The sequence below is a fragment of the Leisingera sp. M523 genome (genome assembly GCF_025141335.1).
Lineage (GTDB): Bacteria > Pseudomonadota > Alphaproteobacteria > Rhodobacterales > Rhodobacteraceae > Leisingera.
On sequence record NZ_CP081036.1, the window covers coordinates 3,158,377 to 3,557,500 of the forward strand.

A 399,124-nucleotide genomic window follows, 5' to 3' on the forward strand; every position below is an offset into this window, starting at 1 on the left:
GCCGCCGCGCGCCGTTCACATCACAGGTCAGCCACAGGTTCTGCGGGTCCGGCACCTCGTCCCGCGTCACCAGCCAGGGGCCGATCGGCCCGAAGGTGTCACAGCTCTTGCCCTTGGTCCATTGGCCGGTCAGCTTGGTCTGATAGTCACGCTCGGACACATCGTTGACCACGCAATACCCTGCCACATGGTTCAACGCGTCGTCTTCGGAGACATATTTGGCTGCGGTGCCGATCACCACGCCCAGCTCGACTTCCCAATCCGCCGCCACTGAGCCGCGCGGCAGGATCACGTCATCGTCCGGTCCGCAAATGGAAGAGGTCGCCTTGAGGAACAGGATCGGATGCTCAGGCAGCGCCATGCCCATCTCCTCAGCGTGATCGGTGTAGTTGAGGCCGATGCCAAGAAACTTCCCCGTCTGCCCGGCACATGGCGCCAGCTCCAGGTTTCCCTCCACCAGCGGAAGTTCCGCCAGGTCCAGCGCTGCCAGCCGGCCCAAGGCTTCGTCCCCCAGCACCGCACCGGTGATGTCCGGCACATGCGCCGATAGATCCCGGACTGCGCCTGTGCTGTCCAGAAGACCCGGCCGTGTTTCGCCGCCCGCGCGGTACCGCAGCAGTTTCATGTTCTGGTTCCCTGTCTCAATTCCTGGATCAATTGGAGACGTAGCCCGCCACCACCTGCAATAGCTTGAATGCCGTGGAGGCGTCATTTTCCACCACTGCCAGAAATTCTTCCTCGCCGATCCGCAGGCAGCTGAGGTCCGTCGCCGCAATCATGCTCAGCGCCCGGGCTTCATGGCGAATCAGACCCAGTTCCCCCACCAGCCGCCCGGGGCCGACTGTGGTAATCAGCCGGTCCTCGCCGCCCGGCTGCGGCAAGTAAAGCTCAGCCTCGCCTTCAAGGATCATATATGCCCCGTCCGACGCTTCATCATCTTTAAGGAACACCACCTCGCCCGCCTTAGCATCATACCAGCGGGCGCCAAAGGCCAGAAGACGAAGCTGGCGGCGATTCAAGCCGGAGAACAGTTCAGTCTGCTCCAGTGCCCTCAGCTTGCGGGCCAGATCCTGGCTGGCCGCCCCGTCGCCCGCTGCCGCGGCCTGCGCCTCGTCGCTGACCAGTCGGCCCTGGCGCAGTTCAAAGAAGACGTCAAACACATCCGGGCTCTGAAAGCTGGGGGCAAGATAGATCAGCGTGGTGCCGGGCAAAAGTTTTCGCAGGTTCTTATGCACCGCGACGCGGGTTTCCAGATCATAGCTTGCCATTGCGGAATCGAGGATCAGGATATCCGGTTTCTTGATTGTGGCCCGGCAAAAGGCCAGCGGTTCGGCAAAGCTGGCGGCCAGCCCCTGCCCGCCCACCGCAATCGGCATGTCAAAGATCAGCTCCACCACCTGGTCGCGCAAGCCTTCGCGCACCATCAGTTCCGAGACCAGTTTGCGAACCTCATCGCCCTTGGCCCCGGCAGCATCCGATATTTTGCCGAACAGAGCGTTTTCCAGAACCGTCAGCGTGGGGGCGATCGCCTCTTCTGCAAACGGCACAAAGCCGGCGCCCAAAGCCTTCAGCAGGCTTTGCCCGTGGCTGCGGCGGAAGCCTAGGATCCGCTCTTTCATTTCCTCCTCAAAGGCCGGGCCGATCTGTTCCGCCGAAATGGTGAAAGGCACGATCAGCAGCTGCGCCAGCTCCTCGCGGCTGAGCGCCGCCGCATTGACGGTTCCGGGCCGGTCGGCCAGCGACAGCGCTGTTTCATAGGCGCCCACATCCAGGCCCAGCTTGCGGAACAGCGGGTGGCCAGTGCCATCCATACCAAAGATCTGCCGCAGCATCTCCACCACATCACGGGTCAGCGCCACCAGCCCTTCGTCCAGCCCCAGCTGCTTGAGCTGGTCGAGAAATTCCGCATGCCCATGCAAGACCTCGCCGGTCATGGCTTGCTGCGAGGCTGCAAACAGCAGGTTTTCCGCAACCGGAAGCGCCGGGTTGTATGCTTCTGGTTCCAGAAAATGCACGTGCACATCCAGACCGGCGTCCAGAATGGCCTTGCGCACCGAAGGGCGCAAACCGACCAGCCGCTCTGCCAGATCCGGGTGGGCAGGTGCCTCGAAACACTGTTCGATACCCCGGCGGAACAGGGCGGTATCGGATCCGATCCCCTCAACCAGCTGCAGCCACCATCTCCGCAGTTCCGCCTCGCTGGAGAAACCAGCCAGATTGGGGTCAAGCCAGGGCGCATCAAAGGGATCCGGGCTGTTGCCCGCGCGTATGGCTATTTCCAGCTGTTGCAAGTTGTGGGCCGCGCCCAACGGGCGCAGCCGCATTGGCATCATCACGTTGTCGCCAAAAGATCCCTGAAACAGAACCGGCCGCGAGGTGGCATAGCCGATCCGCGCCGCCACCGTTGCCTGGTGCATCCCGCTGAGGTTCTGCCCGGCCACCGTTACCGTCCCTGTTGCGGGCAGAATTTCCCGCGTCAGCAGTTCCGCCAGGGCCCGGCGGTCTTCTTCGGAGGGGGCCGCAATACCGATGACCTGCCCTGCGGGGAAGGTTGCGCTCAGCTCCTCCAGCACCGGATTACCATCCGTGTCACGCACATTGACCGCATCCAGAACCACATCTCCGCGCAGGCGCTCCAGCTCCTCCGGCTCGCCGGCCAGCAGCTTTTCATCCACCATGCCCTGCGGCGCAAAGCGCTCCAGGATCACCTCCCAGCGCAATCCCATGTCCTGGGTCTGGTTGTAATAGGTCAGCAATTCCTTCCAGGGCGACGCCAGATCCTTGTAGGCTGCCAGCGCCGCCACCAATGCGCCCAATGAGACCTTGCCCTGCAGCACCAGAAAGCCGCCGACGGCATAAAAGAAAAACGGCGTCAGCTGGGTAATGAAGTTGTTGAGAAACTTCATGAAGAATTTTTTCTGGTAGATCTCGAAGCGGATGTCATACAGCCGCCCCAGCCGCGCCGTGATGATCGCCATCCGGTACCGCCAGCCGCCATTGATCCGCAGCGTCGCGGCGCCCGCGGCGCTTTCGCCGATCTCAGTGGCCAGCGCCCGCACCTGTTTGATGCGTTTTTTGTTCAGCAGGTTGATCTGCCGTTGCAGCATCGGGATCAGCCAGCCTTGCAGCGGGATGAGCGCGATGGCTGCCATTCCGAACCAGAAGTTCTGCAGGAACAGGAAGAACAGGATAGTCAGCATCTGCCCCGCCTGCAGCACCGGCTGGCTGACCGCATCTCCCATCAGCCCGCCCATCGGCTCGGATTCCGAAGTGACCATCGACACCAGCTCGCCCTGGCTGACCCGTTCAAAGTAAGGTTGCGGAAAGCGCAGCACCCGGGCGATCAGCTGATAACGGAAGCGGCGCAGCATCCGCTCGGCCAGCACCCCCTTCATGGTGTTGATGCGCATTTTCAGCAGGCCGTGGCACAGCACCGCCAACAGAAAGCCGCCGCATAGAATCCACAGGAAGGTCAGCTGATCAAAGCTTTGCCCCATCAGGGTTATGGTGGAGGTCTCAGCACCGATTGCATCATTGATGATCCGTTTCGGCAGCTCCAGCGTCAGGTAAAGAAGCGGGAATAGGCAGGCCGTGACCAGCAGCAGCACCAGCTGGTCGCGTTTCGAGTACTTCCAGATGAAACGGAACAAAGAGCGTTCGATGGGGAAAGCTCCATAAATGGCGGCTTCGGATGTGGTCTGCCTTATGGGTAGCGCGGTTTGGCAGGAACAGGCAATGGGCAGAACACCGCCTTGTCCCGTTGCGGCACCCTGCCGGCGCGGCATTTGCCAGACGGCGAAAAATCCGTAAGGTTCCAGCGAGGTATCCATGCTGGAGGTCAATAGGTTTGCCGGAATATGTCGGATCCGTTCTGCTGCTGCTCTGCGCGTTGCAGGTCAAGCACCTGTTTGCCGACTTCTTTCTGCAAACCCCCAAGATGCTGTCCGGCCGCTGCGCCTATGTCCATGCGGGGCGTGCCCAGCATGCGGGTGTCCACGTGATCGGCTCGGCCATTGTCTACGCGTTGTTCAGCGCCCCTGTGCCGTTCATCCTGGTGCTGGCGGCGCTGGAATGGGTCGTGCATTTTCACATCGACTTCGGCAAGGCCCGGTTTTCTGAGCGCAAAAAGCTGAACCCGCAGCAAGCGATGTTCTGGCAGGCCATGGGATCAGATCAGGCACTGCACCAGCTGACTTATATCGCCATGGCCTGGGCCTGGGTGAAATACGCGGCGATGTAACCGCACCCGCAAGCTGGGGGCCAGCCCCCAGACCCCCAGAGTATTTTTGCAAAGAAGAAGCTGGATGACAGCCCCGCCTTCGACTTTGCGCTAGTACACCCGCCGCAAGCGAATTTTCTAAGGCACGACCGGCCTGTCCCGTTTGATCGTGCGCAGCACCACATTGGTCTGGGCGCTGGCAACTGCTGGCAGGCGGAACAGGAAATCCTCCAGAAACCGGTTATAGGCATCCAGATCCGGAGCCAGGACCCGCAGGTGATAATCGGACTGCCCAGTTGTTGCGTAACATTCCTGAACCAGCGGACTGCTCTCCACCGCGCGAATGAATTCCACCAGTTTGTCCGGGTCGTGGCGGGTTAAATGCACGTGCACGATAGCCTGGAACCCCAGCCCCATTGCCGGTGCATTCACCACCGCACCGTAACGTTCAATAATGCCCGCCTCCTCCAACGCCCGCACCCGGCGCCACAGAGCCGACGGCGACATGCCCACGGCCTCAGCCAGATCGGCGTTGGAGATGCGGGAGTCTTCCTGCAGCAAGGTGAGGATACGGGAATCGCGGTCGTCAAGTTTCATATTCCGGTCACTTTCTTCACCAAATAACTGCCGTCCGGTCAATTAAACCATAAATTCCCGTAAAAACAGCAACTCGGGCAAATCTTTTCAGACATTGTGGATTACTTTTCCGGAAAGCACCTATTCCGCGCAAGGACTCCCCGAGATGACCAAGCTGAGCCACGATTTCCGCAGCTACAAGCTGGACGACCGGTACGAAATGACCCAGGGCCGGGTTTTCCTGACCGGCACCCAGGCCTTGGCCCGGATTATGCTTGATCAGGCGCGCCGCGATCAGGAGGCCGGCTTGAATACCGCAGGCTTTGTCTCAGGTTACCGCGGCTCGCCTTTGGGCGCGGTCGATTTGGAATTCTGGCGCGCCAAGGACCGGATGCGGGCAAACCGGATCAAGTTCATGCCTGCGGTGAACGAGGACCTTGGCGCAACAGCTGTCCTGGGTGCGCAGCAGGCCGTGCTGGACCCGCATTGCGAGGTCGGGGGGGTGTTTTCCATGTGGTACGGCAAGGGGCCGGGCGTCGACCGCTCCGGCGATGCGCTGAAGCATGGCAACGCCTATGGCTCCTCCGCAAAGGGCGGTGTGCTGGTGGTGGCTGGTGACGACCACGGCTGTGTCAGTTCCTCGATGCCGCATCAGTCGGATGTGGCCTTCATGTCCTGGTTCATGCCGGTGCTGAACCCCGCAGATGTGTCGGAGTATTTGGCTTTCGGCGAATACGGCTTTGCCCTGTCGCGCTACTCCGGCACTTGGGTGGGGTTCAAGGCGGTGTCGGAAACCGTGGAAAGCGCGCGCTCGGTGGACCTGCAGCCGGATCGCGAATTCATCTACCCGGAGCTGGCGGATTACCCGGGCGGCTTGCATATCCGCCGCGCCGACCTGCCCTCCCCCGAGATTGAGACCCGCATTCACGCCAAGCTGGATGCAGTTCGTGCCTTTGCCGAGGCCAACCCGATCGACAAGCGGATTTACGACATCAAGGACGCGCGTTTTGGCTTTGTTTCCACCGGCAAAGGGCATCTGGATCTGATGGAAGCGCTGCGGCTTCTGGGGCTGGATGAGGCCGCCTGCCGCCGCCTGAAGATCGACATTTACAAAGTCGGCATGGTCTGGCCGCTGGACCGCACCGACGCGCTGAAGTTCGTCAAAGGCAAGCAGGAAGTGCTGGTTGTCGAGGAAAAGCGCGGCATCATTGAAAGCCAGTTCAAGGAAAACTTCTATGACTGGCCCGGCAGCAAGCCCGAAAAGATGGTCGGCAAATACGACAGCCAAGGGGAACCTCTGATCCCCTGGACCGGGGAGCTGAGCCCGCTGCTGCTTGCCCCCATTGTTGCCGCGCGGCTCGATAGTTTTTTCCCGGAGGAAAACCTGCCAGCCAAGGCGGCAGCGCTGACCGCGGAACCGCCGAAGCTGTTGAACGTGCCTGGCGCCACCCGCACGCCCTATTTTTGCTCCGGCTGCCCGCACAACAGCTCCACCAAGCTGCCCGAAGGATCCAAGGCGTTTTCCGGCATCGGCTGCCATGTGATGGCCAGTTGGATGGACCGCGATACAGCCGGCTATGCGCAGATGGGCGGCGAAGGCGTGCCCTGGACTGTGGCCTCGCAGTTCAATGGAAACAAGCATGTGTTCCAGAACCTGGGCGAAGGCACCTGGTATCATTCCGGCTCGCTGGCAATCCGCCAGGCAGTCGCGGCCGGCACCAATATCACTTACAAGATCCTGTATAATGACGCGGTGGCGATGACGGGCGGCCAGCCGGTGGACGGACCGGTCTCGGTGCATGGTATCGCCCAGACCTGCCGCGCCGAGGGGGTGGAACGGATTGCATTGGTCTCGGACGACATCGGCAAGTTTGTCCGCAGCGACTTCCCCGCCGGCACCACCTTCCATGACCGCAGCGCGCTGGACACGGTACAGCGGGAATTGCGGGACATCTCCGGCGTCACTGTTCTGATCTACGAACAGACCTGCGCCACTGAAAAACGCCGCCGCCGAAAGCGGGGCAAGATGGAGGACCCGAAACGCTTTGCCTTCATCAACGACCTGGTGTGTGAGGGGTGCGGCGATTGCTCGGTTGAATCCAACTGCCTGAGCGTCGAGCCGAAGGAAACGCCCTTTGGCCGCAAGCGCAAGATCAACCTGTCCACTTGTAACAAGGATTTCTCCTGCCTGAACGGCTTCTGCCCCTCTTTTGTCACTGTCGAAGGGGGCACCCGGAAGAAGAAAAAGCCCGCTGGTCTGGACGCCGCCGCATTGACTGCCAAACTGCCGGCGCCGGAACTGCCCTCTCTCAAGACGCCGTTCGACCTGCTGGTCACCGGAGTCGGCGGCACCGGTGTTGTCACCGTCGGCGCTCTGATCACCATGGCGGCGCATCTGGAAGGCAAAGGATCAAGCGTACTGGATTTCACCGGCTTTGCGCAGAAGTTCGGCACTGTCCTCAGCTACATCCGGCTGTCCAAAGAACCCGGCACCTTAAACCAGGTGCGCATCGAACAGGGCGGCGCGGATGCGGTTATCGGCTGCGACGTGGTGGTCAGCTCGGCGCCCAAGGCCTCGGCCCATTACCGCGCAGGCACCAAGGTGGTGCTGAACCGGGCGGAAATGCCCACTGGCGATCTGGTGCTGCGCCGCGATGCTGATTTGATGGCAGGCCTGCGCGAGAAAACCATTGCCGAGGCCGTCGGAGAGCAAAACCTGTCCGGTTTCAACGCCAATGAGGCCGCCGAGACAATGCTGGGCGACGCTGTGCTGGCAAATGTCATGATGCTGGGTTTTGCCTGGCAGCAAGGGCTGGTGCCGGTCAGTGCCGGGGCGCTGGACCAGGCGATTGAGCTGAACGGCGTTGCCATTGAAAGAAACCGCCTCGCCTTTGCCATCGGCCGCGCCATGGCGGAGGACCCGAAACTGGTCGCCAGCCACTTTGAGGAGACGCCCGCAAAGACGGAAACTCTGGACGCGCTGATCGAACGCCGCGCCACTTTCCTCACCGGCTATCAGAACATGGCTTATGCGGGGCGTTACACCGCTGCCCTGAACCGGTTCCGCGACGCTCTGCCCGCAGAGGCGCAGGAAGAACTGACCGCAGCCGCGGCGCGGGCGCTATTCAAACTGATGGCTTACAAAGACGAATATGAAGTTGCCCGGCTGCTGACCAGCGACGCCTTCCAGCACCAGCTAGAGGATGAGTTCGAAGGGGATTTCAGTGTCAAGTACCACCTCGCGCCGCCTTTGCTGAACTGGAAAAAGGACACCCGCGGACGCCCGGTAAAACGGGCCTTTGGGGCCTGGCTGCGACCGGCGATGCACTTGCTGGCCAAGGGCAAGACGTTGCGCGGTTCGGCCTTCAACATCTTCGGCTACCACGAGGAAGCCCGCCTGCACCGCGATCTGCTGACCTGGTTTGAGGCCGCGCTGAAGACCATCGCCAGCCGTTACAGTGCCGATGCGCATGAGGCCTGCCTGAAGGTACTGAAAGCGCCAATGGATATCCGCGGCTATGGCCCGGTCCGGCTGAAAGCGGCTGAGGAGGCGCGCGCGCAGGCTGAGGATATTCTCCGCAGCCTGTAACACCACACGCCCGCGGCCGCGGCTGGTGCCTCAGACGTCCCAGTGCTGTTTGGTGAATTCGGTAAAGTCCGACATCTCTTCGGACAACGGCTCGCGCCCGGTAAAAACCTTGAGATACTCAGGCGTCACCTCCAGCCGGTGCGCGTGGCTTTCATTCGGATCCGCCATCTCATAGCCGAGCTGCATGTAGTACAGCACCTTGGCCCGGGTCACTGCTTCCCGGTCCGCATAGCCGTAGCGGGCAAACATCGCCGTCAGCGCCTCGACCCGGCGCCGGTCCGAGCGGTCCAGCAGGCTGCGCACCTTGCCGGAACGGCGCGACCAGTCACGCACGGCAAAGTCCAGCGCAGTGTTGAACAGATCAGGGTTGGCGATGCACTGGAACACATTCAGCACTGCCCCGGTGATGGCCTTGGCCGGCGCCTCGGCCTGGCGGACCATGCCGGCGGTATTGGTCTGCTCCCAGGTCTTGAGCAGCGCATCCAGCAAGTCCTGGCGTGATTTGAAATACCAGTAGAACGACGAACGCGAAACCTGCATCCGCTCGGCCAGCGCCAGCACTTTCACCTGCTCCACCCCGTCCGAGATCAGCACGTCCATCGCGACATTCAGCCAATCGTTGCGGGTGACCTTAATGTTGCCGACCAGCGGCTCGGCTTCCGGATCGTCCCGGTGCAGAACAGTTTTTTGCGCCATGTGCGGCCTTTCGGAATGCGTGCGTTCCCTGGCATCCTATGCCGGGCTGACTGCTGGCGCCAACAAGGCAATCCTGTCTGCAGCCATTTGCGGCAAGGACCGAGTGGCGCCGGGGCCACAGCATGTCGGCAGCCTCCGGAGGGCAGGATTTTACATTGCACCATAAAACACGTGCCGGCACGCTAATGTGAGAAACTGTTATTCCTCCTTGGGACACCGGACCGAAAACACCGGATATGCAGGGCGATTGCGGGCTGACGGCACTGGGCGGCGCCCACAGTGCAACCGGGAAACCCATCAATTTTTCCTTGCACAACGGGCATCTGGGCAAATGGGGTTTGACTAAGCAGCCTTCAGCGCGCGAAGGTGAAGCCAAAAAACAGGGGAAAACACGATCTCATGAGTGCCTTGAACCAGCCGGGCGGACAATTCTGAATGCGCCCGCTGCTTTCCGTTGAAAATCTCAGCATTGGGTTTGGCAAGGGCGGCTCCGTCGTGAAGGACGTGAGCTTTGCTGTGCAGCCAGGCGAAACACTCGCCTTGGTCGGGGAAAGCGGCTCGGGCAAAACGGTCTCTTGCCGGGCGGTGCTGCGTATCCTGCCAAAGGTGGCGCAGCTGCGCTCCGGGCGCATTTTGCTGAACACCCGCGGCAGCGAGCTTGACCTTGCGACGCTTGACGAACGGCGGATGCGCGACGTGCGCGGCAATACCGTCGCAATGATTTTTCAGGAGCCGATGCGCTCGCTTTCCCCGCTGCACCGGATCGGAAATCAGGTGTCCGAAGTGCTGTGGCTGCATGGCCGCAAGTCCGAACGCAAGGCACGCAAGGAGGTCCTTGAATGCTTTGAGCGGGTCGGGTTCTCCGATCCGGAACGCACCTACAGATCTTATCCTTTCGAACTGTCCGGCGGGATGCGCCAGCGGGCGATGATCGCCATGGCCATGGTGGCCAAGCCGGACCTGCTGATCGCGGATGAGCCGACCACGGCGCTGGACGTGACCACACAGGCCCAGGTTCTGGGGCTGATGAAAGAACTGCAGCGCGAAACCGGTATGGCGATGATCCTGGTCACGCATGATCTGGGGGTGGTCGCCAATATGGCAGAGCAAGTGGTGGTGATGCACAAGGGCCGGGTAATGGAATCCGGCCGTGCGGAACCGATGCTGCGCACCCCTGCCCACCCCTACACTAAGGCCCTGTTCAACGCTGCCCCGGAAATCCCGGATGAAGCGGTCGTCGCCATCCCGCCGTCACGCGATGACCTGATCATGGAAATGAAGTCGGTCTCCAAGACCTACACATTAAGAGCCGGCAAGGGCTGGCAAGCTCCGACCCTGATCCACGCCTGCCGCGAGGTTGATTTGCGGTTGGCCCGCGGAAAAACCCTGGCAGTTGTCGGCGAAAGCGGCTCGGGCAAGACCACGGCGGCACGAATTGCCCTGGGGGCAGAACTGCCGGATCCCGGCGGCGAGGTGCTGTTCCGCCCTGATCCTGATCAGCCGGCGGTCACAGTGCACAGCATGGACCGCACCGCGCGCACCGCCTTTCAGCGGCAGGCCCAGATGGTGTTCCAGGATCCTTACTCCTCGCTGTCGCCCCGGATGCGCATTCAGGACACTTTGGTGGAGCCGCTGGAAATCCACCGCATCGGTTCCCGCGCCGAACGCCGGGACAAGGCGGCGGACATGCTGCGGCTGGTCGGCCTGTCCCCGGACATGCTGAAACGCTACCCGCACGCGTTTTCCGGCGGTCAGCGCCAGCGGCTGTCGATCGCGCGTGCGCTGATGCTGGAGCCGGCGCTGATCGTCTGCGACGAGCCGACCTCGGCGCTGGATGTTTCAGTGCAAGAACAGATCCTGCTGCTGCTGGAGGAAATCCGCGACCGGCAGAACCTGTCTTATCTGTTCATCAGCCATGATTTGGCCGTGGTGGCCCGCATCGCAGATGAGGTCGCCGTGATGCGGCGAGGACTGATTGTCGAGCAGGCACCGCCGGAAACCTTGTTCTATAATCCTCAGCACCCCTACACCAAGGCGCTGATCGCAGCCCAGCCGGAACCCGATATTGACCGGCCTATCGACTTGAAACTGGTGGCCCAGGGCGCAGGCGCGCCGGACTGCTGGCCCGAGGAATTCCGCTTTAACGGATCTGATGCCCCGCGACTGGTAAACCTGAAACATCTGGAACCCGGCCATAAGGTGCGCTGCCATGCTTGATGTCCTGAAACCCCTTTTGACGGCTGCCTTCTGCCTTGCCCCGCTTTCTGCCCTGTGCGGCCCCGAGGTCCAGGAAAGCAAGTTCTGGAGTTCCGAAGTCAAGGCGGGCTATCTGCCCCCAGTGGCCAAACGCCTGCCAGAGGTGCCGCTGGTGGTCGACTTGGCGGCCAAGGGCCGGGACTTTGGCATCGAGGGCGGCACGCTGAACACCATGGTGACCCGTTCCAAGGATATCCGCCAGATGGTGGTATACGGCTATGCCCGCCTGGCGGGCTATGACGAACGCTACCGGCTGCAGCCTGACATTCTGCTGGGTTATGAGAACGAAGGGAACCGGCGTTACACCCTGAAACTGCGGCGCGGCCACCGCTGGTCCAGCGGCGATCCCTTCACCTCTGCCGATTTCCGCTACTGGTGGGAAGATGTCGCCAACCATAAGCTGCTCAGCCCGGCCGGTCCGCCGGATTTCCTGCGTGTGAACGGCAAGCTGCCGCGCGTAAGCTTCCCGGACGAAACCACAATCATCTATGAATGGGACGACCCGAACCCCAGTTTCCTGCACATGCTGGCCCAGGCGCGCCCGCCTTTCATCTACCGGCCGGCGGAATACTTGAAACAATTCCACGCCGATTACGCCGACCCGGATGTGCTGGAAGAGGAAGTCGACTATGCCCGCGTCAAAAGCTGGGCTGCGCTGCACAACAAATACGACAACATGTACAAGTTCGATAACCACGAGCTTCCGACGCTGCAGCCCTGGATCAACGCCTCGCCAGGCAAGAAGATCCGCCACCAGTTCGTGCGCAACCCCTATTACCACCGGATCGACAGCCGCGGCGTGCAGCTGCCCTATATCGACACCGTGGAAATGGAAATCGTGACCGCCGGCCTGGTAGCGGCCAAGTCCAACGCAGGGGAAGCCGACCTGCAGGCCCGCGGTTTGGGGTTCCGGGATATTCCGATCCTGCGCAAAGGCGAAAAAGACGGCGCAAACTACAAGACTTATCTCTGGGGCTCCGGTGCCGCCTCGCAGATTGCAATCTATCCGAACCTGAATGCCAAGGATCCGGTCTGGCGCGAGGTGCTGCGCGATGTCCGGGTGCGCCGGGCGTTGTCCTTGGCCATCAACCGCCGGGCCATCAACCGGGCGCTCTATTTCAACCTGGCCAAGTCCGGCGCCATGACGGTGCTGGAACAGAGCGAGTTTTTCGACCCCGCCCTGCGTGCTGCCTGGGCGGATTTCGACCCGGAGCAGGCCAACCGGCTGCTGGACGAAGCCGGCCTTACAAAGAAAGACGCCTATGGCATCCGCTATCTGGAAGACGGGCGGCTGATGGAGCTGGTCGTGGAAACAGCCGGTGAGCGTCAGGAAGTCGAGAATGCACTGCAGATAATCTCGGACGACTGGCGTGATGTCGGGGTCAAACTGGTGATGCGCCCGCTGGACCGCGACATCCTGCGCAACCGGGTGTTTTCCGGCAGCACCATGGCTTCTGCCTGGTTCGGCTGGGACAATGGCTTGCCGCAGGTCTACACCTCGCCTGCCTATCTGGCGCCAACAGACCAGGTGTTCCTGTCCTGGCCGAAGTGGGGCCAGTTCTATCAAACCGGCGGCGACGCAGGCGAGCCGCCAGACATGGCTCCGGCACAGCAGCTGATGGATCTGATGCAGGACTGGAACATGGCCACCACAGATGCCGAGCGTGCCGCCGCCTGGCGCGCCATGCTGCAGATCCACGCTGATCAGGTTTATGCCATCGGGGTTGTGGCCGCCGCACCGCAGCCCGTCGTGGTCAGCAACCGCCTGCGCAATGTGCCCAAACAGGCAATATGGGCCTGGGACCCCGGTGCCCATTTCGGCCTTTACCGTCCGGATGAGTTCTTTTTTGAGGATGGCCAGGGCTGATGGAAATTCTGCGTTACGCCATTTACCGCTTTGGCACCATGCTGCTTACGCTTCTGGTGGTGTCGGTGCTGGTCTTTGCCATTATCAACCTGCCGCCGGGCGACTATCTGTCGAACCAGATTGCCGAGCTGCAGGCCACCGGCCAGTCCGCAGGTGTCGCCAAGGCGGAATTCCTGCGGCAGGAATATGCGCTCGATAAACCGCTGTGGCAGCAATACATGATCTGGATGGGCTTCATGCCCGGCCCGCACGGGTTCTCCGGCATGATCCAGGGAAATTTCGGCTGGTCATTCGAGTTCGACAGCCCGGTTGCCGATATCGTCGGCGACAGCCTGTGGCTTACAGTTCTGGTAAACCTGTCCGCCGTGGTTTTTGTCTATGCAGTGGCGCTGCCGCTGGGGGTGCTGGCTGCCGCACGGGCCCGCACTTGGATTGATTACACCTCGGCCTTTATCGGTTACCTGGGTCTCGCTACGCCAAACTTCCTGCTGGCGCTGATCCTGTTCTACTATGGCCACCGCTGGTTTGATCTGCCGATCGGCGGGCTGATGGCCCCCGAATACGAAGGCGTGCCGATGAACTGGGACAAAGTGAAGTCCATTCTCGTCCATCTGATCGTTCCAACCTTCGTGATCGGCACTGCCGGAGCGTCCGCGATGATGCAGCGCCTGCGCGCCAACATGCTGGACGAACTTGGCAAGCCTTATGTGGAAACTGCCATCGCCAAGGGAATGAAACCCTCACGGATGCTGGCCAAGTATCCGCTGCGCGTCGCCTTCAACCCCTTTGTCGCCGACATCGGCAACCTGCTGCCGGCAATGATCTCAGGCTCGGTGCTGGTGTCGGTGGTGCTGGGGTTGCAAACCATCGGGCCAACCCTGCTGACGGCGCTTAAAACCCAGGACATGTTCCTGTCGGGCTTCGTGCTGATGTTCGTCGCTTTGCTTACGCTGATCGGCACCATGGTTTCAGATGTTCTGCTGGTGCTGCTTGACCCGAGGATCCGGTATGAGGGGCGCGGCGCATGACCCGGCTGCCTGATGGACGTTATGTCGATGATGAACCTTTCGACCCGCAGGCCTCGCTGCTGGAGCTGGAGCGCAAGGACCTGGACGCGCCGAACTGGCTGCTGGTCTGGCGCAAATTCAAGACCCACAAGCTGGGACTGATTTCAGGCCTGTTCCTATTGGTCGCCTACCTCATGATCCCGTTCGCCGGCTTCCTTGCGCCCTACGGACCAAACCAGCGCTTTTCAGAGCATCTGTATTCCCCGCCGCAATCGATCAAGCTGTTCCACGAGGGCGCGTTCGTGGGACCCTTCGTTTATCCAATGACCTCCGAGGCCAACCTGGAAACTTTCCAGTGGGAGTTCAGTCCCGACACCTCGCGTCCGCTGAAGCTTGAATTCTTCTGTGAGGGCCAAACCTATAAACTGGCCGGTCTCATCGAAAGCAACCGCCACCTGTTCTGCGCAACCGAAGAGGCGACGATCTTTATCCTGGGGTCCGACCGGCTGGGCCGCGACATCTTCAGCCGCGTTTCCTATGGTGCCCAGCTGTCGCTTACCGTCGGGCTGATCGGCATTTCCGTGTCCTTCGTCCTTGGCATCTTCTTTGGCTCAATGGCCGGGTATTTCGGCGGCAAAACCGATTGGCTGATCAACCGGGTGATCGAAGTCCTGCGGTCCCTGCCCGAGCTGCCCTTGTGGCTGGCGCTGTCTGCCGCGGTGCCCTCGAACTGGTCGCCGGTTGCGGTGTTCTTTGTCATCTCGATCATCCTTGGCATTCTCGACTGGCCGGGGCTGGCAAGATCAGTGAGGGCAAAATTCCTGTCCCTGCGCGAAGAGGAATACGTGCGCGCTGCCGAAATGATGGGGGCCTCTTCCGGCCGCGTCATCCGCAAACATCTGCTGCCGAACTTCATGTCGCATCTGATCGCCTCGGCCACCCTGTCAATCCCGGCGATGATCCTGGGCGAGACCGCGCTGTCATTCCTCGGCCTTGGCCTGCGCGCGCCGGCGGTCAGCTGGGGCGTGATGCTGAATGATGCGCAAAACCTGGCCTCGATCGAAATCTACCCCTGGACCGCGATCCCGATGCTGCCGATTGTGATTATTGTTCTGGCATTCAATTTCCTCGGTGACGGGTTGCGCGACAGCCTGGATCCTTACCAGCAATGACCCTGCTCACTGCCCTGCCGGCGCCTGGCAGCTACCGCCTCACCGGCACAGGACACTGGCGCAGCGCCTTTGCGGTGACAGAACTTGCCAATACCTCAGTCGCCGCCGTGGGGTTGGAACTGGCGCGGCTGGTAAAGGCGCTGAACCTTGCGCCCGTTGCCCCGGACGTCACGGTGGACCAGCGCCTGGCTTCATTCTGGTTCAGCTACAGTTTCCGCCCCGAGGGCTGGGAGCTTCCCAGCCTGTGGGATCCGGTGGCCGGCAATTATGAAACCGCAGATGGCTGGATCCGCCTGCACACCAACCTGCCGCACCACCGGCAAGCTGCCCTGAAAGTACTAGACTGCGCGGGAGACCGCGCAGCCGTGGCAGTTGCCGTGAAACAATGGCAGGCCAGTCATCTCGAAGACGAAATCGTAAACGCAGGTGGTGCGGCCGCCGCCATGCGCAGCCGAGCGGCTTGGCTGTCGCATCCGCAAGGTCTTTCTGTGGCGGCGGAACCGCTGATCCTATGGCGGTCGCCCCGTGTTATCCAACTGCGTGAGCGGCCAAAGGCAACAGCCGAACGCCCGCTGGCCGGATTGAGAGTGCTGGACCTCACGCGGGTTTTGGCCGGCCCGGTTTCCACCCGCACTCTGGCCGGATTTGGCGCCGATGTGCTGCGTATCGACCCGCCCGGCTGGGACGAGCCTGGTGTCATCACCGATGTTGCGCTGGGTAAGCACATGGCCACCCTGGATCTGCGCAATACAGTGGACCGCCAGCGGTTTGAGGCGTTGCTGTCCAAGGCCGATGTGCTGGTGCATGGCTACCGTCCCGGTGCGCTGGATGGTCTGGGCTACGGCGCGGACGCCCGCCGCCGGATCGCTCCCAATGCGGTTGAAGCCTCTCTGGATGCCTATGGCTGGACCGGCCCCTGGGCCCTGCGGCGCGGTTTTGACAGCCTCGTGCAGATGAGTGCTGGCATCGCCGATACAGGCCGGGTCCAGGCCAAGGCGGACGATCCGCAGCCTTTACCGGTACAAGCGCTGGACCATGCCACGGGTTATTTGATGGCAGCAGCGGTGCTCTCGGCCTTGGTAACTGCTGCCCAAGGGGCGGCAGTGCCCGCTGCGCATCTATCGCTTGCCCGCACCGCAAAACTGCTTGGCGGAATACAGAAATGTGCCGGCGGACCGTATGTCGCCAAACCGGCACACAGCGACTTCACCCAGGAGATCGAAAACAGCGGCTGGGGGCTGGGCCGCCGCCTTGCTGCGCCGCTTGCCCTGGACACCAGCAAAATGCGCTGGGGCCGGCCCGCCTCCCATTGCGGCAGCGCCCCGGCATGCTGGCCGGAATAACCAATAAAAATGCGACGCTGCCCCTTCTGGCTTGCAGCCAGTTCACCCCGGGATATTTTCAACCAGAACGAAACCGGCTTCCGCAGCGGCGGCTTCTTTCTGGGAGAAACACCCCCGCCGGAGGCAGCGGCGCGCGCCAGCGCGGCGCCACGCCCAACCCCAAGCGGAGCGCGCTAGCGGTCCAGCGCGGGGGCGGGAGGCCGCCGGTCAGGTATCTGCTCAGCGGTCATCGCCGCCCGGGCCGCCCATCTCGTCCAGAAGATCTTCGTCAATCGCCGCCTGCACTGCCCCGGCGGCAGCCTCCTTCTGTTTCGGCGTCATCTCTTCGGCCTGGTCCGGCGCCATCCGCACAGTGACCTCACGATGGGCAAATCTGATGCCCTCGCGGGCAAACAATTCACGGATCTCCTGGTACACCCGTTTGCGGACAATCCACTGATCCCCCGGTTTGGTCATGAATTTCACGCGAATGATCATCGCTGAATCCTGCATCTCGATCACACCCTGGGACTTCAGCGGCTGAATGAAGGTATGTCCGACGACCGGGTCATCCATCAGCTTCTGGCCAAGCTTCTTGATCAGCTTGCGAACCTTCTCCACGTCAGTGTCATAGGTGACGCGCATCGGCAGCTTCATCATCACCCAGTCACGCGAGTAATTGGTCAGAACCTTGATCTCGCCAAAGGGGATCGTGTGCAGCGCACCGAGGTGATGGCGCAGCTGGAAAGACCGCACCGAGATCTTCTCGACCGTGCCCTTTACGTCGCCGATGTCGATGTACTCGCCCTTGCGGAAGGCATCATCGATCAAGAAAAAGGCGCCAGAGAAAATATCCCGCACCAGCGTCTGCGAACCAAAGCCAACCGCAAGACCGACAACACCGGCACCGGCGAACAGCGGGCTGACATTGATACCCAGTTCCAGCAGCACGATCAGCACGATCGAGACCAGCACAACCGCCAGGATCGTGCCCCGGAACAAGGGCAGCAAAGTAGCCAGGCGGCTGGCCCCCCCGGCACCGCCTTCATCACCCAGCTCAGCCTCCGAAACATCGCCGGTTTCCTCATCGATCTTGCTGTCGATCCAGATCCGGAACAGGTGATAAACGATATAGCCGATGAACAGGATCACCGTCACATCGATCACCCGTTCGGCCGCAGTGGTTTCGGTCCATTGGGCGTCCGGGTTCCAGACGATCACCAGTGAATAGGCCCCGACCACGAAGGCCAGAATGCCTGCCACTCTGCGGGCAAGATCCTGGTAAGTGCCAATCGGGTGTCTTGCAGTGAGTGCATCTGCGGCTTCCGCATCGGTTTCCGCCTCATCCGGAACAGCCTCTTCACCCGGTTGCTCAGAAACACCCTCCGCTTCCGTGGCGGCTCCCTCCGGCCCGGTTGCCGCCATAGCAGCCTGCATTCGCCGGGTGCGGCTGAAATAGCGTTCGATGAAGTAGTTGATCGCGCCATAGACAATCAGGATCGTGGTCAGAACAAAATAGCTGCCCGCCATCAACGGGATCGAAATATCCTTTTCCAGCACCAGGTCAAAGGCCAGCTTAAGCCAGCCAAATGCCATGTAAGCCATCAGAACCGGCGCCCAGGCAACTGCCAGAACACGCACCAGCAAGGAACATTTTTCCGGCACGCGGCCGGCGCGGATGGCGTTGGAAATGGCACGCCCGTTGACCAGCACCATCAGCAGGTTGCCCAGCATCCCCACCAGCGCCAAAACTCCGTAAACCAGCGCGTAGACATTATAGTTCAGACCGAAATCGCCGACCCAGGTGGCAAACAGCGTCGAGGAGATGTCATAGGTCGCCAGCAGGGACGCCCAGATGTAAAGCCGCTTTGCGTCCCGGTCTGAGAACACCGGTATCCGGTACTGGGCCAGGAACGGCGACAGCACCATCCGCCACAGATCGGACACCGTGCGGGCCAGGAAAAACGCCGTGTAGACAGCCGTTGCCGTAAATTCGATTGAGGGGTCGCCCGAAGCGCCGAAGATCAGATAGGAAATGAGAGCCGCGAAAACCATCGCAAAAACAGTGCCCCCGACCCCCATCAGGAAGCGGTACACAAGGAATGGCATCTTTTCCTGATAGCCTTCCGGGTTGGCCTGGATCCGTGCGACCACAAAACGCTTGGCGATGCGTTTGCCATAAATCTCTGTCGACAGCCAGCGCCCGATCAGCAGGAACAAAACGCTCCAGCCCAGCACTTCGGCATAGGTCATTATGCGGCCGTCCGGGCTGGTTTGGCGCAGAATGTACTGCATCTCAAAAATTGAATAGGGCAGCGCCTCAAGCCGGCTGTTCAGTTCTGCCCGAAAGGCGGCAACCCTGGATTGTGCTTTCATCAGCGCCGACGGCTGCTCCATCGTGTCGGATGCAGGATGGTCCGCTTCCTGCTCCTCGTCCGGCGGCGCGTTCAGCAACTGGCCGCTGCTGTCCACCACGACCACACTGACACCGCTTTGCGCCGCCTGTTCGATCGCACGGGACAACGTATCGGCTCCGTTCGCTTCACTTTCCTGCGCGCCGGCGTGAGCGGCCAGGCCAAAACTCAGCAGGCCGCAAATGAGAACCCGGAACAAAACGTGCAGCATGACCGCCTATCCTTTTGGAAACTTGCGTCAAATTAACCACGCAGCAGAGCGTTGCGCAAATGGCGCGGACGCAATTTCCTGTGCGGCAGGCAACAAAGGCGCATGATTGCATGCACACAGGCTCCGGGCTATACCAATTCATATACCCGCCCCTTGGGCGGACTGCTGCAGAGCCTGGGCTGGCAAACACCCTCCGGGCTTGAGCAGCAGCAAAAGCAAACACTGACCGTGCCCCCGCCGCAACCGGCTTCAGGGGCGCGCAAACTGAGGCGGAAGATGGCGGAGCACACGAGCACGCGCCCGGGGACGAGCGGCAAAACCGGCTGGCCTGGTTCCTGCGCCGCCGGTCCCGGATTTCAGCCATCCGCCGCCCGGCAACCCGATCAGGCAATTCAATGACGACCGCAAGCACCACACCGGCAACGGCGGGCACCGGCGCCCGCGGGCCGCGGATCATGTTCTACAGCCATGACACTTTCGGGCTGGGGCATCTGCGCCGTTCACGTGCGCTGGCAGGTGCGCTCACCTCTGCCAACCCCGACGCCTCGGCGCTGATCCTGACGGGTTCACCGGTTGCGGGGCGGTTTTCCTTCCCGACCCGGGTCGATCATGTCCGCCTGCCGGGTGTGATCAAGCGTACCGACGGCTCTTATGCCTCGCGCACCATGGGCATGAGCATCGAAGAAACTGCTGATCTGCGCGCTGCGCTGATCCGCTCCACAGTGGAGCAATACGACCCTGATGTGCTGGTGGCCGACAAGGAACCCACCGGCTTTCGCGGTGAGCTGATGCCGGCGCTGGACCTGCTGAAATCGCGGGGCCGCTGCAAGATGGTGCTGGGCCTGCGCGATGTGCTGGACGAGCCTGAGGTGCTGGCCGCCGAATGGGAGCGCAAGCACGCGGTTGAGGCCACCCGCGATTTCTATGATGAAATTTGGGTCTACGGGCCGCGGTCCGTGTACGATCCGACGGCGGGGCTGCCCTTCACCCCGCAGATGCAGGCCCGGATGCATTGGACCGGCTACCTGCGCCGCGATCTTGGCCAGGTGGGGGAGCCGCCCGAACAGCCCTATCTGCTGGTCACCCCTGGCGGCGGCGGCGATGGCGAGATGATGGTGGACCTGGTGCTGTCGGCCTATGAAGCCGACGCGGAGCTTTCCCCGCGCGCCGTGCTTGTCTATGGCCCTTTCCTGTCCGGGGAAACCCGCGAGGATTTCGAGGAGCGTGTCGCCCGGCTGAATGGCAGGGTTACCGCAGTTGGCTTTGAATCACAGATCGAGACGCTGTTTGCCGGCGCCCAAGGGGTGGTCTGCATGGGCGGCTATAATACCTTCTGCGAGGTCTTGTCCTTTGACAAACCCGCCGTGATCGTGCCCCGCACCACGCCGCGGCTGGAGCAATGGATCCGCGCCAGCCGGGCCGAGGAAATCGGCCTTACCACCATGCTGGACGAAACCCGTGACGGCTGGACACCCCCATCCCTGGCCAAGGCGATCCGCGCGCTGGCCACCCAGCCGCCGCCCTCTGCCGCCGGGTCTGAGGGGCTGCTGGACGGACTCGACTACGTGACCGGCCGGGTTGCCGCGCTGCTGCAGGACACCCGGAAAGAGGCCGCTGAATGACCCTTGCCCGTCCGCCCCTTGCGGTGGTGGTCAAGGGCTGGCCGCGGCTGTCCGAAACCTTCATTGCACAGGAACTGGTTGCCCTGGAGGCCGCCGGCCACGCGTTTGAGATCTGGTCGCTGCGCCACCCCACCGACATCAAGCGGCACCCGCTGCATGCGCAGCTGCAGGCGCGCGTGAACTACCTTCCCGAATACCTCCATGATGAGCCGGAGCGGGTCTGGCGCGCGCGCACGATGGCGCAACAACTGCCCGGCTATGCTGAGGCCTACCGCATCTGGCGCGCCGATCTGCGCCGTGATCTGACACCCAACCGCATCCGCCGCTTTGGCCAGGCCTGTGTGCTGGCCGCGGAAATGCCCGCGGAAGTGCTGGGGCTTTACGCCCACTTCCTGCACACGCCGTCCTCCGTTGCGCGTTATGCCGCGATCATGCGCGGGCTGCCGTGGAGCTTTTCAGCCCACGCCAAGGACATTTGGACCTCGCCCGATTGGGAGCTAGAGGAAAAGCTCTCCGCCGCCCACCACGGCGCGGCCTTCGGCGCCACCTGCACCGGCTTTGGCGCCAAACACCTGCAACAGATGGCCGATACGCCCGACCGGGTTGATCTGGTTTACCACGGGCTGGATTTGTCGCGGTTCCCCGCCCCCCCTGAACGCGGTCTGCGCCAGCCGCAGGATCCGATCCAGTTCATGTCAGTGGGGCGTCTGGTCGAGAAAAAAGGCTTTGACCGGCTGATCGCTGCCATGGCTCTGCTGCCTGCGGGGCTGGACTGGCACTGGACCCATATCGGCGGTGGCGGATTGGGCGAATTGCTGCAGGGCATGGCTGAGGATGCGGGCATTGCCAGCCGCATCACCTGGCGCGGCGCCTGCGACCAGCCCGAGGTGATTGAGGCGATGCGCCGCTCGGATCTGTTTGTGCTGCCCAGCCGGGTGGCTGCGGACGGCGACCGCGACGGGCTGCCCAATGTGCTGATGGAGGCCGCCTCGCAATCCCTGCCAATCCTGTCGACGCCGGTTTCTGCGATCCCGGAGTTCATCACTCATGGAACCCATGGCCTGCTGAGCGAGGACCGCCCCGAGGCGCTGGCCGAAACCCTGCTGTATGCTGCCCGGCACCCGCAACGGCTGGCAGAAATGGCCGCCGCAGCGCTGGCCCGCCTGCGCACTGATTTCGGCATGGATCCCGGCATCGCCCAGCTGTCCAGGCGACTGCATGCCATGCTGCAAGGAAGCTGACCGGCCATGCAGCCGGGAGCCGGAAAGCGGGTTGCCTTCTACGCACCGATGAAGCCGCCGCATCACCCGGTGCCCTCCGGCGACCGCGAGATTGCCCGCAACCTGATGGAGCTGCTCACCGCCAGCGGTGCGGCGGTGCAGCTGGTTTCAGACTTGCGGATCTATGACAAGACCGGCGACGCGGCGCTGCAGGCAAGCCTGCGCAATCAGGCCGAGGCCGAGGCTGAAAGACTGATCCGTTGCATGCCCGATGCGGATCTCTGGGTCAGCTATCACAATTATTACAAGGCGCCAGATCTGATCGGCCCTGCCGTCGCCCGCGCCCGCGGCATTCCTTATGTGCAGATCGAATCCACCCGCGCCATGAAACGCCTGACCGGGCGATGGGCCGGATTTGCCATAGCTGCTCACGCCGCTGCCGACGCTGCCGCGGTGATCTTCTACTTCACCGAGCAGGACCATTTTGCATTGAACCGCGACCGCTGCGGCGCACAGGCTGTGGCCCATCTGCCCCCCTTCCTGCCGCTGGATCAGCTGCCCGAAGCCTCGTCGTTGGACGGGCCGATGCTGACCGCCGGCATGATGCGTCAGGGTGACAAGCTGGCCTCTTACCAAATCATCTCGGAAATGCTGTCTCATCTGCCTGGCGATTGGCGGCTGGACATTGTCGGCGACGGCCCCGCCCGCAGCGAGGTCGAAGCACTAATGGCCCCTTACGGACACAAAGTGCGCTTCCTCGGCCTGCTTTCCCGCGAGGAGCTGGCAGCCGCCTATGGCAACGCCAGCCTGTTCCTTTGGCCGGGCGTGAACGAAGCTTTTGGCATGGTTTATCTGGAAGCCCAGGCCCATGGTCTGCCCATCGCAGCCCAGGACCGGCCCGGCGTGCGGGATGTGCTGCTGCCCGCTGGCTATCCCGCTCCGGATCAGGGGGCCGAGGCTCTTGCAGGTTTTACCGCGGTCTTGCTTGCAAACCCCGAACTGCGCGTTGAGTCTGGCAAGGATGCACGTGACCTCATTTCTTCCCGCCACCTTGCCCCCGCCGCCGCCCGGCAGTTCTGGGCAACCGTTCTGCCGCTGATGGAGACCCGCGTATGATCCGCCTCGCCCTTTTGCGTCATGGCCACACTGCCTGGAACCGCGCCGGCCGCATCCAGGGCCGCAGTGACATCCCGCTGGATGATCAGGCCCGCGAAGAGCTGCGCGGCTACGCCCTGCCCGCTGACTGGCCGCAGGCAAACCTATGGTCCAGCCCGCTGATGCGCGCGGCGGAGACCGCAGAACTTGTTGCAGGCCGCGCACCCAGCACTGCGCATGAACTGACCGAAATGAACTGGGGCGACTGGGAGGGGCTGCAGGGGCAGGACCTGAAGGCCGACCCAGCCAGCGGTTTCCGCGATATCGAGAACTGGGGCTGGCACTACCGCCCGCCCGGCGGTGAAACCCCTGCCGAGGTCTGGACCCGTATTGAACCCTGGCTGCGCAGTCTGACGCGGGATACAGTGGCGGTCTGCCACATCGGCATCATGCGGATGATCCTGGCACGTGCACATGGTTGGGACTTCAATGGCCCCGCCCCCTTCCGCATCAAACGCAACCGGCTGTTTGTGGTGGAAATCAGCGGCGCCGCCCTTATGCCTTGGCCCGAACCGGTCCGGCTGGTCCGTAAGATCGCGCCATGAAAGTTCTGATCGCCGTCACCCATCTGCTTGGCACCGGCCACTTGGCCCGCGCGCTGACATTGGCCCGCGCTTTCACCGCTGCCAGCCATCAGGTTCAGGTGGTTTCCGGTGGCTTCCCTGCCCCGCAGCTCGACACGGATGGAACCGATCTGATCCAACTGCCGCCCTTGCGTTCCGACGGAGTCGATTTCACCCGTCTGCTGGCAGAGGACGGAACGCTGGCGGACGCGGCCTACATGATCCGGCGCCAAGACGTTCTTTGTGCCGCTCTGAACGAAATGCAGCCTGATGTGCTGATTACCGAACTTTACCCCTTTGGCCGCCGCTCGTTGCGCAAGGAGTTCCTGGCGCTGCTTGATGCCGCACATGCGTTGCCCCGGCGGCCGGTGATCCTGTCCTCAATTCGTGACATTCTCGCCCCGCCCTCCAAACCCGAAAAAGCGGACAAAGCCGATGCCGTAATCGCCCGGTTCTATGACGCGGTGCTGGTCCACTCCGACCCCGCAGCAACAAAGCTCGAGGCCAGCTGGCCGGTCAGCCGCATGCTTGCGGGCAAGCTGCGTTATACCGGTTACGTTGCCCCTCCTGCTGCCGGGCCGCATCCGTCACAGGCAGGATCAGGCGCGGTGCTGGTCAGTGCTGGCGGCGGCAGCGTGGGCACGCCGCTATACCAGGCAGCACTTGACGCGGCAAAGCTGATGCCGGACACGCCCTGGCGGCTGCTGGTTGGCGGATCAGACGCTGCAGCGCGCATCGCGGATTTTGCCAAGGCAGGCTCCCCCGCCCTGCTGGAACCAGCGCGCAAGGATTTCCGCCAAATGCTCTCCCATGCCGCGGCCTCGGTCAGCATGTGCGGCTACAACACTGCTCTGGACCTGCTGCAAGTCGGCACGCCTGCGGTGCTGATCCCGTTTGATGCCGGGAATGAAACTGAGCAAGGCCTGCGCGCTGCCAGCCTTGCGCCCCTGAACGGCGTCCAAGTGGTCAAAACCGCAGATCTCTCAGCCAGGACGCTATGCGCTGCGGTCAAGGCGGTATTGCACGCACCGCCGCGGGTTGCAGGCGGTTTCAGGTTTGACGGCGCCGCCCGGAGTGTGGAGATTGCCGCAGAACTTGCGGGAGGGCGCGAATGACACCGGATTGGAGCGGGCTGGACCGGGAACTGGAGCACTGGCAGACGGCAGGATTGACGCTGCCTTTGTGGTGGCGGGATGATGACGCGATGTCCCATTCAACCGAGCTAGAGCGTTTGGCAGCACTGTCTGCGAACCTGGACCTGCCTGTGCATCTCGCGGTGATCCCGCACGGCGTCACCCCTGATCTTGGCCGTTTTGTTGCAGATCACCCGCAACTGATCCCGGTGGTGCATGGCTGGGCGCATCAGAACCACGCGCCCGCCGGCGAGAAGAAAGCCGAGTTCGGCGCCCACCGCCCGCTGGAGGAACTGCTGGACGATGCCGAGCGCGGCCTGATCTCTCTGCAAGGGATATTCGGCACCAGCCTGCGCCCTATGTTCGTGCCCCCCTGGAACCGGATCTCTCCGGAAATGCTGACATGGCTGGCGGGTACCGGTTTCACGGCAGTTTCCACTTTTACACCGCGCAAAAGCGCCAAACCCGCCTCCGGCCTGCTGCGGGTGAACACCCACCTGGATCCCATCGACTGGAAAGGCACCCGCAGCTTGCTGCCACCGGAGCAGCTGATTGCACAGGTAACACGCCAGCTGCACGACCGCCGTCTCGGCGATGCCGACAATGCAGAGCCTTACGGCCTTCTGACCCACCACCTGGTGCATGACCAGGCGGTCTGGGATTTTACTGCCGCCCTTGCACGGCGCCTGCTGGATGGCCCGGCAGAGGCCTGGATATATGATGAAAGGATGTCCTGAATGAGCCGTCTTGATTCCATGCTGCGCCGCCTCACCGCCCAGCGCGACGGGCTGAACTGGGCCGCAGATCAGGTCACCCCGCTGGACGGCGATGTGCTGGACATGGGGCTTGGCAACGGCCGCACCTATGATCACCTGCGTGAAACGCTGCCCAGCCGGCGGATCTGGGTCATTGACCGGTTGCTGCAATGCCATCCCTCCTGCGTGCCGCCGGAGCAGGATTTCCTGCAAGGCGAGGCAAAACCAATGCTGGAACGGCTGGCATCCGAGGGGCGCAAGATCGCCTTGGCGCATTATGACTTCGGCTTCGGGATCAAGGAAAAGGATGTCGCCGAGGCCGCCGCCCTCTCCCCCGTCATCGCGCAGGTCATGGCCCCTGGCGGCATCATCGTCTCCGGCCAGCCGCTGGTTGGTTTTGAAGAACTGGACGGCCCGGACGGCATCCAGCCTGGGCGCTATATGTTCTACCGGGCCGGCTGATCCCGGTCACCGCCCGGCCCATTGGCCGGGCAGCGCACGCCCCCGCCCCAAGAGGGCGGGCGCTCCTCCCGCTGCCGGACTCTGTGCAGCTCAGGCCACACGCTCCCCGCGCGACCAGACACCGCGCAGGACAGGCGCGCCGGCCTTCAGCCGGAACCGGATCAGATCGGCTCGCTTGCCGGTTTCCAGCCGCCCGCGATCGCTCAGCGCAACAGCATCTGCCGGCGCATGGGTTACCGTACCCAGCCCGCGCGCCATATCGCCCCACAGCTCGCCCAGCTGAACTGCCGCCATCAGCAAGGCCGCGGGTACATAGTCTGACGACAAAATGTCCAGCAGCTCCAGCTCCGCCAGCTCATGCGCTGCCACATTGCCGGAATGCGAGCCGCCGCGGATCAGGTTCGGCGCCCCCATCATGACTTTGATCCCCTGCGCATGACAGGCCTGCGCCGCCTCTATCGTTGTCGGAAATTCCGCCAGGCTGATGCCATGCCGGGCTGATACAGCCACTTGATCCGCTGTGGTGTCGTCATGACTGGCCAGCACCGCACCGAACCGCCTGGCGGCTTTCACCGCCTCAGCTTCATGCACGTCGCCGTAGGTATCGCGCAGATCTTTCAGATGCGCGACATGGGCCTGAAAAGCCGCATCATCAAACCCATGCTTTCCCTTCACATATTGCTCAAGCTTTGCAATATCGCGGAACTGCCGCTGGCCCGGCGTGTGATCCATCAGCGACACCAGCCCTACACGGTCCGCATCTCCAAACGCATTCAGTTCATCAAGCAGCGTATCGCTGCAAACTTCGGCCCGCAGATGCAGAAAATGCGAGATCTTCAGCGCGTCTGCCGCCCGCAGTTCCAGCAGTTCGGAGGCCAGCTGCCTGGCATAGGCGCCATAGCGGCTTTCCCTGCGGCTGATCGACCCCACGCGCATGGCATCAAACACCGTGGTGATCCCAGTGCCTGCCAGTTCCGCATCATGGGCGATGATGGCGTTGGCATGCGGCCAGTCCACCTTGGGCCGGGGCTGGATGTGGCGTTCCAGATTATCGGTGTGCAGCTCCACCAGCCCCGGGCAGACGCAGTCGCCCTCGCAATCAATTGCGCCTGCCGGAACCGAAGCCCCATCTGCGATATCAGTGATTTCACCACCCGCGATCTTAACACTGCCGGTCCGGGTCTCGCCCGGCAGCACCAGTGTTGCATTGGCAAGGATCAAGTCTTCTGTCATCTGAACTTCACATCTTTCAAGCTATGGAAGGCCACGTTTAGGAGGCCAATGTGACATTCACGCGATACGCGATCTATTACGCCCCGCCCGCTGATGCGGACTGGAGCCGCTTTGCCGCCGCCTGGCTGGGCTGGGACATGGAAGCGGGTCTGGATCTGCCCCACCCGCAGGTTCACGGGCTGGATGTGGCGGCAATCACCGATGTGCCGCGCAAATACGGGCTGCATGCCACCCTGAAGCCGCCGATGCGTCTCGCCGGGGGGCAGACCCGATCGGCGCTTGAAGACGCCTGCGCGGCGCTGGCTGCCACGCAGAAACCGGTCACGCTCGACGGTCTGCAGCTGGCCCGGTTGGGCCGTTTCCTGGCCCTGCGCCCTGCTGGGGACGAAACCGCGCTGAAGGCGCTGGCCGCCGCCTGCGTGACAGAGCTTGACCCGTTCCGCGCGCCTGCGTCCGAGGCTGAGATGGAGCGCCGCCGCGGCGCGGGGCTGCCCCCGGAGCAAGACGCAAACCTCAGCCGCTGGGGCTACCCTTATGTTCTGGACCAGTTCCGCTTTCATATCACCTTGACCGGCAAACTGCCCAAGCCGCAGCTGCCTGCGGTGCAAGACGCGCTCAGCACGCATCTCCTCCCGCTGCTGCCAGCCCCCTTCGTGATCCGGGATCTGGCGCTGGTGGGCGAGGCGCCGGACGGACGGTTCCACCTGATCCATCGCTACGCTCTTTCCGGCTGAATGGCGGCCAGCGCGGCCTGCACTGCCGCGCTCAGCGCACCGCTGTTGTCAATCTCATGCACGCGGGCCAGCCCCTCTGGCAGCGGATTGGCAGCGCGCGTCAGACGGCGCCGTACCTCTTGCGCATCTTCCCGCCCGCGTGCCAGCAGACGCTCTGCCAGAACCTCCGGCGCAGCGGTCACTGACAACACGATGAAATCCCCGAACACGTCCTGTGCCTTCAGCAGCACGGCACGCGAAAGGTTCACCAGCACCCCGCCCGACCCTTCGCGCAGCTTTTCAATGTCGCGTGGAATGCCATAGTGCAGCCCGTGTGCCCGCCAGTGCAGGGCAAAGACTCCATTTTCTGCCAGCGCCGAAAACTCAGGTTCCGTCACCGCCTGATAATCCTCTCCGCCCGCCTCGGGTGCGCGGGTGATAACCCGGCGCATCAGCCGCAGCTGCGGGCCGGATACCGCCAGCGCCGACATCAGGCTGTCCTTGCCGGCACCAGAAGGGCCGACCACGGCAATAACCGGTCCCTTGCCAGCTGCCCCGTTCATGCCGCGGCCTGCGGAGCAAATTTCGAGACATCCGTAAACCGGTCGCAGACCTGCGCACGCGCCGCCTCATCATGGAAGATACCGATGATCGCCGCGCCCCGCGCCTTGGCCCGGTCAATCAGGTCCAGCACGGTGGCGCGGTTCCTGGCATCAAGGCTCGCGGTCGGCTCATCCAGCAGCAGCGCCGGATAGCCGTAGGCAAAGCCGCGGGCGATATTCACCCGCTGCTGCTCCCCGCCCGAAAATGTGGTCGGGCTAAGGCTCCACAGCCGTTCCGGAATGTTCAGCTGCGCCAGCAGCGAGGCCGCCGTATCACGCGCTTGCTCCAGCGGCGTCCCCACTGCCAGCAGCGGCTCAGCCACTACATCCAGCGCCGGCACCCGCGGCACCACACGCAGGAACTGGCTGACATATCCCAGGGTCTCGCGGCGCAACGCCAGGATCTCACGCGGCGCGGCTTTGGCGACATCCACCCCGCCGACCATCACACTGCCGGACGCTGCCAGATAGTTGCCATAGATCACCCGCATCAGGGTGGACTTCCCGGCCCCCGAGGCCCCAGTCAGGCCAACGCATTCACCCGGCTTTACACGCAGCGTGGCGTTTTCCATCACCGGGATCACTGCGCTGCCCTGGTTGTGCAGGGTGAAGCTCTTGCTCACATTGTTCAGTTCAATCATCACCCTGCCCTCAGACTTGCAGCACGCTGGAGACCAGCAGCTGGGTATAGCCATGCTGGGGATCATCCAGCACCTGATCGGTCAGCCCGGTTTCAACCACATGGCCGTCCTTCATCACAATCAGCCGGTCCGCCAAAAGGCGCACAACGGCTAGATCATGGGTGACGATGATGGCGCTCAGCCCCATTTCCCGCACCAGCCCCCGCAACAGATCCAGCAATCGCGCCTGGACCGAAACATCAAGACCGCCGGTCGGTTCATCCATGAACACCAGCCGCGGGCCGGTCACCAGATTGCGGGCAATCTGCAGCCGCTGCTGCATGCCCCCCGAAAAGGCTGACGGGCGGTCATCAATGCGGCTTTCAGAAATCTCCACCCGGCCCAGCCAATCGGCGGCGCGTTCCCGGATCGCGCCATAATGGCGGTCCCCGACTGCCATCAGCCGTTCGCCGATGTTACCGCCCGCGCTGACAGACATGCGCAGCCCGTCGCGGGCGTGCTGATGCACAAACGCCCAGTCGGTGCGGCTGAGCATCCGGCGTTCCGGCTCGGACATGGTGACGGTATCCACCGGACCATCGCTGCGGGTGTCAAAGATCACTTCGCCCCGGTCCGGCGTCAGATGGCCCGCCAGGCTGTTCAGCAGCGTCGATTTACCCGAGCCGCTTTCGCCCACAATCCCCATCACTTCGCCGGGGTAGAGATCAAAGCTCACATCCGTGCAGCCGGTCCGCGCGCCATACATCTTGGCGACGTTTTTCACTTGCAGCAAAGGTGTCATCACGCTGCCTCCTCACCCAGGCGGCCGGTATGGCCTGCGCCGCGCCGCGAGCGGCAGTAATCGGTATCGGAACAGACAAACATCCGGTTGCCCGCGTCATCCAGGATTACCTCATCCAAATAGCTGTCCTCCGCACCGCAAAGGTCGCAAGCGTGATCGGCCTTGCTGGCTTCAAACGGGTAGTCCTCAAAATCGAGGGATACGACTTTGGTATAGGGCGGCACTGCATAAATGCGCTGCTCGCGGCCTGCGCCGAACAGCTGGATCGCAGCCATTTCCATCTTGGGATTGTCGAACTTAGGGATCGGCGAGGGATCCATCACATAGCGCCCTTCCACCTTCACCGGATAGGCATAGGCAGTGGCAATTGCCCCGTGCTGGCTGATGTCCTCATACAGTTTCACATGCATCAGCCCGTATTCCTGCAAGGCATGCATTTTGCGGGTCTCAGTCTCCCTCGGCTCCAGAAACCGCAGCGGCTCCGGGATCGGCACCTGATAGACTAGGATCTGATCCTCGGTCAGTTCCGCTTCGGGGATCCGGTGGCGGGTCTGGATGATGCTAGCCTTCTCCGTCTCCTCGGTAGTCTCCACACCCGCCGTCTTTTCAAAGAACTTGCGGATCGACACCGCGTTGGTGGTGTCGTCAGCCCCTTGGTCAATCACCTTCAGCGTGTCATTCGGCGTCAGCGTGGCCGCCGTAACCTGCACGCCGCCGGTGCCCCAGCCATAAGGCATCGGCATTTCGCGGCTGGCAAAAGGCACCTGGTACCCCGGTACCGCCAGCCCTTTGAGGATCGCCCGGCGGATCATCCGCTTGGTCTGTTCGTCAAGGTATGCAAAGTTGTAGTCAGACATCTTGACCTCGCATTAGAGTTTTGTAACCCGAACCGAATTGGAGCGCGGAATTTCGATGGAAAACATTCTCGGTTTTGTTCTGGTGATTGGTCTTGGAGCCTTGATTTTGGCAATAGTCCGAGTTTTCCGCACGCTGCGCGCTGGCGGATACGATCAGCCATCCCGCCGCCAATCTGGAAACGGCCACACAAGTATCGAACCGGTTGATGCCAGCCTTGCATCTCGTGGCCCAGGCTCTGGCCGACCTTGGGGACAGAGCCATAACAGTGGAGGTTTCAACGGAGGAGACGCTGGCGGAGGCGGTGACTGAACTCATTCCGCAGCCTCCCGTGCCGACAAAGTCTCAGCCAGCTCAGCTGCTTCCCGGCGCAGTTTGCGGACCAGCTCCAGCTCGGACTGAAAATCCACATAATGCGGCAGCTTGATGTGCTCCAGAAAACCGGTGGCCTGAATGTTGTCGGCATGGCTCAGGACAAATTCCTCATCCTGCGCAGGCGCGCCCAGATCGTCCTCGCCCAGTTCCTCCCAGCGGAGCGCCCGGTCTACCAGGGCCATGGCGATGGATTTGCGCTCTGACTGGCCGAACACCAGACCATAGCCGCGGGTGAACTGCGGCGGCACCGTCTTGGACCCCTTGAACTGGTTCACCGTTTCGCATTCGGTCAGCTCCACCTCGCCGATCTCAATGGCAAAGCCCAGTTCCGGGATCTCCATCTCCACGGGCACCGTGCCGATCCGCAGCTCGCCGACAAAAGCGTGGTTGCGCGCATAGCCGCGCTGGGTGGAGTACGCCATCCCAAGGATGAACCCTTCATCCCCGCGGGTCAGCGACTGCAACCGCACAGACCTGTTCGCCGGAAAGGACATCGGCTCGCGGGTCAGGTCGCCCGGCACCGAATCCGAGACCGGCTCGCGTTCAATAATGTCCTCACCTTGCAGAAACTCGCTGATATGCGGTGTCGCTTCCTTGCGCGGCTCTGCAACCGGTGCTTCGGGCACCTCACCATCTGCGGCCAGTTTGAAATCAAGCAGGCGGTGGGTGTAGTCGAACGTCGGCCCCAGCACCTGCCCGCCCGGTGCATCTTTGAAAGTCGCGGAAATCCGGCGGTCGCAGGCCATCCCGCCGGTTTCCACCGGCAGCGTATAACCAAACCGCGGCAAGGTGGTGCGGTAGGCGCGGATCAAAAAGATCGCTTCGATCAGGTCGCCGCGTGATTGCTTGATCGCCAGTGCCGCCAGATCCGGATCGTACAGGGACCCTTCCGCCATCACCCGGTTCACCGCCAGACTGAGCTGTTCGCGGATCTGATCAATGGACAGCTCCGCCACATCCCTATCACCGCGGCGCTCTTCGGCAAGCCAGGCGTGGGCGTTGTCAATCGCCCGCTCGCCGCCTTTTACTGCAACATACATCGTTCAGGCCTCCGCGCTGATCTGGGTGGACCGGGGCAGCGCAGCCACCTGTGTCCCGCAGGTAAAGAAGAAATCCACTCCCAGCGGGTAAAGCATCGCGTTGTCCTGAAAGGCCGCCAAGCCTGGCAGCGCCATCTTTGCGGTATCCTTGATGCCGGGCCCGGACAGGACGGCATTGGGCGCGTCGAACGCAGGCACTTCAACAATCAGCGTGGCAGAGCGATCCGGATACTCCGGCGTCCCAATACGGAAGCGGTCAAGCGACATCAGCGATGCCCAGCTGCCAAGGGCAAAATCCGCCTGTTCCGCCGCCACGATAGGCGCGCCAGTGTGAAATGCCAGCCAACCGCGCAAGGCTTTGCTGTCCACGTCCGAGGCCAGATAGACACCGGTTTCCGGGTCGCACAGGGTCAGCAGCAGGCTGCCTGCGGCAACCGAGACCCCGTGCGGCGGGGCAGCGCCGGTGATCTCTTCGATCCGGCCGGGACGTGCCATCGCATTCATCGCTGCGCGAAACGCTTGGGCCGAAACCACCGGCGGATTGCTGAAACCGCCGGCATAGGCCGTGCTCTGAGGCTGCTGAGGCATCAGTCCTCTCCCCGCACCATTGTGAAAAACTCAACCTTGGTTGCCGCAGCCTTGGCAGCCCGGGCCGTCTTGCGCGCCTTGCGTTCCGCGGCCAGCGGTTCCAGCACTGCAGCACGCAGGCCCGCCGCCGCGCCGGTCTGCATCAACGCATCAATCTTGGCAGCCATTCCGGCCTTTGCCTTGCTGCGGCCCTGCACATAGCCGTGACCAACCGTTCCGTCCTCCAATGACAGCGCACAGCGGGTGACGGTCATCTCACCCAGGTTAAAGGGGGCGCCGGACCCGCCCATGCGGCCCCGGACCATAACGCCGCCCGCCTCCGGCGCGCGCAGCCAGTTGCAAGCCGGATCAGCCCCGTATTCTTGCCACAGCTCAGCGAGCCGGCCCTCGTCAGCAGAGGCCAGCAAGCTCATCCAGCCCTTGCGGTCTTCTACGGAAAAATTCGTGTTCATTTGTCTAAGCCTCTTGGCCAGGTTGTCTATAAATACTATACAACTAGATAAATGATACCTGAGTCGCCCCCGCAGGCGCAATCCAAGACTTGTGAAAGTTCCATGACATGGCCCGCACCCCCGTTTGGAAGTCCATCGCCATTGCCCTGACGGATGACATCGCACAGGGCCGCTACGAAACCGGCGGCAAACTGCCCGCCGAGGCGCAGCTGTCGGCCCGTTTCGGGGTGAACCGCCATACGGTGCGCCGGGCGCTGGCCGATATGGCGGAACAGGGCCTGGTGCACCCGCGACGCGGCGCCGGGGTGTTCGTGGCGGCCAAACCAACGGATTATCCAATCGGCAAGCGGGTGCGCTTTCATCAGAACCTGACGCGTGAGGGGCGCAGCCCCGCCAAACAGATCCTGATGCTGGAAACCCGCGCCGCGGCGCCCCGTGAAGCCAATGCGCTGCAGCTGGATCCCGGCGCCCAGGTGCATGTCTATGACGGGCTGTCCCTTGCTGACGGCCAGCCCATTGCCCTGTTTCAAAGCATCTTTCCCGCAGACCGGTTTCCGGGAATGCTGGGCGCGCTGGAAGACCTGCGCTCAGTCACCGCGGCATTGCAAAAACAGGGTGTTGAGGACTACACCCGCGCCGAAACCCGGATCACGGCCAAACTCGCCAACGCGACCCAGGCCCTGCATCTGAAGATAGCCGAAGGCAGCCCGATCCTGCGCACCACCGGCATCAATACTGATCCCGGGAACCGCCCCGTCGAGTTTGGCCGCACCTGGTTTGCCGGCGACCGGGTCACCCTGACTGTTGGCGGCAGGGCCTGAAGCAAGAGGCTCCCGCCTGTTCCGGCGCATTTTGAAAATGCACCTCTCAGTTGGGCCGGGCACCGCGCTGGCGCGCGGCGCGCAACCGCTTCAGCCGCGACTGCGGTTTGTTCAATTGCAACGCCCCCTGCCGCGCACAGCGCGGCTGCCACGCCCAACCTTTGCAGGGTATCTTTGATACCCGGAATGGGCGGGAGTACCACCGCAATGGAACAGCCCCCGCAGACAGCAGAGGCTCAGCGGCAGATCAAAAATCGCTACTGTTTGGCGTTGAACACAAACAGAGTCTCGCCATTTATCTGATAGTCATTGATCAGCTCTTGCGCTTTTTGCGAAACCAGCCAAGCCTCCAATTGCACCGCCAGGCTGTTCTTCACGTGACCATGTTTTTCCGGGTTCACCGGAATGTAGGCGTATTGGTTGAACAGCACCGGATCACCCGCAAACAGCAGCGCCAAGCCGCCTTTGTTGCCAAAGTTGAGCCAGCTTGCCCGGTCGGACATGATGTAACCGTCCATGCCCGATGCCGTATTCAGAGCAGCCCCCATTCCCGCACCAACCGCGCGGTACCAGTCGCCGAAACCTACAGGATCAAGGCCGGCCGAGGCCCACAGGCTCAGCTCTTTCTTATGCGTGCCGCTGTCATCGCCGCGGCTGACAAAGGCGGTCTCTGCCCCGGCAATCTTCTGCAACGCGTTTGCAGCATCCGCTGCGCCGGACACGCCGGCCGGATCCGCCTTTGGACCAATGATGACAAAATCATTATACATGATCTCGCGGCGGTGGGTGCCGTATCCGCCAGCCAGGAACGTCTCTTCGGCTTTCTTCGAATGCACCAGAATTGCATCCACGTCACCGGCTTCGCCCAGCCGGAGTGCCTGACCGGTGCCAACAACCAAAAGCTGCACGTCCAGACCAAGATCGTTCTTGATCTCCGGCAGCAGGATCTCGGCCAGGCCGGAATTGTGGAAAGAAGTGGTCACCGCCATCTTCATCTCTTCCGCCAGCGTTGCCGTGGCCATTGCCATTGAGGCAACGGCAGCAATAATCAGATGTTTCATTCTACAATATCTCCGTTCAGAAATGCGCGTCCCTGAGAGGTTTCGGGTCCGGCAAAGAAATTTTTCGCCGGGCTGAATTCATGAATGCGGCCCTGCAGGACAAAGATCACCTCATCCGCCAGTCGCCGGGCCTGGCCCATATTGTGGGTGGACATCACCAGCCGCGTGCCGCTTTCCGATGCATGGGCCAGAATATCCTCGATCTCGCGGGTGGCGCGGCCGTCCAGCGCCGCGCAAGGCTCATCCAGGAACAAGACCTGCGGCTCGCGCACCAGGGCGCGCGCAAGAGCCAGCTTCTGCCGCTCACCGCCGGACAGCATAGTCGCTTGGCGCTCCAGGATTGCCCCCAGCCCCACCCGGCAGGCCCAATCCGCCGCCCGCGCACGCGCCTCTTTGCGGGCAATGCCGGTCAACCGCAACGGATAGGCGATGTTCTCGATCACCGAGCGCCGCATCATCACAGGGGTCTGGAAAACAAAAGCCTGATGCTTTTGCGCCTCTTCCAGCGGGCAGGCCCAGTCCAGGCTGCCGCCGTTCATCCGCACAATGCCATGCAGCATCTTCAGCAGCGTTGTTTTGCCCGCCCCATTGGGACCGATCACAATCGAGGTGCCCTGCCCGCCCAGTGTCAGATCCACCGGCCCGACCAAGATCTTGCTGCGGCGGCGCACCATGGCGCCCTTGGCAACCAGCGGAAACATCTGCATCACCAGCGCCCCTCGCTCTCCGTCCGGCCCAGCCAGTGGATCGCCAGGTTGACCGCAATCGCCAGCGCGATCAGCACAAAGCCCAGCCCCAGCGCCATGGCAAACTCGCCCTTGCCGGTCTCCAGCGCAATCGCCGTGGTCAGCACCCGCGTTGCGTGGTCGATATTGCCGCCCACCACCATGATCGCGCCGACCTCACCAATCGCCCGGCCAAACCCAGCCAGCGCCGCAGTCAACAGTGCCCGCCGCCCGTCCCACAGCAGCGCCTGAATACGCTGCAGCTGGGTTGCGTTCATCGAAATCAGCAGATCGTGGTAATCGCTCCACAGTTCCCGCAAGGACTGATGCGCCACCGAGGCCACCAAGGGAACAACAATGATCACCTGCGCGATGATCATCGCAGTGGGCGTGAACAGCAGGCCAAAGACACCAAACGGCCCGGCCCGCGACAGGAACACATAGACCACCAGCCCCACCACCACCGGCGGCAGCCCCATCAGCGCATTCAGCACCGCAATTGTGGCCCGTCGCAATCGGAACCGGCGCACCGCCAGGAAAGCCGCCAAGGGCAGCGCAATGGCACAAGCAATGGCCAGCGCGGTCAGCGTCACCCGCAGCGAGCGCAGGGTGATCTCCACCAGATCCGCGTCCAGCGTCGCCAGCAGCCAAAAGGCCTGGCTCAGTCCTGCCCACAGATCATTCATCGCGTCCGGTCACTCTCCCAAAGGCCAACTGCCGGCCCGGTCTAACATGGCTTTGCGCGGCTCCAAATCACAGGAGAGGACGCCGGGACAGCCAAAAACGGCAAACCGGCTGGAAAATTCTGCCCCCGATACCCATCTGGGAAGTAACGGCTTCCCGAAGATGCCGCCTGTTAGCGCCAAATCACCGCTTTTGGCTGCAAAAGCCTTCTCGCGTGCTTGCGTGCGCCAAATGAACATGAAACAACCCCCGTCCAAAGTGTCCCCTTGGACGCAACTTTGAGGACTTGCCATGTTCGACCTGCAATCCATGCGGGATCAACTCGCCAGCCAGTACGATCTGGCGCCCAATCCTGCCCTTGCCGAAAAGATGACGGATATCTACGCGCGGATGAACCGTGTGGTGAACCCCATCGAATGGGTCGCCCATGCACCCTATGTTGCAGCCATTCTGGAGCTGAAAAAGCAGCGCAACGCGGTGATCCTGGCGCATAACTACATGACGCCCGAGATCTATCACGGTGTGTCGGATGTGGTCGGCGACAGCCTGCAACTGGCGATCGAGGCTGCGAACGTCGAGGCCGATGTGATCGTCCAGTGCGGCGTGCATTTTATGGCCGAAACTTCCAAGATTCTCAGCCCGGACAAAACCGTGCTGATTCCCGACATGGAGGCAGGCTGCTCGCTGGCGGAATCAATCACCGCCGAGGGCATCGAACAGATGCGCGCCAAATATCCCGGCGCGCCGGTCGTGTCCTACGTGAACACCACGGCTGAGGTGAAGGCCGCATCTGACATCTGCTGCACCTCGTCGAACGCAGCCCAGATCGTCGCCGCGCAAGACAGCCACACGGTGATCATGACACCGGACCAGTATCTGGCCCAGAACGTCGCCAAACAGGTGCCGCAGAAAAACGTGGTCTGGTGGGAAGGCTCCTGCATCGTGCACGAGCAATACACCGCCCAGGATCTTCGCGATTTCCGCGAATGGAACCCCGGCACCCGGCTGATTGCACACCCGGAATGCCCGCCGGATGTGGTGGCCGAGGCCGATTTCTCAGGCTCCACCAGCGGTATTCTTAAATACGTGACTGATGAAAAGCCGGAAAAGGCGATGCTGATCACTGAATGTTCGATGGCCTCGAACATCGCCGACCAACTGCCCGAGGTGGATTTTGTCGGCCCCTGCAACATGTGCCCTTACATGAAGAAGATCACGCTGGAGAAGATCCTCTGGTCTCTGCACACCATGTCCGAGCCGGTCGTGGTCGATGAAGTTGTGGCCGAAAAGGCCCGTGTGGCGGTGCAGCGGATGATTGACCTCAGCCAGAAACTTGGCGTCTGATCTGTGATCGAAACCGGCCGCATTGTTATTGCCGGCGCAGGTCTTGGCGCGCTCTATGCCGCGCTTGAGCTGGCACCGCGGCCGGTTCTGGTGATCTCACCTGAAGCCTTGGGCAAGGGCGCAAGCTCTGCCTGGGCGCAGGGCGGCGTTGCAGCGGCCATGGCCAATCACGACACGCCCGAGGCCCACGCCGCCGACACTCTGCAGGCAGGTGCCGGAACTGTTGACGCAGAGGTTGCCGCGATGGTCACACGGGTCGCGCGCGCGCACATCGTCGACCTGACCGGCCTCGGCACGCCATTTGACCGCGATGCGGACGGCAATTATGTGATGAGCCGCGAAGCTGCCCATTCCGCCGCCCGCGTGGTGCGCGTCAAGGGCGACCAGGCCGGCGGCAAGATCATGCAGACATTGATTTCCGCCGTGCGCGCAGCTCCGTCCGTGCAGGTGCTGGAAAACACCCAAGCTGTGCGGTTGGAAACCGAAGGCGGTACCGTCACCGGCATCTGGATCACCCGCGCCGATACGCCTTCTGCCCCGGTGCTGATCAAATGCCCCGGCGTGCTGCTGGCCGGCGGCGGCTCCGGCGGGCTTTATGCCCATACCACCAACCCGCCCCGCATCCGCGGCCAGGTGATCGGTTTTGCCGCCCGCGCCGGCGCCCGCATTGCCGACCCGGAGTTTGTGCAATTCCACCCCACCGCATTCGACATCGGCGAAGACCCCGCCCCGCTGGCGACCGAGGCCCTGCGCGGCGAAGGCGCGGTGCTGATCAACGCGAATGGTGAACGCTTCATGCTAGCTGAGCACCCGGACGCCGAACTGGCTCCCCGCGACATCGTTGCACGGGCGATTTTTGCCGAAACCCAAGGCGGCCGCCGCCCGATGCTTGACACCACCGAAGCGCTCGGCGCCGAGGTGCTGACCCGTTACCCCACGGTCGCAGAAACCTGCGCCCGTGCCGGCATCGACCCGGTGCAAAACCCGATCCCGGTTGCCGTCGCCGCACATTACCACATGGGCGGGGTCGAGGCCGACATGCAGGGCCGCAGCAGCCTGAAAGACCTCTGGGTCTGCGGCGAGGCCTCCTCCACCGGCCTGCATGGCGCCAATCGTCTGGCCTCTAACGGGTTGCTGGAAGCGCTGGTCTATGCCCGCAACGCAGCTCAGGACATCGCGTCGCTGGATACCCCCGTAAATGTGGATGAGATCCACCCTAGCTTCCCGCCGGGCGGGCAGGACCTGGACGCCGCAGCAGTCAAACACCTGCGGGAAACCATGACAGCTCATGCCGGCGTGCGCCGGACCGCCCAAGGCCTGAAACAGGCGCTGGCAGCCATTGCCCGGCTCGAAGCCGGGCAGGCCGCGGACGAGAATTTCGCCAATATGTGCGCTACCGCCACGCTGATCACAGCCGCTGCGCTTCAGCGCGAGGAAAGCCGGGGCGGTCATTTCCGCGACGATTTCCCCACAGCCGATCCCGCGCAGGCACATCGCACCCGCATCACCCTGGACGAGGCCATGGCGATCCGTGACCGGATTGCCCCCCGGCCGTGAAGGAGCCGACATGAGCACCCAATTCGCCACCCTGCCCGACTTGATCCTGGAACCGATGGTGCGTGCAGCGCTGATGGAAGACCTGGGCCAGAACGGTGACATCACCACCCGCGCTGTGATCCCGGCCACCGCCGCCTACACCGCCCGGCTCAATGCCCGCGAGGACGGCGTGGTCTCCGGCATGCAGATCGCCCGCATCGCCTTTCACCTGGTGGATGCCGGGCTCAAGGTGGAAACACTCCTGCCCGACGGCAGCCCATGCCGCAAGGGCGACACGCTGATGACCATCGATGGCTCAGCCGCCTCAATCCTGTCGGGCGAGCGTGTGGCGCTGAACTTTGCCGGACGGCTGACCGGCATTGCCACGCTGACAGCGGCCTTTGCCGCCGAAACCAAGGGCACCGCCACCCGCATCACCTGCACCCGCAAGACCACGCCTGGGCTGCGCATTGCCGAGAAGCAGGCAGTGCTGCACGGCGGCGGCTACAACCACCGTTTCGGCCTGTCGGATGCCATCCTGATCAAGGACAACCACATCGCCGCAGCTGGCGGGGTGCGCGCCGTTCTGGACGCCGCCAAATCCAGCGTCAGCCACATGATGAAGGTGGAAATCGAGGTCGATACACTGGAGCAGCTGACCGAAGTCATCGCCACCGGCGGTGCCGATGTTGTGCTTCTGGACAACATGGACACCGCCACCCTGGTCAAAGCCGTGGAGATTGCCAAGGGCCAGGTGGTGACCGAGGCCTCCGGCAACATGCGTCTCGACCGCATTGCCGAGGTGGCTGCCACCGGGGTTGATTACATTTCCTCCGGCGCGCTTACCCATTCGGCGCGCACCCTGGATCTGGGCCTCGATTTCTAAGGCAGCCCCGAACCTCAGGATCATACCGCCGGGCCAGTGCCCGGCGTTATTCGTCAGCCTGGCGGTTTTTCCGGGCGGCCTCCAGCTTGCCTTCCCGCAGCGCCTTGGGCGACAGCATCAGCACTGACCCGCCGGGTATGTGGCGCACGTCAAAGCCCCGACCCTCCAGCAAGCCGCCGCGCAGCTCCTCGGGCAGGCCGGCACAGGCTTCAGGCCGGCTTTCGCACATCACGATCTCCCGCCCCGTCAGGTAATTCAGCCGGAATTCGACCGACTGATCCTTTTGCAGGTCCGACTTGTTGGCCGCTTCCAGGGACAGATAGGTTCCGGTGACATAGACCGTCCCTTCGCCGCCAGTCAGCTCTGCCGCCATGTCCCGGCTCAACCGGTTCCATTCAGTAGAGAAATAGTGGGTCAGCCCGGCAAAGATCACATACAGGACCGTGAAGCCAAACAGCAGGTTGCGGCTCAGCCGGGCCCGCCCGCCGTCACGCAGCTGAAGCGCGAACAAGCCGACAAAGATTGCGCCAAATGCCCACAGAAACCCGCCGGACCGTACCGGCATGTCGATGCCGCTGCGAATAACCTGCAGGCAGATCAGCGCCAGCCCCAGCCCGGCCCCGGACAGCATGTACAGCGCCCGCCATTTGTCCCGGCTCCACACGGCCCACACGGCACAGCCAAGCACCGCAGTCTGCAGCAGCGCCAGCCCGGTGATGCTGTAACCGCCTTTCAGCACCAGGTTCACCAGGAAATCCGCGGCCAGTTTGGAATTTTTCAATGCCGAGGCCAGATCCGTCGCAGGGCTGGGATTGCGCCAGTCTGCCATCGGCACGCCGAACACCCCGTGTTCGGCATAGTTCAGCGCATAGATTGCCAGCATACCCAGGGCAAAGCTGGCAATGAACAGCACCAGCAAACCCGCCAGGTCCTTTGCCGAACGTGCGGCGTCTGCGCGAGTCAGGCTCATCGCGAGGATCAAAAACGGGTAGGTCGTATAAGACATCAGCGCCGCCGGAACAAAGACCAGCATCAGCCAGCGGCACGCCCGCTCGCTCAGCCGGGTGGCAAGCCAGCCATAGAGCGCCAGAATCGCCAGCCCCGGGATCAATGTGTTAAACCACAGCGAGATCAGCACCGATGGCAGACACAACCCGGCAATCAACGCTACCATCACCCGCTGCCAGACCTCAGTTTGCCGGCCAAGAGCATTATGCACCAGACAGCCCAGATAGATCGCCCACAGCAGGTGGTAGGTCAGGAAGTTAACCCAGGCCGGCGTCACTACGCCGCGCAAATGCCACAGATAGTTGACCCAACGTCCTTCGGTCAGAGTTTTGGAATAGAACAATGATGGGTCCGCCAGCAGCGCCGGATAGTCGTCATGCCGGATCATTGGATCATGCAGTTGGAACAGTGCGGCCAACAGCATCAGGGCAAAAACCGCAGCAACTGTTACCAGCAATTGCGGCACTGCAGGTCGCCCCGTAGCAGTGCTGCCGGCGGTGGCAAATGTCATCCAGCAGCCTCCTGCAGGCGGCGTGCACGGCGGGCCAGCACCGCAGCGCGGCCCTGGGCAATTCTGGTTACCACTGGCTGCGGCATCAGCGAGACGATTCCCCTCCGCATCCGCCAGCCGAGGCTGCCAGCCAGCGGCACGTTCTGCCCGGCCGGGACTTCCGATGCCAGCACCGCCTGCGGCAGGTTTTTTCGCCCAGCGGCATTGGCGTATAGAACGGTGTTGTAGCGGTACCAAGGCTCGACGCCCTCGATGTCCTTCAGTTGGGGCCGGACAAAGTCAAAGGCAGAGAAGCCGCGCGCGGCAAACATCTCCTGCCAGAATGACAGTGGCTTTTCGTTGATGTGAAATTCCCCCCCTTGCCCCGGCACCGCGGCTGAGAAAAGAACCCGGTCGGCGTGGCAGGTCAGGCTATCCACCAGCCGCTCCGAGGCCGCCTCAGGCAGATGTTCACCCACTTCCAGGCTTTGCGCCAGCTCGAACTTGCGTTTCAGATCAAAGGGTTTGGTCAGGTCAGCAGCGTGGAACTGCTCGCGCGGGATAGCCAGCCGGTCGCGATCTACATAATCGCCATCAACGCCGGCCACATCCATCACACCGGCCTTGATCCATTCGCTCAGCCAAACGCCGCGGCCGCTGCCCAGATCCAGCACACTGCCCGCGTGCAGATGCGGCTGCACCACCGAAATCATCGCCTGCGCCGAAGATCGCGCGCCCTGGTCAATGTAATCGTAAAACTCGTTGGAATAGATATGAGACATAGTTGCTCCGATCGATAGTCAGCCAGCCGCGGAATACACCCAGAGGCGGAAGATGATAAAATTCTGAACCGGCAGGATCACCGTGACGGCAGCGGCGGACAGCCAATCCGCCCAGCCCAACGCCGGACCGATCACGCCGGTGATCAGCGCCGAGACGGCAAATCCCGCAGCGATGGTGCAGGAAAAGCGCAGCATCTGTTCCGGCATGCCCAGCGGGCGGCGGAAGGTCCATGCCGTTTGCAGTACATATTGAACAGCGACAGCCGCAGCAAAGGCGAGCACATTGGCGGACGCCTGTGCCAGCCCCGATGCCAGCAGCGCGGTATAGCCCAGCACATAAAGCCCCGCGACCGCCGCGCCCACAATCGAGAACCGCAGAACCTGACCGGAATCGCCCCCCAAAACAGCCACCTTACGACGCTTCCTTGTGCCGGGGGGCCGTTTCGATGTTCACCGGGTCAGCCACCGCCGCACTGCCGGTCTCCTCTGACAAGAAGTACATCGGCCGCTGCTTGCTCTCCATATAGAGCCTGCCGATGTATTCCCCCATGATCCCCAGCGTCAGCAGCTGAATGCCCGAGAAGAAGGAAATCGCCAGCAGCATCGACGCCCAGCCCGGCGCGGTGTTGTGAAGGACCAGCGACAGAAACACATAGACCGCCATCAGGAAAGTCACATAGAGACTCAGGAAGGCCAGCCGCGTCGCCATCTTCAGCGGCTTGGTGGAAAACCCGGTCAGCGCATCAGTTGCAAAGCGCAGCATGGCGCGGAACGGGTATTTGGTAACGCCCGCAACCCGCGCGTCGCGCACGTATTCCAGCCCGATCTGCTTGTAGCCTGCCCAGGCAAACATGCCGCGGATGAACCGCGCGCGCTCGGGCATTGCCAGCACCGCCGCCAGCGCACGGCGGCTGACCAGGCGGAAGTCACCGGTATCCTTGGGAATATCCACATCCGACAGCGTGTTCAGGAAACGGTAGAACCCATAGGCCGTGATCTTCTTGAACAGGGTCTCCCCCTGCCGTTCGGCCCGGCGCCCGTAGACCACGTCATAGCCGCGATCCATCATCATCATCATGTCCGGCAGGATTTCCGGCGGGTCCTGCAGGTCGGCATCCAGCATGAAGACACGCGCGCCCCGCGCAGCCTCCAGCCCCGCGGTCAGCGCCACCTGATGGCCGCGGTTCGCCGAGAGGCGGATGCCGCGCACCACAGGGTATTTAGCATGGGCCGCCTCTATCGCCGCCCAGGTTTCGTCGCTGGATCCATCATCCGCCAGGATGATCTCGGCGTCCTGCGCCCATGGTTCAATGGCCTGCACCAGCCGCTCCACCAGCATGGGGACCGACTCTTCTTCATTATAGCAGGGCACAACAACGGAAAGCTTCACTTTCTCGCCCCCAATACTGTTTGTTAACCGCTCGTTAACCAGGATACTGGCCGATCCGGCACGGCCAAGGCAACGGCAGCCCGCTGAGGGTTTAATTTGCAATCAAATGGTTAAAAGCCTGTGTGTTTTCGGTAACGCACTATGTCAAATCCAAGGCAAATGCGGACGAATTGCCGAAAGTCCGCCCGCATTCCGCCCCGGATTACAGCACACCGCGCGGAATCACTTCCTGCCACTCCTTGGTCAGGACCACCTCCCTATTTACGCCCTCATAGGCCGTCACCCGGCGCCAGAGGTGAAAATTTTCCCAGTCGCAGGTCACCTTGTTTTCAGTATCAATCGACACCTGCCAGCCGCCGCGCCCGAACTCGAAATTCCAGTCGCTCGCAAAGGCAGCCGTAGCCGGATCATCCGGATGCACCTCGTAATGCATGGAGACATGGCTGCCTACGCACATGCCGTGGTAGGGATCCACCGCCTTGCCGTAATCGTCAAAGGTATCCAGCACCAGCGCGCCGTCCTCCCGGGTCCAGGTCTTGGAGGTGCCGCCAGCCCCCCGCAGCTGTTCCGCCTGCAACAGCGGATAATCACGCGGCGCGCCGGGGTTCTGCGGCTCGATCTCTTGCGAAACCCGCCGCTCGGGTAACACCAGCGTGCAAGCTTTGAGATCCAGCGTGACTTCTGCCGCTTCCGGCGCGGGCCAGACAATCGGCCAATAGGACGTCGACAGCGCCAGCCGCAGCACGTGCCCCGCCTTCAGACGGTGTGCGCATTCATTCAGCTCGATCTCCGCCTCATACCGCTCGCCCGGCACCAGTTTCTGCGGCGCCTCAAACCCGTTGCGGCAAGTCAGGTTCAGCGGCCGGAAGGTGATCCGTTGCGATACCCCTTCAGGCGAGACATCGCACAGCCGCGCCACCAGCTGCGCCACCGGCTTGTCGACGCTGAACGCCACCTTGACCCGCGGGCGGCCCAGCAGCTCCAGCGGATCTGCCAGCGGTGCGCTGTCAAAACAGGCCGACAGCGCATCGTCGCCTGCCTGATCGCCCGCCAGCTCATTGTCAAACCGCATCCCCGGACAGAAATAACCCGACGCCTGCCCGACCGTCGCCGGGCTGCTGACGGCCAGCGTGCCGTTTGCAGCCTCTCCGGCCAGCACGCCCGCGCCCAGATGCATCACCCGGTCCAGCACATTGGGTGAGGGCCACTGCGCCTCTGCCACCCAGCGGCCCCGGCGCGGCTTGTTCTGCATCGTCGGGTTAAAATGCTCCTGCATGAAAACGCGGTAATCCGGCAAGTCTTCGGCCCCGGTCTCCTCGCCCTTCAGCCATTTGCCGAACCAAGTCAGCACCTCGCCATGGAAATCCGCAGGATCCAGCTTGGCGATATGGGCATACCGGTGCTCCCAAGGGCCGATCATCGCCTTGGCCGGCACCGTCAGATTGGCGGCCAGCGCGGGCGGCGCATTCACATAGGCATCGGCCCAGCCAGTGATCGCCAGCACCGGTGCCTGGATCGCAGACCAGTCCTCGCAGACCGATCCATGCTTCCACTGGCCATCCCTGGTCTGCTGCCGCAGCCAGTCCGCGGCCATGAAAGGCATCTCTTCGATCCGCTTGATCCAATCCGCGCGCCAGTCCGGGCGCAGCTCAGGATCCGCAGGGCGCGACTGATAGGCAAACATCTGGCTGCCCCAGTTGGCGTTGTCGCTCAGCAAACAGCCGCCCATGTAATGGATGTCATCGGCATACCGGTCCACGGTCGAGGCCACCGACACCACCGCTTTCAATGCCTCCGGGCAGCGGAACGCCAGCTGCAATCCGTTGAAACCGCCCCAACTGATGCCGATCATGCCGATATTGCCATCGCACCAGTCCTGCGCCGCGATCCAGGCCAGAACCGCCTCGCCATCGCTCAGCTCCTGCTCGGAGTATTCATCGTCAAACACGCCCTCGCTGTCGCCGGTGCCGGCAATATCCACCCGGATGCAGGCATAGCCTTCGGTGGCGAAAACCGGATGCGTGGTTTCATCGCGGGGCGCGGTGCCGTCGCGCTTGCGATAGGGCAAATACTCCAGAATTGCCGGAAACGGCCCCTCGCCTTCGGGCATCCACATCCGCGCCGCCAGCTTGCGCCCGTCCGGCAGGGTGATCCAGGTGTTTTCAATGATGCTGAATGCGCCGGGCATTTGGTCTTCCTTGTCTCAGTTCCGGGCGGTGCCCCTTGGCGCTACTCTTGCCAAACCGGCATCGAATGAAAAGTGATCAGTTGTACGCATATGTAAGCGAGTGTACGCAGTCAGGCAGTCATTCAGTGAAAGCCCGCACCGATGCCCGACGATTTTTCCCGCAATTTGCGAAGGCTGTGCGCCGATACCGGCAGCATCGCCCAAGTCTGCCGCGAGATCGGTATGAACCGGCAGCAGTTTAACCGGTATCTCAACGGGCACGGCCTGCCTTCGGCCCACAATCTGCACCGCATCGCGCGTTACTTCGGGCTGGAGGAAGAGGCGTTGTTTGCCCCGCATCAGGACTTTCGCCAGCAAAGGGGCGCAGCCGCCGCGGTCTCGGCCCCGGCCTTGCAATTCGGCAGCCTGTTCCGCGATCAGGCCCGGCGCCTGCGCCGTTTCATGGGCGTCTACCACGGTTACTTCCGCACTCCGACCTGGCCCGGCCAGATCGTGCGCACGCTGATCTGGCTGCGCCCGCAGGACGGCTGCGCCGTCACCCATACATTTGAGCGCGCCATTGCCCGCGACGGCAGCATTCGCCAGCGCAGCCGCTATGCCGGCATGGCCACCCTCCGCAACAACCGGATCTGCATGTATGAAACGCCCCGCCGCGGCGGCGGCTACCTGTCAGAAACTGTGCTGATGCCCGCCCATCCGCAGCAGGTCTCCTATTTGCAGGGGCTGACCCTGGGGATCTCCGCAGGCCCCGGCCAGGCGCCCTTCGCCACAAATACCGTCTGGGTGCGGATCGGCGAAAGGACCTCGGCCCGCGAGGCGCTTGCCGCAACAGGTGCTTACCCTGAGGCCAGCCCCCGCATTGACCCGAAGGTACGGCGTCTGCTGGGAGAACAACCGCCTTTGAGCCTGAGCGCAGGCTTTCAGGAATAACTGCATCCGTTCTGCCGCGCGCCGGGCTGCAGGTTACTCCGGCAGCTTCGGCGCCGATTTCTCCAGCGCAAGTTCCGCTTCCGAGAATTTCCACGGCCCCCGCACCCCTGGCACGCCTTCCGGCGCGATCTGCATCTGCCGGTGCTGGATCTGCGGATCCTCAAAGGCCTGCCCGATGGTGTTGATCGGCCCGGCCGGCACCGTTGCCGCCTCCAGCGCTGCCAGCAGATCCGTTTGCGTCCAGGCCGCCAGCACCTCCTCCAGAACCGCAGTCAGCACCTTGCGGTTGGCAACCCGCAGCTGGTTGGTCTGGAACCGCGCATCCGCTTTGGCCTCGGCCAGCCCCAGCACATCGCACAGCCGCTGGAACTGCCCGTCATTGCCCACCGCCAGGATCACATGACCGTCCTTCACCGCCATTACCTGATAGGGCGCAATATTCGGATGGTCATTGCCCAGCCGCACCGGGCTGTCGCCGGTCGCCAGATAGTTCATCGCCTGGTTCGCCAGCAAGGCCGTCGCGCAATCCATCAGCGACATATCCAGATGCTGGCCGCGGCCCGTTGTGTGGCGCTGCTCCACTGCCGCAAGAATGCCAATGGTGCCATAAAGCCCGGTGACAATATCGGTGATCGCCACCCCCACCTTCTGCGGCTGGCCATCCTGCGCGCCGGTGATCGACATCAGCCCTGACATCCCTTGCAGCAGAAAGTCATAGCCTGCCCGTTTGGCATAAGGCCCGTCCTGGCCAAAACCGGTGACGGAGCAGTAGATCAGCCGTGGGTTGATCTGCGCCAGGCTGTCGTAATCCAATCCGTATTTCTTCAACCCGCCAACCTTGAAGTTCTCGATCAGAATGTCGGCGTCGCGGATCAGATCAAGGACAGTCTGCTTACCCTCCTCAGTCCGGAAATCAGCAATTACACAGTCCTTGCCCCGGTTGGCGGCATAAAAATAGGCGGCGGTCTTGTCGCCGTCCCGCTCAATGAACGGCGGCCCCCACTTGCGGGTGTCGTCGCCGTCCGGGCTTTCCACCTTCACCACTTCGGCGCCCAGATCCGCCAGCGACTGGCCGATCCAGGGCCCGGCCAGGATACGGGCAAGTTCAACCACCTTAAGGCCGGCTAGCGGGGTCATGGGCATTCCTCCCTGTTGGTGCCTTGGTCTTTGCTGGATATGCTTAACGGCTGAAACAGGTCCGGGCAAGATTTGATCAAATCAACGCTTGCCCGGGTCCCGTGACAGGCCGGCCGCCAAAAACAGATGTGTTCAGAGCAGTTTCCCGTGCCGGGATACGGCCTTACTCAAACCATTGATCCCAGCCGTCCTGATAATACCCGGCCAGCGCATGGGATTGCAGCGAGTTGATCTCCACTTCAACCGGCCCGGTGTCATCACCAAAGACCTGCGCCGCCTGCCAGACAGCGGCATTCAAGAACTTCAGCCCCGCAGGCAGTGCCAGTTCCCGCGGCCTTGGCGCCTGCGGCGTGGCCAGAACAAAGCCCCAATCGCCAAAGCTTGGCACATAGGCGTGATACGGCAATACCTGCAGCCCCTCTCCCGGACGATAGGGGTTGCGCGCTGCTTCCAGCGTCATTGCCACCGACCAAAAAGCGCTGCGGGCAAATAAGGGCGAGCCGGCCTGGGTCACCACCACCCCTTGCGCGCTCAGCCGTTCCATCAGGGCGCCATAAAACTGACGGGTGTAAAGCTTGGACAGCGCCAGGTTCTTGGGGTCCGGCAGATCCGCTATGATCACGTCAAACACCTGCCCGGAACCTTCCACAAACGTCCAGGCGTCCATATTGCGGATCGTCACACGTGAATCCTTCAGCGCCCCGCCATTCAGCCCCGACAACTGCGGATGGCTGTGGAACAGCTCCGTCACCCGCGGGTCAAGATCCACCAGCGTGACACTTTCCACCTCGTCCCAGCGCAGCACCTCGCGCACCGCCATGCCATCGCCGCCGCCCAGGATCAGCACATCCTTGCGCCGCGGCGCCAGTGCCATCGCCGGGTGCACCAGGCTTTCGTGATAGCGATGCTCGTCCAAAGTATCGAATTGGATCGAGTAATCCAGAAACAGCCGCACCCGGTCCTTGTAGCGGGTCACGGTGATCTGCTGATACGGCGTTGCCTCGCTCAGGATGATGTCGTCTTCAAACAGATCGGCTTCGGCCACCGACACCAGCCGCTCAGACTGCCACAGGGCGGCCAGCGTGGCGGCAAAAACCACGGCCCAGACTGCGGCCTGTACCCGGCTGGCATCGGCGCGGAACACCCATAAAGACAGACCGGCAACACCCAGGTTCAAGGCCCCGAAACTCAGGCTGGCCGACATCAGCCCCAGCTGCGGAATGATCAGCAGCGGAAAGGCGACCGAGGCCGCCAGCGCGCCGGCATAATCCACGCTCAGCACGTTTTCGAACCGGAACTCCGGCGCGCCGATCTGCTTCAGCACCCGCGCTATCAGCGGAATCTCCATCCCTGACAGCACACCAACCAGCACCAGCAGCCCGTACAGGGGCACCGAAACGCTCTCCATCCAGGCATAGGAAAAGAAAATCGCCGGCGCCATAAAGCCGCCAGCCACCCCCAGCCCGATCTGCGCCCAGATAAAGCCGCTCATCGCCTGACCGACAAAGCGCGACAGCCAGGCGCCCAGCCCCATCGCCGACAGGAACACCCCGATCACCAGCGAGAACTGACGCACGGAATCTCCCAGCAGGTAACTGGACAGCGTCGCCGCGATCAGCTCGTATATCAGCCCCGATACCGCCACCAGAAAGGTCGCGGCCAGCAGCCAGAACTCGCGCAGCCGCACGCCTCCGGCATCCGGGGCTGCATCACTCATGACAGGATGACAGCCGCAATGATGATCGAGATGGACAGGAACAGAAAGCCGATCAGCACCGCTAGCGCCATGTTCTGGTCCTGCTCGATCTCCTTCATGATCGGAAAGGGCGTCATCCAGTCGATCACTTTCCAGACCAGCCCCATCAGCGCCACGCCGACAAAGGTATAAAACACGGTGCTGATCAGCTCAGCGGCTTGGATGGCAGAGAAATACTCCATGGGGTCTCCCGGTTATTTGACGTTGCCGTTTGAATAGCGCCCGCCGCTGGCGGCGCGGATGGATGTGTCCAGGTCACGGCTTTCACCGCCGTAACCCTGGTACGAGACATAGGCCGCCCCGGCGATAGAGACGCCGGACATGACCAGAAAGATGACGCGGAACAGGTTCATGGCTTAATCCTCATCGCTCCAGTCGCTGCCGCGCCAGCGCGCCTTTCGGTGCCACCAGGCGCGCAGGAAACCCTGCCCGGCCAGCAGGCCGAATGCGATGGCCAGAAAGCCCATGTAAAGCCCGGAGGACAATCCGGATTTCGCTGAAACAGTGAGTTTGCTGAGCGCCGGCCGGTTTTGTGCCGCAGTTTTCAGGCGTGTTTGCGTGGATTGCGGGTAGCTCAGCTCCGTCCAGTGGCCGCTTTCCTCAACCTCCAGGCTCAGCGTGTAGGTGCCGGCTGTCAGCGGCCGGAAGGTCAGCTGCGCCTTGTTGTCGCCTTCGCTCCAGTTCCCATCGGAATCCCGCCCATGGTAATACTCAACCGTGCGTCCAGCTTGGAACACGGGCTCATCCTCCGGGTCTGTCAGTTCAATCCCGACAAAAGCCCAGCTGTTGTTTGTATTTCCTGCGAGTCTGATGCGTGTCAGCTTGCCGGCTTCGCTGACTATCACGGGAAGCTCTGCCGGCAGGTCAGCAGCCGTCAGAACCGTCCGCTTTAGCGCAATCTCGCCAGAGCGCCCTTGCAGGTTCATTCCGATGATCAGGCAAACCACGGCACAGGCGGCTGAGGCCCATTTTATGAAGCCGAAATTCGGCCCGGCCTTAAAGGGCTGCAACGGATGTATGCCGTGCGGCTTCAACCCGGTCTGGATGCCAAATCCTGTTTCCGCATCCCCGGCAGGCAAGTATTGCGACAGCCAAGCTTCACGCTCGTTTCCGGTTTGGGCGAAACTCAGCATTGCGTCATCAGCCAGGGCAGTGACCGTTGTGGTCTTTTCACCCTTTTTCGGGGACCAGGTGAACTCCCCTTCGGCAAAGGTGATCCGGCTGGTCGAGGTATCGTAGCAATGGAACGAGCGGGATCCTGTATGCACCTTTGGCCGGTGTTCCGAGCGCTCCACCCAATGCACCGACATCCACACCGGGCGGCGGTAGCGGCGGGTGAAAACCAAATGGCCGTCCTCAATCGTCAGCCAGGCATAGCCGTGGGTTGGGGAGTAGAGCTGGTGATCCACCCAGATCCAGGTCCGCACGCCCCAGCGTTCCTCGTGCTGCAGGGTGCCGATCACGGTGTAGTCTGCGCCGAACAGAGTGCCGGTCATGCCGATTGCGAACGGGCTGATCGGGCGTTTGATATCGTTGAACTTGCGAACAGCGCGGTAATTGTCCAACGCGTCCAGTTCAGTGCCGCAATAGGGGCAGATATGCACCGTCACCCGGCCGCCGCCCAGGATATCCAGCCCTGCCCCGCAGGAGCTGCAGTTGACCGCCTTCAGCTTAGCATCCCGGGTCATGCCAGCACCTCGACCTCAAACGGATCAAACCAATGGCCACGGTACCATTCGCGGCTGCTGCCCTGAAACTCTGCTGACAGCAGCGTGCCGTCATCGCCCTGCAAGTTTACAAAGCGATAGCGCTCGCCCACCAGCAGGGGCTGATCGAAACTGCCGCGCACTGCCACGCATTCGGCATCGTCTTCTTCGGTAACTGCGAACTCCACGCTGTCATAGTCAATGCGCTGCCCTAGCCGAAGATAGCCGTCATACCGCGGCCAGGCAGCGCGCTGCAGCACCCGCTGCATCACAATGTCACCCTCATCCACCGAGACCCAGCAGGGGGCGCCTTTGTCATCCAGCGCCCAAAACTCGTCCCAGTATCCGCGCCCATAGGAAAACCGCGCGTGCCCCAGGATCTGCAACTGGTAGCCGCCCAATCGGATGGCACTGCCAATGCCGAACAGCAGCGGGGCGTCATGCATGACACCTGCATCGCCTGCGAGCCGCGCCTGCGCATCCTCGATGAACAGGGTGGTGCCGCAGGCCTCGCAAGCGGTCAGCTTGACCGTGGCCGCCGCCGGGATCACCGGGCTGGCACAATTGGGGCAGTGAAACATGCTCATGGCGTCCCAATTCCCCAAGCCGGCGGTCAATTCAAGCGGGAAGTCCGGGACAGGCCAACATTTGATCAGTACTGTTGACCCAATGTTTCGCGCGCGAAACAATCCGGCAGCAAGGCTGACCTGTTTTCAAGCGCGCTGACCGCCGTATTTTTCCGGATGGCCCTCACCGGCTCCATATGTTAGCGATAACTCAACTTTAACCAGCCGTATGGCAACAGAGGCAATTGAATTGCCCCGCCCCAAGCGGCACAATGGTCTGGCCTCTGTAGAACAGCGATGTAAAATCAATGGTTTCCCGCGTCATCCCCGTTGAACCCTTTGACCTCGTGCTGTTTGGCGCGACCGGCGACCTGGCCCGCCGCAAGATCCTGCCGGCCTTGTTTCACCGGTTTCAGATCGGCCAGTTCTGCGATGCCTGCCGCATCATCGGCAGCTCGCGCAGCGCCCTGACAGCCGAGGAGTTCCGCGCCCAGACTGCTGATGCGATACGCGATTTCGGACAGGATGTGGAAACCACGCCTGCGGAAATCGCCGCTTTCACCGCCCTTCTGGACTATGTCGCGGTGGATGCACGCGGTGATGCCGGCTGGGATGTGATTCACGGGAAACTGCGCGACGATGCGGTGCGCGCCTTCTACCTGTCGGTCGGCCCGTCGCTGTTCACCGACATTGCCCGCCGCCTCAGCGAGACAGGGATTGCCACACCGGACAGCCGCATCGTGCTGGAAAAACCCTTTGGCCATGATCTGGCTTCGGCCCAATCACTGAACACCGCGCTGCGGGCCCATTTCGAGGAACGGCAGATCTACCGGATCGACCATTACCTGGGCAAGGAAACCGTGCAGAACCTGATGGCGCTGCGCTTTGCCAACTCATTGTTTGAACCCTTGTGGAACTCCTCGCACATCGACCATGTGCAGATCACCGTGGCCGAGAGCATCGACGTTGAAGGGCGCGGGGAATACTACGATAAATCCGGCGCCATGCGGGACATGGTGCAGAACCACCTGATGCAGCTCTTGTGCCTCACTGCGATGGAGCCGCCCGCGCAATTCACCCCAAACGCCGTGCGCGATGAAAAGGTCAAAGTGATCGAGGCGCTGCGCCCGGTGCCCCAATCCAGCATCGCCCGCGGCCAGTACCGGAGCCGGAACGACGGTAAATCCAGTGACAGCTACCGTGACCACGCCGCCAACCCATCCAGCCGCACCGAAAGCTATATCGCGCTGAAGGTTGAAGTGGCGAACTGGCGATGGGCCGGAATCCCCTTCTATTTGCGCACCGGCAAATGCCTGCGCGAGCGGGTGAGCGAGATCGCCGTCTATTTCCGTGACCCGCCGCACAACATCTTCGAAGGGTCCGGCACCGTGCATGGCAATGTGCTGGTGATCCGTCTGCAACCGGATGAAGGCATCACCCTGAAAACCACAATCAAGGACCCCGGCCCGGGCGGCATGCGCCTGACGGGGGCCAATCTGGACATGACATTTGCGGATGAGCTGCCTGAGTCGGGCCGCCCGCAGGACGCCTATGAGCGGCTGATCATGGATGTGATCCGCGGCAACCAGACCCTGTTCATGCGCGGCGACGAGGTTGAGGCCGCCTGGGCCTGGGCCGACCCGATCATCGCCGGCTGGGAGGACGCGGGCGAAGCGCCGCAGCCCTATGACAGCGGCAGCACGGGACCCGATGACTCATTGCTGCTGATCCACCGCGACGGCCGCCGCTGGCGCAGTATCGGAACCTGAGATGACTGCCCTCCCCTTTGCCCCCGCAGTTTGCTACAAAGGCACCCCATGACCCTGAACCCCACCCTGGCCGCCGTCACCGACCGTATCATCGCCCGCAGCGAGGCCACCCGCTCGGCCTATCTGGAGCGGATGGCTGCTGCCCGCGGCAAGGGACCTGCGCGGGCGCATCTGTCCTGCTCCGGCCAGGCCCATGCCTATGCCGCCACCGGGGCGGACCAGCAGACACTGGCCCAGGGTGCCAAGGGTCATCTGGGAATTGTCACCGCCTATAATGATATGCTGTCGGCGCATCAGCCGTTTGAGACCTACCCGGCCCTGATCCGCGACGCTGTGCGCCGGGCCGGCGGCACCGCCCAGGTGGCAGGCGGGGTGCCTGCCATGTGCGACGGCGTCACCCAAGGCGAGGCCGGCATGGAGCTGAGCCTGTTTTCCCGCGACACCATTGCCATGGCCGCAGGAATCGCGCTTAGTCATAATGTATTCGACGCCGCGGTCTTTCTTGGCGTCTGCGACAAGATCGTGCCGGGGCTGGTGATCGGCGCGCAGGCGTTCGGCCACATCCCGGCGGTTTTCCTGCCGGCGGGTCCGATGACCAGCGGTCTGGCGAACGATGAAAAAGCCAAGATCCGGCAGAAGTTCGCATCCGGGGAGATCACCCGCGAAGACCTTCTGAAGGCCGAGATGGCGGCCTATCATGGCCCCGGCACCTGCACCTTCTACGGCACCGCCAACACCAATCAGATGCTGATGGAGTTTATGGGCCTGCACCTGCCCGGCTCCTCTTTTGTCACCCCCGGCACGCCGCTGCGCGAGGCGCTGACGGTTGAGGGCGCCAAACGCGCGTTGTCGCTCAGTGCATTGGGAAACAACTACACCCCGGTCTGCGACGTGCTGGACGAGAAAGCCTATGCCAACGGCATTGTCGGGCTGATGGCCACCGGCGGTTCCACCAACCTGCTGATCCACCTGATCGCAATGGCCCGTGCGGGCGGCATCCTGCTGGATTGGCAGGATTTTGCAGATCTGTCCGAAGCTGTACCGCTTTTGGCAAAGGTCTATCCCAACGGCCTTGCTGACGTGAACCATTTCCACGCGGCCGGCGGCCTGGGCTACATGATCGGCGAACTGCTCAAGGCCGGCTGCCTGCACCCCGACACCAAAACCGTGGCGGGCGACGGGCTGGAAAACTACGTGATGGAGCCGTTCCTGGCGGAAGACGGCCTCACCTTCCGCCCCGGTCCGGAGCAAAGCCTGAACGACTCGGTGCTGCGCCCGGCGGATGCGCCGTTCCAGGCAACCGGCGGACTGAAACGGCTGACCGGAAACCTGGGCACGTCGGTGATCAAGGTCTCGGCAGTGGCCAAGGAACATCAGGTGATCGAGGCCCCCGCCCGCGTCTTTCATGACCAGGAAGAAGCCAAGGCCGCCTTCAAGGCAGGCGAGCTGACCGGCGACGTGATCGTTGTGGTGCGCTTTCAGGGACCCAAGGCCAACGGCATGCCGGAGCTGCACAGCCTGACGCCGATGCTGGGTATTATGCAGGGCAAGGGCCAGAAGGTGGCGCTGGTCACTGACGGGCGGATGTCCGGGGCCTCCGGCAAGATCCCCGCCGCGATCCATGTGGTACCCGAAGCGCTGGATGGCGGCCCGATTGCCAAACTCCAGGACGGCGACATGCTGCGGCTGGATGCGGTGCGCGGCACGATGGAAGTCCTCACCGAAGGGGTGCTGGAGCGCGATACCGCCACTGCCGACCTCAGCGCCTATCAGCACGGCACGGGCCGTGAGCTGTTTTCCCTGTTCCGCCGCTCGGTCGCTTCGGCCGACGAAGGCGCCAGCGTTTTTGGAGTTTAGTATGACGCGGATAACCCCTCAGGACGCCAGCCTGCGCACATGCGGGATCTGCACCCTGGCCCCGGTTATGCCGGTGCTGGTGGTCGAGGATGCGGCCCATGCCCGCCCCTTGGCCGAAGCGCTGGTGGCAGGCGGCCTGCCAGCGCTTGAGGTCACCCTGCGCACAGGTGCCGCGCTGGACGTGATCCGCGAGATGGCACAGGTGAAGGGCGGTGTGGTCGGGGCCGGCACGCTGATCACCCCCGAAGACGCCGAAGCCGCCAAGGAGGCCGGCGCGCAGTTCGGCGTCTCCCCTGGTGCGACGGATGACTTGCTGGACGCCTGCGAATCCATCGGCTTGCCGCTGTTACCCGGTGCCGCGACTGCAACCGAGGCGATGCGGCTGCTGGCGCGCGGTTATGGGATGCTGAAGTTTTTCCCGGCCGAAGCCTCCGGCGGTGCGCCCGCGCTGAAAGCGATCGGCGCGCCCTTGCCGCAAATCTCCTTTTGCCCCACCGGCGGCATCAGCCCCGCCAATGCGGAAACCTATCTGAGCCTGCCTAATGTGGTCTGCGCCGGCGGCAGCTGGGTGGCGCCGGCCGATCTGGTCAAGGCTGGCAACTGGGCCGCAATCGAAGCAATCGCGCGGGACGCAAGCCAGCTCGGCAAGGGTTAGGTCACCGCAAAATCCACCGGTCAGCTCTGCTCCTGCCATGACCGGCGGCCTTTTCACGGCCCGTAGTTACTCCGCCGTGTCCCCGCGGGGACAGCGGTGCAAAAGATCAGCCCAGGGCCTGCACGATATCCGTTGGCAACCGGTCATGATGCCTGCGCGCCACCAAATCCAAGGTCGTTTTGATAGGCAAACAGCGCCGGCAGCCCGCCGGTGTGCAGCAGCAGCACCTTCTGGCCCTTGCGGATGCTGCCCTCCTCCAAGAGGCCAAGCAACCCGGCGAATGTCTTGGCAGAATAAACCGGATCCAGCAGGATCCCCTCTGACCTGGCCATGCGCTGCAGCGCAGCGCAGGTGGCGGGGCCAGCGCGGCCATAGCCCGGGGCAAGCGCACCGTCCCAAGTGAGAATATCATCGCGGCCAAAAGGACGCGGGATGCCCATCAGATCGGCCAGCGCATCCGCCACGGCCTCCAACCGCGCTTTCTGCAGCGCAGCGTCACGGCGCACGCAGATGCCAAAGACCGGCGCGGTGATGCCCGCAAGACGCACTCCGGTCAAAAACCCGGCGTGGGTCGCTCCGCTGCCCGACGGCACCACGGCGGCATCAAAACCGCCAATCTGCGCTGCCAGTTCCGCCCCGCCCTGCACATAGCCCAGCGCGCCAAGCGGCGGATGGCCAAGGCCAAGCGGGATGATGTAAGGGCTGCGGCCCTCGGCGCGCAAGTCTTCGGCGCGGGCTTCCAGGGCGGTATCTGCGCCGGCTTCATCCTCGCCCTCCGGATAACTCATAACTCCGGCGCCAAGGATATCCGACAGGAAGATATTGCCTGAACTATGGTAGAGCGGATCCATGTCCGGCACCCGCTCCTCTCGCTGCAGCACCGCTTGCATGCCGTATTTCGCAGCCGCGGCGGCGGCAGTACGGGCAAAATTCGATTGCACCGCGCCGGTGATCAGGATGGTGTCGGCTGCAGCCGCGCGCGCCGCACCGATGTAAAACTCCAACTGGCGGGTCTTGTTGCCGCCGAAGCTGAGACCGGTCAGGTCGTCGCGCTTGATCCACAGGTCGATATCCAGCTCCGCGGACAGCCGGTCGAGACGTTCCAGAGGTGTCGGGCCTCCCAGCAGAATTGCACGCGGGAAGGCAGAGAGGAGCGTGTCGGTCCGGGGCATAGCAGTCTCCTTTGACGGGGCCGGGCAAAGCGGGCGGCTTGCAGTCAGGCCCGAACTCAGGCTGTACGCAATTTGCTATCCTGGCAAGCCGGCGCAATCGCGGCCCGGGCGAGGCCGCCGCCGGCAAGGATACCGGCACGCCCAAACCGCTCCAGTCCGCTGATCCTTTCGCGGCGAGCCCGTAGCCAGGTCTGTTCTGCACAGATCGGGCGCCGCGCGCAGGTTGCTTTCCAGGCGCACCGCCCCCATCTCCCCTGCAGCACGTTGAAAATCAAAGGACCCGCGCCATGGAAACTTCCGAAGCCCGCCCCGCCCTCCGGGTCGATATCATCTCGGACGTGGTTTGCCCGTGGTGCGCGGTGGGGTACAACCAGCTGGCCTTTGCCGCCCGCCGCGCCGGAGCGGTTCTCAACATCCACTGGCAGCCGTTTGAATTGAACCCGGACATGGCGCCGGAAGGCGAGGACCTGCGGGAGCATCTGGCCGCGAAATACGGCAGCACGGCGGAACAATCGGCGCAGGTCAGGGGGCAGCTGACGGAACTGGGGGAGGCCTTGGGCTTCACCTTCCGCTTCTTTGACGGGATGCGGATATACAACACATTCCAGGCGCATCAGCTGATCGAATGGGCAGAGGAACGCGGCAAGGGCCATGAGATGAAACAAGCGCTCCTGACGGCCTATTTCACGGATGGCAAGAATGTCTCTGACCTGGAAGTGCTGGCGGATGCAGCCACCAGCCTTGGCCTTGAAGGTGCCGAGGCTCGTGCTGCGCTGGACAGCGGCAAACATGCCGACAGCGTGCGCCAGCGCGCAGCGTTCTGGGTAAACCAGGGCATCCGCGGCGTGCCAGCGATGGTGTTCGATGGCCGCCATCTGGTGACCGGGGCGCAAGGGGTCGAGAACTACGCCAGTATTCTGGAGCAGCTAGGCGACACCGGGAGCAAAATGCGCTGAGGGCGGCGCCCGCCCCTGGGGGTGGACGGGCGGTTAGTATTTCTTCGAACAGCTTAAGCTTGCAACAGGCACTGGGTGATGGCCGTTTCCAGCTTATCCACCACTTCTGCGATCTGTTCCTCGGTGATGATGAACGGCGGGGCCAGCAGGATGTGGTCGCCGTTCTGACCGTCGCGGGTGCCGGACATCGGATAGCAGATCAGACCGGCCTGAAACGCTGCCTTCTTGATGCTCTTGGCCAGACCCAGCGCCGGATCGAAAGGTTCCTTGGTTTCGCGGTCAGCCACCAGCTCGACCCCGCGGAACAATCCGCGGCCGCGGATATCGCCGACGTTGGGGTGCTGGCCGAAACGGTCCTCCAATGCTGCCTGCAGCTTTGCACCCATTTCGGCGCAGCGCTGCACCAGCCCGCGCTCCAGCATCGCCTTGACCACGGCAAGCCCCGCAGCGGTCGCCACCGGGTGGCCGATATAGGTGTGGCCGTGCTGGAAAAAACCGGATCCGTGCTCAATCGCCTCATAAATCTGCCGGGTGCAAAGCATCGCACCAATCGGCTGATAGCCGGCGCCCAGCCCCTTGGCGATGCACAGGATATCCGGCGCCACGCCGTCGGCCTCGCAGGCAAACAGATGGCCGGTACGGCCCATGCCGCACATCACCTCGTCAAGGATCAATAGCACGCCGTACTTGTCGCAGATCTCGCGGATGCGTTTGAAATAACCCGTAACCGCAGGCACCGCACCTGAGGTGGCGCCGACCACCGGTTCCGCCATGAAGGCCATTACGGTCTCAGGGCCAAGGCGGAGGATTTCCGCCTCCAGTTCATTCGCGACCCGCTGGCCATAGTCAAAACTGCTCTCTCCCTCTGCCTTTCCCACATATTCGTAACAGGCCGAGATATGCGAGATGTCGATCAGCAGCGGCGCGAATTGGGTGCGGCGCCATTCATTGCCGCCTGCGGCCAGCGCGCCAAGGGTGTTGCCATGGTAGCTTTGCTTGCGAGCGATAATGCGGCAGCGCTGCGGTTCGCCGCGTTCCAGGTGGTACTGGCGGGCCAGTTTGATCGCCGCCTCAGTCGCCTCAGAACCGCCGGAGACAAAATACACCCGGTCAATATCACCCGGCGCGTGGGTCACCAGCAGATCCGCCAGTTCCTCGGCAGGGTCCGAGGTGAGGAAGCCGGTATGGGCAAAGGCCAGCTTGCCGACCTGATCCTGCACCGCTTTGATCACATCAGCGTCGGAATGGCCGAGGCAGGACACCGCGGCACCGCCGGAGCCGTCGAAATAGCGCTTGCCGTCTGCATCGATCAGATAGCAGCCCTCGCCGGACACGGCGGTGGGCAGCGCGGCTTTGGTGTGGCGGGGAAAGACGTGAGACATGATCAGCACTCCTTAAGGCGATGGCCCGCATCCCGCGCGGCCTGGACGAAGGCGGCAACCGAGGCTGCATTGTCGGCCAGCAGCCCGCCTTCCGGTGTTTCGATGTTATTCTCAAATCCGATTCGCGCATCCCCGCCTGCGGCGATGGCGGCCAGCAGGCAGGCGTGCTCATGCCGGCCAAAGGCGCAGACAGTCCAGTTGAGACGCAGATCCGCCGCTGCGTCACGAAAGGCCGCAAGTCCGTCAGGGTGCGCCAGCACCGGCGGGGTGTACTTGCCCAGAACAAAGATCGCATCGCGCATCGCACCGGGCACGGTGCCGTCCTGATACCAGACGCGCAGCTGAGCGATGCAGTCCGGACCATACAGGATGTGCTGCACCTGCGTCCCCGCCTCTGCGCACAGCGCATAGGCCCGCGTGGCGATGCTGGCGTCCCGTGCCATTTCCCGGACGGAAACGGAAGCCGCGGCAGGGCGCAACGCCTCCAGGCAAGCAAACTGGGCAGAAGCGTCGTAGACACCGGCGCTTTCGGTGGTGATCTGCACCGCCATCCCCGGCGCGCTTTCCCGCACCGCATCAAGGGCTTCGCGGTAACGGCCCGCATCCAGCGAATGACGCCCCGCATCGTCGCGCACATGCAGATGCAGGGCCTGGGCGCCGACCGCATAACTGGCTGCAGCCGCCGCTGCCGTCTGCTGCAGCGTCACCGGCAATTCAGGATGATCGCCGCGCCCGCGGCGGGCCCCGTTGGGCGCTACCATCAATCTGTATTCCGCCACCGGTTACCTCCTTTGCGGTCCGCCCAGCCGCGACTCGCGCCCAGGATGCCTGCAGCTTGCCCCTTTGGGACATCCGCTCTCAAGTCGGTAATTTCAGAACATTTGTTTCATAGCGATCCGCAGCCGGCGCCGCGCCGCGAATTCGCTGAACCGGACGCCTCTGGACCTAAGCAAGCACATGCTCTGGCCCTAACGAATTCCCGGAATCTGACGTTTCTGGTACATAATACGCCTCTGAAGCCCTGTAGGGTTCCGGGCAGCCTGATTCACTTCTAACGCCGAAAGGACATGTCATGGACGGCACGTTCAACGAAAACGATCTCTCCCGTGTGGTCGAGGCCGACAAGGCCCACATGTGGCATCACCTGTTCCAGCACAAGGCGCTGGAAACCACTGACCCGCGCATCATTGTCGAAGGCAAGGGCATGCGCGTCTGGGATCAGAACGGCAAGGAGTTCCTGGATGCGGTGTCTGGCGGTGTCTGGACCGTCAACGTCGGCTATGGCCGCGAAAGCGTTTGCAAGGCCGTCTACGAACAGATGATGAAGATCTGCTATTTCGCCAACTCGGCCGGCTCCATCCCCGGTGCGCTGTTTGCCGAAAAGCTGATCGAGAAGATGCCGGGCATGACCCGCGTCTACTACACCAACTCCGGATCCGAGGCCAACGAGAAGGCCTTCAAGATGATCCGCCAGATCGCCCACAAGAAATACGGCGGTAAGAAAACCAAGATCCTGTACCGCGACCGCGATTACCACGGCTCGACCCTGGCGACCATGTCGGCGGGCGGCCAGGACGAGCGCAACGCGCAGTACGGGCCCTTTGCGCCGGACTTTGTCCGCGTGCCGCACTGCATGGAATACCGCAAGCATGAACTGGGGCTTGAGCACCTGTCGGGCCGCGAGTTCGGCATTGCCGCAGCGGATGCGATTGAGGAAGTGATCCTGCGCGAAGGCCCGGAAACCGTTGGCGCCCTGTGCCTGGAGCCGGTGACCGCAGGCGGCGGTGTCATCGAAGCGCCCGAAGGCTATTGGGAGCGCGTGCAGGAGATCTGCAAGAAGCACGACGTGCTGCTGCACATCGACGAAGTGGTCTGCGGCGTTGGCCGCACCGGCAAGTGGTTCGGCTACCAGCAGTACGGCATCAAGCCGGACTTCGTGACCATGGCCAAAGGCGTGGCCTCGGGCTATGCGGCGATTGCCTGCATGGTGACCACCGAGGAAGTCTTCAACATGTTCAAAGAAGACGCCTCGGACCCGATGGGTTATTTCCGCGACATCTCGACCTTTGGCGGCTGCACCGCAGGTCCCGCCGCGGCGCTGGAAAACATGAAAATCATCGAAGACGAAAACCTGTTGGACAACTGCAATGCCATGGGCGAGCGGATGCTGGGCAATCTGCGCGCACTGATGGAAAAGCACGCAGTTATCGGCGATGTGCGCGGCAAGGGCCTTTTCCTGGGCGCCGAGTTGGTTGCCGACCGCGAAACCAAGGAGCCGGTGGACGAGAAACTGGCCCAGCAGGTTGTCGCGGAATGCGGCGCGCAGGGCGTGATCATCGGTGTCACCAACCGCTCGCTGCCGGGCCGCAACAACACCCTGTGCTTCAGCCCGGCGCTGATCGCCACCGCAGACGACATAGACCAGATCTGCAATGCGGTCGACAAGGCTTTGACCAAAGTATTCGGCTGACATCTCTCCCTGCTGGACGATCAAACTGCGCCCCGGAATTTCCGGGGCGCTTTTTCGTTTTAAGTGCTGGCGCCTAGACCAGCCGCACGGCAACCCCGCCATCCACGGCCATTGGCGTTCCAGTCACAAAACTGGACCGGTCCGACAAAAGAAACGCTGCGGCCTGGGCAATTTCGGACGGCTCGGCCATCCGCTTCACCGGGTGCAGCCCAGCAATAAAGCTGTGCGTCTCCGGATCGTCGCCGGCCATCGCGGTCTTGGTGCCGCCCGGCAGCAGGGCATTCACCCGGATGCCTTCCGCCGCATGATCAGAGGCCAGCGACTGGACCAACCCCACCAGCCCGGCCTTGGACGCGGCATAGGCCCCCATGCCCGGCATGCCGCCGTTGCTGACGCCGACAAAAGATCCGGTAAAGACAATCGACCCGCTGCCCCGCGCCCTCAGCGCCGGGATCTGCGCCTTGGCCGAATAAAACGCCCCCGTCAGGTTGGCCGCGATTACCGCGTTCCAATTGGCGGCGTCCATATGCTCCACCGCCCCCATTTCGCCCATCATGCCCGCATTGTTGAAGGCTCCGTCCAACCCGCCGAATTCTTCCACGGCAAGCGCCACCAGGTTTGCCGAATAGGCTTCACTGGTGACATCGCCGGCAAGACAGGCCGCCTTGCCGCCGCTTTGGTTGATCTGCCCGGCAAGGGTCTGCAATTCCGCCTGCCGCCGGGCCCCCAGCACGACATTGGCCCCTTCTGCAGCAAACAGCAGTGCCGCGGCGGCGCCAATGCCGCTGCTGGCGCCGGTAATGATGAGTGTCTTGTTTTTCAGTTCCATCGTCAAAGCCTCCATTTGTTAGCTGGCTTTGACCTAAGCGCCCCACCAAACTGCGCTCGACCCGTTTCTTGCGCTTACACCGTGGGAAAGGTCCGCAACCGCAAGAAACGGGTCAGATGCGGCTGGATTGGCTGCCGAACCAAAGCAAGCCGCAGATTTCCCAAAACTGGCCCTAAGTCCAGATTGCACCGCGTTTAAGTCCACCCTAAGGTGGCGCGCATGGGCATTTCCGTCGATACCTTTTTCCTCAACCCTGACGCCCAGGGCACTCTGCAAGCGCAGATCCAGGAAATGATTGCCGAGGGCATTCTGTCCGGCCGGTTCCGGGTCGGGGAAAAACTGCCGTCCTCTCGCAAACTTGCGGCGCATCTGGGGATCAGCCGGATCACTGTGACGCTGGCCTATACCGAGCTTTTGGCCAATGATTACCTTACCTCGCGCGGGCGGTCGGGTTATTTTGTTTCCGACAATGCGCCGGTGCCGCCCTCCTACACGCCGCAGCAGAAGTCCGGCGATGCGATGGATTGGGGCAAGGTGCTGGCGCGCAGCTTTACCGGCGGCGACACCCCGCGCAAACCCCAGAACTGGCGCGAGTACCGCTATCCGTTCATCTACGGGCAAGCCGATGCCTCGCTGTTTGACCATGCCAACTGGCGGCTGTGCGCGCTGCGGGCGCTGGGGCAGAAAGATTTTGCCGCGCTGGCAAATGATTATTTTGACCAGGACGATCCGCTGCTGATCGAATACATCGCCCGCCACACGCTGCCGCGGCGCGGGATCACTGCGCGGCCTGAAGAGGTTTTGATCACCCTGGGCGCCCAGAATGCGCTGTGGATCACCTGCCAGCTGCTGTTGAACCGCAGGCGGCGGGCTGCAGTGGAGGATCCGGCCTATTACACCCTACGCGACCAGGTGGTGCAGACCCGCTGCCAGGTGGACTGCATTCCGGTCGATGACGGCGGGATGCCGCCCGAGCAGATTTCGCAAGACACCGATGTGATCTTTTGCACCCCCAGCCATCAAAGTCCGACCACCTTCACCATGCCGATGGAACGGCGCAAGGAGCTGCTGCAGCGGGCCAGTGAAATCGACGCGGTGATCGTCGAGGATGACTACGAATTCGAGATGTCCTTTCTTGGGGCGCCTTCCCCTTCGCTGAAATCTCTCGATACCGAAGGGCGGGTGATCTATGCCGGCAGTTTTTCCAAGTCGCTGTTTCCCGGGCTGCGGCTTGGGTATCTGGTCGGCTCGGAGCCGTTTATCCGCCAGGCCAGGGCTTTGCGCGCCAGCGTGCTGCGGCACCCGCCGGGCCATGTGCAGCGTACCGTCGCCTATTTCCTGTCGCTGGGCCACTACGACGCCCAGATCCGCCGTACCGCCAAGGTACTGCATGACCGCCGCGCCGTGATTGAGGATGCCATCAGCAAGCACGGCCTCACCATTGCCGGTGTCGGCAGCTTTGGCGGCTCGGCCCTGTGGATGCGGGCACCGGAGGGGGTGGATACCACCGCTGTTGCAGAACGGCTGAAGGAAAAGAGCGTTATCATCGAGCCCGGCGCACCGTTTTTTGATGCCGAGCACCGCCGGCAGAATTATTACCGGCTTGGCTATTCTTCGATTCCCGTCACAAGGATCGAGCCTGGCCTGGCATTGATTGCCAAGGCACTGAAGCAAGGCTGAATCCAGAAGCCCGCAGCGAATGGCGCGGCAAATGATACCAAACGTATCATTTGCCGCGCCAGCTGCATTCATGCGCCTGCACAGCGTGACCGGCTGAAGCGTATATGAAAATCCCCCTTTGCTATTTTCATCACGCCAGTTTTGGACCTATCCGGGCCTGATAACTGGCCCTAACCCGGCCTCCCCCCGCCCCCTAAACCAGAGTCAATTCCCGGCACTGCGCCCGGGGGAATTCCGCGTCTCACTCAGGAGAACCCGCCATGAAAATGACCACCGAAGAAGCCTTCGTCAAAACCCTGCAAATGCACGGCATCGAACACGCCTTTGGCATCATCGGTTCGGCCATGATGCCGATTTCCGATATCTTTGAGCCGGCAGGCATCACCTTCTGGGATTGCGCCCACGAAGGGTCGGGCGGCATGATGGCGGACGGCTACACCCGCGCCACCGGCAAGATGTCGATGATGATTGCCCAGAACGGCCCCGGCATCACCAACTTTGTGACCGCCGTGAAAACCGCCTACTGGAACCACACCCCGCTGCTGCTGGTCACCCCGCAGGCCGCGAACAAAACCATGGGTCAGGGCGGTTTCCAGGAAATGGAACAGATGCGCATGTTTGCCGACTGCGTCTGCTACCAGGAAGAAGTGCGCGACCCCTCCCGCATGGCCGAAGTCCTGAACCGCGTGATCATGCAGGCCAAGCGCAACTCGGCGCCGGCCCAGATCAACGTGCCGCGCGACTACTTCACCCAGGTGATCGACATCGACCTGCCTGCAATCGTCGATTTTGAACTGCCCTCCGGCGGCGCGGATGCGGTGAGCCAGGCGGCTGAGCTGCTGTCGAACGCCAAGTTCCCGGTCATCCTGAACGGTGCCGGCGTTGTCATCGGCGGCGCGATCCCCGCGTCCATGGCCCTGGCCGAGCGTCTGGATGCCCCGGTCTGCGTTGGCTACCAGCACAACGACGCCTTCCCCGGCTCGCACCCGCTGTTTGCTGGCCCGCTGGGCTATAACGGCTCCAAGGCCGGCATGGAGCTGATCTCCAAAGCTGACGTTGTTCTGGCACTGGGCACCCGCCTGAACCCGTTCTCGACCCTGCCCGGCTATGGCATCGACTATTGGCCGACCGACGCGAAAATCATCCAGGTTGACATCAACCCGGACCGCATCGGCCTGACCAAGAAAGTCTCCGTGGGCATCGTCGGCGACGCAAAGACCGTTGCAGACACCATCCTTGGCCAGCTGGCGGATACCGCAGGCGACGCGGGCCGTGATGAGCGCAAGGCGCTGATCTCGCACACCAAATCGGCTTGGGCCCAGGAACTGTCCTCGATGGACAGCGAGCAGGACGATCCCGGCACCACCTGGAACCAGCGCGCCCGCGATGCCAAGCCCGACTGGCTCAGCCCGCGCCGCGCATGGCGTGCGATCCAGGCCGGCCTGCCGAAAGACGCGATCATCTCCTCGGACATCGGCAACAACTGCGCCATCGGCAACGCCTACCCGTCGTTTGAAGACGGCCGCAAATACCTGGCCCCCGGCCTGTTCGGCCCCTGCGGTTACGGCCTGCCGGCGGTTGTCGGTGCGAAAATCGGTTGCCCGGACGTTCCGGTTGTCGGTTTCTCGGGCGACGGCGCATTTGGCATCGCAGTCACCGAGCTGACCGCAATCGGCCGCGAGGAATGGCCCGCCGTGACCCAGGTTGTGTTCCGCAACTACCAGTGGGGCGCGGAAAAGCGTAACTCCACCCTGTGGTTCGACGACAACTTTGTCGGCACCGAGCTGGACCAGCAGGTCTCTTACGCCGGGATCGCCAATGCCTGCGGCCTGAAAGGCGTGATTGCTCGCACCCAGGACGAGCTGACCGACGCCCTGCGTCAGGCCTGCGAAGACCAGAAGAAAGGCATCACCACCCTGATCGAAGCGATGATCAACCAGGAACTGGGTGAGCCGTTCCGTCGCGACGCAATGAAGAAACCGGTCGCCGTTGCTGGCATCAGCAAAGACGACATGCGTCCGCAGCAGGTCTGAACCTGATGCCCCTGCCCTTTGACCTTTCAATGGGCCAGGGGGCCTATCTGGCCGCCGCGTTATTCGCGGCGGCCGTCATCCGCGGCTTTTCCGGTTTTGGGTTCTCCGCGATTTTTATCATTCTGGCAGCGCTGACCACCAATCCGCTGCCGCTGATCCCGGTGGTGTTTTCCTGCGAAATCGCCATGACCGTGTTTCAGGCGCGCGGCATCCGCCCGCATATCGACTGGCGCCGCGCCTTTGCCCTGCTGGCAGGTGCCGCCGTCGCCACTGTTCCCGCCATCGCCATCATGGCCCGGCTGGGCGAGTACGAGGCGAGGCTGGCGATCTCCTGCCTGATCCTGGTGCTGAGCCTGGTTTTGCTAAGCGGCTGGCAGCTGGAACGCCCGGTGGGGCGCAATGGCACCGCGGGTGTCGGCGCCATCGCAGGCATCGCCAACAGCGCCGGTGTCGGCGGCCTGCCGGTGGCGGCCTTTCTGACGGCGCAACCGGTGCCGCCTGCGGTATTCCGCGCCACGATGATTGTGTTTCTGACCGGCATCGACCTGATGGCGCTGCCGGTGATGGCCGCAAACGGGCTGGTAGGCCCGGAAACGCTAACCGGCATTTTGCTGGCCTTTCCCATTCTGGGGCTTGGCATCTGGGCCGGCTCCCGCGGTTTTCATGCGGTCTCGCAAAGACTGTTCCGGCGCGCGGTGGTGCTGATGCTGACCGCCTTTTCGCTGATCAATATTGCGCGGCTGGCGTTCTGAACGCCCGACGCCCCGAACCGCAGCTACAGGACCAATGCCCGTGACCAAAACACTCTCGCCCCTCGAACTGCTGCAGGCCGAAGCCCCGGCCGCCCGTCCTGTTGTTGCCCTTAGCGAAGGCACTGACCCCCGCGTCGTGGCGGGTGCCCTGGCCGCGCATCAGGCCGGTATCGCCGATGTGATCCTGATCGGCCCCCAAGCCGACGTCACCGCCGCCCTGCAAGCCGAAGGCGCCAGCGCAAGCAAGGGCGTCGCGGTTCATGACCCGACCACATCCGGGCTGACCGAGGCCTTCGCGGCTGAGTACCACAGCCTGCGCAAGCACAAGGGCGTGGACGCCGCCACCGCCCGCGCCGCTGCCGAAACCCCGCTGGTCTATGCCGCCATGCTGGTGCGTTTGGGCCATGCCACCGGCACCGTCGGCGGCGCGGTCCACACCACCGGCGACGTGGTGCGCAGCGCCATTCAAGTGATCGGCATGGCACCGGATGCGGGCATGGTCTCCTCCTTTTTTCTGATGTACCCGCCCGAAGGAGCCCCCGATAGCGCCCGGGCGATGCTGTACTCTGATTGCGGCCTGGTGATTGATCCGAAACCCGCCGAGATGGTGTCGATCGCCGCCGCCTCGGCCCGGTCCGCGCAAGCGCTGCTGCAGGTGGATCCGAAACTGGCCTTCCTCAGCTTCTCCACCAAGGGCAGTGCCAAGCATCCGGCGGTGGATAAGGTGACCGAGGCTCTGAGCCTGTTTCAGGACGCCCACCCTGATCTGCAGGCCGATGGCGAACTGCAGTTCGACGCCGCCTTTGTGCCTGCCATCGGAGAACGCAAATCGCCGGGTTCCAGCGTTGCGGGGCAGGCCAATGTGATGATCTTTCCCAATCTGGATGCCGGCAACATCGGCTATAAGATCACCCAGCGGCTGGGCGGTTATTCCGCCATCGGCCCGGTTCTGCAGGGGCTGGCAAAACCCGCCAACGACCTGTCGCGCGGCTGCAGCGCCGAAGACGTCACCCAGATTATCGCCGTTACTATCCTGCAGGCCGCAGGCGCCCCGGGTCCGGATATTTGAACCATCCTCCCAAAAACCCGAACCCTCGCAGAACACTATTCCCAAATTGAGGCTTTCCGTCATACGGTCGCCCGAAACACCCAACAGGACCCGCCCATGACCCATCAGCAGCCAATCCTGAACACGTCGCCCAAGGTCTCGGACGAGATCCGGCAGACCACCTGCTACATGTGCGCCTGCCGTTGCGGCATCAACGTGCATATGAAAGACGGCAAGGTCGCCTATATCGAGGGCAACCGCGACCACCCGGTGAACAAGGGCGTGCTCTGCGCCAAAGGGTCGGCCGGCATTATGCAGGTCAACGCGCCGTCGCGCCTGAAAGCGCCGATGATCCGCACCGGACCGCGCGGCTCGGGCCAGTACAAGGAAATCTCCTGGGACGAGGCGCTGGCAATTGCGGTGGGCTGGCTGGAGCCGGTCCGCCACGAGGCGCCCGAGCAGCTGGCGTTCTTCACCGGCCGCGACCAGTCGCAAAGCTTCACCAGCTTTTGGGCGCAAAGCTTCGGCACCCCGAACTATGCGGCGCACGGCGGTTTCTGCTCGGTCAACATGGCAACCGCCGGCATCTACACCATGGGCGGCGCGTTCTGGGAGTTCGGCCAGCCCGACTGGGACCACACCAAGCTGTTCATGCTGTTCGGCGTGGCCGAGGACCACGATTCCAACCCGATCAAGATGGGTCTGGGCAAAATCAAGAAACGCGGCGCGCGGGTGATCGGGGTCAATCCGATCCGCTCAGGCTATAACGCGATTGCAGACGAATGGGTCGGCATCACGCCGGGCACCGACGGGCTGTTCATCCTGTCGATGATCCACGTGCTGATGAAGGCTGGCAAGATCGACCTGGACTATCTCAGCCGCTACACCAACGCGCCGGTGCTGGTGAATGCATCTGAAGGCCCGGACAAAGGCCTGTTCCTGCGGGACGACGACGGCAAGATGCTGGTGATCGACCGCACCACCGGCAAGCTGACCCCGTTCGACCAGCCCGGCGTGCGGCCCGATCTGTCGGCAGTCTATGAAAAAGACGGCATCACCCACCGCCCGGTCTTCCACCAGATGGCCGAGCGCTATCTGGCCGATGAATACGCCCCCGAAGCCATCGCCGACAAATGCGGCATCCCGGCCAAGCGCATCCGCGCCATTGCGGGCGAGCTGGCCCGCGTCGCCTTTGACGAGGCGTTTGAGCTGGACGTCGAATGGACCGACTTCCGTGGCGAAAAACACACCAAGATGACCGGCCGCCCGGTCTCCATGCACTCGATGCGCGGGGTGTCGGCACATGCCAACGGTTTCCAGACCTGCCGCGCGCTGCATGTGCTGCAGATCCTGCTTGGCACGGTTGAGGTCCCCGGCGGCTTCCGCTTTAAACCGCCCTACCCCAAGCCGGTCGAGGCGCACCCGACCCCGCATTGCAAGGCAACCCCCGACACCCCGCTTGACGGCCCGCACTTGGGCTTTGTCCGCGGACCGGAACATCTGGCGCTGAAGGAAGACGGCAGCCCGGCGCGGATCGACAAGGCGTTCACCTGGGAAAACCCGATGTCGGCCCACGGACTGATGCATATGGTGATCTCCAACGCGCATGCGGGCGACCCTTACAAGATCGACACGCTGTTCATGTATATGGCCAACATGTCGTGGAACTCCTCCATGAACACCAAAGGTGTGATGGAGATGCTCACCGACAAGGATGAAAACGGCGACTACAAGATACCGCACATCATCTATTCGGACGCCTATTCTTCCGAAATGGTGAGTTTTGCCGACCTGATCCTGCCCGATACCACCTATCTGGAGCGCCACGACTGTATTTCGCTCTTGGACCGCCCGATCTGCGAGGCGGATGCGGCAGCCGATGCCATCCGCTGGCCGGTGATAGAGCCGGACCGCGATGTGCGCGGCTTCCAGACGGTGCTGGTCCAGCTGGCCAACCGGATGAAGCTGCCAGGCTTCACCAACGAGGACCGCACCGCCAAGTGGAAAGACTACGCTGACTACATCGTCAACCACGAGCGCAAGCCGGGGATTGGCCCGCTGTCCGGTTTCCGCGGCACAGACGGCAGCAAAACCGGCCGCGGCGAAGTGAACCCGGAACAGCTGAACCAATACATCGAAAACGGCGGCTTCCATGTGGCCCACATCCCGGAAGAGGCAGGGTATTACAAACCCTGGAACACCGCCTATCAGGACTGGGCCGTGGACATGGGTATCTATGACAGCCCGCAACCCTATCTGTTCCAGCTCTATGTCGAGCCGATGCGCAAGTTCCAGCTCGCCGCCGAAGGCCATGGCGAGCGCCAGCCGCCGGACCATTTGCGCCAGCGGGTCAAGGACGTGATGGACCCGCTGCCGATCTGGTACGAGACCGATCAGCAGGGAAACGAGGGCTTCACTGTCAACGCGCTGACCCAGCGTCCGATGGCAATGTACCACTCCTGGGGCACCCAGAACGCCTGGCTGCGCCAGCTGCACGGCCGCAACCCGCTGTATGTTCCGACCAAACTGATGCGCGAGAACAGCCTGCAGGACGGCGACTGGGCCAAGGTCACCTCGCCGCATGGGTCGATCACCGTGCCGGTGATGGAGATGGCGGCCTTGAACGACAATACCGTTTGGACCTGGAACGCCATCGGCAAGCGCAAAGGCGCCTGGGCGCTGGAAGAGGACGCACCGGAGGCCACTAAAGGCTTCCTGCTCAATCACCTGATCCACGAGCTGCTGCCGCCCAAGGGCGACGGCATGCGGTGGGCCAACTCGGACCCGATCACCGGCCAGGCGGCCTGGTTCGACCTGAAAGTCAAAATCGAAAAGGCCGCCGCCCCGGCTGACCTGCAGGAAAGCCAGCCGGCCTTCCCTGCTCAGGAGTCGCCCGTTGGCACCGGCCCGAAAGAACTGAAGTGGAAAGTAGGCAAATGACGGGCGCAATTTTCTTCGAAGAAAATTGCCAAGAAAATTTGAATTTTCTTGGCTCCGCAAGCCGCACACGGAGTACGCAATGACTGAGCTTCCCGCCAAGACCGACCGCAAAATGGGTCTGGTCATCGACCTGGACACCTGCGTCGGCTGCCATGCCTGTGTGATTTCCTGCAAAGGCTGGAACACCGAAAACTATGGTGCCCCCCTATCGGACCAAGACCCTTATGGCAGCGACCCTTCGGGCACCTTCCTGAACCGGGTGCATTCCTATGAGGTGAAGCCCACACCCTGCAGCAGCCAGCCGGACCCGGCAGCGCAGCTGATCCATTTCCCCAAGTCCTGCCTGCACTGCGAGGACGCGCCCTGTGTCACCGTCTGCCCCACCGGCGCCAGCTACAAACGGGTCGAAGACGGCATCGTGCTGGTGAACGAGGACCACTGCATCGGCTGCGGCCTGTGTGCCTGGTCCTGCCCTTACGGCGCACGCGAATTGGACCTGGCCGCAGGTGTGATGAAGAAATGCACGCTTTGCGTGGACCGGATCTATAACGAAAACCTGCCGGAAGTGGACCGCGTTCCTTCCTGTGTTCGGACCTGTCCGGCAGGTGCGCGCCATTTCGGCGACCTTGGCGATCCCGGCAGCGATGTCTCCAAACTGGTGGCAGAGCGCGGCGGCATGGATCTGATGCCGGAAATGGGCACCAAACCAGTGAACAAATACCTGCCGCCCCGGCCCAAGGACACGATCGAAGAAGAGATCGACATCCTCGCTCCGCTGCTGGCGCCAGTCGCTGAAGAACCTCAGGGTTTCCTGGGCTGGCTGGACAAAGCACTCGACAAAATTCCAGGTCAATCTTCAGGCCGATCTTCAGGGGGGGCGAACTGATGCATCCCGCACCATCCGTCATCATCTTCACCACCCTGTCGGGGCTGGGCTTTGGCCTGCTGGCCTTCCTTGGCCTCGGCCAGCCTGCAGTGACCGGCACAGTGGCCTTTGTCTTTTACGCCATCGCCTTTGGCCTGGCTTGCGGCGGCCTGATGGCCTCTACCTTCCACCTGGGCCGCCCGGAGCGTGCATGGCGCGCTTTCACCCAGTGGAAAACCAGCTGGCTGTCGCGCGAGGGTGTCTGTGCCGTTGGCGCCCTCATCGTCATGGGGCTTTTTGCGCTTGGCGCGGTGTTCCTGGACAGCCAGTGGACGTTGCTGGGCTGGATCGGTGCCGCTCTCAGCCTTGCCACGGTATTCACCACCTCGATGATCTATACCCAGCTTAAAACCATCCCGCGCTGGAATATGGAACTGACACCGGTCATGTTCCTGTCCTTCAGCCTTGCTGGCGGCGCCTTGCTGGCGGGGGCCGAGGCCGTGGCGCCCTGGCTGCTGGCCATCGCAGGTGCTGTGCAACTGGCTTATTGGGCCAAGGGCGACCGCGCGCTGGAGGCCTCCGGCACCGACATCGGCACTGCCACCGGCCTCGGCGAGCGCGGCGCGGTCCGTGCGTTTGAGCCGCCGCACACCGGCTCCAACTACCTGTTGCGCGAATTTGTGCATGTGGTGGGCCGCAAACACGCGCAGAAGCTGCGGATGATTGCATTTGTGCTGGGCTTTGCCCTGCCCCTGCTGCTGATCCTGACCCCGGCTCAGGGCGTTGTGATCAAACATCTTTTTGCAGCCCTTGCGGCCCTTTCGCACATCGCAGGTATCGCCGTATCGCGCTGGCTGTTCTTTGCGCAGGCCGAACATGTGGTCGGCCTCTACTACGGCAAACGCTGACATATTCCGGGGCGCCCACTGCGGCGCCCCGATTTATTTCATGTATTTTTATGGCGGCATGTCACAAACGGCCCTGCTGTCTCGTCCTGCTCCTGAAGCCATCTGAAAAGGAACAGAATGATGACCCAGCGCCTTGATTACTTCGCCGCCGCCCCTGACTTGTTTCAACCGATGCTGACGCTTGAAGCCACGCTCAAAGACAGCGGGCTGGAACACAGCCTGATTGAATTGGTGAAACTGCGGGCCTCGCAGATCAACGGCTGCGCTTACTGCATTCACATGCACACGCATGATATGCGCTCGAAAGGTGAGAGCGAAGACAGGATGCATCTCCTGAATGCCTGGCGCGAGTCCTCGCTTTATTCCGCGCGGGAACAGGCCGCCCTGGCTTGGACCGAAGCCCTGACAAGGATTGAAACCACCGCAGCGCCGGACGCGGATTATGACCTGGTCGCTCAGCAGTTTTCGCCCCGTGAACAGGCGGCGCTGACACTGGTGGTGTCCACCATCAACGCCTGGAACCGGATTGCAATCGGCTTCCGCACCCCGCATCCTGCCGGACAGGAGGCAACTGCCGCGTGATTGCAAACCCCGAAACGGAGGAAACCGATGCGTTTCTGAAGGCGCGGCCGCGACTGTTTGCGGCCGCCTACCGGATGCTGGGCAGCGTAAGCGATGCTGAGGACATTCTGCAGGACGCCTTTTTGCGCTGGCAGGCAGCCCCGCAGGCGCAGGTGCAGGATCCGGCCGGATATCTGATGCGGATCACCACGCGTCTGTGCCTGGACCAGCTGAAATCGGCCCGCGCCCGGCGCGAGACCTACCCCGGCGAATGGCTGCCCGAACCGATTCTGACAGAAGACGCGACCGAGCTTCTGGATCATGATGTCACCGTTGCCCTGCTGCTGGCGCTGGAAACCCTGTCGCCGCTGGAACGCGCCGCCTTTTTGCTGCACGATATCTTCGACAGCGCCTATGAGGACATTTCCGCAGCGCTGAACCGAACCCCGGAGGCCTGCCGCCAGCTCGCGGCAAGGGCCCGGCGCAAGGTGCAGCAGCTTCGGCCGCATGCCCCCGCAGACCCGGACCAGGGACGCGATCTGACCGAAGCCTTTTTCCGCGCATCCAAAACCGGCGACACAGCGGCGCTGACCCAGCTGCTGACCCAGGAGGTTCAGCTGATCTCTGACGGCGGCGGCAAGGCAATGGCGGCCCTCAACCCGATCTACGGGCGGGACAAGGTGCTGCGGCTGCTTGAGGGGCTTGCCCGCAAATCCGGCCGCAGGACGCCGGACCGCTGGCGGTTCTGCCAGTTGAACGGCCTGCCGGCCATATTGAACTGGGCAGAGGACGGCATTCTGCAAGCAACAGCGCTGGAAATCCGGGATGGCCGGATTTCCCGGATCTACGTGACCCGCAATCCCGACAAGACGCGGCATCTGGCCAAAGCACTGGATTGAGCGGGCGGGAGGGGCCAGCCCCTCTTGCCCCTCAAGGGGCAATTCACCCCGAAGTATTGAAGACCAGAAAGAAGCAAACAGGGCGGCGCTCCATCGGAGGCCGCCCTTGATTTTGTGACAGTGACCCGAGATTTACAGCAGGCCGGCATGCCCCATGGCAGCGTCGATAGCGGCCTTGGTGCTGTCTTCCAGCGTGGTCAGCGGCGAGCGGACTTCTTCGCTGCACATGCCGAGTTTCGACAGGCCGTATTTGGCGCCAGCCAGGCCCGGCTCGATGAAGATCGCTTCATGCAGCGGCATCAGCTTGTCCTGGTACTCCAGCGCCAATGCATAGTCGCCTGCAAGGGTCGCGGCCTGGAATTCGGCACAAAGTTTCGGCGCCACATTGGCGGTGACCGAGATGCAACCCACGCCGCCATGGGCGTTGAAACCCAGCGCGGTGGCGTCTTCGCCGGACAGCTGCACGAAATCCGCACCGCAGGAGGCGCGCTGCTGGCTGACACGGGCCAGATCGCCGGTGGCATCCTTCACACCCGCAATGCGCGGCAGCTTGGCCAGCTCGCCCATGGTCGCGGGCGTCATGTCGACGATTGAGCGGCCCGGGATGTTGTAGATGATGATCGGCAGTTCCGCGCAGTCATGGGCTGCGGTAAAATGCTGCACCATCCCGCGCTGGGTCGGCTTGTTGTAATAGGGGGTCACCACCAGCGCCGCATCGGCGCCGGCCTTTTTGGCAAACTCGACGAATCGAATCATCTCGACGGTGTTATTTGAGCCGGCACCGGCAATCACCGGCACCCGGCCGGCCGCCGCCTTGACCGTTTCCGCGATGACCAGCTCGTGCTCGTCATGGGTCAGCGTCGGGCTTTCGCCGGTGGTGCCGACGGGCACAAGACCAGTGGAGCCTTCAGCAATCTGCCATTCCACCAAGCGTTTGAGCGCATCCAGATCCAGCTCGCCGTTCGAAAACGGGGTGACGAGTGCTGGCATAGAGCCTTTGAACATGGGCACGCTCCCTTTGCTGCAGGTGCAGGCGGCAATCCGCCGCCGTCAAGATATAGAATGCCGGGGATTTGAGTTGATACCGGCACGCCAATGAGTAACGTTCAAGCCTCTATCCCCGGACCGCTGGAAAATGCAAGAGATGACACGCATCCTGGCCCTTATTCTGCTAATCTCGGCGGCCCTTCCCGGGACGCCGGCGCTGGCGCGCGGCCTTGGCACCGCCCTGGATCTGATGCGGGCAGAGAAATGGGATCTGGCCGCCCGCGAAGCCGGGCAGCGGCATAGTACCGCCCGCGATATCATCGAATGGCACCGGCTGCGGGCCGGGCTGGGGTCTGCCCGCGACGTGATGGCGTTTCTGGAGCGGCGGCCGGATTGGCCCGGTCTCGCCTATCTGCGGCGCCAGAACGAGGATGCGATTGCGGGCGCCGGCCGCGATACCATTCTGGCCTTTTACACAGATGAACGCCCGCAGACCGCCGAAGGCGCGCTGAGCCTGGGCAAGGCGCTGATTGCCGCCGGGCGGCGCGGCGATGGCGAGGCGGAGATCGTGCTGGCCTGGCGCACCAAAGCAATGGGCAGCGCCATTCAAAAGGCGTTCCTGCGGGATTTTTCAAAGCTGCTGAAACCGCATCATGCGGCGCGGCTGGACCGGCTGTTGTGGGAGGATCATCTGGTCAGTTCCAAGCGGATGCTGGCCCTGGTGCCCGAGGGCGAACGCAAACTGGCGGAGGCACGCATCGCCCTGCAGGAACGCGCGCCCGGAGTGGATGCCAAGATCGAGGCCGTTCCGGACCGACTGAAGGGATCTGCAGGCCTCGCCTATGACCGGTTTGCCTGGCGCGACCGCAAGCGGCTGCAGGATGGCGCCATTCAAATGCTGATGGAGCGCAGCACCAGTGCCGAAAAACTGGGTGAACCCGCCAAATGGCTGCGCCGCCGCCGCGATCTGGCGCGGCAAGTGATGCGGGACAAGGATTACGAGCGCGCCTATCAGCTGACCGCCTATCATTTCTCCTCGCCCGAGGACGGTTATGGGTACTCGGACTGTGAATGGCTGGCGGGATATATCGCCCTGCAAAAACTGCGGGACCCGGAATTGGCCGCGGTGCATTTTCAGCGGTTCCTGGCCTCGGTCGAGACCCCGATTTCGATCGGACGCGGCGGCTATTGGCTGGGCCGCGCCTATGCGGCAATGGGCCAGCCGGACAAGGCGCATGAGGCCTATGCCAAGGGCGCGCAATACCAGACGTCTTTCTATGGGCTGCTGGCCGCCGAACAGCTGGGCCGCCCGTTTGATCCGGCGCTGGTGAAACCGGCAGACCTGCCGGACTGGAGCAAGGCCGGTTTTGCCAAATCCTCGGTCACCATGGCAGGGCTCGAAATTCTGAAAGCTGGCGATCTGGCCTTGGCCGAGCGTTTTTTCACCCATCTGGTCGAAACCCTGCCACCGGTGCAGGCGCGCCAGCTGGGGCAGATGGCGGTGGAGCTGAACCAGCCGCATCTGGCAGTGATGATCTCTAAACGCGCGGCCCGCGGCGGGGTGGAACTGGAAGGCGCCTATTACCCCTTGCACCCGGTGGCCAAGCGGCAACTGCCGATGGCCGAGGAAATGACCCTGGCCATTGCCCGCCGCGAAAGCGAGTTTGATCCGGCGGTGATCAGCCATGCAGGTGCGCGCGGGCTGATGCAGGTGATGCCTGCCACCGCCAAACTGGTCGCGACCGAACTGGGCATTCTAGCAGGCCACAAGACCTCCCGCCTGACCGCCGAATGGGATTACAACGCCAAGCTGGGGGCCAATTACCTGGCAGGGCTGGCCGGTAGATTCCGCGGCAATGTGGTGATGATGGCAGCGGGCTACAACGCCGGGCCGCACCGGCCCACAGCGTGGATGCGGCGCTATGGCGATCCGCGCAACGGCAGCCCGGATATCGTCGACTGGATCGAACACATCCCGTTCAACGAGACCCGCAACTATGTAATGCGGGTCACCGAGAGCCTGCCGGTCTACCGCGCCCGGCTGGGCAAGGCGCCGCTACCGGTCCCGTTTTCAGAGGAGCTGCGCGGCTCAACCCTTCACGCGTTCGCGCCATAGGGTGAACAGGCCTGCCGTGATGATGATGCCAGCGCCAACGGCGACATTGGTGCGGATCACCTCGCCGAACACGGCCATGCCCAGCATCGCCGCCCAGATCAGGTGGAAATAGGCAAAGGGCTGCACCGCGCTGGCCTCGGCCATCTCGTAGCATTTGATCAGCAGCCAATGGCCGGTGACGCCGGACACGCACAACAGCGCCATCCAGAACCAGTCGGCCTGGCTCATCGGTTCCCAGTACCAGATACCGATGGCGGTCATGAAGACCATGCCCGCAACCCCGGTCCAGAAGAAGCTGGTGGCGGTGCTGTCCTTGCGCGCCGCATAGCGGGTGACTAGCCCGTAGACGGCAAACATCAGCGCCGAGACAAACGGGATGATTGCCGCCGGGTTGAACACCCCCATGCCCGGCTGCAGGATGATCAGCACGCCGATCAAACCGACGCCAATCGCCGCCCAGCGCCGCCAGCCGACGCTTTCCCCCAGCACCGGCCCGCTGAGGGCCGCCACCAGCAGCGGATAGCAGATGAACACGGCCTGACTCTCAATCAGGCCCAGCACAGTAAAGCCATAAACTGCAACGCAGATTTCACCGACCAGCAAAACACCGCGGAATATCTGCAGCCACAGCTGATCGGTCCGCGCCGCAGCCCGGATGCCGCCCGGCGCGCGCGCCGCCAGGAACATCACAAAGGCGGCAAAGAACCAGTAGCGCACCATCACCACCATGTAGGTGTTGTAGGTGCCTGCCAGATGGCGCGAGATCCCGTCCTGCAAGGCAAAGACAACCGTCGCCCCGATCATCAGCAAGATGCCCAGCGGCACATTGTTGGTCTGGGCCTTGGCCGGGATTGCCTGGGTCATGGCTTCACTGCCTTTGTCATATGCCGCTTGCGCCCATAGCCGGGGATGCGGGTTACTTTAAATCCTGCTGCCTCCAGCCCGCGGCGCACAAATCCCGCCGCCGTGTAGGTCGCCGCCGAGCCGCCCGGCAAGGTATGCGCTGCAACCTCGCCCATCAGCACCTCTTCCCACAATTCGGGGTTCTTCGCCGGAGAGAACCCGTCCAGAAACCAGGCATCCGCCTGCCCTGTCCACTCCGCCAGCGACAAACGCGCGTCGCCGCCAATCACCTCCAGTTGCAGGCTGCCCAGGTCACAACAGCCAGTGCCTTGCCATTTCTCCAGAAACCGCGTCGCCCAGGGGGCAACCGCGGGGAAGGCCTCCAGCGCCTTGGCCATGTCGGCGGGCGCCATCGGGAAGGCCTCGAAACTGGTGAATTGCAATGGCCCTGCCTGCCCTGCCGCCTCCCAGGCGCGCCAGGCGGCCAGCATGTTCAGCCCGGTTCCAAACCCCAGTTCGGCAATCTGAAAACCCGGGGCAAAGCGTGCAGGCAGGTCATTACCGGCCAGAAACACATGCTCGGTCTCCGCCAGCCCGTCCTGGATAGAGAAATAGGGATCATCAAACTGATCCGACACCGGCACGGTGCCATCGCGCCAGCTGAGGCGGGCCTGCTGGTCTGCCATGCTATAATCCCCTAAGTGGTTGTCCGGAACGGCGCGACACTGGCGAAAGGATCCTCAAATGGCAATGGCAGATGTAACGGTGCGCGGGGCTGGCATATTCGGCCTGTCGATCGCCTGGATCTGCGCCCGGCGCGGCGCGCAGGTGCAGGTCGTGGACCCGTTCGGGGCCGGCGCCGGGTCCAGCGGCGGCCTTGTCGGCGCGCTCGCCCCGCATGTGCCGGAAAACTGGAACCCCAAGAAACAATTCCAGCTGGAAAGCCTCTTGATGGCCGAAAGCTTCTGGGCCGGGGTCGAAGCCACTGGCGGCGTCTCCCCCGGCTATGGCCGCACCGGGCGGCTGCAGCCCATCAATGACGCGCGCGCGCTGGAGCTTGCCCGCCAGCGCGAAGTGACGGCCCGTGAGTTATGGAAAGACACAGCCGAATGGCGCGTCTGCAAGGCGGACAGCCTCGGCCCCTGGGTGCCGCCCAGCGCAACGGGTTATGTCATTCACGACACTCTCAGCGCCCGGATGCACCCCCGCCGCGCATGTGCAGCACTGGTCTCTGCCCTGGCTGTGATGGGGGTCGAGGTGCAGCCGGAGGCCGCCGATCAGGGCAAAGTGGTCCACGCCAAAGGCTACGCCGGCCTATTGGAGCTGAACGAGGCATTCGGCAAAACTGTGGGCGGCGGCGTCAAGGGCCAGGCCGCCCTCCTGCGTTTTCACGAGGGTGCGGTGCCGCAGCTTTATGCTGACAGCCTGCATATCATCCCGCACGCAGACGGCACCTTGGCCATCGGCTCCACCAGTGAGCGTGAATTTGAGGACGGCCAGAGCACGGACGCGCAGCTCGACGATATCGTCGACCGTGCCCGCACTGCGGTGCCTGTGCTGCACGGCGCCGAAGTGATCGAACGCTGGGCCGGCGTGCGCCCCCGCGCCAAATCCCGCGCCCCGATGCTGGGCGCCTGGCCTGGCCGCGACCGTCATTTCATCGCCAACGGCGGCTTCAAGATCGGCTTTGGCATGGCCCCCAAAGCGGCCCAAGTGATGGCGGACCTGCTGCTGGAGGGTACGGACAGCATCCCCGAAGGTTTCCGCGTGGAAGACAACCTCTGAACCACGCCCCGGTCTGCGCCGCAAAGCGGCGCCGCGCCTAAGCCGCTAATCTGCCCGGCATGGGCAGCTTGGGGCGCGGGAGCTCCCCCGTTTCAGCCTCTGGGCACGGCTACTGCGCTCATGCATTGCCGCCCGTCCGGGGCGCGCACCCACAGGTCCTGGCCATTGCAGCACAGGCTGGCGGTCTCGAAATGCATCAGCGGCGAGGAGGCCCGGAAGGAAAATTCCGCCAGCGGTCCCATCAGCTCTTCCGCCAGCAGCATCAGATGCTGCGCCAGCAGCGGCCCGTGAACAACCAGGCCCGCGTAACCCTCTGTTTCGCGGGCATATTTCAGGTCATAGTGGATCCTGTGCCCGTTGAAAGTCAGCGCAGAATACCGGAACAGCAGGGTAGAGTTGAACGAGACCTGACGCACTTCTGTCTCATCGGTGCGGGCAGCGGGCGGCACCGGCTTGGGTGCTGCAGGATCCGGGTCTTCGCGGTAGACCAGATCATGCCATTCCGTCAGGCACAGCGCCCCCTGCTGGCGGATCTCATGGCGCAATGTAACCAGCCCCAATGGCCCGGTGCGGCCCGTCTTTTGCTCGGCTCTTTCCAGAACCGACGTCTTTTCCGCCGCAATCCCGGCCCGCAAGGGCGCCGCGAAGCGCAGCCGCCCGCCGGCCCACATCCGCCGCGGCAGGCCCATATCCGGGATCAACCCGGCACCGCCCACCTTAGGGTGGCCATCGCGGCCCAGATCCTCGGGCGGCAGCGGCGTCCAGAAGTAGAGCTGATGAAAAAACGGCGGCAGCACACTGCCCGCCGAAATCTCCGCCCGCCGCCCCAGCGCCGCCTGAAAGGCAGCCGCCCGGGCCGGGTCTATCATGTCCATAGAATGCTGCGCGGGAGAGGAGACCACATCACGTTTCATGCCGTCACCTTAACCCCGCGCTGCGGCAAGGCAAGCTCAGCGGTCCAGTTCACCGCGCAGCTTCAGCATCAGTTTGGTCAGCGTCGCCTCATAGTGATCGCTGGTCAGCCTGCCCGCCTCATCAAACTCCTTGCTGGATCCCGCCAGGTGCACCCCCGGCCCAGTCAGGATCCGCGGCTGGAACGGCACCAGAAAACCGCGCAAAAGCGCCTGCGCCAGCTCGCCCCCGGCCCGGCCTGCCGCCGCCGACATCACCGCCACCGGCTTGTCAGCCCAGGGGTTGCCCTCGGTGCGGCTCACCCAATCGAGCGCGTTTTTCAGCACGCCGGACGGGCCTTTGTTGTACTCCGGGGTGGAAATCGCCACCGCATCCGCTGCCGCGATCTGATCCGCCAATAGCTGCACTGCAGGCGGGATGCCGTCCGCCTCTTCGGCGTCGCCGTCATACAGCGGCAGGTGCAGATCCGCCTCAACCACGGTCGCGGGGCCGAATACCCGCGCAGCTTCGGCCAGCAGTTTGCGGTTGGTGGCCTCGCGGCGCAGGGAGCCGGAAATGGTGAGCAATACGGGATCAGCCATGGGGTATTCCTTCTGTTCGCGTCTCTGTTGCCCTTATCATGTATGAAGCAGCCCGTATCAGGGAACAGCAATCACCGCGCAGGCCCTGTGCAGCGTGACGTAAACCGGCACCCCCTGAAACGAAAACAGCCCGCCCCGGGGAGGGGGCGGGCTGCCGAACATACAGTCAGGTGCCGGATCAGGCCGCCTGCGGAATCACCACCACCTCGACGCGGCGGTTGCGGGCTTTGCCGTCGGGCGTCAGGTTTGAAGCCACCGGCTGCTCTTCGCCGCGGCCGATGATACGCATCCGGTGATAGGGCACACCGCCGGCCTGGATCTGGCTGGCCACCGCATTGGCGCGGCGCTCGGACAGGCCCTGATTATAGCCGGCATCGCCATCGCTGTCGGTATGGCCGATCACTTGGATGGTGCTGTTGGGATAGCGCACCAGGCTGTCGGCAACCCGGCGCAGGTCGCCCTGCACGGCCGGCGCCACAGCGGCGCTGTCGGTGGCAAATGTCAGATCGTTCGGGAAGGACAGGATCAGCCGGTCGCCGGTGTTGACGATGGTGATGTCGTCATTGGCCAGGGTCTGGCGCAGCTCGCGTTCCTGCGCGTCCAGCTGGTTGCCGATCACCCCGCCGGCAGTCGCCCCGACCAGCGCGCCGGTCACAGCCCCCAGGCCCCGGTCCGAGTCATTGGCGATGGCGCCGACGCCGGCGCCGATGATGCCGCCCAGGATTGCGCCCTGCTGAGTGTTGCTGCCCGGCGTGCCAACGGTTGCCGGATCGGTGCAGGCGCCCAGGCCCAGTGCTGCGGCAACAATACCTGCCGTGGTGAGTTTCATCTGCATCATCAAATTGCCTTCTGTTTTCTCAGACCCGGGCAACGCCCGGCATTCCGAACGAATATCGGGGTGCCGCGCCGCCATCTCAAGTCAGGATCCGCAATCATGGGCGAAATACCGCGCAAAATCCGCCTAAGCTCCTGTTATGGCGCAAAGGCAAAGTCCCAGCCTTCCTGCTCCATCCACAGCTTGCGCAAGGCGCCGGCCTCTGGCGCAAAACTATCCTCCAGCAACTCCGCTGCCAGCATCCGGTCTGTGCGGAAATGCCGGAACCCGCCGCGCAGCTCGCACCAGGCAGCCAGCATGGTGCATTCAATGTGGTAGATCAGCGCCAGGGGGCGCAGGGTCCGGCGGCTTTCACCCCGCTCCGGGCTTAGATAGGTTAGGTGCAGCTTGCAGCTGTCCCGCACCGCCTGGCGCAGCAGACCCTTGGATACACAACCCTGTTCGGGATCATCCAGCGGTGCCCCCCAGGGCGCCACCTGCAACCAGTCGGCGGTGGCATGCACATCCTTGATCTTGTGGCTGACCCGTTCCGCGGCCTTTTGCAAGGCGCCGTCACCTGTGCGCATCAGCATCGCCAGCCCCACATGCAGCGCTTCCAGCTCTTCCTCGTCGAAATTCAGCGGCGGCAGGTCATAGCCTTTGCGCAGCATGTAACCGATGCCGGCCTCCCCCTCGACCGGGGTGCGCATCGCCTGCAAGGCAGAGATATCGCGGTAGATGGTGCGTTTGGAAACCTCCAGCTTTGCTGCCAGATCCTCGGCCCGCAGCGGGGCAGCGGCGGATCGCAGGATCTGGATGATTTCAAACAAGCGGCCGGTGCGCGGCATGGGCAGGCTCCAGTGACAGTCTGCTGACACCCTAGCACAATCCACTGACAACAGCCTGTCAGCAGTGGTCTGGTTATCTGCACTTCCGAGAAGGAGACACACTATGCTGACTTATGAATGGATTTCCATGATCACCCTGGGCAAGGACCGCTGGGACACGCAGCACCATCTGCCGAAACCTTATGAGGCGGAACGCGAAGCCGCCCGCCAGCGCCACGAAGCCCGGTTAACGGCCAAACCGTCACACCCGGGCCTGCTGCAGCGCCTGTTCAGCCGGCAGCGCGCATATCATCTGCCGCAGCCTCCTCGTCCCGCGCCGCCTCATAAGCAAGCATCGCGCGCTTAACCGGCAGGCCCCAGTGGTAGCCGCCCAGCGCCCCGGATTTGCGCAGGGCCCGGTGGCAGGGAATCAGCCAGCTGACCGGGTTTCGCCCGACTGCTGTTCCAACCGCGCGCACGGCCTTTGGGGATCCAATGGCCTGCGCCAGCTCGGAATAAGTGGTGACGTGACCTGATGGAATGCGCAGCAGCGCTTCCCAGACCTTGATCTGCAGTGGCGCCCCGATCATGTGCAGCGCGGTCTCGCCTTTTTGGGCAAATGCAGCCTCTGCCAGCGGGCGCAGGGCTGCAGGATCCTCGACGAATTCCGCCTGCGGCCAGCGGGCGCGCATGTCCGCCATGGCGGGCTCCGCCCCGGTTTCGGCAGCAAACCCCAGCCCGCAGATGCCCTTTTCCGTGCCCATCACCAGCGCCAGGCCAAAGGGGCTGTCGAACCAGCCCCAAAAGATCCGCAGGCCATCCCCCTTGCGGGCATATTCGCCAGGGCTCATCGCCTCCCAGCGCAGGAACAGATCATGCAGCCGGCCGGATCCCGACAACCCTACAGCGTGCGAAGCCTCCAGCGTGGTGAACCGCTCGCGCAGCAGCGCCTTGGCATGGCCCAGCCGCAGATACTGCTGGTAGCGTTTGGGCGAAACCCCGACCCAGGAGGAAAACAGCCGCTGAAAATGCGCCGGGCTCATATCCATACGGGCGGCCAGCTGCTCCAGCGTCAGATCCTCGCCGCCGTCGTCGATCAGCTCAATCGCCCGGCGCATGACGCCGTAATGATAGGTGTTTTCCCGTGTTTCGATATTCATCGGCCCAACCTGTTCTGACTTACGAACCAACTTACTACGCCCGCTCCGGCCGTTCGACCCGGAACTTGCGAAATCCCCTGCTCCGCGCACTCGCCTGGAAAACGGGGCCGGGGCGGGGCGGAAAAATGCTGTAAAAACCGCCGCCGCAAACGCAGCATTAAAAGCCGCCCGCCTGCTCTCTTACATGCCGCCGCAAACTGCCCCGGCACCGCAATTTCAATTGCTCTTTAAGGTCTGACCTGTACATAAACGCTGCCATGGCAAAGCAACTCGACTATCATACGCTGCGCGAGATTTTCACGCGCTTCCAGGCAGCTGAGCCCGAACCCAAGGGCGAGCTGGAACATGTCAATGTCTACACGCTGGTGGTGGCAGTGGCGCTTTCGGCGCAGGCGACCGATGCCGGTGTGAACAAGGCAACCCGCGCGCTGTTCAAGATCGCCGACACGCCGCAAAAAATGCTGGATCTGGGCCTTGAAGGGCTGACCGAACACATCAAAACCATCGGCCTGTTCCGCCAGAAGGCCAAGAACGTGATCAAGCTCAGCCAGATCCTGGTTGATGACTACGGCGGCGAGGTGCCCAATTCCCGCGCCGCATTGCAATCCCTGCCGGGGGTGGGCCGCAAGACTGCCAATGTGGTGCTGAACATGTGGTGGAAACAGCCCGCACAAGCAGTGGACACCCATATCTTCCGCGTCGGCAACCGTTCCGGCATTGCCCCGGGCAAGGATGTGGACGCCGTGGAACGCGCGGTGGAGGATAACATCCCGGCGGATTTCCAGCAGCACGCCCACCATTGGCTGATCCTGCATGGCCGCTATCACTGCAAGGCGCGCAAACCGATGTGCGGCAGCTGCCTGATCCGCGATCTGTGCATGTATGAAGACAAGAACCTATAAACCTTTGGCGCGGCATATTTTCCGAACCGGAACCGCTCCGGATTTTCCCGAGGAGGGACCATGACCAAAACCTATCAGCTCGTCGGTATCGGCAACGCCGTCGTCGATGTGATTGCACAATGCGAAGACAGCTTCCTGGCCGAACAGGGCATCGAAAAAGGCATCATGCAGCTGATCGAGCGCGAGCGCTGCGAGGATCTTTATGCTGCGATGGGCAACCGGGTGCTGACCCCGGGCGGCTCGGTCGCCAATACCATTGCCGGCGCCGGCGCGCTGGGGCTGCAGGCTGCCTTTATCGGCCGGGTCCGCGGCGATGCGCTGGGACAATTCTATGCCGATGCGATGAACAACGAAGGTGTTGCCTTTGTGAATCCGCCGGTTACGGACGGCGAGCAGCCGACGTCACGGTCAATGATCTTTGTGTCGCCCGACGGTGAACGCTCGATGAATACGTATCTGGGGATTTCTTCGGAACTGAGTTCGGCGGATGTTCCCGAAGACGCCGCCGGGAAGGCCAGGATCATGTTCCTGGAGGGTTATCTGTTCGACAAGGACAAGGGCAAGACCGCCTTCATGGAAGCGGCCCGCAAATGCCGCGAGGGCGGCGGCCGGGTCGGCCTGTCGATTTCCGACCCGTTCTGCGTTGAACGGCACCGGGACAGCTTCCTGAGCCTGATCGGCAACGAACTGGATTTTGTGATCGGCAACCAGGACGAGATTTGCGCGCTGTTTGAAACCGACGACCTGGAGGCCGCGATGGCCAAGACCGCCGCGATCTGCCCGCTGGTAGTCTGCACCAGGTCCAGCGACGGGGTGACCGTGCTGAATGACGGCGTGCGCATCGACGTGCCGGTCGAAGCCATTGTGCCTGTCGATGCCACCGGCGCGGGCGACCAGTTTGCCGCCGGCTTCCTGTTCGGCATGGCCACTGGCCGCAGCCTGGAAGTCTGCGCCCGGATGGGCTGCATCTGTGCAGGCGAAGTGATCCGCCATATCGGCCCGCGCCCGGAAACCAATGTTCTGCACCTGCTGGAGGAAGCCGGACTGGCCTGAAATCAGCGGCGTTCTCCCGCCCGTCGAACCAGCACCTGACGGTGCAGTCTCTCCCGTTGGGGGTGGCGCAGAGCGGCAAAGCCGCTCTGCGCCACCCCCGCCCCGCCGTCCGCAGGACGCAAGGGCGCCAGCCCGCGCAGCCCCCTTACTTCAGCGCATTTGGACTTTTGGCGTCAGCTGTCAGCCGCCGCCTGGGCTTTGCTCAAAAGCGCCTTGAAGGTCTCAACCTCCTGTGTCCCCAGCCCCTCCAGCAGCCGCGCCTGCGTCTGCACATGCGCGGTTACCGCCCGGTCAACCAAGGCAAGGCCTTCCTCAGTCAGCCCCACCAGAAAACTGCGGCTGTCCTCCGGGTTCACGTCGCGCTTGACCAGCCCGTCCGCTTCCAGCCGGTCGATCCGGTTGGTCATCGTGCCTGAGGCCACCATTGTTGCCTTCAGCAATTCGCCCGGTGACAATGTGTAAGGGTCTCCCGAACGGCGCAGCGTGGCCAGCACATCGAATTTGGCCGCATTCAGCCCGAACTCTGCAAAGGTCGTGTGCATTCCGCGCTGATACGCCAGGTACAGCCGCGCCACCCGGCCAATCACGCCCATGGCCGTGACATCAAGGTCCGGCCGCTCCCGTTCCCATTGCTGGGTAATATAATCCACATGGTCCATGTCCCCGGTTTAGAAGATTGCATCTTGACGTCAAGATAAAATCCATTATCTCGACATCAAGATAAGGAGAAACCCATGCCCATCCGGACCCTTCTGCTGACGGCGCTTGCCCCTGCCATCTGGGGCAGCAGCTATATCGTGACGACATCTCTGCTGCCCGGCCATTCGCCGCTGGTGGTGGCCTTGCTGCGGGCGCTGCCTGCGGGGCTTTTGCTGCTGCTGCTGGTGCGCCGGCTGCCGCCGCTCAACTGGCTGCCGCGCCTGGCGGTGCTGGGGGCGCTGAATTTCTCACTGTTCTGGGTGCTGCTGTTTGTATCCGCCTACCGCCTGCCGGGCGGCGTTGCCGCGACGCTGGGTGCGGTGCAGCCGCTGACCGTGGTGTTTCTGTCGGCACTGGTGCTGAAATCGCAGATCCGCGCCGCCGCCGTTGCCGCCGCCCTGCTAAGCATCGCCGGCGTTGCTCTTTTGGTGCTGACCCCTGCGGCCGAACTCGACACATGGGGCGTGCTGGCCGGCCTAGGCGGGGCGCTGTCGATGGCTGGCGGTGTGGTTCTGAGCCGCAAATGGCAGCCGCCTGTGCCGCCGCTCACCTTCACTGCATGGCAGCTGACCGCAGGCGGGCTGCTGCTGGTGCCGGTGACGCTGTGGATGGTGCCGGAGATCCCCGTTTTCACCGCCGCCAACATCGCCGGCCTCGCCTATATGAGCCTGATCGGCGGCGCGCTGACTTATATCCTGTGGTTCCGCGGCCTGGCCCGGATCGAACCCTCGCAGGTGTCTTTGCTCGGCGTCCTCAGCCCGCTGTCGGCAGTGATCCTGGGATGGCTGCTGCTAGGTGAGACCCTGACGCCCAACCAGATGCTGGGCGCCCTGCTGGCCCTGTTCAGCCTGTGGCTTGGCCAGTCGCGGCTGCGCTTGCGCGCCAAACGGCACGCAGCCCCGGCAGAGTAACCCCGGTCACCGCGGCATTGCAGGCTCGCACGCCTTGCCGCGGTGGCAATCCAGAACCTGCCGCCGCACTTCAGACGTATCGGCAAACACAAACCCGCCGCAGGCACCCGCCCGGATCACCAGATCCTGCCCGCGCTGTTCGGCAAAGAACACCTGATCCGTACCCGAGGCCATGCCGCCACACCAAGGGCCTAGGCATTCCACCTCAAGCACTGCCGGCACCTTGACCCGTCCGGAGAAATACTTGCCGTCCAGCATCTTGCCTGACAGCTGCGCCGGAATGCGGGTCAGCGGCGGCGTGTCATTCGGATTGTCAGCATGGGATTGCGGCAGCAGGCTTTCGTCGAACCGCAGTTCGCCCGCGATGATGTTATAGACGCTGTCCGACTTCGCGGCCTGCAGATAGGCATCTGCCGGTCCCCAAGGAAGGCAGCTGAGGGCGGCAGCTGAATTGGCGAATATCGTCACAACCATTGCCGCGATCAGAACGCTTAGGGCGGCGCCTGACCTTGGGGAGGTGCAAAGCGCTTTCCCGCGGGGAAGGTCAGGCGCCGCCCGGCCTTTCGGCCGGACTGAACAGCTAAAGAGAGGCCGAAGCGATCCCATCTCACAAATACTCCCTGAACTCAGCTACCACCCGCGCATAAACCTCGCGCTTAAACGGCACGATCTTCTCAACCAGCTGCGCCACCGGCTGCCAGCACCAGGCCGAGAATTCCGGATGATCCGTCTCGATATTGACCTGATCATCCGTCCCCAGAAACCGCATCAGATACCACTTCTGCTCCTGCCCGCGGTACTTGCCGCCCCAGAACTTGGGCACCACGTCATGCGGCAGGTCATAGGGCAGCCAGCCATCGCTTTCGGCGATAATCTCGACCAGCTCCGGCGCCACCCCGGTTTCCTCTTCCAGTTCACGCAAGGCCGCCTCGCGCGGGTCCTCCCCCGCATCAATCCCGCCCTGCGGCATCTGCCAGGCGTCCTTGTAACGGTCCTTGCGCTGACCGACAAAGACCGCGCCCCCGGCATTGATCAGCATCACTCCAACATTCGGGCGGTAGGGCAGCTTGGCAATCTCTTCTGGCGTCATCAGGCTCTCCTAGGCATTCATTGCTCAACCTTAGACCGCTTGCCGCGGGGGCACGCAAGGGGGTGACGCGGCGTTTGCACGTGACAAGCAGCCCCCGCACCATGATCCTAAGCGGCAACTGCCAGGGAGAGTTTCAGATGACTGCGTACCCCAACATGCTTGCCCCGCTGGATCTGGGCTTTACCACGCTGAAGAACCGCGTGCTGATGGGCTCGATGCACACCGGGCTGGAGGAAACCGGCGACTGGAATCGCGTTGCCGAATTCTATGCTGCCCGCGCCCACGGCGGGGTCGCACTGATGGTCACCGGCGGTATCGGCCCGAACCTCGAAGGCTCGGTGCTGCCCGGTGCCTCAATGATGACCTCGGCCAAAGACGTCGAGAACCACCGCGTGGTGACCGACCGCGTGCACGAAGCAGGCGGCAAGATCGCCATGCAGATCCTGCACGCTGGCCGCTATGCCTATGGCCCGAAATGCGTCGGCCCCAGCCCGGTGAAATCGCCGATCTCCCCCTTTCCGCCGCATGAGCTGGACGAGGACGGTATTGAGAAGCAGATCGCCGACATCGTCAACGCCGCCCGCCTGGCGCAGGAGGCAGGCTATGACGGGGTCGAGATCATGGGGTCTGAGGGTTATTTCCTCAATCAGTTCCTGGTCACCCGCACCAACAAGCGGACCGATCGCTGGGGCGGGTCTTATGAAAACCGGATGCGGCTGCCCATCGACGTGGTGCGCCGCACGCGTGAGGCTGCGGGCCGCGAGTTCATCATCATCTACCGGTTGTCGATGATCGACCTGGTGCCTGAGGGCTCCACCCACGAGGAAGTTGTGAAGCTGGCGCAAGAGGTTGAAAAGGCCGGCGCCACCATCCTCAACACCGGCATCGGCTGGCACGAGGCGCGCATTCCGACCATTGCCACCTCGGTTCCCCGTGCCGCCTTTGCCTGGGTTACCAGAAAACTGATGGGCAAGGTTGGCATTCCGGTGATCACCTCCAACCGTATCAACACGCCCGAAGTTGCCGAAGACGTGCTGGCAACGGGCTGCGCCGACATGGTGTCGATGGCGCGGCCGATGCTGGCAGATGCGGATTTCGTGGCCAAGGCCAGGGGTGGTCAGGCCGGCCATATCGCCCCCTGCATCGCCTGCAACCAGGCCTGCCTCGACCACACCTTCAGCGGCAAGCTGACGTCCTGCCTGGTCAACCCCCGTGCCTGCCACGAGACCGAGCTGGTGATCGAACCCGCCGCTGCGGTGAAAACGGTGGCCATCGTGGGCGCAGGCCCCGCGGGCCTAGCCACTGCAGTCACCGCCGCCCAGCGCGGCCACCAGGTCACCCTGTTCGACCGGGCAGATGAAATCGGCGGCCAGCTCAACATGGCCAAACAGGTGCCGGGCAAAGAGGAGTTCTGGGGCCTGGTCGACTGGTACCGCACCATGGTGGCCGAGGCCGGCGTCACGCTGGAACTGGGCCGCGAAGTTTCCGCCGGGGACCTGACCGGTTTTGACGAGGTCGTTGTCGCCACCGGTGTCATCCCGCGCGATCCGGCCATTCCCGGCCAGGACGGGGACAATGTCCTCAGCTACATCGACGTGCTGCGCCACAAGAAACCGGCCGGACAACGGGTTGCGGTGATCGGCGCCGGCGGCATCGGCTTTGATGTTTCGGAATTCCTGCTGGAAGAGGGCCACAGCCCCGCCACCGATCTGCCCGCCTGGATGAAGGAATGGGGCGTCACCGACCCGGCAGAGCACCGCGCGGGTCTCGCCCCTGAAGGCCCGCAGCCTGCCGCCCCTGCCCGCCGCGTAACGCTCCTGCAGCGCAAGGCGGAACGCCATGGCAAGCGGCTGGGCAAGACCACCGGCTGGATTCACCGCGCCACGCTCAAGATGAAGGACGTGGAATTCCTGGGCGGCGTGAACTACGAGCGCATTGATGCGGACGGCCTGCATGTTTCCTTTGGCGACGCGCGCGAAAATCCCACCCTGGTTCCCGCAGACACTATCGTTCTATGCTCCGGCCAGGTCTCCGAACGGTCGCTTGCAGATGATCTGGCAGAGCATGGCATTACTGCACATGTGATCGGCGGCGCCGACGTCGCCGCGGAACTGGACGCCAAGCGCGCCATCAACCAGGGCACGCGGCTGGCGGCGGAACTCTAAAGGCAGGCAAGGCGCTCCCGCCTGCGGCTCCAGGTCCTGACGGACCCGGCCTGCAGTTGGGTCCGGCCGCGCCTGCGGCGCGGCGGATGGCAGCGCGCAAAGGCGCGCTGCCACGCCCAACGGGCGCAGAGCATGTTTCATGCTCCTAAGCCGGGCGGGAGCCGCCACCCGGTGCACCGTCTTTTTCCACAGCCGCCACAAGCTGCCTCCCGGCCGGGTTCCCCCGGAACGGGCATCAGTTGCAATTCAGTCCCGGTCAACCATGCATTGACCGGCTGTCCGCCGGCGCTTGCACCCGGTCCGCCATGCCATAGTCCCGGACCACCCCGGCCACCCGCAGCCGGTAGCCCGCAAAAATACCGCTCCGGCCCCTGCTCTGCGCCGACCGGTGCTCTGCAACCTCGCGCCAGCGATGCACCGCAGCTTCATCCCGCCAGAAGGACAGCGACAACAGCTTCTCCGGCGCGCTCAGGCTTTGGAACCGCTCAACTGAGACAAACCCGTCCACCTGTTCCAACTGCTCTCGCAGCGCGGCCGCAGTCTCCAGATAGATCTCTTTTTGCCCTTCGGCGATTTCCACTTCAAACATCACGGCTATCATGTCCCCCCCTCAACCAGCCCCATGCGGCGCCGAGGCCAGTTTCAGCCAGGTCCGGTCCTCGCGCAGTAAAAACCGCTCTTTCTGCGCAAACTCATAGTTCTCGCGCCCTAAGGGGTCCGCCGCCAGCCGGGCACGATAAGCTTCATACTCAGCAAGGTTCTCCACATTGTAGATACCATAAGCCAGTGTCGACGACCCTTCGTGCGGCGCAAAATACCCGACCAGATCCGCGCCGCAGCGCGGGATCGCCTGCCCCCAGTTGCGGGCGTAGCGTTCGAACTGCGCCCTCTTGGCAGGGTCGATGCGGTAACGGATAATGCAGGTCAGCATGTTAAAGTCCTCAGTTTGTTCAGGACCTCCTGCCTAGCCCGCACCGCGGCCTGGATGCTTCGGTGCAGACCGAAACGTTACTCCACAGTGGTGGTGATCAGTTCAGAAACAACCGGCGTGGCGTGCGGCACATGGCCAGCGTCGCCCGGCATCAGCTGCAGCATGTGGCGCCGGAGCGCAGCCGGTGCTATCTGATCGGCCTTTCTCCAAATGTGTGATTTTTGTTTGCAGGATCAGGTCAGAGATTGTAGTCGGCTGGTGAATTAACCCAAACCGCCGCCTTTTCCTGCGGTTTCAAAGGATCCAATATGCAAACTGCATCGTTTCTTGGCCTGCTCGCGGCAGGTTCGTTGTTCCTGTCGGGCTGCGTTTCACCGGACGTTGTCACCACAAATAATGTCGATGACGCTTCGCTGACCTGCGAAGGAATCAAGACCCAGATGGGCCAGCTTGATGAAATCCGTGCCGAGGCCAAAAAAGGCAAGACGGCATCTGGAAAGAACGTTGCGGCGGCACTGTTGTTCTGGCCGGCCGTGATTGGGAATTATGCCAACGCAAACGAGGCGCTGGATGCGGCAAACAAACGTCACGAAGTGCTGGTCAGTCTGGCAAAGAAGAAGCGTTGCAAGTTCGAAGCCGCTTGAGTTCCGGGGTGTAAACAGGAATGCAGGGGGTCTTCTTCCTGCATTTTTTGTTTCTGGTCTTTGCCGCAGCCGGGCATGACGGGTAAACTTGTAACCTGCAGCCATTCCCGAATAGAAGCAGACCGTCTTGCCCAAGACCTTTCCGACCCCGAAGCTGGTGATCTTCGACTGCGACGGCGTTCTGGTGGACAGTGAACCGGTCTCGAACCAGGCGATGGCAGACAACCTCGCGCGCCACGGGCTGGACCTGACCTTAGAGCAGGCAATGGCGCATTTTACCGGCGGCACCATGGCGGGTGTGATGGCAAAGGCCCGCAGCCTGGGCGCGGACCTGCCGGAAAACTGGATCGCAGAAATCTATGCCGAGACCTATGCCCGGCTGAAAGAAGGCATACCGCTCACAAAGGGCATTCCTGATCTGCTGGCACGGCTTGATGCACATGGCATTCCGGCCTGCGTGGCCTCCAACGGCAGCGAGGAAAAGATGCGCATCACTTTGGGCCAGAACGGGCTGTGGGAGCGGTTCCACCCGCAGGCGATGTTCTCAGCCCAATCGCTGGGCGTGGCCAAGCCGGAACCGGGATTGTTCCTGGCCGCCGCCAGCCACTTCGGTGTGCAGGCGCGCGATTGCCTGGTGATCGAGGACAGCGGCAGCGGCGTCACCGCCGCGGTGCGCGCGGGCATGCGCTGCCTCGGGTATGCTCCGCAAGGCGGCGGCGGCCGGCTCTCCGCGCTGGGGGCTGAAGTGTTCAACGATATGGCAGAAGTGCCGGCCCTTTTGTCGATCTGAGGCCGTTGTGGTATTGTCGCCCGCATGGAGCAGACATTGCGCACCCCGTTTCTGCCCTCCCTTGCAGAGACTGAAACCAGGACAAGACCCAAGCCGAAACCGCTGCGGGCACCGCTGTTCATTCAGGACGCGGTAACCCCATGGGCAGGCAGCACTATGCTGCTGACCCTGTGGCGGCAGCAGGAAGCAGAGGACCGGGACGGTTAGTCCCAAAGCCCGCTACTGCTTCTTTCTGGTTGAAAATACCCCGGGGGTGCGGGGGCCGGCCCCCGCCCTGACAGCCTTACCCGTAGGTCGGGTGGAATTTCCCTGCCGGCGACAGGGTGAAAATATCAGCCCCGTCTGCAGTGACCCCGATCGAATGCTCAAACTGCGCTGACAGCGACTTGTCGCGGGTCACGGCTGTCCATTCATCCGCCAGGATCTTGGTCTCCGGGCGGCCAATATTGATCATCGGTTCAATGGTGAAGAACATGCCCTCTTCCAGCACCGGGCCGGTACCGGGGCGGCCATAGTGCAGCACGTTGGGCGGCGCGTGAAAGACCGTGCCCAATCCGTGGCCGCAGAAATCGCGCACCACGCTCATCCGCTGGCTTTCGGCGTAGACCTGGATCGCATGGCCGATGTCGCCAAAGGTATTGCCGGGCTTCACCGCCTCGATGCCCACCATCAGCGAATCATGGGTGACCTGGATCAGACGCTCGGCCTTGCGCGGCAGCTTGCCCGCCACAAACATCCGCGACGTGTCGCCGAACCAGCCGTCGACAATCACAGTCACGTCAATGTTCAGGATGTCGCCATCCTTCAGCTTCTTGTCGCCGGGGATGCCGTGGCAAACCACATGGTTCACCGAGATGCAGCTGGCGTGCTGATAGCCTTTGTAACCGATGGTTGCGGACTTGGCGCCGGCCTCCTCAACCTTTTGGGTGATCAGGCGGTCGATCTCGCCAGTGGTCTGGCCCGGAAACACATGCGCGGCAATCTCGTCCAAAATACGCGCCGCCAAGGCACCCGCCTTGTGCATGCCGGCAAAATCGCCGGCTTCATGAATGCGGATGCCGTCCTTGGTTGTGCGGCCGTCTTTCGATCTCATCAGGCGGAGCTCCATCGGGTTTTGTTCCGTAGCTATCTAAGGGGTCTTGGCCAAAAGGGCCAGAGGGGGCAGCGGCGGCTTGTTGGAACTTTTTCAACCCTGCTGCGTTGGGCCGGGAGAGCGGAAACAGCACAAGCCAGGAGGAATGCAGCGGCATGGATAACATTGATGACCTGATGAAGACTGAGATTTACGGAGGAAAATCACTGGCAGATCTGGTGACGCTGGAATTTCTGGCGCAGGCCTTGGGCAACGTGCTGGCCGCAATTGCCATTCTTCTGGCGGGCTTCATCGCTGCGCGCTGGGTCAAGCGGCGGATCGTGGCCCTGGGCGATACCCACGCCAAACTCGATGTGACCCTGTTTCATTTCCTCGGCAATCTGGCACGTTATGTCATTCTCGCCTTTGCGGTGCTGTTTGTTCTGAATACATTTGGCGTCAAGACCACATCGATTGTGGCGGCCATCGGTGCCGCCGGCCTGGCGATCGGCCTGGCCATGCAGGGGGCGCTGTCGAATGTGGCAGCAGGCGTGATGATCATCCTGTTCCGCCCGTTCAAGCTGGGTGATTTCATCGATGTGAACGGCGAAACGGGCACGGTGCATGAAATGACCCTGAACAATACTGTCATCGCCAGCCTCAGCAATCTGAAGGTGATCATCCCCAACTCCGAGGTTTGGGGCAATACCATCACCAATTACTCCGCCTTCGGCACCCGCCGGGCAGAGTGGACTTTTGGTGTCGGCTATGGCGCCAATCTGGCCACGGCAGAACAGGTGATCCGCGACACAATCATGGCCGACAGCCGCTCGCACAGCGATCCGGAACCCTTCATTCAGGTCAATGCGCTGAACAGCAGTTCGGTGGATTTTCTGGTGCGTGTCTGGGTCGATGCAGCCGAGCACTTTCAGTATCAGGCCGACATGAAGCGCAAGGTCAAAGAAGCGCTGGATGCAGCCGGGGTCGATATTCCCTTCCCGACCCGCACGCTGGTTCACGCCGAACCTGCCAGCCAGGAAGACGCAGCCAGCAAGGCCGCCTGACCAGAAGGCCGGCGTTGCTAATGTGCAGCGGCGACCGGCGCGCCGGCCTCGACCCCCTGCGGCGTGATCCTGGTGCCCAGCACCAGCCGCTCCACCCCGGCCGAATAGGCGCGGGCAAAGGCGGCGGCATAGGCCGGGTCGATATCTGCAGCCAGTTGAAACCGGTCGCAGTCGGTGCGCTGCACCAGATACAGCATCACAGCCCGGTGGCCCTGGGCCGCCATATTGGCCAATTCGCCAAGGTGTTTTGTGCCGCGGGCGGTGACGCTGTCCGGGAATTCCGCCAGGCCCGGTTCCCGCGACAGCGTCACGCTTTTCACTTCGACATAGCAATCCGGCAGACCGTCTTGCTGCAACAGAAAGTCGATGCGGCTCTTCTCGCCGTATTTCACCTCGGGGCGCACGGTCTTGTAGGCGGCCAGTTCGCTGATTTCTCCGGCTTCCAGCGCAGCCCGCAGGGCGCGGTTCGGAACCGAAGTATCAACGCCGGTGAAATGCCCGTCCGCGTGCTCAACCAGCCGCCAGCCGTATTTCAGCTTTTTCTTCGGGTCGTCGTTCGGCTCCAGCCAGATCTTCATGCCCGGCTCCGCCAGCCCCATCATGCTGCCGGGATTGGCGCAATGGGCGGTAACCTCGCGCCCGTCCTCCAGCCGGCAATCGGCAAGGAACCGTTTGTAGCGGCGGATCAGCACGGCGGGGATCAGAGGGGTTTCAAAGCGCATGGGCTTAGGCCTATATCTGCGAAGACGAGGTATCAAGGGAGGAAGACCATGGCCAATCCAACAGCTGCCATGCTGGTCATCGGGGATGAAATCCTGTCGGGCCGCACCCGCGATGCCAATATGCACTATCTTGCGGGCGAGCTGGCCAAACACGGCATAGACCTGATGGAAGTGCGCATTGTCAGCGATGACGAGGCCGCGATCATAGCCGCAGTGCAGGCGCTGGCCGGGGCATATGACCATGTATTCACCAGCGGTGGCATCGGTCCAACCCATGACGACATCACCGCAGACTGCATCGCCAAGGCGTTTGACGCGCATCTGGACGTCCGCGATGACGCCCGCGCGATCCTGCAGGCGCATTATGACACTCAAGGCTTGGAATTAAACGAGGCCCGCCTGCGGATGGCACGCATTCCGGAGGGCGCCGCGCTGATCGAAAACCCGGTCTCGGCCGCGCCGGGGTTCACCCTTGACAATGTGCATGTGATGGCCGGTGTGCCGCTGATCTTTCAGGCGATGGTGGCCAGCGTGATACCAACCCTGACCGGCGGCCAGCCGATGCTGTCGCAGACCCTGCGGGTACTGCGCGGCGAGGGCGAGATTGCCGGACCGTTGCGCAAGCTGGCCGAGACTTATGAGGATCTGTCAGTCGGCTGCTATCCGTTCCAGAAAGACGGTGCCTTTGGCGCCAATATCGTGATCCGCGGCACCGATGGCGCACGGATTGATGCGGCGATGACCGAATTGGCAAAGGAGCTGGAGCAGTGACCACCGATCCCCGTTACTATGCCGTGACCGACGCGACATGGCCGCCTGCCTCCACCCGCGGCCTGGGCCCCGTGACCCTGCGCGACGGCCAGGGCGGCGGCAGCCGGGTGTCGGCGGCGACGGTACACGGCACTGCCTCGGACGCGGAGATTGCCGCAGCTGAAGACGCAATGCGCGCGATGGGCCAGGATTGCCTGTTCATGATCCGCGATGGCGAGACGGAACTGGACGCGCAGCTGGCGGCACGCGGTTATGCGGTCAAAGACCCGGTAAACCTGTGGACTTGCCCGGCCGCGCAGTTGACGGACATTCCGGTGCCGCGGGTCACCGCCTTTTGCGTCTGGGAACCGCTGGCGATCCAGCGCGAGATCTGGGCGCAGGGCGGCATCGGGCCTGAACGCCTGGCGGTGATGCAGCGGGTACAGGGGCCAAAGACCGGGCTGCTGGCACGCCATAAGGACAAGCCCGCCGGTGCCGGGTTCGTGGCCATTCACAATGGGGTGGCAATGGTCCATGCGCTGGAAATCCTGCCGCATCAGCGCCGCTGCGGCATGGGCGCCTGGATGATGCGCCAGGCGGCATTCTGGGCGCTGGAAAACGGTGCAGCCGAGCTGGCGGTTCTGTGCACCAAACGTAACGAGGGCGCCAACGGGCTTTATGCTTCCCTCGGCATGAAATGCGCCGGACAGTACCACTACCGGATTTTACAGGAAGGCCATTGACCGATGCGTGACCAAACCCCGCCCACAGCCCTGGATCTGCCGATGGCGGACCCGTTGCCGCCAGAGACGCAGAAGTATTTCGATATCTGCGTCGAGAAGCTGGGCTTTGTGCCCAACGTGCTTAAGGCCAATGCCTTTGACATCGACAAGCTGAATGCCTTTACCGCCATGTACAATGACCTGATGCTGGCGGACAGCGACCTCAGCAAGCTGGAGCGGGAGATGATCGCGGTGGTGGTCTCGGCGATCAACCGGTGTTTCTATTGCCTGGTGGCGCATGGCGCAGCTGTGCGGCAGCTGTCGGGCGATCCGGCTTTGGGTGAAATGCTGGTGATGAACTACCGGGTGGCGCCCCTGGAAGCACGCCAGCGCGCAATGCTGGATTTTGCCGCCAAGATGACCACTGCCAGCGCAGAGATTGAGGAAGCGGACCGGCAAGGCCTGCGGGATGCAGGCTTCAGCGACCGGGACATCTGGGACATTGCCAATGTTGCGGGTTTTTTCAACATGTCCAACCGGGTGGCCAGCGCCACTGCCATGGTTCCCAACCCGGAATACCACAACCAGTGCCGCTAGGACGTTTGATTTGGGCAGCCGCGGTGATGCTGCTTCCGGCCTTGCCGGCGGCGGCTGAAATTACCCTGCCAGCCGGTGCAGATGCTGTTTCGGAACGGGTCACGGCGCTTGGTGTTTACCAGCTGCCGATCGGACCGGAAGAGGCGGACAAAGTCCCCTCGCGCCGGTTCGAAGGGCGGATTCTGCGCCGCACCTGGCGGCTGGGAGGAGACAGCACTGTGCTGCAGATCCTGGCGCCCTTGCGGGACCAGCTGCAGGCCGGCGGTTATGAGGTGCTGCTGGATTGTGCCGCGCGTGATTGCGGCGGTTTCGGCTTCCGCTTCGGGATTGAGGTAGTGCCGTCGCCGGACATGATGGTGGATATCTCCAGCTATCACTTCCTGTCCGCGGCCAAAGGGGACGAGGCGGTCTCACTCCTGGTGTCACGCGCAGGCGGCGCGGCTTTTTTGCAAATGATCACAGTGCATCCGCCTGGATCGGCTGCAACGGCAACAGCCGCGCCGGCGGTGGTGAAACCTGACCCTGGCACGCCCGGAACGGTGCGGCCGGTGGAACTGGCCAAAGTGCTGGAGGTGCGCGGCCACGCGGTGCTGACGGATCTGGTGTTTCAAAGCGGCTCCACCCGGCTGCAGGACGGCACTTATGCCAGCCTGCGCGCGCTTGCGGACTATCTGGCCGCCAATCCGCAATACCGTTTGCTGCTGGTCGGGCATACCGACACGGTGGGCTCGCAGCAGCAGAACATCGGTATCTCCAAACGCCGCGCGCAGTCGGTGAAGGACCGTTTGGTCGAAGAGCTGGGCGCGGATGCGGCACGGATCGAGGTCGCCGGCGCCGGCTTTTTAGCCCCGATAGCCAGCAATCTGATCCCGGAAGGCCGTGAAGCCAACCGGCGGGTGGAAGCTGTGCTGCTCGCCGAGTGAGGCCTTGCAAAAGATGTGCACCGGAAAACTCCCGCCCCCGCAGGTGCCTTGGCTTTGCCAAGACCCCTTGGCGGTGTTGGGCCAGGCTCGGCGCTATGCGCCGAGCCTGGCCCAACGGGCGCGGGTCAATCTGTGATTGATCCGGGACGGGCGGGAGCCCTCCCGCGGTGTTTTGCAGCGAAAAGCAGAGTCATCGGCTCAAAAAAGGCCCCCGCATTCGGTGCGGGGGCAGGTCTTTGAGGGATATCTTGGTCCGGTTTTCCGAGGAACCGGTTCAGGTTTTCCATTCCGACGGGTCGCGGTCGGCAAAAGCCTGCACCAGAAAGTCAATGAAGGCCCGGACTTTGGGCTGGGTGAATTTTCCGGGCGGGTAGACCGCATAGATGCCTTGGGTTTCCACCGGCAGGCCGGGCATCACGTCTTCGACCAGCCCTTCTTCCAGCGCTTCCGAGTAGAGAAAGCTGGGCAGATAGGCGATGCCGAGGCCGGAAATCGCGGCATTCAGCAGCGATTGCCCGTCATTCACCGACAACCAGCCTGAGGTGCGCACCTGGCGTTTTTCACCCGACGGCGCTGTGATCTTCCAGACGTTGCCGCTGGACTGGCTGGAATAATGCAGCAGCTTGTGGCTGTTCAGCTCGTCGATCTTTTGCGGACGGCCGTACTTCTCCAGATAGGCGGGAGAGGCAATCATCCGCTTGGTGGTTTCGGTCAGCTTGCGGGCGCGCAGAGAGCTGTCTTCCAGCTCGCCGATCCGAACCGCCATGTCGAAGCCTTCGGAGATCAGCTCCACATAGCGGTTGTTCAGCACCATGTTTACGGTGATGTCCGGGAAATCCTGCAGGAAATCCGACAGTACCGGCGACAGGTGATTGACACCGAAATCGGTGGCAACCGAAATCCTGAGCAGCCCCGAGGGGGCAGATTGCATCGAGGTAACCAGCGCATCCGCTTCGCCTGCATCATTCAGCACCCGGCGGGCACGGTCATAATAGGCGAGGCCAATCTCGGTCGGGGACACCCGGCGGGTGGTGCGGTTCAAAAGCCGCGCGCCAAGCCGGGTTTCCAGGCTTGAAACATGCTTGGAGACTGCGGATTTCGAGATCCCCATCTTGCGTGCCGCATCGGTGAAGCCGCCCTGGTCCACCACATTGGCAAAGGCCTCCATCTCGGTCAGTCGGTCCATATTCACCCATCCTCGTGTATCCGTGTTGCCCCCAGTGATGCGGGTGAAATCGGGCAAGATCGGGGCAAGGGTGGGATAATTGCGAGGTTTCGCAGGGATCGTTTTCGCTGTGGAAACGGCAGGAGCCTTGGCAAACCTGCCGGGGGTCCGCAGCTGTGATGCGCCACAAGACTGCGGCCCTGCACTGGGAAACACGGCGGACCAGAGGCTGTGAACTGCCCGGAAAGTGCCCTGTTTTCCACTATCCGTGAAGGACTTGCAGCAAATTGCCTTAGGAAGGTTGCCTCAGGCGGCTTTCCACATCAGCGAAATATGGGTATCGCCGTATTTCCGGCTGTCCTGCAGCTCGAACCCTTCCGGTGCGGCGACCGGTGCGTTTTCTTCCCAGACCACCAAAGCGTCTTGCGCCACCCATCCGCCGGCCACAGCTGCGGCCAGGGCCTTTTCCCCCAGCCCCTTGCCGTAAGGCGGATCAAGGAAGATCAGATCAAAGGGTGCCGCCGGGTTCTGCCCCAGCTTCAGCGCATCGCGGCGGGCCAGGGTGCAGCGGTTTTCGGCGCGGCAAATGGTGATATTTTTGCGGATCAAACCGCCTGACACGCGCCCGTCGTCCACAAAAACCGCCTCAGCCGCGCCGCGTGACAGCGCCTCCAGCCCCAGCGCGCCGGTACCAGCAAACAGGTCCAGCACCCGGGCGCCGGGGATGGCGCCGGTGTGCATCAGCACGTTGAACAGGCTTTCGCGCACCCGGTCGGTGGTCGGGCGCAGATGGGCGCCCGCGTCGCCCTTGCCCACCGCGGCCAAGGCACGGCCGCGGAAGTCTCCTGCGATGATCCTCACGCTTTCAGCAGCGGCTTCAGATCAGCGGCGGTGTCAGCCACCACCGCTTTGTCCGCAGTTTTGCCCATATCAATCAGGCGCTTGCCCACCATATAGGCACGCGGGTCGTTCATCGCGTCCACTGCCACCAGCTGATCACCCCTGTAATACCAGAACGACACCTGCTGGCCCTCGCCCTGGCGGGTGACCACATTGTCATAGCCGGTGTTCAGACCCGCAATCTGCAGTTTGACGTCATACTGATCGGACCAGAACCAGGGCGTTGCGACGTAGTCCTTGTCAGCACCCAGCATGTTCTGCGCCACAACCTCGGCCTGATCGATGGCGTTCGGTACGCTTTCCAGGCGGATGCGCTTGCCCTGAAACGGGAAAGAGGCGCAATCGCCCGCCGACCAGATCGCAGCGTCCGAAGTGCGGCCCTTGGCGTCCACCCTGATGCCGTTGTCCAGCTCCAGCCCGGCCATTTCAGCCAGTTGCGACGTCGGCGTGATGCCGACGCCAACGACGACAAAATCCACCTCAACGGTTTCGCCGCCGCTCAGCACTGCGCGGGTCACCTTGCCGTCTTCGCCTTCCAGCCGCTCCAGCCCAACGCCTTCGCGGATGTCCACTCCGTGGGAGGCATGCAGGCTGCGGAAGAAATCCGAGGTTTCCGGCGCCGCCACCCGCTGCAGAATGCGGTCGGCCATCTCGACCAGCGTCACGTGCACGCCGCGCTTGGCGCAGACCGCGGCAGCTTCCAGCCCGATGTAGCCGCCGCCAACGATCAGCGCGCGCTTGCCCTCGGCCACATGCGGCGCCATCGCATCAACGTCGGTCAATCCGCGCACCACATAGACGCCGTCCAGATCGCCGCCGATCGCTGCCGGCAAGCGGCGCGGGTCGGAACCGGTGGTCAGCGCCAGCTGGTCATAGGGAATTACCTCATCGCCCAGGCTCACAGTTTTCGCTGCCGGATCGATGCCAGTCACCCGCTGGCCCAGCTTCAGGGTGATGTTGTTGTCCGCATAAAAACTTTCGGGCCGCAGGAACAGGCGTTCCAGCTCCATCTCGCCCAGCAGATAGGCCTTGGACAAAGGCGGGCGCTGATAGGGCAGTGCGTCTTCCGCGCCAATCAGGGTAATCTCCCCGTCGAACCCATCCTTACGCAGTTTTGCCACCAGCGAGGACCCGGCCTGCCCTGCTCCAATAACGACGATGTGGGACATAATCCCTTGCCTCCCTCAGCAGTTCCCGTCACGCTTTCATCGGACCCTATATACCCGGGGCTTCAAAACGCAATCATGAGAAAGAGGAACCTGCGATGATTTCTGTTGGAGACCAACTGCCGGACGCGACACTGACGCTCATCGGAGACAACGGCCCCGAGCAGGTGCAGCTGTCAGACAAGCTGAAGGGGCGCAAAGTCGTGCTGTTCGCGGTTCCCGGCGCCTTTACCAGCACCTGCCATTCGGCGCATGTGCCCAGTTTCATCCGCACCAAGGATCAGTTCGCCGCCAAGGGTGTCGAGGAAATAATCTGCCTGGCGGGTAATGATCCGTTTGTGATGAACATCTGGGGCGAAAACACCGGTGCCACCGAGGCCGGGATCACCATGCTGTCGGATGCCGAATGCACGCTGACCGAGGCAATCGGCATGCGTCTGGACGTGCCCTCGGCCGGTCTGATCGGCCGCTCGCTGCGTTATGCGATGCTGGTGGAGGACGGCGAGGTGAAAGTTCTCAACAAGGAAGAAAACCCCGGCCAGTGCGAGCTTTCCGCCGGCGAAGGATTGCTGGAGTCAATGGGCTGAAGCCAAGTCCGGCTGCGGCTGCCTGGCCCGGCGGCCGCAGGACAACCCCTTAATAAACGGTGAAAAATAAGGTCAGCATGCCTGCCGGAATGTTTCGCGCGCGAAACATTTGGACAGAATTGCTGACCTTTCCGTCAGAGCGTCCGTTCAAGTCTGCGGCTCGCCGAACAGCCCGTCCATCTTGCGCGCCAGTTTGGCATCCAGCGCGCTGACCCCGTCCACATCATGGGTGGTGAGAACCACCGTCACCCGGTTGTAGACATTGCTCCACTCCGGGTGGTGGTTCCATTTCTCGGCCCAGATCGCGGCGCGGGTCATCCAGCCGAAGGCATCGGCGAAATTGCTGAACTTGAAGATCTTGGTGATAGCATCCCGGCCCTCCACCATTTCCCAGCCGGTGGCAAACAGCGGCTCCAGCAGCGGGCCGCGGGTGGCGTCGGACAGTTTTTCCGTCATTCTTGCTCCTCCACTTGGGCTTTGCGGAACGGGCCGTAATCGGTCAGGATTTCGATCTCTTCCTCGGTGGCGGCCCGTTCAGCCTCGAGGTAGCGTTCAACGGCCCCGGCAAACCCGGGATCGCCGATCCAGTGCAAGCTGTGTGTTTCGCACGGCAGATAGCCGCGCGCCAGCTTGTGTTCACCCTGCGCGCCCGCCTCAGCCCGGTCAAGCCCCAGGGCTATCGCCAGCTCTATCGCCTGATAATAACACAGCTCGAAATGCAGGCAGGGATGGTGCTCAACACAGCCCCAATAACGCCCGTAAAGCGTTTCACGGCCAATGAAATTCAAGGCACCTGCAACATAGCGCCCGTTGCGCTCCGCCAGAATCAGCGCCATATTCTGCGCCATCGTGTGATGGGCGATATCGAAGAATTGCCGCGTCAGATAAGGCGCGCCCCATTTTCGCGCGCCGGTGTCCTGATAGAATTCCCAGAAAGCATCCCAATGCTCAGGCTGCAGGCTGCCGCCCTGAAAGACCCGGATCTCGCCGCCAAAGCACTGCGCCTGCATCCGCTCCTTGCGGATGTTCTTGCGCTTGCGCGAGGACAGCGCCCGCATGAAACCTTCGAAATCGGCATAACCGTCGTTTTGCCAGTGAAACTGCTGGGTAGAGCGGCGCATCAGCCCCATCTCCGCCCCCATTCTTGCCTCGTCCTGGGTGCAAAAGGTCACATGCAGCGAGGACAGTTTGTTGTCGGCTGCCAGTTGCACCGCCCCCTGAACCAGCGCCGAATGGCCAATACCGTCAAAGCCCGGGCGCACCAGAAAACGCCGTCCTGTGGCCGGGGTAAAGGGCACCGCGACCTGCAGCTTGGGGTAGTAATGCCCGCCGGCCTGCTCATAAGCATGCGCCCAATTGTGATCAAAGATGTATTCGCCCTGGCTGTGCCCCTTGGCGTAAAGCGGCGCGCAGGCGATCAGCAGCCCGTCCTGATAGGCTGTCAGATATTGCGGCTGCCAGCCAGTGCCCGGCCCGACCGAGCCGCTGTCTTCCAGCGCGCTTAGAAACCGGTGGGTGGTGAACGGGTCCAGCGGACGGGTGCCGTCTGCCGCCTCAGGACAGGCGCAGGCATCCCAGTCCTCTGCCGCGATCTGCGACAGTGAGGCCAGCACCCGGATTTCGATTTGCGCCTGGGTCATGCAATTCCTCCGCACCGCTTCAAAGATGTGGGGTCTGCGCCTGCGGGATCAAGATGTTAGCGGCGAGAGGTACTGTTCAAACGTCACATTGTCGGCAAAGACGCGCGCCGCAGTTTCCTCCGCCGCAGAGGTCACGGTCCAGCACAGCACCGGCACCCCATCGTTGCGCAGCGCCTGCACCCGCGGACGGGGCAGATCGCCGACTTCGTGGCTGATAAAACTCGACCCGGTGCGCGCGAAATCCGGGATGCCGCGCAGGCCGTCGCAGACCGCCCTGGGCAGCTCCGGCCATTCCGCGAGATCATAGGCGCTGGTGGTGATGCCGCGGGCAATATCCGGCGCCAGCCGGGCCAGTTCCGCGACTGAATTGGGGTTAAAGGACATCACAGCCACAGAGCCGGCATAGCTCTTCAGCGCTTCTGCCGTGGCCCGCTCCAGCGCACCATCGGTAAGGCCCATCTGCCCGTGCTGATCCTTCAGCTCTATCAGCAGCGGCACCTGGCCCGCCACCAGCTCCAGCACTTCAGACAGCTCCGGAATGCCTTCGCCATCACCACCCTTCAGCGGGATGGCCTGCAACGCGCTGCAGGTCCTGGCGCGGACCGGACCAGAGGCTTCCGCCAGCCGGTCCAGACCGTTGTCATGAAAGACCATGGCACAGCCGTCGCTGGACAGCTGCAGATCGATCTCAATCCCATAACCCGCCGCAATTGCTGCCCGGATGGCAGCGCGGCTGTTCTCCGGGCGCCCGTCCGCGGCATCATGCAGCGCACGGTGGGCCAGCGGGACAGTCAGGATAGCGGCAGGCAGGACGGGCTTCATTTGATCTGGAAAACGCCGTCGATTTCCACTGCAACACCCAGCGGCAGCGACACCGAGCCGACCGCCGAACGCGCATGGCGGCCGATATCGCCCAGCACTTCGACTAGGAAGTCGGAGGCGCCGTTCACCACCATCGGCTGGCCGGTGAAGTCAGGGGCCGAGTTCACAAATGCACCCAGCTTGACGACCCGCACCAGCCGGTCCAGATCACCGCCGCAAGCTGCCTTGAGCTGGGCCAGAAGCGCAATTGCACAGCGCTTGGCCGCAGCCTGGCCGGCCTCGATGTCCAGATCAGCACCCAGCTTACCAGTGATCAGCCCGTTGTCATCGGCCGAAATCTGGCCCGCGATGTAAACCATATCGCCCGAAACCACAAAAGGCACATAGTTCGCCGCCGGTGCCGGTGCTTCGGGCAGGGTCACCCCGAGCTCCTTCAGTTTTGCTTCAATGCTCATGGCCGATTTCCTTCCGAGTCTTTGCTGGCCGGGACGCTACCCGGACATGCGGAATTCGGAAAGAGCAAATGCGAAGCACCAGTGCGGCTTTGCGCAATCTTGGCCCTGCTTTGCGCCGTCAGCTTTCGCGGAAGGCCTTGTTGAAATAATCGGCCAGCGGCTTGACCAGATAGGCCAGCGGCGAGCGCGCGTCGGTGCGGATGTAGCTTTCCACCGGCATCCCCGGGATCAGCACCGTGCCCGCAGGCAGGCGGCCGCGTTCGCCGGGGTTGAGCTCGATCTCGGCGCGGTAATAGGACACCCCGCTGCCCTGATCCTCAAACGAATCCGCCGAGACCTGGGTGACATGGCCAAAGAGCTCAGGGGTGCTCCGCTGGTCCAGCGCCGAGAACCGCAAAGTGACCTCCTGGCCGGTGTACAGCTGGTCGATATCCGTCGGCGCCACCTGCGCCGCAATCACCAGCGGCCGGTCCTGCGGCACCAGGTACAAAACCGGATCCGCGGGGCGGATCACCGAGCGCGGCGTCTGCACTTGCAGCCCGTAGACAATGCCGGAGACCGGCGCGGTGATGTCCAGCCGCGCCAGCCGCCCCTGCAGCGAGCGGCGGTTTTCGGCCAGCTCCAGCTCCTGGTAGCGCAGGTCGCGCAGCCGGCTGATCGCCTCCTCGCGCTGGCTGGTGGCCAGCTTCAGGATCTCGATGTCGATCTCGGTGATGCGGCCCTCGGACTGCGCCTCCGAGGCCACCAGTTCCCCCAGCCGGCCCTGCAGATCGGCCTGGGTGCGGCGCAGGTTCAGCACCGTCGCCGCCTGTGCCAGCCCGCGGTCCAAGAGCGACTGCTGGCTTTCCAGCTCCTCGCCGATCAGCCCCAGCTGCACATTCATTGAGGTCTGCTGCGCCTCGACGCCGCGGATCTGCTCCTGGATCTGGGTGCGGCGCTTCTCCAGCTGTTCAATCTCGCGGGCGGTGGTGTCCTTGCGGGCTTCAAACAGGCGGCGCTGGCCCTCGGTCAGATCGCTGACATCCGGCAGCCGCTCCGCCGCCTCCAGCAGCTCCGGCTCAAAGGTGATTGCGGCGGCGGTGTCGCGCTCGGCTTCCAGCCGGCCGCGGCGCGCCATCAGCTCGAACAGCTGGCCCTCGGTGATCACCAGCTGCGAGGTCAGCTCATTGGCATCCAGCCGGATCAGCGTGGCGCCTTCGGCCACGGTGTCGCCCTCATCAACCAGGATTTCGGCCACGATGCCGCCGTCCAGATGCTGCACGATCTGGCGGTTGCGGTCGACCTCGATGCGCCCCGTCGCCACCACCGCGCCGGAAATCGACGACAGCACCGACCAGGAGCCGAAGCCGCCCACCAGCACCAGCAGCGCCAAAAGGCCGATGATCAGCGGCCGCCGGGCCGGCCAGTTGCTTTGCCCGTTCATCGCACGCCTCCTGTGCCAGTGGCCTGGCGGATGTTCTGGTGGTTGGCGACCATTTCCTGCAGCACCTTGTCCTTGGGGCCAAAGGCGGTCTGGGTGCCCTTGTCGATCACCAGCAGCATGTCGCATTCCTGGATCGCCGCGGGCCGGTGCGCCATGATCAGCACCGAGCGGCCCTCGGCCTTGATCTGCTTGATCGCCTGATTGAGCGCAATCGAGCCTTCGTTGTCGAGGTTCGAGTTCGGCTCGTCCAGGATCACGATCACCGGATCGGCATACAGCGCGCGGGCCAGCCCGACCCGCTGCATCTGGCCGCCCGACAGCCGCCCGCCGGTGGCGGTGACCTTGGTGTCATAGCCTTCGGGCAGTTTCAGGATCATCTCATGGGCGGCGGCCTTCTTGGCGGCTTCCACCACTTTTTCGGCATCCGGCTGCTGCTGCAGCCGGGCAATGTTCTGGGCAATGGTGCCGTCGAAAACCTGCACCCGCTGCGGCAGATAGCCGATATGGCCGCCCAGCACATCCGGCGCGTATTGATCCAGCGCCGCACCGTCCAGCCGCACCGAGCCCGCGGCCGGCGCCCAGACCCCGGTCAGCGCCCGCGCCAGGGTCGATTTGCCCGAGCCCGACGGCCCGATCACCCCGATCGCCTGGCCCGGCTGCACCCGGAAGCTGACATTGCGCAGCAGCGGCGTCTTGCTGCCCGGCGGCACCACCGCCATGCCCTGCACTTCCAGCAGCGCCTTGGGTTTCGGCAGCGCCGTGCGCTCGGCCTCCTCCGGCACTTTGGCCAGCAGTTCGGCCAGGCTGTGCCAGCCCTTCAGCGCCCGCTGCACCATCGCCCATTGGCCCAGGCCCAGTTCGATCGGCGCCAGGGCGCGGCCCATCAGGATCGACCCCGCGATCATCGCCCCCGGCGTCACCTCGCCCTGCAGCACCAGATAGGCGCCCAGCCCCAGCATCGCCGACTGCAGGAACAGCCGCAGCGTCTTGGTCAGCGTGGTGAAGCCGCCGCCGGTGTCATTGGCCGTCACACTGTCGGTGAGCGCCGCATCGCGGCCTTGCTTCCAGCGCCCGAAAGCCGCGCCGCGCATGCCCATCGACTGGATCATCTCGGCCTCGTTGCGGATCTCCTCGGACATCAGGTTGGCCTTGTGGCCGGTCATATTGGCCTTTTGCACCGGCAGCCGGGTGAACAGCTGGTTGAGGATCGCAATCATCACCAGCACTGCGCCGCCGCCCAGGGCCAGCAGCCCAAGCCAGGGATGGAACAGGGCAATGCCCGCCAAAAAGACCGGGGTCCAGGGCAGGTCGAAGGCGGCGGTCAGCACCGGCGAGGAGATCAGCCGCTGCACCGATTCCAGATCCTGCAGCCCGGTCTGCGCCGCCGGATCCTGCGCCACCGCCGAGCGCCGGATCATCGCATCGAACACCCGGTGGTCCAGCGCCGCCTGCAGCCGCGCCCCGACCCGCGCCATGATCCGGCCGCGGGCATAATCCAACAGCCCCATCATGCCGTAGAGGAACACCACCAGCAGCGACAGCGCCAGCAGCGTCGCCTCCGAGCGGCTGCCCAGCACCCGGTCATAGACCTGCATCATATACAGAGGCCCGGTCAGCATCAGCAGGTTCACGAAGAAACTGAAAATCCCGGTGAACCAGTACAGCCCCCGGCTCTGCTGCCGCACCGCCCGCAGCTCATCATAACCGCTCTTATAAATGCTTTTATTCATGGTCAGTCTGCAATAGAAGTTCCCGGGCCATTGGTAGTGCCTGAATTTGTATCAGAACAGACACAAGCTGGTGAATAAATGTAATCGCACTGGAAATAGGCTGAGGAACCCTTATTTGCCCTCCGACCCGTCTGTTCCAGCATCAATTGGACACTTACCCGAATGCCTTTTCATTTGCGACCGCTGAAATTTGTATCTGCGCTGATTTTGGCCGTTTTTGCGGCCGGCTGCGCAACACAGGATCCGGTTGCGCGGGCCTCGGGTGAAGTTTTTGACCCTTATGAGCGCACCAACCGCGGAATTCACGCCTTCAACCGCGGCGTTGACCGGCTGGCCTTCCGGCCTGCCTCTAAAGGCTATGTGGCAATTGTGCCCGCGCCGATGGTGACCAGTTTCTCGCATTTTGCCGAGAACCTGTCGATGCCCGGCCAGATGGTCAATGCGCTGCTGCAGGGCGATCTGAAACTGGCCGGCAATGCATTTTCGCGGTTTGTGATCAACTCTACCGTTGGCTTTGCCGGGCTTGCCGACCCGGCCAGCGAATTCAATGTGCCTGCGGTCGATACCGATTTCGGCGAGACATTGCACACCTGGGGCGTCGGCGAAGGCGCCTATGTGGAGCTGCCCTTGCTGGGCCCTTCCACCAGCCGCGACGCGGTCGGGGTTGCCGTCGATTTCTTCACCAACCCGCTGGGCTACGCCGAGCAGAATACTGCCGACAATATCACAATTTACGCTGAGATCGTGCGCCGCATGGGCGATCGTGGCAACTATTCCGACACGATCGACTCGATTCTCTACGAGAGCGCCGACAGCTATGCGCAATCGCGCCTGATCTATCTGCAGAACCGCCGGTTCCAGCTGGGGGATGGAGAAGAGATCCAGGAGATCGATCCGTTCGAACTGAACACTGAAGGATTTTGAATATGGACCGCCGCAAATTCCTGACTGGCCTGGGCGCCGGAGCCGCTGCTCTGATTGCCGCACCGCAAGCCCTGTGGGCGCTGACAGAAAACAGAGCCAGCACGCTGATCAACAGCCTGGTCGGCGACATCAACCGGGTGATCGATTCCGGCAAGGGCGAGAACGCGATGTTCCGCGAGTTTGAGCGGATTTTCCAGCGTTACAGTGACACCTCCTATATCGCCGCCTATGCGCTGGGTGTGGACGGGCGCCGGGCGTCCTCGTCCCAGAAGAAGGCCTTTTCCAAGGCGTTCCAGGGCTACATCTCGCGCAAATACGGCAAGCGCTTCCGCGAATTCATCGGCGGCAAGCTGGAAGTCAAAGGCGTCAAGAAGGTGAAGAAATGGTATGAGGTGAGCACCATTGCCTACCTCAAGGGCCAGTCGCCGTTTGAAGTGACCTTCCTGGTGTCGGACCGCTCCGGCCAGGATCTGTTCTTCAATATGTTCATCGAAGGTGTGAATCTGCTTTTGACCGAACGCACCGAGATCGGCGCCATCCTGGACAGCCACAAGGGCGACATCGACGCGCTGATTGCAGAGTTGAAGCGGTTGAGCTGAAACACGCACATAACGAATGACAGTCAAAAAAGGCTCCCTTCGGGGAGCCTTTTCTTACTTGCAGGCCAGCCTGGCGCATTGCGGAGCAGAGGCGAAAACTCCCGCCCGTCGCTGCAGCATCCTGGACGCTGCGCTCCCGTTGGGCCTGGCGCCCTGCCCGGCGGGCTGGGCGTGCGCCGCGCCGTCAGGTGCGGCGCCGGACCCAACTGGCGGAGGCCCCACTCAGGGGGGCCTTCACCGGGCGGGAGCCCCACGTTTGCTGCAATTCAGTCAGTTGCCCAGAATGTCGCGCAGGATATTGTCCACCGCGCGGCCCAGTTCCTTGCCCAGCTGCGGCCCCTGACGGCGGCGGCGCTCGCGCCGGGTTTGCTGCGGCGGCGGGGCGATCGGGACAGGCTCCAGCATCGGCAGCGGTTTCGGCGTCAGGCCGTCATGCACCCGCACCATGGTCTCGCGCCAGATCTCGGCCGGCAGGCCGCCGCCGGTCACACCCGATAGCGGCGTGTTGTCGTCATAGCCCATCCAGACCCCCGCCACATAATCCGCGGTAAACCCGATGAACCAGGCATCCTTGGCCGCAGAAGTCGTCCCTGATTTTCCTGCCGCCTGCCAGCCCGGGATTTGCGCCCGCTTGCCGGTGCCGCCCGAAATCACTTTCTCCATCATCCAGACCAGCTGCTGGGCGGCTTCGGGGCGGATCACCCGTTCGCCGATGCCGCCGCTGGCGCCCATCAGCGCATCGCTGTCGTTCACCAGCTTCAGCTCGGTCACCCCGTAGGGCGTTACCGAGGAACCGCCATTGAGGATGCCCGCATAGGCTCCGGTCATCTCCAGCAGAGTGCTTTCCGAGGCCCCCAGCGCCAGCGCCGGGCCTGCGGCCAGATCGCTGTCGATGCCGAAATCCTTGGCCACGATGCTGACCTTGTCTCGGCCCACCGCCTCGGAGACTTTTACCGCCGGCACATTCAGGGAATCCCGCAACGCCCGGGCCAGGGTGACTTCGCCATAATACTTCCGGGTATAATTCTCAGGGCACCACTGGCCGGAGCCGGGAATATTCATGCAGTATTTCGCGTCCAGCACCCGGTCGTAGGGCGAATAGCCCAGTTCCAGCGCTGTGGCATAGACAAAAGGTTTAAAGGCCGATCCGGTCTGGCGTTTGGCCTGGGTTGCCCGGTTGAACACGCCGGAGACCCGCGTCTTGCGCCCCCCCACCATCGCGCGCACGGCGCCATCGGCGCTCATCACCACAATGGCCGCCTGCGCCTTGGAGCCGGGGCGGACCTTATTCTCAAAGATGTATTTCAGTGCTTCCTCAGCCGCGCCCTGCAGGCGCTGATCCAGGGTGGAACGGATCACCACATCCTCGGTGGTCTGGTCGCCCAGGAAATCCGGGATAGAATCCATCACCCAATCGGCAAAATACCCCCCTGCCCGCGCCGCCGCGGCTTCGCTCAGCACGGCCGGGGCGTTCTGGTTCTGCTGCATCTCGGCGGCGGTCAGATAGCCCTGCTCCTGCATCAGCCGCAACACCGTTGCCGCCCGGTCCTGTGAACGTTGCAGGTTGTTGGTCGGCGCCAGCGTCGAGGGCGCAGTCAGCAGACCCGCCAGCATTGCTCCCTCAGCCGGGTTCAGCTGGTTCGCCGATTTGCCGAAATAGCGCTGCGCGGCAGCTTCGGCGCCGTAAGCGCCGCCGCCCATATAGGCGCGGTTCATGTAGATCGAAAGGATCTCGTCCTTGGTGTACTTGGCCTCCATCGCCAGGGCAAAGATCGCCTCGGTGCCCTTGCGCCACAGCGAACCTTTGCGGCAGTCGGCCTCATAAGCGCTTTCACTTTTCCATTCGCTCGGATCATAAACCCGGCCCAGGCACAGCAATTTGGCGGCTTGCTGGGTGATCGTGGAGCCGCCATGGCCTGACAGCGGCCCGCGCCCTTCGCGCAGGTTGATGCGCACCGCACTGGCAACCCCGCGCGGGGAGATGCCGAAATGGCGGTAGAACCGCTTGTCCTCGGTCGCGACAACCGCGTTTTTCAGGTGCGGCGAAACCGTATCGGCCCGGATGACCCCGCCAAACTGATCGCCGCGCCAGGCAAAGACGTCGCCCTTGCGGTCCAGCAGGGTGACCGACCCGCGCGCGCGCCCGTCGAGATAGGCCGAAACCTCGGGCAGTTTGGCATATTGCAACGCCACAGCCAGACCGACCAGCAGGCAGACCACCATGCCGACCCGCCAGCTGAAGCCCCAGACCAGCCGGAATGCCCAGACAAAGGGCGCCAGCAAGAGACCGATGAAGCCGCGCTTCTTCGGGGCTGGTTTCGCCCGTGTCTTCTTGCGGAAAAACAGGCCGAACAGGCCGGTCTTCTTGGGTTTGGCCTTGCGTGCGGGTTTTTTGCGCGCAGGCTTTTTCGCAGCGGAAGGTTTGCCCTTGCCGCCTGCGGAATAGCGTTTTTCTGCCACCAAAGGCTTGCGCCCGGATCCTTGTGCCATCGTCATGTCCTGCCCGGTTTGCCCGTTTCCCGGGACAATACCCTGCCCGCCCCGGTTTGTAGAGGGGGCAGAATCCGGAGCTTTCCCCCTTTGCCAGATGGCCGGTTTTTAAGCGAAGCGGGCAAAAGGCGCAAAATTATTGTGCGTGCGCAGAATGACACGCGGAAACTTGCTGGCCTTGGGCTTTGCACGACTCGGGCCGGGGGTTTTGCTGCAGGTGCACAATGCATCGGCCCAGACATGATCCTCAGGGCCGGAGCAGCGCGAAAACCAAGGGATGCAGAGATGAAAATGATCATAGCCGCCATCAAACCCTTCAAGCTGGACGAGGTCCGCGAGGCGCTGACCGGTCTTGGCGTGAGCGGGCTGATGGTTACCGAAATCAAAGGCTTTGGCGCCCAGGCCGGGCACACGGAAATCTACCGCGGCGCCGAATACGAGGTGACTTTTGTGCCGAAGCTGAAGCTGGAACTTGTGGTGCCCGCCGATCAGGCCGACCAAGCCGTCAGCGCGATTTCCGGGACCGCCCGCACAGGGAAGCTGGGTGAAGGCAAGATCGGCGACGGCAAGATTTTTGTTCTGGACGTGGAACAGGCCGTGCGGGTGCGCACCGGCGAAACCAACCTCGAGGCGCTCTGAAGGCGCCCGGCATGGAGGAAAGACCTATGAAGACCCTGAAACTCCCCCTGGCGGCCCTGGCACTGGCCGCGCTGCCGGGCCTGGCACTGGCCCAGGACGGCCCTGCGCCGGGCGTGAACCCCGCGACCGACACCGTGTTTATCCTGAACTCGCTGCTGTTTCTGATCGGCGGCTGCCTGGTGTTCTGGATGGCCGCTGGCTTTGCCATGCTGGAGGCCGGCCTGGTGCGGTCCAAGAATGTGACCATGCAGCTGACCAAGAACATGGCGCTGTTCTCGCTGGCCGCCGTATTCTACTGGCTGATCGGCTATAACCTGATGTATCCGCTGGGCAATTGGGCGGTTGACGGTGTGCTGTCCGGCGTCTTCGGCCCCGGCGTGCTGGAGGCGGTGGGGATCACCGCGGAAGGTGCAGATGATTACTCCTACGCCTCCACCGGCTCGGACTTCTTCTTTCAGCTGATGTTCTGTGCCGCCACTGCCTCGATTGTTTCGGGCACTTTGGCGGAGCGTATCAAACTGTGGCCTTTCCTGATTTTCACCATCGTTCTGACATCGGTGATCTACCCGTTCCAGGCCAGCTGGAAATGGGGCGGCGGCTTCCTGGAGCAGATGGGCTTCCTGGACTTTGCAGGCTCCACTGTGGTGCATTCGGTGGGCGGCTGGGCGGCGCTGACCGGAGCGCTGATCCTGGGGCCGCGCATTGGCAAATACAAGGACGGCAAGACCATCCCGATGCCCGGCTCCAACCTGGCGCTGGCGACGCTTGGCACGTTCATCCTGTGGATGGGCTGGTTCGGCTTCAACGGCGGCTCGCAGCTGGCGATGGGTTCGATTGGGGATGTTGCCGATATCTCGCGTATTTTCGCCAATACCAATGCCGCTGCAGCGGGTGGCGCGGTGGCTGCGCTGGTACTGACGCAAGTGTTGTTCAAAAAGCCGGACCTGACCATGATCCTGAACGGCGCGCTGGCTGGTCTGGTGGCGATCACAGCTGAACCGCTGACGCCGGGCCTGGGTCTCTCCACTCTGATCGGTGCCATCGGCGGCGTGATCGTGGTCTTCGCCGTGCCGTTCCTGGACAAGCTGCAGATCGACGACGTGGTCGGCGCCATCCCGGTGCATCTGCTTTGCGGTATCTGGGGCACTGTTGCGGTCGTGTTGTCGAACCCTGATGCAACGCTGCTGAAACAGCTGACCGGGATTGCCGTGGTGGGGGTCTTCACCATCGCCGCCTCGGCCATAGTGTGGGTCATCCTGCGCGCCACCACCGGCATCCGGGTGGAGGAAGAGGATGAGGTCAACGGGCTGGACATGGCGGAGCTGGGCATGGAGGCCTATCCGGAATTCTCGCCGAGCTGACCCCTTGCACGGCATTGAAACAAAAGGACGGCGCTTTCATGGAGCGCCGTCTGCGCATTTGCAGCGCGCAAAAGTTTTGGAAAACTTTTGCCAAGACTTTTCCAAAAGTCTTGGATTTGCAGCCGCCATAGAAAAACGCGCCCCTGAAAGGAGCGCGTTTCGGCTTGTCCTGACGGCGCGGCCTCAGACGCCGGCGTCGACGATCGCCTTGGCTAGCACCGGTACAGTTTGCGCATTAAGACCGGCGATATTCAGGCGGCTGTCGCCGACCATGTAGATGCCATTGTCCACCCGCATCTTCTCGACCAGATCCGGCGTGGTGCCCAGAAGCGAGAACATGCCGCGGTGCTGGGCGATGAAACCGAACCGGTCCGAGCCGGTCAGCCGCTGCAATTCATCCGCAAGGTTTTGGCGCAGGTCCAGCATGCCAAGGCGCACTTCTTCCAGCTCTGCCGCCCAATCGGCGCGCAAGGCTTCGTCGTTCAGGATCATCGTCACCAGACGCGCGCCGTGGTCCGGCGGGAAAGAGTAATTCTGCCGGTTCAGAAACGCCAGCGTGCCCTGGTTCAACCCTTGCGCCCCCGCGTCGTTGGACACCGCCATCAGCAGGCCGGTGCGCTCGCGGTAGATGCCGAAGTTCTTGGAGCAGCTCGCTGCGATCAGCACCTCGGGGCAGCCGGAGGCGACCAGTCGCACACCCAGCGCATCCTCTTCCAGACCGTCGCCAAAGCCCTGATAGGCAATGTCGATCATCGGGATCAGGCCGCGTTCGTTCAAGAGCGCGATGACTTCTTTCCACTGCACCTCATTGAGGTTGGCACCGGTCGGATTGTGGCAGCAACCGTGCAGCAGCACCACGTCGCCTTTTTGCGCGCCTTTCAGGTCTTCCATCATGCCGTCAAAATTCACACCGCGGGTGTCGCGGTCGAAATAGCGGTAAGTGATGGTCTCAATGCCGACATAGTTCAGGATCGACACATGGTTCGGCCAGGTCGGGTCCGACACAAAGACGCGCGCCTTGGGGTTGGCCATCCTGATCAGTTCAAACGCCTGGCGCACCGCGCCGGTGCCGCCGGGGGTCGCGGCTGCCGCGATATTGCCACGCGCCACCGCATCGCCCAGAATCAGCTTGATCATCGCATCCGCATAGGCCGGATCACCGGCCAGGCCGACGTAGGCCTTGCTGGTCTGCTCTTCCCACAGCTTATGCTCAGCTGCCTTGATCGCGCGCATCACCGGGGTGACGCCCTCGGCGTTCTTGTAAACGCCGACACCAAGGTCGATCTTGTCCGCGCGCGGGTCGTCGCGGTACATTTGCATCAGCGCCAGGATCTTGTCAGCGGGCTGGGGTTTCAGGGTCTCGAACATCAGTTCTCTCCGGTAGCAACGGGAAGGGTCGGGAAGGCACCCCATTCCGACCACGACCCATCATAGACCGCATGATCGGTCTTGCCGATGCGCTCCAGTGCAAGGCTGAGGACGGCGGCGGTGACGCCCGACCCGCAGGTGGTAATCACAGGTTTGTTCAGATCGACACCGGCCGCGGCAAACACGGCGCCCAGTCCATCAGCATCTCTCATGGTGCCATCCGCATTCAGCAAGCTGCCAAAAGGCACGTTTTTCGATCCGGGGATATGCCCTGCCCGCAGACCTTCGCGGGGTTCCGGCACATCGCCGCGGAACCGCTCGGCGGCGCGGGCGTCGATGATTTCATGGTCACCCAGTTTGGCAGCGGACGAAACTTGTGTGACATCGCGGACCATGTGGTTTTGCACCCGCACGGTCATATGGCGGTCGCGGATCACCGGCGGCAGGTCTTCAACCGGGCGGCCTTCGGCCTGCCATTTCGGGAAACCGCCGTCCAGCACGGCAATGTTGTGCTGCCCCATCAGCCGGAACAGCCACCAGACCCGGGCGGCGGATTTCAACCCGGCGGTGTCATAGACCACAACCTGATGGCCGTCGCCCACACCCATTGCCCGCAGGCGGGACATGAATTTCTCAACCGGCGGCACCATATGCGGCAATTCCGAGCGGTGGTCCGAGATATCATCAATATCAAAAAAGCGCGCGCCAGGGACATGGGCTGCGTCATATTCCGCCTTGGGGTCGCGGTTTTCCTGCGGCAAATACCAGGATGCGTCCAGCACCCGCAGATCCGGATCCTTCAGATGGGTGGCCAGCCAGTCGGTGGAAACCAGCGTCTTCGGATCATCCTGCATCAAAGCGTCTCCCTTTCTGCGCATGCGCCATGGGTACATCCGGCGGCGCAGCGGTGCAAGACCGCGCCGCCCTCTACCTGTGGTTACAAAAATCTTGCGGGCCTTTAACGGAGCGGTAATAACATGGACCCCAGTTTCAGCATTTCATTGCAAAGGCCCATTGTATGTCCGGTTTCCCCAGTTTCCTTGCAGCATTTCTGATTGCGGCGGGCATGTTCTGCCCCGGTGCCTTGCGCGCAGAATGCGTGGATATCGGCAAAACATGCATTGCCAGCAACGACTTGAAGGCAAAGATCCGGATTGGAAACCACACGCCGGACTTGCAGGGGCTGATCCAGTTCACTGAGCTGACCGATCTTACACTGATGGCCGACCTGCGTTTCAAGGACCCTGTCGATCTGTCCCCCCTCGCCGCGATGCCAAAGCTGCAAAGGCTGGCCTTGGTCAATATCACCGCACCGGACCTGGCTCCGCTGACCCGGCTGCCGCGGCTGAAGCGGCTCAGCCTTGATTCTGTCCGCGCGCCGGATTTCACCCCGCTGGCCCGGGTGACACAGCTTGAGCATCTCTCGGTCTGGGGGGCCGGGGATGTCACCGATCTGTCTTTTGTCAGCGGCCTGACCCGGCTGCAAAGCCTGAATATTGCGGATTCCGGTGTGTCCGACCTAAGCCCGCTATCCGGCCTTACTGATCTGGCAGTCTTTCTTGCCTTCAACACTCAGGTCTCTGACCTCAGCCCGCTGTCGGGCACCAACCTGCAGGTGGCCTGGATCTCCAATTGCCCGGTCCAAAGCGTGGCCGCGCTGGCCGCCTCCGACCGGCTGGAGATGCTGCGCGCCGATGGAACCCAGCTGGAAAACCTGGACGGGCTGGAAGGGAAGCCCGCACTGCACACCCTGATCCTGTCAGACACGCAGGTGGCGGACCTGATCCCGATAACAGGGGCAACCGGTCTGAAGGAGCTGGCCTTGGACGGAACCCGGATCAGCGACATCACACCGCTGAACGGGCTGGATGCGCTGCACAAGCTAAATCTGACAGACACCGCCGTCTCCAGCCTTGCGCCTCTGGCGGGCAAAAACCTGCGTGTGCTGTCGCTCACCAATACTGCCGTGTCCAGCCTTGCTGCGGTGCAGGATATGGAGACCCTTTGGGACTTCAGCATTTCCGGAACAGCCGTCACCGATCTCACCCCGCTTAAGAACCTTAAAGAGCTTTCCATTCTCCGGGCGATCGGCCTGCCCGTCGAGGCGCTGCAGCCGCTGCTAGAGGTTGAAAACCTGCGGATTGTCTTTGCCGGCCCTGACTTCGAGTCGCACAGGCGCCTGCTTGGGAAAGAGAATATAGCCCAGTACATCGCAGCCACCCCCTAACAGGTACAGTTTCAAGGCTGTCTGCACTGGCGCTGATCATCGGCACCGGCAGCGGCACATCCCGCCGGGCCGCGGTCTCTGTCCGGGCTTGATCCAAAAGCGAACCTGCGGGGCAACGCAATTTTGACTTAATCAGTCAGATACCCATCGCACCCCAGGATCCCAGGACCCGCCCCGGCGGCACCGGCCGGCTGCAGGGGATTGTCAGGCAGAATAGCACCAAAGCCATGACACGCATCGATATCAGCTTGCAGGCGCACAAACCCTGCTTCTTTCTGGTTGGAAATACCCTCGGGTGAATTGGCCGGAAGGCCAAGAGGGCAGCGCCCTCCCCTGATCAGCGTGCGTCCTTCAGCAGCCGCTGCTTCTGGCGGGACCAGTCGCGCTTGGCCTCACTCGCCCGCTTGTCGTGGTTCTTCTTGCCCTTGGCGATGCCCAGCTTGATCTTGGCGCGGCCCTTGTGGTTGAAGTATAAAACCAGCGGCACCAGGGTCATCCCCTTGCGCTGGGTGGCGTTCCACAGATCCGACAGTTCTTTGCGCGAAACCAGCAGCTTGCGGCGGCGGCGCTCTTCGTGCTTGAACAGCTTGGCCTGCTCGTAAGGCGGGATATAGGCGTTCACCAGCCACAGCTCGCCGTTCTCCACCGCGGCATAGCTGTCGGCGATGTTGGAACCGCCCCCGCGCAGCGCCTTGACTTCGGACCCCTCCAGCATGATGCCGCATTCGATATCGTCTTCGATTGCGTAATCGTACCGCGCCCGCCGGCTCTCGGCGATCACTTTGTAATTCGGGTCGGATGTCTGCTTCTTATTGGCCATGGGAGGCAGATGTAAGGCGGCGCGGCGGCGGGCGCAAGACGCGCATCACGGCTTGCGGCTGCGCAGCAGCGTGAAAACACCACTGCCCACAATCACTGCACTGCCGATCAGGGTCAGCGCATCGGGCCGTTCGCCAAAAACCAGCACCCCCAGCACCATGGCAAAGATCAGCCTGGTATAGCGGAACGGCGCAATCACCGAGATTTCGCCCGCCCGCATCGCCCCGGACAAAGCGTTATAGGCAATGACGCCGATCACCGTGGCTGCCGTGATTTTCAGCGAATTGCCCAGACTTGGCCAGACCGCCCCGCCCGTCCATCCCAGCGCGGCCGCACCGGCAACCACCAGCATGGCAAAGCCAAGGAACCCCAGCTGGTTGTTGCTCATGTCCTTGGGCGCCGCGCGGGTGGCCAGATCCCGGCCCGCAAACCCCAGCGTGCCGGCAACCGCAAACAACGAGGCAGGCTCAAACCCGCTCAGGCCCGGACGCAGGATCAGCAGCACCCCGGCAAACCCCAGCCCGATCGCCAGCCAGCGCCGCCAGCCCACCGTCTCGCCAAAGAACACCACAGCACCCGCTGCCACAACCAAAGGCGTCGCCTGCAGGATGGCCGAGGCCGAGGACAAAGGCGTCAGCGCAATCGCCAGCGTGTAACACAGGCGTCCTGCGACTTCCGCCACAGAGCGCAGCAGCATCGGGCGCGTGCCAAAACCCGGGTGCCAGGGAGCGTGACCCTGCGCACGCGCCATCGCGGCAAAGATGACCATGCCGCCAAACCCGAACAGGATCAGAATCTGTCCCACAGGAATGTCGCGGGCCGCGGATTTGATGAACATATCCTCCAGCGCAAAGGTGGCCATGGCCAGCACCATCAACAGGCTTCCGCGCAGCGTGTCCATTCCGGTGCCCTTTCAAATCCAGAAAACTCAATGACTTGGGCAAGTGGTAGGCCCGCCGCAGACAATGCACAAGTGAAGGATTTCAGTCCCGCTGCGTCAGACCTGCCTGCCGGTAGTGGTGCATGTTGAGAAAAGCCGCACCGGTCCCGGCGCTGCGGTAGCCATGCGGCTGGTCGGCGGCAAAGCGCAGGCCTTGCCCGGCCTCCAGCATCACCCATTCGCCAGATCGCAGCACCTCCATCGACCCGTGCAGCACAAACACTTCCTCGGTGACGCCGGTGTCATGCGGCTGGGACTGGTGGCTTTGCCCTGGCTGCAGCGTGACCTGAAAGGTCTCAGCCCCAAGCAGCGGATCAAAGGGAAAGACAATCTTGACCCCGATACTGCCCGGAAACTGCACCGTCTCATAAACGCCGGTGGCCGCGCTTACCGGCCGCGTAGCCTCTCCAATCAGCGCGGTCAGCGGCAGGTGAAACCCTTTGGCAATCTTCCACAGGGTAGCAATCGTCGGGCTTGATTCGCCGCGCTCAATCTGCCCCAGCATTGCCTTGCTGACGCCCGTGACCTCCGCCGCTTTGGACAGGCTAAGCCCCGCCTGCGTACGGATGTTCCGCAGGTTCAGGGTGATGGTTTCATCGCTCATAAGATCCGCCGCTCAAAAAGCACTTGTGCGCTATAACGCACGATGTGTAATGTGCGCTATAACGCACAACACCCCTAGCCGATCCGGCGCCAGAGGAAAAGCCGCATGCTCAAGGATCTGAAACTCTCGCATCTTGTCTCCGGCGCGGTGGCCGTGCTGGTCGGCTATACAGGTTCGGTTGCGATCATTTTCCAAGCCATCGAGGCCGTCGGCGCCACCCAGTCCCAGGCCAACAGCTGGATGCTGGTGCTGGGGCTTGGGATGGGGCTGACCTGCCTGATCCTGTCGCTGATCTACCGGATGCCGATCCTCACCGCATGGTCCACCCCCGGCGCGGCGCTGCTGGCTGTCAGCCTCAACGGCGTGCCGCTGCCGGAGGCTGTCGGCGCTTTCATGCTCTGCGCCGTGCTCTTGACTCTCACCGGCGTCACTGGCTGGTTTGCCGCCCTCTCCCGCCTTATCCCGGACAGCCTGGCCAGCGCGATGCTGGCGGGCATCCTGTTCCAGTTCGGCCTTTCGGCTTTCACCTCGCTGCAAAGTGACACCGCGCTGGTGGCGGTGATGGGTCTCACCTTCCTTGCGGGCCGCAAGCTGTTTCCCCGCTACACAATCCCAGCGGTGCTGGCGGCAGGTGTGACCTGGTGCGCAGGCACCGGAGCTCTTGGCAGCTTGGAGGCGCTGGACCTGACCCTGGCGCGGCCTGAGTTCGTGATGCCCGCCTTCTCGCTGCCAGTGCTGATCGGCATCGGACTGCCGCTTTACATCGTCACCATGTCCTCGCAGAACATGCCCGGAGTGGTGGCACTGCGGGCTTGCGGATACGAACCGCCGGTCTCTGCCAGCCTCACTGTCACCGGGCTGGCCTCGCTTCTGCTCGCACCCTTCGGCGGTTTTGCCTTCAACCTTGCCGCCATCACAGCCGCCATCTGCGCCGGTCCGGAAGCGGATGAGAACCCGGACACCCGCTATCTGGCAGGCGTCATGACGGGCCTCGTCTACATTCTGGTGGGCTTGGGCGGCGCCACCGTCATCAGCCTGTTCCTGATCGCGCCCAAAGCGCTGGTCGCCACCGTCGCGGGCCTGGCGTTACTGTCAACCATCGGCAACAGCCTGTCTGCCGCGCTGGCCGTTAGCAAAGGCCGCGAGGCAGCACTGATCACCTTCATGACCACAGTGTCCGGCATCAGCTTCTTTGGAATCGGCGCGCCGTTCTGGGCGCTGGTGCTGGGACTGGCGGTGAATCACTGGCTGAAAAGCCCCGAGCCCGCACCCGCCCGCGCCTGAGAACCAACCCGAGAGACATTTCACCGCTGAAATCCGGCGCCAACTGCGCCAAAGTTACCGAACAGCCCCCCGGCAGGTTGCCTTTATTGCGCAAATCGTGTCCCTGAGGGCAAAGACTAAGGGAAATAGCCTGATGCCAATGTACCGATCCAGAACCTCCACCCATGGCCGCAACATGGCGGGCGCGCGCGGATTGTGGCGCGCCACCGGCATGAAAGACGATGATTTCGGCAAGCCGATCATCGCCATCGTCAACTCCTTCACCCAGTTTGTGCCCGGCCACGTGCATTTGAAGGACCTGGGCCAGATGGTCGCCCGCGAGGTTGAGGCGGCCGGCGGCGTCGCCAAGGAATTCAACACCATTGCGGTGGATGACGGTATCGCAATGGGCCACGACGGCATGCTCTATTCGCTGCCCTCGCGCGAGGTGATTGCGGATAGCGTCGAATATATGGTCAACGCGCACTGTGCCGACGCCATGGTCTGCATCTCCAACTGCGACAAGATCACTCCGGGCATGCTAATGGCTGCCATGCGCCTGAACATCCCGGCGATCTTTGTTTCCGGCGGGCCGATGGAAGCGGGCAAGATCGACATCGCCGATCTGGACATGACGAAGATCGACCTGGTGGACGCCATGGTTGCAGCGGCGAATGACAAATTCACCGATGAGCAGGTCCAGCACATCGAAGAGAACGCCTGCCCGACCTGCGGGTCGTGCTCGGGCATGTTCACGGCGAACTCAATGAACTGCCTGGCCGAGGCGCTGGGTCTGGCGCTGCCCGGCAACGGCTCGACCCTGGCGACCCACGCCGACCGCAAGCACCTGTTCCTGGAAGCGGGACGCAAGATCGTCGACATCACCAAGCGTCACTATGTCGGCGAAGAAAAAGGCCTGCTGCCGCGCGAGATTGCCACGTTCAAGGCGTTTGAGAACGCGATGAGCCTGGACATTGCCATGGGCGGCTCCACCAACACGGTGCTGCACCTGCTGGCGATTGCCAATGAGGGCGAAGTCGACTTCAACATGTCCCACATGGACCAGCTGAGCCGCAAGGTGCCTTGCCTGTGCAAGGTCGCGCCGAACACGGCCAATGTGCATATGGAAGACGTGCACCGGGCTGGCGGCATCTTCTCGATCCTGGGTGAATTGTCCCGTGCGGGCCTGCTGCATAATGATTGCAGCACCGTGCATACCTCGACCATGGGCGAGGCGATTGCCAAATGGGATATCAAGGTTGCCAACAACCCCGAGGCGGAGGCGCTGTTCAAGGCGGCCCCTGGCGGCGTGCGCACAACACAAGCGTTCTCTCAGTCCAACCGCTACAAAGAGCTGGACAGCGACCGTGAAAACGGCGTGATCCGTTCCAAGGAACACGCCTTCAGCCAGGACGGCGGCCTTGCGGTTCTGTTCGGCAATATCGCGCTGGACGGCTGCATCGTGAAAACCGCCGGCGTCGATGCCAGCAATCTCACCTTCACCGGTTCGGCCTATGTCTGCGAAAGCCAAGACGCGGCGGTCAACGACATCCTGACCGGCAAGGTCAAAGAAGGCGACGTGGTGGTGATCCGCTATGAGGGTCCGCGCGGCGGTCCAGGGATGCAGGAAATGCTCTACCCGACCTCCTACCTGAAATCCAAAGGCCTCGGCAAAAAATGCGCGCTGCTGACGGACGGACGGTTCTCCGGCGGCACCTCGGGCCTGTCGATCGGCCATGTCTCGCCCGAGGCAGCCGAAGGCGGTCTGATCGGCCTGGTGCAGCAGGGCGACACCATCGAGATCGACATTCCCAACCGCTCGATCCATCTGGCGGTGCCGGACGAGGACCTGGCCGCGCGCCGCGAAGCGCAGGATGCCGCCGGCTGGAAACCCGCCGCGCCGCGCAAACGCAAGGTCTCCAAGGCGCTGAAAGCCTACGCGCTGCTGGCCACATCGGCGGCCAAAGGCGCCGTGCGCGCGCTGCCTGACGAGGACTGAAGCCCTTCAGTCACGAAACATTCAACACCCGCCGCAAAAAACGCGGCGGGTTTTCTTTTGCGCCTGTCCCTGAACCGCCTCTCAGCAACATTCCTGTTTCAGCAAAAACTCCCGCCCCCGCTACGCCCCGCTAGCTAACGCCAGCACGCCAAGCGGCGTTGGGCCAAGCGCCGCGCTAACGCGCGGCGTGCCTCCGGCGGGAGTATTTAGCCAAAGGTGAAGCCGAATGGCCGATTGCTACACCCGCCCGCGCCGCGCCAGCGGCGCTGGGCCCAAGGCTTTTGGCGCTGCATCTTTGATGCTGCGGCAAGGCGCGGGAGCGCCCTGCCCGCCTGCTTACTCCCCCAGCTTGGCGTGCACCTCGTCCAGGTCGATCTCGCCCACCGGCATCTTGTTGCCGGGGTTCTCGAAATCGTATTTGAACAGTTCGAAATCGCGTTTGTAGATCTCATAGACCAGATGCATCGACAGGTCATCGAAGTAATCCTCCACCGGATGGGCGCGTTTGGGGCCGTGGCCTTCGCTTTCGTTGAAGCGCGGGATCGCGGCCAGGTCCACGGCATGCGGCGTTTCGATCGCATCAAGCACGCCTTGCATGCCGGTGTTGAAATCCTCGGTCCAGAAAATCCGGTTGTAGCGCCCGCCGTTCAGGATGAAGGTGGACACATGCCCCGACATCGCCGACCAGTGGATGTCCGGGTCCATCGGGCGGCGCCAGCGGATGGTGTCGCGCACGAACAGCAGAAACCGGCGGAAGCTGGCGATCTGGTCGAATTCCTGCTTGCCGTCCTCGCCGCCGACCTCGATGCCGTATTCATAGGCCAGCTTGGGCACCAGATTGCCGCGGTAACGCCGCCCGTTGCGCTGGATGCCGCAGATCTTGTCAAAAAACGAGCTGAGCACGCGGGTGTAAGGATTGCGAACACAGGTAAAGGCATAAGACCGTTGCTCCTGCACATTTCGGGTGATCGGCGCCTGGCTGTGCTCCAGCGCCCATTTGTGCAGGCCATCCTTGGCGTCATGAATGTCGCCATCGAAAAACTGCCCGTGATCGGAGTAATGCAGGATCTGCCCGATCGTCGAGCAGGCGCATTTCGGCACCACCCGGTAGACCACACTTTCACTTTCCGTCATCCAGGTGCCGGGGAACCCCATCCGCTGCCCTCTTGTTTATTCTTGCCTTGTCCCCAGCAGTACTCGCATATGTTTACCGAAACGGGAACTATCTGGTTTATTCGTGCCTTAAGCCCGCTTATCAAGGGAAACAATCAGGCAAAACAAGGCAATCCGTCCACGCCATGGCAAAAATCGCATATATTCTGCTCTGCCATAAAGACCCCGAGGCGATCATCCAGCAGGCTGAGCGGCTGACCGCGGCCGGCGATTACATGGCGATTCACTTTGACGGGCGGGCGGCACCGGAAGACTATCAGCTGATCCGGGCTGAACTGGCGGACAATCCCAATGTGGCCTTTGCCAAAAAGCGGATCAAATGCGGCTGGGGGGAATGGTCGCTGGTCGAGGCGACGCTGCACGCGCTGCGCAGCGCGGTTGATGAATTCCCGCGCGCCACCCATTTCTACATGCTGTCGGGCGATTGCATGGCGGTGAAAACTGCGGAGTATGCCCACCGGTTCCTTGATCAGCATGACAAAGATTTCATCGAAAGCTTTGATTTCTTCGAAAGCGACTGGATCAAAACCGGCATGAAGGAAGACCGGCTGATCTACCGGCACATTTTTAACGAGCGCAAGCACAAGCAGCTGTTTTACTGGAGCCATGGTCTGCAGAAACGCCTGGGGCTGCAGCGCGAGGTGCCGGCCGATATCCAGGTGCAGATCGGCAGCCAGTGGTGGTGCCTGCGCCGCCGCACGGTGGAGTGGATCCTGGAATTCACCCGCAGGCGCCGCGATGTGATGCGGTTCTTCCGCACCACCTGGATTCCGGATGAAACTTTCTTTCAGACCCTGGTGCGCCATCTGATCCCGGAAGGCGAGATCGAGACCCGCACCCTCACCTTCCTGATGTTCACCGATTACGGTATGCCGGTGAATTTCCACAATGACCATTACGACCTGCTGCTGAGTCAGGACTTTTTGTTCGCCCGCAAGATCAGCCCGGAAGCGACCGAGCTGAAGTCGCGGCTTGGGCGGCTTTATGCGGCGCAAGGCGTCGACTTCCAAATCTCCAACGAGGGGCGCAGCCTGTATACATTCCTGGTCCAAAGGGGCCGGATCGGGCGCCGGTTTGCACCGCGGTTCTGGGAAACCGAAAGCTCGCTGGGGCGTGAACGCGAGCTGCTGATCGTGATCTGCAAGAAATGGCACGTGGCCAAGCGGCTGCTGGAGCAGATCCGGCAAGTGACCAATATCCCGGCCATCGACTACCTGTTCAACGAAGAAGACACCCCTTTGCCCGACCTCGGCGGCATCCAAGCGGCGCTGATGAAGCGCACCCGGCACCGCCGCGCGCTGATGCGGATGCTGTTCGAATACTACGAGTCCGACCAGCTGATCATCTGTCTGGATCCCGGCGCCATCGACCTGATGAACGATTTTCATTCCGACCGCTCCTCGACCCGCTTCCTGCAGATCGAATGCGAGTTCAGCAACGACTATCTGACCGGCCACGCGCACCGGGTCGGGCTGGCGGGTGAGCGCACACCGCAATTGACGCTGGAACGCCTGCTGCCGACTATCCGCAACGACATCCTGCATGAAAACGACCGCATCCGCGATGCCGGGTTCAGCCAGCTGTTCCATATGCGGGAAAGCAGCAGCCCGGAAGAAAACGCAGGCCAGCTGCGCGGTTTCCTGGGTCTGACAGAGGAGAAAGCCATGCAGATTGCCGAGACCCATTACCTGTTCGCAGATTGATCCGGCCGCCGCGCGCAGCGGCACGCATTGACAAGACCGGGGCGGTGGCGTCGTCATGCAGGGACGAAGAGATCCGCCCGGGACAGGATCATAACCATCAAAGGGTTTGAAAGATGGCAGACCAACCGGACCGCAAAGCCGTATTTTTGACCGGCAGCCTGATGCGGCATGTCACCCGCATGTCGCTGACCGCCAGCATCGGGCTGATGGCGATGTTTGCGGTTGATTTCGTCGACATGGCCTTTATCGCGATGCTGGGAAATGACGCGCTGGCAGCTGCGGTGGGATATGCCGGAACGCTGCTGTTTTTCACCAATTCGATCAATATCGGACTGTCCATCGCCGCAGGTTCACTGGTGGCGCGGGAGCTGGGCGCGGGGCGGCCGGATCAGGCGCAGCAATATGCCACCAGCGTGGCCGCCATCGGGGTTCTGACCGGGCTTTTGATGCCGGTCCTGGTGCTGGCCTATCTGGAACAGATCCTGGCGCTGCTCGGCGCTGAGGGCGAGGTGCTGCGGCTGGCCATGCGCTATGTCTGGATCATTCTGCCGACGATGTGGGTAATGGCGCTGGCGATGACCGGCATGGCGGTGCTGCGCGCCCATGGCGATGCGCGCCGGTCGATGATGGCGACGCTGTACGGCGGCGGCTTGAATGCGGTGCTGGACCCGCTGCTGATCTTTGGCTTGGGATTGGGGCTGGATGGCGCGGCCATTGCCTCGGTGCTGGCGCGGGCCTGTATGCTGGGGGCCGCCTTCTGGCCCGCCATCCGGGTGCATCAGGGCTTCATGCGGCCCTCGCTGCGGCAGATCGGCGGCGACCTGCGGGCGATCCGGGCAATCGCGGTGCCTGCGGTACTGACCAATGTCGCAACCCCGCTCGGCAACGCCATTGTGCTGCGCGAGATCGCCCAGTTTGGAACTGAGGCGGTCGCCGGGATGGCGGTGATCGGGCGCCTGATGCCGGTGGCATTTTCGGTGATCTTTGCGCTGTCCGGCGCCATCGGCCCGATCATCGGCCAGAACTTTGGCGCCGGGCAGTTTGCCCGTGTGCGCCAGGCGTTTCTGGCCGGCATCGCCTTTACCGCGGTCTATGTGCTGCTGATGGCGGCCGTTCTGTTTGCCCTGCGGATGCCGATTGCGGATCTGTTCTCGGCCACGGGCGAGACCCGCACGCTGATCTACCTGTTCTGCGGGCCGCTGGCACTGGCGTATTTCTTCAACGGGGTGCTGTTTGTCGAAAACGCCAGCTTCAACAATCTGGGCCACCCGGTCTATTCCACATGGATCAACTGGGGCCGCCACACTCTGGGGACCTGGCCGCTGGCCGTTCTGGGCGGCACCTTATACGGTGCGCCTGGGGTGTTGCTGGGCCAGGCGGCCGGCGGGGTGATCTTTGCCTGCCTGGGCGGGCTGCTGCTGCGCCGTGTTCTGCTGCAGCTGACCCGGCCTGCCGCGGTGGATGCCTTTGCTCCGCAGAACCGGCTGCACGCGCTGCTGGGGCGCCGCGGCTGGTAATCCGGCACCAGCCCTACATCACCGCAGAACCTGCCAGATGTTCGGCGATCCAGTCGAACACCAGACTGGGCCCCCGCAGGCGGCTGGAATAGTCGCGCGACATCACATAGCCGGCATCGCTGACCACCACATCCGGCACCACTCTGACCAGCGACCCGTTCTGCAGCAGCCTGTCGATCAGCCCCAGCCAGCCCAGGGCAATACCATCGCCCGACACCGCAGATTGCACCACCATGTCGTAGTTGTTGAAACTGATATAGTTCTTCGACCGCTCCCCCGCGATACCCAAGCGATCGAACCAGCCCTGCCAGGTCTGCCATTCCGCCGAGGCCGGTTTCGACAGGCTGAGCAGCTGAAAATCCAGCAAGCTTGCAGCTGAAGACACCGGGCCATGCCGTTCCAGATAGGCCGGGCTGCACACCGCCCCCACCCGCTCCTGCAGCAGCATCACATCGCCGTCGCCCATACTGCTGCGCGGGCCGACGTGGATCTTGATATCGCAATCCTCGCCATAGTCGTCCGGCGCTACCTGCGAGGCGAGGATCTGGATCTCAATCTCATCGCCCAGTTCGGCGCGCAAATGCGACAGCCGCGGCAGCAGCCAGAAACTGGCAAAGGCAAAATCCGCCGAGATCCGCACCCTGGGGCGGGACTTGCGCTCCAGCAGCGACGCCACCGAGTTTCCCATCTGCGCCATCGCCGGACGGACCACATTCAACAGCCGCACACCTTCGTTGGTCAGCGACACGCCGCGGTGCTCGCGCCGGAACAGAGCAATGCCCAATTCCGTCTCAAGCCCCTTGATTTTCTGCGAGACCGCCGATTGTGTCAGCCCCAGCGCCTCGGCTGCGCCGGTGAAATTACCATGCCGGGCCACCAGGTCGAAACTATGCAGCGCGACCAGATTATAGCTCAGTTTCCTATTAATGCTGCTAATGTCATTCATAAATTATTGCCTACTGCAAAAGGCAGAATTTTTGTACCAGAAAATGCCCTGTGTAAGGTCTGCTAAGCCGTAGCCCCGGGCGGCATCAACCGGCAGATCAACAGAAAACAGGGATTTTTCATGTCAATCAAACCTCCTTTAACGGATCTGCCGATCGGCACGTCCGACAGCGGATTTTACCGGGGCTTCAGCCAGATCGTCACCATTTCTTCAAAGCTGATGATCGGCGGGCTGGTGGTCTGGGCCATTGCCTTTCCCGAACAATCCGGCGCCGTGCTGAATTCGGTCAACGGCTTCATTCTGGCCTCTTTCGGGGCCTGGTACATCTGGACCGTGGCGCTGTTCGTGCTGTGCTGTATCGCGCTGGCGATCTGGCCCGCCGCCGGACGGCTGAAGCTGGGCCAGAACGGTGACACGCCGGAGTTTTCCAACTTCTCGTGGTTTTCGATGATGTTCGGGGCCGGCATCGGGGTCGGCATGCTGACCTGGGCGGTGGCCGAGCCGATCTATCATTGGAACAACAACCCTGAAGTGATCCAAGGCCTGACCAACGGCGGTGCTGCGGACAATATCCGGATGGCTTACAAATGGTCGTTCCTGCATTGGGGGCTGGGTGCCTGGGCCTGCTATGCAATTGCCGGGCTCGCGCTGGGGTTCTTCAGCTACCGCCGCGGGCTGCCGCTGACCATGCGTTCGTCGCTGACACCGCTGTTCGGCGCCCGGCTGTCCGGATCCATCGGCCATGTGGTGGATATTGTCGCCGTGGTCGCCACCATCCTTGGCGTGGCGCAGACCCTGGGTTTCGGAGTGGAACAATTTGTCTCCGGCCTCACCCGGATTGGCATTGATGGGCTGACCAACGAGGCCGGCACCGCCAATACCGCCGGCGTGATCGTGGCAATCCTGGTGATAATGGCAGCCTCCACCGCCTCGGCCCTGTCGGGTGTCGGCAAGGGGATCAAATGGCTGTCAAACATCAACATGGTGCTGAGTATCGCGCTGTTGAGCTTCTTTCTGTTGTTCGGCTCCACCTTCTTTGGCCTGCAGGCGCTGGTTGTCGGTCTGTGGGATTACCTGATCGCACTGCCGGATATGATGTTCCGGGTCTGGACCGGCGACGGCACCCCGGACAGCGTGGCCACAAAGCTGGAAGGCTGGCAGGGCGGCTGGTCGGTGTTTTACTGGGCCTGGTGGATTGCCTTTGCCCCGTTTGTCGGCTTGTTCCTGGCGCGGATCTCCAAGGGCCGCACAATCCGCGAATTTGTGCTGGGCGCCATGATCGTGCCGTCGCTGATGTGCTTTGTCTGGTTCACCTGGGCCGGCGGTACCGCAATTGATTTGGAACTTTATGGCGGCGCCGACGGCCAGATCGCCACGGCACCTGATGGCGACAAGATCTTTGCCATGGTACAATACATGCTGTCGCCCTGGGTCGGCTGGGCGATGTCGGTGATGATCGTGGTCCTGCTGATGACCTATCTGGTGACCACGGCGGACAGCGCGGTGCTGATCGTCAACACCATCAACGCCGCCGGCGACGAAGGCCCCAAGGCCCGCCCGCATATCATCTTCTGGGGTGTGGCCCTTGGTGCGGTGGTGACGGCGCTGCTGCTGGTCGGAGGATTGAAGGCAATCCAGACCGCAATGGTGATCGGCGCCCTGCCCTTCTCGGTGGTGATGGTGCTGCAATGCGCCGCCCTGATCAAAGCGATCTACAACGACGGCCGCCGCGAGCAGGCTGGGATCGCCACCACCATCACTCAGGAGCCGGCGGAATAAAGCCACCGGCGAATGGCTGCTTGCGGGCGGGGCAGCCATTCACACCCTTTCCACTGCTGCCCGCATCTTTCCCGGCGCTGAACACAGCAACAAAGGAAGCAAAATGAGCAAATACTATAACAGGGAAACCCTCCACCCAGCAGTGCGCATGCATGCGGAGGAAACAGCCCAAGGCAAACTGGACCGCCGCGAATTCCTGTCCCGCGCAACCGCGCTGGGTGTGACCGCATCCGCGGCCTATGGCATGATCGGCCTCAGCCAGCCGGTGCAGGCGGCGGCCAATGCCCAGCAGGGCGGCACCATCCGCATCCAGCAGGTTGTGCGCGCCCTCCTCGACCCGCCGCTGTTCAACTGGCCGCAGCTGGGCAATCTGGTGCGCGGCTACCTGGAATATCTGGTGCAGTACAATGCCGACGGCACCTTTGAGCCGCGGCTGCTGGAAAGCTGGGAGGTCAACGAGGATGCCACCGAATACTTGCTGCACATCCGCCCCGGCGTGAACTGGAACGACGGCCGCGGCACCCTTACCGCCAAGGACGTCGCCTATAACTTTGCCCGCTGGTGTGATGGCAAATGGGAAGGCAACTCAATGGCGGCCCGCATGGGCTCCTTGCAGAACGCGGCCGGCGACGGCCCCGCCGAGGGCGCGCTGGAGGTGGTTGACGATCTGACACTGAAGGTAAAACTCACCCGCCCGGACATCACCATCATCCCGGCAGTGACCGAATACCCCGCGGCCATTGTGCCGGACGGCTGGTCGGGCGATCCGGGCGCCGACCCGGTCGGCACCGGGCCTTACAAACTGGTGGAATATGAGGTCGGCGTGAAAGTGGCCCTGGAAAAGAACACCGATCACGAATGGTGGGGCGAAGGTGCCCATCTGGACCGGATCGAGTTCATTGACTTCGGCACCGACGGCTCCACCCATCTGTCAGCCGCCGAGGCCGAAGAAATCGACATGGTCTATGAAACCGTGGGGGAATACGTCGATATCTTCACCTCCATCGGCTGGAAGTTGAGCGAATCCGTCTCGGCCAACACCCTGGTGCTGCGCACCAACCGCGATGCCGAGGTGGACGGGGCGCAGCCCTATGCCGACGCCCGTGTCCGCCGCGCCCTGGCGCTGGCTTGCGACAACGCGGTGCTGCTGGAACTCGGCTATGACGGGCGCGGCACCCTGGCGGAGAACCACCACGTCTGCCCGATCCACCCGGAATACGCCGATATCGGCGCCCCGGTGCGCGACCCGGAAGCCGCCCGCCAATTGATGGAGGAGGCCGGGATGCTCGATTTCGAGCATGAGCTGTTCTCAATCGACGACGACTGGCGCCGCAATACTACCGATGCGCTGGCAGCGCAGATGCGCGATGCCGGCCTCAAGGTCAAACGCACGGTTCTGCCCGGCAACACCTTTTGGAACGACTGGGACAAATATCCGTTCAGCTCCACCGACTGGGGCCACCGCCCGCTGGGGGTGCAGGTGCTGACACTGGCCTATAAAACCGGGGTGGCCTGGAATGAAACCGGTCTCGCCAGCACCGAGTTCGACAGCATGCTGGAGGCCGCCTCAGCCATTGCCGATGCCGATACCCGCCGGGGGCATATGGAGAAGATTGAGCAGTTCATGCGTGACGACGGCACCGTGATCCAGCCTTACTGGCGCTCGCTTTACCGTCACGCCCGCCCTGGTATCATCGGCGCCGAGAGCCACCCGATCAACGAAATCCACGTGCACAAACTGGCGCTGGAAGCCTGATCAGGCCTTAAAAAAAAGGACGCGCGCCAGATCCGGCGCGCGCCCGTTTTCATCAGATATCGACCTCAACCCGGCCAATCGGGTTGGAGCAGCAGGCCAGGATGTAACCGGCCTCCACGTCTTCCTCTGAAATGCCGCCGTTGTGGACCATATGCACCTCGCCTGCGGTTTTCTTGACCTTGCAGGTGCCGCAGATGCCAAAGGTGCAGCCCGACGGGATGTTCAGCCCCGAAGCCTTGGCCACCGCCAGCACCGTATCTGTTTCGGTGCAGGTTGCCATAACACCGGACGCCGCAAAGCTGATCTCGGCGGCAGCAGTTTCCTCCGGCACCACATCGTCGATCTCGGGCACATCAGCGGCTGTTTCAACCGGCGCGCCAAAGCTCTCCTGATTGTAGTTCTCCATGTCAAAGCCCAGGCCGTTCAGCATGTCGCGCACCGCCTGCATGAAGGGTTCCGGCCCGCAGCAGTAGACCTCGCGCTCCAGATAATCCTGCGCGATAAGGCCCAGCATGATCTGGTTCAGCTGGCCGCGGTAGCCGGTCCAGACCTGATAGGGATCGTCCTCTTCCACCACCAGGTTCAGCTTCAACCCCGGCAGCCGCGACGCCATGCTTTCCAGCTGCTGACGGGCGATGATCTCGCTGGGGCGTTTGGCGCAGTTGATAAAGCAGATGTCGGGCGACTGGCCGCGGTCGAACAGATACTGTGTCATCGACAGGCTGGGCGTGATGCCCGAGCCTGCGGAGATGAACAGAAACTTGCCATTCGGGCGCTTTGGCAGGGTGAACACCCCTGCCGGGCCAGAGGCGCGCAGGATCCTGCCGGGGCGCAGATGGTCCAGCATCCAGCGGGTGCCGATGCTGTCGCCCTGGGCCTTGACCGTTACCGAGATCGACAATGGCCGCGAGGGCGACGAGCTGATGGTGTAGGTGCGCCAGACGGTCCCTTCCGGCACCGGCAGTTCCAGTGTCAGGAACTGGCCCGGCTGGTATTTAAACCACGCGCCGGACGGCGCGCGGAAGCTGAAGGTGGCGGTGTTCGGAGCTTCCGGAACAACCGAGACGCATTCCAGCATCTCGTCATCCTTCCACGCCAGGGTTTCGTCCAATGTCTCAAAATTGGCCTGCAATCCCATGATCTTACTCCGCCGCAATCAGATGGCGGCCGGTCAGCGCGCGGGTCAGATGCTCGGCATACCAGTTGGAGAACTGAATGACGCCGCTTTCCTGCACTTCGGAATAGGGGCCGGGTTCATAGGCGGGGGAGTTGATGCCTTGCTGGTTGTCCTCGACCACGATGCGGTCCTCGTCATTGGTCGCCATCCAGACCTCGGTCAGGCGCTTGATGTCATAGTCCTGGCCCTCAACCGCATCCTTGTGCACCAGCCATTTGGTGGTGACTTCGGTCTCGGTCGGGCTGATCGGAGTGACACGGAACACAAGGGAATGATCCGGCAGGAAGTGGTTCCAGGTGGTCGGATAATGGAACTTCAGCAGCGTGCCGGCATCCGCAAAGGGCACCCGGCCCAGCGGCTTGGCCACTGCCGCCTTGCCGTCCATGGTGTAGCTTTCAGCGCCTTCGTTCAGCGGCATCCGTGCCAGCCGGTGCTGGCCGCGCGCATCCATGCGGAACTGCGCCGGGCAGCCTGCCGCTTCGATCCGGTCAAAGTGCTTTTGCAGATGCGGCGGGGTCTCGCCGCCCTCAACGCCTGTCACCGACGGATCCTCGGGGAAGGTCCGGCACAGCGACGGGTGGTTGCCGCCGCAGTGGTAGCACTCGCGGTTGTTTTCCCAGACCAGCTTCCAGTTGCCGTTCTCAATGATCGAGCTTTCAAAGGCCACCTTGGCATTGCCCAGATCATGCGGCTCCAGATAGGGGCGGGCCACCTCGGCAAAACCGTTAAAATCCGGCGCTTCATCCGCCAGGCAGATGTAGATCAGCCCGGCCAGGTCGCGGCAATGCACCGGCTTCAGCCCGTGTTTGGAGGCATCGAAATCCGGCCCCATGTCCCGCGCCCACAGCAGTTTGCCGTCCAGCTCGTAGGTCCACTGGTGGTAGGGGCAGACCAGCTTGGGCGAATTGCCTTTCTTCGCCTTGCACACAACCGAACCGCGGTGGCGGCAGGCGTTGTGGAAAGCACGCACTTCGCCATCAGTGCCACGCACGATGATGACGTTATACGACCCCACCTGATGGGTCACATAGTTGCCCGGTTTCGGCACTTCGCAGGCGGGAATGGCAAACAGCCACTCGCGGTAGAAGATCTGCCGCAGGTCCAGGTCCAGAACACCCGGATCGGTATAGAACGCCTGTTCCAGAGAATAGTTTTTCTGCCGCGCCATCAGCTTGGCCAGAATTTCGCTGTCGTGAAGCATCTGCTTCTCTCCTCTGCCGCATCCCCGCGGCGTGTTGGCTTGGTCGCAGGCATAGGCAAAGGGATTGCGGACACGCGCCGCAACCGCCCCGCCGCCGTCCGCGGTTGACGTTTTCATGGCAAGGCTGGTTTCCGGACTGTCCCGGGGCCATTCGGCGGCGGGGCCTGGCACCTTCCCGAAGCGCTTGCTTCAGTGGTCATTGCCATGCCTTGCCCGGGGTCACCGTTGCGGGGGCAGTGCCGGAGTTTCACCAGCTTCCCAATTCTCCGCCCCAAGGGGCGGCACCTTGCTATCTGCGGTATTGCCTGAAAAATTTCCCGCCATCGGAAACAAAACCGACCCGCAAAAACCGGAAAAAGACATGCATGTTTGCCGAGCCGGGCGGGACAGGGATGTCCAGAAACTCAAACCGGCATCCGCCAGCCCGTTTGCGGCAAGCGCTTATCTTTCATGCGGTTACCCGCTGCTGATCCACCGAATCGATTCGCACGCAGTGAATCTTGCGCCGGCCCCTTGGAACGCGGCGTGCACTTAATTATATTTCGTATAATTAAATGCGTGCACAGGAGAATCCGATGACCACCGGCCACGTCTTCATCGCCACCAGCCTCGACGGCTTTGTGGCCCGCCAGGACCATTCGCTGGATTGGCTGCACAAACAGCCTGTTGCCGAAGATGACGATGGCGGCTTTGCCGCCTTCATGGACAGCGTCTACGGGCTGGTCATGGGAACCGGATCGTTCCGCACCCTGCTCGGGTTCGGCCAATGGCCCTACAGCAAACCTGTTGTGGTCCTCAGCAACAGCCTGACCGAACAGGACATTCCCGAGAAGCTGAAGGACAAGGTGCGCCTCAGCACCGCCGCACCCGCAGACCTTATGCAGGAGCTGCAAGAAGAGGGCTGGACCCGCGCCTATATCGACGGCGGACGGATGGTGCAGTCCTTCCTGCGCCAGGGGCTGATCACCGATCTGACCATCACAACGGTCCCGATTCTGATCGGCAGCGGCATTCCGCTGTTCGGCAGCCTGGACCGGGACATCGACCTCCAGGTGGCAAGCTCCCGCATCCTGCCCACCGGCATGGTCCAGACCACGTTCCGGGTAGCCTGACCGATGCCCCCGCGCATGGGCCGCCCGCCCAGGGGCAGCCGGACCCTCAGCAAGGATGATGTGCTGAAAACGGCCCTGCAGCTGCTCGATGAGGGCGGCAGCAAGGCCCTCACCTTCAAAGCACTGGCAGAGGCGCTTGGCGTCACCCCGATGGCCGTTGCCCATCACGCCGGAACCAAGGACGAGATGATTGCATCCCTCGTCGCCATTGCGTTTGCAGGTTCAGACACCCCGTCTGAAGCGGCAACGCCCAAACTGCGGCTGCGCGATCTGATGACCCGCTATTGCGCCCAAGTGACCAAGCATCCGGAACTTGCAAAGTGCATCCTGGAAAATCCGGCCCTGATCGGCCCCTCCCTGACCGGGCTGACCCGGCTGATCGAGGCGGAAATCACCGCCGCAGGCGTATCTGGCGCAGAGGCCCGCACCATTCTTTGCCTGCTGGTGGATTACACACACGGCTTCGCCTTTGCTGCCGCCGCGGCACCACGCGGGGCGCTTTCGGCTGGCGATTTCACCCCGGCGCTGGACTGGGTGCTCGACCGTATCGAGTAAAAAAATGCGGGCCCGAACGGGCCCGCGCATCCGTTTGCATATTTCAGAGCCGCCCGGCCCGCGGCCCCTCTCGTCACTTCGACTTCCAGCTGTCCAGCCAGCGCCGGAACCGCCCCCTGCGCTCGGCAAGCGCATCGCCCGCGGCATACAGGCTGTCTTCGACATTTTCGACCATCGGGTCGATCCGCGCCCGGCGGAAGCGGCGCCAGCGCACATAGACGGCCCAGAACACCGCCGCCAGAAGCACCAGAACAATGATCGTGAACCAGTTGGTTGGCTTGTCCTCCGGTCCCGCAACCGGGTTGATCGTCACCGCGTTGGGGAAGACCGACAGGAATTCATTGCGCCAGCCGTAGTGCATCACCGCTACCCACTCCGGGTTCGCCTTGGTTGAGATGCTGTCATTGGCATCAGTATACAGATTGGCGGTATCGAACTTGAAATAAGGCGGCCAATTCCAGCCGGTATCCTCATTCCGGTACACGATATTGCGGCCATTGGGGCGCACCGCCTGGATGAACTGCACATCGCGGTTGATCAGCTCCGCCGACTGGTCATCCGGCTGCGACCAGAAAACCCTCGTCCAGTCGTTCAGCTCCTGCCGCTCCTCATAGGTATTGACGATGCGCACCACATCGTACTGCGGCAGCGTGTAATGCAGGAAGGCGCCGAACAGCACCCAGATGGTAATCAGGAAAGCCCATTTGATGAAACGCATCTGCTGCACCTCACATGAAGTTAATGACATAGACCAGAAACGCCAGCGCCCCTAGCGGAATGATATAGACCAGCAAGATCAGCTTGCGCCGGAACGAGCGGTCGTATTGTTTCAGCCCCCGCTGGATGAAGGCGGAGCGGTCGCCGGTCAACCCCTTCTCTTTCCAGCGGCGTTTCAGTTTCGCCCGCCGCACCTCACGCGAATAAAGCGACACCGTGCCATAGGCTACGGTCAGCACCACCAGCAGGATCAGGATCAGGCGAAAAAACCCGAACATTCAGCAGTCCCTCACCCGGCTGACCGCGCCCCAGGGGCCGACCCGGTAAACCATCCCCTTGCGCCGCACTCGCGGCAGGCTGGGCGTGCGTCCTTCCATATCCGGCTCATGCCCGAACAACGCAGCGCGCGCGCCGGCCTTGTCCACCGCATACTCCCGCGCCAGAAACTCTGCCGCATAGGCCTTTTTCGTCTCCGGCCAGCCCCGGTACTGGCGGTAGAATTCTTCTTTGTGGCAGATGAACATCTGGCGGAAGTCATGCGGGCACAGCTCCGCCAGCAGCATATTCACCAAGTCCCGCTGGGCAGTGTCCGACGCCCGCAAGGAATAGAAGTAGGCCGGATGGTCCGAGCGGATCTTCGGCCATTTGCCGCCCCCCTCGGCCCAGCGCACCAGCGCCGCAAGCCCCTCGAACTCCGCCGGCAGCTCATCCGCATGCCGCGCCGCCATCCGCCGCAGGTCACCGCGCGACAGGCCAGTGAGGTCCCGGCCCTTCCCGGTCAGCACGCTGACGGCCAGGAACCCCATCTTTTGCCGCAGGATCGCCGCGCCATCGACGCCGCGCGACCGGATCACCGGCTCGGCCAAACCATTCAGCTCCAGAAACTTGGCAATCGCATTGCGCTCGCTCAGATCGAACACATGGGTAAGCGGCACGCCCTCGGGCTTTGCCCCGCTGGCAATCACCGCCGGATGCGCGACACCCTGAAACACATACAACCCGCCGAAATGCGCGGTCCAGAAGTTCGACTGCTCAAACACCTCATGCTCCAGATGCACCGGATTGCGGGTGACATCGCCGGTCTGCTCCGCCGTCGCGATCATCTCCCCGATCAGCGTATCATCAAACCAGGCATCCTCATGGGTCTTGAACCGTTCCACCAGCTGCGCCAGGTGGTCCGCATGGCGCAAGGTGCCCTTGGTCGTATCTGCCTCGATCCGCACCTGCTGGATGTCGAACAGCCTGGCTGGGGTCGAGACCTCAAACACCGAATTCACCAGTTCGCCGGCAACGGCATCGGTCGCCGTCAGCGCAAACAGCTGGCGTTCATTGACCTCGATAAACCGGCGCAGAATGTCCCGGCTGGTGGAGAATTTCACATGCAAGAGCGGGCAGCGTTTCTGCTCGGTGCTCAGCAGGATGAACTGCCGGTTCACGCCCGCATGGTTCAGATAGTGATCATCCCCCAGCTCATCGCCCACTTCAGGGGAGTAGCCCGAGATATCGACGTGGAAATCCGTGAGGTCCGTGGTCTTGCCGGTCAGATGCTTCAGCGCGCGGTTGTAGCGCTCCACCAGCGCCGGCGAGGCCACATGGAAGAGATTGCCAAACATCAGGCCATGCTGGATGAGGCGTTTCATATGTTCCTCCTGTCCGCATCACGTAAGCGATGCACTCCCTTCCAGAGCAGTTGCGAATATCCCTCGCCCGAGGCGCTTGCGGCTCGGGCAGCGCCCATCCGCCCCGTCAAACCGAAGGTTTGCCTCCGGCAAAACGGGCGGGCGCTCCGCTTCCGCCCGCGGACAGGCTCTGCCCTGCTGTTTTGCCACTCAGTCATCAGGTTTCCTCCTGCACCCGTGCACGGGTGAATGATCGTCTGCCCAGGAACCAAGCCGCAGCAAAAACAAGCGCTGACAGTGGAACCAGCACAACGCCAGAGGCAGCCAGGCCAGCCACTGCGAATTGAGCAAACTCAAGGACACTAACTGGATCAGGGGACCAATCAGGTAAAATTACGGCTCCGGCCACTCCATAGGCGCCAAGGCAGATGATCACGGTCGGCAAGAGCGTCAGGCCTGCTGCCCGCCACCAAACTGTCTCCATATTCCCCACTCTGTCGCCGTTGATCCACGCGGCTGGAAGGGTAAAGAGAGCTGCCAAGAAGGTCACCCCAATTGCAATGTATAAAAGCGCGACCCCCACAGATCACTTCCCCTCCAGATACCGCCGCTTTGCCTCTTCCTGCCGCCCGAAATCGCGCACCATGTTTTCAATCGCCACCTCATCCGACTTGTCGGCATAGCGGAACTCAGAGTCGGCGTAGCGGTTGATCTCCTGCACCACCATATCGACGGTGATCGGCACCCGCAGGTCTGCAATCATCGCGGATTTGGTCTCGTAATCCTTGAACAGGAACAGCTCCGGTTTCTCCATCCATTCATCCGGCAGCTCGAAATCCATCGCCCGGACCTTGACCGCATCAGTGATGTTCTTGATGGCGCGGCCAGTGAAGCGTTCGTCCGCCGCTTGGATCGCCTTCAGATAGGTGCCGAGCTTGGCCAGATCATCCAGCGCGCCAAGCTGATCCTGCACCCGGCCAAAGACCTCTGCCAGCCCCGGCTCCTGCGGGCGGTTGTAGGCCTCGAAGGACCGCGCGACGGCCTTCCTGATTTCCTGCGCACCGTACAGATCATGCTCCCCCAGCGGGATCGCATGGTTCTTGCCCATCAAGAGCGTCAGGATGTCGATGTAATCTTCCCGCGTCTGCGGCCCGTCGACCAGGAACCGCGCACCCGCCCGCTGGCGCAGCGCGTCGTCCACATTCTCCGGATAGTTGGAGAACATGCCAAAGGTGCAATTGCCGCGCACCACGGTATTGGCGCCGGCAAAGGCCTCCATGAACACCGCCGTCACCTCCTGCTGACCGGCGCTGGACTGACGGTCGCCGCGTTTCCCTGCGATCTGGTCGATGTCGTCGATGGTGCCAAAGCCGATGACACCGGGGTCGATCACGTTCTGGATAAAGCTCTTGGCGTTCTGGCCTGATTTGCCCTGATAGCTGTCGATATTGTCGATGCCGAAGTTCTGGTAACGAAAGGCGTAGCCCGCATTCTGACAATAATCATGCATCAGCCCCGCCATCATCTGGATCAGCGTCGTCTTGCCGGTGCCTGGCTTGCCATCGCCCATGAAGGTAAAGATAAACCCGCCCATCTCGGCAAACGGGTTCAATCGGCGGTCGAAATCATAGGCCACCAGCATCTTCGACAGCCGCAGGGCCTGATATTTGGCGATATGGTTGCCGACCACCTCATGCGGCTTCTTGAACGCCATGGTGAGGGTGGTGGATTTCGCCTTGGCCGCGGCGTCAAAGCCGCTGATGGTCAGATCATCCGCCTCCACCCGCCAGGCAGCAGACGTGAAGGCTTCCAGCCGGCCTGCATTCTGCGCCCTGAGCGCCGCCTTCTCCAGCAGCTGCTCGGCATAAGCTGCGGTGGCAGCGATCAGATGCGCATCGTCGGGGGCATACAGCGCCAGCTTCTGATCCAGCTCCCACAGCACCCCATGCAAGGCAAGCGGCGCATTATCAGTCAGCAGCTCCTCCGCCTCGCCCACCTCAGCCTGCGCTTCGGACCCGTGCGGCGCCAGCAAAAACGCCGCGGCATTGGCAAAGACATGCGCCGACACCAGCGCCTCCGCCGCCAGCAAATCGGTAAACTCACCTTTGCGGGCCGCATCCAAAGACCCGGCTAGATTGGCCCGCTTCAATTCACCCAGACCGGACACATCCGCATAAGCCTCCCCCATCGCCAATGAGATCGCCAGGGCCCGCCGCAGGGCGTGCTGCAAGGTCGCCTGCAGCGGCGTGGTCAGCGGATCATCCTCATCCGCGGCCTCGATACGGGCGATCAGATGCACGCCTTCGGGCCGCGCGGTGGAGCGCGTCACCAGCCCCGGCGTGGTCGAGCGGAACCGCCGCCGCGTGCCAATCCCCGCCGAGCGCTCCGGCGCCTTTCTCTCCACGGCCGGCCTGGCAATCCGCGGGGTGTGATCAAACCCCTCCAGCAGCGCCGCCGCAGCGGCGTAATGCTTGCGGATATCCTCTTCCCGCAACTCCATCTGATTGCCTGAAATGCTCATCTCACCCTCTCGATCCGACTCCTGCGGGCATAATTCACCCCGCTTTTCCTCTTGCCTAAAATATCCCCGCCGGAGGCTCCCGCGCGCTCGGCAGGCACGCAGCTCAATACCGCAGCACCTGCCCTGCCTCGCTCACCACGAACTTCTGCACATCGCCAAACCCAGGCGGGTCCAGCTCTGCCAGCACCTGAAACGGGCGCTGCGGCAGGATAATGGCGCGCTGGGTGCGTGTCGCCCCGGTATCCGCACCACGCCCGCCAAAGGGATCAAGCGCGAATGTCTCCCGCTCCACGGTGCCGAACCAGCCAGCGCGCTCCTCACGCACCTCTTCGCTTTCCAGCTCTTCCAGCGTCCAGGCCAGCGCCCAGTCCTGGCCCGCGGGTGCCTCTGCCTCGTCCAGCACTTGGTGCAACGGACCGGACTGCTCGGTATAGGCCGAGGAATACATCGGCCCCACGTGATAGCGACGCAGTTGCTTGGGATGCAGATCGTCGAAATCCTCGTCAAACCCCTTGGCAATGGTCACCAGCTTCAGGCCCGCCAGCGCCTGCGCCATCAGATGCGCCTGCACCTCGGGCCAGCGGCGCTCATCTTTGGGCAAGGCCACTTTGCCGCTGTCTTCCAGCTCCATCAGGTAGATCACCGGCAGGTTCACCTGACTGTCATAGGCGGCCCAATGCAGCAGGAAGCGCCGGCGCCGCTCGCCGATGTTTTCCAGCCATTCGCATTCCGGGTCGTTCTGGGTCCAGAACAGCTGCCCCTTCAGAAGCTCCTGATAATAGAGCCGTTGCGACAGGGCGAATTGCAGCTTTGACGGCACCGTGCGGTCAGCGATGATGGTGCGCACCATGTCGTCCTTCAGCTGTTCTTCGCTGGCCATATTACCCAGATGCCGCTCCGCCTGCTGGGCGTCGTTGGCCATGGTCATCAGCTCCGCCGCGACCGGAAAGCCGCTATCGCGCTTGTCCATCGCCAGGCTGCCAAAGAACCGCCCGGTGTCCCGCCCCGCCATCAGGTATTTCATGGAAAGAGCGCGGAAGGTGAAATTGAGCCGCGTCAAGTAACCGGTCAGCACCTTCACGTCGGACTTGCTGAGCTGCCCCTCCGCCTGCATCGCCGCCGCCACCCGGGTCAGGTGCCGGATGATGGTGTCGAACTTCTTGAAGTAGCGGCGCGAGGCGAAGGTATAACTGAGGCCGGCGTGATTGTGCGAGGGATCAGTCATGCGCATGCCCTTTCCGGACGTACCGCTTGCGGCGCGGACAGCGCCAGGCCGCCCCCGTCAAACCGCAGGTTTGCCTCCGGCAAAACGGCGGGCGCTACGCGCCCACCCGCGGCCGGGAGCCGTCCTCTGTTGGTCTTCAAATTCAGTGGCGACATACTGCTCCGGCTTTCCCAGTTATTTCTCGGCGCGGAAAACTCAGCCAGCCCCCTCAACGGGATTCTCACTTTGAGCTTTCTTCAAACGCGATCGCAAATGAAGTGCCGTGCCGATCATGCTACCCGCCGCGGCAGAGAATAATATGGCTTTTGAAAGCTCGGTATAAACCGCAAGCAACAACACGCATAATGCGGCGCCGCAAAGATCTAACCACCAATCACGCCAGTTTTTGGGGTTTTGAAGTAATGGAATCCGCATCTTCACCCCCCATACAGGTTCTTGTCGTGCTTCTCGACAATCGCCGCAAACCGGCGGGCAAAGCGTTCATCCGCCTTGGCCTTTTTCTCCAGCACGTCGCGGGCAAACACCATGTTGTCCTCATGGCTTTCCAGCATGTCGGCCATCTTCTGGTTGGTCGCTGTGCCGATCGCCGCCATTGCGGTCTGGGCTTCCTTGTCGGTCTGCACGCCGATCTCGTTGATCCGGTGCGCCACATCCTGCTGCTGTGCGGTTTTCAGCGATTTGGTCAGCGCATCATACAGCACAACCCGCTGCGCCGTGTCCGTCTGCAGCTTGTTGATCAGCACCATCTGCGTCGCCGCCTGGTTCTGCAACGAGTCGACCCAGGTCTTGCCCTTCTCGATATAGCGCTCCAGCGTCTGGGACTTGGCAAGCTTGACCTGCTCGTCCTGCACCATCGCGTTATACTTCGCATTCAGATCCGCCAACTCAGTCTCCAGCTTGGTACGCGCGGCGGCGTCCTGCTCAACCGCGATCTTGTTCTCCAGCGCAATGATCTCCGGGTCCAGCGCCACAATCCCGGCGCGCACCGCTTCCAGCTCCTGCACCGTGAATTCGCGGTCGTCCAGCGTCGCCGTCAGGTTCGCCTGCACCTTCTCACGCTGCTCTTCCAGGGTGGCCAGCTGGCCCTCCAGCAGCTTCACGATCACGTCGGATTTGGCAATCAGGTCCTGCAGCTTGTCGTCGATACTGGCGGTGCGCATCCGTTCCTGGCGCATCGAGTCTGATTTACCGCGGCTGAAAAAACCGACAAAGCTTTCCCAGCCGGTCTTGCCCCGCATCTCGTCAAAATCTTTCGAGAACGCCGCCGTCACATCGTCCAGCCCCATGATCAGCTCGGCGATGTTGGCGTTCATCACGTCGGTGTGGGCGTGCACATCCTCCAGCGTCGCGTTCTCGATGTCGATGCTGGCATCCTCGCCCGCCTCGATCTTGCTGCGCGCGGTCTCAATGCGTGAGGTCAGCGCCCCGATCTTGGCCTGGGACTCCCGGACTTTCTCCTGGCTCTCCGCCACCATCTTCTCAAATTGGGAAACACTCATAGTATCCGTTCCTTCCCCTGAAATACTTGATCTGGATATAGGGATGTAAAGACGATTTACATCCCCTGGGGTGGTGCAATTCCACCCGGTTCAGACGCACTGTTGCAGAGAGGCCGCACAAAGAAAAGCCCCGGAGAACACTCCGGGGCCGCTTCGCTGAATTGTGCCGTTTCACATGGTTTGCTGCTTGCCCAAAACCAGAAAAGTCATCATCCCGAAGGGCGGAATGCTTTCTTGCTGCTTGATGCTCAGCCGGTCCTCCTGCAGCACCGTCTCCAGCGCAAAATCCGAATGCCAGCCGATCACATTGGCCAGCGGCGCCGAGAGTTTCTCCAGCGACGCCCGCACCCCTTTGCCGCTTTTGAAGTGGTTCGTGATCACCACCTCGCCACCGGGTTTCAGAATGCGCGTTATCTCGCGCATCACCTGGTCCGGATCCGGCACTACGGACAGCACATGCATTGCAGCCACGGTGTCAAAGGAATTGTCCGGAAAATCCAAGCTGCGCGCATCCATCTGGCGCAGCTCCTTGACCTGGTTCAGGCCCAGTTCCTGCACCTTTCTTTGCGCCTTCTTCAGCATATCATGGCTGAAATCGATGCCAGTCACCTGCAGATGCGGTGCGTAATGCTTCAGCGACAGCCCGGTGCCGACGCCAACCTCCAGCACGCTGCCCTGACGGGTGTTGATGTAGCGGGCCGCGCGGCGGCGGCCCGAGCGCGTCACCGCGCCAAAAGTCTTGTCATAGACCGGCGCCCAGCGCGCGTAAGATTCTTCAACTGCCTTGATATCCAATTCGTCCCTCCCCGGACGTCATGGGCTAGTCCTTTGGCTTTGAAACCAGCCCCCAAATCACCATCACTACGTAGCCAAGGCATAGCACAACCAGCACGGTCCATGCATAGGTCAGTAATGCCGCAGCCATGAAGGCAAAGCCGACAAGCAGATACTTAACATTCTCGCGGGAGATTTTAACCGCCTTTGGCGACCAGGTCTGAATGTGGCTGATCATTGCCAATCCGATCACCACCATATGCAGGCAGATCAGCAGCTCCGGCAGCACGACCTTGCCGTCAAAGGCAAAGGCGACAAACATCGGCAGCAATGCCAGCAACGCGCCGGCAGGCGACGGGATGCCGTCGAAATAGCCGCTGCGCCCCTTTGGCGCCTCCTCGGACTTGGTGCTGACATTGAACCGCGCCAGCCGCACCACGCAGCAGACCGAAAACACCAGCACCGAAATCCACCCGGCGCCGCGCACGTCCTGCAAGGCCCAGAAATAGATCACCAGCGGTGTCGCCACGCCGAAGTTCAGAAAATCCGCCAGCGAATCCAGTTCGGCGCCCATCTTGCTTTCGCTGTGCAAGGCGCGGGCAAGCCGCCCGTCCAGCCCGTCCAGAATCGCAGCGAGGATGATCATCATCACCGCCAGGGTGTAATTTCCAAACACCGCAAAGCGAATCGCCGTCAGGCCGGCACAGATGGCGCCAATGGTCATCATGTTCGGCATCAGCTGGATCAGCGCAAATTCGGATTTCTTTTTTTCCGGGGCGTCATACATGGCGGTGGCTCTTTCTTCCTCGCGGGGCGCACGTGCGTGCGCCGTCTGCAAGAGGGTAACATATAGGCTGGCGATGCCGTGGCGGAACATATGCCCCAAGACCCGCCCCGGCGCAACGTCCGTGCCAGAAGGCCACTTGCCGGAAGACCAAGCCAACACTCTTTTCATTCAGGCGCCCGGCGTCTGCCGGTCTTACTATATGCCGGCGTTAGCCTGACGCGCCGCCATCCGGCTAAGGTCCAGTCTTCTCCAGCAAGTGAATGCTCCTGTATCCCAGCTGCACTTGGCCTTTGGCCTTCAAGCCGTTCAGATGAAGGCCCACAGCTTCTTTGGTCACGCCCAAGATGGCAGCCAGTTCTTCCTGGCTGATTTGCAGCTTTCGCGAGTTCTGCCAAATGGAAATCTGTTGCAGCGTGGTTTTCAGTCTTTGTTCCAGCGAGAGAAAAACCGTATTCTCGTAATTCTTATAAAAATGACCAGCAAGCCCAGCCAGGACAGCTGCAATCGCCTGCCATAGACTTGGATCTGCCTGACCTATTTCCTCGATGTCTTTCCAGTCGACCACCTGCAACCGGGTCTCCGTTACCGTATAGGCCGCATTCGGCCTCTGACCGGACCCAAGGCATCCGATGAAACCAAACCAGTCCCCCGCATCAAGATCACGGACGATCAGCTCTTTGCCGCCCTCATGTGTCGCCCCGAACCGTACCGCGCCAGTTTCAATAAAGTACAATTCCTGCGCCGAATCTGCGATTTCGTGAACCAAGCCTCCTTTGGGGATGCACCTCCCCCGTGCCTTGCCATGCACCGCTTGCCTGGTTTCGTCAGAGCAATGGTCAAGCCAATTCCGGAAGTTCACATTTTTCATCGGGAAAACAATCCAGATTGTCTTTTCATTCCGGCCCTACACGTAGTCTCCGCAGCATTTGCTACAAGGGAGTCCAAAAGATGAAAATGGTAATCTTCGGCGCGGCTGCGGCCGGATTGCTCGCGGCCGCTACTGCCTCAGCGGTCGAAATTCCGAACCGCCCGGCTCTGACAACCGAAATTGCCGAAGCGGTCGCCAAAGAGGCGCTTGCAGATTGCCGTGCACAAGAGACGGCAGTATCGGTCTCTGTCGTGAATGACCAAGGCCGGCTGCTCTATTTCTTCCGGGGAGAAGGCACTGGTGCAAACACCATTCATACCAGCTTCCGGAAGGCCTATACGGCCGCGTCCCTGAAGGTATCAACATCTGTTCTTAATATGGCACCCCAGGCGGACGGATACAGCCAGCTGGGAAAAATGGAAGACGACATCCTGCTGCTAACCGGAGGTCTGCCGCTGTTCCACGAGGGCACGTTGATCGGCGCAATCGGTCTTTCGGGTGCGCCAGACCCGAACATTGAAGAGGCCTGCGGTGAATCCGCAATCGCAAAGGTTCTGAACAGCAAGAACGGCTGACGGCCTGCTTCCAGACCTGCAACCAGTCTGGCTCAACCCCGCAGGTGCCTGACCGGTACACAGGGGGTGCACGCATGGCACCCCCTGCTTTTTCGCTATCAGCCTGCCTCAGCCGACGACGTTGAACTCCGGCCCATAGGGGTATTTGGTGATGTTCTCATTGCCGTCTTCATGGATGATCAGGATGTCGTGCTCACGGTAGCCGCCGGCACCTGGCTGGCCGTCAGCGATGGTCAGCATCGGCTCCATCGAGATCACCATGCCCGGTTCCAGCACCGTATCGATGTCCTCGCGCAGCTCCAGCCCGGCCTCGCGGCCATAGTAGTGGGACAGCACACCAAAGGAGTGGCCATAGCCGAAGGTGCGGTATTGCAGCAGATCCTGCTCTTCAAAGAAGGCGTTGATCTGATGGGTGATTTCCGCACAGCTTGCGCCCGGCTTCAGCAGCGAGATGCCCAGCTCATGCGCTGCCACATTGGCCTCCCAGATCCGCAAGCTTTCGGCGTCCACTTCCTTCACGAACATGGTCCGTTCCAGCGCGGTGTAATAGCCCGAGATCATCGGGAAGGTGTTCAGCGACAGGATATCGCCGCGCTGCAGGGTACGCCCCGTCACCGGGTTATGGGCGCCGTCGGTGTTGATGCCGGACTGGAACCAGACCCAGCTGTCACGGTATTCGGCATCCGGAAACCGCTTGGCAATCTCCAGTTCCATCGCATCGCGGCCGGCCATCGCCACATCAATCTCGCGCGCGCCTTCTTTGACCGCATCGCGGATTGCAAAGCCGCCGACGTCAGCGACAGCGGCACCCGCGCGGATCATGTCCAGTTCCGCAGCCGATTTACCCATCCGCTGAACCATGGTGGGGTGGTACAGATCAACCAGGCTGGACGGCTCCAGGAAGCTCTCCAGTTTGGCCTTCTGCATCAGGGTCAGGTGATCGCTTTCAAAACCGACAACCGCGCCCGCACCGCTGACCGACTTGATTGCACGCCAGAAGTTGTCGCGCTGCCAATCGGTATAGGTGATGTTGTCGCAGAACGACCGGCGCCAGGGCTGGCCCGCGTCGATGCCGGCCGAGATGGTCACGGCCTCGGATGCGGTCACCACCATGCCATAAGGGCGGCCAAAGGCGCAGTAGGTGAAGCCCGAATAATACGAGATGTTGTGCATCGAGGTGAAGACAGCGGCAGTTACGCCAGTCTCAGTCATGATCTTGCGCAGGCCGGCAATGCGCGCCTCATACTCGGAGACGGCAAATTGCAGCGGTGCTTTTTCACCATTGTGAAAACGGTACATTTCAGGACGTGAAGTCATATCAGACCCTTCCTTCTTACAAGAAAGGTCCCGGCGTTCAGGACGGTTTTTGAATGCTGGGGGCGGCATGTATTCCATGCGGCGACGCCATCGCCTGGCCCTTGCGCAGAAGATGCGGCGGAAACGGGATTCTGGCAAGAGTTTTTTGGAGGGGGGCGCCCGTAGGGTGGACGAGTTCGCCCACCGAGCTGCGGTCAATTCACGATCAGCATCACCAGATCGCTTTCCGGGTCCGCCAGCGGCTCGATCACATTGAAATGATGCTTGCCAAAGGCGATCACGTGATCGGCCTCCCAGGCCTCCACCAGCCAGATTGCCTGATCCAGAAACGCCGGGCGTTCCTCGCCGCCAACCCAGACCGTCACGTCTGCGGGGTAGCGGTCCTGCATGTCCACCGGGCTTTCGGCAATTGCAGCCGCGGAATCCATCTGAAATTTCTGGTTCATCGTGGTGCGCAGCAAGGGGCGCAAATCCGACAGCGGCGAAATCGGTATCACCGTCTTGATCCGCGCACCCACATCTGCCGGCAGCAGCGCGCGGTCCAGCATCCGCGCCACCAAATGGCCGCCCGCCGAATGGCCGGCCAGCGCAATCGGCCCCGCAACCTCAGCAGCAATCCTGGTCACCGCCGCCGCAACCTGCCGGGTGATATCCGCTATCCGCACCTCGGGGCACAGATCATACGACGGCATCGCCACCGCCCAGCCATGCGCCATCGCGCCGCGGGCCAGATGCGACCAGGTGCTTTTGTCGAAGGCCAGCCAATAGCCGCCATGGACAAAGACAAACACGCCCTTGGGCGTGCCCTCCGGCAGGAACAGATCGAACCGCTGCCGCGCGCCCTCGCCATAGGGAATGTCCAGCCGGGCGCGTTCATGCAGGCTGTTGCGGAAATCCTCAGCCGAGGCCGCCCAGCGCGGCGGGTAGCTGTCCGCATTCTCGATATATGCCCCGTTGGCATAGGCATCATCCAATTCCATGCCCGGTCTCCCCTGTTCTTATTCTTTGCGGCTACCTGACAGTCTGCCACAGCACATGTCAAATTGCCCGTCTGAAAAACTCCAGCCACGCCGCGTGGCGGTGGATTTGATCAAATTCTGGACTCATCGATGATTCTGGACTTATTTAAGCACAGCTGATTTGCATTCCAGCGACAAAACATCCGGGAGGCCCGCAATGCTCGACGCAACCACAGACCTGAAATCCCTGCTCAAAGATCCCAGCCTGCTGGAAACCCGCGGCTATATCGGCGGTCAATTCGCTGAGGGCGAAAGCACCTTTGACGTGAAAAACCCCGCCCGCGGCGACGTGATTGCCAGGATGGCCGATATCAGCCGCGCCCAGGTGGCCGGCGCCATCGCCCAGGCCGAAGCCGCGCAAAAAGACTGGGCCAAATGGACCGGCAAGGAACGCGCCAACTGCTTGCGCAAGTGGTATGACCTGATGATGGAAAACCAGGAAGACCTAGCGGTGATCCTGACCGCCGAGATGGGCAAGCCGCTGGCGGAATCCCGCGGCGAGATCGCCTATGGCGCGTCGTTCATTGAATTCTTCGCCGAAGAGGCCAAGCGGATCTACGGCGAGACCATCCCCGGCCATCAGCGCGACAAACGCATCACCGTGCTGAAGCAGCCGATCGGTGTGGCCGCCTCGATCACGCCGTGGAACTTCCCCAACGCGATGATCACCCGCAAGGCAGGTCCGGCGCTGGCGGCCGGCTGTGCCTTTGTCGCCCGCCCCGCCGCCGAAACCCCGCTGTCCGCCACCGTGCTGGCGGTTCTGGCGGATCGCGCAGGCATTCCGGCGGGCGTGTTCAACGTCGTGCCCTCCTCTCGCGCGTCTGAAATTGGCAAGGAGTTCTGCGAGAACGACGCCGTGCGCAAGCTGACCTTTACCGGCTCGACCGAGGTGGGCCGTATCCTGATGCGCCAGGCCGCCGACACGGTGATGAAATGCTCGATGGAGCTGGGCGGCAACGCGCCGTTCATCGTGTTTGACGACGCTGACCTCGACGCCGCGGTTGAGGGCGCCATCATGTGCAAATTCCGCAACAACGGCCAAACCTGCGTCTGCGCCAACCGGATCTATGTGCAGGCCGGCGTTTACGATGCCTTTGCGGAGAAGCTGAAAGCTGCGGTCGAGAAGATGAACGTTGGTGACGGCCTTAACGACGGCATCCACTTCGGCCCGCTGATCAACATGGAAGCGGTCGACAAGGTGCAGGAGCATATTGCTGACGCAACCTCGAAAGGCGGCGAAGTGATCCTGGGCGGCAACCCGTCGGAACTGGGCGGCAGTTTCTTCCAGCCGACCATCGTCAAGGGCGCAACCCCGGACATGGCCTTTGCCAAGGATGAGACTTTCGGCCCCCTCGCGCCGCTGTTCAAGTTCGAGGATGAGGACGAGGTGATCGCGATGGCCAATGACACCATCTTTGGCCTGGCATCCTATTTCTATGCCAAGGATCTCAGCCGCGTGTACAAGGTCGCCGAGGCGCTGGAATACGGGATTGTGGGTGTGAACACCGGCATCATCTCCACCGAGGTGGCCCCGTTCGGGGGCGTCAAGCAATCGGGCCTGGGACGCGAAGGCAGCCACCACGGCATCGAGGATTATCTGGAGATGAAATACATCTGCATGGCGGTCTGATCCGCCACCGGACTGTTGCAGGAGGGTCAGTGCCAGGTCTCAGTGCCGGGTCATCGTCCCGGCCACCTGGCTGATGGCGCTGGCCCAGGCGGTTTCCGTCTCTGTGTCCAGCGCCGGGCCTAAAACATCGCGCAAAGCGGCAATCAGCGCCCGCTTTGCCGCCTCGGTCTCCTGCGTGCCAAGCTGCAGATGGGCATGGGCCTGGAGCAGTTGCCCGCCCAGGTCTTCCAATGTGCGCGGATCGTCCAGATTGCGCACGCAGGCGGCAATCATCGCTGTCAGCATCGCTTTCTGTTTTACGAAATTCCCCCGGAACATGCCGCGTGCCTCTGGCAGGCGGGTGAACAGATGCACATAAAAACGCTCAGCCAGATCCGCCTTGCGGGCAAAGATCCCGGCAAAGCTTTGCTGAACATGCTGGACTTCCTGAGGGTTCATCAATCCGCCTTTGCGCTGCGGCACCAATTACTCTGCCTCCGATCTTGCCTTCCAATACCTAAAGAAACATTTACGCCCGCAACCATAACCCGCAACTGTCCCCGCGGGGACAACCCGGTGAAACGAAAAAACCCCCTGGCAGAACCAGGGGGCTGAAGCACTCGAACCTTGATCGCAGGATCAGTTGACCGCAGTGGCCTCGATCTCGGCACGGTTCGGGCGGGAGGAGGAGATTTCGATCCGGCGCGGTTTCAGCGCCTCGGGCACCTCGCGGTGCAGATCGATATGCAGCATGCCGTTTTCATGGCTGGCACCAGTCACGCGAACGTGGTCGGCCAGGGTGAAGCGGCGTTCAAAGGCGCGGGTGGCAATGCCCCGGTGCAGGAAGCTGCGGCCGTCGCTGTCCTCGGCCTTTTTGGCGGTCACCACCAGCGCGTTTTCCTTAACCTCGACGTTCAGATCGTCATCGGCAAAACCGGCAACTGCGATCGAAATGCGATAGCTGTCGGCGTCGGTCTTTTCGATGTTATAGGGCGGGTAGCTGGACTGGGCGGCATCCGCGCTAAGGGCGCGGTCCATCAGGCTGGCGATCTGGTCGAAACCGATGGTGGCGCGGTGCAGCGGTGCAAAATCAAACGTACGCATAGTGTCATCCTCATACATGAGCGATTTCAGGGCGCCTTCCCCGCGGGGACAGGCTGGTCTTTTCCGGGCCCCAATCAGCGGCTGCCCGGATAGACCTGAGATAAGAACGCAAAATGCGGCTTCAAGAGGCGGATCAGTCCCCCACGCTGACAAATTTTGCACCACCCGCCGATGCGCCGCCGCCAACCCGGATGCGTTTGATCCGCCGGTCCGGTGCGGCCACCGGATTGCGGCGCAGCTGCGCCTTCAGCTCTGCCACCCGCTGCGGCAGTTTCATGCCAAAGGCGACCTGCTTGCCGCGGTAATTGCCGCCGCCGGACACCAGCGCCAGGATGCGCCCGCGCCCGCCCACCTGGGAAAACACTGGCGCCCCGGAGGATCCGAAGGTGACATTGCAGTCGATCATCAGAACGTCACCGCTTTCCCCCATCAGGTTGCACTGGCGTTGCCGCGACAACGCCTCGGCGCGGCCCCGCCCGTAAGATGTGACGGAGATATCGCTGCCGTATTCGCGTCCCGAGTGCAGCGCAAAAGCATCTGCCTGACCGCTGAGCACCGGCTCGGCTATCCGGATCAGCGCCACGTCGTGACGAATGTTATCCAGATCAAGCCGTCCCCGCGGGTTGAACCCCGGATGCGCGGCAATCTGCAGCCCCCGGCGTTCGGCTATAGCTGTCCCGTCGCGCAAACCCGCGCGGAAGGTGATCTGCTCCGCCGCACGCAAATTCCTGTTGCGGTCATAGACACAATGGGCTGCGGTCAGCACCAGTTCCGGTGCGATCAGCGTGCCGGTGCAAAAGCCCTGGCCGTTCAGCTCAAGCCGTCCAACGGCCTCCCAGCCCAGCAGGTCATCGCGGTCAGTCAGCCGCCGCAGACCGGTGTTCTGGGCCGTTGCGCTGCCTGCGTACGCCAGGGTGGCAACGGCCAGTATCAATGCGCGGAACATCATTGCCGGATGAACTTCGCACCGGAAGAGCTGCGCCCCTCCCCCACCTTCACCCGGCCCACGCCTGGCGGCAGGCGGCCACGGGTGTTCACACCCGTCAGCTGCGCCTGCAGCAGGGTCAGTTCCTCGGCCAGGGCAGACCCAAGCGAGACCCGCTCGCCGCTGACTTCGGCCTTGGCGGAGATCACCGAGACAATCCGCGGGGTGCCGTCCTCGAAAGAGAACACCGGCGCCCCGGAGGAGCCGAAATCGACGTCGCAGGACATCACCAGCACGCCCTGCTGGCGCGCCATCACCGCGCAGACCTCTTGCAGGGACGGCGCCTCGGACCGGTCATGCGCATAAGACACCACACCGATGCTGGCCCCCTTGCGCGGGCGTTCGTCGGTTTCAAAGGGTGTCACGGTGGTGTTGCGGATCGGGCGCTGCAATTGCAGCAGGGCAATGTCGTTGCGGACCCGGTCGGTCGACAGTTCGCCGTCATAGACATAGGAGGGATGTTCAACCGCCCGCCGCACGCTGCGGTAAGCCGAGGCGCGCCCGTTGCGCCAGCCGGCCAGGAATTCGATGGTGGCAGGGTCAATGCGCGCCTTGGTCTGGCTGTCATAGAGGCAATGGGCCGCGGTCAGCACCAGATCCGGCGCAATCAGCGCACCGGTGCAAAACCCCTCGCCGTTCACATCAAGACGCCCGACCGCTTCCCATTTGCGGCCCGCATCCATTGTGTCCATCCGCTGCAAAAGGCTGTCCTGCGCCATCGCCGCCGCCGGCAGCACGGCTGCCAGAACCGCCAGAATCCATTGCCTCACATGTCTCTCCTCTTATCCGCCAGTTGGGAGATTACGGGTCCGTTCAGGCAAAATTAGGGCAAATGCGCAGTATATGCAGCCCGATTCCTTTTGCGCGCTTTAACGCAGGATCGGCACGTCCGGCGCAGGTTTGCCAGAGGCGGTCAGCGCAGGAGGCTGCGGACCGCCAGTGGCCCAGTCCAGCAGTTCCACCGTGTGCACGATAGGCAGTTCTGTGCCGGAGCCGATCTGCATCATGCAGCCGATATTGCCTGCGGCGATCAGATCGGGCTGCTTGGCTTCCAGTGTCTTGACCTTGCGGGCCTTCAGTTCGGTGGAAATCTCCGGCTGCATCAGGTTGTAAGTGCCCGCCGATCCGCAGCACAGATGGCTGTCGGCAGGTTCCACCACCGTGAACCCTGCGCGCCTCAAGAGCGTTTTGGGGTGGGTCTTGATCTGCTGGCCATGCTGCAGCGAACAGGCGGCGTGGTAGGCGACGGTCAGCCCCTTGTCCGCACCCTCAGGGAACTCCAGCTGCATCAGGAGTTCAGAGATATCCATGGTGCGGTCCGACACCCGCGCAGCATCCGCGGCCAGCGGATCATTGCGGAACATATGGCCGTAGTCCTTGACCGTGGTGCCGCAGCCGGAGGTGTTTATCACGATGGCGTCCAGCCCCTGGCCGTCCATCTCGGCCGTCCAGGCGCGGATGTTTTTTGCCGCCGTGGCGTGGCTTTCATCCTCGCGCCCCATGTGGTGTGTCAGCGCCCCGCAGCAGCCCGCGCCTTTGGCCACCACCACCTCGCAGCCCAGCCGGGTCAGCAGCCGGATGGTGGCGTCGTTGATATCAGTGTTCAGCGCCTTTTGCGCGCAGCCGGTCATCAGCGCCACGCGTTTCTTCTGCGGCGCGGCAGGGGCAAAGCTTTGCGGATCGTCGTTGCGGCTGACCGGCGGGATTACCCCCGGCGCCATATCCAGCATCGCCCGCAGCCGCGCGTCCGGCATCAGCCCCTTCAAGGGTTTGGCCAGTTTCGCGCCAAACAGCGCCAGGCGGAACCGGCCCGGATAGGGCAGGATCCGGGCCAGCAGCCAGCGCAGGGCGCGATCGCTCCAAGGGCGGTCATAGTGTTTTTCGATATAGGCGCGGGCGTGGTCGATCAGATGCATGTAATGCACGCCCGAGGGACAGGTCGTCATGCAGGCCAGGCAGGACAGGCAGCGGTCGATGTGCTTGACCGTCTTTTCGTCCGGCACCCGCGCGTTCTCCAGCATGTCTTTGATCAGGTAAATGCGGCCCCGCGGGCTGTCGAGCTCATCACCCAGCACCTGATATGTCGGGCAGGTCGCCGTGCAAAAGCCGCAATGCACACAAGAGCGCAGGATCTCGTTGGCGCGCCGGGTGCCCGGGTCCTGCAACTGCGCCTCGGTAAAGGTGGTCTGCATGTGCTTATCCCATCAGTCCGGGGTTGAGGATTCCCTTCGGGTCGAACTGGCGCCGCAGCCCCTCGGAGATTGCCGCGAGGGGGCCGGGCTGCGGCTGGAACACGCCAAGCCGCTTACGGGTGTCCGCGCCGGCCCGCACCAGCGTGGCATGGCCCGGCACACTGATGCGCGCGCGCAGATCGGTGCCCGCAGGCACCAGTGCCCAGATCAGCCCGCCGCCCCAGTCGAACTGCAGCGCCTCGGCCTGCAGCCGCGGCGCCAGCGCAACGGCATCGGAGGGTTTCACCGAAATCCGCCAAACGTCGCCTGCCCGTCCGTGAAAACCCGCGGCATCGCGGATGCCTTGCCACAGGCCGGCGTCCTCGTCTTCGATCCTAGGATTGCCAAAGCCACCCAATTCCGAAACCAGCTTGCGGCACCGGTAGGCCGCTGAGTCCGCAAACCCCTCGACCCTGACAAAGGCAGTCTGCTTCTCTGGATCATAGGCCGCTCCGGTCACGTCATAGGGGGACCCCAGGGCCGCGGACATCGCCGCCACTGCATCTGCCAGATCAGCGCCTTCAATGGCAACCGTCGCACATGCCTCCGCCCGCGGCAGAACCTTCAGCGACACTTCGCTCAGGACCCCCAGGGTGCCATGGGCGCCGCACATCAGTTTGACCAGATCATAGCCGGTCACATTCTTCATCACCCGGCCGCCGTTCTTCACCACCTTGCCGGAGCCATCCACAAAGCGCACCCCCAAGAGGTGATCGCGCGCCGCCCCCGCCTGGATACGGCGGGGACCGGAGACGCCTGCGGCGATCACCCCGCCAATGGTAGGTTCGCCCTCGGTGCCCAGCAGCCCGCGGTGGTCCATCGGTTCAAAGGCCAGCTGCTGATTTTCTGCGGCCAGCAATGCCTCAACCTCAGCCACCGGCGTGCCCGCCCTGACCACAAGTGTCAGCGCGCCGGGCTCATAAAGCTCCACTCCGGACAGGCCTCTGGTACTCAGCCCTTCGCCGTCAATGGCCAGCCCGCGGGTGCCGCCGCCCTGGATGCACAGCGGTCCGCTTGCTTCCGCTAGCATTTCGGCCAGTTCGGCCTCGCTCTGAGGTGTCAGCATTTTCATCTTTCCAAAAGTACTCTGGGGTTTGGGGCAAAGCCCCAATCATTCAGCCGCCAATGCCGCCGCCCGGCGGCCCTCGCTCACCGATAGCGGAAACACCTTGGCCGGATTGAGCAGCCACTTCGGGTCAAACACATCCTTGACCTTCAACTGCGCCTCAAGGTCCGCCGCCGTGTACTGATGTAGCATCAGATCGCGTTTTTCGATCCCGACCCCGTGCTCGCCGGTCAAACAGCCGCCGGCCTCGACACAAAGCTTCAGGATCTCTGCCCCGAAAGCCTCGCAGGTTTCCAAATCGCCGGGCTTGTTGGCATCAAACAGGATCAGCGGGTGCATGTTGCCGTCCCCGGCATGGAACACATTGGCCACATCCAATCCGAATTCCCGGCTCATCTCGCCGATCCGGCGCAGCACATACGGCAGCGAGGACACCGGAATTGTGCCATCGAGACACATGTAGTCATTGATCTGCCCCATGGCGCCAAAGGCCGACTTGCGGCCCAGCCAGATCCGGCCGGCCTCTTCCGCATCGCCGGCCTCGCGCAGCTCTACCGGGTTGTGGGACCGGGCGATTTCAATAATCAGCCCCAGCTGGTGATCAATTTCCTCGGGGCTGCCCTCCACCTCCACGATCAGCAGCGCCTCGCACATCGGGTAGCCGGCCTTGGCAAAGGCCTCGCAGGCCTCGATGCAGGGGCGGTCCATGAATTCGATCGCCACCGGCAAGACACCCGCCTTGATGATGTCCGAGACACAGGCGCCGGCCACCTCATTGCTATCATAGCCGATCAGCACCGGCCGCGCACCTTCGGGCTTGCGCAGGATGCGCAGGGTGGCCTCGGTCACCACACCCAGCTGGCCTTCGCTGCCGCAGATCACCCCCAAGAGATCCAAGCCCCCGGCATCCAGATGCGCTCCGCCGATTTCCACCACCGTGCCGTCCATCATCACCATGGTGACGCCCAGCAGGTTGTTCGTCGTCACGCCATACTTAAGGCAATGCGCCCCGCCCGAGTTCATTGCGATATTACCGGCAATGGCACAGGCCAGCTGCGAGGACGGATCAGGCGCATAGAAGAAGTCCTCCTCCTCCACCGCGCCGGAAACACTCAGGTTGGTGCGCCCGGTCTGCACCCGGATGATGCGGTTGCCGTAATCGGTTTCCAGAACCCCGTTCATCCGCGCCACGCCAAGGATGACACAATCCGCCGTCGGCAGCGCCCCGCCCGCCAGCGAGGTGCCAGCACCGCGCGGCACCACCGGCACGCCTTCCGCGTGGCAGATCCGCAGAACGTCCGAGACCTCCTGTGTGCTGCGCGGCAGCACCGCCAGCAACGGCGGGCATTTATAGGCCGTCAGCGCGTCGCATTCATAGACGCGGGTCTCGGCCTCGTCCTGGATCACCGCATCAGTCGGCAGCACAGCCAGCAGCCGCTCGGCAAGCCGCGCCTTGCGGGCCAAAATGGCGGGGTTCGGGGATGGCATCTCCATGGCGCTCTCCTATTTGGTAAAGTAATATTACCAATACTCCCCATCTGGCAAGAGACGGATTGCCGCGCCAGGATCAGCCCCCTAGTGTCGGCCCATGATCTGGACCACCCGCCTTGCGCAGTTCTCACTGTACGACCTCGCCGCACTTGCCCTGCTGATAGCAGGCTGGCTGTGGATCGGCTGGCGGATCGAGAACCCGCCCGCGGGGCGGCCTTCGGTGTCCTGGCTGATGGCGGATTTCCGGCGCGACTGGATGAAACAGATGGTCGAACGCGATCCGCGGATCTTTGATGCGCAGCTGGCGGGCAACCTGCGCCAGGCCACGGCCTTCTTTGCCTCTGCCGCGATGATTGCGATTGGCGGCGGGCTGGCCCTGATCGGCAATACCGAGCAGCTGGCCGGAGTGGCCGAAGACCTGATCCAGGACAGCGCCCCGGCCTTTGTCTGGGAGGTTAAGATCCTGGTGGTGCTGCTGTTTCTATCCAATGCGTTTCTGAAATTTGTCTGGTCGCACCGGCTGTTCGGCTATTGTGCGGTGCTGATGGCCGCAGTTCCGAATGACCGCAAGGATCCGCTTGCCTATCCCCGCGCCGCGCAGGCCGCTGAAATCAGCATCACCGCCGCGCGCAGCTTCAACCGCGGTATGCGGGCGACGTATTTTGCGCTGGCTGCCGTGGCCTGGCTGGCGGGCGCGCTGCCGCTGGCAGGCGCCGCGGTGATCACCTTTGCGGTGCTGTACCGGCGGGAATTTGCCTCGCACTCCCGCACCATCCTGCTGCGCATTCCGCCAGTCAGCAAAGGGGACACAGTTTCGTGACTGCACCTCCTGCGGGCACGCGTCTAAGGTAGCGCCATGAAACAGACCCTTGCCGCTTTCGCACTCTGCTCCGTTGCGCTTCCCGCCCTGGCGGACGAACCGGTGATCGAAAACGCCACCGCCCGCCAATCCGGCAACAGCTGGACATTCAGCGTCACGCTGTCCCATCCCGATACCGGCTGGGAGCATTACGCAGACGGCTGGCGGGTGCTGGACATGACGGGCAATGAACTGGACCTGCGCGTGCTGGCGCATCCGCATGAACAGGAACAGCCTTTCACCCGGTCCCTCAGCGGCGTGCAGATCCCAGAGGGCACAACCCAGGTGCAGATCCAGGCCCGCTGCCTCGTGGACGGTTGGGGCCAGGACACATACATCCTCGCCCTGCCCTGATCTTCTTCTTTGAAAAAATACTCGCGCCGCAGGCATGCGCCGCAGGCGCTTTCTGACCTGCCGCGACGGCTCACACCCGGTGATAGGGGCTGCCGGCCAGAATGGTTGCGGCGCGGTAGATCTGCTCTGCCAGCATCACCCGCACCAGCATATGCGGCCAGACCATCTTGCCGAAGGAGATCGAGAAATCTGCCTCGGCCCGCAAACCGGGATCAATCCCGTCGGCCCCGCCGATGATCAGCGCCAGATCCTGACGGCCGCTGTCGCGCCAGCCTGCCAGCTTATCCGCGAAATCCGGGGACGAAATCACCTTGCCGCGCTCATCCAGGGTGCAGATCACCGCACCCTTAGGCAGTGCTTTGCGCAAAAGCGCGGCCTCCGCCGCCATGCCCCCATTCTTCTTGTCCTCGACCTCTATCACCCGCGCAGGCCCCAGGCCCAGCGCGCGGCCGGTCCGGTCGAACCGGGCAATATAGTCGTCGATGAGGGATTTTTCAGGGCCAGCCCGCAACCGGCCGGCCGCACAGATATGCAGTCGCATGAAATTCCAAAAGCAATCCGGCCCGCACCCAGGCGCGGGCCTGCATCAAATCAGCCTTGGATCAGCCCTCGGCAGCCGGGGTTGACGGGGCTGCCGCGGTGCCTGCGGGCATCCACATCTTCTCGAGCTGATAAAACTCGCGCACTTCCGGACGGAAGATATGGACAATCACATCACCGGTGTCGATCAGCACCCAGTCGCCGGTATCCTTGCCTTCGACCTTGCAGCCAAGCTGGTATTCCTGTTTGAGCCGGTCGGTCAGCTTTTCAGCCATAGCGGCAACCTGGCGGGTGGAACGGCCCGAGGCCAGCACCATGTAATCGCCAATCGCCGTCTTGCCGCGCAGGTCGATCTGCACCACATCTTCGGCTTTGTCATCGCTGAGAGAAGAAAGAATCCGCTCCAGCAGCTGTTCGCTGGTGGGCTGGGACTGGGAAGCCATCACGGCTGCCCCATTGACAGCGGCATCCGCCGCTTGAGGTACGGGTGACAGGACAGAGTCCTCCTTGCAACGCGCCGCCAAGCCCCGGCGCCGGGCCTATTAATAATGTAGCAACCAGATGGTGAATTTTCAATGAAACCCCGCTCCGGCGATGCAAGCCCCGTGCTTTATCCCTCATTTCCGGCAGGTGCAACCCTGACCGGCAGCGGGTCGTTCAGCATCCGCACCTCGCGCTGCGGGAAGGGGATTGAGATATCTTCGGCCTGGAACGCATCCCATAGCGCCAGATAGACATTACCGCGGATATTGGTGAGGCCGCCGGTGGGGTCGTCGATCCAGATTCTGAGAACATAATCAACGCTGCTGTCGCCAAAACCGGTGATGTGGCAGACCGGTTTCTTGCCGCCCGCGCTCAGCACTCTGTTCACCCCTAATGCGGCGTCAATCGCGATCTTGCGCACCTTGTGCGGGTCGTCGCCGTAACCGGTGCCGAAGGTCAGATCCAGCCGCACGAATTTATCGGAATGCGACCAGTTCACCACCTGCGAGGTGATCAGGTCCTCATTTGGAATCAGGTATTCCCGGCCGTCGCGGGTCACGACAGAAACATAGCGCGCACCCAGCGCATTGATCCAGCCGAAGGTGTCTCCGAGACTGATCACATCGCCGGGTTTGATTGACTTGTCCAACAGGATGATGAGACCCGACACCAGATTCGACACCACTTTTTGCAGGCCGAAACCAAGACCCACACCGATGGCACCGGACAGCACTGCCAGCCCGGTCAGGTCGATGCCGATGGCCTTAAGGCCAATGAAGAAGGCGCCGCCAAACAGAAGGATCTGCGCCATCTTGGCGCCCAGCACCTGCATAGACGGGGAGATATCGGCGTTGCTGCGGATACGGTTGGCCGCCACCGATGAAATCACCCGCGCCAGCGTCAGCATGACGCCAAGAATGACCGCCGCCTGAACCACCAGATAGAGCGAGATCCTAAGGTCGCCGAATTCGATGGCGACTCCGTCCAGCAGATGGATTGCCTCTTGGGTGATGCCCAGAATACGCAGGGTGATCCAAATCCAGGCGCCGTATTTCACCAGGTTCCGCAGCAAGGGATTGCCAACCAGTCTGGTCGCAAAAGAGACAATCAGCCAGGCCAGCGACAGGTTGGCGATCAGCTCGAGCAACCGCGAGCGGCTGGGCCAGGTCGCCTCCTGCATGATCAGCACCACCAGCCAGATCAGCAGCACAAACAGGATGCCGCGGATCCGCTTGTGCAGCACCAGCCCCACCCGCATCCGCCAGCGCGGCCAGCCCTCGCGCCCGCGCAGCCAGTCATGGAACGCGCTGCCCAACGGCTTGGCGATCAGCGCAGCCAGCACGAACACCGCCAGCGCAATGCCAACCTGATAGGCGTTCCAGGGCCTGAGCAGAAGCTCGCCCCCCTGCATCAGCAAGTCCCAGATCTGCTGCCCGAACTCCAGCGCCTCTGCGGTGCTTTCCGCGATTGCGTCTTTTGGCAGGGTCTGCTCTTCCGGCTCCATCAAGCCTCCCGTTTTTCAGGCAGTGTGCCGCTCCTGAATGCTTTGATCAAGAACAGACAAGGGCAGTGCCTGCCCATGGGGGCGGACGGACGCGAGATTTCCGGATCAGAACCCGCTCGCCCCGGTGATAGAACGAATCTTGATTGCCGGCCCTTGCGGATGTATCTGACAGCCATGACCCTCGTATTGGCGCAAAAGATCGAACTGCAAGACCGCGCACGGCTGCGCGAACGGTTCTATGGCGCCGCCCGCACGGTCCTGGCGCGCCTATAAGGCCGTTGCCCAGCCCAAAGCCAGCATACCCAAATACATACGGGAGTGGACCCATGTCCCCCAAAACACTCTATGACAAAATCTGGGATGCGCATGTTGCGCATGAAGCCGAGGATGGCACCAGCCTGCTTTATATCGACCGCCACCTGGTCCACGAAGTGACCAGCCCGCAGGCGTTCGAAGGCCTGCGCATGGCCGGCCGCGGCGTGCATGCCCCGGATAAAACCATCGCGGTGCCGGACCACAACGTGCCGACCACGCTCGACCGTGCCAAGGGCATCGAGAACGAGGAAAGCCGCATCCAGGTCGAAGCGCTTGACAAAAACGCCCGCGAATTCGGCGTGCATTACTACCCGGTGGATGACGTCCGCCAGGGTATCGTGCATATCGTTGGCCCCGAGCAGGGCTGGACGCTTCCGGGTATGACGGTTGTCTGCGGCGACAGCCACACTGCGACCCACGGTGCGTTCGGCGCGCTGGCGCATGGCATCGGCACCTCGGAGGTCGAGCACGTTCTGGCCACCCAGACGCTGATCCAGAAGAAGTCCAAGAACATGAAGGTGGAAATCACCGGCAAGCTGAAGCCGGGTGTGACCGCCAAGGACATCACCCTGGCAGTGATCGGCGAGACCGGCACCGCCGGCGGCACCGGCTATGTGATTGAGTATTGCGGCGAAGCGATCCGGGATCTCACGATGGAGGGCCGCATGACAGTCTGCAATATGGCGATCGAAGGCGGCGCCCGCGCCGGCCTGATCGCCCCGGACCAGACCACCTATGACTATGTCAAAGGCCGCCCGCACGCCCCCAAAGGCACCCAATGGGAAGCCGCGCTGACCTGGTGGAAGACCCTGTTCACCGATGAAGGCGCCCATTTCGACAAGGTTGTCACCCTGAAGGGCGAAGACATCCAGCCGGTTGTGACCTGGGGCACCAGCCCTGAGGACGTGCTGCCGATCACCGGAGTGGTGCCTGCACCTGAGGATTTCACCGGCGGCAAGGTTGAGGCGGCCCGCCGTTCGATCGAATACATGGGGCTCACCCCCGGTCAGAAACTGACCGATATCGAGATCGACACCGTGTTCATCGGTTCCTGCACCAATGGCCGCATCGAAGACTTGCGCGCCGTGGCCGAGATCGTGAAAGGCAAGAAGATCAAGGACGGCATGCGCGCCATGATCGTACCCGGGTCCGGCCTGGTACGTGCCCAGGCCGAAGAAGAAGGCCTGGCCGGGATCTTTGAAGCCGCCGGTTTCGAGTGGCGTCTTGCGGGTTGCTCCATGTGCCTGGCGATGAACCCCGATCAGCTGTCCGAGGGCGAGCGCTGCGCCGCAACCTCGAACCGGAACTTTGAGGGCCGTCAGGGCTATAAGGGCCGCACCCATCTGGTGTCGCCTGCTATGGCAGCTGCTGCGGCGCTGACCGGCAGGCTGACGGATGTGCGTGAGCTGATCTGAGCCTGAGGGGCCTCCGATGCCATCCAGCCCTTCCCTTCCCGCAGTCGCAAGCCTGTGGATCGGTGACAGCCTGAACTGGCTGCACGAACTGTCTTTGGCCAGTTTCGTGCAGCGCGGCCATGAGGTTGTGCTGTTTCACACCGGGCCTGCAGCGCCGCCGGTGCCGCCAGGTGTCCGCACCTGCCCGGTTGCCGAGATTTGGGACCCGGCCCAGGCCGGGCACGGGGAGGCGCCTGCCTCGATGCTGTCGGATCTGTTCCGCCTGTATCTGCTGAAACAGACGGACATGATCTGGATCGACACAGATATGCTCTGCTGCCGGCCGTTGCCGGACGCGGGCTATCACGTCGGCTATGAGCCGACACGGTCGATCAACGGCGCGGTGCTGCGGCTGCCGAAAGGCTCTGCTGCGCTGAACCATCTGCTGGATTGGTTCGAGGACCCTGAGTTCGTGCCGCCCTGGCTGGGCCGCAAGATCCGCAAGGAGGTGGAGGCCGCACCGCCCGGAAAGCGCCTGCTGACAGCTTTTGAGCTGCAGCGCCCGTCGCTTGGCCCCCGGGCGCTGGACTACACGCTGAACCTGACCGGCGAGGTCGAACACGTCCGCGAGCCGGAGGTGTTCTACCCGATCCGCGGTGTTCTGACCGACGTGCTGTTCAGCGGCCACTGCCAGGAAGACGGCTGGCTGACCGAAAACACGCTGGCCGTTCATCTCTACGCATCCATGGTGCGCCGCTACCACAAGACGCACCGGCCCGAAAAACACAGCTTCATCGCACGCCACGCGCAGGAGATCGGCTTTGATCTCAGCGGTTTGAAGCACCAGAAACAAGGAAACGAGTAATGGAAAAATTCCAGAAACTGCAGGGTATCGCCGCCCCGATGCCGCTGGTGAACATCGACACCGACATGATCATCCCCAAGGTGTTCCTGAAATCCATCCAGCGCACCGGCTTCGGCAAGAACCTGTTCGACGAAATGCGCTTTAACCGCGACGGCACCGAGATCGCGGATTTCGTGCTGAACAAACCGCAGTACCGCAAGGCCGAGATCCTGGTGGCGGGCGACAACTTCGGCTGCGGTTCCTCGCGCGAGCACGCGCCCTGGGCGATTGCCGATTTCGGCATCAAATGCATCGTGTCGACGTCTTTTGCCGACATCTTCTTCAACAACAGCTTCAAGAACGGCATCCTGCCGATTGTGCTGCCGCAGGAACAGGTCGACATTCTGATGGCCGATGCGGAAAAGGGTGCCAACGCCCGCATGACCGTGGACCTGGAAGCACAGGAGATCACCACCTCGGACGGCGAGGTGATCGCGTTTGAAGTGGATGCATTCAAAAAGCACTGCCTGCTGAACGGTCTGGACGATATCGGCCTGACCATGGAGAAAGCGGACACCATCAAGACATTTGAGGACAAGACCGCGCAGGCCCGTCCCTGGGTCTGACTCCCGCGTTCTGCCAAGACCACATCAGAGCCGCCCGGCCTGGGCGGCTCTTCTATTTTCGCCCGCCAGATTCGCGCCGCATTCCTGCCGCAATTCAGAACGGGTTGTCTCGTTGTGCTTCCCTCGCGCTCTGCCACTGCATCTGGTAGGTGCCCCCCACCCCTCTCATTCTTCACCAAATCCCTGATGCAATCGGGCACCAGTCCCGCGGGGAAAGTGGCCCCTGCCCTGCCGCCGGGCCTTGAGCGGAAAGCCGCCGCCCGGCAACAATGGGGCAAAAATGAGGCAGAGCGCCCTGGGCCATTCCCGGGGGGCTTCAATTCTGGACCCAGAGGCGAAAACGCCCGTTCCAGTTTGAAGGGATTGAGAGACGTGTTTGCACGCATCACAGGCGCGGCGTTCCGCGGCATATTGGTGGCTATGCTGTTTGCCATGCCGACGCTGATCCTGCCGGCATCGGCCACCGAGTCTCCGGAAATCATCCTGTTCATTGCACTCCTGGGCTCTGCTCTGGCCTTCACTGAATACAACTCGCATTTCCCCAGCTTTGTTGAATTCCGCAATGCGCCGCCGATCAACCGGATGCGTTTTGCCGCCTGTGCTGCGTCTGTCGGCGCGCTGAGCCTGCTGGCGGCGCATCCGCTGGAGCCGACCGGGCTGACCGCGCTGGTCCACCGTCTTGGCGGCTGGCTGGGCGGGCAGCTGGACTTTGCCTACTCGCCGGTGCAGCTGACGGTGCTGATGCTGCCGCCGCAGGTTCCGGAAGCCACAATGGTGATGGTGCGCGATGCCGCCGGGCTGGTTTGTGCGATCGCGGGCGCCGCGATTGCCGGCTTTGCGCTGGTGATCCGTGTCGGCCACTGGCCTGTCGGCAGCGGCGCTTTTAATGTCTGGGTCAACCTGCCGCTGTTCGACCCCACCACCGGCGGCGATGTGGTGCAGCGGCTGCAGCGTGACGCGCGGGTTAATATCATCGGCGGCGTGCTGCTGCCGTTTGTCCTGCCCGCCGCGGTCAAGATGGCCTCGGGCCTGGTCGATCCCGGAATTCTGGCAGCCCCGCATATGCTGATCTGGGTGATCAGCGCCTGGGCGCTGGTGCCTGCCTCAATGATCATGCGCGGCATGGCAATGCAGCGCATCGCCGGGCTGATCATGCATAAACGGCGCGCCGCCGGCAGCGCCGCGGACGAAGCGCTGCAAACCGCATGAAGCGGCTGGCGGCGAGCCTCCTTCTTCTGATCCTTGCCGCCGGCGCAGGCCAGGCCGGCACCTTGCGCATCGCGACCTTCAACACAGAGCTGTCACGGGACGGGCCTGGCCTGTTGCTGCGCGACATCGAACGCGGCAGCGATCCGCAAATTGCCGCGGTGGTGGAGGTGATCTCTGCCGCACAGCCGGATGTGCTGGCACTGCAGGGGATTGATTGGGATTATGAAGGCCGCAGCCTTGCCGCCCTGGCCGGGCTGCTGGAAGAGGCCGGCGCCGCCTATCCTTACCGTGTTTTTCTGCAGCCCAATACTGGGCTGCCGCCCCCGGCCCTTCTGGACATGGATGGCAATGGCAGAACCGGCGGGCCGCCTGACAATCAAGGCTACGGCCGGTTTCGCGGCCAAGGCGGCATTGCGCTTTTGTCGCGGCTGCCGGTTGACCGTAACGGGATCCGCGACTTCTCGGCCCTTTTGTGGCGGGACCTGCCCGGCGCGCTGCTGCCCAAGCACCCGGACGGGCGCCCGTTTCCGTCCGGCGCCGTGCAGGCCGTGCAGCGCCTGTCTGCCACCGCGCATTGGCTGGTGCCGCTGGATTTGCCCGGCGGCGGGCAGCTGAACGTGATGACATTTCACGCTACACCGCCAGTGTTTGACGGGCCGGAAGACCGCAACGGGCGGCGCAACCGCGATGAAATCCGCCTGTGGCAGCTGTTGCTGGACGGCCGCCTGGGCGCCGCACCCCAAGCGCCCTTTGTGATTGCCGGTGACGCCAATCTCGACCCCGAACGCGGTGAAGGCCGCAAGGACGCCATCCGCAATCTGCTGGGCGATCCCCGGTTGCAGGACCCGCAGCCGCTCAGCCCGCAAGCCGGAACCGCAACCGTAGAGTGGCAGGGCGCCGGGCGGATGCGGGTGGATTATGTGCTGCCCTCTGCCGGGCTGACCGTCACCGGCAGCGGCGTTGTCTGGCCGGATGCTCCGGGTGCAGCAGCCGCCATTGCCAGCCGCCACCGGCTGGTTTGGGCCGATATCGCGCTGGACTAGGGCCAGGACCCGGCCCGGCCTGCGCAAATCCCAACCAAACCCCTTTAATTTCAGGGCCTATTGTTGACCCTGCCCCGCTGTCCCGCTACGCCCTTGCCAGCTGTTTTTAGGAGGACTCCCATGCCCAACCCATCGATTTTGATTCTGCCCGGCGACGGGATCGGCCCCGAAGTCATGGCCGAAGTGCGCAAGATCATCTCCTGGTTCGGCGGCAAGCGCGGCCTGCAGTTCGATGTGAGCGAGGATCTGGTCGGCGGCGCGGCCTATGACAAGCACGGCAAACCGCTGGCGGATGAAACCATGGCCAAGGCCCAGGAAGCCGACGCTGTTCTGCTCGGCGCCGTCGGCGGCCCTGCCTATGACGATCTGGATTTCTCGGTAAAGCCCGAGCGCGGCCTGTTGCGTCTGCGCAAGGAAATGGACCTTTATTCCAACCTGCGCCCGGCGCAGTGCTTTGACGCGCTGGCGGATTTCTCCTCGCTGAAAAAGGACATCGTGGCCGGCCTCGACATCATGATCGTGCGCGAGCTGACCTCAGGCGTCTATTTCGGCGAACCGCGCGGCATTTTTGAGGAAGGCAACGAGCGCGTCGGCATCAACACCCAGCGCTACACCGAGAGCGAGATCGAACGCGCCGCCCGCTCCGCGTTTGAGCTGGCGATGCGCCGGGGCAAAAAGGTCTGCTCGATGGAGAAGGCCAATGTGATGGAATCCGGCATTCTGTGGCGTGAAGTGGTGACCCGTGTCTCGGCTGACTACCCCGAGGTTGAGCTGTCCCACATGTATGCCGACAACGGTGCGATGCAGCTGGTGCGCGCGCCCAAGCAGTTCGACGTGATCCTGACCGACAACCTGTTCGGCGACATCCTGTCCGACTGTGCGGCGATGCTGACCGGCAGCTTGGGCATGCTGCCCTCCGCCAGCCTGGGCGCACCGATGGAAAACGGCCGCCCCAAGGCGCTGTACGAACCGGTGCACGGCTCCGCCCCCGACATCACCGGCCAAGGCAAGGCCAACCCGATCGCCTGCATCCTGAGCTTTGCGATGGCGCTGCGCTACAGCTTTGATCAGGGCGCCGAGGCCGACCGCCTGGAAGCTGCGGTTGAGAAGGTCCTGGCCGATGGCGTGCGCACTGCTGACCTGCTGGGCGAAGACGGCGTTGAGCCGGTTTCCACCAGCCAGATGGGCGATGCCGTGCTTGCCGCCTTGGAGGCAAGCCTCTGATATTGAGGCGAGTCCAAGCAAATTTCAAAGCCCCGCCTGACTGTCAGCGCGGGGCTTTTTTTGTGACCCTCCTATGACCGCGCAGGCCCCTTCGGCGCCCGCGAAAAGAATTCCTGAAAACCACAGCTTTCTACGGAATCGCCCTTGTCAAACCCCGCCCCCTGAGCTATTTCGCCCTCCACGGTCGGAGCGTAGCTCAGCCTGGTAGAGCACTGTCTTCGGGAGGCAGGGGCCGGAGGTTCGAATCCTCTCGCTCCGACCAATAAAACAAGGCGCCTTAGGGCGTCTTTTTTATTTTTAGCATATCGGCCGCAAAGCTATTCGCGACGTTTCATGCGGTGGATGTGCATATTTTGTTGCCGAGACACGTCAAATTTTCCACCCCATGATCCCGACGGCGTTCTTCAGCGCACCCGGACTGCAGGATCGGCAGACATTCTCCAGGGTCTCGCGCGAGGTAGCGAAGCAGGCTGTCGCATCCTCCAGCGTCATGCCCCGCATGAACGCCCAACGCCTTTGACGGACTGCAGCAGTTCGTGTGCGATGACCGGCTTGAGATCGAAAAAACGCAGTCGCACGCGGCATTCGCGGCATCGCTCTGACGAAGAAGAACTCCCTTTTCGCCGGATCCCATGAGGCGGCTGAAGTCTGGGCAACCTACTCTTCGCTCATCAAAAGCGCGCGCCTGAACAAGGTCAACCCGCGCAGCTATCTGAATTGGGTGGTGCTGGAAATCGAGCGCAACCGCGGCGAGATCGACTATTGTCGGCTGATGCCCTGGCACGGCCCGGTCAGCCGGATCGACGGCTGACAGGCTATCACCGCCCCGCAAACCGGGCAATGAGCATTTTCACACAGCCGGAACCGTGTCCGGACAGTCTCTGAGTGAAACGTGCCAGTTTTCATAGCCTTAATCCGTGGTGCCCTGCACCGACCTGTTCGGGTTTAGGCAGAAACCGGAACGAGTTCAGCGGCAAGCTCCAGTACAAACCCGCTAACCGCTTCCTGGGCTTGGTCCTGGGATTTCTTCCCGCGTAGCTTGCGGGCAAGCGCTGAACCACGGGTTGAGGTTTCCTGCGCTAGCAGCAACAGGGCAATTTCCCGCAGCTGATGCATGGCCAGATCAGCCTCGTCCCGCCCCAGCAATCTTTCAAGCTCAGCCGGCGCGGCGCATTCGGCCAGCAGGCGTTTCAGAGCCGGTCCATTCTTTGTCACCTCGGCCCAGGCAATGCAGATGTCGGTCATGCCGGCCATCTCGAAATGAAAATCCGCAATCGGCAAACAAGCAGTCTGCCTGGAGTAGCCAGCCTGCCGCTCGACGTGGAGATCCCGCCGCGCCGGGTCATAGGATATTTTGAGCCCGTCGATTGACACATCCGACGCAATTAGGCGCCCGAAGCGCTTGCGCAGACTGAGCGCTTCGGCGAACAGCACAAGCTGCAGAAGGCCGGCCTGCGGCAGGTCGCAGGAAATGCGCTGGATGCCGCTGCGGCCAATATGCTTGTAATTGAGCGCGAGCCGGGCACCGCCGTTCTCCCGCGCCTCCATTGAAAAAATCTGTGCAGGCATGGCGCGGGTTATATGGAAGGCTGCCTGACCTTCAAGCCGCGGCCGACAAGGTTCTGCGGGGCTAGGCGGTCATGCGCCTAAGGTAAGGCAGCACATGGAAGGGACGTATCTGCAACGTGGCATCCTTGGCCGTTCGAGTATTGTTCAGAGCGTGGAGCTGCCAGTCAGGCTGGGTCTCTCGGGCTGGGCAGAACAATTTCGGGATGTTTTCCCCGAGCAATACCACGCAAGATTCGTTGAAAACTGACCCCGGAGGTGCTGGCTTTCACTGCGCCCTTGCCCGATTGCTGACCATAAGCGTTTGCAAAGGAACAGATATTCCAAATGCGCATAGCTCCAATGTGCAAGCTGCATACCCTATGCGATATCGGCATTTCACAGACGCCGCGCCACCGGATAGCGTTCACGCCATAATCACAGGGGAGTATGCCTAATGACGAAATTTGTCAGAAGCCTGGCGGCCGCGGCCGTTGTGGCGGCAATGGCACCGGTTGCCTTTGCCGAAACAACAGTACGCGTTGCCTATGACGCTGACCCGGTCTCGCTGGATCCGCATGAACAGCTGTCCGGCGGCACGCTGCAGCTGTCGCACATGGTCTTTGACCCGCTGGTGCGCTGGACCCAGGACCTGCAGTTCGAACCGCGCCTGGCTGAAAGCTGGGAACAGATCGACGGTACCACCATGCGCTTCAAGCTGCGCAGCGGCGTCACCTTCCACAGCGGCAACGCGCTGACCGCCAAGGACGTCGACTGGACCTTTGACCGGCTGAAGGAAAGCGACGACTTCAAAGCGATTTTCGCACCCTTCACCGATGTTGAAGTTGTCGATGAGATGACTTTCGACCTTAAGACCTCGGAACCCTATCCGCTGGTCCTGCACTCGGCGACTTACATCTTTCCGATGGACAGCGCCTATTATTCCGGCACCACTGCCGACGGCAAGGAAAAGGCCGAGATCGTCAAGCACGGCGACAGCTTTGCCTCGCGCAATGTATCCGGCACCGGCCCCTTCATCGTCTCCGAGCGTGAGCAGGGCGTGCGCGTGGTGTTCGACCGCTACGCCGACTACTGGGATACTGACGCCGGCAACGTCGACAAGATCGTGCTGACCCCGATCAAGGAAGACCCGACACGCGTGGCCGCGCTGCTGTCCGGCGATGTTGATTTCATTGCGCCGGTTCCGCCGACTGATCTGAAGCGCGTGGCTGAGGCCCAGGGCGTTGACCTGATCACCATGCCCGGCACCCGTATCATCACCTTTCAGATGAACCAGAACCGTGTCGAAGCCTTCAAGGACGCCCGCGTCCGCCAGGCGATCGACTATGCGGTGAACAACGCAGGTATCGTTGACCGCATCATGCGCGGTTTCGGCACCGTGGGCGGCCAGGCCAGCCCGGCCGGGTATCTGGGTTACAGCGAAGGCTATGCGCCGCGCTTTGACCTGGAAAAAGCCAAGTCGCTGATGGCCGAAGCAGGTTATGCCGACGGATTCTCGATCACCATGATGGCGCCGAACAACCGCTATGTGAACGACGACAAAATCGCCCAGGCGGTGGCCTCTATGCTGGCGCAGATCAACATCAAAGTTGACCTGCAAACCATGCCCAAGGCCCAGTACTGGCCGACGTTTGACGAGCGCGCAGCAGACATGATGATGATCGGCTGGCACGCGGATACCGAAGATTCCGCCAACTTCCACCAGTTCCTGACCGCCTGCCCGGATGACGCAACCGGCAATGGCCAGTACAATTCCGGCAACTACTGCAACCCGGAAGCCGACGCGCTGATGAACGCCGCCAACGCGGAAACAGACCCGGCCAAGCGTACAGAACTGCTGCAGAAGCTGGAAGGCATCCTGTATGATGAGGCCGCTTTTATTCCGCTGCATTGGCAGAACCTGGCATGGGGCGCCAAGTCCGGCATGAACGCAGGCGACATCGTGAATGCGCTGAACTTCCCCTATTTCGGTGACCTGATCGTCGAAACCGGCAGCTAAGCCGCTGATCTGACCCGGGCCGGTCTCCTCCAGCCGGCCCGGGCCGCCAATACAACAAGCGGCCGCCAAAGCCGTGTATGCAGAACCCGCGGTTCCCTTGAACACGGTGTTTTACGCTGTAACCAAACTCTACAAAGGTCAGGACGATGTTTGCCTATCTCGCCAAGCGAGTGATCCAGGCGATTGCCGTGATGTTCGTCATCTCGCTGATTGCCTTTGCCATCCAGGGCAACCTGGGCGACCCGCTGCGCGAGCTGGTCGGGCAGTCGGTCTCGGAAGAAGTACGTCAGCAACTGCGCGATGAGCTGGGTCTGAACGACAGCTTTGTGACGCAATACCTGCGGTTTGCGGGCAATGCGCTGCAGGGTGATCTCGGCACCTCCTATTTCTTCAAGGAGCCGGCGCTGGATGTGATCCTGAAGAAACTGCCGGCAACGCTGGAGCTGGTGTTCGGTGCCACGCTGATCATTGTCGGACTGTCAGTGCCGCTGGGTGTCTACACCGCGATCAAGCCCAATTCGATCCTGAGCCGTATTATCATGGGGCTGTCGATCATCGGCATTTCGATCCCGGTGTTCCTGACCGCGATCCTGATGATCTTTGTGTTCTCGGTGGAATACGGCTGGCTGCCCTCCTACGGGCGCGGTGATACCGTGCAGGTCTGGGGCTATTGGCAGACCAACTTTGCCACTGCCGATGGCTGGCTGCACATCATCCTGCCGTCGATTGCGCTGGCCTCGATCATGCTGCCGCTGTTTGTCCGCCTGATCCGGGCCGAGATGATGGAAGTGCTGCAATCCGAATACGTTAAATACGCCAAGGCCAAGGGCATCAGCCCGTGGCGCATCTATTTTGTCCACGCGCTGAAAAACACGCTGCTGCCGGTGATCACCGTGGGCGGGGTGCAAATCGGCACCATGGTGGCCTACACGATCCTGACCGAGACGGTGTTCCAGTGGCCGGGCATGGGGTTCATGTTCCTTGAAGCGGTGAACCGCGTCGATACCCCGCTGATCGTGGCCTACCTGATTGTTGTCGGCTTTATCTTTGTGGTCACCAACACCATCGTTGACCTGATCTATGGGCTGGTGAACCCGACCGTGAATATTGCGAGGATGGGCGCATGAGTACCGAAACGCTTTCCCCGAAATCCGAACCGTCGCGCTGGTCCAAGGCCTGGAATTCCAACATGGGCTACAGCTTCCGCCGCAACCCGGTGGCGATGGTCAGCATGATCATCTTTCTGCTGATTGCCGGAGCCGCCTTTCTGGCACCGCTGATCGCGCCCTTTGACCCATACGATCCGGGGTCCATTGATATCATGAACTCGGAGTATCCGCCGGCCTGGGTCAGCGGTTCACTGCCGGAATTCATGCTGGGCACCGATGATCAGGGCCGCGATCTGTGGTCGACCATCCTGTATGGTACCCGGCTGTCGCTGCTGATCGGCATCTGCGCGGTTGCGCTGCAGGCCTTTCTGGGCATCTCCATCGGGCTGGTGGCCGGCTATGTCGGCGGCCGCCTGGACAGTCTGCTGATGCGTCTGGCCGATATCCAGCTGTCGTTCTCGACCCTGATGGTTGCGATCATCTTTCTGGCCGTGACCCAGGCGATGTTCGGGACTGACACCTTCAACCGCTATGCTGTCGTGTTCCTGATTGCCGTCATTGGCGTCGCGGAATGGCCGCAATATGCCCGCACCGTGCGCGCCACCGTTCTGGCTGAGAAGAAAAAGGAATATGTCGACAGCGCCCGCGTGCTGGGCTTTGGCCCGCTGCGGATCATGGTGCGGCACATCCTGCCGAATTCGCTGTCGCCGATTTTTGTGATCTCCACCGTGCAGGTCGCCAATGCGATCATTTCCGAGGCGTCGCTGTCCTTCCTTGGGCTGGGGATGCCGCCCAGCCAGCCGTCGCTAGGCTCGCTGATTTCCTCGGGCTTTGATTACATCTTTTCGGGCAGCTGGTGGATCACCGCCATCCCCGGCGTGGTGCTGGTGGTGCTGGTCCTGGTCATCAATCTGCTGGGCGACTGGATGCGCGACGTCCTGAACCCGAAACTTTACAAGGGGTGACGCGATGAGCCTTCTTTCCGTTCGCGACCTGACCGTGAAATTCGCCATGCGCGACGAGACGGTCACTGCCCTCAACGGCATTTCCTTCGACCTGGCCAAGGGCGAACGCCTCGGCATTGTCGGCGAAAGCGGTGCGGGCAAGTCGATCACCGGGTTTTCGCTGATGAACCTGCTCAGCCGCCCCGGTTACATCGACAACGGCCAGATCCTGTTCGATGGCGAGGACGTCGTGCAGATGAACGACAAGCGCCTGCGCACCATGCGCGGCAACCGGATGGCGATGATCTTTCAGGACCCGATGGTGACGCTGAACCCGGTGCTGACCATCGGCCAGCAGATGGTTGAGACCCTGCTGGCGCACCGCAAGCTGAGCCGCGAAGAAGCGCGCCAGATTGCCATCGTCAAGCTGCGCGAGGTCTATATCCCGTCGCCGGAAGAACGGCTGGAGCAATACCCGCACGAACTGTCGGGCGGCATGCGCCAGCGGATCATCATTGCCATTGCACTGCTGCTGGATCCGCAGCTGATCATCGCGGATGAACCGACAACGGCGCTGGATGTGACCATCCAGGCCGATATCATGGAGCTGCTGCTGGAGCTGTGCCAGTCGAACCAAGTGGGGCTGATCCTGATCACCCATGATCTGGGCGTGGTCAGCCAGATGACCGAGCGCACGCTGGTCATGTATGCCGGCCGCATCATCGAGGCGGGGCGCACGCGGGAAATCATCAATGATCCGCAGCACCCCTATACCCAGGGGCTGATCAACGCGCTGCCGCAGCAGACCGTGCCAGGCCAGCGGCTGAAGCAGATCCCCGGCAACATGCCCGGGCTTGCCAATGCACCCGCAGGCTGTGCCTTTAATCCGCGTTGCAAATACGCCACCGACCTGTGCCGCAGCCGGATGCCGGACATCGTGCAATACGGCGATGTCGCGGTGGCCTGCCACGAGGTGCAGCGCCTGCACAGCGACGAAGACCGTAAGGAGGCACGGGCATGAAAGACGCAAAGACTGACCGCCCGCTGCTGCAGATCAAGAACCTGGAAAAACGGTTCGATCTGGATCAGGGCTTCCTTGAGACGCTGAAGTTCAAACAGGGCAAGATCGTGCGGGAAAGCCGTGCGGTCCATGCGGTGAACAATGTTTCGCTGGAGGTAGGCCGCGGCGAGGCGCTGTGTGTGGTTGGCGAGTCGGGCTGTGGCAAATCCACTGTGGCGCGGCTGGTGGCGGGGTTGCTGACCCCCACCGCAGGCGAAATCCACTATGATGGCCAGCGCATTGACGATCTATCGCGCGGCGCCATGCAGCCCCTGCGCAAGAAGATCCAGATGATCTTCCAGAACCCCTATGCCTCGCTCAACCCGCGCATGACCATCCGTCAGGCGCTGGAAGAACCGGTGCGCCATCACAACCCCAATGCTTCGGCCGCCGAGGTGCGCGACAAGGTGACCGAGGTGATGCTGTCGGTGGGCGTCGATCCCAGCTGGGCCAAGCGCTATCCGCATGAATTCTCCGGTGGCCAGCGCCAGCGGATCGCGATTGCCCGCGCGCTGACGGTGGATCCGGAATTCATCATCGCTGATGAGCCGATCAGCGCGCTGGACGTGTCGATCCAGGCGCAGGTGCTGAACCTGATGCTGGAAGCCAAGGAAAGCCGCGGCCTTACCTATCTGTTCATCACCCATGATTTGAGTGTGGTGGAGCATTTCGGCACCCGTGTTGCGGTTCTGTACCTTGGCTCTGTTTGCGAGGTTGCGGATACGGCTACGCTGTTCTCCAGCCCCAAACACCCCTATACTCGGGCCTTGCTGTCCGCAGTACCGCAGCTGAAGGATGACCGGCCGAACCATATCCGCCTCAAAGGCGAGATCCCGACGCCGATCAATCTGCCGCAAGGCTGTCCCTTCCAAAGCCGCTGCGCCTTTGCGGACGCACGATGCAAGAGTGAACAGCCAAAAGCCATTCACCAGCCCGATGGCAGCACAGTCGCCTGCCATGCTGTCGAAGAAGACAGGCTGGATGCGGTGGCCGCCGGTTAAGACGGGACACCCAGTTGGACATCATCTGGCTTAAGGATTTCGAGGCTTTGGTCGCGTGCAAGAATTTCTCGCGCGCGGCCGAGGAACGCAATGTCAGCCAGCCGGCCTTCTCCCGCCGCATCCGGGCGCTGGAGAATGAGATCGGCGTGCGGCTGATCAACCGCGAAACCCTGCCGCTGACCCTGACCCCGGCGGGCGAGGTGTTCCTGTCGCAGTCCCGCATCATGCTGCGCACCTACGAGGAAACCATCGAACGCTGCCAAACGATTGATGCAGCGGGCGAAAATGTGATCCGCTTTGCCGCCTCGCAGTCGCTTTACATGACGCATTACAAGACGCTGATCGCGCCCCTGGCCAGCGAAGGCGGGGTGGATACCGACCTCAATTCCACCTCCTGGGCCGCCGACCAGTTCGTCAGCGCGCTGCAGCAGGGCTATTGCGATGTGATCCTGACCTACTGGCATCCGTCGATGGATTTCCTTGGGCCCCTGGAGGTCGCCAATTTCGAGCATCTGACCCTGTCCACCGACCGTTATGTGCCGGTTTCCCGCACAACCCCTGACGGCGTGCCGGAATTTTCCTTTCCCAAGGGCGGCAAGGACGCGGTGCCGCTGTTGTCTTATGGCGCGGTCTCGGCGCTGCGCTCGGTACAGGAATTTGCGCTGGCGCAGCTGTTGCCCGGCCAGAAGGTCTTTGTCGTCAACCAGAACGCGCTGGCAAACAGCGTCAAGGCGATGATCCAAGAGGGCTTTGGCATGGGCTGGCTGCCCCTCAGCCTGTGCCGTGAGGAAATCAAGCAGGGGCGCTTTGCAGTGGTGGACGACCGGCTGGCGACAGATCTGGAAATCCGCCTGTACCGCGATCCGCGCAGCACCAAGCCAACGTTGGATGTTCTGTGGAAAAAGCTGCGGATGTCCGCGCTGGAAACGGTTTGATCCTCATTTCCCGGAAGCATTAAGCACCGCTTCAATACAACAAGACGCCCTAAGGCGCCTTGTTATATTGGCCGGAGCGAGAGAGTTTGAACCTCCGGCCCCCGCCTCCCGAAACCAATGCCCAGGGCAAAAGTGAGCGTCCCCACTTGAGTGGTCCAAATTGAAAGTTAGTGCATCAACGGCTTCGGTTGAGTTCAGCTCGCGCTTGACCCGGGCAGCATGACATTCCCGGCGGTATTCTGTATATGGGATCGCGTTTGAGGCTGGCGGCTGAAGCAGACGATGATCACGAAGTTCCGGTGCGGCATTGCAGGTGGGGGAGCCACCGGGAGCGCAGCGTTACCCCTTCTAATGCGTCCCGGTGTTCGCGAAACTGTCATGTTCGAGAAAGATCGTGTCGAAGATACAAATCTCAACAGGCTGCACGGTGCGCGATACGACGATGTGTCAGCCAAAGAACCAAAGGCCGAAATTCATGCGCGCACTGTAGCGAAAGCCGGTCTCGGCATGTCATTGGTGAACCTCGATACTTGGACTGGTGAGTCCAGCACCTGGGACGCATTGGAAGCACGCGATGTCATTTTTAATTGCACGGATGATCACGCCGGGCGGCTGTTGTTGAACCGCTTTGCCCGTTTTTACGGGATTGCTGTTATCGATGTCTGGCTTGCTTTTAAGTGCCATGATGATCAGTAGAGGTGGTCGCGCTTTTTTGACTAGTTTGTAGCCCGTTTAAGGTGGATCAGGGTTTCGCATCAGGCTGCCATTCTCATGGTTTCTATTTTGCTTTCACAGGCCTCATCCGGGGGGCAAGATGCCATGGGTCGAATGCCGGCGTTCGGCGTTGTAACAGGCCATCCGTGTACTGATCCCGGCACAGAAGCCAGCCTCCATGCTGGAGAGCCGCCAGGCCAGAACCTTGCGGCTGACCCAGCCCATGACCGCTACCAGATACGAGAAAGCCCCGGCGCATCCACTGCCCGGCAGGCGATTGCAAAGCAATCTGCAGAGAGGGGGATACAGCTGATACCGGCGCACCAGGCCTGGTTGGGGCGGCTGATGGCCAGCGCCTTCAAAAGCTACGGCCAGATCTTGTGCTGCGGGTGTTTCCTGCTGGTCTTCGGCGTCTGACAGACCGGAGCAAGGCGCATGAGCCGCATCAGGCGGCGCGTAGGGTGACGGCCGCATTATTGGCCCTGCCGCTGCAAATAGCGGGCCATCTGGCGGGAGCCGTACCACGGTGTCTCAGGAAACTGCCTGTCCCTCCCGGCGGATTTGCAGCAGCAAACCGCCTGCCGGGCAGCGGATGATTGCCATGAACCGCAGGTTCCCGGCGCTCTCGCCCTTTGGCGTGCAATACAGGTTCGAACGGGCCGGCGACAGTTTCTGGCACTGACGGCGGACGCTGATCTTCGGATGGTCCTTTTCAATGCACATCTGCCTGCTATCCTTGCTTAACGATCCCGGGCGCGTTTCAAAAAACCGCGTTCAGCCACAAGTTGTTCGGTCTTGGAATGCAGCTTGCCGATCTCAGCCCCGTTGGATTTGGCCGCAGCGCCGGTCCTCTTGGAAAAGGCCCAGGCCATGTTCTTGACCGCCGCCTGTTTCCAGCCGCTGGACATGTTCGGATGCGCGCCGAGCGTCTTCGATAACTCTGCCAGTGTCCTCTCCTCGCGGATCGCCGCAAGCGCAACTTGGGCTTTGAATGCGGGAGAAGGGTTCTTGCGTTTCGTCATTTTGGATCGTCACTTTCATCATGCGATCCATATTGGCAACTGGTCTGAATTCCCGCGACCACCTCTAGTTGGGCCGGTCGCGCCTAGCCGGGCGATCTGGAGCCCGTGGATGCTGCAGCGCATTCGAGGTCAGCAGAGAGCCCAATGTATGTACCGGCTGCTGTTCGCAAGTGATCAATCGCATGTCTTCTGGAAGCCGCTGATATGCATCCGGTCTTTGTATCGGCTTCATTGTTTGCCGTGGCCCTGTTGGGAGTGCGCACGCGCCGCTGTCTCATTACTTGCCAGATCATTGATGACCATTTGGACTCTCAGACTTTGGGTGCGTCTTAATTCCGTTCCATGCAGTTGAGGTTTACGAACGTTGTTTGCGGCATTGGCCTGATCAGACCGCAGCCGCTATCTCTTGTCCTCTCCAATCAAAGTCTTTGCCGGTGCTGAGGACGCTCCAGGCGATCCGGGCGAGCTTGTTGGCCAGTGCCGCACCAAGTTTGTTGTGCTGCATCCGCATTGACGCTGCTTCCAGCCACGGACCACAGCTGAACTTGTGCCAGTTTTTGGGGCGCATCATGATGACCTGTGCGGCCAGCACAAAGAGCATGCACAGATAACGACTGCCCCGTTTTGTGATGTCCCCAATATCGTGCGCCCGCCGGTGCTGCTTTGCCTCGGGACCAATCCGAGCCAGGCTGCAAAGTCGCGTCCCCGGTCATAGGCCTCGCCCTCGCCAACGGCAGCAGCCATCGCCGTTGAGATCAACGGGCCAATACCAGGGATCGTCATAAGCCGCTGGCAACCCGGCTCAGTTTCGCTGCCCTCCTTGATTTCAGCCGTGGTCATCTCGATCCGTTTGTCCAGCCAGTTCCAGTCCTGCCGGAGACCTAAGATCAGTTTGCGCATGCGCAGGGACATCTCGCCGCTGCGATCGCCGAGGATGGCTTCAAGCGAGTTGCGCAAGGCAGACACGCTGCGCCGGACGGTGATATCCTGTTCGATCAGAAAGGCCCGGATCTGGTTCATCGCGGCCGTCCGCCGCGACACAAGGCGAGACCGGACGCGATGCAGAGTTTGCAGGTCAAGCTGGTCCTGCGTCTTCTCAGAAACCGCCTTAAGATTGCGGCGCAATGCGGCCTCTGCAATCGCCTCGGCATCGTTGCAGTCGTTCTTTTGACCCTTGTTGAAAGGCTTCACATAAATCGCGGGAACAATCCGCGGCTCAAACCCCACCCCCCGAAGTGTCCTGCTCACAAAATGTGCGCTCAGACAGGCTTCCATTCCAACGATACAGCGTGGCAATTGCTCAAAGGCCGCCACAAGAGCCAGCCGTTTGATCTTCTTGCGGAAAACAAGCTGCCCATCGTGATCGAAACCAACCAGATGAAACACGTCCTTACCGATATCGATGCCGACAGACATCGGCTCATCAAAATCATTCTTCCCATACTACTTCTTCATGTGCAGAAATAGGCCAAGCCTAACCTGCTGGGTGAAGCAGCCGGTACATCCCATTATTTGTACCTTAGATTTTTCTGCTGCGCGCGATCGCAGCACGAAAATCGCCGCAAACGCATCTTTTCAGCGCCGCTACGCGGCGTGAAAACCAGCCGTTCAAGCATGCTGCAGCGAGATTTGTCACCCGAACTCCCAGGCTACGGGACGGAGCCGTCATTCGCTGCAGGCGCAGCCAGAACAGTCTTGCGCGTCCGCTTCACGCAGATTGCGTTGAAAAAGTCTTCCTTGATCTGCCTGCAGGTAATTGATGCAATTCCTGCATAGGCGGGGGACTTGGCGATGATGGGGCAGCGACAAGAGGCACAAGGCGCGTTGTTTTACGGGTTCGCCCTGGAAGATCATGTGCCCGGGGATCACCTGCTGCGCGCAATTGATCCATTTGTTGATCTGACCAGCATCCGCTCACGTCTTTCGGAGCACTACAGCCATACAGGTCGCCCACCCATCGATCCCGAGTTGATGATCCGGATGCTGATCGAAGGCTATTGCTTTGGCATCCGGTCAGAGAGGCGGCTTTGCGATGAGGTGCATCTGAACCTGGCTTGCCACTGGTTTTGCCGCCTGGATCTGAGCGATCGTGTGCCCGACCATTCCACCTTTTCCAAGAACTGCCATGGTCGTTTCCGCAACAGTGATCTGTCCCGTCATCTGATCGAAGATGTGGTGGCGCGATGTGTCGCTGAAGGGCTTGTCGGCGGTGAAGCATTTGGGGCGGATGCATCGCTCGTCAAGGCAGATTCCAGCCGCTACCGCAAGGTTGATTTTAAGGAATAACTGCCCCGGATGCGGTTGCCCGAGCAACCCAAGAATGTCCTGATACACTCGATGACAGTGCTTTTGGCGCGGCAACGCCAGTGAAGCCCAATGCGATCTCGCCATCAGATCCCGCTTCACGTTACACCAGCGCAAACGGCGACTGACCCTTTTTTACATACAGCACAATCTATCTGGTCGATTTGGATTATGCGGTCATCGTCGATGTTGAGGCCACGGTGCCCATCCGCCAGGCCGAAGTAAGTTCCGTACGCCAGATGCTGGAGCGCAGGCGGGAGCGCTTCGATCTGTTGCCTGAACGGATACGGCCTATGGCACCGCCGGGATGCCCGGCTGGCTGGTCGAGGACCAAAGTATCGAGCCGCAAATTCCCGTTTTTGATAAACCCGCCCGCAAGGATGGAGCTTTCCCAGCCACTGAGTTCATCTATGATCCAGACACAGATGCCTATCAATGCCCCGGCGGCCGTGAACTGCGTCCCTACTGGCGCGACATCCCGCAAGGCAGGCCAAAATTCGACAAGGATAGGGTCAAACGTTTTCAGGCCCGAAATCAGGGCTGTGCCGCTTGCCCGCCAAAGCCCAAATGCACACCCCGCCGGATTGTTCGAAAGATCTCTCTATCCAAGCACGAATGAGCCCGTCAGAAGGCCCGCGAAATCGCCGCGACCGTTGCCTATGTCGCGTCGAACCGGAAGCGAAATCTTCCTGGCCCACATTTGATGCGGTTCAGTGCTCGCAAGAAGCGCTGAATTGTTTAAGCCTTGTCTGGAGTTGGAAGATGGCGGTCCCGCACGATTGCGTGGGCGGTGAATTCGGCCAGTTCGCCGCGCCAGATTTGGCGGTCAAAGCAGAACGGCCGGCCACCCGCATCATAGATCACCTGCTCCAGCTCGATCCCTGCATTATAGGTCGGCAACCCAAGCAATCCTGCCTCCTCCTCATTCAATGCGCGCATACGGATGGAAATGTCGCCGGAATGAGGCGGCATACCGTATTCCCGCTCCATGAGCAGCGTTGTTGATTGCTGCAGGTCGTGGCTGAAAAGATCCGGAAACAGATGCGCGACGGCAAATTCCTCTTCTACAAAGGCAGGATGCCCTTTGAGCAGAAACAGCCGTGTGTACTTGTAAAGGGCGTCGCCCTCGGCCACTGCAAGCTTGGCCGCCAGGGCGGCATCGGCTTGGGTCAGCTGTTTAGAGATCAGTTCGATCTTAAGGCCAAGTTCGCCGCTTTCTGCATGGGCAAAGAAGCTGACCGTCTTGCTGATGTCATAGGTCAGCCGCTGCGGAGAGACGAATCGGCCGCGGCGGCCGGAACTGTAGGCGAGACCTTCCTGTTCAACCGCTAAAAGGGCGCGGCGGGCGGTCATCCTGCTGATGCCGAACTGCTCGCCGATGGCTCTTTCAGAGGGCAGCGCGCTATGCTCGGGCAGCTTTCCACTGCGGATCTGATCTCGCAGGTGGTCGATAACCTTCTGAAAGGCAGGCATTTTCTTTTCCGAGGTCAGATCATTTGCGCCCATGTGTCCAGTTCCCACAATTTTTCATTTGGTATATACCAGATCATTGGTATATACCAGCAAGCGAGAGTTTCATCTCCTGACTGCATGGAGTGCCCATGGAATGCAAGGCGATGGAGCAGGGGGAAGGGCTGACGCCCGTTTTTTCTAGAGGCGGGTTTAAGAACGTGGTGCCGGATATTCAGACACTGGAGTTCACAGCGGACGGCGGTCTGGGCGCAAGGGCGCGGATCGGACTGATCGTGCTGCAATCCGATCAGACGCTTGAGCATGAGTTTGCCACGCTGCTGCGGCGCAAGGATGTTGCTGTCTATCACGCGCGGATCCCGAACGAGATGGAAGTCACCTGTGGCACGCTGCGCAAGATGGAGGCCGATCTTCCAGCGGCGGCTGAGCTGCTGCCGCCGGCGTTTGAATTCGGCGCAATTGGGTATTGCTGCACATCCGGCGCCACGATGATTGGCGAAGCACGGGTGGACAGCATACTGAGCAAAGTGCATCCGAAGGCAAAAATCACCAATCCGCTGACGGCCTGCAAAGCCGCGCTTCAAGCCCTGAAGGTGAAGAAGATCGCACTGATCACCCCCTACGCCCCCGAGGTGACCACTGAAATGCGGGACAATCTGGCTGCGGCAGGGTTTGAGGTGAATGCGATTGGAACCTTCGACCAATCGGATGATTTCAAGGTCGCCCGGATTTCCTCGGACAGCATTCTGGCTGCGGTCAAGGAAGTCGGCCGGCGCGATGATTGCGATGGCGTATTTGTGTCCTGCACCAGCCTGCGGGCGCTGCCCATTATCGCTGAAGCCGAAGAAGCCCTGGGCAAGCCGGTTCTGTCCAGCAATCAAGTCACCGCCTGGCACCTTGCCCGGCTGGCAGGGCTGCGCGACAGCGTCGCCGGTGCGGGCATGCTTTTTCACACCCAATTGAAGCCTCAGGATTAAAATGATGACGGATGTGCATCCCGCCGCCGAACGCGGCTTCTCTACCAGCGAATTCGAACAGCGCACGCAAGCCGCCCAGAAGATCATGGCGGGCCTTGGGCTGGATGCGCTGCTGCTGACTACCGAGCCGGAAGTGCGCTATTTCACTGGGTTCGATACGATTTTCTGGCTCAGCCCGACACGGCCCTGGTTTGTGGTGATCCCGGCCAGCGGCGCACCCATTGCAGTGATCCCGGAAATCGGCGGTCCCAGCATGTCGCTGACCTGGGTTTCCGATATCCGCACCTGGCTGGCACCGCAGCCGGAAGATGACGGCATTTCCCTGCTGGCCGATACCCTGCGCGAGGTGATGCCCGGCGGCGGCACCCTGGGTGTTCCGATGGGGCATGAAACCCATGTGCGGATGCCGGCCGCCGACTTTCAGAAACTGCAGAGCAGGCTGGACGGCATTTCCATGGCCGACGGCACCGAAGTGGTGCGTAGCCTGCGGATGGTGAAATCCCCCTCTGAGATCGCCAAGATCGCACGCATCTGCAGTATTGCCTCCTCGGCCTTTGAAGATCTGCCGAACCATATCCGGGCAGGCGATACCGAACGCCAGGCCTTTGCCAAGTTCAAGATCGATCTGCTCCAGCAAGGCGCCGATGACGTGCCTTATCTGGTCGGCAGCTCCGGCCCCGGCGGGTTCTCGGACGTGATCAACCGGCCCACCGACCGGGTGATCGCAGACGGCGACATGCTGCTGCTGGATACCGGTTCCCTTTGGGGCGGCTACAGCTGCGACTTTGACCGGAATTATGCCTTTGGCCATGCCTCTGACGCGGCCAAATCCGCCTATGATCTGGCTTGGCGCGCAACCGAGGCCGGCCTGCAGGCGGCGCGCCCCGGCATCACCACCGCGGATCTGTGGGGCGCTATGGCCAAGGTCCTGGAGGCGGGCGGCTGCAGCGGCCATCAGATCGGCCGGATGGGCCACGGGCTGGGGATGCAGGTGACCGAATGGCCCTCGCTGATGCCCGGCGACACCACCGTGATCGAGGTCGGCATGGTGCTGACGCTTGAGCCCGGTTTCGCCTTTGGCGGCAACAAGATGATGCTGCATGAGGAAAACATTGTCATCCATGAGGATGGCGCCGAACTGCTGTCGCGCCGTGCTGCGCGCGAGCTTCCGATCATCACATAAGCCACAGGTTTCACCAGAATGACCAAACAACTCCCGTCCCACGCGCAGGTTGTCATCATCGGCGGCGGCATTCACGGCTGCTCGGTGGCCTATCATCTGGCCAAACAGGGGCTGACCGACGTTGTACTGCTGGAGCGCAAGCAGCTGACCAGCGGCACCACCTGGCACGCCGCGGGCCTTGTGGGGCAGCTGCAGGGCAGCCACGCCACCACCGCCTTTGCCAAATACGGTATCGAGCTTCTGGAGGAAATCGAGGCGGAAACCGGTCAGAACCCGGGTTACCGGCGGTCGGGCTCAATCTCGGTTGCGGTGAACGATGAACGGATGGCCGAGCTGAAGCGCAAGGCGGATTTTGCGGCACTGTTCGGGATTGAGGCGCAGTATCTGGAAACCGCCGAAATCCAGGAACGCTGGCCGCTGATGAACCCCGATGGCGTGCTGGGCGGCATCTATATGCCCAGCGACGGCTCTGCCAACCCGGTGGATCTGACCACGGCGCTGGCCAAGGGTGCGCGGATGCGCGGTGCCAAGATCTTTGAGAACATCAATGTCGAAGAAGTTCTGACCCGTGACAGCAAGGCCGTTGGCGTTCGCACCGATCAGGGCACGATCAGCGCCGATTACGTGGTGAACTGCGGCGGCATGTGGGCGCGGGAATTGGGCCGGCAGAACGGTGTTGGCGTGCCGCTGCACGCCTGCGAGCATTACTATCTGGTGACCGAGGCAATTGATAATCTGCCCAGCGACCTGCCGGTGCTGCGCTCCTACTGTGACGGCACCTATTGGAAGGAAGACGCCGGCAAGCTGCTGTTCGGCTTTGCCCATTTCCAGGCCAAACCCTGGGGCATGAAAGGCATTTCCGAAGACTTTGAATTCGACAGCCTGCCGTTTGTCGAGGACGATGTGATGGAGGTTCTGGAACTGGCGATGAACCGGGTGCCGCTGCTGCAGGAAACCGGTATCCGCACCTTCTTTAACGGGCCGGAAAGCTATTCTTATGACGGCCGTTTCATCCTGGGGCAGGCACCGGACATCTCGAACTATTTTGTGCTGGGCGGGGTAAACTCCACCGGGATCCAGTCGGGTTCCGGCGCCGGGCGGGCACTGGCGCAGTGGATCATCGACGGCCATCCGCCGATCGACCTCAGCGAAATGGACCCCAAGCGCTGCGAGGAGTTCCAGGCGCGCGATCCCTATCTGCAGGAACGCTGCCCGGAAACGCTGGTGCTGACCTATGCGATGCATTGGCCGAACCGCCAGCGCGAGACCGTCCGCAACCTGCGCCGCACGCCGTTCTATCACCCGATGAAGGCCCGCGGCGCCTGTTTCACCGAGGCCCAGGGCTGGGAACGCCCCGGCTGGTTCGCGCCCGAAGGGGTTGAGCCGAAGTACGAATACAGCTTTGGACGCCAGAACTGGTTCCCGCATGTGCAGGAGGAACAGAAAGCCGCGCGTGAAGCGGTTGCGATGATCGACTACACCATGCTGGGCAAGCTGATGGTCGAGGGCCGCGACGCCGAAAGCTTCCTGCAGCGGATCTGCACCAACAACATGGCAATGGCCAATGGCCGCGTCGCCTATACGCTGATGCTGAACGAACGCGGCGGTATCGAAAGCGATGTCACGGTTGCGCGTCATGGCGAAGACAGCTTTATGGTGATGAGCTCAATCTCGCACACCCGGCGCGACTATCTGCATCTGCGCGACCTGATCCAGCCGGGCGAGGATGTGCGCCTGCGCGATGCGACAACCGCCTATGGCGTGCTGGGGATCATGGGACCGAAGAGCCGCGAACTGCTGCAGGCCGTCAGCGATGCCGACGTGTCGCACGAAGCGTTCCCGTTCAACAGTCTGCAGCATTTCCACATTGGCCACGCGTCGGTGTTTGCGCAGCGTCTGTCCTATTCCGGCGAGTTGGGCTGGGAAATCTTCGTCACCCCGGATTTCGCTGAGCATGTGTTCGAAGTTCTGATGCAGGCCGGTGAACAGTTAGGCATCCGCCTGATCGGCGGCGAGGCGCTGAATGCGCTGCGGCTGGAAAAGGGCTTTGTCCACTGGGGCCACGATATGGCCTATACCGAAGCACCGCATCAGATGGGCATGGAATTTGTCTGCAAGGCCAAGAAGCCCATCCCGTTTATCGGCCGCGATGCCTATCTGGCGCGCAAGGCGGAAAACAAGGGGCCGTTCCTGTGCTCGGTCAAACTGCGCGATCCCGGACCGCTGCTGCATCACAACGAACCTGTTCTACGGGACGGCAAGATTGCGGGCTACGTGACCGCCGGCGCCTGGGGACAGACGGTCGGGGCGGCTGTCGGCCTGTGCCTGCTGAACCTGCCGGACGGCGAAACAGACAAGGCAGCGGTGGAGAACGGCCAATTCACGGTCCTGGTGGAGGGCAAAAGCTTCGAGGCCGATGTCAGCCTGACCCCGTTCTATGACCCGCAAAGCAAACGGATGCTGTCCGGCGCCTGAGGGCGCCCGGCACCAAGGAGGAGTTCACGGTCCTGATGCACATCCCCGGTGTCCCGCTCTCATCACCGGCTCAAGCTCAGGACCGTGGCAATGGAGACGCCGCCCCAGCCAAACAGCAGGCGCGGGTTCCATATCGAAGACAGGTTAAATTCTGGGAGGAAACCATGACTTACAAACTACTCAACACTCTGGGCGCAGCGGCAGTTGCAACCGTGGTCAGCTCGATTGCGGCGTTGGCCGGGCCGATTGATGACCGGATTGCTGCGGGTGAGCCGCTCCGCATCGGCTTCTCCAATATCCCAATCTGGGGCTACCCGGACGAGAACGGCGACGCCAAGGGGTTTGTGAACGAGATTGCCGTCGGCATCCTGGAAAAGATGGGGCACGACAACGTCGAGGCCACCGTCACCGACTGGGGCGGTCTGATCCCTGGCTTGCAGGCGAACCGCTATGACATGATCACCGGCGGTCTTTATATCCTCAACAGCCGCTGCGAGAACATTGCCTTCTCCGAGCCGATTGCACAATCCGGTGACGCCTTCATCGTTCCGGCCGGCAATCCCAAGGGGATCCAGACCTATCAGGATATCCTGTCCGCCGAAGCGGTGCTGGCTGCCGGATCCGGCTACAACACCGTGGAGGCTGCCAAGAAGGAAGGGCTGACCGACGCGATGATCATGCAGGTGCCAGGGCCCACTGAAATGCTCGCAGCCGTTAAGGCCGGCCGCGCGGATGCTGCCGGCATGACCTATTTCGAAGCCGCGCATCTGGCCGATAGCGACGAGGCCGTCGATGTGACCGATCCCAGCGCGCTGCCGGAATGGACGCTGAACTGGGTCGGCGTTGGCTTCCGTGATGCGGATAGTGATTTCCTGGCCGAGTTCAACAAAGCGCTGGCAGGCTACATCGGTTCCGAGGAGATGATGCAGACCGTCGCTAAGTACGGCTACACCGAAAGCACCCTGCCCGGTGACAAGACCACCGAATGGACCTGCGCGAACCGCTGATCCGGCTGTGCGGCGGCGCCTTGGGTGCCGCCGCCTGAAATTCTCCTCGTGCAATACGGATTACTGATGGGTTTTTACGAATTCCTGGTCCAGTACTGGCCGCGGCTCCTGTCTGGGACGGGCGTTACTTTGGTACAGTTCCTGCTTGCTGCAGCAATTGGCATCGCGATCTCGCTCTGCATGGGCCTGATGAAGCTTTCGCAGAACCGGTTGCTGCATGGTGCAGCTGTCACCTATATCGAAATCTTCCGCGGCACCTCGCTTGTGGTCCAGCTCTACTGGATCTTCTTTGTCCTGCCGTTGTTCGGCCTGACGATTGAAAAATTCACTGCCGGTTATCTGGCGGTGGGCATGAACATCGGCGCTTACGGGGCGGAACTGGTGCGCGGCGGCATCCTGTCGGTACCTAAGGGCCAGTGGGAGGCGGCGCTTGCCATTAACATGAGCCCGGCGCAGCGGATGCGGCGGATCATTCTGCCGCAGGCGCTTGTCAGCATGCTGCCACCCTGGGGCAACCTGATGATCGAGCTGTTGAAAGGCACCGCGCTGGTCTCGCTGATCTCGGTTGCCGATCTTATGTTCGAATCCCGCCAGATCAACGCCTCGACCTTCCTGTCGGCGCAAGTCTTTGGCGCGGCACTGGTCATCTATTACGTCCTGGCCCGCTTTTTCGTGACGCCGTTCATGCGCTGGCTGGAACGCCACATGGCGCGCAAGATGGGGAGGGCGTAAGCCATGTTTGACTGGCAATGGGATTTCACCTGGGAGATTCTGCCCCGCCTGATCACTGCCACCGGCAACACGCTGGTTGCGGCCCTCGCGGGCTATGCGATTGCGGTAGTGCTGGGCATGGCCCTGGCACTGGCGCAGCGGACCCCCTCCAAAGCAGTGACCTTTGCGGTGCGGGAATTCGTCGAGTTCATCCGCTCCACCCCGCTGATCCTGCAGATCTTCTTTGTATTCTATGTAGGACCGCAGTTCGGCATCCGGCTCAGCCCTTGGATGTCCGGCATGATCGCCATCGGTCTGCATTATGCCTGCTACCTGTCTGAGGTCTTCCGCGGCGGTATTGAAAGCGTGCCGAAAGGCCAGTGGGAGGCGGCAATCGCGCTCAACATGTCCACCGCGCAGAAGTACCGCCGGGTAATTATTCCGCAGGCCATCCCGCCCGCTCTGTCGGGCATGGGCAACTACCTGGTTGGCATCTTCAAGGACACGCCGATGCTGTCGGTGATCGGGGTTGCCGAGCTTATCCATACCGCCAATGCCATCGGTTCGGAAAACTACCGCTTTCTGGAGCCTTACACGATGGTCGGCATCATCTTTCTGGCAATCTCCCTGCCGGCAGCGGGCCTGATCCGGCTGTTCGAAGGGTATGTGCGCCGCAAACTGGGACTGTAACGATGCTGGACAATACTGGCTTTCCGCTTGAAATCACCGGTGAAGACACGCCGATGGTGAGCTTTCGCAAGGTGAACAAATCCTATGGGGCGCTCACTGTGCTGGACGACCTCGATCTCGACGTCGCGGCAGGGGAAATGGTCTCGATCATCGGTCCCTCCGGCTCGGGCAAGACCACCGTGCTGCGGATGCTGATGACGCTTGAGCAGATCAACGGCGGGGTGATCTATGTGGACGGCAAGCCGCTGACGCATATGCCCAAGGGCGGCCAGCTGGTGCCTGCCAGCGAACGCCACCTGCGCAGCCGCCGCGCCGACATCGGCATGTGCTTTCAGCACTTCAACCTGTTCCCGCATATGACAGCGTTGGAAAACTGCATGGAAGGGCCGGTGCAGGTCCTGGGCCTGTCCAAGGCCGAGGCGCGCGACCGTTCAGAAGAATTACTGGAACTGGTCGGAATGATCTCCAAGAAGGATCAGCATCCCTCGCGCCTGTCGGGCGGCCAGCAGCAGCGGGTGGCGATTGCCCGCGCACTGGCGATGCGGCCCAAAGTGATGCTGTTCGACGAGGTCACCTCGGCCTTGGACCCGGAGGTGATCGGCGAGGTGACCAACGTGATCCGCCAGCTGGTCTCGGAACATAACCTGACCATGCTGATGGTGACGCATCAGATGGGCTTTGCCCGCGATATCTCGGACCGGGTATGCTTCTTTTATGGCGGCAAGATCGAAGAGCAGGGCCCGCCCGCACAACTGTTCGGCAACCCGCAGCGGGAGCGGACACAGCAATTCCTGAGCGCGGTGCGGGAAGCGGTCTGAAGACCAGAGCGGGTTTCCCGAGCAACTGGTTAAGGCAGCGGGTCTGCCCGGCGAGCAGACCTTTGATCTTGGCAAAAGCAGCGTGGCACTTGTGCGGCTGGTCTGGTTAAGCTGCACTGCCGCGGCCAAAGGTGAGGTGAACGATAGCTCGGGGCCGGCCAGGTTTCGAAGGGCGTCGGCAGTTCGAAACTTTGCAGCGGCAGCTTCCTGCGCAAAACGGATGTAGGAAGATACTCAAGCAAAGCTTGCAAGGATGGCGGCTGGCAACGTAGCCACAAGTTATTGAACTTGAATGAAACAGTGTCCAAATCCTGCTCCCGCAACCAACGTTTCCAACCAAGCCTCCGCAAAATGCGGGGGCTTTTTCGATTTCGGCTGCCCCAAAGCCATCAGCCCTGCCAATTCCCCAACAAGTTCAAGCTGATACCCGCCCGGTGCAGGACCGTCCGGAACCATCCGCACCTCCGAAATCAGCGCCTGCAGCGACGCCGTCGCCTCCCGCCGCACTTCTGGCGCGTTCAGGGCGCCAGCAAGATTTTCGATCAGCACCCGGTACCGCGTCGGCAGTCTCGGATGGCCCGCGTTGGGAAACCCTGACAAGGAGGAGGCCGCGGAAGCTGGTCGGTGTCTATGGGAAAGCGTTTCGCCGATGTTATTTTCCGGGAAGTGCTGACCGATTGGAAGCGGTTCTTTCCTTTGTGCCATGAGCCTTGTTCAGCGCTGTCAGGCATCCGGGCATCGCCATTTCCCCGGTGCGCGTTGCTGGATGTTTGAGCTGCGGCATGATCCGGTGCAGGGCGGCACTGTCCAAAACCGCCTCACCGGCTCAGGCTGCTATTGAGCAATTTGATTTGCGTTCCATCATGCGGCCTGGTTCCTTGGCGGTGCGCGGGTGGTTGGTTTCTGGCCGCGCCGGAAGATTTCGATGATGCGCATAGGGCCGAGCCACTTTCCACCGCGGCCACAAGTCGTTTGCACTACCCAGTTTCCGCCCCGGAGGGTGACGATCTCTTTTGCGGGACAAGGCTGGACTGTCTGGCAGCTGGGCAGCTGCGGCTTCAGAAAGAAAGAGTAGAAATCCGCGCAGGGCGCGCGGATTGCATATTCTAGGAGTCGTGGCAGGGCATCGACGGGCTGCGCCCGCTCCTCCCCTGCCCCGGCATTTTTCATTTGATTGGTCCGCCTGCCATCCGGCCGGCAATCTGAACACGGGTTCTGATGCCGCTGCGCGTCAGCCTCCACGGAGAAATCCGGTTCCTCCCGCGCCAGGCGCGGGCCCCTCCCAATTCCACCGTTCCGGCCCCGTGTGTCAGATCACCGTCCGGCCGCAGTCCGGGCTGCGCCCACCTGCATGCCTGGGAGAGCGGATCAGAAGCCAAGGCCGGGATCCGGAAATGGATGGCATTCTACAATCACAAGCGCCCACACTCCGCCCTTGGCGGCAAGCCACCAGCCATGGTCTATTGGCTGAGGAAAGACGGAAACCAAACCGATCAGCAGGAGCAGAGAGTAGCTTAATTTACGCCGGAAACTGTCCAATAGTTGGGGAGTTGCTCACTGGATTAGCGCGGACAAGGATTCCGATTTAACGCGGGCAAGCGCTCTGGAGGTCTGTTTCGGGTGCTGAGCAATCACGTAGCGAGTACCCCCGGCAACTTCGTCTGCGCGCAAATCATACGCTTCTTTTCGTTTGACCAATTCCGACGACAACGCTTCTTGCCCATGCCCAACCTCAATACTGTCCATTATCTCGTTGCTGGACAGTTTCTGCTCATAGCAACCTTCGGCAGAGCGGCTAGACCGGACGCTTACGGCAAGGTCTGCGGATCTGTGAGTCCCCGTGCCAACATCGCTGCACGCCGCCTGAACGGCCGGTTCTCTGGTTGCTTGGCAGCGTCGGAATTTTGGCATGTGCAGCGATTTTCGAGCTGCGTGCGCGCGCAACGAGAAATGCCAATGACTGGGTCGGGCTCACTACCCGGTTTCGCCGCTCCTGGTGCGAACGACAGTTGCTGATACGCGAACGGCAGCGTGCCGGTTCAAGCGGTGAAAAGCCAAGGGTTTGGCGGATTCGGCGAACAGCTGCTCTTGTGCCACCTTGGTCGCGCTGCGTGCTGCGCCGGCATTCGGCGGTTGTGAGCCCCATCTTATCATTCGTCACAGTGCAGAAATTTACCGAAGCAGCCATTGCCAAACTAAAGGCCCCTAACTAGCCTTGGGGTTGAAGGAGAAACTTAAATGAAGCCACGATACATCGTCGTAGTCGTATCCGAGAGGTGCATGGTCCGATAACGGTTTCCATATCTGTCTCCACGCGCCCCTGAACCAAGTTCGGGGGCTTTTTTGTTTCATGACCGAGAAAACACCAAATGATGAAAGCCCAAACGCCACCCGCCCTTGTAACGCTGATCCTGCTAACAGCATTCTCAACTCTATCGTTGAATATGTTCCTGCCTTCACTCGCCAGTATCGCGACTGACTTGGATGCGAGTTACGCAACTGTGAGCCTTGCCGTCGCTGGTTATCTCGCCACCACGGCGGTGATCCAGCTCATTGTAGGCCCATTGTCCGACCGGGTTGGCCGCCGCCCCGTCCTTCTGACCTCATTGTTTGTGTTCGCCGGGGCATCGGTCATCTGCGCCTTCGCCGCAGATGTCTGGACGTTCCTAGTTTTTCGGATGCTGCAAGGCGGGATGATCTCTGGTTACGCGCTGTCGTTGGCAATTGTCCGTGACACCACGTCCGAACGGAAGGCAGCAGGGTTGATCGGATACATCAGCATGGCGATGGCCATCGCGCCGATGCTGGGGCCAATGCTTGGCGGGCTTCTGGACGCCGCCTTCGGATGGCGTGCAAACTTCTATTTCTATGCAGTATCTGGCTGCGTGCTCTTTGCGATCTGTTGGATGGATCTCGGAGAGACAAAACCGGCCCGCTCGGAGCCTAACGCTGCAAATCCCGAAGGGATGCTCGATCTGCTGAAGGAGCCGCGCTTCTGGGCCTTCTCCTTTTGCAGCGCCTTCTCGACCGGCGCGTTCTACATCTTCCTGACAGGCGTGCCTTTGGTTGCACAGTCACAGTTTGGCATGACGACGGCCGAGCTAGGTTTCTCTATGGGAACGATCACAGCCGGATTCATGCTTGGAGGGTTTATTGCTGGCCGGTTTGCACCGAAGTTTGAGCCAACAACGATGATGATGGCGGGACGGCTTACCGCCTGTTTCGGTATCTCTTTGGGCATTGCCGCCATCCTATTGGGCTTTGTTTCGCCCGTATTGTTTTTCGGAAGCACGGTTTTTGTCGGCCTTGGAAATGGTATCACAATGCCAAGCAGCAATGCTTCAGCCATGTCCGTGCGGCCCAATCTTGCAGGCAGCGCAGCTGGTTTGAATGGCGCCTTGATCGTGGCCGGAGGCGCGGTCCTGACAACACTCACTGGGCTTGCTCTACCCACCATAGAACCGGCACTGATGCTCTTGATATTGATGCTTGCAGCCTCAGCGTCGGGTCTCGTGTCTGCTCTTCTGGCCCTTGGCCTGCGGGCAGCTTCGGAGGAATTGAATGTCCGCTAACCTGAATTGCTCATCGGTCGGAAGGTCCAGCAACCTGTGAGTTGCCCTCAAAATCTTCGCCGCGCCACCAACGAATGGCAGTTATTCCCGCTGCCGGGCCGTGCCATGAACTGAGCAGGTGCAGCGATTTTCGCGCTGCGTGCGCATGCAGCATGAATTGGAAATGGCCGCCTTGGGCTCATACCGGCCGATCTCCGCGCCGCGGCGGCCCTGGGCGCGTCCTGCAGGCCCCGGCGGGCGAGGTCGGCCCTGAACCGACGCTCGCCGTGAGTGCCAACGCTGCAATGCAGCTTCTCAAAAGCAGACTTTCACCACGAGATCAGCATCCAAACGGATTTGAGGATTATTGCGGAGAAGGCCAAGGCCGCCCTGCAGAACAAGGCGGACTTGGCAGGGTTGCAATTATGCGATCAGGCCAACGCGTTTCCGAATGGCTTCAAAACTCTGACGCGCGATGATCTCGCCATCCCGGAAAACTGTTTTCAGCGCGTCGTGGCCGGACGGGATGTTGCCGTATGGGCGAACCACAAACTTGCCCGCATCTGTTTCCATCACACCAAGACGCCCTTTCTTCGAGGTTTTGCTGCCCGCGGCAGTGATCGGGTCTTTGAAGACGTCGCGCCATTCCCCGTTCACACAGATGGCCGAGGTTTTCATCGAGTATGAGAACGTATCCCGATCCAGTTTCTGCAGCAGGCCTGCGCCCATGCCAAAGGCGATGTTGCCAATGGCAAGGCCTCGCTCAATCATCCGGTCCATGATCCGGACAATAGAGGTCTTGTTCACCCCGTCACCCTGGATCACCCGCACCTGGCTGGGCAGGATACGGAAACTGTTCGGGGTCAGGGAATAGCCGAACCTCTCCATCAGCGCCTCGATCACATCGGGCACGATCTGCAACGGGTCGCCGCTGTCGGGGCGTATGACAAGCACCCCGTCACGGGCCAATACCGTGTTGCGCAGCTCAGTGCCCCAATACTCCCGCACCGCCTGCATCAGATCGTAGCTGTCCGAAACACAGGCGATGATCCCTTGGGGATTGTCCGCAAGGAACTGCCGCATGAAGTCCAGCTCTCCATCCGCACCGAAAGAGGTCACGGTGCTGTGCTCTGTCGCAGGGATCGAGAAACCCGCCATGCCGGCACCGTATACGTTGCGGGCAAGTACAAGCCCGCCCACTGTGTCGGTGCCCATCGAATTCACCAAATGCGCAGCTCCGCCGATTGCAGCACTTTCGGCGCTGGTGGCGCCGCGCGCACCGAAGTCGTGCAGCTTGAAGGCAAGGCCTTCGTCGCTGCCATCGGTTCGGATCAGGCGGTCCCGGATTTGCCGTACAACGTAGTTTGAAATGGTCGCGACGGTGCTGGGATACCAGACGGCCCGAAGCAACCGGGTTTCCAGAAAGCCGGGCAAGGCCCAGCATTTGGGATCGGTATTCACAATTCTGACCTGCGGGATCGAGACCGGGGCAATCGTTCCTTCCGCCAGGGCGTCAATCTGCACGGGCAAAAGCCCGTCGTGCGCATCAATGATGTGCTGAAACATTTCGACATAGAGCGAAAGGCCGTGGGCTTCGATAAAGGGGGTGGCCTCGTCCAGCATGGCTTGGGTGACGATGCGCCCTTCCAGCTTCACCAGTTCAGCCTGAAGGCCGAAAAACAGGACCTCATCGATCTCACCATCGGGGCGGCGCGGCTCGATATAGGCAAAGACTTGTTCAGTGCCTTCAGGAAATTGCTTGGGGTGGCTGTATTTGTAGCTGTCCGTGTCGAGCAGGAAATTGCCCGTAGCAACACTGTTTGCAAAATTTGATGTTTGCATCATCATGGCTCCAGTCCTCCTTGGATTGGATATGTGAAGCCGTACCGGACCTCCCGGCAGGCTGGGGATCATGGCCCCGGCGGGGCCGATGAATTCAGTGCATCCGGCTCATCAGAACCGAAGAATAGGCAAAGGGCACATTGGGCACCAAAGCCTGAATGATGTCGAAGTGATCTTCGAACATCACATCCGGGGTCAGTTGATTGACCGGCATCCAGAAGGCGCGTTTGGCGTCATCCGCGCCTTTGACCTTTTCCTGCGCCTTGCCATCAATCAGCTCGAACTTGAACGCCTCGGTGCGCACCCAGCCGCGTTCGGAGCGATCCGGGTGGTCGAACACCTGCCGCGCGGCGATCCGGCCCTCCAGCAGCTTGCGCGGAATGTTCAGGCGGGTTTCCTCGATCAGCTCGCGGATTGCCGCCTCTTGCGCAGTTTCTTTCTGGAGGTGCCCGCCAGGCAAGGCATACAGTCCTTGACCCGGAGCCTTGGCCCGTTCGACCAGCAGAATATGCCCGTTCTGGACCACCACCGCATCGGCGCAGTCCGCAGGGATTTCATGTCCAAACGTGGCAACTGCCTTTCGGTAGTTCTCACGATAGGCCTGATTATACGCCGCCTCTGCGCGGATTTGAGCCACGGCGCCTGTGTTTTGCTCCATCCATGAAACAACCTGATCGGTTTCAACCGCACCGAAGGTGTCACGCAATTTCGCAACGGGAGCTTTATCCAGGAACAGCCCGGCGCGCATGTCGGTGGCATTCAAAACAGTGGATCCGTTGCGTTCCGCCTCTACTGAGACAGCTTCGAGCTCCGGAAACCAGCGCAAGTAGCGGCTGCTTTCATCCTTATCATGCCCGACCAGAACAATCCGGGCATCCGCCCGCGCAATCCCTTGGGTTCGCAAGTGAAGATCAATCGCCGTGCGCACATTACCTGCCCAGGTCTTGTCGTCATACAGAGTATCGATCAGCGGCAGGCATGTGATGTCCGCCGTGCAACCAGCAGATTTCATAGCTGTGGTGATGAAATCCGCCCGTTCCGTCCATTTGAACGCGTTCTTCTCTGATCTCGGCCGGAAAGCCGATCCGATCAGCGTCAACGTTTGATCTGAGATTTGTGAAGCATGTTCGAACAGCTTACGGTGCCCTTTGTGAAAAGGCTGAAACCGTCCAATGATCACTGAAAGCGTGACCTGTGTCATAGCGCGACCTCCGCGATATCAATGTGCATGCAAGACCTCCTTGCATGCACAATTAGGTATGTCGCTCAGTTCGGGTTGTCAACTATAGGTGGCGCGCTCGCGCGCCCACAGCCTGCTTCCGCTTCCCGCGAAAGATCTGATCGCACTCTTCCGCGCGCATAGTGCCGATCGGACGACCCAGATTTTGCTTTGTCGCCGAAACTCGTACGGAACCGTCCTCTAGGTCCCGCCGGGCGCAGCCATCACGACCTCATCCTCGGACATCCATCCGTTGAAAATCAAAAAGTGGCGGATTGTATCGGGGGCCACGGAATAGAGTACAAGCGCGAGGCTCTCTTCCGCCCGCGTGCAGGTGACGTACAGCAAACGGCGTGTACGCTCGATCGTGGTTTCCTCACCCTTGTCCGCCTGTTTCTGCGCGGTTGGGCCCAGGGGCTTCACCTCGAACAGCGTCTCGTAGGAGGCAAGGCCTTTGAAGCGCGTGTGGGCGTCGTCGGCGACCACCATAACCCGGGGGAATTCGAGCCCCTTGACTCCTTGGTGGGTGCCATAAGGGCTGCGGTCTTCGACATAGGCGAGGTAGCGCGCCACTTGGGAAAACGGGGCGGCAAGTGCCTGCGTCCAGGCCTCGGTGATGGTGGTTGCTATGGGTGGTGTGTCCTCGGGCGTAGTCAGGCCCTGCTCGTCAAAAGTGGGACCAAGCTCGGCAAGAATGTCGGCCATGTCCTGGGCCACGGGACTGTTGTCAGGCAAACAGGGCCGAAACTGATCTGGGATCGGGAACAGCCGGTGCTCGGCCACCACCGCTAACACTTCGGCACAACTCGGATCCCGTTCGTCCTTAAATAGCGTCATCAGCGCCGCGACACCCGCCCGCGCCGCGTCAAGGCCAGAGGCTTGGTCCGCGTGCCCCGCCCGGATACCTCTCTTATCGACCAGCGGTGAGCCGTCGCGCAGCACCGCCATAGCGGCAAAGGCATCCCCATTCCTTTGTGCCGTCACCAAAGGCAAGACCCGGTAGGTGAAAAGCCGCATCGCGGGCAAGGTGCCATCGCGAAACCCGTCCTTGAGCTTGTCGGGTTTGCTCAGGGGCTCAAACAGCTCACTAAAGCCAAGACGTGCGGCAGCCATGTGACGCTCGATCGTCAGGGTCTTGATCGCCTCCGCGTCCTGCCATGCGCGGTCTTCGGTGATGCGGGCCATTTCCGCCCGGGTCCAAGCTTCAAATGCCGCGCGATCCGTGCCCTCGCTTGGCGCAAGAAAGACGCGCACGGTGCCACCCGGTTTGTCTTCGCGCGCACGCTGCTGGCGGCCATCATCGTCGCGCCGGATCGCATTCGCCAAGTCCACGATCCGCGCGCGGCTGCGGTGGTTCATCTGTTTGGCGGGTTGCGCGAAATCCCCCACCCTTTGGTCGAGATCGCGCAAACCATCAGTGTAAATGCGCTGCATCGTGTCCCCGAGCAACCCTAGGGCGATGCGGCCGCGATGGCGCGCCTCGAAGGTCAAAAGCGCCTCCATCAATGGTTTCATCGTGTCCTGACTCTCGTCGATCAAGATGAACGGGTAGCGCGCCAGAACGATGTTCTGGAATGTCTCGCTTTCAGTCAGGAAATGCGCGGCGAGCGCAATGACCTCGGCATGCTGCAGGGCGTCGCGGCCGAAATTGTCCCCCTGGGGCGCGTAGGTGAAGGCGCGGATCTCGGCCAGGCGCTCCAGCCGCTTTGTTTTGGAGGCAACTTTCTTGAAACTAGTTGCATGGACTTTGCTGCCCGCCCGGCTCTTCTCATAGGTTGCCTGATCTTTGGCAATCTCCGTCGGCAAACGGTCCTCTAGCCAGCCCCGGATATCCGCCGTTCGCCCCTCGATGAGCGACCAAGCGAAGCTGTGGATGGTCTGCACTTGAAACACCGGATCGGCCTTGACGCGGCGCGTGATCTCATCTGCGGCGGCGTTGGTATAGGTGATCACAGCGATCTTACGGCTGTGTTTGCGCAAGGTGGTCAGGGTCTGTGTGTCCAACCGCTCCAATGCGTCCTTGAGAGAGCGCGTCTTGCCCGATCCCGCCCCGGCAAAAAGAAAGAAGCTGCGCGGCGCGGTGAGGGACAGGCAGGCGCGGATCGTCTCATCGGCGGTGGCGTCGCGGTTGGCGTCTGTCACGTCTGTCACGTTGCGCCCTCCCCACCCTTCAGCTGGCCTGCGAGCCAGGTCAGACCGGTGTCGATATAGGGCGGCGCGCGCAGCGATTTGATGTCCTCGATATAAAGGAGGTCCAATGCAAAGGCGGCCTTCTCCGGTTTTTTTGCCAACCGATCAAAGAGCGCGGTGGCGAGGTCCTCTGGCGTGGGCTCGGCAGCGATGAACTTGGCAAAGTCACGGGTCATGCGGCAGGCCAGTTCCGCCTTCGCGGCGTCCTTTACGAGTTTCGGGTTGGTCAGCGCAAGAGCATCCTCGAAGGTGCTGGGTGTGATGTTCTTGGACACCGAGCCAAGGGTAACGCTTTGCAGTGTCTGGTAACTGACGGCGATGGGGCGGTCGGGAGCCGTGTGACACAGGGCCTTGAGTGGAGGAGCCAAAAGCGTGTCGATCTCTGCCAGCCCGGGGAGCCAGGTCTTTAGCACGTGGTTCGAGGTGGTCTGAGCGGCCCCGTAGCAAGGCTGGGCCGATTGTTTGACAACCTTACCGCCCTTGTTGACCTCCACCACCGCGTCAAGATCGGTGATAATCAGCGTCGGTAGCTCCAGCGCCTCGATCAGAGGCTTCATCCGGTGCGCGTGGCTGCCCCCCAATTCCAGGAAAGAGAGATAGGCCGCAGCCAAATTAGGGTAGTGATGCTGGATCAGATGCGGCAGCAGAATTCGTTCTGCGGCACCCTCGATCACGATGATGGCGTCGGCGAAGAATAGATCAAAATGTGTGCTCAGCAGATAGCGCGTCACGAAGCGACGAGTTTGTGTGTCCGCTCCAAAGAGTCCCGTCATATTCGCCACAGTGGCCGTGGGCACAACTCCGTGACCTGGCAGCTCGCGCTTGAAATAACGCAGCTCCTCAAACGCGGCGGCGTGCGCGATATGGCCCGAATGGGTACTTACGACCAGCTGCGTGGTAAAAGCCGCGTCCTCCTTCTCCAGATCTTTATGGTTGCGCAACACCTTGTGGGCCCTGGCCATGAAGACCTGCTGCACCTGAACATGCAAATGCGCCTCCGGTTCTTCGATCAGCACCAGTTGCAGGGGTTCGATGCCCCTGTCGTCCGGGGTCACCTCCTGTGATTTGAACTTGCCCACCTGCATCCAGTCATCCCGGAAACGCATGAGCTGAAACACCATGGAGACCAGGTTCTGGAAGCCCAGGCCGTTGTAGCTTTCGGGCAGCTTCACCCCGGATGTGTCGCCCGAGATATCGTATTGTACAGCCGCTGGGTGATCGAGCCCGTCAACGGGTTTGATCTGCGTGGCAATGGAGAGTTTCGGATTGTTAAGACCGCCGGGGTAGCCAAGACTTTCCAGTTCCTTGATGGCATCGGCGAAGCCATCCTTGAGACGGGCATTGAAGGTGGTTTCGGCATCATGGATCGCCTTGAGCGCTTTAACGTCGTTCGGCGTGGGGTCCGTTTCGGGGTCGATATGCTTGCGGAAATAGGGCTGTATCTGGCTGGCGATCTTCCGGCTGGTTGCGTTCGTCGGCTCATCGTCGTCGCCCTTACTGTCTCCCGCATCTGCGAAACCGCGTTGCGCGTTGATCTCACGAATGTGGATGAGGCCAGCAAATGGGTTCGCACCGATCCCCTCCGGCAAGTGCTGCAGGGGATGCGGCTCCACCGGCCCTGTCGTGGTGAAGCTCGCGGGGTCCAAAAGATGTGCGTTGAGCTCGAATAGATCCTTCAGGCGCTTGTCCAGAAATTCCCGAAAGTCGCGTGGCCAAAGCGCGAATCCGTCGGCCGTTGTGCCGCCGGGTTGTAGAGTCTGAGCGGCCTCTCGCGCGGCTAGGTACTGAGCCTTGATGTCCGCCCCCTTCTTTGGCTCCATGCGCAGGCGCACGCCCAGCAGACCGCCAGTCCAGGTAAGTGTTGGGATCAAATGCGCGACATGGTGCAGCTCTGACGTGTCAGCATGGAGCCAGACGTCGAGGAACGGAAGCTGAGCCAGGAGCGGGCTGAGATCCGCTTCGGCCTCCTGTGTCCAGGCGCTCGCGATTTGTTCGATCGCGGCCCAGTTGGAGGCTGTAACATCGCGCGTGTCGATGCCGCCGCGATCCTTGAGGAATTTGCGCAGCGCCTTAATGGCCGATGTCTTGCCGCTGTTGTTGGCCCCGACGAGCAGCGTCTGCTTGTTCGAAAGGTCCAGACGGGCGCGCCGCAACTTGCGAAAATTGAAGATTTCAATGCGTGTAAGTTTCATAATATCGGTTTCCTCCGCGCAGGAATTGCTGCGCTCGTGGTTGGATATATACACTTGTCCTGCGGGTTTGTAGGCGCGCACGGCCGCCGCGGGCCCTGCCAGTCTTCACGTGTCGGGCTATTCGCTTTCGGAGCTTAAAGGCACCACGTCTCCAAAGCCCGCTCTTCCGATGCCCAAGGGCTCTAATGTTTCTGCAGCGAAGGTCTGCTTCCCGCCCGACCTACCCAACAAAAGAGCTAGGGGACGTCATCCCCACGCGCCTGCAATACAATTAGACATAGCGGCGTCCTCAGCTGACGCTTGCTGGCCGCACCAACCCCATCGAATTGTATTGCACTTGCTATCCCCAACCCTCGCCGGGAGCAGGTATTAGAGACGAGCGCCCTGAAGGGCTTCGCTCAAAACCAGTTTTGAAAGAGGGAAATATGTACAGCGTCATCACAGGGCCAAAGGTAAAGCTATGCGGCGCAAAGGCAATGTTCTGTCGCAAAAGGTAGAACTATGTATCGCCTTACAATATAAAAAGTGGCGGACCGAGGAGGATTCGAACCCCCGACCCCTTGATTCGTAGTCAAGTACTCTATCCAGCTGAGCTATCGGTCCACTGCGGCGGGGTTTAATCATAGCGCTGGAGAGTCGCAACCCCAAAACTCAAAATTAGTTTCCTCCGGCCGGCATATTCCGGTCAGCCTGCTTGCCACGGTCAAATCGTGCCGTCGCCCTTGGGCAGGCAGATCTCGAAAACGGTGCCGTCCGGGCTGGTTTCCTTCAGCACGACCGATCCGCCATGGCCGCGGGCCAGCTCGCCCGCAATGGCCAGGCCCAGCCCGGTGCCGCCCTTGCGGGCACCGCCCTGGAACGGGGTGAACAGATTGTCCTGGGCTTTTTTCGGCAAACCGGGGCCGGTGTCGGAAACGGTGATATACCAGGCGTCTTCTTCCTCATACGCGCCGACCGTGATCCTGCCCGGTTTTCCGGTGGCGGTGATCGCCTGACGGGCGTTGCGCACCAGATTCATGACAATGCGGAACAGCTGTTCGGAATCGGCGCGCAGCATCATCGGTTTGGGCACTGCATTGACGATCTCGACCAATGCGCTGTCCGCAGCCAGCAGCTCGCTTTCGGCAATATCCGCTGTGATTTCATGCAGGCAGACCACTGCAAAGGTGGGCGACGGCTCCTCGGCGCGCCCGAACGCCAGGGTGCCCTCGCACAGGGAAACCGCACGGGTGATCGAATTCACCAGCTTCGGCGCCAGCCGGCGCACCAGGGGATCCTCGCTCATCTCAATCCGGTCGGTGAACAGCTGCGCCGAAGTCAGGATGTTGCGCAGATCATGGCTCACCTTGGCGACCGCACCGCCCAGCTGGGCCAGCCGCTCGCGCTGCTTCAGCGCGTGCGTCAGCTCGGTCTGAAGCTGCATCAGCGCTTCTTCTGCCTCGCGCAGCTCCACCACGCTGGAACTCGGGTGGATGATGCCCCGCGCATCCTCAGGCGCCGCCGCATAGCGCTGCATATAGCCGACGACGCTCTTGATCGGTTTCACCAGCACAATCCGCACCGCAACAAACAGCAACAGCGCCGTAAAAACCGAAATCACCGCCGACAGAACCAGGATCCGCACCCCGTAATCTATCATCGCCATGCGCAATGGCGCGGTTTCCATGGTGACTTCGATCAATATTCCCGCATCGCGCACCGGCGCGCCGATCACCCGGATAATCTCGTTTTCCGGCCGGGACAGCCGCAGCACCGCATCCCGGATCAGGGTCATTGCCCCAGCCATCCGCAAATCATAGGTGCCAGTGATCTGCTGCGGAATCGGCGAGGCCAGCATCAGTTGGCGGATCTCGTCGCGGCGCAGCACGACGTTATAGACACCTGCGTTCTCCAAAAGCTCCGCTTCCAGTTCCGTCGCCAGCATGTCATCAGCCAGCAGCGCCAGTGACGCGATCTGCGCCCGCTGCAACCGGTCGGCCAGAAAATCCTCGCGGAACCGCGCAATCGAAGGCACAAAGATCAGGATCTCGGCCAGCATCACAAAGACAGTTGTCAGGATCAGAAATCTGCCCGAAAGCGTGTTGAGCATCCCGCCGCCCTTACCTCAAGGAATCCAGCGCTGCACCACGCGCACAGCGCGCTTGACAAAACCGCTCTCAAACAGCCGCGGGGTGAAATAGGCCCCGGCAACCCGTTTGTTAATCTCGCTGATGGAGGGGTAAGGCGCAACCATGGCTGCAATCTGGCTCATTTTCAAACGGTTGGCCAGCGCCATCGACCACAGGCTGATCAATTCTCCCGCCTGATGGCCTGCGATGGTGGCGCCCACGGGACGGCCCTTGAACACCATCACCTTGATGAAGCCTTTGGTCCTGCGTTCGGCAATGGCGCGGTCGTTGTGGCTGTAGTCGAACCGTGCCACCTCCAGTTTGGCACCGTAGATATCCCGCGCTTGCGCCTCGGTCAGGCCGACCTGTGCCAGTTCCGGGTCGGTATAGGTGGCCCAGGGGATATGGCTGGTCCCGGCCTTGGACGGCAGGCCGAACAGGGCCGAGCGGATGACAATGCCCGCGTGATAGCCCGCCACATGAGTGAACTGCAGCCCGCCGGCCACGTCGCCGATGGCATAGACGCGTCTGTCGGTGGTCAGGAGGCTCTCATCGACCTTGATACCGTTGCCTTTGGTTTCAATCCCGGCGGCAGCGAGGTTCAGCTGCTCCATATTGGCCTTGCGGCCCACAGCCATCAGCAGGTGGCTGCCCTTGAACAGGCTGCCGTCCCTGGTCTCCACCTCAACCGCACCGGCCTGCCCGGAGATACGCGAGACCATGGCGCCCTCGGCGATCTCCACGCCTTCTGCGCGCAAGCTGTCCAGCACCAGCGCTGCGGCCTCTGGATCATCCTTGCCCAGCGCCTTCAGCCCTTCGATCACAGTGACCTTGCAGCCTAGCCGGATATGCGCCTGCGCCATCTCCATGCCGATCGGGCCGCCGCCGATGATCAGCAAGTGCTCGGGCTTCTCGCGCAGTTCAAACAGGGTCTCGTTGGTCTCGTAAGGCACCTTGTCCAACCCTGGGATCGGCGGCACCAGCGGCGAAGACCCTGTGGCGATCACCACCCGCCGCGCAATGATCCTGTGCGGGCCTGCTTCGACTTCTGTTGGCGAAACAAAGCGGCCGAACTCGCGGATCACCCGCACGCCGAGGCCCTCGAACCGTTCCTGGCTGTCGACCGGGGCGATGGTATCAATCACCGCCTGCACATGATCTTTGGCCGCGGCATAGTCGGGCCGCGGGCGCTGATCCGGCACACCAAAGGCCTCGGTATGCGCCTGAGCATGCGCCGCCTTACCGCTGGCCAGCAGCGCCTTAGAGGGCACACAGCCGTAGTTCAGGCAGTCGCCGCCCATCTTGTGGCCTTCCAGCAGTACAACAGACGCCCCCATCTGGCTGGCACCGGCAGCCGCCGACAGCCCGCCCGACCCGGCGCCGATAATCAGGAGATCACATTCTATGCGGCTCATGTTCAGGTATCCTTGCTGTTCTTGCCGCGCAGGGTGCCGCGGACGGATTTGACCAGGATCGGCATTGCCGCCAACACGCACAGGCCCAGAATCGGCCCGATCACATGCGGCTCCCACAACAGGCTCAGATCCGGGTCTTCACCGCGATCAAACACCGACCCGACCCCGACCCCGATCCAGGTAAACACGATGGCGCCCGGAATAATCCCCGCCGCCGTGGTCCACAGGAAGTTGCGGAATTTCACGCCCACCAGTGCCGGCAACAGGTTGGCGACAAAAAACGGCACCGCCGGAACCAGCCGCAGCAGCAGCAGCACCTCGACCTCGTTCTCGCGCAGCGCCTGTTTCAGCATCTGCACCCGGCCTTCTGCCGCTTCCATCCTGGCGGTCAGCGCAGCCCCCAGCCCCCAGCGCGCCGCCAGAAAGATGCCCGCCGCACCGATGGTGGCCGAAATCACGTTAACCGCGGTGCCCGCCGCCAGCCCGAACAGGAACCCGCCGGTGACCGAGGCCACCGCCGCACCCGGCAGCGAAAACAGCACGATCACGATATAGAGCCCCATGAACAGCGCCACGAGACCAAGGTAATTCTGATCCCGGAACGCCATCAGCGCCTCGCGGTTGTCGCGCAGCGTGTCAAAACTCAGGTAGTCCTTCAGCGTCACCGCCCCGATCAGTGCCACCACCGCAACGGCAATCAGCGGCAGATGGCGGACCATGCCCGGCTTGGCCGCAGGCTGATCCTTTGGCTCGGATTCGGTCTTGGGTGTCTCGCTCATATCGCTCATAAGTCCGTCTCTGTGGCAGTGCTGTGTAGCTACGTGTTAAATGGCCCGCAGGCGAGGGTGGGCAGCCCTGCCTCACGGCTGCTTGATCACCTGCCCCCGGATTCGTGAGGATTGTGGCAGAATCACTGCCTGGATGTTACATCCGCCCTGCCCGGAGGCTGTTCCGGTGCGGTTTTTGGCAGAAATGTTGCACATCTCTCCGAAAACCCGTGCCGCAGGGTTTGACTTACCCGCCGTTCCCTCCTAAAGACCGGGCTTCGAGATAGACCCCCGGGAGGCGATTCCGCGCCCTGCCCGAAGATACAATGTGGAGACCGGAGCGATGAAACGCACCTATCAGCCTTCGAACCTGGTTCGTAAACGCCGCCACGGCTTCCGTGCGCGCATGGCCACCAAAGCTGGCCGCAAGATCCTGAACGCACGCCGCGCCCGCGGCCGGAAAGAACTGAGCGCATAAGCTCAGTTCCGGTTCTGACGGACATGACACCGCCGGAGGCCCCCAAGGACGGCACTGCTGCCCGAGGGGACACGCCTCCGGCGGTGTCCGTTTGCGCAGCTGATGCGCCAAAGATCGAGGTCATGGCCAAGCGCCGTGATTTCCTTACCTGTGCCCGCCCCCCTGCCCGCAAGCAGGGCACCAAGGGCATGATGGTCCAGGGCCGCAACCGCCAGGATGACGGCGGCATCCGCATGGGGTTCACCTGTTCTAAAAAGGTCGGCAATGCCGTCGCCCGCAACCGCGCCAAACGCCGGCTGCGCGAGGCTGCGCGGATGATTCTGCCCACGCATGGCCGTCCGGGATGGGATTACGTGCTGATCGGCCGCGCAATTGAGACCGCCCAGCGCCCGTTCGAGGAGCTGAAGCGCGACCTGATCTATGCGCTGAAGAAGATCCATACCCCGTAAAGCCGTGCAAACCCGGCCATTGGCCGCATTGCCACCCGGCTGCCCTGCCCCTATCTATCCGCTATGACCCCGCTGGCCCATATCTTCGCGCTCCCCGTGCGCGCCTACCGGCTGCTGTTCAGCCCCTGGGTCGGGTTCAACTGCCGCTACCAGCCCACCTGCTCTGCCTACGCGTTGGAAGCGCTGGAAAAGCATGGCGCGGTCAAGGGCGCCTGGCTTACTGCCCGCCGGATTGGTCGCTGCCACCCCTTCGGCGGCGATGGATATGACCCGGTGCCCGGCAGCAAGGACTGAAGGCGGAACACCTTTTTTCTTGGCAAAACGCACTTCCTCAGCTAGGGCGCGCCCATGCTTGATGATGATCTGGACGAAATCCACCCGCTGTTTGCCGGCGCCCCCTCGACTACCGAGTTCAAGAAACTCAGGAAGCGTATCGTGCGCTACGCGCGCGAGGCGATCGACCAATACGGCATGGTGGAGCGCCGCACGGACGGCAGCACACCCAAGTGGCTGGTCTGCCTGTCGGGCGGCAAGGACAGCTATACCCTGCTGGCGGTTCTTTATGAGCTGAAGTGGCGCGGCCTGCTGCCCGTCGATCTGCTTGCCTGCAACCTGGATCAGGGCCAGCCCGGTTTTCCGGCCACCGTGCTGCCGGAGTTCCTGAAAAAGATGCGCGTGCCGCACCGGATCGAATATCAGGACACCTATTCCATCGTGATGGACAAGGTTCCGCAGGGCCGGACCTTTTGCGCGCTCTGTTCGCGCCTGCGCCGCGGCAACCTGTACCGCATTGCACGGGAGGAGGGCTGCTCGGCAGTTGTGCTGGGCCATCACCGGGATGACATTCTGGAAACCTTCTTCATGAACCTCTTTCACGGCGGGCGGCTCGCGACCATGCCGCCTAAGCTGGTCAACGAAGAAGGCGACTTGTTCGTGTTCCGTCCGCTGGCCCATGTGGCCGAGGCCGATTGCGAAAAATTCGCCCGTTCCATGAACTATCCGATCATCCCCTGCGACCTGTGCGGCAGCCAGGACGGGCTGCAGCGCCAGCAGGTGAAACAGATCCTGGATCAGTGGGAATCAAACAGCCCGGGCCGCCGCCAGGTGATGTTCCGCGCACTGATGAATGCCCGGCCTTCGCACCTGCTGGATCCGAAACTGTTCGATTTTGCCGGTTTGGAACTGAAGAACCCGGATTCCGGGCCGGAAATACCGGAAATTCCCAAGCTGCGTTAACTCCCGGGTTAGATCAGCACCCTAGTCTCATGCCGGAACGACTGGCTGCAGACGAAAGGTCTGAGAATGACAAACACGGGATCAGGTCTCCTGGCACGGCTCCGGCAAACCCTTGCCCCGGCACTTTTCGGGCCGCCTGTGCTCGCATTCCTGCCTGCCCTGACCCTGGCCACCTATTGGCTTGGCGGCGAAACCGCGCTGCTGTCAGTGGCGCTTGGCCTGCCGGTGCTGATTGCCGTTGCCGGCGGGTTCAGCAAGCTCGGCGGCGGCGGCTTGCCGCGCGACAGTGTCACCGGCATGATGCTGCGCGACGGGTTCGAGCATGAGACCGCCCGCATCTATGACGAATGCGCGGAAACGGATTTGCGCTCCGCGGTCTTTATCCTGGAACTGGACGAGTATAAAGAACTGGCGGACCGGCACGGGCTTGAGGCCGGCGACCGTATCGTTCAGCACTGCGGCACGCAGATCGCCTCGATCCTGCGCCAGCACGATACCATTGCCCGGATCGGCGACAGCCGCTTTGCCATCTGCCTGGCCCCGACCCTGCAGCTGGATCTGGAGTTGTGCATCCAGCTGGCCGGCCGGATGCAGACCGCCGCCGAGGAACCTGTGCCGCTGGATGGCACCAACATCTACGTGACCTGCTCCATCGGCTTTTGCCAGCGTAACCGGGCTCCGGGCAAGGCCGGGTCCGACTGGACCGGCGCCGCCGTGACAGCCCTGGCCGAGGCGCAAAGCAATGGACCGGGCGGCATCCGCGCCTTTTCGGTGGATATGTCCGGGCGCGGCGGAACCCGTTCCAACCTGCGCGAAGAGGCTGCTTCGGCCCTGGAATCCGGTCAGATTCAGGCTTGGTTCCAGCCGCAGATCTGCACCGACACCGGCCGGGTATCCGGGTTCGAGGCGCTGGCCCGCTGGTCGCATCCGGTGCAGGGGCTGATCCCGCCCTCGACCTTCCTGCCCGCGCTGGAGGAAGCCGGGCTGATGGACCGGCTGAGTCAGGTGATGCTTTACAATTCCCTGGTGGCGATCAAGGCCTGGGATGCGGCCGGCGTCCAGGTGCCCTGCGTCGGGGTGAACTTTGCCACCCAGGAGCTGCGCAATCCCGGGCTTGCGGGACGCATCAAATGGGAGCTTGAACGTTTTGAGCTGCCGCCCAGCCGCCTGTGTGTGGAGATCCTGGAAACCGTGATGACCGATCAGCCTGACGACGTGATCACCCGCAACATCCTCGCCCTCAGCGAAATGGGCTGCCACATCGACCTGGATGATTTCGGAACCGGCCATGCCTCCATCGCCGCAGTGCGCCGTTTCAGCATCTCGCGCATCAAAATCGACCGGTCTTTTGTGATGAAGGCGGATCAGGATCCGGAACAGCAAAAACTGATCTCTGCGATCCTTACCATGGCCGAACGGCTGGAGCTGGAAACCCTCGCCGAAGGGGTTGAGACCGCAGGCGAACACGCACTGCTGGCGCAGCTGGGCTGCGGCCATGTGCAGGGCTTCGGCATCGGCCGCCCAATGCCGTTCGACCAGACGCTGGACTGGATCACGTCCCATGAAGCCAAATTGCAGGACACGCCTGTGATCGGCCGCCAGACCCCCTGAATACTCAATTCCTTTGATTTTCTGCTGCACCAGGGCCCTATGCCGCCCCGGCGCGCCGCGATTCTGCTTGACCTTTGCGGCCCACCTCTGTTGAACCCCACGTGTCCTTCCCTACACGAGGTGGCAGTCCCCAATGGACGATCAGAACAAAAATCTTATTCTCGCAACCGTACTCAGCTTTCTGGTGATCCTGGGGTGGTACACCTTTTTCCCCCCGCCAGAACCGGAACAGGCGCCTGATACCGCGGTCAGCGAATCCGCGTCCGCAGGCGATACCGCCCTGGCCCCCAGCGCCTCCGCAGACGCGGTGGCAGAGACCGCCGCGGAAGAGGCCGAAGCCCCCGATGCGCCGCGCGTTGCCATCGATACCGCGCGCCTGGCCGGCAGCATCTCGCTGCAGGGCGGCCGGATCGACGATCTGTCGCTGAAGGACTACCGCGAGACGCTGGACGAAGGGTCTCCGATCGTCAAACTGCTGAAGCCCGTGGGCGATGCCGGCGCCTATTACGCGCTTTACGGCTGGGCGCCGGGTGCGGGCCTGTCGCTGGACGATGTGCCGGGTGCCAACACCATCTGGACCGCGCCGGCAAACGCCGCCCTGTCCACGGACAGCCCCGTCACCCTGACCTGGGACAACGGCAAGGGCCTGACATTCTCGCGCACCATCGCGGTGGATGAGGATTACATGTTCTCGGTCACCCAGTCGGTTGCCAATGCCTCCGGCGGCAGCGTCGCCCTGGCGCCCTACGGCACCCTGGCCCGCCATGGCCAGCCTGCGGACCTGAAGAACTTCTTCATCCTGCACGAAGGCCTGGTTGGAATGTCGGACGCCGAACTGGCCGAAACCGACTATGACGACATGGCTGATTTCGAGCCCGATCCGCGCGACGGCTCCCGGGCCGAGGTCAAACAGGTCGCAGAGAACGGCTGGATCGGCTTTACCGACCACTACTGGATGTCGACCCTGATCCCCGAACCGGGCCAGGCCTTCCGTTCGATCGCCAAATTCGACGAGCGCCGCGAGATCTATCAGACCGACATCGTGCTGCCGACCCAGACCGTGGCGGATGGCCAGTCGAGCGAAGTCACCACCCGGCTGTTCGCCGGCGCCAAAGAATGGGAAGCCATCCGCGGCTACCAGTCCGCAGGCATCCAAGGCTTCCTGGATGTCATCGACTGGGGCTGGTTCTTCTTCCTGACCAAGCCGATGTTCTGGCTGTTGCACAACCTGAACGTGCTGATCGGCAACATGGGCTGGGCGATCATCGGCCTGACCGTGGTGATCAAGATCCTGGTGTTCCCGCTGGCCTATAAATCTTATGCCTCGATGGCCAAGATGAAAGAGCTTCAGCCGGAGATGGAGAAGCTTAAAGAGCGCACCGGCGACGACCGCCAGAAGATGCAAAAGGAGATGATGGAGCTCTACAAGAAGGAAAAGGTGAACCCCGCCGCGGGCTGTTTGCCGATCCTGATCCAGATCCCCATTTTCTTCTCGCTCTACAAGGTGATCTTTGTCACCCTGGAACTGCGCCACGCGCCCTTCTTTGGCCCATTCCAGGACCTCAGCGCGCCGGATCCGACCTCGATCATGAACCTGTTCGGCCTGCTGCCCTTTGCCTCCCCGGCACCGGAAAGCATCATGGCGCTGGTTTTCATCGGTATCCTGCCGATCCTGCTCGGCATCTCCATGTGGCTGCAGCAGAAACTGAACCCGGCCCCCACCGATCCGACCCAGCAGATGATCTTTGCCTGGATGCCCTGGGTGTTCATGTTCATGCTCGGCGGCTTTGCCTCCGGCCTGGTGGTCTATTGGATTGCCAACAACACGATCACCTTCAGCCAGCAGTATCTGATCATGCGCAGCCACGGCTACAAACCGGACGTGTTCGGCAACATCAAGTCGGGCTTCAAGAAGAAGCCCAAGGCTGACAGCTGATGACGCACCAAGTTACAGACATCTGGCGCCACCCGCTCAAATCCCACGGGCGGGAAGCGCTGGACACCGTAACCCTGACCGCCGGGCAAACCATGCCCGGCGATCGCGTTTGGGCGGTCGCGCATGAGGTCTCCAAGGCGGACGGCTCCGAATGGGTGCCCTGCCAGAACTTCACCCGCGGCTCCAAGGCGCCCGGGCTGATGGCCATCAATGCCCGCCTGGACGATGCCAGCGGTCAGCTGACGCTGACCCACCCGCAGCAGCCTGACCTGACATTCGATCCGGAAAATCCTGCGGATCTGCAGCGTTTCCTCGATTGGGAAAAGCCGCTGACGCCGACGGGCCGTGCCGCCTCTGCCCGTATCATCCGGGTGCCGGGCCGCGGCATGACCGATACCCCTTTCCCCTCGGTTACCCTGTGCAACCGGGCCTCCCACCGCGCAGTGGAGCAGGCCATCGGCCATGATCTGTCGCCCAAGCGCTGGCGCGGCAACATCTGGTTCGATCTGGATGATCCTTGGGCCGAAAACGACTGGCTGGGCCGCGAGGTGCAGATCGGCGAGGCCGTCTTTGCGGTACGCGAACGGGTGGTGCGCTGCCTGGCGACCACCGCCAACCCCGAAACCGGCGAACGCGACGCCGATACGCTGAAGACCCTGAAAGACAACTGGGGCCACCAGGATTTCTCTGTCTACGCCGAAGTGGTGCGCAGCGGTAAAATCCGTCTTGGCGACGCGGTAAAGGTGCTGTGATGCAGATGCAATTTTCCCTGGCCGAGGCGCCGGATGACATTTCCGCCGAAAAGGGCCGCAAGCTGTTTGCGGGCGAGACCGAGTTCCTGAAGGGTGTGGTCGCGATGAACGGCCTGCCCGATGCCGACCGGCTGGAGGTCTGCTTTGCCGGCCGTTCCAACGTCGGCAAGTCGAGCCTGATCAACGCGCTGACCGGCACCAAGGGCATCGCGCGCGCCTCCAACACGCCGGGCCGCACGCAAGAAATCAACTTCTTCACCCAGGGCCCCGAGCTGTATCTGGTCGACCTGCCCGGCTATGGCTATGCCAACGCGCCGCTGAAAATCGTGGAGCAATGGCAGAAGCTCTTGAAACGCTACCTGTCAGGCCGCCAGAACCTGCGCCGCGCCTTTGTGCTGATCGACAGCCGCCACGGGATCAAGGCGGTGGATGCCGAGATCATGAAGCTGCTGGACAGCTCTGCCGTTACCTTCCAATGCGTCATGACCAAGGCCGACAAGGTCAAGGAAACGGACCGCGCCAAGGTGCTGGAGCAGGTGAAGGACGCCTTGTCCAAACACCCCGCCGCCTACCCTGAGATCGTCCTGACCTCGTCCGAGAAGGGCGACGGCATCGCCACCCTGCGCTCAATCATCGCCGGGCTGTAACCGCATGCTGCGCTGCTTGTCCTCCTTTCTGGTTGTGATCGCCCTGGCCGTTGCCGGGCTGATCCCGGCCGGCTGGATGCCAAGCACCACACAGGACGGCAAGGTGCTGATGGTGATCTGCACCACTGACGGCGTGCAGGAGGCCTGGGTCGATCCGGGCAATGGCGGTTCACATGATCCTGCGGAACCGATGGACGACCGCAGCTGCCCCTTCTCCGGGATTACCACGGCGGCTTTGCTGCCGGACAGCACGCTGAACCTCAGCCTCGACGCACCGCTGGCCGACCGCTGGTCGCGCGAGGTGTTCACTCATCACAGTGCCGGTTTCCACTGGCGCTATGACGCCCGCGGCCCGCCCGCCGCGGCCTAGGGTCATCCCCCTTTCATCCGGCCCCGGCACTGGCTGAGCGCGCAGATCCCCCTGCCCGCCACCTGACAGCCGCCCGTCTGCTTTGCTGAATTGGATCAACGCCCGGCGCGTTCTCCTGTGCAGCGATGTCTGGACCAGGCCGGATCAATGGGTCCTGACCCTTTCATCCCCCAAAACCCCCAACATACCTGCCGGCACATCTGTGCCCGCCTATTCTGACATGGAGAGTCCCATGGCGACCAGCCAACCGCAATCCGCGGGCCAATCGCGCCCGCTGTCCGAGAAATTCTACTTCGCCGCCTGGCGCTGGCACTTCTATGCCGGCCTGTTTGTCGTGCCGTTCCTGATCATGCTAGCCGTCACTGGCCTGATGATGATGTTCATCACCCAGTTCGACGGCCGCGACGGCGAGACCATCACCGTTACCCAGGGTGCCGCCGAACTCAGCATCGCTGATCAATCCGCCGCCGTGCTGGCCGCCCAACCCGGCACCATTGCCGAATGGATCGGCCCCAAGGCGCCGGATCTGGCCGCCGTGTTCCGCGTCAAAACCGAGGCTGGCCAGCGTCTGGTGGCACTGAACCAGTACACCGGCGAAGTGATCGAGACATGGGACCGCCGCGCAGGCTGGTATGATCTGGCCGACAACATCCACTCGACCCTGTTGATCGGCGACACTGGCGACCGGCTGATCGAGATCGCCGCGGGCCTTGGCATCGTGCTGGTTCTCACCGGGGTGTACCTGTGGTGGCCGCGCGGCAATGCCGCCAGTGCCTTTGTCCCAAATTTCCGCGCCAAGGGCCGCGCCCTGTGGAAGAACCTGCACGCGGTCACCGGCTTCTGGATGTCGGCCCTGCTGGTCATCTTCCTGCTCTCAGGCCTGTCGTGGACCGGCATCTGGGGCGGCCAGATGATGCAGGCCTGGAGCACCTTCCCGGCAGCAAAATGGGACAACGTGCCCCTGTCCGACGACATCCACGCCAGCATGAACCACGGCGCCACCAATGATGTGCCCTGGGCGCTGGAGCAGACCCCGATGCCCGCTTCCGGCTCTAAGGCCGGGATTACCGGCATTTCCGAAGGCCGGCCTGTGGACGCAGGCAACATTATCGCCCTGGGCCGCGCTTTGGGGATGGAGGGCCGCTTCCGCCTGGCCTATCCCGGCGGAGAAAATGGCGTCTGGACCATCAACCGCGACAGCATGAGCGGCGACGGCGACGATCCTTTCATCGACCGCACCATTCATATCGACCAGTACAGCGGCAAGATCCTCGCCGATGTGAAATACCAGGACTACTCCCTGGCCGGCAAGGCAATGGCCGTCAGCATCCCCTTCCACATGGGTCTGATGGGCACCTGGAGCTTCGTTCTGAACGTGGTGTTCTGCCTTGCAGTGATCTTTGTCTGCGTCTCCGGCCTGGTGATGTGGATGAAACGCCGCCCCGCAGGTGCCAGCCGCCTGGCCGCACCGCCGGAACCAGCAGAGATGCCGTTCTGGAAGGGGGCTGCGCTGATTGCGGTGCTGGTCTCGCTGGCCTTCCCGCTGACCGGCCTGCTGCTGCTGGCGGTGCTGGCGATTGACGTGCTGCTGCTGGGCAACCTGCCGGTGCTGAAACGCGCGGTAAGCTGACAGAGCGCCGCCCGGCCTTTAGGCCGGGCGGCATGCCCGCCATTAAACGTGCTGCGCCCCGTTCACCTCAATCTCGGCACCAGAGATATAGGAACTCCCCTCCGAGCACAGGAAATAGATCGCCGAGGCCACCTCCTCGGGCTGGCCCAGCCGCTGCATCGGCAGCTTTTCGACAATCTTGTCGGTGCCTGGCGACAGGATAGCAGTCTCCACCTCGCCTGGCGCAATGGCATTGACCCGCACCCCCAAGGGGCCGAAGTCATGCGCCATCTCCCGCGTCAGCGCCGCCAGTGCCGCCTTGGAGGTGGCATAGGCAGCCCCAGCAAAGGGGTGCACCCGGCTGCCTGCAATAGAGGTCACGTTGACGACGGACCCTTTGGCGGCTGCCAGTTCCTCCTTCAACCCCCGTGCCAGCACAACCGAGCTGAAGAAATTCACGTGGAACACTTTGCCCCAATCCATCAGATCGGTGTCCAGCGTGCTGAGCCGCTCGCCGTCCGGCCCCTTGGGCGAGATCCCGGCGTTGTTGACCAGCGCGTCCAAGCGGCCGTCCAGCAGGTCCTGGATCTGGCCCACCGCGTTGATCGTATCCGACGGGTCTGACAGGTCCAGCTGCACATGGTTTTCCTGGCCGCCGCCCCAAGGGCATTCAGCCGGGAACGGATGCCGCGAGCAGGTGATAACCCGCCAGCCTTCGCGGTTGAAGCGGCGCACCGTCGCATGGCCGATACCGCGGCTGGCGCCAGTCAATAGCAAGGTCTTCTGACGCATCTGTTGATCCTCACAGGAGATTTCCGGGCTGAGCCTAGCACCCGCACAGGCAACCGCAATGGCCTCCCGCCGGCGGCGGCGCCCGGCGTGCCGCACGCAACGCTTGGCAGCGGCCCCGGAACCGCCTACACCCTTTTGTCAAAGGAATGATGACAGCGATGAAGACACAAAAGATGAACCGCGACTGGATTGCCACTGCCGAGACCCTCTCAAGCGCCCTGCCCTATCTGCAGCGCTATGACGGGGCCATTGTTGTCATTAAGCTGGGCGGCCACGCCATGGGCAGCGACGAAGCGATGGAGACCTTTGCCCGCGATATCGTGCTGATGCGCCAGGTCGGCGTGAACCCGGTGATCGTCCACGGCGGCGGGCCGATGATCAATGCGATGCTGGAAAAGCTGAAAATCCAGTCTGAGTTCGTCAACGGCAAGCGGGTCACCGATGCCGCCACCATGGAAGTGGTGGAGATGGTTCTGTCCGGCGTCGTCAACAAACGTATCGTGCAGGCGATCAACCGCCAGGGCGGCCGCGCCGTTGGCCTGTCCGGCAAGGACGCCAATCTGATCACCTGTGATCAGGCGGATCCGGACCTGGGCTTTGTCGGCGCCCCGGCCGATTTGGACCCCAAGGTGCTGTACGGTCTGTTTGAAAAAGACATGATCCCGGTGATCGCCCCGATCGGTGCGGGCCGGGAAGGCGAGACCTTCAACATCAATGGCGACACCGCAGCCGGTGCCATCGCCAAGGCGCTGCAGGCTGACCGGCTGTTGCTGCTGACCGATGTGGCGGGTGTCAAAAACGGCGACGGCGAGGTGGTGACCGAGCTGAAGGCCGCCGATGTTGATGCAATGACCGCCAGCGGCGTGATTGCCGGCGGGATGATCCCCAAGACCGAAACCGCGCTGGATGCGGTGCGCAACGGCGTGCGCGCCTGCACCATCGTTGACGGGCGGGTCCAGAACTCGGTGCTGCTGGAGCTGTTTACCGATCACGGCGCCGGTTCGATGATCCGCGCCTGACGCGCGCCAGCGGGGGTGTCTGAGGGGCGCTGCCCCTCTTGACCCTGCCGGGCCAATTCACCCTGGGGTATTTTTGACCAGAAAGAAGCCGGATGGCGGCGGGCGGCAGCCACCCGGCCGCTGGCTGCGTTAACTTCCTGGCGCTTTGTAGGCTTTGGCGATGCCGCCGGCCTTCTTCTGAATGGCGGTAAACTCGTCCGAGGTGAAGGCCCGCACGGTTTTCAGGTTGCTGACGGCGCCGCTGGCGCCCGTTGCCATCAGCCCCGCAAGCAGGCCCGATGCGTCGTCAATTGTCACTTGGATCGCAAAATCGCTTTCGCCGGTGGTCACGTAGTAGCTCTCCAAAGTCCCGCCTGCCGCTTCGACAAGGGCGCGGGCTGCCGCCTCGCGGTCACTGGGGCTTTCAACCATCGCTTTCATGGCAGAGGACGTATAGCAGCCGGTTACGATAAATCTTGGCATTCTGACTCTCCCTGGGGAGAAACCTGCCAGCCGCCCATAGGCCCGATGCCGCACAGTCCGGCCCGCATTCCCCCGTGGCCGGATCATACCACATTCAGGCGTTCCGGCATATGAGCGCGGCCGGCAGCAGGGCTGCACTGGCAGGACGGGCGCCCGGCAAGGCTGGGCTGGGCTGGAGCCAGCGGCTGCCGTTCCGCCGCTTCTGACCGCGCCGGCGGGAAGACGCCGGCAGAACAGAGCGGGACGTTTTTGCACTCTGGCAAGCAGGCTTGCGCTGTTAGGCTCGCGCCAAGCCCCTGACCGGATGCCGCAAATGACCCAGACCGACCTGCCAGACCACCGCGCCCGAGGTGCCCAAGGGGCGCTGTCTTATCCTGAAATCGAAGCTGCCGCCGCGCAAGCCGGGCTTGCGGTCTGCGGTGCCCTGCATCCCGCGCAGCAGCCCGTCAAGGCGCTGGAAGATGGCACATTGATCCTGCTGGGAACCGCCGCCGCTTTCTGGCCCGCCTTCAAGATCAGTCCTGAGTACCGCGACGGTGCCCCGCACCCGGTGGACCGCTGGTCCGAGCGGGTGGTCAGCACCCTGGCCCAGGACCTGCGCGGCAGCGCCTATTTCCCCTTTGGCGGGCCGCCCTACACGCCTTTCATCAATTGGGCGCTGGCGTCGGGCCGGTTTTTCACATCCCCGTCACAAATGATGGTGCATGATCGCGCCGGCATGCTGATATCCTTGCGGGGAGGCCTTCATTTCAAACAGGAAATTGACATTCCCCCTCCGCCTTTGGCAGAGTCTCCCTGCCGCAGCTGCCACACCCGCCCCTGTCTCAGCGCCTGTCCAGTCAGCGCATTGGCAGATGGCGGCCCCTACGATCTGGCAGCCTGCCATGACTATCTCGATACTCCCGCCGGCACCGGCTGCATGGCAGGCGGCTGTCTGGCCCGCCGCGCCTGCCCGCTAAGCCGCAACGCCGGCCGCGACCCGGAACAAACCGCACATCACATGAGGCATTTTCACCCCCAATGACCTGCACCCTGATCCTGACCCGCCATGCAAAATCCGCCTGGGACGCCAATGTCCCCAGCGACCACGCCCGAACGCTGAACAAACGAGGACGCCGGTCTGCCCCGGCCATCGCCGCCTGGTTGCGGGACAAAGGGTATGTGCCGGATCAAGTGATCTCATCCTCTGCGCAACGCACCCGCGAAACCTGCGAGCTGATGGAGCTGGGCGTGCCTGCGCGATTCACCGAACGTCTGTATCACGCCAATTCGGAAATGATGTTCAAGGTGCTGATTGAGGCGGAACAGCCGCGGGTCATGCTGATCGGGCACAATCCCGGCATCGCCGCCTTTGCTCATTCGATCGTCTCCAGCCCGCCGGATCATTCGCGGTTCGACGATTACCCGACCGGCGCAACGCTGGTGGCGGAATTCGACATCAGCAGCTGGAAGGATCTAAGCTGGAGCAGCGGTAAGGCGGTCGATTTCGCCGTTCCGCGCGAGCTGCTGGGCGAATAACCCCTGCGGCAAGGCAGCGCATCCCGCGCGGGAGGCCTCTGGCCGCCCAGCGGCCCGGCGCCTAGGTTGCCAAACGACAATTACCGGACTGGAGACCGTCATGCACCGCCGTACCCTGCTGCTGGCCGCAGCCGCCCTCCCCCTCACCGCCCTGCCGGGATTTGCCACGGCAGCGGAGACCATTCGCATCATGAAGTCACCCTCCTGCGGGTGCTGCACGGCCTGGGCCGATCACCTGGCCGCTGCCGGTTTCACGACCGAGGTGCGCAATGTAGCGGACGAGAACCTGTGGGCGATGAAAGAACGGCTCGGCGTCACCGGCGATCTGGCCTCCTGCCACACCGCGATGGCCGGGCCTTATGTGATCGAAGGCCATGTGCCGGCCAGCGACATCCAGCGGCTGCTGGCAGAACAGCCTGCGGCGCTGGGGCTGACCGTGCCGGGGATGCCAATCGGCTCGCCGGGGATGGAAATGGACGGGGAGCGGGAGGCATTCGATACCCTGCTGATCCTGGGTGATGGCACAACAGAGGTGTTCGCAAGCCACTCCTGACTGTGGAACCCTGAACGAGAAAAAGGCCGGGCAAACGCCCGGCCTTTCTGTGTCACGGTACTGGCGCCTTAGTGGCCCAGGATCTGGCTGAGGAACAGTTTGGTGCGTTCGCTCTTCGGGTTGTTGAAGAACTCTTCCGGCTCGTTCTGCTCCACGATCTGACCTGCGTCCATAAAGATCACCCGGTTCGCCACCTGACGGGCAAAGCCCATCTCATGGGTCACGCACAGCATGGTCATGCCTTCTTCGGCCAGTTCGATCATGGTGTCGAGCACCTCCTTGATCATCTCCGGATCCAGCGCCGAGGTCGGCTCATCGAACAGCATGATGCGCGGCATCATGCAAAGCGAGCGCGCAATCGCCACACGCTGCTGCTGGCCGCCCGACAGCTGACCGGGGTATTTGTCGGCCTGCTCCGGGATCTTCACCTTCTCCAGGAAATGCATCGCCCGCTCTTCGGCCTCTTTCTTGGGCGTCTTGCGGACCCAGATCGGCGCCAGGGTGCAGTTCTCCAGAATGGTCAGATGCGGGAACAGGTTGAAGTGCTGGAACACCATGCCAACCTCGGAACGGATCTTGTCGATGTTCTTAAGGTCATTTGACAAGACGGTGCCATCCACCTCGATCCTGCCCTGCTGATGCTCTTCCAGGGCGTTCAAACAGCGGATCAGGGTGGATTTACCCGAGCCGGACGGGCCGGCAATGACGATACGCTCGCCCTGGTTCACCGTCAGGTTGATGTCGCGCAGCACGTGAAAGGACCCGTACCACTTGTTCATGTTGGAGATTTCGATGGCGACTTCGTCGCTCACCTGCATCTTGGAACGGTCGATTTGACGGTCGGTCATAAGTTCAGACATATGTTGAACTCCTTAACGGTGGCCAGTCTGAAGCTTGCGCTCCAGATACATGGAATAGCGGGACATGGAGAAGCAGAAGACGAAGAACAACAGGGCGATAAAGCCGTAAAGTTCCCAGACGATGCCGTTCCAGTTGGAGTCCGCGCGAATGGCGTTAGAGAGGCCCAGAGGGTCCAGAAGCCCGATGATCGAGACCAGCGTGGTGTCCTTGAACACCCCGATGAAGGTCGAAACGATGCCGGGGATCGAGATCTTCAGCGCCTGCGGCATGATGATCAGCCGCTGCGCCTGCCAGTAGTTGAGGCCGAGTGAATCGGCACCCTCATACTGGCCGCGGGGCAAGGCTGCCAGGCCGCCGCGGATCACTTCGGCCATATAGGCCGCAGCAAACAGCGTGACCATGATCAACACCCGCAGGATGATGTCGAAATTGGTTCCCGGCGGCATGAAGATGTTCAGCAGGGTCGAAGCCACAAACAACAGCGTGATCAGCGGCACACCCCGGATGAACTCGATAAAGCCCACGCAGATGTATTTGACGATCAGCAGATCCGACTGGCGGCCCAGCGCCAGCACGATGCCGATCGGCAAGGAGCAGGCGATGGCCACAACACCGATGGTCACCGACAGCATGAAGCCGCCGAACTTGCGGCTTTCCACCGCTTCGATGCCGACGGGCAGGATCGAATCCAGCGCCCCCGTGACCGGCGCCGCCAGCAGCGTCCACCAGATAACAGCCGCGGCAACGCCCAGGATCACGCCCAAAAGTGTGCTCAGCGCTTCTGCTGCGAATTTGTAGACCAGCCCGCCGATGACAAAACCTGCCAGCGCGGCAATCGGCATCCAGATGGTGCCGCCCCACAAAAGCCAGGGGAAGATGAACGGGTAAAGCGCCGAAAAAATCAGCAGTTTCGACGGCACCCGGTCCGAGAACAGCACCGGCGCCAGCGCCGCGCCCAGCAGGACAAATGCTGCAACCGGGCGCCAGTACAGATGGCTTGGGTAGAAGCCGAAGATCAGCTGGACCCAGCGTTCCTTGATCACGCCCCAGCAGGCGCCATGGGCATCGCCATGGCCTGCTGCGGCCAGCGTTTCACGGCAATTGGACAGCGAGGTTCCGTCCCAGGTGGGCGACAGGATCCAGGGAACAATGGCAGCCAGCACGAAATAGACCGCAGCAAGGGACGCAATGGTCAGGATCGAGTTGAACCAGTTGGAAAACAGGTTATGCCGCGCCCAGCCGATCACCCCGACCTCAGAGGCGGGCGGATCCTGCTCGGGAAGCATTTCGGTGCGGACAAATCCGATATCAGACATCTCAGCGCTCCTTCAGCTTCACGGCTTCGTTGTACCAGTTCATGACCCCGGAAATGGTCAGCGAGATCGCCAGATACACCACCATCAGCAACAGAACGCATTCCAGCTCGCGCCCTGTCTGGTTCATGGTGATGCCGCCCAGGGTGCCGGTGATGTCCATGTAACCCACGGCAATCGCCAGCGACGAGTTCTTGGTCAGGTTCAGATAGTTGGAGATCAGCGGCGGGATGATCACCCGCAGCGCTTGCGGCAGAACCACCAGCGACATGATCTTGTTGGAGCGCAGGCCCAGGGCCTCGGCGGCTTCGGTCTGGCCCTTGGAGATCGCCATGATCCCGGCGCGCACGATTTCCGCGATGAAGGCGGCAGTGTACAGCGACAGCGCCAGCCACAACGCGATCAGCGAGTTGCGCATGTGGGTGCCGCCCTGAAAGTTAAAGCCCTTCAGCTCAGGGTAGCCCAGGTGAAAACCCAGCACAGCCAGCAGGATCACCATCGGCACCACCACCACGGCGGTGCGCACATGCCAGGTCACCGGGCGGTCGCCGGTGGCTTCCTGGATGCGGTCCGCACGCTGGCGGATCTTGATCGACGCAAACAGGCTGAGGCCCAGCACCACCAGAATGGCAATCAGGTCCAGGCTGACGTCAAACCGCAGCGAGGCATCGCCAAACAGATGCGCATCGCCCAGCGAACGTGAGAACAACGGTTCGGGGATATAGACACCCCGGTTGGTCACGGCAACGCTGTCCATCAGGCTGAGCGTGGCTTCGGGATTTTCACCCCGGAACGCCCGTGGCGCCGGCAGGGTTTCAATCAGGATCGCCATCACAAAAACGATCCACAACAGCACCGGCACGTTGCGGAACAGCTCGACGTAGATCGTCATCAGACGCGCCACCAGCCAGTTCGACGACAGCCGCAGAACACCGATGATCACACCCAGGATGGTGGCCGTGATACAGCCCAGAAACGCAACAACCAGCGTATTCAGAAGCCCCATCAGCGCGGCCCGCAAATGGCTGTCGCGCGAGGTGTACTCCAGCAGGCGCTGGTTGATATCATAGCCGGCCGGTTCGGTGAAGAAACCGAAGTCAAAAGCCTTATCCTGCGCCGCCAGGTTGCTCATTGTGTTGTTGATAAGCCAGGCTGCCAAAAGCATGAACCCGAACATGGCGATGACCTGGATGGTCCCCGACCGGTAACGGGTGTCATAAAGGAGCATAGACAGCCGGAACTGCTCCTTTGGAGGGTCAGTTAACGTTGACATATAGTGTGATCCCCTGGGCTCCGGTGGTCTGTCCTGGCGGGGTTGTCCCCGCTCCGCAGCGCTCCGGAGCTTATTTTCTGATAGGAAAAGGGCGCAGGAAACTCCTGCGCCCTTTCCGATGGTCTGTTTAGCGGAACGGCGGTGCGTACAGCAGGCCGCCTTCGGTCCACTGTGCGTTCAGGCCGCGGGCCAGGCCGACCGGGGTGTCTTCGCCGATGTTCTTGGCAAAGATTTCACCGTAGTTCCCCTGCGAGGCGATTGCCTTCTGGGCCCAGGCGGCGTCCAGGCCGAGCATCTCGCCCAGGGTGCCTTCGCTGCCCAGCAGGCGGTTGATTTCCGGGTTCTCGGTGCCGGCGGACATTTCGCTCAGGTTGGCCGATGTGATGCCCAGCTCTTCAGCTGCGATCAGCGAGTTCAGGGTCCAGCGGACAACGTCGCCCCACTCGTGGTCGCCGTGGCGGACCAGCGGGCCCAGCGGCTCCTTGGAGATGATTTCCGGCAGCAGCACATGCGCGCCCGGATCATCAAAGGTGGCACGGGTCGCAGCCAGACCGGAGGCGTCGGTGGTGTAAACGTCGCAGGCGCCAGCCAGATACTGCTGCTGCGCTTCGGCGTTGGTTTCGATCGGAACCGGCTCGTAAGAGATGTTATTGGAGCGGAAGAAGTCCGCCAGGTTCAGCTCGGTGGTGGTGCCGGTCTGGATGCAGACGGTGGCGCCGTCCAGTTCCTTGGCCGAGGACACGCCCAGCTCTTTCGGGACCATGAAGCCCTGGCCGTCATAATAGTTGACGCCGGTGAATTCGAACTTCAGGTCGACATCACGGCTGAAGGTCCAGGTTGTGTTGCGGGCCAGCACGTCGATCTCGCCGGACGCCAGCGCGGTAAAGCGGGTCTTGCCGGTGGTCGGCACGAATTCAACAGCAGTCGAGTCGCCCAGCACAGCTGCAGCCACAGCCCGGCACACGGCAACGTCGAAACCTTCCCATTCCCCGTTTGCATTCGGAGCCGCAAAGCCGACCAGGCCGACGGTGACGCCGCAGTTCAGCTTGCCGCGCGCCTTAACATCGTCCAGCGTTCCGGCAGAAGCAGCGCCAGCCGCAAGACCGGCAAAAGCCATTGCGCCCAAAAGTACGGATTTTTTCATTTTTACCTCTTCCTGATAGCCCGCCATTCGGCGGAATAGCCCGCCATTCAGCGGTTCTTATTAACCGGCGATCCCCCGCCGGAATTGAGACTGAAGAAGGGTTTACCCCTTTTTCGCGCCCAAGTGTGGGCGCATTCATCAACAAACGTCAAGGGTGGGATCAGGAAATTCGATGCGCGGCATACGCACAGATTGCCCGTGAGTAAATTTATTTACGCCTCACGGGGTCATTCGGTAATTTTCTGTTCTCTCAGGAGAAATCGTAAAACCGCTTGGCGTGCAGAAATTCCTGCCGCTTCACCTCCGCCGCAGCCTGGGCGTCCTCGTCGACACCCCATTGCTCTGCCTGCCAGCGCTCATCCAGACGCGACAGTTGCCAGATCTCATCGGCACTCCGCCAGCCCTGCGCAGCAGCAAAGCCAAGGATCAAAGAGCCGGAAATCCCTACCAAATCATGGAAAGCCGCCAGCTGGAACGGTGTCATCGCATGCACCTTTTCCGCCAGCGCCGCCAGCGCCGCGGTCTCCTGCGGCTGGTGCAGAATGCCGGTCCTGGGCTGCAGCTGCACGCCCAGCGCCCCTGCTGCCCAGTCCAGCGCCGGGTCCCATTCCTGCGCCTGACGCAACGTCAACTCAACCGGCGCGTCGGCGCGGTAGCACAGCAGGTCGGAATCGCCATATTCAGCCAGCATGGCCGCAACTTCGCTGTGCTGATGTGTCACCTTGTCAATCGCGGCATTGGCAGAGCGGGTACAAGGCATGGTTCCGGGGTCTACTGATTCGGTCTGCGCGTCCCATTCCGCGGCGATGGCGTTTCCCATGGCCCGGGTCGGCACCGCCAGCGGCGCCTTGGCCGGCGTTTTCACCCGGCGCCCGTCAAGCTCCACCGCAAACCCGTCTTCAGTCTGCACAACCGAGACGTCTTTCCAGAACCGTTTCTGTGCCCAGCCGCTCATCTCTTACACCTTCCAAATCTCTGCCAGCAGCGGGCGCAGCTCCGCGAAATCGCGGATCAGGTAATCGGCGCCCAATGTCTCTGCCGGGTGGTATCCCCAAGGCACGGCGATGGTGGTGACCCCCGCTGCGCGCCCCATTTCAATGTCGAACCGCGTGTCGCCGATCATCACGGTGCTGGCACGGTCCACCCCGGTTTCCGCCATCGCCGTCAGTACCATCGACGGGTGCGGCTTGGACGGGTGATGGTCAGCCACTTGCCGGGTCACAAAACACTCCAGCCCATGCGCTGCAATCAGCGCCTCGACCCCGCGCTGGGATTTACCAGTGGCGACCCCCAGCAGGTATTCCGGAATTGCGTTCAGTTCCGCCAGCGCTTCGCGCGCACCGGGATAAAGCGGCGAATGCGCAGCCCCGGCGGCTTGGCGGGCCAGCATATAAGAAGACTTGTACCCCTCCACCAGCGCGTCAACCGTCACGGTATCCTGGTCCGGCGCCAGCTCCTTCATCGCCAAGGGCAGCGACAGGCCGACAATCGACAGGATTGCCGCGCGCGGCGGCACTGGCAGGCCAACACCGTCAAAGGCTTCGGCCATCGCACCGGTGATCGCGCCCTGGCTGTCCGCCAGGGTGCCATCCACATCAAACAGGATCAGCCGCAGCGGTGAACTCACTTCAGATCCTCAAACGGGTCATCCGCCGCCAGATCCTCGCTCCAGCCGAAGGTGTCCCAGCTCTCCTTCATATGATCGGGCAAAGGCGCCACAACCGAGACATTCTTGTGGGTCACCGGATGTTCGAACACCATGCGGCGGGCGTGCAAATGCAGCTTCTTCGAGATCACGCCGCCAAACTGCGCGCCCCAGCCGTCGCCCAGGTTTTCCTGCCCCGAGCCGCCGTATTTGCCATCCCCGGCAATCGGATGGCCCATGCCCGACATATGCGCCCGCAGCTGATGGGTGCGGCCGGTAATCGGCTCCATCGCCACCCAGGCAGCGCGGCTGGCCACACGGTAGAGCGTGGCATAAAGTGTATGCGCCCGCTTGGCGCCGTATGTGTCATCGATGTCGTGCGGATGCACGTTGATCATCTTCTCGCCTTCGCCGCTCTTGCCGTGGCCCGGCGCCTTCACCAGCCCGTTCTTGATCTCGCCCAGATACGGCGTCGGCACGCCGGCGACCAAAGCCCAGTAAATCTTGCGGGTGTTCTTGTGGCGGAACGCAGCGGTCAGCCCCTGTGCTGCCTTGCGGTTGCGCGCCAGCACCAGAATGCCGGAGGTATCCTTGTCGATCCGGTGCACCAGCTTGGGCTTGTCCTCCAGCCCGAACTTCAGCGCTTCCGCCAGCCCGTCCACATGTTTGGTGGTGCCGGAGCCGCCCTGCACTGCCAAGCCCGCAGGCTTGTTCAGCACGATCACATCGTCGTCCCGGTAAATCACGCAATCCTGGATCATCCTGACATCAGCGTCCGAGATCTTCATCTCGCGCGGCGCGGCAGGTTTCAGATCACTGTCCGCCAGCGGCGGCACCCGCACCACCTGCCCGGTCTCAACCCGGGTATTTGCCTTGACGCGCCCGCCGTCCAGCCGCAGCTCACCCTTGCGGCACATCTTCTCGATGCGGCCCTGGTTCACATGCGGAAACAGCCGCCGCAGCCAGCGGTCAATGCGCTGGCCGCCATCGTCTTCGCTGACGGTAATCATCTGAACGCCGCTCATGCGAACACTCCTCTTGCGGCCATCAGGCCCAAAAACAAACCGCCCACGGACAATCCAACGGACAGAACAACATAAAGTGCGGCCTGCCCGAAGGCGCCGCGCTCGATCAGGTTGGCGGTCTCCAAGGAGAACGCCGAGAAGGTGGTGAACCCGCCCAGAAGCCCGGTCATCACCAAGGGGCTGAGGTGGGTCAGCCCGCGCATCGCCGCAGCAACCACAAACACCCCCATCAGGAAGGAGCCGATCACATTCACGGTGATCACCGCCACCGGGAAATCATGGTGCCCCAGCAGCCGGATGATGCCCAGCCCGGCCAGATAGCGGCACACCGCCCCGATTGCGCCGCCAAGGGCCACCATGGAAACCGAAGAAATCATCCCCGTCCTGTCGCCGGCACAGGCAGGGATGTCAAGTTTTGCCCGTGTTGCACGGCGCGCAGGGCTGACGCTGTCCGCCCCTTCCTCTTGCCAAAAATATCCCCGCCGGAGGCAGCGGCTTTGCAGGCAAAGCCGCTTTACTTGTTCCGCTTCAGCCTGAGGTTCGCAAAATAGTCCGTACGCCGTTTCAGCTCGCGCTCAAACCCGCGCTCCACCGGCTGGTACAACACAGGCCGCTTCACCCCGTCGGGGAAGTAGTTCTGGCCGGAAAACCCGTCCTCGGCGTCATGGTCATAGGCATAGCCATCGCCGTATCCTTGCTCCGACATCAGCTTGGTCGGCGCGTTCAGGATATGCTTGGGCGGCGGCGCGCTGCCGGTGGTCTTGGCCAGGCGGCGGGCGGCCTTGATGCCCACATAGACCGCGTTCGATTTGGGGGCGAGCGCCAGGTAAACGGCGGCATTGGCCAGCGCCAGCTCGCCCTCCGGGCTGCCGAGGCGCTCATAGGTCTGCCAGGCATTCAGGCAGACCGTATTGGCCTGCGGATCCGCCATCCCGATGTCCTCAGTCGACATCATCGTGAGGCGCCGGGCCAGGAACCGCGGGTCCTCGCCGCCCTCCAGCATCCGCGCCAGCCAGTACAGGGCGGCATCCGGGTCCGAACCGCGGATTGATTTATGCAGGGCGGAAATCAGGTTGTAATGCTCATCCCCGGATTTGTCGAACTTGGCCGCTCGGCGCATCAGCCGTGTGGCCAGCGCCTCCCGCCCCAGGGAGGCCTCCACCTTCCAGGCGGCAACCTGCTCGATCAGGTTCAGCAGCGCCCGGCCGTCGCCATCAGCCATCTCATGCAGCGCGTCTCGGGCATCGCCTGACAACGGCAAAGCCCGGCCCAGTTCCTTTTCGGCGCGCTGGGTCAGGCGTTCGAGGTCCGCCAGCGACAGACGCTCCAGCACCAAAACCTGGCTGCGCGACAGTACAGCCGCGTTCAGCTCAAACGAGGGGTTCTCGGTTGTAGCCCCCACCAAGAGGATAGTGCCATCCTCCATATGCGGCAGGAAGCCGTCCTGCTGGGCCTTGTTGAAGCGGTGGATCTCGTCGACGAACAGCAGTGTGCCCTGGCCGTTCTGGCGGCGGATCTTTGCGGCCTCAAAGACCTTGCGCAGCTCCGGCACTCCAGTGAAGATCGCCGAGATCTGCACGAAATGCAGGTCGGTCTCCTGCGCCAGCAGCCGCGCGATGGTGGTTTTCCCCACCCCCGGCGGCCCCCAGAAGATCAACGACGACAGCGAGCCGGACGCCAGCATCACCCCCAGCGGCGCCTCCGGCCCCAGCACCTGTTGCTGGCCGATCACCTCCGCCAGCGACTGCGGCCGCAGCCGGTCGGCCAGCGGCCGGTTTGGCTGCGGCGCATCGCTGTCTGCAGTCGCAGGGCTGCCGAACAGATCCGCCATCAGGTCCGGAACCGCAGGGTGACACGCTGGCCGCGCCGGTTCAGGTCCAGCTGAATCCAGCGGCCGCTGTTTGCCAGAATTGCATAGACGTCATCGGTGCTGGCAACAGGCTGGCCGTTCACTGCCAAGAGTGCGTCGCCGGGCTGCACCCCGCCGCGTCCGGCATAGGGGCCGGGGTCCGTCACCACCACGCCTTCGGCCGACAGGGGCAGGCCGAGGCGCGCAATCACCTGCGGATTGATCCGCGCCACGGTCAGGCCGGGCAATGCCGTGTCTTCATCCAGCTGCACCGGATTTGCGGGCGGCTGATCAGGTGCCACGATCATCGGCACCGCAATCTCTTCCCGCTCAGCACCGCGCAGCCGGGTGATCGCGGACATGCCGTCCAGCCCGGCCACAGACATGCGGAACACCATCTCGGACGGTGAATTCACCACTTCGCCATCCACATGGGTGATCACATCGCCCACCTTGAATCCCGCCTTGGCAAAAGGGCTTTCAGCATGCAGGTCGGAAATCACCATGCCCTCGGGCACGTCCATCTCCAGCGAGGCTGCCAGATCGGCATCCACTGGCTGCCCGGCCATGCCGGCCCAAGGGCGCTGGAACTCTTCCGCGCCTTTGCGGGCCTGATTGACGAACTCCGTCACCAGGTTTGCAGGGATCGCAAAGCCGATGCCGTTGGAACCGCCGGAACGGGACAGGATGCGGGTGTTGATGCCGATAAGGTCGCCGTTCACGTCGATCAGCGCCCCGCCCGAATTGCCCGGATTGATCGGCGCGTCGGTCTGGATGTAGTAGCCAAAGCCGTCGCCTGCCCCCATGCCGGTGCGGGCAAGCCCTGAAATGATGCCGCTGCTGACGGTCTGGCCAACCCCGAAGGGGTTGCCGATGGCCAGCGCCAGCTCACCCACCTCGACCTGGTCGCTGTCGCGCAGGTCCAGATGCGGCAGGCCTTCGGCCTCTTCCAGCTGCAGGATTGCCAGATCGCTGGCCTTGTCGCCCAGGATCACCCGCGCATTGTATTCGCGCCGGTCAGAGGTCACCACGCGGATTTCGGTGGCGCTGCCGACAACATGGTAATTGGACACAACGATGCCATCCGCCGACAGGATCACGCCCGAACCCAGCGAGTTCTCCACCCGCGGCTGCGGCTTGGCAAAGCCCCGGAAGAAATCATCGAAGAACGGATCATTCATGAACGGCGATCGGCGGCGCTGCTGCACCTGGCGCACCACTTTGGCGTAGATGTTGACTACTGCCGGCGAGGCTTCCTTGACCAAAGGCGCAAAGCCGAGGGTTATTTCCGCCTGGTTCTGCGGCACACGGGTTTCTGCCACAGCCGGCAAGGCAAGAACAATGGCAAGGGCGGTCAGGGCTGGGCGGATCATGGGCGCTCCGTTTGTTACTGCCCGAAGGATATGCGGAGCGCGCACGCGGATTGCAAGGCGGGAGACGTATAAGAACAAAGGGACGCCGCCCCGCAAGTTGCCGCCACAGGGGCGCTGCCCCTCTTGGCCTTGCGGCCAATTCACCCCGGGGTATTTAGGACCAGAAAGAAGCAGACGGCCGGCAAGGCGCATCAGGCCTTCTTCCTTGCCGGCATCCTCACAGCCCCTTTGCGGCATCAGGCCTGTGCCAGGCTCGGTGCAGCAGCCTGTGCCGCATGGGCACGCCGCGCGGTGACAGCTTCTGCCAGCGCCTCCAGCTCATGTACTGTATCCTCCCAGCCTAAGCAGCCGTCGGTAACCGACTGCCCGTAAGTGAGGTCCCCTTTGCCAAGGTCCTGACGGCCCGCCACCAGATGGCTTTCCACCATCACCCCGGTGATGCGGCTGTCGCCGTCGGCGATCTGGCCCGCTACATCGCGCAGCACAGCGGGCTGCTTCATGGGATCCTTGCCGCTGTTGGCATGGCTGGCGTCGATCATCACATGACCGCGGATGCCGTCCTTTTCCGCCAGCCTGCAGGCCGCATCGACCGAGGCCGCGTCATAATTGGTGCCGCCGCCGCCGCGCAGGATCAAGTGGCAGTCCGGGTTGCCGCTGGTCGCCGCAATTGCCGCGCGGCCTGATTTGGCCAATGCCATGAAATGATGCGGATGCGCCGCCGAGCGCACCGCGTCCACTGCGATCTGCAGATTGCCGCGTGTGCCGTTCTTGAACCCCACCGGGCAGCTGAGGCCTGAGGCCATCTCGCGGTGAATCTGGCTTTCGGTGGTGCGGGCGCCGATGGCCGCCCAGGCCACCAGATCCGAGATGTATTGCGGCACCGCGGTGTCCAGAAACTCAGTTCCGACCGGCAGGCCCAGGCTGTTGATGTCCAGGCACAGTCGGCGTGCTGCACCCAGGCCTTCGTTGATGCGGAACGAGCCGTCGAGGCCGGGATCATTGATCAGCCCTTTCCAGCCCGAGATGGTGCGGGGTTTCTCGAAATAGACCCGCATCACAACCTCCAGCTCACCCGCCAGCCGGTCGCGCAGCGGTGCCAGCCGTTCGGCATACTCCATTGCCGCCTTGGGGTCGTGAATCGAACAGGGGCCGACCACAGCGACAACACGGTCATCGCGATCATGCAGCACATCCTGGATCGCTGTGCGGCTGGCCAGCACAGTATCCGTGGCCGCCGCCGTACTGGGCAGCTGGGATGCGAGGTCTTCGGGCGAGATCAGTTCCTGCATGCCGGTGATGCGGAGGTTTTCGGTCTGGGGTGTCATGTTTCAGCTTCCTTGGCGGGTGGCCCTTGGCGCTGCGGCGGATACGAAAAAAACCGCCGGCTGCTGCGGGCGGTTGGTGGTATCCTGGTGCGTTCCGATATCTTAGCTCAGAATGCGCTGCCCCCTCCGTCCGCCATGTGGCGCGGATAAAAGAAATACCAGAATGCGGCATAGCTACGGGTCATGAACCGGACGCTAGCGGAGTTTCGGCCAGCTGTCACCCCGGAAAATCCACCCTGAAAAGGCAACAGGCCCTCCGCCGGGAAGGGCCTGTGCGGCGGTTTCCACTGCGGCTCAAAAATCCTGCCAAAGGTCGCGGGCCGCATTGCCGTCTGCCGCCGGCGCCGCTGCGGCCGAGGTCGGGGGCGGGGCCGGGCTGGCCTCCAGATCCCAGTCATCGCTGCCATGGGCTGAGGGCGCCATGGCAGCCGGCGCCGCGGATACCGGGGCGGATGCGGCTGCAAGCGTGCCGCCGCCGGCCACCTGGAAGCGGGCGACCAGATCCGACAGCTTGCCCGCATCGCTGTTCAGCAGATGGCCTGCTGCCGTGGCTTCCTCGACCATGGCCGCGTTCTGCTGGGTCACCTGATCCAGCTGGGTGACGCCTGTGTTGATTTCCAGCAGGCCGGTGGATTGCTCCTCGGCGCCCTCAGCGATCTCGGACACCAGTTGCGAGATATGGCTGACCTGACCGACAATCGACTGCAGTGCGTCGCCAGCGCGGCCGACCAGGTCCACCCCCTCCCCGACCTGACGTGAACTGTCGCCAATCAGCGCCTTGATTTCCATGGCCGCATCCGAGGACCGCTGCGCCAGCGCCCGCACCTCGGACGCCACCACCGCAAAGCCGCGGCCCGCTTCGCCCGCGCGCGCGGCCTCGACCCCGGCGTTCAGCGCCAAGAGGTTGGTTTGAAACGCAATGTCGTCAATCACCGAGATAATCTGGGAAATCTTCTTCGAGCTGGCCTCGATCCCGCTCATGGCGGCCACGGCGCTTTGCACCACCTCGCCGCTGCTTTCGGCCTCCTGGCGGGCTTCGCGCACGGTTGCCTCGACATTACGGGCTCCTTCGGCGGCGGATTTCACCGAGGCTGTCAGCTCATCAATCGCCGCGGCGGTCTCTTCGAGCGTGGCAGCCTGGCTTTCGGTCCGGTGGGACAGATCGTCGGAGGCCTGACTGATCTCTGCAGAACCGCTGCGGATGCTGGAGGCGGCTTCGATCACCTGCTGCACTGTAGCGTTCAGATTGTCGATGGAGCCGTTGAAATCAGCGCGGAGCTGTTCGTATTCCTCCGGGAATTCCTCGGCGATGCGGATGGTCAGATCGCCATGCGACAGCCGGGCCAGGCGCTCGCTCAGCTGCTTCACCACATTGCCCAGTTCGGCGTCTTTGCTCTCCGCTTTCTGCTGCTCGGCCTCCTGCATCCGCAGCAGTTCAGCGCGGAATTTATCCAGCGCGCGGGCCATATCGCCGACCTCGTCGCCGCGGGTCTGGCCCTTGATCTCCACCGCGTTGTTGCCTTCGGCCAGCCCCCGCATCGACACCACGATGCGCCGCAGGCCTGAAGCGATGCCAGAGCCGGTGACCAGCGCCATCACCGCGCCGATCAGGATCGCCGCAGCAATTGCGCCGGGGATCATGATACGGGTCTGGGCGGCAAGTGCTTCATTGGCGGTGCGGCGCACGGCCATTGCCTCGGCCCCTTTCGCCTCAATCGTCTCCATGGTGGCACGGAAGCTGTCGAAATACGCCTTGCCCTGCCCCTGGGCGACAAGATCGGCCATGTCATCCATGGTCGCCGCGCTGCCGATCACCCGGCGCAGCTGCAGCATCGGAACCACCACGCTGCTGCGCCATTCGTCAACGATTTTGGCGACGTTATCCAGGCGGTTTGCCTGCATCAGATTGTCGGCCAGCGCCAGGTGGAGGTCGGCCAGCACCTCGTTAAAGCGACCGTTGCCCTCCATATACGGTTCGAGAAATTCCCGGTCGCCCGCCAGAAGAAAGCCGCGCATGCCCGTCTCCATGTCGACCGCCGCCGACAGCAGATCCTTGGCGCTGCTGATGACCTTGTGGGTCTGCTCCACCGCCTGCAGCGAGGTGTTCAGGTAATCCGGATCGGCAATCCCGGCGTTCACCAGGGAAGAAAAGGTGTTGCGCCGGTTGTTCAGCTCGACTTCCTCTTCCTCAATGACCTTAGCCATCTCCGCACGGAAGTTCTCGAAGTAGACCCGGCCCTTGGACTGTTTCACCTCTGCCGCCATGTCGTTCATGGTCAGGGCATCGCCGATATCGCGCCGCAACGCGATGGCGCCTGCCGCAACATCCTCCTGCCAGCCCGCCAATGTCTGCTCTGCCGTATCAAGGTCAGCCAGCAAGTCCGGATTGCCCGCGGCCAGGCTGCGCAAACGGTTAAGGGAGCCGGCAACTTTGGCGCTGCCGTCCTCAAACGGCACCAGATACTCATCCTGCCCGGCCAACAGGTACCCCCGCAGCCCGGCTTCCATTCCTGAGGCCGCTTCGGCCAGCGCCTGCGCTTCGGTCAAAATCTTCTGGGTGTGGTCAACAGCCTGCGCAGTCTTGTCCATACGGCCCAGGTTCACCACCGCCAGCACGCCGACCCCGAGAACCAGCAGCAGCGGGAACACCGCCACCGAAACGATCTTTGTCTTGGTGCTGAGGTTCGCCAGTGAAAACCGCCTGGCCGCGGGTGTCTTCTTTACTGCCATCACATCCGTCCCGGAACTTGCTTGTTTGCGACAGTAAAATCAGAAGAAAATTACGATTCCCTTTCGCGCAAAAAATGCATTCTAAACATTGTCCGGATGCCGTCAGGTAACGAAAAACCCCCGCTCCGAGCGGAGCGGGGGCCAGATAGCTGAACCAGATAATTCAGCGTGATTTATTCGTCTGCTTCAGCAGCTGCTTCCGCCGCTTCCAGGCGGGCCTTGTCGGCGGCACCCTTGGCGGCAGTGTCGCGGTCAACAAACTCGATGATCGCCATCGGAGCCATGTCGCCGTAACGGAAGCCGGCCTTCAGGATACGGACATAGCCGCCCTGACGGTCCTTGTAGCGCGGGCCCAGAACCTCGAACAGTTTCGCGACGTCCTTGTCCTGCTTCAGCTTGGACGCGGCCTGACGGCGGGCGTGCAGGTCGCCGCGCTTTGCCAGGGTGATCATCTTTTCGATGATCGGGCGCAGTTCTTTTGCTTTGGGCAGGGTCGTCTTGATCTGCTCGTGCTCGATCAGCGAGCCGCACATGTTCGAAAACAGCGCTTTGCGGTGCTCATGAGTACGGTTCAGGCGGCGGTAACCACGTGCGTGACGCATTATTCAATTCCTTATCTTGCGTTTTTGCTTTGTCAGGCGGCTGATGCGTGTCAGCTGCTCACCTTGGGGCGGATGCCCATGTTTTCCCCGGCCAAACCCGGGAATGGTTTGGGGAGGGCCAGTGCCCTCCCCTCAAAGACGCGCTTTAGAAGCTGTCTTCGAATTTCTTGGCCAGATCTTCGATGTTGTCCGGCGGCCAGTCCTCGACGTCCATGCCAAGGTGCAGACCCATGCCCGACAGCACTTCTTTGATCTCGTTCAGCGACTTGCGGCCGAAGTTCGGCGTGCGCAGCATTTCTGCTTCGGTCTTCTGGATGAGATCGCCGATATAGACGATGTTGTCGTTCTTCAGGCAGTTTGCAGACCGCACAGACAGTTCCAGCTCGTCCACTTTCTTGAGCAGAAGCGGGTTGAACTCGAGACCATCGTCCTCGTCCTGACGGTTTGCCGATTCCGGCTCGTCGAAGTTGACGAAGATCGACAGCTGGTCCTGCAGAATGCGGGCGGCATAGGCGACGGCATCGTCAGGCGTGATGGAGCCGTCGGTTTCCACCTTCATGGTCAGCTTGTCATAGTCCAGCACCTGGCCCTCACGGGTCGGCTGAACGTCATAGGAGACCTTCTTGACCGGCGAATAGATCGCGTCGATCGGGATCAGGCCGATCGGTGCGTCTTCCGGCTTGTTCTTCTCTGCCGAGACATAGCCTTTGCCGGTGTTCACGGTCAGTTCCATGAACAGGTCGGCGCCGTCGTCCAGGTGGCAGATGACGTGATCGCGGTTCAGAACCTCGATGCCGGCGGTTTCGGCAATATCACCGGCGGTGACAACAGCCGGGCCCTTGGCATTGACCGACAGCCGCTTGGGGCCTTCGACTTCCATGCGCAGGGACACGCCCTTGAGGTTCAGGATGATGTCGGTGACGTCTTCGCGCACACCGGCAACCGACGAAAACTCGTGCAGCACGTTGTCGATCTGCACGCTGGTGATGGCCGCGCCTTGCAGCGAGCTCATCAGGACGCGGCGCAGCGCGTTGCCCAGGGTCAGGCCGAAACCGCGTTCCAGCGGCTCTGCGACGACAGTTGCCTGGCGTGCAGGATCGTTACCCGGCTTCACTTCCAGCTGTGCCGGCTTGATCAGCTCTGCCCAGTTCTTATGGATCATGCGTTCCCTCCATTCCTGTCCTTGCCCCATGTCCGAAAGGCCAAGGACGCCCGAGGTTTAAATGACGCACTGGGGCCCTGCGAATCAAGCGGGGCCCCAGCAAAAATTCGAATTAGACGCGACGGCGCTTCGGCGGGCGGCAGCCGTTGTGCGCGATCGGGGTCACATCACGGATCGAAGTGATGTTGAAACCGACGGCAGCCAGTGCGCGCAGAGCCGATTCACGGCCAGAGCCGGGGCCCTGAACTTCGACTTCCAGCGTCTTCACACCGTGATCCTGGGCTTTCTTGCCCGCATCCTCGGCAGCCATCTGGGCCGCGTAAGGCGTGGATTTCCGCGAGCCTTTGAAGCCCATGGTGCCGGCCGACGACCAAGCGATCGCATTGCCCTGCACGTCGGAGATCAGGATTTTGGTGTTGTTGAACGACGAGTTCACATGCGCAACACCAGTTGCGATGTTCTTGCGCTCTTTCTTCTTAACGCGTGTCTTCTCACGTGCCATTGGTCAAACCCTCCCTTACTTCTTCTTACCAGCGATGGCCTTTGCGGGGCCTTTGCGGGTGCGAGCGTTGGTGTGGGTACGCTGACCGCGGACCGGCAGGTTGCGGCGGTGGCGCAGGCCACGGTAGCAGCCAAGATCCATCAGACGTTTGATGTTCATCTGAGTTTCACGGCGCAGGTCGCCTTCGACGGTGAAGTTGGCGTCGATGTGCTCGCGCACGGCCAGGACTTCTGCGTCGCTGAGTTCGTTCACACGGCGGGTCGCGTCGATGCCCACGGCTTCGCAGATCGCTTTGGCCGAGGTGTTACCGATACCGGTGATATAGGTGAGGGCGATGGGAACCCGCTTTGCAGTCGGGATGTTAACGCCGGCAATACGTGCCACGTGTCACTTTCCTTTTCGTTGCGGTTCCGTAGCGCCGGAACCTTTTTTCACAACACTTGACCGTGGCAGTGTGGCCAGAGGGTCCAGCATTTCGAGGTGATAAAGCAGGCAAACGAATCTGCCCGCCGGGAATCATTCCCAGAAGGGATGTGGGTAACTAGGGGCTGGGATATGGGCCGTCAAGCCCTAAAGAATAAGCCCCGCCGGACCGGCAGGGCTTGGCTATTCAAGCAGCTGGCAGAGCGGCTGCCGCGCGCCCTTCGGCGGGCGTTATGCGCCCATGATCCAGGCCATGTTCTTGCGGACTTCTGCAATTGAGGCAAGGCCGTCCAGACGTTGCAGATTGCCTTTGGCGTAGAAGTAGCCGATCAGCGGCGAAGTCTTCTTGTAATACTCCATCAGGCGGGTCTTGAGGCTATCCTCATTGTCGTCGGCCCGGCGGGTCGCATCCGTGCTGCCGCAATTGGCGCATTTGCCGTCTTCCGGCCAGGGCTTGGTCTGGTCATGATAGACCTCGCCGCAGCCGCCGCAGGTGGAGCGGCCAGTAATGCGCGCGACCAGCGCGTCATCATCGACCTGCATCTCGATCACCGCATCAAGCTTCAGACCCATCTCGTCCAGCAGCTTGGCCAGCGCATCGGCCTGCGCCAGAGTGCGCGGGAAGCCGTCGAAGATGAAACCGCCCTCGGCGCCCTCGCGCAGCTTTTCGCGGATCAGGCCAATGACAATCTGGTCGGTGACCAGCTTGCCTTCGGCCATGATGGCAGCAACCTTCTTGCCCATTTCGGTTCCGGAGGTCTGGGCCTCGCGCAGCATGTCGCCGGTGCTGAGTTGCACCATGCCGCGGGATTCAACCAGGTAACGCGCCTGCGTACCTTTGCCCGCCCCCGGCGGGCCAAGAAGGATAATGTTGCTCATCGGCGAGAAGGTCCCCGTTTTGTCCGTTTCTTGTTGCGCCCGCGCAGCTGGCTTTTCTCGATAAGCCCCTCATACTGATGCGCGAGGAGGTGGCTTTGCACCTGCTGAATGGTGTCCATGGTGACGGATACCACAATCAGAACGGACGTGCCGCCAAAATACACGGGGATGGCGAATTGGCCGCGGAGGACCTCGGGCAGCAGGCAGACCAGCGCCAGATAACCCGACCCCAGAACCAGGATGCGGTTCACCACATATTCGATATATTCGGCTGTCTTCTTGCCTGGGCGGATGCCGGGGACAAAGCCGTTCTGGTTCTTCAGGTTGTTCGCCACGTCATCCGGTTTGAAGGAGACGTTGAAGGTGTAGAAATAGGCAAAGAACACGATCATCGCGATGAAGAACAACAGATACAGCGGCTGGCCGGGGCCAAAGTTCGCCAGCAGCCAGGACATCACCGGACCGGTTGCAGCGCCTGAGGAGAACGCCGAGATGGTGGTCGGCAGCAGCAGCAGCGACGAGGCAAAGATCGCCGGGATCACGCCCGCCGGGTTCACCTTGACCGGCAGATGCGAGGAGCCGCCGTCATAGACCTTCATGCCGACCTGGCGGCGCGGGTACTGGATGTGGATCTTGCGCAGGGCGCGTTCCATGAACACCACGAACATGATCACGCCGATCACCATCAGGATCACACCGATGATCACGGCGGGGCTGATCGCGCCGGAACGGCCGGAGGCAAAGAACTGTGCGATTGCGGCGGGGACCTCGGCGATGATGCCGACAAAGATGATCAGCGAGATACCATTGCCGATGCCGCGCTGGGTGATCTGCTCGCCCAGCCACATCAGGAACATGGTGCCGCCCACCAGGGTGATCATGCAGGCCATGCGGAAATACATGCCCGGATCGGTCGCCAGGTCACCCGATTCCAGCGACACAGCCAGCCCATAGGCCTGCGCAGTCGCCAGCGCCACGGTGCCATAGCGGGTGTACTGGTTGATCTTCTTGCGGCCCTGCTCGCCCTCTTTCTTGAGCTGCTCAAGCGAGGGCACCATCGAGGTCAGGAGCTGAACGATAATGGAGGCGGAGATATAGGGCATGATGCCGAGGGCAAAAATCCCCATCCGGCCAAGCGCGCCGCCGGTGAACATCGACACCATGCCGCCGATGCCCTGGCCCGCCTGCTCCATGAACTGGCGCAGGGCGCCAGAATCAATCCCCGGAACCGGAATGAACGTGCCCAGGCGATAGACAATCAAAAGGCCGATGGTGAACAGGATCCGGTTGCGCAGATCCGTGGCCTTGCCCAGGGCAGCCCAGCTGGTGTTCGCCGCCATTTGTTCTGCTGCTGATACCATGAAAAGGTCTCTTCTTTAGCGAAACGCCGCCCGGAACCGTTTTCCGGCTCGGGCGGCGTTCTAGGAAAACTCGAAGACTATGTAAGCGGCATTGGCGCCGCTCACAAGCCGTTACTCTGCGGCGGCTGCAGTTGCCACAGTCAGAGCGCCGCCAGCTTTTGCAACAGCGTCAACGGCAGCTGCCGATGCACCGGTCACAGTGATGGTGGCTTTGGCGGTGATTTCACCTTTGGCCAGGACGCGGACGCCGTCCAGCTTGCGGCGTACCAGACCCGATGCGATCATCGAATCTTCGGTGATGTCCGCGGCGTCCAGCTTGCCCAGGTCGATGAATTTCTGGATCAGGCCCAGGTTCACAACGGCGTATGCCTTGCGGTTCGGCTTGTTGAAGCCGCGCTTGGGCAGACGCTGGTACAAGGGCATCTGACCGCCTTCGTAACCGTTGATCGACACACCCGAACGGGATTTCTGGCCTTTGATACCACGGCCGCCCATTTTACCCTTGCCAGAGCCGGGGCCGCGGGCAACGCGCATGCGTTTTTTGGTTGCGCCAGGATTGTCGCTGAGTTCGTGAAGTTTCATGTCGCTTCTCCTTGCCGGATGTGGCCCCCGAAGCGTGATGGGCCAACCGCGGCGTTTCTTGATTGGTGATTCCATGGCGCAGAACGCCACCGGGTGCCTATAGACCCGATGCGGGACGGGATCAAGCCCCGCAGCCTTGCCAAACATGCGGAGCACGCAGGTCCCGCCGCCAAGGCCCCTGCCCTGCCAGTTGCTCTCTTGCTGCTTCTGGTGCTGTCCGGTCCGTCTAGGCCCCTCCGTTAAAGGGTGGCGGCGCCGCCGGGGTGGAGATGGGATGGGGTTTCCCCCATGCGAATACGCGTATCGCGCGCTCCGGGTGCCAGACCGGAGCCCTGTTCCAGGTGCCGGGAGTGTCAGGCCCGGCCGGTGATCATGATCGGGGACGATCCTGTCAGAGCGGGGTTAAACCCGCGTGGGCGGTGCGTACGGCGGCTGCGCAACACCTCTGCAAACAAAAACGCCCCCGCCGGGATGGCGGGGGCGCTTTCGGGCCGGGCGATCGGAGAGGGAGGAGGATCCGTCAGCCGGCCGGGGAGGTTACTTGCCGTAAACGTGTTCGCGCGCGACGCCGGGGATGGCGCAACGGGTCAGGCCGATGTCAGCCAGGTCGCGGGCGGACATCGCGCGCAGGGCGTTGACGGTTGCTTTGTAATCGCGGCGCAGCTTCCAGTTCTGGATCAGCCCGGCGGCAAAGCCTGCGAAACGGGCCGAGATCCCGGCGGAGGGTGCGGAAAGAGTTGAATATGCCATTGTTCTTGTTCCTTCGCTGCGCTGCCGGAGCGTGCCTCCGGCGCGTTGCTTGATCTGTTCGTCTGAAGTGAACGGGACATAAGGACGGCCCGGACCGGGAACAACGGATGCTTTGGTCTGGCAGCTATGCAGCACCCGCATAGCACGATCGCGTGAGGTCTCTTGAAGCCCCGCCAAAAGAAAACGCTCCCGCCCGGCGAGGGCAGGAGCGCTTTGGCCCGGACACGAAGGAGGAGGAGGAGGAGAGACGCGTCCGGGAAGGCGGGAATTCTTAGCCGTAGACGTGCTGGCGCGCCAGGTCGGCGATATCGTCGCGGCGCACACCGATGTCCGACAGCTCATGATCGCTCAACGCGTCCAGTTCATTGTAGGTGCGCTGAAATTCGCGGGCTTTGACCCAGGAATCGGCCAGGCCTTCCACGGCGGAACGGATGCGGGCGGTGAGGCTGTGGGTGCCGTGTGCGGTGCTGATAACATGTGCCATCTTAACTATCCTTATCTCTGATACCGGGCATATTCCCGGTGGTCTGTGTTTGGTCATTTTCTGTGACCCCGAGATAGGAGTGCCACGCGATTCCAACAACTGACACAACCGGCAAGCCGCTATGCAAGCATTGCAAGGGGCCTTTCCCGCAGGTTAACGCCCTGCCCCGGCCCTGCTCTGTCCCAAAACGAAAAACGCCCCCGGTTTCCCGGAGGCGTTTTCCAAAGTCTGAAACCGAAAAGGGGCTTAGCCGCGCTCTTCGATGATCTGAACCATATGCGAGATCGAGTTGACCATGCCGCGGACCGAAGGGGTATCCTCCAGCTCACGGGTTTTGTGCATCTTGTTCAGGCCCAGGCCAATCAGGGTTGCGCGCTGTTTGGCAGGACGGCGGATCGGCGAGCCGATCTGCTTGATCACGATGGTTTTTGCCATGTTTCTCTACTCCTTACGCTTCAGCTTCGGCAGCTGCCGGTGCTTCGTCCCGCTTGGGCAGGATGTCAGCGACCTTTTTGCCGCGGCGCTGAGCCACCGAACGCGGGCTCTGCTCTTTGGACAGGCCGTTCAGGGTGGCGCGGATCATGTTGTAGGGGTTCTGCGAACCGATCGACTTCGAAACAACGTCTTTGACGCCAAGCATTTCGAAGACAGCACGCATCGGACCACCTGCGATGATACCGGTACCTTCAGGCGCGGTACGCATCACAACTTTGCCTGCGCCGTGACGGCCGGCCATGTCGTGGTGCAGGGTGCGGCCCTCTTTCAGCGGCACGCGGACCATCTGGCGCTTGGCCTGTTCGGTCGCCTTGCGGATCGCTTCGGGCACTTCTTTTGCTTTACCCTTGCCAAAGCCGACGCGGCCTTTCTGGTCGCCAACAACAACCAGGGCAGCGAAGCCAAAGCGCTTACCGCCTTTTACGGTTTTGGACACGCGGTTGATCGCGACCAGGCGATCTGCGAATTCCGGTGTCTCGTCACGGTCGCGGCGGTTGCCACGGCGGTTATCACGTTCTGCCATCAGGCATTCCTTTTAAGAGAGGCGCACTGCACAAAGCACGGGGCGCCTGTTGTTCCAATCCTGGTGACACCCGGGCAAAGCCCGGGGTCCCGGATCATCGGGGCGGTCCCGAAAGACCGCCCGCAATAGATTAGATCTTCAGGCCGCCTTCACGCGCAGCGTCGGCCAGAGCCTTCACCTTGCCGTGAAACAGGAAGCCGCCGCGATCGAAGTAGGCTTCGCTGACACCGGCCGCTTTTGCGCGTTCGGCGATCAGAGCACCAACTTTGGTCGCTGCTTCGACGTTGTTTTTGCCAACTACGCCGAGATCTTTTTCCAGGGTCGAAGCGGAGGCCACGGTCACGCCGCGCAGGTCGTCGATCAATTGAACAGAGATGTTCTTGTTCGAACGGTGCACAGAAAGACGCGGACGGCCTGCGTTCACTTTGCGAAGCTTGTTCCGGACGCGCAGCCGGCGCTTCAGAAACAGGGTACGTTTGCTGTTTGCCATTTTGCTGGTCCTTACTTCTTCTTGCCTTCCTTGCGGAAGATGAATTCGCCCTTGTAGCGGATGCCTTTGCCTTTGTAGGGCTCGGGACGGCGCCATTCGCGGATTTTCGCCGCGACTTCGCCCACCTGCTGCTGGTCGATACCTTCCACAACGATTTCGGTCTGCTTCGGTGCGGTGATGGTGACGCCATCAGGTGCAGTGAAGTCGACATCGTGGCTGTAGCCCAGGTTCAGCTTCAGGGTATTGCCCTGCATCTGAGCCCGGTAACCCACACCCTGGATCTCCAGTTCTTTCTTGAAGCCCTGGGTCACGCCGGTCACAAGGTTGGCCACCTGAGTGCGGGACATGCCCCACTGCTGACGGGCACGCTTGGACTTGCCGCGCGGCTCGATGGTGACAACATTGTCGTTGACCGACAGGGTGACATCGTCGGTGGCAGTGAAGGTGCGGGCGCCTTTCGGGCCTTTCACTTCGATGGTCTGGCCGGACACGGCAGCGGACACGCCGCTGGGCAGTTCGACCGGTTTTTTACCAATACGGGACATCTGCGAGCCTCCTTAGAAGACGGTGCAGAGCACTTCGCCGCCAACGTTGGCTGCGCGTGCGCTTGCGTCCGACATCACACCCTGGGGGGTGGAGACAATCGACACGCCCAGGCCCTGACGGACCGACGGGATGTCATTGACGCCCATGTAAACGCGGCGGCCGGGCTTGGAGACCCGCTTAAGCTCGCGAATGACAGGTTCGCCGTCGAAGTACTTCAGGCTGATTTCGATGGCCGGGTGGCCATTGGCACCAGTCATCTTCTCATAACCGCGGATGTAGCCCTCGTCTGCCAGCACGTCCAGCACCCAGGCCCGCAGCTTGGAAGCCGGGGTCAGGACGGTGGATTTGCCGCGCATCTGAGAGTTACGGATACGGGTGAGCATATCGCCGATAGGATCGTTCATATCTGTCTCTCCCTTACCAGCTCGATTTCACCATGCCGGGGATCTGACCAGCAGAACCCAGCTCGCGCAGCGCAATACGGCTGACCTTCAGCTTACGGTAGTAAGCGTGGGGACGGCCGGTGAGCTGGCAGCGGTTGTGAAGACGGGTTGCCGACGAGTTGCGCGGCAGTTTCGCCAGTTTCAGACGCGCGGTGAAACGCTCTTCCATCGGGCGGCTTTCGTCAGTCGCGATTTCTTTCAGCTCGGCGCGCTTTGCGGCGTATTTTGCCACCAGGCGCTCGCGCTTCTTCTCGCGTTCGATCATGCTTTTCTTAGCCATGGTCTCTATCCTTCCCCCGCTTAGCTGTTGAAGGGCATGTTGAAAGCTTTCAACAGCGCCTTTGCTTCCGCGTCGGTGTTCGCGGTGGTGGCGATCACGATGTCCATGCCCCAGTTTTCATCGATCTTATCAAAATCGATTTCCGGGAACACGAGATGCTCTTTCAAGCCCATGGCATAGTTGCCACGGCCGTCGAAAGAGGTGCCCGAAACACCGCGGAAGTCGCGGATACGGGGCATCGCAATGGTGATCAGACGGTCGAGGAATTCGTACATCCGGTCACCGCGCAGGGTCACCTTGGCGCCCATCGGCATGCCTTCGCGAACGCGGAAGCCGGCGATGGAGTTCTTTGCCACGGTGGTCAGAGCTTTCTGGCCCGCGATGAGGGTCAGATCGGCCTGGGCGGATTTGGCTTTCTTGCTGTCTTTGACAGCAGCGCGGCCGCAGCCGATGTTCAGAACGATTTTCTCCAGCTTGGGGAGCATCATGTCGTTCTTGTAGCCGAACTCTTCTTTCAGGGCGCCACGGATGGTGTCCTTGTACAGAGCTTTCAGGCGCGGGGTGTAGGTTGCAGCGTCAAGCATCAGACAGTCTCCCCGGTGGTCTTGGCGAAGCGCACCTTCTTGCCGTCTTCCTCGCGGAAACCGACACGGGTTGCTTTGCCGTTGCTGTCCAGCAGCGCCAGGTTCGACAGGTCGATCGGCAGTGCTTTGGGCAGACGGCCGCCCTGTTCGTTTTGCGACTGGCGGGTATGGCGGATGGCCATGTTCACGCCGTCGACGATGGCTTTGCCGGCTTTCGGGTCAACGGAGGCGATTGCGCCTTCTTTGCCTTTGTCTTTGCCGGACAGCACGACGACCTTGTCGCCTTTGCGGAGTTTAGCAGCCATGATTACAGCACCTCCGGAGCAAGCGAGATGATCTTCATGAAGTTTTTCGCGCGCAGTTCACGAACAACCGGGCCAAAGATCCGGGTACCGACCGGCTCATTGTTGGTGTTCAGGATAACGGCTGCGTTCCGGTCGAACCGGATTGCAGTGCCGTCTTCGCGGCGGACTTCTTTGGCGGTGCGTACGACAACGGCCTTACGGACGTCGCCTTTTTTCACGCGGCCGCGCGGGATGGCTTCCTTGACCGAAACGACAATGATGTCGCCTACGGATGCGTATTTACGCTTGGAGCCACCCAGAACCTTGATGCACTGAACTCGGCGGGCGCCGGAGTTGTCAGCAACATCCAGATTTGTTTGCATCTGGATCATGTGGTTTCTCCCGACCTATGGGGCGCCGATGCGTGGCGTGATCCCCCAGGGTTTCGACTGACTGTTAAGTCTAGCCGCCAGGAGTCTCGGATGAGACTCTTAGGCTTCCAGAACTTCCCAGCGTTTCGTTTTCGATTTCGGCGCGCATTCGATGATGCGTACAGAGTCGCCGACCTTGAAAGCGTTCTTTTCATCGTGAGCCCGGTATTTCTTGGACTTACGGATGGTTTTCTTCAGAACCGGATGCGTGAAGCGGCGTTCAACCGAGACAGTTACGGTCTGGGCGTTGGCATCGCTGGTCACGGTGCCAGTGAGAATACGTTTGGGCATCGTGTCGCTCCTTATTCAGCTGCTGCAGCAGCTTTTTCGTTCAGGATGGTCTTCACTTTGGCAGCATTGCGGCGGGCCGCTTTGATGCCTGCAGTGTTTTCCAGCTGACCGGTCGCCTGCTGAAAGCGCAGGTTGAAGCTCTCTTTTTTCAGGGATGCGAGGGCATCGCGGAGTTCATCCACGGTTTTGTCGCGCAGATCATTGGCGTTCATCGCCTTTGTTCCTTGTCCAAAGCACCAGAAGGCCCCGATGGGTAACCTTTGACCTGGTGGGTTATGTCAACCGCGCCAAAGACGCGGCAAAAAAGAATCACCCGGCCCAAATCCAACGCGGATAAGGGACAGGCGATGGGTCCCTATAGAGGAGACCGGGTGCAGGGGCAAGGGAAAGATCCCGGCTCCGCCGCAAGCCCGCCCGCCCTGCGGCGGAGCCGGTTCAGATGATCTCATCCTCGTCGAACATTGCCGCGTCCTCTAGCTGCGCATGCAGGCTCTCGATGCGGCTTTCAGCCTCCACCGGCGTCGCCACCCTGGCAATGTGGAACAGGGCGTCACCCTCATTCACGATCGGCATGTTGGCACGGCCGATGATGAGGCCCGCCTGGCCTGCCTGCAGCTCTTCTTCGTGTTCGCCGAAGGGATCGGAAACAACCCCCAGCACATCGCCCTCCTCGACCATTTCACCGGTGGTCTTGTAGGTCCGCAGCAACCCGCCGGCGGGCGCGCGCTCCCAGCTGCTGCTGCCCGCCCGGACCGGCACCACTTCGGCCAGCGGCACGCCATCCTCGGGGATCATGTCCAGCGCGTGCATCACCCGCAGGATGCCGGCCACCCCCACACGTGCAGACTGCTCGTCAAACCGCAGCCCCTCGCCGGCCTCATACAGCAGGACATCGACCCCGCGCGCCTGCGCCTCCTTGCGCAGGGAACCGTCACGCAGCCCGGAGCGGATCACCACCGGCGCGCCAAAGGCATCGGCATAGGCCAGCGTCTCCTGCGCCTTGGGCGACACCCGGATTTGCGGCATATTGGTGCGGTGGATGGCGGCAGAATGCAGGTCGATACCCAAATCGCAGCGATCCACCACTTCGGTCATGAACAGATGCGCCAGGCGGCTGGCCAGCGAACCGCCCTCGCTGCCGGGAAAACAGCGGTTCAGGTCACGCCGGTCCGGCAAGTAGCGGGAATGGTTCAAAAACCCGAAGGTGTTGACGATCGGCACCACGATCAGGGTGCCCTTAAGACGGGAAAACTTACGGCTGCGCAGCAGGCGGCGGGCAATTTCCACCCCGATCACCTCATCGCCGTGAATGGCAGCCGAAACAAACAGCGCCGGCCCGTCCTTCGCCCCGTGAATCACATGGGCGGACATGGTGACCGGCGTGTGGTCCGACAGCACGCTCACCGGCAGATCCACTGTGCGGCGGGTGCCGGGCGGAATGTGGAAGCCGCCAATTTCAAAAGGGGAACGCCGTACCATCTATACCTCCCGCAGGGCCGTTCCCGGAAGCTAGGCGCCTTTGCGGGCTTTTACAATTGCGCCTGTCGCCTTCAACAGCGAAGGAACCCTGCTGAGGGCGGCATATTGATGGCCAATACTGGCAGAAACTCAGCCGTCCTCAGATAGCTTCTTAACGCCGCGCTCCGGCCATTTCGTACTGTAAAAATACAGCGCCACTAGAACGCAGATTATTAGATAGCCCACAGGGAATACTAACTGAAAAACGGCTATGTCGAGGCCGAGCTCACGTTCAAGAACAGCAAAAATTGCAACGATGGGAAAGCAAACGGCCATGGCGCACAATTGAACGATCAGACTCCACTTGAACACCCAGGCGAAAATGGTTTTGAGGTTTACCACAGCATAGAGCAGCAGCACTACGACCCCGAGACAGCCCAATATTAGTGCTAAGTGATAAACTAGCTCCAAATCGCATCTCCCGCTACATGCAAGACCATACTAGCGTTCAGCCGAACGCAATAAGGCTTATTCCCACTTGTAGTTAAAGCTGACGCTGATCCGCTCGTCCTCGGCCATGTTCATCGGCACCTCGTGGCGCAGGAAGCTTTCCCACAGCAGCACGTCGCCGACCGCTGGCGACTGGTAGACAAAGGTCTTCAATTCCTGGCGGCAGTCTTTGGTGCGCGGCGGATGCGCCATCATCATGGCGTGGCGCGGATCCTCCAGCTTCAGCGCCGAGGCGCCGTCGGGCATCGACACATAGGTGGTGCCGGAAATCACCGAATGCGGGTGAATGTGGCTGGCATGGGTGCCGCCCTCGGGCAGGATGTTGATCCACAAATCCTCCAGCACCAGCGCCCGCCCGTCCAGATCCAGCTCCAGATCCCTGGCAAATGCCGCAACATGCAGATCCAGCGATTTCACCAGATCGGCAAAGACCGGGAACCGCCAGGGCAGATCGGTGAGCGAGGCATAGGAGGTATAGCCGGGATAGCCGTTCTCCTCGCACCAGTCCTGCCCGGCATCGTCATCACCGGCGATGACAAGACAGGAGTTTTCCATTTCCTGCGCGTCAATCGATGGTCCGTGTTCGGACAATTGCGCGCGGTAGAGGCGGGTCACAAAAAGCGATTCAATCTGGGCCATAGCGCCGTCTTAGCGCAGTGCCCCTGCCTTGGCGAGATGCTTCCTGCAGCTTCTTTCTGGGTGCAAATACCCCGGGGGAGCCGCCAAAGGCGGCGGGGGCAGCGCCCCGGCTGGCGGACACAACGGAAGAACCCCCGCTGATTGCTCAGCGGGGGTCCTTTGATTTTAGAAACCGGCTGCGCTTTCATCGCTCTTGCAGGCAAAAGCAACGGCCGCGCAGGCGGCGGCAAGGCCGCCGTTTACCAGTCTTCGCGAACCACGACGCGGGTCTTGACCGGCAGTTTCATCGCTGCCAGGCGCAGGGCCTCGCGGGCGACTTCGTCGGTGACGCCGTCGATCTCGAACATCACGCGGCCAGGCTTAACCTTGGCTGCCCAGTAGTCCACGGAACCTTTACCTTTACCCATACGGACTTCGGTCGGCTTCGAGGTCACCGGAGTGTCCGGGAAGATACGGATCCAGACACGGCCCTGGCGTTTCATGTGCCGGGTCATGGCGCGGCGGGCAGCCTCAATCTGGCGTGCAGTCACACGCTCAGGAGTGGTTGCCTTCAGGCCATAGGTGCCGAAGTTCAGGTCGGAACCGCCTTTTGCCAGGCCGTGAATCCGGCCCTTGTGCATTTTGCGGAATTTAGTGCGCTTTGGCTGAAGCATCTCAAATCCTCCTTAGCGACGGCCGCCACCGGCACCGCGAGGTGCTGGGCCGTCCTGGATTTCTTGTGCTTTACGGTCACGTGCCGAAGGATCGTGCTCCATGATCTCGCCTTTGAAGATCCAGACCTTGATCCCGATGATCCCATAAGGGGTCACCGCTTCGGTGGGTGCGTAATCGATGTCGGCACGCAGGGTGTGCAGCGGCACGCGGCCTTCGCGGTACCATTCGGTACGGGCGATTTCAGCACCGCCCAGACGGCCAGCGACGTTCACCCGGATACCCAGGGCGCCCATGCGCATGGCGTTCTGCACGGCACGTTTCATCGCGCGGCGGAAGGACACACGGCGTTCCAGCTGCTGAGCGATGGACTCGCCGACCAGAGCAGCGTCGAGTTCCGGCTTGCGGACTTCAACGATGTTCAGGTGCAGCTCGCTGTCGGTCATCGAAGCCAGCTTCTTGCGAAGCACTTCGATGTCCGCGCCTTTCTTGCCGATGATCACGCCCGGACGCGCGGTGTGAATGGTCACACGGCACTTCTTGTGGGGGCGCTCGATGATCACACGGGCGATGCCCGCCTGCTTGCACTCGGTTTTGATGAACTCGCGGATTTTCAGGTCCTCGAGCAGCAGATCACCGTAGTCTTTGGTGTCAGCGTACCAGCGGCTGTCCCAGGTGCGGTTCACCTGCAGGCGCATGCCGATCGGATTGACTTTATGACCCATTAGGCTTGCTCCTCAACTTGACGCACCTTGATGGTGATCTCCGCAAACGGCTTCAGGATTTTGCCGAACCGGCCACGGGCACGCGGACGGCCGCGCTTCATGGTCAGGTTTTTGCCGACCCACGCCTCGGCGACGACCAGTTCATCGACGTCCAGGTTGTGGTTGTTTTCGGCGTTTGCGATGGCGGACTGAAGGCATTTCTTCACGTCTGCTGCAATCCGCTTGTTGGAGAATGTCAGGTCGGTCAGCGCCTTCTCGACTTTCTTGCCACGGATCATCTGAGCCACCAGGTTCAGTTTCTGCGGCGAGGTACGGAGCATGCGCAGTTTTGCCATTGCTTCGTTGTCTGCCACGCGGCGGGGATTCTTTTCCTTACCCATGACTTACTTCCGCTTCGCTTTTTTGTCAGCGGCATGGCCATAATAGGTGCGGGTCGGCGAGTACTCACCGAACTTCTGACCGATCATGTCTTCCGAGACGTTGACTGGGATGTGCTTTTTGCCGTTGTAGACACCAAAGGTCAGACCGACAAACTGCGGCAGGATGGTGGAACGGCGCGACCAGATCTTGATCACTTCATTGCGGCCCGACTCACGCGCTGCTTCGGCCTTTTTCAGGACATAAGCATCAACGAAGGGGCCTTTCCATACGGAACGTGCCATGGATTAGCGGCCTTTCTTCTTGGCGTGGCGCGAGCGGACGATAAGCTTCTGCGACGCCTTGTTTTTGTTGCGGGTCCGTTTGCCCTTGGTCGGTTTACCCCAGGGGGTCACCGGGTGGCGGCCACCGGAGGTCCGGCCTTCACCACCGCCGTGCGGGTGGTCGATCGGGTTCATAACCACACCACGCACCGAAGGACGCTTGCCCTTGTGGCGCATACGGCCGGCTTTACCGAAGTTCTGGTTCGAGTTGTCGGGGTTCGACACGGCACCGATGGTGGCCATGCATTCCTGACGCACCAGACGCAGCTCGCCCGAGGACAGGCGGATCTGGGCGTAACCGCCGTCACGGCCAACGAACTGAGCGTAAGTACCGGCTGCACGGGCGATCTGGCCGCCTTTGCCGGGCTTCATTTCGATGTTGTGAACGATGGTACCGATCGGCATGCCCGAGAACGGCATTGCGTTGCCCGGCTTGATGTCAGCCTTCGCCGAAGCGATGACCTTGTCGCCGACTGCCAGACGCTGCGGTGCCAGGATATAGGCCTGCTCGCCGTCTTCGTATTTGATCAGCGCGATGAATGCGGTCCGGTTCGGGTCGTATTCGATCCGTTCAACGGTGGCCGCGACATCAAATTTGTTCCGTTTGAAGTCAACGATCCGGTAGAGACGCTTTGCGCCGCCGCCGCGGCGGCGAGAAGTAATCCGTCCGGTGTTGTTCCGGCCGCCCGATTTGGTCAGACCCTCAGTGAGAGATTTGACCGGACGCCCTTTCCAAAGCTCCGAACGGTCGATCAGAACCAGCCCACGCTGGCCCGGCGTCGTCGGCTTATACGACTTAAGTGCCATGCTTTCTGTCTTCCGTTTAGCGTGCAGGCCCTTAGGTTTTTGTCTTTGGACCCGCTATGTGTAAGCCCCCCGCCCGGTTGCCTCCTGTGGAGACGCCCTACTAGGGTGGCCGATGTATAGGGCCCCGAAGGTCCCAAAGTTCAAACATCCTGACAAACGTAACAACCCCGGAACGAATCCGGGGTCTGCAGGATTGGTGCGGCTTAGCAGAGTCGGGGAAAGGTGGCAATGGTCGTGTCTATGATTCCATAGAGACAACTCTTCTATTGAACATTTCCGGCTTTCCGACTTCGGTTAGCTCCCTCGCCAACAGTGGTCGACCCTATTCAGCTTTTAGCTGGCTTCAATTAGAAAGACGTGCCAGCGCCGTCCCACGGGGTGGCGCCATCAACGTGGCGTATGCCACTTTATCCCGGCCAAATCCACAAAACCTCGCCGACAAGCACAACACCAGCTAAGTAGCGCCACCCCGTGGGGGCGGGCCATGCCGGAGGCATGCTTTCAGCATGACGCTGGCGCGGCGGGCTGCGCCCTATTGCGCCTCAAGAAACCGGCTGGCGTCCAGAATGGTCTCGGTCAGCCCGGCAAAGAAGCCAGGAAAACTGATGTCCACCAGCCCCACGGATGCCACCCCGTCCTCGGCGGCAGTGTCCTGGCCGGTGGTCACGGCAAACTTGGACGCCGGAGCATTCAGCAATTCCCGGTAGCTCGCCCCCTTGCCATGCTTCAGAACGTTGATCACCAGATAATACTGATGAACTCTCTCGGCGAGGCCGGTTTCCCCGGACTGCGACAGCAGGGATGTCAGTTTCCGCGAAAACGGCCCCCGCCTGAAATGGTGCTGCATCCGCGCCTCGAACAAAGTGAAGATATCAACCGCTGCGGCCTCCAGCGCGGCCGTGGCAGCGCGCAGCTCCTCACTCTGGCCGTCAGGGGTTTGCGCCGCCATAATGCGATCTTCAAGCGTCTTGGCATTGGCCCGCGCCGCCGCGACCAGTTCAGGTAAACTCTGTGAAGGTCCCATCATTCATTCTCCTTAAGGCCCCTCTCCCATACGCTATAGCGCCAGGAATGATAGTGCCGGGGCGCCGTTTTTGAACGCCGCCCGTTGCGCAGGCAGCGCACGCGGGGCTTCGCGGATCTTAACCGCCAGCGGCTATAAATCAGCGGGCCGAATTCACCAAGGAAGCCGCCATGCAGACATGCCTGCCCCGCACATACGCAAAAGGCCCCCGCAATCGCGAGGGCCTTCCAAAGTCTTAAAGAGGCAAATCTCAGAGTCCGGTGGACACGTCGATGGTGTTGCCTTCTTCCAGGGTCACATAGGCTTTTTTGACGTCTTTACGACGGCCCATCTGACCGCGGAACCGCTTGACCTTGCCTTTGGTAATGGTGGTGTTGACCGCCTTCACCTTGACGCCAAAGAGAGCCTCAACAGCTTCTTTGATCATCGGCTTGTTCGAGTCGATTGCCACCTCGAAAACTACCGCGCCGTTTTCGGACGCCATGGTGGTTTTCTCGGTGATGATCGGCTTGCGGACCACGTCGTAGTGTTCTGCTTTCGCGCTCATTTCAGGCGAGCCTCCAGTGCTTCGACACCTGCTTTGGTGATCACCAGGATGTCACGCTTCAGGATGTCATAGACGTTTGCGCCCATTGTCGGCAGGATATCCAGGCCTTCAATGTTGCGCGACGCTTTCAGGAAGTCTTCGTTGACCGAAGAGCCGTCGATGACCAGCGCGCGTTTCCAGCCCAGGTTTTTCACCTGTTTGGCCAGAGCGGCGGTTTTGCCTTCGGAGGCTGCATCCTCGATGATGACCAGCTCGCCCGCTTTTGCCTTAGCGGACAGCGCGTGGCGCAGACCCAGCTTGCGGAACTTCTTGGTCAGATCGTGGCCGTGCGAACGGACAACCGGGCCTTTGTAGATACCGCCCTTGCGGAAGATCGGCGCGTTGCGGTCACCGTGGCGTGCGCCGCCGGTGCCCTTCTGGCGATAGATCTTCTTGGTCGAATAGGAGGTCTCCGAGCGGGTCTTCACCTTGTGGGTGCCGGCCTGCGCGTTGTTGCGCTGCCAGCGGACCACACGGTGCAGGATATCCGCACGCGGCTCCAGGCCGAACAGGTCTTCGGACAGCTCGATGTCGCCGGACTTGCCGCCGTCGAGTTTGATCACGTCAAGTTTCATGCTTCACCACCTTCCGCGGGGGCTTCAACAGCCGGTGCATCGGTTGCAGCCGCTTTCAGACCGGCCGGGAACGGCAGACCTTCGGGCGCTTTCTTCTTCACGGCGTCCTTGACGGTAACCCAGCCGGATTTCGGGCCGGGAACGGCGCCTTTGATGAAGACCAGGCCGCGATCGGCGTCGGTTTTCACCACTTCCAGGTTCTGGGTGGTCACGCGGGCAGCGCCCATGTGGCCGGCCATCTTTTTGCCTTTGAAGACTTTGCCCGGATCCTGACACTGACCGGTCGAACCATGCGAACGGTGCGAGATCGACACACCGTGCGTGGCGCGCAGGCCGCCGAAGTTATGCCGCTTCATGGCACCGGCGAAACCTTTACCGATCGAGGTGCCGGTGACGTCCACTTTCTGGCCAGCCAGGAAGTGTTCGGCCGAAATCTCGGCGCCGACTTCGATCAGCGCGTCAGCGGGGACGCGGAATTCCACCAGCTTGCGCTTCGGCGCAACCTTGGCTGCTGCGAAGTGGCCGCGCATGGCTTGCGACGTGCGCTTTGCCTTGGCGGAACCAGCACCGAGCTGAACGGCGGTGTAGCCGTCTTTGTCGTCGGTGCGCTGCGCAACAACCTGCAGGCCGTCCAGCGACAGAACGGTCACAGGGATCTGCTTGCCGTCTTCCAGGAACAGCCGGGTCATGCCGACTTTCTTTGCGATAATACCAGAGCGCATATTCATTACCCTCCGATCTTACGACTGCAGCTTGATTTCGACGTCCACACCAGCGGCGAGGTCGAGCTTCATCAGCGCGTCCACGGTCTGGGGGGTCGGATCAACGATGTCGAGAAGACGCTTGTGCGTCCGGATTTCGAACTGGTCACGGGATTTCTTGTCAACGTGGGGGCCACGCAGAACAGTGAATTTCTCGATCTTGTTCGGCATCGGGATCGGGCCACGAACCTGAGCGCCGGTGCGCTTGGCTGTGTTGACGATTTCCTGCGTGCTGGCATCCAGAACGCGGTAATCGAATGCCTTCAGCCGAATGCGAATGTTTTGGCTTTGCATTACATCTGCCTTTATTGAGGCGTTGAGGTTGAGAGGAGGGCCTGCGACCACCGCGGAACCCTCGTCGAACCCAAAAGGCGGGAATCACCCCGCCTCTATCCGCACATGGCGAACCTGCGCGCTATACGCCTGATGGGGCAGTGTGGCAAGGGGTTTCGCGGCGAAACGGTTGCGTTTGGGGCGTGCGGTGGGTTTGGGGTTTGTTTGGGAGTGTGCAGAGAGCATTAAGGTGAATGGTAAGACCCATCTCAACCATTGAAGGCAGAGTTCTCAGTGTTACGCTACCAATATGATTTAACCAAAATAAGTTAACCGTATCATGCCTAGCAAACGTGCGAAGCGTCACCATGTCGTGCCACAAATACTGCAACACCAGTTCACAGACGCGGAAGGAAAGATTTGGTATTCGGCAAGGAACGACTCTAACCGATATTCAACTCCCGACCGCCGGTCCCCGAAAGGAGCATTTTGGATACGCGACTACTACACAGTTCTGGAGGACGACAAGCTATCCTCTATCATCGAAAGTGATTTCTATGGTGCAGTTGACAATTTTCTTGGGAGAACACTACCAAAGCTAAATACCACCCTTCGAGCCAAGAGTGTCCCTAACATCGCAACGGACACGCTCAAAGACCTGCGGGATGTGGTGTTCGAGATGGCTAAGAGAACACCTCAATTTATTCCAGACTATGAAGGCGACGAAAGTCTAGGGAACACAGCTATCGAAGAAGTGACCAAACTAAACCGAGAAGTATACGGAGACAAAGAACAGTCACAGGTCATAGGAACAGGATTTGGGGGACAAAGCGCTACTGCAGTCGGGCGAGACATTCGTGTGCGCGCCACCCTCCTTCCTAGCCCAAAGTGCGAAGAGGCCCTATCTGAACTAAGTTTGCGATGGGTAAGCGCTCCGCCTCGAAAGTCGTTTGTCCTGTCTGATGTAATTGCGTACCGGATTGGCAATGGCGGTCCGAACGGGCTATCAAATCCGCGCTTTGAACTTTGGATGCCCGTCTCCCCAGCTCATTGCATGGTTTGGCTAAGAGACCCAAACAACCAAGTTTCTCAGTTAACGCAATTACAGCCATCGCACCTGCGCCAGATAAATGAGTATGCAGCGCGCAGAGGTTCACAGATCGCCTCTCATTCGCGCGAACTAGTTTCATCGCCCAGCCGCCAAAAGTAATATTTTCGAGACTCCCAGAAGAACACCCGCCCGGACGCCCCGCGTTCGGGCCGCGCCCGGCCAGCCCGGAGGGCGGGCGCGATTGCATCGCACCCGGAGCTGACGCTCCCTGCGGCCTCAAAAGCTCCACCGGAGCTTTTGCAAGACGGCCTTCGTCCCCTGGCCGGTCCCTGCCCTGTTCAGAGGTTGCCGCATAGAAAAAGGGCCGCTCTATTGAGCGGCCCTTTCGCAGAACAATCCTGTGTGGCTCTCGGCGATTTTCTAGCGAAAACCGCCTGCCGCCACTGTTTCCAAAATTACTCGGTAATTTTGGAAACGACGCCAGCGCCGACGGTGCGGCCGCCTTCGCGGATGGCGAAGCGCAGGCCGTTTTCCATCGCGATCGGCGCGATCAGCTCAACGTCGAACTTCAGGTTGTCGCCCGGCATGACCATCTCGGTGCCCTCAGGCAGGGTCACGGTGCCGGTCACGTCGGTGGTGCGGAAGTAGAACTGCGGACGGTAGTTCGCAAAGAACGGCGTGTGACGGCCGCCTTCTTCCTTGGTCAGGATGTAGGCCTCGGCTTCGAACTTGGTGTGCGGGTTCACCGATTTCGGTGCGCACAGAACCTGGCCGCGCTCAACACCGTCACGGTCGATACCGCGCAGCAGGGCGCCGATGTTGTCGCCGGCTTCACCGCGGTCCAGCAGCTTGCGGAACATTTCCACACCGGTGCAGGTGGTGGTCTTGGTGTCGCGGATACCAACGATTTCGATCGAGTCGCCAACGTTGATCACACCGCGCTCAACCCGGCCGGTCACAACGGTGCCGCGGCCCGAGATCGAGAACACATCTTCAACCGGCATCAGGAACGGCTGGTCAACAGCACGCGCCGGGGTCGGGATGTAGTCATCCACAGCGGCCATCAGCTCGCGGATTTTTTCTTCGCCGATTTCCGGCTTGTTGCCTTCCATAGCGGCCAGAGCCGAACCCGCGATGATCGGGATATCGTCGCCCGGGTAGTCGTAGGAGGACAGCAGCTCGCGGATTTCCATCTCGACCAGCTCAAGCAGTTCTTCGTCGTCGACTTGGTCAACTTTGTTCATGAAGACAACCATGTGCGGGATGCCGACCTGGCGGCCCAGCAGGATGTGCTCGCGGGTCTGCGGCATCGGGCCGTCAGCAGCGTTCACAACCAGGATCGCGCCGTCCATCTGCGCCGCACCGGTGATCATGTTTTTCACATAGTCAGCGTGGCCGGGGCAGTCGACGTGGGCGTAGTGGCGGCCTTCGGTCTCATACTCGACGTGGGCGGTCGAGATGGTGATGCCGCGGGCTTTTTCTTCCGGTGCGCCGTCGATCTGGTCGTAGGCTTTGAAGTCACCGAAGTATTTGGTGATTGCTGCGGTCAGCGTGGTTTTGCCGTGGTCAACGTGGCCGATGGTGCCGATGTTGACGTGCGGTTTTGTGCGTTCGAACTTTTCCTTAGCCATGATGGCCTCCTATTGTTTCGAGAGGGGGCCGCTGCGGACGCGAACCCCTCATTTTTTTGACGCTTACGCGAATTTCGCCTGGATCTCTTCCGAGATGTTCTGCGGAACCGGTTCGTAGTGGTCGAACTGCATGGTGAACTGGGCGCGGCCCGAGCTCATCGAACGCAGGGTGTTGATGTAGCCGAACATGTTCGCCAGCGGCACAAACGCGTCGATTGCGATTGCGTTGCCGCGGTTCTCCTGGCCGGACACCTGGCCCCGGCGCGAGGTCAGATCGCCGATGATACCGCCGGTATAGTCTTCCGGGGTGATCACTTCGACTTTCATCACCGGCTCGAGCAGTTTCGCACCAGCCTTGCGCATGCCTTCACGCATGCCCATGCGGGCCGCGATTTCAAAGGCCAGAACCGAGGAGTCCACATCGTGGAACTTACCGTCGATCAGGGCAACCTTGAAGTCGATCACGGGGAAGCCGGCCAGCGGGCCGCTATCCATGACGGACTTGATGCCTTTTTCGACGCCCGGAATGTATTCCTTCGGAACCGCACCGCCAACGATGCGGGATTCGAAGGAATAGCCTTCGCCCGGCTCTGTCGGCGAGATGATCAGTTTCACCTCGGCGAACTGGCCCGAACCACCCGACTGTTTCTTGTGGGTGTAGGAATGCTCGACCTCTTTGGAGATGGTCTCGCGGTAGGCAACCTGCGGCGCACCGATGTTGGCTTCGACCTTGAATTCACGCTTGAGGCGGTCAACCAGGATATCCAGGTGAAGTTCGCCCATGCCCTTCATGATGGTCTGACCGGACTCGATGTCGGTCTCGACGCGGAAGGACGGATCTTCAGCAGCAAGACGCTGCAGGCCCTGGGACATTTTCTCCTGGTCGGCCTTGGTCTTGGGCTCAACCGCGATCTCAATCACCGGATCGGGGAAGGTCATGGTTTCCAGCACGACCGGGTCGTTGACAGCGCAGATGGTGTCACCGGTGGTGGTGTCTTTCAGACCTGCCAGCGCAATGATGTCGCCCGCGAACGCTTCCGTGATTTCCTCACGGTTGTTCGAGTGCATCATCATCATCCGGCCAACGCGCTCTTTCTTGCCTTTGGTCGAGTTCAAGAGCGTGTCGCCCTTGTTCAGGACACCGGAGTAGATCCGGGTAAAGGTCAGCGAGCCGACGAAGGGGTCGTTCATGATTTTGAACGCCAGACCCGAGAACGCCATGTTGTCGTCCGCACGGCGGGCGATGTCACGGACTTCTTCTTCGTCACCGGGTTTGAAGCCCATGTAATCAACAACGTCCAGCGGGCTGGGCAGATAGTCGATCACAGCGTTCAGCAGCGGCTGCACGCCTTTGTTTTTGAACGCGGAGCCGCCCAGAACCGGCACAAAGGCCATTTCCAGCGTGCCCTTGCGCAGCAGTTTGCGCAGGGTCGGCACGTCAGGCTCTTCGCCTTCCAGGTAAGCTTCCATGGCGTCGTCGTCCATTTCGACGGCCGCCTCGATCATCTTACCGCGCCATTCGTCAGCCATGTCCTTCAGGCTGTCGCGGATCGGTGCTTTGATCCACGATGCGCCAAGGTCTTCGCCCTGCCACAGCCATTCTTCCATGTTGACCAGGTCAACCAGGCCTTCCAGCTCGGTTTCGGCGCCGATCGGCACACCAACCGGAACCGCGCGGGCGCCGGTGCGGTCTTCGATCATGTTGACGCAGTTGAAGAAGTCAGCGCCGATCTTGTCCATCTTGTTGACGAACACCATGCGCGGAACCTTGTAGCGGTCAGCCTGACGCCACACGGTTTCGGTCTGGGGTTCAACACCGGCGTTGGCGTCCAGAACACAGACAGCACCGTCGAGAACCGCCAGCGAGCGTTCAACTTCGATGGTGAAGTCAACGTGGCCGGGGGTGTCGATGATGTTCAGGCGGTGCTTGGGCGAGTCAGCGGTTTCGCCATCTTCGGTGCGTTCCCAGAATGTGGTGGTCGCAGCCGAAGTGATGGTGATGCCGCGTTCCTGTTCCTGCTCCATCCAGTCCATGGTGGCTGCACCGTCGTGCACCTCACCGATGTTGTGGGATTTGCCGGTGTAATACAGGATGCGCTCGGAGCAGGTGGTTTTACCTGCATCGATGTGCGCCATGATACCGAAGTTACGATACAGTTCTAGCGGATAGTCGCGTGCCATAGGTCTAGGTCCTCCGGCTTACCAGCGGTAATGGCTGAAGGCTTTGTTCGCCTCGGCCATCTTGTGGGTGTCTTCGCGCTTTTTCACTGCGGTGCCACGGGACTGGACAGCGTCCATCAGCTCGCCTGCAAGGCGCTCTTCCATGGTGTTTTCGTTGCGCTTGCGCGCAGCAGTGATCAGCCAGCGGATTGCCAGTGCTTCACGGCGCTCGGGGCGGACTTCAACCGGCACCTGGTAGGTGGCACCGCCCACACGGCGCGAACGGACTTCGACCGAGGGTTTGATGTTGTCGAGAGCTTCGTGGAACACTTCAACCGGAGCGCGCTTGATTTTGCCTTCAACGCGGTCAAAGGCGTTGTAGACGATACGCTCTGCGACCGACTTCTTGCCGTCGATCATCAGGTTGTTCATGAATTTGGTCAGAACGCGGTCGCCGAACTTGGCGTCGGGCAGGACTTCGCGTTTTTCGGCGGCGTGACGACGTGACATATCAGCCTCTCCTTCTTACTTAGGACGCTTGGCGCCGTACTTCGAACGGCGTTGTTTACGGTCTTTAACGCCCTGGGTATCCAGAACACCGCGCAGGATGTGGTAACGGACACCCGGAAGGTCTTTTACCCGGCCGCCACGGATCAGAACCACAGAGTGCTCCTGAAGGTTGTGGCTTTCACCGGGGATGTAGGAGATCACTTCGAAACCGTTGGTCAGACGGACCTTCGCAACTTTCCGCATAGCGGAGTTCGGTTTCTTCGGTGTGGTGGTGTACACGCGGGTGCAGACGCCGCGCTTCTGCGGGCACTGCTCGAGGTGCTGGGACTTCGAAACTTTGCGTTTCGGCTGACGCGGCTTGCGGATCAGCTGCTGGATCGTTGGCATTCAGGTTTTCCCCGTTTTCGCAACACTGTCATGCACGCCGGCGCGTGCGGGTGATTTCGCTGCACTTGTGCGTCCACAAGCGCAAAAACCGCAATCGCTCCCATTCCGAGGTGAGACGACGCGGTGAGGTTACAGAGGGCCCGGGTGGTAAAAGTGCCCAAGCCTTGAGCCACTGCAATTTTGAATTCGGCTTTCGAAGAATACACTCCGGGTGCCGGATAAGCGCGCGTATATGGGGAGTCGCCAAGGTTGTCAACAGCGGGCGGAGGCGGCCCTGCCGCCGGCAGGTCCGCACGCGTGTCCGTGCCCCCTGCCCGCACCGGCCCGCCCTTGCCCGCGGCGCCGCACAGCGGCATAGTCGCGGCGGCAGTGCTTTAGTATAAGACGGATTTCAGAATGCAAGTCATCGGATTGTGCCGGTTTTCCTATCCGGCCATCGGCGGGTTCCAAGTGGAGCATGAAACGATTGAGGAGCGGATTGCCTATCTCTATGCCGAAACCCGGATGGAAGAGCGGTTCCGGCTGCTGGAAACTGTCGCCCTGCCCTGCCTGCGGGAGCAAACCGACCAGGATTTCGACCTGATCATGGTGATCGGCGACAGCCTGCCCCAGGTTCACCGCGACCGGCTGCAGGATCTGATCGCGGACATACCGCAAATCCAGCTTCACGCAGAGCCGCCGCGCAGGCATCGCGAGGTGATGAAAGATCTTCTGAACGGTGCAAGGCGGAAACCCGGCCAGCCCTGCCTGCAATTCAGGTTCGACGATGATGACGCGGTGGCAACGGAGTTTGTCGAGCGCCTGCGGGACACCGCAAAAGACTGCGCCAAACTGTTTGCCAAATCCGCCTCGGCTGCGATTGATTTCAACCGGGGCTATGTCGCGGAGTTCGGCCCGGACGGCATTTCAGCAGCACCAACCGTCCGGCCCTATTTCACCGCAGCCCTTGGCATGCATGTGGCAGCGGGCAGCCGCAAAACGATCATGAACTTTGCCCATCACCGTATTCACCACCACATGCCGTCTGTCACCATTACCGACGTCCCCATGTGGGTCCGCAGCCACAACCGGTTCAATGACTCCCGGCAAGACGGCGCCGCAGCTGTTGACGTCGCACCGCTGACGGGCAAGCAGGAAGCTGAATTTGCAACGGTCTTTGGTCTGCGTGCAGCCAAGGTGCGGGCGGCGTTCAAGACGCGCTAAACCGGCCGCGGCCAGGCTGGCAGCTACGGAAGCAAGGCCTTGAGACGCGCCGGTGTAAAGCCGAAATGCTCGTTCAGCGCGTCTTCGATTTGGCGGGCGGGCCATTTCCGGGTCAGACCCAGTTGCGCAGGATCCGATTTGTTGTCGCCATGAATGGTCCGCAGGAAGGCGGGCACCGAGATGTCGGAAAACGTATTGTAGTGCTGCGCGATTTTGCGGTGGTTGAACGCATAGGGGTTGGCCCGGTGATCCGCCGGAGCAACCAGCGACAGGCCGGTGGACAACGGCGACCGCTCGCAGGTGTCATACAGCTCGGCGCCTTTGGCTGTTTTTTCCAGATACAGGCCGCGGTTATGGGCAATGATGAACGGAGTCTGGCCTTCACCCTGCAACGGGATCATGCCGCGGGCAAAGCCCTTGGTGCGTTTGACGAAATTCCGGTCCAAAGCATCGTCATCATCCAGCCGGAACAGAACATGATGGGTAGCACGCCGTAAATTCACCAGGCCAAAAGCGTCTTTCAGCTGCTGGTAGTGCGTGTCCGGCGCCGCACCGTGGCAGAAGATGTTGCTGTAAGGTTCTGTCAGTTCCAGCAGCCGTTCCAGATAGGGATCAGGCAGGTCTTCCGAGGTTAGAACGATCAGCCGGAAACTCGGGTCGCTTTGCTGTGTCAGCGACCGCAGGCACAAATGTTCAAACAGCCGGAAGCGCAATTCCATCCGTTCCGGCGAGAACAGATGTGCTGCCTTTTCCTCCAAACTGTTGAACCGCTCTGAATAGTAATTCGTGCTGAGCACGGAAAACCGCACCAGTCCAATCATCCGCAGCCTGATGTCCATCACCGTCCCCTGCCTGCCAGCCGTGTTGCCCGGCGTGATCCCGCGCCCGGCTGACGATAGCTGTGGTTGCGGATATGAAAAAGCCCCCGCATGAGATCATGCGGGGGCTTTCCTGTAGGTATGTGCCGTAGCTTAGTCGCGGCTTTCCGGGGTTTCGACCAGGATATCCAGATCGTCGCCGCCCATCGCGTCTTCGTCCATCACCGGTGCGGCCAGGGCTGCAGCGGCTTCGGCTTCTTCGCGGCGGGCTTCCAGAACCACGTTGTCGCGGCCCTGGGCAATGGCGCGCACTGCCTGGGTCGCACCACCGGTGCCGGCCGGGATCAGGCGGCCCACGATGACGTTTTCCTTAAGGCCGACCAGCTTGTCCTTCTTGCCCTGCACCGAAGCCTCGGTGAGAACCCGGGTGGTCTCCTGGAAGGAGGCCGCCGAGATGAAGGAGCGGGTCTGCAGCGACGCTTTGGTGATGCCGAGCAGGATCGGTGCGCCCTGTGCCGGGCGCTTGCCGCGGGCCAGCGATTTCTCGTTGGCTGCGTCAAACTCCTGCTTGTCCACGTGTTCGCCTTTGAGCAGCGTGGTGTCGCCGGAGTCTGAAATCTCCCACTTCTGCAGCATCTGGCGGACGATCACCTCGATGTGCTTGTCGTTGATCTTCACACCCTGCAGGCGGTAGACGTCCTGAACCTCGTCGATCATGTAGTTGGCCAGAGCCTCGACACCCATGATGGACAGGATGTCATGCGGCGCCGGGTTGCCGTCCATGATGTAGTCGCCCTTCTGGACAAAGTCACCTTCCTGAACCGGAATGTGCTTACCCTTGGGCACCATGTATTCGACGGCATCCCGCGTCTCGTCCGACGGTTCGATCGCGATGCGGCGCTTGTTCTTGTAGTCGCGGCCAAAGCGCACGTAACCATCGATTTCGGCGATGATCGCGTGGTCTTTCGGACGACGGGCTTCGAACAATTCGGCAACGCGCGGCAGACCACCGGTGATGTCCTTGGTCTTGGCGCCTTCACGCGGGATACGCGCAACAACGTCACCAGCCACAACCTGATCGCCATCTTCGACCGAGAGGATCGCATCCACCGACATCGGATAGGTCAGCGGATTGCCAAGGTCGTTGCGCATCGGCTCGCCGTTGCTGTCGACAAGGATGATCTCCGGCTTCAGATCCGAGCCTTTCGGAGCCGTGCGCCAGTCGATCACGATCTTCTGGGTCATGCCGGTGGCTTCGTCGGTCTCGTCACGGACAGCCAGGCCCGAGACCAGGTCCACGTATTTGGCAGTACCCGGCTTCTCGGCGATGATCGGCAGGGTATAGGGATCCCATTCGAACAGCTTGTCGCCGCGCGCAATGTCCTGACCTTCCTTGACGAACAGCTTGGAACCGTAACCCAGCTTGTGGCTGGCACGCTCTTCGCCGTGTTCGTCCTGAATGATCAGCTTCATGTTGCGGCCGACAACCATGGTCTCGCCGTTGGCGTTTTCCAGGGTCTGCGGCATCTCGAAGACGATCTTGCCTTCCTGGGACGCTTCCTGGAACGACTGCTGGCCACCCTGGGCAACGCCGCCGATGTGGAAGGTCCGCATCGTCAGCTGGGTGCCGGGTTCGCCGATCGACTGCGCCGCGATGATCCCCACCGCTTCGCCTTCGTTCACCTTGGTGCCGCGCGCCAGGTCACGGCCATAGCACATGGCGCAGACGCCCTCTTCCGACTCACAGGTCAGCGGCGAGCGGATACGGGTCGACTGAACGCCGGCCTCTTCCACCGCATCTGCCATACGTTCGTCGATCAGCTGGCCTGCAGCAATGATGACTTCTTCGGTGCCAGGACGCAGGATGTCATCTGCAGCCACGCGGCCCAGAAGACGTTCGCCCAGGGTCGCGACGACTTCACCATCGTTCACAGCCGCTTCGGCAGTGATCGCACGCTCGGTGCCGCAATCGTTCTCACGCACGATGCAGTCCTGTGCGACGTCCACCAGACGGCGGGTCAGGTAACCCGAGTTCGCCGTCTTAAGCGCGGTATCGGACAGACCTTTACGGGCGCCGTGGGTCGAGTTGAAGTACTCGAGAACGGTCAGGCCTTCTTTAAAGTTCGAGATGATCGGGGTCTCGATGATGTCGCCGTTCGGCTTGGCCATCAGGCCGCGCATGCCGCCCAGCTGCTTCATCTGGGTAACCGAGCCACGCGCACCGGAGTGGGCCATCATGTAAACCGAGTTCGGTTCCATAACGGCACCAGCCTCGTCGCGCTTGTCAGCCGAGATGGTGCCCATCATCGCGTCGGTGACCTTGTCGTTACATTTGGACCATGCATCGACAACTTTGTTGTACTTTTCGCCCTGGGTGATCAGGCCGTCCATGTACTGCTGTTCAAAGTCCTTCACCTGATCACGGGTTTCTTCAACCAGCGTCCATTTGGTGTCGGGGATCACCATGTCGTCCTTGCCGAACGAAATGCCCGCCTTGAACGCTTCGCGGAAGCCCATGGTCATGATCTGGTCACAGAAGATAACCGATTCCTTCTGACCGCAGTAGCGGTAGACGGTGTCGATGACCTGCTGCACTTCTTTCTTCCGCAGCAGGCGGTTGACCAGTTCAAACGGGGCTTTGACATTTTTCGGCAGCAGCGCGCCCAGACGGACACGGCCAGGCGTGGTTTCAAACCGCGACTTAACCTCGTTGCCTTCTTCGTCGAACTGGGTGATCCGGGCGGTGATCTTGGTGTGCATGTGCACAACACCAGCGTCCAGCGCATGCTGAACTTCTTCGATCGAGCCGAACACCATGCCTTCGCCCGGCATGCCTTCGCGTTCCAGGGTCACATAGTAAAGACCCAAGATCATATCCTGCGAGGGAACAATGATCGGTGCGCCGTTGGCCGGCGACAGAACGTTGTTCGTGGACATCATCAGGACGCGCGCTTCCAGCTGGGCCTCAAGGCTCAAGGGCACGTGCACAGCCATCTGGTCGCCGTCAAAGTCCGCGTTGAACGCCGAGCAGACCAGCGGGTGCAGCTGGATGGCCTTACCTTCGATCAGCGTGGGTTCAAACGCCTGGATGCCAAGACGGTGCAGCGTCGGTGCGCGGTTCAGCATCACCGGGTGTTCGCGGATCACCTCGTCGAGGATATCCCAGACTTCGGGACGCTCTTTTTCGACCAGCTTCTTCGCCTGCTTCACGGTGCTGGACAGGCCCTTGGCCTCCAGACGCGAATAGATGAAGGGCTTGAACAGTTCGAGCGCCATCTTCTTGGGCAAGCCGCATTGGTGCAGCTTCAGTTCCGGACCGGTCACAATGACCGAACGGCCGGAGAAGTCGACGCGCTTACCCAAAAGGTTCTGACGGAAGCGGCCCTGCTTGCCTTTCAGCATATCGGACAGCGATTTCAGCGGACGCTTGTTGGCGCCGGTGATCACGCGGCCGCGGCGGCCGTTGTCGAACAGCGCATCCACGGATTCCTGCAGCATCCGCTTTTCGTTGCGGACGATGATGTCCGGCGCGCGCAGTTCGATCAGCCGCTTCAGGCGGTTGTTCCGGTTGATCACGCGGCGGTACAGGTCGTTGAGGTCAGAGGTCGCAAAGCGGCCGCCGTCCAGCGGCACCAGCGGACGCAGTTCCGGCGGAATGACCGGGATCACGGTCATGATCATCCATTCCGGACGGTTGCCCGATTCCAGGAAGGATTCCACGACTTTCAGACGCTTGATGATCTTCTTAGGCTTCAGTTCGCCGGTGGCTTCGGCCAGTTCGGCGCGCAGCTGCTCGGCTTCGGATTCCAGGTCGATCTGGGCCAGCATGTCACGGATCGCTTCGGCGCCGATATTGGCGGTGAAAGCGTCCACGCCGAAGGCATCCTGAGCGTCCATGAACTCTTCTTCGGTCATCATCTGGCCATAGGACAGATCGGTCAGGCCCGGCTCGATGACAACATAGTTTTCAAAGTACAGAACACGTTCCAGATCGCGCAGGGTCATGTCCAGCATCAGGCCGATGCGCGACGGCAGCGACTTGAGGAACCAGATGTGCGCAACCGGTGCAGCCAGCTCGATGTGGCCCATCCGCTCGCGGCGGACTTTCTGCAGGGTGACCTCGACGCCGCATTTTTCGCAAACGACGCCGCGGTACTTCATCCGCTTATATTTGCCGCACAGGCATTCGTAGTCTTTGATCGGGCCAAAGATGCGGGCGCAGAACAGGCCGTCGCGCTCGGGCTTGAAGGTCCGGTAGTTGATGGTCTCAGGCTTTTTGATTTCGCCGTAAGACCAAGACAGGATCCGTTCCGGCGACGCCAGCGAGACTTTGATTTCATCAAAGACCTTGGGCGGCGTCAGCGGGTTGAACGGGTTGTTGGTGATTTCCTGGTTCATTTTGATACCTCAAATTCGTGCGGAAGGGAGGAGGGGGTAAGGGCCGCAGCCCTTACTCTTCTTCCGCATCCAGGAGTTCCATGTTCAGGCCGAGGCCGCGGACTTCTTTCACCAGAACGTTGAACGATTCCGGTACGCCCGCTTCATAGTTGTCCTCGCCCTTGACGATCGACTCATAGACCTTGGTCCGGCCGGCGACGTCATCCGATTTCACGGTGAGCATCTCCTGCAGGGTGTAGGCGGCGCCGTAAGCTTCGAGAGCCCAGACTTCCATCTCACCAAAGCGCTGACCGCCGAACTGCGCCTTACCGCCCAGCGGCTGCTGGGTAACGAGGCTGTAGGGGCCGGTGGAACGCGCGTGGATCTTGTCGTCCACCAGGTGGTGCAGCTTGAGCAGGTACTTGATGCCAACGGTCACGGGACGCGCGAACTGCTCACCGGTGCGGCCGTCGAACAGGATCGACTGGCCGGACTGGTCAAAGCCCGCACGCACCAGGGCGTTGTTGACGTCGTCTTCCTTGGCGCCATCAAAGACCGGAGTCGCAATCGGCACACCGCGGGTCACATTGCCTGCGGCTTCCACCAGGGCGGCCTCGGTCATGCTGGCGATGCCTTCGTCATAGACGTCGTCGCCATAGGCGTGGTGCATCGCATCACGGACCGGGGTCAGATCGCCCGAACGGCGGTATTCCTGCAGCGCGTCGTCCACCTTGATGCCAAGACCGCGTGCGGCCCAGCCCATGTGGGTTTCAAGGATCTGACCGACGTTCATACGCGACGGAACGCCCAACGGGTTAAGACAGAAGTCGACCGGAGTACCGTCGGCGAGGAACGGCATGTCCTCCATCGGCACCACTTTCGAGATCACACCTTTGTTGCCGTGACGGCCGGCCATCTTGTCGCCCGGCTGCAGCTTGCGCTTCACGGCGATGAAGACTTTGACCATCTTCATCACACCCGGCGGCAGGTCGTCGCCACGGCGGACCTTCTCGACCTTGTCCTCGAAACGGGCATCCAGGGCGCGCTTTTGCGCCTCGTACTGCTCGTTCAAGGCCTCGACCACCTGGGCGTCCTTCTCGTCTTCCAGCGCCAGCATCCACCACTGACCGCGCGACAGCGTGTCCAGCAGATCTTCGGTGATTTCGGCACCCGGACGCACGCCTTTCGGACCTTTGACAGCAACTTTGCCCAGGATCATGCCGCGCAGGCGGGCATAGATGTTGCGGTCCAGGATCGCCAGCTCGTCGTCCCGGTCACGGGCCAGACGTTCGACTTCCTCACGCTCGATCTGCAGCGCACGCTCGTCTTTTTCAACGCCGTGGCGATTGAAGACGCGGACCTCGACAACAGTACCGTAGTCGCCCGGCTTCACGCGCAGCGAGGTGTCGCGCACGTCAGATGCTTTTTCGCCAAAGATGGCGCGCAGCAGCTTTTCTTCCGGGGTCATCGGGCTTTCGCCCTTGGGCGTGATCTTACCGACCAGAATATCGCCCGGTTCCACATCGGCACCGATGTAGACGATGCCCGCTTCGTCGAGGTTGCGCAGGGCTTCCTCGCCGACGTTGGGGATGTCGCGGGTGATTTCTTCCGGACCAAGCTTGGTGTCACGGGCGGCGACTTCGAATTCCTCGATGTGAACCGAGGTGAAGACGTCGTCACGCGCGATGCGCTCGGAGATCAGGATCGAGTCTTCGTAGTTGTAGCCGTTCCACGGCATGAACGCGACGACCACGTTTTTGCCCAAGGCCAGTTCGCCCATATCGGTCGACGGACCATCGGCGATGACTTCGCCCTTGGTCACAGTGTCGCCCACCTTCACCAGCGGACGCTGGTTGATACAGGTGTTCTGGTTCGAACGCTGGAACTTGCGCATGCGGTAGATGTCAACGCCCGCGTCGCCCAGCTCCAGATCGGAGGTGGCCCGGATCACGATACGCTGCGCATCGACCTGGTCGATGATGCCCGCACGCTTGGCCTGAATGGCCGCGCCGGAGTCGATCGCCACTTTTTCCTCGATACCGGTGCCGACCAGCGGCGCCTCGGCCCGCAGAAGCGGAACCGCCTGACGCTGCATGTTCGAGCCCATCAGAGCGCGGTTAGCATCGTCGTTTTCCAGGAACGGGATCAGCGAGGCCGCAACCGATACCAGCTGCTTCGGCGAGACGTCGATCAGGTCCACGCTTTCGCGCGGCGCCAGGGTGTAGTCGCCGGACTGGCGGGTAGAGACCAGGTCGTTGATGAACTTGCCATCTTCGTCCAGGGTCGCGTTCGCCTGCGCCACAGTGTGGCGCATTTCTTCGGTCGCGGACATGTAGTGAACTTCGTCAGTCACCTTCGCTTCGTTCACGACGCGGTAGGGTGTTTCAATGAAGCCGTATTTGTTCACACGGGCAAAGGTCGCCAGCGAGTTGATCAGACCGATGTTCGGGCCTTCCGGCGTTTCAATCGGGCACATCCGGCCATAGTGGGTCGGGTGAACGTCGCGCACCTCAAAGCCAGCACGCTCACGGGTCAGACCGCCAGGCCCAAGCGCCGAAAGGCGACGCTTGTGCGTCACTTCGGAGAGCGGGTTGGTCTGGTCCATGAACTGCGACAGCTGCGAGGAGCCGAAGAATTCACGCACCGCGGCCGCGGCGGGCTTGGCGTTGATCAGATCCTGCGGCATCACGGTGTCGATCTCGACCGAGGACATACGTTCCTTGATCGCGCGCTCCATCCGCAACAGGCCGACGCGGTACTGGTTTTCCATCAGCTCGCCGACAGACCGTACACGGCGATTGCCAAGGTGGTCGATGTCGTCGATATCGCCGCGGCCGTCCCGCAGGTCGACCAGCGCCTTGATACAGGCAACAATGTCTTCCTTGCGCAGGGTGCGCTGGGTGTCCTCGGCGTCCAGTGCCAGGCGCATGTTCATCTTCACGCGTCCAACTGCGGACAGGTCGTAACGCTCGCTATCGAAGAACAGGGTGTCGAACAGGGCCGACGCAGCCTCGACGGTGGGCGGCTCGCCCGGGCGCATCACACGGTAGATATCCATAAGCGCGGTGTCGCGGGACCGGTTCTTGTCCTGCGCCATAGTGTTGCGCATGTAGGGGCCGACGTTGACGTTGTCGATGTCCAGCACCGGAATGTCGGTGATGCCGGCATCCAGCAGACCTTTCAGCGAGCCGCCGATCAGTTCGCCGTCTTTGTCGTATTCCAGGGTCAGCTCATCACCGGCTTCGACATAGATCGCGCCGTTTTCTTCGTTGATGATGTCCTGGGAGACATATTTGCCGACGATATGCTCGAAGGGCACCAGAAGCTCGGTGATGGTGCCTTCTTCGATCATCTTCTTGACGGCGCGCGGGGTGACCTTCTTGCCGGCCTCGCAGATGATCTCGCCAGTGGCCGCATCAACCAGATCATAGGTCGGGCGGGTGCCGCGCACACGGTCGGGGAAGAACGGGGTAACCCAGCCGCGGGACTTTTCAAGCTTGAACTGGACGGTGTTGTAATAGGCGCTCATGATGGCGTCCTGGTCCAGGCCCAGGGCGTACAGCAGAGTAGTCACCGGCAGTTTGCGGCGGCGGTCGATACGGGCAAAGACGATGTCTTTGGCGTCGAATTCGAAATCCAGCCAGGAGCCGCGGTACGGGATGATGCGGCAGGCGAACAGCAGCTTGCCCGAGGAGTGGGTCTTGCCTTTGTCGTGATCAAAGAACACGCCCGGCGAACGGTGCATCTGGGACACGATCACACGCTCGGTGCCGTTGACGACAAAAGTGCCGTTCGGGGTCATCAGGGGCATGTCGCCCATGAAGACATCCTGTTCCTTGATGTCTTTTACCGACTTGGCGCCGGTATCTTCGTCCACATCAAAGACGATCAGGCGCAGGGTGACCTTCAGCGGCGCGCTGTAGGTCATGTCGCGCTGCATGCACTCTTCGACGTCGTATTTCGGCTTTTCAAACGCGTATTTGCCGAACTCCAGGACCGAGGTCTCGTTGAAGTCCTTGATCGGGAAAACCGATTGGAACACACCTTTGATGCCTTCGCCGTCCAGCGGCTCGGCTTCATCGCCAGAGCGCAGGAACAGGTCGTAGGAAGATTTCTGCACCTCAATGAGGTTCGGCATCTCCAGCACTTCGCGGATTTTGCCGTAGTATTTGCGTAGACGTTTCTGGCCAAGGAACGATTGAGCCATGTCAGATGTCACCTTTCGAGTTCTCACCGGTCAAGGATGCCGCCGGGCCCCGGCACCTTGCCCATACGAGACAGCGCGTTCGGATCAATTCATGGCCACCGTCCCGAAGGCAGCCTCCCGATCCTTTGAACTCCGCCTGAAAAAACGCCTCCTCAGAGGCCCTTTCTAAGACAGGTTCGGCTGGGCCCGGAAAACTCCGGACCCAGCCAAATTTCCGATGCATCAGAAATGCACCAGGAGCAGGGCTTAGGCCAGCTCGACTTCTGCGCCAGCTGCTTCCAGCTTGGCTTTGACGTCTTCGGCTTCGTCCTTGGACACGCCTTCTTTGATCTTGCCGCCGGCTTCGACCAGTTCTTTGGCTTCTTTCAGGCCCAGACCGGTCAGACCGCGGACTTCTTTGATCACGTTGATCTTGGAAGCGCCGGCGTTCTTCAGAACGACGTCGAATTCGGTCTTTTCTTCTTCAGCAGCTGCGCCGCCGTCGGCCGCAGCCATGACAACTGCGCCGCCAGCTGCGGGCTCGATGCCGTACTCATCCTTCAGGATGGTTTTCAGTTCTTGTGCTTCCAGCAGGGTCAGACCCACGATGCTTTCTGCGAGTGCTTTCAGATCAGCCATTGTATCAGCTCTTTCCGTTTACAGTATGTGTGTTCCAACGTGCAGGCTTTGCCCCACGCCAGTCATTCAGTGCCAACCGCTTACGCAGCTTCCGCCTTCTCTTCGATGGTCGAAAGGATGCTTGCGATGTTGCTTGCAGGTGCGCCAATTGCGCCGGCGATGTTGGAAGCGGGTGCGCCAATGCAGCTTGCGATCTGAGCAATAAGCTCGTCGCGGGACGGCATTTTCGACACGGCTTCGACGCCTGCGCGGTCCAGAGCATTCTCACCCATTGCGCCGCCGAGGATTTCAAACTTTTTGTTATCCTTGGCGAAACCCTCGGCCACTTTTGCAGCGGACACGGGGTCTTCGGAATAGGTCAGAACGGTCATCCCTGTCAGCAGGCCAGACATGTTTTCACACGGCTTTCCCTCGAGGGCGATTTTGGCGAGCCTGTTTTTGGCAACACGCACAGAGCTGTTCGCGTCGCTTGCACGCGCGCGCAGATCCTGCATCTCGGCAACTGTCAGACCGGCGTAGTGGGCAACCACTACGACGCCAGAGCTTTCGAAGATCTGGCCGAGTTCCTCGACCACTTTCTCTTTCTGGGCTCTATCCACAGTTCTCTCCAAGTTAGGGATGCTTGTGCACCCCGGCTCATATTTGCCGGTCCGTAAGGCCCGGCGTTCAGGTCCGTTTTACGGGATGAGCCAAATCCGCCCGAGGGAATGAAAACCCTCGATCTTCTTGGTCTGTACCCGTCTCAGGAGGGAGATTAAGGCCCGATCGAAAGGCCGCCCACCATCTTGGACGAAATGAAATAAAGCGCACGACGAATCGCACGCTTTATCTCGTAGCCGTAGTTAGTCGTATTTTACGGGATTTCCAAGGGGGAAACTGGCCGCGTCAGGCAAATTCACCGGGCCGCCAGGCAGACCTGCCCGCGATAGGATTCCAAGCAGCCCTTCAGCACACGCGCCTCGCCTGAGGTGAGCGTCATCGCTGCAGTCTTGCCGAACCGGCTGCTGTCCCGGCCAAGCGACGGAAACAGCGACAGCAGTTCACGGCGCTGCGCCCAATCCAGCGCAGCCACAGATCCTGGCGCCAGAAAGAAACTTTCGGTCAGCACGCCATTGGAGCGCACGATGTGATGCCGGTCGAACATGAAGTGGAAATAGCGGATTTTGGCCTGCTCACGGATCCCGACTCCTGGAAGCCCGCACAGATGCTTTGCAGCCACCAGGACATCTGACTGGCCGAACAGCATCTCGGCAACCGGCAATGCCACATGAACCCTGTGCTGCTGCGAAAGAACCAGCTCATCCGCATTTCCAATCGCCCCGGGCGCAAAGACCACAGGCGCAAAGCTGCCGTGGCCGCAGACCGATGCGGCCGCGACCCAGCGCACCGGCTGCAGACCGGCCTCTTTGGTCCAGACGCGCTGCCCCTTGGTGATATCCTCAACCGCCACCTGGCCATCTGCGGTATCAATCAGTGTCCCGGCCCCAAAACAGGTGACATAATCCGAATAGCGCGACGTGCCGGTGTTCTGGCCACCGGTCTTTACATAGGATTTCCCGGCCTCAAGCGGCAGGTCCGTCGAATAGCCCCAGACATTTGAGGTCTGGCCGCCCTGTGAAAAGACGTAGACCGTAATCTCCGGCCCGACAGGATTTCCGTTGCCGTCGAGCTCGCGCAACAGGATATGCGACTCGGATTCGACCTCGGCACCGTCCGCAACGATGCCGCCGCCATCGGTTATGACGTGATCAGATTCCCGGTCGTCATTGAACCTGTTCCGCCCGCCGCCGGTATCATTCAGCGTGACATTGGTTCCGGCGCCGCCGGAATAGGCGAAGACCGTCCCGTTGGGCGTGTCCGAATTATTGATGACCGCATTACCGACAATCGAGCCGTTTGAACTCGATGTGACAACCAGACTCGAACTGTCCTGAGCAAAGAAACTGCGAAGCGCCATAGGTTGCAATTATGAGCGCAGCCAAGCGGGCACAAGGGTAAATACCCGGTTAAGATGCGCCGCACGGTGATTTGAGCAACAGACCGCCGCCCGGCAAAAGAAAAGGCCCCGGGTGATGCACCCGGGGCCCGTATTCTGGCAATGCTGACCGGATTACTCGGTGACAGCGTTGTCCACGTCAACCGTGACGCCCGGACCCATGGTCGAGGTCAGGTTGATCTTTTTCATGTAAGCGCCCTTGGCGCCCGACGGACGGGCCTTGGCCACAGCCGAGATGAAGGCACGGACGTTCTCGACCAGCTTGGCTTCGTCAAACGAGGCTTTGCCGACGCCTGCGTGCACAACGCCGCCTTTTTCCGCCTTGAACTGGACTTCACCGCCCTTGGCTGCTTCGACGGCCGCTTTCACGTCCATGGTCACGGTGCCGACCTTCGGGTTCGGCATCAGGTTGCGCGGGCCGAGGATCTTACCCAGACGGCCAACAACGGGCATCATGTCCGGGGTTGCGATGCAACGGTCAAAGTCGATGCTGCCGCCCTGGATGGCTTCCATCAGGTCTTCGGCGCCGACGATGTCTGCACCAGCCGCGGTGGCTTCTTCTGCCTTGGGGCCGCGGGCGAACACTGCAACGCGCATGGCTTTGCCGGTGCCGTTCGGCAGGCCGACAACACCGCGGACCATCTGGTCCGCGTGGCGGGTGTCAACACCCAGGCTCATGGCGATTTCGACGGTTTCGTCGAATTTCGCAGTGGCGTTCGCCTTGATCAGGGACACAGCTTCTTCGACCGACAGGTTATCTTTGCCAGCCAGAGCTTCGCGCGCGGCGCGGGTACGTTTACCGAGCTTTGCCATCTTACTTCACCTCGATGCCCATGGAGCGGGCAGAGCCCAGGATGATCTGCATTGCCGCGTCGATGTCGTTGGCGTTCAGATCTTTCATCTTGGCTTCGGCGATTTCTTTCACCTGGGCCGCGGTCACGGTGCCGACGGTTTCACGCGACGGGGTTTTTGCACCCGACTTAACCTTGGCAGCCTTCTTCAGGTAGTAAGACGCGGGCGGCGTCTTGATGTCCATGGTGAAGGACTTGTCCTGATAGTAGGTGATCACGGTCGGGCACGGCGCGCCGGGCTCCATGTCTGCGGTCTTGGCGTTGAACGCCTTGCAGAATTCCATGATGTTGATGCCGCGCTGACCCAGCGCCGGACCAACCGGCGGGCTTGGGTTTGCCTGACCGGCTTTAACTTGCAGCTTCATCGTGCCGACGAGCTTCTTGGCCATTGGCCTTCTCCTTTTCCAACACCCTCTGGACGCGTCCTTCGGGTTTCTTTGCTGTGTGGTCCGGCCTTGGCACCGCGGTGCCGCCGCCTCCCACGCTCGGGGTGCCGGCCAAAACGGCCGGCGTCACATCAGATCTGTTTGGTGACCTGAGTGAAATCCAATTCGACCGGGGTTTCCCGGCCAAAGATCGAAACGGTGACTTTCAGCTTCTGGCTGTCCTCGTCGACCTCTTCGACCATGCCGTCGAAATCTTCGAACGGGCCGTCGTTGACCTTGACCTTCTCGCCGATCTCAAAATGGATCAGCGTGCGCGGCGCCTCGACGCCTTCCTCGACGCGGCCCAGGATGCCCTGCACCTCGGCGTCGCGCATCGGCATCGGGCGGCCCTGCGGGCCCAGGAAGCCAGTCACGCGGTTGATCGAGGAGATCAGATGATAACCGCGGTCGGACATCTCCATATGCACCAGCACGTAGCCAGGCATGAACCGGCGCTCGGTCGAGACTTTCTTGCCGCGGCGGATCTCAATCACCTCTTCGGTGGGGACCAGCACTTCGTCGATCTCGTCCTCAAGGCCCTGTTCAGCGACCGAGGTGCGGATTTGCTCTGCGATTTTCTTTTCGAAATTCGAAAGAACGCTGACCGAATACCACCGTTTCGCCATGAACCGTCGTCCTTGTTTTGCCAGGCGGGCCATTGCCGCGCCGCCGCTTTTTCATCCCGATGCAGCCCGTAAGCTGCGCTCTCCAACTAAAAGCGGCGTGCAAACCGAATCGCCGCACGCCCGCCTCAATAGTTACGGCTCACCTACCGTCCATTGCCGCCAAGATCAAGGGCGGCACAGCAACACGGGCTTGGAAGCCAGCAAACTGCCGCAGGCTTAGCCGAACATCCCCAGAAGACCCTGCAGGCCATAGCGGATCAGCAGGTCGACCAGTGCAAAGAACACCGCCGTAAGCGCCGCCATGATAAACACCATGACCGTGGTCAGCAGCACCTCGCGCCGGGTCGGCCAAACGACCTTGGACACTTCGGCACGGACTTGCTGAATGAACTGAACTGGATTGATAGTCGCCATACTGGGGGTGTCTCTCTGCTAGCAGTGGTCGCGATTTAACGCCTGCTGCCGGTAAATTCAAGCCCTGCTCCGGCGGCAGGGCAGCTTGGGCCGCCCAGTCAATCCAATTTTAATCCACTTGCTGCAAAACTGTCCCAAGCAGCCCCGGCGCCATGTGCGCGCCGTGCAGGCATACCCCGCGTTTATTGATGAGATTGGATGCCATGACACCAGCATATTCCTTATCCCAGGCCGAACAGCTTGAACGTGATTCCAAACTTGAGGATGCCGTGCTTGCCTATTCCGGCATCCTGGCACGCAACCCGAAGAACACCCGCGCCCTGCAAGCGCTGGACTCCCTGCGCGGCCGCCTGCGCGAACAGCGCGAGCCCTCGCCGGACACCAAAGCGGAACTGGAGACAGCGCTTGCCGCCGGCCGCCACTTTGATGCGGCTGACAGCTGCGGCGCCTTGCTCAAGACGTTCCGCGATTCGCATTTCCTGTGGGATTTCCTGGGCCGCTGCCATCTGGCGGCAGGCCATTTGGACAATGCCGCAACCTGCCTGAACAAGGCCTGCGGGCTGGACCCCCAAGAAGCGGGCACCTATGCCGCGATGGGCCGCGTCCATATGGCCCGCGGGCAGCATGACAACGCCATGGCCCTGTACCAGAAGGCCCTGAAGCTGGATGCCGAATGCCTGCCCGCCCTGCGCAGCATGGCCGAGGCCCTGCCGCTGGAGGGCCGCAGCATCGAGGCCGCCGGCGTTCTGCGCCAGGCGGTTTCCCTTGCCCCTGAAGATGCCTCACTGCATTTCACTTTGGCCGGCCTGCTGCAGAAGCTGGGCGCCACGGCTGAGGCCAAAGAGCATTACACCCGAGCCGCCAGCCTGGATCCGCAGCTGACCGAGGCGCACTTCCAGCTTGGCCTGCAGCTTAAGGCCGAGGGCCGGTTTGCGGATGCCCTGCCCTGTTTTGACAGAATTCTGCAGGTTTTCCCATCCGACGACCGCAGCCGCACCCAGCGGCTGCATGTTCTGGCGGAGCTCAATGACTGGCGGTGGGTGCAGGAATATGCGGACTGCCGGCGCCTGCTGGGTTTGCGCGGCAGCGGCTGCGATCCAAGCGTGCTGATGCTGATGGAAGACAACCCGGATCTGCTGCGGGCACGTGCCCAGGCTTATGCCGGCGACGCATTTCCGGTGATAGAGCCGCAAACGGCGCCACCCGTCCGGCAGCGTCCCGCCCGGCTGCGGATAGGATACTTTTTTGCCGGCAGTGATGGAGACGCAGTTGCAATCCGGCACGCGGCAATGCTGGCAGCCCACGATAGCACCCGGTTTGAAATCCACGCCTATGCCACCGGCTCCGGGCTTTCGGCAAAGACCGCTGCCGAACTGAGCCAAACCGTCTCCTGCTTCAGGCAATTGGGCGGAACAGCCGGACAAGAAGCGGCCGTCGCAGTCAAAGCAGACCGTCTGGACATTGCCGTGGATGTCTCAGGCTATACAAACGGCAGCCTGAACCACTTGCTTTCCGGCAGGCTGGCTCCGCTGCACATTGCATGGCCAGGCTACCCCGGCACCATGGGCACCGCCGCCTTCGACTACCTGATCGGCGATCACACCGTGTGCCCGCCCGGCAGCGAACGGTATCACAACGAACACCTGCTGCGCCTGCCGGCAAGCCATCTGGCTGTGACGCCTGCGCCGGCCGCAGCGGCGGACAGCCCGGACCGGGCCGGCTGCGGCCTGCCGGAGACTGGGTTTGTATTCTGCAACTTTGCCGCAGGCAGCCGGATCACCCCGTCAGAATTCAACATCTGGATGCGGCTGCTGAGCGGGGCCAAGGACAGCGTTCTGTGGCTGCAGGATAACGGCGCGCATGCAGTGTCCAACCTGCGCCGGGCTGCGGCAGCGCGCGGCGTAGATCCGGACCGGCTCATCTTTGCACCGCCTGCCCCGCCGGCGGAACACCAGGCCCGCCTGCCGCTGGCAGATTTGTTTCTGGACACCTTCACTGTGAATTCCCGCAGCGCCGCCCAGTCAGCCTTGGCTGCCAGGCTGCCGGTGCTCACCTCGCCGGGACAGCAATTCGCCGCCCGCACTGTCGCAAGCCTGCTGCAGGCCGCCGGGCTGCCGGAACTGATCGCCGCCAGTACAGAAGACTACGAGGCGAAGGCTGCGGGCCTGGCGCAGGATCCGGAGGCCGGCAAGGCATTGAAACACCGCCTCCAGCATGCAGTTTTGCCGGACCCGGCACGCCTGGCACGGCAGGCCGAACAGGCCTATGAAGCGGCCTATGACCGGTATTTGCAAGGAGCCGCCCCAGAGCACCTGCCGCTGGCCTGACCATAGCAATGGCGCCCGCAGCCCAAGCGGGCGGCTTTCCCGAAGGCATTTCACTGTGCTTCTGGTGATCCGGTGAACTGGCAGGGGCATCAGGGTTCGAACCCGAGACCTACGGTTTTGGAGACCGTCGCTCTACCAACTGAGCTATACCCCTGCGGTGCGGCATTTCCTAAGGCAGACGTGTTGCGCTGGCAAGAGGAAAAACGGGCTTTCTGCGTACAGGCCTGCGGTTTGGCCGCTGCAGGCTTTGCCATGGCGCAGCCAAGCAGTTAGACAGAGCAGATAACTGCGCCCCTGCGCCGGGACGCCCGAAAATACGAGCCGCCTACCGTGAGTCTGAGAAAGAAAATCGCCGACAGCCCCGGCGTCAACCGCGCCGTCGAGGGGCTGCTTGCCGCCTATGTGCGATTCGCCTTCCGCAGCTCGCGCTGGAGCCGCAGCGGTTTTGAAGACATGGACACCTGCGTGCGCCGTGGCGAACCGGTGATCTTTGTGCTGTGGCACCAGCGGCTGATTATGGCGCCTTATCTGTTTGACACATCGCTGGGCCGCATCTGCGCCCTGACTTCCTCGGCCCGCGCCGGGCGGCTGGCCGGGCAAATCCTGGTCAGGCTTGGGTTTGAGACCATTCCGATGTCCAGCCACAAACGCCATGTGGCGCTTTCGCGCGAAGTGTTGCGCCGCACCAGGGACGGCTGCTCAATCGGGATTGCCGCCGACGGGCCGCGCGGCCCGGCGCGCATATCCTCAACCGTCCCTGTTGTCTGGGCCCGGATGACCGGCTGCCGGGTGTTCACGGTCGCATTCGCCGGGAAAAAAGTAGTTGAGCTGCCGACTTGGGACCGGCAAATGCTGCCTCTGCCATTTTCGCGGGGTGTGCTGATGTGCCAGGAGTGGACAGATGAAGTTCCGAAAAAACCGACTGATGCCGAGGCCGAAAGCTTGCGATTAAGCTTGGAAGCCTCGCTGGAGGCCATCACCGCTGCGGCAGACAGCGCCGCTGGACGGATTAGCAAGCGCCCGCAGTCCCGGACCACCTGAGCACAGTTCCCTGCAAGGGAAGCGGCCCGGAAACCGCGCCGGTTTCCGGATGCCGCAACGCAAAAAGGGCCGCTCGATTGAGCGGCCCTTTCGCAGAACAATCCTGTGTGGCTCTCGGCGATTTTCTAGCGAAAACCGCCTGCCGCCACTGTTTCCAAAATTACTCGGTAATTTTGGAAACGACGCCAGCGCCGACGGTGCGGCCGCCTTCGCGGATGGCGAAGCGCAGGCCGTTTTCCATCGCGATCGGCGCGATCAGCTCAACGTCGAACTTCAGGTTGTCGCCCGGCATGACCATCTCGGTGCCCTCAGGCAGGGTCACGGTGCCGGTCACGTCGGTGGTGCGGAAGTAGAACTGCGGACGGTAGTTCGCAAAGAACGGCGTGTGACGGCCGCCTTCTTCCTTGGTCAGGATGTAGGCCTCGGCTTCGAACTTGGTGTGCGGGTTCACCGATTTCGGTGCGCACAGAACCTGGCCGCGCTCAACACCGTCACGGTCGATACCGCGCAGCAGGGCGCCGATGTTGTCGCCGGCTTCACCGCGGTCCAGCAGCTTGCGGAACATTTCCACACCGGTGCAGGTGGTGGTCTTGGTGTCGCGGATACCAACGATTTCGATCGAGTCGCCAACGTTGATCACACCGCGCTCAACCCGGCCGGTCACAACGGTGCCGCGGCCCGAGATCGAGAACACATCTTCAACCGGCATCAGGAACGGCTGGTCAACAGCACGCGCCGGGGTCGGGATGTAGTCATCCACAGCGGCCATCAGCTCGCGGATTTTTTCTTCGCCGATTTCCGGCTTGTTGCCTTCCATAGCGGCCAGAGCCGAACCCGCGATGATCGGGATATCGTCGCCCGGGTAGTCGTAGGAGGACAGCAGCTCGCGGATTTCCATCTCGACCAGCTCAAGCAGTTCTTCGTCGTCGACTTGGTCAACTTTGTTCATGAAGACAACCATGTGCGGGATGCCGACCTGGCGGCCCAGCAGGATGTGCTCGCGGGTCTGCGGCATCGGGCCGTCAGCAGCGTTCACAACCAGGATCGCGCCGTCCATCTGCGCCGCACCGGTGATCATGTTTTTCACATAGTCAGCGTGGCCGGGGCAGTCGACGTGGGCGTAGTGGCGGCCTTCGGTCTCATACTCGACGTGGGCGGTCGAGATGGTGATGCCGCGGGCTTTTTCTTCCGGTGCGCCGTCGATCTGGTCGTAGGCTTTGAAGTCACCGAAGTATTTGGTGATTGCTGCGGTCAGCGTGGTTTTGCCGTGGTCAACGTGGCCGATGGTGCCGATGTTGACGTGCGGTTTTGTACGCTCAAACTTTTCCTTAGCCATTCCTTAGGCGCCCTTTTGAAACAGGGGTCATGCATTGACCCGGTTACTTCTGCGCGGGCGGATTATTTGGTTTGAGCGGAAAAATCAACCCGTTCCTGCTTGACGAAGGCGGAATTCGCAAGGCTCAGCCGGCTGGCGCAGGCGCGGCGGCATCCGCAGCAGCTCCGCTTTCGGAACCTGCCGCCGGGCGTGGTGCAAACCAGCCCTCGTCCTCGTGCTGTTTAGCCATCCATTCTTCGACCTTGTCGGCAATATTGACCGCCAGGCCCTGAATTTGCTGCTCTTTGGTGCGGGCATGGCCGGATCCCAGCAACGCGCTTTCGCCGGTGGTGCTTTCAAAGATCTCCATCTGGTGCTTCTTGGCCAGGAATTTCTTTGCCGCAACGTCATAGACAAAGACATTCACCACCACCGCGCTTTTGGGGGAGAACAGCACCGGCACGCCGGGCGGTGCCAGCATGAAACCCTCCAGCGTAACCGCCACATCATACTCCTGCGCGCCCTGATAGCGGCGCAGGCGGGTTTCCAGCGCGTTCTTCATCGCCGCATCCCATTCGCTGTGTTCCGCATTGCGGGACAACGGCCATTGCAGCGCTTTTTCGGTGTAGACATGCGTTACCCGTGCCTGAAAAGCCCCAAGGTCCTCGGGCGCTTCGTCCAACCGGGTTTCACCGCAGGACGCGAGCAAGGCCAGCGTGGCCAGAATGGAAAGAAAGCGGATCATGGAGCCCCCCAAGGAAATTCGACACCGCCCAGATAGCCGGGCACGGCACAGCGGGTAAAGGGGTGGAAACAGCTGCCCCCCGCGCGGGTGGCGCGGGGGGCACAGGCAGGCAGCAGGTTTCAGCCGCCTTATTTGAACTTGTAGTCACGCGGGAAGCCATGCGGCGGGCGTTTGCCAACGCCGGCCCGCTTGCCCAGCCACTGGCCAAGGTCTGTTTCGTGGCGGGTCTTGCCACCGCCCATTTCCCATTTGAGCCCATCATCCCAATTGAAGGTCGTGATGTCGCTGAGACCGCCGTCCAGTTCCAGCGAACCCTGCTTGCCGCGGGCCATGTTGTATTTCTGCAGGCGCACGCCCTTGCCGCGGGTGAGCTCCGGCATTTCCTCGACCGCGAAGACCAGGAACTTGCCGTTTTCCGAGACAATGGCGACGTGATCGCCTTCGACCGGGATACAGATCTTGGCGTGGTCGTCGTCCTTGACGTTCAGCACCTGCTTGCCGCTGCGGGTCTGCGCGACGATTTCCTTCTCCGCGCAGATAAAGCCGTTGCCCGCGTCGGATGCAACAAGAAGCCGGCCTTCGGGATTGTGGATCAGCAGGTCGACGATCTCTGCCTCGTTGGGCAGGTCGACCATCAGACGCAGCGGTTCGCCCATGCCGCGGCCGCCGGGGAGATTCGCCGCCGACAGGGTGTAGAAACGGCCGTTGGAGCCGAACACCAGCAGCCGGTCGGTGGTTTCCGCATGGAAGACAAAGCGCGGGCCGTCGCCGTCCTTGAACTTCAATTCGCGGCCCAGGTCGATATGGCCGGTCATTGCCCGGATCCAGCCCATCTGGCTGCAGACAACGGTGATCGGCTCGCGGTCGATCATCGCTTCCAGCGGAACGTCCTCGACCTCGCCGGCCTCGGCAAAGCGGGTGCGGCGGGCGCCGCCGGCGTAGTCTTTGCCGAACTGCTTTTTGGTTTCCTTCAGCTGTTCTGAGATCCGGCTCCACTGCAGCTCTTCGGAACCCAGAAGCTCAACCAGCCCGGCCCGTTCCGCACGCAGGGCGTCGCGCTCGCGGGTCAGCTCGATCTCTTCCAGCTTGCGCAATGACCGCAGGCGCATGTTGAGGATGGCCTCGGCCTGGACCTCAGTCAGCTCGCCCACGCCCTGAGCCGGGGTAATATAGTCCGCCTCGGTGAAAGCGCGGGGGTGGTCGCGGCTCCAGTCCTCGCGGATCAGGGCGGCCTTGGGGTCGTCATCATAACGGATGATGTCAATCACCCGGTCAAGGTTCAGGAAGGCGATGATAAAGCCTTCCAGCACTTCCAGCCGGTGGTCGATTTTCTCCATCCGGTGCTGCGAGCGGCGCTGCAGCACGTCGCGGCGATGGTCGAGGAAGGCGCGCAGCACCTCCTTCATCGAGCAGACCTTGGGGGTCACACCGTCGATCAGCACATTCATGTTCAGGCTGAAACGGGTTTCCAGATCCGAGTTGCGGAACATCATGTTCATCAGAACCTCGGGGTCCACGTTTTTGGACTTAGGTTCGAGAATGATGCGGATGTCTTCCGCTGATTCGTCGCGCACATCGGCGAGGATCGGCACCTTCTTGGTCTGGATCAGCTCGGCGATCTTTTCGATCAGCTTGGATTTTTGGACCTGATAGGGGATCTCGGTGACGACGATCTGCCACTGGCCGCGGCCCAGGTCCTCGACCTCGTGGGTGCAGCGCAGGCGGAAGGAGCCGCGCCCGGTGCTGTAGGCCTTGGCGATGTTTTCCTTGGGCTCGACAATGACGCCGCCGGTGGGGAAATCCGGGCCAGGCACGTAGTTCAGCAGGGTGTCGTCGCGGGCGTCCGGGATTTTGATCAGATGCAGGCAGGCGTCGATCAGTTCGGCGATGTTATGCGGCGGGATGTTGGTCGCCATGCCCACCGCGATGCCGGCCGCGCCATTGGCGAGGATGTTCGGGAAGGTCGCGGGCAGCACTGCCGGTTCGGTCAGGCGGCCGTCATAGTTGTCGCGGAAATCGACCGAATCCTCATTCAGGCCTTCCAGCATCGCCTCGGCGACAAAAGTCATCCTTGCCTCGGTGTAGCGGGAGGCCGCCGGGTTGTCGCCGTCGATGTTGCCGAAGTTGCCTTGGCCGTCGACCAGCGGGTAGCGGACGTTGAAATCCTGCGCCAGACGCGCCATCGCGTCATAGATCGCGGCGTCGCCGTGGGGGTGGAAGTCGCCCATGGTGTCGCCGGAAATCTTGGCGGACTTCAAAAAGCCGCCGGTGGAGCTGAGCCGCAGGCGGTTCATCGCATAAAGGATCCGCCGGTGCACCGGCTTCAGCCCGTCACGCGCATCGGGCAGTGCGCGGTGCATGATAGTGCTGAGCGCATAGGTCAGATAGCGCTCGCCAATGGCGCGGCGCAGCGGTTCCAGGATTTCGCCTTGTTCGGGGGCGGGCGGCATGTCGGGGTCTTCTACCAGATCGGTCATGAATCGGTGATACTGCCGCCGCCGGAATTGGTAAAGCGGGCGCGCGCGAAATTCGCACACCGCTGCACAGTTCGGGGGCAGTTCGGGGGAGAAGACACCTGACTCTCCCCTGTTTCCTGCGCCTTAACTTGCACTATTTAGATTGGAACCAGGCAGCCGCGCCGCGCGTTTGTTTCTGAATGCATGCAATGAGAGTGCAGCTGCCGTCTGTTGGTCTGGGGGGACCGGGTTATGTCGCGATTTGTTATGGTATCTTTCGCCTTTCTTGGCTGGGGCTTTTACGAGTTGAGCGGAGGCGCGGAATTTGAGCCGCCGAAACGGCCCGCTGCAGCGGCAGAGACTGAAACCGCGGGCCAACCGGCCGAACGGTCAAGACTCTCCGCGGCCTCAATCGCGGCCCAGCCAGTTCTCACTCAGCGGGCACAGGTCCAGAGAACACCCCGCCCGGCAGCGGATCCGGCGTTGCGCCAGCGCGTGGCAGCGGGGCATCTGGCCAGCGCATCCGGTGTGCTTGCCTCTACACAATCCGCCTTTTCAGGCGAGCCGGCACCCGGTGGCTTGCAGCTGGCATCGCTTGACGGCGGCCTGGCAGCCATCACCGCGGCCCCCGCTGCTACCGCCGCAGAACTGATCCCGCAGCCTGCAGAAGATTCGTTTTTGGACCGCCGCAGCATCCGTGCCTCGCGCGTGAATATGCGCCAGGGGCCGGGCACATCTTATCCGGTCATCACCCGCCTTCTGGGCGGCGAGGAGGTCATCGTGATTGAGGATAGCGGCACCGGCTGGCTGCATCTCCGCGTCCCGGACAAAGGTCATACCGGCTGGATTGCGGCTTCCCTGGTAAGCAAGAAACGCCCATAACTGCTGCGGAGCATTCCGCGGCAAGAGGCGTTCACATGAAGAAAACCATTCTGATTACCGGCTGCTCCTCAGGGATCGGCCTGGATGCGGCGCGCGGTATGCGGGAACGCGGCTGGCGGGTGTTTGCCTCCTGCCGCCAGCAGCGCGACTGCGACCGGATGCGCGCCGAGGGGTTTGAAAGCCCGCGCATCGATTACACCGATCCTGCCAGCATCGGAACAGGCCTGGCCGAAGTGCTGGCGGCCACGGGTGGCACTTTGGATGCGCTGTTCAACAATGGCGCCCACGGGCTGCCCGGCGCAGTGGAGGATTTGCCGACCGACGCGCTGCGCACAATTTTCGAAGCCAATTTCTTCGGCTGGCACGAGCTGACCCGGCAAGTGATTCCGGTGATGCGCAAGCAGGGGCACGGGCGGATCGTGCAGAATTCCTCGATCCTCGGCTTTGTCACCTTTCCCTGGCGCGGCGCCTATGTGGCAACAAAATATGCGCTGGAAGGACTGACCGACACGCTGCGGGTGGAACTGCGGGGCACCGGGATCCATATGGTGCTTATTGAGCCGGGACCGGTGACGTCGAAAATCCGGGAAAAATCAATCCCGCATTTTGAGCGGTTCATCGACTGGCAGGCGTCGCCCCTGCGCGACCTTTACGAATCGCGCCTGCTGAAGCGGCTTTACGAGAGTAATGGACCGGACCGGTTCGAACTGCCGGCCTCAGCCGTCACCGCCAAACTGGCACACGCCTGCGAATCCCGCCGTCCGCGCGAACGCTATTACGTCACCACCCCCACCCATATCGCCGGATTTCTGCGCCGGATCCTCAGCACAAGGGCAATTGACCGCATCCTGGTGAAGCTCGGATAGCGGATTCGCAGTCGCCAACGGCCCTGACGCAGGATAGAGGAAGACAACAGAATTGATGCGCCTTTGGGGGACAAGATGAGCGATCCGCTGTATTATCTGGGACTGGCAGCCGTTGCCGCCGTGGTTGTGGCCCTGGTCGTCGGCATCGGCGGCTTTGGCAAGGGCGGCGAGTTCAACCGCAAGAACGCAAACAAGATGATGCGGCTGCGTATCCTGTTTCAGTTCATTGCAGTAGTGATCCTGCTGGCCTACGTCTATCTGCGCAGCAAGGGAGGATAACCGGCAATGGTCGTTTTGAACAAGATTTACACCCGCACCGGCGACAAGGGTGAGACCGCCCTGGGCAATGGCGTGCGCGTCGCCAAGCATTCGGCGCGGGTCAATGCCTATGGCACCTCGGATGAGCTGAATTCTTTTGTTGGCGTCGCGCGGCTGGAGGCAGACGGCGATATGGATGCAGCGCTGGCGCGGATCCAGAACGATCTGTTCGACCTGGGCGCCGATCTGTGCCGGCCGGAAATGGCGAAAGACGCCGACGCCGAATACCCGCCGCTGCGGGTGGCCGTGGCGCAGGTTGAACGGCTGGAAGCTGAAATCGACGTGATGAACAAGGATCTGGAAGCGCTGCGCAGCTTCATCCTGCCGGGGGGCTCGAAACTGGCCGCGCATCTGCACGTCTGCCGCACCGTGGCGCGCCGTGCCGAACGGCTGGCCACGGATCTAAGCACCGGTGAGGACGTGAACCCGGCAGCCGTGAAATACCTGAACCGGCTGTCGGATTGGTTCTTTGTCGCCGCCCGCGTGGCGAACAACGGCGGCAAGGACGACGTTTTGTGGGTTCCTGGCGCCAACCGCTGATTCCCCTGCCTCCGGCTTGATTCGCAATTTCATGCCGGTTTTCGGCCGATCCCGCGGGCAACGCGTCATTTGCATGCCCGCGGCAGCGCTGCTCCGGCAGGCGAATTTCCCTGTGGAAACATTCTTGCAAAAATGATGTTCCAAATGCGCAAACGCGACGTCGGCGTGCGCTAACGTGACGATTTTGCCCTGTTGCAGACGCACACCAGCCGGTATCAACGCAGCGAGAGCATGGAGGGGAGTCGCCCAAAGGCGGCTTGCCGTTTGTTAAGGAGAGAACGCAAAATGAAGGTACTTGTGCCTGTCAAGCGCGTGATTGATTACAACGTGAAGGTCCGCGTCAAAGCGGACGGCAGCGGTGTCGATCTCGCCAACGTGAAGATGTCGATGAACCCCTTCGACGAAATTGCCGTCGAAGAAGCCATCCGTCTGAAAGAAGCCGGCAAGGCCGACGAGGTGATTGCGGTTTCGATCGGCGTGAAGCAGGCCCAGGAAACCCTGCGCACCGCGCTGGCGATGGGCGCTGACCGCGCCATCCTGGTGGTTGCAGCCGACGACGTGCACACCGACATTGAGCCGCTGGCCGTTGCCAAGATCCTGGCCAAAGTGGTCGAGGAAGAGCAGCCCGGCGTCGTGCTCTGCGGCAAGCAGGCAATCGACAACGACATGAACGCAACCGGCCAGATGCTGTCGGCGCTGCTGGGCTGGTCCCAGGGCACCTTTGCCTCTGAACTGGACATCGAAGGCGACAACGCCAAGGTGACCCGGGAGGTCGACGGCGGCCTGCAGACCATTTCCGTGAAGATGCCCGCCATCATCACCGTGGACCTGCGCCTGAACGAGCCGCGCTATGCGTCGCTGCCGAACATCATGAAGGCGAAGAAAAAGCCGCTGGCCGAGAAAACCGCCGCCGACTACGGCGTCGACGTCACGCCGCGCCTGGAAATCGTCAAGACCGAAGAGCCGGAGGCCCGCGCCGCAGGCATCATCGTCGGTTCCGTCGACGAGCTGGTTGAGAAACTCAAAGAAGCGGGGGCTGTGTAATGGCTGTTCTTCTCCTTGCTGAAGTGACCGACGGCGCGCTGGCGCTGGACGCAACCGCAAAAGCCGTGGCCGCTGCCGCATCGCTGGGCGACGTGACCGTTCTGGCCGCTGGCGCCTCTGCTGCTGCGGCCGGCGAAGAAGCTGCCAAGATCGCAGGCGTTGCCAAGGTTCTGGTTGCCGAGGACGCATCGCTGGGTCACCGCCTGGCGGAGCCGACCGCGGCGCTGATCGCAGGCCTGGCCTCTGATTTTGAGCACATCGTGGCCCCCGCCACCACCGACGCCAAGAACGTTCTGCCGCGCGTTGCGGCACTGCTGGACGTGATGGTGATCTCGGACGTTTCCGGCATTGTCGACGGCGACACCTTCGAGCGCCCGATCTATGCCGGCAACGCGATCCAGACCGTGAAGTCGAAAGACGCCAAGAAGGTCGTCTCGATCCGCACCGCGTCCTTTGATGCAGCCGGTGACGGCGGCTCGGCTTCGGTTGAGAGCATCTCGGCTGCTGCGAACCCGGGCCTGTCCGAGTGGGTTGAAGACAAGGTTGCCGCAAGCGACCGTCCCGAGCTGACCTCGGCCGGTATCGTTGTTTCCGGCGGCCGCGGCGTTGGCTCCGAGGAAGACTTCAAACTGATCGAAACCCTGGCCGACAAGCTGGGTGCCGCTGTTGGCGCATCCCGCGCCGCGGTTGATTCGGGCTATGCCCCGAACGACTGGCAGGTCGGTCAGACCGGCAAGGTTGTTGCACCGGACCTGTATGTCGCCATCGGCATCTCCGGCGCGATCCAGCACCTGGCCGGCATGAAAGACTCCAAGGTCATTGTGGCGATCAACAAGGACGAAGAAGCACCGATCTTCCAGGTTGCTGATTTCGGCCTGGTTGCCGACCTGTTCGAAGCCGTCCCGGCCCTGACCGCAAAACTGGGCTAAGCCCGGTCCGACAGCTGATCAATCAGGAAAGGCCCGCCATCCGGCGGGCCTTTTTGCTTCCGCCACTGGCGCTGTTCCTATTTCCGGACCAGCGGCGACAGGCGATCTGCCAGCGCATCGGCAATCCGCAGATGTTCCTTCGGGCCAATCATGTGGCGGGCGGCGGGCAATTCCATCTGGCCGAAGATCATGCCGGCGATATCCTGCGCCACTGCCGCCGAAGCAGCTCTGAACTCCAGCACTCCCTGAACCTTGGGGCGCAAGGCATCGGCCATAGCACGGTCTACCAGAACCGGTTCTTCCGGAAATCCGGTTTCGGCATCCAGCTCATAGCGGAGCCATAGCAGCAGAACACGGCCATCAAGTGCCTCGACCAAATCACTCATCCGCTCGATCCAGCTGCGTTGCAGCTGTTCCTGCACTTGCGCAAACCGCTGGCAGGAGATTTCACGCAGGGTGCACAGCAGATGCTTGTTGAAATGAAATTCGGTAAAATCCACTTCGGGATAAAGCGCCTTGAGGGCCGCGTGGGCCTGCAGGAACCGGTCGTTGCGGCGCGGATGCACCCGGTAATAGGGGTTTGAGATGTTCTGCGCCCCCAGCATCTGCACCACAGATACATCCGCCTGCCTGGCGATGCCGATCAGCGAGTCATCCTGCACAAAACTGTCCAGCCCGGCGTTCACGCTGCCCAGATTGATGCAATCCATCCCAAGCCGGGTTTGCAGGGAGTCGACAAAGGGAAATTCAACGAATCGCCCGTAAACTTCGGTTCCACCAAGAAAGGCAACATAGGGATCGTCCAGGGACCGCTGCGGGCCCCGGACCAGCAGCCTGGAACGCCCGTATCTGCAAGGTTCCCCCGAAAGCGCCCCCGCGCTTTTGAGTTCATAGCTCATTTCACCACCAATTTTTCACCCGAGACTCACCTTGCCGCGCAAGCATTGCAATTTCCCTAAAGTGAGAATTTGCCTCAAATCAGCCCCAGCCGCCCTTGTGCCTGCCCTTCGCCCGCCAGTAAGGTTGCCGCAGATATTTCGGGAGCCTGAGGCATGGAAATTCAGAAGGTTGGAGTGATCGGCGCCGGGCAGATGGGCAATGGCATTGCCCATGTTCTGGCGCTTGCCGGGTACGAGGTCGTGCTGAATGATGTCAGCCAGCCTGCGCTGGACAGTGCCCTGAGCCTTATTCTCAAGAACATGGAGCGCCAGGCAAGCAAGGGAAAGATCTCGGAGGCAGACGTAAAGGCTGCATTGGCCCGCGTTACGCCCTCACTGAAGCTTGCGGATGTCGGCGCAACCGATCTGGTCATCGAAGCGGCCACCGAACGGGAAACTGTCAAACAGGCGATCTTTGATGATCTGCTGCCGCATCTGCTCCCGCACACGATCCTGACCTCCAACACCTCGTCAATCTCGATCACCCGGCTGGCCAGCCGCACCGACCGGCCGGAACGTTTTATGGGTTTCCACTTCATGAACCCGGTGCCGGTGATGCAGCTGGTCGAGCTGATCCGCGGAATTGCCACGGATGAGCCGACATTCACGGCCTGCCAGGAGGTCGTGGCACGATTGGGCAAGACCTCTGCCAGCGCCGAGGACTTCCCGGCCTTCATCGTCAACCGGATCCTGATGCCGATGATCAACGAGGCGGTCTATACCCTGTATGAGGGCGTTGGTTCAGTCAAATCGATCGACGAATCGATGAAACTTGGCGCCAACCACCCAATGGGCCCGCTGGAGCTGGCGGATTTCATCGGCCTGGACACCTGCCTTGCCATCATGAACGTGCTGCATGACGGGCTGGCGGACACCAAATACCGTCCCTGCCCGCTGCTGACCAAATATGTCGAGGCCGGCTGGCTGGGCCGCAAGACCCAGCGCGGCTTTTATGACTATCGCGGCGAGGTGCCGGTGCCGACCCGGTAACAGGCACCATAAATCAAAAAGAAGCGCCCCACGGGGCGCTTTTGTGTTTCCGGCCCGGTGATGAGGCAGGCTTAGCCTTGTTTGCCGAGGCTCAGGGTATGTTCGCGCAGCCAGGCCATGAAACCGCGCGGATCGCTTTGCAGCTGTTCCATCTGCGCGTCCGTCAGCGGTTCACCCACAACAGGCGCCTGCGGCTTGTTGCAGGAGCGTACGATTTCACGCAACAGCAGCCCCTGACGCAGAATCGGGGAAATCCGGCTCGCGATCTGGTACCAGCGGGAATTGTGGCCCGGGAAGTAGATCGGCACCACCCGGGCACCAGAGCGGCGGATCAGCTGTGCGGTGAAGACATTCCATTCACGTTCAACCGCGGGGCCGAACCAGCTGTCGGAGGACATCACCACGCCGGACGGGAACAACGCCACTGCGCCGCCATCCTTGAGGAAGGTCATGGTTTTTGCCCGCATGTCGACCATCTTGCGCTGCGCTTCAGGGTCATGCGGGAAGGGCACCGGGATCATGAAGGAAGTTGCAGCCTCGTCCAGCCCTGTCAGCACTGAGCGGGTCAGGATCCGGTAATCCAGGCGGCGGCGGCCGATGAGGTCGGCAAAAATCATGCCATCGACCATCCCATGCGGATGGTTGGCGACGATCACCACAGGCCCGTCCTTGGGAATGTTGTTGATCTGCTGTTCCGGTGTCTGCAGTTCAATGCCCATGATATTGAGAGCCCCGCGCCAGAACTTCTGGCCGCGGTATTCTGCATTCTGTTTTTCGAACTTGCTGACCATACGTAAAATGGTCAACTTGCCGGTGAGCCATTCGATGGTCTTGATCGCCAGCGAGGTCCAGCGGTCGTCAAAGGAATTGGCATAGGTCAGCGTGCGGCGGTCATAGACCTCGCCCGTCTGATCAGCGGTTTCCGGCGCGACGCCGGTATTCCTGTCGTGTGCGGTATCCGCCAAAGTGTTTTTCCCGTTCCGCTGCCGGCGCGGGCCTAGTAGCCCTCGCCGAACTTGCCGGCCACCAGGGCCTCCAGCGCATGCGCCAGCGCATCAGCATCGGGCCCCGAAGTCTCGACGTCAATAGTCGTTCCTTTCGAGGCTGCCAACATCAAAAGACCCATTATGCTGTCACCAGAGGCAGACAGGCCGTCCCTGATAACTTCTGCCGTGGCGTCAAACCCTTCTACAACCTCTACCAGCTTGGCCGAGGCGCGGGCGTGAAGCCCCTTTTCATTGATGATTTCCAGCGTCTTCAGAGCCATTTAGTGTGCCTGCTCCCCGTCAGGGTTTACGTTTTGCGCGTTGATATACTTGCGCCCGGCCTCCATTGCCTGCCGGACCGCATCGGCAACCGGCAAGTGGCGGGATTTCGCCAGTTTGATCAGCATCGGCAAATTGGCCCCGTACAGAATACGGCGATCCGCCGGGGCGCATGCCTTCAGGCTGAGGTTGGAAGGCGAGCCGCCGAACAGGTCGGTGACCACAACGACCCCGTCGCCGGTGTCCACTTCATTCGCAGCCGAGCAAATCTCATCCTGCTTGCGGTCCCTGTCGTCTTCGGGACCGATGCCAATGGCCATCAGGCAGGGCTGCGGGCCCACAACGTGTTCCACAGCGGCAAGGTATTCCCTTGCCAGCTCGCCATGCGCTACGATCACAATCCCGATCAACCCGGCCTCTCACTTCTTTTGCTGGCCTTGCAGCTCGCGGTGTCTAATTGACACTTGCAGGCCGTCTTCCGCAAGGGCCTTGGCCAGGGTTTCCGCCATCGTTACCGATCTGTGCTGCCCGCCGGTGCAGCCGAAGGCGATTGAAAAATGCGACTTCCCCTCTTCCCGGTAAGCCGGCAGCAGCAGACGGGTGAGGTCCAGCACCCGGGAAAAGAAAGGGGTGAACCTGCCGTCGGCCCGCACAAAGTCCTGCACAGCCTGGTCAAGACCGTTGCATCGCCGTAATCCGGGCTGCCAATAAGGGTTGGCCAGAAAGCGGCAATCAAACACCATGTCAATACCGTGCGGCATGCCGCGTTTGTAAGAGAAGCTTTGCACCGACAGCGCCAGCGCGCGGCCTTCAGGCGCAAACCAGCGTTCGATCTCTGCCTTCAACTGGTGCACATTCATATCCGAAGTTTCCAGCAGGATATCAGCACGGTCACGGATCGGCGCCATCAGATCCAGCTCGCGGCGCACGCCTTCGCCCGGAGATTCCGCGGGTGCCAGCGGATGGCGGCGGCGGGTCTCGGAATAGCGCCGCAGCAAAACGTCAGCTTTCGAATCAAGGTAGAGCACCGTCAGCTCTACCTCGCGGCGGCCGGACAGCATGTCGATCACATCCAGCAGCGCCCGCGGAGAGAAATCCCGGTTGCGGCTGTCCAGCCCCAATGCCATCGGCCGCGGAGCCGCAGCTGCATCAATCAGCCCCGGCAGCAGCCGCAGCGGCAGGTTGTCGATCGCCTCAAAGCCAAGATCTTCAAGCACGTTGATCGCCGTGGTCCTCCCCGCCCCTGAGGGACCGGTGACCAGCACCGCCGGGACCGCCTTTTGCTCTGCTTCATGCATCGGGATCCAAAGCTCCGCATCTGAGATACTGCATCAGCGCCGGAGCAAAATGCGCACCGTCAACGCGCTTGACCCGAAGCACCTCCTGCCCCAGCAACTGCGTGCTGTGCCGGATCGGCAGGCGCTCGGTTTCAGCCTCATCCAGATCCACCAGCGCCGCAACCGGCACAGGGCTGCGGATCTGCGCGTGCAGCAGCCCCATAAACCGCGCCTCGATCAGTCCGCGGATCGGCTCTGGCGCGCTGGCCACAACCTGCCCGTCCAAGAGTTGCAGCAACACCCGGTCGTCCGCCACCAGCTGCGCGCCAAAAGCCATCAACTGCAGCGCCAGTGCGGATTTTCCCTGCCCGGAGGTGCCGGTGATCAAAAGCCCCCGCCCCTCCAGCGCGACGCAGGAGGCATGCAGGACAAGGCTTTCTGTATCAGACATGGCTACACCGGAAGACCAACTACAAACCGCGCGCCCAAGGGTTCGGAGGTGACATCGGCTTCTGTCGGGCGGATGTTTTCGGCCCAGATCACGCCGCCATGCGCCTCGACAATCTGCTTCGAGATCGCCAGACCAAGCCCTGAGTTGTTGCCGAAATGCTCTACCGGGCGCTGCGAGTAAAAGCGTTTGAAAATCTTCGACAGCGCCTGATCCGGGATGCCCGGACCGGTATCCTCAACCACAATCAGCACCCGGTTTGCACGGCGCCGGGCCCAGACCCGGATGGCGTCACCCTCTTCGCAGAACGAGATCGCATTGGTGATCAGATTGACAAAGACCTGCGCCAACCGTGCCTCAAGGCCCTGCAATTGAATGGGCTGGGCCGGCAGGTCGGTGATGTAGTCGATCCCCTTGGTGCGGGCGTCTTCCCCCAAGTACTGGTTGAGGTTGCCCAGCATGACCAGCAGATCGAAGTCTTCTTCTTCCTCCTTGACCAGCTCGGCATCCAGGCGCGACGCGTTGGAAATGTCGCTGACCAGCCGGTCCAGACGGCGAACATCGTGTTCAATCACATCCATCAGCTTCTCGCGCTGGTCATCACGGTGAACCATGCGCAACGTGCCGACCGCCGACTGCAGGCTGGCCAGGGGGTTTTTGATTTCATGCGCCACGTCGGCTGCAAACTGTTCGTTGCTGTCGATCCGGGAGTACAGCGCCTTGACCATCCCGCGCAGAGCCCGGCTGAGACGGCCGATTTCATCCGGCCGGGCAGACAGATCCGGAATCCGGATCCGTCCCGGGTTAGACTTGCGGCTCCCGCGCTCGCGGCCAAGTTCGGCAGCTTCGGCGAGATCGGCAAGCGGGTTGGCGATGGTCGAGGCCAGCACCAAGCTTAACCCGACCGAGACCAGCAGGGCGACGACAAACATCTGCAGCACGCGCTCCTGCTCGCCGCGCACCAAAGCGTCCACCTCGCCGGTGGGGGACGTCAGCGCGATAACGCCGACTGCCCTGCCGTTATGCATGATCGGCGTCGCCGCAGAGATCACCCGCCCGCCAGTGGTGTCCACCACAGTTTCAATGCCGGTGCCTCCGTTCATCGCCCGGTCGACCAAACCGCCCAGCCGTTCCTCTAAGGACGGACCCAGCGCGGCGGAACCAGCAGCCGCCGCCTCGCCGCCATCAGCCATACCCCAAATGGCCGACAGCGCATCGCTGATCAGCGTGCGGCTTCGGCCACTGTCATTCAACACGTTCAGGGCATCGCTGCGGTCAACGCCCTTGATACTGGAAATCAGATTGCCGGTGGTGTCGAACACAAAGGCTTCGACGCCGCCGCGCAGGCTGAGCCGCGCCAGGGTGTCTTCGACCTGGATGCCGTCACCTGCAGCGAAGCTGACCGCGCCTGCGGCCGGCATTTCGGCCTCAAAGACATCCGCCGCCAGCATGGCTTCGGAGACCAGAGTGCCCGCCCGCTGCTGCACCAGGCTTTGACGCGAGGAATTCAGGTACAGGATCCCGGTGACCAGAATGATCAATGCGATCAGGTTGAAAGTGATGATCTTCCGGGTCAGCGGCGAGCCTTTGAGCGACAAAAGCCCCCGGCGCGCGCGCTTGACCTGCATCTCCCGCGTGACCGATTGCTCGGGGGTGACCCAGTCTTCCCCTAGAACAACATCGCCGTCCTGCTGGCGTTGCGTAATGCTGGTATCGCGCATGCGCGCCCACTCCTTCGGCCCCGGGGCAAACAGCCCCGCTTAAACGTGCCGCTTATTCTTCGTTATAACGGTAACCGATTCCATAAAGCGTTTCGATTGCCGCAAAATCCGTGTCTGCCGTGCGCATTTTCTTGCGCAAGCGCTTGATGTGGCTGTCAATGGTCCGGTCGTCCACATAGACCTGATCATCATAGGCCACATCCATCAGCTGGTCCCGGCTTTTGACAAAACCCGGCCGCTGGGCCAGCGCCTGCAGCAACAGGAATTCGGTCACAGTCAGCGACACATCATTGCCCTTCCAGCTGACCGCATGGCGCAGCGGGTCCATCCGCAGATTGCCGCGTTCCATCACCTTGGTTTCGGGCGAGGCGGTTCCAGCGGCGTCGCTGTTGATCGCCTCCTGGCGGCGCAGCAGCGACCGGATCCGTTCGACCAGAAGGCGCTGCGAGAACGGCTTCTTTACATAATCGTCAGCGCCCATGCGCAGGCCCAGGACCTCGTCGATCTCATCATCCTTGGAGGTGAGGAAGATCACCGGCATCTGGGATTTCTGCCGCAGCCGCTGCAACAGGTCCATGCCGTCCATCCGCGGCATTTTGATATCCAGCACGGCCATGTCCGGCAGCTTCTTGTTGAATGCGTCCAGCGCCGCCTGGCCGTCGTTGTAGGTTTCCACCTCAAAGCCTTCGGCCTCAAGCGTCATGGAAACGGATGTCAGGATGTTCCTGTCATCATCTACCAATGCAATTTTTGACATCGGAATTGCCCCTAATCTGCTCTGTTCTGTGTTGTTTTTTAGCACTTTCATCGCCGTTATGGTGCCCCGAATCAATCCCATTTAAAGAATCAGGGCGATCTTAGGTCTCAATTGGGGCAAAAATACCTTAGCGTCTGCTGAACAAGCAGGCACTGGCGCAGGCTTAAACTGATGGTTGCGCTAAACATCGCCTTGGTGGCGCTAACTCGGGGGAACCGGCCTGTTCACCGCCCGAAACGCCGTGTTAAGACCCCGCCACCGGCAGGCTTGCCGTGTTCTATTGCCCCATTGGCGCAGCCCCGCAGCCTGCGTGCAGCCGCGCCGCCACAGGAGAAAAAACGTATGACATCTGGACGGGTTAACCCGCAATTCCGCCTCGAGGATCAGGGCATCGAGGGTCTGGGCAATGTCTTCTACAACTTCATGGAGCCCGCGCTGATCGAAGCCGCGCTGAAGCGCAGCGAAGGCACGCTGGGCAATGGCGGCGCCTTCCTTGTGACCACCGGAAAATTCACCGGCCGCTCGCCCAAAGATAAACACGTCGTCAAGTCGGACAGCGTCCGAGACACCATCTGGTGGGACAACAATGCAGCGATGAGCCCGGAAGGCTTTGACGCGCTTTACACCGACATGCTGGAGCATATGAAGGGCAAGGACTATTACGTCCAGGATCTGGTCGGCGGTGCTGACCCGGCCCATGCCATCAATGTCCGCATGGTGACCGAACTGGCCTGGCACAACCTGTTCATCCGCACCATGCTGCGCCGTCCGGACCGCGAAGACCTGGATGACTTCATCGCAGACTTCACGGTCATCAACTGCCCTAGCTTCCAGGCCGACCCCAAGAAGCATGATTGCCGCTCTGAGACCGTCATTGCGATGAACTTCGACCGCAAGATGATCCTGATCGGCGGCACTGAATACGCAGGCGAGAACAAGAAATCCGTCTTCACTCTGCTGAACTACCTGCTGCCGGACAAAGGCATCATGCCGATGCACTGCTCGGCCAATCACGCCAAGGGCAACCCGGTCGACACCGCCGTGTTCTTCGGCCTGTCGGGCACCGGCAAGACCACCCTGTCCGCCGACCCGGACCGGGTCCTGATCGGCGATGACGAACATGGCTGGGCCGACAACGGCACCTTCAACTTTGAAGGCGGCTGCTATGCCAAGACCATCAACCTGAATGCCGAGGCAGAGCCGGAGATCTATGCCACCACCTCCAAGTTCGGCACCGTGATCGAGAACATGGTGTTTGATCCGGAGACCAAGGAGCTGGATTTCAACGACGACAGCCTGACCGCCAACATGCGCTGTGCCTATCCGCTGCATTACATCTCCAATGCCTCGGACAGCGCCCGCGGCGGCCACCCGAAGAACATCATTATGCTGACCTGCGATGCCTTCGGCGTTCTGCCTCCGATCTCGCGGCTGACCCCGGCGCAGGCGATGTACCACTTCCTGTCGGGCTTCACCTCTAAGGTGGCCGGCACCGAGCGCGGCGTGACCGAACCGGAACCGACCTTCTCGACCTGTTTCGGCGCCCCCTTCATGCCGCGCCGCCCGGAAGTTTACGGCAACCTGCTGCGCGAAAAGATCGCCCAGCACGGCGCGACCTGCTGGCTGGTGAACACCGGCTGGACCGGTGGCGCTTATGGCACCGGCAGCCGGATGCCGATCAAGGCAACCCGCGCCCTGCTGACCGCAGCGCTGGACGGTTCGCTGGCCAATGTCGAATTCCGCAAGGATGCCAACTTTGGCTTCGACGTGCCGGTCGACGTGCCGGGCGTTCCTGAAATGCTGCTGGACCCGCGCCGCACCTGGGACGACAAAGGTGCATATGACGCGCAGGCGGCCAAGCTGGTGCAGATGTTCTCCGACAACTTTGAGCAGTACCTGCCGTTCATTGACGAGGACGTGAAAGCCGCCGCGATCGGCTGAGCCATTTGCTCCACAAATAGAAAACCCGGCCAATGGCCGGGTTTTTTCGTTTCAGATGACTGAGCAGATCAAATATTCAAACTGCCTGTAACCATGTCCCGGACCTTGACCGCGTAACGGTCGGTCATGCCGGAAACGAAGTCGGCAAGCGAGTGCATCGCCGTGTAGGGGTCTTCCACGCCGCGCAAATCCAAATCCACGGCGCGGATCAGCTGCTTCCAATGAGTGTGCTTTTCGCCCAGCTGATCCTGATCCCAATCACAAGCAGCGAGATCTGCATAAAGCCCGTGAAACTGGTCGAGAAGACGATGCAGCACCTGGCGGCCTGCCACTTCCAGTTCGGTTTTGCGGCGCGCGGCAAAGATCCGCTCCACCGACAATCGCTGCAGCTCGGCGAACGCGTCTGCCTTGGCGGAAGCGCCAATCAGATCGCCGTCGAATTCGCCGCTCATGATGGCGTCATAATTGTCCATGAACGCCTGCACTGCCGCGCTGGTGGCTGCGCCGATTGACAAGGCGCGCAGCAAGGCGACCCGGTCATTCAGCGGCATGGCCGCGTCTTCCTCACGGTTGCGCTTGCCGGTGATATCCTCGAGCACCGCGGCCACGTCGGCGCGGTCCAGGTCGCCGACCGCGCCTGCGTCCTCGATATCCATGATCCGGTAGCAGATGTCATCCGCGGCCTCGACCAGGAAGGCGAGCGGATGGCGGCGGTACCAACCTGTGTCTTCGCGGATCATGCCGGTGGCCGTGCAGATTTCGTCAAGCAGTGCAGTGTCAGAGGCAAAAACACCGAATTTCTTGAGGCCCGCATAGGGCGCCGCGCCGTCGCCGCAGGCCGCGTCCCGCACCTGGCGGGTGCAGGGGTACTTCAAAAAGGCACCCAGCGTTGCATAGCTGAGCCGCATGCCGCCCTCGCGCCGGGCCATTTCCAGCCGCCCGGCGATGCGCAAGCCCTGGGCGTTGCCCTCGAAGTGCGCGAATTCGGCCTGCCGGTCCGCAGGCACCTGTGCTGCCAGCCCCTGTTTCGCGCGGAACTGCACGGCGAACCAGCCGCCGATGCTGTCCTCGCCGGAATGGCCAAAGGGCGGATTGCCGATGTCATGCAGCAGGCAGGCGGCCTGCACGTGGCCGGCTATGCGCAGAACCTGATCCGGAGTGATGCGATCTGCTGCCAGCAGCGCCTGACCGACGCCGGAACCCAAAGAACGCCCGACGCTGCAGGTCTCCATGCTGTGAATCATCCGGTGATGCACATGGTCGTGGCTGTAGAGCGGATGCACCTGGGTCTTCTGCGCCAGACGGCGGAAGGGTTCGGAGAACAGAATGCGGTCATAGTCCTGCAAATAGGCCTCGCGCCCCGGCGCTTCAGGGTAATCCGGCCGGCACAGCCGCCCCGGATTCAGCAGCCTGTTCCACTCCATCGCCATATGCCTGCTCCTTTGCCTGTTTGAACGCGGTTAAACGGGAGGCCGGGCGGAAATGCAATCGCTTCAGCGCGGCGTGATCCCGGCAGGTTCCAGCTTGGTCTCAGGCTCCACGTGAATCACCGGCTGCGCGTCGGGAAAGGCCTTGCGCAACGCGCCTTCCACCCGGTCGCAGATGTCATGCGCTTCCTGAACAGTCATGCTGCCGTTGACAACCATGTGGCACTCCACAAACAGCGCCCGGCCTGCGCGGCGGGTTTTAAGGCCATGCACCTGCAACGCTCCGGCGGCCGAACTGTGGATGATTTCCTCGACCTCCGCACGTTCTCCTTCGGGGGCGGCGGTGTCCATCAGCCCGTTCACCGATGCGGCAATCACCAGCCAGCCTTCGCGCAGGATATTGACCGCAACCAGCAGCGCCAGCAGCGGGTCGAGCACAGCCCAGCCGCTGGCCAGTGCCAGCACCAGGCCCAGCAACACCCCTGCCGACGTCCAGACGTCGCTCATCAGGTGCCGCCCGCCGGCAGACAGCGCCGGTGAATGCAGCCGCCTGCCCGCCCGTAACAGCACCCGCGCCCAGGCCAGGTTCACGCCCATTGCCATGGCATTGACCACCATGCCCGCCGTGCCCCACTCGGCGGCGGCAGGCCGGCCCAAGGCATTCACGGCTTCATGCACGATGACCAAAGCGGCGATGACAATCAGGATGCCTTCGGCCACAGCAGAGAAGTATTCAGCCTTATGATGGCCAAAAGGGTGGCCCGCATCCGGCGGCCGCTGGGCATAACGCACGGCAAACCAGGCCATCACTGCGCCGCCGATATTCACCAGCGACTCCAGCGCATCAGACAGCAGCGCAACTGAGCCTGTCATCACCCATGCCGCCGTCTTCAGCCCCATAACCGCCAGCGCGATCAGGATAGAGCCTGTTGCCAGCTGCCCGGCACTTAGCCGTTGATGCATGATCTCATCCTCCGGCCCCTGGTCACATCAGCAAGCCGCGGCGCAGCAGGTTAACCCCCGCAATCAGCAGAACCACAAGTGTTGCGCGGCGGAACAGCACCTGATCGATCCGGTCATGCAACAGACCGCCGATCCACATGCCTGCCACTGCCGGCACAATCAGCACCAGCGAGAAGGGCGCAGTTTCAATCCGCATCACGCCGGATCCAATATGTGCGACCAGAAGCGCCACCGCGCCAAGGCCATAGATCACTCCTTGCACCCGGATCTGCTCTGTTTTTTCAGTATTCAATGCGGTCAGATAGGCGACCGTCGGCGGCCCCCAAACTCCGGAGACACCGCCAATCAGCCCGGCGATGCCGCCCACCATGGCCTCGCTGCGGCGGGAGGGATAGGTGATGGTGAATGTCTTGCCCGTCAGCTGGATACAGGCAAAGACCGTAACCGGCAGGCCGATCACCAAAAGCAGCGCCTGCTGCGGCAGCAGCCGCACTGATTGGGCGCTCAGGAGCAGGCAAACGAGACCTATCAGCAGGAATACCCGGAACTTGCGGATCGAGGCCATCGCCGCGTCCGGCCCCTGGCGCAGCGCCTGCATGCCGTTTGTCACCAGGGTCGGCAGAATCAGCCCCGCCAATGCCAGATCCGGAGCCAGAAACAAGCTGAGACCCGAAATGAAAATCATCGGCATGGCAAAACCAACCAGGCCTTTAACAGTGCCTGCCAGCAGCGCGATGACAAAAGCCGCTGCCAGCTCTGCCGGGGAAAGGAGTGAAAACAATGCAGTCATATCTCCGCTGTACCACATCCGGGCCGTGCTGCACGGGCAAAATCAATACGCAACATTTGATCTAAACGCCACACCTGTGAGTATTTTTGTTGCGCTGCACCTGCAAAATGATTTACCACCGGGCGACCGAAGAAGGATCTGATTCATGGCTCATGACGGACAGGACTTGCAGATGAAACCGACACTCATTCCCGACCTGCTGGCACTGACCGGCGCCGCACTGGAACCGCTGGACCAGCTGCTTGAGGCCGCTCGCGCCTCGGTCAAGGACATGGTGAGCGAAGAGGGCCGGGTCTCCGGCCGCCTGATCGAGGAAAACCAGGTTGCCGCACATGGCCTGTCGTGGCTGGCAACCTATGTCTACAGCCTGCGGCAGATGCAGAAATGGGCCGAAAAGCTGCAGGCCGAGGGCAAGTTAAGCGAATTGGATCAGCTGATCCATCAGATCGGTTTCGGCGAATACCTTTGGCAGGTCTACGGCGGCATCCAGATGAACCAGGGCGAGATTGTCCGCCTGCAGGATCTGGGCCTCTCCCAGGACGCGCAGCGCGGGTTGATGGTGCCTGCAGTGATGACACTGTGCGAGCAAGGCAACAGCCAAGCCGCCCGTACCCGCCTCGTGGAACTGATGGAAGAGCAGGCCGGCGCCACCATGTTCGGCGCTTCAGGCCTGGAAGAAGAACTGGAAATGATCCGCGACCAGTTCCGCCGCTATGCGGTGGAGAAGGTAGAGCCGCACGCCCATGACTGGCACCTGAAGGACGAGCTGATCCCGCTCAGCGTGATCGAAGAGCTGGCCGAGATGGGCGTATTCGGCCTGACTATCCCCGAGGAATACGGCGGATTCGGCCTGTCCAAGGCGTCGATGGTGGTGGTTTCGGAAGAACTGTCGCGCGGCTACATCGGTGTCGGATCACTTGGCACCCGTTCGGAAATTGCAGCCGAGCTGATCCTGTGCGGCGGCACCGAGGAGCAGAAAGCCAATTGGCTGCCCAAGCTGTCCAGCGCCGAGATCCTGCCCACCGCCGTGTTCACCGAACCGAACACCGGTTCCGACCTCGGTTCCCTGCGCACCCGGGCTGTGAAGGATGAAAACGGCGACTATAAGATCACCGGCAACAAGACTTGGATCACCCATGCCGCCCGCACCCATGTGATGACCCTGCTTGCACGCACTGATCCGAACACCACGGACCATCGCGGCCTGTCGATGTTCCTGGCAGAGAAGACACCCGGCACCGATGAGGCACCGTTCCCGACCGAAGGCATGACCGGCGGCGAAATCGAAGTTCTCGGCTACCGGGGCATGAAGGAATACGAGCTGGGTTTCGACAACTTCCACGTGAAGGGCGGGAACCTTCTGGGCGGTGAGGAAAACAAAGGCTTCAAACAGCTGATGGAGACCTTTGAATCGGCCCGCATCCAGACTGCGGCCCGTGCAATCGGCGTGGCCCAGTCGGCACTGGACATCGCCATGCAGTACGCGCAGGACCGCAAGCAGTTTGGCAAATCGCTGATCAAATTCCCGCGTGTGTCCGGCAAGCTTGCAATGATGGCGGTGGAAATCATGATCGCCCGCCAGCTGACCTATTTCTCGGCCTGGGAAAAAGACCACGGTCACCGCTGCGACCTGGAGGCCGGAATGGCCAAGCTTCTGGGTGCCCGGGTCGCCTGGGCCGCCGCGGACAACGGGCTGCAGATCCACGGCGGCAACGGGTTTGCGACAGAGTATAAAATCTCCCGCGTGTTGTGCGACGCCAGGATCCTGAATATCTTTGAAGGCGCGGCAGAAATTCAGGCTCAGGTTATCGCCCGCCGCCTGCTGGGCTGAACCGGCTGAAAGCAATTCCTACGGGAGCAATCCTGTTCAGGCCCGGCGTTTACGCCGGGCTTATTGCAACCGCAGCCCGTCCAGAGTGCGTTCACGCTGCAACCAGCGCACGGAATAAGACTGTTTCCAATCCTGGTTATTCGATCTTTCATCAATTGTGGTTAACAAGAGTCCATGACACTCTTTCGCTGCTTCCTGCTTCCCTTGCTGTTTTTGTTTTCCGCCTGTGCCGGTGCCGTGCCGCCGGAACAATCCCCCCGCATCCTGGCGATGGGGGATTCCCTGCTGGCCTGGCACAGCCTGGCAGGTAAATCCATCGCAGACACCGTTGCCCGCGAGTTGCAGGAACCAGTTGTTGACCGCTCTGTCTCGGCCGCGCGGATTATCTACAAGCTGCCGATTTCAGGCGCGGCAGGGATGCAGATCCGCAAACAGTACAAGCCCGGAAAATGGGACTGGGTGATCGTGAATGGCGGCGGAAATGATCTGTGGCTCGGCTGCGGCTGTTTTGCCTGCAATCGGAAACTGAACAAACTGGTTTCCCCCGATGGACGCAAAGGTGCGATTCCGGGCATGCTGTCAGAACTGCGCGCAACCGGTGCCAAGGTGATCTATGTCGGCTATCTGCGCAGCCCCGGCACCGGCTCGCTGATTGAGCACTGCCGCGACGAAGGAAACGAGCTGGAATCCCGCATCGAACGGCTGGCCGCGCTGGACACAGGCATTCATTTCCTGTCGCTCAAAGATTTGGTGCCCTTCGGCGACCGGTCTTATCACGCGCTCGACATGATCCACCCGTCGGTAAAGGCCAGCGACGAGATCGGCCGCAAGGTGGCCGAAATTATCCAGGCAAATTAGGCGGCCCCTCCCGCCCCTTCAGATGCGTTCTTGGAATGCACTTTCTGCGCTGTTGCGCCCGGGCCCGGCCCGCGCCGCGCATTGCGCGGCGCCACGCCCAACGGGAGCAAGGCATTTTCAATGCCGCCGCAACGGGCGGGAGCCGTCACTTTTTCAGGGCGAGGCCTTGCATTTTCTGCCCCCTCTTGGCCAGAGTGTACAAATTACTTCAATTGGGAAAGCCGGTGCCGCGCGTCGCTTGGATCTGTTCGCTGCTGTTTGCCAGTGCCTGCACCGGCGACGAAACGCTTTCAGCTTACGGTGCGGCGGGAAAGGTCTGGCACCTCTCCAGCATTGATAATGCAGCCTATCCCGCATTTGCCTGGCTGACCTTCCCGGAACCTGGAAAAGTCGCGGGGCGGGCACCCTGCAACAGTTTCCAGGGCACTCAGACGGCGCCTTACCCCTGGTTCAGCGCTGAGACGCTTACTACTGCACGCGCTGCCTGCCCGGAACTGACACTCGAAGCCGATTTCCTGCAGTCCCTTCAGAAAATGACGCTGGCCGAGGTTTCCGGCGATGTGCTGATCCTCAGCAACGGCCAGGGACGCGAGATGCTGTTCACAGCCGGCGGATGAGCAGGTCCGTCAGCCGCCCCCGCGCCTCCGGCACTGGCTGATTGCCCAAAGACGGCGCCAGATGTGCGTCCAGAAAATAGCCGGTGGTGCGCAGCGCCTGCACAATTTCCGCATCCTCTGCGCTGCCCCGCCCCAGCATCACCGGCGGCAAAGGCAGCAGCCGCTCCGCCCAGCCTCCGGCGCCTTCACGTGAAACAGCCCGGCCAGATTTCGGTGACACATAACACAGGGCGCTGCCACTGCCGGTCACGGCGCAGGCTGTCAGATCGAGGCCAAACCCCATCTCCTCCAGCAGCGCCAACTCCCAGCGCAGATAGGCAAGCGGCCAGAGATCTTCATTACCCAAGAGATCCAGCAACCGTTCACTGCGGGTATAGAGGTCAGGATGCGGCTCACGCTCTGGGAGGCAGAAGGACAGCAGCGCTGTCACCGCATTAAGGCCGGCCAGCGCCAGCCTTCCGGACATCGCAGCTGCAGCACGGCTGCGTAAAGGCTCAGCGTGATAGCTGCCCAGATGGTCCTCCAGCCGTGCTCTCCAGGTCAGGTCCAGCTGCGCACCAGGCTGCAGGATCGGTGCCAGCTTGCGGCTGGCACCACCGCGCACCATGCCCGCGTGGCGGCCATGCTCTTCTGTAAAGACGTCGATGATGGCCGCGTTTTCACCGTGGCGGCGCACTGAAAGCAATATGCCGTGATCACGCCACTCCACTGGCGGCCCTCACTGTTGTTCTGGCAGCCTCAGCAGACCGCATTGCGGTGCGTTCCGCAAGCGTCAAGACTATTCCAGCCCAGGCTCGTCCAGCAGATGGCGTCCAGCCCGGTCTTCGACCTCAATAACCCAGAGGTCGGGATCAAACGACCGCTGGCGCAGGATAGAAGTGTCGACCTCAGCCTCCGGCCCGGCTGAAAGCCCATCCCATTTGCGCGCGCCGCTCATCAGATCATAGGTGCGGTGGAAAGCGCGTGCCTGACCGTCCAGTGTGTTGAGTTTCACCAGTACGGCACCCGCCGTGTCGTCACCATGTGACGTTACAAAGGCAGGGATTCCCATCAGCCGCAGCCGGGCCAGATAGGCCTGCACCCAGAATTCAGCAGTAAGGCGGTTCATGCTGCGCGTTTTCCGGCGGTGCCGCCGGTTGAACGCACGGGAGCCTCCGGCGGGAGTATTTTCACAAAGGTGAAACGCATGGGCAGCTTCAATTGCCGTCTTTGAAGTCGAGGCCCATTTCGGAATAGCGCTCGGCTTCTTCCAGCCAATTCGGGCGCACCTTCACCTGCAGGAACAGATGCACCTTGCGGTCCAGGAATTCTTCCAGCTCAGCGCGGGCCGCTTGACTGACCGCTTTGATCGTCTCGCCCCGTTTGCCCAGAATAATACCCTTATGCCCGTCGCGCACCACGTAGATCAATTGATCCACCCGGGCTGAGCCGTCCTTGCGTTCTTCCCAATTCTCGGTTTCGACCGTCAGCTGGTAGGGCAGTTCCTGGTGCAGGCGCAAAGTCAGTTTTTCGCGGGTCATTTCTGCCGCGATCATCCGCATCGGCAGGTCGGCGATCTGATCCTCGGGGTAAAGCCAGGGGCTTTCCGGCAGTTTGCCCGCCAGCCACTGGCGCAGGTCATCCACACCATGGCCGCGCTCGGCCGAGATCATGAAGGTTTCGGCAAATGTGTAGCGGCTGTTCAGATTCTCAGCGAGGCCCAGCAGCTTTTCCGCAGGCACCCTGTCAATCTTGTTGATGGCCAGCGCCACTTTGCGGCCAGTGCCGATTTCTTCAAGCCCGTCCAGAATGGTTTCGACGCCTTCGGTGATGCCCCGGTGCGCCTCGATCATCAGCACGACGACATCTGCGTCCGCAGCGCCGCCCCAGGCGGCCGCGACCATAGCGCGGTCCAGGCGGCGGCGCGGCTTGAACAGGCCAGGGGTGTCGACGAAAACCAGCTGTGCGTCACCCTCCATCGCCACGCCGCGGATCCGGGTGCGGGTGGTCTGCACCTTATGGGTCACGATCGAGACCTTGGCCCCGACCATACGGTTCAGAAGGGTCGATTTGCCCGCGTTGGGCTCTCCGATCAGGGCAACGAATCCGGCGCGTGTGGTCATCTGTACTGGTCCTGTTTGCAGAGTAGACCCCCTACAGGATTTTACCCACAGGGGCCAGAGGCGTTTTCAACGGGGACCCGGCACCTTCCGCAACCTTGCCCTATGTCAAAGACCTGTGGCAGATCCAATGTGACAACCGCAGCGCCGAGCCATTCCGCGAGCCAGGCTTTTCATGACATTTTTCCTTGGGGAGGCTTCCGATGAGACGCCGAGATTTTCTGCTTGGGTCTGCTGCGACGGCAGGGGTGATGGGCGCCGCGTCCTGGGGCGGCGCCCGCAGCACCGTACAGCAGCTGACCATCCAGACCGCCCGTTTTGCCTTTCGCGAAAGACCGACCGACGGGCTGGTGAGCCTGCTGCCGGATGCGCCGCCGCCGGTTCTTTACGGAACCCAGGGCGACCCCATGCACCTGCGGGTGGTCAACGGCACCGAAGATTACACCGCGATGCACTGGCACGGGCTGCGGATCGCCAACGCAATGGACGGGGTGCCCTATCTGACCCAGATGCCAATCGCGGGCGGAGAGGCGTTTGACTATGATTTCACCCCGCCGGACGCCGGCACCTACTGGTATCACCCGCATTGCATGACCATGGCGCAGATGGCGCATGGGCTGACCGGGGTGATGGTAATCAGGGAAGCAGAGGATCCCGGTTTCGACGGTGATCAGGTGATCAACCTGCGCGACTTCCGGCTGGATGGGAATGGCGGCTTCCTGCCTTACTACACCGCCCGCGGCGCGGCCCGCGGCGGAACCCACGGCAATGTGCTGACCGCTAACTGGCTGCAGGCGCCGGTTTACGATCATCCAGCCGGCGGGCTGGTGCGGTTGCGGGTGGTGAACAGCGACACCACACGGATCTACAAGCTGCATCTCAGCACCGGTCAGGCAAGGATTATCGCTTGGGATGGGCATCCCGTAGAAATTGACGTTCCCCTGCCGTCTGTTGACGAACCGCTGCTGATCGGCCCCGGCCAGCGGGTGGATTTAGCGGTGCGGATGCCAGCAAGCGAGGGGCAGACGGCGGATCTGCTGGCAGAGCTGCCAGGACAGCCCACCCGCACCATGGCGCAGCTGCGATCCGTTGGTGGGGGCCTCGGACGTGACCTGCGGGATCTGAAGCCGCTGGCTGCCAACCCCGTTTCACGTCCAGACCTCTCAAGCGCCGAGATGCTCGACTTTGTCTTTGGCTGGACGCCAGAGGGCGGGCCGCCGAATGACGGCTATTGCGGTTCCTTGGGATACAGTTTCTGGTCGATCAACCGCACGCCCTGGGCTGGAGATGCGGCCAAGGGCACCGGACCGTTGGCGACCCTGAAGCGCGGCAAAAGCTATGTGCTGCGGCTGAGGAATGAATCGCCGAACCTGCATCCGATCCATTTGCACGGGCTGGCGTTCATCCCGATCCGCTCAAACTTGCGCAGGCTGCCGCCGCTGGTGACGGACACTTTGCTGCTGCTGAAGGATGAGGTGGCCGAGATCGCGCTGGTCGCCGACAATCCAGGCGACTGGGCGTTCCATTGCCATGTGATCGAACATCAGAAAACCGGTCTCGCGGGCTATATCCGCGTGACCTGAGTGTTCAGCCGAGCTGTTCCAGCAGAGCTTTGGCGGCGGCCTGTTCGGCCTGCCGTTTAGAGCCTGCGGTGGCTTGTGCTTCGGTGCCGTCCTGCAGCCGCGCTGCGATAGTGAAGACCGGTGCGTGATCAGGGCCGCTGCGGGACACTTCGACATAGTCCGGCGGTTTCTGTCCGCGTGCCTGTGCCCATTCCTGCAGCGAGGTCTTGGCGTCGCGCGCATCGCTTTCGACCTGATGAACACGGCGGCCCCACAGACGCAGGATCATCTCTGCTGCGGCCTCAAAGCCTGCGTCTTTGTAGACTGCGGCAATCACCGCCTCCATCGCGTCGCCCAGCAGCGCCTGCTTGCGCCGGCCGCCAGACATCATCTCCGACCGGCCCAGTTTCAGTACTGCACCCAGGTCGATTTCAGCGGCAACATCCGCGCAGGCTTCCTTGCGCACCAGCGCATTGAAACGCGGCGCCAGCTGGCCCTCGGTGGCGGTCTTGTCATGCTCCAGCAGAGCCGTTGCCATCACCAGCCCCAGCACCCGGTCACCCAGGAATTCCAGCCGCTGGTTGTCCTTGCGGTTGGGCGAGGACACTGACGCGTGGGTCACGGCGCGCTGCAACAGGTCGGGGCGGGCAAAGCGATGCCCGATCCGGTCTTCAAACGCGCGCAATTCCTTGGACAGCTTCACTGGATCCCCTTGAAGAAACGGTCGCTCCGCCAGGTCCAGAAGTAGAGCATGGACCGCCCGGCTGAGGAGAACATGATCCGGTCGGCCCGGCCGATCAGGTTTTCAAATGGCACAAATCCAACCCCGCCGGCAGACTGCGGCAAGCGGCTGTCTGAGGAATTGTCCCGGTTGTCGCCCATAAAGAAGTAGTGGCCTTCCGGCACCTGGTAGACGCCGGTGTGATCCATGCCCTGATTGGTGATGTTGAGCACAATATGCTCATTGCCGCCCGGCAGGGTTTCCAGTTTCCGCGACTTATTGCAGACGGCCCCCTGGCCCACCGGTGCGTTTTCGCATCGCGGGAAGGAGCCCTGCGGCCCCTGGCGTTCCATTACTTCCTCAAAATCGCCGGCATCCTGCAGTTTCACTGCTTCGCCGTTGATGAACAGCACGCCGTTCTTCATCTGGATCTTGTCACCCGGCAGACCGATCAGCCGTTTGATGAAGTCATTGCTGTTGACCGGATGGCGGAACACCACCACATCGCCGCGCTTGGGCTGGCCGCCCATCAGACGGGTGTTGTCGCCGTCCAGAAATCCGCAGATGTTCTTGGCGTCGATGTTCAGACCAACCGCAGGGATGCGCACGCTGGGACAGGACGCATAAGAATAGCCATAAGCCATCTTGTTCACGAACAGGAAATCCCCGATCAGCAGGGTCTCTTTCATCGATCCGGAGGGGATCCAGAAGGGCTGGAAAAACAGGGTGCGGAAGACACCGGCGATCAGCAGCGCATAGACGATGGTCTTTATCGTCTCGATGATCGAACTGCTGGTCTTTGCTTTGGCCGTCATCAGGCTCTCCGGATTGGAAACAGGGTCCGGCGCTTCATGCGGGCCTGAGGGGGGCAAGTCAAGTTCCGGCGGGCAATTCCGCCGGGTTCGCGGGGATGGGACGCGCCTCGATCACCACAAAGGCCTGTGCCCAGGGGTGGTCATCAGTCAATGTCACGTGGATCACGGCCTTATGGGCAGGGGGCGTCATCTCGCGCAGGCGTTCGGCGGCCCAGCCGGTCACATGCATCACCGGCTGGCCGGTGCGCAGATTGGAAACTGCCATGTCCTTCCAGGCAATCCCCATGCGCAAGCCGGTGCCCAGCGCCTTGGAGCAGGCCTCCTTGGCGGCCCAGCGCTTGGCATAGGTGCCCGCCACGTCGCGGCGGCGTTCGGCCTTCTTCTGTTCGGTTTCGGTGAAAACCCGGTTGCGGAACCTATCGCCGAAACGGTCCAGCGTGCGCTGGATACGCTCAATATTGGCGAGATCGGTTCCAACGCCCAGGATCATTCTTCCAACCGCTTCAACCCCAGCTTGATGCCATGTGCCAGGAACAGGCGGTTGACCATCAGGATCACTGCCAGCAGCAGCAGGAAAATTCCGGCCAGGTAAACAAATGGAATGGTCTCCCGCGCCTCGGCGACCATTGGGGTGTTCCAGTAGAGCGGCAGCTGAATGACGGTCAGCACGGCCACCACCCCAGTCATCGCCGCAGCGTTGATCCAGGCCGATTTACCTGCCAGCGGCGCCCGGGTTGAATGGGCAATTCGGATCCCTTCAAGAACCGCAGCAAACATCGGCGGCAGAACCGTCGCCAGTCCGGCCGGCATACCAACCCCGAACTGTGCAAGCACCAGTCCCAGCAGAAGCATCGCGACAGAGGCCCCCATCCACAGCAGCCCGTAGCGGATCAGATTGACTGGCATAGCCGCGTTACCCCCGTGCATCATCCATCAGCCGGCGCATTTCCTGCACTGCAGGTGTCAGCCCGCGGAACATCGCCTCACCGATCAGGAAGTGGCCGATATTCAGCTCCTTCACCTCTGGAAAGGCCGCCACCGGCTTTACTGTTTCATAGGTGAGGCCATGACCTGCATGCACTTCCAGCCCCAGCGAATGGGCAAAAACGGACATCTCGCGCAGCGCTTCCAGTTCGCGGTCGCGGTCCTCGGCCTTGCCCTCGGCGTGATAGTCGCAATAGGCGCCCGTGTGCAGTTCGATCACCTCGGCGCCGATCCGGTGCGCCGCTTCGATCTGCTTTTTATCAGCTGCAATGAAGATCGACACCCGGCAGCCCGCATCGCGCAAGGGTGCGATGTAATGGGCCAGGCGGTTTTCTTCACGGGCGACTTCGAGCCCGCCCTCAGTGGTGCGTTCCTCGCGTTTTTCCGGCACGATGCAAACCGCGTGCGGCTTGTGGCGCAGGGCGATCATCTGCATTTCCTCGGTCGCTGCCATCTCGAAATTCAGCGGCACGGTCAGCGCTTCCATCAACCCGTCGATATCTGCATCGGTGATATGGCGGCGGTCTTCGCGCAGATGCGCCGTGATGCCGTCGGCGCCAGCCTCCTCGGCCAGCTTCGCGGCGCGGATCGGATCCGGATAGGCACCGCCGCGGGCGTTGCGCACGGTGGCAACATGGTCGATGTTTACGCCCAGGCGCAATTTGTTCTGTGTCATGACAGCTGTCTCATCCGTCTGAAGTCAATGCTTTAACCAAAGACTAGACACCAGTCCGGCAAGAGCAACCCCGCAAGTGATAATAGTACAATCCGGCTGCACGGGTCAGGCGTCAGTCCCGACTTCTGCCCGTTGTTTGATTGCCTCGAACTTCGCCTTGATCTTGGACCGGCGGCGCTGCTGGTAGACGCGGATCACCGGCAGGCTTAGCACATAACAGACCGTGGCGGTGATAATGCCAGGGATGATGCCGCCTATCATGTAAGGGTAGAACACTTCGTTGTAGAACAAATACAGCCCCTGCCAATCGGCTGGCCGGTCGTTGAACAGCGCAATCAGGTTGTCCTTCAGGTCGCCGCCAGCCGCCATGAATTTGCCCATCAGGGATTTGTCGACTTCCTCGTCGAACTCGGTGCCCAGAATCCAATGCCCGGTCTGCAGCGAGGCCACTCCGATCGGCACATAGGTCAGCGGGTTGCCAAAGAAGGTGGCGCTGAGCGAGGCAAGAATATTTCCGTTCATCAGCCGGGAAACGATCGCCGCCACAAGAAAATGCAGCCCGTAAAAAGGCGTGAAGGTGGTGAACACTCCGGCCCAGATGCCGCGGGCGATGCGCTCGGGCGAATCAGGCAGGCGCCGCACCCGGTGCTTTACATACAGGAACGCCCTTCCCCAGCCGCCGCGCGGCCAGAGAAAATTCGCCAGCGCCCGGAGGGGCGGACGTCTGTCCCGGCGCCTGAATACCAAAGCTGTGCGTCCTTCCCAGTTCCCGGCTCAAAATTTCAGCGGCTTATCCCGGAAAATGGCGTTCTTCCGGCTTGTTCCGGAACCGCGCCACCGCGGCAACATCGCTTTCGGCTTCAAGCGTCAGCATCAGCGAGTGCAACTGTTCCACATCCCGCAGCTCCACATTGATCATAAGCCGGTAAAAGTCTGGTTTCCTGTCGACAAATTCAAGGTCCGAGATATTGGCCTTTTTCTCGCCAATCAATGTGCAAATGCGCCCCAGCACACCGGCGTCATTGCCAATAGTCAGTTCAAGCGTGGTTCCATAGGCCGCCGGGTGGGTACCGCTGTGCCACTGCACATCCATCCAGCGTTCCGGCTGGTCCTCGAACTCGCCCAGCTTGTCGCAATCCGCAGCATGCACGACAACCCCGCGGCCGCGGTAGGTAATACCAATGATGCGCTCACCCGGCAGCGGCTGGCAGCAAGGCGCGCGCTCAAAGCTTTGCCCCGGCTCCAGGCCGACCACCGCACGGCGCGGAGATATTTCATCGCCATCGCCAGTGGTGGTCAGTTCCGGATAAACCGATTGCACCACGTCATGCGCGGTGATCTCTGCCGCGCCAAGCCGCGCCAGCAACTCGTTCACCCCGCCTGCCCGCAAGGCGCGCGCTGCGGTTTCCAGCGCTTTGTCGGTGGCTTTCTTGCCGACATGTTCAAAGGCCGAGCGTGCCAGTTCATGGCCCAGCTTCACAAACCGCGCCCGGTCCGCTTCGCGCAGGGCGCGGCGGATCGCAGTGCGGGCCTTGCCGGTGGTGGCAATCTCCAGCCAGCTGACCTGCGGGGTCTGGCCCTCGGCGGTGATCACATCCACAGACTGGCCATTGCGCAGCCGGGTCCACAGCGGCACCCGGATCCCGTCTACCTTGGCACCGACACAGGCATGGCCGATGCGGGTGTGGATGGCATAGGCAAAGTCGATCGGCGTCGCGCCCTTGGGCAGTTTGATCACATCGCCCTTTGGCGTAAAGCAGAACACCTGGTCCGAATACATCTCAAGCTTCACCGCCTCGAGGAATTCGTCGTGATCATCCTCTGCATCGAATTGCTCAGTCAGCGAGGCGATCCACTTGGCCGGATCAACGGCAAAGGGGTTTTCGGTGCGCACACCGTCGCGGTAGGACCAATGCGCCGCAACCCCGGTTTCGGCCACGTCGTGCATCTGCCGGGTGCGGATCTGCACCTCAACCCGCTTGCCGTCGCGGCCCGACACCGTGGTGTGGATCGAGCGGTAACCGTTCGATTTCGGCTGGCTGATGTAATCCTTGAACCGGCCCGGCACCGCCCGCCAGCGTTGGTGGATGGCACCCAGCGCGCGGTAAGCGTCTTCTTCCGACAGGGTGATCACCCGAAAGCCATAAATGTCCGACAGCCGGGAAAAACCCTGATCCTTGGCCTGCATCTTGCGCCAGATCGAATAGGGCTTCTTGGCGCGGCCGAACACTTCGGCCTCGATCCCGGTCTTTTCCAGCTCCAGCCGCATGTCGCCGGTGATCCGGTGGATCACATCGCCGGTTTCGCGCTGCAAGGTCACAAAGCGGCGGATGATCGACTGGCGGCCTTCGGCGTTAAGCACGCGGAAGGCCAGATCCTCCAGCTCCTCGCGCATCCATTGCATCCCCATGCGGCCCGCCAGCGGCGCATAGATGTCCATCGTCTCGCGCGCCTTCTGGGCCTGCTTTTCCGGGCGCATCGCCTTGATTGTGCGCATGTTGTGCAGCCGGTCGGCAAGCTTGACCAGGATAACCCGCAGGTCCTTGGACATGGCCATGAACAGCTTGCGGAAGTTCTCAGCCTGCTTGGTCTCGCGGCTGCTGAGCTGCAGATTGGTCAGTTTGGTGACGCCATCGACCAGCATCGCCACCTCATCGCCAAAACGGCGGGTGACCTCCTCGTAAGAGGCCTTGGTGTCTTCGATGGTGTCATGCAAAAGCGCGGTGATGATTGTTGCATCATCCAGGCGCTGTTCGGTCAGGATGGCGGCAACGGCAACCGGATGCGTGAAATAGGGTTCGCCCGAATGGCGGTATTGCCCTTCATGCATCTGCTCGCCGAATGCATAAGCCTCGGCGATCCTGTCCGCATTTGTCTTTGGGTTGTAGTTGCGGACCAGAGCAAGCAGATCTCCAGCGGAAATATCGGGGGAGTTCATGTCCGGTCCGCAGCCTCAAATTCGTCAGCGTACGCCTCAGCCCTGGCCCTGGGCCTCCATCAGCGCGCGCAGCAGTTTCTCTTCAGACATATCGTCATCGGCGGGCTTGTCGTGATCCGCGCCCATCAGCAGAGCCATCGAATCTTCTTCCGGCTCATCGACTTCGATCTGAGTCTGGTTGCCTTCGATCAGACGCTCACGCAGATCGTCTGCGCTTTGTGTCTCGTCAGCGATTTCACGCAGGGAAACGACCGGGTTTTTGTCGTTGTCGCGGTCCACGGTGATCGGGGCACCAGCCGAGATTTCGCGGGCACGGTGCGCTGCCAGCATCACCAGCTCAAAGCGGTTGGGCACTTTATCGACGCAATCTTCAACCGTCACGCGGGCCATCAGCGACTCTCCATATCATTCCGGGTCCAGAAGGCAGACATTTACGCCCAAACCTTTCCCTTGACAAGAGCGGAAAACACCGCATCACGCGACCAGCAACGGCGTGACCTCTGCCACATCTTCCGGTGGCAATTCCGCCAGCAAACCGGCGGCAGTTTTCTGCAGCACCGGGTGGCGCCAGCGCGGCGCAATATCGCAAAGCGGCACCAGCACAAAGGCGCGGTCCTGAATGCGCGGATGCGGCAGGATCAGCTGCCCTGGCGCCTCCTGCATCTGGGTCTCCAGCGGCAGCCCCTGCCAGCGGGCAAACCCGTCCGCATCCGGCAGCACCGCGCCGCCATGGTCAATCAGATCCAGATCAAGCGTACGCATCCCCCAGCGCTGCTCGCGCACCCGCGCAAACTGCGCTTCAATTTCATGCAAGCGCGCCAGCAGCGCGTGCGCGGACAAGGACGTCTCAACCGCAACCGCTGCGTTCACATAATCCGGCCCGGCGCCCGCCGGGAAACAGGGTGTCTGAAAGAACCGCGAGATGCAGCGCAGCACAACATCATCCGATTGCAAAGCGGCAAGAGCCTTTGACAAGGTGGCTTGCGGCGCATCTGCCTCGACAGGCAGGTTGCCGCCAAGCGCGATGAGCGACGTTTTCCGGATTCCGGCCATTTTTGACCCTATTTCAGAATGGCAGTATACTTGCGGCAGATGACAAATAACTTACATTAAGTCCACCCGTCCCGCTGATTTCAAGCACTCACTCACGGAACACCCGGCCGGGACGGTTATACCGGAAGGAACATTTTATGTTTTATAAAGACGAACGGCTTGCGCTGTTCATAGACGGGTCGAACCTGTACGCCGCAGCTAAGGCGCTTGGGTTTGACATCGACTATAAGCTTTTGCGGCAGGAATTCATGCGCCGCGGCAAGCTTCTGCGGGCCTTTTATTACACTGCCCTGCTGGAGAATGACGAGTATTCACCGATCCGCCCTCTGGTCGACTGGCTGCATTACAACGGCTTCACCATGGTCACCAAACCGGCCAAGGAATACACCGACAGCATGGGCCGCCGCAAAGTCAAAGGCAACATGGATATCGAGCTTACCGTCGATGCCATGGAATTGGCCCCGCGGGTGGACCATATCGTGCTGTTCTCGGGCGATGGCGATTTCCGCCCGCTGATTGCCAGCCTGCAGCGCCAGGGTGTGCGTGTATCGGTGGTGTCTACCATCCGCAGCCAGCCGCCTATGATCTCGGACGATCTGCGCCGCCAGGCTGACAATTTCATCGAGCTGGAAGAACTGCGCGATGTCATCGGCCGCCCGCCGCGTGAGCAAAGCGAACCGCGTTCAGCGACCGCCGCGCACGGCTAAGAAAAACCTGCCGGAACAAGGCGCCTGATGGGGTGGCGCCCTGTTCCGGACAGCGCGTTCCCCTGCCTGATTATTGATCTGGTTGCGGCGGGTTACCCGTATTGTTGCGTGTGGCGCATCCAGCGTGCCGGAAATGCTCTGCATTGGTAGATCCGCCGGCATCAATAAGCTGCTTTGAGCTTGGCCGGGGCTGTCTGAACGGCTGCGCCAGCCTCTGCCTGTTAGAAGCAAAAATTGTCTTTTTCATACAATCACCGCTGTCCGCGCGGCCCGTCCGGCCTTTTTGCGGCCGGCCGCCGCGGCAAGTTCCGCAGGCACCGGCTGCGGCCGCGCCGGCACTGGACCTTGCGGCCCGAACCGCTTACCTCTGGCCGCAAGGAGACGCCAATGACCAAGCCAGCCCTGACACTCTACCTTGCTGCGCCGCGCGGCTTTTGCGCCGGAGTGGACCGCGCCATCAAGATTGTCGAAATGGCGATCGGGAAATGGGGGGCGCCGGTCTATGTGCGCCACGAAATCGTCCACAATAAATTCGTCGTCGACTCGTTGCGCGACAAGGGCGCGGTATTTGTCGAGGAGTTGGACGAATGCCCCGATGACCGCCCGGTGATCTTCTCCGCCCACGGGGTTCCCAAATCGGTGCCTGCCGCTGCCGAAGCGCGCGAGATGATCTTTGTCGATGCCACCTGCCCGCTGGTCTCCAAGGTGCATATCGAGGCCCAGCGCCACGCTGAAGCCGGCCTGCAAATGATCATGATCGGCCACAAGGGCCACCCCGAAACCATTGGCACCATGGGACAGCTGCCCGACGGCGAGGTGCTGCTGGTGGAAACCGTCGAGGACGTGGCCGCGGTGGACGTGCGCGACCCGGATCAGCTGGCCTATGTCACCCAGACCACCCTGTCGGTCGATGACACCAAGGGCATCGTGGCAGCGTTGCACCAGCGGTTCCCGAACATTACCGGCCCGCACAAGGAAGATATCTGCTACGCCACCACCAACCGCCAGGAAGCGGTGAAATCGGTGGCGCCCAAGGCGGATGCCCTTCTGGTGGTCGGGGCGCCGAACTCCTCGAATTCCCGCCGCCTGGTCGAAGTCGGCGCCAAAAATGGCTGCGATTACGCCCAATTGGTGCAACGCGCGGACAACATCGACTGGCGCGCGCTGGAGGGCATCAGCTCGGTTGCCATCACCGCCGGCGCTTCCGCCCCGGAACTGCTGGTCAACGAAGTGATCGACGCCTTCCGCACCCGCTATGACGTGACGGTCGAGGTGGTGGAAACCGCTGTCGAAACCGTGGAATTCAAGGTGCCCAAGGTGTTGCGCGAAACCGCCTGACGAAACGCGGCCGGATTGCGGCGAAAGTCACAGAAAACACACCTGCGCTACGCTAATCATGTTACCCAATAGCACTCGGACATTTTTTCTGGAGCCGCATTGATGATTACTCTGCAATTTCTGATCACCGCCTTTGTTGTTGTCCTCGCCCCGGGTACCGGCGTCATTTACACATTGGCCCTGGGCCTTGGCCAAGGCCGCCGCGCTGCGATCTGGGCTGCGCTTGGCTGCACCTTCGGCATTCTTCCGCACCTGGCTGCTGCGACCCTTGGACTGGCGGCGGTTTTGCACAGCTCGGCGCTGCTGTTCCAGATCGTCAAGGCCGCAGGCGTTGCCTATCTGCTTTATCTGGCCTGGCAGGCCCTGCGCAGCGGCGGCGTCCTGGCCGTCAGTTCAAAGCGTACCAGCCAGCCCGGCTGGACCATCGCCTGGCGCGGAGCGCTGATTAACATTCTGAACCCCAAACTGTCGGTGTTCTTTCTGGCCCTGCTGCCGCCGTTCCTGAGCGGCACCCCCGCCAGCGCAACGCTGGAGATGTCCGTTCTGGGGCTGGTGTTCATGATAATGACCTTCGTCATTTTTGTGTTCTACGGGCTGTTTGCCGCACAGGCCCGCAATTATCTGCTGAACAGCGAGCGGGTGCTGAAATGGATGAGCCGCGGCTTTGCTGCCGTGTTTGCAGGCCTCGCCGCCCGGCTTGCCCTGGAACGCGCCTGAGCCTCCGGAGACCGCAGTATGACCGATTCAGAAACCATCCGCGTCTACGACAGCCGCGCTGCCGATTATGCCGCGCTGACAGATGAGCAAGCGGGAAACGACCCAAGCCTGGCGGCCTTCATCGGAGCCTGCCCCAAGGGTGGCCGGGTGCTTGACCTCGGCTGCGGCCCCGGCACCTCCGCTGCGGCCATGGCCCAATCCGGTCTGCTAGCTGACGCGCTGGACGCCTCTGCAGAGATGGTCGCATTGGCGGGCCAGCGCGCTGGCGTCAACGCCCGCCGGGCGACCTTCGATCAGATCGAAGGCACCGGGGTCTATGATGGCATCTGGGCCAATTTCAGCTTGCTGCACGCCCCGCGCGCCGATATGCCCCGGCATCTGGCAGCCCTCAAGCAGGCGCTGAAACCCGGCGGTGTGTTTCACATCGGCATGAAATTGGGGGAAGGCGAAGCCCGCGACGGTATTGGCCGCCTCTATACCTATTACTCCGAGGACGAACTGGTGCAGCTTCTGGAACAGACTGGCTTTGACGTGAAAACCCGCAAATTCGGCGAGGCTGAGGGCCTGGATGGCACCATGGCCCCCTTCATTCTGGTGACCGCCCATGGCTGAGCTGTTTGCCTATACCGACGGCGCCTGCTCCGGTAACCCCGGCCCCGGCGGATGGGGTGCGTTGCTGCGTGCGATGGATGGAGACACCGTCGTCAAGGAGAAAGAACTGAAGGGTGGCGAAGCCGAAACCACCAACAACCGGATGGAGCTGCTGGCGGCGATTAACGCGCTGGAAAGCCTGGCGCGCCCGTCCACGCTCACCGTGGTGACCGACTCGGCCTATGTGAAGAACGGCGTCACCGGCTGGATCTTCGGCTGGAAGAGAAACGGCTGGAAAACCTCCAGCAAGAAGCCGGTCAAAAACGTCGAGCTGTGGCAGCGCCTGGACGAAGCGCAAGCCCGCCACAAAGTGACTTGGGAATGGGTCAAGGGCCACGCTGGCCACCCGGAGAACGAACGCGCGGATGAGCTGGCCCGCGCGGGCATGGCGCCCTTCAAGAAAAAGAAAAGCGCCTGATGCAAGCGCACCGACTATGACATTTCTGGCGCTGCTGGATTACGCTTCTGTTCTGGTCTTTGCCCTGTCCGGCGCACTGGTGGCCAGCCGGGCACAGCTGGATATCGTCGGCTTTGCCTTTGTTGCCTGCCTGACTGCGCTTGGCGGCGGCACGCTGCGCGACTTGCTTTTGGATCGCAATCCGGTGTTTTGGATCGGCAACCCGAATTACATCCTGCTTGCGGCTTTTGCGGCGGTGGCCGTGTTCTTCTCTGCGCATCTGCTGGAAAGCCGGTTGCGCTGGGTCGTGTGGCTCGACAGTTTTGCGCTGGCCGTAGCTGTCCCCGCAGGGACAGGTGCCGCACTGGCGCTGGACAGCCCGCCGGTGATCACCGTGCTGATGGGCATGGCCACCGGAACCATGGGCGGTTTGATGCGCGACGTGGTCTGCAACGAGGTGCCATTGGTGCTGAAACAGGGTGAGCTGTACATCTCCTGCGCCATGGCAGGCGCGATCACCGCCGTTATAATGATCTGGCTGGGACTGGAGGTCCGGTTTGCCCTGCTGGCCTGCGCCGGGGTGTGCTGGACATTGCGGGCAGGTTCCATCATGTTCGGCTGGCACCTGCCTGTCTACAAAAGCCGCCCGCCGCGCAGTTAAGGCCGGCTTGCAGCCAGAACAATGGACGCTTCCTCCAATCAACCGGAAATACCTGATTGTAAACCCAGTCTTCACAACCCGGATCCGGAAACTGTCATCAGCGCAATCAGATACGCGGCTGCTGCGGAGCAAGCCTTCTCAATCTGGCGGCACCGGAAGCCAAGACGCGCTGACACGAATGGCACCCGCTACCAATCAGCCGCAATCAAGCGGTTTTGCGGCTCTCAGCCAAGGAGTTCAGAAACTCCTGGCCGTCCTTGCTGATCCTGGCCTTACGGCCCTTGCGCCGATGCCAGACCAGCGCCATTTCATGGTACTCCCGCAGATTGGCGTCTTGCAGCAGATCTTCCTTGATCTGCAGCGCGGCTGAGAAATTGTCCGCCAGCCGCCGGTCTTCTTCTTCATTCCTGTCAAACTTATGCCAGTAGCTTGGTTCAATGGAGGAGGTGAAGTGGTTTGCCCGGCCGCGGGCTTTCTTGTTCAGGAACCCGTCACGCGACCGCAGCGCATAATGGTTGAGCTGCGCTGCGGAATAGCCGTAGCCGCCGCGCACATACAGGGCGCCTTCCAGCTCATCCTCCGGCAGGCGTGTGCCATCGGCAAGCTGCCAGTTCACCTCGCCCGCCGTGTCCGCAAGGAAAGGGCGGTGAACCCCCATACGGGTGAATTTTCCATTTTTGCGGAACGCGGTCTTGAAGAACCGGTGTTCGTCCGGGAGCCCCGCCGCAGGTTCAGCCAGCACAAAGGCCTGCGGCACCGGGGGGTGATCCACAGTCCCAACCCCTGCATTGCCGAAAATGCGCCAAACAAAGGAAACCGCATCTGCATCCGCCCGCTCTGCCAGCAGCCCCGGCAACGTGCCGTCACCGGAATTGATCTGCAGATATTCATCGACGTCGATCACCAGAACCCAGTCAGCATTGTTCACCTTGGGCTCGTATTCCGCCCACATCAGTGCGCTTTTGTGCGGGCCGCGGCGCACCACCCGGCTGAACCGGTGTTCGATTACACCCATCCGGTGCAGGCAGCGCAGGATGTGGTCCGTGGGATCGGAGCATTCATTGGTGAAGATGACAAAATCGCTGACACCAATGGATTTGTAGTGGCTGATCCAGTCGAGAATGTAAGCGCCTTCATCCTTCATGGTGGTCACAACCACCACGTTCGGCGCGCCGGGCTGGCCGCTGTCCTGTGTCATCTGCAAATGCCCTCTGCCTCGATTTTCCACCGCGTTGCTCAGCGGTTGAGATATTGTATTCATTCAGCGGCCCGGTGCAGCAGAAATCGCCCGTTCTCCCCCCGGCTGTGGCCTGCGTACCTCAGCCGGGATTACTTGCCCAGGTAGCGCTGCCAAAGCCAGATCAGCACCAAAGCGCCCAATACCGCGCCGGCAAATCCGGCCATGAACCCCATGACCGCCAGCAGGGCGCGCAGCACCAGCCCGCCGATCAATGCACCGGCCATGCCAATCACAACAGTTGTGATGATATCTGTTTCAAGCCGCATCAGCCGGGTCGCCAGGAAACCTGCCGCAGCGCCGATGATAATCAATGCAAGAACGGGCATAGCGAACTCCCTATCTGCGCCAATGGGTCGGCACGATCACCAAGGCCCCGATGGAAGAGGCAATCGCATTCCAGCCCGGCGCGCTGAAGCCGATGCCGAACATCAGCCGCATGAAATAGAACAGGAACGCACCACCAGTGCAAATGATGATCGATGGCACATAGCCATTGCTGGTAAAGCCGCTGCGTTCAGAAGCGTAGCCGACAATACCGGCAATCACCACGGTGCCCATCAAGGTCAGAATCATGCCGGGCTCCCGGTTACAGGCGGCAGCCCTTCGAAACAGGGTAGCCACGTAAGAATACTTCGGGATCCTGCGCGCTTTTACCTGCCCGTTGCAAGCGCAACAGCTGGACCGCGCCGGACCCGCAAGCGATTGTCAGATTGTCATCCAGAACTTCGCCCGGCGCGCCTTGGCCCTTTGCCAATCGCGAAGCCAGCAGCTTGACCCGCTGGCCCTTGATTTCGCACCAAGCGCCGGGGAAGGGCGACAGCCCTCGGATCTGACGGTCCACCTCTGCCGCCGGACGGGTCCAGTTTACCTGCGCCTCGCCTTTGTCGATCTTTTCGGCATAGGTAACGCCCGCCTCCGGCTGCACCTCAGGCGTCAGCTCTGCCAGGCGGCTCAGGGCGTCCACGATCAGCGCAGCGCCCATTTCCGACAGCCGGTTATGCAGCTGGGCGGTGGTTTCCTCGGCGCCGATTGCGGTAGCCTTACGCAGCAGCACCGGCCCGGTGTCGAGCCCTGCTTCCATCTGCATGATGCAGATGCCGGTTTCCGGATCACCCGCCATGATCGCCCGGTGGATCGGCGCCGCCCCGCGCCAGCGCGGCAAGAGGCTGGCGTGGATGTTCAGGCAGCCATGCGCGGGCGCGTCCAGAACCGCCTGCGGCAGGATCAAACCATAGGCCACAACCACCGCCACATCCGCATTCAAAGCCGCAAAGGCTTCCTGTTCTTCTGTCCCTTTCAGAGAAACTGGATGGCGCACTTCCAGCCCCAAGGCCGCGGCGCGGGCGTGGACGGGTGCGGGCCGGTCCTTCTTGCCGCGGCCTGCAGGCCGGGGAGGCTGGCAGTAAACGGCGGCAATCTCGTGTCCTGCATCGACCAGGGCATCCAGCACCGGCACCGAAAAATCAGGCGTTCCCATGAAGACAATACGCATCTGCATCCCCTGCCCCGGTTGCCCTGCCCGCAGCCGTCAAGACGGGCTGTAGGCAGATCCGCGTCCGCCCTGGGGACGGGGCCGGGCGCGAACCGGGCCCAAGCGGCCCGGGAAATGAAATCCGGCCTCAGCCGTTCAGCTTTTTCGCCTTGCGGATCAGCATGTCGCGTTTCACCTTGCTTAGACGGTCGAAATACATCCTGCCGTTCAGATGATCGATCTGATGCTGTACCGAGGTGGCCTCAATCCCGATAAAATCCTTGCGGTCCACCATGCCCTGTTCGTTGATGAAACGGACGGTCACGGCACGCGGGCGTTTGATCTTGGCTGAGACGCCCGGCAGGTTGGGGCTGGCTTCGTCATGCTCGCGCAGCTCGACCGAGGCGTGCAGGATCTCCGGATTGGCCAGCTTCACCGCGCGTCCGCGTTCAGTGGAGCCGTCCACCACTGCCAGCCGCAGCATCGCGCCGATCTGGGTAGCAGCCAGGCCCACGCCCGGCATCGCGTCCATAGTATCAACCATGTCGTTCCAGATTTCACGAATCTCACTGGTGATTTCGCTTACTTCTTCGGCCTTGGTGCGCAGGCGCTTGTCAGGCCAGGGCAGGCAGGTGCGGACGGTCATGTCTGATGTTTCCTCAGGCGCGGGCGCGTTCGCGCTTCAGCTTCTGCATCTTGCGGGTGATCATCTGGCGCTTCAGCGGTTTCAGGTAATCGATGAACAGCTTGCCGTTCAAGTGGTCGATCTCATGCTGCACACAGGTGGCCCACAGCCCGTCAAACGTTTCACGCTGCGCATTGCCGTCGCGATCCATCCATTCGACTTCTACGACCCTGGGACGGGTCACTTCGGCATACTGGTCCGGGATCGACAGGCAGCCTTCCTCATAAACGTTGGTGTCGTCCGAGGACGACAGGACCTGCGGGTTGAACATCACCAAGGGGCGCGCATCGCCGTCCTCTTCCTTGATGCAATCCAGCACGATCAGCCGTTGCAGAATACCGATCTGCGGCGCCGCCAGCCCGATGCCGGGGGCTCCATACATGGTTTCCAGCATGTCATCCGCCAGCACGCGCAAATCATCGCTCAGGTCCGGCACAGGCACGCAGACCTTTTTCAGGCGGGGATCGGGATGGATCAGGATCGGTCGTTTCATGCGCTTCATGTATGCGATCAGCCGCGCCATCGCAACGCCCCCTTGCGCGTGCCGCTGCAGTGACTAGCTTCGCATGCAAAGTTACGGGCAACGACACGGGAATCCACCACATGAATTTTGACAAAGTCACCGACCGCTGCGGCACTCACAGTTCGAAATGGGACAAGATGGAGAAACTGTACGGCATCCCGGCGCAGGACGGTCTGGCGATGTGGACGGCAGATTCCGACTACGAGACCGCCCCTTGCGTGATTGATGCCGTCAAAGCCGCAGCCGAACATGGTGTCTTCGGCTATTCCTGGCAGCACCCGGAGTATCTGCAGGCAGTTCAATGGTGGATGAAGACCCGGCACAGCTGGGACATTGAAACTGATTGGATACTGACATCGCAAGGGCTGGGCAATGCCATTGCCCTCTGCTTGGATGTCTGGAGCCAGCCCGGTGATGGCGCTGTTATCTTCTCACCCGTTTATCATGAATTTGCGCACAAGGTGAACAAGTCGGGGCGCAAGGTTACCGAATGCCCGCTGGCGCGCGACGGCGACACCTACAATCTGGACCTCGACGATGCGCAATCGCGCCTGAACGGAACCGAGAAGCTGCTGTTGTGGTGCTCGCCGCAGAACCCCTCAGGCCGGGTCTGGACCGCCGGCGAACTGCGCGCAGTGGCAGAGTTTGCCAAGCGCAACGGGTTGATTCTGATCTCCGACGAGATCCATCATGATCTGGTCTATTCTGGCAGCACTTTTGTGCCGATGGACGTGGCGGCCCCCGACGCACGTGCCTGGACAGTGACGCTGACAGCGCCCTCGAAAACCTTCAACATTGCCGGCCAGCGGACCGGTAACATGATCATCCCAGACCCAGAGCTGCGCGCCGCAATGCGGCACCGGCAGAACACGCTGGATTATGATCCCAGCGCGCTTGGTGTTGCGATGATCACCGCCGCGTATTCCCCCGAGGGCGCCGAATGGGTCGACGCCCAGATCGCCCACCTGGAAGGCAACCGAAGACTGTTTGACGAGACCGTGAACGTCCTGCCGGGGCTGAGATCACTGGCGCTGCAATCGACCTATCTGGCCTGGGTGGATTTCTCCGGCACCGGTATGAGCCGCGAGGAATTCATCAAACGGCTGCGCGAAGGCGCCAAGATCGCCACCTCGCCCGGCGACGGCTTTGGCACAGGGGGGGAGTTCATGGAGCGGTTCAACCTGGCCACCCAGCGGTCGCGGGTGGAGGAAGCCTGCCGCCGCCTGACTGCAGCCTTCTCGGACCTGCAATAACCATGAAGCGCCTGTTGCGCCTGCTGGCGCTGGTTGTTCTGACCGGCGCCGCCTGGGCCGCCTGGCAGGCTTTTGCGCCGCGGCCCGCTCCACCGCCGCAGGCCGCGGCGGTGGAGCGGATCGACCGCATCCTAATTGAGAAATCAGCCCGCCGCCTGACCGCCAGCCGCGAGGGTGAGACGGTGCTGGAATTTCCCATCGCGCTAGGGTTCGAACCGGCAGGTGACAAGTTTCAGGAAGGTGACGGCAAAACGCCCGAAGGCACATTCCTGATCGACCGGCGCAACCCCAACAGTGCCTATCATCTGTCGCTGGGAATCAACTATCCGCAGCCCGAAGACAGGAAGCAGGCCCAAGCGGCCGGGGTCAGCCCCGGCGGCGACATCTTCATTCATGGGCAGCCGAATTCCGTGGGCAATCTGATCACCCTGCCCGGCGACTGGACCGCCGGCTGCATCGCTGTCACCAATGAACAGATGGAAACGCTGTGGCGCCTGGCAGAAATCGGGACGGAGGTTGAAATCCGTCCCTGAGCCGACGGCTCAGATCTTGCCCTGCGACTGGTCGAAGGGGATCAACCCGGCAGGTGCGTCCGGGGATTTGTAGAAATCCAGCGGTGCCCTGTCCGCAGCGGGTGTTGAGCGCTTGAATTCATAGCGCATCTCGCCACCCTCTTCTTCGCTGGCAACGATCAGGCATTGCGACAGGTGCCGCGCTCCCTCGTAAAGATCGACCAGCCCGCGCAGCATCGGCGCAGTCTCTGCCTCAACCGAAAAACCCGTCTTCCACATCCGCAGAACCGGGACCAGCTCATTGTCCGCCATTACCCGCAAACGGCTTTTCTTGCGCATCCCCTGAAGCCGGGCGGTGTCCAGCGCTTCCTGCACGGCTTTGGGCACATAGGTATTCATCGTTCCGGCCTTCCAAATGCTTAGGGTCTCTCGGGTCCTTCTTTCAACGGTGCGTCACAAACATATAAAATCAAGTGAACATTTTCGGAAATTTGACGGTCGCGCAATTTTGTTGCTCTTGTGCAGTGACGCAGAGGCCTTGCGCGCTGCGCTGCATAGGCACCCGGCCTGAGCAGGTCTATGTTTCCTGCGCACAGCAGCAGGAGCAGACGTGATGGGCCTTTTGATCGACGGGAAATGGCACGACAAGTGGTATGATACCAAATCCACTGGCGGCGCCTTCAAACGCAGCGAATCGCAGTTCCGCAACTGGATCACAGCCGATGGCAGCGCTGGTCCTTCGGGCAAGGGCGGCTTCCCCGCAGCAAGCGGACGCTATCACCTTTTTGTCTCGCTCGCCTGCCCCTGGGCCCACCGCACGCTGATCTTCCGCAAGCTGAAGGGGCTCGAGGATCATATCTCTGTTTCCGTTGTGCATCCCGATATGCTGGGCGAAGGCTGGACCTTTGACAGGGACGACCATGGCGCCACCGGCGACACTCTGTTCGGCAGTTCCCATATGCACCAGATCTACACCCGCGCCGATGCAGGCTATACCGGCCGGGTGACGGTGCCGGTTCTGTGGGACAAGGAACAGGAGACCATCGTTTCCAACGAAAGCGCCGAGATCATCCGAATGCTCAACTCAGCGTTCAACGGGATCACCGGCAACACCGGCGATTACTGGCCGGAAGAGCTGCGAGAGCCGATCGAGGCCGTGAACGCCCGCATCTACAGCACCATAAACAACGGCGTCTACAAATGCGGCTTTGCCACTACGCAACAGGCTTATGACACCGCGGTTGAGCCGCTGTTTGAAAGCCTGGGCTGGCTGGAGGACCTGCTGTCGCAACACCGCTACCTGCTGGGCGACCGCGTGACCGAGGCCGACTGGCGGCTGTTCACCACCCTCCTGCGGTTTGATCCGGTCTATCACGTGCATTTCAAGTGCAACCGCAAGCGGCTGGCAGACTACCCGAACCTTTGGGCCTATACCCGCGAGCTGTACCAATGGCCAGGCGTGGCTGACACCGTGGGAATGCACCATATCGTGCGCCACTATTACTACAGCCACGACACCATCAACCCGCACCGGATCATCCCGGTCAATCCGGATATCGACTGGCAAGAACCGCACCGGCGCGGCTGATCCGCCGCGGGCAGCCGTCAATCCGGCGTTTCCGGCCGATACCGCTAAAATTAGGGAGTTCACGCCCTGCCCCGGTTGCTTTATGAACCGCTGTGTCTGATTTGACGTCCGATCCGTTCGGAGCAACATTCAACCGGTGGCTACCGCGATGCTTGAACTCCCGCTCGAAAATTCGACCCCATCCAGGGACCACGGCGGCAACTTGGGCGTTGCCATGGCAGAATTCGGGGGTACCCGCAGCGATTGGATGGACCTGTCCACCGGTATCAACCCGCACCCCTATCCGCTGCCGGACTTCACCGCCGGAGACTGGGGCGCACTTCCGGATGCTGATGCGCTGGCCGATCTCGAACGCGCCGCGCGGTCATTCTGGAACATCCCGGATGAGGCCGCCGTTCTGGCTGCCCCCGGTGCATCAGCCCTGATCGCAGCCCTGCCTGCGCTGGCCGCGCCGCGCTGGGTGCAGATCACCAAACCGACTTACAACGAACACGCCGCCGCTTTTGAAGCCCGCGGCTGGAAAATCCGCGTGGATGGCCCGGCCGAGGCCCGCGTGGCGGTGCATCCGAACAACCCCGACGGCCGGATATGGAGCGAAGATCAGCTCACCGCACCGCTCACTATTATCGACGAAAGCTTTTGCGACGTCTGTCCAACGGAGAGCCTGATTCGCATGGCCGCCCGCCCCGGCGTGATTGTCCTGAAAAGCTTTGGCAAATTCTGGGGCCTCGCCGGCCTGCGGCTGGGCTTTGCGATCGGCGATCCCAAACTGATCACCGCTCTGTCAACGTGGCAAGGCCCTTGGGCGGTCTCCGGCCCGGCCCTGCGCACTGGCGCGCTGGCCCTGCAGGACCACGGCTGGGCCGGAGACACCCGCGCCCGGCTCCGGGCGGATGCGGCGCGGCTGGATGAGATGATGCTTGCCAAGGGCGCCAGCCTGGCGGGCGGCACCGATCTGTTCCGCCTCTACAATGTTGACGATGCCGCCGTCTGGCAGGACAAACTTGCCCGCGCCCGCATCTGGAGCCGCATTTTCCCTTATTCCAAAACCTATCTGCGCCTCGGCCTGCCGCCCGCTGACGGCTGGGACCGGCTGGAAGCCGCGCTATGACCACCGCGGCCATGCTGGCGGTGGCCCTCGTGCTGGATGCCGTTTTCGGCGAGCCCAAATGGCTGTGGTCCCGTATCACCCACCCGGCGGTGCTGATGGGCAAGGCAGTCGGCTTCTTCGACCGCAAGCTTAATACCGGCCAAAACCGCCGCGGCAAAGGCGTGCTGGCCGCGTTGGCGCTGGTTCTTTGCGGTGTTATCGCTGGCAAGCTGCTGTCGCTGCCCGGCACGCTGGTGGAAATCCTGGTGGCAGCCATCCTGATTGCCCAGCGTTCGTTGACCGAACATGTTGCCGCCGTTGCCAAGGGCCTGCGCAGCAGCCTGGAGGATGGCCGCCAAGCGGTTGCAATGATCGTCAGCCGCGACACCGCGGCCATGACGGCGCCGCAAGCCGCCCGCTCTGCCATTGAAAGCGGCGCCGAGAACATGTCGGACGGAGTCATCGCCCCTGCATTCTGGTTTCTGGTTGCCGGCTTGCCGGGCCTGATTGTTTACAAGATGGTCAACACCGCCGACAGCATGATCGGCTACCGTACCAGCCGGTACAAGGATTTCGGCTGGGCCGCCGCCCGTCTGGACGACCTGTTGAACCTGATCCCGGCCCGCCTTACTGGGTTGCTGATCGCCCTGTCCAGCGGCCAGCTGCGCCACTGGGGTGCAATTTCTGCAGACGCCCGACAACACCGGTCGCCCAATGCCGGCTGGCCCGAAGCCGCCATGGCGCGGGCGCTGGACACCGCACTGGCCGGCCCGCGATCCTATGAGGGGCAGATGCGCGACTTTCCCTGGGTCCATGCATTTGGTACCAAAAGCGCCAATGCCGAAACCATCACCCGCTCCGTGACCCTGCTGTGGCAGACCTGGGCGCTTGGTCTTGTCCTGACGGTTGCCATTGCCACGGTTTTCTAGCACATAAGACCCTGCGGGAGCGGTCAGACAAAGGAGCGCCGGAACAATGCGCCTAATGCCCTTCGTCCTTGCAGCAAGCCTGCTGCCTGCGGCGGCAACTGCCCAATGCGGCGGCGGCTTTCAGAATTTTGTTAAGCTGATGAAAGACGAGGCGGTGCAGGCCGGGTATGACACCTCCACTGTCAACGCCTTCTTCTCGGGCACCCGCAAAGATGCCCGAGTTCTTAAGGCGGACCGTGCCCAAGGTGTGTTCCAAAAACCTTTCATCGAGTTCACCCGCCACCTGATCTCGCAAAACCGGATCAAGCGCGGCCGCCAGATGGCGCAAAAACATGATGCCACCTTCCAGCGGATTGAGAACACCTATGGCATTGACCGCGGTGTGCTGCTGGCGTTCTGGGCCTTCGAGACCGACTATGGCGGCTATCAGGGCGATTTCAACACCCGCGATGCGCTTGTCACCCTGGCGCATGACTGCCGCCGCCCGGAGCTTTTCCGGCCGCAGGTCTTCTCGGCACTGGAGCTGTTCAGCCAGGGCAATTTCGATCCCAATCGCACAACAGGCGCCTGGGCCGGTGAAATCGGCATGGTACAGATGCTGCCCGGAGATATTCTGGATCATGGTGTCGATGCCGACGGCGATGGCCAGGTCAGCCTGAAAACCTCTGCCGCCGACGCGCTGATGTCGGGGGCGCGGATGCTGTCCCATTTGGGTTGGAAACCGGGCCAGCCCTGGCTGCAAGAGGTCATCATCCCCCAGGATCTGGATCTGACGCTGACAGGCACTGGACGCAAGAAGTCCGTGGCCCAGTGGCGCGGTCTGGGCGTCTCAGCGCGGGACGGCAAACTACCCGATCCCTCCTTGCGCGCTTCGCTTCTGCTGCCGCAGGGCCACAAGGGGCCGGCTTTCCTCGCATACCCCAACTTTGACGTCTATTTTGAGTGGAACCAGAGCTTTACCTATGTCCTCACCGCTGCCTACTTTGCCAACCGGCTGAAAGGCGCAGAGGCCTTTAGCGCCGGCCAACCCGAAAGCGGGTTGAATGGCACCCAGATGAAGCAGTTGCAGCAGATACTCCAGGCCCGCGGCCATAACGTTGGGGATATCGACGGCATTCTTGGCGCCCGCACCCGGATTGCAGTGCAAAAAGAGCAAGCCCGCCTTGGCCTGCCCGCTGATGCCTGGCCGACGCCGGCGCTGCTGCAGAAGCTTTAACGGACCGGGAACCGCTCGCCCTTTTCGGTAATCAGGATGACCCGGCTTCCATTGCGCACATACAGATCGCAGCGGCCAAGCCCGTTGGCGAATTCCACGCAGACGCTGCCATCTGCGGCAATCCGGTAAGTGCCCCAAGCGGTGCCCCCGCCGTTCTCCGCCGAGTAGGTATAAGCATAGGCGCCATCGCTGCCATACAGCGACTCTCCGCCATCATAAAAGCGAAAGGACCGGCCTGACAGCGCGTCCAGTTCGTCCTGCGCCAAGGCCGTGTCGCCGGGCCGCAGCGGCCAATCGCCGGCCAACGCGCTGCCTGCCATCAGAGATAGAAAAAGGGGCATGATCCGTTTCATGCCCCTACCTTAGCGGTTCACTTGTTAAGCTGGTGTCACGATCCGGTGACTGCTTGACTTACCAGCCGATGAACTCTTCGAACTCGGTCATGCGCCGTGTCCAAAGGCCTACCACCTGAGCGAAATCATCCGGATTCATACCCTCATCCCCCAAGAACACATCCATTTCGATCCGGGCGTCCCCGTCCTCATCAATGTAAGAGCGAGCAAAACGATTGTCGGTATTCCATTGGTTAGTCTTTGCTAGCCGAACACTTCCTTTAGAGACGTAACCTGAGTAGAACTGAATAGAGTTGCAATCGGTGTTGCTGTTGCAGCCATAGAAAATAATAGTGAAACTGTTCCCATAGTACTCAGTTTTAAGAAGCGGATCCCCAGCCCCATCCGTGGTCAACTCGACCGATGCGCCTTCATCCCTGAAGAAATTGGCCACGCTGTCGCCGGTCTTGGCAACCACATTTTCGGCCGCAGCGGAAACCGGCATCATCAAAACCGCGGCGGCGGCAATTGCTTTGAGTTTAGTCATTTATCACTCCACCAAATTGATTTTCACAAAGATGTCGCACCAATCCCAGTAGTGCCTCTGCATTAGGCCACCATCGCCTCTGCTTTCTTCAGGTCAACTGAAACCAGCTGGCTAACGCCCTTTTCCTGCATGGTGACCCCAAACAGCCGGTCCATCCGCGCCATCGTCACCGCGTGGTGGGTGATGATCAGGAAACGGGTGTCAGTCTGGCGGCACATCTCGTCCAGCAGGTCGCAGAAACGGGTGACATTGGCATCATCCAGCGGCGCGTCGACCTCGTCCAGCACACAGATCGGCGCCGGGTTCGAGAGGAAAACCGCAAAGATCAGCGCCATCGCGGTCAGCGTCTGCTCACCGCCGGACAGCAGTGACAGGGTCGACAGCTTCTTGCCCGGCGGCTGGCACATGATCTCAAGGCCCGCATCCAGCGGATCGTCGCTTTCGACCATCACCAGATTGGCCTCACCGCCGCCGAACAGATGGGTGAACAACATGGCAAAGCTGCTGTTCACCTGCTCAAACGCCGTCAGCAGCCGTTCGCGGCCCTCGCGGTTGAGACTGGCAATACCGTCGCGCAGGGTCTTGACCGCGCCTTCCAGGTCCAGCTTCTCGGCGACCAGCGTGTCATGCTCGTTCTGCACGCCGCGGGCGTCTTCCTCCGCCCGCAAGTTCACTGCACCCATGGCATCGCGCTGGCGCTTGCAGCGGTCCACGTCGTGTTCCAGGTCATCCGAGGCGGGCATTTCATCCGGTGACACGCCCAGCTTCTCCAGCAACGCCTGCGGGGTGATCTGCTGCGCCTCGATGATGCGGCCAGCGGCCTGGGTCACCGCCTCCTTGGCCGCATCGCTGCGCGCCTCAGAGCGGGCGCGTGCTTCGCGTGCCTCAGACGCCAGCCGCTCGCATTCGCGTTCCTTGTGAACCGCGTCACGCAGTTCGGCCTCGGCTGCAATCAGAGCTTCTGTTGCCGCGGACTTACGCAGCTCTGCCTCGGAAATCGCCTCGTTCAGCTCCTCGCGTTTCCCGGCAATCTCCGCCGGGACCGCATTCGCCTCTTCCAGCTCTTCTTGCGAAGCTTCGCGGCGTTCGGCCAATTCTGCGATCCGTGCCTCAGCGCTCTCCAGACGGTGGCGCCAGCCGGACAGCTCCTTGGTCACTTCCTGGGCGCGCTTGGTGCGGGCCTCGCCTTCACGGCGCAACTCATCGTGGGAGGACCGGTGCGTCAGCATGGTGATCCGCGCCGCCTCCACCGACTGCTTGATGTCCTCAACCGCAATGCGGGCCTGGTCCAGATCGCCGAGATCCCCCAGCGCCTTTTCCGCCTCTTTCAGCTGCAGGCTGGAACTCAGCGCGTCCTCCTCATGGCGGGAGACGGCAATCCCCAATGTCTCAAGCTTGGCCTCAGCCAGGTTGCGGTCCGCCTCGGCACGGCTCAGCGCACGCGCGGCGTCTGCCACCCGCTGGTCGGCCACGCGGCGTGCCTGGCGGGCGTTCTGGTCGGCCAGCGTCACCTCCTCCAGCTTGCGCAACAGCATCTCATGTGCCGCACGCGCGCCGTCCGCCGTAGCGCTGACACGTTCCATCTCCTGCTTCAGCGCTTCCAGCTTGTTCAATTGCTCCAGTCGCAGTGCTGCTGCACTTGGCGCGTCCTCGGCCCAAGCGCGGTAACCATCCCAACGCCACAAGTCACCCTCAACCGTCACCAGCCGCTGCCCTGGCGTCAGATGCGCCTGCAGCCCTGCTGCCACATCGCCATCCACCAGTCCGATCTGCGCCACCCGGCGGGACAGGGCATCAGGGCCGGAAACAAACAGCGCCAGAGGCTGCACACCATCGGGCAGGGGCGCATCCTGGTCATAACCGGACAGCGCCACCCAGCCCGTCGGCCCGTCCGCCTCCGCCAGCGGCGCGCGCAGATCATCGGCCAGTGCCGCACCCAGAGCCTTTTCATACCCCGGAGCCACTGTCAGCTCGTCCAGGATCTGCCCACCCTCAGCGGTATCCCGCTCCACCAGTTTGGCCAGCGCTGTAACCTCAGCGCGCAACGCGCCCAGCCCGCCTTCGGCTTCAGAGCGCTGCGAACGCGCTTCGGCCTCCCGGCTTTGAGTCTCGGTGCGGGTCTCATCCGCATCGGCCAGCGCCTCTTCAGCCATTTCCGAGGCCTCGCGGGCCTCTTCCTCAGCGGCCACCGAAGTATCGAATTTCTCCACCGCCAGTTCCAAGGCATCCTGCGCCTCGCCCTTGGCAGCGCGGGCCTTTTCGGCCTCGCCCTCGGAACGGCCCAAAGCTCGTTGGCAATCCTCTAATGCACGGCGCGCCGACTGGTGGCGAGCCGCCAGACGGGCCACATCTTCGGTCACCTGCGCCAGATGATCCTCGCGTGCCTGCAAGATCGAGCCGGCATCGCGCGCCAGTTCCGCGGCTTCGGCCATCTTGCCGTCATGCCCGTCGCCGGCCTTGGACAGCTCGCGCTGCTCCCACTCCAGCCGTTCGATGGTTTCGCCGGCGTCCTTGTTGAGCCCCGCTTCGCGCTCAATGTCGTTGCCCAGCTGCACAACACGGCTGCTGAGCCGCTCGATGGTCTGGCGCGCCTGCGCCTCCTGATCGCCCAGCGAATCCCGTTGCACCACCAGCCGCTGCAGGATGGCAGCGGCAATCGCCTCTTCTTCACGCAAGGGCGGCAGCTTTTCTTCAAACGTGCCGCGCTGTGCCGCGGCTGCACGCACCAGCGCCTCAGCCTTGGCGGCCTGCTCAACCCGCGCCCGCAGCTCATCCTCGGAGGCCAGCCGCAACGCATCCGCTTCGCGCCAGCGGCGGTACAGCAACATGCCCTCGGCCAGGCGCAGCTTTTCACCGATCTCGCGGTAGCGCTGCGCCTGCCGCGCCTGCTTGGCCAGCTGCGCCAGCTGTGCCGCCAGCTGCTCGATCACGTCATCGACACGCAGCAGGTTGGACTCGGTGTTCTTCAGCTTCAGCTCGGCCTCGTGGCGCCGCTGATAAAGGCCGGAAATACCCGCCGCCTCTTCCAGAATACGCCGCCGTGCCTTGGGCTTGGCGTTGATCAGCTCGGCGATCTGCCCCTGCCGCACCAGCGCCGGCGAATGCGCCCCCGTCGAGGCATCGGCAAACAGCATCTGCACATCGCGCGCCCGCACATCCTTGCTGTTCGACTTGTAGGCACTGCCCACATCGCGCGTGATACGGCGCACGATTTCCAGCCCGTCCGCCTCATTGAACCCCGAGGGCGCCAGCCGTTCAGAATTGTCGATTTGCAGGCTGACTTCGGCAAAGTTGCGCGCGGGCCGCGACGAAGTGCCGGCAAAGATCACATCTTCCATGCCGCCGCCGCGCATTGCCTTGGCGCGGGTCTCGCCCATCACCCAGCGCAAAGCCTCCAGAAGATTGGATTTGCCGCAACCGTTTGGACCCACAACCCCGGTCAGCCCATCGGCAATGACCAGTTCCGTAGGATCAACAAAGCTTTTGAAGCCGTTCAGCCTGAGCTTGGAAAACCGCAAAGCTGCCCCTCCGTGATTCCGGATCGAGAAAGTTCAACGGTTCCTATCGTGTGTGTCAACGCTCTGCATCCCCAAATCGGGGCGAATCTGCCTCAAACCACACCATATCTTGTGGATAACCCGCAGGATCCGGCGGTGTTTTGCCAAGCCGGGGGCAATCCGGCCTTAGACAGAGCCCAGCAGCCGCCCCAACCGGGCAATCCCGTCCTCAATCGCCGCATGGTTAGAGTTGGAAAAGCTCAACCGGATCGTGTTCTGACCGCTGCCATCGGCGAAAAATGCCTGCCCCGGGACAAAGGCCACCCTCTCCGTCTCCAAAGAACGGGCCAGCAACTGCGCCCCATCCATGCGGTCCGGCAGGGTCATCCACACGAACATACCGCCCTCAGGCCGGGTCCAGCTGACGCCCTCCGGCATGTGCTCCTCCAGTGCCGCCAGCATGACGTCCCTGCGGCGTTGGTAGACCGCGTGCAGCTGCGCCACATGCGCATCGAAACGGGCCTCTGCAACGCCATGGACTGCCATCTGGTTGATTGTCGAACTATGCAGGTCCGCCGCCTGCTTCAGCAGCACCATTTGCGTGATCACCGGCTTGGCTGCCACCGCCCAGCCGATCCGCAAACCCGGCGAAAGGGTCTTGCTGAACGAACCGCAATAAATCGTCCGGCAGTCCTCGATCGAGCCCTTCTGTTCCAGCTCCAGCGCCAGAACCGGCGGCACCGGCTCCCCGTCATAGCGCAGCGACTGGTAAGCCGCATCTTCGATGACGGCACATTCCAGGCTGTCAGCCAGTTCCAGCAGCCGCAGCCGCCCGGCACGGTCCAGGGTCTCTCCGGTTGGGTTGGCAAAATCCGGCGACAGATAGGCGAATTTCACCGCGCTGCCCGCGTCCGCAGCACCCTCGGCATAACTTTCCACCGTTCGGTTGCCCTTCAAAGACAGCCTGTCATAACGTGGCTCATAGGCGTTGAAAGCTGCCAGCGCGCCCAGATAGGTCGGCCAGCCGACCAGTGCGGTATCCCCCGGCGACAGGAACAGCTTGCCGAGATAATCCAGCGCCTGCTGGGAGCCGGAGGTGATCAGCACATTGTCCGCATCACAGGCGATACCGATCTTCGCCATCTCCTCAACAATCCATTCACGCAGCGGCAGATACCCCTCGCTCACTGAATACTGCAGTGCCATGGCCTGCCGTTCCGGTGTCAGCGCATTCTTGAATGCTTCGGCAAATTCATCCGCCGGAAACAGTGCCGGGTCCGGGATGCCGCCAGCAAATGAGATGATATCCGGCTGGTCCAAGAGCTTCAGCAATTCGCGGATTTCCGACGCCTTCATCCGCGTGTTCCGGCTGGCAAAGATCTGGTCGAACTGCATCCTGGCTCTCCTGGCTTGGGATCTGGTGCCACGGTAGGGGGACACGAAATAATGTCAATAATACTGACCTAATGTTACAGCCTTCGTGATCCCTGCCTGCCCTTGCAGCCCCTTCCCCCCCATGGTCATATGATTTGACCAATTCAGATGAGCCTCCGCATGCCATTTCAGAAAGTTCAGCCCGAAAAACTCTCCGCCTCCGTCGTTAAGCAGATCGAGCAGCTGATCCTGCGCGGCATCCTCTCACCTGGTGAGCGGCTGCCTGCCGAACGGGAACTGGCGGAGCGGCTGGGTGTCTCCCGCCCCTCCCTGCGTGATGCCATCGGCGAGTTGCAGGCGCGTGGGCTGCTCGCCTCCAAGGCAGGCTCCGGCGTGTTTGTGGGGGACGTTTTGGGATCGGCTTTTTCGCCGGCACTGATCCAGCTGTTCGCGACCCATGATGAAGCTGTGTTTGATTACCTCTCCTTCCGCCGCGACATGGAGGGGCTGGCCGCAGAGCGCGCCGCCCGGTTCGGTTCGGACTATGACCTGCAGGTGATCCAGGCGATCTTTGACAAGATGGAGGCGGCCGGCAACCCCGCCGTATCCGAGGAAGCGGCCCAGCTCGACGCTCAGTTCCACTCCGCTATCATGGACGCAAGCCACAACGTCATCATGCTGCACATGATGCGTTCGATGTTCGATCTGCTGCGCGAGGGGGTCTTCTACAACCGCCGGATCATGTTCCAGCAGCACACCACCTATGAGGCGCTGCTGGAGCAGCACCGCGCCATCAACGCCGCCCTGCAGGCCCGCGACCCGCAGGCAGCCCGATCAGCGGTGGAGACCCATCTGGACTACGTGAAACAAGCCCTAACCGACCACCAGCGCGCCGAACGCAACGCGGAGGTGGCCAAGCAGCGGCTGGAGCATGAAACGGGGAAGGGGTGAGGCTGAAACCATGAACGGAATTCGGGGCAAACCGAATTGTGCCACTATCAAACCAATGCCGGCTTTGGGGGCCGGAAAGAAAGACGAAAAATGATCGCCTATATCACAGTCGGAGCGGATGATATCGCGCGCGCGAAGCAGTTTTATTCTGCGTTCCTGCCAGCCCTTGGATACAAACTGGAAGAGGGGTCTGAGGGCCTAAGTTACGCTCTGCCTGTTGGGTCCGGTCAGTCTCCGGTTCCGCCTGACTTCTACGTTAAACCAACTTTCGACGGGCGCCCGGCCTCGGCCGGCAACGGGTCTATGGTCGCCTTTGAAGCGTGCAATCAACAACAGGTTCGCAACCTTCACTCCGCCGCGCTTTCAGCAGGCGGTTCGGACGAGGGCCAGCCCGGCTTTCGTGCCTCTTACGGGCCTCACTTCTATGTTGGGTACCTGCGCGATCCTCAAGGCAACAAGATCGCACTGTTCTCCAGCGATCCAAACGAACCTGGGCGCGACGGGTAAAGTGGGCGGCAAGGGCAATCTGCGGCGGCGCGGGGATTTGCGGAATGGGTTCACATCATCCCCTCCCGATCACGCACAAAAAAAACCCGGCCGCTTGGGCCGGGTTTTTAAACTCAACAGTGTCTGCCAAACTCAGTGCAGCTTGGCGTCCACATCCGCGATGGCGGCGTCGATCAGCTTGTTGGCCTCTGCGGCGGTCATCTGCTTGGAGATCACCTGATCCGCCGCAGAAACAGCGATTGTGATCGCCTGATCGCGCACTTCTTTCACAGCCGAGGCTTCTGCCGAAGCGATCTGCTCCTCGGCGGCCGCCAGACGGCGGGCAATGGAGGTTTGCAGATCCGCTTTTGCCTGGTCCGCTGCGCGGGCAGCTTCGTAACGGGCGGCAGCAACGATCTGATCAGCCTGGGCCTGAACTTCCTGCTGCTTACGCTCATAGGACGCCAGAACGGTCTGGGCCTCTTCACGCAGCGCGCGGGCTTCGTTCAGCTCCTTCTGGATACCTTCTGCACGGTTATCCAGCTGGCCTGCGAGCAGCGACGGCACTTTGGCAAACAGCAGAATGCCAATGAACAGCACAAAACCGAGCCCCACAACCAGATTGGTGTTGGACAGGTCCAGGCCGCCGCCGGCAGCAAAGGCTGGCGAAGCTGCACCCAAGGTCAGGGCAAGGGCGAGAATATTGCGCATGTCCTTATCCTTTCGTCCGCTCGGCAACTGCCGCGGCAATTGCGTCTGCGTCTGCCGAACCGCCCAGTGCGCTTACCAGCGCCCCTGCGGTATCGGTGGCAACAGCCTTTACGCTTTCCAGCGCACCGGCCTTGATTTCGGCGATTGCCTTTTCGGACTCGGCGGCCTTGGCAGAGATCTGTTCGTCTGCTTTGGCAATTGCCTCGTCCAGCCCGGCCTGAATTTCCACACGTGTCTCAGCAACGATGCGCTGAGATTCGGCACGGGCATCTGCCAGAGCTTTGTTATATGCGTTTTCGGCCTCGACTGCCTTGGCTTTAAGGTCTTCAGCCGCGGCGAGGTCGTTGGTGATGGTCCCCTGACGCTCGGCCAGCACCGCCGCAATGCGGGGCAGCGCGACGCGCGACAGGATGAGGTAGATCACGACCAGAGCGACCGCGAGCCAGAAGATCTGGTTCCCGAAGGTCGAGAAGTCCAGCTGCGGCATACCCGGAGCAGACCCGTGCGCTGCGTCTGCGGCGCCGTGTGCTGCGTCTTGCGTATTAGATGCCATGTCGTCCTCCTTGGGAACTTGCCGTTACACCGGGCAGTGCGGATTTAGGCCGCACTGCCCGGCCGTAAGGAAATAGGTTCCTGAGGTCTTAGACGGCGAACATCAGCAGCAGAGCGACCAGGAACGAGAAGATGCCCAGTGCTTCTGCAAATGCGATGCCGATGAACAGGGTTGCGGTCTGGCCGGCGGCTGCCGACGGGTTGCGCAGTGCGCCTGCCAGGAAGTTGCCGGCAACGTGGCCCACACCGATTGCGGCTGCGCCGGAACCGATTGCTGCCAGGCCTGCGCCGATGAACTGACCGAGTTGTGCGATATCGCCTTCCATGAGTATTCTCCTTACGATGGAATGTGGTGATTTAGGGTCTGGGTGAACCGCCAGGCTCACCCGGTAAACTTGTCGATCCTGGCCTTAGTGGCTCGGGTGCAGCGCATCCTTCAGGTACACGCAGGTCAGGATGGTAAAGACGTAGGCCTGAATGAAGGCCACCAGAACTTCGAGTGCGTAAACCGCGGTGATGGCAAAAATCGGCAGGAAGCTGAACATGCCCAGTGCTGCGGCAAAGCCTGCGAACACTTTCAGAACCGCGTGGCCCGCCATTACGTTGCCTGCCAGACGAATGCTGTGGCTGACGGGACGCACGAAATAGGAAATCAGCTCGATGATGGCCAGGATCGGGCGCAGCGCCAGCGGCGCACTCGACACCCAGAACAGGCCCAGGAAACCGGCGCCGTTCTTGACGAAACCAACGATGGTCACGGTGAAGAACACCAGCGCCGCCAGAACCGCGGTCACCGCGATGTGCGAGGTTGTAGTGAACGAACCGGGGATCAGGCCCAGGAAGTTGGCCATCACGATGAACATGAACAAGGTCATGATGTAGGGGAAGAACTTGACGCCGTCTTTGCCAGCCACGTCCTCGACCATTTTGTAGATAAAGCCATAAGCCAGCTCTGCAACCGACTGGGCGCGGCCCGGCACGATGGCACGGCGCGATGAGCCCATGACCAGCAGCGCAAACACCGCGGCTACAGCCAGCGCCATCCACAGGGTCACGTTGGTCGGGGTGTACCAGGAGATGTGATCGCCAAACAGTGCTGCCACGTTGAACTGATCCATCGGGTGGATTGCCAGCTTTGACTCCGCCGGGGCGAAAATCAGGCCGGATACCAGCACCAGCGCCAGCGCTGCGTAAAAGAAAATTTTGCCCATCGGTCCGCTTCTCCTGTCGCCGGCGTTTGATCCCGTCGGATCAGTCCCGGTCTTGCGCATTTTTCTTGGCCTCATCGGCCAGTTTCTGTTCCTGGATCTCCTGCGCGGTGCGAAGCATTGTCTTCACTCCAGCCGCAAGGCCCAGCATTACAAACAGCACCATGAAGATGGGCAGGGTTCCAAAAAGAAGGTCCAGCCCGTATCCGATGCCAAAGCCGATCCCGAGACCGGCCACCAATTCAATCACCATCCGCCAGGCCTGATTGGCCATGGAATAGTGCTCATCCGCGCGCGGCTTGGGCTGTTGTGCCTTACGCGCCGCCGCGAGCTTCTCCTCCAGCTGCGCCATGCGCTGCTTTTGGTCGTCGTCGGTCACGGGCGCCATCCTCACGCGATTTCTATGAGGTTGCTAAGGCCATGGAGCTTAGGAGTCAATTACAAGGACAGAAGATTCAGAACATCTTCAAGTAGCTGATTTATATATAACAATTAGATATCGAGAAAGGTCGCGCCGCTCTGCCGCAGCAACCGTTAGCGCCAATCCACCCCAGTTTCCATATTCAACCAAAAGGTTGATTTTATCGAATGGGCGGTTTTGCCATCCGCCAGCGCACAATCCGCCCGTCGATCAGCAACAATCCCAGCAGGATCGCTGCCATGCCCCACAGATGCTCTGCCAGCAGCTGCTCCTTCAGGATGTAGGTTCCAAGGAACAGCGCCGAAACCGGCGCGATCAGCGTCGGCAGGGTTATGTTGGTTGGTCCCACCTTGGGCAGCACCCAGTAAAAGGCGATGAATGCGGCCGAGGTCAGAACAAAACCGATGATGAACAAGGAGGCCCAGGTCTCCATCCGCGTCACATGCGGCAGGCCTTCGCTCCAGATCGCCAGCGGTGCGATCGCCGCGGTGGCCCCGGTCAGAGCAATCGCCACCAGCACCACCGGCTCCATGTCCCGGAAACTGCGCGCGAAATTGACCGAAAACGCATAGCACAACGGTGCGCACAGGGTGATCAGAACCGCCCAGATCTCCGACGACTGGCCGCTTTCCAGCAGAGGCAGCGACAGCAGCACGATACCAAGGAACCCGCAGACCACCCCTAGTGACTTCAACCCGGTTGCGCGCTCGCCGCCGGGCCAGAAATGCGAGACAACCACCGCCAGCGCCGGCGTGGTCGCATTGACAATCCCGGCCACGCCGCTGGCGATATGCTGCTGGCCCAGCGCGTAAAAGGCAAAAGGCCCGGCATAGCTGAGCACTCCAAAGCCAAACAGCGCCAGCCAGCGTCCAGGCTCTGCCGGCACCCGCTTGCGCGCCGCCAGCACATAGATCCAGCAGCCCAGCGCGCCAAATCCGACCCGCCCCATCGACACCGACAACGGTCCCAGTTCGCGCAGCAGAATGGCATTGAACATGAACGACATGCCCCAGCCGATGCCGAGAATGAATATCACCAGCCAGTACTTCAATGCCATGCCATCAATCCCCGCGCGCTTGAAAGGCGCCACCATGACGGTTCAGGACAGATTGTCAAACTGCCGGACGATGGGTAGGAGTATCAGGCATGAGCGACCCTCTCGACACTGTCTTTGCGGCCTTGGCCGACCCGACCCGCCGGGCGATCCTCACCATGCTGTTGGAGGACGATATGGCGGTGACCGACGTGGCGGAACCGTTCGAGATGTCGCTGGCAGCAATTTCAAAACACCTAGTCATCCTGACCCGCGCAGGCCTGATCGCGCAGGAAAAGCATGGCCGGGTCAAATGGTGCAAGCTGCAACCGGATGCCATGCGCGCAGCCTCGGTCTGGATGCAGGGCTTCGGCCAGTTCGAACCGGTCAATCTGGATGCCTTTGAACGCTTTCTGGAGGCCGAGCATCTGTCCGAGGACGCCCAGCCGGACCCCTAGCGCACCACAAAGACCGAGGCTTCGGAATGCAGCACCAGATGGCTGGCATGGGACGAAAACACATAGTCCAGAATTCCAGGCATATGGGTGCCCATCACAACCAAATCCACTTCCAGCTCCTTAGCGGTCCGGGGCAGGATGGAGTCGATCTCTGATCCGACATCCACCGAATAGACCGGCAACCCCTCCACCCTTGCACCGGTCTGTGCCGCCATCTTGCTTGCCAGGTCCGCCAGCTCGTCACCAGACGGCCCTACTGTATGCCCGCGTTTGACCTGCTGATCCGTCACATGCACCAGTGTTACGCGCGAGCTGTGATTTTTGGCAAAGTCCGCCGCCACATCCAGGGCTTTCTTGACCGATGCGGGCATGTGCAGATCAACGGGCACCATGATATGCTTGAACATTACTCCCTCCTCTATCCGAAGAGTCCCTCAGGACCAGTATAGCGGAAAACAAGGGAATTGCGTTGACCTGCCGCAAGCCGCGGCGAAGGGCCGCCGGAAGGCACGCCCGCTGCGGTCAGGCCCGTTCCATTCAGGCCCGTTGCGTTCAGGCCGGGACCCGCGACCGCGCCCCTTCCAGCAGCATCACCAGCGCCACCACCGACATCGCCACCCCGATCAGCACCAGGCCCGGCGGCGCGCCGCGGCCCAGCGCGATCTCCCACAGGATCACCCAGCTTGGGGTGAGATAGGTATAGGCCATCACCTTGGCCGAGGGCAGCCGCATCGCCGCATATTGCAGCAGCACAAAGGTGGCAGAGCTGGCGCAGACCGCCAAGTAGAACAGGCCGATCCAGACGATACCGGGCAGCTGGGCCCAATTGGTGGCCAGAATGTCCTGCCAGCCGAACACCGCCAGCAGCGCACCGCCTGCCAGCAGCATCCCGAAGGTAAAGACCACGGCAGGCTCGCCCCGGTTCAGCTTGCGCACCATCGGCGTATAGATCGCATGCAGCACGCAGCCCCAGAAATAGATGACCTCGCCCTGGCCGATCTCGAATGCCGCCAAGGCGCCCGGATCACCGCGCACGATCACCCAGACCGCGCCTGCCGCACCAATCGCCAGCGCCAGTGCCATCCAGCCGGTAGTGATCTGCCGCAGCAGCAGCCAGCCGAACACGGCGCTCATCACCGGCACCAGCGTGAATACCGCCGCGGCACTGACCGGCGCCGCTGTCTGCAGCCCGTAGAACATCAGCACGAAATAGCCGCCGAACAGCCCACCCAGCACTGCAAACCGCCAGGGCGCGCGGAAATGCACCCGCTGCAGCCCGGTGGTGGCCAGCGCCGCGACACCGATCACCACAGCGGCAATACCAAACCGCGCCGCATTCAAGGCCGCTGGTGCAATCTCGTTGGCGACCATGACACCCAGCGAGAAAGACCCCGCCACCAGTGCCGAAAACAACAGCATCGCCAGATGCCCGCGCAGTGCCTCGCTCACAGCTGCCAGTCCTTTACCTGTTCCTTGAGGAACGTCAGGAACGCCTGCACCTTGGTGGTCCGGTGCAGATCCACATGGGTCACCAGCCACAATGCGCCTTCCCAGTCTTCCTGCGGCGGCATCATCTCAACCAGATCCGGTTGCCGCCGCGCCTCCCAGGCCGCCATAAAGCCAATCCCGGCACCGCTGCGGACCGCCGACTTCAGGGTAAAGCCATCGGTACAGCGAAAGGCGATGGCCTCAGCCGGCGCATTGGCCCGCAACCAGCGCGAAAACGGCGCCCTGCTGCTCTCATCGTCCTGACCGACAAACCGGTGATTGGGAATATCCTCGACACCCTTCAGCATTCCGTATTCTTCGGCATAAGCCTTGGAGGCATAGAGCCCGATCTGCTGTTTCATGAAAGGCTGCACCACATTGTCGGGCTGATCCGGTGCATTGCCTGCACGTATCGCCACATGCGCCTCGCCATACTCCAGCCGGAACAGCCGGTCACCGGTCAGGTAACGGATAATCAGCCCCGGATGCATATCCTGAAACAGCTTCAACGCCGGCACCATCATCGGTGCAAAGGACGCCAGCGAGGTCACAACCAGCTCGCCCGACACATCGTCGCCCTGCCCTTTCAGCCGCCCGACCAGCTGGCTGAACTGGTCATCGGTCGCCTGCGCCACCCGCAGCAAATCCTGACCGGATTCCGTCGGGGTATAGCCGCGGGCATGACGCTGAAAAAGCTTAACGCCCAGCCGCGCCTCGATCGCATCGATATGCCGGATCACCGTCGCGTGATGCACGCCCAGCACCTCGGCGGCACCGCTGACCGTGCCCATGCGGGCCACTTGATAGGCGGTGCGGACTTCGTCCCAATTATCCATGGCGGCCTCCTTGCCGGCGAAATAGCGATTTCTTGCAAAAACGCACAATTCATGTGATTGAAGCGGTGTTGCGTTCGAAAATGCAATAACCCAAATTCCTGTCAGCAACAAGCACAGGAATACTGTAATGACCCGTACCATCCTTCATATCGACTCCTCCGCCCGCACCGACGGCTCCGTTTCCCGCGATCTTTCGGCGCAGATCACCAGCCGCCTTGGCGCCTCCGATGTGATCCGCCGCGATCTGGCTGCGCCGCTGCCGCTGCTGGACGGCGCCTGGATCGGGGCCAACTTCACCCCGGCAGACCAGCGCAGCGATGAACAAAAGCAGCTGCTGGCCCTTTCCGACTCGCTGGTGGAGGAACTGAAACACGCCGATACCATCGTGATCGGCACGCCGATCTACAACTTCTCGGTGCCGTCCACACTCAAGGCCTGGATTGACCTGGTGGCCCGCGTGGGCGTCACCTTCCGCTATGAGGAAACCGGTCCCGTCGGCCTGTTGGAAGGCAAGCGCGCCATCATCGCGGTGGCCTCCGGCGGCACTCAGGCGGGCTCTGACATAGATTTTGCCACCACCTACCTGCGCCACGTGCTGGGCTTCATCGGCATCACCGAGGTTGAGATCGTTGCCGCCGACGCCCTGATGGTTAACGCTGACAGTGCCCTGGCCAAGGCAAAAACCCAGATCGAAGCGCTGGCGGCCTGATCCCCTCCGCCTCGCGCACCCGCCGTCAGCCCCCCCGGCTGGCGGCATTTTTACGTTTGGCAGCCCGTTGCCGCCATGCCACTCTGCCCGTACACGCTTTTCTAAACAAAGGCATTTCCATGAAGAAGATCGGCATCCTCGGCGGCGTCGGCTGGGCCTCTACCGTCGATTACTACCGCGCCATCTGCGAAGGCGCCGGAGCGTTCTTTGCAGCCCGCGGTGCGGGCTCACCGCTGCCGGTGCCGCCGATCACCATCGAATCCGTGGTGCAGGCGCAGACCCGCGCCTTGCGCGGCCGCCCGGGGGATGAGGCCAGCTGGGCCGGTTTCGACGCCGTCTTCCGCGAGGCGATGCTGACGCTGGAACGGGCAGGCTGCGACTTTGCCATCATCGCCTCCAACACCCCGCACGCCCGGCTGCATGCGATCCGCGACGGGGTGGTGATGCCGGTCCTCAGCATCTTCGACGCGACAGCTGAAGCCGCAGCGCAAACTGGTGCCATCCAGGCGTTGGTGCTGGGCACCGCCGTCACTATGCAGGACCGCAACTATGCCCATGTGCTCGCCGCACATGGAATCAGTGCGAACGATACCCTGCCGCAGGACGAAATCGCAGAGATGCAGGCGATGATCGACGAGAACTTCTATGGCGGTGCGGCCAGTGGCGCACAGGACCGCCTGCTGCGGTTCTGTAAGAAACACGCCGAGCCCGGCACCGCCATTCTGCTGGCCTGCACCGAACTGCCGCTGGCCTTCCCCGATCACATCGACGACGTCAGTTTCGAGGCCGGCGGCTTCCTGTTCGTGAACCCCTCTGCCGCCCATGTCGCCGCCGCGCTGGATTTGGCGCTGGAGGAGGAACGGGCTGGTTAGACCCAACGCACCTCAACGCCGATCTTCTCAAAGAACGCCATCACGTCATCACGCTTCATCGCCACCGTGCGGTCATTGACCAGCGGGTGCATATAGATCACGTCGGCCTCCTGCGCCTGCGCTTCCATATAGAAGGTGACGCCCTTCTCCGCGCCGGTGATCATCGCCAGCGGGCTGACCGCGCCGGGGTGGATGCCAAGGTTCTCCAGCAGCCGGTCAGCTGAGCCGAACGACAGGTTGCCGATGCCCAGCTCAGCGCCCAGCGCCTTCAGGTCGATCTCCCTGTCCTGCTGCAGCGTCACCAGATAGTTCCGCTTTTTCTTATCGCGCAGATACAGGTTCTTCAGCCGCAGCGCGTTTTCGCCCGGCACCATGAACTGCTCCTCGACACCCTTGGCGTCCTCTACCGTGCGCAGCGGCACATGGGTATGCAGCTGATAGGCGATGCCCCAGTCATCCAGCTGCTTCAGCAGCGCATCCGAAGAGACAGGCAGGCTGTCCTGATAAGTTGATGAGGCGTCCATAACGTGCTCCGCGAAATCAGTGTCGAATTGCAGAGCAGATCACGCAAAACAGCAGCGGGGCGCAAGAGGTGTTCTGCCCCCTGCGCCCCGATTTGCGCCAGCCTGGCCTTAGGCCTCGGCGAAATCCGCCCGCCGCGCCTCTTCGTAGTGGTCGAAATCAGTGCTGAACCAGCCGGTACCGCGGGTGGCACTGGCCAGCGTGTTGCACAGGTTATCCTGCGCCGACATCGGCAGCAGGGTTTCGAACACGTCCCAGCCGGCCACGCCGTCCTCAGCCTCGAACCCCAGAATCTGCCCCTTCATGCCGCTCACCACCGGCACCAGCCCGCCGGTGAAGACGGACGGCACATGGATATGCACCCGCATGATCGGTTGCAGCAGCACCGCGCCGGCCTCGGACAGCGCTTCCCGGACCGCGTTCTTGCCTGCGGTGCGGAAGGCATAGTCAGAACTGTCGACCGAGTGATGCTTGCCATCCTTCAGCGTCACGCAGATATCCACTACCGGATGGCCGTTCAGCCCCTGCGCCAGCGCTTCGCGCGCGCCGGCCTCGACCGAGGGGATGTAGTTCTTGGGCACGGCGCCGCCCTTCACGGTTTCCTCGAACACAAAACCGCTGCCGCGCGGCAACGGCTTCACCTCGATCAGCACATCGGCAAACTGCCCCGCGCCGCCGGACTGCTTGCGGTGACGGTATTGGATCTGCACGCTTTTGCTGATGGTCTCGCGGAGCGCCGGCGGCACCTGCCGCTCCTCCACCTCGACGCCGAACTCGTCTTTCAAAGCCTGCTTGATGCGTCGCATGTGCAGCGGCCCCTGCAGGTTCAGCAGCAGATGTCCGCTGGCCTCATCCTGCCCCACCACCAGCGCCGGATCGATCTCCGCCAGCCGCTCCAGCGCGCCTGACAGCCGCGCATCGTCGCGCTCATTCAACGGAGTGATCACCCGCCGGAATGTCGAAGGCCGCGGCTGCGCCCAATCCGGCAACGGCGCCGCCCCATCCGGCCCATAGGCAAAACCCAGGTTCAAATGATCCGATTTAACCGCCTGCCCAATGTCTCCAGCCTGAAACGCGTTGTTCACGGCGCCGCCGATCCCTGTCAGCGACCCCAGAGCCGCGCCGCCGACAGAGGCGCCATTGCCCATGCCTTTGTCCAGCGCGCGCACCATCACCGTCTTGCCAAGATGTTTGACCAGATCCGCCATGCAGCCGACGGCCACCACCGCGCCGTCCTGCGACAGCCGCTCCAGTGCCACGCCCACATCCGGCGCCTCGTGCCGCAGGGACTTCATCAGCCGCAGGATGCCATTCTTATGCTCAGCCGACCCCATCAGTGCCGGAACCAGGTCGTTATGCTGCAGCACCTTGGTCGCCACATCATAGACCTCTTCCGCCATCACCTTCTGATCTTCGATCAGTTCCTCCAGCAGCGTGTCGTCAAAATCCGCCAGCGCTTCCAGCAGCTCGGTGCGGGCCTCCTGCTCGCGCGCATACATTGCCACCGGCAGCTCAATCAGCGCCGAAGGCTTACCCTCCTGATACTGCCAGGCGCGTTCGGAAATCAGATCCACAGCACCCACAACCTCACCATCCTCGCGGATCGGCACCTGCCGCAGAATGATGTTGTGGCTGCAATAGGCCTGAAGCGCGGCAACAATCTCCGCCACCCGGTCCGCCGCCTGGTCCATGCGGTTGACAAAAAGAAAGGCGGGGATGCCCGCCTCTTCCAGTTTGCGCAGATACGGCGCGCTAAGCACCGCAGCCCCGGCATCAGCCGGCACGCAGAGGACGGCAGCATCGCTGGCCGCCAGTGCAGGCCCCGCCTGCGCCAGATTGTCAGCACCGCCCGCGATGTCGATTGCGGCCCAGTGCTCGCCCATGAATGAAAAAGGCTGCAAAGCGGCGACGCCTGCAACCTCCTGCCGTTTACCGGCGGCGCTGTCCAGATTGGCCAGCGCCGTGGCCAGCGTTGATTTGCCGGACTGCGACGGTCCCAGAATAGTGAAAACGCGCATGTATCTGATCCTCCCTTGGCTGATGTGGCTGCTCGGTAAGGATCGCGAACGCTGAGGTCCGCGTAATATGCCTGTGCTGAAGATTTGCCTCGGTGCTCATCCAAGCAAGCCCGCCGGTGAGTGGACGGCATTGGGCCAGCCCCTTGATGTTGGCCAAGCCACCCCGCCTGAGTCAAGCGTGCTATCCCAAGGCCTGTTCCTGTTTGCACTCATATCTGATGCCAAAAGCGCCAGTTTCCCCTGAATTACAGCCTTCCCCAAGGTAAGCTGGGATAATGAAGATCACTCGCAACACCCCGGAGCAGCTGATCCTCGCCGACACGCCTTGGCTGATCGGAATCATGCTCGTCTTTTTTATCCTCGCCTTTGCCGTCGCCGGCCTGGGTATGCTCAGCCAGGGCGGCGACCTGATCTGGCCCGGCCTTATTTTCACCTTGGCTGGCGGCGGCATGGGCGCGCTGGCCTTCTGCCTCTTTGTGCGCAGGGTGCAGGTGATCCTAGACCGCTCCGGCGGCAGTATCGTGATCCGGCGCCAGTCGGTCTTCGGCTACAGCCAGGCCGAACACCGCCTCGCCGACCTGTCCCACGCCGAGGTGGAAAGCACCACCAGCCGCAGCGAGGGCCGCACCCGCACGCTTTACCGCCCGGTGCTAGTGCTGGACGGCGGTATGAGCGCAGGCCGCCACCCGGTGGTTGCAGCCTACACCAACGGCCGCGGCCCGCAGCGGCTGGCCGATGCGATCAATGCATGGCTGCCAGCTGCCCCTGCAACTGTTGACTCTGGCGGTCAATCGGCGTAACGCCATTCCGAACATCCGGAAGCACTGAGTCTTCCGGTCCCTGCCCGTGCCAGGGATCGCCCTCCACCAGCGTGTTACGCCCGTGGGGGCAAACCCGTTTGGTTTGCCCTCGCGACATACACTAAGGACCTTGGCGGCATTTGCGCATGGATCGCATGTCCCCTACATACGGGGGCGCTACAACTGGAAACCGGCACAGGAGGCCGCAAGGCATGTTTGAAAATCTATCCGAACGCCTTTCCGGCGTTTTTGACCGGCTGACCAAACAGGGCGCCCTCAATGAAGAGGACGTCAAGTCCGCCCTGCGCGAAGTCCGCGTCGCCCTGCTGGAGGCTGATGTCTCGCTGCCGGTGGCCCGCGACTTCGTTAAAAAGGTGCAGGAGCAGGCCACCGGCCAGTCCGTCACCAAATCGGTGACCCCGGGCCAGCAAGTGGTCAAAATCGTCCATGACGCGCTGGTGGACGTGCTGCGCGGTGACGAAGATCCCGGCAAGCTGAAAGTCGACAACCCGCCCGCCCCGGTCCTGATGGTCGGCCTTCAGGGCTCCGGCAAGACCACCACCACCGGCAAGCTGGCCAAACGGCTGAGGGACAAAGAGGGCAAGAAAGTCCTGATGGCCTCGCTCGACGTCTACCGCCCGGCGGCGATGGATCAGCTGGCCGTCCTGGGCACCCAGATCGGCGTCGACACCCTGCCGATCGTGCCCGGCCAGAAACCCGTCGATATTGCCAAACGCGCCAAGCAGCAGGCGACGCTGGGCGGCTATGACGTCTACATGCTGGACACCGCCGGCCGCCTGCACATCGACGAAGTGCTGATGCAGGAGGTCGAGGACGTCCGCAATGTGGTCTCTCCGCGCGAAACCCTGCTGGTGGTCGATGGCCTGACCGGCCAGGTCGCCGTTGAGGTGGCCGAGGAATTCGACGCCAAGATCGGCATCAGCGGCGTGGTGCTGACCCGGATGGACGGCGACGGCCGCGGCGGTGCGGCGCTGTCGATGCGCGCTGTCACCGGCAAGCCGATCCGCTTTGTCGGCCTGGGCGAGAAGATGGACGCGCTGGAGACCTTCGAGGCAGACCGCATCGCCGGCCGCATCCTCGGCATGGGCGACATCGTCGCTCTGGTCGAAAAAGCCCAGGAAACCATCGAGGCCGAACAGGCCGAGAAGATGATGAAGCGCATGATGAAGGGTCAGTTCAATATGAACGACCTGAAGATGCAGCTTGAACAGATGCTCCAGATGGGCGGCATGGAGGGCATGATGCAGATGATGCCCGGCATGGGCAAAATGGCCAAGCAGGTGCAGGACGCCGGCATGGACGACAAGGTTCTGAAACGCCAGATCGCCATGATCCAGTCGATGACCAAGAAAGAACGCGCCAACCCCGCCCTGCTGCAGGCCTCCCGCAAGAAACGCATCGCGGCCGGCTCCGGCATGGAGGTTTCCGACCTCAACAAGCTTCTGAAAATGCACCGGCAGATGGCCGATGTGATGAAGAAAATGGGCAAGATGGGCAAAGGCAAGATGCTGAAGCAGGCCATGAAGGGCATGTTCGGCAAAGGCGGCGGCATGCCCGGCATGGACGGTATGGACCCCAGCCAGATGGACCCCAAGGCACTGGAAACGGCCGCCAAGGCGATGGGCGGCGGCAGGGGCATGCCCGGCGGCCTCCCCGGTCTTGGCGGCGGCATGGGCCTGCCCGCAGGCCTCAGCGGCTTCGGCAAGAAGAAGTAACCTATGCAGCTCCCCGTCATCCCTCAGCTTGAAACCGAACGCCTGGTCCTGCGCGGACCGGAGGCGGCGGATTTCGGGCCGGTGGCAGTGTTCTTCGCCGATGAAGCACGCTCCTGGGGATTTGGCGGTCCGCTCGACCGCAACGAAGCCTGGCGCTGGTTCACCATGTCGGTGGGACACTGGGCAATGCGTGGTTTCGGCTTCTGGACCATCACCTGCAAGGATACAGGTGAAACGCTCGGCATCACCGGTATCTGGCAGCCCGAAGGCTGGCCGGAACCGGAACTGGGCTGGGTTGCCTTCCCGGCCGGCGAAGGCCGCGGCATCATGGCCGAGGCCGCGCTGGCCGCGCGCACTCACGCCTATGAGGTCATGGGCCTGTCCGCACTCAGTTCCAACATCTTCCCGGGCAATACCCGTTCGGTGGCGCTGGCCGAACGGCTGGGCGCGGTGTTCGAGGCGGAATTCGACAACCCTAAACACGGGCGTGAACTGGTCTACCGCCATCCTGCCCCTGATGCGCCGAGCGATGGCGGGATGGAGGCCTACGCATGAGCTTCTGTCAAATTTGCACAAACCAGGCCGCCCCAGCAGCCCGGGATGCAGCCCGTTTAACTGAAAATTACGCAGTCTCCCCGATACTCCATCATTGGATGGGTGAAATTTATGCCGGGCGGTCCGCCGCCCGGACAAAGGGGTACAAGATGACTGACGTGCAAACGCCGTATCCGCGGCTTGTTTCAAAGCGCCTCATGCTGATATCTCCGGCAGATCCGGAGTTTGACGCCAATGCGGCCTTCCTGAATCCAGGTGCGGCGCGCTTTATTGATGCGGCGGAAGATCCGGATTCGCTGTGGTGGTCTATTGCCACCATCATCGGCCACTGGCACCTGCACGGCTACGGCCTGTTCGCGGTGGTGGAGCGCAGCACCGGGCAGACCGTGGGTCTTGTCGGCCCCTGGTTCCCAAAGGGCTGGCCGGAACCGGAGCTGTCCTGGCACCTGATGGAAACGGGCCGCGGCAAGGGCTACGCCAGCGAAGCCGCGCAATGTGTTCTCGACTGGCTGTTTACCGAGGCCGGCTGGGACTGCATCGTCTCCTACGTGCCCGAGGAAAACGGCGCCTCCATCGCACTGGCCCAGCGCGTCGGTGCCCGCCCGGAAAAGCCAGTCAGCTTCCGCCTGCAGCCCGCGCCCAATATCCGCGTCTGGCGCCACGTCCCGCCCGCCCGCTTGTCCGGCGCGCAGGCCGAACGGGGCCTGCTGCACTAATGCGCCGTTACGGGATCATAATCCGGCCTGTTCGCGACCTTCCGCTGGAGGGAGCGCGCTGATGCCCTATGATATCCCGGTGATCGAAACCCGCCGTCTGGTACTGCGTGGCCCCGAACCGCAGGACTACCCCGACTTCAAAGCCACCTTCAGCTCCTACCGCTCGCGCTTTATGGGCGGACCGCTGAATACCTACGAGGCCTGGATGCTCTATGCCGCCGAGATCGGCCATTGGCAGGTGCGCGGTTTCGGCATGTGGATGATCCACGACAAGGCCACGGACGAGACTTACGGCATGGCCGGCGGCTGGCAGCCCGCAGGCTGGCCCGAGCGCGAGATCGCCTGGATCATTTGGCCCGGTGCCGCCGGCAAGGGCTATGCGCTGGAGGCGGCACAGGCCGCTCGCGGACATTTTTATTCAAATCTGGGCTGGGAGACCGCGGTCAGCTATATCGACCCCAAGAATCTCGATTCGATCCGGCTGGCAGAGCGGCTCGGCGCTTCCAAGGACCACAGCGCCGCAACCATCGACGGCAATGACGCGGTCTACCGCCACCCTGCGCCGGACACCCTGAAGGACAGCCAGATTGCGCACGGCATCGAAATGGAAATCGGCCACTACGCCGACCCGTTGTTCAAGCCGGAGGGTTGGGCACTTGACTGAGTTGCACCAGAAAGCCCATTGGCTGCGCTGTGGCGGTCCACTTGCTGTGAATAGCAGGTATATGCCCGCTGCTGTCCCGGCACGCCCTGGCATTGCTGCCCTGCGGAGGACCTGATGACGACCGAAACCCAAAACCCCGCCGTCCGCGCAGCCCAGCTGCTGAAGGGCCACCGCGAAAGCATCGACCGGCTGGATGCGATCCTCGTCTACACTCTGGGCGAGCGGTTCAAGCACACCCAGGCAGTGGGGCGGCTCAAGGCTGAACACAACCTTCCGCCGTCTGATCCGACCCGCGAAGCGGCGCAGATCGCGCGGCTTGAAGACTTGGCAAAACAGGCCGATCTAGACCCTGAATTCGCCAAGGCATTTTTGAACTTCATCATCGGTGAAGTCATTCGCCACCATAAGAAACACCAAGAATAACAACGCACAACAGGAACAACCGGGGCAAACCCCGGACAACGCCATCAAAGGAGATGTACCCATGGCAATGAAAATCCGTTTGGCCCGCGGCGGCTCTAAAAAGCGTCCTTTTTACCGCATCGTGGCTGCTGACAGCCGCATGCCGCGCGATGGCCGCTTCATCGAGAAGCTGGGCACCTACAACCCGCTGCTGCCGAAAGACAGCGAAGAGCGCGTGAAAATGGACATGGAACGCGTGCAGCACTGGCTGGATCAGGGCGCACAGCCCACCGACCGTATCGCCCGCATGCTGGAAGCGGCCGGTGTCCGTGCCAAGACCGAGCGCAGCAACCCCAAGAAAGGCGCCCCGGGCAAGAAAGCCCAGGAGCGCGCAGAAGAGAAAGCTGCGAAGGCCGCTGAAGCCTCCGAAGCAACTGCAGACGCGGAATAATTCCGTGGAGTTGCGGGGCGCTTTTCCCGAAGAGTTCCGCAGCCAGCTTGATCTGCTGATGCGGCTCCGGCGCGACGTGCGCCGGTTCCGCAGCGATCCGGTGGAAGAGGCAGTGCTGATGCGCTGCCTCTCTGCCATTCCGCTTGCCCCGTCTGTGGGGCTCAGCGAACCCTGGCGCATCCTGCGGGTGGACAGCAGCCCCGCCCGTGCCGCTGCGCTGAAGAATTTTGAGACTGCCAATGCGCAAGCGCTGGAGGGGTATTCCGGCGAACGCGCCGCGCGTTATGCCGGGCTGAAACTGTCCGGTATGCGCGACGCCCCGGTGCAATTGGCGGTCTACTGCGACGATGAAACTGCGCAAGGCCACGGCCTGGGTGCAGCAACCATGCCGGAGATGCGCCGCTATTCGGTGGTCACCGCTATCACATTGTTCTGGCTTGCTCTTCGCGCCGAAGGACTGGGTCTTGGCTGGGTGTCGGTGCTGGATCCCGAACAGCTGAACCGCGACCTGAACGCCCCCGAAGGCTGGCAGCTGATCGGCTATTTCTGCATTGGCTATCCGGAACGGTTCTCGGACACGCCGGAGCTGGAAGAAACCGGCTGGGAAAGCCGGATGGCCAGCCTGCCGCTTGAAACCCGCTGAGGCCCGTGATGGGACGGTTGATCCGGCTTGTGTTTTTTGTTGCAGTGGCCTTTACCGCAGGCATCTTTTTTGAACGCAACCACCAAAGCGAACTCTGCGAACAATCTGGCGGCCAATGGCTGCGCGCTGGGTTCTGTGCAAAGGAATAAAACTATGAGCGACCTGATTTGCGTGGGAGCGGTGGCCGGCGCTTTCGGCGTGCGCGGCGAGGTGCGGCTCAAGAGCTTTTGCGCCATCCCCGAAGAAATCGGCGACTATTCACCGCTTACCAGCGAGGACGGCAGCCGGAGTTTTACGGTGACCCTGACCCGCCCGGTCAAAAACGGCTTTGCCGCCCTGCTGAGCGGCGTTGAAACCAAAGAGCAGGCCGATGCAGTCAGAGGCCTGCGCCTGTTTGCCCGCCGCGACCAGCTGCCAAAGCTGCCGGATGACGAATTCTATCACACCGACCTGATCGGGCTGGAAGTGTATGACACCGGCGCCACCCTGCTGGGCACAGTGAAATCGGTGCAGAACCACGGCGCCGCCGACCTGCTGGAAATCCACGGCCCCGGCCTGAAAGCCACGGTGCTGCTGCCCTTCACTCTGGAAGCGGTGCCAACCGTGGACCAGGCCCGGGGCCGCATCATTGCCGACCCGCCCGAAGGGCTGTTCTGAGCGGGCTGGCCCCGCTCAGTCCGGTTCTTGTTCCAGAAGTAAATCAAGAACCTTAACCAACTGCTCAAGCTGCCTTTGGCCTTTCTCTCCGGCGGCGCGGCCGGATGCCGAGAACCTGACCCAGGATTCCCAAAGCCGCAGTGCAAAGCAGAACTGGAAAAGCGGTTCACAGGAAACATGCCGCCCGTAGCCTTCTTCGAACGGCGCCCAATCTGCCTGTGAAACCCCGCCAAATCCAGCGTCTCCGTCCAAGCCTGACAAATGGTCCAGGCCATTTGCAAGCCATAGGTTGGAGATATCGCGCTCGGCGATAGAAAACCTCTGGCTGGAAAAATCGATAAAGGAAATCTGATCAGCTGAGGCCAGAATATTCCGGAAATGCAGGTCGCCGTGGGCAAGGCAGGGCTGGTATCTGACACCTCTGGCGCGCCGCCCAGCGCGGTGCAGATACGCACAAAGCCCCAGGAAACGTTTTGGCTTTACAACGGTCACCTCTCCTGTGCGAACGGTACTGGCGGTCCGTGACACAGTTTCAAGATGCCGCTTCGGCCAGAATACCTGCTCATCCGCCGCCGAGCAGCGGTGCAGCGCAGCAACCGCGGCTCCGATCCGCTGCAACAGCCGGTCGCGGTCCCCAAGCCCATAGCCAGCCAGATACAATGCCTGGAATGCTGTATCCCCAGGAGCCAATTCCATCAGCGTGTACTTATACTGGGGATCGCACCAAAGAAGCTGCGGCACCGATACGCCCGCCGTGAATTTCAGCGCCTCTGCTGCGGTTTGGTGGCGTTTCAGGTTCTCCTGATACCGGTGAAGGTTCCCTTCGGCGAAGTCAGCCCGCATCACAACTTCCCTGCCGTCTTGTAAAGAAACTCTCAAGACGCAGCATTGATCCTCTCTTTTGCGGTTGACCTGCATCCGTCTGAACAATGCGCCTGCAGCCGGGAGACCCAGGTCCGAAGCGATCCCGGGCCACAGCGCTTCGGCACGGCGCTGCGCGGCCTCAAACCCGCCCGGCTGCTCAATGGATGCTGGCAGAGAAGTGCGATTCGAAGTCATCCAGGATCCAAAGCTTTCTATTGCGCGAAAATCTGACTGAACTAAACAGCATTACTATGACAGCACCAAGCAAATCCCATGGCCGCAAAGCCATCCGCCCGACCCTGAAACCGCGTGAACTGATGACACCCACGCCGGACCTTGCAGGCGTTTGGAAAGCCAAGGTCATCACCCTGTTTCCCACAGCCTTCCCCGGAGTGCTGGGTGAAAGCCTGACCGGTAAGGCGCTGCAGGACGGGTTGTGGCAACTGGAGACAGTGGATCTGCGCGAGTTCGGCGCCGGCAAGCATCGCAATGTCGATGACACCCCGGCAGGCGGCGGTGCCGGAATGGTGCTGCGCGCAGATGTGCTGGGCACCGCAATTGAGCACACGATGGCCGGCACCAAAGGCAACTGGCCGCTGATCTACCTGTCGCCGCGGGGGCGCCGGATGGACCAGCAGATGATGCAGAACTTCGCCCAATGCGATGGCATGACCCTGTTGTGCGGCCGGTTTGAAGGTGTCGATGAACGGGTACTGGAACATTACGGCATTCAGGAAGTCTCCTTGGGTGATTTCGTGATGACCGGCGGCGAACTGGCCGCGCAGGCACTGATTGATGCCACCGTCCGGCTCCTTCCCGGGGTGCTTGGCAACCAGGCTTCGACCGAGGAAGAAAGCTTCTCCTCCGGCCTGCTGGAGCATCCGCAATACACCCGGCCTGCCGAGTGGAACGGCCGCGCAATCCCGGACGTGCTGATGTCAGGCCATCACGGTAAGATTGCGGAATGGAGACATAGGATGAGCGAAGACATCACCAAGGCCCGCCGTCCTGACCTGTGGGAAGCTCACAGCAGCAAGAAAGACAACAAACGCTGATCGGGTGATTGGCCCGCATCGCCAATTCCGCGTTTACAGCAGCGCCAGCAGCCCCAAAACATTGCCGGATGACCCAAGCCGTGCTTTAGTCCCCTCATATTCATCAGGAATTAGGAGTGAGCAGGGTGTCTGGGAAATTCGAACTTTATACCGATAATGCGGGCGAATTCCGCTTCCGCCTGAAAGCAGGCAACGGCGAGAACATTCTGGCCAGCGAAGGCTACAAGCAGAAAGCCAGTGCTGAGAACGGTATTGAGTCAGTTAAAAAGAACGCTGGCGATGATGGGCGGTATGAGCGCAAGGAAACAGCAGCCGGCAAGCACATGTTCAACCTGAAAGCCACCAATGGCCAGGTGATCGGCACCTCGCAAAGCTATGCCAGCGCCTCTGGCCGCGACAATGGCATCGAGTCCGTCAAGAAAAACGCCCCTGATGCAGCAGTGGACGACAAAACCGGCTAAGATTGCCGGTGTGACAGACACAAGGCCCACCGCCCTTGTGCAGCCACGCCCGTCCGGGGCCCCGGTTACCCTTGGCTCTCCTCACTTTGCGTCTGCCGCCTCCCGGCCAGCGCATCTGCGATCCGGAGCGGCCTGGGGTTGTTGCCATCGGGCCGCGCAGGCCAGCCTTCACGATGCCGGCTGCGGTCGCCATCGGTTTCCTCGGTCTGGTCGTGAAACAGCATCACCTGGGTCGGGTACGGCATGTCAATTCCGCTGTCATCCAGCGCCTTGTAGACAGCCTCGATCACTTGGGCAAAGGTCTGCACCACGCTTGCCCGGTCGGATTTGGTCCACCAGCGCAGGCGGATATTGTTGCCATTGTCAGCAATCGCCCAAGGCAGCACTTCCGGCGCCGGGTCCTCCAGCACCCCGTCGCATCCGCGCGCAGCTTCCAGCATGATCCGCTTGGCGTCGTCCCAGCTGTCGTTGCAGCCGATCTGCACGTCATACTGCGAACGGCGCTGCTCAAACGCTGTGTTGACGGTGACGGCATCGGTGTAAATGTCAGAATTCGGAATGACGACGCGGCGCCCGTCGTATGTTTTTATCAGCGTTGCCCGGGTTTCGATCCGCTCCACCGTGCCTTCATGCCCGCCAGAGATAATCTGGTCCCCAACCGAAAACGGCTGGCGCAGCAAAATCAGGATCCCCGCCAGCAGGTTCTGCAGAATGTCCTTAAAGGCAAAGCCGATGGCAACGGAGCCGATACCCAGGCCGGCAAACAGATCCGCAGGAGTGATGGAGGGCGCAATGACCGTGATCGCCAGCATCAGACCGACAATGATCAGCGCCCATTTTATCAGGGCTGCGCCGACCTCGCCCAGATTGTCCCGCCCGCGTCTTTTCCCGGCCTTACTCACGACACCGGCAACCAGCCTGGCCAGCAGCCAGAACACGGCAAGCAGAACCAGCGCGATGCCAAGGTTGGGCAGGATCCTGAAAAAGCCGTCCACCCAGCTGTCTATCTTCTCAAAAACATTGCCGACATCCGCATCCACCTGCTCCATCTGTCTTCCTCTCTTGGCTCCGGTCAGGTAAAACGCCTGTCATCCTCGAAGGTTCCCTGCTGCGGCCCGGCTCCGCCCCCGCTGCGGCCGGAACTGCATTTCTTTCCCTTGATCCGGCCCGCATTTCTGCCTATACGTCCGCAAGTCTGGATTCGCTTTTGCGGCTCCGGACTGCTGGCTGTTGGATCAATCCACCTGAAGATCTTCTTCGGTTTTCACCCGGGACCTGACCAGCCAGAAGCAAGAAACAGACTGCGTGATCTCTGGCGGGCTGCCTGTGGCGGGACCCGGTGAAGACCAAGAGCTCTCATGACGGTGCAAACCTCTGCGGAAAAACTGCAGGCCAATTTAGGAGAGTTGCGATGAACTTGATCGCACAGCTGGAGGCGGAACAGATCGCCGCCCTGGGGAAAGATATCCCTGATTTCAAAGCCGGCGACACCATCCGTGTCGGCTTTAAGGTGACCGAAGGCTCGCGTTCGCGCGTGCAGATGTACGAAGGTGTTTGCATCAGCCGTAAAAACGGTTCGGGCATTGCCGGTTCGTTCACCGTCCGCAAGATTTCGTTCGGCGAAGGCGTGGAGCGTGTGTTCCCGCTGCATTCGACCAACATCGACAGCATCACCGTTGTGCGCCGCGGCCGCGTGCGCCGCGCCAAGCTGTACTACCTGCGCGAGCGCCGCGGCAAGTCGGCCCGTATCGCAGAAGATGCACACTACAAGCCCAAGAAAGCCTGAGGAGCGGTATCATGAAAAAAGACACTCATCCAGAATACCACTTCATCGACGTCAAAATGACCGACGGCACCATCCTCAAGATGCGCTCCACCTGGGGCAACGAAGGGGATCAGCTGGCGCTGGACATCGACCCGACCGTGCACCCGGCCTGGACCGGCGGCACCTCGCGTCTGATGGATGCCGGCGGCCGCGTGTCGAAGTTCAAGAAGAAATACGAAGGCCTGGGCTTCTAAGCCACCTGCCGTATTTTGCCAAACTCCCGAAGGCTGCCCCGGACGGGCAGCCTTCTTTCTTTTCTCCTGACGCTGAGGCGGTATGCGCCTTGCGGGAAAGACAGCCCTCCTCGTGAAACAAGCCCTGGCCAACGCACTGCAAGAGCGCGGATATGAAACCCTGACCCAAGTTCAGGAGGCTGTGACCCAGCCAGAGCTGAACGAGCGCGACCTGCTGGTTTCGGCGCAGACCGGATCGGGCAAGACAGTCGGTTTCGGGCTGGCGCTGGCACCGACACTGCTGGGTGAGGCTGAGGCATTTGAGGCTGCTGCCGCGCCGCTGGCCCTGGTGATTGCGCCGACACGGGAATTGGCGCTGCAGGTGAAACACGAGCTGAGCTGGCTGTACAAAGGCGCCGGTGCGGTGATCGCCTCCTGCGTTGGCGGCATGGATATGCGCGACGAGCGCCGGGAGCTGGCCCGCGGTGCGCATATCGTCGCGGCAACGCCAGGGCGGCTGCGCGACCACATCATGCGCGGCTCTATTGATCTCAGCAATCTGCGCGGCGTGGTGCTGGACGAAGCCGACGAAATGCTGGACCTGGGCTTCCGCGAGGATCTGGAATTCATTCTGGGCGAAGCGCCCGAAGACCGCCGCACCCTGCTGTTCTCGGCCACCGTGCCGTCGGGCATTGCGAGCCTGGCCAAGACATTCCAGAAAGACGCGCAGCGGATCCAGACCGCAGGCGAAACCAAACAGCATTCCGACATTGAATACCGGCTGATGAGCGTGGCGCAGCAAGATGCGGAAAACGCCATCATCAATGTGCTGCGCTACTATGAGGCGCCCAGCTCCATCGTTTTCGCCAACACCCGTGCGGCGGTGAACCGTCTGGCGGCGCGGCTGACCAACCGCGGTCTGTCAGTGGTGACGCTGTCGGGCGAATTGTCCCAAGCCGAGCGCAGCCAAGCGCTGCAGGCGATGCGCGACGGCCGCGCCCGGGTCTGCGTGGCCACTGACGTGGCCGCACGCGGTATCGATCTGCCAGGACTGGAGCTGGTGGTTCATGCCGAGCTTCCGTCGAACCATGAAACCCTGCTGCACCGTTCGGGCCGGACCGGCCGCGCGGGCCGCAAGGGTGTCAGCGCACTGATCGCGCCGCCCAAGGCCCGCAGCAAGGCGCTGCGGCTGCTGAAGTGGGCCAAGCTGACGGCAGAACACTGCGAAGCGCCGTCAGCCGACGACATCATGGCGCGTGACGAGGAGCGGATGCTGGCCGATCCTGTCTGGCAGGAGCCTGTTGCGGAGCAGGAACAGGCAGGCGTTAAGACCCTGCTGGAGCATTTCTCTGCCGAGCAGATTGCCACCACCTACCTGCGCCTTTTCCGCAGCCGCCATTCGGCGCCGGAAGATCTGCGCCCGGCCGGCGCTGAGGAGCCGCGCAAGGAACGCAAAGAACGCAAGGATTTCGGCCCGTCGGTGTGGTTCTCGCTGTCGGGCGGGCGCGCCACCGGTGCGGACCCGCGCAAGGTGCTGCCGATGCTGTGCAAAGCCGGCAATATTGATCGCGACGTTATCGGGGCGATCCGGATACAAGAAAACGAAACCTTTGCCGAAATCAGCCAGGATGCGGTTGATGGCTTCCTGAAAGCACTGGGAGGCAAGACCGAGCTGGAGCCGGGCGCCGTGCTGACACAGCTGTCCGAAGCCCCTGATCTGGGTCCGGCACCGCGCCGCAGCCCCGGCGGACCAAAAGGTGGCTTCAAAGGCGACCGCGACCGGGACTCCAAGCCGCACCGCGGCAAACCGGATGGCCCAAAGCCGTACCGCGCCAAATCCGATGACAGCCGGGACAGCCGCCCGCCGCGCAAGGACTGGCAGGAAAAGCGCTCTGCGGACAAACCGCCTTTCGAGCGCGAGCCGCGCCGCAGCCGCCCGCCGGAAAGCAGCCCCAAGCCCGATCCGGCTGTTGTCGCCAAGCCGCGCGGCGCCTCTGATCCCTCCAAGCGGATGACCAAGCCCGGTGCACCGGCAGCCAAACCGTACAAAGCCAAAGGCCCCAAACCGCCGGCCGGCAAGCCGAACAGCAAGAAAAACAAGGCCCGCGCTCCTTTTGCCAAGCCTGGGAAAAGCGGTGACACCCGTCCCAACCGCAAGCCGGCGGGACCTTCAAAACACAGGTGATACACTAAGTTTACCAGCCCGCGCAGACCGCTTTTCTTGACCGAATCCAGAGCCTATACAGGGGCGCAAAGATAAAAGCGTGCCAAAGGCACGAGCGAAGGGACCTGTACATGGCGCATATTATTGTCGTCGGCAACGAGAAGGGCGGCGCGGGAAAATCCACTGTGTCCATGCATGTTGCCACCACCTTGGCCCGGCTTGGGCACAAGGTGGCGGCGCTTGACCTGGACTTGCGGCAGCGCTCGATGGGGCGGTACCTGGAAAACCGCAAGGATTTCTGCGCGAAGGCAGGGCTGGACCTGCCGATGGTGGGAATGCACGAACTGCCGGAGATTGATCCCGAGAGCTTGCAGCCGGGGGAAAACATCTATGACCACCGGCTGTCAGCGGCAGTCTCGGCGCTGGAGCCGGGCCATGACTTCATCCTGATCGACTGCCCCGGCTCGCACACGCGTCTCAGTCAGGTTGCGCATTCTCTGGCTGACACGCTGATCACACCCTTGAATGACAGTTTTGTCGATTTCGACCTGCTGGCGCATGTGGACCAGAAGGGTGAGGCGATTACCGGGCCGTCCGTCTACTCCGAAATGGTCTGGAACGCTCGCCAGCTGCGGGCGCAGGCGGGGCTCAAGCCGATCGACTGGATCGTGATCCGCAACCGCGTCGGCACTCAGCGGATGGTCAACAAGGAAAAGATGGAGCGCGCCATCAATATGCTGTCCAAGCGGATCGGCTTCCGGGTCGCACCGGGCTTTTCCGAGCGGGTGATTTTCCGCGAGTTGTTCCCGCGCGGGCTGACGCTGCTGGACCTCAAGGACATCGGCGTCAAGCAGCTGAACATTTCCAACATCGCCGCCCGGCAGGAACTGCGCGACATGATGAAGGAAGTGAACCTGCCGGGGGTCGAGATCAGTATCTGATCCTGCCCCGCGGCGGCTTAACCATCGCAACCGCAATTGCCGCGGTAAATGGTGTAAAGCTCGATCGGCTCGGCCACTCCACGCAGCATGTAACGGCCTAGCGACACCAGATCGTGGTTGGTGCCCTTGGCCGCTTTTTGCACGTCTTCCGACATGATGATGCTTTGGCCGACCGAGCGGTGCATCCCCGCGATCCGGGCGGTCTGGTTCACCGCCTGGCCGATCACAGTGAAATCCAGCCGGTTCTCGGCCCCGATATTACCATACAGGATATCACCCGCGTGCAGCGCCAGGGTAAAGCCTGCGGTGGGCAGACCCTGTTCTTCGCGTTCGGAGTTGAAGGCGCGCACTTTGCCGCACAGTTCATTCGCCGCCGCCAGGGCTGCGTGCGCGTCCTCCTCGATGCTGCCGAGGTTGAACATGGTCAGCATGCCGTCGCCCATGAACTTCAGGATGTTGCCGCCATGCGCCTGGATGGTTTCCACCGCCAGGCCGAAATAGCCGTTCAGCATCTCGATCAGCTCGGTTCCGGGTAGCCGTTCCGCCAGCTGGGTAAACCCCTTAAGGTCAAACAGGCAGAGCACAGCATCGATCTGCTGCGAGGAACCGCGTTGAATTTCGCCTGACAAAACCCGGCGGCCCGCATCGCGGCCCAGATAGACCTGCAAAAGATCACTGGCCATCTGCCGGTTGGAAGAGGATTTCAGCGCCAGCCCCAGATGCGGCAGCGTGGTACGGATCAGATCCAGCTCGCGGCTGCTGAACCCGCCGGGCCGGTCTGATGACCAGGAAACCAGCATACCTTCCTGCGGATGGCGCGGATCGTTCGGACCCGCTTCGGGCGGTGCAAACCGCACACCTTTGGCGAAGTAATCGGTCGCCCCGCGCTCCCGCAATTCCGGCAGCAGCGGAAATTCCGCCGGAGCGCTGTCTTCGATCCTTTCCCGGAATTCTTCCAGATTGTGCTCCAGAATGTGGAAGAACGGGCTGCGCAGCCATTCCTCGCGCGGGGACTCGCGGTATTCGTAGTGCTCGTGGCTGATGCCGTCGGTGCGGGTCCAATTGAAACCGAGACCACCGAATTTCGGGTGGAAGGCACGCTGTGCCAGATGGAACCGCCACAGCGGCACTCCAGCATCGACCAGGCGCTGGCAATATCCCTGCAAAAGATCCTGCTGCTGCGCGCCTTGAAGCCCCTGCTCCATCAGCCAGGCAATCAACGGTCCGGAATTGACATCAATCTGTATCATGTTTTCACCTTCAATACCGCCGCCTTACTTGGGTATTCCAGACGCCGATGTCTATGGGGCTATCCCTGCTAAATTGCGCAGCATATACCGCAAAATTGCAACTTCGCCGGTGGTGAACCGGGCGCAGATGCCGGTGTCGAACTGCAACGCATGTTCGCGCAGATCTTTATAGGCGGCCTCCCCGGCGGCAGTCAGGGTCAAATGTTCGGCCCGCCGGTCATTTTCATCGCGGGTGCGGGTCACAAACCGCTTTTCCGATAGTTTGGCCACGGCGCGGCTGATTTTGGTCTTGTGGATCTTTGCCCGCGTACCGATTTCCTTGGCGGTCATCTCACCGTAGTTGCCCAGGTGGAACAGCACCCGCCACTCTGTGCGCAGCATTCCATAGCGGTTTTTGTAGTGTTTCTGGAAACCCAGCGAGCTTTCCTCAGCCGCCCGGTTCAACAGATACGGCAGGAAATCCTGCAAGGCGAAATCATCTTTTTCGGTCATTTTGCTCCCCTCCCCCTTGTTAGTTACAAAAACAACTAATATTCCGCAAGCAGCAAGAGGAGAAACGCGCGATGAATCGGCCCGCCGATCCCCATGAAATGATCCAGGCCCCCTCTCTTCAGGGGCCGCACGAGGGCTACATGCCCGGCTTTGCCAATGACTTTGAAAGTGAGGCCCTGCCCGGTGCGCTGCCGCAAGGTATGAACAGTCCGCAAAAGTGCAACTATGGCCTTTATGGCGAACAGCTGAGCGGCACCGCCTTTACCGCCGACCCGCCGGAACGGACCTGGTGCTACCGGATCCGTCCCTCGGTTAAACATTCGCACCGTTATGAGAAGATCGACCTGCCGCTTTGGAAATCAGCGCCTTACGTGGACCCGGACGTGATCTCGCTGGGCCAGTACCGCTGGGATCCGGTGCCGCATTCGGATCAGGGCCTCACGTGGCTCACCGGCATGCGGACCATGACCACTGCGGGCGACGTGAACACCCAGGTCGGCATGGCCAGCCACATCTATCTCGTCACCGCGTCGATGGTGGACAGCTACTTCTTTTCCGCTGATTCCGAACTGCTGGTAGTGCCACAGGAAGGCAGGCTGCGTTTTACGACAGAACTGGGCATCATCGACCTGGCGCCGCAGGAGATTGCCATCATTCCGCGCGGGCTGGTTTACCGGGTCGAGGTGCTGGAAGGGCCCTGCCGCGGCTTTGTCTGCGAGAACTACGGCCAGAAATTCGAACTGCCGGGCCGCGGCCCGATCGGCGCCAATTGCATGGCCAACCCGCGCGATTTCAAGGCGCCGGTGGCAGCGTTTGAAGATCGTGAAGTCCCCTCGACCGTAACCATCAAATGGTGCGGCCAGTTTCACGAGACCAAGATCGGCCATTCGCCGCTGGATGTGGTTGCCTGGCACGGAAACTATGCACCTTTCAAATATGATCTGACCACCTACTGCCCGGTTGGGGCGATCCTGTTCGACCACCCGGATCCGTCGATTTTCACCGTGCTGACCGCTCCTTCAGGCGTTCCAGGCACCGCCAATATCGACTTTGTGCTGTTCCGCGAGCGCTGGATGGTGGCGGAAAATACCTTCCGCCCGCCGTGGTATCACAAGAACATCATGTCGGAGCTGATGGGCAACATCTATGGCCAGTATGATGCCAAGCCGCAGGGATTTGTTCCAGGCGGCATGTCCTTGCACAACATGATGCTGCCGCATGGACCAGACAAGAACGCATTCGAGGGCGCGTCGAATTCCAACCTCGGCCCGGAAAAGCTGGAGAATACCATGTCCTTCATGTTCGAGACCCGCTTCCCGCAGCATCTGACCGCATTTGCTGCCAAGGAAGCGCCGCTGCAGGATGACTACATCGACTGCTGGAACGACATCGAAAAGAAATTCGACGGCACGCCCGGCCTGAAATGAATATGGTGAGGGGGCGCTGCCCCCTCTGGGCCTGACCGGCCCATTCACCCCCGGAGTATTTTCCGGAAAGATGAAAAGGATCTTCGGATCCGGAAACTGGAGACACGATGCCTCTGCTGAAATCCTGGGTGGCCTCGGCCAATGACGCTGCCCACCCGTTCCCGCTGAACAACCTGCCTTATGGCGTGTTCTCTGTTGATGGCGACGATCCGCGCTGCGGTGTCGCCATCGGAGATATGATCCTGGACATGCAGGCCGCCGAAAAAGCCGGGCTGGTCCGGTTGGGCGACGCGCCGCTGTTCGACGTGCCCTACTGGAACGACCTGATGGAGGAAGGCCCGGCCGTTTGGGCCGCGCTGCGCGAACGGTTGACTGCGCTGCTGTCCGACGGCGCTGCCGAACAGGAAAAGGTGGAAGCTCTGCTGGTCTCCGCTGTTGATGCCGAGCTGCACATGCCCTTTGCGGTCAGCGAATACACCGACTTCTATGCCGGCAAAAACCACGCCTTCAACGTCGGCACAATGTTTCGCGGCCCGGAAAACGCGCTGCCGCCGAACTGGCTGCATATCCCGATCGGCTATAACGGACGGGCATCCTCTGTGGTGGTCTCCGGCACCGATGTGCGCCGCCCCTGGGGACAGCTGAAAGGCCCCAATGATGCAGCCCCCCGCTGGGCCCCCTGTGCGCGGTTCGATATCGAACTGGAGATGGGCGCCATTGTCGGCACGCCCTCGGACAGACCGATTACTGTGCAAGAGGCCGATGACCATATCTTTGGCTATGTGCTGCTGAACGACTGGTCGGCGCGCGACATTCAGGCCTGGGAATATCAGCCGCTGGGGCCGTTCCAGGCCAAGGCGACTGCCAACTCGATCAGCCCCTGGATTGTGACCAAAGCGGCGCTGGAGCCGTTCCGCTGCGACACACCCGAGCGCGAGGTGGAGCTGCTGGACCACCTGAAGGACTGCGGGCCGATGCTTTATGACATTGACCTGGAAGTCACCATGGCTCCGGATGGCAAAGAGGCGACCACCATCGCGCGCACCAACTACAAGGAGATGTACTACTCCGCCGCGCAGCAGCTGGCGCATCACACCACCTCTGGCTGCCCGATGAACGCGGGCGACCTTCTGGGCTCCGGCACCATTTCCGGACCAAGCAAGGAAAGCCGCGGCTCGTTGCTGGAACTCAGCTGGGGCGGCAAGGAGCCGCTGACGCTGGACAGTGGCGAGGAGCGGTCGTTCATTGCCGATGGCGACACGCTGACCCTGCGGGGCGCGGCAAAGGGCGGCGGCTATACCATCGGGTTCGGCGACTGCACCGGCACCGTTCTGGCCGCGCTTGAAAACCCCTACGCAAGATAAGGAAGACCACCATGGCCAAGGCTTTTGCGTCCCAAGGGGACATGACCGAAAAGAAAATCACCTTTGATGAGATCGGAGAAGGTCTTTATGCCTTCACCGCCGAGGGAGATCCTAACTCCGGTGTGATCATCGGCGACGACAGCGTGATGATTATTGAGGCACAGGCCACCCCGCGGCTGGCGAACAAGGTGATCGAATGCGTTCGGTCCGTGACCGACAAGCCGATTACCCATGTGGCACTGACCCATTACCACGCGGTGCGCGTCCTTGGCGCCTCGGCCTTTGGCGCGCAGCAGGTCATCATGGGCGACGCGGCCCGTGCCATGGTGGTGGAACGCGGCCAGGAGGACTGGGACAGCGAGTTCCAGCGCTTTCCCCGGCTGTTCGAAGGCCACGAGAGTATTCCGGGCCTGACATGGCCAACCACGACTTTTTCCGACGATATGACCGTGTATCTCGGCAACCGCCGGGTGGATCTTATGCATTTGGGCCGGGCCCACACCGCAGGCGACATCGTGATCCATGTACCGGACCAGAACGTGATGTTCACCGGTGACATCGTGGAATATCACTCCGCCTGCTATTGCGGCGATGGGCATTTCAGCGATTGGGGTGATACGCTGGACAATATTGCAGCCTTTGATGTGGATGCCATTGCACCAGGCCGCGGCGACGCGCTAGTGGGCAAGGACATGGTCAATGCCGCCATCGAGAACACCCGCGACTTCGTCGAAAGCACCTACCGCCCCGCCGCCAAGGTAGCCGCCCGCAATGGCACCCTAAAAGAGGCCTGGGACGCCGTACGTGCCGAGTGCGACCCGAAATTCTCGGACTATGCGATCTACGAGCATTGCCTGCCCTTCAACGTCGCCCGCGCCTATGACGAGGCCCGCGGCATCGACACCCCGCGCATCTGGACCGCCCAGCGCGATCTGGAGATGTGGGAGGCCCTGCAGGGCTGAGCCCCAGCCAGGAATTGCAACCGGGGCGGTTTGATCCAGATCGTATCGCCCCGGCAGAACCTGTGAGACGCTAGACCATCCTCCCGGCCTGCCACGCCGGGAAGCGGTAAAGCTGTGCCTGACGGCACCCGAATTAGGGAGGAGACCTGATGAACAAGATCTTTGAAGTCCCGTTGTACCCCTATGCGCGCCACGCGGATCAGGACGCCCCTGCCCCCGTGCGCCGCAAGGTGGTGGTGATCGGGGCAGGACCCATCGGCCTGGCTGCCGCCATAGACCTGGCCCAGCAGGGCACCGAAGTGGTGGTTCTGGATGACAACGACAAGGTGAGCTTCGGCTCCCGCGCGATCTGCTTTGCCAAGCGGCCCCTGGAGATCCTCGACCGGTTGGGCTGCGGCCAGCCGATGGTGGACAAGGGCGTGCAGTGGAATGCCGGCAAGGTGTTCTTTGACAAACGTCAGGTCTATGACTTCAATCTGCTGCCGGAGGAAGGCCACAAGCGCCCCGCCTTCATCAATCTGCAGCAGTATTACTTTGAGGAATACCTGGTGAACCGGGTTCGCGAGCTGCAGCAGCAGGGCGCGCCGATCGAAATCCGCGGCCGCAACAAGGTTTCGGCCATCGGCACCCATCCCAGCCATGTGACATTGGAAATCGACACGCCCGAAGGCTCCTATAACCTGGAGGCCGATTGGCTGATCGCCTGCGACGGCGCAGGCTCTCCGACCCGGCGGATGCTGGGGCTGGATTTCGTCGGCCGGGTGTTCGAGGACAACTTCCTGATCGCCGATGTAATTATGGAGGCGGATTTTCCGACCGAACGCTGGTTCTGGTTCGACCCGCCCTTCAACAAAGGACAGTCGGCGCTTTTGCACAAGCAACCGGACGGTGTCTGGCGGATTGATCTGCAATTGGGCTGGGATATCGACAAGGAGCGCGAGAAACGCCCGGAAAACGTGATCCCGCGCCTTAAGGCGATGCTGGGGGAGGACGTGGCATTCGAGCTGGAGTGGGTGTCGATCTACACCTTCCAATGCCGCCGGATGGAGCAGTTCCGCCATGGCCGGGTGCTGTTTGCCGGCGATGCCGCGCATCAGGTCTCGCCCTTTGGTGCCCGCGGCGCGAACTCCGGCCTGCAGGACACCGACAACCTGTGCTGGAAGCTGCAAATGGTGATCGACGGCACCGCGCCGGAAAGCCTGCTGGACAGCTATGACACCGAGCGGGTTCACGGTGCGGATGAAAACATCCTGAACTCCTCGCGCTCCACCGATTTCATCACGCCCAAGTCCGAGGTGAGCCGGGTGCTGCGTGACGCGGTTCTGGACCTGTCCGAACAGTTTGAATTCGCCCGCCCGCTGGTGAATTCGGGCCGCCTGTCGGTGCCTTGCACCTATGACGGCTCGCCGCTGAATTCGGCAGATGCACTGGACGGACCTGAGCGCACCCGCCCAGGCTCCTCCTGCCCCGACGTGCCGCTGGGCGACGGTTTCCTGCTGGACAAGCTGGGAGATAAATTCGTGCTGCTCACCATCGACGCTGACGCCCCGGATGTGATCGAGGAAGAAGGTATTGAGGTCACCCGGCTGGCACTGTCCATCAAGGATGACAAGACGCTGGCGCTGAAGGAACGGTATCTGGGCAAGCATGACAGCGGTGTTTACCTGATCCGCCCGGACCAGCATGTTGCTGCCCGCCGCCCCGGCTTTGACGAAAACCAGTTCCGGCACGCAATCCGCCGGGCCATCGGCAAGGAGTGATCAAGATGACCGAAGACCAATTGATCCTGACCGCCAACCTCGAGCGCGCCGACGATTTCTATGCAGATCTCCTGACCGCGCATGAGGGCCTCAGCAAAGCCGAAAGCGATGCGCTGAATGCGCGTCTGGTGCTGGTGCTGGCAAATCACATTGGAAAACGCGCGATCCTGAAACAGGCGCTGGCCGCGGCCGCGCTAAAACCTGGGGAGGACACCGCTTGAAAATCGAACAGATCCACCACGTCGCCTACCGCTGCAAGGACGCCAAACAGACGGTAGTGTGGTACAACAAGATGCTGAACATGGACTTCGTGCTCGCGATTGCCGAGGACCATGTTCCATCGACGCATGAACCCGACCCCTACATGCATATCTTCATGGATGCTGGTAACGGCAATGTCCTGGCCTTCTTTGAACTGCCGACCAAGCCGGAGATGGACCGCGACCGCAACACGCCTGTCTGGGTGCAGCACATCGCCTTTAAGGTGAAAGACCGCGAGACCCTGATCCAGTTCAAGGAGCATTTGGAGGCCAACGGTGTCGAAGTGCTGGGTGTCACCGATCACTCGATCTTCCACTCGATCTACTTCTTCGACCCGAACGGCCACCGGGTGGAACTGGCCTGCCCGGATCCCGAGGAAGAGGCGCTGCTGCAGAAGCTGGACTCGGTGAAATGGGAAATGCTGGAAGAATGGTCCAAGACCAAGAAGGCCCCCAAGCATGCCGAATGGCTGCACGCCAAGGAATTGCACAAGACCTGAGCATGGCCAAACCAATTAGGGCAGCCCATCGGGCTGCCTCCTTAGCACCGGAGGACGCCAATGGGCAGCACGCTTCTTTATGACTACTGGCGCTCATCGGCCAGCTACCGGCTGCGCATCGCGCTGAACCTGGGTGGGATCGAATACACCTCGGTCCCGGTTGATCTGGTTAAGGGCGAACACAAGAGCCCGGAGCACCTGGCCCGCAACCCGCAGGGCTTTGTGCCGGTGCTTGAGATCGACGGGTTGCGTCTGACCCAATCACTGGGGATTCTGGATTACCTGGACGAAACCCGGAACCTCGGCCTATTGCCCATAGACCCAGGCCTGCGTGCCAGGGCACGGGCGTTGGCCCATTCGGTTGCGGTGGATGTGCATCCAGTCTGTAACTTGCAAGTGGCCAGACACGCGACCCAACTCAGCAGCGGTGCGGCGGACATGCCCAAGGCCTGGGTGCAGCATTTCATCCGACCTGGCCTGCAAGCGTTTGAGGCATTACTTGCCGACTTCAGTCAGTCGCCTTTTTGCATCGGAAAATCACCGGGGCTCGCCGATATCTGCCTGATGCCGCAGCTTTACAATGCACGCCGCTGGGAAGTGGACTTTGCGAACCTGCCACGGATCTGCGCCGTGGAAACAGCCTGCGCAGCGCACCCGGCTTTTGCCGCGGCGCACCCGGATCAGCTCTGCTGACCAGTCACTCCGCACGTTGCATGGGCATAAATATGCAATAGACCGAGGCGTTGGCGGGAGTCTGCGTGCGCCGGGGCCGCAGGCAGGACAGGCGCACATCGGGTGCAGCATTTCATACTAAGCACTATTCCCGCAGGGCTAGCCGGTTTTCACTGCACCTGCCGCTTGCGTAAACTGGAGGGGCTTCAGACTGCGATTCGAGCCATTCAGAGAACATCGGCGACACAGCAGCGATGAGCATCAATTATTTCAGCTGAAAGAAGGTCAGCATCTTCTTCCTGCATGCCGTATCCAATGACAGAAGCTCGAATGATCTTGCGGCCAGCCCATTCGCCGTGTGTCGGGTAAACTCTGCCATTTTCTTGAACACGCCGCAGGACCTGCATGGTGAGCTTGCCGTCATCTGTCCCGTCGCCGCAGCAAATCGCAACCTGGTTGCTGTGGATCCGGTTCAGGACTGTTAAGCCGGGCTCGTTAGACACCGTTCGGGCAATCCGCTCCGCGAGGCGGCAATGGTGCGCCACAAGTTCGCGAACACCCGCCCGGCCGAGATGCCGCAGTATCGCATAGCTAGGGACACCTCTTGCCCGCCGGGATAATTCAGGCGTTGAATCACTTGGTTCCCAATGCTCAGTGGTCTCAGGCAGATAGGCGCCACGGGCAGACATCGACGCAACGAGCGGCGCACGGTCGCGTACTATAACCATGCCGGCATCGAAAGGAGCGTTAAGCCACTTGTGCAGGTCGATTGCCCAGCTGTCCGCTTCGCCGACCCCCTCCAGCCGATTTGCAAGTTCGGGCACTGCAGCGAGCCAGAGTCCGAACGCTCCATCGACATGAACCCAGCCCTTCTTCTCGCGCACCATTGGGATCAATTCGTCAAACGGATCGAAGGCGCCGGTGTTTATTTGACCTGCTTGCAGGATCACAAGCGGCGGTTTGCTGCACCGGTTTATTGCTGCCCGAAAAGCGTCCGGCTTAATCCTCCCTTCGCTGTCAGCAGCTACAGTTTGTGTGCGGCTTGCTCCAAACCCGGCGTAGCGCAGGGCTGCAAATGGTGCCGAATGTGCGTCTTGTCCGATCAGAACCGGAATCTCCGGTGCTCCGAAAAGCCCATCAGCTTCGACATCCCAACCCTGAGCGGCCAGCAGCGCATGGCGTGCCGCCATAATGCCAACCATGTTTGCGACTGTACCGCCGGTCACCAGCCCGGCTCCGCTTTCGGCAGGCAGCGACAGCAATTCAATAACCCAGTTGCAGACGGCGCGCTCCATCCCCGTGATTGCTGGTGTCTCAAAGGATGAACCCGCGTTCTGCCCCCAGGCTGACACTAAAAAATCAGCAGCTACACCGACGGGATGCGACGCACCAAGGACATAGCCGAAGAAGGTCGGGGCTGCCATTTTGTGCAGCCCGCCGTCAGCCTGCTGCACGATATCCTCAATAACCTTACTCTCCGGCACCCCTGTTTCAGCAAGAGGAGACAGAAAGCAGTTTGCGGCTTCGCCAAGTTCCAAGCTAGGGCGGGCCAGCCCCTGAGGCAGATCCTCGCGAAAAGCCTTCGCCGCTCTGTAGGCTGTTTCTAAAGCTCCCGCTTGCCCATCACTCAAGCCACGCCGAACACGTTCCATCTCACATATCCCTCCTACTTTTTAACAACACGTCGAAAAGTAGCACAGATTACGAGTTACCCTGAGCGGCCAATGCCTTCTTGGCAACGCGGCCATTTGTGTTCGATTAGCCGCACATCCTAAGTCCGTATAAGCTCGCGGCCCTTCAAACGATATCCTCCAGGAGCAATCTGTTTACGGAATTCCTGATCATGGCTGACCAGAAGGATTGCTTGATCAAGCCCTTTCAGGATTCCGGCCAGCCGCGCGTAGTTGTCCGGGTCCAGTGCGTTGGTCGGCTCATCCAGAATAAGCACCGCCGGCTCCATCGCCAGTACCGTCGCCAGTGTCACCAGCCTCTTCTCGCCGCCCGACAGTTTGTGGGTCACCCGGTCGCGCAGATGCATCAGCTCCAGGCGGGTCAGCACGCTGTCAACAATTGCCAAGGCTTCCTGTTTGGATTTACCCAGGTTGAGCGGACCAAAGGCCACATCCTCGGCCACGGTCGGGCAGAAAAGCTGGTCGTCGGCGTCTTGAAATACAAAGCCCACGCGGCGGCGCATCTCGTGAAAATCCGCTTCCGCCATGCAAGGCTTGCCAAAAGCGGTGACGGTGCCGCTGGCGGGAACAAGCAGCCCCATGATGATTTTCAGCAGTGTCGATTTTCCGGCGCCGTTGGGCCCGGCAATCGACAGCCGTTCACCAGCGTTGAGCCGCATCGAGGCGCCTTCCAGCACCGGATCAAGCCCAGGGTAGGCAAAGTGGATATTGTTCAAATCAATAAGCGGCATAGGCGGCCTCCGCCCAGATCAGGGCAGCAAGTGCGGCGGACAGCGCCGCGGCAAACAGCAGGTCGGACCGGCTGAAACGAAAATCCTCCAGCAGGATGATGCGGCCGGAGAACCCCCGGCATTTCATCGCGGCCAGAATGCGCTCCGACCGTTCGATGGAGCGCACCAGCATCATGCCAACCAGATAGCCGTAACTGCGGTAGGTGTGCCAGTTGGTGCCGGGGCGGAAGCCGCGCAGCTTCATCGAGGTGCGCAGGCGCTGGTATTCCTCGCGCAGAACGTCGATGTAACGGATGGTGAACATCATCAGATGCACCAGCCGCTCCGGGGTCTTGAGGGCAAAGAGCGCGTGGCCCATGGTTACCGGCTCCATCGAACCCACCAGTGTCATAACCGCAAGGATCACCGCATTGGCGGTAAGGGCAATCTCGGTTGCACGCCACAGGCCTTCCCAGCTGGCCTCCAGCCCCCAAATGGACAGGGCTGGGGTTCCGGGCACGGTAAAGGGCAGCAGAACCAGCATGAAGATGATGAAACTGTCCATCATCGCCATCCGTTTCAACGTTTTCCGGGGCGGCAGGCCAGAAAAGGCCAGCAGCCACATCGACAGGCCAAGAGCGGCCGCCAGAACCCAAAGATTGCTGAGCGAGACAACCACCACCGCATAGGCGGCTGTCATCATGATCCGCATCCGCGGGTCAAGTGCCGTGACCTTGGCGCGGAAGGTGCCGAACCCGCCGAGCGGCTTTTCCTCGCTCGTCAGAACATAGGTCATGCGCTGCTGCCGATCTTGCGGCGTGCGGCGATGTAAAAGCCAAGCCCGAACAGGCCGCAGATATAACCGATGCCGCCAAGCACGGACTGAAAGTCCGACTTATTCTTGAACGCTGTCAGCTCTTGGCGGAGCGGGCGCAGTTCATTGCGCATCATGGTGGCAAGCTCGGAGCGGGTTTGATCTGAGAGGCCCGCGGACCCTGCCGCCGCCGGCGCTGCAGAGATGTCCATGGCAGCAGCCGCAGAATTTGCTGCAGCGCCCGGGCTTTGCCCGATGATCTGCGCGACTTCCGCACCGTCCATCATCATCTCGGCCACGTGGCCAGCACCCAGATCGCCGCGGAAGATATGTGTCACAAGCTCCGACGGGGTGAACAGGAAAAAGCCGTCACCGTCGGTTCTTGACTCTCCCAGCTTGCTGCCGGCCACGTCAAAGATCTCAATCAGCAGGTCCGCGGCCATGTCACCGTTGGAAAAGCCCACTTCGCCCTCAATGTCGGAACCCGACGGAAAAACAGCTGAGATAACATTGTGTGCCATCACCGGGAGCGGCGCCAGCAATGCAAGGATCAGAATGCAGGAGCGGATCATGCAAGGCTTCCTTTTGCGTCGAAAAACAGCTCAGGCTTCACGCGCCGCGCCAGGAAAATGGCAGCGCCGGACAAAAGCGCTTCGATGATCACCACCGGAATATGGGAAAAGAATACCAGTTTCGCGGCCAGGATGAACTCATCGCCGGACAACATCAACGATACCGCCACGGCCAAAGTTGTGGCAGCAATGGCCGCGCCGCCGCCGATTCCGCCCCAGATGGCACCCTGCAGAGGCGAGCCGCGGGCCACCAGCGGGCGGAATATCAGCCCGACCAGAACTGCAGGCAGGGCGATGTTCACGGCGTTCACGCCCAGCACGGTCAGCCCGCCGAAGCCAAAGAACACCGCCTGCAGCAGCAGTCCGACAAACAGGGCCGGAAAGGCCGCCCAGCCCAGGACCAGCCCCGCAAGCCCGTTCAGGATCAGGTGAACCGAACTCGGCCCGATCGGGACATGGATCAGGGAGGCCACAAAGAAACTGGCAGAAAGAACCCCCGCCGCCGGAATACGTTCCAGCGGCAGGCTCCGCAGCCCCATGGCGATACCGCCGACGGCGGCAACCGCGCCGCCGATCACAACCGGATTCGACAGTGCGCCGTCTACGATATGCATGGTGCTATTCTCACTTCAGCTCTTCAGCGTGGATCCACAACACAGCGTCCTGGCTAAGCTCCTTGCCGTCATGCTCAGTCGCCGGGCCGGAGCCGAGGGCGGCAAATCCCCAGTGGCCCGCTTTCGGAATGCCAAAGGAAAAGACGCCATTCTGGTCTGCGATCGCAACGATGGCGCCGCCGGACATCGGCTGAACCGTCGGGTTGGTTGTGGAAAAAGCCGCAAGGTCCGGCTCTGATGCCATGAACTCAACCTCGATTTCGGCGCCCGGAACCGGCTTGCCATCCGCCAGCACCTGACCCGAGAAGGTAGAGCCAACAATGACGTTATAGGGCTTGTTCAGCGGCAGGATCTCGGTTTCCAGGCCCACTGGCTGATCCCAATCGGTGGGCAGGGTGTTGCGGTTCAGCACGACTTTGGAAATCTGCTGAATATAGATGTCTTCGCTTTCCTCGTAGTAGGGCGCGGGCACAGTCACCACCACATAGTCGCCCGAGCGCTTGACCGGAATCGACGCCCTGTAGGCGGCGGCTTCGTTCTCCGCGCCCTTGAATGTGGCCGGTTCCAAGCGGTCCGAAAGATCAACCTTTTCGCCCTTGTGAACCATAAAAAATTCTTCTGGTTTGCCCATGTCCATCACATGGCCGTTTTCCAGCGGGTGCCAGAACACCAGCCCCATCGGCACATCGCCGGGCTTCCCGATCAGCACGTTTTCAGTGTAGTTCAGCTGGAAATGCGCCGATGCGGTGACCGGCAGGGATACGGCCAGAGCTGCAGCCAGATATTTCAGTTTCATTTCGTCCTCATTCGACGACACAGGCGCACCTGCAATCAGGAATGAACAACGGGGATAGTGGCACGGAGAAGCCTGAACGGCAGCCGCGCCAGACGCGCACCCCGGCGTCCGGTGGAAAAGGGCAGACACTCCGCTAGCGAAGTCTTTGTCCTGTGTCCGGCAGGTCTCCTGACTCGCGGGTCTTGGTTCGGCTGGCCTTCCCGGGAAAGATCCCAGTGGCATGTTCAGCGTCACTCACCGCTCACAGTTGCGGGGGCAGTCACGGATTTGGTCCCTTATGGGTACGCCGCACCGTGTTCCCTATTTCTTCCGCTGCGCATTGAAACACTCGCGGAACCGGTCACACTGGCTGAATGGCAAAACCATTTTACTGAGTCAAGCTTCCCGTCTTCTGTTCAGTTGCCGAATGAGTACTTCCTTGCGGTGCTCCATGATTGATCAGCCCCACTTGAATGGTCCAGTTTGATTGTTAGTGCATGACTTGCCTTGGGTCCATCTGGACGATGGTTTCCGGCGCCGGTGGGCGATAGCCCAGAGCACTATGAGGGCGTTTGGTGTTGTCGTGTTTCCTCCATTCTTCGATGAGGATTTGCGCCTCGCGCAGGCTGTAGAAGAGTTCGCCGTTCAAGAACTCGTCCCTGAACCGTGCGTTGAAGCTCTCGCAATAATCTCAGCGGTGCCGAGTGCGTTGAAGCGGTTGATGAGTGCGATGCGGATATGGATCTCGGCGGGTTGGCGGTCGGGGTCTCTTGCGGCAATGCGCTCGCCGAATGCCTTTAAGCAGCGCATCTTTGCCTCGATCCGGCTTCGGACGTGGTATCCTGTCCAGCGCTTCCAGAAGGCTCGACCGTAGTGTCGGGTGGCTCGCAGAGTTTCGTCTCTGACCTGCGCAGCCGGACAATCTTCTTTCCACAACCGGCCATTCTTGCGGATCGGGATGATCGGGGCCGCGTCGCGTTCGAGGATCGCGGCATGGCAGCGTCGCGTGTCATAGGCACCATCGGCGATCACGGTGCCGATGTCTTCGTCCTCGGGGAACTGACCCAACAAGTCCGGTAAGACCGGGCTGTCCACTGCCCGGCAGTGGTTTGCGCAGCATAACCACGAGAGGGGCCGTCGCGGCTGGGGGTGAATTCGACGGCACGGATGTCAGACGTGGCAGCGTCCATCGCAAGATGAACCTTGCGCCCCTCTCATTGATTGCTCTGCAATCAACTGCCGGGCAGCCATTGGCGCCGCCCCTGAACGCCGTGCTTGCGGGCCTGCCACTCACCATCGCCAAGGAACTTGATCCCGGTGCTGTCCACAAGCAGGTTCAGCGGCCCATCGGCGCGGCGATATGGGATCTGGACGGCCAGCGTTCTATGGGCTTACGCGGCCCCACTGGGGCCACGGTCCCATCTCACTCTGTCGGCGGCACAGCGTAGAGAAATCCGGAACGGGCCAGTCCAGACCCGCCAGGTGCAAAAGGCTGGTGACCATCCCGACGGTCTGCCGGAGAGGCAGCTTGAACAGAACCTTGATCGACAGGCAGAACTGGATTGCCGCATCCGAGAAAACCGCAGGGCGACCGGGGCTGCCATCAGGCGGCGCGAGCCAGGTCATCTCTTCGTCCAACCAGATCAGAAGCGACCCGCGCTTTCTGAGCGCATCGTTGTAGCTGGACCAATTCGTCGTACGGTAGCGGGCAGGTGCGGGCTTGCTCATCTGCCCCGTCTAACCGAATGGATTCGTGATGTGAATCCTTAGAACTCAGAGTTCTGCAACAACGCCCCTCCAATGTAGCGCGCGTGGCCAGCAGCGCTACATACAACACCTTTATTGAAGAACTGACGAGCATAATGAAAGCGCGGGGCCTCGGCAATCTGGACCCGCATGATTTCGGAACTCCATTATGGGCAATGGTGTATGGATTTGCCAGTTTGCTGATCGGAAAACCTGCAAATCTGGACAACAGCAGCCAAGCGCTCCGAGGCCGCAAAGCAGACGCCACCTGAGCTTACGTCCGGGGCTACCAGACCGGCTAGCACCCTGGCCGCAGCCCGATGCAGACTTCCGGCACGGTTTGGTTCCGGATTAAGTAAGTTCTAACCGGTTTCTCCGCCGGCAGGTATCTGATCCGGCAATTTGGGCTGCCACGCTGGCTTCACGAGCTCCCCCTCGACGTTTGCGCAACAAGGCCTGGCACTATTGCCGGACGCCTCAGTCCGGCCCGTTTAAAGGCACCAGTATCGGGCAGTTTGTGCAGGCGCGGCTGTCGCACAGCCGGCAGGTCCGCAGCTTGTGCGTGTCGTCACCGGCAGCAGCTTGCAGCAGTTTTTCCAGCAGCCGGGCCAGGTCCCTTTGCTCGTCATCAGACAGGCTGCCGGTCACTGCCTCCAGTGCGGCCAGCCGCTCGCGCAGTATGTTCTCCCGAGCGGCTTGGCCGGCTTCTGTGAGATAAAGCGCAATGCTGCGCTTGTCGTGCTCCGCCGCCTGTCGCCTGACAAGGCCGTCCTCGGCCAGCCTGTCGATCAGGCGCACCGTGCCTGTATGGGTGAGATCCAAAAGCCGGCTCAGTGCGTCGTTCGACAAACCTGGCTGGTGACCCAGCGCGCAAAGCGCCGCAGGCCCTTCTCCGGAGCGGTGGAACTGCCTCGCCAGAACCGTCCTCAGTTCATCATGCAGGCAGAGCACCGCCGCCCCCAGTAAATTCGCAGTCCGCCGTGAATCATCCGTCATACGAGGAATATGTGCCTCACACACTTGAATTGGAAGAGGTCATTTATATATGTGACTCACACATATATAATGGAGAAGCCCAATGACCGTTGACCTTCAGACCAGTGAACCGGCATCGCAGCAATCCGCGCCAGGCCATGATCCGCACCTGATTGCGGTCCCTGCCGAAGAGACCTTTGAGGGAACCTGGCCGTTTCAAGCCCGTTACAGCTCCGCAGCCGGGTCTCCGATGCACTATGTCGATGAGGGCAGCGGCCCGGAGACGCTGCTGCTGCTGCATGGCGAACCGACCTGGAGCTTTCTTTACCGTACTCAGATTGCTGAATGGTCCCGTGATGCCCGTGTGATTGCCCTTGACCATATGGGATTTGGCAAAAGCGCCACCCCGCAAGACCGCAGCTATTGGCTGCAGGACCATATAGACAATGCGGAACGCTTTGTTTTGGAGCAGAATCTCAGGGATGTGACCCTTGTCATGCACGACTTCGGCGGGCCGGTTGGCATGGGCGTAGCCATCCGGCACCCGGACCGGATCAAACGGATCGTTTCGGTCAACGGCCCGACGCCCCTGGGGCAACCTGATCTTTCGGACCGCTTGATTGCCAATGCCGGTGCTGCACCCTGGTTTCAGTGGATCATGCAGGCAAAGGAAAACGGTACCCTGGAAGCGGTGCTTGGCCAGCTTGACTACAACATCCTGTCGACACTCAAGCTGAATGGATTTGTCCGCAATGAGCTGATCACCGATACTTGGCTGAACGCCTACCGGGCGCCGTTTCCCGCGCCTGAATTTGCTGCGGGCGCAATCGGCTGGGCCAAAGGCTTTGCTACCGGCAAACATGCGTTCGAAGAGGCGAGCGGCGCCATAAAGTCCGAGCTGGCAAAGAAACCTGCTATCGCCATCTGGGGCGAAGCCGACAGGACGCTGCAGGCAGAACAGTTTCTGCCCCTGTTCCGGCAAGCGTTCCCCGGCGGTCAGGTCAAGACCTTGCCCGAAACCGGCCACTACAGCCCGGAAGACGCGCCGCAGCTAGTATCCGGACTGGTGTCTGAGTTTATTTCAGCCAGCTGAACGGCGGGCAGTTTCCCGGCATGGCTGTGCATCTGCGCCGCCCCTGGCGCGGATGCATGGGGCCAAGAACATGCGGGTGCAGCCCAGGCGCATTGCGCGCTGCAATGCCCGCTTCCCACTGGTCTGCTATCAACAAGGAAACCTTCTTGGACAAGGAGTTCAGAATGCAACGCAAGACGACAAAAGACCCGCAGGACGAGCTCCAGCTATTGCGCGATGCTGACGCCAGGGCCGCGCGCTACATTGCCCGCGTGGGGGAGATGCCAGTTTTTCCCGACGCCGCCGCCCGGCAGCAGCTTGCACGCTTTGATGAGCCATTGCCGGACACTAGGAGGGATGCAACCGAAACGCTGGCACTGCTGGACGAGGCCGGCTCCCCGGCGACAACTGTTTCAAACGGCCCCCGGTACTTTGGCTTTGTAATCGGTGCAACGCTGCCGGTCGCCGCCGCCGCGCAACGCCTGGCGTCGGCCTGGGATCAATGCGCCTCCTCGCAAATGAACTCGCCGGTGGCGGACAAGATCGAGAAAGTCGCGGCGCGTTGGCTGCTGGAGATCCTGGACCTGCCCCGCGAAAGCGGCGTGGCGTTTGGCACCTCGGCAACCGCAAGTACGCTTGTCTGCCTCAGCGTCGCGCGGCGCGAACTGCTGAAGAAGGAGGGATGGGACTTTGATGCCATGGGGTTGCTGGGCGCGCCGGAAATAAAGGTTGTGGTTTCAGAGCTGGCCCATATCACGGTTCTCAAAGCCCTCAGAATTCTGGGCTTCGGCCAGGCCCGGCTGATCAAAGCACCGGTAGACAGCGCCGGCCGCATTGATCCGGCCCGGCTTCCCGCGCTGGATAGGCAGACCATTCTATGCCTGCAGGCCGGCGAGGTGAATACGGGCAGCTTCGACCCCTTCCTGCCGCTGATCGAAAGAGCGAAAGAGGCCGGCGCATGGGTGCATGTCGACGGAGCCTTTGGCCTGTGGGCGCGCGCGGCGCCAGCCAAGCGCGGGCTGACCAACGGCATCGAGGGCGCGGACAGCTGGACCACTGACGGCCACAAATGGCTCAATACCCCTTATGACGGCGCGGCGGGCATCTGCCGCGACCGCGACGCGATGGCGGCCGCCATGAACAGCGACGCAGTTTATTCCACCGCGTCCACCGGGAGTCAGAAAAATCTGGGCATCGAATTCTCCCGCAGCGCGCGCGGCGTGCCGATCTGGGCAGTGCTGCGCACGCTTGGCCGCGCCGGTGTCGCCGAGCTGGTCGAGCGGCACTGCAGCATGGCTGCCCGTATCGCCAAAACTCTGCCCGGTCTTGGATTTGAGCTGCTGTGCGAGCCCGCGTTGAACCAGATCCTGTTCCGCTATGGCACTGAGGCGCAGACCAGAGAGCTTCAGCAGTTGGTAGAGCGCTCCGGGAAAGCGTGGTTCGGCGGCACCGTCTGGAACGGCGAACCGGCCCTGCGGATCAGCGTATCGTCCTGGCGCACCAGTGATCAGGATATCGATATACTGCTGAACTCGCTGCAGGCGGCCCGGGACAGTTTGGACCGCAAAAGCCAGTAAAGCTGCAAAATGCCAGCTGATGCTATGGAGATGAAGCCCAGCAAGCTCCCTGCGCCGGTCCTGAATTGATGCCAATCCCGTCTCTGTCGCTGACTGCTGTAGCCTGCAACCGTCCTGATCACTGAGACCGGGACACGATGAAAGGCAAATTTCCTTTTCAGGCTGCGGCAGCTGGCTGTTTGGCGTTCTGATTTCCAACGAAGCACTGCCGGCAGCTTGTGTTGCGGCTAGGATGCTTGCGCTCATTCGGTCAGAGGCGGGTCGTTGACGCTTCTTCTATTGTTTCGGGGCTAAAGGCTGTGAACGGTCAACCGCATGCATTGCAACTCTCCCGGGAGGGAAACAACGGCTCAGACCCACCATTGGTCGATGGCTGCGATCTCCTCGTCAGCCCATCCAAAATGATGTGCAAATTCGTGAATAACAACATGCGCGATCAACTCGTTCAGCTCGACATTGCCGCGATCGCGCCATTCAGCCAGGATAGGCTGACGGAAGAGCCAGACAACATCCGGAGGCGGCGCCATGTTGAGAACCGATTTCTCCGTCATGGGAATGCCCTCGTAGAGCCCCGTCAGCTCGTGCGGATCCGCTAAGCCAAGATCGTCCAGCATGGCGGGCGCGGGCCATTCAGCTACGCGCAGAATAACGTTTTCTGCAGCAGGACGGAAAGCTCCGGGTAAGGAAGCAATGGTGGCGCGAGCGATCGTCTCGAAATGGTCAAGGTCGTGGTGCATGCACTGAATATGGTTTCTTGGAACGGTGTAGTGAACCACTTAGCCAGAGGGAGGCAGTCCGTGCCCCTAGTACAAACAACAGCCTCGAACGCCCCAATGTGGTCATTGATCAGCGTTCCCACGCTGCAGTGCAGCTTCCCCAGAACAGCCATCCGCAGTGGCGCAGCAAATTCAATCCGGGAATGCGCGGTGCTACGATTTGAATGGTAATCAGGGTTTCAACTGATTGAAAGAACCGAGATTTGCAGCGTCTAACGGCACTGTGGCTAATGCGCGTGCATCTCCCAATAGAGCGAAGGGGAAATTCCGATTCGGTTTTCGAAAACTGTCCGGAAGCCCGCTTCGAATCGAAAGCCAACCGCATATGCAACGGCTTTCACCGGTGCGTCGGCCTGAAGGAACACCTTGGCACATTCGATCCGCGCGAGTTCAAGAAACCGGCTAGGTGTCTGGCCCATATGTGCCCGAAACTTACGAACGAAGGTTCGCTCGCTCATGCCAGCCTGGATCGCCAGATCCTCGACGCGCAACTGGCGATTCAAGTTGCTCAAGACCCAGTCGACTAAGTCTGAAAATCTTCTCGCCGACACCATTTGTGCGGACAAGACATCACTGAACTGGCTCTGATTGCCAGGCCTATGGGCGTAGACGACAAGCACCTTGGCCACCCGTGCCTTGATGTCGGGACCGTGGTCTTCTTCGACCATTGCCAGAGCCATGTCGATTCCGCTGGTCACGCCTGCAGAAGTCCAGAGGTTGCCGTCATTGACGTATATTGATCCGCTGTCGACTTCTGCGTCCTCATACAGGTCCGCAAGCACATCCACAGCCATACAATGGGTCGCCACATGCTTCTTACCGATTATCCCTGCGCTTCCGAGAAGGAATGCACCCGTACACACCGACCCAACTCGCGCGACGCTCTCCGAAGCCTTGCGCAGCCAGCTCATGAGGACTTCATTTCCACAGGCAGCTGCAATCACATCCTCGACACCGCCGACGGCGAGAACTGTGCCATGCATTGCCGGCGTCACGACAGCACAGCTAGCCGTGTTCACTTCAAAGCCGGACCAGGATCGGACGAGCCCGTCATCGGGCGGCACGGTGACAGCCTCGTACACATTCTTTTCAAGCTGACCGTCGACGGCTCAAGCAGAATTTTGTCGGCCTTTGTCATGGCTGCCAACCTTCAATCTTTCTGGCACGGGTTCCATACTGGCCAACTGGCCGTCTCTCACAAGGAGCTACAGCAATGGAACTTCTGCATCCGCGGCTCAAACATCTTCTTTCTACTGCCTACCTGTATGGCGCCTGAGTGCATGTGGCCAATATGACGGGTATGAAAGGGTTCAGTTGGTCGGCGGCACCGCTGAAGTGGCAAAGCCTGGACGTTTCCTATCTGATCCTCGACTAGGCCGTGGCGGCAGGCATCTGCTTGCTTCCCAGGATCGGCCTCGCCGCATTCGCAATTGCCGCAATCAGCCAGATCATCCTCTACAGCATGTTCCGCACATGGATACTTGACGTCCCGGCTGAGTTCCTGCCCTCGCCGGAGCAGGCCGGACAACCTCCGCACGCTCATGCAGGATTGCCAGGAGGACCAGTTCCAGCTCCAGTTGGTCTCACTTGTGGCAGCAATCTCTCTGACTGCCGAACGCCACCGCTCTTACCCCGTTCTCCATTACTTTCATTCAATGGATCCACATGCGTCGCTGGCGCCGGCAATCGCCAAGATCGCAATCTTTCTTCAGCGCCACCGCCAAGGCGCACAAGAGGTTGACCCGGCAGTCGCAAGACCGCTGAACCGGGCCATTCTGAACCTCCTTGAAGCGCTTGGCCGGATGGGGCTGACGCGCTATGCAAACGATGAGCGGGGGATAGACGAGGAAGTGTTTTCAGAAATCGTAATCGACCCGCTGGCCAGCTCTCCGAACGACCGAGAACCGTCTGAAGCATGGCTGAAGGCCTACGTTAAATACGACGGGTGGGCCTGGGAAAAGTTCTTCCACACCCTCAAGCACCTGAGCGGCTCGCACCGTGCATGCGATGCAAATGACGAATCCCTCCTCGCCGCAACCGTCCAGATTCTCCGGAAACCGGCCAAGGTATTCTCCGCACCGCAGCAGTTGCGCAAAGCCTAACAGAGAAGGCGTGCGTGCTCTGTCAAATCGCCAAAAGGCTGCGCGTGCGAGCAGGTGTTTCTCCACTGGATCAGCCCAAACTCGACCTTCGCATCAGGCGCAGTGACTGCTCTGCTGCGAGTGCGAAGCACTTGGGTGATTTTTCCAAAAGCAGCAATCCAGCAGAAGGTGGCGGCCCCGGCTGAGCAAAGGTTTCCCGCCAGGAAACGCCGAGGAACATTGCCGCGAGTTCCAACTTTCTGGATTGCGTTTTGCTGAGCTTGGCAGCCCAGCCTTTCCGAACTCCGCGCCCCACGCCAGATCACTTTACAACTTCAATAACTGTGTAGGAATTGGTCTGGTGGATGTTCGGCAGCCTGTTGATTTTGTCCCCCAGAACCTGGCGGAAATGCGAGATGTCCCGGGTGCGGATTGTCAGAAGATAGTCAAATGAACCGGCGATCATCAGGCAGCTTTCAATTTCAGGAACTAAGCCCGCAGCCGCGTTAAATGCATCAAGCGAATTATCACCGCCAGTTGCCGCAAGTGAAACCTGCACAACGGTCAAATGGCCCAGTCCCTGCTTTTCCTTGTTTAAAATTGCCCGGTAGCCGCTGATGTACCCGGATTTCTCCAGGCGCTTGACCCTGTCTGAACAGGGGGTATTGGTCAGGTTCACCCGCTGAGACAGCTCGACAATCGAAAGTCTCCCATCAGATTCCAGTTCTTCCAGGATCCGATTGTCAATTTTATCCAAATCCCTACTCATCAGTGATATTTCCTGTTCTTTGGCTGGTTTCAGGCAATACTTCCTGCACAAACGCTGACAACATGCCCAATTACTAGTGATTATCACTGATACTGATCCCGGGGATCAAGGACGTTAATCATTTGCATCCCGCCTGCCTCAATCCGGGAGCAACCGCTCTCCAAGTCAAAAAACACTGCACACGGAGGAAAAAATGACTGTCAAAATCGTCATAGGGCTTGACGGGACAGATACCGGTGAACGCGCACTCGCCTTTGCAAAGGACTTGGCGTCGAAAATCGACGCTTGTGAGCTGCTTGCCGTCTATGTCATCGAATGGTCGCCATTTACGTTTCAGACCCCCGAAGAAAACGCTCAGCGCCACAAACGGCGCGAGGAGGAGATCAAACTGGCCAACAGCCGGATTGTCGAACCTGCTGTCACCGCGCTGGAAGAAGCCGGGTTCAAGGCAACCGGTCTGGTGCGGCACGGCGATGTGGCTGAGACCCTGAACAAGATCACAGTCGAAAACGGCGGATCGCAGATCATCGTTGGCCGGGTCTCTTCGGACGGATTTGCCAAACGCATTTTCGGCAGCTCGACGCAGAACCTCGTGATGCACGCCGATGTGCCTGTCACGGTTGTAGGATAGGGGCAAGATCATGAAAATGACCAAACTCTGGCTGGCCGCAGCCGCGGCCTTCGCGTCCACCCCGCTTTCCGCCCAGGAGGCGATGGGTATTGACGAAAAGGTCAATCAGGTCTTTGCGGATCTGACCGGCCCCTTTGTAGGGCTGATATTTGCACCGTTTCCAGGCACCAGCTTTCCCTGGATTGTAATGTGGCTGGTCATCGCTGCCAGCATCTTCACCCTATACTTCGGCTTTGTTCAGTTCCGCTTCTTCAAACATTCTGTCCAGCTGGTCAAAGGCGACTTCTCTGACCCCAACGATGCGGGCGAAGTAAGCCATTTCCAGGCGCTGGCCACCGCACTTTCCGGCACGGTCGGCCTTGGCAACATTGCAGGGGTCGCGGTTGCCGTTGGAATCGGCGGTCCTGGTGCGACGTTCTGGATGATCCTTGCAGGTCTTCTGGGCATGGCATCGAAGTTCACCGAATGCACCCTAGGTGTGAAGTACCGTAACGAATACTCCGACGGGACCGTTTCCGGCGGACCAATGTACTATATCTCCAAAGGCTTCAAAGAACTTGGCCTGCCGGGCGGGCGGTTTTTGGCGGTCATGTTCTCGGTCTTCTGCATCCTTGGTGCGCTCGGTGGCGGCAATATGTTCCAAGCGAACCAGGCACATGCCCAGATATCCGGCATTGTCGGAGACTATCCGGGCTGGATCACCGGACTCGTTTTTGCTGGCATTGTCTTTGCCGTGATCATTGGCGGCATCAAATCCATTGCCAATGTCACAGAAAAGGTCGTGCCCTTTATGGGGATCCTCTATGTCGGCGCTGCACTGGTCATTCTGGTGGTGAACTATGACAAGATCGGCTGGGCTTTCGGCCAGATTTTTGACGGCGCCTTCACCGGTCTTGGCGTGGCAGGCGGCATGGTTGGCGCGCTGATCCAGGGCTTCAAACGGGCGGCGTTTTCAAACGAGGCTGGTGTTGGCTCGGCAGCGATCGCCCACTCTGCGGTAAAAACCAAGGAACCGATCACCGAAGGCTTTGTGTCCCTGCTGGAGCCGCTGATTGATACGGTTGTCATCTGCACCATGACGGCGCTGGTGATCGTCATCTCGCAGCAGCTGCTTATCGACCCGGCGACGGGCAACTACATGCTGAATGAAGCGGGCACAGCCATTGCAACTGTCGATGGCAACTCCGGTGTTGCGCTGACCTCCGCCGCTTTTGCCTCCGGCATCAGCTGGTTCCCCTATGTCTTGGCTATCGCAGTTGTGCTCTTCGCCTTCTCGACGATGATTTCCTGGAGCTACTACGGGCTGAAGGCTTGGACTTACTTGTTTGGCGAAAGCAAACTGGCAGAGCTGACCTTCAAGATCATCTTCTGCATCTTCATTGTGATTGGTGCAGCAGCAAGCCTGGGTCCGGTCATCGATTTTTCTGATGCAGCGATCTTTGCCATGGCTGTGGTCAACATCTTCTGCCTCTACTTCCTGATGAAACTGGTGAAAAAGGAACTCTTTTCCTATACCGACCGCCTGAAAAGCGGCGAGCTGAAGAAATTCACTTCCTAAGCCCTGAACTCCGGCGCAATCCAATTGCGCCGGAGTTTTTCCTGAAGCCCCTGGCTTACGTCCACTCTGCCGGGCGGTTGATTTCTTGAAGGCCGGACTGCCTCCCGATCCCGCGGCCTGGCCTTTGAAGGCTAGATTAGTTTCTTTAGATGCAGATTGCTAACCCAGTGGCCGCATCGGGCTGCCTGCCGCGATCGTCATCACTGTTTCTGCGCTCGCCTTGAACAGAAGCCCACAGACTTCCTTCTTGTTCCAATAGGTGATCTGAGCGATCTCGGCAGGCATCGTGATGACTACGTGGAAATATTCCACCGGCAACAGATCCTCCGCGCGGGCGTCCATCCAATCGCGTGCCGCCGGTCCCTGGCATTTGGGGCAGTGGCGGTTCTTGCAGCTGTTATAGGCAAGCGGGTTTACCGGATCTGCCACGAACTGGAGCTGAACCTGCGGAGTGAGCCATTGAGGCGCCATTGGTTCAAGCCCATTGGCGAACGCCGCGCAAGCGTCTGAAGCGGGAAAAGCCGGACGAACTGGCTGTGCCTGAGGTCCCGAGGTCTGGTCGATCCCTGCCCGGCAGGCGATGCCAGCATCGCCGATAGGGGACTTCATGGCCGACAGGCTGGGGGTTGGACGGCAATTCCGGCTGCTGAACGTTCTGGACGACTTCAACCGCGAAGGACTGGGCATTGAGATCGGCTTCTCACTGCCTGCGGAACGGGTTGTTCGAGCCCTAACCAGATCATCGAATGGCGTGGTGCCCCTGCAACAATTCGAGTCGACAACGGCCCGGAATACGTCAGCGGCACCCTCATGGAACGGGCCGGGAACCGGGGCATTGCCTTGGCATATACCCAGCCCGGAAAGCCTCAGCAGAACGCCTATGTCGAGCGCAACAACCGGACGGTCAGGCACGAATGGCTGGACTTGGACATTTTCGAAAGTATCGAGGAGGTCCAGCAGATTGCCACCGAGTGGCTCTGGTCCTACAACCATGAACGCCCCAACATGGGCAACGGCGGGATGACGCCTGCACAGAAACTGAAGATGGCCGCGTAAATTCTACAACCATGCCCCCGCAAAAACGGGGGGATTACTACAGGACGGAACCGGCCATCAGCGAAATGGGCTAAACCCTTGAACTTCAGCAGGCTCATTCGCGGGGCGGTCGTTCGTGTCCAGTGAGCCGGCCTCCGGGCCGGAAGCGGCGAAATTGGTTGAAGAGCCCATAGCGGACCTGTCAAAATTGTGCTGCAGAAGCAAAGTGGAAGAATTTCCTGTGCTGGCATGGAAAGCCGATCTGCGGTGCAGCGGAGATCTCGGCCATTCATTCAAGGTGCAGTGGAGTTGAAGCCGTGAAACCACACAATGCAAAGGACCAGTTCAGGTAGGGAGGCTCAAGCCGTGAACTTGGCCTTCGCTTGCGCAACAAGACTTGATGACCCAAACTTGCTGTTCGCTTAAACGCTGACCGCCCCTTGCGCTTATGTCGCTGGGCGTAAAACGGCGTTGACTACAGACGTCAATTAGATTGGTCTTTTCTACGGCGGGGCGTGTATTTTGAACGATCGCAACACTGGCAGGATGCTCAGCCGCAGGCGTTTTGTCCCATTCAGTGGCTGGCTGGCAAGTAATAGGTTCCAGGGATGAAGACAAAAATCGCCCGCAACCTGTCTCTCAAACACTTTCGCGCCTTTGTTGCGGTGGCTCGGTGCGGCTCGTTCAGTCGGGCCGCGCAAAATCTGGCGGTGTCGCAGCCGGCACTTACGCTGAGTATTCAGCAGTTTGAGGAAATTATTGGCGTGTCCCTGCTGAAGCGGACCACCCGGTCGGTTGAGCTGACCCCGCAGGGGCAGGAACTGCTGCCGAAGGCAGAGAAGATTCTGGACGATATCGAAGCCTCAGTCCTGTCAGTGAGGACCAGCGCGCAGGATCAGCTCAATCAGGTGCGGGTGGCGGTGCTGCCTTCGGCGGCGGTGCGGATTTTACCGCCAGCGATGCGCGGCTTTGCGGCAGAGATGCCGCAGGCAAAGATCCACTTGCAGGACGACAACGCGCGCGGAGTGGAGGCGCAGGTGCTGGAAGGGCGTGCCGATTTCGGGGTATCGAGCAGCTGGTCTGATGATCCCAGGCTGACCTATCTGCCGTTTCTGCGCGATCAGGTTGGGCTGATCTGCCGCAACACCCAGGAACTTGCGCGCCGCACTGAGCCGCTGAGCTGGGATTGCCTCGATGGTTTGCCGTTTGCCGGTATGGCCAAGGATACCGGGGTCAGCCGTCTGACCAAGGCGGGTGAAGGGCTGCCGGCCTCTGTAACCAGCCCCGATTTCACAGTGCTGACGATGGCGGCGCTGGCCGGACTGATTGAAAGCGGCGAAGCGGTGTCTGCGGTGCCCGCGCTGGCGGCACCGGATTACCTTAACCCGGCATTGGTCTACCGCAGCCTGTCGGCGCCAACTCTGTACAGGGAGCTTCAGCTGGTGGTGGCAAAAGACCGCCCGCTGTCCTCTGTAGCTCAGAGCTTTCTGGAGTATCTGCAGGACCAGGCACGGCAGATTTCCGCGCGGTTTCCGAACCGGACTGTTGAGGCATCCGTTACCGAGGGCTGATTTATTTGCCTGACTGATAAGTCTTTCGATTCTTCAAATTTTACTTGGCTCCCCTTCCCGGCCAAAGCTGTCTGCGAACGCGCAGGACTGAAATGGGAGGGCATTACATGCTCGCAGCACTTACCGAAAGGATGCGGCCGGAGGCGGAGGTCATGGATCTGCAACGCCTGGGGTCATTGCATTCTTCAACGCTCAGCTTCATGCGCACTTTGGTGCGGCGGATCATGAAGGAAGAATGGGACATCAGCCGCCGGCTGTTTGATCTGGACCCGGAGGGCCACGGCACGGCCATCTATGAAATCCGAACGCCCAATGGGGTTTTCAGCTTTGTGCTGTTTTCCACCGAATTGCCTGATGAGGAGCGAAATGACCGGGTCATTGCCACCAGCTGGGATCTGACCATGGCGCTTTGCGAGGGCCTAGTGGATGAGGTCTGGCTGGAGGATCTGCGCCGCAATGTGCCGAAACAGGAAGCGGGCCGGGTTGATGCGCGGGTGTTCAGCCTGTCGCGGGCCAACCGTTCTTCCCGGCTGTTCAGCTATGTGCTGGATGAGTTGAGGGCAGGCCGTCAGCCCGACGCGCAGCGCATTGCCGAAGTCGGCTATCTTTACCGGACCACGGCGGTTTACGGCAGCGGCAAGCTGGGCATGGCGGACTGGAACAAGGTCCGGGCGAAGTTTCCGGATTTCAACCGCCCGTTTGCACCGGAAATGTTCATTTGCTTCATGCTGCGCCAGTTCAGTCTGGACCAGGTGGATCATGTCGCCAAATCCCGCGCGCCGGATACCGCGGTGTTGCTGGACGGTCGGCTGAAGCGGTTCTTTGGCATCGGCAATTCCACGGGCCTGGGCATGGCGCCATATCTGATCAACCATGGAGAATTGTTCAGCCAATGGGTGGAAATGCGCGAAACCGCGCTGGCGCAAGTCTTGCACAAGGCGGCTCCGACCGCTTGGCGCATCAGTCTGTTCCACGATCTGGTCAGCCATGCCAAGCAGCACTTCGGCGAAAGCCACACCAGCGACGCCGAGCAGATCGACCGCAACCAAGTACTGATTGCGGAACTAAGCGAGGTGGACAGCTGGCTGGTCGGGACAGGCGATCAGCTGACAACCTGGTCAGAACTGACGGATCACGCCCGCGATGTCTGGAGTCTGGAAACTCAGGAATTGGTTAACTCCATCTGCCTGGAGATCCACCCGGAACTGGTCAATGATCTTGAAGATAGTTTTGCCGTAATTCCCAACCCGGTGCTTGATCCGGCGATGAGCACTGCAGCCCTGCGGCAGCTGATCGAAACCCGGTACGGCTGGGCGCTGGAGATCGATTTTTCCGACGCCACTGAGACCGATGCCTTCTGGTATCGCTCGGAAGAAAAGCTTGAGCCGCGGCTGGGTTTTGCCGGGGCCGATCCAGGGGTGGAAAAGCAGATGCCGCTGCCGATCGGGCGTCGGGTGCGCGAATGCTATGATCTGCTGATACAGGACCTGGCGGAAAACCCCGACAGCTATGTGGTGCATTTCCTGCTGCGCCACCCGGCGATGAAAAGCATAGTGCGCCGCATTCAAACCATGTCCCGGCACAAATACGCGGAAATCCGGGCCAATCTGGCCAGCCGCGACATCCGCCCGATGGACATGCTGCGCTGTAAGCTGGCGTTCTTCGGCGTCAGTAAATTCGACCCGCGCTCCAAACTGTGGGTGCGCAACACTATGTACCAAGGCGCCCCGCTGATCGAGGACATCGGCCAGACATACGATAGCTGGTTCCTGCCGCTGAAACCCCAAATGGAGGAGGTCCGGGCATGAGAGTTTCCCGCAACGAAATGATCGCGGCGCTGTCACGCGCATATGAAGGTGCCGGGCATCAGACCGGAGATTATGAGGATGCTGCACAGCTGATCACCTGGTCGCACATGTGCGGGTTGGGCGGGTTTGAGCGCATCACGCTGCCGCCCGAAGCCCCCAAAGGCGGCGTGGCGCCTCGGCTGGATTATGAAAACGCAGGGCTCGCAGTTATTGACGCGGGCGGCGCCGAAGTCTGTGAGCACGGCTCCCTCGCGGCTGATCTCGCCTTTGCCAAGGCGCAGGAAACAAGCTTTGTCATCGTGGAGCTGATCAATTGCCGGTATCCGGACTTGATCCTGCGCAGCCTGTCGCTGGTAGCCCAGCAAGGGGTCTATATCGCCGCCTACTGGAGCGATCAGGCTGGACGGCATGGGGCCAGCTTCGAAAGCGGCGCGGTGTTCCCCAACTATTGGAGGGTGGAACACGCCGGAGCAGGACAAGAGACTTCTGCTCTGACCATTATCTGTACTACGCAGGCAGCCTTGCTGGCGGATGCAGTCACGCGGCAGGCCGAGCATCCTGAACTGCAGCGGTTCGAAGTCACCGCAGCGCAGCTGGCGGCCAATTATGATCAGTCGCTGGAGCGTGGCATCTCGGTGTCTTCAGACCATTGGTCCGCGTTGAATGCAGCTGCTTGGCCGATCCTGGTGCCGTCAGATGACAAATCCCGGGCAGGGGCTGGCCCAGCCTAAGTGCCGGCTTGATAGCGTTCCAGTGTACAAGAGCGATAACTGTGACGGTCTTAAACCCGCTACTGGCTCAGGCAGAGACAGCAAAGCACTTTTCTGCCTGTGCCATGTGTGACTAGCCAGGAAACCTATGCTGCATGCGCCCCTCTTTGATACATGGCCTCAGAGAGCCGCCTGATACACCGATGTGTCCTGGCTTATTGGCTGACTTGAGGCCGCGTCATCGCAGCAAGCGTCATGCATCTCCGGCAGGCCGGCGCGGTTAAGCGGTGGGCTGCCGGTTTTCCTGTTGGTTTGTCAGCATTACCGTAACCGTCCGGTCTGCCCGCACTGACGGTGATCGTAAGTGAGGGATAATGTCCATTAACGAACAAATGGACATTATCGGAGTGGAACATGTCGAAGCGGCGCAGGCGGCGGACTTGGTCTGAAGGCGAGAAGCGCATGATTTGCGCGCAGACGCGGGTGCCCGGTGTAACGGTCGCCCAAGTTGCGCGGCGCTACGATGTGAATGCGAACCAGGTTTTCAACTGGCTGAAGGAACCGCGGTTCGCGGCCGAGGCTAAAGAAGAACCTGTCGCCCGCTTCCTCCCGGTTGAAGTTCCGGACGCTGAGCCTGCTTCAGCTCGGCCAGATGCCGGTGCGCAGATCGAGGTGGAACTTGCCAACGGCCACCGCCTGAAGGTTCAGGGCGGCTTTGATCCCGATGCGCTCGCCGCATTGATCCGGAAGCTTTCGACGTGATCCCGGTTCCGGCAAACACAAAGGTCTGGCTGGCGGCCGGGGTCACGGACATGCGTAAGGGGTTTGGCGGTTTGTCGGCCTTGGCCGAGAAGGTCCTGGCGGAAGATCCGTTCTGCGTGCCTGTTTTCCAAGCGGTTGGAACGGGACCGGTTCGTCTGGCCCGCCGCCAAAGACGGTAAGATCAGCCTGACGCCAGCTCAGTTGTCGATGCTGCTGGAAGGGATTGGCTGGCGGTTGCCGCTGGTGGCTGGTAATTTTCCGGCAATTGCAGAGCCTTAGGTCTCCCCTTCCACCGTGGCCGGGGTATATTCCGGCCCATGCTGGATGCGCCCAAAACACTGCCTTCCGATCCCGGCCAACTCCGCGAGACGGCGGAGGGACTGCTTGGTCTGGTCAAGGCGCAGGCGCTGAGAATTGCCAAGCTGGAACACCAGCTTGCGGGGCATAACCGGCACCGGTTCGGCTCAAAGTCGGAAAGCTTGGACCAGCTTCAGCTCCGTCTGGAGGAAGAAGAAACAGCGGCAGCGCAGGTTCCCAGCGCAGATGCTCCTGACGGGGATACCATGGGACAGACGGTCAAACCTAAGCGCAAACCGCTGCCGCCCGAACTGCCCCGGATTGATCAGGTTCTGACGCCCGGCGAATCCTGCACATGCGGCGGTAAGCTGCGCGCCATTGCCGAAGATGTGACGGAAGAGCTGGAATATGTGCCGGGCCGCGTTCGCCATTGTGCTTGAACCAATGGCGCATCAATGGCTCACTGGTGAACCGTATTGTCCGCCCGCGCCCTAACGGCAGATTTGCTGTGCAAATCGCCTGTCGGGTTATACATGGCCTGCCGGGATTGCGACCGGATCGTTCAATCTGCACTGCCATCGCGTCCGATTGAACGGGGCCGTCCTGGTCCCGGCCTTTTGGCGCATGTGCTGGTCAGCAAATATGCCGACCACTGCCCCCTGTACCGCCAATCCCAGATCTACGCCCGCGAAGGGATTGATCTGGAGGGCGTTGTTGCAGAACTCTGAGTTCTAAGGATTCACATCACGAATCCATGCGGTTAGACGGGGCAGATGAGCAAGCCCGCACCTGCCCGCTACCGTACGACGAATTGGTCCAGCTACAACGATGCGCTCAGAAAGCACGGGTCGCTTCTGATCTGGTTGGACGAAGAGATGACCTGGCTCGCGCCGCATGATGGCAGCCCCGGTCGCCCTGCGGTTTTCTCGGATGCGGCAATCCAGTTCTGCCTGTCGATCAAGGTTCTGTTCAAGCTGCCTCTCCGGCAGACCGTCGGGATGGTCACCAGCCTTTTGCACCTGGCGGGTCTGGACTGGCCCGTTCCGGATTTCTCTACGCTGTGCCGCCGACAGAGTGAGATGGGACCGTGGCCCCAGTGGGGCCGCGTAAGCCCATAGAACGCTGGCCGTCCAGATCCCATATCGCCGCGCCGATGGGCCGCTGAACCTGCTTGTGGACAGCACCGGGATCAAGTTCCTTGGCGATGGTGAGTGGCAGGCCCGCAAGCACGGCCCTCAGGGGCGGCGCCAATGGCTGCCCGGCAGTTGATTGCAGAGCAATCAATGAGAGGGGCGCAAGGTTCCTCTTGCGATGGACGCTGCCACGTCTGACATCCGTGCCGTCGAATTCACCCCCAGCCGCGACGGCCCCTCTCGTGGTTATGCTGCGCAAACCACTGCCGGGCAGTGGACAGCCCGGTCTTACCGGACTTGTTGGGTCAGTTCCCCGAGGACGAAGACATCGGCACCGTGATCGCCGATGGTGCCTATGACACGCGACGCTGCCATGCCGCGATCCTCGAACGCGACGCGGCCCCGATCATCCCGATCCGCAAGAATGGCCGGTTGTGGAAAGAAGATTGTCCGGCTGCGCAGGTCAGAAACGAAACTCTGCGAGCCACCCGACACTACGGTCGAGCCTTCTGGAAGCGCTGGACAGGATACCACGTCCGAAGCCGGATCGAGGCAAAGATGCGCTGCTTAAAGGCATTCGGCGAGCGCATTGCCGCAAGAGACCCCGACCGCCAAACCGCCGAGATCCATATCCGCATCGCACTCATCAACCGCTTCAACGCACTCGGCACCGCTGAGATTATCCGCGTCGCCTAAGTTCGGAGGGGAAAGGGGGAGCCAGGCCTCAAGAGCGAGTTCTGCAACAATGCCCAGACAAACAGAAAGACACATCGGTCGAGGACCAGATCCGGCTGTGCCGCCGTCTGTGTGAACAGAAGGGGTGGCAGGTAACGGAAGTTTTCACCGATCACGCGCTCAGCGGCAAGAATGCCCTGCGCCCGGGATACCAGCGCCTGATCCAGGCCGCAGAACGCGGCGATATCGACGTCATTGCCGCCGAAAGCCAGAACCGGCTGTCGCGGGACATGGCGGATTCCGCAAACCTGCTGAAGCGCATGAACTTTTTCGGTGTCAGAATCCACACGGCTTCGGAGAATGAACTGGATGACATGAAGGTCGGGGTCGGCGGGCTGGTGTCCACCATGTTCCTCAGGGACCTGGCCCAGAAGACACGGCGCGGGCTGGAAGGACGCATTGCCAGGGGCAAATCTGCTGGCGGGATTGCCTACGGCTACCAGGTGAAGCGGGAGATCCTGCCCGACGGCACGCTCAGCACCGGCGACCGGGAGGTCGAACCGGAGGAGGCCGCCGTCATCAAACGAATCTTCCGGGATTATGCAGACGGGCTTTCCGCCCGCACGATTGCAGCTGTCCTGAACGCCGAAAGGGTAATTGCCCCGCAGAGCGGCAAAGGAACCGGCACCTGGAACCCGTCGACGATCTCCGGAAACATCAAACGCGGCACCGGCATCCTGAACAACGAGCTGTACATCGGGCGCCTGGTCTGGAACCGGCTGACCTACGATACCAACCCCGACACCGGGAAACGGCTGTCCCGCCTCAATCCGCCGGAAGACTGGATCACGGAGGATGTCCCCGGCCTGCGTATTCTGGATGATCAGCTCTGGCAGGCGGTGAAGACCCGCCAGGGGGAGGTGCGGCAGGCGATGAACCCGGCGGGTGTTCTGACGGAACGGCCGAAGCTGGAACGCGCGCGCCGCCCAACCTATCTGCTGTCAGGTCTCCTGCGCTGCGCCTGCTGCGGCGCCAGCTACACGCTGATCAACAAGACGCGCTACGGCTGCGCAGGGGCCCGCAACAAGGGCGCTGCGGTCTGCACCAACCGCGCCACCATCGGCCGGGCAGAAGTGGAAGAGCGGGTGCTTTCCGGGCTGAAGCAGCGCCTGCTGGCACCGGACCTGCTGGCGCAATTTGCGGAAGAATACCGCAAGGCGTTCAACGATGCCGCCGCGGGCGCCTGCCAGGACCGGCAGAAGGCCGAACACTCCCTCAGGAAGGTGGAGAGCCGGATCGCCAACATCCTGACCGCTATTGAGGACGGCATGTACACCGCCTCGATGAAGGACAAGATGCCTGAGCTGGAGGGTGAGAAGGCCCGCCTGGCGGCGGTCATCGCGGACAACCCGGAACCCCCTGCCCTGCGGCTGCATCCGCGCCTGTCGGCGCGGTACCGGGAGCTGATCGGGGATCTTGCTGGCGCTCTGAATGCACCGGAAGTGAGGCGGGAGGCGACGGCGTCGCTGCGGGCGCTGATTTCGGAGGTGCGGATGGTTCCCGACAGTGCTGCGCCGGGCGGCCATCAGCTTAAACTTGTTGGGGAATTGGCGGGGATCATGGCTTTGGGGGGCCTTGAATCGAAAAAGCCCCCGCTTTTTGCGGAGGCTTGGTCGGAAACGTTGGTTGCGGGAGCAGGATTTGAACCTGCGACCTTCAGGTTATGAGCCTGACGAGCTACCTGGCTGCTCCATCCCGCGTCAGGTTTGTTTGAGATCGTATTGAGAGATATTTGGATTTTACTAGGTTTGGCGGTGACCTACTCTCCCAGGGCTTGAGCCCAAGTACCATCGGCGCGACAGTGCTTAACTTCCGGGTTCGGGAAGGGACCGGGTGTTTCACTTGTGCTGTAGCCACCAAACCAAGAAAAATCCACTTGCCTCCGGCAAGTGGATTTTCTTGGTTTGCGGTCGGCAGCGTGTTTGCAGAGCAAATACGCGAAAGACCGCACCCCAGTTACGTCACGAGACGTTTCCACGAGCGGAAGGCAGTACAATCAACGTTGTCCAAGCGTTTGTATTTTGGGATGTGTTTGCTTGTTTGGATTTTCGGTAACACTGTCTGTTACTGGATCAAATCAAGCCTATCGGGCGATTAGTACCGGTCAACTGAATGCATTGCTGCACTTACATCTCCGGCCTATCGGCGTGGTGGTCTTCCACGGCCCTCAGGGATACCTTGTTTTGAGGGGGGCTTCCCGCTTAGATGCCTTCAGCGGTTATCCTGTCCGAACATAGCTACCCTGCACTGCTGCTGGCGCAACAACAGGTCCACCAGTGGTTCGTTCACCCCGGTCCTCTCGTACTAGGGGCAACTCCTCTCAAGTATCCTACACCCACGGCAGATAGGGACCGAACTGTCTCACGACGTTCTAAACCCAGCTCACGTACCTCTTTAAACGGCGAACAGCCGTACCCTTGGGACCTGCTCCAGCCCCAGGATGAGATGAGCCGACATCGAGGTGCCAAACACTGCCGTCGATATGGACTCTTGGGCAGTATCAGCCTGTTATCCCCGGCGTACCTTTTATCCGTTGAGCGATGGCCCTTCCACTCGGGACCACCGGATCACTATGGCCGACTTTCGTCTCTGCTCGACTTGTCAGTCTCGCAGTCAGGCTGGCTTCTGCCATTGCACTCAACGAGCGATTTCCGACCGCTCTGAGCCAACCTTCGCGCGCCTCCGTTACTCTTTAGGAGGCGACCGCCCCAGTCAAACTACCCGCCACGCAGGGTCCCGGATCCGGATAACGGACCGCGGTTAGATATCAAGAGTGCGAAGGGTGGTATCTCAAGGGAGGCTCCACCGCGACTTGCGTCACGGTTTCGATGCCTACCACCTATCCTGCACATCACAATCCTGATACCAGTGCGAAGCTGTAGTAAAGGTGCACGGGGTCTTTCCGTCTAACCGCGGGAAGCCTGCATCTTGACAGGCAATTCAATTTCGCTGAGTCGATGTTGGAGACAGCGGGGAAGTCGTTACGCCATTCGTGCAGGTCGGAACTTACCCGACAAGGAATTTCGCTACCTTAGGACCGTTATAGTTACGGCCGCCGTTTACCTGGGCTTCAATTCGGAGCTCTCACCCCTCCTTTTAACCTTCAGGCACCGGGCAGGCGTCAGACCCTATACGTCGTCTTGCGACTTCGCAGAGCCCTGTGTTTTTAATAAACAGTCGCCACCCCCTGGTTTGTGCCCCCGGATTCCACTTGCGTAGGACCCGGGCCTCCTTCTCGCGAACTTACGG

General features: G+C 61.7%; 392 protein-coding genes, 4 tRNA genes, 2 rRNA genes, 11 pseudogenes and 2 riboswitches (2 of these 411 running past the window's edge). Of the genes and pseudogenes, 178 read left to right on the plus strand and 231 right to left on the minus strand.

Translation table 11 applies throughout. The annotated features are described in order from the left end of the window. Both K3557_RS15635 and K3557_RS15640 read right to left on the minus strand, forming a co-directional pair. On the minus strand, positions 1-625 hold the 5' portion of the coding sequence (locus tag K3557_RS15635; RefSeq protein WP_259994849.1) for a fumarylacetoacetate hydrolase family protein. 224 nt of this gene lie to the left of the window's left edge; 625 of the gene's 849 nt are visible here — the first part of the coding sequence; its start codon is at positions 623-625; its stop codon lies beyond the left edge, outside the window. Positions 626-653: 28 nt separating this feature from the next. Beyond that, positions 654-3,611 carry an ABC transporter transmembrane domain-containing protein gene (locus tag K3557_RS15640; protein ID WP_259999655.1) on the minus strand — a complete coding sequence of 986 codons (2,958 nt, stop codon included), beginning with the start codon at positions 3,609-3,611 and terminating at the stop codon, positions 654-656. A 236-nt stretch (positions 3,612-3,847) separates the two neighbouring features. Between K3557_RS15640 and K3557_RS15645 the strand changes: the two genes are divergently transcribed. Continuing rightward, positions 3,848-4,240: a DUF3307 domain-containing protein gene (locus K3557_RS15645; protein ID WP_259989765.1), complete on the plus strand. Its 393-nt coding sequence runs from the start codon at positions 3,848-3,850 to the stop codon at positions 4,238-4,240. Between the two features lie 117 nt (positions 4,241-4,357). On the opposite strand, the gene K3557_RS15650 is transcribed toward K3557_RS15645, so the two are convergent. Continuing rightward, the gene (locus K3557_RS15650; RefSeq protein WP_027257545.1) at positions 4,358-4,816 is read right to left on the minus strand and encodes an Lrp/AsnC family transcriptional regulator; all 459 of its coding nucleotides are present in this window, start codon (positions 4,814-4,816) and stop codon (positions 4,358-4,360) included. A gap of 145 nt (positions 4,817-4,961) precedes the next feature. Here K3557_RS15650 and K3557_RS15655 point away from each other — a divergent pair, with 145 nt between their 5' ends. Then, on the plus strand, positions 4,962-8,384 hold the full coding sequence (locus K3557_RS15655) for an indolepyruvate ferredoxin oxidoreductase family protein (RefSeq protein ID WP_259994850.1): 3,423 nt from the start codon (positions 4,962-4,964) through the stop codon (positions 8,382-8,384). Between the two features lie 30 nt (positions 8,385-8,414). On the opposite strand, the gene K3557_RS15660 is transcribed toward K3557_RS15655, so the two are convergent. Next, on the minus strand, positions 8,415-9,080 hold the full coding sequence (locus tag K3557_RS15660; RefSeq protein ID WP_259989761.1) for a TetR/AcrR family transcriptional regulator: 666 nt from the start codon (positions 9,078-9,080) through the stop codon (positions 8,415-8,417). Between the two features lie 435 nt (positions 9,081-9,515). Between K3557_RS15660 and K3557_RS15665 the strand changes: the two genes are divergently transcribed. Genes K3557_RS15665 through K3557_RS15685 form a run of 5 tightly spaced genes read left to right on the plus strand, consistent with a single transcriptional unit; the run spans position 9,516 to position 16,725 of the window. Next, complete coding sequence (locus K3557_RS15665) at positions 9,516-11,297, plus strand: ABC transporter ATP-binding protein (RefSeq protein ID WP_259994851.1); 1,782 nt, start codon at positions 9,516-9,518, stop codon at positions 11,295-11,297. Then, complete coding sequence (locus tag K3557_RS15670) at positions 11,290-13,203, plus strand: ABC transporter substrate-binding protein (RefSeq protein ID WP_259994852.1); 1,914 nt, start codon at positions 11,290-11,292, stop codon at positions 13,201-13,203. Before K3557_RS15665 ends, K3557_RS15670 begins: the two co-directional genes overlap by 8 nt. Next, the gene (locus K3557_RS15675; RefSeq protein WP_129372020.1) at positions 13,203-14,231 is read left to right on the plus strand and encodes an ABC transporter permease; all 1,029 of its coding nucleotides are present in this window, start codon (positions 13,203-13,205) and stop codon (positions 14,229-14,231) included. The genes K3557_RS15670 and K3557_RS15675 overlap by 1 nt, the downstream gene beginning before the upstream one ends. Beyond that, positions 14,228-15,382, plus strand: a complete 1,155-nt coding sequence (locus K3557_RS15680) for an ABC transporter permease (protein WP_259994853.1) — start codon at positions 14,228-14,230, stop codon at positions 15,380-15,382. The genes K3557_RS15675 and K3557_RS15680 overlap by 4 nt, the downstream gene beginning before the upstream one ends. Beyond that, a complete protein-coding gene (locus K3557_RS15685) occupies positions 15,379-16,725 on the plus strand; it encodes a CoA transferase (protein WP_259994855.1) in 1,347 nt (448 codons plus the stop codon). Before K3557_RS15680 ends, K3557_RS15685 begins: the two co-directional genes overlap by 4 nt. A 219-nt stretch (positions 16,726-16,944) precedes the next feature. On the opposite strand, the gene K3557_RS15690 is transcribed toward K3557_RS15685, so the two are convergent. After that, entirely contained in the window at positions 16,945-19,329 is a 2,385-nt protein-coding gene (locus tag K3557_RS15690; RefSeq protein ID WP_259994856.1) for a mechanosensitive ion channel family protein, read from the minus strand. Positions 19,330-19,724: 395 nt separating this feature from the next. Here K3557_RS15690 and K3557_RS15695 point away from each other — a divergent pair, with 395 nt between their 5' ends. From K3557_RS15695 to K3557_RS15725, 7 genes are read left to right on the plus strand one after another with little or no spacing between them, the layout of a single operon-like run. Then, positions 19,725-20,951, plus strand: coding sequence for a glycosyltransferase family protein (locus tag K3557_RS15695; protein ID WP_259994857.1), 1,227 nt, complete (start codon positions 19,725-19,727; stop codon positions 20,949-20,951). Next, positions 20,948-22,192 carry a glycosyltransferase family 4 protein gene (locus K3557_RS15700; RefSeq protein ID WP_259994858.1) on the plus strand — a complete coding sequence of 415 codons (1,245 nt, stop codon included), beginning with the start codon at positions 20,948-20,950 and terminating at the stop codon, positions 22,190-22,192. Before K3557_RS15695 ends, K3557_RS15700 begins: the two co-directional genes overlap by 4 nt. A gap of 6 nt (positions 22,193-22,198) precedes the next feature. Beyond that, positions 22,199-23,287, plus strand: a complete 1,089-nt coding sequence (locus tag K3557_RS15705; RefSeq protein ID WP_259994859.1) for a glycosyltransferase — start codon at positions 22,199-22,201, stop codon at positions 23,285-23,287. Next, positions 23,284-23,871, plus strand: a complete 588-nt coding sequence (locus tag K3557_RS15710) for a histidine phosphatase family protein (RefSeq protein ID WP_259994861.1) — start codon at positions 23,284-23,286, stop codon at positions 23,869-23,871. Before K3557_RS15705 ends, K3557_RS15710 begins: the two co-directional genes overlap by 4 nt. Next, positions 23,868-25,004 (plus strand): glycosyltransferase family protein, encoded by a 1,137-nt coding sequence (locus K3557_RS15715; protein WP_259994863.1) that lies wholly within the window; start codon positions 23,868-23,870, stop codon positions 25,002-25,004. Before K3557_RS15710 ends, K3557_RS15715 begins: the two co-directional genes overlap by 4 nt. Further along, entirely contained in the window at positions 25,001-25,759 is a 759-nt protein-coding gene (locus K3557_RS15720) for a polysaccharide deacetylase family protein (RefSeq protein WP_259994874.1), read from the plus strand. The genes K3557_RS15715 and K3557_RS15720 overlap by 4 nt, the downstream gene beginning before the upstream one ends. Next, on the plus strand, positions 25,760-26,239 hold the full coding sequence (locus K3557_RS15725; protein WP_259994877.1) for a class I SAM-dependent methyltransferase: 480 nt from the start codon (positions 25,760-25,762) through the stop codon (positions 26,237-26,239). A gap of 90 nt (positions 26,240-26,329) precedes the next feature. On the opposite strand, the gene K3557_RS15730 is transcribed toward K3557_RS15725, so the two are convergent. Next, on the minus strand, positions 26,330-27,472 hold the full coding sequence (locus K3557_RS15730; RefSeq protein ID WP_259994879.1) for an alpha-D-ribose 1-methylphosphonate 5-triphosphate diphosphatase: 1,143 nt from the start codon (positions 27,470-27,472) through the stop codon (positions 26,330-26,332). 50 nt (positions 27,473-27,522) lie between these two features. On the opposite strand from K3557_RS15730, the gene K3557_RS15735 reads away from it, so the two are divergent. Beyond that, positions 27,523-28,206, plus strand: a complete 684-nt coding sequence (locus K3557_RS15735) for a DUF1045 domain-containing protein (RefSeq protein WP_259994881.1) — start codon at positions 27,523-27,525, stop codon at positions 28,204-28,206. Here the strand turns inward: K3557_RS15735 and phnN are convergent. The 7 genes from phnN to phnG form a co-directional block, all read right to left on the minus strand. Further along, entirely contained in the window at positions 28,188-28,748 is a 561-nt protein-coding gene (gene phnN, locus K3557_RS15740) for a phosphonate metabolism protein/1,5-bisphosphokinase (PRPP-forming) PhnN (RefSeq protein ID WP_259994884.1), read from the minus strand. The genes K3557_RS15735 and phnN overlap by 19 nt on opposite strands. Next, the gene (gene phnL, locus K3557_RS15745; RefSeq protein ID WP_259994886.1) at positions 28,745-29,428 is read right to left on the minus strand and encodes a phosphonate C-P lyase system protein PhnL; all 684 of its coding nucleotides are present in this window, start codon (positions 29,426-29,428) and stop codon (positions 28,745-28,747) included. The genes phnN and phnL overlap by 4 nt, the downstream gene beginning before the upstream one ends. A 10-nt stretch (positions 29,429-29,438) precedes the next feature. Further along, positions 29,439-30,209: a phosphonate C-P lyase system protein PhnK gene (phnK, locus tag K3557_RS15750; RefSeq protein ID WP_259994889.1), complete on the minus strand. Its 771-nt coding sequence runs from the start codon at positions 30,207-30,209 to the stop codon at positions 29,439-29,441. After that, a complete protein-coding gene (locus tag K3557_RS15755) occupies positions 30,209-31,066 on the minus strand; it encodes an alpha-D-ribose 1-methylphosphonate 5-phosphate C-P-lyase PhnJ (RefSeq protein WP_259994891.1) in 858 nt (285 codons plus the stop codon). Before K3557_RS15755 ends, phnK begins: the two co-directional genes overlap by 1 nt. A gap of 312 nt (positions 31,067-31,378) precedes the next feature. Next, positions 31,379-32,479 (minus strand): carbon-phosphorus lyase complex subunit PhnI, encoded by a 1,101-nt coding sequence (locus tag K3557_RS15760; RefSeq protein WP_259994893.1) that lies wholly within the window; start codon positions 32,477-32,479, stop codon positions 31,379-31,381. A 3-nt stretch (positions 32,480-32,482) separates the two neighbouring features. Further along, a complete protein-coding gene (gene phnH / locus K3557_RS15765; protein ID WP_259994895.1) occupies positions 32,483-33,067 on the minus strand; it encodes a phosphonate C-P lyase system protein PhnH in 585 nt (194 codons plus the stop codon). After that, positions 33,067-33,519 (minus strand): phosphonate C-P lyase system protein PhnG, encoded by a 453-nt coding sequence (gene phnG, locus K3557_RS15770; protein WP_259994897.1) that lies wholly within the window; start codon positions 33,517-33,519, stop codon positions 33,067-33,069. Before phnG ends, phnH begins: the two co-directional genes overlap by 1 nt. Before the next feature lie 107 nt (positions 33,520-33,626). Between phnG and phnF the strand changes: the two genes are divergently transcribed. Beyond that, the gene (phnF, locus tag K3557_RS15775) at positions 33,627-34,340 is read left to right on the plus strand and encodes a phosphonate metabolism transcriptional regulator PhnF (RefSeq protein WP_259994899.1); all 714 of its coding nucleotides are present in this window, start codon (positions 33,627-33,629) and stop codon (positions 34,338-34,340) included. A gap of 257 nt (positions 34,341-34,597) precedes the next feature. Here phnF and K3557_RS15780 read toward each other — a convergent pair whose 3' ends face one another. The 3 genes from K3557_RS15780 to K3557_RS15790 are packed head-to-tail and all read right to left on the minus strand — an operon-like array spanning position 34,598 to position 36,812. Beyond that, positions 34,598-35,401, minus strand: a complete 804-nt coding sequence (locus K3557_RS15780; protein ID WP_259994901.1) for a substrate-binding domain-containing protein — start codon at positions 35,399-35,401, stop codon at positions 34,598-34,600. After that, positions 35,398-36,108: an ATP-binding cassette domain-containing protein gene (locus tag K3557_RS15785; protein WP_259994903.1), complete on the minus strand. Its 711-nt coding sequence runs from the start codon at positions 36,106-36,108 to the stop codon at positions 35,398-35,400. The genes K3557_RS15780 and K3557_RS15785 overlap by 4 nt, the downstream gene beginning before the upstream one ends. Then, complete coding sequence (locus K3557_RS15790) at positions 36,108-36,812, minus strand: ABC transporter permease (RefSeq protein ID WP_259989705.1); 705 nt, start codon at positions 36,810-36,812, stop codon at positions 36,108-36,110. The genes K3557_RS15785 and K3557_RS15790 overlap by 1 nt, the downstream gene beginning before the upstream one ends. Before the next feature lie 289 nt (positions 36,813-37,101). Between K3557_RS15790 and nadA the strand changes: the two genes are divergently transcribed. Genes nadA through nadC form a run of 3 tightly spaced genes read left to right on the plus strand, consistent with a single transcriptional unit; the run spans position 37,102 to position 40,576 of the window. Then, a complete protein-coding gene (nadA, locus tag K3557_RS15795; protein WP_259989702.1) occupies positions 37,102-38,154 on the plus strand; it encodes a quinolinate synthase NadA in 1,053 nt (350 codons plus the stop codon). 3 nt (positions 38,155-38,157) lie between these two features. After that, positions 38,158-39,711 (plus strand): L-aspartate oxidase, encoded by a 1,554-nt coding sequence (locus K3557_RS15800; protein WP_259994905.1) that lies wholly within the window; start codon positions 38,158-38,160, stop codon positions 39,709-39,711. Positions 39,712-39,721: 10 nt separating this feature from the next. Continuing rightward, a complete protein-coding gene (nadC, locus tag K3557_RS15805) occupies positions 39,722-40,576 on the plus strand; it encodes a carboxylating nicotinate-nucleotide diphosphorylase (RefSeq protein WP_259994907.1) in 855 nt (284 codons plus the stop codon). Positions 40,577-40,622: 46 nt separating this feature from the next. On the opposite strand, the gene K3557_RS15810 is transcribed toward nadC, so the two are convergent. The 5 genes from K3557_RS15810 to K3557_RS15830 all read right to left on the minus strand — a co-directional run bounded on the left by K3557_RS15810 (position 40,623) and on the right by K3557_RS15830 (position 46,434). Beyond that, positions 40,623-42,095: a hypothetical protein gene (locus tag K3557_RS15810; RefSeq protein WP_259994909.1), complete on the minus strand. Its 1,473-nt coding sequence runs from the start codon at positions 42,093-42,095 to the stop codon at positions 40,623-40,625. Continuing rightward, positions 42,092-42,856, minus strand: coding sequence for a methyltransferase domain-containing protein (locus K3557_RS15815; protein WP_259994912.1), 765 nt, complete (start codon positions 42,854-42,856; stop codon positions 42,092-42,094). Before K3557_RS15815 ends, K3557_RS15810 begins: the two co-directional genes overlap by 4 nt. Positions 42,857-42,874: 18 nt before the next feature. Continuing rightward, positions 42,875-43,267, minus strand: a complete 393-nt coding sequence (locus K3557_RS15820) for a GtrA family protein (protein ID WP_259994915.1) — start codon at positions 43,265-43,267, stop codon at positions 42,875-42,877. 1 nt (position 43,268) lies between these two features. Further along, the gene (locus tag K3557_RS15825; protein ID WP_259989689.1) at positions 43,269-44,246 is read right to left on the minus strand and encodes a glycosyltransferase family 2 protein; all 978 of its coding nucleotides are present in this window, start codon (positions 44,244-44,246) and stop codon (positions 43,269-43,271) included. Positions 44,247-44,448: 202 nt separating this feature from the next. Beyond that, entirely contained in the window at positions 44,449-46,434 is a 1,986-nt protein-coding gene (locus K3557_RS15830) for a CocE/NonD family hydrolase (protein ID WP_259994916.1), read from the minus strand. A gap of 141 nt (positions 46,435-46,575) precedes the next feature. On the opposite strand from K3557_RS15830, the gene K3557_RS15835 reads away from it, so the two are divergent. Then, positions 46,576-47,364, plus strand: a complete 789-nt coding sequence (locus K3557_RS15835) for a helix-turn-helix transcriptional regulator (RefSeq protein ID WP_259994917.1) — start codon at positions 46,576-46,578, stop codon at positions 47,362-47,364. Positions 47,365-47,397: 33 nt separating this feature from the next. Here K3557_RS15835 and K3557_RS15840 read toward each other — a convergent pair whose 3' ends face one another. From K3557_RS15840 to K3557_RS15865, 6 genes are all read right to left on the minus strand, one after another. After that, entirely contained in the window at positions 47,398-48,501 is a 1,104-nt protein-coding gene (locus K3557_RS15840; RefSeq protein ID WP_259994918.1) for a CaiB/BaiF CoA-transferase family protein, read from the minus strand. A 163-nt stretch (positions 48,502-48,664) separates the two neighbouring features. After that, a complete protein-coding gene (locus K3557_RS15845) occupies positions 48,665-50,218 on the minus strand; it encodes a polyamine aminopropyltransferase (protein ID WP_259994919.1) in 1,554 nt (517 codons plus the stop codon). Then, complete coding sequence (locus K3557_RS15850) at positions 50,215-50,439, minus strand: DUF350 domain-containing protein (protein ID WP_259989679.1); 225 nt, start codon at positions 50,437-50,439, stop codon at positions 50,215-50,217. The genes K3557_RS15845 and K3557_RS15850 overlap by 4 nt, the downstream gene beginning before the upstream one ends. A gap of 12 nt (positions 50,440-50,451) precedes the next feature. Then, positions 50,452-50,610 carry a hypothetical protein gene (locus K3557_RS15855; protein WP_259994920.1) on the minus strand — a complete coding sequence of 53 codons (159 nt, stop codon included), beginning with the start codon at positions 50,608-50,610 and terminating at the stop codon, positions 50,452-50,454. Between the two features lie 3 nt (positions 50,611-50,613). Beyond that, positions 50,614-51,945: a DUF4178 domain-containing protein gene (locus K3557_RS15860; RefSeq protein ID WP_259994921.1), complete on the minus strand. Its 1,332-nt coding sequence runs from the start codon at positions 51,943-51,945 to the stop codon at positions 50,614-50,616. Next, positions 51,942-52,550, minus strand: a complete 609-nt coding sequence (locus K3557_RS15865) for a DUF4178 domain-containing protein (RefSeq protein WP_259994922.1) — start codon at positions 52,548-52,550, stop codon at positions 51,942-51,944. The genes K3557_RS15860 and K3557_RS15865 overlap by 4 nt, the downstream gene beginning before the upstream one ends. Before the next feature lie 287 nt (positions 52,551-52,837). Between K3557_RS15865 and zwf the strand changes: the two genes are divergently transcribed. Genes zwf through eda form a run of 3 tightly spaced genes read left to right on the plus strand, consistent with a single transcriptional unit; the run spans position 52,838 to position 56,810 of the window. Next, positions 52,838-54,298, plus strand: coding sequence for a glucose-6-phosphate dehydrogenase (gene zwf, locus K3557_RS15870; RefSeq protein ID WP_259994923.1), 1,461 nt, complete (start codon positions 52,838-52,840; stop codon positions 54,296-54,298). A 48-nt stretch (positions 54,299-54,346) separates the two neighbouring features. Further along, complete coding sequence (gene edd / locus K3557_RS15875) at positions 54,347-56,155, plus strand: phosphogluconate dehydratase (protein WP_259994924.1); 1,809 nt, start codon at positions 54,347-54,349, stop codon at positions 56,153-56,155. A gap of 1 nt (position 56,156) precedes the next feature. Further along, positions 56,157-56,810 (plus strand): bifunctional 4-hydroxy-2-oxoglutarate aldolase/2-dehydro-3-deoxy-phosphogluconate aldolase, encoded by a 654-nt coding sequence (gene eda / locus K3557_RS15880; RefSeq protein WP_259994925.1) that lies wholly within the window; start codon positions 56,157-56,159, stop codon positions 56,808-56,810. Between the two features lie 143 nt (positions 56,811-56,953). On the opposite strand, the gene K3557_RS15885 is transcribed toward eda, so the two are convergent. Then, a complete protein-coding gene (locus K3557_RS15885) occupies positions 56,954-57,982 on the minus strand; it encodes a D-cysteine desulfhydrase family protein (protein WP_259994927.1) in 1,029 nt (342 codons plus the stop codon). 287 nt (positions 57,983-58,269) lie between these two features. Between K3557_RS15885 and K3557_RS15890 the strand changes: the two genes are divergently transcribed. Further along, on the plus strand, positions 58,270-58,938 hold the full coding sequence (locus K3557_RS15890; RefSeq protein WP_259994929.1) for a DsbA family oxidoreductase: 669 nt from the start codon (positions 58,270-58,272) through the stop codon (positions 58,936-58,938). 53 nt (positions 58,939-58,991) lie between these two features. Here the strand turns inward: K3557_RS15890 and K3557_RS15895 are convergent, their stop codons facing one another. Both K3557_RS15895 and K3557_RS15900 read right to left on the minus strand, forming a co-directional pair. Next, entirely contained in the window at positions 58,992-60,320 is a 1,329-nt protein-coding gene (locus K3557_RS15895) for an aspartate aminotransferase family protein (protein WP_259994932.1), read from the minus strand. A gap of 2 nt (positions 60,321-60,322) precedes the next feature. After that, positions 60,323-61,099: a 3-keto-5-aminohexanoate cleavage protein gene (locus K3557_RS15900; RefSeq protein WP_259994934.1), complete on the minus strand. Its 777-nt coding sequence runs from the start codon at positions 61,097-61,099 to the stop codon at positions 60,323-60,325. A 293-nt stretch (positions 61,100-61,392) separates the two neighbouring features. Between K3557_RS15900 and K3557_RS15905 the strand changes: the two genes are divergently transcribed. Continuing rightward, on the plus strand, positions 61,393-62,790 hold the full coding sequence (locus tag K3557_RS15905; protein WP_259994936.1) for an aspartate aminotransferase family protein: 1,398 nt from the start codon (positions 61,393-61,395) through the stop codon (positions 62,788-62,790). A 73-nt stretch (positions 62,791-62,863) separates the two neighbouring features. Here K3557_RS15905 and K3557_RS15910 read toward each other — a convergent pair whose 3' ends face one another. Further along, positions 62,864-63,619, minus strand: a complete 756-nt coding sequence (locus K3557_RS15910; protein ID WP_259994939.1) for an SDR family oxidoreductase — start codon at positions 63,617-63,619, stop codon at positions 62,864-62,866. A 219-nt stretch (positions 63,620-63,838) separates the two neighbouring features. Here K3557_RS15910 and K3557_RS15915 point away from each other — a divergent pair, with 219 nt between their 5' ends. The 9 genes from K3557_RS15915 to K3557_RS15955 all read left to right on the plus strand — a co-directional run bounded on the left by K3557_RS15915 (position 63,839) and on the right by K3557_RS15955 (position 75,305). Continuing rightward, on the plus strand, positions 63,839-65,299 hold the full coding sequence (locus K3557_RS15915; protein WP_259994941.1) for a PLP-dependent aminotransferase family protein: 1,461 nt from the start codon (positions 63,839-63,841) through the stop codon (positions 65,297-65,299). Positions 65,300-65,559: 260 nt separating this feature from the next. Then, positions 65,560-67,332 carry a sulfoacetaldehyde acetyltransferase gene (xsc, locus tag K3557_RS15920; RefSeq protein WP_259994943.1) on the plus strand — a complete coding sequence of 591 codons (1,773 nt, stop codon included), beginning with the start codon at positions 65,560-65,562 and terminating at the stop codon, positions 67,330-67,332. Positions 67,333-67,337: 5 nt separating this feature from the next. After that, positions 67,338-68,084 carry a sulfite exporter TauE/SafE family protein gene (locus K3557_RS15925; RefSeq protein ID WP_259994945.1) on the plus strand — a complete coding sequence of 249 codons (747 nt, stop codon included), beginning with the start codon at positions 67,338-67,340 and terminating at the stop codon, positions 68,082-68,084. A gap of 34 nt (positions 68,085-68,118) precedes the next feature. Further along, positions 68,119-69,153, plus strand: a complete 1,035-nt coding sequence (gene pta / locus K3557_RS15930; protein ID WP_259994948.1) for a phosphate acetyltransferase — start codon at positions 68,119-68,121, stop codon at positions 69,151-69,153. Positions 69,154-69,249: 96 nt separating this feature from the next. Beyond that, on the plus strand, positions 69,250-72,072 hold the full coding sequence (locus tag K3557_RS15935) for a molybdopterin oxidoreductase family protein (protein WP_259994950.1): 2,823 nt from the start codon (positions 69,250-69,252) through the stop codon (positions 72,070-72,072). Between the two features lie 79 nt (positions 72,073-72,151). Next, complete coding sequence (locus K3557_RS15940; protein ID WP_259994952.1) at positions 72,152-72,958, plus strand: 4Fe-4S dicluster domain-containing protein; 807 nt, start codon at positions 72,152-72,154, stop codon at positions 72,956-72,958. Beyond that, positions 72,958-73,845 (plus strand): DmsC/YnfH family molybdoenzyme membrane anchor subunit, encoded by an 888-nt coding sequence (locus K3557_RS15945; protein ID WP_259994954.1) that lies wholly within the window; start codon positions 72,958-72,960, stop codon positions 73,843-73,845. Before K3557_RS15940 ends, K3557_RS15945 begins: the two co-directional genes overlap by 1 nt. 120 nt (positions 73,846-73,965) lie before the next feature. Continuing rightward, positions 73,966-74,427 (plus strand): carboxymuconolactone decarboxylase family protein, encoded by a 462-nt coding sequence (locus tag K3557_RS15950; RefSeq protein WP_259994956.1) that lies wholly within the window; start codon positions 73,966-73,968, stop codon positions 74,425-74,427. Further along, complete coding sequence (locus K3557_RS15955) at positions 74,424-75,305, plus strand: sigma-70 family RNA polymerase sigma factor (RefSeq protein WP_259994958.1); 882 nt, start codon at positions 74,424-74,426, stop codon at positions 75,303-75,305. Before K3557_RS15950 ends, K3557_RS15955 begins: the two co-directional genes overlap by 4 nt. 132 nt (positions 75,306-75,437) lie before the next feature. Here the strand turns inward: K3557_RS15955 and dapA are convergent, their stop codons facing one another. Continuing rightward, the gene (gene dapA, locus K3557_RS15960) at positions 75,438-76,310 is read right to left on the minus strand and encodes a 4-hydroxy-tetrahydrodipicolinate synthase (protein ID WP_259989630.1); all 873 of its coding nucleotides are present in this window, start codon (positions 76,308-76,310) and stop codon (positions 75,438-75,440) included. 139 nt (positions 76,311-76,449) lie between these two features. Between dapA and K3557_RS15965 the strand changes: the two genes are divergently transcribed. Then, complete coding sequence (locus K3557_RS15965) at positions 76,450-78,408, plus strand: lytic transglycosylase domain-containing protein (RefSeq protein WP_259994960.1); 1,959 nt, start codon at positions 76,450-76,452, stop codon at positions 78,406-78,408. Here K3557_RS15965 and K3557_RS15970 read toward each other — a convergent pair. Together K3557_RS15970 and mnmD are read right to left on the minus strand one after the other, a co-directional pair. Continuing rightward, positions 78,382-79,272, minus strand: a complete 891-nt coding sequence (locus K3557_RS15970) for a DMT family transporter (protein WP_259994962.1) — start codon at positions 79,270-79,272, stop codon at positions 78,382-78,384. The genes K3557_RS15965 and K3557_RS15970 overlap by 27 nt on opposite strands. Next, a complete protein-coding gene (mnmD, locus tag K3557_RS15975) occupies positions 79,269-79,937 on the minus strand; it encodes a tRNA (5-methylaminomethyl-2-thiouridine)(34)-methyltransferase MnmD (RefSeq protein WP_259994964.1) in 669 nt (222 codons plus the stop codon). The genes K3557_RS15970 and mnmD overlap by 4 nt, the downstream gene beginning before the upstream one ends. Before the next feature lie 58 nt (positions 79,938-79,995). On the opposite strand from mnmD, the gene K3557_RS15980 reads away from it, so the two are divergent. Beyond that, complete coding sequence (locus tag K3557_RS15980) at positions 79,996-81,036, plus strand: FAD-binding oxidoreductase (protein WP_259994966.1); 1,041 nt, start codon at positions 79,996-79,998, stop codon at positions 81,034-81,036. Positions 81,037-81,128: 92 nt separating this feature from the next. Here K3557_RS15980 and K3557_RS15985 read toward each other — a convergent pair whose 3' ends face one another. From K3557_RS15985 to K3557_RS16005, 5 genes are all read right to left on the minus strand, one after another. Then, positions 81,129-81,950 carry an acyl dehydratase gene (locus K3557_RS15985; RefSeq protein WP_259994968.1) on the minus strand — a complete coding sequence of 274 codons (822 nt, stop codon included), beginning with the start codon at positions 81,948-81,950 and terminating at the stop codon, positions 81,129-81,131. A gap of 36 nt (positions 81,951-81,986) precedes the next feature. After that, positions 81,987-82,529 carry an NADPH-dependent FMN reductase gene (locus K3557_RS15990; RefSeq protein ID WP_259994970.1) on the minus strand — a complete coding sequence of 181 codons (543 nt, stop codon included), beginning with the start codon at positions 82,527-82,529 and terminating at the stop codon, positions 81,987-81,989. Between the two features lie 178 nt (positions 82,530-82,707). Then, the gene (locus K3557_RS15995; protein ID WP_129372080.1) at positions 82,708-83,367 is read right to left on the minus strand and encodes an OmpA family protein; all 660 of its coding nucleotides are present in this window, start codon (positions 83,365-83,367) and stop codon (positions 82,708-82,710) included. 134 nt (positions 83,368-83,501) lie between these two features. Beyond that, positions 83,502-84,191, minus strand: coding sequence for a YafY family protein (locus K3557_RS16000; protein ID WP_259989617.1), 690 nt, complete (start codon positions 84,189-84,191; stop codon positions 83,502-83,504). A 269-nt stretch (positions 84,192-84,460) separates the two neighbouring features. Further along, the gene (locus K3557_RS16005; protein ID WP_259994973.1) at positions 84,461-85,330 is read right to left on the minus strand and encodes a bifunctional helix-turn-helix domain-containing protein/methylated-DNA--[protein]-cysteine S-methyltransferase; all 870 of its coding nucleotides are present in this window, start codon (positions 85,328-85,330) and stop codon (positions 84,461-84,463) included. Between the two features lie 257 nt (positions 85,331-85,587). Between K3557_RS16005 and nth the strand changes: the two genes are divergently transcribed. Together nth and K3557_RS16015 are read left to right on the plus strand one after the other, a co-directional pair. Further along, a complete protein-coding gene (gene nth / locus K3557_RS16010) occupies positions 85,588-86,232 on the plus strand; it encodes an endonuclease III (RefSeq protein WP_259989612.1) in 645 nt (214 codons plus the stop codon). A gap of 60 nt (positions 86,233-86,292) precedes the next feature. Beyond that, entirely contained in the window at positions 86,293-87,285 is a 993-nt protein-coding gene (locus K3557_RS16015) for an adenosine kinase (protein ID WP_259994975.1), read from the plus strand. Positions 87,286-87,458: 173 nt separating this feature from the next. Here K3557_RS16015 and K3557_RS16020 read toward each other — a convergent pair whose 3' ends face one another. After that, positions 87,459-87,944, minus strand: coding sequence for a MarR family winged helix-turn-helix transcriptional regulator (locus tag K3557_RS16020; protein WP_259989608.1), 486 nt, complete (start codon positions 87,942-87,944; stop codon positions 87,459-87,461). A 75-nt stretch (positions 87,945-88,019) separates the two neighbouring features. On the opposite strand from K3557_RS16020, the gene K3557_RS16025 reads away from it, so the two are divergent. Then, complete coding sequence (locus K3557_RS16025) at positions 88,020-88,895, plus strand: DMT family transporter (protein ID WP_259994976.1); 876 nt, start codon at positions 88,020-88,022, stop codon at positions 88,893-88,895. Between the two features lie 6 nt (positions 88,896-88,901). Here K3557_RS16025 and K3557_RS16030 read toward each other — a convergent pair whose 3' ends face one another. After that, positions 88,902-89,369 (minus strand): hypothetical protein, encoded by a 468-nt coding sequence (locus K3557_RS16030; protein WP_259994978.1) that lies wholly within the window; start codon positions 89,367-89,369, stop codon positions 88,902-88,904. A 133-nt stretch (positions 89,370-89,502) separates the two neighbouring features. Beyond that, positions 89,503-89,985 carry an RNA pyrophosphohydrolase gene (locus K3557_RS16035; protein ID WP_259994980.1) on the minus strand — a complete coding sequence of 161 codons (483 nt, stop codon included), beginning with the start codon at positions 89,983-89,985 and terminating at the stop codon, positions 89,503-89,505. Positions 89,986-90,122: 137 nt separating this feature from the next. Here K3557_RS16035 and K3557_RS16040 point away from each other — a divergent pair, with 137 nt between their 5' ends. Beyond that, complete coding sequence (locus tag K3557_RS16040) at positions 90,123-92,150, plus strand: NADPH-dependent 2,4-dienoyl-CoA reductase (RefSeq protein WP_259994983.1); 2,028 nt, start codon at positions 90,123-90,125, stop codon at positions 92,148-92,150. 256 nt (positions 92,151-92,406) lie between these two features. Here the strand turns inward: K3557_RS16040 and K3557_RS16045 are convergent, their stop codons facing one another. Together K3557_RS16045 and K3557_RS16050 are read right to left on the minus strand one after the other, a co-directional pair. Then, entirely contained in the window at positions 92,407-92,751 is a 345-nt protein-coding gene (locus K3557_RS16045; protein WP_259994985.1) for an antibiotic biosynthesis monooxygenase, read from the minus strand. A gap of 9 nt (positions 92,752-92,760) precedes the next feature. Continuing rightward, entirely contained in the window at positions 92,761-93,081 is a 321-nt protein-coding gene (locus tag K3557_RS16050) for an NIPSNAP family protein (protein ID WP_259989598.1), read from the minus strand. A 308-nt stretch (positions 93,082-93,389) separates the two neighbouring features. Here K3557_RS16050 and K3557_RS16060 point away from each other — a divergent pair, with 308 nt between their 5' ends. The 3 genes from K3557_RS16060 (at position 93,390) to K3557_RS16070 (ending at position 94,722) form a co-directional block, all read left to right on the plus strand. After that, complete coding sequence (locus tag K3557_RS16060; RefSeq protein ID WP_259989597.1) at positions 93,390-93,725, plus strand: YgdI/YgdR family lipoprotein; 336 nt, start codon at positions 93,390-93,392, stop codon at positions 93,723-93,725. Between the two features lie 127 nt (positions 93,726-93,852). After that, positions 93,853-94,515, plus strand: a complete 663-nt coding sequence (locus K3557_RS16065; RefSeq protein WP_259994987.1) for an HAD family phosphatase — start codon at positions 93,853-93,855, stop codon at positions 94,513-94,515. Between the two features lie 24 nt (positions 94,516-94,539). Continuing rightward, the gene (locus tag K3557_RS16070) at positions 94,540-94,722 is read left to right on the plus strand and encodes a hypothetical protein (protein ID WP_259994989.1); all 183 of its coding nucleotides are present in this window, start codon (positions 94,540-94,542) and stop codon (positions 94,720-94,722) included. 76 nt (positions 94,723-94,798) lie between these two features. On the opposite strand, the gene map is transcribed toward K3557_RS16070, so the two are convergent. Then, positions 94,799-95,608: a type I methionyl aminopeptidase gene (gene map, locus K3557_RS16075; protein WP_259994990.1), complete on the minus strand. Its 810-nt coding sequence runs from the start codon at positions 95,606-95,608 to the stop codon at positions 94,799-94,801. A 155-nt stretch (positions 95,609-95,763) separates the two neighbouring features. Here map and K3557_RS16080 point away from each other — a divergent pair, with 155 nt between their 5' ends. Further along, on the plus strand, positions 95,764-96,651 hold the full coding sequence (locus K3557_RS16080) for a mechanosensitive ion channel family protein (RefSeq protein ID WP_259994991.1): 888 nt from the start codon (positions 95,764-95,766) through the stop codon (positions 96,649-96,651). Between the two features lie 17 nt (positions 96,652-96,668). Here K3557_RS16080 and sfsA read toward each other — a convergent pair whose 3' ends face one another. Next, positions 96,669-97,373: a DNA/RNA nuclease SfsA gene (gene sfsA / locus K3557_RS16085; RefSeq protein WP_259994992.1), complete on the minus strand. Its 705-nt coding sequence runs from the start codon at positions 97,371-97,373 to the stop codon at positions 96,669-96,671. A gap of 48 nt (positions 97,374-97,421) precedes the next feature. Between sfsA and K3557_RS16090 the strand changes: the two genes are divergently transcribed. Genes K3557_RS16090 through K3557_RS16105 form a run of 4 tightly spaced genes read left to right on the plus strand, consistent with a single transcriptional unit; the run spans position 97,422 to position 100,365 of the window. Further along, positions 97,422-98,144, plus strand: coding sequence for a molybdopterin-binding protein (locus K3557_RS16090; RefSeq protein WP_259994993.1), 723 nt, complete (start codon positions 97,422-97,424; stop codon positions 98,142-98,144). Continuing rightward, positions 98,141-98,866 carry a GNAT family N-acetyltransferase gene (locus K3557_RS16095; RefSeq protein WP_259994994.1) on the plus strand — a complete coding sequence of 242 codons (726 nt, stop codon included), beginning with the start codon at positions 98,141-98,143 and terminating at the stop codon, positions 98,864-98,866. The genes K3557_RS16090 and K3557_RS16095 overlap by 4 nt, the downstream gene beginning before the upstream one ends. Before the next feature lie 3 nt (positions 98,867-98,869). Then, positions 98,870-99,442: a peroxidase-related enzyme gene (locus K3557_RS16100; protein ID WP_259994995.1), complete on the plus strand. Its 573-nt coding sequence runs from the start codon at positions 98,870-98,872 to the stop codon at positions 99,440-99,442. Between the two features lie 26 nt (positions 99,443-99,468). Further along, the gene (locus K3557_RS16105) at positions 99,469-100,365 is read left to right on the plus strand and encodes an OmpA family protein (protein WP_259999656.1); all 897 of its coding nucleotides are present in this window, start codon (positions 99,469-99,471) and stop codon (positions 100,363-100,365) included. A gap of 274 nt (positions 100,366-100,639) precedes the next feature. Here the strand turns inward: K3557_RS16105 and K3557_RS16110 are convergent, their stop codons facing one another. From K3557_RS16110 to K3557_RS16120, 3 genes are all read right to left on the minus strand, one after another. Further along, positions 100,640-101,551 (minus strand): LysR family transcriptional regulator, encoded by a 912-nt coding sequence (locus K3557_RS16110; protein WP_259989580.1) that lies wholly within the window; start codon positions 101,549-101,551, stop codon positions 100,640-100,642. Between the two features lie 285 nt (positions 101,552-101,836). Then, positions 101,837-102,391, minus strand: coding sequence for a 16S rRNA (guanine(966)-N(2))-methyltransferase RsmD (gene rsmD / locus K3557_RS16115; RefSeq protein ID WP_129372101.1), 555 nt, complete (start codon positions 102,389-102,391; stop codon positions 101,837-101,839). After that, positions 102,388-103,599, minus strand: a complete 1,212-nt coding sequence (locus K3557_RS16120) for an NAD(P)/FAD-dependent oxidoreductase (protein WP_259994996.1) — start codon at positions 103,597-103,599, stop codon at positions 102,388-102,390. Before K3557_RS16120 ends, rsmD begins: the two co-directional genes overlap by 4 nt. Positions 103,600-103,694: 95 nt before the next feature. On the opposite strand from K3557_RS16120, the gene K3557_RS16125 reads away from it, so the two are divergent. Next, a complete protein-coding gene (locus K3557_RS16125; protein ID WP_259989574.1) occupies positions 103,695-104,183 on the plus strand; it encodes a peroxiredoxin in 489 nt (162 codons plus the stop codon). Positions 104,184-104,330: 147 nt separating this feature from the next. On the opposite strand, the gene K3557_RS16130 is transcribed toward K3557_RS16125, so the two are convergent. The 6 genes from K3557_RS16130 to K3557_RS16155 all read right to left on the minus strand — a co-directional run bounded on the left by K3557_RS16130 (position 104,331) and on the right by K3557_RS16155 (position 110,253). Continuing rightward, on the minus strand, positions 104,331-104,639 hold the full coding sequence (locus K3557_RS16130) for a 4a-hydroxytetrahydrobiopterin dehydratase (RefSeq protein ID WP_129372104.1): 309 nt from the start codon (positions 104,637-104,639) through the stop codon (positions 104,331-104,333). Continuing rightward, a complete protein-coding gene (locus K3557_RS16135) occupies positions 104,636-105,823 on the minus strand; it encodes a GNAT family N-acetyltransferase (RefSeq protein ID WP_259994997.1) in 1,188 nt (395 codons plus the stop codon). The genes K3557_RS16130 and K3557_RS16135 overlap by 4 nt, the downstream gene beginning before the upstream one ends. 48 nt (positions 105,824-105,871) lie before the next feature. After that, positions 105,872-106,645, minus strand: coding sequence for a glycerophosphodiester phosphodiesterase family protein (locus K3557_RS16140; RefSeq protein ID WP_259994999.1), 774 nt, complete (start codon positions 106,643-106,645; stop codon positions 105,872-105,874). Then, positions 106,642-107,100: a RidA family protein gene (locus K3557_RS16145; protein WP_259995001.1), complete on the minus strand. Its 459-nt coding sequence runs from the start codon at positions 107,098-107,100 to the stop codon at positions 106,642-106,644. The genes K3557_RS16140 and K3557_RS16145 overlap by 4 nt, the downstream gene beginning before the upstream one ends. Before the next feature lie 118 nt (positions 107,101-107,218). Beyond that, on the minus strand, positions 107,219-108,523 hold the full coding sequence (locus K3557_RS16150) for an HlyD family type I secretion periplasmic adaptor subunit (RefSeq protein ID WP_259995003.1): 1,305 nt from the start codon (positions 108,521-108,523) through the stop codon (positions 107,219-107,221). Continuing rightward, complete coding sequence (locus K3557_RS16155; RefSeq protein WP_259989563.1) at positions 108,520-110,253, minus strand: type I secretion system permease/ATPase; 1,734 nt, start codon at positions 110,251-110,253, stop codon at positions 108,520-108,522. Before K3557_RS16155 ends, K3557_RS16150 begins: the two co-directional genes overlap by 4 nt. Before the next feature lie 162 nt (positions 110,254-110,415). Here K3557_RS16155 and K3557_RS16160 point away from each other — a divergent pair, with 162 nt between their 5' ends. Together K3557_RS16160 and K3557_RS16165 are read left to right on the plus strand one after the other, a co-directional pair. Continuing rightward, positions 110,416-111,177, plus strand: a complete 762-nt coding sequence (locus K3557_RS16160) for a VacJ family lipoprotein (protein WP_259995005.1) — start codon at positions 110,416-110,418, stop codon at positions 111,175-111,177. A 2-nt stretch (positions 111,178-111,179) separates the two neighbouring features. After that, positions 111,180-111,776, plus strand: a complete 597-nt coding sequence (locus tag K3557_RS16165) for a phospholipid-binding protein MlaC (RefSeq protein ID WP_259995007.1) — start codon at positions 111,180-111,182, stop codon at positions 111,774-111,776. Positions 111,777-112,046: 270 nt separating this feature from the next. Here the strand turns inward: K3557_RS16165 and K3557_RS16170 are convergent, their stop codons facing one another. Further along, entirely contained in the window at positions 112,047-114,266 is a 2,220-nt protein-coding gene (locus K3557_RS16170) for a transglycosylase domain-containing protein (RefSeq protein WP_259995009.1), read from the minus strand. A 285-nt stretch (positions 114,267-114,551) separates the two neighbouring features. On the opposite strand from K3557_RS16170, the gene K3557_RS16175 reads away from it, so the two are divergent. Beyond that, positions 114,552-114,905 (plus strand): P-II family nitrogen regulator, encoded by a 354-nt coding sequence (locus K3557_RS16175; protein ID WP_259995011.1) that lies wholly within the window; start codon positions 114,552-114,554, stop codon positions 114,903-114,905. Positions 114,906-114,931: 26 nt separating this feature from the next. Beyond that, a complete protein-coding gene (locus K3557_RS16180; RefSeq protein WP_259995013.1) occupies positions 114,932-116,266 on the plus strand; it encodes an ammonium transporter in 1,335 nt (444 codons plus the stop codon). 183 nt (positions 116,267-116,449) lie between these two features. On the opposite strand, the gene K3557_RS16185 is transcribed toward K3557_RS16180, so the two are convergent. Continuing rightward, complete coding sequence (locus K3557_RS16185; RefSeq protein WP_259995015.1) at positions 116,450-117,634, minus strand: amino acid aminotransferase; 1,185 nt, start codon at positions 117,632-117,634, stop codon at positions 116,450-116,452. Further along, positions 117,634-118,488, minus strand: coding sequence for a 3-mercaptopyruvate sulfurtransferase (sseA, locus tag K3557_RS16190; RefSeq protein ID WP_259999658.1), 855 nt, complete (start codon positions 118,486-118,488; stop codon positions 117,634-117,636). The genes K3557_RS16185 and sseA overlap by 1 nt, the downstream gene beginning before the upstream one ends. Before the next feature lie 164 nt (positions 118,489-118,652). On the opposite strand from sseA, the gene K3557_RS16195 reads away from it, so the two are divergent. Further along, positions 118,653-119,861 carry a leucine-rich repeat domain-containing protein gene (locus K3557_RS16195; protein ID WP_259995018.1) on the plus strand — a complete coding sequence of 403 codons (1,209 nt, stop codon included), beginning with the start codon at positions 118,653-118,655 and terminating at the stop codon, positions 119,859-119,861. A gap of 337 nt (positions 119,862-120,198) precedes the next feature. Here the strand turns inward: K3557_RS16195 and smpB are convergent, their stop codons facing one another. From smpB to K3557_RS16210, 3 genes are all read right to left on the minus strand, one after another. Further along, positions 120,199-120,681, minus strand: coding sequence for an SsrA-binding protein SmpB (gene smpB, locus K3557_RS16200; RefSeq protein WP_129372117.1), 483 nt, complete (start codon positions 120,679-120,681; stop codon positions 120,199-120,201). Between the two features lie 45 nt (positions 120,682-120,726). Then, positions 120,727-121,581: a DMT family transporter gene (locus K3557_RS16205; protein WP_259995022.1), complete on the minus strand. Its 855-nt coding sequence runs from the start codon at positions 121,579-121,581 to the stop codon at positions 120,727-120,729. Between the two features lie 82 nt (positions 121,582-121,663). Continuing rightward, positions 121,664-122,224, minus strand: coding sequence for a helix-turn-helix domain-containing protein (locus K3557_RS16210; RefSeq protein WP_259995025.1), 561 nt, complete (start codon positions 122,222-122,224; stop codon positions 121,664-121,666). Positions 122,225-122,329: 105 nt separating this feature from the next. On the opposite strand from K3557_RS16210, the gene K3557_RS16215 reads away from it, so the two are divergent. Together K3557_RS16215 and ilvD are read left to right on the plus strand one after the other, a co-directional pair. Then, positions 122,330-123,508: a benzoate/H(+) symporter BenE family transporter gene (locus K3557_RS16215; protein WP_259995026.1), complete on the plus strand. Its 1,179-nt coding sequence runs from the start codon at positions 122,330-122,332 to the stop codon at positions 123,506-123,508. A gap of 133 nt (positions 123,509-123,641) precedes the next feature. Next, positions 123,642-125,486 (plus strand): dihydroxy-acid dehydratase, encoded by a 1,845-nt coding sequence (gene ilvD / locus K3557_RS16220; RefSeq protein ID WP_259995028.1) that lies wholly within the window; start codon positions 123,642-123,644, stop codon positions 125,484-125,486. A 336-nt stretch (positions 125,487-125,822) separates the two neighbouring features. On the opposite strand, the gene K3557_RS16225 is transcribed toward ilvD, so the two are convergent. Further along, complete coding sequence (locus K3557_RS16225) at positions 125,823-126,641, minus strand: sulfotransferase family protein (RefSeq protein WP_259995031.1); 819 nt, start codon at positions 126,639-126,641, stop codon at positions 125,823-125,825. Positions 126,642-126,784: 143 nt separating this feature from the next. Here K3557_RS16225 and K3557_RS16230 point away from each other — a divergent pair, with 143 nt between their 5' ends. Both K3557_RS16230 and K3557_RS16235 read left to right on the plus strand, forming a co-directional pair. Next, positions 126,785-128,362 carry a DUF5928 domain-containing protein gene (locus K3557_RS16230; protein WP_259995033.1) on the plus strand — a complete coding sequence of 526 codons (1,578 nt, stop codon included), beginning with the start codon at positions 126,785-126,787 and terminating at the stop codon, positions 128,360-128,362. A 113-nt stretch (positions 128,363-128,475) separates the two neighbouring features. After that, positions 128,476-129,879: an MATE family efflux transporter gene (locus tag K3557_RS16235; RefSeq protein WP_259995035.1), complete on the plus strand. Its 1,404-nt coding sequence runs from the start codon at positions 128,476-128,478 to the stop codon at positions 129,877-129,879. Between the two features lie 13 nt (positions 129,880-129,892). On the opposite strand, the gene K3557_RS16240 is transcribed toward K3557_RS16235, so the two are convergent. Continuing rightward, entirely contained in the window at positions 129,893-130,825 is a 933-nt protein-coding gene (locus tag K3557_RS16240; protein ID WP_211038133.1) for a LysR family transcriptional regulator, read from the minus strand. Between the two features lie 120 nt (positions 130,826-130,945). Between K3557_RS16240 and K3557_RS16245 the strand changes: the two genes are divergently transcribed. Beyond that, positions 130,946-132,604, plus strand: coding sequence for a BCCT family transporter (locus K3557_RS16245; protein ID WP_259995036.1), 1,659 nt, complete (start codon positions 130,946-130,948; stop codon positions 132,602-132,604). Between the two features lie 103 nt (positions 132,605-132,707). Further along, on the plus strand, positions 132,708-134,360 hold the full coding sequence (locus K3557_RS16250) for an ABC transporter substrate-binding protein (RefSeq protein ID WP_259995039.1): 1,653 nt from the start codon (positions 132,708-132,710) through the stop codon (positions 134,358-134,360). Positions 134,361-134,412: 52 nt separating this feature from the next. Here K3557_RS16250 and K3557_RS16255 read toward each other — a convergent pair whose 3' ends face one another. Both K3557_RS16255 and K3557_RS16260 read right to left on the minus strand, forming a co-directional pair. Further along, the gene (locus K3557_RS16255; RefSeq protein WP_259995042.1) at positions 134,413-135,498 is read right to left on the minus strand and encodes a hybrid-cluster NAD(P)-dependent oxidoreductase; all 1,086 of its coding nucleotides are present in this window, start codon (positions 135,496-135,498) and stop codon (positions 134,413-134,415) included. A 4-nt stretch (positions 135,499-135,502) separates the two neighbouring features. Further along, positions 135,503-136,738: an SRPBCC family protein gene (locus tag K3557_RS16260; protein WP_259999660.1), complete on the minus strand. Its 1,236-nt coding sequence runs from the start codon at positions 136,736-136,738 to the stop codon at positions 135,503-135,505. A gap of 104 nt (positions 136,739-136,842) precedes the next feature. After that, a riboswitch (cobalamin riboswitch) is annotated at positions 136,843-137,042 on the minus strand. Positions 137,043-137,313: 271 nt separating this feature from the next. On the opposite strand from K3557_RS16260, the gene K3557_RS16265 reads away from it, so the two are divergent. Then, a complete protein-coding gene (locus tag K3557_RS16265) occupies positions 137,314-137,850 on the plus strand; it encodes a dihydrofolate reductase family protein (RefSeq protein WP_259995044.1) in 537 nt (178 codons plus the stop codon). Between the two features lie 15 nt (positions 137,851-137,865). Then, complete coding sequence (locus K3557_RS16270; RefSeq protein ID WP_259995046.1) at positions 137,866-138,405, plus strand: TetR/AcrR family transcriptional regulator; 540 nt, start codon at positions 137,866-137,868, stop codon at positions 138,403-138,405. A gap of 73 nt (positions 138,406-138,478) precedes the next feature. On the opposite strand, the gene K3557_RS16275 is transcribed toward K3557_RS16270, so the two are convergent. From K3557_RS16275 to K3557_RS16320, 10 genes are all read right to left on the minus strand, one after another. Next, the gene (locus K3557_RS16275; protein WP_129372130.1) at positions 138,479-139,123 is read right to left on the minus strand and encodes a DUF1523 family protein; all 645 of its coding nucleotides are present in this window, start codon (positions 139,121-139,123) and stop codon (positions 138,479-138,481) included. A 10-nt stretch (positions 139,124-139,133) separates the two neighbouring features. Then, positions 139,134-139,400, minus strand: a complete 267-nt coding sequence (locus K3557_RS16280) for a hypothetical protein (protein WP_129372131.1) — start codon at positions 139,398-139,400, stop codon at positions 139,134-139,136. Continuing rightward, on the minus strand, positions 139,401-140,762 hold the full coding sequence (locus K3557_RS16285) for a DUF6638 family protein (RefSeq protein ID WP_259995049.1): 1,362 nt from the start codon (positions 140,760-140,762) through the stop codon (positions 139,401-139,403). 565 nt (positions 140,763-141,327) lie between these two features. Next, a complete protein-coding gene (locus K3557_RS16290; protein WP_259995051.1) occupies positions 141,328-143,262 on the minus strand; it encodes an ATP-binding protein in 1,935 nt (644 codons plus the stop codon). A gap of 103 nt (positions 143,263-143,365) precedes the next feature. After that, positions 143,366-144,487, minus strand: coding sequence for a hypothetical protein (locus tag K3557_RS16295; protein ID WP_259995053.1), 1,122 nt, complete (start codon positions 144,485-144,487; stop codon positions 143,366-143,368). 195 nt (positions 144,488-144,682) lie between these two features. Further along, a complete protein-coding gene (locus K3557_RS16300) occupies positions 144,683-144,901 on the minus strand; it encodes a hypothetical protein (protein ID WP_259995055.1) in 219 nt (72 codons plus the stop codon). A 2-nt stretch (positions 144,902-144,903) separates the two neighbouring features. Further along, on the minus strand, positions 144,904-145,986 hold the full coding sequence (locus tag K3557_RS16305; protein ID WP_259995057.1) for a hypothetical protein: 1,083 nt from the start codon (positions 145,984-145,986) through the stop codon (positions 144,904-144,906). Between the two features lie 171 nt (positions 145,987-146,157). Continuing rightward, positions 146,158-146,781 carry a class I SAM-dependent methyltransferase gene (locus K3557_RS16310; protein ID WP_259989505.1) on the minus strand — a complete coding sequence of 208 codons (624 nt, stop codon included), beginning with the start codon at positions 146,779-146,781 and terminating at the stop codon, positions 146,158-146,160. A gap of 25 nt (positions 146,782-146,806) precedes the next feature. Beyond that, entirely contained in the window at positions 146,807-147,547 is a 741-nt protein-coding gene (locus K3557_RS16315; protein WP_259992539.1) for a phosphatidylcholine/phosphatidylserine synthase, read from the minus strand. Positions 147,548-147,779: 232 nt separating this feature from the next. Then, on the minus strand, positions 147,780-148,415 hold the full coding sequence (locus tag K3557_RS16320) for a Crp/Fnr family transcriptional regulator (protein WP_259995059.1): 636 nt from the start codon (positions 148,413-148,415) through the stop codon (positions 147,780-147,782). Positions 148,416-148,501: 86 nt separating this feature from the next. Between K3557_RS16320 and K3557_RS16325 the strand changes: the two genes are divergently transcribed. Next, positions 148,502-148,990, plus strand: a complete 489-nt coding sequence (locus K3557_RS16325) for a heme-binding protein (RefSeq protein ID WP_259995062.1) — start codon at positions 148,502-148,504, stop codon at positions 148,988-148,990. 108 nt (positions 148,991-149,098) lie between these two features. On the opposite strand, the gene K3557_RS16330 is transcribed toward K3557_RS16325, so the two are convergent. Beyond that, positions 149,099-150,307 carry an aminopeptidase P family protein gene (locus K3557_RS16330; RefSeq protein ID WP_259995065.1) on the minus strand — a complete coding sequence of 403 codons (1,209 nt, stop codon included), beginning with the start codon at positions 150,305-150,307 and terminating at the stop codon, positions 149,099-149,101. 194 nt (positions 150,308-150,501) lie between these two features. Further along, positions 150,502-151,287, minus strand: coding sequence for an alpha/beta hydrolase (locus K3557_RS16335; protein WP_259995067.1), 786 nt, complete (start codon positions 151,285-151,287; stop codon positions 150,502-150,504). Positions 151,288-151,483: 196 nt separating this feature from the next. Between K3557_RS16335 and K3557_RS16340 the strand changes: the two genes are divergently transcribed. After that, positions 151,484-152,956: an NAD-dependent succinate-semialdehyde dehydrogenase gene (locus K3557_RS16340; RefSeq protein WP_259995069.1), complete on the plus strand. Its 1,473-nt coding sequence runs from the start codon at positions 151,484-151,486 to the stop codon at positions 152,954-152,956. A 39-nt stretch (positions 152,957-152,995) separates the two neighbouring features. Here K3557_RS16340 and K3557_RS16345 read toward each other — a convergent pair whose 3' ends face one another. The 7 genes from K3557_RS16345 to K3557_RS16375 form a co-directional block, all read right to left on the minus strand. Further along, a complete protein-coding gene (locus K3557_RS16345; RefSeq protein WP_259989495.1) occupies positions 152,996-153,394 on the minus strand; it encodes a globin domain-containing protein in 399 nt (132 codons plus the stop codon). A 180-nt stretch (positions 153,395-153,574) separates the two neighbouring features. Continuing rightward, a complete protein-coding gene (locus K3557_RS16350) occupies positions 153,575-154,039 on the minus strand; it encodes an Hsp20 family protein (protein ID WP_259989493.1) in 465 nt (154 codons plus the stop codon). Positions 154,040-154,172: 133 nt separating this feature from the next. Then, complete coding sequence (locus tag K3557_RS16355) at positions 154,173-154,988, minus strand: serine protease (protein WP_259995071.1); 816 nt, start codon at positions 154,986-154,988, stop codon at positions 154,173-154,175. Further along, positions 154,985-155,743, minus strand: a complete 759-nt coding sequence (locus K3557_RS16360; RefSeq protein WP_259992538.1) for a serine protease — start codon at positions 155,741-155,743, stop codon at positions 154,985-154,987. The genes K3557_RS16355 and K3557_RS16360 overlap by 4 nt, the downstream gene beginning before the upstream one ends. Before the next feature lie 150 nt (positions 155,744-155,893). Continuing rightward, positions 155,894-157,216: a glycolate oxidase subunit GlcF gene (gene glcF / locus K3557_RS16365; RefSeq protein ID WP_259995073.1), complete on the minus strand. Its 1,323-nt coding sequence runs from the start codon at positions 157,214-157,216 to the stop codon at positions 155,894-155,896. 4 nt (positions 157,217-157,220) lie between these two features. Beyond that, on the minus strand, positions 157,221-158,327 hold the full coding sequence (locus K3557_RS16370) for an FAD-binding protein (RefSeq protein ID WP_259995076.1): 1,107 nt from the start codon (positions 158,325-158,327) through the stop codon (positions 157,221-157,223). 39 nt (positions 158,328-158,366) lie between these two features. After that, the gene (locus K3557_RS16375) at positions 158,367-159,815 is read right to left on the minus strand and encodes an FAD-linked oxidase C-terminal domain-containing protein (RefSeq protein WP_259995078.1); all 1,449 of its coding nucleotides are present in this window, start codon (positions 159,813-159,815) and stop codon (positions 158,367-158,369) included. A gap of 94 nt (positions 159,816-159,909) precedes the next feature. Between K3557_RS16375 and K3557_RS16380 the strand changes: the two genes are divergently transcribed. Further along, positions 159,910-160,632, plus strand: coding sequence for a DUF599 domain-containing protein (locus tag K3557_RS16380; protein WP_259989483.1), 723 nt, complete (start codon positions 159,910-159,912; stop codon positions 160,630-160,632). Positions 160,633-160,668: 36 nt separating this feature from the next. Next, complete coding sequence (locus K3557_RS16385) at positions 160,669-161,025, plus strand: hypothetical protein (protein ID WP_259995080.1); 357 nt, start codon at positions 160,669-160,671, stop codon at positions 161,023-161,025. Positions 161,026-161,095: 70 nt separating this feature from the next. Here the strand turns inward: K3557_RS16385 and rlmH are convergent, their stop codons facing one another. From rlmH to K3557_RS16400, 3 genes are all read right to left on the minus strand, one after another. Continuing rightward, positions 161,096-161,566 (minus strand): 23S rRNA (pseudouridine(1915)-N(3))-methyltransferase RlmH, encoded by a 471-nt coding sequence (gene rlmH, locus K3557_RS16390; RefSeq protein ID WP_259995082.1) that lies wholly within the window; start codon positions 161,564-161,566, stop codon positions 161,096-161,098. 61 nt (positions 161,567-161,627) lie between these two features. Continuing rightward, the gene (gene rsfS, locus K3557_RS16395) at positions 161,628-162,008 is read right to left on the minus strand and encodes a ribosome silencing factor (RefSeq protein WP_259989476.1); all 381 of its coding nucleotides are present in this window, start codon (positions 162,006-162,008) and stop codon (positions 161,628-161,630) included. Between the two features lie 167 nt (positions 162,009-162,175). After that, positions 162,176-163,552 (minus strand): mechanosensitive ion channel family protein, encoded by a 1,377-nt coding sequence (locus tag K3557_RS16400; RefSeq protein ID WP_259995084.1) that lies wholly within the window; start codon positions 163,550-163,552, stop codon positions 162,176-162,178. A gap of 174 nt (positions 163,553-163,726) precedes the next feature. Here K3557_RS16400 and K3557_RS16405 point away from each other — a divergent pair, with 174 nt between their 5' ends. The 9 genes from K3557_RS16405 (at position 163,727) to K3557_RS16445 (ending at position 171,018) form a co-directional block, all read left to right on the plus strand. Next, positions 163,727-163,825 (plus strand): isopropylmalate isomerase, encoded by a 99-nt coding sequence (locus K3557_RS16405; RefSeq protein WP_245602898.1) that lies wholly within the window; start codon positions 163,727-163,729, stop codon positions 163,823-163,825. A 53-nt stretch (positions 163,826-163,878) separates the two neighbouring features. Further along, complete coding sequence (gene leuC, locus K3557_RS16410; protein WP_259995085.1) at positions 163,879-165,282, plus strand: 3-isopropylmalate dehydratase large subunit; 1,404 nt, start codon at positions 163,879-163,881, stop codon at positions 165,280-165,282. 16 nt (positions 165,283-165,298) lie between these two features. Next, a complete protein-coding gene (locus tag K3557_RS16415; protein WP_259995086.1) occupies positions 165,299-166,126 on the plus strand; it encodes a hypothetical protein in 828 nt (275 codons plus the stop codon). After that, entirely contained in the window at positions 166,126-166,731 is a 606-nt protein-coding gene (gene leuD, locus K3557_RS16420) for a 3-isopropylmalate dehydratase small subunit (protein ID WP_259995087.1), read from the plus strand. Before K3557_RS16415 ends, leuD begins: the two co-directional genes overlap by 1 nt. 372 nt (positions 166,732-167,103) lie before the next feature. Then, complete coding sequence (locus K3557_RS16425; protein WP_259995088.1) at positions 167,104-167,940, plus strand: hypothetical protein; 837 nt, start codon at positions 167,104-167,106, stop codon at positions 167,938-167,940. After that, positions 167,937-168,983: an endonuclease/exonuclease/phosphatase family protein gene (locus K3557_RS16430; protein WP_259995089.1), complete on the plus strand. Its 1,047-nt coding sequence runs from the start codon at positions 167,937-167,939 to the stop codon at positions 168,981-168,983. The genes K3557_RS16425 and K3557_RS16430 overlap by 4 nt, the downstream gene beginning before the upstream one ends. Positions 168,984-169,103: 120 nt before the next feature. Beyond that, the gene (gene leuB / locus K3557_RS16435; RefSeq protein ID WP_259995090.1) at positions 169,104-170,207 is read left to right on the plus strand and encodes a 3-isopropylmalate dehydrogenase; all 1,104 of its coding nucleotides are present in this window, start codon (positions 169,104-169,106) and stop codon (positions 170,205-170,207) included. A gap of 185 nt (positions 170,208-170,392) precedes the next feature. Then, a tRNA-Pro gene (locus tag K3557_RS16440) sits at positions 170,393-170,469 on the plus strand. A 450-nt stretch (positions 170,470-170,919) separates the two neighbouring features. Further along, complete coding sequence (locus tag K3557_RS16445) at positions 170,920-171,018, plus strand: hypothetical protein (RefSeq protein ID WP_259999662.1); 99 nt, start codon at positions 170,920-170,922, stop codon at positions 171,016-171,018. A gap of 134 nt (positions 171,019-171,152) precedes the next feature. Here K3557_RS16445 and K3557_RS16450 read toward each other — a convergent pair whose 3' ends face one another. Beyond that, positions 171,153-171,776: a hypothetical protein gene (locus tag K3557_RS16450; protein WP_259995091.1), complete on the minus strand. Its 624-nt coding sequence runs from the start codon at positions 171,774-171,776 to the stop codon at positions 171,153-171,155. A 433-nt stretch (positions 171,777-172,209) separates the two neighbouring features. Here K3557_RS16450 and K3557_RS16455 point away from each other — a divergent pair, with 433 nt between their 5' ends. From K3557_RS16455 to K3557_RS16485, 7 genes are all read left to right on the plus strand, one after another. After that, positions 172,210-173,772, plus strand: a complete 1,563-nt coding sequence (locus K3557_RS16455) for an ABC transporter substrate-binding protein (protein WP_259995092.1) — start codon at positions 172,210-172,212, stop codon at positions 173,770-173,772. 146 nt (positions 173,773-173,918) lie between these two features. Continuing rightward, complete coding sequence (locus K3557_RS16460) at positions 173,919-174,899, plus strand: ABC transporter permease (protein WP_259989453.1); 981 nt, start codon at positions 173,919-173,921, stop codon at positions 174,897-174,899. Beyond that, on the plus strand, positions 174,896-175,846 hold the full coding sequence (locus tag K3557_RS16465; RefSeq protein WP_259995093.1) for an ABC transporter permease: 951 nt from the start codon (positions 174,896-174,898) through the stop codon (positions 175,844-175,846). The genes K3557_RS16460 and K3557_RS16465 overlap by 4 nt, the downstream gene beginning before the upstream one ends. Positions 175,847-175,850: 4 nt before the next feature. Further along, the gene (locus tag K3557_RS16470) at positions 175,851-176,846 is read left to right on the plus strand and encodes an ABC transporter ATP-binding protein (RefSeq protein ID WP_259989449.1); all 996 of its coding nucleotides are present in this window, start codon (positions 175,851-175,853) and stop codon (positions 176,844-176,846) included. Then, positions 176,843-177,886, plus strand: a complete 1,044-nt coding sequence (locus K3557_RS16475) for an ABC transporter ATP-binding protein (RefSeq protein ID WP_259989447.1) — start codon at positions 176,843-176,845, stop codon at positions 177,884-177,886. The genes K3557_RS16470 and K3557_RS16475 overlap by 4 nt, the downstream gene beginning before the upstream one ends. Positions 177,887-177,900: 14 nt before the next feature. Then, positions 177,901-178,821, plus strand: coding sequence for a LysR family transcriptional regulator (locus tag K3557_RS16480; RefSeq protein ID WP_259995095.1), 921 nt, complete (start codon positions 177,901-177,903; stop codon positions 178,819-178,821). A 282-nt stretch (positions 178,822-179,103) separates the two neighbouring features. Beyond that, complete coding sequence (locus K3557_RS16485; RefSeq protein ID WP_259995097.1) at positions 179,104-179,517, plus strand: ThiF family adenylyltransferase; 414 nt, start codon at positions 179,104-179,106, stop codon at positions 179,515-179,517. 549 nt (positions 179,518-180,066) lie between these two features. Here K3557_RS16485 and K3557_RS16490 read toward each other — a convergent pair. From K3557_RS16490 to K3557_RS16500, 3 genes and pseudogenes are all read right to left on the minus strand, one after another. Next, positions 180,067-180,258 carry a hypothetical protein gene (locus K3557_RS16490; protein ID WP_259995099.1) on the minus strand — a complete coding sequence of 64 codons (192 nt, stop codon included), beginning with the start codon at positions 180,256-180,258 and terminating at the stop codon, positions 180,067-180,069. A 17-nt stretch (positions 180,259-180,275) separates the two neighbouring features. Further along, positions 180,276-180,557: a hypothetical protein gene (locus K3557_RS16495; RefSeq protein WP_259995101.1), complete on the minus strand. Its 282-nt coding sequence runs from the start codon at positions 180,555-180,557 to the stop codon at positions 180,276-180,278. Between the two features lie 329 nt (positions 180,558-180,886). After that, positions 180,887-181,973, minus strand: a pseudogene (locus K3557_RS16500) (IS110 family transposase). 375 nt (positions 181,974-182,348) lie between these two features. On the opposite strand from K3557_RS16500, the pseudogene K3557_RS16505 reads away from it, so the two are divergent. Both K3557_RS16505 and K3557_RS16510 read left to right on the plus strand, forming a co-directional pair. Further along, positions 182,349-182,759 (plus strand): annotated as a pseudogene (locus tag K3557_RS16505) (transposase); the annotation flags it as partial. A gap of 409 nt (positions 182,760-183,168) precedes the next feature. After that, a complete protein-coding gene (locus K3557_RS16510) occupies positions 183,169-183,480 on the plus strand; it encodes a hypothetical protein (RefSeq protein WP_259995103.1) in 312 nt (103 codons plus the stop codon). Positions 183,481-183,599: 119 nt separating this feature from the next. On the opposite strand, the gene K3557_RS16515 is transcribed toward K3557_RS16510, so the two are convergent. Next, on the minus strand, positions 183,600-184,367 hold the full coding sequence (locus K3557_RS16515) for a GntR family transcriptional regulator (RefSeq protein WP_259995105.1): 768 nt from the start codon (positions 184,365-184,367) through the stop codon (positions 183,600-183,602). Between the two features lie 95 nt (positions 184,368-184,462). Here K3557_RS16515 and K3557_RS16520 point away from each other — a divergent pair, with 95 nt between their 5' ends. The 7 genes from K3557_RS16520 (at position 184,463) to ehuA (ending at position 192,192) form a co-directional block, all read left to right on the plus strand. Further along, positions 184,463-185,308, plus strand: coding sequence for an Asp/Glu racemase (locus K3557_RS16520; protein ID WP_259995107.1), 846 nt, complete (start codon positions 184,463-184,465; stop codon positions 185,306-185,308). A gap of 1 nt (position 185,309) precedes the next feature. Next, complete coding sequence (locus tag K3557_RS16525) at positions 185,310-186,491, plus strand: M24 family metallopeptidase (protein WP_409201187.1); 1,182 nt, start codon at positions 185,310-185,312, stop codon at positions 186,489-186,491. An 18-nt stretch (positions 186,492-186,509) separates the two neighbouring features. After that, a complete protein-coding gene (locus K3557_RS16530; RefSeq protein ID WP_259995111.1) occupies positions 186,510-188,966 on the plus strand; it encodes an FAD-dependent oxidoreductase in 2,457 nt (818 codons plus the stop codon). A gap of 164 nt (positions 188,967-189,130) precedes the next feature. Next, a complete protein-coding gene (locus K3557_RS16535) occupies positions 189,131-189,973 on the plus strand; it encodes a transporter substrate-binding domain-containing protein (protein ID WP_259989427.1) in 843 nt (280 codons plus the stop codon). A gap of 66 nt (positions 189,974-190,039) precedes the next feature. Then, positions 190,040-190,705 carry an ectoine/hydroxyectoine ABC transporter permease subunit EhuC gene (gene ehuC / locus K3557_RS16540; protein ID WP_259995113.1) on the plus strand — a complete coding sequence of 222 codons (666 nt, stop codon included), beginning with the start codon at positions 190,040-190,042 and terminating at the stop codon, positions 190,703-190,705. 3 nt (positions 190,706-190,708) lie between these two features. Next, positions 190,709-191,374 (plus strand): ectoine/hydroxyectoine ABC transporter permease subunit EhuD, encoded by a 666-nt coding sequence (gene ehuD, locus K3557_RS16545; RefSeq protein ID WP_259989423.1) that lies wholly within the window; start codon positions 190,709-190,711, stop codon positions 191,372-191,374. Between the two features lie 2 nt (positions 191,375-191,376). Then, a complete protein-coding gene (gene ehuA / locus K3557_RS16550) occupies positions 191,377-192,192 on the plus strand; it encodes an ectoine/hydroxyectoine ABC transporter ATP-binding protein EhuA (protein WP_311198475.1) in 816 nt (271 codons plus the stop codon). 279 nt (positions 192,193-192,471) lie between these two features. On the opposite strand, the gene K3557_RS16555 is transcribed toward ehuA, so the two are convergent. Next, entirely contained in the window at positions 192,472-192,741 is a 270-nt protein-coding gene (locus K3557_RS16555) for a hypothetical protein (protein ID WP_259995115.1), read from the minus strand. A gap of 789 nt (positions 192,742-193,530) precedes the next feature. On the opposite strand from K3557_RS16555, the pseudogene K3557_RS16560 reads away from it, so the two are divergent. Then, positions 193,531-193,710, plus strand: a pseudogene (locus K3557_RS16560) (integrase core domain-containing protein); the annotation flags it as partial. 851 nt (positions 193,711-194,561) lie between these two features. Continuing rightward, positions 194,562-195,764 (plus strand): multidrug effflux MFS transporter, encoded by a 1,203-nt coding sequence (locus K3557_RS16565; protein WP_259995117.1) that lies wholly within the window; start codon positions 194,562-194,564, stop codon positions 195,762-195,764. A 402-nt stretch (positions 195,765-196,166) separates the two neighbouring features. Here the strand turns inward: K3557_RS16565 and K3557_RS16570 are convergent, their stop codons facing one another. The 8 genes from K3557_RS16570 to K3557_RS16605 form a co-directional block, all read right to left on the minus strand. Further along, the gene (locus K3557_RS16570) at positions 196,167-197,591 is read right to left on the minus strand and encodes a nicotinate phosphoribosyltransferase (protein WP_259995118.1); all 1,425 of its coding nucleotides are present in this window, start codon (positions 197,589-197,591) and stop codon (positions 196,167-196,169) included. A gap of 88 nt (positions 197,592-197,679) precedes the next feature. Continuing rightward, positions 197,680-198,786 carry an NUDIX domain-containing protein gene (locus K3557_RS16575; protein ID WP_259995120.1) on the minus strand — a complete coding sequence of 369 codons (1,107 nt, stop codon included), beginning with the start codon at positions 198,784-198,786 and terminating at the stop codon, positions 197,680-197,682. A 219-nt stretch (positions 198,787-199,005) separates the two neighbouring features. Further along, positions 199,006-200,955 carry a UvrD-helicase domain-containing protein gene (locus K3557_RS16580; RefSeq protein ID WP_259995122.1) on the minus strand — a complete coding sequence of 650 codons (1,950 nt, stop codon included), beginning with the start codon at positions 200,953-200,955 and terminating at the stop codon, positions 199,006-199,008. Beyond that, a complete protein-coding gene (locus K3557_RS16585; protein ID WP_259995124.1) occupies positions 200,952-203,186 on the minus strand; it encodes an ATP-dependent endonuclease in 2,235 nt (744 codons plus the stop codon). Before K3557_RS16585 ends, K3557_RS16580 begins: the two co-directional genes overlap by 4 nt. A gap of 526 nt (positions 203,187-203,712) precedes the next feature. Then, positions 203,713-203,789, minus strand: a tRNA-Arg gene (locus tag K3557_RS16590). 100 nt (positions 203,790-203,889) lie between these two features. Beyond that, entirely contained in the window at positions 203,890-205,275 is a 1,386-nt protein-coding gene (locus K3557_RS16595) for a HAMP domain-containing sensor histidine kinase (protein WP_259995126.1), read from the minus strand. Between the two features lie 15 nt (positions 205,276-205,290). Then, entirely contained in the window at positions 205,291-206,709 is a 1,419-nt protein-coding gene (locus K3557_RS16600; protein WP_259995128.1) for an NAD(P)/FAD-dependent oxidoreductase, read from the minus strand. Positions 206,710-206,711: 2 nt separating this feature from the next. Further along, positions 206,712-207,497 carry a TVP38/TMEM64 family protein gene (locus tag K3557_RS16605; RefSeq protein ID WP_409201188.1) on the minus strand — a complete coding sequence of 262 codons (786 nt, stop codon included), beginning with the start codon at positions 207,495-207,497 and terminating at the stop codon, positions 206,712-206,714. 322 nt (positions 207,498-207,819) lie between these two features. Between K3557_RS16605 and rpmH the strand changes: the two genes are divergently transcribed. The 10 genes from rpmH (at position 207,820) to K3557_RS16655 (ending at position 216,585) form a co-directional block, all read left to right on the plus strand. Continuing rightward, positions 207,820-207,954: a 50S ribosomal protein L34 gene (gene rpmH, locus K3557_RS16610; RefSeq protein ID WP_008554144.1), complete on the plus strand. Its 135-nt coding sequence runs from the start codon at positions 207,820-207,822 to the stop codon at positions 207,952-207,954. A 23-nt stretch (positions 207,955-207,977) separates the two neighbouring features. Continuing rightward, on the plus strand, positions 207,978-208,403 hold the full coding sequence (gene rnpA, locus K3557_RS16615; protein WP_259995132.1) for a ribonuclease P protein component: 426 nt from the start codon (positions 207,978-207,980) through the stop codon (positions 208,401-208,403). 63 nt (positions 208,404-208,466) lie between these two features. Beyond that, on the plus strand, positions 208,467-208,697 hold the full coding sequence (gene yidD / locus K3557_RS16620; RefSeq protein WP_259989389.1) for a membrane protein insertion efficiency factor YidD: 231 nt from the start codon (positions 208,467-208,469) through the stop codon (positions 208,695-208,697). A gap of 54 nt (positions 208,698-208,751) precedes the next feature. After that, the gene (gene ttcA / locus K3557_RS16625; RefSeq protein WP_259995134.1) at positions 208,752-209,639 is read left to right on the plus strand and encodes a tRNA 2-thiocytidine(32) synthetase TtcA; all 888 of its coding nucleotides are present in this window, start codon (positions 208,752-208,754) and stop codon (positions 209,637-209,639) included. Between the two features lie 66 nt (positions 209,640-209,705). Next, on the plus strand, positions 209,706-211,250 hold the full coding sequence (locus tag K3557_RS16630) for a bifunctional diguanylate cyclase/phosphodiesterase (RefSeq protein ID WP_259995135.1): 1,545 nt from the start codon (positions 209,706-209,708) through the stop codon (positions 211,248-211,250). Positions 211,251-211,383: 133 nt separating this feature from the next. Beyond that, the gene (gene yidC / locus K3557_RS16635; RefSeq protein ID WP_259995136.1) at positions 211,384-213,186 is read left to right on the plus strand and encodes a membrane protein insertase YidC; all 1,803 of its coding nucleotides are present in this window, start codon (positions 211,384-211,386) and stop codon (positions 213,184-213,186) included. Beyond that, the gene (locus K3557_RS16640; protein WP_259995137.1) at positions 213,186-213,938 is read left to right on the plus strand and encodes an MOSC domain-containing protein; all 753 of its coding nucleotides are present in this window, start codon (positions 213,186-213,188) and stop codon (positions 213,936-213,938) included. Before yidC ends, K3557_RS16640 begins: the two co-directional genes overlap by 1 nt. Continuing rightward, positions 213,938-214,585 (plus strand): ribosome biogenesis GTP-binding protein YihA/YsxC, encoded by a 648-nt coding sequence (gene yihA / locus K3557_RS16645; RefSeq protein ID WP_259989379.1) that lies wholly within the window; start codon positions 213,938-213,940, stop codon positions 214,583-214,585. The genes K3557_RS16640 and yihA overlap by 1 nt, the downstream gene beginning before the upstream one ends. Positions 214,586-214,589: 4 nt before the next feature. Then, a complete protein-coding gene (locus K3557_RS16650) occupies positions 214,590-214,955 on the plus strand; it encodes a DUF2946 family protein (protein ID WP_259995138.1) in 366 nt (121 codons plus the stop codon). A 232-nt stretch (positions 214,956-215,187) separates the two neighbouring features. After that, positions 215,188-216,585 (plus strand): PepSY domain-containing protein, encoded by a 1,398-nt coding sequence (locus tag K3557_RS16655; protein ID WP_259995139.1) that lies wholly within the window; start codon positions 215,188-215,190, stop codon positions 216,583-216,585. 42 nt (positions 216,586-216,627) lie between these two features. On the opposite strand, the gene K3557_RS16660 is transcribed toward K3557_RS16655, so the two are convergent. After that, positions 216,628-217,356: an SDR family NAD(P)-dependent oxidoreductase gene (locus tag K3557_RS16660; RefSeq protein WP_129372188.1), complete on the minus strand. Its 729-nt coding sequence runs from the start codon at positions 217,354-217,356 to the stop codon at positions 216,628-216,630. A gap of 158 nt (positions 217,357-217,514) precedes the next feature. Here K3557_RS16660 and argB point away from each other — a divergent pair, with 158 nt between their 5' ends. After that, positions 217,515-218,375 (plus strand): acetylglutamate kinase, encoded by an 861-nt coding sequence (argB, locus tag K3557_RS16665; RefSeq protein WP_259995140.1) that lies wholly within the window; start codon positions 217,515-217,517, stop codon positions 218,373-218,375. Positions 218,376-218,504: 129 nt separating this feature from the next. Here argB and K3557_RS16670 read toward each other — a convergent pair whose 3' ends face one another. Then, complete coding sequence (locus K3557_RS16670; protein WP_259995141.1) at positions 218,505-218,837, minus strand: GYD domain-containing protein; 333 nt, start codon at positions 218,835-218,837, stop codon at positions 218,505-218,507. 313 nt (positions 218,838-219,150) lie between these two features. Here K3557_RS16670 and K3557_RS16675 point away from each other — a divergent pair, with 313 nt between their 5' ends. From K3557_RS16675 to K3557_RS16685, 3 genes are all read left to right on the plus strand, one after another. Further along, positions 219,151-219,861 carry a ferredoxin gene (locus K3557_RS16675; protein ID WP_259995145.1) on the plus strand — a complete coding sequence of 237 codons (711 nt, stop codon included), beginning with the start codon at positions 219,151-219,153 and terminating at the stop codon, positions 219,859-219,861. After that, positions 219,858-220,355, plus strand: a complete 498-nt coding sequence (locus tag K3557_RS16680) for a histidine phosphatase family protein (protein ID WP_259989367.1) — start codon at positions 219,858-219,860, stop codon at positions 220,353-220,355. The genes K3557_RS16675 and K3557_RS16680 overlap by 4 nt, the downstream gene beginning before the upstream one ends. A 100-nt stretch (positions 220,356-220,455) precedes the next feature. After that, positions 220,456-220,908 (plus strand): DUF411 domain-containing protein, encoded by a 453-nt coding sequence (locus K3557_RS16685; protein WP_259995147.1) that lies wholly within the window; start codon positions 220,456-220,458, stop codon positions 220,906-220,908. A gap of 68 nt (positions 220,909-220,976) precedes the next feature. Here K3557_RS16685 and K3557_RS16690 read toward each other — a convergent pair whose 3' ends face one another. From K3557_RS16690 to rpsJ, 45 genes are all read right to left on the minus strand, one after another. Then, positions 220,977-221,768, minus strand: coding sequence for an amino acid ABC transporter ATP-binding protein (locus K3557_RS16690; protein WP_311198476.1), 792 nt, complete (start codon positions 221,766-221,768; stop codon positions 220,977-220,979). 12 nt (positions 221,769-221,780) lie between these two features. After that, positions 221,781-223,085 (minus strand): amino acid ABC transporter permease, encoded by a 1,305-nt coding sequence (locus tag K3557_RS16695; protein WP_259995149.1) that lies wholly within the window; start codon positions 223,083-223,085, stop codon positions 221,781-221,783. Position 223,086: 1 nt separating this feature from the next. Then, positions 223,087-224,355: an amino acid ABC transporter permease gene (locus K3557_RS16700; protein WP_259995151.1), complete on the minus strand. Its 1,269-nt coding sequence runs from the start codon at positions 224,353-224,355 to the stop codon at positions 223,087-223,089. Positions 224,356-224,482: 127 nt separating this feature from the next. After that, positions 224,483-225,499, minus strand: a complete 1,017-nt coding sequence (locus tag K3557_RS16705) for an amino acid ABC transporter substrate-binding protein (RefSeq protein WP_259989359.1) — start codon at positions 225,497-225,499, stop codon at positions 224,483-224,485. A 250-nt stretch (positions 225,500-225,749) separates the two neighbouring features. Continuing rightward, a complete protein-coding gene (locus K3557_RS16710; protein WP_259995153.1) occupies positions 225,750-226,454 on the minus strand; it encodes an ATP12 family chaperone protein in 705 nt (234 codons plus the stop codon). Positions 226,455-226,457: 3 nt separating this feature from the next. Then, the gene (locus K3557_RS16715; RefSeq protein ID WP_259995154.1) at positions 226,458-227,126 is read right to left on the minus strand and encodes an HAD family hydrolase; all 669 of its coding nucleotides are present in this window, start codon (positions 227,124-227,126) and stop codon (positions 226,458-226,460) included. Next, the gene (locus tag K3557_RS16720; protein WP_259995156.1) at positions 227,123-228,169 is read right to left on the minus strand and encodes an RluA family pseudouridine synthase; all 1,047 of its coding nucleotides are present in this window, start codon (positions 228,167-228,169) and stop codon (positions 227,123-227,125) included. Before K3557_RS16720 ends, K3557_RS16715 begins: the two co-directional genes overlap by 4 nt. After that, positions 228,166-228,546: a fluoride efflux transporter CrcB gene (crcB, locus tag K3557_RS16725; RefSeq protein WP_259995158.1), complete on the minus strand. Its 381-nt coding sequence runs from the start codon at positions 228,544-228,546 to the stop codon at positions 228,166-228,168. The genes K3557_RS16720 and crcB overlap by 4 nt, the downstream gene beginning before the upstream one ends. 137 nt (positions 228,547-228,683) lie before the next feature. Next, complete coding sequence (locus tag K3557_RS16730; protein ID WP_259995160.1) at positions 228,684-230,000, minus strand: replication-associated recombination protein A; 1,317 nt, start codon at positions 229,998-230,000, stop codon at positions 228,684-228,686. After that, a complete protein-coding gene (locus K3557_RS16735) occupies positions 230,000-231,391 on the minus strand; it encodes a trypsin-like peptidase domain-containing protein (RefSeq protein WP_259995162.1) in 1,392 nt (463 codons plus the stop codon). The genes K3557_RS16730 and K3557_RS16735 overlap by 1 nt, the downstream gene beginning before the upstream one ends. Positions 231,392-231,627: 236 nt before the next feature. Further along, positions 231,628-232,716 (minus strand): 3-deoxy-7-phosphoheptulonate synthase, encoded by a 1,089-nt coding sequence (locus K3557_RS16740; protein ID WP_259995164.1) that lies wholly within the window; start codon positions 232,714-232,716, stop codon positions 231,628-231,630. A gap of 294 nt (positions 232,717-233,010) precedes the next feature. Then, entirely contained in the window at positions 233,011-235,446 is a 2,436-nt protein-coding gene (locus tag K3557_RS16745) for a CHASE3 domain-containing protein (RefSeq protein ID WP_259995173.1), read from the minus strand. Between the two features lie 173 nt (positions 235,447-235,619). Further along, a complete protein-coding gene (gene rplQ / locus K3557_RS16750) occupies positions 235,620-236,048 on the minus strand; it encodes a 50S ribosomal protein L17 (protein WP_027257365.1) in 429 nt (142 codons plus the stop codon). Between the two features lie 145 nt (positions 236,049-236,193). Next, positions 236,194-237,210, minus strand: a complete 1,017-nt coding sequence (locus tag K3557_RS16755; RefSeq protein ID WP_259989342.1) for a DNA-directed RNA polymerase subunit alpha — start codon at positions 237,208-237,210, stop codon at positions 236,194-236,196. Between the two features lie 112 nt (positions 237,211-237,322). Continuing rightward, a complete protein-coding gene (gene rpsK / locus K3557_RS16760) occupies positions 237,323-237,712 on the minus strand; it encodes a 30S ribosomal protein S11 (RefSeq protein WP_259989340.1) in 390 nt (129 codons plus the stop codon). A 15-nt stretch (positions 237,713-237,727) separates the two neighbouring features. After that, entirely contained in the window at positions 237,728-238,096 is a 369-nt protein-coding gene (gene rpsM, locus K3557_RS16765) for a 30S ribosomal protein S13 (RefSeq protein WP_129372208.1), read from the minus strand. Positions 238,097-238,366: 270 nt separating this feature from the next. Continuing rightward, positions 238,367-239,014, minus strand: a complete 648-nt coding sequence (locus K3557_RS16770; protein ID WP_259995175.1) for an adenylate kinase — start codon at positions 239,012-239,014, stop codon at positions 238,367-238,369. Further along, positions 239,011-240,375, minus strand: a complete 1,365-nt coding sequence (gene secY, locus K3557_RS16775) for a preprotein translocase subunit SecY (RefSeq protein WP_259989335.1) — start codon at positions 240,373-240,375, stop codon at positions 239,011-239,013. The genes K3557_RS16770 and secY overlap by 4 nt, the downstream gene beginning before the upstream one ends. Before the next feature lie 111 nt (positions 240,376-240,486). After that, positions 240,487-240,957 (minus strand): 50S ribosomal protein L15, encoded by a 471-nt coding sequence (rplO, locus tag K3557_RS16780; RefSeq protein WP_129372211.1) that lies wholly within the window; start codon positions 240,955-240,957, stop codon positions 240,487-240,489. Positions 240,958-241,494: 537 nt separating this feature from the next. Then, a complete protein-coding gene (locus K3557_RS16785) occupies positions 241,495-241,707 on the minus strand; it encodes a DUF1127 domain-containing protein (protein ID WP_134830796.1) in 213 nt (70 codons plus the stop codon). 271 nt (positions 241,708-241,978) lie between these two features. Further along, positions 241,979-242,191, minus strand: a complete 213-nt coding sequence (locus K3557_RS16790; protein ID WP_259989330.1) for a DUF1127 domain-containing protein — start codon at positions 242,189-242,191, stop codon at positions 241,979-241,981. A 246-nt stretch (positions 242,192-242,437) separates the two neighbouring features. Further along, positions 242,438-242,626, minus strand: coding sequence for a 50S ribosomal protein L30 (gene rpmD, locus K3557_RS16795; protein ID WP_129372214.1), 189 nt, complete (start codon positions 242,624-242,626; stop codon positions 242,438-242,440). A gap of 13 nt (positions 242,627-242,639) precedes the next feature. Then, complete coding sequence (gene rpsE, locus K3557_RS16800) at positions 242,640-243,209, minus strand: 30S ribosomal protein S5 (protein ID WP_129372215.1); 570 nt, start codon at positions 243,207-243,209, stop codon at positions 242,640-242,642. Between the two features lie 130 nt (positions 243,210-243,339). Further along, positions 243,340-243,699 carry a 50S ribosomal protein L18 gene (rplR, locus tag K3557_RS16805; protein ID WP_027257354.1) on the minus strand — a complete coding sequence of 120 codons (360 nt, stop codon included), beginning with the start codon at positions 243,697-243,699 and terminating at the stop codon, positions 243,340-243,342. A gap of 11 nt (positions 243,700-243,710) precedes the next feature. Further along, positions 243,711-244,244 carry a 50S ribosomal protein L6 gene (rplF, locus tag K3557_RS16810; protein ID WP_129372216.1) on the minus strand — a complete coding sequence of 178 codons (534 nt, stop codon included), beginning with the start codon at positions 244,242-244,244 and terminating at the stop codon, positions 243,711-243,713. A gap of 12 nt (positions 244,245-244,256) precedes the next feature. After that, positions 244,257-244,649: a 30S ribosomal protein S8 gene (gene rpsH, locus K3557_RS16815; protein WP_024088550.1), complete on the minus strand. Its 393-nt coding sequence runs from the start codon at positions 244,647-244,649 to the stop codon at positions 244,257-244,259. Positions 244,650-244,662: 13 nt separating this feature from the next. After that, positions 244,663-244,968, minus strand: coding sequence for a 30S ribosomal protein S14 (gene rpsN / locus K3557_RS16820; protein WP_129372217.1), 306 nt, complete (start codon positions 244,966-244,968; stop codon positions 244,663-244,665). 20 nt (positions 244,969-244,988) lie between these two features. Next, positions 244,989-245,552 (minus strand): 50S ribosomal protein L5, encoded by a 564-nt coding sequence (gene rplE / locus K3557_RS16825; RefSeq protein WP_259989323.1) that lies wholly within the window; start codon positions 245,550-245,552, stop codon positions 244,989-244,991. Next, positions 245,552-245,857, minus strand: a complete 306-nt coding sequence (gene rplX, locus K3557_RS16830) for a 50S ribosomal protein L24 (RefSeq protein WP_027257351.1) — start codon at positions 245,855-245,857, stop codon at positions 245,552-245,554. The genes rplE and rplX overlap by 1 nt, the downstream gene beginning before the upstream one ends. A gap of 2 nt (positions 245,858-245,859) precedes the next feature. Continuing rightward, complete coding sequence (rplN, locus tag K3557_RS16835) at positions 245,860-246,228, minus strand: 50S ribosomal protein L14 (RefSeq protein WP_027257350.1); 369 nt, start codon at positions 246,226-246,228, stop codon at positions 245,860-245,862. Between the two features lie 99 nt (positions 246,229-246,327). Next, positions 246,328-246,558: a 30S ribosomal protein S17 gene (rpsQ, locus tag K3557_RS16840; protein ID WP_024088546.1), complete on the minus strand. Its 231-nt coding sequence runs from the start codon at positions 246,556-246,558 to the stop codon at positions 246,328-246,330. An 11-nt stretch (positions 246,559-246,569) separates the two neighbouring features. After that, the gene (rpmC, locus tag K3557_RS16845) at positions 246,570-246,770 is read right to left on the minus strand and encodes a 50S ribosomal protein L29 (RefSeq protein ID WP_024088545.1); all 201 of its coding nucleotides are present in this window, start codon (positions 246,768-246,770) and stop codon (positions 246,570-246,572) included. 223 nt (positions 246,771-246,993) lie between these two features. Further along, positions 246,994-248,037 carry a succinylglutamate desuccinylase/aspartoacylase family protein gene (locus K3557_RS16850; RefSeq protein WP_259995178.1) on the minus strand — a complete coding sequence of 348 codons (1,044 nt, stop codon included), beginning with the start codon at positions 248,035-248,037 and terminating at the stop codon, positions 246,994-246,996. A 129-nt stretch (positions 248,038-248,166) separates the two neighbouring features. Continuing rightward, a complete protein-coding gene (locus K3557_RS16855) occupies positions 248,167-248,436 on the minus strand; it encodes a hypothetical protein (protein ID WP_259995179.1) in 270 nt (89 codons plus the stop codon). 108 nt (positions 248,437-248,544) lie between these two features. Then, complete coding sequence (locus K3557_RS16860; protein WP_259995180.1) at positions 248,545-249,165, minus strand: TIGR02466 family protein; 621 nt, start codon at positions 249,163-249,165, stop codon at positions 248,545-248,547. Positions 249,166-249,404: 239 nt separating this feature from the next. After that, positions 249,405-249,818: a 50S ribosomal protein L16 gene (rplP, locus tag K3557_RS16865; protein WP_024088541.1), complete on the minus strand. Its 414-nt coding sequence runs from the start codon at positions 249,816-249,818 to the stop codon at positions 249,405-249,407. A gap of 12 nt (positions 249,819-249,830) precedes the next feature. After that, positions 249,831-250,541 (minus strand): 30S ribosomal protein S3, encoded by a 711-nt coding sequence (gene rpsC, locus K3557_RS16870; protein WP_044008297.1) that lies wholly within the window; start codon positions 250,539-250,541, stop codon positions 249,831-249,833. Beyond that, entirely contained in the window at positions 250,541-250,921 is a 381-nt protein-coding gene (gene rplV / locus K3557_RS16875; protein ID WP_035919887.1) for a 50S ribosomal protein L22, read from the minus strand. The genes rpsC and rplV overlap by 1 nt, the downstream gene beginning before the upstream one ends. Positions 250,922-250,924: 3 nt before the next feature. Further along, positions 250,925-251,203 carry a 30S ribosomal protein S19 gene (gene rpsS, locus K3557_RS16880; RefSeq protein WP_024088539.1) on the minus strand — a complete coding sequence of 93 codons (279 nt, stop codon included), beginning with the start codon at positions 251,201-251,203 and terminating at the stop codon, positions 250,925-250,927. A 3-nt stretch (positions 251,204-251,206) separates the two neighbouring features. Then, positions 251,207-252,049, minus strand: a complete 843-nt coding sequence (gene rplB, locus K3557_RS16885) for a 50S ribosomal protein L2 (protein ID WP_259989309.1) — start codon at positions 252,047-252,049, stop codon at positions 251,207-251,209. A gap of 532 nt (positions 252,050-252,581) precedes the next feature. Continuing rightward, positions 252,582-253,076 (minus strand): hypothetical protein, encoded by a 495-nt coding sequence (locus K3557_RS16890; RefSeq protein ID WP_259995181.1) that lies wholly within the window; start codon positions 253,074-253,076, stop codon positions 252,582-252,584. A 247-nt stretch (positions 253,077-253,323) separates the two neighbouring features. Next, the gene (locus K3557_RS16895) at positions 253,324-253,620 is read right to left on the minus strand and encodes a 50S ribosomal protein L23 (RefSeq protein ID WP_024088533.1); all 297 of its coding nucleotides are present in this window, start codon (positions 253,618-253,620) and stop codon (positions 253,324-253,326) included. Continuing rightward, positions 253,617-254,234 (minus strand): 50S ribosomal protein L4, encoded by a 618-nt coding sequence (rplD, locus tag K3557_RS16900; RefSeq protein ID WP_259989305.1) that lies wholly within the window; start codon positions 254,232-254,234, stop codon positions 253,617-253,619. Before rplD ends, K3557_RS16895 begins: the two co-directional genes overlap by 4 nt. Next, entirely contained in the window at positions 254,231-254,956 is a 726-nt protein-coding gene (gene rplC / locus K3557_RS16905; protein WP_027257340.1) for a 50S ribosomal protein L3, read from the minus strand. The genes rplD and rplC overlap by 4 nt, the downstream gene beginning before the upstream one ends. A gap of 18 nt (positions 254,957-254,974) precedes the next feature. Next, positions 254,975-255,289, minus strand: coding sequence for a 30S ribosomal protein S10 (rpsJ, locus tag K3557_RS16910; protein WP_019298501.1), 315 nt, complete (start codon positions 255,287-255,289; stop codon positions 254,975-254,977). Positions 255,290-255,608: 319 nt separating this feature from the next. Between rpsJ and K3557_RS20645 the strand changes: the two genes are divergently transcribed. Beyond that, positions 255,609-256,478, plus strand: coding sequence for a DUF4238 domain-containing protein (locus K3557_RS20645; RefSeq protein WP_409201189.1), 870 nt, complete (start codon positions 255,609-255,611; stop codon positions 256,476-256,478). 296 nt (positions 256,479-256,774) lie between these two features. Here K3557_RS20645 and tuf (K3557_RS16915) read toward each other — a convergent pair whose 3' ends face one another. The 4 genes from tuf (K3557_RS16915) to rpsL all read right to left on the minus strand — a co-directional run bounded on the left by tuf (K3557_RS16915) (position 256,775) and on the right by rpsL (position 261,007). After that, positions 256,775-257,950: an elongation factor Tu gene (tuf, locus tag K3557_RS16915; protein WP_259989277.1), complete on the minus strand. Its 1,176-nt coding sequence runs from the start codon at positions 257,948-257,950 to the stop codon at positions 256,775-256,777. A gap of 63 nt (positions 257,951-258,013) precedes the next feature. After that, complete coding sequence (gene fusA, locus K3557_RS16920; RefSeq protein ID WP_259989301.1) at positions 258,014-260,131, minus strand: elongation factor G; 2,118 nt, start codon at positions 260,129-260,131, stop codon at positions 258,014-258,016. A gap of 18 nt (positions 260,132-260,149) precedes the next feature. Then, positions 260,150-260,620 carry a 30S ribosomal protein S7 gene (rpsG, locus tag K3557_RS16925; RefSeq protein ID WP_027257337.1) on the minus strand — a complete coding sequence of 157 codons (471 nt, stop codon included), beginning with the start codon at positions 260,618-260,620 and terminating at the stop codon, positions 260,150-260,152. Positions 260,621-260,635: 15 nt separating this feature from the next. Continuing rightward, positions 260,636-261,007: a 30S ribosomal protein S12 gene (gene rpsL / locus K3557_RS16930; protein WP_008204009.1), complete on the minus strand. Its 372-nt coding sequence runs from the start codon at positions 261,005-261,007 to the stop codon at positions 260,636-260,638. 396 nt (positions 261,008-261,403) lie between these two features. Here rpsL and K3557_RS16935 point away from each other — a divergent pair, with 396 nt between their 5' ends. After that, positions 261,404-262,210, plus strand: coding sequence for a putative rhamnosyl transferase (locus tag K3557_RS16935; RefSeq protein ID WP_259995183.1), 807 nt, complete (start codon positions 261,404-261,406; stop codon positions 262,208-262,210). A 23-nt stretch (positions 262,211-262,233) separates the two neighbouring features. Here the strand turns inward: K3557_RS16935 and K3557_RS16940 are convergent, their stop codons facing one another. The 10 genes from K3557_RS16940 to secE form a co-directional block, all read right to left on the minus strand. Next, positions 262,234-263,049 (minus strand): putative rhamnosyl transferase, encoded by an 816-nt coding sequence (locus tag K3557_RS16940; RefSeq protein ID WP_259995185.1) that lies wholly within the window; start codon positions 263,047-263,049, stop codon positions 262,234-262,236. A gap of 132 nt (positions 263,050-263,181) precedes the next feature. Then, positions 263,182-267,426 (minus strand): DNA-directed RNA polymerase subunit beta', encoded by a 4,245-nt coding sequence (rpoC, locus tag K3557_RS16945; protein WP_259989295.1) that lies wholly within the window; start codon positions 267,424-267,426, stop codon positions 263,182-263,184. A gap of 52 nt (positions 267,427-267,478) precedes the next feature. Next, a complete protein-coding gene (gene rpoB / locus K3557_RS16950) occupies positions 267,479-271,612 on the minus strand; it encodes a DNA-directed RNA polymerase subunit beta (RefSeq protein ID WP_259989293.1) in 4,134 nt (1,377 codons plus the stop codon). Positions 271,613-271,858: 246 nt separating this feature from the next. Beyond that, positions 271,859-272,230 (minus strand): 50S ribosomal protein L7/L12, encoded by a 372-nt coding sequence (gene rplL, locus K3557_RS16955; protein ID WP_129372232.1) that lies wholly within the window; start codon positions 272,228-272,230, stop codon positions 271,859-271,861. 80 nt (positions 272,231-272,310) lie between these two features. Beyond that, positions 272,311-272,829: a 50S ribosomal protein L10 gene (gene rplJ, locus K3557_RS16960; protein ID WP_259989290.1), complete on the minus strand. Its 519-nt coding sequence runs from the start codon at positions 272,827-272,829 to the stop codon at positions 272,311-272,313. Between the two features lie 296 nt (positions 272,830-273,125). Continuing rightward, positions 273,126-274,187, minus strand: a complete 1,062-nt coding sequence (locus K3557_RS16965; protein WP_259995187.1) for a Hint domain-containing protein — start codon at positions 274,185-274,187, stop codon at positions 273,126-273,128. A 153-nt stretch (positions 274,188-274,340) separates the two neighbouring features. After that, positions 274,341-275,039 (minus strand): 50S ribosomal protein L1, encoded by a 699-nt coding sequence (gene rplA / locus K3557_RS16970; RefSeq protein WP_259989286.1) that lies wholly within the window; start codon positions 275,037-275,039, stop codon positions 274,341-274,343. Position 275,040: 1 nt separating this feature from the next. Then, on the minus strand, positions 275,041-275,466 hold the full coding sequence (gene rplK / locus K3557_RS16975) for a 50S ribosomal protein L11 (protein WP_129372235.1): 426 nt from the start codon (positions 275,464-275,466) through the stop codon (positions 275,041-275,043). Between the two features lie 128 nt (positions 275,467-275,594). After that, entirely contained in the window at positions 275,595-276,128 is a 534-nt protein-coding gene (nusG, locus tag K3557_RS16980) for a transcription termination/antitermination protein NusG (protein WP_129372236.1), read from the minus strand. A 216-nt stretch (positions 276,129-276,344) separates the two neighbouring features. Continuing rightward, a complete protein-coding gene (gene secE, locus K3557_RS16985; RefSeq protein WP_027257327.1) occupies positions 276,345-276,542 on the minus strand; it encodes a preprotein translocase subunit SecE in 198 nt (65 codons plus the stop codon). 203 nt (positions 276,543-276,745) lie between these two features. Between secE and K3557_RS16990 the strand changes: the two genes are divergently transcribed. Then, positions 276,746-278,869: a UDP-N-acetylglucosamine-peptide N-acetylglucosaminyltransferase gene (locus K3557_RS16990; protein WP_259995189.1), complete on the plus strand. Its 2,124-nt coding sequence runs from the start codon at positions 276,746-276,748 to the stop codon at positions 278,867-278,869. Positions 278,870-278,947: 78 nt separating this feature from the next. Here the strand turns inward: K3557_RS16990 and K3557_RS16995 are convergent. Then, positions 278,948-279,023, minus strand: a tRNA-Trp gene (locus tag K3557_RS16995). Between the two features lie 176 nt (positions 279,024-279,199). Here K3557_RS16995 and K3557_RS17000 point away from each other — a divergent pair. Further along, positions 279,200-279,910, plus strand: a complete 711-nt coding sequence (locus tag K3557_RS17000) for a lysophospholipid acyltransferase family protein (protein ID WP_259995191.1) — start codon at positions 279,200-279,202, stop codon at positions 279,908-279,910. 160 nt (positions 279,911-280,070) lie between these two features. Here K3557_RS17000 and tuf (K3557_RS17005) read toward each other — a convergent pair whose 3' ends face one another. The 3 genes from tuf (K3557_RS17005) to K3557_RS17015 form a co-directional block, all read right to left on the minus strand. Continuing rightward, entirely contained in the window at positions 280,071-281,246 is a 1,176-nt protein-coding gene (tuf, locus tag K3557_RS17005; protein WP_259989277.1) for an elongation factor Tu, read from the minus strand. A gap of 124 nt (positions 281,247-281,370) precedes the next feature. Then, the gene (locus K3557_RS17010) at positions 281,371-281,970 is read right to left on the minus strand and encodes a hypothetical protein (protein ID WP_259989276.1); all 600 of its coding nucleotides are present in this window, start codon (positions 281,968-281,970) and stop codon (positions 281,371-281,373) included. A gap of 128 nt (positions 281,971-282,098) precedes the next feature. After that, positions 282,099-284,447: a DNA topoisomerase IV subunit A gene (locus K3557_RS17015; protein ID WP_259995193.1), complete on the minus strand. Its 2,349-nt coding sequence runs from the start codon at positions 284,445-284,447 to the stop codon at positions 282,099-282,101. Between the two features lie 231 nt (positions 284,448-284,678). Here K3557_RS17015 and K3557_RS17020 point away from each other — a divergent pair, with 231 nt between their 5' ends. The 6 genes from K3557_RS17020 to K3557_RS17045 all read left to right on the plus strand — a co-directional run bounded on the left by K3557_RS17020 (position 284,679) and on the right by K3557_RS17045 (position 289,005). Further along, entirely contained in the window at positions 284,679-285,308 is a 630-nt protein-coding gene (locus tag K3557_RS17020) for an SH3 domain-containing protein (protein WP_259995195.1), read from the plus strand. A gap of 35 nt (positions 285,309-285,343) precedes the next feature. After that, positions 285,344-286,174 carry an SDR family NAD(P)-dependent oxidoreductase gene (locus tag K3557_RS17025; RefSeq protein ID WP_259995197.1) on the plus strand — a complete coding sequence of 277 codons (831 nt, stop codon included), beginning with the start codon at positions 285,344-285,346 and terminating at the stop codon, positions 286,172-286,174. A 75-nt stretch (positions 286,175-286,249) separates the two neighbouring features. Further along, the gene (locus K3557_RS17030) at positions 286,250-286,453 is read left to right on the plus strand and encodes a twin transmembrane helix small protein (RefSeq protein ID WP_259989268.1); all 204 of its coding nucleotides are present in this window, start codon (positions 286,250-286,252) and stop codon (positions 286,451-286,453) included. Positions 286,454-286,459: 6 nt separating this feature from the next. After that, positions 286,460-287,032 carry a cob(I)yrinic acid a,c-diamide adenosyltransferase gene (locus K3557_RS17035; protein ID WP_259989266.1) on the plus strand — a complete coding sequence of 191 codons (573 nt, stop codon included), beginning with the start codon at positions 286,460-286,462 and terminating at the stop codon, positions 287,030-287,032. A gap of 285 nt (positions 287,033-287,317) precedes the next feature. After that, complete coding sequence (locus K3557_RS17040; protein ID WP_129369351.1) at positions 287,318-288,076, plus strand: electron transfer flavoprotein subunit beta/FixA family protein; 759 nt, start codon at positions 287,318-287,320, stop codon at positions 288,074-288,076. Continuing rightward, entirely contained in the window at positions 288,076-289,005 is a 930-nt protein-coding gene (locus tag K3557_RS17045) for an electron transfer flavoprotein subunit alpha/FixB family protein (RefSeq protein ID WP_259995199.1), read from the plus strand. Before K3557_RS17040 ends, K3557_RS17045 begins: the two co-directional genes overlap by 1 nt. A gap of 77 nt (positions 289,006-289,082) precedes the next feature. Here K3557_RS17045 and K3557_RS17050 read toward each other — a convergent pair whose 3' ends face one another. After that, on the minus strand, positions 289,083-289,904 hold the full coding sequence (locus K3557_RS17050; protein ID WP_259995201.1) for a DUF6473 family protein: 822 nt from the start codon (positions 289,902-289,904) through the stop codon (positions 289,083-289,085). Positions 289,905-290,057: 153 nt separating this feature from the next. Here K3557_RS17050 and K3557_RS17055 point away from each other — a divergent pair, with 153 nt between their 5' ends. Further along, positions 290,058-290,933, plus strand: coding sequence for a 3-hydroxybutyryl-CoA dehydrogenase (locus K3557_RS17055; protein WP_259995203.1), 876 nt, complete (start codon positions 290,058-290,060; stop codon positions 290,931-290,933). A gap of 71 nt (positions 290,934-291,004) precedes the next feature. Here the strand turns inward: K3557_RS17055 and K3557_RS17060 are convergent, their stop codons facing one another. From K3557_RS17060 to K3557_RS17090, 7 genes are read right to left on the minus strand one after another with little or no spacing between them, the layout of a single operon-like run. Then, on the minus strand, positions 291,005-291,898 hold the full coding sequence (locus K3557_RS17060) for a lysophospholipid acyltransferase family protein (protein WP_259989256.1): 894 nt from the start codon (positions 291,896-291,898) through the stop codon (positions 291,005-291,007). A 32-nt stretch (positions 291,899-291,930) separates the two neighbouring features. Further along, on the minus strand, positions 291,931-292,200 hold the full coding sequence (locus K3557_RS17065) for an HPr family phosphocarrier protein (protein ID WP_237455838.1): 270 nt from the start codon (positions 292,198-292,200) through the stop codon (positions 291,931-291,933). Then, positions 292,201-292,608 carry a PTS sugar transporter subunit IIA gene (locus K3557_RS17070; protein ID WP_027257311.1) on the minus strand — a complete coding sequence of 136 codons (408 nt, stop codon included), beginning with the start codon at positions 292,606-292,608 and terminating at the stop codon, positions 292,201-292,203. A 9-nt stretch (positions 292,609-292,617) separates the two neighbouring features. Beyond that, positions 292,618-293,496: an RNase adapter RapZ gene (rapZ, locus tag K3557_RS17075; protein WP_259995204.1), complete on the minus strand. Its 879-nt coding sequence runs from the start codon at positions 293,494-293,496 to the stop codon at positions 292,618-292,620. Next, positions 293,489-293,926 carry an HPr kinase/phosphorylase gene (locus K3557_RS17080; RefSeq protein ID WP_259995205.1) on the minus strand — a complete coding sequence of 146 codons (438 nt, stop codon included), beginning with the start codon at positions 293,924-293,926 and terminating at the stop codon, positions 293,489-293,491. The genes rapZ and K3557_RS17080 overlap by 8 nt, the downstream gene beginning before the upstream one ends. A gap of 2 nt (positions 293,927-293,928) precedes the next feature. Next, positions 293,929-295,644, minus strand: a complete 1,716-nt coding sequence (locus K3557_RS17085) for a sensor histidine kinase (protein ID WP_259995206.1) — start codon at positions 295,642-295,644, stop codon at positions 293,929-293,931. 52 nt (positions 295,645-295,696) lie between these two features. Beyond that, positions 295,697-296,401 (minus strand): response regulator transcription factor, encoded by a 705-nt coding sequence (locus K3557_RS17090; protein ID WP_129369341.1) that lies wholly within the window; start codon positions 296,399-296,401, stop codon positions 295,697-295,699. 342 nt (positions 296,402-296,743) lie between these two features. Here K3557_RS17090 and K3557_RS17095 point away from each other — a divergent pair, with 342 nt between their 5' ends. After that, complete coding sequence (locus tag K3557_RS17095; RefSeq protein WP_259989247.1) at positions 296,744-298,342, plus strand: phosphoenolpyruvate carboxykinase; 1,599 nt, start codon at positions 296,744-296,746, stop codon at positions 298,340-298,342. A 68-nt stretch (positions 298,343-298,410) separates the two neighbouring features. Here K3557_RS17095 and dgt read toward each other — a convergent pair whose 3' ends face one another. The 3 genes from dgt to K3557_RS17110 form a co-directional block, all read right to left on the minus strand. Further along, complete coding sequence (dgt, locus tag K3557_RS17100; protein ID WP_259995207.1) at positions 298,411-299,772, minus strand: dGTP triphosphohydrolase; 1,362 nt, start codon at positions 299,770-299,772, stop codon at positions 298,411-298,413. A gap of 63 nt (positions 299,773-299,835) precedes the next feature. Continuing rightward, positions 299,836-300,732: a cation diffusion facilitator family transporter gene (locus tag K3557_RS17105; protein WP_259989243.1), complete on the minus strand. Its 897-nt coding sequence runs from the start codon at positions 300,730-300,732 to the stop codon at positions 299,836-299,838. Positions 300,733-300,754: 22 nt separating this feature from the next. Beyond that, complete coding sequence (locus tag K3557_RS17110) at positions 300,755-301,522, minus strand: sulfite exporter TauE/SafE family protein (protein ID WP_259995208.1); 768 nt, start codon at positions 301,520-301,522, stop codon at positions 300,755-300,757. On the opposite strand from K3557_RS17110, the gene K3557_RS17115 reads away from it, so the two are divergent. The 4 genes from K3557_RS17115 (at position 301,407) to K3557_RS17130 (ending at position 304,828) form a co-directional block, all read left to right on the plus strand. Continuing rightward, positions 301,407-301,664 carry a hypothetical protein gene (locus K3557_RS17115; protein WP_259999719.1) on the plus strand — a complete coding sequence of 86 codons (258 nt, stop codon included), beginning with the start codon at positions 301,407-301,409 and terminating at the stop codon, positions 301,662-301,664. The genes K3557_RS17110 and K3557_RS17115 overlap by 116 nt on opposite strands. Before the next feature lie 3 nt (positions 301,665-301,667). Continuing rightward, complete coding sequence (locus tag K3557_RS17120; protein ID WP_259995209.1) at positions 301,668-303,353, plus strand: acyl-CoA dehydrogenase family protein; 1,686 nt, start codon at positions 301,668-301,670, stop codon at positions 303,351-303,353. A 174-nt stretch (positions 303,354-303,527) separates the two neighbouring features. Beyond that, entirely contained in the window at positions 303,528-304,211 is a 684-nt protein-coding gene (locus tag K3557_RS17125; RefSeq protein ID WP_259995210.1) for an SGNH/GDSL hydrolase family protein, read from the plus strand. 224 nt (positions 304,212-304,435) lie between these two features. Next, positions 304,436-304,828 carry an META domain-containing protein gene (locus tag K3557_RS17130; protein WP_259995211.1) on the plus strand — a complete coding sequence of 131 codons (393 nt, stop codon included), beginning with the start codon at positions 304,436-304,438 and terminating at the stop codon, positions 304,826-304,828. Here K3557_RS17130 and recO read toward each other — a convergent pair. The 3 genes from recO to era form a co-directional block, all read right to left on the minus strand. Beyond that, complete coding sequence (recO, locus tag K3557_RS17135) at positions 304,812-305,537, minus strand: DNA repair protein RecO (RefSeq protein WP_259995213.1); 726 nt, start codon at positions 305,535-305,537, stop codon at positions 304,812-304,814. The genes K3557_RS17130 and recO overlap by 17 nt on opposite strands. A 69-nt stretch (positions 305,538-305,606) precedes the next feature. Further along, positions 305,607-305,936 (minus strand): DUF1491 family protein, encoded by a 330-nt coding sequence (locus tag K3557_RS17140; RefSeq protein ID WP_259995215.1) that lies wholly within the window; start codon positions 305,934-305,936, stop codon positions 305,607-305,609. 88 nt (positions 305,937-306,024) lie between these two features. Further along, positions 306,025-306,930, minus strand: a complete 906-nt coding sequence (era, locus tag K3557_RS17145) for a GTPase Era (RefSeq protein WP_259995217.1) — start codon at positions 306,928-306,930, stop codon at positions 306,025-306,027. A 200-nt stretch (positions 306,931-307,130) separates the two neighbouring features. Between era and K3557_RS17150 the strand changes: the two genes are divergently transcribed. Continuing rightward, positions 307,131-308,510 carry a multicopper oxidase family protein gene (locus tag K3557_RS17150; RefSeq protein ID WP_259995219.1) on the plus strand — a complete coding sequence of 460 codons (1,380 nt, stop codon included), beginning with the start codon at positions 307,131-307,133 and terminating at the stop codon, positions 308,508-308,510. A 4-nt stretch (positions 308,511-308,514) separates the two neighbouring features. On the opposite strand, the gene rnc is transcribed toward K3557_RS17150, so the two are convergent. The 9 genes from rnc to folK all read right to left on the minus strand — a co-directional run bounded on the left by rnc (position 308,515) and on the right by folK (position 315,676). Next, positions 308,515-309,192 (minus strand): ribonuclease III, encoded by a 678-nt coding sequence (rnc, locus tag K3557_RS17155; RefSeq protein WP_259995221.1) that lies wholly within the window; start codon positions 309,190-309,192, stop codon positions 308,515-308,517. Continuing rightward, positions 309,189-310,025 (minus strand): signal peptidase I, encoded by an 837-nt coding sequence (lepB, locus tag K3557_RS17160; RefSeq protein WP_259995223.1) that lies wholly within the window; start codon positions 310,023-310,025, stop codon positions 309,189-309,191. Before lepB ends, rnc begins: the two co-directional genes overlap by 4 nt. 58 nt (positions 310,026-310,083) lie before the next feature. Then, complete coding sequence (gene acpS, locus K3557_RS17165) at positions 310,084-310,515, minus strand: holo-ACP synthase (RefSeq protein ID WP_259995225.1); 432 nt, start codon at positions 310,513-310,515, stop codon at positions 310,084-310,086. Beyond that, positions 310,512-310,931: an ABZJ_00895 family protein gene (locus K3557_RS17170; RefSeq protein ID WP_259995227.1), complete on the minus strand. Its 420-nt coding sequence runs from the start codon at positions 310,929-310,931 to the stop codon at positions 310,512-310,514. Before K3557_RS17170 ends, acpS begins: the two co-directional genes overlap by 4 nt. A 7-nt stretch (positions 310,932-310,938) precedes the next feature. Beyond that, entirely contained in the window at positions 310,939-311,685 is a 747-nt protein-coding gene (locus K3557_RS17175; RefSeq protein WP_259995228.1) for a pyridoxine 5'-phosphate synthase, read from the minus strand. Between the two features lie 105 nt (positions 311,686-311,790). After that, a complete protein-coding gene (locus tag K3557_RS17180; protein WP_259989215.1) occupies positions 311,791-312,432 on the minus strand; it encodes a DUF2062 domain-containing protein in 642 nt (213 codons plus the stop codon). Positions 312,433-312,475: 43 nt separating this feature from the next. Next, positions 312,476-314,623, minus strand: coding sequence for a bifunctional (p)ppGpp synthetase/guanosine-3',5'-bis(diphosphate) 3'-pyrophosphohydrolase (locus K3557_RS17185; RefSeq protein WP_259989214.1), 2,148 nt, complete (start codon positions 314,621-314,623; stop codon positions 312,476-312,478). 36 nt (positions 314,624-314,659) lie between these two features. Then, on the minus strand, positions 314,660-315,013 hold the full coding sequence (gene rpoZ, locus K3557_RS17190; RefSeq protein WP_129369324.1) for a DNA-directed RNA polymerase subunit omega: 354 nt from the start codon (positions 315,011-315,013) through the stop codon (positions 314,660-314,662). Positions 315,014-315,097: 84 nt separating this feature from the next. Beyond that, on the minus strand, positions 315,098-315,676 hold the full coding sequence (folK, locus tag K3557_RS17195) for a 2-amino-4-hydroxy-6-hydroxymethyldihydropteridine diphosphokinase (protein ID WP_259989211.1): 579 nt from the start codon (positions 315,674-315,676) through the stop codon (positions 315,098-315,100). Positions 315,677-315,813: 137 nt separating this feature from the next. On the opposite strand from folK, the gene K3557_RS17200 reads away from it, so the two are divergent. The 6 genes from K3557_RS17200 (at position 315,814) to K3557_RS17225 (ending at position 320,147) form a co-directional block, all read left to right on the plus strand. Further along, positions 315,814-316,383: an NYN domain-containing protein gene (locus K3557_RS17200; protein ID WP_019296609.1), complete on the plus strand. Its 570-nt coding sequence runs from the start codon at positions 315,814-315,816 to the stop codon at positions 316,381-316,383. A 387-nt stretch (positions 316,384-316,770) separates the two neighbouring features. Continuing rightward, on the plus strand, positions 316,771-317,721 hold the full coding sequence (ispH, locus tag K3557_RS17205) for a 4-hydroxy-3-methylbut-2-enyl diphosphate reductase (protein WP_259995230.1): 951 nt from the start codon (positions 316,771-316,773) through the stop codon (positions 317,719-317,721). A gap of 102 nt (positions 317,722-317,823) precedes the next feature. After that, the gene (locus K3557_RS17210; RefSeq protein WP_259995232.1) at positions 317,824-318,438 is read left to right on the plus strand and encodes a LysE family translocator; all 615 of its coding nucleotides are present in this window, start codon (positions 317,824-317,826) and stop codon (positions 318,436-318,438) included. 18 nt (positions 318,439-318,456) lie between these two features. Further along, positions 318,457-319,050, plus strand: coding sequence for a class I SAM-dependent methyltransferase (locus K3557_RS17215; RefSeq protein WP_259995234.1), 594 nt, complete (start codon positions 318,457-318,459; stop codon positions 319,048-319,050). Further along, positions 319,043-319,507 (plus strand): ribonuclease HI, encoded by a 465-nt coding sequence (gene rnhA / locus K3557_RS17220; RefSeq protein ID WP_134830827.1) that lies wholly within the window; start codon positions 319,043-319,045, stop codon positions 319,505-319,507. Before K3557_RS17215 ends, rnhA begins: the two co-directional genes overlap by 8 nt. Positions 319,508-319,523: 16 nt before the next feature. Continuing rightward, positions 319,524-320,147 carry a trimeric intracellular cation channel family protein gene (locus K3557_RS17225; protein ID WP_259995236.1) on the plus strand — a complete coding sequence of 208 codons (624 nt, stop codon included), beginning with the start codon at positions 319,524-319,526 and terminating at the stop codon, positions 320,145-320,147. A gap of 205 nt (positions 320,148-320,352) precedes the next feature. On the opposite strand, the gene K3557_RS17230 is transcribed toward K3557_RS17225, so the two are convergent. From K3557_RS17230 to def (K3557_RS17255), 6 genes are all read right to left on the minus strand, one after another. Continuing rightward, positions 320,353-321,345 (minus strand): glycosyltransferase family 2 protein, encoded by a 993-nt coding sequence (locus K3557_RS17230; RefSeq protein ID WP_259995238.1) that lies wholly within the window; start codon positions 321,343-321,345, stop codon positions 320,353-320,355. A gap of 131 nt (positions 321,346-321,476) precedes the next feature. After that, entirely contained in the window at positions 321,477-321,713 is a 237-nt protein-coding gene (locus K3557_RS17235) for a GlsB/YeaQ/YmgE family stress response membrane protein (RefSeq protein ID WP_259989199.1), read from the minus strand. A gap of 10 nt (positions 321,714-321,723) precedes the next feature. After that, positions 321,724-321,960, minus strand: coding sequence for a hypothetical protein (locus tag K3557_RS17240; protein WP_129369315.1), 237 nt, complete (start codon positions 321,958-321,960; stop codon positions 321,724-321,726). Between the two features lie 13 nt (positions 321,961-321,973). Beyond that, positions 321,974-322,879: a methionyl-tRNA formyltransferase gene (gene fmt, locus K3557_RS17245; protein ID WP_259995240.1), complete on the minus strand. Its 906-nt coding sequence runs from the start codon at positions 322,877-322,879 to the stop codon at positions 321,974-321,976. 127 nt (positions 322,880-323,006) lie between these two features. Further along, positions 323,007-323,504, minus strand: coding sequence for a peptide deformylase (gene def / locus K3557_RS17250; protein WP_259989193.1), 498 nt, complete (start codon positions 323,502-323,504; stop codon positions 323,007-323,009). A gap of 13 nt (positions 323,505-323,517) precedes the next feature. Continuing rightward, the gene (gene def / locus K3557_RS17255) at positions 323,518-324,036 is read right to left on the minus strand and encodes a peptide deformylase (RefSeq protein WP_259999668.1); all 519 of its coding nucleotides are present in this window, start codon (positions 324,034-324,036) and stop codon (positions 323,518-323,520) included. A 110-nt stretch (positions 324,037-324,146) separates the two neighbouring features. Here def (K3557_RS17255) and K3557_RS17260 point away from each other — a divergent pair, with 110 nt between their 5' ends. After that, the gene (locus K3557_RS17260) at positions 324,147-325,319 is read left to right on the plus strand and encodes a MalY/PatB family protein (RefSeq protein ID WP_259995241.1); all 1,173 of its coding nucleotides are present in this window, start codon (positions 324,147-324,149) and stop codon (positions 325,317-325,319) included. Between the two features lie 2 nt (positions 325,320-325,321). Next, a complete protein-coding gene (locus K3557_RS17265; protein ID WP_259995242.1) occupies positions 325,322-325,852 on the plus strand; it encodes a murein L,D-transpeptidase family protein in 531 nt (176 codons plus the stop codon). A 9-nt stretch (positions 325,853-325,861) separates the two neighbouring features. Here K3557_RS17265 and K3557_RS17270 read toward each other — a convergent pair whose 3' ends face one another. After that, entirely contained in the window at positions 325,862-326,230 is a 369-nt protein-coding gene (locus K3557_RS17270; RefSeq protein WP_027257273.1) for a hypothetical protein, read from the minus strand. 214 nt (positions 326,231-326,444) lie between these two features. On the opposite strand from K3557_RS17270, the gene K3557_RS17275 reads away from it, so the two are divergent. From K3557_RS17275 to K3557_RS17290, 4 genes are all read left to right on the plus strand, one after another. Then, positions 326,445-327,419 carry a glutathione S-transferase family protein gene (locus K3557_RS17275; protein WP_259995243.1) on the plus strand — a complete coding sequence of 325 codons (975 nt, stop codon included), beginning with the start codon at positions 326,445-326,447 and terminating at the stop codon, positions 327,417-327,419. 148 nt (positions 327,420-327,567) lie between these two features. Continuing rightward, on the plus strand, positions 327,568-328,530 hold the full coding sequence (locus tag K3557_RS17280) for a threonine-phosphate decarboxylase (protein WP_259995244.1): 963 nt from the start codon (positions 327,568-327,570) through the stop codon (positions 328,528-328,530). Then, positions 328,527-329,438, plus strand: coding sequence for an adenosylcobinamide-phosphate synthase CbiB (cbiB, locus tag K3557_RS17285; RefSeq protein ID WP_259995245.1), 912 nt, complete (start codon positions 328,527-328,529; stop codon positions 329,436-329,438). Before K3557_RS17280 ends, cbiB begins: the two co-directional genes overlap by 4 nt. 46 nt (positions 329,439-329,484) lie before the next feature. Next, complete coding sequence (locus K3557_RS17290) at positions 329,485-330,654, plus strand: lytic murein transglycosylase (RefSeq protein WP_259995246.1); 1,170 nt, start codon at positions 329,485-329,487, stop codon at positions 330,652-330,654. Here the strand turns inward: K3557_RS17290 and K3557_RS17295 are convergent. From K3557_RS17295 to K3557_RS17310, 4 genes are all read right to left on the minus strand, one after another. Then, positions 330,651-330,995, minus strand: a complete 345-nt coding sequence (locus K3557_RS17295) for a hypothetical protein (protein WP_311198477.1) — start codon at positions 330,993-330,995, stop codon at positions 330,651-330,653. The two genes, K3557_RS17290 and K3557_RS17295, sit on opposite strands and share 4 nt — an antisense overlap. 70 nt (positions 330,996-331,065) lie before the next feature. Next, the gene (locus tag K3557_RS17300; RefSeq protein ID WP_259995249.1) at positions 331,066-331,533 is read right to left on the minus strand and encodes a YbjN domain-containing protein; all 468 of its coding nucleotides are present in this window, start codon (positions 331,531-331,533) and stop codon (positions 331,066-331,068) included. A gap of 62 nt (positions 331,534-331,595) precedes the next feature. Beyond that, positions 331,596-335,051: a chromosome segregation SMC family protein gene (locus tag K3557_RS17305; RefSeq protein WP_259995250.1), complete on the minus strand. Its 3,456-nt coding sequence runs from the start codon at positions 335,049-335,051 to the stop codon at positions 331,596-331,598. Between the two features lie 165 nt (positions 335,052-335,216). Next, positions 335,217-336,425: a PLP-dependent aminotransferase family protein gene (locus tag K3557_RS17310; protein WP_259995252.1), complete on the minus strand. Its 1,209-nt coding sequence runs from the start codon at positions 336,423-336,425 to the stop codon at positions 335,217-335,219. A 159-nt stretch (positions 336,426-336,584) separates the two neighbouring features. Between K3557_RS17310 and K3557_RS17315 the strand changes: the two genes are divergently transcribed. After that, positions 336,585-337,355 (plus strand): FadR/GntR family transcriptional regulator, encoded by a 771-nt coding sequence (locus K3557_RS17315; RefSeq protein ID WP_259995254.1) that lies wholly within the window; start codon positions 336,585-336,587, stop codon positions 337,353-337,355. A gap of 90 nt (positions 337,356-337,445) precedes the next feature. Next, a complete protein-coding gene (locus K3557_RS17320) occupies positions 337,446-337,862 on the plus strand; it encodes a VOC family protein (RefSeq protein WP_259995255.1) in 417 nt (138 codons plus the stop codon). Positions 337,863-337,994: 132 nt separating this feature from the next. On the opposite strand, the gene K3557_RS17325 is transcribed toward K3557_RS17320, so the two are convergent. The 6 genes from K3557_RS17325 to K3557_RS17350 form a co-directional block, all read right to left on the minus strand. Then, positions 337,995-338,552, minus strand: a complete 558-nt coding sequence (locus tag K3557_RS17325; RefSeq protein ID WP_259995256.1) for a F0F1 ATP synthase subunit B — start codon at positions 338,550-338,552, stop codon at positions 337,995-337,997. 4 nt (positions 338,553-338,556) lie between these two features. After that, the gene (locus K3557_RS17330) at positions 338,557-339,105 is read right to left on the minus strand and encodes a F0F1 ATP synthase subunit B' (RefSeq protein ID WP_259989163.1); all 549 of its coding nucleotides are present in this window, start codon (positions 339,103-339,105) and stop codon (positions 338,557-338,559) included. An 88-nt stretch (positions 339,106-339,193) separates the two neighbouring features. Further along, the gene (locus K3557_RS17335) at positions 339,194-339,430 is read right to left on the minus strand and encodes a F0F1 ATP synthase subunit C (RefSeq protein WP_008205040.1); all 237 of its coding nucleotides are present in this window, start codon (positions 339,428-339,430) and stop codon (positions 339,194-339,196) included. Positions 339,431-339,514: 84 nt separating this feature from the next. Continuing rightward, positions 339,515-340,315, minus strand: a complete 801-nt coding sequence (locus tag K3557_RS17340) for a F0F1 ATP synthase subunit A (protein ID WP_129369298.1) — start codon at positions 340,313-340,315, stop codon at positions 339,515-339,517. A 40-nt stretch (positions 340,316-340,355) separates the two neighbouring features. Continuing rightward, a complete protein-coding gene (locus tag K3557_RS17345) occupies positions 340,356-340,700 on the minus strand; it encodes an AtpZ/AtpI family protein (RefSeq protein WP_239032530.1) in 345 nt (114 codons plus the stop codon). Between the two features lie 193 nt (positions 340,701-340,893). Continuing rightward, positions 340,894-341,790, minus strand: coding sequence for a DMT family transporter (locus K3557_RS17350; RefSeq protein WP_259999670.1), 897 nt, complete (start codon positions 341,788-341,790; stop codon positions 340,894-340,896). A gap of 89 nt (positions 341,791-341,879) precedes the next feature. Between K3557_RS17350 and K3557_RS17355 the strand changes: the two genes are divergently transcribed. Continuing rightward, positions 341,880-342,224 carry a helix-turn-helix transcriptional regulator gene (locus K3557_RS17355; RefSeq protein WP_129369296.1) on the plus strand — a complete coding sequence of 115 codons (345 nt, stop codon included), beginning with the start codon at positions 341,880-341,882 and terminating at the stop codon, positions 342,222-342,224. Here K3557_RS17355 and K3557_RS17360 read toward each other — a convergent pair. The 3 genes from K3557_RS17360 to K3557_RS17370 all read right to left on the minus strand — a co-directional run bounded on the left by K3557_RS17360 (position 342,221) and on the right by K3557_RS17370 (position 344,548). Further along, a complete protein-coding gene (locus tag K3557_RS17360) occupies positions 342,221-342,631 on the minus strand; it encodes a universal stress protein (protein WP_259989152.1) in 411 nt (136 codons plus the stop codon). The two genes, K3557_RS17355 and K3557_RS17360, sit on opposite strands and share 4 nt — an antisense overlap. Positions 342,632-342,776: 145 nt before the next feature. After that, positions 342,777-343,673, minus strand: coding sequence for a DMT family transporter (locus K3557_RS17365; RefSeq protein WP_259995257.1), 897 nt, complete (start codon positions 343,671-343,673; stop codon positions 342,777-342,779). Beyond that, positions 343,670-344,548, minus strand: a complete 879-nt coding sequence (locus K3557_RS17370; protein ID WP_237455866.1) for a LysR family transcriptional regulator — start codon at positions 344,546-344,548, stop codon at positions 343,670-343,672. The genes K3557_RS17365 and K3557_RS17370 overlap by 4 nt, the downstream gene beginning before the upstream one ends. 127 nt (positions 344,549-344,675) lie before the next feature. Between K3557_RS17370 and K3557_RS17375 the strand changes: the two genes are divergently transcribed. Both K3557_RS17375 and K3557_RS17380 read left to right on the plus strand, forming a co-directional pair. Beyond that, positions 344,676-345,257 carry an FMN-dependent NADH-azoreductase gene (locus K3557_RS17375; RefSeq protein ID WP_259995258.1) on the plus strand — a complete coding sequence of 194 codons (582 nt, stop codon included), beginning with the start codon at positions 344,676-344,678 and terminating at the stop codon, positions 345,255-345,257. A gap of 119 nt (positions 345,258-345,376) precedes the next feature. Further along, on the plus strand, positions 345,377-346,129 hold the full coding sequence (locus K3557_RS17380) for an aspartate/glutamate racemase family protein (protein ID WP_259995259.1): 753 nt from the start codon (positions 345,377-345,379) through the stop codon (positions 346,127-346,129). Here the strand turns inward: K3557_RS17380 and K3557_RS17385 are convergent. Together K3557_RS17385 and K3557_RS17390 are read right to left on the minus strand one after the other, a co-directional pair. Further along, a complete protein-coding gene (locus tag K3557_RS17385) occupies positions 346,126-346,653 on the minus strand; it encodes a prolyl-tRNA synthetase associated domain-containing protein (RefSeq protein ID WP_259995260.1) in 528 nt (175 codons plus the stop codon). The two genes, K3557_RS17380 and K3557_RS17385, sit on opposite strands and share 4 nt — an antisense overlap. Positions 346,654-346,761: 108 nt before the next feature. Next, positions 346,762-348,669, minus strand: a complete 1,908-nt coding sequence (locus tag K3557_RS17390; protein ID WP_259989139.1) for an elongation factor G — start codon at positions 348,667-348,669, stop codon at positions 346,762-346,764. A 275-nt stretch (positions 348,670-348,944) separates the two neighbouring features. Here K3557_RS17390 and K3557_RS17395 point away from each other — a divergent pair, with 275 nt between their 5' ends. The 9 genes from K3557_RS17395 to rimM all read left to right on the plus strand — a co-directional run bounded on the left by K3557_RS17395 (position 348,945) and on the right by rimM (position 355,293). Then, on the plus strand, positions 348,945-349,469 hold the full coding sequence (locus tag K3557_RS17395; protein WP_259995261.1) for a hypothetical protein: 525 nt from the start codon (positions 348,945-348,947) through the stop codon (positions 349,467-349,469). 212 nt (positions 349,470-349,681) lie between these two features. Continuing rightward, complete coding sequence (ffh, locus tag K3557_RS17400) at positions 349,682-351,205, plus strand: signal recognition particle protein (protein WP_259995263.1); 1,524 nt, start codon at positions 349,682-349,684, stop codon at positions 351,203-351,205. A 3-nt stretch (positions 351,206-351,208) separates the two neighbouring features. Beyond that, complete coding sequence (locus K3557_RS17405) at positions 351,209-351,760, plus strand: GNAT family N-acetyltransferase (protein WP_259995265.1); 552 nt, start codon at positions 351,209-351,211, stop codon at positions 351,758-351,760. A 149-nt stretch (positions 351,761-351,909) separates the two neighbouring features. Next, positions 351,910-352,476 (plus strand): GNAT family N-acetyltransferase, encoded by a 567-nt coding sequence (locus K3557_RS17410; RefSeq protein WP_259995267.1) that lies wholly within the window; start codon positions 351,910-351,912, stop codon positions 352,474-352,476. 61 nt (positions 352,477-352,537) lie between these two features. Then, on the plus strand, positions 352,538-353,140 hold the full coding sequence (locus tag K3557_RS17415) for a GNAT family N-acetyltransferase (RefSeq protein WP_259989129.1): 603 nt from the start codon (positions 352,538-352,540) through the stop codon (positions 353,138-353,140). A 114-nt stretch (positions 353,141-353,254) separates the two neighbouring features. After that, positions 353,255-353,563 carry a chorismate mutase gene (locus K3557_RS17420; protein WP_259995270.1) on the plus strand — a complete coding sequence of 103 codons (309 nt, stop codon included), beginning with the start codon at positions 353,255-353,257 and terminating at the stop codon, positions 353,561-353,563. 61 nt (positions 353,564-353,624) lie between these two features. Then, positions 353,625-353,993, plus strand: coding sequence for a 30S ribosomal protein S16 (gene rpsP, locus K3557_RS17425; RefSeq protein ID WP_259992531.1), 369 nt, complete (start codon positions 353,625-353,627; stop codon positions 353,991-353,993). Positions 353,994-354,051: 58 nt separating this feature from the next. Next, a complete protein-coding gene (gene bluB, locus K3557_RS17430; RefSeq protein ID WP_259992530.1) occupies positions 354,052-354,636 on the plus strand; it encodes a 5,6-dimethylbenzimidazole synthase in 585 nt (194 codons plus the stop codon). Positions 354,637-354,789: 153 nt separating this feature from the next. Then, the gene (rimM, locus tag K3557_RS17435) at positions 354,790-355,293 is read left to right on the plus strand and encodes a ribosome maturation factor RimM (RefSeq protein WP_259995272.1); all 504 of its coding nucleotides are present in this window, start codon (positions 354,790-354,792) and stop codon (positions 355,291-355,293) included. A 15-nt stretch (positions 355,294-355,308) separates the two neighbouring features. On the opposite strand, the gene K3557_RS17440 is transcribed toward rimM, so the two are convergent. Then, positions 355,309-356,136: an aminoglycoside phosphotransferase family protein gene (locus tag K3557_RS17440; protein ID WP_259995274.1), complete on the minus strand. Its 828-nt coding sequence runs from the start codon at positions 356,134-356,136 to the stop codon at positions 355,309-355,311. Between the two features lie 272 nt (positions 356,137-356,408). Between K3557_RS17440 and trmD the strand changes: the two genes are divergently transcribed. Next, a complete protein-coding gene (gene trmD / locus K3557_RS17445; RefSeq protein WP_259995276.1) occupies positions 356,409-357,212 on the plus strand; it encodes a tRNA (guanosine(37)-N1)-methyltransferase TrmD in 804 nt (267 codons plus the stop codon). Between the two features lie 125 nt (positions 357,213-357,337). Next, positions 357,338-357,673, plus strand: coding sequence for a YegP family protein (locus K3557_RS17450; protein ID WP_129372790.1), 336 nt, complete (start codon positions 357,338-357,340; stop codon positions 357,671-357,673). Between the two features lie 65 nt (positions 357,674-357,738). On the opposite strand, the gene K3557_RS17455 is transcribed toward K3557_RS17450, so the two are convergent. After that, complete coding sequence (locus tag K3557_RS17455; protein ID WP_259995280.1) at positions 357,739-358,722, minus strand: mechanosensitive ion channel family protein; 984 nt, start codon at positions 358,720-358,722, stop codon at positions 357,739-357,741. A gap of 362 nt (positions 358,723-359,084) precedes the next feature. On the opposite strand from K3557_RS17455, the gene rplS reads away from it, so the two are divergent. The 4 genes from rplS (at position 359,085) to K3557_RS17475 (ending at position 362,776) form a co-directional block, all read left to right on the plus strand. Next, positions 359,085-359,459, plus strand: coding sequence for a 50S ribosomal protein L19 (rplS, locus tag K3557_RS17460; RefSeq protein ID WP_129369277.1), 375 nt, complete (start codon positions 359,085-359,087; stop codon positions 359,457-359,459). A gap of 11 nt (positions 359,460-359,470) precedes the next feature. Next, positions 359,471-359,692 (plus strand): 50S ribosomal protein L31, encoded by a 222-nt coding sequence (gene rpmE / locus K3557_RS17465; protein WP_129369276.1) that lies wholly within the window; start codon positions 359,471-359,473, stop codon positions 359,690-359,692. Between the two features lie 112 nt (positions 359,693-359,804). After that, entirely contained in the window at positions 359,805-361,856 is a 2,052-nt protein-coding gene (locus tag K3557_RS17470; protein WP_259995289.1) for a DEAD/DEAH box helicase, read from the plus strand. A 110-nt stretch (positions 361,857-361,966) separates the two neighbouring features. Then, positions 361,967-362,776: a division plane positioning ATPase MipZ gene (locus tag K3557_RS17475; protein WP_259989115.1), complete on the plus strand. Its 810-nt coding sequence runs from the start codon at positions 361,967-361,969 to the stop codon at positions 362,774-362,776. Between the two features lie 17 nt (positions 362,777-362,793). Here the strand turns inward: K3557_RS17475 and K3557_RS17480 are convergent, their stop codons facing one another. Beyond that, complete coding sequence (locus K3557_RS17480) at positions 362,794-364,026, minus strand: adenylate/guanylate cyclase domain-containing protein (RefSeq protein WP_259989113.1); 1,233 nt, start codon at positions 364,024-364,026, stop codon at positions 362,794-362,796. Between the two features lie 51 nt (positions 364,027-364,077). Beyond that, on the minus strand, positions 364,078-364,518 hold the full coding sequence (locus K3557_RS17485) for a MarR family winged helix-turn-helix transcriptional regulator (protein WP_259989110.1): 441 nt from the start codon (positions 364,516-364,518) through the stop codon (positions 364,078-364,080). A gap of 71 nt (positions 364,519-364,589) precedes the next feature. Here K3557_RS17485 and hmgA point away from each other — a divergent pair, with 71 nt between their 5' ends. From hmgA to maiA, 7 genes are all read left to right on the plus strand, one after another. Next, positions 364,590-365,945 (plus strand): homogentisate 1,2-dioxygenase, encoded by a 1,356-nt coding sequence (gene hmgA / locus K3557_RS17490; RefSeq protein ID WP_259995291.1) that lies wholly within the window; start codon positions 364,590-364,592, stop codon positions 365,943-365,945. 107 nt (positions 365,946-366,052) lie between these two features. Next, positions 366,053-367,309: a fumarylacetoacetase gene (gene fahA / locus K3557_RS17495; RefSeq protein ID WP_259995292.1), complete on the plus strand. Its 1,257-nt coding sequence runs from the start codon at positions 366,053-366,055 to the stop codon at positions 367,307-367,309. An 11-nt stretch (positions 367,310-367,320) separates the two neighbouring features. Continuing rightward, positions 367,321-368,271, plus strand: a complete 951-nt coding sequence (locus K3557_RS17500) for an MBL fold metallo-hydrolase (protein ID WP_259989104.1) — start codon at positions 367,321-367,323, stop codon at positions 368,269-368,271. A gap of 149 nt (positions 368,272-368,420) precedes the next feature. After that, positions 368,421-370,031 (plus strand): FAD-dependent oxidoreductase, encoded by a 1,611-nt coding sequence (locus tag K3557_RS17505; RefSeq protein WP_259995295.1) that lies wholly within the window; start codon positions 368,421-368,423, stop codon positions 370,029-370,031. A 5-nt stretch (positions 370,032-370,036) separates the two neighbouring features. Then, a complete protein-coding gene (locus K3557_RS17510; protein ID WP_129369267.1) occupies positions 370,037-370,252 on the plus strand; it encodes a DUF2783 domain-containing protein in 216 nt (71 codons plus the stop codon). After that, positions 370,249-370,791 (plus strand): VOC family protein, encoded by a 543-nt coding sequence (locus K3557_RS17515; protein WP_259995296.1) that lies wholly within the window; start codon positions 370,249-370,251, stop codon positions 370,789-370,791. Before K3557_RS17510 ends, K3557_RS17515 begins: the two co-directional genes overlap by 4 nt. Before the next feature lie 60 nt (positions 370,792-370,851). Continuing rightward, positions 370,852-371,484, plus strand: coding sequence for a maleylacetoacetate isomerase (maiA, locus tag K3557_RS17520; RefSeq protein WP_259995297.1), 633 nt, complete (start codon positions 370,852-370,854; stop codon positions 371,482-371,484). Between the two features lie 206 nt (positions 371,485-371,690). Here the strand turns inward: maiA and K3557_RS17525 are convergent, their stop codons facing one another. From K3557_RS17525 to K3557_RS17560, 8 genes and pseudogenes are all read right to left on the minus strand, one after another. Continuing rightward, on the minus strand, positions 371,691-373,115 hold the full coding sequence (locus tag K3557_RS17525) for an aminotransferase class V-fold PLP-dependent enzyme (RefSeq protein ID WP_259995298.1): 1,425 nt from the start codon (positions 373,113-373,115) through the stop codon (positions 371,691-371,693). 119 nt (positions 373,116-373,234) lie between these two features. Further along, on the minus strand, positions 373,235-373,885 hold the full coding sequence (locus K3557_RS17530) for an energy-coupling factor ABC transporter ATP-binding protein (protein WP_259995299.1): 651 nt from the start codon (positions 373,883-373,885) through the stop codon (positions 373,235-373,237). Continuing rightward, a complete protein-coding gene (gene cbiQ / locus K3557_RS17535) occupies positions 373,872-374,660 on the minus strand; it encodes a cobalt ECF transporter T component CbiQ (RefSeq protein WP_259995300.1) in 789 nt (262 codons plus the stop codon). Before cbiQ ends, K3557_RS17530 begins: the two co-directional genes overlap by 14 nt. After that, positions 374,657-375,250: a cobalt ABC transporter permease gene (locus K3557_RS17540; RefSeq protein WP_259995301.1), complete on the minus strand. Its 594-nt coding sequence runs from the start codon at positions 375,248-375,250 to the stop codon at positions 374,657-374,659. The genes cbiQ and K3557_RS17540 overlap by 4 nt, the downstream gene beginning before the upstream one ends. Beyond that, the gene (cbiM, locus tag K3557_RS17545) at positions 375,247-375,864 is read right to left on the minus strand and encodes a cobalt transporter CbiM (RefSeq protein WP_259995309.1); all 618 of its coding nucleotides are present in this window, start codon (positions 375,862-375,864) and stop codon (positions 375,247-375,249) included. The genes K3557_RS17540 and cbiM overlap by 4 nt, the downstream gene beginning before the upstream one ends. A 10-nt stretch (positions 375,865-375,874) precedes the next feature. Beyond that, the gene (locus tag K3557_RS17550) at positions 375,875-376,660 is read right to left on the minus strand and encodes a DUF4198 domain-containing protein (RefSeq protein ID WP_259995311.1); all 786 of its coding nucleotides are present in this window, start codon (positions 376,658-376,660) and stop codon (positions 375,875-375,877) included. 140 nt (positions 376,661-376,800) lie between these two features. Further along, a riboswitch (cobalamin riboswitch) is annotated at positions 376,801-377,016 on the minus strand. Between the two features lie 113 nt (positions 377,017-377,129). Continuing rightward, a pseudogene (locus tag K3557_RS17555) lies at positions 377,130-377,327 on the minus strand (transposase); the annotation flags it as partial. Next, a pseudogene (locus K3557_RS17560) lies at positions 377,285-378,367 on the minus strand (IS5 family transposase). The pseudogenes K3557_RS17560 and K3557_RS17555, both read right to left, overlap by 43 nt. Before the next feature lie 83 nt (positions 378,368-378,450). Here K3557_RS17560 and K3557_RS17565 point away from each other — a divergent pair. Continuing rightward, positions 378,451-378,657: a hypothetical protein gene (locus K3557_RS17565; protein ID WP_259995313.1), complete on the plus strand. Its 207-nt coding sequence runs from the start codon at positions 378,451-378,453 to the stop codon at positions 378,655-378,657. A 205-nt stretch (positions 378,658-378,862) separates the two neighbouring features. Here K3557_RS17565 and K3557_RS17570 read toward each other — a convergent pair whose 3' ends face one another. Next, entirely contained in the window at positions 378,863-379,381 is a 519-nt protein-coding gene (locus K3557_RS17570) for a MarR family winged helix-turn-helix transcriptional regulator (RefSeq protein WP_259995315.1), read from the minus strand. Positions 379,382-379,463: 82 nt separating this feature from the next. Between K3557_RS17570 and K3557_RS17575 the strand changes: the two genes are divergently transcribed. Next, entirely contained in the window at positions 379,464-380,453 is a 990-nt protein-coding gene (locus tag K3557_RS17575; protein WP_259995324.1) for an alpha/beta fold hydrolase, read from the plus strand. A gap of 164 nt (positions 380,454-380,617) precedes the next feature. Then, entirely contained in the window at positions 380,618-382,009 is a 1,392-nt protein-coding gene (locus K3557_RS17580; protein WP_259995326.1) for an aminotransferase class V-fold PLP-dependent enzyme, read from the plus strand. Between the two features lie 350 nt (positions 382,010-382,359). Here K3557_RS17580 and K3557_RS17585 read toward each other — a convergent pair whose 3' ends face one another. Beyond that, the gene (locus K3557_RS17585) at positions 382,360-382,746 is read right to left on the minus strand and encodes a metallopeptidase family protein (RefSeq protein WP_259995328.1); all 387 of its coding nucleotides are present in this window, start codon (positions 382,744-382,746) and stop codon (positions 382,360-382,362) included. Between the two features lie 266 nt (positions 382,747-383,012). After that, positions 383,013-383,867 carry a GlxA family transcriptional regulator gene (locus K3557_RS17590; RefSeq protein WP_259995330.1) on the minus strand — a complete coding sequence of 285 codons (855 nt, stop codon included), beginning with the start codon at positions 383,865-383,867 and terminating at the stop codon, positions 383,013-383,015. Positions 383,868-384,740: 873 nt separating this feature from the next. On the opposite strand from K3557_RS17590, the pseudogene K3557_RS20650 reads away from it, so the two are divergent. Continuing rightward, positions 384,741-384,887, plus strand: a pseudogene (locus tag K3557_RS20650) (IS5/IS1182 family transposase); the annotation flags it as partial. A gap of 301 nt (positions 384,888-385,188) precedes the next feature. On the opposite strand, the gene K3557_RS17600 reads toward K3557_RS20650, so the two are convergent. Next, on the minus strand, positions 385,189-385,623 hold the full coding sequence (locus tag K3557_RS17600) for a winged helix-turn-helix transcriptional regulator (RefSeq protein WP_259995332.1): 435 nt from the start codon (positions 385,621-385,623) through the stop codon (positions 385,189-385,191). Positions 385,624-385,828: 205 nt separating this feature from the next. On the opposite strand from K3557_RS17600, the gene K3557_RS17605 reads away from it, so the two are divergent. Then, positions 385,829-386,266 (plus strand): universal stress protein, encoded by a 438-nt coding sequence (locus K3557_RS17605; protein ID WP_259989074.1) that lies wholly within the window; start codon positions 385,829-385,831, stop codon positions 386,264-386,266. A 10-nt stretch (positions 386,267-386,276) separates the two neighbouring features. Further along, positions 386,277-387,824: a sodium:alanine symporter family protein gene (locus tag K3557_RS17610; protein WP_259995334.1), complete on the plus strand. Its 1,548-nt coding sequence runs from the start codon at positions 386,277-386,279 to the stop codon at positions 387,822-387,824. Positions 387,825-388,010: 186 nt separating this feature from the next. Here the strand turns inward: K3557_RS17610 and K3557_RS20655 are convergent. Beyond that, positions 388,011-388,232 (minus strand): annotated as a pseudogene (locus tag K3557_RS20655) (transposase zinc-binding domain-containing protein); the annotation flags it as partial. On the opposite strand from K3557_RS20655, the pseudogene K3557_RS17620 reads away from it, so the two are divergent. From K3557_RS17620 to K3557_RS17660, 9 genes and pseudogenes are all read left to right on the plus strand, one after another. After that, positions 388,230-388,880 (plus strand): annotated as a pseudogene (locus tag K3557_RS17620) (integrase core domain-containing protein); the annotation flags it as partial. The pseudogenes K3557_RS20655 and K3557_RS17620 sit on opposite strands and share 3 nt — an antisense overlap. Before the next feature lie 587 nt (positions 388,881-389,467). Next, on the plus strand, positions 389,468-390,430 hold the full coding sequence (locus K3557_RS17625) for a LysR family transcriptional regulator (protein ID WP_259995336.1): 963 nt from the start codon (positions 389,468-389,470) through the stop codon (positions 390,428-390,430). A gap of 107 nt (positions 390,431-390,537) precedes the next feature. Next, complete coding sequence (locus tag K3557_RS17630; protein WP_259995338.1) at positions 390,538-392,238, plus strand: hypothetical protein; 1,701 nt, start codon at positions 390,538-390,540, stop codon at positions 392,236-392,238. Then, positions 392,235-392,969, plus strand: coding sequence for a DUF3726 domain-containing protein (locus K3557_RS17635; RefSeq protein WP_259995340.1), 735 nt, complete (start codon positions 392,235-392,237; stop codon positions 392,967-392,969). Before K3557_RS17630 ends, K3557_RS17635 begins: the two co-directional genes overlap by 4 nt. A gap of 393 nt (positions 392,970-393,362) precedes the next feature. Beyond that, on the plus strand, positions 393,363-393,710 hold the full coding sequence (tnpA, locus tag K3557_RS17640) for an IS66-like element accessory protein TnpA (protein ID WP_259995342.1): 348 nt from the start codon (positions 393,363-393,365) through the stop codon (positions 393,708-393,710). Further along, positions 393,707-393,989: pseudogene (gene tnpB, locus K3557_RS17645) on the plus strand (IS66 family insertion sequence element accessory protein TnpB). The gene tnpA and the pseudogene tnpB overlap by 4 nt, the downstream one beginning before the upstream one ends. A 38-nt stretch (positions 393,990-394,027) precedes the next feature. After that, positions 394,028-394,711: pseudogene (locus K3557_RS17650) on the plus strand (transposase); the annotation flags it as partial. Positions 394,712-394,780: 69 nt separating this feature from the next. Beyond that, a pseudogene (locus K3557_RS17655) lies at positions 394,781-395,836 on the plus strand (IS5 family transposase). A gap of 107 nt (positions 395,837-395,943) precedes the next feature. After that, positions 395,944-397,542, plus strand: a complete 1,599-nt coding sequence (locus tag K3557_RS17660; protein WP_259999525.1) for a recombinase family protein — start codon at positions 395,944-395,946, stop codon at positions 397,540-397,542. Here the strand turns inward: K3557_RS17660 and K3557_RS17665 are convergent. The 3 genes from K3557_RS17665 to K3557_RS17675 all read right to left on the minus strand — a co-directional run. Beyond that, a tRNA-Met gene (locus tag K3557_RS17665) sits at positions 397,499-397,575 on the minus strand. The two genes, K3557_RS17660 and K3557_RS17665, sit on opposite strands and share 44 nt — an antisense overlap. A gap of 46 nt (positions 397,576-397,621) precedes the next feature. Next, positions 397,622-397,736, minus strand: a 5S ribosomal RNA gene (rrf, locus tag K3557_RS17670). Between the two features lie 212 nt (positions 397,737-397,948). Further along, a 23S ribosomal RNA gene (locus tag K3557_RS17675) occupies positions 397,949-399,124 on the minus strand; it runs 1,668 nt beyond the window's last position.

Excerpts from the sequence above, each read along its gene's own strand:
- K3557_RS16535 (WP_259989427.1), top strand. The coding sequence starts at position 189,131 with ATGACTTACAAACTACTCAACACTCTGGGCGCAGCGGCAGTTGCAACC.
- K3557_RS16515 (WP_259995105.1), bottom strand. The coding sequence starts at position 184,367 with ATGGGCGCAAATGATCTGACCTCGGAAAAGAAAATGCCTGCCTTTCAG.
- K3557_RS17345 (WP_239032530.1), bottom strand. The coding sequence starts at position 340,700 with ATGGCGCCCGTGACCGACGACGACCAAAAGCAGCGCATGGCGCAGCTG.
- rplQ (WP_027257365.1), bottom strand. The coding sequence starts at position 236,048 with ATGCGTCACGCACGTGGTTACCGCCGCCTGAACCGTACTCATGAGCAC.
- rpsE (WP_129372215.1), bottom strand. The coding sequence starts at position 243,209 with ATGGCAGAACGTGATAACCGCCGTGGCAACCGCCGCGACCGTGACGAG.
- K3557_RS15915 (WP_259994941.1), top strand. The coding sequence starts at position 63,839 with ATGGGCATTTCCGTCGATACCTTTTTCCTCAACCCTGACGCCCAGGGC.
- K3557_RS16350 (WP_259989493.1), bottom strand. The coding sequence starts at position 154,039 with ATGCGTACGTTTGATTTTGCACCGCTGCACCGCGCCACCATCGGTTTC.
- K3557_RS16475 (WP_259989447.1), top strand. The coding sequence starts at position 176,843 with ATGAAAGACGCAAAGACTGACCGCCCGCTGCTGCAGATCAAGAACCTG.
- bluB (WP_259992530.1), top strand. The coding sequence starts at position 354,052 with ATGCGGCTCCGGCGCGACGTGCGCCGGTTCCGCAGCGATCCGGTGGAA.
- K3557_RS17210 (WP_259995232.1), top strand. The coding sequence starts at position 317,824 with ATGATTACTCTGCAATTTCTGATCACCGCCTTTGTTGTTGTCCTCGCC.
- phnH (WP_259994895.1), bottom strand. The coding sequence starts at position 33,067 with ATGCCTCAGCAGCCTCAGAGCACGGCCTATGCCGGCGGTTTCAGCAAT.
- rplX (WP_027257351.1), bottom strand. The coding sequence starts at position 245,857 with ATGGCTGCTAAACTCCGCAAAGGCGACAAGGTCGTCGTGCTGTCCGGC.
- K3557_RS17330 (WP_259989163.1), bottom strand. The coding sequence starts at position 339,105 with ATGGCATCTAATACGCAAGACGCAGCACACGGCGCCGCAGACGCAGCG.
- K3557_RS16100 (WP_259994995.1), top strand. The coding sequence starts at position 98,870 with ATGCGTGACCAAACCCCGCCCACAGCCCTGGATCTGCCGATGGCGGAC.
- xsc (WP_259994943.1), top strand. The coding sequence starts at position 65,560 with ATGAAAATGACCACCGAAGAAGCCTTCGTCAAAACCCTGCAAATGCAC.
- K3557_RS16630 (WP_259995135.1), top strand. The coding sequence starts at position 209,706 with ATGACAAACACGGGATCAGGTCTCCTGGCACGGCTCCGGCAAACCCTT.
- K3557_RS16755 (WP_259989342.1), bottom strand. The coding sequence starts at position 237,210 with ATGATCCATAAGAACTGGGCAGAGCTGATCAAGCCGGCACAGCTGGAA.
- K3557_RS17310 (WP_259995252.1), bottom strand. The coding sequence starts at position 336,425 with ATGCAGTTCGACCAGATCTTTGCCAGCCGGAACACGCGGATGAAGGCG.
- K3557_RS16405 (WP_245602898.1), top strand. The coding sequence starts at position 163,727 with ATGACCCTCGTATTGGCGCAAAAGATCGAACTGCAAGACCGCGCACGG.
- K3557_RS16060 (WP_259989597.1), top strand. The coding sequence starts at position 93,390 with ATGCAAACTGCATCGTTTCTTGGCCTGCTCGCGGCAGGTTCGTTGTTC.
- K3557_RS16595 (WP_259995126.1), bottom strand. The coding sequence starts at position 205,275 with ATGCTCAACACGCTTTCGGGCAGATTTCTGATCCTGACAACTGTCTTT.
- K3557_RS16640 (WP_259995137.1), top strand. The coding sequence starts at position 213,186 with ATGACGCACCAAGTTACAGACATCTGGCGCCACCCGCTCAAATCCCAC.
- K3557_RS17410 (WP_259995267.1), top strand. The coding sequence starts at position 351,910 with ATGACTGACGTGCAAACGCCGTATCCGCGGCTTGTTTCAAAGCGCCTC.
- K3557_RS16110 (WP_259989580.1), bottom strand. The coding sequence starts at position 101,551 with ATGGACCGACTGACCGAGATGGAGGCCTTTGCCAATGTGGTGGACCAG.
- K3557_RS17090 (WP_129369341.1), bottom strand. The coding sequence starts at position 296,401 with ATGTCAAAAATTGCATTGGTAGATGATGACAGGAACATCCTGACATCC.
- K3557_RS17020 (WP_259995195.1), top strand. The coding sequence starts at position 284,679 with ATGTCGCGATTTGTTATGGTATCTTTCGCCTTTCTTGGCTGGGGCTTT.
- trmD (WP_259995276.1), top strand. The coding sequence starts at position 356,409 with ATGACAGCACCAAGCAAATCCCATGGCCGCAAAGCCATCCGCCCGACC.
- K3557_RS17550 (WP_259995311.1), bottom strand. The coding sequence starts at position 376,660 with ATGAAACTGAAATATCTGGCTGCAGCTCTGGCCGTATCCCTGCCGGTC.
- rpsK (WP_259989340.1), bottom strand. The coding sequence starts at position 237,712 with ATGGCACGTGAGAAGACACGCGTTAAGAAGAAAGAGCGCAAGAACATC.
- K3557_RS16940 (WP_259995185.1), bottom strand. The coding sequence starts at position 263,049 with ATGGACATCAGGCTGCGGATGATTGGACTGGTGCGGTTTTCCGTGCTC.
- K3557_RS17510 (WP_129369267.1), top strand. The coding sequence starts at position 370,037 with ATGACCGAAGACCAATTGATCCTGACCGCCAACCTCGAGCGCGCCGAC.
- K3557_RS16260 (WP_259999660.1), bottom strand. The coding sequence starts at position 136,738 with ATGCTTCACGACAGCGAAATTCTGGCCAAGCTGATGGCGCGGCAGAAA.
- K3557_RS16740 (WP_259995164.1), bottom strand. The coding sequence starts at position 232,716 with ATGACACCCCAGACCGAAAACCTCCGCATCACCGGCATGCAGGAACTG.
- ffh (WP_259995263.1), top strand. The coding sequence starts at position 349,682 with ATGTTTGAAAATCTATCCGAACGCCTTTCCGGCGTTTTTGACCGGCTG.
- K3557_RS17080 (WP_259995205.1), bottom strand. The coding sequence starts at position 293,926 with ATGTCTGATACAGAAAGCCTTGTCCTGCATGCCTCCTGCGTCGCGCTG.
- hmgA (WP_259995291.1), top strand. The coding sequence starts at position 364,590 with ATGAATCGGCCCGCCGATCCCCATGAAATGATCCAGGCCCCCTCTCTT.
- K3557_RS17230 (WP_259995238.1), bottom strand. The coding sequence starts at position 321,345 with ATGACACAGGACAGCGGCCAGCCCGGCGCGCCGAACGTGGTGGTTGTG.
- K3557_RS16660 (WP_129372188.1), bottom strand. The coding sequence starts at position 217,356 with ATGCGTCAGAAGACCTTGCTATTGACTGGCGCCAGCCGCGGTATCGGC.
- yidD (WP_259989389.1), top strand. The coding sequence starts at position 208,467 with ATGACCCCGCTGGCCCATATCTTCGCGCTCCCCGTGCGCGCCTACCGG.
- maiA (WP_259995297.1), top strand. The coding sequence starts at position 370,852 with ATGGGCAGCACGCTTCTTTATGACTACTGGCGCTCATCGGCCAGCTAC.
- K3557_RS16030 (WP_259994978.1), bottom strand. The coding sequence starts at position 89,369 with ATGGTTGTGACGATATTCGCCAATTCAGCTGCCGCCCTCAGCTGCCTT.
- K3557_RS15995 (WP_129372080.1), bottom strand. The coding sequence starts at position 83,367 with ATGATGCAGATGAAACTCACCACGGCAGGTATTGTTGCCGCAGCACTG.
- rpsJ (WP_019298501.1), bottom strand. The coding sequence starts at position 255,289 with ATGCAAAGCCAAAACATTCGCATTCGGCTGAAGGCATTCGATTACCGC.
- K3557_RS16720 (WP_259995156.1), bottom strand. The coding sequence starts at position 228,169 with ATGAGCGGCGTTCAGATGATTACCGTCAGCGAAGACGATGGCGGCCAG.
- K3557_RS15860 (WP_259994921.1), bottom strand. The coding sequence starts at position 51,945 with ATGACCCGGGATGCTAAGCTGAAGGCGGTCAACTGCAGCTCCTGCGGG.
- rpoZ (WP_129369324.1), bottom strand. The coding sequence starts at position 315,013 with ATGGCCCGCGTGACGGTTGAAGATTGCGTCGATAAAGTGCCCAACCGC.
- K3557_RS16655 (WP_259995139.1), top strand. The coding sequence starts at position 215,188 with ATGGCGACCAGCCAACCGCAATCCGCGGGCCAATCGCGCCCGCTGTCC.
- K3557_RS16215 (WP_259995026.1), top strand. The coding sequence starts at position 122,330 with ATGCTCAAGGATCTGAAACTCTCGCATCTTGTCTCCGGCGCGGTGGCC.
- K3557_RS16850 (WP_259995178.1), bottom strand. The coding sequence starts at position 248,037 with ATGGTACGGCGTTCCCCTTTTGAAATTGGCGGCTTCCACATTCCGCCC.
- K3557_RS16400 (WP_259995084.1), bottom strand. The coding sequence starts at position 163,552 with ATGGAGCCGGAAGAGCAGACCCTGCCAAAAGACGCAATCGCGGAAAGC.
- rplR (WP_027257354.1), bottom strand. The coding sequence starts at position 243,699 with ATGGCAAACAGCAAACGTACCCTGTTTCTGAAGCGCCGGCTGCGCGTC.
- K3557_RS16150 (WP_259995003.1), bottom strand. The coding sequence starts at position 108,523 with ATGAACGGGCAAAGCAACTGGCCGGCCCGGCGGCCGCTGATCATCGGC.
- K3557_RS17475 (WP_259989115.1), top strand. The coding sequence starts at position 361,967 with ATGGCGCATATTATTGTCGTCGGCAACGAGAAGGGCGGCGCGGGAAAA.
- argB (WP_259995140.1), top strand. The coding sequence starts at position 217,515 with ATGAAGACACAAAAGATGAACCGCGACTGGATTGCCACTGCCGAGACC.
- rplL (WP_129372232.1), bottom strand. The coding sequence starts at position 272,230 with ATGGCTGATCTGAAAGCACTCGCAGAAAGCATCGTGGGTCTGACCCTG.
- K3557_RS15835 (WP_259994917.1), top strand. The coding sequence starts at position 46,576 with ATGCCCGACGATTTTTCCCGCAATTTGCGAAGGCTGTGCGCCGATACC.
- K3557_RS17110 (WP_259995208.1), bottom strand. The coding sequence starts at position 301,522 with ATGACTGCATTGTTTTCACTCCTTTCCCCGGCAGAGCTGGCAGCGGCT.
- K3557_RS15950 (WP_259994956.1), top strand. The coding sequence starts at position 73,966 with ATGACCCAGCGCCTTGATTACTTCGCCGCCGCCCCTGACTTGTTTCAA.
- K3557_RS15965 (WP_259994960.1), top strand. The coding sequence starts at position 76,450 with ATGACACGCATCCTGGCCCTTATTCTGCTAATCTCGGCGGCCCTTCCC.
- K3557_RS15845 (WP_259994919.1), bottom strand. The coding sequence starts at position 50,218 with ATGAGTGATGCAGCCCCGGATGCCGGAGGCGTGCGGCTGCGCGAGTTC.
- K3557_RS15940 (WP_259994952.1), top strand. The coding sequence starts at position 72,152 with ATGACTGAGCTTCCCGCCAAGACCGACCGCAAAATGGGTCTGGTCATC.
- K3557_RS17050 (WP_259995201.1), bottom strand. The coding sequence starts at position 289,904 with ATGAGCTATGAACTCAAAAGCGCGGGGGCGCTTTCGGGGGAACCTTGC.
- pta (WP_259994948.1), top strand. The coding sequence starts at position 68,119 with ATGCCCGTGACCAAAACACTCTCGCCCCTCGAACTGCTGCAGGCCGAA.
- K3557_RS16355 (WP_259995071.1), bottom strand. The coding sequence starts at position 154,988 with ATGATGTTCCGCGCATTGATACTGGCCGTTGCCACCCTGGCGTACGCA.
- K3557_RS17480 (WP_259989113.1), bottom strand. The coding sequence starts at position 364,026 with ATGATACAGATTGATGTCAATTCCGGACCGTTGATTGCCTGGCTGATG.
- rplN (WP_027257350.1), bottom strand. The coding sequence starts at position 246,228 with ATGATCCAGATGCAAACAAATCTGGATGTTGCTGACAACTCCGGCGCC.
- K3557_RS16380 (WP_259989483.1), top strand. The coding sequence starts at position 159,910 with ATGATCTGGACCACCCGCCTTGCGCAGTTCTCACTGTACGACCTCGCC.
- K3557_RS15780 (WP_259994901.1), bottom strand. The coding sequence starts at position 35,401 with ATGAAACATCTGATTATTGCTGCCGTTGCCTCAATGGCAATGGCCACG.
- K3557_RS17290 (WP_259995246.1), top strand. The coding sequence starts at position 329,485 with ATGCGCCTAATGCCCTTCGTCCTTGCAGCAAGCCTGCTGCCTGCGGCG.
- rplA (WP_259989286.1), bottom strand. The coding sequence starts at position 275,039 with ATGGCAAAGCTCGGTAAACGTACCCGCGCCGCGCGCGAAGCTCTGGCT.
- K3557_RS16430 (WP_259995089.1), top strand. The coding sequence starts at position 167,937 with ATGAAGCGGCTGGCGGCGAGCCTCCTTCTTCTGATCCTTGCCGCCGGC.
- ttcA (WP_259995134.1), top strand. The coding sequence starts at position 208,752 with ATGCTTGATGATGATCTGGACGAAATCCACCCGCTGTTTGCCGGCGCC.
- K3557_RS16460 (WP_259989453.1), top strand. The coding sequence starts at position 173,919 with ATGTTTGCCTATCTCGCCAAGCGAGTGATCCAGGCGATTGCCGTGATG.
- K3557_RS15695 (WP_259994857.1), top strand. The coding sequence starts at position 19,725 with ATGACGACCGCAAGCACCACACCGGCAACGGCGGGCACCGGCGCCCGC.
- K3557_RS16490 (WP_259995099.1), bottom strand. The coding sequence starts at position 180,258 with ATGTGCATTGAAAAGGACCATCCGAAGATCAGCGTCCGCCGTCAGTGC.
- K3557_RS17325 (WP_259995256.1), bottom strand. The coding sequence starts at position 338,552 with ATGCGCAATATTCTCGCCCTTGCCCTGACCTTGGGTGCAGCTTCGCCA.
- K3557_RS17300 (WP_259995249.1), bottom strand. The coding sequence starts at position 331,533 with ATGACTAAACTCAAAGCAATTGCCGCCGCCGCGGTTTTGATGATGCCG.
- K3557_RS17030 (WP_259989268.1), top strand. The coding sequence starts at position 286,250 with ATGAGCGATCCGCTGTATTATCTGGGACTGGCAGCCGTTGCCGCCGTG.
- K3557_RS16685 (WP_259995147.1), top strand. The coding sequence starts at position 220,456 with ATGCACCGCCGTACCCTGCTGCTGGCCGCAGCCGCCCTCCCCCTCACC.
- K3557_RS16305 (WP_259995057.1), bottom strand. The coding sequence starts at position 145,986 with ATGAGTGTTTCCCAATTTGAGAAGATGGTGGCGGAGAGCCAGGAGAAA.
- glcF (WP_259995073.1), bottom strand. The coding sequence starts at position 157,216 with ATGCAGACCACCTTTACCGAGGCGCAGTTGCAGGACCCGGGCACCCGG.
- K3557_RS17185 (WP_259989214.1), bottom strand. The coding sequence starts at position 314,623 with ATGAACTCCCCCGATATTTCCGCTGGAGATCTGCTTGCTCTGGTCCGC.
- rapZ (WP_259995204.1), bottom strand. The coding sequence starts at position 293,496 with ATGCATGAAGCAGAGCAAAAGGCGGTCCCGGCGGTGCTGGTCACCGGT.
- K3557_RS17530 (WP_259995299.1), bottom strand. The coding sequence starts at position 373,885 with ATGCCGCTTATTGATTTGAACAATATCCACTTTGCCTACCCTGGGCTT.
- K3557_RS15730 (WP_259994879.1), bottom strand. The coding sequence starts at position 27,472 with ATGACAGAAGACTTGATCCTTGCCAATGCAACACTGGTGCTGCCGGGC.
- K3557_RS17170 (WP_259995227.1), bottom strand. The coding sequence starts at position 310,931 with ATGCCAGTCAATCTGATCCGCTACGGGCTGCTGTGGATGGGGGCCTCT.
- mnmD (WP_259994964.1), bottom strand. The coding sequence starts at position 79,937 with ATGGCAGACCAGCAGGCCCGCCTCAGCTGGCGCGATGGCACCGTGCCG.
- K3557_RS15725 (WP_259994877.1), top strand. The coding sequence starts at position 25,760 with ATGAGCCGTCTTGATTCCATGCTGCGCCGCCTCACCGCCCAGCGCGAC.
- K3557_RS17235 (WP_259989199.1), bottom strand. The coding sequence starts at position 321,713 with ATGCCCGTTCTTGCATTGATTATCATCGGCGCTGCGGCAGGTTTCCTG.
- K3557_RS17140 (WP_259995215.1), bottom strand. The coding sequence starts at position 305,936 with ATGAACCGCCTTACTGCTGAATTCTGGGTGCAGGCCTATCTGGCCCGG.
- rplV (WP_035919887.1), bottom strand. The coding sequence starts at position 250,921 with ATGGGTAAGGAAAAGAATCCCCGCCGCGTGGCAGACAACGAAGCAATG.
- K3557_RS16275 (WP_129372130.1), bottom strand. The coding sequence starts at position 139,123 with ATGCGTTTCATCAAATGGGCTTTCCTGATTACCATCTGGGTGCTGTTC.
- secE (WP_027257327.1), bottom strand. The coding sequence starts at position 276,542 with ATGGCGACTATCAATCCAGTTCAGTTCATTCAGCAAGTCCGTGCCGAA.
- K3557_RS17035 (WP_259989266.1), top strand. The coding sequence starts at position 286,460 with ATGGTCGTTTTGAACAAGATTTACACCCGCACCGGCGACAAGGGTGAG.
- K3557_RS16265 (WP_259995044.1), top strand. The coding sequence starts at position 137,314 with ATGACCACCGGCCACGTCTTCATCGCCACCAGCCTCGACGGCTTTGTG.
- K3557_RS17415 (WP_259989129.1), top strand. The coding sequence starts at position 352,538 with ATGCCCTATGATATCCCGGTGATCGAAACCCGCCGTCTGGTACTGCGT.
- K3557_RS15830 (WP_259994916.1), bottom strand. The coding sequence starts at position 46,434 with ATGCCCGGCGCATTCAGCATCATTGAAAACACCTGGATCACCCTGCCG.
- K3557_RS17625 (WP_259995336.1), top strand. The coding sequence starts at position 389,468 with ATGAAGACAAAAATCGCCCGCAACCTGTCTCTCAAACACTTTCGCGCC.
- K3557_RS16255 (WP_259995042.1), bottom strand. The coding sequence starts at position 135,498 with ATGGGATTGCAGGCCAATTTTGAGACATTGGACGAAACCCTGGCGTGG.
- K3557_RS16730 (WP_259995160.1), bottom strand. The coding sequence starts at position 230,000 with ATGGCGGATCTGTTCGGCAGCCCTGCGACTGCAGACAGCGATGCGCCG.
- K3557_RS16465 (WP_259995093.1), top strand. The coding sequence starts at position 174,896 with ATGAGTACCGAAACGCTTTCCCCGAAATCCGAACCGTCGCGCTGGTCC.
- K3557_RS17420 (WP_259995270.1), top strand. The coding sequence starts at position 353,255 with ATGACGACCGAAACCCAAAACCCCGCCGTCCGCGCAGCCCAGCTGCTG.
- K3557_RS15720 (WP_259994874.1), top strand. The coding sequence starts at position 25,001 with ATGACACCGGATTGGAGCGGGCTGGACCGGGAACTGGAGCACTGGCAG.
- K3557_RS16450 (WP_259995091.1), bottom strand. The coding sequence starts at position 171,776 with ATGCCTGCACAGATTTTTTCAATGGAGGCGCGGGAGAACGGCGGTGCC.
- nusG (WP_129372236.1), bottom strand. The coding sequence starts at position 276,128 with ATGGCGAAACGGTGGTATTCGGTCAGCGTTCTTTCGAATTTCGAAAAG.
- K3557_RS17240 (WP_129369315.1), bottom strand. The coding sequence starts at position 321,960 with ATGATTCTGACCTTGATGGGCACCGTGGTGATTGCCGGTATTGTCGGC.
- K3557_RS17575 (WP_259995324.1), top strand. The coding sequence starts at position 379,464 with ATGACCGTTGACCTTCAGACCAGTGAACCGGCATCGCAGCAATCCGCG.
- K3557_RS15810 (WP_259994909.1), bottom strand. The coding sequence starts at position 42,095 with ATGACATTTGCCACCGCCGGCAGCACTGCTACGGGGCGACCTGCAGTG.
- K3557_RS17025 (WP_259995197.1), top strand. The coding sequence starts at position 285,344 with ATGAAGAAAACCATTCTGATTACCGGCTGCTCCTCAGGGATCGGCCTG.
- K3557_RS16675 (WP_259995145.1), top strand. The coding sequence starts at position 219,151 with ATGACCCAGACCGACCTGCCAGACCACCGCGCCCGAGGTGCCCAAGGG.
- rpsN (WP_129372217.1), bottom strand. The coding sequence starts at position 244,968 with ATGGCTAAGAAAAGCATGATCGAACGCGAGAAGAAGCGCGAGCGCCTG.
- cbiM (WP_259995309.1), bottom strand. The coding sequence starts at position 375,864 with ATGCATATCGTAGACGGCGCACTGTCGAATCCGGTTGTGATCGGCGGC.
- ispH (WP_259995230.1), top strand. The coding sequence starts at position 316,771 with ATGACCAAGCCAGCCCTGACACTCTACCTTGCTGCGCCGCGCGGCTTT.
- rplB (WP_259989309.1), bottom strand. The coding sequence starts at position 252,049 with ATGGCACTTAAGTCGTATAAGCCGACGACGCCGGGCCAGCGTGGGCTG.
- K3557_RS15895 (WP_259994932.1), bottom strand. The coding sequence starts at position 60,320 with ATGTCTCACGTCTTTCCCCGCCACACCAAAGCCGCGCTGCCCACCGCC.
- def (WP_259999668.1), bottom strand. The coding sequence starts at position 324,036 with ATGAAACGACCGATCCTGATCCATCCCGATCCCCGCCTGAAAAAGGTC.
- K3557_RS17320 (WP_259995255.1), top strand. The coding sequence starts at position 337,446 with ATGATCGCCTATATCACAGTCGGAGCGGATGATATCGCGCGCGCGAAG.
- rpsH (WP_024088550.1), bottom strand. The coding sequence starts at position 244,649 with ATGAACGATCCTATCGGCGATATGCTCACCCGTATCCGTAACTCTCAG.
- K3557_RS16210 (WP_259995025.1), bottom strand. The coding sequence starts at position 122,224 with ATGAGCGATGAAACCATCACCCTGAACCTGCGGAACATCCGTACGCAG.
- tnpA (WP_259995342.1), top strand. The coding sequence starts at position 393,363 with ATGTCGAAGCGGCGCAGGCGGCGGACTTGGTCTGAAGGCGAGAAGCGC.
- rplE (WP_259989323.1), bottom strand. The coding sequence starts at position 245,552 with ATGCTTGACGCTGCAACCTACACCCCGCGCCTGAAAGCTCTGTACAAG.
- K3557_RS15650 (WP_027257545.1), bottom strand. The coding sequence starts at position 4,816 with ATGAAACTTGACGACCGCGATTCCCGTATCCTCACCTTGCTGCAGGAA.
- K3557_RS15785 (WP_259994903.1), bottom strand. The coding sequence starts at position 36,108 with ATGCAGATGTTTCCGCTGGTTGCCAAGGGCGCCATGGTGCGCCGCCGC.
- acpS (WP_259995225.1), bottom strand. The coding sequence starts at position 310,515 with ATGATCCTGGGCGTTGGAACCGATCTCGCCAATATTGAGCGTATCCAG.
- K3557_RS16530 (WP_259995111.1), top strand. The coding sequence starts at position 186,510 with ATGACCAAACAACTCCCGTCCCACGCGCAGGTTGTCATCATCGGCGGC.
- K3557_RS16770 (WP_259995175.1), bottom strand. The coding sequence starts at position 239,014 with ATGAGCAACATTATCCTTCTTGGCCCGCCGGGGGCGGGCAAAGGTACG.
- sfsA (WP_259994992.1), bottom strand. The coding sequence starts at position 97,373 with ATGCGCTTTGAAACCCCTCTGATCCCCGCCGTGCTGATCCGCCGCTAC.
- K3557_RS15680 (WP_259994853.1), top strand. The coding sequence starts at position 14,228 with ATGACCCGGCTGCCTGATGGACGTTATGTCGATGATGAACCTTTCGAC.
- K3557_RS17260 (WP_259995241.1), top strand. The coding sequence starts at position 324,147 with ATGAATTTTGACAAAGTCACCGACCGCTGCGGCACTCACAGTTCGAAA.
- rplS (WP_129369277.1), top strand. The coding sequence starts at position 359,085 with ATGAACTTGATCGCACAGCTGGAGGCGGAACAGATCGCCGCCCTGGGG.
- K3557_RS16015 (WP_259994975.1), top strand. The coding sequence starts at position 86,293 with ATGACCAAAACCTATCAGCTCGTCGGTATCGGCAACGCCGTCGTCGAT.
- K3557_RS16040 (WP_259994983.1), top strand. The coding sequence starts at position 90,123 with ATGACTGCGTACCCCAACATGCTTGCCCCGCTGGATCTGGGCTTTACC.
- K3557_RS15855 (WP_259994920.1), bottom strand. The coding sequence starts at position 50,610 with ATGAACCTGTTCCGCGTCATCTTTCTGGTCATGTCCGGCGTCTCTATC.
- rpmC (WP_024088545.1), bottom strand. The coding sequence starts at position 246,770 with ATGAACGCCAATGATCTGCGCGACAAAACCGTGGATGAACTCCGCGAT.
- rpsP (WP_259992531.1), top strand. The coding sequence starts at position 353,625 with ATGGCAATGAAAATCCGTTTGGCCCGCGGCGGCTCTAAAAAGCGTCCT.
- K3557_RS16495 (WP_259995101.1), bottom strand. The coding sequence starts at position 180,557 with ATGACGAAACGCAAGAACCCTTCTCCCGCATTCAAAGCCCAAGTTGCG.
- ehuC (WP_259995113.1), top strand. The coding sequence starts at position 190,040 with ATGGGTTTTTACGAATTCCTGGTCCAGTACTGGCCGCGGCTCCTGTCT.
- lepB (WP_259995223.1), bottom strand. The coding sequence starts at position 310,025 with ATGACGGCCAAAGCAAAGACCAGCAGTTCGATCATCGAGACGATAAAG.
- K3557_RS15840 (WP_259994918.1), bottom strand. The coding sequence starts at position 48,501 with ATGACCCCGCTAGCCGGCCTTAAGGTGGTTGAACTTGCCCGTATCCTG.
- eda (WP_259994925.1), top strand. The coding sequence starts at position 56,157 with ATGACGCGGATAACCCCTCAGGACGCCAGCCTGCGCACATGCGGGATC.
- rpoB (WP_259989293.1), bottom strand. The coding sequence starts at position 271,612 with ATGGCTCAATCGTTCCTTGGCCAGAAACGTCTACGCAAATACTACGGC.
- K3557_RS16070 (WP_259994989.1), top strand. The coding sequence starts at position 94,540 with ATGGAGCAGACATTGCGCACCCCGTTTCTGCCCTCCCTTGCAGAGACT.
- K3557_RS16415 (WP_259995086.1), top strand. The coding sequence starts at position 165,299 with ATGCCATCCAGCCCTTCCCTTCCCGCAGTCGCAAGCCTGTGGATCGGT.
- K3557_RS16315 (WP_259992539.1), bottom strand. The coding sequence starts at position 147,547 with ATGTATGACGCCCCGGAAAAAAAGAAATCCGAATTTGCGCTGATCCAG.
- K3557_RS16695 (WP_259995149.1), bottom strand. The coding sequence starts at position 223,085 with ATGTCTGATATCGGATTTGTCCGCACCGAAATGCTTCCCGAGCAGGAT.
- fahA (WP_259995292.1), top strand. The coding sequence starts at position 366,053 with ATGCCTCTGCTGAAATCCTGGGTGGCCTCGGCCAATGACGCTGCCCAC.
- K3557_RS16705 (WP_259989359.1), bottom strand. The coding sequence starts at position 225,499 with ATGAAAAAATCCGTACTTTTGGGCGCAATGGCTTTTGCCGGTCTTGCG.
- K3557_RS15660 (WP_259989761.1), bottom strand. The coding sequence starts at position 9,080 with ATGGCGCAAAAAACTGTTCTGCACCGGGACGATCCGGAAGCCGAGCCG.
- K3557_RS16650 (WP_259995138.1), top strand. The coding sequence starts at position 214,590 with ATGCTGCGCTGCTTGTCCTCCTTTCTGGTTGTGATCGCCCTGGCCGTT.
- K3557_RS17635 (WP_259995340.1), top strand. The coding sequence starts at position 392,235 with ATGAGAGTTTCCCGCAACGAAATGATCGCGGCGCTGTCACGCGCATAT.
- K3557_RS16300 (WP_259995055.1), bottom strand. The coding sequence starts at position 144,901 with ATGCGGATTCCATTACTTCAAAACCCCAAAAACTGGCGTGATTGGTGG.
- crcB (WP_259995158.1), bottom strand. The coding sequence starts at position 228,546 with ATGATTTCTTCGGTTTCCATGGTGGCCCTTGGCGGCGCAATCGGGGCG.
- phnG (WP_259994897.1), bottom strand. The coding sequence starts at position 33,519 with ATGAACACGAATTTTTCCGTAGAAGACCGCAAGGGCTGGATGAGCTTG.
- phnF (WP_259994899.1), top strand. The coding sequence starts at position 33,627 with ATGGCCCGCACCCCCGTTTGGAAGTCCATCGCCATTGCCCTGACGGAT.
- K3557_RS15675 (WP_129372020.1), top strand. The coding sequence starts at position 13,203 with ATGGAAATTCTGCGTTACGCCATTTACCGCTTTGGCACCATGCTGCTT.
- ilvD (WP_259995028.1), top strand. The coding sequence starts at position 123,642 with ATGCCAATGTACCGATCCAGAACCTCCACCCATGGCCGCAACATGGCG.
- K3557_RS16155 (WP_259989563.1), bottom strand. The coding sequence starts at position 110,253 with ATGAATAAAAGCATTTATAAGAGCGGTTATGATGAGCTGCGGGCGGTG.
- cbiB (WP_259995245.1), top strand. The coding sequence starts at position 328,527 with ATGACCACCGCGGCCATGCTGGCGGTGGCCCTCGTGCTGGATGCCGTT.
- K3557_RS16125 (WP_259989574.1), top strand. The coding sequence starts at position 103,695 with ATGATTTCTGTTGGAGACCAACTGCCGGACGCGACACTGACGCTCATC.
- K3557_RS16325 (WP_259995062.1), top strand. The coding sequence starts at position 148,502 with ATGGTAATCTTCGGCGCGGCTGCGGCCGGATTGCTCGCGGCCGCTACT.
- K3557_RS16140 (WP_259994999.1), bottom strand. The coding sequence starts at position 106,645 with ATGAAGCCCGTCCTGCCTGCCGCTATCCTGACTGTCCCGCTGGCCCAC.
- K3557_RS16235 (WP_259995035.1), top strand. The coding sequence starts at position 128,476 with ATGGCAGACCAACCGGACCGCAAAGCCGTATTTTTGACCGGCAGCCTG.
- zwf (WP_259994923.1), top strand. The coding sequence starts at position 52,838 with ATGGTTTCCCGCGTCATCCCCGTTGAACCCTTTGACCTCGTGCTGTTT.
- K3557_RS17485 (WP_259989110.1), bottom strand. The coding sequence starts at position 364,518 with ATGACCGAAAAAGATGATTTCGCCTTGCAGGATTTCCTGCCGTATCTG.
- K3557_RS16485 (WP_259995097.1), top strand. The coding sequence starts at position 179,104 with ATGATCACGAAGTTCCGGTGCGGCATTGCAGGTGGGGGAGCCACCGGG.
- K3557_RS17065 (WP_237455838.1), bottom strand. The coding sequence starts at position 292,200 with ATGGCTCTGAAGACGCTGGAAATCATCAATGAAAAGGGGCTTCACGCC.
- tuf (WP_259989277.1), bottom strand. The coding sequence starts at position 257,950 with ATGGCTAAGGAAAAGTTCGAACGCACAAAACCGCACGTCAACATCGGC.
- K3557_RS17085 (WP_259995206.1), bottom strand. The coding sequence starts at position 295,644 with ATGCGCGATACCAGCATTACGCAACGCCAGCAGGACGGCGATGTTGTT.
- K3557_RS16710 (WP_259995153.1), bottom strand. The coding sequence starts at position 226,454 with ATGAGCGGCTGGGCACAGAAACGGTTCTGGAAAGACGTCTCGGTTGTG.
- K3557_RS16330 (WP_259995065.1), bottom strand. The coding sequence starts at position 150,307 with ATGACTTCACGTCCTGAAATGTACCGTTTTCACAATGGTGAAAAAGCA.
- K3557_RS17010 (WP_259989276.1), bottom strand. The coding sequence starts at position 281,970 with ATGATCCGCTTTCTTTCCATTCTGGCCACGCTGGCCTTGCTCGCGTCC.
- K3557_RS16370 (WP_259995076.1), bottom strand. The coding sequence starts at position 158,327 with ATGAAAATGCTGACACCTCAGAGCGAGGCCGAACTGGCCGAAATGCTA.
- K3557_RS17580 (WP_259995326.1), top strand. The coding sequence starts at position 380,618 with ATGCAACGCAAGACGACAAAAGACCCGCAGGACGAGCTCCAGCTATTG.
- rplF (WP_129372216.1), bottom strand. The coding sequence starts at position 244,244 with ATGTCCCGTATTGGTAAAAAACCGGTCGAACTGCCCAGCGGCGTGTCC.
- K3557_RS17120 (WP_259995209.1), top strand. The coding sequence starts at position 301,668 with ATGGCTCATGACGGACAGGACTTGCAGATGAAACCGACACTCATTCCC.
- K3557_RS17295 (WP_311198477.1), bottom strand. The coding sequence starts at position 330,995 with ATGCCCCTTTTTCTATCTCTGATGGCAGGCAGCGCGTTGGCCGGCGAT.
- K3557_RS16080 (WP_259994991.1), top strand. The coding sequence starts at position 95,764 with ATGGATAACATTGATGACCTGATGAAGACTGAGATTTACGGAGGAAAA.
- yidC (WP_259995136.1), top strand. The coding sequence starts at position 211,384 with ATGGACGATCAGAACAAAAATCTTATTCTCGCAACCGTACTCAGCTTT.
- K3557_RS17095 (WP_259989247.1), top strand. The coding sequence starts at position 296,744 with ATGACATCTGGACGGGTTAACCCGCAATTCCGCCTCGAGGATCAGGGC.
- K3557_RS16525 (WP_409201187.1), top strand. The coding sequence starts at position 185,310 with ATGATGACGGATGTGCATCCCGCCGCCGAACGCGGCTTCTCTACCAGC.
- nth (WP_259989612.1), top strand. The coding sequence starts at position 85,588 with ATGGCAAAGCAACTCGACTATCATACGCTGCGCGAGATTTTCACGCGC.
- K3557_RS16165 (WP_259995007.1), top strand. The coding sequence starts at position 111,180 with ATGGACCGCCGCAAATTCCTGACTGGCCTGGGCGCCGGAGCCGCTGCT.
- rimM (WP_259995272.1), top strand. The coding sequence starts at position 354,790 with ATGAGCGACCTGATTTGCGTGGGAGCGGTGGCCGGCGCTTTCGGCGTG.
- K3557_RS16195 (WP_259995018.1), top strand. The coding sequence starts at position 118,653 with ATGTCCGGTTTCCCCAGTTTCCTTGCAGCATTTCTGATTGCGGCGGGC.
- K3557_RS16175 (WP_259995011.1), top strand. The coding sequence starts at position 114,552 with ATGAAAATGATCATAGCCGCCATCAAACCCTTCAAGCTGGACGAGGTC.
- K3557_RS16385 (WP_259995080.1), top strand. The coding sequence starts at position 160,669 with ATGAAACAGACCCTTGCCGCTTTCGCACTCTGCTCCGTTGCGCTTCCC.
- rplC (WP_027257340.1), bottom strand. The coding sequence starts at position 254,956 with ATGCGCTCTGGTATTATCGCAAAGAAAGTCGGCATGACCCGGCTGTTC.
- K3557_RS17605 (WP_259989074.1), top strand. The coding sequence starts at position 385,829 with ATGACTGTCAAAATCGTCATAGGGCTTGACGGGACAGATACCGGTGAA.
- K3557_RS16335 (WP_259995067.1), bottom strand. The coding sequence starts at position 151,287 with ATGGAATTGGATGATGCCTATGCCAACGGGGCATATATCGAGAATGCG.
- K3557_RS17585 (WP_259995328.1), bottom strand. The coding sequence starts at position 382,746 with ATGCACCACGACCTTGACCATTTCGAGACGATCGCTCGCGCCACCATT.
- nadA (WP_259989702.1), top strand. The coding sequence starts at position 37,102 with ATGTTCGACCTGCAATCCATGCGGGATCAACTCGCCAGCCAGTACGAT.
- rpsQ (WP_024088546.1), bottom strand. The coding sequence starts at position 246,558 with ATGCCCAAACGTATTCTCACTGGCACCGTGACCAGCGATGCCAACGCC.
- K3557_RS16170 (WP_259995009.1), bottom strand. The coding sequence starts at position 114,266 with ATGGCACAAGGATCCGGGCGCAAGCCTTTGGTGGCAGAAAAACGCTAT.
- K3557_RS15885 (WP_259994927.1), bottom strand. The coding sequence starts at position 57,982 with ATGCCCCGGACCGACACGCTCCTCTCTGCCTTCCCGCGTGCAATTCTG.
- K3557_RS17355 (WP_129369296.1), top strand. The coding sequence starts at position 341,880 with ATGAGCGACCCTCTCGACACTGTCTTTGCGGCCTTGGCCGACCCGACC.
- K3557_RS17380 (WP_259995259.1), top strand. The coding sequence starts at position 345,377 with ATGAAGAAGATCGGCATCCTCGGCGGCGTCGGCTGGGCCTCTACCGTC.
- ehuA (WP_311198475.1), top strand. The coding sequence starts at position 191,377 with ATGCTGGACAATACTGGCTTTCCGCTTGAAATCACCGGTGAAGACACG.
- K3557_RS16285 (WP_259995049.1), bottom strand. The coding sequence starts at position 140,762 with ATGAAACGCCTCATCCAGCATGGCCTGATGTTTGGCAATCTCTTCCAT.
- K3557_RS17395 (WP_259995261.1), top strand. The coding sequence starts at position 348,945 with ATGAAGATCACTCGCAACACCCCGGAGCAGCTGATCCTCGCCGACACG.
- dgt (WP_259995207.1), bottom strand. The coding sequence starts at position 299,772 with ATGGCGATGGAGTGGAACAGGCTGCTGAATCCGGGGCGGCTGTGCCGG.
- K3557_RS15655 (WP_259994850.1), top strand. The coding sequence starts at position 4,962 with ATGACCAAGCTGAGCCACGATTTCCGCAGCTACAAGCTGGACGACCGG.
- edd (WP_259994924.1), top strand. The coding sequence starts at position 54,347 with ATGACCCTGAACCCCACCCTGGCCGCCGTCACCGACCGTATCATCGCC.
- K3557_RS17350 (WP_259999670.1), bottom strand. The coding sequence starts at position 341,790 with ATGGCATTGAAGTACTGGCTGGTGATATTCATTCTCGGCATCGGCTGG.
- K3557_RS15980 (WP_259994966.1), top strand. The coding sequence starts at position 79,996 with ATGGCAATGGCAGATGTAACGGTGCGCGGGGCTGGCATATTCGGCCTG.
- K3557_RS16680 (WP_259989367.1), top strand. The coding sequence starts at position 219,858 with ATGACCTGCACCCTGATCCTGACCCGCCATGCAAAATCCGCCTGGGAC.
- smpB (WP_129372117.1), bottom strand. The coding sequence starts at position 120,681 with ATGGCCAATAAGAAGCAGACATCCGACCCGAATTACAAAGTGATCGCC.
- K3557_RS16375 (WP_259995078.1), bottom strand. The coding sequence starts at position 159,815 with ATGGAGATGCCATCCCCGAACCCCGCCATTTTGGCCCGCAAGGCGCGG.
- K3557_RS16690 (WP_311198476.1), bottom strand. The coding sequence starts at position 221,768 with ATGTCTGAACTTATGACCGACCGTCAAATCGACCGTTCCAAGATGCAG.
- K3557_RS16240 (WP_211038133.1), bottom strand. The coding sequence starts at position 130,825 with ATGAATGACATTAGCAGCATTAATAGGAAACTGAGCTATAATCTGGTC.
- K3557_RS16225 (WP_259995031.1), bottom strand. The coding sequence starts at position 126,641 with ATGGGGTTCCCCGGCACCTGGATGACGGAAAGTGAAAGTGTGGTCTAC.
- K3557_RS16360 (WP_259992538.1), bottom strand. The coding sequence starts at position 155,743 with ATGGCGCAGGACAGCCTTTTGCAGCGGATGGACACAATGGATGCGGGC.
- rpsG (WP_027257337.1), bottom strand. The coding sequence starts at position 260,620 with ATGTCACGTCGTCACGCCGCCGAAAAACGCGAAGTCCTGCCCGACGCC.
- leuD (WP_259995087.1), top strand. The coding sequence starts at position 166,126 with ATGGAAAAATTCCAGAAACTGCAGGGTATCGCCGCCCCGATGCCGCTG.
- map (WP_259994990.1), bottom strand. The coding sequence starts at position 95,608 with ATGAGATCGAAAGACGGCCGCACAACCAAGGACGGCATCCGCATTCAT.
- K3557_RS15700 (WP_259994858.1), top strand. The coding sequence starts at position 20,948 with ATGACCCTTGCCCGTCCGCCCCTTGCGGTGGTGGTCAAGGGCTGGCCG.
- K3557_RS15935 (WP_259994950.1), top strand. The coding sequence starts at position 69,250 with ATGACCCATCAGCAGCCAATCCTGAACACGTCGCCCAAGGTCTCGGAC.
- K3557_RS16000 (WP_259989617.1), bottom strand. The coding sequence starts at position 84,191 with ATGCCGCGCACCGGCCGCTTGTTTGAAATCATCCAGATCCTGCGATCC.
- fusA (WP_259989301.1), bottom strand. The coding sequence starts at position 260,131 with ATGGCACGCGACTATCCGCTAGAACTGTATCGTAACTTCGGTATCATG.
- rplP (WP_024088541.1), bottom strand. The coding sequence starts at position 249,818 with ATGCTTCAGCCAAAGCGCACTAAATTCCGCAAAATGCACAAGGGCCGG.
- K3557_RS17440 (WP_259995274.1), bottom strand. The coding sequence starts at position 356,136 with ATGCGGGCTGACTTCGCCGAAGGGAACCTTCACCGGTATCAGGAGAAC.
- tuf (WP_259989277.1), bottom strand. The coding sequence starts at position 281,246 with ATGGCTAAGGAAAAGTTTGAGCGTACAAAACCGCACGTCAACATCGGC.
- era (WP_259995217.1), bottom strand. The coding sequence starts at position 306,930 with ATGACCACACGCGCCGGATTCGTTGCCCTGATCGGAGAGCCCAACGCG.
- K3557_RS16570 (WP_259995118.1), bottom strand. The coding sequence starts at position 197,591 with ATGATGATGCAAACATCAAATTTTGCAAACAGTGTTGCTACGGGCAAT.
- K3557_RS17015 (WP_259995193.1), bottom strand. The coding sequence starts at position 284,447 with ATGACCGATCTGGTAGAAGACCCCGACATGCCGCCCGCCCCCGAACAA.
- yihA (WP_259989379.1), top strand. The coding sequence starts at position 213,938 with ATGCAGATGCAATTTTCCCTGGCCGAGGCGCCGGATGACATTTCCGCC.
- K3557_RS17390 (WP_259989139.1), bottom strand. The coding sequence starts at position 348,669 with ATGCGCGTTTTCACTATTCTGGGACCGTCGCAGTCCGGCAAATCAACG.
- K3557_RS17340 (WP_129369298.1), bottom strand. The coding sequence starts at position 340,315 with ATGGGCAAAATTTTCTTTTACGCAGCGCTGGCGCTGGTGCTGGTATCC.
- K3557_RS17505 (WP_259995295.1), top strand. The coding sequence starts at position 368,421 with ATGAACAAGATCTTTGAAGTCCCGTTGTACCCCTATGCGCGCCACGCG.
- phnL (WP_259994886.1), bottom strand. The coding sequence starts at position 29,428 with ATGATTGAACTGAACAATGTGAGCAAGAGCTTCACCCTGCACAACCAG.
- K3557_RS17315 (WP_259995254.1), top strand. The coding sequence starts at position 336,585 with ATGCCATTTCAGAAAGTTCAGCCCGAAAAACTCTCCGCCTCCGTCGTT.
- K3557_RS16180 (WP_259995013.1), top strand. The coding sequence starts at position 114,932 with ATGAAGACCCTGAAACTCCCCCTGGCGGCCCTGGCACTGGCCGCGCTG.
- K3557_RS17225 (WP_259995236.1), top strand. The coding sequence starts at position 319,524 with ATGACATTTCTGGCGCTGCTGGATTACGCTTCTGTTCTGGTCTTTGCC.
- phnK (WP_259994889.1), bottom strand. The coding sequence starts at position 30,209 with ATGACACCTTTGCTGCAAGTGAAAAACGTCGCCAAGATGTATGGCGCG.
- cbiQ (WP_259995300.1), bottom strand. The coding sequence starts at position 374,660 with ATGACCTATGTTCTGACGAGCGAGGAAAAGCCGCTCGGCGGGTTCGGC.
- rpsS (WP_024088539.1), bottom strand. The coding sequence starts at position 251,203 with ATGGCACGTTCCGTATGGAAAGGCCCCTTCGTTGATGCTTATGTCCTG.
- dapA (WP_259989630.1), bottom strand. The coding sequence starts at position 76,310 with ATGTTCAAAGGCTCTATGCCAGCACTCGTCACCCCGTTTTCGAACGGC.
- K3557_RS15910 (WP_259994939.1), bottom strand. The coding sequence starts at position 63,619 with ATGGAACTGAAAAACAAGACACTCATCATTACCGGCGCCAGCAGCGGC.
- K3557_RS16510 (WP_259995103.1), top strand. The coding sequence starts at position 183,169 with ATGCCCGGCTGGCTGGTCGAGGACCAAAGTATCGAGCCGCAAATTCCC.
- K3557_RS15665 (WP_259994851.1), top strand. The coding sequence starts at position 9,516 with ATGCGCCCGCTGCTTTCCGTTGAAAATCTCAGCATTGGGTTTGGCAAG.
- K3557_RS16575 (WP_259995120.1), bottom strand. The coding sequence starts at position 198,786 with ATGACACAGGTCACGCTTTCAGTGATCATTGGACGGTTTCAGCCTTTT.
- K3557_RS16565 (WP_259995117.1), top strand. The coding sequence starts at position 194,562 with ATGATGAAAGCCCAAACGCCACCCGCCCTTGTAACGCTGATCCTGCTA.
- K3557_RS17105 (WP_259989243.1), bottom strand. The coding sequence starts at position 300,732 with ATGCATCAACGGCTAAGTGCCGGGCAGCTGGCAACAGGCTCTATCCTG.
- K3557_RS15905 (WP_259994936.1), top strand. The coding sequence starts at position 61,393 with ATGGACGGCACGTTCAACGAAAACGATCTCTCCCGTGTGGTCGAGGCC.
- K3557_RS15850 (WP_259989679.1), bottom strand. The coding sequence starts at position 50,439 with ATGGAGTATTTCTCTGCCATCCAAGCCGCTGAGCTGATCAGCACCGTG.
- K3557_RS20645 (WP_409201189.1), top strand. The coding sequence starts at position 255,609 with ATGCCTAGCAAACGTGCGAAGCGTCACCATGTCGTGCCACAAATACTG.
- K3557_RS17055 (WP_259995203.1), top strand. The coding sequence starts at position 290,058 with ATGGAAATTCAGAAGGTTGGAGTGATCGGCGCCGGGCAGATGGGCAAT.
- rplO (WP_129372211.1), bottom strand. The coding sequence starts at position 240,957 with ATGAAACTTCACGAACTCAGCGACAATCCTGGCGCAACCAAAAAACGC.
- def (WP_259989193.1), bottom strand. The coding sequence starts at position 323,504 with ATGACCGTCCGCACCTGCCTGCCCTGGCCTGACAAGCGCCTGCGCACC.
- K3557_RS15865 (WP_259994922.1), bottom strand. The coding sequence starts at position 52,550 with ATGAGCATGTTTCACTGCCCCAATTGTGCCAGCCCGGTGATCCCGGCG.
- K3557_RS17370 (WP_237455866.1), bottom strand. The coding sequence starts at position 344,548 with ATGGATAATTGGGACGAAGTCCGCACCGCCTATCAAGTGGCCCGCATG.
- rpsC (WP_044008297.1), bottom strand. The coding sequence starts at position 250,541 with ATGGGTCATAAAGTCAATCCGATCGGCATGCGCCTGCAGGTGAACCGC.
- K3557_RS17045 (WP_259995199.1), top strand. The coding sequence starts at position 288,076 with ATGGCTGTTCTTCTCCTTGCTGAAGTGACCGACGGCGCGCTGGCGCTG.
- K3557_RS16130 (WP_129372104.1), bottom strand. The coding sequence starts at position 104,639 with ATGACGGAAAAACTGTCCGACGCCACCCGCGGCCCGCTGCTGGAGCCG.
- K3557_RS16295 (WP_259995053.1), bottom strand. The coding sequence starts at position 144,487 with ATGACTGATCCCTCGCACAATCACGCCGGCCTCAGTTATACCTTCGCC.
- K3557_RS17360 (WP_259989152.1), bottom strand. The coding sequence starts at position 342,631 with ATGTTCAAGCATATCATGGTGCCCGTTGATCTGCACATGCCCGCATCG.
- K3557_RS16470 (WP_259989449.1), top strand. The coding sequence starts at position 175,851 with ATGAGCCTTCTTTCCGTTCGCGACCTGACCGTGAAATTCGCCATGCGC.
- K3557_RS17455 (WP_259995280.1), bottom strand. The coding sequence starts at position 358,722 with ATGGAGCAGGTGGATGCGGATGTCGGCAATGTTTTTGAGAAGATAGAC.
- rplD (WP_259989305.1), bottom strand. The coding sequence starts at position 254,234 with ATGAAACTTGACGTGATCAAACTCGACGGCGGCAAGTCCGGCGACATC.
- K3557_RS16020 (WP_259989608.1), bottom strand. The coding sequence starts at position 87,944 with ATGGACCATGTGGATTATATTACCCAGCAATGGGAACGGGAGCGGCCG.
- K3557_RS16205 (WP_259995022.1), bottom strand. The coding sequence starts at position 121,581 with ATGGACACGCTGCGCGGAAGCCTGTTGATGGTGCTGGCCATGGCCACC.
- K3557_RS15670 (WP_259994852.1), top strand. The coding sequence starts at position 11,290 with ATGCTTGATGTCCTGAAACCCCTTTTGACGGCTGCCTTCTGCCTTGCC.
- K3557_RS16290 (WP_259995051.1), bottom strand. The coding sequence starts at position 143,262 with ATGAGCATTTCAGGCAATCAGATGGAGTTGCGGGAAGAGGATATCCGC.
- leuC (WP_259995085.1), top strand. The coding sequence starts at position 163,879 with ATGTCCCCCAAAACACTCTATGACAAAATCTGGGATGCGCATGTTGCG.
- K3557_RS16585 (WP_259995124.1), bottom strand. The coding sequence starts at position 203,186 with ATGAAACTTACACGCATTGAAATCTTCAATTTTCGCAAGTTGCGGCGC.
- K3557_RS16145 (WP_259995001.1), bottom strand. The coding sequence starts at position 107,100 with ATGAGCATTGAAGCAAAACTGAAGGAGCTCGGGGTGACCCTGCCCGAA.
- K3557_RS16050 (WP_259989598.1), bottom strand. The coding sequence starts at position 93,081 with ATGCTGACCTGCATTATCCGTTACCGCATCGACCCTGCCAAGAGGGCG.
- rlmH (WP_259995082.1), bottom strand. The coding sequence starts at position 161,566 with ATGCGACTGCATATCTGTGCGGCCGGCCGGTTGCGGGCTGGCCCTGAA.
- K3557_RS16160 (WP_259995005.1), top strand. The coding sequence starts at position 110,416 with ATGCCTTTTCATTTGCGACCGCTGAAATTTGTATCTGCGCTGATTTTG.
- K3557_RS17150 (WP_259995219.1), top strand. The coding sequence starts at position 307,131 with ATGAGACGCCGAGATTTTCTGCTTGGGTCTGCTGCGACGGCAGGGGTG.
- K3557_RS16135 (WP_259994997.1), bottom strand. The coding sequence starts at position 105,823 with ATGACCCAGGCGCAAATCGAAATCCGGGTGCTGGCCTCACTGTCGCAG.
- K3557_RS17335 (WP_008205040.1), bottom strand. The coding sequence starts at position 339,430 with ATGGAAGGCGATATCGCACAACTCGGTCAGTTCATCGGCGCAGGCCTG.
- K3557_RS17375 (WP_259995258.1), top strand. The coding sequence starts at position 344,676 with ATGACCCGTACCATCCTTCATATCGACTCCTCCGCCCGCACCGACGGC.
- K3557_RS15985 (WP_259994968.1), bottom strand. The coding sequence starts at position 81,950 with ATGAAACGTGATGTGGTCTCCTCTCCCGCGCAGCATTCTATGGACATG.
- K3557_RS15945 (WP_259994954.1), top strand. The coding sequence starts at position 72,958 with ATGCATCCCGCACCATCCGTCATCATCTTCACCACCCTGTCGGGGCTG.
- K3557_RS17500 (WP_259989104.1), top strand. The coding sequence starts at position 367,321 with ATGGCCAAGGCTTTTGCGTCCCAAGGGGACATGACCGAAAAGAAAATC.
- K3557_RS17405 (WP_259995265.1), top strand. The coding sequence starts at position 351,209 with ATGCAGCTCCCCGTCATCCCTCAGCTTGAAACCGAACGCCTGGTCCTG.
- K3557_RS15690 (WP_259994856.1), bottom strand. The coding sequence starts at position 19,329 with ATGCTGCACGTTTTGTTCCGGGTTCTCATTTGCGGCCTGCTGAGTTTT.
- rpoC (WP_259989295.1), bottom strand. The coding sequence starts at position 267,426 with ATGAACCAGGAAATCACCAACAACCCGTTCAACCCGCTGACGCCGCCC.
- K3557_RS17610 (WP_259995334.1), top strand. The coding sequence starts at position 386,277 with ATGAAAATGACCAAACTCTGGCTGGCCGCAGCCGCGGCCTTCGCGTCC.
- K3557_RS17385 (WP_259995260.1), bottom strand. The coding sequence starts at position 346,653 with ATGGACGCCTCATCAACTTATCAGGACAGCCTGCCTGTCTCTTCGGAT.
- K3557_RS17040 (WP_129369351.1), top strand. The coding sequence starts at position 287,318 with ATGAAGGTACTTGTGCCTGTCAAGCGCGTGATTGATTACAACGTGAAG.
- K3557_RS16280 (WP_129372131.1), bottom strand. The coding sequence starts at position 139,400 with ATGTTCGGGTTTTTTCGCCTGATCCTGATCCTGCTGGTGGTGCTGACC.
- K3557_RS16320 (WP_259995059.1), bottom strand. The coding sequence starts at position 148,415 with ATGAAAAATGTGAACTTCCGGAATTGGCTTGACCATTGCTCTGACGAA.
- K3557_RS16270 (WP_259995046.1), top strand. The coding sequence starts at position 137,866 with ATGGGCCGCCCGCCCAGGGGCAGCCGGACCCTCAGCAAGGATGATGTG.
- K3557_RS17270 (WP_027257273.1), bottom strand. The coding sequence starts at position 326,230 with ATGAATACCTATGTGCCCAAAGCCGTGCAGGAAGCGCTGGACACCGCC.
- K3557_RS16600 (WP_259995128.1), bottom strand. The coding sequence starts at position 206,709 with ATGAGCCGCATAGAATGTGATCTCCTGATTATCGGCGCCGGGTCGGGC.
- folK (WP_259989211.1), bottom strand. The coding sequence starts at position 315,676 with ATGGCCGGAATCCGGAAAACGTCGCTCATCGCGCTTGGCGGCAACCTG.
- K3557_RS16245 (WP_259995036.1), top strand. The coding sequence starts at position 130,946 with ATGTCAATCAAACCTCCTTTAACGGATCTGCCGATCGGCACGTCCGAC.
- K3557_RS16090 (WP_259994993.1), top strand. The coding sequence starts at position 97,422 with ATGGCCAATCCAACAGCTGCCATGCTGGTCATCGGGGATGAAATCCTG.
- K3557_RS17200 (WP_019296609.1), top strand. The coding sequence starts at position 315,814 with ATGTTTTATAAAGACGAACGGCTTGCGCTGTTCATAGACGGGTCGAAC.
- K3557_RS16790 (WP_259989330.1), bottom strand. The coding sequence starts at position 242,191 with ATGGCACATGTTATCAGCACCGCACACGGCACCCACAGCCTCACCGCC.
- K3557_RS17280 (WP_259995244.1), top strand. The coding sequence starts at position 327,568 with ATGCTTGAACTCCCGCTCGAAAATTCGACCCCATCCAGGGACCACGGC.
- ehuD (WP_259989423.1), top strand. The coding sequence starts at position 190,709 with ATGTTTGACTGGCAATGGGATTTCACCTGGGAGATTCTGCCCCGCCTG.
- K3557_RS16520 (WP_259995107.1), top strand. The coding sequence starts at position 184,463 with ATGGAATGCAAGGCGATGGAGCAGGGGGAAGGGCTGACGCCCGTTTTT.
- phnN (WP_259994884.1), bottom strand. The coding sequence starts at position 28,748 with ATGAACGGGGCAGCTGGCAAGGGACCGGTTATTGCCGTGGTCGGCCCT.
- K3557_RS15990 (WP_259994970.1), bottom strand. The coding sequence starts at position 82,529 with ATGGCTGATCCCGTATTGCTCACCATTTCCGGCTCCCTGCGCCGCGAG.
- rpmE (WP_129369276.1), top strand. The coding sequence starts at position 359,471 with ATGAAAAAAGACACTCATCCAGAATACCACTTCATCGACGTCAAAATG.
- fmt (WP_259995240.1), bottom strand. The coding sequence starts at position 322,879 with ATGCGTATTGTCTTCATGGGAACGCCTGATTTTTCGGTGCCGGTGCTG.
- K3557_RS16250 (WP_259995039.1), top strand. The coding sequence starts at position 132,708 with ATGAGCAAATACTATAACAGGGAAACCCTCCACCCAGCAGTGCGCATG.
- K3557_RS17275 (WP_259995243.1), top strand. The coding sequence starts at position 326,445 with ATGGGCCTTTTGATCGACGGGAAATGGCACGACAAGTGGTATGATACC.
- K3557_RS16785 (WP_134830796.1), bottom strand. The coding sequence starts at position 241,707 with ATGGCATATTCAACTCTTTCCGCACCCTCCGCCGGGATCTCGGCCCGT.
- rsfS (WP_259989476.1), bottom strand. The coding sequence starts at position 162,008 with ATGGCTTCCCAGTCCCAGCCCACCAGCGAACAGCTGCTGGAGCGGATT.
- K3557_RS15925 (WP_259994945.1), top strand. The coding sequence starts at position 67,338 with ATGCCCCTGCCCTTTGACCTTTCAATGGGCCAGGGGGCCTATCTGGCC.
- K3557_RS17215 (WP_259995234.1), top strand. The coding sequence starts at position 318,457 with ATGACCGATTCAGAAACCATCCGCGTCTACGACAGCCGCGCTGCCGAT.
- K3557_RS16025 (WP_259994976.1), top strand. The coding sequence starts at position 88,020 with ATGCCCATCCGGACCCTTCTGCTGACGGCGCTTGCCCCTGCCATCTGG.
- rnpA (WP_259995132.1), top strand. The coding sequence starts at position 207,978 with ATGACACCGCCGGAGGCCCCCAAGGACGGCACTGCTGCCCGAGGGGAC.
- K3557_RS16045 (WP_259994985.1), bottom strand. The coding sequence starts at position 92,751 with ATGATAGCCGTGATGTTTGAAGTGGAAATCGCCGAAGGGCAAAAAGAG.
- leuB (WP_259995090.1), top strand. The coding sequence starts at position 169,104 with ATGCCCAACCCATCGATTTTGATTCTGCCCGGCGACGGGATCGGCCCC.
- K3557_RS17630 (WP_259995338.1), top strand. The coding sequence starts at position 390,538 with ATGCTCGCAGCACTTACCGAAAGGATGCGGCCGGAGGCGGAGGTCATG.
- K3557_RS16745 (WP_259995173.1), bottom strand. The coding sequence starts at position 235,446 with ATGGCAGTAAAGAAGACACCCGCGGCCAGGCGGTTTTCACTGGCGAAC.
- rnhA (WP_134830827.1), top strand. The coding sequence starts at position 319,043 with ATGGCTGAGCTGTTTGCCTATACCGACGGCGCCTGCTCCGGTAACCCC.
- K3557_RS17175 (WP_259995228.1), bottom strand. The coding sequence starts at position 311,685 with ATGACACAGAACAAATTGCGCCTGGGCGTAAACATCGACCATGTTGCC.
- K3557_RS16890 (WP_259995181.1), bottom strand. The coding sequence starts at position 253,076 with ATGATGGGACCTTCACAGAGTTTACCTGAACTGGTCGCGGCGGCGCGG.
- K3557_RS15685 (WP_259994855.1), top strand. The coding sequence starts at position 15,379 with ATGACCCTGCTCACTGCCCTGCCGGCGCCTGGCAGCTACCGCCTCACC.
- K3557_RS16700 (WP_259995151.1), bottom strand. The coding sequence starts at position 224,355 with ATGTCAACGTTAACTGACCCTCCAAAGGAGCAGTTCCGGCTGTCTATG.
- secY (WP_259989335.1), bottom strand. The coding sequence starts at position 240,375 with ATGGTATCAGCAGCAGAACAAATGGCGGCGAACACCAGCTGGGCTGCC.
- K3557_RS16965 (WP_259995187.1), bottom strand. The coding sequence starts at position 274,187 with ATGGCGCTTCGCAGTTTCTTTGCTCAGGACAGTTCGAGTCTGGTTGTC.
- K3557_RS16340 (WP_259995069.1), top strand. The coding sequence starts at position 151,484 with ATGCTCGACGCAACCACAGACCTGAAATCCCTGCTCAAAGATCCCAGC.
- K3557_RS16735 (WP_259995162.1), bottom strand. The coding sequence starts at position 231,391 with ATGATCCGCCCAGCCCTGACCGCCCTTGCCATTGTTCTTGCCTTGCCG.
- K3557_RS15790 (WP_259989705.1), bottom strand. The coding sequence starts at position 36,812 with ATGAATGATCTGTGGGCAGGACTGAGCCAGGCCTTTTGGCTGCTGGCG.
- nadC (WP_259994907.1), top strand. The coding sequence starts at position 39,722 with ATGAGCACCCAATTCGCCACCCTGCCCGACTTGATCCTGGAACCGATG.
- K3557_RS16035 (WP_259994980.1), bottom strand. The coding sequence starts at position 89,985 with ATGACGCCAGAAGAGATTGCCAAGCTGCCCTACCGCCCGAATGTTGGA.
- K3557_RS17125 (WP_259995210.1), top strand. The coding sequence starts at position 303,528 with ATGACACTCTTTCGCTGCTTCCTGCTTCCCTTGCTGTTTTTGTTTTCC.
- K3557_RS17525 (WP_259995298.1), bottom strand. The coding sequence starts at position 373,115 with ATGGAACGTGTTCGGCGTGGCTTGAGTGATGGGCAAGCGGGAGCTTTA.
- K3557_RS16005 (WP_259994973.1), bottom strand. The coding sequence starts at position 85,330 with ATGAATATCGAAACACGGGAAAACACCTATCATTACGGCGTCATGCGC.
- K3557_RS16895 (WP_024088533.1), bottom strand. The coding sequence starts at position 253,620 with ATGAGCGCGAAAGCAGAACACTACGACGTGGTCCGCAAGCCGATCATC.
- rpmH (WP_008554144.1), top strand. The coding sequence starts at position 207,820 with ATGAAACGCACCTATCAGCCTTCGAACCTGGTTCGTAAACGCCGCCAC.
- K3557_RS16185 (WP_259995015.1), bottom strand. The coding sequence starts at position 117,634 with ATGTTCGAGACCCTGAAACCCCAGCCCGCTGACAAGATCCTGGCGCTG.
- K3557_RS15755 (WP_259994891.1), bottom strand. The coding sequence starts at position 31,066 with ATGTCTGACTACAACTTTGCATACCTTGACGAACAGACCAAGCGGATG.
- K3557_RS15970 (WP_259994962.1), bottom strand. The coding sequence starts at position 79,272 with ATGACCCAGGCAATCCCGGCCAAGGCCCAGACCAACAATGTGCCGCTG.
- K3557_RS16120 (WP_259994996.1), bottom strand. The coding sequence starts at position 103,599 with ATGTCCCACATCGTCGTTATTGGAGCAGGGCAGGCCGGGTCCTCGCTG.
- K3557_RS15890 (WP_259994929.1), top strand. The coding sequence starts at position 58,270 with ATGGAAACTTCCGAAGCCCGCCCCGCCCTCCGGGTCGATATCATCTCG.
- K3557_RS17115 (WP_259999719.1), top strand. The coding sequence starts at position 301,407 with ATGAAAATCATCGGCATGGCAAAACCAACCAGGCCTTTAACAGTGCCT.
- K3557_RS16860 (WP_259995180.1), bottom strand. The coding sequence starts at position 249,165 with ATGGCCCAGATTGAATCGCTTTTTGTGACCCGCCTCTACCGCGCGCAA.
- K3557_RS16105 (WP_259999656.1), top strand. The coding sequence starts at position 99,469 with ATGCTGCTTCCGGCCTTGCCGGCGGCGGCTGAAATTACCCTGCCAGCC.
- sseA (WP_259999658.1), bottom strand. The coding sequence starts at position 118,488 with ATGCAGGATGATCCGAAGACGCTGGTTTCCACCGACTGGCTGGCCACC.
- K3557_RS16990 (WP_259995189.1), top strand. The coding sequence starts at position 276,746 with ATGACACCAGCATATTCCTTATCCCAGGCCGAACAGCTTGAACGTGAT.
- rpmD (WP_129372214.1), bottom strand. The coding sequence starts at position 242,626 with ATGGCAAAAACCATCGTGATCAAGCAGATCGGCTCGCCGATCCGCCGT.
- K3557_RS15715 (WP_259994863.1), top strand. The coding sequence starts at position 23,868 with ATGAAAGTTCTGATCGCCGTCACCCATCTGCTTGGCACCGGCCACTTG.
- K3557_RS16935 (WP_259995183.1), top strand. The coding sequence starts at position 261,404 with ATGCAAGTCATCGGATTGTGCCGGTTTTCCTATCCGGCCATCGGCGGG.
- K3557_RS15815 (WP_259994912.1), bottom strand. The coding sequence starts at position 42,856 with ATGTCTCATATCTATTCCAACGAGTTTTACGATTACATTGACCAGGGC.
- K3557_RS17265 (WP_259995242.1), top strand. The coding sequence starts at position 325,322 with ATGAAGCGCCTGTTGCGCCTGCTGGCGCTGGTTGTTCTGACCGGCGCC.
- rplK (WP_129372235.1), bottom strand. The coding sequence starts at position 275,466 with ATGGCCAAGAAGCTCGTCGGCACGATGAAGCTGCAAGTTAAAGCCGGT.
- rpsL (WP_008204009.1), bottom strand. The coding sequence starts at position 261,007 with ATGCCAACGATCCAGCAGCTGATCCGCAAGCCGCGTCAGCCGAAACGC.
- K3557_RS15760 (WP_259994893.1), bottom strand. The coding sequence starts at position 32,479 with ATGTATGTTGCAGTAAAAGGCGGCGAGCGGGCGATTGACAACGCCCAC.
- K3557_RS16345 (WP_259989495.1), bottom strand. The coding sequence starts at position 153,394 with ATGAACCCTCAGGAAGTCCAGCATGTTCAGCAAAGCTTTGCCGGGATC.
- K3557_RS15705 (WP_259994859.1), top strand. The coding sequence starts at position 22,199 with ATGCAGCCGGGAGCCGGAAAGCGGGTTGCCTTCTACGCACCGATGAAG.
- K3557_RS16455 (WP_259995092.1), top strand. The coding sequence starts at position 172,210 with ATGACGAAATTTGTCAGAAGCCTGGCGGCCGCGGCCGTTGTGGCGGCA.
- K3557_RS17540 (WP_259995301.1), bottom strand. The coding sequence starts at position 375,250 with ATGATCCGCTCCTGCATTCTGATCCTTGCATTGCTGGCGCCGCTCCCG.
- K3557_RS16605 (WP_409201188.1), bottom strand. The coding sequence starts at position 207,497 with ATGAGCGATATGAGCGAGACACCCAAGACCGAATCCGAGCCAAAGGAT.
- K3557_RS16670 (WP_259995141.1), bottom strand. The coding sequence starts at position 218,837 with ATGCCAAGATTTATCGTAACCGGCTGCTATACGTCCTCTGCCATGAAA.
- K3557_RS16230 (WP_259995033.1), top strand. The coding sequence starts at position 126,785 with ATGGCAAAAATCGCATATATTCTGCTCTGCCATAAAGACCCCGAGGCG.
- K3557_RS15710 (WP_259994861.1), top strand. The coding sequence starts at position 23,284 with ATGATCCGCCTCGCCCTTTTGCGTCATGGCCACACTGCCTGGAACCGC.
- K3557_RS17570 (WP_259995315.1), bottom strand. The coding sequence starts at position 379,381 with ATGACGGATGATTCACGGCGGACTGCGAATTTACTGGGGGCGGCGGTG.